Source organism: Paraburkholderia fungorum (assembly GCF_046027215.1).
GTDB classification, from domain to species: Bacteria; Pseudomonadota; Gammaproteobacteria; order Burkholderiales; family Burkholderiaceae; genus Paraburkholderia; species Paraburkholderia fungorum_D.
Window position 1 is genome coordinate 1,095,283 of sequence record NZ_JAQQEN010000002.1, and the last position, 461,373, is coordinate 1,556,655.

Sequence of the window (461,373 nt, forward strand, 5' to 3'; positions counted from 1 at the left end):
GATGAGCGAGGGTTGCTTCATCAGGCAATTCGCCCAGCTCGAAGCGGGTACCTCGAATCGCCAGCAACGTGCAAGGCGGCGGTTCGGCGCCGTAGAGTTCGCGATAGACCTGCATGACCGATTCGGGCGAGATCGCGTGCGTCGTAAACGTGGCGTCGCGCGACGCACGCAAGCGCCGAACCTCGAAGGGCACGATGCAGGTGAGGCTGGCGTCGACGAACAGCACGCGCTCGCGTGAGACCAGGTCAAGTGCGTGTTCGATCTGCAACTGGTAGTCCTCCATGAACTCGACCTGGCATTCGGCATGCGAGCTAGCCAGCACCTGCAACTTCTGCACGAACAGCGGACCGAGCGCATCGTCGCCGCGGCTCAGGTTGCCCCATCCGAAGACGAGCATTGGCGCGCTCATGACACAGCGCCAGTGAGCGCGACTGACTTTCGCACGATCTCGCCGTCGTGCGACTTCCTCACGTGATCGACGCGTTCGCCACCGGCTCCGAGGAGCAACACATCCAGCGGCATCCGCCCTAACGCGTGCGTGGCGCACGACAGACAGGGGTCGAATGCGCGGACCGCGATCTCGATGCGGTTAAGCAGCCCTTCCGTCAGTTCCTTGCCGTCCAGATACTCACGCGCCACGGAGCGCACGGCTTCGTTCATCGCCTGATTGTTATGCGTCGTCGAGACGATCAGGTTGCAACGCGTGACCAGGTCGTCGTCGCCCACGCTATAGTCGTGCATCAGCGTGCCGCGCGGCGCCTCGATGATCCCGACGCCGCCCGCGCCGCGCGCGCCGCTTGCCGTCAGCTCCCCTTGCAGAATGTCCGGATCGTCCAGCAGATCCTTGATGACCTCCACGGTATGCAGCAGTTCGATCATGCGCGCCCAATGATAAGCCAGCGTCGCGTGAACCGGGGAACCCTGCCCCCACGCAACGAACTCCTTGCGCTGCGCTTCGGCCAACGGACTGGGGATGACATCGCAGTTCTGTACGCGCGCGAGCGGTCCCACGCGATACCAACCGTTCTCGCGTCCGAGACTGCGCAGATGCGGAAACTTCATGTACGTCCACGGACGCGACTCTTCTTCGATCAGGTCCATATAGTTCTGATCGCTCACACCGTCGAACATGATCCCGCCATCGGCGTCGCGAGCGCGCAGCACACCGTCGTAAAGGTCCATCGCGCCGTCCGCGCGCACCAGCGACAACATGTTGGAGCGGAAGCTGCCGAACCTGTCATACAGAACCGGGTTTTGCGCGTGCAGCTTCTTGACGAGATCGACCGCGTCGGCCGCCCAGCGGATCATTTGATCGACGTCGCGGACCAGCATGTCGCGGTCGGCCTGGTCCACGTGCCGGTTCATGCCGCCCGGTATCGAGCCGGTGCCGTGGATACGCTTGCCCGAGGTGACGCGGATCAGTTCCTGGCCGAATTTGCGCAACAGGATGCCCTGCTTTGCGATGTCCGGATGCGCTTTCGCCATGCCGACGATATTGCGCAGATCGACTTCCGAATCGAAGCCAAACAGCAGATCGGGCGAAGCAAGATAATAGAAGTGCAACGCATGAGACTGCATGACCTGCCCGTAGTGCATCAGGCGGCGGATCTTCTCCGCGCTGCGCGTGACGGGCTGAGCGCCGATGACCCGATCCATCGCCTTGGATGCCGCCAGTTGATGCGACACCGGACAGATTCCGCACAGGCGCTGCACCATCACCGGGACCTCCCAGTAGGGGCGCCCCTCGATGAACTTCTCGAAGCCGCGGAATTCGACGATATGCAGCCGTGCCTGCCTAACGCGCTGCTGCTCGTCCAGCAGGATGGTCACCTTGCCGTGGCCTTCGACGCGAGACAGCGGGTCGATAGCGACACGCCGCAGGCCCTTCGGTTCCGCAGCAGTCTCGAGATCAAAGCTCATGGCAGCTCATTCTCCGGAGGCGTCAATCGTAGTGCATCAGGGCATGCCCCAGATGCGGTGTGCGTCCAGCCATCAGGTCGTTGAGGAAACTCCAGAACGCGTCCGCCGAGGGCGGGCAGCCGGGCAGGAAATAGTCGACATGAACCACCGCATGAATCGGCCGCACCTGCTGAAGCAACAGCGGCAGTTCGGGGTCGTTGAGAATCGCACTGCCCGCGCTGAGTCCGGGGCGATCACGGTAAACTTCATTGAGCACGTCACGCAATTCGAAGCGGTTGCGCTCTGCGGGCAGGCCGCCATTGATCGCGCAGGCCCCCATCGCTACCAGCGTCTTGCAGTGAGCACGGAACGCGCGCAGCACGTGCACATTCTCCGAGTTGCACACACCGCCTTCGATCAGGCCGATGTCGCATTGCCCGACTTCCTTGATATCGGTCAGCGGCGAGCGGTCGAACTCGATATGTTCGATCAGTTCCAGAAGCCGCTCGTCGATGTCGAGAAAAGACGTATGGCAACCGAAGCAACCCGCCAGCGACACCGTCGCCACTTTCAGTTTGCGCGGTCCATGCGCCGCATCGACACCCATCGCGGCGCTCATGATGAGGCTTCCTGGGTGGCCGGATCGGCGGCCGTTTGCGCGTCGTAGCGCCGCTCGCCGATCGGGATCACAAATCCGCGCCGTTTCGGCAAGATCGCACCGACCGGGCAGATAGCGGTCGCGCGATCGGTCAGCGCCATGTCGGTGTCGCCGAGCCGCCCGCTCATGCTGTTCACCACCAGATGCGTGCCGATACCATGTCCGGCAATGGCGAACACGTCCTTGCCGTCGACATCGTGAGAAGCGCGCACGCACAGTTCGCACATGATGCAGCGGTTGAAGTCGATCAGGATGTCCGGGTGACTGGCGTCGATGGGCCGGCGCGGATAGAACTCCTCGAACAGCACCTCTTCCATGTTCATCTCGTAGGCGGTCGCTTGCAGCAGGCAGTTGCCGCTCTTTTCGCACGACGGGCAAAAGTGATTGCCTTCGACAAACAGCATCTGCAGCAGCATCTTGCGTTCGGCGTTCAGCTCGTCGGTATTGCTTTCCACCTTCTGGCCGGCAGCGGCGTGCATCGTGCAGGCCGAGCCAGGCCGGCCCTTGATCTTTACCGTGCAAACCCGGCAGGAACCCTGTGGCGCGAAGTCCGGGTGCCAGCAAAGGTGCGGGATATAGCGCCCGGCTTTGCGCGCGGCTTGCAGGATGGTTTCGCCGGGCAGGAACGGCACGTCCTCGCCATCGAGGGAGAACGTGGTTGCGGTTGCGGGCGTGTTCATGTCCGTCTCTCCTAAGGGGCGCTCACATCGGTGGGTTGGCTCAAAAGACGCGCGGCCGTGACTTCAGCGTCGAGATCGAAGGCCGGCTCGAATTCGAGCGACTTCAGTCGACGCTCATACGCGGGCCGGAATTTGACGATCGTGTCGTGCAGCGCATTGCACGCCGAGCCGCCCAGTCCACAATGGGTGGTGCCGTGCATCAGCGCGTCGATGTCGGAGAGCAGCGCGACATCGAGGCGCGAACCCCGGCCCGCGGCGAGCTTGTCCATGCTTTTGACGGCAAGCGCCGTACCGACGCGGCATGGCGTGCAGAATCCGCAGCTTTCTGCGGCGAAGAAGCCCGCGTAGTTGCGCGCGACTTCGAACATGTCGCGTGAGCGGTCGAACACCATGAAGGCACCCGCTGTCGGCACATCCTCGAAAGCGATGCGCCGGCCAAACTCGATGGCCGACAGACACTTGCCCGACGGCCCGCCGACCTGCACCGCCTGGGTGTCGTGCGCGCCGCAGTCTTCGAGGATTCGATCGACGCTCGTGCCCATCGGATACTCATAGATGCCTGGACGGTCGCAATCGCCCGAGACCGAATGGAGATGCGTGCCGGTCGACTGCGGCGTGCCAATGGCGGCCCACCACGCGCCGCCTTGCAACGCCACGTGGGTTGCGGCACAGAGCGTCTCGACGTTATCGACCGCTGTGGGTTGCCCGAGATAGCCGTGCTCTGCTGGAAACGGCGGACGGATGCGCGGCGTGCCGCGTTTGCCTTCGAGCGATTCGATCAGCGAAGACTCCTCGCCGCAGACATACGCGCCCGCGCCGACGTGGATGCCGATATCGAAATCGAAGTCCGCGTGGCCAAGAATCGATGCTCCGAGCAGATGAGCGTCACGGCGCCGCTGTAGAACTGCTTCGAGCGATTCCAGCAGGTAACGGTACTCGCCGCGCAAATACAGCAGTCCGCGCCGGGCACCGATGGCGCGCGCCGCGATCGTCATGCCTTCGAACACCATGTCGGCGTGGCCGCTGAGTAGCACACGATCCTTGAAGGTGCCGGGTTCGCCTTCGTCCGCATTGCAGACGATGTAATGCTCACTGCCCACTGCGTCGCGGCACAGGCGCCACTTCTTGCCCGTGGCGAAACCGGCGCCGCCGCGCCCGCGCAAATTCGACAGGTTCATTTCGTCGAGCAACGCCGGCACGCCGCGCGCGAGCGCGGCGGCAAGCGATGCCCCAGGCTTCATCGATGTGCTGAGCAGCACGTCGGCGCGCCGGATGTGATCTTCGACGCGCGACCAATGCGATGGCCATTCAGCCACCGGCACCCTGGACTCGATCAGATCGGCGAGTTCCTCAACGCGCGCGCTATCCAGCCTCGTCACTACCTGATGGTGATTGATCAGCAGCGACGGACCCTGGTCGCATAACCCCGTGCACGAACAGTAGTCGATACTGACGCGGCCGTCGGCTCGCACATGTCCTCGCTCGACGTCCAGCCGCCGGCACAGATCGTCGAGCAGCGCCGCGTTACCTAGCATGCGATCGGTGATGTTGTCGCTGAACAGGACGCGGTACTCGCCCACGGCGCGCAAATGAAAGAAGCGATAGAACGTCGCGACGCCCTCGACATGCGCGAGCGTCACGCCGAGCGCCCCTGCGAGATAAGCCAGCAGTTCACGCGGCAACCAGGTGTGCTGCGCCTGCACCTCGCGCAGGATCTGGACGAGCGCATGCGAATCGCGCCCGTAACGCGCCAGCACGGAATCGGCGGCACCGTGGTCGAATCCGGCTGGATTCGACAGAAGTTCGGTGGCACTGGCCACGATCGCTCCTCCTAGACGTCTTGCACGCTGTGGGCGTGGCTCTTCAATGGCTCGCGAATTCAGGCACCACGCGCGACGGCTCGCCATTCCCGAGACGCCGGAACACGTTGTTGATCGCCGAAAGCGGCCGCGACTCGATATCGGCTTTAACCGTGCCATCGGCGGCGAACGCCAGCGCTTCGGCCATATCACGCCGGTTGCCGACGAAGGAACCGCGAATCGTGATGCAGTTGGCCACCACATTCCATCGCGGCGTCGGGAACTCGCCGGGCGGCAAGTCCACCAGCACGCACGTGCCGCATTTGCGCGTCATGCCGACGCCCTGCTTGAAAGCGGCGAGCGACGGCATGTTCGTTTTGAAGCTTTTCAATGGCCGCGCGTACAGTTGCCCCTTCGGCAATGCCAGCGTTCCGTTGAGGTGATACGCGTGCAAGACCTGCAATTACACAAAGCCGACAGATTTCTTTCACCTGACGGATATCTGACGAGAAAGTAACGCGTGAAGGATGTGGGCCAATCCGGAGCACAAGAAAAACGTGCCTATTTCGGATGAAGCATACTGCTGTATGCGGGTCGCGGATAGCTCTGAAACTACTCAGATTCACGCCGTCCGCCGTGCCTAGCCCGGGCACGTTCACGTTCTGTGAGCTGACGAAAAGCTCCGGCCCCATCGCGAGACTCTTTGCCTGGAACTTGGGCTGTCCCAGTAATCGACATGCAGCGCAAGCGGCACGCTCGTGTTCGCCTCGCCCGCCTGATCCAGCGCACTCAGCCAATTCTCCGCAGGCGGACAGCTGCGGCATCCTTCGCTCGTATATAGCTCAACCAGCGCCACACGGTGGGGCGGGCTGCTGACGCTACAGGACGTCGTGGCACTGGCGCTGGCGCCTCCAACGAGGCAAACAATCAGCACCGCGGCGAGAGATAGAATTGTTATGACGCGCATGGCTGACTCACGCTAGCCAAGCGAATTAGATGGGGGCCGGAGGCGCGTTCGCGGTCGGCATACCGGAAACGCACCACAGGTAATTACTTGCTCATCGCGTCGCCTTTCTTCATTGCGTCGCCTTTTTTCATCGTGTCGGATTTCATCTTGCTGCCGTCCTTGCCCATCGAGTCTTTGGCCATGCCGTCCTTGCTCATTGAATCCTTGGCCATTGTGTCTTTGCCCATCGTGCCTTTCGACATCGAATCATTGGACATGGCGCCGCTCGCCTGTGCGAACGCCGAACCGCCGCTAACGAGCAACGCTGCGGCAAGTGCTGCGATTGCAATGCTTTTCATAATAACTCCCTGGATGTTGCAGATTGGAACAACGTCGCCAATGCGGCGTATATGGCCCATGTGTGTATCGGATGAATCTCCGTTCCGGCAACTACCGATGCGTCATCATCCCGCGTCTATCAGGTAGTTCGCCACATCTCCCAATGCGGTTACAGCAGGCGCGAAATATATTCTCTGACACGGATAAAAGAGGGACGTACCGGGTGGTCGCGAACTCCAACGCGCGGTGCGAGCGCAAGCAAAACGTGGCGTTGGGAAACTGCTCGAACAGTTACCTGATCGCCAGCGTCTGCCGATCATGCATGTAAAGCTCGAGGGCTGTCCGTGACGGCTACCGCGAAGTTGACCGGCTCGTCGGAGTCCGCCGTCAAGATTGGCGTGCATCGTGGACTCAAGGCGTTGGCTGCAAGGATTCGGGGAACGCGATGAAAACGGATGACTTCATTTCCCTGCTTGCCTCCGGCATCGCGCCCGTGGACCATCACACGCACAGGAAACGTTTTAGCGTCGCGGTGCTGGTCGGCGCGGCCGGTGCGACGTTGATCATGGCGATGGTGCTCGGCATCCGGCGCGACCTCGCCGAGCGGCAGTCACACCGATCTTCTGGGCAAAAATCGCCGGACGCACTCTTCATGAAGAAAGCCCGACAGATGTACGGGAACAAGCAAATCACGCTCAACAAAACTTACGCTCACATCTAAGAACGGGCTTCATTGTTCGACATTCATCGACCCGGCCCTGCTGCCGGCTGGCGCGTCGCCTAGCCGCCGGAACCGGGCTTTGAGTGCCTGACTCCGGGGACGGAGAAGACCATGGATCAGACTATTGAAAAGCTCTTGCCGCCATGCGAAGACACTAGCCGGCGCAGGTGGCTGATTGCAGCGTCCATCACGGGCGGTATTGGGGGCATTGCGACGATCGTCCCGTTCGCCGGGTCATTTGCGCCGTCGGAAAAGGCGCGCCCGTTTCCGTGGATTTGAGCCGGCTTGCCCGCGGCGACATGATGACCGTCGCCTGGCGCGGCATGCCCGTCTTTGTCGTTAGCCGCACCGACGAGATGATGGCGGCGGTCCTGGCGGCGAACGCGATGGTCGCCGACCCGACTAGCAGGCATCCGTTTTCTATGCCATTGCCGAACTACTGTGACAACCCTTATCGCTCCCGCCAAAGTCATCCGAACGTCCTGGTCGTAATGGGTGTATGCACGCATCTAGGTTGCACACCCAGCCCACGGTTTCAGAAAGGGCCTCAACCGAATCTTCCGGATGACTGGCCAGGCGGATTCCTGTGTCCCTGCCACGGGTCGACTTACGACCTCGCGGGTCGGGTATTCAAGGACAAACCTGCCCCGCAAAACCTTGACGTACCGCGTTTCCGGTTCGACTCACCGTTGGAACTGTCCATCGGTGTGGACGAGCACGGAGATGCGTGAAGTGGGGAGTTACCGGAGAAGAAGACCATCGTCAACCGGATGCTATACGGCCGATACGTCAACGACTTCTGTTCTGAGCAGTTCGCTGCACACAGTCATCTCACGGCAGGCGACAGCTGTGGGATTCCCCTTCAGCACGCAAAACTCCGTCCTATCGCCGACTCGCCAGAAGCGGATATCAAAGGTCTGCATGCCGACCCGCAGGTCTCTGAGCGTGAGATCGGCCATCCACGCCGGCAGATCCGGATCGATGTAGAGCATTTCGTGGGGTGCGTCCGGCTGCAAGCCGAGGATCGCCTGTAGCAGCGAGAACACCGAGCCCGCAGCCCAGGCTTGCGGGACGTTCGCGCCCGGATATTGAACGGGGAAGTTGGCGTCGTCCCGATGTAGTCCGGCGTATAGCTCAGGTAATTGGTTCAATCTGAAAAAGCTCCCCGCTTCGCACACGTCGAATGCGATGCGGCACGCTTCCGCGAAATAGCCATATCGCTTGAAACCGTACGCGATAAGACCGTTGTCATGTGGCCACACAGCGCCTTTCTGATAAGAAAACGGGTTGTAGGCAGGATGATTGGCCGACAGCGTGCGTATGCCCCAACCGCTCCACATGTCCGGTTGCATGAGCCTCGCCACCACACGTGCGGCCCGTTCGGGAGGCACAATGCCCGACCACAGACAATGGCCCGGATTGGACGCAACACTCAATACCTGCCTCTTTTCGCCATCGAGCGCGAAAGCGTAGAAGCCGCTCTCCTCGTCCCAGAACGCCTCGTTGAACTGGGTGAAAAGCGTGGCGGCTTTCTTGCGCAGGAGACCCGCGCGGTCTGGCTTGCCAAGCACATCGTAGATCTGCGCCATCCTCAGCCAGGCGTCGTATACGTAGCCCTGCAATTCGCAGAGTGCCTTTGGGCCTTTGACCAGGCTTCCGTCGGGGTACACCAAGGCATCGCCGGAGTCCTTCCAGCTCTGGTTCTCGAGACCGGCCGACGAGCGCGTGGCGTATTCCTGAAAGCCATCGCCGTCGCGATCACCAAACCTGTCTATCCATTCCAGACAGCGCTCTGCGACCGGCAAATGCTTGCTGAGCAGTTCGCGATCGCCTGTACAACACCATGTATTGTGTAGTGCGATCAGATAGAGGGGCGTCGCGTCTGCAGTCCCGTAGTAAGGCGTGTGAGGAATGAGCTTCAGATCCGCCAGTTCCCCCAGGCGGAGTTCATGCAAGATCTTGCCAGGCTCGGCATCGCGATAATCATCGCGCTCGGTCGCCTGGGCCGCGCCGAGCGCATCCAGCGTCCCACGAGCGAAATCGGAGTAGATCAGCGAAGTTTGCAGCGAGACGATCAGGCTGTCACGTCCGAACAAGGCGACAAACCACGGCAACCCAGCGGCTACTACCAGCTGCGTTTGATCGGGATCAGTGCCGAGAATCGGCAGGCGCAACGCAAACATATCATCGATCGCCTGCCGGAAAAGGTTCCTGAACCCTTCGTTGCTGCTATCGACCTTGAGCACTGCATCTCTCCAGGCCGCGAGCCGCTTACTGTTTTCCGACCGGTCACCGGCCACGTCCATACAACTCTCCGGCGCCGCATAGCACGCTTCGCCGTCCAGCAGATCGTAGGCGAGGCACGTGTGCCACGTGGCGGCGGGAGCCAGTTCCACATCGAACGTGATACGCCCATTGGCGTATCCGGCAGGCGCATCCCCATTACGGGCCGTCACGACCACCTCGCGCGAAAAATCGCCATTCCGGTACGCGGTAGTGAGACGCTGGTGTTCCCGGGCCCATTCCGTTGTAATGTTTCCGCGCCGAACGAAGCGCCCGGACTTCACCTCGAAAATGTCGGCAAAATCACTGCGCACCGCGATCTCGAGGTTAAAGCGCACTTTTTCCTGGCCGTAGTTCGTGAGATCGACGTCTTCATGCACGCCACCGCCGATATGACGGCTGAGCGTAAGCCCAATAGTATGCGACGCGATCGGGCCTGCCTCCGTGACGATTTCGCGGTTCGCCAGGAAAATGCGCTCTGCAAAGGAGGTAGCCGCGCCACCGTTAAGAAGATCCCAAGGCTCGCCGTTGGCATACACGGACCAACTGCTGATCATGCGGGTGTCATAGAAGTAAAGGCCTTTATGGCTCGGCCATTGGATCTGCCCGTCAGGGTCACAAAGCAGGACGGAATGTCCCTGATGAATCGCCAGCTGTGCCGGACCAACCCTGATCTCGATCGCCATGTCAATCCTTGCGCGTTGCTACATAATTGGGCTCGCGTGGGCAGGTCATGGCAGTCAATGCGCGCCGTACCGCCATCCGTTATTGCCTTTCGCACCCACGAATAAGGTGTACGCAAGCGGCGACGGCGTCTGTACGCTTTCGTACCGGGCCACGGTTTGATCCGATCACATCCAGTCACTGGCATCGGCAATTCGGTTTCTTAAATCGCGAAGCGTCACCACCGGCGTTCCAACCCCGGCATTCCGACGCTAGAAACGATCAAGTTACCCGGGCATATCCCAATATGAGCGAACACAGCAATTGCGCGATTGTGGCATCGAGCATCGCGGGCCCATCATGGTTTTCTGCAAACATCGGAACCGCCGAATTCAGGGTAAAGCGGGTCACCTCCCTGCCCCCCTCGTTCAGAATGACGCTTGCGTCCAACTTAAGTATTGCGGTGAACTCGCGCGACCCCACTTTCTGCGAAATCTGAATACCCGTGTTGTCCTCCGACCAATACCCATTCTTGCCATAATGTTGGTGAAGCATCACTTCATGGCTGCGGTCCAGCGGCGCGGATTCGTCTCGCGGAGGGCTATTCTTGATAACCTCCCGGGTAAGGCTGGTAGAAACGGCGGATCCAATCCAATCGACGAGTTCAATCCATTTCGTCGCCAGCAGCACCTCTTTGCCACCGGGCCACCAGTTCCGAGTATCAACCGTCAGGTAACGGATAGCCCAAACTGCATCGTCAAAAATGAAGCCGGAAACGTGACCGATGTTGCCGTCGACAGCCTCAATGTGATAACCCTTCACTGCTTTCGTGCTGCGTAGGTGAACGTCGGCAGGCGAGTCGTATGCTTCCCAATCACGTCGCGCGCGCGCTTCCGATGCAATGGCAGTTTCAGAATCCCTGATCCCGAAATCTGGATACCCTCCGGCACCCCAGAGGTATGCCCCCGCCCAATACCTCGGATAGCCGTAGTAATCGAGATACCGGCTTTCATGCTGCCGTGACACGGGCATATTCGTATCGATATCCGGACTGTCCTTGACCTGTTGACGGGTAAGCTCCACTTGCACGGCGCCGGAACCTGGATCCAGATGTTTGATCGAGTACGGCGAAATCAGTACCTTTCGTTCATTGATCCAGCTTCCGGTCTCGACGACGAGATACCGTACACCCCACGCATCGTCGTCAAAATATGCCTGGTCGATGGTTCCGATGTCGCCGTCAAGCGCGACGACCGTACATCCATAAAGACTCTCAATGCTTCTCAACATTTTCAATACTCCTTGTACGGCGACGGAGACACCTTTGGAACTGCCCAGAAGTCCTCTCGACTGCAGAAAATCCAAGGTCCCGCCATGGGGAAGGTCCCGTATTGAATGGCCTGGACGTTGAAGCAATCCTCTGGATATCGCAGGTTCATCCAGCGACATCATCTGGATCGAGCACGGCGAGATCGCCGTGTCATCCGTGCCATTTCCAGTTGCATATCTCCGGCATGTCCTGTCCGTGTCTATCGATGTAATGCTTATGCTCGATAAGCTTGTCCTGCATCTGCTGTTTCAGGTAAGCGCCTTTCGATCCCAGGCGGGGCACGCGATCGATCACATCCTGCACGAGATGAAATCGGTCGAGGTCGTTCTGCACGCGCATATCAAAGGCCGTCGTGATAGTCCCCTCCTCTTTGTATCCGCGCACATGCAGGTTGCGGTTGGTCCTGCGATATGTCAGCCGGTGCACCAGCCACGGGTATCCGTGAAAGCCAAAAATAATGTGTCTGTCTTTTGTAAACAGCGAGTCGTAGTCCTGATCGTTCAGCCCGTGCGGGTGCTCTGTGCAGGACTGAAGCTTCATCAGATCGACGACGTTGACAACCCGAATCTTGAGATCGGGCAGATGCTCGCGAAGTATGGAAACGGCAGCGAGGATTTCCAGCGTTGGCGTGTCGCCGCAACAGGCCATCACAACATCGGGCTCGACATCCTGATCGTTGCTCGCCCATTGCCAGATGCCCACACCTTCCGTGCAATGCATGACGGCGGCCTCCATGGTCAGCCATTGAGGCAGCGCATGTTTGCCGGCTACCACAACATTGACGTAGTTGCGGCTGCGCAGACAGTGATCAAATACAGACAACAGACAGTTTGCATCAGGCGGTAGGTAGACGCGAACGATGTCAGCCTTTTTGTTAATTACGTGATCGAGAAAGCCGGGGTCCTGATGCGTGAAACCATTGTGGTCCTGTTGCCAGACATGAGAGGCAAGTAGATAATTTAGCGACGCGATCGGGCGACGCCATGGCAGTTCCCGGGTGACCTTCAGCCATTTAGCGTGCTGGCTGAACATCGAGTCGACAATCCGGATGAAGGCTTCATAGCTGTTGAAAAGTCCATGCCTTCCGGTCAGCAGATAGCCTTCCAGCCATCCCTCGCATTGATGCTCGCTGAGCATCGAATCTAGCACCGCCCCTGAAGGCGCGAGAAATTCGTCATTACTCAGCTTACCCGCATCCCACTGTCGCCTGGTGACCTCAAATACGGAGCCAAGCAGATTCGAGAGTGTTTCATCTGGGCCCACCACGCGGAAGTTGCGCGGATCGTGATTCAGGCCAGCCACGTCACGGAGGAATTTTCCAAGCACCAAAGTATCCTGTCCGTCGACGGCACCAGGGGTAGGGACTTCGACCGCATGAACACGGAAATCCGGCATTCGTAGGTCACGCAAAAGCAGGCCACCGTTGGCATGCGGATTCGAACCCATTCTCCGGTCGCCTTTCGGCGACAGTTCAGCCAGCTCCGGTATGAGGCGACCACTATCGTCAAACAGTTCCTCGGGCTTGTAGCTCTTCATCCAGCTTTCCAGCAGTTCGACATGACCAGGGTGCTCTGAATCCACCAGTAGCGGAACCTGGTGCGATCGGAACGTGCCTTCGATCTGTAATCCGTCAACGACTTGGGGTCCGGTCCATCCCTTCGGCGACCTGAGCACGATCATCGGCCAACTCGGGCGTGAGGTGTCGTTCGTGTCCCGCGCATGCCTATGGATTGCCTCAATGTCTTTGACGACCTTCTCCAGGGTCTTGGCCATGAGCTCGTGCATCTTCTCTGGCTCGTCACCCTCAACGAAGTATGGGGCCCATCCGCAGCCCCGAAAGAACTGGTCCAGTTCCTCACGCCCAATGCGGGCTAGCAAGGTTGGATTGCTTATCTTGTAGCCATTGAGATGCAAGATCGGCAGAACCGCGCCGTCGGTGATGGGATCGAGCAGTTTGTTGGACTGCCACGCCGTCGCCAATGGTCCTGTCTCCGCCTCGCCGTCGCCGACAACGCAAGCGACGATTAGCCCGGGATTGTCGAACACCGCGCCAAACGCGTGGCTTAACGAATAGCCCAGCTCGCCACCTTCGTGAATCGACCCCGGGGTCGTCGGCGCGACATGACTGGAAATCCCGCCCGGCCACGAAAATTGTGTGAACAGTTTCTTCAGCCCGGCCTCATCCTGGGTGATCTCCGGATAGACCTCACTCCACGTTCCTTCGAGATAGACGTTGCTGACCAACGCCGCACCACCGTGTCCCGGCCCCGCGATGTAGAACATGTTCAGGTCGTACTTCTTGATGAGCCGATTCAGATGCACATAGATAAAGTTCTGGCCCGGCACCGTTCCCCAATGGCCAACCACGAGTGGTTTGATGTGCGACAGCTTGAGCGGTTCCCGAAGCAATGGATTGTCATAAAGATAGATCTGACCGACCGACAGATAATTGGCAGCGCGCCAGTAGGCATCCATACTTTCGAGTTGTTCTGGCGTCAACGTCTTGACTTTCATGATTGCGGCTTCCAGTTTTGGTAGGGAGGACAGAGCAATTTCCGCCTTTGAACTTTCAGCGTTGACCAGAACGCATTGCAGCGAATGTCATGGTCACGGCACGTTCTCCGTTTCTGTTGCCTTATATCTTCGCCATCTCGGATTTCATGGTGTTGTACTCGGCCAGCTGGATGTCTCCACGGGCATACCTCTCGTTGAGAATATCGAGGGCCTCTTTCCGCGGCTGCTGTCCGTAATTTCTGTGTGCTCGGTAGGTATACCCCCAATTTCCGAAACTCGAAAAAATTAGAATGAACACGGCGAACCACAAAAACCAGCCCCAGCCGAAATACCAGTCGTTCCAGTAGTAATGAGACATTTGCTTCTCCTTTGTATCCAGTACAGCGCTAGGCGACAGTGTCTGAAGATTTTCTTCGTCACCGTGGCTCCAAATATTGCCAAACTTACATCGCCTCACTTCCGCATCGGCTTTCCGCTGGCGTGATGACGCCTGAACAGACCGCGGGCCGATTCAGGGCGGTAGCGGAACCCACAGTTTGATAATCCACTTTTCCAACGGCGAGTTCTGTCCAGTACCGGACAGTCTGTAGTAGTGGACAGAAATCACATTGGAACGAATTTCATTCGCGAGGAAGAGAGCTTATTTGGGCGAGGCGAAAGCTGGTGCGATGCCGTAATCGATGTTTGACAAGCACCTTCCCGCAACCGCGAAATTCATCAGTAGGCAGCATGTAACGTGAGTGGATACTGTCAATCAGCGACGTTACGTTTATTCAATGAGTTGCAGCGTACTAGCCTGCGGAAAGTCACTGCACACAAACTACAGACCACGTGCGTCTTACGTGAGACAGTTTTCTCGTCCGTTGGTACCCCTGGAATCTGTCAACAACGACCGCTTGGATAGATCGTCGCCCCTCGATCCGAAGGACGACATAGCGCCCGGTCCGGCATTTCCCTGCCTTATTTCGGTTGACGCGACTCATAGAGGCACTCCTGACGATACATTTCCAAACGAAGTAAGGGGGTTGCACCATGAAACGCAAAAATGAATCGGCACTCGCTTGTCGCTCGACCCTTGTTACATCACTGACAGCTTGCGTGTGCCTGATATTATCCGGCTCGCTACTCGCCGCACAAATGTCTGACACCAGTGCCACGGCAAAGCCGAAGGGCGGAATGAGCTCGACAACCGACATGAAGCCGGCGCAAAAATGCCTGAACGATTTACGCGCCTTCGACCGCCAGATGCGAAAAAATGGCTACTGGTTGCGCGGTGCCGGCTATGGCTTCGGCTATGGAGATGGATCGCCAATGTACGGCTACGGTGCCGGCGAACCGAACACGTTGCCACCGAGCCGCGGCAGTACGCCAAACGGCCTGCCAGCAGACGGCAGCTACCAGTCAGTAAGACCCGCTTACGAAGTACGAACGCTGATGACATCAGCCAGCATACTCGCGCGACGTGGCGAGCAACAGGATTGTGAGTCGTTACTCACGGCAAGCCGCGCCATCTACAAAGGTTACTCGGCAGATATGGGCCGCGGGGATGGCTCGGCAGGCGGCGCGCCGAACTGGAGGCTCCGCCAGATTGCGAGTGCCCAACCTGTCACAGGCGATAGCACCCCTTTCCGGTCAGCTGAATTGATTGGCACCAGCGTGGTCAACCCACAGAGCGAGGATCTTGGAAGCATCAATGATATTGTCCTGAGTCCGCAGTCAGGAAAGATCGCCTACCTTGTGGTGGGCCGAGGCGGTGTGTTCGGAATTGACGAAAAGAATGTCCCGGTACCGTGGGCTGATTTCAAGGCAACCACCGGTGTCACCATGCTCGTGCTCGACACGACCAAAGGCAAGATGGACGCAGCCCCCGAGGTCAAGCGAAACGGGTTCGGGACGCACGGCGATTTTGAACAGCAGAGTCAGAAAGTTGATAAGTATTGGAGTGCCCAAGTGACGAACTGAAGCCAAAAGAACCCCGCTTATGTCAACGTGGCCCCACCGCAAGCTTATCGGCTTGCGGATTCACTCGCGGCGGCTCGTGCTCCTCCGGGTTGATTGAGACCCGAAGGGTTTCCGAACAGCCGAGTTGAAACTCCCTGTCAACAACGACAATTTTCATTGGCTGCCCCTCTTCCAGCGTAACCTCAAGGCTTGCAGTGGCCCGTGTAATCTCGAGGCGCAGGTGTCGGCCGCGCCACTGCACCCTGAACGCAAGCCTTTTCCACCCTGGCGGAAGTCTTGGGTCCAGGCAGAGGTGATCGGCGTGAAACGATAGGCCGGCAAAACCGAATATCGCCATGAGCCATATGCCACCTAAACCCGCGATGTGCACGCCACCATCAATGGCGGCCTGGCTATCGTCAAGGTCGATTGCCGACGTGCCATTGAAAAAATCCAGAGCGACCTCGCTTCGGCCGAGCCTGGCGGCGACGATTCCATGCATGGCGCGGCTCAACGAACTACCGTGACCACAGCGTTCGGCATAGTAGTCGAAGTTCTTTGCGCCCTCGTCGCCGGTGAATTCATCCGGCAAAAGCGCCTGCAGCGCTACGACGTCGGCCTGCTTGATTACTTGAGACTTTTGAGTACGCTCGCGTCCAAGTACGACATCCATTGGCACTGAACGCCCAACGTAATTGCCGAGATCGATGTCCTCGAGCGCAAAGAACCCTGCAAACTGTTCAAAAAGTCCAGTCGGTGGATCAAAACCCGTCACTATCGTGTCAGCAATGCTCCGCCATTGTTTTAGTTCGCCATCGTTCAGCCCGAGCCGACCTGAGAGACTTTCCCAGGTTTGCGGCCAACGCTCGCGCAACAAGGCGACGACGTCGAGCGCACGTCGGATGTTCCAACGTGCCATGACATTGGTAAAGGCGTTGTCGTCGATCGATTCGTGATATTCGTCGGGACCGATGACACCGCGGATATGGCAATGAGCGTCCGAGTCGACCTGTGCGCGGCTTGACCAGAAACGCGCGGTCTCAAGCAGGATCTCCGCGCCGGCCTCGCGAAGAAACATCTCGTCGTCAGTCGCCTGCCAGTACTGCCAGATCGCGTAGGCGACATCTGCGCTGATGTGCTGCTCCTGCTTACCACACCGCACGTCGACAACCTTGCGATCGGGGCCGATAACCTTCGATGGGGATGCCTCAGCGCCGGTGTCAGCCGATTCCCACGCGTAAAGCGCCCCTTTCCAACCCATTCCGGCTGCCTTTGCCCGCGCCCCGTCAAGCGTGCGAAAGCGGTACATGAGCAGCGCCCGGGCCGCTTCCGGCCAGGTCAGAATGTAGAACGGAAGCAGATAAATCTCAGTGTCCCAGAACACATGTCCCCGGTAGTCGTCACCGGTCAACGCGCGTGCGGCAATCGAGACCCACTCGTCGGCGGGGTTGGCCGCTCCGTTCAGGTGGTAGAGCGCGAACCGCAGCGCCTCTTGCGCGGCGGGATCTCCCTCGATCTCGACGTCGCTCGCGTCCCAACGGGACACCCATGCTGCCTCATGAGCGGCGATCACGCCCGTCCATCCCAGCTCACGTGCGACGCCAAGCGAGTCCCGCGCCTCCCGGCTCGGGTCAAAACTTTCAATATCCCCCCGCGTGATCGAGACTAAACGCTCCAGCGAACAGATCTGTCCGGGTTGCGATTTCCAGTTCCATGACCATTCGAACGGCGCACTACAGGCAGCGGGAATGTCCCGCCCGTCGATCTGCAGCGTCAACCCTGCAGCGATCGCCAGATGCTTGCCGGTAGAGATCGCATGCCATACGCCCATGGCGGGTTCGATCCGCTCCGCCTTAAGGCCGATATCCAGTCCATCGAAAGACGCCTTGAGCGTAACCTCGATCTCCGCTTGCTCGATCTCCAACTGGAGGAGTTGCAGGCCGATAGAGCGTTGGCCAAGCGAGACGATGTGCAGACTGCGCAGCCGCACGCCTATGCCCGCGGCATTCGAGAGACGATCCTCGGTTATTACTGCCCCCCGCCTCATGTCGAGGATTCGGCGTTGCGACTCCCCGTCGCCGGGTCGGTGCACGAGCGGCTCGCCTTGCAGCAATATCCGCACTTGAAGCCAGTCGGGCGTAGCAACAAGCCCGGGTATGGCTTGTTCGTCATCCGGCGTATCAAATAGTCCGGCAACGAGAGTACGCGACGTGTCTACCCAGCGACCGCCGCGATGGATCGCCCGCGCGCCTCGCACGCCAAGAAAGCCGTTGCTGATGGCGAAACGTGCTCCCCGGCTCGCTTCGCGCAGTGGATCGTAGCCACCCTCCTCCATGCTCCAGCCGCAATGGTTGGTCGGCGTCAGTGCCTCATCCATACTCTGGGGGGCAGTCATGACGCTTGCTGGCGGAGCCGGCCCTTTGACAGTTGATCGATAGCGACTTCATCCAGGCTGGTCACGACGAGCGTGGCGCCGGCCGCCCACAGCAGGCCAGCGTCGGCAAGCCGTGCCACGCCGAGCGCCGCCATGCCGCCAGCGCGGGCAGCTTCGATACCCGCTGGCGCATCCTCGACCACGAAACAGCTCGTAGGCGCTTCCGACAACTCCGTTGCAGCCAGCAGGAAAATCTCGGGGTTCGGCTTGCCCTGCCGCAAATCGCGACCGCAGACGTTCGCCCCGAACGCATCAAACAGAGAATGCCCGGCATCGAGACGAATCTTCTGCATCATACCGTTGGCGTTCTTCGACGACGACGCCACGGCAACAGGCCATCCGAGCGCCCTTACAGCCCTGACAAACCTGATCGCATCAGGAAAGGCGGTCACCGCGCCCGCGTCGATCAACTGCTCGAGACGCTGCTGCTTGTGCTCAGCATAAGCGGGCGCGAGCTGCTCGGCATTAGGCACGCCCAATGCCGATAGGGCAGCCAATGCACCACTCAAGCGCGGCTTACCCGCCACCTGCGATTGGTACATCGTAGTGGTAAAGCGCGCCTTGTCGCCAAAGCCATCTAGGGCTTCGCGCCACGCGCGCTCATGAGGCGAAGCCAGCAGTACTCCGTCAACATCGAAAATGGCTGCGGAGAGCTTCTGCGTCACCTCTGACTGAGACGTTAGAGATTCGCTTATGTGCATGATAAAAAACCTTTTGCGAACAAAGGTCGAGAAAGCGAGTTCTTCCAGCCTGAAGGCGATCGTCATCCAGGAGACGGACTTCGCTACATGAGTAGCCAGATTACTGGCCCGGGGACAATAGCGGTAGGTTCGGAAACTACTCAGGTCGAATCTCGCAAAGTTCAAGGAGTCTTTTGGAGATCGTGTAGAACTCGTGCCTTGCCACCTTCTCTCATTGACGAAGCACCTCTCAGGAGGGCGCTTGACCGCTAACGTACAGACATGTTGCTTGCTGTATGGGACCGTCAAGCGAAGTGAAGTTAACCGTCATCCGCGTCTGAAGACAACGAAGATGGGAAACAACCTTCAACGTAATGTCCGGCGTCGACTGTTGAATTCCAGTGCGCGGGACGTGTCGCCATAGATACAGGCTTCCGGGAGAGTTATCGATGAGAATCGCACAAATCGCACCACTGCACGAGGCGGTACCTCCTCTACTTTATGGCGGCACCGAACGCGTGGTTTCTAACCTCACCGATGCACTTGTTGATCTGGGGCACGAGGTAACGCTGTTTGCAAGTGGAGACTCTCGCACGAAGGCCACCCTTGAGGCAGTGTGGCCTCGAGCATTGCGTCTCGACTCGACGATCCTTGACGCCATCGCACCGCATATGGTCCTACTGGAAAGGGTACGGCAAGTCGCCCACGAGTTCGATGTGCTCCACAGCCACCTTGACTATCTACCGTTTTCGCTTTTCTCGGAGATTGATGTTCCATTCTTGACGACACTTCATGGCCGCCTCGACCTACCGGAACTACAACCCGTGTTCACGGCGTTCCCGGAAGTGCCGATCATCTCTATCTCCAACTCTCAACGCCTGCCGTTACCGCAGGCGAACTGGATCGACACGATTTATCACGGCCTGCCGGAGAACAGGTTGATGCCGACCAACCTGAAGGAGCCTGCCTACCTCGCCTTCCTGGGGCGCGTCTGCCCGGAAAAAGGCCTCGACGCTGCCATTACGATCGCGGTGAAGAGCGGGATGCCGTTAAAGATTGCCGCCAAAGTGGACAAGGCCGATTTCGCGTACTTCAAGGCGACGATCGAACCGCTTCTTTCCCTACCCAATATAGAATTCGTCGGCGAAATCAGGGAAGGTCAGAAGGCAGCGTTTTTGTCCGGTGCCAAGGCGCTCCTGTTTCCAATCAACTGGTCTGAGCCGTTCGGCCTGGTGATGATTGAAGCGATGGCCTGCGGCACACCCGTGATTGCGTTCAATCGCGGCTCTGTGCCAGAAGTCATCGATCATGGCGTGACCGGCTACATCTGCGAAGATATAGACGGTGCGATTTGCGCACTGAAACGCCTCGACGAACTGTCACGCACTGAAATCCGCACGCAGTTTGAATGCCGATTCAGCGCTAAGGTGATGGCGCAGCACTACGTCGAGGCCTATACAGCCGTGTCTCAGCGGGCCATGGTCCCCGCCCTACGACGTGCGGCTACCGGGTGAGTTCCGAAATGGCATAAGTTGACCACGAAGCGGTTGTGGCGCCCAAACCCTGCTGCTCAATCATCGCGCATCCCGGGCCATCAAGATCGGTAACTGTCCGTATGGATGCCCGGCAGCCCTGTGTCGGTCCTCCTACTGCGCTGAAGATAGATCGGTGAAAGGGTAAAGATCGTGGCCCAATGAGGCTTAATACGCCGGATCGGCAATCTGATAGTCCGGACCTTCGAGCGATGCAACAGCACGACTAACCGCCCGCACGCGTGCTGCGCGCCTTTGAAATAATCTTGTCTCATGCTGAACTCCCAAACAAGGTTGTTCGTCCAGAATCGGAGTCCGGTCACACAATGACGGGGCGACGCCACTTATCTGCCTCCGCCCTGACTCCGTCCTGGAGGAGTGGTCTCTCGACACAAGTCCACGCTTCTGGCTTTGACACTATAAGTTGCGAGCTGGAAACGAAATACATCAACGCACCGGCTCATGGTCGCCGTTCTATGCGGCGGTCTTTAACGATTTCACTATTGGTGCTGCGGGAAGTTCGTGCCCGGCGATCGCCAGCGCGAGCGCGGGATTGAGACTGTCCACCATGGAGGTTGGCATGAGGATAGTCGCACCGCGCTCCTTGGTCGTCTCGTAAATAATGTTCATTGCGCGCAGTTGCAGCGCTCCCGGCTGACTTTCATAAACCCGCGCAGCTTCGACGAAATTCGAAGCGATGGCGGCTTCCGCCGAGCCGAGAATCACGCGAGCCTGCTTTTCGCGCTCGGCCTGCGCCTGGCGTGACATCGCGTCCTGCAAAGCTTCCGGAATGGCGACGTCACGAATCTCGACAGACCCGACGGCGATCCCCCACTCCGCCGTCTTGCCGCCGATCTCGTCACGCAAGTGCGCGTCCGCCGCGGTCCGATCTGAAAGTAAAGTGGCAAGCATCGACGATCCGATCAACTCGCGTAACGTCGTTTGCGCCACGCGGTCGATCGCCTGGCGGTAATCCGTAATAGCCAGCGCCGCTTTCTGCGCGTCGCACACGTGCCAGAAGATGATCGCGTCGACATTGACCGGCACCGTATCCTTCGTCAGCGCCTGTTCCGCGTTAAACGCAGTGGTCTGAATGCGTTCGTCGATAACTGCAACTACCGTGTCCAGGACGGGAATAATCATGAAGAATCCCGCACCCTTTACGCTCTGCAGCTTACCGACACGTAAGATGACGAATTTTTGCCAGACGTTGGCAACCTTCACCGACATGGTGATGAGGATTGCGACCAGAAATAGAGGGATTGCCACATAGACGTTCACGAATCCCGCAGCCGCAATGGCCGCCAGCATGAACAAAGTGGATAAAAGTAATGTGATCGGATTCATGGTCAGTGTGCCTCTGAAACAGCAGGACGTTGATGCGGACAATCGGGTTTGATCGTCTCGCGCACGGCCGTCATTCGAACCCGAAAATGAGAATTCCGGGTTACATAAATACAGTGCGCGCAAGGGTGATGAAGGTCGGTACGCTGCCGTACCGGCACCGCAGCACAACCACTTCGGCGTCCATTCGGGTCGGCAATGTCCGGATCACGTTTGCCTAAGGGGCGACCTCGCCGAGGTGACCCAGCAGCGCTTCTGTATCATCCTCGGTCCAATAAGTTTCCTTTCCATAAAATCGGTGCAACACCCTTTCATAGCTTCGGATGAGCGGGGCGGCGTCGTCATAAGCGGGGCTATTCCTTATCGCCTCGCATGTGAGTTCTGTTGTGACAGTGGAGTCGAACCAGTTCGTCTGGCGGATCCATTGGGTTGCGAGCAAAATCTTCCTGCCACCCGGCCACCAGTTTCTCGTATCAACACTAAGGTAGCGGATCACCCAGGCAACATCGTCGAAAATAAAGCCGGAAACGTGCCCAATGCTGCCGTCCAAGGCCTTGATGCGACAACCCTTCACCTCAGTGGTACCGCGCAGGTGAACATCGGCCCGTGGGTTGTCAGAACGTGACATCCAATCCGCACGCGCCTCCGGGTCAAGGCGCGGCGCGTCGATCGACCCGGGGAACGCGGGATAGGCGTCCGCCCCCCACAAGTTCGCACTTCCCCAGTACCTCGGATAGCCGTAGTAAAGAAGGTGACTGGTTTCATACTGCCGCGACACCGGCTTCTGTGTGTCAATATCGGGGCTGTCCCTCACCTGTTGCCGTGTGAGGTCAACGTCCACGGCACCCGAGTCCGAGTCCAAATGTCTGATTGAATAGGGTGAAATCAGCACCTTTCGTTCGCTGATCCAGTTTCCGGCATCGACGACGAGATACCGTATTCCCCAAGCCTCGTCGTCAAAATACGCCTGATCGACGTTTCCGATGTCACCATCAACTGCCGCGACTGCGCATCCGTGAAGACTGTCAATGCTTCTCAGCATGTCCGCTGCCCCTTATAAACAGGTTCAATCCTTGCTACCTTCTACGTCTGCGTGGCTGCGAATCCGTTCCGTCGTTGACCAGTAGTCGTCTTTGCCATAATGCTTATAGAGACTCGCTTCGTAGTTGCGGGCCAGCGGAGAAACACCGTCGTAGGACGGGCTACTTTTGATCGCATCGCATGTGAGTCTGGTGGAAACGGTAGAGCCGACCCAATCGATCAGTTCAATCCATTGCGTTGCTAGCAGCACTTCCTTGCCACCGGGCCACCAGTTTCGCGTATCAACGATCAGATAACGAATTGCCCAGGCTTCGTCGTCGAAGATGAAGCCGCAGACATGGCCGATGTGGCCATCGGCAGCCTCGATGTGATAGCCCTTGACTGCTTTCGAGCTTCGCAGATGAACGTCTACGGATGTGGTGTCAGTCTCCTGTTCGTGCCGGATCCGTACTGCCGACTCCATGCCGATGCTCGATACCATCGATCCGTATCCCGGATAGGCCCCAACGCCCCAAAGATATGCACCACCCCAATATGCCGGGTATCCGTAGTAACCGAGGTATTCAGTCTCGTGCTGACGCGATACCGGCTTATCTGTATCGATATCAGGGCTGTCCTTTATCTGTTGCTGGGTCAGATCGACCTCGATCACACTTGAACCGGTCTCCGGATGTTTAAATGAATACGGCGAAATCAGTACCTTTCGCTTGTTCATCCAGCCTCCGGTCTCCACCACAAGATAACGCACGCCCCATGCCTCGTCATCGAAATAGACCTGGTCGATGGTGCCGATCTCGCCATCGCGAGCGGCAACGCCGTATCCATAGAGACTCTCTAAAGTTCGCAACATACTGGTTTCTCCTTCACTTTTTCCTGGCCTTGCATGCCCTCGTCTCTGCCTTTCACGCGTTCAACTCCCGCCCGTCGGCTTGTTTTAGTGACCTCAACCGGGTCACCTTCGCGCGGTCGAGCGACACGCCGGCCATCAATCCACTGTTCGTCGACACAAATGCATGCACCTGACTGGTCGCGGTGTTCGCGTCTAGTGCTTTCGCACAGTACGCCGGGAGAAAGGGTGATGCGGTACGACAGCGTACAAACTTGCAATTCACCCACGAGGCGTTCGATCCATACCACTCAGCGCGTCACTTTGCGAGCCGCTTGCGGATCGCCAATAGTTCGTGCCGCCGCTCGTCGCTGACTTCCGGATAAGCCATTTTGAGCCCCTCGAACGTATCCAGAACGATCTGCGAGACTATCAGTCGAGCGTTCTCCTTATCATCAGCCGGCACGATATACCAGGGCGAGTCAGCCGTGCTCGTTGCGCTAATGCATTCCTCAAACGCCGTCATATAGCGGGACCAGAATTTCCGCTCCTCGACATCCGCACTGCTGAATTTCCAGTTCTTGTCGGGTTCGTCAATGCGCGCCAGAAATCGCTTTCTCTGCTCCTCCTTCGAAAGGTGGAGGAAGAACTTTACGACGCGGGTTCCGTTGCTGTGGAGGTGCCGCTCCATATCGACGATCGAGCGATATCGACCCTGCCAAACCTCCTTCTCGTCGAGCAAGGCGTCAGGCAGCCCTTCGCTACGCAGAATCTCGGGGTGGACGCGGACGATCAGCACCTCCTCGTAGTAGGACCGGTTGAAGATCCCGATCCTTCCCCTTTCAGGCATATCGCGAGTGGTACGCCAGAGAAAGTCGTGCTCCAGTTCGGTGGGGGTGGGATGCTTGAAGCTGAACACCTGACAACCCTGCGGATTGATTCCTGACATTACATGCCGGATGGCCCCGTCCTTTCCCGCAGCGTCCATTGCCTGAAAGATCAGGAGCAAGGCATAGCGATTGGAGGCGTAGTGAAGTTGCTGCAACGCGCTCAATTGCCCCACATGGTCCTCCAGCATCTTTCTATAGTTTTTTTTCGACTGGTACACGGGAGCAATTGTCGTTGGAAATTTTTTCAGGTCGATCTGGCTTCCCTCCAGTGCGCAAAAATTTTGTGAGTTAATTTTCATTTTCATGCCTTTGGGAATAGCTCGTTCTTACTGGATAAGCGGTTTCATGTTGAGTAGGAGTGTTTGCGACAAGATATCCAAATAGTGATCGAGATCATCCCTTTGTGCGCCGGAAGCTGCCCGTTCTTGAATCCGTATTACGGCGCGCGATGTTCACGATCGGTTTGCATCGACTCACTTCTGAGGTTCTTCTTTCGGAAGCTTTCGCTCCGCCGCCTCCCAGTCCTGAACGGCCTGAACGTCCTCGCGCCCTAGCTCCTCGTAGAGTTGATGAACACGCTTGACGAGTTGCTGTGTCGGGTCGGCCGGTGTTTCAGTTTTGGCTCCTGGCTCGGACCTAACGTTGCCCTCGCGTTGGGGCGCGGCATTGGTCTCAGGCTGGGGTGTGACGTAAGCGTCGGGCTGAGGCGAGGCCTTCGCTTCGGGCTGGGGTGAAGCCTTCGCCTCGGGCTGCGGCGAAGCCTTCGCCTCGGGCTGGGGTGCGGCCTTCGCTTCGGACTGCGGCGAGGCCTCGGCATCAGGTTGAGGTTTCGTATCAGTTTCAGGTTGGGCTTCGGCTTTGATGCCAGCCGTATGCCCGGCTTTGACCGGATCAAATATCCGATAGGCAAGAAGCTTCACTCGATCATTCACGAGGAACCAGACCAACGCATAACCCCAGACGAATAGCGCCCACGACCAGCCAATTGGCGTCATGAACAACCCATAAACCGCGATCAATGTCGCTACCAGTTGGGTGCCCAGCACAGCGAGCAGCAAGACTCTCGCTGGACGTATCGACCAGAAGGGCCCACGTGTCCGGGTCAGAAAAATAGTCAGATGCCCCGCAACAGACAGCTTTAAGTACATCAACGTCTGAATGTGCGGGCGGTCGAGGTGAAATATGCGCTCGCCAAGATAAAACAGGCCGAACGCAGCGGCGACGCCGACGACCCCCAACACCGTGGCGATCCCCAATACGAGCCGCATGTTCCACGCCTCGGGCTGGTCCTTGTAACGAACATTGTCGTAGGCAATGGACAGGATGGCGCCGTCGTTAAGCAACGCCAGCATCACGATCATCACCGCGGTCAACGGGTAAAAGTTAAAGACCAGGATTGAGAGCGTCATGAACAGCAACACCCGCAGCGTTTCGGCGATGCGGTAAATCGCGTAGCTGTTCATACGCTGGAAGATTTTCCGGCTCTCCTTGATTGCGTCGATGATCACCGACAGGCCCGGTGTCGTCAGCACGATGGCAGCCGCCGCACGTGCCGCGTCCGTTGCGCTCGAAACGGCTATGCCGCAATCGGCTTTCTTCAGAGCCGGGGCGTCATTGACTCCGTCGCCGGTCATGCCGACGATGTGGCCGCGTTTTTGCAGGGCGTCAATAATGCGGAACTTGTGCTCAGGGAACACCTGGGCGAAGCCGTCAGCCTTCTCAATGGATTCCGACACCGCCGCCGTCTCCTGATCCTTCTCGTCGCCGAGGCTGCGCGCATCAAGGATATTCGCGCCCATCCCCAGTTTCTTGGCCGTTTCCTGGGCAATCGCCAGCGCATCGCCGGTGACCATCTTGACCTTCACGCCCATTTGTTGCGCGGTGGCGATGGTTGACGTGGCATCGTCCCGCGGCGGATCGAACAAAGGCAACACACCGAGAAATTGCCATTTGCCGTCTCTTTCGGCTCGCGCCACACCCAATGCGCGGAAGCCGCGCGCGGCGAACTCGTTGACCGCCTTGTCAACGGCGGCCTTTACTTCCCCGGCATTGGCCGACAACGCAAGGATCACCTGCGGCGCACCCTTGGTCACCTTGAACGTCTTCCCGTCCGGACCCGTGACGGCGGCCTCGGTGCGCTTATGGACCGGGTCGAATGGCTGGAAGTGGCCGATCTGATAGCCCTTCAGGGTCTCTTTGTCTTTCAGTCCGCCCAGTACAGCAAGGTCGATGGTGTCATTATTGTCGGCGCGCGATGCCAGCGCGCCAGCAACGATAACCTGATCGGCAGGAATATTGTCGACACCGAACGGGTCACCCAAGGTCAATTTGTTCTGGGTCAGCGTGCCGGTCTTGTCAGCGCACAGTACGTCGACCCCCGCCAGTTCCTCGATCGCTACCAACCGGGTCACGATCGCTTTTTTCTTCGCGAGCAGGCGTGCGCCGACTGCCATGGTCACGGACAACACCGTCGGCATCGCCACCGGAATCGCGGCCACAGTCAGAACCAGAGCGAATTGCAAGGTGGTAAGGATCGGGTCGCCACGGAAGATAGCGACGGCGATAATCCCCGCCACCAATACCACCGCCAGGATAATCAGGTAATTGCCAATTTTCAGCACGGCACGTTGAAAGTGGCTGACGGTGTCCGCCCCCTGCACCAGTTCCGCTGTCTTGCCGAAGTACGTGTTCGCACCCGTGGCATAGACGAGTGCACCGATTTCACCCTGGCGAACGATCGAGCCGGAAAATACCGCTTCGCCTGATTTACGCGTCGCGGGTAGCGACTCCCCCGTCAGGGCGGACTGATCCACCTCCACCGCGTCGCCGTCGAGAAGACGTGCATCCGCCGGCACAATGTCGCCCATACGCAGGCGGATGACATCGCCTGGCACCAGATCGCGCGCCGCCGGCATAGTCCATTTTCCATCGCGCTTTACCCGGGCCTTGATTGCCAGGGTGGCCTTCAGCGCGGCAATGGCGTTACCGGCCTGGTGCTCTTCCCAGAACCCCACTACCGCGTTGGCGAGAAGCAGAACGAGAATGATGCCAAAGTCAGGCCAGTGCCGGGCCACCGCAGAAAGGATCACCGCCACTTCGATCATCCATGGAATTGGACCCCAGAAATAGCCGAGGAATTTCAGTAGTGAATTGGTCTTCTTTTCTTCTAGCTCGTTGGGCCCGTATTGGGTCAGGCGTTTCTCGGCTTCGGCTTGACTGAGGCCCTCTGGCGACCACCCCAATTTCTGCTCGACTTCCGGCATGGGAAGAGTCTGCAACGCATCCGCCACATGCGGTTTCGATCCCGGCTTGACGTCTGGAGACTTGGGCTTTCCGGCGTGGGCTTCCATGATGTGTACTCCCCTATCCTTGCGATGTCTCGAATTTCGTGGGTGGCGGCTGGAGCGGAGACCCCGTTATCCACGACCAGGCAAGCGTGAGTTCGTCCAGGTTCGTCACGTTATGCAACGATATGAAACCCGGCATCCGCATAGATCACTGACCCGGTCAGCGTCATCCCGGCGTCACTCGCTAGCACAGCCGCGATTCGCCCGATCTCCTCGATCGTGACAAGATGCTGCGCTGGCGTATGCGAGCGGACATCGTCCAGCAGTGCATCAAAATGGTCGATGCCGGATGCGGCCCGTGTCTTCACGGCGCCGGCAGAGATTGCATGGACGTGAACGCGACGCGCTGCCAGATCGACCGCGAGATATCGCACGCTGGACTCGAGCGCCGCTTTGACGGGCCCCATCACGTTGTAGTGGTCGACCGCCCGGTCGGCCCCGTAAAAAGACATGGTCATCAGGCTGCCTCCTTCGGTCATCAACGGCAACGCAAGCTTCGCCATGCGGATGAATGAGTGGCAGGACACGTCCATCGCCTGCGCGAAGCCGTGCGCCGAACAGTCGATCAGACTTGCGTGCAAATCGTCGCCTGGCGCAAACGCTATTGAATGGAGCAAAAAATCGAGTCTCCCCCATTCTTTGCCGATACGTTCGAACACTCCCTCCAGTTGATCCGGTTCGCTCACATCGCATGGCAGGACGATTCGCGCCTGAAGTACATCAGCGACCGGACGCACGTAGGGTTCGGCCTTGGCGTTAAGGTACGTTACAGCGAGTTCCGCGCCTGCCGACCTGAACATCCGGGCGCAACCCGCCGCGATGCTGTGCTCATTGGCGATACCGACCACGAGTCCGCGTTTGCCGGATAGATCGATGATCGAATTCATGTGGCCACCTCCTGCTGATGGAGAACCGAGACAGCTTCGTTCGCGATGATCTGTTCTTCGTCCGTAGGTAGAACCAGCACCGTCACACGGCTGCCAGCGCTGCTGATCACACTCGCATTGAGGGCGTTTGCGTTCCGGTCGAGTTCGATGCCCAGCCAGTCCAGACGCTCACACACGGCGGCACGTACCTCGGGCTGGTGTTCGCCGATGCCCGCAGTGAATACGAGGCTGTCAAACCCGTTAAGAGTCGTGGCGAGACGGGCTACTTCGCCCGCGATGCGAAAGGCGAATAGCTCAAGTGCTTCGCGAGCCTCTGGCCGACGACTCGACTGCAGCGCCCTACTGTCGGCGCTGATCCCGGAGATGCCCAACAAGCCGGACTTCTCGTACAGGATGTCCTCCACTTCCTTTGGGCTGCGACGTTGCTGCTGGAGCATATAGAGCACGACGCCGGCGTCGAGCGCGCCGCAACGGGTTGCCATCGGGATACCGTCGAGTGTCGAGAAGCCCATGCTGGTGTCGCGGCTCGCGCCCCCATCCAGTCCGCACAGGCTTGCGCCGCTGCCCAGATGTGCTGCCACCACTTTGCCACGAGCGAGCCGCGGAAACCGCCTCGCGAGCACGCTAGCAATGAACTGATAGGACAGGCCGTGAAAACCATAGCGTTTGACGCCGGCATCGAAAAATTCACGGGGCAGCGCGAATCGGCGCACGAGGTCGGTCTGGCTACGGTGGAACGCCGTGTCGAAAGACGCCACCTGTACGAGACGAGGACGCAGGTGCCGGATGGCCTGGATAAGCCGTATGCTTTGCGACTGATGAAATGGCGCAAGCGGCACGAGTTCGGTGATCGCGGCGAGCGTCTCGTCCGTAACGGCGACGGGGCCGGCGAACCGGTCGCCGCCATGCACGACACGATGGCCAACCGTTACCAGATCCTTGAGCGCAAAGTGTTCGGCGAACCAGTTCAGCGTTTCATCCAGCACTTCGTGCAAATTCTCGGTAACGGGCGACTTCAAAGGAATATCGCTCGTCTGTTCGCCGCTGATGAGATGAAGCCGCAGCGGCACGCTTCGGAAGTCGATCGTGCCCTGTCCGATTCGCCTGGGACCATCGGTAGTAACGCCAAACAGGCCGATTTTGACCGAAGATGAGCCGGGATTGAAGGTCAACAGAAGTGGATCGTTCATGGCAGGACAACGCCTCCTTGCGTACGTTCGGAGACTAGCTTCGCGAGGGCCGCTGACGCAAGGCGCACCCGTAGACTGTCAGACCGGCTGGTCATGATGATTGGCAGGCGCGCGCCCAGCACAAGGCCGGCGGCATCCGCGCCAGCGAAATAAATCAGTTGTTTCGCCAGCATGTTGCCCGCTTCAAGATCAGGCACGAGGAGAATATCGGCCTGGCCAGCTACGGGTGAATCGATGCCTTTGGTCTTCGCCGCGGCGAGGCTAATTGCATTGTCAAACGCGAGCGGACCGTCAACCAAGGCTCCCCGAATCTGACCGCGCGCAGCCATGACGGTAAGCGCGGCGGCGTCGAGCGTGGTTCGCATTCGCGGGTTCACGACTTCCACTGCGGCAAGGACGGCAACCCGCGGCTCCGCGACGCCCAGGATATGCAGCAGGTCGATCGCGTTCTGGCAGATATCGCGCTTCTGTTCCAGCGTTGGCGTAATATTGACCGCTGCGTCGGTGACGATCAAAGGCTTCGAATAAGCCGGCACGTCCATGATGTAGACATGGCTGATACGTCGGTCAGTCCTCAGTTTCGACGCCGGGTCGACGATTGCGGCCAGCAGGACTTCCGTTTCCAGGCTTCCTTTCATGAGCGCGGCGACGTTGCCTGCGGCACCCATCTCGACTCCCCGTACGGCGGCGGCTCGGCTATCCACAACCGCTTCGATCGTCACGCCTTCGAGGCTGACTCCAGCGATTTTCGCCGCTGCGCGGATGTCAGCCTCCGGTCCAATAAGAATCGGATCGAGCAAGCCTTCCTCGCGCGCCTCGATCGCCGCTCTGATGGTCTCTGGCGAACACGGAAAGACGACGGCCGTGCGCAGGGCGGGATGAACGCGTGCCTCGTGGATGAACGCCGCGTAGCGGTTGTGCCGGCGCACGCTCACGTCAGGTCGCGGCATACGCGGCCAGACAATCGGTTCGGCCGGCGCAATCACCGTGGCGGTCCCGGTCAATACCGACTCGCCTTTCTGGTTCGTACATATCGTATCGAGTAGTACGATCCGCTTGTCGGCCCGTTTCTCCTTTACCGTCGCTGTAGTAGTGATAACGTCGCCGGGCGTAACGGGATGACGGAACTGCAACGTCTGATCGAGGTAGATGGTGCCGGGGCCCGGCATTCTAGTCCCAAGCAGCGCCGAAACCAGTCCGGCGGTCCACATGCCCTGCACAACGATGTGCCCAAACATATCCTGTGCGGCGAATGCAGCGTCCATGTGGGCCGGGTTGACGTCACCCGACATCGCGGCGAATAACTCGATGTCTTCGCGGCTCGCTGTGCTCACCAATGACGCGGACTCGCCAACCTCCAGCTCATCGAAGGTGCGGTTATGCATCAGGTTATCGTTCACGGAAACACCCTCAATGTTGAAATACGTACGTGCCGGGCGCATCCGCAAGTTCGGACAGGTCATCGCCGGGCATTCCCATATGCGGCGGCTGTACGTGTGCCGGGTCGGAACGCGCGTTGATCCACTCGTTCCACGAGGGCCACCAGGAACCATCATGTCGCGTGGCCGCGGCCGCCCATGCGTCCGGGCCGATGCGCAGATCGTCAGCGGGGGTCTCTTTCACCCTGAATTCACGGTGAACATGCCCGGGCTCGCTGACGATACCCGCGTTATGTCCGCCGCTCGTCAGTACGAAAGTGACATCGGTATCGCAGAGATCATGGATTTTGTAGACCGACTGCCACGGAGCAATGTGATCGCGCTCCATGCTCACAACGAACATAGGCGCACGAATGTTGTGGACAGAGATCCGCCGCCCATCAACACCGTATCGACCGGATGCCAGATCGTTGTCGAGGAAAAGTTCGCGCAGATACTCCGAGTGCATCCGGTACGGCATGCGGGTGCAGTCCGCGTCCCACGCCATCAGGTCGATCATCGGCGCGCGTTCACCAAGCAGGTAGTCGTGAATAACGCGCGACCAGATGAGGTCGTTCGAATGCAAAAGCTGAAACGACGCAGACATCTGATTGCCCGCAAGAAAGCCCTGCGACCACATCATGCTTTCCAGAAAATAGACCTCGCTGTCGTCGACGAAGAGCTGCAGTTCACCGGGTTCGGTGAAATCGGTTTGGGCGGCAAACAGCGTGATCGATGCCAGCCGCTCGTCGCCTTTGGCCGCCATCGCGGCGGCCGCGATAGAGAGCAGCGTACCGCCCAGGCAATAGCCGGTCGCGTGAACCTTTCGGTCAGGGACGATTTCAGATATCGCATCCAGCGCTGCCATGACGCCCAGCCACCGATAGTCTTCAAGACTCAGGCCGCGGTCCTCCGCGCCCACGTTGCGCCACGAAATGCAGAACACCGTATGGCCCTCCCCGACCAGATACCGGATCATTGAGTTATGCGGTGAAAGATCAAGGATGTAGTACTTCATGATCCAGGCCGGCACGATCAGGATCGGCTCGGCGACCACAGTCCCGGTTGTCGGGCTGTATTGGATCAGTTCGATTAAATGATTTCGGAACACGACTTTGCCGGGCGTCACGGCTACGTCGACTCCGACCTTGAAGTGATCGAGGCCCACGGCTGGTTTCCCACTTACCTGCCGCTCTGCGTCTTCGATCGCGTTGCAGGCACCCCGTACAAGATTGGCACCGAACGTCGCCGCTGTGCGCTGCACAACCTCGGGATTGGTAAACGGAAAATTCGTGGGTGCGACCATATCAAGAAGCTGGCGAGCAGTGAACGACACCACCTTTTCATGATGCGCGGTGGTTCCCGGCACATCATGAGTCGCAGCATTCCACCACTGCTCAGTGAGCAGAAATGCCTGCTGCCATAACCGGAACGGCTCAGCCTGCCATGCGTCGGCGCGAAACCGGTGATCCGTCGGCGAAGGTTCAACCAATGGCACCGCGTAGTTACCCGTCGCTGTATGGGACATGTAATCACTGATACGTCCTACGTTCCGAGCGCCGAGCGACGCGAGCGCCAGCCGCTTACCCGGTGCCGATGCGAGATGGATGAGCCAGTCAGAAAACGCCAACGTCAGCGCAGCGGGCGAGACACCGCCCGTCACACGCGCGACAGACGCCTCTTTCATACGGTCGAGCGCGCGAAACGGATTGTCAGCGGTTGATTCGCGTGGCTTTCCTGGGACGACTGGATCTATGGGCGGTGCAATCCTGGAACGGGTATCCATGGGGCTTCCTGTGAGTCAATCTGCGTTTTGCTGACGGTCATAACGATGGAATGGCAACTGCATCGCGTCGCCGAGTGAAAGCATGTCGGCGTGGGATATCGTCACTCGCTGCACATAAGCGCAATGGGGATATGAATGCCCGAACCTTGCCGTCTCCGGCAGATTCATCGTCGAATCCACGCCTTGGGGATCCTTCACATGTGATGGGGCGTGCTCATTTCGGGCGAAAGAAGTCGAGTGGCGCCGGGCCGAGGGACTTAAGCCCGTCGAAACAAGCATGTGCGCCTGAGGTGCACGCCGAATCGACACACGTCAAATCGGCTGACAGTCGTTACTTCGAATCATAGAGTCGCTCAGCCGGAAGCAACAGGCTCGGAAACTACTCAGAGCCTGAGAGTGCAAGTCCCTGCTGCCAAGCGGTTCGTTGCGCGGATTGCGTACCTCCGTCCCGAGCAACTCATCGGAGCGGAACGAAATATTCTGAGCCGCCACTGCCTACGCAGCGGCGAGCTGCCGCTGTTGCCAATCTTTCGATTCGCCAACTCAAAGCGCCGTCAGATCCGGAAGCAGGCGATCGAACTCTCGCCTGACGACGTCATAACATTCGCAAACCCGCTTCTCCAGGCCTAAACGGTCCAAGACCTCGATTTGTCCGTAGTTGTAGCGAATCAGCCCAGCGTTCTGCAGCTTCATCGCCGCTTCCGTGACACCAGCACGCCTTACGCCCAGCATATTGGCGATCAGCTCCTGGGTCATTTTCAGTTCGTTTGAAGGTAGTCGGTCCATGCTCAACGAGAGCCAACGGCACAATTGCTGGTCGATCGAATGGTGACGATTGCAAACTGCCGTTTGCGCCATTTGCGTAATCAAGGCTTGTGTATAGCGCAGAAAAAGCCGCTGCACGGGGCCGGCTCGGCCGAACTCTTCTTTCAGGATTCGGGCATCCAGCCGAAATGCCCAACCTGCGCTTTGCACAACGGCCCGGCTCGGTGTCGTCTCGCCACCCATGAAAAGCGCGACGCCAATGAGACCTTCGTTGCCGACAATCGCAATCTCTGCGGACGCGCCGTTTTCCATGACATAGAGCAGCGACACGATCGACGTGGTGGGAAAGTAGACGTGATGCAACTGGTCACCTGACTCATAGACGACCTGCCCCAACGGCATCTCGACCAGCGCCAGATGCGCGCTCACGCGTGCCCAATCCATGCCGGACAACGCGCCAAGCAGGTGATTCTCAAGAGGGTCATGCCCGTCTTTCATACAGCTCCCCTGGATGACGCCGAGCCAGAACGTTTTATCGGATTTAGGTCGGCGACGTCAGACACGGGACAACGTCCTGCATGGATCCGCACGCCATTAACGATGCGCGAACGAGTTACCTAATATTTCGTCGCGCTCTCGCGCGTCTGACAAGAGAAATTCCTTTCTTGCCTGGTCGACCACCTGGCGGACGTATGCATCGCCTTCTGGCTGACCCAGCTCTTTCATATCCCAATTGCGCGCCTGCACGTCGAGAGAGTGAGGCTTGGGCATCGGTACAGAGACTTTCGCCATACCAGAAAGCGAGTCGCCGCTCAGCAGCAGGCGTTGCTGTACTTCCTCGCGGATCTGGTCGCGGTTAAGCATTTTTCTCAACATGACAGACCTCAGAACGAACAGTTTGTGAGCAGACATCCGTCCTACAGGACCGTGTCTGCCGCCAGCACTCGGGGGATCGCGCGACGGGAGCGTCCATCTCTCCGGTCAATGTCGCATGCTGGCATGATCGATCGTTCGGCATGCGCATTAAAAACGCGCAAAGCTCGACATGCTCAACGTGCAGTTCCTCAACCACGGCGCATATGACATCTATTCGAGTTCGCCTCGCCGGCACGACCATGGCGAACCCAGGAGCGCCGATCGGCGTGTCTCCGTTCCCATCATCATAGTGCTGGCCAAACGGCCGCGGCAGGGTCGGAAACTACTCAGTTGCTGAGCTGGCGGAGATCAGAATATGAAAGAAAACTGGTATACGATCAAAACGATGTCTTCTCCGCGAAGTCGACCCGCCGAGGCAAATGGTCATGCCTGAGAGTATTCTCCCTGGCGCTGACAAGGCTCAGTCGAGAGCCGGGCGCCGCCGCGTTCGCAGCAGCGCTGCCGGGCACACATCCGCGGATTTTTTGGTGGTCGGGATAGGCGCGTCGGCGGGTGGTCTGGACGCCTGCCGGAAGTTGCTCGGCGCGCTACCGGCAGACACGGGTATGGCCTTCGTTTTTGTTCAGCATCTCGATCCGAACCATGAAAGCATGATGGTCGATTTACTGGGCGGATGCGCGTCGATACCCGTGCTGCAAGCGGAAAACGGGTTGCCGATCGAGTGTGACCATTTGTATGTCATTCCGCCCGGAACTTCGCTTTCCGTCAGAGACGGCGCGCTCTATCTATCGGAACCCCTCGCGCGTCACGGCGCCCGGCTACCTTTCAATTTCCTGTTGCATTCGTTGGCTGACGAATATGGCCCGCGCGCGGTCTGCGTCGTCCTATCTGGTATGGGCTCTGACGGAAGCGTCGGACTCCGGGCCGTGAGGGAACGTGGCGGCCTTGTGATCGCCCAGAAACCCGACGAAGCTGCCTTCGACGGCATGCCGCGAAGCGCCATCGCCACCGGCGGAGTGGACCTCATACTGTCCGCCAACGGCATACCTGTCGCACTAGCTGAATTTCAAAGGCGTTTGACCCGCCGCGGGAACAACAGCGCTTCTGCATCCCAGGAGACAGAGTCGGCCGGCATGTCGAAGATCGTCGAACTGCTGCGCTCGAAGACGGCACATGATTTCACGTCCTACAAACCGGGTACGCTACAGCGGAGAATCAGGCGCCGCATGGTGCTGGCAGCGATCGAAACCGATGACATGAATCACTATCTCGAGATGCTCGTCGGTAACAGTCATGAGCTTGATCGGTTGGCCGCCGACTTGCTGATCAACGTCACCCGTTTTTTTCGCGATCCTCCGGTATTCGATTTTCTTGCTCGCACGACCGTGCCCGCAATGATTCAAGATCGCGCAGCGGGTCAACCCGTACGCATCTGGATAGCCGGATGCAGCACGGGCGAAGAAACCTATTCTCTTGCGATGCTCTTTCGTGAGCAGATCGCTTTGGCGGGGAGCGATATCAAGCTGCAGGTTTTTGCTTCCGACATCGACCCGGACGCCGTGGCCAAAGCGCGTGAAGGTCTTTACTCCAACGCCATCGAGGCAGACGTATCATCCGTGCGGCTGGAGCGGTTCTTCACCAAAGAGGAACACCAGTACCGTGTATCGCCCGAACTCCGTTCGGTGGTGGTCTTCACGGTCCAGGACGTGCTAGCCGATCCGCCGTTTTCGCGTATCGACCTCGTTTCGTGCCGCAATCTGCTTATATACCTGCGTCCTGAGGCCCAGGCGAAAGTGATGGCGCTGTTTCACTTTGCGTTGCGCGAAGGCGGCATCCTGCTTTTAGGCAGCGCCGAGACGGCCGACAACACCGGCGGCCGCTTCGAACTCATTTCGAAAGCTGAGCGTGTTTATCGGCACACGGGCCGTCCGCGCCCGGGAGACCTTAGGTTTCTGGGCGGGAGCGCCGACCCTTCCCACGCCTCGCTGCGGGAAAGCATGGTGGCGCCCGCCGCTCGCCCCCGTCACGTCGCGATAGCCGAATTGTGCCGCAGATTGGTCGTCGATACCTATGGGCCGGCTGCTGTCCTGATCAACGCCAGCAATGAATGCCTGTATTTCCTTGGCGCCACGGACCGCTATCTACGTGTGCCCACTGGCGCGCCTACGCACGACATCTTCGCCATGGCAGCAAATGGCATGCGTGCGCACCTGAGGTCAGCGATTCAGCAAGCCACACGGAGCGGCGTTCGTGTTAAGACGGCTGGCGGCACGGCATCGCACAATGACAAACGCGTCGCGTTCAATATCGAAGTCCAACCGGTATTGAACGAAGGCGAGCGTCTTTTGCTGATCTGTTTTGTTGATCAGCCGGAGCAAGCACCGATCCACCCACGCCCGATTCAACCTGCTGAGATTTCCCGGGTTGGCGAACTCGAACAGGAACTCGACGCAACCCGCAACGAATTACAAGCCGCAATCCGTAGCCTTGAACTGGCTGGCGAAGAACAAAAGGCAATCAACGAAGAAGCGCTGTCGATCAATGAGGAGTACCAGTCGACCAACGAAGAGTTACTAACCTCGAAAGAAGAGTTGCAATCGCTTAACGAGGAACTCACGGCACTCAACAGCCAACTGCAGGAAACTCTGGAGAGGCAGCGAACAACATCGAACGATTTGCAGAATGTCCTTTACAGCACCGATGTTGCGACGCTCTTCCTCGACACTGACCTGTATATCCGCTTCTTTACCCCAGCCTCGAAGTTGCTTTTCAGCGTCATTCCGAGCGACATAGGCCGCCCGCTTGCAGATCTGCGCTCGCTGGCCGCCGACAGCGCGTTGCTAACGGATGCGCAAGCCGTATTGCAAACCGCGGCACCGATTGAGCGGGAAATCGAAGCGCGCAGCGGCGTCTGGTTCGTGCGCCGGATCCTGCCCTACCGAACGCACGAAAATGGTGTGGAGGGCGTGGTCATCACATTCACCGACATTACGGACAGAAAGCACACGGCGAAAGCGCTCGAAGCGGCACGCCAGCAAGCGGAACTCGCCAACGCTGCCAAATCAAAGTTTCTGGCAGCGGCGAGCCATGATCTTCGCCAACCACTGCAGACACTGGAACTACTTCACTCGCTGCTGGTGAAACTCGTCGAGGGCGACGCGGCCCGGAAAATCGTGACCCGTTTTGAGCAGACGCTGGAGTCGATGTCGACCATGTTGAACACACTGCTCGACATCAACCAGATCGAAGCCGGAACGGTCCATGCCGCGATACTCAACTTTCCGGTCAACGACATGTTTGACCGGCTGAGAGATGAGTTCATTTACCACGCGCAGGCATCAGGCCTCACGTTGCGCGTGGTTCCCAGCCGTCTAACGATCCGAAGCGACCCGCGACTGCTCGAGCAGGTGATCCGTAACCTGCTTTCGAACGCGATCAAATACACCTCGCACGGCAAGGTGCTGCTGGGTTGCCGACGCCGCAACGGCGTGGTCTGTATCGAGATATGGGACACCGGAATGGGGATCCCCAATGCGGAACTCAAGCGGATCTTCGACGAATATCATCAGATCAACAATGCCGCACGAGAGCGCCGGCTTGGACTTGGGCTCGGCCTCTCCATTGCCCAACGCCTGACGCGCTTGCTCAAGCACCGGATTCATGTGCGTTCGCAACCGGGAAGAGGTTCGACATTTACCGTTGAAGTCGGCCCCGCGGCGGACGGCCCGAAGGAAACAACGGCAGCGCAACAGGCAGTGACCAATAACTGCGTCGTCGGCTACACCCAGCGAACCGGCTCAATTCTGGTCATCGAGGATGATCCTGAACTGCGCAGCCTACTCGAAATTGTTCTCACGGATGATGGTCATCGTGCGGCTGCCGCGCCGGACGGCATCGCCGCGCTGGAATGGGTGACGCGCGATACGTTCCGCCCTGATCTGATCGTGGCAGACTACAATCTGCCGAACGGGATGAACGGTCTGGAGATCGCCGCGAAGCTGCGGGAGACGCTGCGCCGGCAGATCCCAACCATCATCCTCACCGGCGACATATCGACTGAAACATTGCGTGCCATCGCACTCCAACAGTGCGTGCAATTGAACAAGCCCGTGCAAGTGAAGGCGCTTGAGCAAGTCATCCAGCGACTGCTGCGCGCGGTACCTCTGGCCGAAACCGGGTTACCGCTGCATCACGGCGGTACGGCCGGCGAAAGCGGACAGGAACCTGTAGTCTTTGTGGTGGATGACGATGGCGACGTGCGCGACGCAATCCGGGCCGTGCTCGAAGAAGACGGCCAGCGCGTCGAAACCTTTGCGACGTGCGAAGCCTTTCTTGAAGGCTATCGTCCGGGACCTGAGGCCTGCCTGCTGATCGATGCCTACCTGCCGGGCATGAGTGGACTTGAACTGCTGGAACACATCCGCGAGGCGAAACACCCACTGCCGGCGATCATGATAACGGGCCATAGCGATGTTTCGACGGTGGTCCGCGCCATGAAGGCGGGCGCGGCCGACTTCATCGAAAAACCCATCAGCCGCATCGGTTTGCTCGACAGCATCAAACGGGCGGTGGAACAGTCACGCGACGCGAACAAACTGCTCGCGTGGCAGGAAATCGCGGCGCGCCATATTGCCGGCCTGACGCCGCGGCAGCACCAGATCATGGAGCGGGTGCTGGCCGGACAACCGAGCAAGATCATCGCGGCGGATCTCCAGATAAGCCAGCGTACGGTCGAAAATCACCGCGCTGCGATCATGAAAAGAACAGGGGCGGACTCTCTGCCTGCGTTAGCCCGCCTGGGACTCGCCGCTGAGGCGTACGAAACTGGCGTGTCAACCGCATCCGGTGCCCCCCCTGCATAGCGTAGACCGACGCAAAAGTGTCGACAGCCAGCCGTCGCGGCGCGTCATCGTCAAGAAAACAGGGGCAAATGATCACAAACTTGATTTCACAACAACTTCGGGTGGCAGACCGCCGTCGACGCTACTCGGACACCCGCCTTTAAAAAGCTCACCGGCCGCTCGCCGGCAAGCAACGCACTTTCGGAAGCCACCCGACCCGCGCCCTTTCAGACCAATCGGCATGAACGAGCAAGAATTACTGGTGAGTCATGGCGAGAAGCCCGCGCGTCTATGCGTAGCGCAGTTCTCGGCGCTGACTGCAACTCGTGGACAAACGACCTAGAGTCTCGTAGTGAACGCGGTCAGCCACATTGGACTCACCGCCAGCACAGTCGCTTCAATCGAACGGTCGAGGCCGGTCAGCACCAGCAATCCTAGCGCGACGAACACCGTTCCGAGGGTCAACCTCGTCAGTCGCCCGAGCGAAGACAACGCGCCTCGCACACGCGTGAGCGTTGCTCGCGAAATCGCCCCGAGGACGACCAGCGGGAAGCCCGCGCCGAGCCCGAACAGCACCATCAGCACCGCAATATGACCGAGGTCCGTTCCTTGCGAGGCTAGCGTCGTGGCTGCGCCCAGCGTGGGCCCGACGCACGGGCTCCACACCAGACCGAGCAGCAGTCCGATACAGAATTGCCCCGGCAGTCCGTCGCCCCTTACCCTGGCGAGCGCATTCTGACCTGCTCCGCTCAAGCCCCAGACGAGACGGGCGAACGCCTGCTGCAACCGCGCGGAAAGCATTACTACGCCGAACACGATCATCAAGGCCGCAGCCGCACGCCGGAACGTCTCCGGGTCGAGTCCGGCCGAGGCGCCGAGGGTCGCGATAAAAATTCCGACTGCAGCGAACGATACGCTCAAACCGGTCGCCAGCGCCAGCGTGCCGAGACGATGCGAAGAAAGCGCGGATGCGACCAGAATCGGCAGCAGTGGCAAGACACACGGAGACAATGTGGACGCGGCGCCCGCCGCAAATCCGATCGCGTAAGTGCCGGCGCCGAAGTCCATCAAAGCGCCTTGTCGAAAGTTTCGCGGATTGCCGATTCCTGGGTCTGGCCGGTCGAGCGCGCAACTTCACGCCCTTGCCTGAACACCACAAAAGTCGATTGCTGATTGACTTTGAGCGCCTTTTTCAGCGCCGTTTCCTTGTCGAAATCGGCCACGAAAACCGTCACCTGCTTCAGTTGCGGGTCGTCCGAGAGCTTGTCGACGATCGGCTTCTGCACGCGGCAGGTGGGACACCATGTGGCATGCAGATAGATGATGGTCGGTTTGCCGGCGGCCAGATCGTGGTCGAACTGGGCCTTGTCATAGGGCTTCTGGTCGGCCCACGCGCTCGATGCGAGTGAGAGAAACAACCAGGCCAGGCCATATCGGATGAATCGTGAGTGCATCGCCACTCCTTCAGTGTGTTGACGAGGGCGGTACTGCATGGAGACCGCCGCCTCTTGCATATTAAACTTCCCGTGTGCGATTCCCCCGCGCTCACTCGCCGCTAGCGGATACCGAACTTGTGGTCCAGCGATAGCTTGCCCGCGCCGCGCGCGATGATGATCAACAGCAAGCCGGCCCACGACAGGTGCGTCGGCCACGCGTCTGGATAGACGAACACTTCGATCACCGTCGTCATACCCAGCAGCGCAAAGGCGGAGAACCGCGAGAACAGCCCAAGCACAAGCAGCAGCGGAAACAGATGCTCGGAGTACGCGGCGATATGCGCGGCGATCTCCGGCGGCACGAGCGGCAGCTTGTACTCGGTGCGAAAGAGTTCATAGGCACTCGGCGTCAGCGTGAGAAAGCCGCTGACCTTGGTGCGGCCCGACATGAAGAAAATTGCCGCGATGGCGAAGCGCGCGACAAGCGAAAGGAGCGAATTGCCGATTAGATCCTGCAGCCGCGCCGCCAGACTGTTCCAGCGGCCGCGCAATGAAGCGCGTGCACGGGGTGGCGTGTTCTGGATCGCTTCCATGTGAATCTCCGTTGGTCAATACGTTCAGTGCGCAGGGGAACCAGGATCGATTGCCGCGAATACGCCCGCTGTGATCAGATCGCCGATAAGCTGTGTGAAATCGAGCGACGGTTGTGCATCGAGCGCGTTATGCGCCGCTTCGTCGAGCGTCTTCGATGCGGCGCAAGCATCGAGGAAGGCGCAACCGCCTGGGCCCAGCGGTTGCCACATCACGGCGCCTGCTGGGCGCGTAAGCAATGCGCCTTCGCCTGACCAGTCAAGTTGCCCGGGCGTGTCGATTGTTTCGCGATTGCAACGCCAGATCGTGTAGGCCGGCTGACCAGCAAACCACTGCCAACGTACAGACGCACGCAACGGCAGCGTCATCTGGCCCAATTGCTCCGGAGCCAGGCTTGCCATCGAAGTCACGTCGATCCCGGCTTCGTCCCTCGCGGTGTGCACGTCGGTCCACAGCCGGTCGAGTCGCGCGACATTCGCCAGATAAGGCACAGCCTGCGCCGGTTCGAATGTCTCGATGAATTCGGCAAATGTGCCGCCGTAAAGCAGCAGCCGTGGATCGGATGGTGGCGAGCGGCGCACATATATCGCAGCAGCCGCGCGAAACCAGTCTGTGCCGACAAGCTGTTCGACCGTTGGAAAATTCGCCTGCAACGCGTCGATGCAGCTCTTCACGACATTGTTGCGATACACCGAAAAGCCGGGTTGCGCGATCAACGAAGCGATCGACGGATGATTCGCATCGGCGCCGTACAGTGCGCCGGCGAATGCGTCCTGAAAGTGACTGAGCGAGGTATTCATGCAATCACCTCCGAGCGATCGATTACCCGCTGAGCGGTGGTGCGCTCCGTCAGCAGAACGTCGAAAGGCGGTATGTGATCGTCGCGTTCGATCAACGTGGGGCGTGCGCCGATCCGCTCGATCACGCGCCGGTATAAAACCCAGACATCGTCTGCGATCGGTGCATCGTGCGAGTCGATCAGGAGAGTACTTTCAGTGGCCGCATCCCTGCTATGCCCTGCCAGATGAATTTCCATCACTGCGTCTGCGGGTACGGCATCGAGGTACGACTCGGCGCTGAAACCCAGGTTGTGCGCGCTGATATAGACGTTGTTCACGTCGAGCAACAGGCCGCAGCCAGTTCGACGGCAAAGTTCGTCAAAGAACTCCCGCTCGCCGCATGTATGGCCGTCGAGTTGCAAATAGTGCGTGGGATTCTCGATCGCGATACGTCGACCGAGCGCGTCCTGGGTTCGGTCGATGTTCTCCGCAACGCGGATGAGTGCGTCATCGCTGCGCGGGAACGGCAGCAGGTCCGGATGATACTGGTCGCGCCACGCTGACCACGCGAGGTGCTCCGAGATGAGCGCGGGCTCGACCCGCTCCACCAGTGTCCGAAGCCGCCGTAAGTGATTCTCGTCCGGTGGACAATCCGCTGCCAGCGAAAGCGACACGCCGTGCAGCGACAGCGGGTGACGGCAGCGGATCGCCTCCAGCCATGCAAGGCGGGGACCACCGCCGACCATGTAGTTCTCCGGATGGACCTCGAACCACAGACCGTCCGCCGTAGAAGCGTGAGCGTGCGCGTAATGATCCGGCTTGAGGCTCAGGCCGGCGCCCATGTCAGGTAGCGTTTTCATGATCGGCAAGCGGCGTGCGGAATCAGGAGTCCATCGGCGTAAGCGAACCCGTGCCGTGCGGCGTCTTGATCGTCGTGCAGGTGCCTGCCGGGACGTTCTTCCACGAGTTGCCCTGATAGTCCATCTTCGACGTGCCCGCGCAGGTCGTGCCAGCGCCGGCTTTACAATCGTTGTGGCCGGCCATGGCCACGCCGTAGCACTTCTCCATCGCGCCAGCGGCGGCCGGTTGCGTTTGCGCGATAGCGCCGGTGGCGAGCGAAGCGAGTGCAAAAGCGGCAGCGGCGAGTTTCAGGTTGTTCATGATGAATTCCTCAGGAGACTTCATGTCAGGGTGAGTGAAAGCGCAGGCACGTTCAGGCAATGAGCCACGATGTTTGCGTTTCCGGAAGCTAATTCGCCGGCATTCCACAACCGGTTACACTGCGCTCGATAAATTTTTTGTGAGCGAGCGTCGCGCTCAGGCGAAATTGGCGTTCGCCAAGGCAGCGTAGAATTCGCGGAAAATAAATTCACCCTTCGTGTAACTAGAGCGACCGATGGATCGAACTAACGATGGCGCGACGTTGCTGGCAAAAGAGAGGCAGCTGCAGGCGCTGCTCCTCAAAGGCATGGAGGGCGACGCAGTGGCCTATCGGCGGTTTCTGTCGGAGTTGAGCACGCATCTGCGCGGCTTTCTGAGGCGCCGCCTGCACAGCCAGCCAGGCGACGTCGAAGATCTGGTGCAGGAAGTGTTGCTGGCGGTCCATAACGGACGGCAGACCTACCGGCCCGACGAACCCCTGACCGCCTGGGTCCACGCCATCGCCCGCTACAAGCTGACGGATTACTTTCGGGCGCGCTCACGACACGACGCGTTGAACGATCCGTTCGACGACGCCTTCGAGTTGCTCGCCGCGCCCGATCTGGAGCCGGCGCAGGCGAAGCGCGATCTGGGCAAGCTGCTCGAGCAGTTGCCGGACCGCCAGCGGTTGCCGATAGTGCACGTCAAGCTGGAAGGCTTGTCCGTGTCGGAGACCGCCCGGATGACCGGTTTGTCGGAGTCGGCGGTCAAGATTGGCGTGCATAGAGGCCTGAAGGCGCTGGCTGCGAAGATTCGAGGAACGCAATGAAAACGGACGACATCATTTCAATGCTTGCGACCGGCGTCGCGCCCGTAGACCGGCACGTGCTCGCCAGACGCTTCTGCACCGCGATCCTGTTCGGCGCCGTGGGCGCGACGGTGGTCGTGGCACTGCTGCTCGGCGTGCGCCGCGATCTCGCCGTGGTGGCTGCCACGCCGATCTTCTGGGCAAAAATCGCCCTGCCGCTGTGTTTGATGCTCGGCTCGCTGTGGCTGTCGACGCGGCTTGCGAGGCCCGGCGTAGCGGCCGGCGCGAGCGGCTGGCTGATCGCCACGCCGGTGGTGGTCGTCTGGCTGGCTGGGTTGTACGTGCTGATGGCCGCGCCGGCCGACGTGCGGCTCGCGTTGGTGCTCGGTAAAACCTGGCGGGTCTGCCCGCTGAACATTACGATGCTATCCGTGCCGGGATTCATCACGGTGTTCTGGGCGCTCAGGGGACTCGCGCCGACCCGCCTCGCTCTCGCCGGTGCTGCGGGTGGCCTGCTGGCCGGGTCGACCGCTACGCTCGCGTACTGTCTGCACTGTCCCGAGATGGGCATACCGTTCTGGGGCGTGTGGTATCTGCTCGGCATGCTGGTGCCGACCGTCATCGGCGCCGTACTCGGACCGCGTCTACTGCGTTGGTAAGGACGCTCGACATGCAGCGGAGGCCGCCATGTCATCAATTCATTCCCCGGCAGCGGATTCGCCGGCAAACCCGCTTCGCGCACCTCTGACCGCATTCGTCTTCGCCGGCGGCGGCAGTCTGGGTGCGATCGAAGTTGGCATGCTGCGTGAATTGCTCAAGCGCGGCGAGCACCCCGGTTGTGTCGTCGGCGCATCCGCGGGCGCTATCAATGCGGCTTATTTTGCGGGCAATCCGAACGTCGACGGCGTCGCGATGCTCGAGGCGCTGTGGTGTCGCATCCGCCGGCAGGACATCATGCCGTTCTCGATGCTCGGGCTGCTCGACATGGTGTTGCGGCGGCGCCCGCATCTCGTCGAGGCGACTGCGCTGCGTCAACTGCTGGAAAAAAATCTTTCGTTTGCGCGAGTGGAGCACGCCGCGCTGCCCTTGCATATCGTCGCGACCGAAATGCTGTCGGGCGGCGAAATCGTAATCTCGTCCGGTCCGGTGGTGGATGCGGTACTGGCGAGCGCCGCGATTCCCGGTGTGTTTCCGCCGGTGCGGATCGACGGCGTGGATCTGGTCGACGGCGGTGTGGCGAATAACACACCCATTTCGGTGGCCGTCGGGCTTGGCGCGACGCGTATCGTCGTGCTGCCGGCCGGCTTCGCCTGCGCGTTACGCTCGCCGCCCAATAGCGCGATCGCTCAGGCCATGCATGCGTTGACGCTGGTCATTGCTCGCCAACTGGTTCGCGATCTCGAGTTCTACACACCGCGCGCGGACATTTATGTCGTGCCGCCGCTGTGCCCACTCGATATCTCGCCTTATGACTACACCCAATGCGACCGGCTGATCGATCGCGCGGCCGAAAAAACCCGCGTCTGGCTCGATGACGGCGGACTCGAACGCGTTTTCATTCCCGGCGAATTGCGGCAGCACGCTCATACGGCCCACTGAATTGCGGCAACCGCCGCAACTTTTTCACGCTTGTCCCTGTAAGAATTTCGGCGCTGGCCCGACCAAGCACGACGCAACCGAACCTGAAGGGACAAAAACAGCGTGGACCATATCAATTTCGCCTGTACGACATGTGGCCAGTGCTGCCACGATTTGCGCCTGCCGCTGACGATCGCTGAGGCAATCGCCTGGCTGGAACGCGGCGGACAGATGGAGCTGCTGTGCGAAGCCATTCCATGGCCGATCGAGCCCGAAGCCGACAATGCGCAGGCCGCGTACAAACGGGCGCGTTCGTCGGCTGCCATGAGCGGAACGTTGCCGGTGCGCATCTCGATCATTCTCACCGCGGCGTTTGCTGGCGCGTGTCCCAATCTGCGTACCAACATGCTCTGCGGTATTTACGAGGAACGCCCGCTGGTCTGTCGGATCTATCCGGCGGAAATCAATCCGTTCGTACCACTCGTGCCGGAAAACAAGGCCTGCCCGCCGGAAGCGTGGCAAACGACACCGTTGCAACGGCAAGGCATCCTTGTCGATGCGACGACCTATGAACTGGTGCAGCAGTCGCGTCTCGCCAACCAGTCGGAAGCGCCATTGCGGATGCAGATTTGCCGTGAGCTGGGGCTCGATCGTGCCGCCCTGGCGAACGAGGGGTTCGTCATTCACACACCGGACAGCGAAGTCCTGCTCGCTGTCCTGGAGCAGTGCCGCACGTCACCGGTATCCGAGGACGGATTGGTGCAATGGACGTTCGTTTCGAATCGTGCGGAGACCATCGAGACCCTTACCTCCGTCGGCGCGGCCAGCTATCCCGATCAGTTCGCAGCAGATGGGACTTTCAGATTTCTCGGGTTTTTCCCCTCGTCGTTGCCCCACATTCAAACGCCCGTGGACAAACGTTAGGCCCCGGGCTCGAAGGCGCACCGTCAACAGATCCGAGAAAACGTCGCACAAGGCATCGAGTCCCGCCCAGCGATGCCAGGGGCCATCGGCATCAGCTATCCGGCGGCACAAACGCGGACAAAGTGGAGTGGCCGCTAACGGACGGTCTCCCGGCGTGCGGTGAGGTACATCGACGGTCTCCAAATGGCCGAACCAGGTCCGACACAGACCCCGATCGATCGCGGATCGTGGCAGGCATGCGAAAGGCACAAACCGACCCCACTGCCGTCATTCAATCATTGCTCACGAAGGTCTCAGGTTCAGCCTAACGGCGCCATTCGGTGGAGCGTGACTGAACGTTATCGTGAACGGCCGCTTTGTAGAAGATTGATTGCCTCCGCTGTACCCACAACTGAACTTCGACTCGCGGGAAAACAGACGTTCGAGAAATGCCCTTTTCGGTTGCCGGCGATCACTCGGTAGAATGGCGTCGGCGCCGATCCCAATCAGGGCGGACCCACCTCGAACCCGAACCGGTGTAGTCCCTCATGACCTTGTTCCAGACCGTGACAGTCCTGATCGCGCTGACTGCGTTGGGTGGCTATCTAAACCACCGCCTGCTGCATCTGCCGCCTACGATCGGCCTCATGGCAATTGCGCTGGTGTCCTCTCTCGTGCTGGTCGTCCTGGGAGAGACTGGAGTCGTCGAAGTCCATAGGTATGCCCGTTTCGTTCCCAGTATCGATTTCAGCGATCTGGTCTTTCACGGCTTTCTTGCTTTTTTGCTGTTTGCCGGGGCGCTGCATGTGGACCTGGGTGATCTGTACAAGGTCAAGTGGACCGTCACCATCCTTTCCACGTTTGGCACCATCATTTCGACGTTTGTCATAGGCGCCTTGTTCTGGTCCGCAGCTTACCTGCTGGGATATGAGCTGCGGTTCATCTTTGCGTTGCTGTTCGGCGCACTGATCTCTCCGACCGACCCTATTGCCGTGCTTGGCATCATCAAGAAGGCTGGAGCGCCGAAGGCTCTGGAAACCCGGATCACAGGCGAGAGCCTGTTCAACGACGGGGTCGGCGCTGTAATCTTTCTGACGATCCTGGGTATTGCTACCGGTCGGGGTGAGCCGAGCGTTGCCAGCGTGTCGTGGTTTTTTGTCCAGGAAACGCTTGGCGGTATCGCGCTCGGCTGGCTTCTTGGCTGGATTGTGTTTCTACTGCTTCGCAAGATCGACGACTATCAGGTCGAGGTCCTGCTTTCCATCGCGCTATGCATGGGCTCGTATGCGCTTGCCGACGCGATTCATATGTCGGGGCCGATCGCCGTGGTCGTCGCCGGGCTATTCCTCGGCAACAACGAGCGAGACCTCGCGATGTCCGAACAGACGCAACAGTATCTGGAGACGTTCTGGCAACTGGTCGACGAAATTCTGAACAGCTTGCTGTTCCTGCTAATCGGACTGGAAATTCTCGCGATCAAGGAGACTGGAGCCTATCTCGTCCTCGGATTACTGGGCATTGCGTGCGTATTGATCGGGCGATGCATCAGCGTCCTGATCCCGATCAGGATCATGAGTTTCGTTGTATCTTTTCCGAAGGGCACCATCACACTGCTGACATGGGGTGGCCTGAGGGGCGCCCTTTCAATCGCGATGGCTTTTCTGCTACCTCCAGGTCACGAACGCGAGTTGATCCTCACGACCACATATATGGTTGTGATCTTCTCCATCCTCGTCCAGGGTCTGACGTTTGGCCCACTGCTCCGAAAAATCGTTCCTCCTGCACAGGACAGCTGATGGTCTGCAAGTGTCGGGGGTGATATCGAAAAACCGTCTTGAGAGAAACTCCGATCGTCCGCACCGCACGCAATCGTCTGAAACAGGCCTGGCTCCTTACGCGCTGCGCGTAAAGGATAGATGGGTTGGATGAGTTATGGAAAGCGGAGTTCGGCGGCCCGCGCAACGCGTTGGAGAACTTGCGGTGACTCAAATTGGCCGGCCGCGAAGGGTCGCCCGACCTTTTCAGTAGATGCGCTATCGAAAACTCATGGCTCCGACCGCGGTCAAGAAAACAGCGGTAGAGATTCCACTGCCGTTTGACGCCTTCGTCGCGAATGCGTGGATCGACCGGTTCGAGTGGGAGCGATCCGGTACTGATTGCCCCGGCTGGTACGATAGTGCAAGCCCTTTGCGAAATGCGACAGACCCGCGATTACGGTTTGATAAGGGCATGTGGCGGGCAGTCATCGCGAAATGCAGATTCTTGCGCACTCACATCGTGGCCATGTCGTTGAGCCCAATGGGTCTGCGCTGACCGCTCAACAGCAGGAGCAGGAGCAGTAGCGAATTGCAGCATAGGCGCGGGAAACAGAATGCTCTGGCGCACATCACAGCGGTGGTTTCCGCGCGATCAACCATCGATGATGGCTGACACGCGCGACGGCAAAACGAGCAACGCTATCACGCCGCTTTGGCCGTCACGCCGATTCTCCAGCGAAATCGACCCGCCGTGTTTTGCGACCACTGACTTTACGATTGACAAACCCAGCCCACTGCCTTCGACCGTTTCGGAATTCAACCGGAAGAAGCGGTCGAACACGCGGTCTAGCGCGTCCTCCGGAATGCCCGGTCCGGTGTCGGTCACACGTACGATTGCGCCCGCTGCATCCTCGAATACATCGATATCCACACAACCACCGGCGGGCGTGTATCGCAGTGCGTTCTCGACCAGATTGCGCACCGCCATGCGCAACTCCCCTTTGTTGGCATTCACGTGCGCGGCTTCGAAGCGCTTGACGCCCAGATCGATCGAGCGCGCATCCGCGACCGGTAGCAGATCGGCAACGACCGTCTGAACCATCTCGCGTACGTCGACCGTATCGACGGCCGCACCCGGATCGTGTTGCGCATCGGCGCGCGCGAGTTCGAGAAGCTGCCGGATCATCGTCGCCGTGCGGACGATCGCTTCGCGCAGTTCGCGCAACCGTTCGCCGCGCGCAGTCGCATCGGGCGCATTTTCCAGGTTGTCGATACGCAGCTGCAAAGCGGCGATCGGCGTGCGCAGTTCGTGCGCCGCATCGGCAATGAAGCGCTTCTCTCCATCGACGCCGATCTGCAAACGCGCAATCATCCGGTTGATCGAATCGGCGAACGGCCTCACCTCTTCGGGTGCGTGCGATATGTCGAGTGGCGTCAGGCGGCTAATGCCGACCGCCTCCGCATCCGCACTCGCGCGTTCCAGCGAAGCGAATGCAGCATTGACGACCAGCGGGATCGCGATACACACGAGCAGTATCAGGATAAACGTAGGCACCAGACTCTCGAGCGCCGCGCGCCCTGCGGTCTGTTCGCGAAACGCGATCGGCTGGCCGACCTGATAAGTCAAATCGTCCGAGTCCTTTCTTAGAGTGTAGAGCCGGTAACGATGACCATTGATCCGCTCGACCGAGTAGCCGCTCGGTGCGTTGCGGTTGAAGATCACTTCCGGGTCGGTATTGTCGGTCGGCGGGGAAAGCCCCCGTTTCCATATTTGCCCGACGAACCCGTCGATCGAATGCTGCGGCGGACCGCTTGTGCCGATCGTGCCCACCTTGCCGGCCGAGAGCCAGACCGCCGCGCCCTGCAGATGCTCGTCGAGCAGTTGATCAATATGCTTCATCGAAAGCCAGTACGACGCGCAGGCATCGGCGGCGCCGACGACAGCGAACAGCACGACCAATGTTCCGATAATCCGGCTCTTCAACGATTTCATGCTGCGGGCTCCAAAATATGCCAGCCGACCCTTCCCATTCATTCGCCTCCGATGACCAACGGGTAATGACGATCGGCGCGACGACCCGCAATGCCAGTTGGCCCGGTCTTTTATATCCGCTGCTTACGGTGCCGGATTCCGCCTTCGGAGTAGCCAAAGGCCTGGAGAATTCGCGACGAACCGCTCGAACATCGCGAACTCCAGTAGTGAGTTGTCGGCCAACCAGTCCTCGCGTGCCAAGCCGGACGCAACACCAGGATTTGACCCGATGGACCTCAGCGTACGTCGCGAAAATTAGAGCAAAATTAGCCAGCGCAGCGAGTAGACTCCTAGCCGGTTGCCGCCAGCAGGTACGCCCGCAAATATCTGCGAACAGGTGGGTCTCGCGCGGCAACATTATGAAGCGACCTGCGTCAAGCGTGTCGAAAGCACATCAGGCAGGCCCAACTGCCGTAATGGGGGTGCCTTATGCCGTATGCGCCCGACGTTCGCAGTGCTTGAGGGGGCACAGCTTGCACGCAAGATCAGGCATCGATTGAGGCAGCACTGGCAACTGGCTCAACGTTGTGCGTGAAATGCTCTCGGCATGGGCTTTTTTGTCATGCAACGACTCCTTGCACCCTATGTGAAGGGGAGCGATTGGCCGAGTAAATATGTGGGGCGCCCTAACCTGTTTGTGGAACGCCCGCAGTGGCACGTATATGACTTGGGCGCCGTGCGGTGGACTGCTGGCACGGGTTGACAGTTTGGTGCGCTTCGGCCAATTTCCGCCATTCGCGACCGTCCGCTGTCCGGTCGACAATATTCGTAATCTCTCATCTCACGTCGCCCATGCGATGCGGGAAAACGAGCCTGGCCAGGCTGCGCTTCGCGTACTAGTCTTCTCGCATACGGAGCGGGTGCTTCACTCCCACGAGCGGCTCTTGTGCGGTTGTCGCAGAGTCTGTTACGAAGCGCCGCCGGGTCCGCTCAGCGGTCGTCATTCGATATGACTAGATAAGCCATCGAAATCCGCCCACATCTGGAAGTCGGGATAGACACACAGTCACACGCAGAGGCTATCTAGACCCAGCGCGATCATTTCAGACCGAAAAAAGCGACCGATGTACGGAACAGCGCCGCAGTCAGCGGCTGGAGATAGCGCTATGAACGCGAAAGCTCTCTTTACCAGCATCTTGCTCCTGGCTGGATTGTACTGCTCCGCATCGCCTGCATTTTCTCAGCCATCGCCCCAGACGTCCGAAGCGGCAAAACAGACCGAGGCGCTGGTCGACAAAGCTGCGGCGTTGATCGACAGTAAAGGCAAGGAGGCGTTTTCCGAATTCAGAGTGAAAGGAAGTGAGTGGTTCCACGGGGACACCTATCTGTTCGCTTACGATCTGAAGGCAAATGTCTTGTTGAATCCGGCCTTCCCAGCCCGTGAGGGGACCAACGTCAGCGGTCAGAAAGATACCAACGGCAAGCTGTTTCACGACGCCATGATTCAGATGGCTGAAAAGAAGGGATCGGGCTGGGTCGACTACATGTTTCTGAGACCCGGGCAGACTCAGCCATCGCATAAATGGACCTATGTGAAGGCAGTAAAGATCAACGGAGTTCCAGGCCTGGTGGGTTCCGGCTTCTATTCGGAGTAGATTCTGGCTAGCCTCAGTCGACCACCGCAGGGCCGCGGAAGAAGCCGCTTTGGCGAGGAGTCACGTGTCGCAGTTGCGGGACTGTCGATGACGCAGCGCGGCAAGTGAGGCTCCAAAGTGTTTTGCGCCAGTGCGCGAAGCGTTCGTACTCCTGACGGCATGATGGTGGTTACGGCTGGCCAGGCCGAGCCGGGCCACGGCGCTGGTGTCCCGATGCAAGTCACGTCCAGTGGCTCGACGGATCTGCACGCCTTGGTGATATTTGTGCTCGACGCCACCAAACCGTTTTCATCTCCCGCAAATTTCCCGTGAGCAACGGTTTAAGCGCCTCACCGCGTGAAAATCCTCTTGTGGGCTTCGCTTTGCAGTTCGATGGATCTACGATTCACGCCATCGCCCCAGGTTTTGCCAGTTTCCGTGACTGCAGTTTTCGTGAGGTCGGATACGCGAGCAGTTGGATCATGAGTAGCAGGATATATAGGGGGGAAGGATGGACAGACGCAGTCTGTTAGTCGCGGCGGTCGGCGCCTTAATTGGTTCGACTGCCCGAGCACAGCAAACATTGAAGGCCGCGGGTCAGGACGTGAAACCGTGGGTCATCCACGAGCAGAGCGGGCTATCGGGCGTGGCTGTCGATCTGACACGCGCAATAAGCAAGCAAATGCGTGTTCTCATTGAGTACGAGCCGATGATCTTCGCAGACCTTATACCGGCGGTCGACAGCGGCAAGATTAACCTCATCGCCACGAATATGGCGATCACTCCGGAACGAGAGCAGCGAGTTGACTTTAGCAGGCCGTACTGCAACCCATTGCCTGAGGCCCTGGTCGTGCAGTCGAGCGACGCAACGCCTTACCGCACGCTCGCAGAGCTGAACGGCCTTCCCGTCGGAGCGCAGAAAGGGAGCATCCAACTCGCTTTGCTCCAGAAAACCGGGGGGTTTTCGGAAATCAAGGTCTACGACACGCAAAAGGACGCCTGGAATGCTGTAGCGTTGGATCAGATAAGGGCAACCATTACACCCGGGGTCGAAACGCGATACGCGGCCAGGGCGGGTGACCTGCCTCAAGGCGCGCGCTTAGTGGAGACGTACCAGTCTGCGTCACCGAAACCGAGGGCCGCACTCGCGGTCCGGAAAGGAAACCGCGACTTGCTCAACAGGATAAACGCGGCGCTCGACCAGCTGGAAGCTGATGGAATCTTGAAGTCGATCTTCAGCAGGTACGGCTTGGACGATTGGGCACCACCGAAGTAAAGATAAGCCCACTACCAAGCAGACCTGCCCTGCTTGCCCCTGCAGCCGGAGGAGGACGCGAAGTCGAATGGCTGCTTTCGACAGCGCGTATGGCTGCTGTGGGTCGGGAGTGTGAGTTCGCCGATGCAGGAAGCTGCCGTCCGGCTGCTCGATGCCGCCGCGATCAGCCAGCCGCCACATTGCTGACGTAGCCCCTGCCCGCCCCATGCCGGCAATGGCCGAAGAAGACTCTCTCTCGTCCACCGGCGGCACACCATAACTGGCAACCTGCATCGTCTCTAGTCGCACGATTTGTCGCGAAGGCAGGGTTGGGTCTCGTGCTGCAGATTCACGGTCCAGCGTTCAGATCAACAGAACCTGACCGCCGGCGTAAAGGCTCACTGAAATGCCGTCAGCTGAGCCGACTACAATGGATGTTAGCCAAAAGACGAATAGGACCAGCCATGCATCTCCCCTCGATCCATCGAGCGCGGAAACGAACAGCTCGGCCAGGCTGGATCGGCGTGTGCATCGCGCTCCTTCTGCTGCCGCCAGCCCTCCTTGCCCAGGACGAAAAGCCGGGTATTGTCTTTTCCACGATCCAGCCCGAAACACCACTGCCCGCGGGCTGGAAGAATCTGCCGGTCGTGCACGGCAAGCCCATGACGCAATACACGCTTGTTCACGACGGCCACATCACCGTCCTTCAGGCGGACGCGAACCGGTCTGCTTCTGCGCTGATGCACGAGGGTAATATCGACCTCGGCCGCACACCCGTCGTGGCATGGCGCTGGAAAGCAGAAAGACCGATCGAGGGCTCCGACAACCGCGTCGGATCGAAGGAAGACGCGCCAGCGCGACTGGTGTTCTTATTTGACGGCGACAAAAGCAAGCTATCGTTTTTCGACCGGGCCAAGATGGACCTGGCAGAGCGCCTGGGTGGCGAAGAGTTGCCCTATGCCACGCTGATGTATATCTGGTCGACCACTGCCGCGCCAGGCACCGTCATTGCCAACCCTCACACGGACCGCGTACAGATGATCGTGGTCTCCGGTCTGTCCGGCGATGCGGATCAGTGGCAAAGCCTGCGCCGTAATATCGTACAAGACTACGAGCGGGTCTTTCACGAACCGCCAGGACGAATCACCGGCTACGGGCTGCTGACCGATACCGACAATACCGGTACCACGACACGCGCTTGGTACGGTGACATCCAGTTCCTGCCCGGGCCTTGATAACCCAATACCACCCGCTTCTGCCAAAAGCGCTTATCGCGGCTGTCGAGCGGGGTTCAGCCGACCTTATCAGGCGGCGGTCGTTTAGGGTTGGTCGATGCCTGCCATCGCCCGCAGGAATGTGAGTGAGCCGCCGTGCTTCGCTGGCAGGCGTCGACCAACCCTAAACGAACTGAGCCAACCGCGTCGGGCGGATTACCCAAGGTCGGTTGGCGGGGCACCACGCCCATGCCTAGTCGCGCACGAATGCTTAATAGGCGCCGCCGGTATCGATGGTCAGGTAGAGCATGTCATGCTCGAGAATACTGATGAAATGTTCGTCCTCCTGGATCAGTTCTTCGAGGATGTCACTGTTGGATAGCACGCCGACAACCTGTCCGGAATCGATGACCGGCAGATGCCGGATCCTCCTGGTATGCATCAACGCCAGGCACTGTTCACAAGTGTGCTCGGGCGTGACGTAAAACACCTGGGTAGTCATGATCTCCCCAACCTTCGTCTCGGCGGCGCTGCGGCCGGCCAGTTCGACCTTGCGGGCATAGTCGCGCTGGGACAGGATGCCGACAAGATTGCTGCCTTGCAACACCAGCACGGTGGTGACATCCTCGTCGGCCATCAGACGCAGTGCCGTTAGCACTGCGTCATCGGGGCCAACCGAGATTACCTCCCGAGGGTTCTCAGACAGAATTTGCCGAGCCGTCTTTCTCTCCTTTTTCATAGTCGTCTCCAGTAGAGGACCGGCATTTGCGCACGCCAGTGCCATCGATCTGCTCACGAAGAAAGGGTAGCGTCCGCAAAACCTGCGGAGTCACCGAGCCAAATGTCAGCCACCGTGTTTCACGTCCGTTATTTGCCTGCCGGTTTTTGATTATGGTCGAATTGAAGTGTAGTCCGCTTCATGTGCCTCAAACCAGAGCGACCGCAAGTGCGAGCGCACCGGATCCATTCGTGACACTGGACCGGGCGCATCCGGGTGAAACGAGAAATCAACCGCTCGAACGCCGGTGAAGTTCGAACCATCCGCGAAATACACTTCGGGCGACGATAGATGTCCGTTGAACCCTACTATCCGACGCGGCGTACGCAGACTCGTGAAGGGCGGCAGCTGGGGGTTGCCTGCTGCCGATCACAGACTTGCGCGGTTCGGGCCGCCTATGTCCTTTGCATGACGCAGCACGCGGGCTGGAGCACTCCGTCAGGGCTACGTGTCGGCTGACCGGTTTGGGTCGCTATGTAAACCTCTGCATAGCGACCCCTATGCTCAGGTCGCAACTATGCGCAGCTAATCGGTCGCTGATGGTGGCGACCCGTGCATGACGAGGCTTTGGCAAGGTGAGCAAGCAAGGATCTGGACATAGTTCCGACCTGTGATGCAGTGGTGGTCCCACTTCTGGAGATCACCATGGACATCGTTCGCCGCTCCCGCCGTACTGACATAAGCGGTTTCGCCGACGGGCGGATCGGGCCATACATTGCTGCGTTCAAGCAGTACCTGAGCCAACGCCGGTACGCTGTAAAGACGGTCGCTACTTACCTGCTGTGTATCACGCACTTCGCCCAATGGGCAGACTCCGGGCCTTGTCGGCGGCGCCGAATCGATGAAGGGTTGATCGCGGAGTTCCTCGACGAGCATCTCCTACCATGCAGGTGTGCCGGCACGTTACATCATGACCGGGGTGACCATAGGGCGGCGCTAGGGCACCTGCTCGTGGTCCTGCGCGCTCATGGTGTGATTGAAGTGCCAGCGGTCAGCACAACACCTGTAGACGAGGAACTGCGCCGCTACGGCGAGTATATGGAGCATGTGCGAGGCTTGGCGCCGAAGACGCGGAGCATCGCCCTGCGCATCGTCGCGCGGTTGCTGACAGCTCGTTTCGGCGAGGGCCTCGTCGACATCGCCGCGATCAAGCCCGTGCACGTTCGGCATTTCTTCGCCGTGCAAGCGAAGCTTTATAGCAAACCGGCGAATGCCGGGCAGGTCGTGGCATCGCTGCGCGGTTACTTCCGCTACCGCGCCTCGCTCGGCGATCTGGTCCACGGACTGATTGGCGCGGTGTCCTATCCTGCTAACTGGTCGCTGTCCTCGTTGCCCAAGTCACTGACGGCGGGAGAGGTCGAACTGTTGATCAGATCCCTCGGCCAACGGGGCCACTCGATGCGGCGAGCCGACGCTATCGTGCGCTGTGCGCTCGATCTCGGACTGCGCAGCGGCGAGATCGCCCGTCTCAGCCTGGACGATATCGACTGGCAAGCCGGTACGCTTATCCTGCGCCAAACCAAGGGGCGCCGGGAGGACGTGCTGCCGCTACCCGTCGCGACTGGCGAAGCCATCGCGGCCTACCTTGAACAGGAGCGTCCCAGGACTTCCAATCGAGCCGTCTTCGTCCGCCATGTCGCGCCGCGCGACCAGCCCGCCGGCGCTGATCTCGTCCGCAAGACCATCCGCCAGGCCTTTGCGCGCGCCGGCCTTCCCTATACGCGCTCACATCTGCTGCGCCACACGATGGCCAATCGCTTGCTAGCCGCCGGCTCCTCGCTGAAGGAGGTAGCCGACGTCCTGCGTCACCGCTCGCTGAACTCGACCCTGATCTACGCCAAGCTCGATAGCCGCAAGTTGGTCGAGGTTGCGCTGCCCTGGCCAGGGAGTGCAGCATGAGCGCGCCGACTTCTGTGCAAGTACGCGTCGAACAGTTTCTGGTCGAGCGTCGCCAACTGGGGTTCTCCGATGATGGCTACGTCCTACGCAGCTTCGCGCGCCATGTCCACGCTGCCGGCCATCGCGGCGCCCTGACGGTGGAACTCATGGCTGCTTGGGCCCGAAGCGACCGCCACGAGAGCAATGACCCGCGGACCTGGGCGCGACGGCTGAAGAGGCTGCGCACGTTCCTGCGATGGCTGCAGCAGTTCGAGCCGCGTACTGAGATACCCGATGATTCGATCTTCGGACGGTTGCCCGAGCGGCAAGCGCCACACATCTTCCGCGAGGAAGAGATCGTCGACCTACTTGCTCACTCGCGCCGACTCGGGCCTTCACCGGGACTCCGCGGCGCCGTCTATGAAACGCTGTTCGGACTGATCGCCGCCACGGGGCTGCGGATCGGCGAGGCGCTATCGCTGCGCAACTGCGACGTTGATCTCAAGAACGGGATGCTGACCATCCGTCGAACCAAGTTCGGCAAGTCGCGCCAAGTTCCTGCGCACCCAAGCACCGTGGGTTCCTTGCGTCGGTATTGCTTGCAGCGCGACTTGACCGAGGGACCGCCAGCGGAAGATGGCCCATTCTTCGTCGGCACTCGCGGTCGACGACGAGGTCTGCCACTCGGCGAGCGTCAGGTGCATCGCGTCTTCCGCGACCTAAGCCAGCAGTTGGGCTGGCGCAACCGCGGAGCGCACCATGCACCACGCATTCATGACCTGCGCCACACCTTCGTGGTGCGCCGCATCGTGCAGTGGCAGGCCCAAGGCGTGGACATCGATCAGGCCATGCTGTCGCTGTCGACCTACGTCGGACATACGATGGTGACCAACACCTACTGGTACCTGTCGGCGGTGCCCGAGTTGATGGCGCTGGCCGCCGGACGTTTTAAGTCGTTTACGGCCAGGTTGGAGGTGCAAGATGCGTGAGACCCTAGCCCCGAAGCCGCCTTCGTTCGCTGCGCTGGTCCAGCAATTCTTTACCGAGTATCTGGTCGCGCAGCGAGCGCTCAGTCCCCGCACAGTAGCCTGTTACCGTGATGCCTTGCTGCTGTTTCTGCACTTCGCCTGTCGTCAGATCAACAAGGCGCCGACCACAATGCGGCTGGCTGACATCCAACCCGATCTGATTCTGGCCTTCCTTGACCATCTGGAGCAGGATCGGAAGAACTCGGTTCGCAGCCGCAACTTGCGGCTCACCGCGCTGCGCGCGTTCTTGAAGTTTGCCGGCCGCCGCGACGTGGCGTCGTTGCACGACGTCGAGCGCGCGCTGGCGGTGCCGATGAAGCGTTTCGAGCGGCCGATGCTGAATTACCTTACACGTGCGGAGATGGTGGCCGTACTCGGTCAGCCCGGCGAGAGCTGGTCCTCGCAACGCGATCACTTGCTACTGACAATGCTCTACAACACGGGGGCGCGTGTCTCCGAGATCATCGGAGTACGGGTCGTCGATGTAGTCCTCGACGGTGCAGCGTGCGTGCACCTGCGCGGCAAAGGGCGAAAGCTGCGATCGATTCCCCTTTGGGACGCCACCGTCGCCGAGATCCGCAGTTGGATGCGATCGAATCCAATGACGCGCGGCGAAGCCGCCTTGTTGCCCAACCGGGATGGGCAGGCGATGTCGCGCTCTAACGTTGCGCAACGCCTGGATCTTGCCGTGAGCCGCGCAAGTGTCGAGCAACCGAGCCTCCTCAAGAAGCGCATTTCACCGCACATCTTGAGACATACGACCGCGATGCACCTGTTGCAGGCGGGCGTTCCATTCAACGTAATCGCCTTGTGGCTGGGTCACGAGAGCCCGATGACAACCCATCGCTACGTCGAAGCTGACCTCGCGATGAAGGAGAAAGCGCTCGGTCGACTGGCAGCGCCTGACGCCAGGATTCGCCGGTATCAGGCACCGGACTCGTTGATTCGATTCCTGCAGACGCTATAACTATGCATAGGGCTTGCCAGCCCCCACCGCACCGCTCAAGGGGCTGGCCGCGCTGGGATGATCATCTGCGCATAGTTGCGACCTGAGCATAGGGGCCGATCACGGTCGACCCCGATGCAGGTGACTGTGATGGAGCGCGGGGAATGGTCGTCAACGCACAGATGCAGTAAGCCAATGGCGGGACTGCCGATCACGCGCAACACGGGCATTGATGCCTCGCTCCTGGATCTTGTCAATTGTGAAACAGCCCCCGCTTTGGCGCGCTCTTCTGCGGCACTCGTTCATCATCTGTTTTCCGGCGAAGGCGCGTCATTTCGGCCTGAGGTGCAGATCGTTGCTCACGGATTGCACCCCCGGCACCCCGCGTGTCACGGCAAGCGCCTTCTGAATCTGTACCTCTGAATCCACGTATCCTGACAACTGCACGACGCCTCGATACGTCGCGACGCTCATCGGCAACGATCTCAGTCCTAAGTCCGCGATCCAACAGTACGTTGTGGTGTGTTGGATACTAGCCCACCATCCGGTGCTGCGCGCGCCCCTCATAAGCACCCGGCCGCGATCGATATATCGCTATATTCAAGCCGTTACGAGCCGTCTCTCGGCGCTCTGCCGAGACTGGCGCGCCATGTGCTTTAAATCAGTTAGCGGCACCGCGAGCGGTATGTCGCCAAACTTTTTATTTACTGACTTATCTTTTAGGAGAATTGCCATGACGACCCTTACGATTAATGACCTACCTGATGTCGAAGTCCTGGATCGCGTCGCCATGTCTGCCATCACGGGCGGCATGATCGACCAGCGCCTAGCCGTCTACATCCAAAACGTCTACGCATATACGCATGATTACTCTCTCGGCGCCCGCCCCGTCCCGAAATTCTGATCTCGGCGGCCAACCCGCCCTCCGCGCCGTCTACGACGGTTCGCGGGGCGGTCGTCCCGATGTGTGCTGAGTCCGTCGTCGTTATCGGTGGGCCCCGTGTGCACTGCGCACCCACGTCGATCCCCGCGTCAATCGCCGTGCTGAGCCGTAGATGGCCGTTGGACTTTGTAACCAGCCACTGAGGTTGCACTGGGCCGACGGGCGGCTCAGGGTCGCTATGCAGAGGTTTACATAGCGACCCCTATGCTCAGGTCGCAACTATGCGCAGATGATCATCCCAGCGCGGCCAGCCCCTTGAGCGGTGCGGTGGGGGCTGGCAAGCCCTATGCATAGTTATAGCGTCTGCAGGAATCGAATCAACGAGTCCGGTGCCTGATACCGGCGAATCCTGGCGTCAGGCGCTGCCAGTCGACCGAGCGCTTTCTCCTTCATCGCGAGGTCAGCTTCGACGTAGCGATGGGTTGTCATCGGGCTCTCGTGACCCAGCCACAAGGCGATTACGTTGAATGGAACGCCCGCCTGCAACAGGTGCATCGCGGTCGTATGTCTCAAGATGTGCGGTGAAATGCGCTTCTTGAGGAGGCTCGGTTGCTCGACACTTGCGCGGCTCACGGCAAGATCCAGGCGTTGCGCAACGTTAGAGCGCGACATCGCCTGCCCATCCCGGTTGGGCAACAAGGCGGCTTCGCCGCGCGTCATTGGATTCGATCGCATCCAACTGCGGATCTCGGCGACGGTGGCGTCCCAAAGGGGAATCGATCGCAGCTTTCGCCCTTTGCCGCGCAGGTGCACGCACGCTGCACCGTCGAGGACTACATCGACGACCCGTACTCCGATGATCTCGGAGACACGCGCCCCCGTGTTGTAGAGCATTGTCAGTAGCAAGTGATCGCGTTGCGAGGACCAGCTCTCGCCGGGCTGACCGAGTACGGCCACCATCTCCGCACGTGTAAGGTAATTCAGCATCGGCCGCTCGAAACGCTTCATCGGCACCGCCAGCGCGCGCTCGACGTCGTGCAACGACGCCACGTCGCGGCGGCCGGCAAACTTCAAGAACGCGCGCAGCGCGGTGAGCCGCAAGTTGCGGCTGCGAACCGAGTTCTTCCGATCCTGCTCCAGATGGTCAAGGAAGGCCAGAATCAGATCGGGTTGGATGTCAGCCAGCCGCATTGTGGTCGGCGCCTTGTTGATCTGACGACAGGCGAAGTGCAGAAACAGCAGCAAGGCATCACGGTAACAGGCTACTGTGCGGGGACTGAGCGCTCGCTGCGCGACCAGATACTCGGTAAAGAATTGCTGGACCAGCGCAGCGAACGAAGGCGGCTTCGGGGCTAGGGTCTCACGCATCTTGCACCTCCAACCTGGCCGTAAACGACTTAAAACGTCCGGCGGCCAGCGCCATCAACTCGGGCACCGCCGACAGGTACCAGTAGGTGTTGGTCACCATCGTATGTCCGACGTAGGTCGACAGCGACAGCATGGCCTGATCGATGTCCACGCCTTGGGCCTGCCACTGCACGATGCGGCGCACCACGAAGGTGTGGCGCAGGTCATGAATGCGTGGTGCATGGTGCGCTCCGCGGTTGCGCCAGCCCAACTGCTGGCTTAGGTCGCGGAAGACGCGATGCACCTGACGCTCGCCGAGTGGCAGACCTCGTCGTCGACCGCGAGTGCCGACGAAGAATGGGCCATCTTCCGCTGGCGGTCCCTCGGTCAAGTCGCGCTGCAAGCAATACCGACGCAAGGAACCCACGGTGCTTGGGTGCGCAGGAACTTGGCGCGACTTGCCGAACTTGGTTCGACGGATGGTCAGCATCCCGTTCTTGAGATCAACGTCGCAGTTGCGCAGCGATAGCGCCTCGCCGATCCGCAGCCCCGTGGCGGCGATCAGTCCGAACAGCGTTTCATAGACGGCGCCGCGGAGTCCCGGTGAAGGCCCGAGTCGGCGCGAGTGAGCAAGTAGGTCGACGATCTCTTCCTCGCGGAAGATGTGTGGCGCTTGCCGCTCGGGCAACCGTCCGAAGATCGAATCATCGGGTATCTCAGTACGCGGCTCGAACTGCTGCAGCCATCGCAGGAACGTGCGCAGCCTCTTCAGCCGTCGCGCCCAGGTCCGCGGGTCATTGCTCTCGTGGCGGTCGCTTCGGGCCCAAGCAGCCATGAGTTCCACCGTCAGGGCGCCGCGATGGCCGGCAGCGTGGACATGGCGCGCGAAGCTGCGTAGGACGTAGCCATCATCGGAGAACCCCAGTTGGCGACGCTCGACCAGAAACTGTTCGACGCGTACTTGCACAGAAGTCGGCGCGCTCATGCTGCACTCCCTGGCCAGGGCAGCGCAACCTCGACCAACTTGCGGCTATCGAGCTTGGCGTAGATCAGGGTCGAGTTCAGCGAGCGGTGACGCAGGACGTCGGCTACCTCCTTCAGCGAGGAGCCGGCGGCTAGCAAGCGATTGGCCATCGTGTGGCGCAGCAGATGTGAGCGCGTATAGGGAAGGCCGGCGCGCGCAAAGGCCTGGCGGATGGTCTTGCGGACGAGATCAGCGCCGGCGGGCTGGTCGCGCGGCGCGACATGGCGGACGAAGACGGCTCGATTGGAAGTCCTGGGACGCTCCTGTTCAAGGTAGGCCGCGATGGCTTCGCCAGTCGCGACGGGTAGCGGCAGCACGTCCTCCCGGCGCCCCTTGGTTTGGCGCAGGATAAGCGTACCGGCTTGCCAGTCGATATCGTCCAGGCTGAGACGGGCGATCTCGCCGCTGCGCAGTCCGAGATCGAGCGCACAGCGCACGATAGCGTCGGCTCGCCGCATCGAGTGGCCCCGTTGGCCGAGGGATCTGATCAACAGTTCGACCTCTCCCGCCGTCAGTGACTTGGGCAACGAGGACAGCGACCAGTTAGCAGGATAGGACACCGCGCCAATCAGTCCGTGGACCAGATCGCCGAGCGAGGCGCGGTAGCGGAAGTAACCGCGCAGCGATGCCACGACCTGCCCGGCATTCGCCGGTTTGCTATAAAGCTTCGCTTGCACGGCGAAGAAATGCCGAACGTGCACGGGCTTGATCGCGGCGATGTCGACGAGGCCCTCGCCGAAACGAGCTGTCAGCAACCGCGCGACGATGCGCAGGGCGATGCTCCGCGTCTTCGGCGCCAAGCCTCGCACATGCTCCATATACTCGCCGTAGCGGCGCAGTTCCTCGTCTACAGGTGTTGTGCTGACCGCTGGCACTTCAATCACACCATGAGCGCGCAGGACCACGAGCAGGTGCCCTAGCGCCGCCCTATGGTCACCCCGGTCATGATGTAACGTGCCGGCACACCTGCATGGTAGGAGATGCTCGTCGAGGAACTCCGCGATCAACCCTTCATCGATTCGGCGCCGCCGACAAGGCCCGGAGTCTGCCCATTGGGCGAAGTGCGTGATACACAGCAGGTAAGTAGCGACCGTCTTTACAGCGTACCGGCGTTGGCTCAGGTACTGCTTGAACGCAGCAATGTATGGCCCGATCCGCCCGTCGGCGAAACCGCTTATGTCAGTACGGCGGGAGCGGCGAACGATGTCCATGGTGATCTCCAGAAGTGGGACCACCACTGCATCACAGGTCGGAACTATGTCCAGATCCTTGCTTGCTCACCTTGCCAAAGCCTCGTCATGCACGGGTCGCCACCATCAGCGACCGATTAGCTGCGCATAGTTGCGACCTGAGCATAGGGGTCGATCAGAGACGGTCGTGGGTAGAGACCCCGAAAAGTTGGTCCAGCTTTGGCACGATCTACGCCAGCCGTTTTCATTTCAGTGCCACGGTTTTCATCATCTCTGACACACGACACCGGCCCGCCCGTTCGTTCTCCCTGTTTCCACTGTGTTGAAAATGGCGGACGGTGAAGCGCGGCGAACTAAATCTGAGACATTCCCGGAACTAAATGCGGGAAAACTCTGCGCTGCAGGCGTTTGCCATATTTAGTTCCGTTTTGTGCCTTGCCGGAACCGTCGCACTTCCAGAAGACACTCAACGTCGTCTTCGGTACCTCGTCATCGAAGCCGACCTACTGACAGAGGACTTTCGCACGGTCCAGCAATGGGCCGTTGCCAAAGGGCTATTACTTCCTTCTCCATTCTTTCCGGCCGCGTAGATCATGGCTTCGCGGGCGTAATGCACGTACTGTTGCCTCCGCGAGCAAGGCAGCACGAAGAGTCGTGCTTTCGCGCCGATATGTTCGAACCAGCCGGTTATGAAAGTCCCGCAATTCCACCGGTGGTGACGTCGGCGCAGTCCGAGGCGATAGACCGTTGGTTCAGCGACGACGTGGAATTCGCGAAGCTGCATCGCCAAACCGCGCGCACGATGATTCTTGTCGGCATGCAGGACGCCGTGCTCGTGCGTCACAACTCGCTGGTTCTGCGGCGCGCAATTCCGCATTCAGAGTTGATCGAGGTGGCTGACGGGGGGCACGCAAAGATGTACCGGGTTCCTGTGCGACTGGGGCAAAAGATCAACGCGTTCTTAAAAGGCTAAGGGTGCTCGCCTAAACTGCCATTTGGCCGGCACGAATCGTATTGAAGATTGTGCGTTACAAAACCCGCCTGATAGGGCGCAGGCCCGTACGCCAGGCTCGACCTGCAACCGCTTACCCAGTCGGGACACCCAGCCAAGCTGCAAGAATTTATTCACTCTCCAAGAGGGCAAGAATGAAACCCACAATCGGTTATGTCGCTTTAAGCGTGACGCTCGCCGGATGCAGCACCGGAAACATTACAATCCAGCAGCCATTCAGTCCGTCGAACGGACCTTCGTTGATTTCAGCGGGCGTTTATGAAGGCGCGTTTTCCACTGGTGGCATGGCAACGTTATTAATGCTTTATGACGGCACTGCCATCCTGTTCCACTCGGCCGCTAAAGGCACCGGCGTTCCTGTGCAAGGTGTGGTGGTGGTCGCGAACGGGTCTCAATCGGCCGCCGGCATTTACGAAAGCGGGCGGGCTTTCGATTTCACGCTAGACCGCGTCGGGGTTTTGCCCGTAACCCTGAGGGTCGACTTCTCGCAGGCGCCCGCTATTTCGGGGACCGTTCAGCACGATGCGGACATCACCATCATGTTCAACGCTCAAGCCAATCAGATGCTTGGCCAGACGCCCGCGCTTTCCACAATCGCAGGACTATACAGCGGACGGGCGTCGTCCCTGGGCGGCAGCGCAAGCGGCCAGATCACGGTTACCGCCAACGGATATCTGGCGGGCACGACCCAGGCGGGTTGCGTATTCAAAGGAACTGTCGCACCGCACGCAGGACTGAACGCGTACGATGTTATCGTCACGTTCGGCCCGTCGCCCTGCCTGTCGCCGATGGATACCGTGTCAGGAAACGCGGTACTTAATGGAGGGCGACTGCTGGCGGCACTGCCGAAGATCGACGGATCGGACGTGTTCGTCTTCGACGGTAAGAACTAGCGGGCGATCGGGCGCCATGCTCCGGGGAGCCTTGCATGGCGCAGCGAATGCGGCCCTAGAAATAACGCCGCGCGAAGCCTGTCTACTTAGCGTGAATGCATCTAGGGGTGCCCTCAGGATTCGGACTTTTTCGTACGATAGCCGCAGTGCACAGTCCAAGCAGAGGAAAAGGCCGAGAACGTGCCGGAGAGGTTACGAGCGAATGACGCTGTCCTCCGTAACGCGCCGCAAGGTTCGTCGGATGTCGACCGGCAGCAACGGGTCGAAGAGCGACCGCTTCACCGGGCGCGCACTCGATCTCCCTTCACTGGAGCGGAGATTGACATGGAAACGCTTAATTCCTCTGACGGTCGTCGAGTGCCGTGGAACAAAGGGAGGCTGATTGGGCAGAAGCCTCCGTTGAAGCTCCGTGAGATCTGGGCGATTCGAACAAGACTTCAGATGTCATCCAACGTTCGCGAGTTGGCGCCTTTCAACTTGGCGATCGATAGCAAGCTTCGGGCGTGCGATCTGACGCGACTGCAGGTACAGGGCGTCTGCATGGGAAGCCACGTGGTCTCACGAGCGACGTTCATGCAGCAAAAAACGCGACGACCAGTGCAGTTCGAAATCACGGAGCAAACTCGGCAGAGCGTGGAAGCATGGATATCGTCGCGAGGACTGAAGCCCGCCGACTATCTGTTCCCAAGCCGGTTGCATGCGTCAGCGCACGTGTCGACACGCCAGTACGCCCGCATCGTTCATCGTTGGGTCGCTTCGATTGGACTGGATGACGCAGCGTACGGCACTCACACGATGCGCCGTACGAAGCCATCGTTGATCTATCGGCGAACCAAGAATCTGCGCGCGGTCCACTTGCTCTTGGGCCATACGAAGCTCGAAAGTACAGTGCGGTACCTCGGGATCGAGGTAGACGACGCGCTCGAGATGGCTCAGCAAACCGAAGTCTAATGGCTGATGGCCGGCGAGCGGGCGCTTGCCGGCCAGGAAGCGTCGTTCGGACGTACCATCAGTCTGACACTCAGACGTCGGCTCAGCTCAAGAACCGGTCATGCGCGACCGCCTGAACGGGTCTGCACGCTACGAACGCGCGGCATTGATGGGCTGGAGAGCGTGAAGGAAACCGAACTTCCTGCCGTCCTGCCGAAGCCGCTCGAGTTCGGCCTGCGAGAGCCGGTCTCGATCGCCCTTCGCATGTCCGACGAGCGCGCGTGCGCGTGCGCGTGCAACGAAAAACGTCGAGAACGGTGATGGCTCACGGCGTGCGTAATCTTCGAGGGCCGCGGCATGATGCACGGCCCGATCCCAAAGTCCCCGGTCGATGCATGCGTCGATCGCATCACGTCGAAAGAGAAAGTGGTTGTGACTCACCGCCCCGTCGCCGAGCAAGGCTTCTCCTTCCGCGAGCGCGCTTTCGAAGATGCACGCGTCATCTGTCGCGTGGGCAAGGACGCCGAGATAGCTCGCTCCCAGATAGGCCATGCCGGTTTCGCGACTGATCGCGAGCGCCTGTCCGATGTCATCGAGCGCGTCGCGCCGACGACCGGCGACGCGATGCAATTCCGCTCGAAGCGCGAGCGCCTCGCCTTCGAATCGCCTCGATTTCAGCTCGCGCGCGCATTGCAGCGCCGGGCCGACATGCTCCCACGCGCGATCCCACTGCGCGAGATCGTGCAGACAGTGCCACGCGGCGTGATGTGCAACGGCAAGCGCGCGGAGATGTCCCACTTTCTCTGCTGCGGCGACACTGGCGAGCGCGGCATTGAGGCCCGTCTCCGCATTGCCAGCGAACCACGCCGTGATAGCGCGCATTGGCAGATTGGCGACCTCGATTCGTCCGAAGCCGTGACGTCGGCACAGTTCGATGCAGCGGCTGAAGGCGTCGAGTGCGCTGATCATCCGGCCGCGCATGTACTCGCCGTCGCCGAGTCCGCCCAGCGCGGCCGCTTCTTGTTCCGGGTCGCCCGCTGCGCGGGCGAGAGCGAGGCTATGTTCGTGCTCGCGCACGCAGCCGTCGCTATCGCCGCGAGGGAAGCACAAATTGCCGCGCAGGAAGTGAATGCGCGCCTCTTCGCGCAGCAGGCCTTGGGCAGCGGCGGCTGCGGCGGCGCAATCGAGATCGGTCCAGGCGCCGTCGAGATCATCGATGACCCGCTTCACGGTGGCGCGCCCGATCCATGCGCGGCAACGCTCGTCGTCAGTTGCGGCAAGCACGAGGGCGGTTTCGAATGCGGCGAGCGCCGTCGTCATGTCATTCACGTCATGCAGGATCGTGCCGCGTAGGCATTCGAGCGCGACGCGGTCGCTGTGCGTATCTGCGAGCGCCAGCCCGCGTTCGACCAGCCGGAGCGCGGATTCATGGCGATAGAGCGACGCCTGTGCGCGCGCCGCGCCGCAGTAAGCGCGCGCGGCCTCGCGGTCTTCCGCGCGATCGAGATGTTCGGCCCGCAGAACGGCGTCGCGCTCGCCGTACCACTGTGCGGCGCGGCGATGCAATTCACGGCGACGGCTTTTCAGCAGGCCGTCGTAAATGGCTTCGCGAATGAGTGCGTGATGGAAGATGAAGCCGGTGCCCTGACGTCGCAACAGAAGGCACGTCACGAGCGGTTCCAGCGCCGCGCCGGTGCCGTCGAGAAGATGATCGACCGCGTCCTTCTCGAAGAACTGGCCCAGCACCGAAGCCACCTGCGCCATGGCCTTGTCCTCGGGATGAAGTCGGTCCAGCCGCGCCTGCACGAGACTGCGCACCGAACCCGGCACGCCGATTCCCGCGCTCTCCTCCGCATTGTTGAGCAACTGTTCGAGGAACAGCGGGTTGCCCGCGGCGCGTGCGATGCAGCGCTTCGCGAGGTCCGCTTCCGCGCCGGGAAACGATTCGGCCATGGCATTCGCTTCGCCGGCGCTCAGCGGACCGAGATCGATGAGCGTGCATTGCACGCCGGCGGCTGCTCGCCACGATTCGTCGACCGAATCGTCCGACGTCCGCGTGGTCAACACGAGCACGGCCGGACACTCCGCCACCGTGGCGCAAAGCGCGGCGAGGTCGCGAAGCGTCTGTCCATCCGACCAATGCACATCTTCGAGGGACAGTACCCGTGCATGCTGGCGGCTCGCGCGTTGCACGAACCGGGTCAGGACGTTTCGTCGGCTGCGAACGCGCATCGCGTTGTCCATGGCCTCGTAGACCGTGCGGTCCTCGAGCGTCAGCGGTATATCGACCAGATCCTTCAGAAAGAGCGCGTCGCCGGCATCGATCAGACCGCCGGAGATGGCCCGCTGAATGCCGGTCATACATGCGTTCACGTCGGCCGAGTCGTCGAGGGACAGGAGACCGCGCACGAGAGACTGGACCGCGCCCCGTCCGACTGCCGCGCCGAAATCGAGCACGAGGCCGCCATGACATACGAATCCCGAATCCCGCGCCTCGCGTCCGAATTCCGTAACGAGGCGCGTTTTGCCGATCCCGGCCTCGCCGCGTAGCACGACCGTGCGTCCGCGCCCGGTCTCGCGGCACGCTTCAAGCACTGTCCGAAACCGCCGCAACTCGTCGCGACGTCCGACGAACGCCCGGTCCAGCTTAGCGCGCCGAAAACCGGCAATGCACCACGCCGAAACTGGCTGTGTGAAGCCCTTGACGCAAAGCGCGCCGCGTTCGACGCAGTCGAGGCGAAGAGCCAGCGGACGCCGCACGGCTTCCGATATCAGGATCTCTCCCAGCCCGGCCGCGTCCGTAAGACGCGAGGCCAGATTGACCGTATCGCCTGTGACGGTGTACGCCCGATGCGTCGCGCTGCCGGTGCCGCTTGCGACGACCTCGCCACCCGCAATGCCAATGTGCACGGCGACCGGCCGTTCCAGGTCGCGGGACAGGTTGGGCATCGCGTCGCTGATCGCGAGCGCTACCCGCACGGCGCGCTCGAAATCGTTTCCATGGGAGACCGGCGCCCCGAACACCGCCATGATGGCGTCGCCGACATGCTTGTCGATGTGCCCGCCGTGCTGCTCGACGATACGATCGGCGTGCTCGAAGTATCGATCGAGTAAAGCGACGATTTCTTCCGGATCGGCTTCGCGGCTCATTTCGGTGAAGCCACACAGATCGGCGAAGAGCACGGCGACTTGCCGTCGTTCTCCTTCTGCTTCGCCTGGCTTCACCGCCGCTTGACGGGGCTCGGTTCGCGCCCGCAGTTCAGCCAGCGCGTCGAGCAGCTTGCGGCGATGCCCGACCGAGGTAACGCCGAGTTCCTTCAGATCGTCCACGGTCAGATTGCACAGCACGTCCACATCGATGGCGTTCTCGCGGAACGCCGGTTCGTACCGTTCCATTCCAAGGCTGCGCAGCCAGGCGGTGACGTCCACGATCTCTCCTGAGCGGAAGACATCCGAAGCCGTTCAAATATAGCACTCGGGGGAATTCATCACGCGCCGCCTGCCTTGGCTTCTGGTGGCACAATATCCGCAATGTCTGGACCGTTGCCGTCGGGACGCCGACTCGAATGACCGGACCACTCAGATGTTGTTGAAAAAGTCGCTGGGCGTCTCTCCCATAAGGTTAGAGGGTAGCCGCGCCCCCTCCCGGAAACGCGGCCCCCGAAGAACCGTACGTGCGAGTTTCCCCGCATACGGCTCGCGCACGGCATTAAGCATCATGTCGATGCCGGTTGCGGTTTGTGCACACACAACCTTCGCAAACGTCACATCGTCGATTCATTTCGTCGCCGGGACAAGGGTGCTGAACCGTAGCCCGACCGGTCTCTCACAAGCTTCCCTTTGGTGAATCTCTGACGTGGGCCAACGACAGCCGCACCACGCGCACGTCAGCACCCTTTCAGGTCGGGGCAAATCTCGAACCCCTATGTCACCCGTTACAGGCAACCCTTCGCTTCTTGCGCGTTCTCACTCCCGCTTCCCCAACAGTGTTCCTCACGGTCCACCTGCCTCCGCTCCATTGAACCAGAGCGAGCGCGGGAAATCGGGGTTCCCGCGTTCCCATCCCTGCCGACCCGAGCACTTCCGGGCCTGTCCGTTTAGCACCTGTCTATTCCCCGATGGCCTCGTGACGACGTGCACCCACTTGAAAAAGATGCAACCGGCCATTTACCATTTTGGTCAGAGCCTCTCAGCAGCTTTGGCTCTTCGAAGATAACGAGGATTCCATCGACAGTTCACGTACGTTGTGCATGCGGAACTTGCCTGGCCCCCACACCGCACGGCTGCTGGCAGTGTCGATCCCTGCCCGGTCGCCCGGGTGAATCGCCCATAGGGAGGGTACGTTGTCCCCGGAGCTTCGAACCCGACCGTTACCGGTCGAGCACGTCCAGGTAGGCAACTGCTGGTCGTACAGCAGGTCACGGCTTCAATCTCAGATGTTCAGATTGTTGAATGTGACAAGGCAGAGAAGAGCTTTGCCATCCACTACGTTGCCGATTTACGTCCGGCGGACGGCGACACGCGTCGCACTTCAGGGGTCTTCTTACCCTTAACCGACGTTCGGCAGCGGTTTATAGGCCGATCTAAGAAGTCGATTTTTTCGCGAGCGGATTGCAAACGCCGTGCAGCGACTTTTTTAACAGCATCGGAGTACAGCGGTCATTCACAGCTTCGAGCTAGACGGTAAGTTTCCGGCCATTGCTGCCGGTTGCGGACAAGTCCTGATGCCTAGCCATCGTCAGCTTCGGAAGCTGCGCATCCGATGCACAGCTATCAATGCCGCCCAATACAACCTGCTTTGCGCGATATCGCGCCTTGATGTTCCGACCCAGAGCGATCTGTCGGCGCTTGGCCATACGCTGAAGCCACTTATTCGCGATGGCGTCGTTGAAAGCCGAAAGGACGATGAGGATGCCCGCAAGCGCCGCATTGCCCTGACTGAAGCGGGCGAGACAAAGCTCCACGACGCTGAAGCGCTCTGGAAGCTGGCACAACGTCGTTTCGCTTCGCTGCTGGGTCGGACTGTCAGCAAAGAACTCCGGGAATTGCTTGATCAGATCGCTTCTCCCGATTTTGCAGAGCAGCTTTCGTCCTGAACCGTACCGTCGCATCCGCGCCGTGAATCAGACGTGTGCGCATCGCGGCATCGCCGCTGCCTGCGCACCTCGCCCTCACCTTTCGAGTCCTTCCGTTCGTTTCAAACGCTTTTTAAGTTTTTCATCATGAAGCGATGGCTTGCGCTCGATTATCCGATCACACCGTGACGATGTTCGTGGTGACCTCGATGTTGCCGCGCACAGACTTCGAGTACGGGCAGATCTGATGGGCCGCGTGCGCGATTTTCTCGACGACGTCCTTAGCCAGACCCGGCACGCGAACGGTGAACTCGGCGCCGAGCAACCACGCGGTACCGGTCTGCCCAATGTTGACCTTGACGTCCACGGAATAGTCGGGCGGCAGCGTGACCTTCTTCATCGAGGCCGCAATCCCGAACACGGTGGTGTAACAGGCTGACCACGCGCCCGCAAACAACTGCTCGGCTGTCGGGTGCGGCTCGGTGGCGATGAACTCCAGGCTTTCAACGCCGGGCGCTGTCAGCTTGAGGTCGAACACACCAAACTCGCCGCGCTGGAGATTGGGGTCACGATTGACCGTGGCGTGGGTGTTGCCTGAGGCGAGGACTTTTTCGATCTTTTCCATGATGGATTCCTTCGTAAATAAGGGTGTTAAATGCATTTAAAGCGCGTGAGATTCAATCGTATGCGTCATATGGTGGGCGAAGATGCCCTCACACCGTGACTACGTTCAGGCCGACCTCGATGTTGCCGTGCACGGCCTTCGAGTACGGGCAGAGCTGATGGGCCAGGTGCGCGAGTGCCTCGACGACTTCCGTTGCCAGACCCGGCGCGCGGATGGTGAACTGGGCGCCAAGGGAATGCCCGGCGCCGACCGACCCAATGCTGACCTGGATGTCCACGGAATAGTCGGACGGCAGCGTGACCTTCTTCATCGAGGCCGCAATCTCGAACGCGCTGATGTAACAGGCCGACCACGCGCCCGAGAACAACTGCTCGGCTCTCGGGTGCAGTCCGGTGCCGATGAACTCGCGGTTTTCACTGCCCGACGCCGACAGCTTGAGGTCGAGGGCACCGTACTCACCGCGCGGGACGTTGGGGTCGCGATTAACCGTGGCGTGGCTGTTGCCTGAGTGGAGGAGTTGTTCGATCTTGCTCATTTGAGATTCCTTCGATGTGTGGGTAGGAGCCCAGACTTTAATTCGCGGCGTGACGTTCGCCGAGTCCTGAATGGCTCAAGGGCGTGCTCAAAAGGATCAATCTGTGACGGGTGGCGTCATTTCGTGACGCTTTGCCAAAGGGGCAACAGGTGCTGTTTTGCAGGAGCCGAAAATCCACTGGCACCTGATCCGAGGCGAACGGTAGGCGAGAGCCGCAGCGGAAAGCGGCAACTAACCAACGTAAGACAACCCGTGTTAGCAGCAATTTATAGCGTTTTATTAGCACGTTCTTCGGGTGCGACCTACCATTGCAAGGTGGTCAGGCAGACCCGGCATCCTTGCCGATGGAGGAGAACATGACCGAAGCCGACAACAGCGCCATCGCCGAAGCGTTGTTCGCCTAGCGGACCGGAGGTCGTCATGGCTTACGCTCCAATCCTCACCGAATCTCAACTCGAACGTGTGCGCGTCTTCACGAAGCCGCGACAGGTGGCGGCAGGCGTTGTCCTCTATAACCCCAATGACGACACCCCGCCGGTATACGTGGTGATCGAGGGCAAGATCAGGATTGTCTCGCTGGCTGGCGGCGTCGAAGATACGGTGACGACTTATGACCCGGGTCAGTTTTCGGGCGAATTGCTGATGATTGCAGGCAGGCGCTCCATCTACCGGTGTCAGGCCGTCGAAGCATCGCACCTGCTGGAGTTGAGCGCGGAAAACCTGCGAACCCTGATCAGCAAGGACGCGGAGTTGAGCGAAATCTTCATGAGGACGTTCCTGGCGCGGCGCCTTTCCATGGTTAGTCATGGACGTACCAATGTGCTCATGCTCGGCTCGCGCTATTCGGCGCAAACGCTTGCTCTACGAGAATTTCTGACGCGCGACGGACACCCGTTCGCTTATGTGGATCTCGACACCGACAGCAGTGCCCAGGAATTGCTCGACCGCTTCGGGGTATGCAGCGACGACGTCCCTATCGTCATTTGCAACGGGGACCAGATACTCAGAAACCCATCGACGCGGGAAGTGGCACAAACGTTGGGCTTCAACTCGAATATCGACGAGTTACAGGTGCGCGACATCGTCATTGTCGGCGCGGGTCCCGCAGGACTGGCCGCGGCAGTGTATGCGGCATCCGAAGGCCTCGATGTGCTGGTCATCGAACGCGCAGCGCCCGGCGGACAGGCCGGCTCCAGTTCACGCAGCGCGCGCAACGATACGGTGAGCCCACAAGACTTGCGTTGAGGATGTAGGGCGTCTCCTGCCCGCAATGCCGGCATTTCGTCTCAAGCTTCTGTCGGTGAGCGGGACACCGGTTTTCACTGAACATCTGGTACGTCACGCTGTGATGACCACAATGGGTCCGGCCTGAGAGCCACCGCTTCACCTGTTTCGAAATCAATTCGGTCTGCACCTGTGCCAGCAGCGACCGTCTTTCCGCGAGAGTCAGGCCCAGTTCGGCAAGACTACGGTCCGGTCGCTCAACGACGGCCAGAACTCGGTCGCCCTCCTCGACCGTGTCGCCGTCGACCAACCTTGCTTCGATGATTAATCGCATGGCTTGCTCCCACCGTTGCGCGATCGATCAGCCTACTCCAAACGAAACCGGAGCCGCTGCCGGAAGTACACGCGGCCCTCTTTACGAGCCTCCCCAACTTTTTCCTGGAACCTGTCCGCTCGCTGAGTCGGCTAGCCCTCGCAATGCAAAGGTCAGCGCATCAGCGCATCAGCGCGTCAGCGCGTCAGCGCGTCAGCGCTGAAACCGGCAACCTGCTTGTAACGCAACTGCCACTGTTTGCGTTCTTCGCGCGAAATCACTTCGTCGATATCGTCGAACGGTTTGCCGCCGGTTCGTTCGTCGACCACCAGCAGGATCGCGTCCGGCGCAATTTCCCTGTTCGCGAGCACGACGTCCGAGGTCGCCTTCAGCCGGCGTCGTTCGTATTCAACCAATGCTTGTGGCCAGTCGTTCGAGTCGGTGAGGAGGCCCGCGAGCGTCGTCGCATCGATGATCGCCTGCGCTGCCCCGTTCGAACCGCGCGGCATCATCGGATGCGCCGCGTCGCCGAGCAGGGTGACGCGCCCCCTCGTCCAGAAGGACAGCGGATCCTGATCGACCATTGGATACTCGTATACCGCGTCTGCTGCCCGGAGCATCGCCGGAACGTCGAGCCAGTCGAACCGGCAATGCTCGAACAGATGCACGAAATCTTCGAGACGGCCCGCACGATTCCAGTCCCGTTGCTGTTCCTCGGGCCGGGCGAATTCGATCACCCAGTTCATCAGTTGATGCCCCTCGCTGTCGATGTCGTCGCGAATGGGGTAAGTAATCAGCTTTCCGGTACGGAACGTGCCGATATAACACATGCTGGCGCCGGACTGGAACGGCTTCCAGCGCGTGACCCCGCGCCATTGCGTCGAGCCTTGATAGCGCGGCGTCGCTTCCTTTGGATGAAATTGCTTGCGAACCACCGAGTGCACACCGTCGCAGGCAATCAGCACTTTTCCGGACACGTCCGGCAAGCGCCTGCTGTCCACCGCGTCCTCGAAGTGCGCGGTGACCCCGTCGGCATTCTGATCGAAGCCGATGCATCGTTGACCCAGGACTACGGCGTCCGCCCCAAGACGTTCGCACACCGCGTCGTAGAGCGTCATGTGCAGATCGCCGCGATGAATTGACACCTGCGGCCAGTCGAGTCCGGCGAATTGCCCACGGGGCTCGTGGTCGACCAGTTGTCCGTGGTTCGTGTAGAAACTATATTCGCGCGTGAGAATGCCTTTTGCGCAAAGCGCCTCCTTCAGACCGAGCGAATCCATTTCGCGCATCGCATGCGGCAGCAGATTGAGGCCAACGCCGAGCGGTTTGAGTTGCGGGACCGCTTCAAAGACCCGGCACCGCACACCTGCCTTGTGCAACGCGATGGCGAGCGTCAAGCCGCCGATCCCGCCACCCACGATGATTACCTCTTCCATCCTGTTGTTCATACATCACTCCACTTGATCGTTAATCGCGCGCCGGCACTGCTCGTGTCGACGAGGCAGGCCAGACGTGCGGGGTCATACGGACATGCTGTGTACCGCAGATGGATGCGTCGTCGCGACGCCGCTTCGCCGTGCGATGCGATAAGGCTGACTGCTGCCGCGCCACAATCGGCCGCGGTTCAATGTCCAACCGCCTCGGCAACCGGTGCGCGCGCCGTCCTGCGCCACATGTTGTGAATGGTCAGCGCGGAAATGACGACCGGCAGACCGGCCAGGACGAAAATCAATGGCGTCGAGAAGCCCCGCGCCAGCATCAGGCCGCCCACCAGCGGACCGCCGATCGAAGCGAGCCGCCCCGCCCCGAGTGCCCAACTGATGCCCGTAGAGCGCATCGAAGTCGGATAGAACGCCGTGAGCATCCCGTCGGCGCCGCCTTGTCCGCCGTTCACGAAGAGACCGATCATGAACGCCGCGGCGTACATTGCACCGACGTTTCCCATCGCGAATCCCATCGAAGCCACCGCCGCCGCGCCGGCAAGATGCACGGGTACGAGAATCGAAAAACTACCCAACCGGTCGACGATCTGTCCGATCAATACCGAGCCGATCGTCGCGCCGATCAACATCGCCGACGTGACATGGCTGGGTACTGCGCCGTCGAGGCCCGAACGCAGGATCAACGACGGCAACCAGACGCCGAGGAACGTGATCTCGAGCAGGTTCATCGCCATGATCAGCCACAGTGAAACGGTGCCGAGCGCACGCCCTTTTTCAAACAAACGTCCGACCGGATTGCGTGCAAGCCCTTCTTCCTGTACATAGAAGATCGCGGCCGGCGGCGCCTTCCATTGCGGATTGATCTTTGTTAGCAGCACCCGGATACGAGCTTGCGACGCCGCTGTATTGCGCAGCGCAAGCATCCGGATCGACTCCGGCAGTAGCCCAATCAACAGCAGCGCAACGACGCACGGCGCAACACCGCCCACGATATAAAGCGAGCGCCATCCGTAGTGCGGCAACAGTTGCGCCGAGACGAAGCCTGCCAGGGCCGCCCCGAACGGGACCGCGCAGATCAGCACGACCACGACGGTCGAACGCGTACGTTTCGGTGCAAGTTCGGCGCACAGCGCAATAGCGTTCGGCACCGCGGCGCCGAGTCCGAGGCCAGTCAGCACGCGCCAGAAAAAGAACTGCCCGGCGTCAGTTGCGGTGCAACTCAACAACGTAAAAAGGCCAAACGCCGCGGTCGATCCAATCACGAGCCAACGACGGCCGATGCGATCGGCCAGCGGCCCCCCAATCACCCCCGCGACGCTGGCAAGGACGCTCGCCGTGAAGAGATAGGACAGCTGTTGCGGACTCAGTTGCCATTCGGCCTTGATCGCCGGGGCAACGAAGCCAAGCGAGAACTGGTCAAACCCGTCGAGCAGCGTGACCAGCATGCATAGCGCGATGATCACAATCTGCCACGATCTCACTCCCCACGCGTCGATCAATCCGCCGACGTCCACCTTTTCCGAATTCATCTTGTCTCCTCCATTTAAACCGTTGTCAGATCTTGACGCTGTCCAGCGTGGTCGCGGCAAACAGATCGGCTGGCGTCATGCGGCGCGCCGAAAGCCCCTGTTCATGGTGATAGCGCGTGAACGCGTCGAGTGTTCCCTCGTTGCCCGCGACACCATACGACCACCAGTTCTCGCCCATCCGGGCGACCGTATCCTCGTATTCGCCGACGAGCCACGGCAGCATGACCTTCAGCGCGGCCTGCTGCCGCAGCTCGCCTTGTGCAATCTGCTTCGCCTGCGCAAACGCCTTGTAAACACTGGACGGAAGCCAAGGGTACTGCTCGACGAGCGACTCGCGTATGCCGACCACATGCATGATCGGGAAGACCCCCGTATCCGCATAATAGTCACGCTCCACGGCGGCGAAGTTCGGGAACAGCCGTCCGATATTCGGCTCACGATTGACGAAGCACTTGGGCTCGCGTGGCGCGATGAACGCATGGATGCGTCCATCGCGCAGCCACTCGGTGAGCGTTTGCGTATCGGGAATGCGCTTCACATGGATGTCTGCCGGTGCGGTAAAGGACACTTTCTCGTGGCGTCCGGGATCGTCAACGCCGCCGGTCCACCATTCGATTGCCTCCGCTGGCACGCCGTACTGATCCTGCAGCAGGCCGCGCTGCCAGACGCCTGCCGTCAACTGATATTCCGGTGTGCCGACCGGCCGGCCAGCGAGATCCTCGGGACGTTCGATACCGAGGTCGGTTCGCACGTAGATGCCCGAATGGCGAAACGACCTCGAGAGAAAAATCGGAATAGCAACATACGGACACGTGCCGCGCGAGCGCAGCATCGTGTAGCTGCTGAACGACAGCTCCGCGACATCGAACTCGGCTCCGTTCAAGGCACGGAAGAACGTTTCTTCCACCGGCAGATTCAGTAGGTTGGCGTCGCAGCCTTCGATCGCGACGCGACCGTCGAACAGCGCCCGGGTTCGGTCGTAATCCCAGCATGCGACCGTAAGCGGAACTTTCATGTCTGATCCTTCTAGATGACGGGTAGGCTAAAACTTATGACGAATGCCGGCCACAATCGCTGTCTGGTTACTATTGCTCGACGGCGAGAAGAGATAGATGTCCGCCTTGGCACCGGCCGCTTTCTGATAGTTGCCGAACACGTACACGTCGGTACGCTTCGACAGGAAGTAATCGATGCACAACTGACCCATGTTCCAGTGCGGCGCATGGTCAAAGCCACCGTAGTTGCCGCTCGTATAGATGTAAGCGGCCGATAGCATCAACGCCGGCGTGAAGAAATACGATGCGTTGACGTCAACGTTATCCAGATGCAGGCTGGTGCGGTCCAGATAGTCGTAGCGCACGTCCGTCACCATGGCTGCCATGCGCAACGCCCCCGCCGTGTACTGGCCACCTGCGCCGAATTCCCGTTGCCGCCGCACGCCAACGTTTGGATTCAGCGGACTCGAATGGAACAGCACGAATGGCGCGCCGGCGTAGTCGTCGGTGACAGCCCCGTTTGCGTTGCCCCCAATACCGGGGTTGTCGGTGTTGAGAAACACAGCAGCGAGTTTCAGACCGCCGTTTTCATAGGCAGCACCCGCGCTGACCGAGCGGTTCATCGCCCACTGGCCAGCCGCATTGCTCATCGCATACATCACCTCGCCGCGCAGTCCCGCAAAAATCGGCGTCTGATACTTCAGCGCGTTGTTGTAGCGATAGCTGCCGAATACGTTATCGTTGTCGCCGATGTGCGCGCCGAGCCCTTCCGCAGCCACGGGCGCCTCGAAGCCGGTCAGATAATCGAACGGCACATCGTACTGACGTCCGGCCGTCAGGGCTCCCCATGTGGCGCTGCTCAATCCGACGTAAGCCTGGCGGCCGAACATGCGACCGCCCTGCTGAAACTTGCCGTTCGTGATGTCGAAGCCATTTTCCAGCGTGAAGATGGCGCGCAGGCCGCCACCCAGATCTTCCGCACCGCGCAAGCCGAAGCGGTTGTTTTGCATCGTGCCGGGAATAAGCTTCACGTTCGACTTGCCGCCTTCGTTGCTGACGTATCCGATCCCTTCCGAAAGAAGCCCATACAACGTTACCGTGCTTTGTGCGTGAGCTGCCGGCGCATGCGTCCCGAGCATTGTCACCGCTGCGATGCAGCCTGTTGCGAGGCGCAAGCCTCCCTGCGTTTTCGTCGTTCGCATCAAAGTCTCCAAGATTGTTTTATCGCCGTCGTTGCGGCTTTTGCTGCATGTTTGGGAAAGAGAGGCGCTGCGGTTATTCGGTCTGTTCGATCAGCAGATGCAGTTTCGCGAGCAGGTCCCGGTCGGTCATGATGAAAAGGCGGGCGTTGTTGCCGGCGGAGTGGGACTGATGGGTAGTCCAGTGCCAATGGGGAATCGTAAAGACGTCGTTCTTGCTCCACTCGATCGTGGTGCTACCGATCGTCGAGCGTCCTTCACCTTCGGCCACGAGGCAAATAGCGTTCGAGGTGCTGCGTGACGCGCGCGTCTGCGCGTGCCAGGCGAGTTCGAGCACGTAGCAGTCGAGGGTCGGCATGATTGCACCGCCGGTCAGGGGATTCACATAGCGCATCCGCTTCGAGCCGTCCGGCGCCGGTGGCATCGCGGCTAACGCATTCAGCGTGTGTTCTCCCGAGTATCGATAGAGCGGCGAGAAAGGCACCGGCGCACGCGGCGGATCGGGCACGAAGCCACCAGCCAGCAACGACGCGTCCGGGAGCGCCGACGCGTCCTTCGAGTAGCTCAAACCGTCCGGCGCCTCCTCGAAGAAAAATCCGTCGAGATACTGTACGAGCGGCACGTCGAGGCCGTCGAACCAGACGATGCGTTCATCCGTGTCGTTCACATGCTCATGCCAGCACCACGCGGGGTTCGTGATCAGGTCACCCGGCGCCATCGGACACTCCTGCCCGTTGACGAACGTCGCGCCACCTTTGCTCGCCATGATGAAGCGCAGCGCCGACGCACTATGGCGATGCGGACGCGCGGACTCGCCGGCCTCAAGAATCTGAATGCCGGCTTGCAGATTGGTGGTCGTCACTACTCTGGGCGCGAAGGCGGGATTGGCGAACAGCACCACTCGGCGCTCCGCGGTTTCGAGCGACACTTCGCGCGCCGCAGTGTCGACCAGGCCGGCGAGATCGGCCCATGACCAGTGCATTGGCTTGTCAGCACAGCGCGGCTCACGGCTCGCGATTTTCATGTACAGCTCCCACAACGGGGCCGTGTCGAGTTCGTCCATTCGCGTGAGCAACTTGCCGTATTCGTTCATGATCAGTCTCCGATATTGGCGTGCCGACTAGATCGCATTGACCGACACGCGCATCGCGCCGATGCCGGCGATCCGGGCCTCGATCGTGTCGCCGGCGACTACCGGTCCAACACCGGCCGGAGTCCCGGTCAGAATGATGTCGCCGGGATGAAGCGTGTAGAAGCGTGACGCCATTTCGATGAGGCCCGGGACGTCCACGATCAGGTTTCGGGTGTTGTCCTTCTGACGCAGCTCGCCATTCACGGTCAGTTCGATATCGAGCCGGGACGGATCGCTCAACTCGTCGGCGGTAACCAGCCACGGGCCCACCACGGCAAAACTGTCCACCGACTTGCGAAATGACCGTTCTTCCGGACCCCGAACGGTCATGTCCAACCCGATTGCATAGCCCGCGACGTGCGACAACGCACGCTCGCGGCTCACGCGATTCGCCGCTTGACCGATCACGACGGCCAGTTCCAGCTCGTGATCGTTGCGCCGGTCGAGATGGCGCAGCCGCACGCCTTCCGTCGGCCCAACAAGAGCGCTAGCAGACTTGAGGAAAAGTCCGGCCTCCTGGATCTTGTTCAGGTGCTGATAGAAATTGACCGGATCGGCATCGGCCTCGTTCTTGTGGTCGAGATAGTTGACAGGCGCGCAGACGATCTTGCTCGGCGTGGCAACCGGCGCGTAAAAGTCGACCGATGTGACCAACTGCGTAGTCGCGTCTGGCCGCACATCGCGAATCGCCTGCAGCACCAGGTCCCAATGTCTGAATAGCGCATCACCGAACGGCTGCGGCCAGCGTTCTTGCGGCAACGCATCGAGCGCGGCAGTCACGTCGAATACAAGATCGTCTTCGACGACGCCGAGACGGTTCTGGTTGAAACGGCACAAACGCATTGCATGCTCCTCCGTTGGTATGACATGAGCCGTGGCTTGCGCCGCTCACTGATCTCTCATATAGTACGTACACAGATTATCACAGTACTTTTCATTGTCAAGGCGGAACGTGGCGACAGCCTGAATGCAGTGGCCGCTGAAGAATTGGACTGAAGGAAACGGTGCTGAAATGGAGAGACGCTCCCTCGCCTGCCGTTCAAGGAGCCCCGTAACGACAATCGACCAACCGTCCCCGGCGCGTCAACGCCGGATGAGTGAGCGTGGCAGGGCACTCGTCAGCGACGAGGTTCTGTGACACGATATTAAAGAGGAGACTGAAGAGATGACTATCCGGATCGCCGCGCTAGGTGTGAGCCACTGGCACTCCATTTATGACGCGGCCTACTTACGGCACCTTGCGCGGATGCCTGACGTCGAACTGATTGGCGTTCAGGACAGCAACCCGGCCGTCGCTGCGCAGCGCGCCGCGGAAGTGGGTCGGCCGGCCGTGTTTGCGAGCGCCGCCCGGATGCTCGATACGCTGCGCCCCGATTTCGTGGTGGCACTGGGACGGCACGACACCATGGCGGGGGTTGCACACGATCTGCTCGAACGGCGACTGCCGTTCATGATGGAAAAGCCAATGGGATTGAATGCGAAGGAAGTCGCGACAATCGCCAAAAGAGTTCGCGCACAAGGTGCGTATGTTGCAGTCCCGATGCCCCAGCGTGACTCCGCTTTCGTGCGACACGCGCGCAAGATGCTCGCCGAAGGGGCCTTCGGACCGCTATCGCATCTGTACATCCGCACCAACCGGTTTACGTCGGCCCGCTATCCGGCGTGGAATTGCGAGTGGATGCTCGATCCGCAAGCGTCGGGAGGCGGCTGTCTGCGCAACCTCGGCATGCACGGACTCGATATCTTTCTCAATCTGACGGGTGAAACTGCACGTGTCACCGGCGCACAGTTTGGCCATCACGCATTGGGAACTCGTGTGGAAGACTATGCGAGCGTACTTTTGCGAACGCCCACCGGGGTGTGCGGCACCCTGGAAGTGGGCAATACCTACCCGCGCCGGACGACTGAAGGCGTCCAACCTGGAGCGGGACGCGACAAGCTGCTCGATGGCGCGGATGGCGAGTGGAAAATCGTCGGGCGCGACGGATTGCTGATGGCCAAGGATGGCAACATCCGTATCGTGACTGCGGACGGAGAACAGAATTTTTCTGATCTGCCGACGGAAAACCCCGCGTACCACTGCCTCGCCAGCATCCTTGCAGCGTGGCGGGATGGATTACCCCCGCCCGTCGGTGTCGAAGATTGCCTGAACGCTGTTCGTCTGATCGATGAAGCCTATGCGTTGGGCAATGCAACAGCCGTGTGACGGGTGAATTGATGCACCCGCTGGACCACCCGCGCAGCAGTGCCGCCGCTCGGCCTGCTGCAGGCCTGCAACACAGCATCACGGTCACCGGGACGTGTAGTTCTCTGCGCGTTCCAGCGAATCGTCACAGGACGGAGTATCGTGCGCCACGTGCTATGATCTGACGATCAAATTTCATGCGGCGCAATTCGATCCTGTGGTTCAGAAAACTCTTTCCGACGTCCTTTACAAGAAGCCCGGCCATCTGATTCGCCGGCTACAGACGCTCGCCGTTACGTTGTTCCTCGAGGAAGCGGGCGGTCTCGACACGACCTTCGATCAGTTTTGCGTGCTTGCTGCGGTGATGGCTTCGCCCGATGCCGATCAGTTGCGCATCGCGCAGGCCACCGGCTTCGACCGGTCCACTGTATCGGGTGTCCTGACCCGACTCGAAAGTAAAATGCTGATCACGCGCGAGATCGACGCGGAAGATCGTCGGGCGAAAGTCATTCGCGCAACGAAAAGCGGACACTCAATGCATCGCAAGCTTGGCGAAGCCGCAGATCGGGCCGACACGCGCCTGCTGGAGGCGTTGACGGCCCGCGACCGAAAGCGTTTCTCACGCATGCTGGCGGCCCTCGTTAGCGATACCAACGAAGTTTCGCGCGTGCCAATGGCCAGCCCGGAAGACAACTCATCACTTGGCCACTCCCTGTATAGCCGGCCGACCTATCAGATGCGTCGCCTGCAGCAGTTTGCTGTCACCGTGTTTCTCGAGGAGACCGCCGGCTACGACATCACGCCGGTGCAATTCGGCGCGCTGGTATCGGTGCTCGCCCGACCTGGTATTGATCAGATCCGGCTGTCGCAGACAGTCGGCTTTGATCGCAACACGCTTTCCGGCGTGCTCGAAAGGCTGGAAACCAAGGGCTTGATCACGCGGGAGCCGAGTGCCACGGATCGCCGGGCGAAAGTCCTCTTTTTGACGGTTGCCGGCCATCAGTTATACGAGACGCTTTTTGACGCGACCGAACGTTCGAACGTTCGAATGTTGCACGGACTCGATGAAGCCGAGCGCAATGTGTTTCTCGCGATGATGGAGCGCATCGTGTGGGCGCATAACGAAACCAGCCGGGCGCCGGTGGATGACTCTCATGCTGACCGCGCGTCATATAAGCTGGACTGAAGCCTTTTCATCGATTCATGAATTACGACAGGCAGTTTGCATGGAGACGCCAGAGTCTGCGCTGGATGCATCTCTTTGCGGCAACGCAGGTTTCAGCAGATCGAGATGAAAAACCACACCACCGCCGATCGGAACGAAGCTGTCAGGCTGCAATCGCGGTGCGTGGCCCATCGCCAGTGTCGCGTTGTCAGTCTCGCTCGCCGGCGTCGTCCCACTCACGCCGCATCCGCCAGCATCGACTGGCGGCAGTTTGCAGCGGTGCAGCAGCACGCGTACTGCTGCCGGACTTCCTCATTCGCTGGATCGTCGAGTGCCAGCAGGTATTCAATGAACAGTTCTTCTCCCGGCGAGATCGGCCGCAGCGTGTGGGTAAAAATCCGCCCCTCTTCCTCGATGGTCTCGCAGTTCGGCGCGCAGGCGTGATTGAGCCACCGCGCACTGTTACCACCGCGGCTCCCATCGATCACGGTCCCGTCCGACAGCCCAAAGAGGCCTATCCTCGATTTCAATGCAATTTGCGACGGTAGGTTGGTCTTGGCTTGATGCGGGTTTGCGAGCCGGCCCTGTTAAAATACCTCACCAAATCAGGCACTTCCTGTCTGGTCGTTTTCGCTTTTTGATCTCCCGGCCAGAGTGGTCGCGCGGCGGAGTGCCGATCGCCCCGCGCGCATCGGGCGAAACTCGAGTAGCGGCGCGCCGACGGAGATCACTGCGGATCAAGCTAGCCGTCGCTGCTTCGCATTTAGGTCGGCGACGCTCGGCAGCAAATGATGCGCATAGCGTGCGATCGGGAAATCGAACGTTCCGCGCAGGTTGATGCCTTCGAGATGCGTCGGCGCGATGCGCCGCAAATCCGCCGCCTGAACGGCCTCTCCACTCACCGCCTCTATCTGGTCGACCGCACGCTGCATGTGGATCGTGTTCCACGCCATCACGGCATTGGTGAGCAGCGCCAGCGCCGAGGACACCGCCGAGAGCGAGTCATGGTGCCTGGCCAGTTCCAGCGGAATCTTGCCGATGTGGATCGCCCGCTGAACTGTATGTACCGCCTCCCCGCGATTGAGCACATGCTGCAATTCGGCGCGAAACGCCGGATTGGTGAGGTAGTCGATCAGGTAAATCGTCCGGAACAGCCGCCCGATATGGACACCGCCATCGTATACCGGCTGTCCGCGTGCGGCTGAACCGAAGCGCGCGAGCGCCTGCACTGCCGTGCATTGGCCGGTCTGCACCAAGGCGGCAACGCGAACGAACTCGTCCCAGATGCTCGTGATCAGATCCATCCGGACGTCGCGATCGGTGACGGCGATTAGTTCCACAGGGACTGTATGATGCTGCGGGACGTGCAAGCGCCGGTCACGGAGATGCGAGAGTCGCGGGCACAGGTCAAAGCCTAAAGCCCGTGCGAGCCCCATCGCATAGTCCGTATATCCATGGGTATCGACTGCAAGCGGGGCAACGTCGTCGGCACCGCTTTGGCGAATCACGCCCTCAATCGGCTGTGTCGCGATAACGGCGGCAAGGCAAGCAAATTTCGCGATGACAAGGAGTCCTTACGCCACCAACGAATAGAACTGATCGGCAGCGGTTCGGGTGACGCCGCTGTCCTTCATCTGGCCTTTCCTGATCATATGCATCGTCTCAATGCCTGACAGGATGATGCGGGCACACCGGAAATCCTTGAAGCCCATCATGGGCCTGGTTCGGCGTTTGATCGCCCGATGATCCTGCTCTACGATGTTGTTCAGATACTTCACCTGCCGGACCTTGATGGGCGTTTCCCGCTCGGCGTTGATGGCCTGGAGGGCGGCCAGATTCGCCCCGCTTTTATCCATGGTCACGATCTCGGGCGTCCCGTTCCGATCGATGGCTTTCTCGAAGTAACGGCGTGCTGCCGCCTTGTCGCGATGCGCGCGCAACAGGAAATCGACCGTATTGCCGGCCTTGTCCACCGCGCGATACAAGTACTTCCACTGGCCGCCCACCTTGACGTAATTCATCCATCCTCCAGCTCTTGCCGACCAGACGTTTGTGCTTGCGAAAGGCCTTCTCGAACAACGGTACGAGTTTGATCACCCAGCGATGCACGCTCGAATGGTCGACATCGAAACCCCGTTCGGCCATCATTTCCTCGAGATTTCGCAAGCTCAGCGAGTAGGCCACATACCACCGCACGCACAGAAGTATCATGTCCAGAGGATAGTGCAGGCGCTTGAGTACCTTCGCTACGCCGGCGGGCAGGGTTTGTCTCGCAGTCGCCTTCTTCATCTCACGCTTCACTTCGGGCAAATATCAACTTCGATTTTACTCCTGCCCCTTAGCGCGACAAAACCATCCAATGTGCATTGGCAAGATCTTGTCCGCCCTCGCTCAATGGCCGGTCTCCGGTGAGCAAATAGCCGGTGGCACTGCCTCAAACCGGCCAGGAACCGACGGTCACCGAAGTCGCGCTCTATGACCGCTCTTCGGCTGCAAACCGACGAACGCGATCCAACAAAGTTGTTAAATCGACGACTCCAACGGATGTTCGTCCGAACAACTCCGCGGCTGGTACATACAAGGGCACGTTCAACATATTCGCCGTGATCTACAAGATAAGCTTGTAGCCCTCATGGCTCGCAACGAAGCCAAGTTTTTCATAGAAACGGTGCGCGTCAGGACGGCCCTTTTCAGTTGTCAGTTGGACTAGTTTGCAACCTCGTGATTTGCACTCCGAGATCGCCCATTCGAACATCTGCTGGCCTAGCCCCGTGCTACGGAAGGGCGCAGCGATTCGGACCGCTTCGATCTGCCCCCGCCACGCGCCCCTTCGAGCGATCCCCGGTATGAACGAAATTTGCAGTGTGCCAATCACTGTTTCTCCATCGATGGCGACCACGAGACGCTGGCTCGGGTCAACTTCTATTGCTTTAAAAGCGGCAACGTACCTTTCGTCCAAGGGTGAGCTAACGGTCTCTCGTTGACTGCCAAGCTCATCGTCCGCCAACAATCCAACGATTGCAGGTAGGTCCGCCGGTAGCGCCGTTCGGAAAATGATGGGATTCATGTCTCAACCGTGAGCAGTGGGGTTCGAGGGAAGGTGAAGTATATCGAGCGTTCGCGCGATCGCCCATCTCCGCTCGTGAGTGGGAGAAACTCTCATCTGACGATCGAGACGAACTGGTTACCGTAGGCGCCGTATTGCTTTGCTTGTCGGTTCGGCGCGACCATCCCCGGAAGGGGTAAGTCGGAGGTCAGTGTTGGCAAATGGACCTTACGCTGCTTCCCGTCGTCAAGCCTACCCGTTAGCCCCGATCCACTCGCGAAACAGGTTCACCTTGTGCTGGTGCGCGAGGCAATCCGGATAGACGAAATAATAGCGAGCGCCTGTCGTCAGCACGATGTTGAACGGCATCGCGAGGCGCTTCGACGCGACATCCTCGCTGACAAGGGAGCAGTCACTGATCGCAACGCCGAAACCCTGGGTCGCCGCGTTCGTCGCAAGGTCCAGCGTTTCAAAACTTTGACCGAGATCGGCATCGATCTGAGAGGCATCGGCATGCGCGAGCCACATCTTCCAGTCGCGGTGGTCACGCGTCGGGTGCAGGAGCGTATGCCGGGCAAGATCGGTCACGCTGTCGAGCGGCGTAGCCTCAAGCAACGACGGCGCGCAAACAGGCGTCAGTTGTTCTTCGAACAGAGCAATCGAATGAACGCCGACGCCCGGCGACGAGCCATAGATGATCGCCGCGTCGAACGGCTCGACCTGGAAATCGACGTCGTGCTGCCATGTGGTCGTCAGTTGCAATTGAATGTCAGGATACTCGGCCTGAAAGCGCATGATCTTCGGCAGGATCCAACGCATCAGGCAGGTGGGTACCTTCAGCGCAAGGTCGGTGCGCTGCCGGGTTAGCCGCAGCGAAATCTCCTCGATGCGCGCGAAGCTCTCTTTCACTGTCGGCAGTAGCTGTTCGCCCTCCATCGTCAGTACGAGCCCCTTCGCGTGCCGCGTGAACAGAGCAAATCCGTAGTACTCCTCCAGCGACTGGATCTGCCGACTCACGGCACCCTGCGTCAGACACAGATAATCGGCAGCGCGCGTGAAACTGCGGTGGCGCGCCACAGTTTCAAAGATATGCAGCGCGTTCAGAGGCGGCAGGCGGCGCATCGTCGTTCCCTTCCACCATTTGGAAAAGTCATGACGGCCGGATGTACTTCCCGGCTCGCTTTCTATTATATGCACCAGACAAATCCGCCGATTCGTCTGAACATATCGCTGTCCTGATTACGGTCATGAGCAAGGGACATGGCGATCATGCAAATCGATCGTTTGCCGCGGACACGTCACGGAACAAGAATGGGTCACCACGCAAAACTCCGGAGACAAGCATGCACCGGCAACCGATCAATTCGCAGGGGTCTCATGAATTATCCTGAAACGGCCTCGCTCTTCGGCCACGCAGACGGGCACCATCAGCACCGGCCGACGATTACGCAGACCTGTGGTGAAGCGCTCGTGACGCTGCTCGAACACTACGGCATCCAACTGGTGTTCGGCATTCCCGGCGTCCACACCGTCGAGCTCTATCGTGGGCTCGCAGCGTCGACGCTGCGGCACGTCACACCACGCCACGAGCAGGGTGCCGGATTCATGGCCGACGGCTATGCGCGCGTTACTGGCAAGCCCGGCGTGTGCTTCGTCATCACCGGGCCGGGCATGACGAATATCGCGACTGCGATGGCGCAGGCTTATGCCGATTCGATTCCGATGCTCGTGATTTCCAGCGTCAACGCTACGCGCCAGCTCGGCGGCGGCGCCGGCCGCCTGCACGAACTGCCGTCGCAGCGTGGCGTATTCGCCGGGCTCACCGCGTTTTCCCACACGCTGCTGAACGCGGACGAACTGCCACAAGTGCTAGCCCGCGCGTTTGCGGTGTTCGCGAGCGAGCGGCCGCGGCCGGTCCACATCGAAATTCCACTCGACGTGATCGTCGCGCCGGCTCGCGGGATGACAGCCGGCCCGGTGGTGCTCCCCGCCAAGCCCGCAGGCTCACCGGCCGCGCTCGACGCCGCCGCTGCGTTGCTAGCTGGCGCGCGACGTCCGCTGATCCTGGCCGGCGGCGGGGCTATCGAGGCCGCCTCCGAATTGCGCGCGCTGGCAGAACGTCTGCAGGCGCCGGTGGCGCTGACCATCAATGCGAAGGGGCTCTTGCCGCGTGGCCATGCGCTGTCGATCGGCTCGACCCAGTCGCTTCCCGCGACGCGCGCGCTGGTGTGCGAGGCCGACGTGGTGCTAGCGGTCGGCACCGAACTCGGCGAGACCGACTACGACGTTGTGTTCGACGACGGGTTCGCCATCGACGGGAAGCTGGTCAGAGTCGACATTGATGCCCAGCAGGCCATGCGCAATTTCCCGCCCGACGTGGCGATCGCGGCCGACGCGAAGCTCGCGCTCGCCGTGCTCAACGCCAGGCTGGCGACGCGCCCCCTGCCGCCGCGCGATGCCGGCTGGGGTGCGTCACGCGTGAGTGCGGTTCGCGCCGCCGTCAATACCGGCTACGACGCCGCGATTCGCTCGCAGGCGGCGCTCTTCGATACCGTATCGGACACGCTACCCGACGCGGTTATCGTGGGCGATTCGACGCGCCCTGTCTACGCCGGGAATTTCGTCTTCGAGGCGGCCGTGTCCAGATCGTGGTTCAACTCGTCGACGGGTTACGGCACCCTCGGCTACGGATTGCCGGCCGCTATCGGCGCGCGGCTTGCGTCCGGCAACCGGCCCGTGATCTGCCTGATCGGCGACGGTGGGCTGCAGTTCACACTGCCGGAACTCGCGAGCGCGGTCGAAGCCGCCGTGCCGGTGATCGTGCTCCTGTGGAATAACCGAGGCTATGCCGAAATCAGAAAATATATGGTCGACCGCGCTATCGAGCCGATCGCCGTCGACATCTACACGCCTGACTTCCTCGCCCTCGCGCACGGTTTCGGCTGCTACGCAGCATCGGCCGATACGCCGGCCCTGCTCGCGGAGGAACTGAAGCAGGCCGCGGGACGGCGCGTGCCCACTCTGATCGAAATCGACGAACAGAAGTGGTTCGACCACGTGCCGGGAGAACAGGCATGAACGCGCGGAACAATACGCAGTTCCGGACGCAGCTCTATATTGACGGCCGCTGGGTCGACGGCGCACTGGGCCGGACGGTTGCCGCGGTGAACCCTGCGACCGGGGCCCACCTGGCCGACGTGGCCGCGGGCACCGCCCACGACGTCGAGCTGGCAGTGACCGCCGCGGCCCGCGCGTTTCGCGCGTGGCGGCAAACGACCGGCGCTAAGCGCGCACGCTACCTGCGTGCAATCGTGGCGGAAGTCGAGACGCGGCGCGCGCGTCTCGCGATGCTGCAATCGCTGAACAACGGCAAGCCGCAAGAAGAGGCACAGATGGACGTCGACGACGTGATCGGGACGTTCCGCTACTACGCCCAACTGGCCGAACGTCTGGACGACGTGACCGGCGAAGACGTCAGCATTCCAGGCATCGAGCACCACGCGCGGATTTGCCGTGAACCGAGCGGCGTAGTCGCGTTGATCGTGCCGTGGAATTTCCCGATGGTGACGACGGCGTGGAAGCTCGCTCCGGCGCTCGCGGCTGGCTGCACGGTCGTGTTCAAGCCGTCCGAAATCACGCCGCTGCCGGAGCTCGAACTGGCCTCGATCATCGCATCTGTCGACTTGCCGGCGGGCGTTTTCAATGCGGTGACGGGCACCGGTGCCGACGTCGGCGCGCCGCTCGTCGCGCATTCCGGGGTCAGGAAAGTGTCATTTACCGGTAGCACGGGCGTCGGCCAGACCGTCATGAAGACTGCCGCCGACACGTTGAAGGGCGTGAGTCTCGAACTCGGGGGCAAGTCGTCGATCATGGTTTTCGACGATGTCGACGTCGACCTGGCGCTCACCCTGATCGAGGCAGGCGGCTTCTTCAACAGTGGCCAGATGTGCTCCGCGACGAGCCGGGTGCTGGTGGCGCGTGAACTCGCCCCCGCGTTGCTGCCCAGGCTTGTCGAGCGCGCGGAGCGGACCGTCGTAGGCGATCCGTTTGCGCCGGGTGTGCAGATGGGGCCGCTCGTGAATCGTGCCCAATTCGAACGGGTACGCTGCCATATCGAACAGGGTATTGCCGACGGTGCACGGCTCGTAACCGGTGGCGGCCGGCCAGCCGGCGCGCCAGAGCAGGGCTTTTTCATCGCGCCAACGATTTTTGCCGACGTGCCGCCGACGAGCGCTTTGTGGCGTGACGAGATTTTTGGCCCAGTCCTGTGCGTGCGCGTGTTCGACACCGAACAGGACGCCATTGAGCTCGCTAATGACAGCGAGTACGGGCTGGTGGCAACGGTTGTCACCGCCGACGAGGCACGCGGCGAACGGGTCGCTCGGGCGCTGCAAGCCGGCGTGGTATGGGTCAATACGCCCCAACTGATCTATCCGCAAACCTCGTGGGGCGGCTACAAGCGCAGCAGTATGGGGCGCGAACTTGGCCCATTCGGGCTTGCCGCCTTCCAGGAAATCAAGCAGGTGCTGACGCTTCGTCAGCCAATCGGCCAGTCTGTTTAAAAGGATTTGCGATGAAGCACGATAACTCCTCCGACAACCCGTTCAACCAGCCGCTCGGCGGTAACCAGATGCCGCGCTTCGCGGGCCCGGCAACGATGATGCGCCTGCCAACCGCGACGTCGACCGAGGGACTCGATGCATGTTTCGTCGGCGTGCCGCTCGACACCGGCACGTCAAACCGTTCGGGCGCGCGGTTCGGGCCGCGCGCGATACGTGCCGAATCGTGTCTGCTGCGCCCGTACAACATGGCGACCCGCGCGGCGCCCTACGACAGTATCCAGGTAGCCGACATCGGCGACGTCGCGATCAACCCGTTCAACCTGCAAAAGAGTATGGGCATCGTCACCGAAGCGTATGACGAGATCCTTGCACATGGCTGTGTGCCCCTCACGATGGGCGGCGACCACACGATCGTGCTACCGATCCTGCGCGCGATGAAAAAGAAATACGGACCGGTCGGCGTTGTTCACGTCGACGCCCATGCGGATGTGAACGACACAATGTTCGGCGAAAAGATCGCGCATGGCACGCCGTTTCGGCGCGCGATCGAAGAAGGGCTGATCGATGGCAACCGCGTGGCGCAGATCGGCCTCCGCGGCACCGGCTATACGGCGGAGGACTTCGACTGGTCGAGATCGCACGGCATACGTGTCGTGCAGGCCGAGGAATGCTGGTACAAGTCGGTCGCGCCGCTCATGGACGAGGTGCGCGCGAAACTGGGCGACGGTCCGGTGTATCTGAGCTTCGACATCGACGGCCTGGACCCGAGTTTCGCACCCGGCACGGGCACGCCGGAAATCGGCGGCCTGACGATATGGCAAGCGCTCGAAATCATCCGTGGCTGCCGTGGGCTGGACATCGTGGGCTGCGACCTGGTGGAGATTTCGCCGCCGTACGACCCGTCCGGCAATACCGCACTGGTCGGTGCGAACCTGCTCTATGAAATGTTGTGCGTGCTGCCGAAGGTGAAGTACCGGACGTAACGTGTGAATCTGGGCCGCGCGGCGGACTCGCCCCCCGGCTCCGCTTCGCTCAGTCCAGGCCGGGGCGCCACCCACACCCCACATGCCGTTTCCTGCAACACCATGGATCAAGGCCGCCAGGCTATGCACGCTCGTCATGACACACATGTCCATATTTCGCTTGTGACGACCTTCTCGCAGTCCTAAAGTCAGTGCATACGCGACGCAATATAAGCGCTCATTCGGTAAATAGATCGGATGCCTAAGTTATAGACCAATGGAGGCAGCAATGAAAAAATTCACCATAGCTATACGGTCAGCGAATTCGTCGCGGACTTCATCGGTCTCGGCAACATCTTGCCGGTGACGTACAACACCCCACGTTTTCACTAGAGGAACAACCATGACTATCCTTCAGCCCACCACCCTGCGATCGAGACGTGTCTTCGCCATGGCCGCCGCGACGCTGGCGTTCACTGGCATCTCCGTGCTGTCGGCATTCGCGCCGGCCGCGCACGCCGATGCACTGGACTCGATCTCCAAATCCGGCGTGGTTCGGATCGGCGTCTTCGAAGACTATCCGCCGTTCGGCTCGATCGGCCCAGACATGAAGCCGCAAGGCTATGACATCGACGTCGCCAACCTGATCGGCCGTGCGCTCAACGCCAAGGTCGAACTCGTTCAGGTGACGGGCGACAACCGCATGGCCTATCTTGCCGACCGCAAGGCCGACATGCTGCTCTCCGTCGGCCAGACGCCCGAGCGCGAGAAAGTGATCGACTTCTCGCAGCCGTACGCACCGTACTACCTCGCAGTATTCGGCCCGAAGAGCCTCGTCGTCAAAAACGCCAACGACCTCGCCGGCAGGACCATTTCAGTAGCCCGCGGCACGCTGGAAGACCTGAGCGTCACCAAAGTCGCGCCGCCGAGCGCCACGATCAAACGTTTCGACGATCCGAACGGAGCTATTTCCGCATTCCTCTCCGGACAGGTGCAGTTGATGGTGGTCGGCAACGACGTGGGTGCGACGATCCTCGCGCGCCATCCGGCGAACGATCCGGAGCAGAAGTTTGCACTGTTCAGCTCGCCGGATCACGTCGGTCTGAACAAGAACGAGCCGCGTCTGCAGCAGAAGGTCAATGAGACTATTGCCCACGCCCGCAAGGACGGCACGATGAATGCGATTTCGGAAAAGTGGCTGCGTGCGCCGCTTCCGGCCGATCTTTGACGACCGGCTTTCCCGATCGGCCTTCCCTGACCACGAGCAATATGCCATGACCTATGCGTTCGATTTCAGCGGCTTCGGCTTCTACGCGGGCATGCTCGCGCATGGTGTCGCGGTTACCCTTGGGCTCACTGCGGTGTCCACCGTGCTGGGTAGCGTCGTCGGTATCACGGGCGCCAGCGTCAGCGTCGCCGGGCCTCGTTGGGCCCGCACGCTGGTCGCCAGTTACGTCGAGTTGATTCGGAACACGCCGTTCATCGTGCAGCTGTTCTTTGTATTCTTCGGGCTGCCGGGTCTCGGTGTCCGCATCGATGAAGTGCAGGCCGCGATCCTCGCAATGACGGTCAATCTCGGCGCTTACGCGACGGAGATCGTGCGTGCGGGTATCGACTCGATTCCGCGCGGCCAGCTGCAGGCCGCGCAGGCTCTGGGTTTGCGTGGACGGCAAGTGTTTCGCTACGTGGTGCTGCCGCAGGCACTGGCCAATGTGTTTCCGGCGCTCCTGAGCCAGGTGCTGATTGTGATGCTCGGTTCCGCTGTGGTGTCGCAAATATCGGTACCCGACTTGACGTATGTGGCCAACTTCATCCAGTCGCGCAACTTCCGCTCATTCGAGAGCTATCTGATCATCACCGCGACCTATCTACTGTTGTCGATCCTGTTGCGGCAGTTGCTAAACCGGCTCGGGCGTGGACTCTTTGCGGGACGCAAGCCACGCACGCCCGATGCGCGGCGAACCTGGCGGACACGGTGGTTCGCCTGGCGTCGTATGCCCACGCTGACAACGGAGCGTCCACAATGAACGAATTTACCCTGTGGGATATCGCGCGCAATCTGCTGCTCGCCGCGCGCTGGACGGTGTTGCTCTCACTGATCGCGTTTGTCTGCGGCGGGGCCGTCGGCCTCCTGCTACTCGCGATGCGGGTCTCACCGCTGCCGTGGCTGCGCCGTGTGGTCGTGGTCTATGTCGAACTGTTTCAGGGCACGCCGTTGCTGATGCAACTGTTCCTCGCGTTTTTCGGCCTGCCGTTACTGGGCGTGGACGTGTCGGCATGGGTTGCCGCCACCGTCACGCTGACGCTCTACACCAGCGCGTATCTCTCCGATATCTGGCGCGGCTGCGTCGAAGCGGTGCCGCGCGGACAGTGGGCAGCGGGCGCGAGTCTCGGCATGACGTTCGGCCAGCAACTGCGCTATATCGTGTGGCCGCAGGCGAGGAAGATCGCGGTCGCGCCGACCGTGGGTTTTCTGGTGCAGGTGGTCAAGAGCACGGCGTTGACGTCGATCATCGGTTTCACCGAATTGACGAAGACCGGCACGATGATCACCAACACAGCGTTCCGCCCGTTTCCGATCTACGGAATGGTCGCGCTGCTGTACTTCGCGATGTGCTATCCGCTGACGTGGTATGCGCGCCGGCTGGAGCAGGTGCAACGCGCGCAGGCGCGCCGGTGACGATGCCCTGGACGCGGGACGTCCTTGTACCCATGTCGACGCTGCCTTGTCGTCGCAGTTGCATCGCAGCAGTCCAGCGACGATCTGAAGCTTGCCGCTTCAGGCTGCTCGCCCTGGCACCTACTCAAACAGATCAGTATGGGTCTCGCCTGGTAAAAATGCCGGGCTTCCCGCTTCGTGGCGTGTTCCACGGAATCCAACAAGGAGTGAATTTCACAATGATCTCAATCAACAATGTTTCAAAGTGGTACGGGCATTTCCAGGTGCTGAGCGGCTGCACGACGGAAGTCAGAAGGGGGGAAGTGGTGGTGGTGTGCGGACCGTCGGGCTCCGGCAAGTCGACGCTGATCAAAGCGGTGAACGGCCTCGAGCCGTTCCAGAAGGGCGAGATCAGGATCGACGGCCAGTCGGTCGGCGACAAGAAGACCAACCTGTCGAAGCTGCGTGCGAAAGTCGGCATGGTGTTCCAGCACTTCGAGCTGTTCCCACACCTGTCAATCACCGAAAATTTGACGCTTGCGCAAATCAAGGTGCTCGGCCGTTCGAAGGACGAAGCCGCCGCGAAGGCGCAGAAGCTGCTGGATCGCGTCGGCCTGCGCGCGCATGCTGACAAGTTTCCAGGGCAATTGTCAGGCGGTCAGCAGCAGCGTGTGGCGATTGCGCGTGCCCTGTCGATGGACCCTATCGCGATGCTGTTCGATGAACCGACCTCGGCGCTCGATCCGGAAATGATCAACGAAGTGCTCGACGTTATGGTCGAGCTCGCTCAGGAAGGGATGACGATGATGTGCGTCACGCACGAAATGGGCTTTGCGAAGAAGGTCGCACACCGCGTGATTTTCATGGACGGTGGTCTGATTGTCGAAGACGACCGTAAGGAAGATTTCTTCGCGAACCCGAAATCAGATCGCGCAAAGGATTTTCTCGCGAAGATACTGCACTAATGTCCCCGTCACTCAGGACGGGTGAAGAACTGTTTATTGAATACCTGCTGGCTGCTGACGATCCACTGGATGAGGACGTCCGGACCCAATACGCGTGCCGATGCGACAGTGGCATGCCGGGTGGCATAGGTGGCGACCGGGCTGCACAACAACCGGTTTCACTATGCCGGCGCGCTGCGACTTGCCGCCGGTCGTGGCACGGGCGAGGCGAGCAGCGCAAGCGGCACGCCATGGCAACTCACCCTGGCGACGAGAGCCGCGCCGAAGCGTAGAACGCATTAAATCTATCCGCCCGGTTTGCTGGTGTCAGTTGGATTTGTTCGGACGAGTTGACAGGTCTATTTCCAGTGCCAACAGCTCGGCCCGCGAAAAAGCCCTGGCCCTGACCAATCGATCTTCGCCGTCGAGGCGTCAACATCGAATGGTCGTCGAAACACTGCCGTTGTTCTCATGACCGCCGTCGGAGGCATGAGCTATCGATGACGTTTCTGTGGAGCAGGTCGAGCGACCGTTCGATCCTTTGCGCGAACACTCCGCATCGGGCTGAGCAAAATCGCGTGTCCAAGACGATAGTAGGGACCGTGCTGATATATTGGCGGAACCGCCCCTGGATGCCCGCGCAATCCATCAGCAGGCCCTTGGTATGCCAGCGTCGCCGCATGAGCAGCGAAGCGCCGCGCGAACCGTGCCATCACCGCTCCGGCGGTCTACGGGCCCTTCTCGGAATCGAGGTTTGCGATGAAGCACTTCTGTCGAAGCACCGTTGTCGGTTCCGCGTTCGTCGCATCGCTGGCCATTGGGGTCGGCATCGGGTCGCTGTGCGCGCCTGAGCACGCCTGGTCCGCTCAAATCAACGACCAGACCGACCCGCAGACACTCATCCAGACCGTGACGCAGCAAATCCTGGACGAGGTGCGCCAGCAGGCGCTCACGCCGGACGACATCCCGCGCATCATGATTATCGTGAACCGGGACATCCTCCCATACGTCGACATTCGCCGCACCACGCAGTACGCGATGGGCCGCTTCTGGCGCACCGCGACACCCGAGCAACAGGACCAGGTGGTCGAGCAGTTCAAGCAGTTGCTTATCCACACGTATTCCGGCGCGCTCGCGCTGGTCGGCACGGATCAGAAATTCGAGTACCCGCCTTCGCCCGCCGAGTCGAGCGGCACCGACGCCGTGGTGCGCACAATCGCGCCAGGCAAAAACGGTCAAGTGCAGATCGACTACCGGCTGTACAAATCACCGCAGGGTTGGCGCGTCTACGACATGAACGTGCTCGGCGCGTGGCTCATCCAGACCTACCGTACGCAATTCAGCGACAAGATCCAGCAAAGCGGGGTCGATGGGCTGATCCAGTTTCTCACGGACCGCAACAAGCAACTTACGTCTGGCAATCAGTGACCGCGTGGCGGATTCTCGATGTAGGTCTGGACGTGCCCGTGGCCGACGGTCTTTTAACCTGGTTAGTGAGTGGAACTCGACAGGGCGCTGTCAGGTTGACGAGGCCGTGGCGTAAGATTAAGCAATGAAGAAAGCAAAATCGCTTTATCACGGTCATCGGTTCCCGGCAGCGGTCATCAGCCACGCGGTTCGCTGGTATTTCCGCTTCCAGTTGAATTTGCGCGACATTGAGGAACTCCTCTTCGAGCGCGGTGTGACCGTGACATACGAGACGATCCGATGCTGGTGCGACAAGTTTGGTCAGGGCTTTGCGCACCGGGTAAAAGCGGCGAGACGCAAGCCGGGTAGCACGTGGCACCTCGACGAAATGTTCGTCATGCTGCGTGGCGAACCGTATCTGCTGTGGCGTGCAGTCGACGAGCATGGTACCGAACTCGACATCCTGGTACAAAAGCGGCGCGACAAGGCCGCGGCCAAACGTTTTTTCAAGCGTGTGCTGCGCTCCAGCCCCGTGCCGCGCAAGATCGTCACCGATCAACTGCGCAGTTATCCCGCCGCAAAGGCCGAAATTCCGGAGTTGGTGGGCGTAAAGCACGTTCTCGTAAAAGCGGCTGCCCGGCTGAACAATCGAGCGGAGAACAGCCACCAACCGACGCGCGAACGCGAGCGTCGCATGCGCGGCTTTCGCGACCCGAAACGTACACAAAAATTTCTCTCGTGCTTCGGGCCGATACGGCAACACTTCACACTGAAGCGGCACTTGATAGGCGCCTCACTTTATCGCAAACAACTCGCAGCCCGGTTCGTTGCATGGCGCGAATTCGCCGAACTCGCCCAAAATCCGTCGACTGCCTTCTGACCAGTCGTCACATCTGTCGTAGTGCCGTCTCACTCTCGGCAAGTTGACAATGCCCTCAAGATTGCTTTTCCAGCTTTACGATGGTGAGGGTCCCGTTGATGCTTTCGATGCGAACCTTGACCTTGTCGCCTTCATGAACCCGCTTGACCATGGCTGCATCCTTTGCCTTGAATGCCATCGTCATCGCCGGCATGCCAACGTTGGTGAGCGCGCCGTGTTTCAGCGTGACCATGCCAGTGGCCGGGTCGATTTTCTTTACTTCCGCATCGGTAAGAGCGGCAGTCGATGACGTATTCGAACCCGAAGACTTCATCGACATGTTCATGCCCGCCATGTCATCACCAGCGAACGCCGGTGCAGCAACAATGGCACCAAGAACAACAGACGCAACAATCAACTTCTTCATTGGGTTTCTCCAGTTTGAGTAGTCGGCACTGTCGTGCCGGAAGGAACTGCATGGGGGAAAAGCGCCTGGCTTGCATGCCGCATACGACGACGCTGAAGCAGGAACCAGGCTGCGGGAATAACGAACATCGACAGAAGCGGCGCGGTGACCATGCCGCCGACCATCGGTGCGGCGATGCGCTGCATGATCTCCGACCCGGCGCCGTGTCCAATCATGATGGGGATGAGACCGGCGAGCACCACCGCCACTGTCATCGCCTTGGGCCGGACACGAAGCACCGCGCCTTCCCGAATTGCATCAAGCAGCAAAGCCTCGGTCAGCGGTTCGCCATCTTTCAGTCGGCGGTTAAGCGCGCTCTTCAGGTACAGCAGCATCACGACACCGAATTCCGCTGCGACACCCGCGAGCGCGATGAAGCCGACCGATGTGGCAACGGATACTGCGTGCCCCAGCATCCAGACAAGCCAGAAGCCGCCCACCAGCGCAAACGGCACTGTCGACATCAACAGCAGCGCGTCGGCCGCCGAGTCGAACGTAAGGAACAGCAGCACGAAGATGACGATGAGCGTCACCGGAATGACGGTGCGCAATTTTGCCGCCGCGCGCTCCAGGTACTCGAACTGACCCGACCACGCAATCGAGTACCCGGGCGGCAATACCACCTTCTCCGCAACGGCGTGTTGCATCGCCTTCACGGCAGACTGCAGGTCCGTATTGCGAATGTCGACGTAAACGAAACCTGAAAGCCGCGCATTCTCGCTGCGAATCGACGGCGGGCCGTCGGCAATGGCGATATGCGCGACGTCGCCAAGCTGGATTTGCGCGCCCCGGTCCGTGACGACTGGCAGTTGCCGCAACTTCTCAAGCGAGTCCCGCACCTCGCGTGGATAGCGGATATTGATTGGATAGCGCTCACGGCCGGCAATCACCTCGCCGACGTTTTCACCACCCACCGCCGACGATACGATCGACTGGATGTCTGCCACCGACAGCCCATAGCGCGCAGCAGCAAGCCGGTCAATATCCACGTCAATGTACCGGCCACCGTTGAGGCGCTCGGCGAGCGCGGAGGTTACACCCGGAACGTCCTTCACCGCTGCTTCGACCTGCGCCGCGACCCGGTCGATTTGCGTCAGGTCGGGGCCGGAAATCTTGACCCCGACGGGCGTCTTGATGCCCGTCGATAGCATGTCGATGCGGTTGCGGATAGGCGGCACCCATACATTCGACAGGCCCGGCACCCTCACCGTCCGGTCCAGTTCGTCGACCAGCTTTTCCGGCGTCATGCCGGCACGCCACTGGCTGCGCGGCTTGAACTGAATCGTCGTCTCGAACATCTCGAGGCCCGGTGCGGGGTCCGTGGCGGTGTCGGCGCGTCCCGATTTGCCGAACACGGTTGCCACCTCCGGCACAGTCTTGATGAGCCGGTCAGTCTGCTGCAGCAGTTCGCTCGCTTTCTCGGTAGAAATGCTCGGCAGCGCGGTCGGCATGTACAGCAGGTCGCCTTCGTCGAGTGGCGGCAGGAACTCTCCGCCGAGACGCGATACCGGCACCACGGTCGCAGCCAGTGCAACCACGGCAACCCCAATCGCAAGCCATGGATGTCGAAGCGTTGCCTCGAGCAGCGGCCTGTAGAGTCGAATCAGCATGCGGTTGATGGGATTGGCATTTTCATGCGGAATGCGGCCTCTGATGAGATACCCCATCAAGACAGGCACGAGCGTCACGGACAACCCGGCTGCGGCCGCAATCGTGTACGTCTTCGTGTACGCCAGCGGCGAGACGAGCCTGCCTTCCTGTCCTTCCAGCGAAAACACGGGAATAAAGGACAGCGTGATGATGAGCAGCGAAAAGAACAGCGCGGGCCCCACCTCGGCGGCGGACGTCGCAATCAGTTCCCAGCGCTGCGCGGCGGTTATCGACGTGTCCGGATGCTCATACTCGAACGCCTCCAGATGCTTGTGCGCGTTCTCGATCATCACGATGGCCGCGTCAATCATCGCGCCGATAGCAATCGCAATGCCGCCAAGCGACATCAGGTTCGCATTGATGCCCTGGCAGCGCATCACGATGAACGCGGCCAGTACGCCGAGCGGCAACGACAGGATGGCCACGAACGCACTGCGCAGATGAAACAGGAAGACCGCGCAGACCAGCGCGACGACAATGAACTCCTCGATGAGCTTGTCCTTGAGGTTGTCCACCGCGCGGTCGATGAGCTGCGAGCGGTCGTAAGTCGTGACAACCTCGACGCCAGGCGGCAGCGATCGCTTCAGGTCAGCGAGTTTTGCTTTCACCGCCTCGATGGTCGTCAAGGCGTTCTTGCCCGAACGCATGACGATGACGCCGCCCGCGACCTCTCCCTGACCATTCAGTTCAGCGATACCACGGCGCGTCTCGGGTCCAATCTGGATCCGCGCCACGTCGCCGAGCAGCACGGGCGTCCCCGCATCGTTCGTGCGCAGCACGACACGGCGGAAGTCATCTAGCGAATGAAGATAGCCGGAAGAACGGACCACATAGTCGGACTCGGCGAGTTCGACGACGGAGCCGCCTGATTCCTGGTTGGCCTTGCGCAGCGCGTCGGCCACCATTGTCTGGGTGATGCCGTACGCACGCAGTTTGTCCGGGTCGAGCACGACCTGGTACTGGCGCACCATGCCGCCTATTGACGCAACTTCGGATACGTCCGGCACCGACTTCAGCTCGAACTTCAGGAACCAGTCGTTCAGTGCGCGCAGTTGCCCGAGGTCATGCCGCGCGGTCCGGTCGACGAGTGCGTACTCGTACACCCAACCCACGCCGGTTGCATCCGGTCCGAGCGATACGGTCGCCCCCGGCGGCAGGCGACTTTGCACCTGGTTCAGATATTCGAGCACACGCGAGCGGGCCCAATACTGGTCGGTCCTGTCGTCGAATAACACGTAGACGAACGCATCGCCGAACGCCGAATAGGCACGGATGGCTTTTGCGCCCGGCACGCCAAGCAGCGTCGTGGTGAGCGGATACGTTACCTGGTCCTCGATGACCTGCGGTGCCTTGCCCGGATACGAGGCCTTGATGATGACCTGGGTGTCGGACAGATCGGGCAACGCATCGAGCGGCGTCTGGGTGACCGAATATACCCCCCACGCCGTGACGAGCAGCGTCGCCAGCAGGACCAGGAACCGGTTGTGAATGGACCAGCGGATGAGGCGCGCAATCATTGGGCACCTCTGGCGGGTTCCACCTTCGTCAACTGGTACCCATCACCGGACTGCCTGAAGACGAAGTGCACCGTCTGCCCTGCCTTCACATCCGGAAATGCATTGGGCGCCGGCTTGCTGAACGACATTGTCATTGCCGGCCAGTTCAGGGCCTGAACCGGCTGATGCGAAAACGTGATGTCTTGCGGCGTGACATTTTCGACCTTGCCGATAGTCTCGTACGTTCTCGCCGCCGGCGAAGCGGATGCCGGCGCTGAAGCGCCCGGACTCGCGCCCGCGCCACCTTCCAGTCGTGGCAGGACCGATTTCAGGCTAGCTTCCGAATCGATCAGGAACTGGCCAGAGGCGACGACCTGCTCGCCGTCATTCAAACCGCTCAACACCACGGTTTCGTTACCGACGTCGTTACCTACCGTGACAGTAACCGGCAGCAGGCGACCATCACCGTTTCTCGCGATGACGAGAGAGCGCTTGCCCGTCGTGATGACTGCTTCGGACGGGACGAGCAGACGCGAGACGGCCTTTTGTCCGCCGACACGCACACGCATCAACATGCCGGGCGTGAGCTTCAGCGCGGTGTTGTCGATTTCGAGGCGTGCCTGCAGCGTGCGGCTGCTGGCGTTGATGCCTGGCAGAATTTCACGAATCTGCCCGTTGAAGTGCTGTGTCGGGTCGCCGGAGAACGTGGCATCGACGGTCATGCCAGGTTGAGCGGTTAGCGCAAGTGACTCGGGAATCTCAACAATGAGCCAGAGCTTCGAGAGACCGGCGACCCTGGCAAGCGTCTGACCAGGCGTAACCTGTGCCCCGCTTCGCACGTTCAGTTCGCTCACAACGCCGGTTTCGGGCGACGAAAGAACGACATGTGTCTGAACCTTTCCGGTCCGGTCAAGGCTGGCGATAACGCCGTCTGGAATCGAGAGCGCGCGCATCCGCGCACGCGACGCTTCCAGCAAGCCCATATCCATGCCGCCGCGCTTGAGTGACAGATATTCTTCCTGCGGCGCAAGCCAGTCGGGCACGAACAGCGACGCTATCGGCGCCCCCTTGCCAATTCGCTGCATTGGGGCACTGGCGTACAAATGGTCGATGTATCCCGTGACGCGTGACTGCACGACGTTAGCCCGGGACTCGTCGAACTGCGTGGTGCCAACAGCGTCGAACCCTTCCGACGTCTCCTGGCGGCGAACGGTCGCGTAGCGGATGCCCAGATTCTGCTGCAGTCCCGGGTCGATGCTGATGCTTGCGGAGCCGCCTCCTTCGTCCGCGTAGACAGGCTCCAGTTGCATCTCCATGAAAGGCGACTTGCCCGGCTTGTCGAAGTGCTGGGCCGGAACCATCGGGTCGTGCCAGTACAGCACCTTGCGAGCTGTCTTCGGGTCGACCTTGTCGCTGGACCTTGCGGTGGCGACGGCACCTGCTCCATCTGACGCTGGACGATGCGAGCCAGCGACATAGCCGACACCGAGCAGCGCCGCTGCGGCAAACACCATCAGCGCTGCGCGTGCCAGTTGTTTTGTTTGCATGCTGTTCTCCTTCACTGACCCACGGACATCGTTGCGGGCACGACCTGGTATTCGAGCTGGGCCCACGTTTGCGACACGTCGCGCTGCAGGTCCAGCACCTGAAGTTCAGCGTCGAGCTGTGCGCGCCTCGCTGCGAAGGCATCGGCCAGCGAGCCAGTCCCTGCCCTGTATGCGGCAACCGCGAGTTGCGCGCGCTGGTCTGCAGCCGGGAGCAAGGAATGGGTGAGATTCGCGATGCGCTCGCGACCGCTCGCGAGAGTGGCAGACTGTGCGCGGATGTCCGCTTCAACCTGGCGCTGCGCATCCTCGTACATCAGTCGCGCCCTGGTGCCCAGTTCCGCCTTCTCGGCGGCGTCCCGGTTCTGAAGGTTCTTGCGGTTGATGGGAAGCGGAATGCTGACGCCAACTGACACCATGTTCGAGTACGCTCCGCCGCGCTGCTGGTAAGCGACTTCCCAGGTCCAGTTAGGACTGCGATTGCTATTTGCTACGGCGGTATCGGCATCGGCGACAGTAATGTCCCGCGATGCTGCGATGAGCACCGGTTGCACCTGACTCAGCTCCTCCGGCGGCAGCGATGACACATATGACTGTGGTGCCGGTGGCTCGCCGGTGACGTCCGAAACGGGCGTTGCCGTCCAGCGGGACAGACCGATGAACGAGGTCTGCAGTGTCTGCTGCGCCTTGAGCAACTGGTCCTTGGTCTGCGCGAGCATCGCCTGAGCCTGGGTCACATCTGCCGCAGTCGCTTTAGCTCCGCGATAGGACGCTCTCGTCGCGTCGAGTTCGTGGGTCATGTGGCCAACGAGTTCCTGCTGTAGCGAAACGGCCTTCTTTGCATAGACCACGCTCAGCCAGGCTGTCGCCGTTTGCTGACGGGTGTTCGCGAACTGGCCAAGGTAGCCGGCCCGCTCGCGGTCCACCACGTCGTTCGCCAGGTCGGACCGGAGTCGGCGCTTGTCGCCCGACACCCATTCCTGCTCGATGCCAATCCGACGCATCGTCATGAAATCCTGGCCAATGGTGTATTTCTGCTGCCCGGTCACCGGCAGGTTGTCGACACCGGCCTTGAGCGTCGGGTCGGGCAACCGACCGGCCCTAACGGCCGCTTCCGAACTGGCGCGTACTGAAGCCTGTGCAGCCCCCATGATGGCGGAGTGGTCCGTGGCAGCCTGAAGCGCCGCATCGAGCGTGACGGGTGTTTCCTGAGCGTATGCAGCGACGCTCGTGAGAATCAGCGCGGCAAAAATTGAATGCACGCGCACTGGCGTACGCCGGCATGACGGCGTGCCAATGGTCAAAGGCATGGTCTAACCCCAACGGCGGACTCCCATAGGGAATCCACGTCCTGCACGCAGGACGACATCGCCGCTAATGCGGCGAACCTGTCAGCAAGGGATTAGCTGGCGCGAGGAGGTCGCCAGAAACCGGCCGGTTCGCGGACGGTGAGCGACTGCGCATAGTGGAATACGACGGGGCTGGACAGTCCCGCAGGGCGGGTAACTTCGATGCGTGACACCGGGTGATAAAGGCTGCCAAGCTGGCATTGCGCCGTTGCCTTGCAGAAGAACCCTTTGGTCTTTCCCGGTTGGGAGGATTTCATGATCTCGCAGCCGGGCATTTCCGACGACATTGCGCTGCCTTCGTCAGAACCCATGCTCATCTGCATCGGACATTCTCCAGTCAAGCCGCTTGCTGCCAGCCCACTGATGGGCAGCACAGCGCAAAGCAGCAGGAGGAGCAATGTCCGGAGAAATTTCATGGCCGAGATTATAGCCGAGCTTTCCTGAGGCTGATCGGCTACTGCCTGACGCAGAATTTCCCCAAAGCGGTGCTGCCGTCCGGGCCGGCAGCCAATACCCAGGCGGCCTCCGTTCGCACATGTTCGACGAGGAACGCATCGGCAGCGCGGGCAAATCCAGGCCCTTCCAGATTGGAGCGAGAGCTGAAGCCGGTATCGAGGCGGTCCCCTTGCTGCAAACGCCAGGGGGCATGGACCAAGGCCCAATATGAAGAGAGCGCATTTGTCGCTAGACTTTGCGTCAGGCCGAGTGCTGCCCTCCTTCGCTGTTCGGTGAACCGTTCGAATTCGATTGATTGTGCTTTTTCCCCAAGCTCATGGACTACCTGATTGCTCTGGCAGGCGACCCCACCGCGTGGGCGGCCCTTGCGACGCTCGTCGTGATGGAAGTCGTACTCGGCATTGACAATCTCATCTTCATCTCAATTCTCAGCAACAAACTACCCGTAGCACAGCGCGCACGCACACAGCGCCTGGGCATCGCACTCGCGGTGGTTATGCGACTTGGTCTGCTGGGTACTGTGGCGCTGATCGTCAGGCTCACGTATCCCCTTTTCCACGCGCTCGGTCATGGCTTCTCGTGGCGCGATCTGATCCTGATCGGCGGCGGCCTGTTTCTGGTCTGGAAGTCCACCACGGAAATCCATCATCACGTTACGCGTGAAGCCGGGGACGAGGTATCCGAACGCAATGCATCGACGCTGACGCCGTGGTCCGCGATCGGTCAGATACTGGTTCTCGACCTTGTGTTTTCCATCGATAGCATCGTGACGGCCGTCGGCATGACCGACGACATCCCGATCATGCTCGTCGCGGTAATCGCAGCGGTAGCGGTCATGCTGTTCGCGGCGGGGCCGCTGTCGCGCTTCATCGACCGCAATCCGACAGTCGTGATGCTCGCGCTGGGCTTTCTCCTCGTGATCGGTATGACGCTGATCGCGGAAGGTTGCGGTTCGCATGTGCCCAAGGGTTACATCTATGCTGCGATGGCATTCTCGGCATTCGTCGAGGGCCTCAATATGCTGTCGCGCCGCGCGAATGCGCGGCGGAATTCGCCCTAGCGCGTGGAACCGAAGCACGCATGGTGCGCAAGCGGGATCGAGGAGCTACTGGATGAAGCGCTGCCGACAGTATCCTGCGCTTCAGAATTTTGTGCTTACCCCGGCGAAAATCCCCTCTGTCTTGATGTTGTCAAGAAAATCTGGTTTTTCGTAGTCCATGTTAATTATTCTGTACCCGAATTTTGCCCGCCCACGCCGGTATTCGGCGCTGCAGGCACAGGATTGACGTCGTCCTAGTTTCGCGTCCAGCCCTCTGCATACAGCTGCTGCGCCAGCAACCCCACGCGGGCCGTGATGATGTAGTTTTCGCCGTCTTCGATCAGTGCCGAGCGTGCATCACGGAACAGCTTCTCAATCGGGAATTCGCGCGAGGTACCGGCGCCGCCAAATAGTTGCAAGGCTTCACTGGCGACCTTCAGCGCCTCTTCGGTGACCGTCACTTTGGCCGACGCCGTGGCATAAGGATGCGTCAGCGGCGACTGGCGTGCATAGGCCAGCGAGCGGCGAGCGACTGAACGAGCCAACTCGACCCGGCGCAGCATGTCACCCAGACGATAGCGGGTCAACTGATGATCGATCAGCAGTTGTCCGCCCTGTTTGCGTTCGTGACAGTATTGCAAGGCCATTTCGAAGGCGGAGCGGGCCAGGCCGGTAAAGACCTGCGACATGTGGGTACCGGCATATGACCAGGCCGAGGACTGATTGCCGTAATAGTCATCCTGCAGCGCGACCGCGAAACGAATCGGCAACCTGACATTGTCGAAATAGATTTCGCCTTGCGGCAGCGCGCGCTGGCCGATCTTGTCGAGCGGCTTGCCGCGCGAAATGCCGGGCAGGTCGAGCGGGATGATCGCCGCGATGCCGTGCGGGCGACCCTCGGCGTCGAAAAAACCGTCGCCGTAATCAGCGGCCATCTGGGCCAGCGCCACTTGCGCCACCGCCCCGTTTGAGACCCAGGCCGAGCATTGGCCGTTGATGATGATTTCATCACGATCGACCTTGGCGCACAGGCTGCCCTTGTTGCCGGGTTTGCCGTGCGGCCATTCGCGCTGCATGTCGTAGACCATGATGTCACTGCCCTTGTCGGGGTGAGTGATGATCCAGCAGCCAATTTTTCCAGCACAGACATCGATCAGTTCCTGATTGCCGCTGGCCATCGCCATTTGCAACGGAAATCCCGCAGCCCCGATCGACACGGCGAGGCCAGCATCGCCCCAGCCAAGCTCCTCGCCGATCAGCGACTCCAGCCGAACCGCCACATGCGGGTCTAGCTGGGAGAACAGACCAGGGTCCAGTCCTAGCTTGGCCACTTCCTGAAACACGGACCAGTAAGGCGAACCGGGCGCGCAGACGTCAGCGGCGCTCATCTTGTCAAGCTCCTGCCCGAGCGGACGCAATACGTTCTTCGCGAAGTAGTGGACGGCATCCTGGATGGCCGTTTCGTCTTCTGTCAACGGCGTCTCAAAGCCCGTCAGGCCAGCAGCCGGCAGGGTCAATTCTCTTTTTAACTTCAACATGTCTCTCTCCTTCTCACTTTGGATGGTGCGTTCGGTCGACCAGCACAGCGAGTCTGAGCCAGACATCGATTTGCATCTTTCACGGAAGCAGGCAATATCTATCAAAATCCGCTCATTGAGCAGCGAGGCTGGGATCGCCACGAAGCGAATGGCAACAGGAGTGAGGCTAAATGGAGCATCGGCTCGAAACGCGCAAGGAATTAGGCAGCGAACCGATTGCCGAGGGATGGATCGGCGGCGAATCGTCTATCTATGTCGAGCGTTATCTGTTTCAGAAAGTGGAGCGGAGCGTATCCGGGCTGAATGCGACAGTCTTCGTCGCGCATTTCGATGGCGCGCACGTACATGAGGGCGACGCAGGTCAGGCACGAACGATGAGCCTGCCCTGCCAGGCGTGGCTGATTCCACCGAATTGCGCCACGCACTGGCACTACGCAGGCGCGGTGGACTTTGCGATTTTTTATCTGCCGGACGAATCGTGCGGGATCACCGGCCGCTTGCGTTCGCTCGCGTGCCTGAGCGCCGAACCACAACTGCTAGGTGATCCACTTGTCGGCGCAGCCGCCCTGCAATTGGCGAATGAATTGCAAAAAGGCGATCGTGCCGATTCAGGCTTCATGGAGCGGCTTGCGGGCGTCATGCTGGAGCAGGTTTGTCGTGTGCTCAGCACATCGGTGTCCAGCAGCGTCAACGCCACACACATCCATTTTTCCCGCTTGCTGGCGGTATTTGGCTACATTCGGGAGCACCTGACGGACGACCTGTCGACCCAGGTGCTGGCCGATTGCGCCAAGGTTAGCCGCGCGCATTTTTGCCGGTTGTTTCAGGAGGTGACCGGCGGGCCGCCGCACCGATATGTGCTCGCGGCGCGCCTGGAACAGGCCCGTACGATGCTCACCACGAGCAACCAGCCGATCGGGCGCATCGCGCAAGACTGCGGGTTCAGCAGTCAAAGCCATTTCACGTCGAGCTTTCGCAGAGCGCATGGGACCACGCCTGCGCAATTTCGCGCCCATCTGAAACGCGACCGCGCAATTGTTGTTCCAAATTAGACCTTGATCCACTTTCAGATTTTCGCGCGGAGAGCGACGATTCTGACTAGTTTCCGCGATTACACGTCAGAACCAGCGAGGGCGCCCTTGCTCAACTCCGCACTGGCTGTCTGATGAAATTTCAGATCAATTGGCGTGGACAACTATCGCCTTTCAGCAATGCGATGCTTGCGCCATTCCCGCGGCGACAGCCCGTGCCAGCGTCGGAAAGCATGACTAAACGAACTCTGGGTTGCGTACCCAAGCAAACCCGCCACCACTGACAGACGCACAGTCGGGTCAGCAAGATATTGCTCCGCCCCAGCACGCCGTGCCGCCTCAACCAGATCTTCGAACACGAGTTGGTCTTGCTCCAGGCGTCGCTGCAGCGTGCGTACGCTCACGTAAAAATGCCCGGCCACCGTCTCCAGAGTGCATCGTCCCGTCGGCAGCAACTTGCGCACCATCAGATCTATCTGATCACGTAATGAATTGACAGCCGGGTCCGCGCTCTTCTCGATGTAGTTACTAATCAGGCTTTTCAGTTCTGGATCATTGCGCAACATCGGCCGCTTCAGGTCGGCAGTGAAGAGTTCTATTCCATATCCCGCTTGTGAGAATCGCACCGGGCAACCAAAAAATTGCGTGTAGTGCGTCAACGGCAACAACGGCGCGTGCGGTAGCAGGATCGCCTTGGGACGGGCCTGATCACTTGCTATCAGCCGGAACACGCGCAGCCCCACGGCCAGCGTCCATTGTTCGAACTGACGGGAAGGACCGGCGCGCAGAACCTTGAGCTCGTACGACATACGCGAACCGGAGCGCTTGTTCCGCAGTTGCAGTTCCAACGCCGAATTGAGCAGATTCAGATAGCGCGCAATCGCCTCAATGGCCTCACCTACCGTCGCGCAATGAAGCGCAACCAACGCAATCGGTCCGAGCGCGTCGCGCCCCTGGGCGAATCCTGCGCGCAGGCCGAAGTCGGGACAGTTCAAGTCCGCTGCGCATGCTTCCAGCAATCTGACCAATCGATCACCCGGAAACTGCACGTCTGCATCGCCCGTCAGCCTCAACGGCAACTGGAAACGATCCGCGTAGGCATCCGCATCGCCCCCCACGTTGGCGATGGTCTGGCTCAGGCCCTGCAGTACCCAGGCACGGAAATACGGTGTCGACATGCTGGCATTAAATCACAAATTTATGGCGTGAAATAACAAATTCTGGATCACCCGCTTGCTTAGCATATGGCTCATAACACACCCCCCATTGGAGACAAGATGGCAAAGCACAGTGTCGTTGTCTATGGTGCCAGCGGCTACACCGGCATGCTCACCATGGACTGGTTGATCGACCAGAACATTCCCTTTACCGCCGTGGCGCGCAACGCCGGGCGTACGCTGGAAATGATGAAACAGCGTGTAGTGCGCCTGGAATCGGCCACCTACGAAATCATCGAATGCGAGCACGACGTCGACAAGCTGGCTGCCGCGTTCAAGGGCGCGAAAGTCGTGTGCAACATGGTCGGCCCGTTCGTCAATTTTGGCCTGACCGCGGTGGAAGCCGCACTGAAAGCGGGCTGCCACCACCTGGACACCACCGGCGAGCAAGGCTACATCATGGAAGCGCGCGAACGCTTCGGCGAGAGCTATGCGCAAGCGGGACTGCTGCTGTCGCCCTCGGTCTCGTACATGTACACGGTGGGCGAAATTGCAGCCGAGCTCGCGCTAGAAACGCCAGGCGTTGATGCGCTGGAAACGGCCAGCCTCTCGCGCGGCCCGATGCAAGGCTCCGGCGTGACGGTCGGCTCAACTGCATCCATTTTCGAGCTATTCCGCAGCAAGCAGATGCATCTGTGGGACAACCAGATGCTCGAATGGCCGGTTGGCAGCTCCGAGCAAATCTGTGTACCTGAATTCCTGAAACCGGTGTTCTGCCTGCCTTGGGGTGGCACGTCGCTGCCGGTGATTTATGAGCGTGATCCGCGTGTCCGTCATTGCAGATCGATGGTCGGCTTTTACGACAACCCGGCGATGCGCATGGTGCACGGCCTGAGCCGGAAGTGGGAAGAGGAATTCAAGCATTTGCCGAGTGAGGCGCAGGACGGCGTCATGGCGCAATTCGTCGCGGCCACTACCCCGTCGATGCCGCCGCGCGAACGCACCACGCTCAATCGGTCGGTCGACATCGCGATCGGACGCGGTCAGTTGGCCAGCGTGCGGGCCAGCGTCACTTCAATCACACCGTACATCACGACGGGCGCCCTGCAGACTGCCGCCGTCATGAAGCTGCTGGACGGTGAAACGCGCAAGGTTGGTTTTGCTTCGGCATGCCAGGCGTTCGACCACCGCTACCTGCTCGGATTCATGGAGCAACGCGGGCTGGCGCGCGGCCACGTCATGCAACTCTGACCGACATCTGTTCGAGGGACGTAATGGCTATTATCGATTTTTTTGACCGCGGCTGGCGCAGTGCGCCGGACGCCGCAGCCTATATCCAGGACGAGCGTGAGTTCAGCTTTCGCGAGGTTGGCGAACAGTCGTGCCGCATTGCCCATGCACTACGGGCCGCAGTCCTGGGCGACGGCGCAAAGGGCGCTGTCTGGGCCGGCAACGACGTCCAGGCGTGGACCTGTACGCTTGGCCTGTGGCGCGCCAACATGGCCTGGATTCCGGTGAATGCGCGCAATAACGGCGAAGAAAACCGGGCTTTGCTCGACGCCTTCGATTGCGATGTGGTGTTCTACCAGCAGGCCTACGCGCCCACTATTGAAGCCCTGCGCGGGGCATTGCCCAAGGTCCGCCTCTGGATCTGCATCGAGACCGAACTGAACGCGTGGTGCAGAGCACACCCTGCCACCCATCCTGATGTCGAATACCGCCTGGATGACCTGGTCATGCTCTCGCCGACCGGCGGCACCACCGGCACGCCCAAGGGGGTGATGAACACTCACCGCAGCGTTCAGACCTTCGTGGCGCACTACATGCTGGGTTGCCACTACGGCCACGGCGAGCGGCCGGTCAACCTGGCCGCCGCACCGATGACGCATACCGCAGGCTTGCTGTCGCTGCCCACCACCGCGCGCGGCGGCACGGTGGTCGTGGTGACCAAGCCGGACCCGGCTCTCATGCTGCGCGCCATCGCACGTCACCGCGTCACCGAGTTCTTCCTGCCGCCGACCGTCATTTACCGGTTGCTGGAAGTGCCCGGCATCGAGAAGCTGGACTTCAGTTCGCTCAGGTACTTCCTGTACGGCGCAGCGCCGATGTCGGTCGACAAACTGAAAAAAGCAATCAAGGTGTTCGGCCCGGTCATGGCCGGCGGCTACGGTCAGACCGAGGCGCCGGCATCCATCGCGATGCTGCCGCCGGACCAGCATTTCGCCGGCGGCACCCTCGCCAGCGACGAGCGTCTGTCGTCGGTGGGCCGTCCCAGTCCGTTGATCCGGGTCGAGATCATGGACGAACGGAACTGCATTCTCGCTACAGGCGAGACCGGCGAAATCTGCGTGCGTGGCGATCTCGTGATGAAGGGCTACTACAAGGCGCCCGACAAGACCGCCGAGACGATCATCGATGGCTGGCTTCACACCGGCGACATCGGCCACCTGGATGCCGAAGGCTACCTGTATGTCACTGACCGCAAGAAGGACATGCTGATTACCGGTGGCTTCAATGTCTACCCAAGCGAAGTGGAACAGGTGATCTGGGCTCACCCCGCGGTGCAGGATTGCGCCGTGATCGGCGTGCCGGACGCCCAGTGGGGCGAAGCGGTAAAGGCTGTTGTCGAACTCAACCCGGGCCAAAGCGTGACGGCTGAAGAGTTGATCGCGCTCTGCAAGGAAAAACTAGGCAGCGTCAAAGCGCCGAAGAGTGTGGAGTTCACCGTGGCCCTGCCGCGCAGCACGATCGGCAAGGTGCTTAAAAAGGAATTGCGGGCCCAGTACTGGGTCGCGGCGCAGCGACAAATCTGACAAAGACAAAATCGGAGACATTCATGGATTATCAGGACTTCACTACCCTGCGCGTGGCCGTTGTAGCCGGCGTAGCCCGCGTCACCTTCGACCACGGTCCGATCAATCTGATGGACCTGGCGATGCTGGCCGATCTGGACCGTGCCGGCCGCATGCTCGAAGCCGACGCGGCCGTCAAGGTCGTCATTCTGCAAAGCGCGAACCCGGACTTCTTCATCGCCCACGGCGACGTGTCCGTGATCCCTCATCTGCCGGCCCAACCCGCGCCGCGCGAGCAGAAACTCGGCGACGTCCACGCTATCCTGGACCGCTTCCGCACCATGCCGAAAGCGACCATCGCCAAGATCGAAGGACGCTGCCGTGGTGGCGGCAGCGAACTGGCCCTCGCCTGCGATATGCGCTTTGCGGCCATTGGGCGCGCCTTCCTGTGCCAGCCCGAGGTCGGAGTTGGCATCATCCCCGGCGCGGGCGGCTCGGCTCGCCTGCCGCGTCTTGTGGGCCGCGGCCGTGCGCTAGAAATCATCCTCGGCTGCGCGGACTTCAACGCAGAGACCGCGGAACGGTATGGCTGGGTCAATCGTGCGCTGCCCGCAACGGAGATCGACTACTTCGTGAGCGCGCTGGCAACCCGTATCGCGGGTTTCCCGGCCGCCGCGCTGGCGCAGGCCAAACACATGGTGGATGCCACCGACCGCAAGATCGAAGACGACCTGGCACTGGAGGAACGCCTGTTCCTCCAGTCTGCCCAAACCAGCGGCGCGAGGACGCGTATCGGCGCTGCCATGGGCGGCGGCATGCAGACCCGCGGGATGGAGATGTGCAACTTCACCCACGTCTGGGCACCGATGGCGGGGCTGGAATGAGCGCCCCAACCTTTCTCGGCAAGGTTGCCGTCGTGACAGGCGCTGGCTCCGGCATTGGGCGCGCGCTGGCCATCGAGCTTGCCTCCTGCGGCGCGCGGCTCGCGCTGTCGGACATCGATGAAGCCGGCCTGGCCACCACCATCGCCCAGTGCGGTGGGATTGAGGCTCGCGGCTACAAGCTCAATGTGGCCGACCGCGAGGCAGTGCTGAGCCATGCGGCCGAGGTTGAACGCGACTTCGGCGCGGTGCACTTTGTGTTCAATAACGCCGGCGCCACGTTGGTGGGCACCTTCGAACATTCGACCCTCGAGGAAATCGAATGGCAGCTGGGCATCAATCTCTGGGGAGTGATCCACGGCAGCAAGGCCTTTCTGCCGCTGATGCTGGACCAGCGTGAAGGCTGCCTCGTCAATATCTCCAGCATCTTCGGCCTGCTCGGCTACCCGACGCAGAGCGCCTACAACATCTCCAAGTTCGGCGTACGCGGCTTGACCGAATGCCTGTGGTCGGAACTGAAGGGCAGCGGCGTGCGAGCGGTGTGCGTCCACCCTGGGGGTATCCGCACCAACATCGAACGGGCGGGGCGGCGCGTCAAGCTAGCCAACCAGCTGGAAGTAGAGTTCGCCGCGAAGGCCGAGAAGATGCTGGTCACGCCGCCAGAACAATGCGCGAAAGACATTCTGCGCGGCATCGAGGCCGGCAAGCAACGCATCCTGACTGGCTATCGCTCGCGCACGGTGCACTGGATCTCGCGCCTGTTCCCGAACAGCTATCCGTCGCTCTTCAAATACCTTAACTGAGGCGCTTTATGGAGCAGCTTTATATCGCCGGCATCGCCATGACGGTGTTCGGCCGCCACACGGCCCGCGCGCTCGATGATCTGGCTCGCGAGGCCCTGGACGGCGCCCTGAAGGATGCTGGCTGCAGCCGCGGCGACATTGGTACGGCCTTCTATAGCGGCATGACAAATGGCGCCCTGCAAGGTCAGATCACCATTCCCGGGCAGGTCCTGTTCTCCAGGATCGGCATTGAGGGCATTCCTGTCGTCAACGTGGAAAACGCCTGTGCGTCGGGCAGCACGGCCGTGCATCTGGCGCTGCAAAGCCTGAGGGCGGGTGCCTGTGACGTGGCGCTGGCGCTCGGTGCAGAGAAGATGAACATCCCAGACAAGGCGAAGGCCTTCTCGCTGTTCGAAGCGGGCTGGGACGTTTCGCGCGCCGAGGAAAATTACCAGACGCTCATGACCATGGGCGCCGGCATTACACCGCCGCCAGGCAGCGAGTCCGACAAGCCCTATAGCCGCTTCATGGCCATCTACGCCGCACTGTGCCGCCACCACATGCACACCTACGGCACGACCCAGCGGCAGATTGCTGCCGTGTCGGCCAAGAACCACACGCACTCGGTGCACAACCCCTATTCGCAATTCCGTCAGCCTTTCACGATAGACGAGATTCTCGCAGCGCCGCCGATCACTTACCCGATTACGCTGCCCATGTGCGCTCCGCTATCGGATGGCGCGGCGGCGGCCATCGTCTGCACCGAAGACGGCTTGCGTCGCATCGGCGCAGACCGCAGCCGCTGTATCAAGGTGGCGGCGAGCGTGCTGCGCAGTTTCACCCACCGGCCGCTGGAGCGGCCGGACCTGAACATCGGCAGACTGGCGGCTGGCCAGGCGTACGAGATTGCAGGCCTTGGTCCGCAGGACATGCATGTGGCAGAGGTGCACGACGCGTCGGCCATGGGCGAGATCATCCAGGCCGAGAACCTCGGACTGGCGGCGTTGGGCGAAGGCGGCCCCTGCGCGGAACGCGGCGAGTTTACGCTGGGCGGCCGCATCCCTATCAACACGTCCGGTGGCCTCGAGTCCAAGGGGCATCCCCTCGGCGCGACTGGAATCGGTCAGCTCTACGAACTGGTCACCCAGCTACGCGGCGAAGCGGGAGTGCGCCAGGTCCATGGCGCGCGCCATGCGATCCAGGAAAACGGCGGCGGCCTGCAGGGCGTCGAAGAAGCCGCGCTGGCAATCCACATCCTTAGCAAATAAGAAAGGACAATCATGCAGCTCAGACATGCACGCGTGCTGTTCTACGTCGCGGCCATTTTCAATTTCGCAGCCGTCGTGCTATTGCATCCGGCCTCGGGGATGGCCGCTGCGCTGCGCCTGACTCCCTCCCCCAGCTCGGGCGTCTTCGACCAGGTCGCGCTGCTCGCGATCTTCGCCTTTGGTGTCGGCTACTGGCTGGTGGCACGTAATCCCGACCGTAATCGCGATCTCGTCAAGATCAGCATGGGCGCCAAGCTGGGGGTCGTGGCCATCATCGGCGCGCACTTCCTCGCGGGGTCGGCCAATGCGAGGCTGGTTCTGCTGGTGTCAGGCGATCTGCTCTTCTCGCTGGCCTTTTTCTACTTCCTCATGGCGCGCGCACCACAAGCCGCGGCGGCTCATTAAAGCAACGCCCGGCACGTCTCTCACGGTTCAAGTCGCAAAGATGGATTGGAACGGTTGGGGAATTGACTGAATCAATATAAAAAAATGGAGACGAAAATGAAGTTGAAATGGTTGACCGCGGCCGCACTGGCTGCAATCGGAAGTTCGGCTTATGCGCAATCGTCGGTGACGCTGTATGGGGTGGTCGATTCGGGACTGTTGTATCAAAGCAGTTCAGCAGCATCATTCAGTCCGACGGCAAAAAACCTGGGGAAGGTGTATCGCTACAAGGATGGCGGCATCTATTCGAGTCTTTGGGGGATGAAGGGCACCGAGGATATTGGCGGCGGCTACTACGTCAACTTCAAACTGCAGGGCACCTTCGACAGCGGCACGGGCAAGTTCGGTCTGTCCGATACGGCGGGCGCCGTTGCGATGTTCAATCAGGTGTCGACAGTCGGCGTGTCCGGCCCGTTCGGTTCGATCGACGCTGGCCGGCAGTTTGCGCCGATGGCCTGGGCGCTGGCCGACACCGACGTTCGCTCGGCCCAGTACTTCGGCAGCATCCTGACTGCCTGGATCGGCATGAATACGGCGGCCGGCTGGCCCGGCACCAGCACCAACGGACCGATCGGCGCGCTATACGACAGCAATGCGCTCGTCTACCGGTCGCCCAATTTTGGCGGCGTGAGCGCGGAGCTCGAATACGCGCCGGGCGGCGTGGCCGGAAGCTTCCAGGGCGGCACGCGCGAATCGGCGGTGTTGAAGTATTCGAACTACGGATTGAAGCTGTCGGCGGTGTACTACAACGGCCACGATACGAATCCCGGTCCCACAACCGTGGCCAGCGGGCTCGACAATAACCGTTTCTGGTATCTGGGGGCGTTGTACACGATCAAGGGCTTCTCGATCTCGGCGTCATACAGCAATGGCAAGAACCCCGCGCACTCGAACCTGGTCGACCTCGATCTGTACTCGCTCGGGCTCGGCTACCGCTTCACGCCGGCCTTTGAAGTCACCAGCGGGGTCTACTACCTGGAGGACCGCAACCATTCGACCAACAAGTCCACCCAGGCTGCCGTCGGCGCCGACTACAGCCTGTCCAAGACGACTCTGCTTTACGCGCAGGTGGGCTATGTGAACAACAGAGGCAATATGACCACGGCCATCAGCTATGGTGCCCCCGTGGCACCCGGCATGGCCACCACCGCGGTCAACATCGGCCTGCGCCACAAGTTCTGACCACCTGGTTGGCGGACCGCGGTCCGGATGCCGATCTGTTTTGCGACCACGATTGCGTCGTTGCCGAGCCGCTTTCAAGGACCCGCGTCGCGCGCCACTAATCACTCACCACTCGCCGCAAAACGAGGAACCCCATGACAATCTTCTCGAGATTCGGAAGCATCGTGTGCGCGACGGCGCTGTTTGCGCCGTTCGCATTCCTGGCAACGGCAAATGCACAGCCTTCCGTGACACCCGCTGAGGCCCGCGCCATCGCAAAGGAGGCCTATATCTACGGCTTTCCTCTCGTGGATAACTACCGCATCCAGTACACCTACTTCGTGGACAGAAATGGCGCGGAGTTCAAGGCGCCCTGGAACCATATCGCCAACCAGCCTCGTGTCTACACGCCGGCGGACACGGCAATCCAGACACCCAACTCGGACACGCCCTATTCCTGGCTGGGTCTGGACCTGCGCATCGAGCCCATCGTGCTCACCGTGCCGGCAGTAGAGAAAAAACGGTACTACAGCATCCAGCTAACCGATGCCTACACCTTCAACTTCGACTACATCGGCAGCCGCAGTACGGGCAACGGTGCAGGCAGCTACCTGATCGTTGGGCCGAACTGGAAGGGCAAGATTCCGAGAGGCGTGAAGAAGGTAATCCATTCCGAAACGGATCTCGTCATGTCGATCTATCGCGTGCAACTGTTCGACGCGAACGACATCGGCAACGTGGAGAAGGTACAGGCGGGCTTCAAGGTGCAGACGCTATCGGAATTTCTCGGCGCCCCTGCGCCCAAGGCGGCGCCAGCGCCTGATTTCGTCAAACCGCTTTCGCCCGTGGAGCAGAAAACCTCCCTTGAATTCTTCGACATCCTGAACTTCGTGCTGCGCTATTGCCCGACGCATCCTTCCGAAGTGGAACTAATGAAGCGCTTTTCAAGGATCGGTGTCGGTGCGGACCAGTCATTTGACGCCAGTAAGCTCTCGCCTGAAATGGCGGAGGCGATCAAAGCCGGCATGGCGGATGCATGGGCTGACTTTGGCGGACTGTTGAAACAGTTTGACGCGAGAAAAGTAACCTCAGGTGACGTATTCGGCACCCGCCAATACCTGAAGAACAACTATCTCTATCGTATGGGCGGCGCCGTGCTCGGCATTTACGCCGCGTCCAGCCAGGAGGCAATTTACCCCGTCTACGGCGTCGATCAGGCCGGCCAAAAACTGAATGGCGCGAATCGCTATACCTTGCGCTTCGCGCCGGGGCAATTGCCGCCGGTCAACGCATTCTGGTCGTTGACCATGTATGAAATGCCCCGGAGCCTGCTCGTAGCCAACCCGATTAACCGTTACCTGATCAACTCGCCGATATTGCCGCAGATGAAGCACGACGCCGATGGCGGCGTGACCCTGCTGATCCAGAACGAATCCCCAGGCAAGGACAAGGAGAGCAACTGGCTCCCTGCGCCGAAGGGAGCATTCCGCATGTATTTGCGCCTTTATTGGCCGAAGACCAACGCATTGGACGGCGAGTGGACCGCCCCACTGCTGGAGCGTCTGCCGGAAACGACTGAAGCGCGCGCATCCGAATAACCGATTACACGTAGAGATGACCATGCCATTTGTGCAAAAGATCCGGGCCGCAGCGCTCGCCGCAGTAGTGGTCTTTACCACCGCTCACGCGCAGACCGCGCCGAACATGAAAATGACGACGCCTATCCCGCCGTCTATCACCACAGCGGACTCCCTGCAAACGCGCTTCGGCGATCTGAAGTTCCGCGACGGGTTTCCGGATGACGCTACTGTCCAGAAGGTTTATGACAACCTCGACTACGTACGGGGCGTTGAAGCTTTCCTCAATACCATGACGGGTGCGTCAGCGGAGGCACTACGCCTGGGCTTCGCAAGCCAGGGCGCAGATAACAACCAGACTGTGCTCATCATGGAAAACCTGATGGACTCGAAGTCGCGGTTCCTGACACCGAATACCGAGAGCATCTACAACCTGATGTGGGTGGACACGAAGGACGGCCCGGTGGTGATCGAAACTCCACCGGACGTGCTCGGCGCGATCGACGATCACTGGTTCCACTATGTGGCCGATTTCGGCAGGGCCGGCCCGGACCGAGGCAAGGGAGGCAAGTTCCTGTTGCTGCCTCCTGGCTACACGGGCGAAGTGCCCGAGGGCTACATCGTGCTGCGCTCAGGCACCTACGGCAACCTTGTCTTCTGGCGAGGCTTCCTTGACGGGAGCGGTACCCGGACCGCAGTAGAAAACACAAAACAATTCACGAAGGTGTACCGGTTGGCCGACGCCGCGAATCCGCCGAAGATGAAATTTATCAACGTTTCCGGAAAAGCCTTCAACACCATTTATCCCAACGACTTCCATCTATACGAGGAAGTGAACAATATTGTGCAGTACGAGCCGAACGAGGCGTACAGCGCTGAAATTCTCGGACAGCTTGCGGCGATCGGCATCGAAAAAGGCAAGCCGTTCGCACCCGATCAGCGGATGAAGAAAATCCTGACCGAAGCAGCGGCCGTGGGCAACGCGACCGCGCGGACCATTGCTTTCAAGTCCCGCCAGGAAGGGACCTACTACTATCCGAACAGCGCCTGGTTCACATGCTTCGTCGGGGGGAATTATCAGTTCCTCTCCCAGCCCGGCGTGCGCGATCTCGATGCACGGATCCACTTTATCTACTACGCGATCGGTATCACGCCCGCGATGGCGCTGAAGAAGGTCGGCCTCGGATCGCAATACGCCGCGGCCACCACGGACTCGCAGGGCAAGCCGCTTGATGGCAGCAAGACCTACAAGGTTCACCTGCCGCCCCATGTCCCGGCAAAGGACTTCTGGTCGTTCGTTGCTTACGACAACCAGACCCGCTCGCTGCTGCAAACCGACCAGCAGTTCCCCAGCATCAGTAGCCAGAAGAAGGACATCGTGATCAACGCCGATACATCCGTGGATATCTGGTTCGGCCCCACCGCGCCGAAAGGCCATGAGGCAAACTGGGTGCAGACCGTTCCGGACAAGGGCTGGAATGTCATCCTGCGTCTCTACGGTCCGCTGGAGTCATGGTTTGACAAGACGTGGAAGCCGGGGGAGTTCGAGTTGATTGGTTGAGTGCCCGCGCCACTTTCGCTCCGGGAAACGCTTGACAGGCCGATGCCAGAGAATTTCCCTTGCCGATGACCAGGCAAGGCAATGGGACCAAGGTCCAATTGCATGCTTGCTGTCATGAATCTAAGCTTTTCCAGGTCTGCGTCACTGACGGCCATGGCTACCCCGCCGTCAGGACCAGGCCGTGCCGGCAGCTTCGTTTCCCGTTCCTGGCTCCTGGCGCCCTGCGGAAATATCATTGAGGCGGGCCAGGAGCGAAACATGTCAGCATCAAGAATGCCCGTCCGAGCATCGGCCCTGGCGTTGACGTTGGCTTTGTCGGCCATTCAGCCGGTCCGCGCCGCAACTCAGGACCCCGGCTGGCCGCGTGAACTTGACAGGGACGGCGCGACGCTCACCTACTACCAACCACAGATTGACGACTGGAAAGACTTCAAGGTCCTGACCGGTCGAATGGCGGTTACCGTTGTTCCCCGCGGAGGTAAGCCGCAAGTGGGCGTCATCACATTGCAAACACGTACGGACGTGGATATCGACAGCCGCAACGTACTTTTAAGCAGCCCGCAGATAATCAGCACGTCGTTTCCCGGCGCAGATCCGGCAACGAGCCAGAAACTCGATCAGCTGGTGAGAAAATTTATCAATCCGCAGGCGTCGCTGACCTTATCCGTCGACCGTCTTGTTGCAAGTGTGGAGAAAAAAAACGCTCCGCCGGTAGCCGCCGTCAAGAACGACCCGCCAGCGATCTTCGCGAGTTTCGGGCCTGCGGTCCTGTTGTTCGTCGACGGCGAACCGGTGCTCGCGCCGATTCAGAATTCAGACCTTTCGTTCGTGGTCAACGCAAACTGGCCGCTATTCGTCGACAACGCGACCCACCAGTACTACCTGTTCACCGGGCAGACATGGGTGACGTCGACCGACCTGAAAAGCGGATGGGCGGAAACGAAAACGCTTCCCGCCAAGATGGCGAAGATTCCTGCTGATCCCACCTGGGCAGACCTGAAGCCCTACATCCCAGCGCCCCAAGGGCACAAGGCCAAAGCACCGGGCGTGTTCTTCAGCAATACGCCGGCTGAACTGATTGTCTTCAACGGACAACCGGTCTATGCAACGATTCCCGGCACCCAGCTGGTCTTCGCGAAGAATACCGATAGCGACGTGTTCGTCTTTTCGCCGAACAAGACCTTCTACTTCCTGACTGCCGGCCGCTGGTTTTCCGCCCCCGGACCCAGCGGGCCGTGGACGTTTGCGACGAATCAATTGCCGCCCGATTTCTCGAAGATTCCGCGCGACAGCCCGGCCGCCCGGGTCCTGAGTTCCGTGCCCGGGACGCCGGAAGCAGCCGACGCTGTCCTGCTCGCGCAGATCCCGACGACAGTCGAGGTCAACCCGACCGCTGCCGCGGCCGCCGTCAAGGTTTCGTACAGCGGCGACCCCCAATTCAAGCCAATTGAAGGCACTCCGCTGGCGTACGCAACCAACACGCCGGACAAAGTGATCAAGGCGGACAATCGTTACTACGTGTGTTCCCAAGGTGTCTGGTTCGATTCTTCGTCACCCGGGGGACCCTGGCAAACCACCACCTCTGTGCCTCAGGTCATTTATACGATTCCGCCTAGCTCACCCGTCTATAACGTGACCTACGTCACACAGCAGGTGACCCCGACAGGTACCGTGCAGGCAAGCTACACGGCGGGATATCTCGGCATGTTCATCGCTGGCGTAGCAGTCGGGGCAATCCTCGCCGACGGCAACGGCTACTACTATCCGCCGTACGTTGGCGTGGGCCGCGGACTCTATCCGGCTTACTATCCGCGTCCGATGCCCTACGGCTATCGCACTTACAACCCCTACACAGGAGCGAGCGGTGTGCGGGGGGTGGCTTACGGGCCGAGCGGTAGCGCTCAGTGGGGAGCCTCTTACAATCCCTATACAGGCACCTATGCACGCGGCGCGACGGCCTCTGGGCGCTATGGCAGCGGCGGTGTCGCGCAGGCCTACAACCCCTACACGGGAGCCTATGCCGCGACGCGCCAGGGATCGAACGCCTACGGCAGTTGGGGAAGTTCCGTTGTCACGAAGGGCAATCAATGGGCGGCGACGCAGCATAGAACGACAGCCAACGGCTCAGTTGGTACGTATCAGAATTCAGCTGGAGGCAAGGCAATTGCCGGCCAGAACGCCAACGGCCGCGCGGCGGCGGGCAAAACCGCGGGCGGCGACATGTACGCCGGGCGCGACGGGAACGTCTACAGAAACACCGATGGCAGTTGGCAGAAATACGATAATGGCTCGTGGTCTTCGGTGAATAAGCCCACGCCTCAGAGCACGCAGCCGAGAGCACAGAGCGCTCAGCAACAACGTGCGGCGGGCTCCCAGACTGCCAACTCCGCCACCGCCCAGCAAAGGGCACAGAGCGCTCAGCAGCAGCGCTCCACAGCTGCCCAGACCACCAACTCCGCTACCGCCCAGCAAAGAGCACAGAGCGCCCAGCAGCAGCGGCCCACAGGTGCCCAGACCGCCAACTCCGCCACTGTTCAGCAAAGGACACAGAGCGCTCAACAGCAGCGTCCAACGCAACCGGCTGTGACCAGGCCGGGCGGCGGAAATCCCCAAAATCTGGCGGCTGGCTCCAGCCGGCCCAGCGCACAAGGATCCTTTGGGGACTTGAACCAGGACATGCAGAACCGGCAGCGTGGTGCAGCCCAGAGCCGACGCGTTGCTCAGACCGACCGAGGCGGCGGTGGTGGCATGGGAGGCGGTGGTGGCATGGGCGGCGGTGGTGGCATGGGCGGCGGTGGTGGCATGGGAGGCTTTCGCCGATAGCTGTGCTCACTTCGTGCCTTATACAGGCAATGGGACTAAAGTCACATGGTGGTAGTCCGCAATTTATGTCAGGCTGCAAGTGAGAGCGTCGATGTCGAGCCGTGCAGGACAGTAGGTCCGGCCATGTCTTTACGTGCCACGCAGATCGGCTTCCGGCCTTCTCGCCCCTTCTATGGCGCGATGCCACGCGTCGCGGCCACGTCGAGAGTTGAATAGACTTTGAGCAAGGTACCGACCCGCATCCGATCCCGCGCACTGGAACGTATTGCACGTATCGCTCCAGGTTTGGCCGCCCTCCTCCAATACCGTACACGGGATCTTAGCCATGATTTCGTCGCGGGCCTGTGTGTTGCGGCAGTTGCATTGCCTGTCGGCGTTGCGTATGCGCAGCTCGCGGGCTTCAACCCGGCCATTGGTCTGTATTCGAGCATCCTGCCGCTGGTCGCCTATGCGCTCTTCGGCACATCCCGCCAGTTGATCGTCGGCCCCGACGCTGCGACTTGTGCATTGATCGTCGCTGCCATTTCGCCACTGGCAGCGCTCGGTTCTGCAGCGTATCTGTCCATGTCATTGACGCTCGCCCTTGTCGCAGGCCTGCTGTGCGTCGGCGCCAGTTTCCTGCGGCTTGGCGTGTGTGCGGATTTTCTGTCGCGTCCCATACTGGCCGGCTTCATGAATGGGGTAGCGCTGTCGATTGTGCTCGGTCAGATGGGCAAACTACTCGGTTTCAAGGTGGTGTCGAGCGGCATCATTACACGCCTGGTGGAGGTCGCGGGGAGATTCAGAGAGACCCACATCCCAACGCTTGCGGTCGGTCTGGCTTCGTTTGTGGTGCTGCTGGTTTCACCGAAGCTATTGCCCCGCGTGCCTGCCGCACTGATAGCGCTGGCTCTTTCTGCACTCGCAACAAAGGGCTTTGGGCTCGACGCCCAAGGTGTGCAAACTATCGGCCCGGTGCCCGCCGGCCTGCCCGCGTTGTCTCTCCCGCACATCACAATCGAATCGCTCAACACGCTGTTTGCCGACGCAGCCGGCATCGCATTAATCGCGTTTTGCAGCGGCATCCTGACAGCGCGCAGCTTTGCCGCAAAGAACGGCTACGACATCGACGACGACCGCGAACTGGCGGCGTTCGGCGTCGCGAACATCGCTTCGGCGCTATCGCAAGGCTTTGCGGTAAGTGGTGCCTCCTCCCGCACTGCCATGAACGACACCGCCGGCGGCCGCACCCAGGTTGCCGGGCTATTTGCAGCCGCGACGGTCGCTGTTGTATTGGTGTTTCTCACGGGACCGCTTCAATACGTACCCATCCCTGCCCTGGGTGCTGTGCTGGTGATGGCCGCGATATCGCTGGTTGATGTTGCAACGATCGCGACGCTATGGCGGGAAGCGAAAGGCGAGCTTGTCATTTCGATCGTCGCGACCCTTGGAGTCGTTACGTTGGGCTCGATGCAAGGTATCCTGCTCGCCGTGGTCCTGGCGCTAGTGCGCTTTATCCGGATCGTTGCACGGCCCTCATGCGAAGTGCTCGGCGAAGTGGAGGGAATGCCAGGCTTTCACAGTGTCGACCGGCATCCAACGGCCAGATTCATCCCTGGCTTATGTCTGTTCCGATTCAACTCTCCCATCGTTTTCTTCAACGCGCGCTATTTCAAGCGGGCAGCGTTACAGCTAGTCGATACTCCCGGCCTCGCGCCGCGCTGGTTCGTGCTGGACGCATTGACGGTTACGTCCGTCGACGTCACCGGCCGCCAGACGCTGACTGAACTTCAACGCGAACTCGCAGCGCGCGGCGTCACGATGGTCGTGGCCGGCCGCTATACACAAACCCTTGAGTGGCTGAGAAGTCGCGGTCTGGAAGACGCGGGGCTGCCGTGGCCGCATTTTCCGACGCTGCGCGAAGCGATCCGTGCGTTTCGCCGCGAGTCGGACCGTCAGGCTTCGCCTTCCTGATATCGAAAAAAGATCAGCCCCTAGGGCCTCTCCTTATATTGCTCAGGCAGGTCGCGGCCGTAGCATCGACACTTTGTCGTTGACGCTAACCCCTGGAGACTGCCTGCATGAAAGAGCCATCGAGCGAGTTGCCCTACTCCGTTGTAAGCCGTAGACGATTGATGCTGGCGGGCCTCAGTTGCGCGCTGACGCCGCTAGCTGCCTGCGTCGCCGACAAACAGCCTGCGTCTGCTAATGCTGCTAATGCTGCTAATGCTGCTAATGCTGCTAATGCTGCTAATGCCGCTAATAGTCCCATTGTCTGGTCCGGCATGACTCAGGCCGAACTCGATAAAGCCTATAACCAGAGTGCTTACGCCCCGAATGAAAGCCAGTTGATAGCTCGATATCGCGATCGTAGCAACGACGCGCTGACGCGGCTGGGACGCCCGCAACGCGCGTCTTACGGCACGACGCCGATTGAAGGCATGGATATCTACCGGACCCGTGCGAAGAACGCGCCGGTTCACGTTTTCATTCACGGGGGCGCATGGCGCGTCACCGATGCGCGCGACTACGCGTTTCTCGCCGAGGTATTCGTCGGCGCGGGCATCAATTTTGTGGTGCTCGATTTCGCATGGGTGCAAGACCTGAACGGGGATCTCGCGGCCATGGCGCAGCAAGTGCAGAACGGCATTGCGTGGATCGTCAGGAACGCTGGGACATTCGGCGCCAATAATCGCGAGATTTATCTATCCGGGCATTCGTCCGGATCGCATCTGCTGGCCGTCGCGCTGACGCAAGACTGGCAGGCAAAATACGGTATCGATAGCCGCGTCTTCAAACACGCGCTGCTGATTAGCGGTCTCTACGACCTGCACCCGGTGCGGCTTTCGGCTCGCGGCAAGTACGTCCACCTGACCGACGCGACCGAAGCGCAGCTGAGTCCGGCACGCCACATTGACAGCCTGGTGTGCCCACTCACCATCGGCTATGCGTCGCTTGACACCCCGGAGTTCCAGCGCCAGTCGCGCGATTTTTCCGCTGCGCTCAATGCGGCCGGCAAGCGAACGCCTGTCGTTCAGGCGACCCTTTATAACCACTATGAAGAGCTTGAAACGCTGGGCAATCCATACGGGATTTTCGGGCGCACGGCACTGGGGGAGATTGCTCAGCGCAAGGGTTGAAGGAGCGCTGGCGGCCGGAACGGAATTGCATGAAAGCACGTACAGCAAGTTTCGTTTCCGGCGTGGCGGTGTCCTTCCTGGCTTCGCAGGTGTCGTTGGGGCAACGTACATCACGGCCCACCTCTGCGCCAGCTCACTACAGTCAGGCGGTCGAGCGCCGCGTAATAGCGCGCCTGCGAAGCCGCCGCATCGTCGTTCTGATTCGCGTCCAACATGCCAAACAGATTCTCTGCGACAACTGAGCCGATCGCGTGGATAGCATCGTGTCGCGTGAGTCCCCCTTTCCTCAGGCGATCCATCGCCCGGACCACAGGCTCAAGGTCCAGGGCAATCTGATTTTCGACGATCGCGTGTAGCGCGGCGTGTGTCTTGACGTTGGGAAGCTTGATCCGGGCGACGCGATGCCAGGTTTCAATGACATGAATCCGCTCCTGTTCGTCGAGTTCAAGCCATGATTCAGGCTGGGGCACCCGCTCCGGGTTGTACGCTTCCATGGCTGGCGCATCGACCCCGCGCGACGATGCTGGCGGACAGTCGCGCAGCAGGCCACAGCCCGGCCGTTTCGCGCTGACGTAAGTGCTCTTCACGCTGCGCCGCCCTGGCCTGGTCCAGAACGGCCAGACTAATCCATTTCACCACGTTGCGAAACGACCGCGCATTGACGTCGATCGATTCGATCACCGCATGTTGACCACTGGCTTCGGCGACCACGCGCACGACGCGATCGCGATACCACATTGGCGCGCCCATCGGCGGGCAGACGGCTCCCTTCCTTTTCCCCAATGCCGGGTTCATCGATCACGCCGACTTCTCTGTCGCTGTGCCCTTGCGCACCGGACGGGGTCGCTTGTGGGTACGCCCCGCAACCGGTTCGCCCTTGCGACGCGTACCGCGCGTGGGTGCTGGCTCGCGCACATGCAAGAGCCAGCGGGCATGCACGGGAAATTAGCGACTACATCGGACGAGGCGAACGGGCGATCGAAGTGGCTGATCGCGTTCACCGCGCGTTTGGCCGCCATCGGGCGATCGATGACACGATGGTTGAGGGTTTGATAGCCCCAAAGCGGTCGAATTCGCCAATCTTGGCGCGCTGCGGAGAACAACTCCCGACTGTGAGTATCGACGAAATCGCGAGCACCTCATCGGACAGTTCCACTCCGGCCTTGAGCCAGTTTTCGGCATCCGAACGCAGGAAAATACCCGCCTGATCATACTGTGCATGGAAGCATCCATAGACGTGCTCCTGAGGAGTCAAGTCACCAGGCACTCATGCGGCACCGGTTACGGCGTACCGTTTGCGTCGCTACCTACGACGTCACCGAACCCGGCACTGGGCGGAAAGTCCGCGAAGTGCTCGGGTTTGACCTTCGACCGGCCGATTGCATCACCGATCTCGGAGCAGGCTGCCATGGCGTGAACGTCGTCAAGCCGGAACGCGTTATGCGCCAGATGCCCACATCCGATCGCCTCTAACCCTTCCGGCGTCAGCAGCGCGTTGTAACGCATGTAGGAGAAGAGCGGCGTGCCACCGATTGGCGTATGGTCTCGAAGGTCGCCGATCTCGCTGTCGATCTCGTCGCCGGCGAGCACGCGTGCGAAGCCGCGACATTGCACATCGACCTCGGTCGTGCCAGCAAACATCAGTGACTGCATCGCGGCAAGAACGGTGGCAGCCACTTGGGTGTCGGCGACCGTCTGCCTCGTGATTTCCTTTGGCAACAGGCCAGTACCAACCGACACCAACAACATCCGATCGGCGCCGGTGGGCCATTCCAGTCGATAGCACGGCAGTGTGGCCATCTGGAACAACTTGAACGCAGGATTGTTCAATGACGATATCGCGCCGTCGTAGAACAGGTGAACCTGCGAACCGATGCGAATGCGCTCTGGGTCAAAAAAATAGGGGGCAGCGGTGCTCGCTCGTACCAATTGCCAAAGCGGAAGATTCAAATTGCTGTCGGCTCCGTGCCGCATGTCGCTGTATTTGGCGTAAGGATTGCTACTGATCGGCCATGGCGAATTGGTGCGCGCATTGAGCATGACCAGCATGAGCAAGGTTCTAAGTCTGGTTGATCCTAGCGTCGTGTCAGCGCCGAAGATCTTCTGCAGATAATCGCGCAAAGCCGAGGCATCGTAGCGCGCGAAAAGCAAACGCTTGATGAAATTGGTGGTCGGCGAAAACATCGCACTGGCATCGTGGACGAATAGCGAGTCGAGCTGCTGTACGCTCATGCCTAGCGCGAGACCCGCGGCGAGAATCGCACCTGCGCTCGTGCCCGCGATGTAATCGAAATACTCAGCGAGCACGAGGCCAGGACGACCGCTTCGTTCGCGCAACAGAGCTTCAATACGCGCGAGGATACGCACGGCAAGCAAACCGCGAACCCCACCGCCGTCGATCGCGAGCAATTTTCGTTGTTTCAACGTATCCATATGCGCATGATCGTCAGGGAATTAGCTCATAGGTCTGCTGGAAAATATTGTTGGCCACGACCCATCGTTCGCCGCTGCCAGACGTAATGATCCAGTCGCCCGGGTTGGCGTGCAGTGTTCCTTGCCCGCCGCCGAGATCGATTTCCGTCGCGATCGGAGTTTGTCGGGCGTCCACCGTTTCAACTCTTTTCAGATAGTTACCGTTCTCGCCCATTCGCGTCGGTGCGACGGGCTCATAGGATGCCTCGAAACGATCGCGGCCGATGGGCCAGCGCTCACCGGCCGGCCCAGTCGCCAACGCATCACCCTGGGTGAGCTTCACTGGGCCTTCTGTCGTTTGCATTTCGCGTGATGTCGTCGCGAACTCTACAAGTACGGGATTGGGCTTCTTAATGGCTTTCATGACAGGCTCGACTAATCAGCTTCCGAGCAGCACCTCGAATCGATTGAACTCGATTCGGCCTACTGCGCTGCCTCTCATCGCGTTGCCTCGCCGCGACGATTTCGGCGGCTTAAGCCCGCTCACCATCACGCGCGGCCGAGGCGTTACCAATCAACCGCCCGGTGTCGCGATCCTGCTCGATGCAGATCGCGCAGCGCAGCGTTGAGCTTCTCAATCGGTTCGCCTTCCATGGAGCCGGAATGATCGAGCACGAGCACGCAAGCACATCGCTGCTGCAGGTTGTCGCCGGGGCTAAACGGTGCATTGAATTCATCAACCATTCTATTGGCTCCTGACGGGGCTTTTATATGTCAGAAACTAATCATCGATTGTTCAGAGCAGTATCGCTGCTGGATGCACTGTACAACATTTTTAGCGTGGTTCGAATCCCTAATCAATGCTGGGCGATCGGGACCAGACGTAGAAAAATGGCCCCATTTAGTACTTTTCCGCCTCCCCGATCTGGGCAGGTGTTACATCGGGGAAAATTGGCAGTGCGCGAACGCAAGGTCATAGCCGATCGCTCTAACGCGGAACATGCAATTGTTTGAACTGCCGGCCATAAATCCCGCAGACGTGCGCATACGCCACCTGCGGTGGGTGGGTGCGGATTCAGCCGGCGCGCGCACAGGATTTATCAGCCTTCCCCTTACTCGGCGAGGACACGCCGCTGATGCTGCCAGTCGGCACGGTGCGCAAGCCCTTGACTCGTGCGGCGCCCCACAAGGTCGTCAAGGAAGTTCTCTCAGGCGCAGCGAACAGCTTACGTCCTGGCGGCGATACGAATAAAGAGCGGGCTGGTGGCCTTGAGCAGGCCTCGGTCCACTGGCTTCGGCATAGCGCGGGTTCTCACATGGCCGATCAGCAGGTCGATCTAAAATTGGTCGCGACAATCTCGGCCACGCCTCCCTCACGACGACGCGCCAGTACCCCCACATAGATGATTGGCGTCACCGCGAAACAGAGGCACCTATATGGCATTGCCTCTAAATTAAGCGCGACAGCCCCTGCAAAACAGTAGCTTAAGCTATCATTCAGGTTCAAACCCAACCGACGAATGCGATTCATGACCACTTCCGATTCCATCACACGTCAGCCGCGCGCCCGAGAACGGGGCACGCAGCCGTTGCCCAAGGAACGTCCCGATCACGACCTCGACAATTCGGTCGGATATCTGCTCAATCTCGCGGCGAGCATCATCGCGGCACGTTTCAGCGACGACCTCAAGTCCTACGACATCAACCTTCAGGGTTGGCGCGTACTAGCGGCACTTCGCCACGAAGACCATCAGACATTGTCCGATCTCGCAAGTCGTACTGGGTCGGAACTATCCTATCTTTCACGCGCTGTGGGTGCCCTCGAGACAAAGGGCTATATCTGCCGCAGCGAGTCCGCCACCGATCGCCGGACGATCCGTCTGTCCCTGAGCTCCGAGGGAGCTGGCATCGTCAGCGAACTCGCACCACGCGCCTGGCAAATCGAACGCGCGGCTGTAAAGGGCGTATCGGCCCGCGAACTGGAAATCACGCTCAATACCCTCCGAGCGGTCTACTCCAACCTTGTCGACAACTACGAAGACGCGCCCGCAGTCAATCGCAAGCTCGCCGTCGCGCGTCGTGTACGCCGACGTGAAGCGGGCGGCAAAGCGCCCGGGTAATACTGGACGCGCGCCGGCAAGCGCTGCCCGCCTGCCTCACACCGGCTCGGCAATGACGCGATTTGTGATTGAACCGATTCCTTCTATTTCGGCGCGCATCACATCACCAGCTCTCAGGTACACAGAGGGACTCATCGCGACGCCCACGCCCGACGGTGTGCCTGTCGCCAGCAGATCGCCGGGTTCGAGCGTAAAGGCGGTGGACAGGTGAGCGATCTGGTCGTAGATATCGTGAATCATTGCGCCGGTCACATCGTCCTGACGCAGTTCGCCGTTCACCCACAGCCGCAAACGCAAGGCGTGTGGGTCACCAAGTTCGTCAGGGGTGACGATCCATGGGCCGGTGGGTCCACAGGTGTCGAATGACTTGCCAATCGTCATCGTCTGCGTGGCGAGCTGCCAGTCGCGCACCGACACGTCGTTGCACACCATAAAGCCCGCGATAACCGAACTCGCTGCTTCGCGGCTCACGTGCCGGCAGCGCTGGCCGATGACCACGCACAGTTCGACTTCGTAATCGAGCTGATCCGATACTGCGGGCAGGTGCACATCACCGAACGGACCGTTGAGGCAGGAAACCTGCTTGTTGAACCAGACCTGGGTGGGCGGGGTCTGCACTCCAACCTTGGCCGCCTCCGCCACGTGCTTCCGATAGTTCATGCCGATCGCGAGATACTTGGACGGATTCGACAGCGGAGCAAGCAGCGTGACCTCCGATAGCGCAACGGCGTGGCCGGCCCGCACGGCGCGTGCACGCGCGATTGCTTCCGGACCGGCCTCGAGCAACGCCTTCATGGTGGGCGGCAAGGTCGGATCGTTGCGTGGCAGGTCAATCACAAGATCGCCGTCCACCTTGCCGATCGAAATGTCTGCGTGGTGCTGGTAAGTAACGAGTTTCATGGATGTCAAAAAGGAAGTGAATTAGGCCAGGCTTGCACGCGGCGGATCTTCTGATGCGCCGCCATGTGCAGGAGCCTGAACGGGATACGGATAACTGCGCGGCAGACGCAGCAGCAGCCATCCGGCGCAGGTGAGTACAACCAGGAACGCTATCAGTGCGGGACGGTAGGAACCGGTGGCATCGTAGGCCGCTCCCATCACGAAAGGCCCGAGTCCGGTACCGACGGTGAACACTGCGAACAGGTAGCCGTAGATCTGTCCGAACGCGCGCAGGCCGAAATATCGACTCTGCAGATACGCGATGAGATCGACTTCCGCGCCCATGCCGAGTCCGACCAGCACCGCACCGATTGTCGTGAGCGATACGCCGGCACTGCCCAGCAGTGCGATCACACCTATGGCCGGCAGGATCACGAACGCGATCGCGACATGGGGCCCGAAAAACCGGTCGAGCAGGAAACCGCACAACAAGCGCCCTACGATCAACGACACCCCGATGCCCGAAAACACGGTTACCGCCTGGCTCGTCGGAATGCCGCGGTCAGTCAGCAACGGCACAAGGTGCACGACGGTGCCGTTGACGACGATTGGAATGCACAGGAACACTATCGCAAGCTTCCAGAAATCCGGGCTGCGCACTGCCTCCCCCGCTTCGATCCCTGGCAAGCCGGGGCCGCGCATGTGCGCCTGCGCGCTGCGAGGCGCGGCAGCTGGATCACGGATAAACAGCGCGACTGCGAGAAACGCGATGACGAACACAGTCAAGCCGATCGCGACGTACGCGCCTCGCCATCCGAGCCTGTCGAGATACAGCTGCGTGAGCCGGGGCACGAGTGCCGCGCCCAGGCCTACGCCTGTCATGGCGATGCCCATTGCGAGGCCGCGTCGCCGATCGAATGCCGCGGCAATCGCCTTGGCATAAGGCAGCGGTGCCTGCCCGCCGCTGAACAGTCCCATTACCGCGAACATGGCCAAAAACGCCGCGGGAATGGCCGGCGCCAGTGACATGGCAGCGATGGCCAGCGCAAAGAGCGCGATGGCAATCAGCGTGACCCGTCTGATTCCGCGTCTGTCGATCAGTCTGCCAGCGACGGGCGTGGCAATCGCGGCGAAGATCGACCCCAGCATGACCGCGACGGACATCACGCTGCGATTCCAGCCGAACTCGGCCATGATGGACTTCATCAGCACCGATGTCGAAAACTGCAGGACAGTGACGTTACCGACCGTCAGTCCCATGAGCGAGCCAACCACGATCCACCAGCGGCTTCTGACCATCCGTTTCACGATCATCTCCAGTTGTCTTTGTTGTCCTCGGGTATCCGCCGATCCGGCGCGGCGAATCGGGGTTCGCCGTCATGCGGTGGCAGTGTGCTCGAGGAAGCGGCCGGCATGGAACAGCAGCGGCGATTCGCTGCCGTAGGAGAAGCGCTCGACGTGGCCCAGAATCATGACGTGGTCGCCGTAAGACTCGATGCCCGACGTGCGGCACTCGAAGCAGGCCAGCACGTCGCCGAGCACCGGCACGTCGCCGAGACCGGTCTGCACGCGTTCGCTGAACGGCGCGAACTTGTCTTCCGCGAACCTCGCGAAGTGGGTCGCGAGGTCCTGCTGATCGGCGGCCAGGACGTGCACGGCGAAATATCCCGATTCCCTGAACACCGGCAGGCTCGGCGACCTGTCATTCAGATACCACGCCACCAGCGGCGGATCGAGCGAAACTGAGCAGAACGAATTGACAGTCAGTGCAGCCTGCCGCCCGTCCTCAGTACGCGTCGTGACAATACAGACGCCGGTCGCAAAACGTCCCATTGCGTTGCGGAGTTCGCGACCATCGATAGAAATTGCGCTCATGATTTTTGTCCAGTCAAAGCGGGCTTGGCGTTCGCGCCAGCACCCGTGAAACAGCGCGGATCGCGCACGGAACTCCAGTAATCCAGATTGCCGGGAGACGGCTCCATGCGCCGTGGCTCACGAGGATGTGCTTCAGTAAATGTTTCCATCCCGAAGCTGTACTCCATCGTCAATCCATCGGGGTCAAGGAAATACAGAAAGACGCTGTCGGAAGCGGGATGCCGGCCAGGGCCAAACACCACGTCGGAGTTGGCAGCCTTCAGGCGCGTGAGCGCCTTACCGATATCGTCAATTTCCGTCACCATGTAATTGACGTGGTGCAGACAGTGACGCTCGAACTGCGCAATACCAATTCCGTGGTGATAGGGGTTCGGCCAAACACGCATGAAGGTAACGAATTCGCCGATCGAGTCCGACTCCCGGAAATTCAGTATGTCGCGCCAGAATTCAATGGCGCGCGCCGCGTCCGGAGTGTTGAAGACGACATGCCCGATCCGCTGGATGCGCGCAACCGACGGCCGGAATGGACGCTCCGCGTCTGGCAACGGCACGTAAAACTCTACCGTTGCACCGATCAACGGTTCGAATACTCGTACAGCCCGCAGCTGCGCCCGTTCCCGACAGATCTTCAGCGCCGTTTCCTGCACGTCGAGACCGGCGCGTGTAAGCCGTCCGATCAGCGGCTTGAACTGCGCCACATCCTCCAGCATGAAACCGGCGCACCGAAGCCCCGCTTCCGGCGCCTCATGCAGCACCACGTTATGGTGATCGTGATCGCAGCGCAGCCGGATCTCGCCGTCGGGCCCCGTATCAACGTATTGGAGTCCCACCACGTCTTCATAGAAGCGGCGCGCGCTCTCCAGATGCGTCACGTTGAGTTCGACGCGCCCCAGTTTCCGATATCGGACCATCACATCCTCTCCTTCAATACTGACCGCGCGGCGGCAGACCCAGCCGCATCTGCCCATACATTGTCGACACCGCGTGCCAGTTGACGCTGATGTGGTGCGCAACGGCATTGATATCGCGCCAGGCGCGCTGAATACCACTGTCCAACTGGATGCCCGTTCCGCCTACGACGTCGTACAGTGCGTTGATGGCGTCAACGCACAGACGCACGGCGTAGGCGTGGCCTCGCCGTAGCGTGATGCGTTGCTCCTTGCTCAACTTGACGCCGCCGTCCACCCACTCGGTGATCTGTTGCAGGTCACGTTGCAAAATGAGCTGTGCGGCGTCGACCGCGGCTTCGGCCTGCGCCACCGCCGACTGGACATGCCCGAACTGGGCAATCGAAGCGCCGCCACCCGTAAAGGCGCCGCGCGTGGCGCGTGCGGCGATGCTCTCGACGAATTCATCAATCGCACCGCGCAGGGCAGCCACCGCCGGGTTAGCCAACAGCGGCGGGAAGCCGCTCAGGAACGGCACCCGGTAAAGCGCCGAATCGTGAACGTCTGCGCCCGGTGCTTCCTGTTCGAGAACCTCTGAAAACGCGACGGTGCGATGCGCAGGAACGAACACCTCCTCTTCGATCAGGATGTCCTTGCTGCCGGTGCCTGCGAGACCCACCGTGAACCACGTGTCGACGATCCTGTATTCGCCCTGCGGTACCAGCAGGAAGATCGGCCGGGGCGCCGCCCCTTCGGCCTGCTCGACCATCGCGCCGAGCGACAGCCACTGAGCGTTATCGCTGTTGCTGCCGAAGCTCCAGCGGCCCTTCAGCCGGAAGCCGCCCCCGGTTGGCGTGGCCTTGCCCGTCGGCGCAATGCAGGAGGCAATCAGCGCGTCCGGCGACTCGCCCCACACGTCTTGTTGCGCCTGTTCCGGAAACATGCCGACCACCCACGACGCTGCGGCACTCAGTCCGTAACACCAGCCAGTCGAGGCGCATCCCTGACCGAGTTCGAACGCGAGGCGGCGCAACGCCTCCAGGCTCAGCTCATATCCTCCAAAACGCCGCGGCTGCACGACCCGGTAGAGACCGGCTTCCCGGAGCAGTTTCGTTACGTCAGACGAAACACGCCGGTCCTGCTCGGTCTGGCGGGCACGTTTGGCGACCAGCGGCCGCAGTCCTGCAGCTGCATCCAGCAAACGCGTGAACAAGGCGTCGTCAGATGCCGCTTCGCGTGGCGATGCGAACTGCTGCTCAATAACGCTCGAAATCGTGGTCATTCGTTTCATCTCCATATTTATTGCTAAAACAACCAATCTGTGATCGAATTAAAGCTCACAACAGTTGTTTTTGCAACTGTTTTTACGATCTGCAAACACCAGGAGTTACCCTTATGAAAGCGGCCCACCAGCCTTCGGCATGCCGATGCATCGACATCCATACTCATGTCGTTCCACACGACTTCCCCGCCTACGTGGGGCGCTACCCAAACGCACCATGGCCCTCGATGAGCGAAGGCCACGCTTGCCACCGGCACGTGGTTGTCTCATCCAAGGTGTATCGGACGGTTTCGCATCAGGCGTGGGACATTGACGTTCGACGCGCTGACATGAACCGGCTCGATGTCGAACGGCAAGTGCTCTCGCCGATGCCTGAGCTGCTGTCGTACTGGCTTGATCCCGAGGATGGCGCAACCCTGGCGCGTTATCTGAACGAAACGCTGGCGAATATGGTGGTCCGCGCCCCCGACCGCTTCAGCGCACTCGGTGCCGCGCCGTTGCAGGACATCGACCGAGCGATTCAGGAGCTCGAATTTGCGGTCAGCACACTGGGGTTGGCCGGGATCGAGGTGGGCAGCAACGTGGGCGGCGTGCCGATCGGCGATCCGCGCTTCTTCCCCTTCTTCGAGGCTGCCGAAGCGCTCAACGCGGCGATCTTCGTGCATCCGCTCCGCCCGGCCGGTATGGACCGGCTGGTTGGGCCTGCATCGCTGGAGCAGATCGTCGCATTCCCCGGCGAGATTGGCCTTGCAGCGGCATCGCTGATCACAGGTGGCTTGCTGAAAAAATTCCCGCGCCTGCGCATTGCCTTGAGCCACGGCGGCGGCGCGATCCAGACCATGCTGCCGCGCATGCAGTTTGCGTGGGAGACACTGGGCGCCCTTAGGGAAGTCATGCCCGCAGCGCCGGTAGAAGCGGCGCGGACACTCTATTACGACGATCTCCTCTATAGCGCCACAGCCATCCACGCGCTCATCGACACGGTCGGCGAGGATCGCGTCATGACTGGAACTGACTACCCGTTTGCGATCATGGACGCCGATCCGGCGGCGCGCGTCGCCAGCCTTGGCCTGAGTGCCGCGACGCTGGAAGCCTTACGATGGAAAAACGCGGCCGCATGGCTCGGTCTGAAGTGACAGCTTGCTACACCGCGCACGACAAGACCGTGGCTCGCGTTTGACATGGGGTCGTATTGAACGCTACCGAGTGGAGCTACCGCGTCGCGTTCGAGCCAAATCCCGGCAAGACGGCGAGCGGCAGTCTGGTTTCGTGCGGCCGATGAACAGATCTATAAAAGCGTACAGGCTTGATCGAATTCGAGGCGCGGCGAGCGCGCAAACAGATTTGACTTGTCGCCGTACCCGAGATTGCACAGGAAGTTCGATTTAATGTGACCTTCGGGAAAGAATTCTTCGGTGGAATTCGGCTCGCTCTTTCCAGCACTAAAGAATTCCTCGTCGACCTTCGCGTTGTCGAACCCCGACATAGGTCCGCAATCCAGTCCTAACGCACGCGCAGCCAGAATCATGTAAGCGCCTTGCAAACTGGAGTTGCGTTTCGCCGTAGCGTCGACTAGTTCCGGTGCATTGGCAAAGAGATCACGCATGCCAGGATCGTGTGGCAACAGTTGCGGCAACTTCTCGTAGAACTTCAGGTCGTGAGCGATGATGGCTGTCACCGGAGCTTTCATCGTCTTGTCCACGTTCCCGGGAGCGAGTGCCGGTAACAGTCTCTCCTTTGCCGCCTTGGTGCGCAAGAAAAGGATCCGTGCGGGATTGCCGTTGGCGCTGGTGGGAGCCCATCTCATCAAGTTGTAAACCTGACGCAAGATGTCGTCCGACACCGGCTCGTCCAGCCACGCCCGGTACGAACGTGCCTCGCGAAACAGAACATCGAGCCCAACATCATCTATAGCGTTTCTCATCAATCCTCCTGAAGAAGGCCGCGACTGATTCGCACGACGTGCGCGTTAACGCGGCTACGATAAAACATTTCACATCAGGGAAGCAACCAGAGTGCGCACAGCACGAAAACTGTTTCTCAGATAGCGCCATCCAGACGTTCAAGTGCCTCATCCGCAAGGATAAGCGAGACCGTCTCAGGCTCTCGCGTCAGGTTTAAACAATTTTTATTTATAAGGATTACTATGAAAAGCAAACGAATTACATCTATCCCAATTCGTTACGACGTATCAGAACTTCTGCTGCAGACCGACCATGACACCAAGCTGATCCGCCCCAGTTTCGACCGTGCCGCCAGCCGCAACCGGGTTGGCAGCCAGCGCACTGTTGAACATATACCCGACCGACGTGTACACCGACGTGCGCTTCGATAACTGGTAATTTACGCGTCCGATCAGTAGCGTCGCGCTCGAATCGTTCGTTCCCGCCCGTCCACGTTGCAGGTTACGTACTCCCTCTGCGTCGAACGAAAGCGCTGGCGTGAGATAGTACGTCGCCCCCAGGAAGAAAATATCTGTCTGCAAATGGGTCGCGGCTGCCACGTTGTTTCTGACCCAACCGGCACCGATCTTGGTTGGGCCCAATATCACGTAGCCGTCGACGATATTGTGCGTATCGGTGTACGCGCTGTTGTTCAGCGGCGCCGACGCGCCCGCACCACCGCGCATCACGTCGTAGGATGCTGCCACACCGAAGCTCGTTGAATCATAGGCAAGCAGCACGGTGTATTGTCGGCATGCAACAAAGTCGCCCGGCGTCTGTCCTCCGCAGTTAGTCGCGGCCGGGCCCGCAGGACCGGCAGCGTCACGACCAAAGCTGTATGTTCCGCCGAGAGTGACGCCATGGAATTTGCCGAGATAGCCAACCGCATTGTCGCTGCGCGAGTTCGGCAGATACGGGTCGAAGGCGGCCATCGAATGAATCGAAGGACCAATCACATCCGCGTTCGTCAGCGCGTACATCGTCATGTTCATCTGCCGACCGAACGTGAGTGAGCCGTAGTCGCTGCTCACGCCGACATTCGCCTGACGGCCGAAGAGGCGCCCGCCGTAGTTCAGCAAGCCGGTACCCGGCTGAAAGCCGCTCTCGAGGACAAAGAATGTCTTGTAGCCACCGCCGAGGTCCTCGACACCCTTCAAGCCCCAGCGTGACGGTACTTCACCGGTCAGAGCAGGCATCCCAATCTCCGACCCACCGTGGGCTGTTGCGTGGTTGTAGTACGACAGCCCTGTATCGACGATTCCATATAGCGTGACACTGCTTTGGGCATACGTGAACCCCGACGCCGCGGCGAGCAACGCCGCGCTCCATTTGATTTTCATGACGATCAAATCTCCATTTTTGTGGCGCAATGCCTGGTTATAGAAGACTAAAGGGAATGCTGATCAACAAACCTCTTGTAATTATTAGGATGACTGATCTATCAAATATTAATCAGATGCTGTAACCCGATTTGAACCTGTGTCATCACGATCGACCGTTTCACGCCCGTTCGCATCTTTATGTTGCTTTTGCACGACGCGTGGACGTGCACCTATAGCGACAGTTCGCGGCATTCGCCCAAACCACGCGTCAGGGCGCGGCGTTTTGCAAGGGCTGAGCGTCGCCCGAAATTTTTCCTTCCGGCAGGCCGCGTATAAGTTCGGTCCAAACGAAGTAAATAATAAATATTCGAAGTACTGAGCAAGTCTTACACGGCAACGCAAGCTGGCATTCCGCCGCAAACCGAAAACCTGGGACAGGCGTTGCCCGACGAGTCGCAAGAATTGCTCACGGTTGCATAACCGAGGGCTCCTGGGCGGCGGAAAGCCAAGGAAACTCTCATTGCCTCCTCCCCTTCAGCTATCCTTTCTTGTGGCGTCGTGGGCCGCGAATGTGCTCCTGAGTGTGCCAATGTCTTCGACCCAGACCTCGATCTCGTCGCCGGGCTCGATGAACTGGTTGTGCGGCATGCCGACTCCAGCGGGTGTACCGGACAGGATCACGTCGCCAGGGTACAGCGTCACCCGGCTACTCAGGAAAGCGATCTGCTCAGCCACGCTAAAGATCATTTCCGCTGTATTCGAATCCTGACGCAACTCGCCGTTACGCCAAAGACGGATTCCAAGCGACTGGACATCCCGAATGTCTTCTGCTGGCGTGAACCAGGGTCCAAGCGGACAACTTCCCTCCCAACACTTCTGGGAGATCCAGTCGAAGTGGAACGGTGAATGCACGCCAATGTAGTCGCGGACGAATACATCTCGCAGGGAGAGATCGTTGGCCACGGTGTAGCCGGCAACATACGACAGCGCGTCCTCGATTGTGACGTTGCGTGCCGGACGTCCGATGACCACCGCGAGCTCTGCTTCCCAATCAACGTTGCGGCTGTACGGCGGCAACGTAACCTGCTCGCCAGTACCCGTGACCACCGAACACGCGGGCGCCTTGATGAAATGCCAGGGCGCCCCCGATACCGAGTGCGGATCGGGCGACGGTGGCATATTGAACGCGCGGTCCATCTCCGCGACGTGATCATGGTAATTCGCGCCCGCGCCGTAGATGGTTCCAGGTAGCAGCGGCGCCAGCAGCTTTACCGCATCGAGCGCAAAGCCTGGCAACGATTTCGTCGATGCGCTAATGCGAGCGGCGGCCTCGCGCAATTGCGAACCCGATCTGTCCCACCGGCCGATAAGTTCAGTGACCGTGAGGTCAGGTATGTCGAGCTGAATCAACTCGCCAAGTTGTGGACCATACGGATAAACACACTCGCCAATCAGCAGGCCGGCGCGCGCTCGTCCTTCGTCGTTGAAGCTTAGTAGATGATAGCGGTCGTTCATTTCGAAAGATCCTGACATTCAGAAGCGGTCGCCGAAATCGAAGATGTCCTCGTCCTGAAACCCTTCGTAATACTGAAATTCCCACCAGTTGTAATCGAGGTCCTGCAGATAGAACGAATACACGCCATGTTGCAGCGTCACTTCGGTAATCTGGCGAATCTTGTAATGATCCGTGTACTCGTGCGCCGAACGATGAGCCGCGTCGACTTCCTCACGACTACGCACGTCAAGTCCCCAGTGGGTAAGGAACGAGACGTCATGGATCTTGTCGCCCACCTCGACGCAAAACACGTGGAACTTCAGACCCAGCCGGAACGCGAACGCGGGGGCCGCATGGCGCACGGTTTCAAGGCCAAGGAACTCCTCGTAGAAGCGCCGCGTTTCGGCAATGTCGCGGCACTCCAGCGTGCCGTGTCCGAGCACGTAGGGTCGATTGATCGCATGGCTGTTTTTCAGCGGTACAACGGCCTCGCTTGGGATTTCAAGCGTCATAAGACGACTCCATTGTGTCAGGTACGTCTGGTGTATCGATCGGCGATTGGGTGGCTTTACGCTGCAGTTTCGGCCTGCGTCAGGAACGCATCGGCGTGGAAGGCCGCTGCTGGAAGACTGCACGTGTTCGTGAATTCTTCCCGTGCTGCGTTGACCATCGCCGGTGCGCCGCACGCATAAACCTCATAGCCCGAAAGGTCCGGAAAATCGTCGACGACCGCCTGGTGAACCCAGCCCGTGCGCCCGGTCCAGTCGCAATCCATTCCCGGTTCGGACAGCACCGGCACGAAATGGACGTTCGGATGGTCCTCCGCCCACTTGCGCGGCAGATCGGCCAGATACAGGTCGCGTCGCCGACGGCCGCCCCAGTAGATGTGGAATTCACGAGCGCTCCCGCGTTGCAGCGCATACTCGACGATGGCCTTTACAGGCGCGAAGCCGGTGCCGCCCGCGAGCAGAATGGCGGGCTTCCCGGTAGCGTCACGCAGGAAGAACGAACCGAAGGGCCCTTCGAAACGAAGCATCTCCCGCGGGGCAAGCGCCGAGAATACGTGCTCGGTGAAACGACCGCCCGGGTGATGGCGAATGTGCAACTCGATATGCGTCAGCGATACCGGATCGGGCGGCACGGCGATCGAGTAGCTGCGGCGCACACCGTCTGGCAACAGTACGTCTATGTACTGACCAGCGCGGAAGAAGAGATTCTCGTTCGGAGGGAGGCGCAACCTCAGAACGGCAACATCGGGCGCGGGCCTGGCGATGTCAGTTACCCGGCAGGGGTAGGTCGAAGCCTTGACGACATCGAGGCCGGTTAACTCCTCCACCTCGATGGTCAAATCGGAAAGCGGCTTTGCCGAGCAGAGCAATGCGTAGCCGCGCTCCCGCTCTTCGGGTCGCAGCGCCCTTTCGAGTATGTGCCCATGCTCGACCCGGCCCTCCACAACGCGCCCCTTGCACGCGCTGCAAGCGCCCGAACGGCAGCTATAAGGAACAAAAAAACCGGCCTTCATGGCTGCCGCCAATACCGTTTCGCCCTCTTCGACGACATAGCGATTTCCGCTCGGCTTCAGTAGTATTTCAAAACTCACTTTCGTGTCTCCATTCTTGGGTCTAGCCTCCACCTGGCTACCTTCACATTCCGAATCCACCGCTGGCGTCCATCATCGGCTCGTCAGTCAGAGCATGTGCGCTAAAGCTGCCATCACGCCCTGCGAGTTCAGCCCGACTTAGCCGTGTGACCGAACGCGTGGTCACCCTGCAGCGACGCGTCCATGGCCGCGGCAAATTAGTTTTCAGCTCGAAAATAGCTTTCGGCCCTGATAGTCATCCGAACGGTTGATTATTGCAAAAGCAACCAAACCATGGTCGAATTAAACTCTACAACAGTTGTTTTTGCAACCTATTTCAGCCCACCATCGGATTAGGAATTACCCGAACCAACACCGCTCGCCAGTCACTCCACGGCAGAGACATCGATGTCCATACTCACGTCGTTCTTCATGATTTCCCGGCCTAAGTGGGCCGCCATCGATGCGCGACGCTAAGCCTTGTCACCGGCACGTCGTCATCTCATCCAAGGTCTATCGAACGGGTGTCGAATCGGGCATGGTTCATCGACGCTCAGCGCAGTGACATGGGCCGGCTCGACGTCGGACGGCGAGTGCATTCGCCATGCCGGAACTGCTGTCGTATTGGCTCGACCCTGCAGACGGCGCGCAGTTAGATTGACGTATGCCGGAAGGCGCGATGGAAAAATGGGGACGGCAATATAAGGCAAGGTTCCGGCGGTCGCGTCACCGAGTTGCTGCTGAGCGATAGCTCAGAGATCGTAGTCTGCGACCCGAAAGGCACAAAAAAATCCTGCGGCATGAGAACGGGATCGACGCCGTCGATCCGTACGTTGGCATCCAACAGGGGCCTGATGCGGTCACGGTCGCAACAATCAATTAGATTGATATCGCATGATCCTGCGTGGAATAAGAAATGTCAAGAATCGTCGAAAGTCACAGGTCCGTGCAGGCCGCCGGATTAGCATGCCGGAGACGATATCGTCATACGGTTCCCCGGTTCGGCGCCCCCAAACGGTCTTCAGCGTCAGGTCTCTCCTCATCAACCTGATGACGTGACGTGGCATGACGAGGCTGGCACTACTGACCGCCACCTATCCTTTCCAGCCTTTGCAAACGCGCTCGTCCTTCGGATATCGAGGCTTCTGCTGACTGTACAATTTCGCCAGGTCTTCCGATGGCTGGTTTTCCTCTCCGTGTAGAAGTATGTCGTGCAGTTCGGGAGACGCATTGAGCAGGTCGCCTGCATACAGCCAGCCGAGGTCACGATAGGCACGGAAAAGGTTGATGCTGTTACTGTACGTCGTGAAAGCCGTACTCGTTTGCGGAAACACCCATTTCTGATGGTGGAACCGTACAGCGGAGTCCGTATCCTGGAAGTATTCGACGAGCGGACAGCTGTAATCGCCTGGCTCCGGTGCCATGCCTTTGCAGAACGCAGGATTGCCCGGCGCTCCTTTGGCAAGGAATGTCCTTGGATCGGAGGGGTCTCTTGGGTACCAGTCACGAACTACCGGCATCCACGCGTCCTTGTCCATCGCCGAGTTGATGTAGTAGATCGTGATACCGCCAAGGTGTTTTGGTGTCACTGCTGGTTCGGTCGGCTTTTCCCCTAATAGCAGCTTTGGGCCGTCAACGCCGGGCACATACGGAACGACATGGCCGACCCACACACGCCGTTTCCAGTTAAGAGGGGTCATGTTGCCGCTACCGTCCTCCGACGGATGGACATAGATCTGGCGGTCACCGTCCCATGTGCATTTGTCAGCAAGGTGATACTTTTCGGGCCCCGTTCCCGATGGCAAGGTCGGATCGCCATCGAAGTCCATCGTGTAGCCCCGCACGTTCAGATAGTAATTCGCGGAACACAGGGAGCCGAGCATCATCGCGTTGGCGCTCGAATCATAGTCCTGCTCGCCGGCCACGGCCACGATATGACGCACGCCACGACGCATGAGTGACGTGAGGCCGAGGTTATCCCCCGATTGTCCGCCATCCGAAAGATGTATGGTCGGCCCCCACTGGGTGGTCACCGGGGAGTCGAGGTAATAGAACGGCCATATAAGCAGCGAATGCAACCGGCGTTTTGCATCTGACTCGTTGTAGTTTGCGATGTCGAAGCCCCAACGCAGGTTGATCGTTTGAAGCACAAAATTGACCGCGCCTCTGGGAATACGCACGCTGCGTTGTGCCGTATCAGCGAAAGCTGCCGATGACAGGACCGCCATCGGAACGCTCAGCCCGACAAGCCAAGGAGAGCCCTGGACGTACCCATATCGGCCAGAGCCGAACTCGTCGAACGAAATTTCAAACACGTCCGAGCCCAGGTCGTAGTGCTTCGGTGACAGGTCGAGACCAACGTTTCCCGAGTTCCCCGTTGCCTGGAGAATCCACTTTGGCAGATATCCGCCGAGTTTCTCGCGGGTCGTCTCCGCGTCTCGCGTGTAGATAATCGAAAGATCACTGAAGTCCAGGCACTTCGCCATTTCCTGGAAATAGTCGGCGTGAGGAGACACGGGCAGTTTGTCACCCGCACGCGGCATGTAGCCATACGTTCGCAGAATCCCGTAGAGATAGTCATACTGCGTGGGCGAAACGCGCCATTTCCAATCGAAAAGGACATTGGTGACCCAGTTGGCAGGCGCAGTGACTATCGACTCAGCAAAGAGCATCGCGAATGTGCCGCCCAGCTCGTTTGCATACTGGGTTCGAGCGACTACTCCATCCTTGTACTTCGACATCTGCGCCCGATGTGTACGCAGCAAGTCCTGATAGCACTCAACCCAGCCCTGATACGCCGCCTGCTGCACCTTGTTCCAGACGGGCGCATCAAGGTCTGTGGGATTCGGGTCATTCACCGGAACAGGACCAAGGCTGGTGCAACCGTCCGGCAGTTCCGCCAGGCTGTACCACTCGTGCTTCACCTCGTCCGGAGAATACAGAAGCACATAAGGAAGATCGTCTTCAAGACTGTCGAGATTCCGCGTGTCCATGAAATACCGGGTGAGACCTGGATAAGCGCTGATTACCGGCACGTTGTCGTGAATCGCCTGATATGCCTTGTAGTAGAGATAGAAGGCAGTGTACGAGCCACCAGACACCGACGAGAGGTAGTCGGTTCGATACAACCAGCCTTCGTCGACGAACCGCTTTACTACCCCCATGGCAAACGGCGAGGATTTTGAGCCGCCACCAGACAGGGCCAGGCCTAACGTAGGGAGAGATTTGTCATTCGGTTTGACTTCCTCGACCACTCCCGAGTTGGTGTTCAGTATGCAGTCGAGCTGATCGAGCGTTTTTTCACATCCGGGCAATGCGTCGGCGATGTGGGAAGGCACACCCCCTACCACGCAGCCGAAAAGAAAAGGACAAAAGGTCAGCAGCACGAGAAATGCTCGCTTCATGGCCGGCCTCTCCTTTTCTTTCTACGAGTTATCAGTCCACTTACTGCCACACGCCACGCCTTTGATGGAGCATTCGACGTGTGCATCATGCATGTTAGGAAGGACTGAAGGACCCCCGTATGAGTGCTTTCCCGTATCGTGGCCGGCGCGAGGCAGGTGAAATATAAGGAACTGCGCGCCAGGTCATTCCCCAATGCCAAAATTGCGCCTGTATGTTTGCTGGCACACAGAACAACTTTCAAATCTGAGCGCTAGACGGGTGTGCGATACAGGCTAAAACCGATACCCAAGTCCAACAAAGACGATCACCGGATCCGCCGTGATGTGCGTCTTGTTGGACAACACCGTCTGACCGTTGGCGGCCACGGAACTGACCGTCGCGTTTGTCTTGAGAAACAGATACGTCACCGACGCAGTCGCGTACCAGTTTTTGCTGATGTTGTAAGCCGCGCCCGCGACGAACGCGGGATTCCATGACGGACTGAGCGTTGCCTTGACCTGTCCGCCCGGCCCTGCAATCTGCTGCAACGCGCCGCTGAATGTCGCATTGAGATCGGTATGCGAGTACCACGTATAGTTCACGCCGACACCGGCGAAGGGGCGCAACTTCGTCTGCGCGCCGAAGAAGTAATACTTCAGGAACAGAATGGGTGCCCACGACCGGGTGGTGGCCAGCGGCTGCAGATTCCCCAGAGCGAGCGATGGGCCGCCAGCACCGAAAGGTGTGGCGTTGCCCTGCGCATACAGCTTGAGCTTGGGTGGTATGCCCGTCGCCAGGTCCAGCGCAATATTATCCGTGACGAAATAAGTGGTCGAGAGCTCAAAGGTCGCCGTGTTATGTATCTGACCACCCGTTCCCGCAGACGTGAACGTGCCCAACGCAGAACTGCTCTGCAACGATGTGGCCGAAGACGGGCCAAAATCGAGCCACGCCCCACCCACGCTGGTTATGAGACTGCCTGCGCTCTGCCCCATCGCACTGGTACATATCGCGCCGGGTATTAACGCCAGGCACGCAAGTTTTTTCATCATATCCCCTCCATTTTATTTCGCATTACAGATCAATGTCTTTGCATCGACACCTGTTATTGCTTCGTCGCTCAGAACTGTTCGATTGGGAGGCTCGCCCCGCCCGATGCGCCGCTGCGGATCGCTTCCAGCAGCGCATTCGCTTTGGGCAAGATTTTGTCGGCATAGAAGCGCGCAGTGGCGAGCTTGGTGCGATGAAAATCCGGGTCCTCATTCGCTGCGTTTTTTCCTGATGCAACGAGCGCAGCGCGCCCCATCTGCCATCCGCCGCACACGTAGCCGGTGAGCATCAGATAGTCGACTGAACTGGCAAGCGCTGCATCGGGCTCAGTCGCCAATGCTTGCAGCATCCAGGCGGTGGCATCTTCAAGCGCCTGCACACCGGCCGCGAGCGCCGTGCCCACGGGCGCCACTTGCGTATCCGTGCTGCGCGCGAGCTCCAGCGTGGTCTCACGAATCTCCGCAACAAGGTCGGCCATCCCCGCGCCCTGATCTGATGCGAGCTTGCGACCTGCAAGGTCCGCAGCCTGAATGCCCGTCGTGCCTTCGTAGATTGGCGCGATCCGTGCGTCGCGCAGAAACTGGCATGCGCCCGTCTCTTCGATGTAACCCATCCCGCCGTGCACCTGTACGCCTGTCGACGCGATCTCGACGCCCAACTCCGTACACCATGCCTTCAACACGGGGATCAGAAGATCGACACGCACCTGGCGACGGGCGCGCTCACCGGCGTCCGGGTCACGGTGCGCGCGGTCCATGTCCGCGGCCATCACGTACGCGAAAGCACGCATCGCTTCGACCTGGGACTTCATCATCATCAACATGCGCCGTACATCCGGGTGATGGATGATGGCCACGGCGCCACTCGATTTGCTGGCCGCGAGTCGTCCCTGGACGCGTTCCTTCGCATATTCGCGGGCCTGCTGATAAGCGCGTTCCGCGATCGCAAGCCCCTGGATACCCACCTTCTGGCGCGCCTCGTTCATCATCGTGAACATATGCGCGAGGCCTTTGTTCTCCTGCCCCACCAGATAGCCAATCGCCCCGCCCCGATCGCCGAAGCTCATCACGCAGGTCGGACTCGCGTGAATACCGAGTTTGTGTTCGAGGGACACGCAGTGCACGTCGTTGCGCGCGCCCGGCGATCCATCGGCGTTGAAGAGGAATTTCGGCACGAGGAACAGCGAGATGCCACGCACGCCTTCGGGCGCGTCGGGCGTGCGCGCCAGCACGAGGTGAATCACGTTATCCGTCATGTCGTGATCGCCCCACGTGATGAAGATCTTCTGGCCGGAGAGGCGATAGTGGTCCCCGTCCGGCACGGCCTTCGTGCGCACGGCGGCGAGGTCCGAACCGGCCTGCGGCTCGGTCAGGTTCATCGTGCCGGTCCACTCGCCGCTGACCATCTTCGGTAGGTAACGTGCCTTTAACTCATCCGAACCATGCTGCCGCAACGCCTCAGTGGCGCCGGCGGTCAACAGCGGACACAGCGCGAACGCCATGTTGGACGAGTTCCACATTTCCACGGTCGCCGCCTGCAGGAGTTCGGGCAGGCCCTGACCACCGAACTCGGGGTCGCCGCTCAGGCCACTCCACCCTCCGGCGACGAACTGCCGGTAGGCAGCCGAGAAGCCGTCGGCGGCCACCACGCCATCAGGCGTCAGCCGCGCGCCCTGTTCGTCGCCCGGCTTGTTGAGCGGCGCAAGCACTTCGGTCGCAAGCCTTGCGGCCTCCTCGAGTACCGCCTCGGCGAGTTCCGGGGTCGCCTCCTCGTAGCCCGGCAGCGAACACAACTCGCCGAGCTCCGCCAGTTCCGTCATCACAAAACGCATGTCGCGCAACGGCGCAATATAAGTGCTCATCATGTGCTCCCGTCTCAACCCTGTTGCAACTTGTCCAGTTCGCGGGACAACTCCGGCAACACCTTGAAGAGGTCGCCCACGATCCAGTAATCGGCGACCTGAAAGATCGGCGCCTCCTCGTCCTTATTGATCGCGACTATCACCTTCGAGTCCTTCATTCCTGCCAGATGCTGGATCGCGCCGGAGATGCCGACCGCGATATACAACTGCGGGGCGATGACCTTGCCGGTCTGACCCACCTGATAATCGTTGGGCGCGAAGCCGGCATCGACCGCGGCGCGCGACGCGCCGACCGCTGCGTTGAGCTTGTTGGCAATGTCATCGATCAGCGCAAAGTTTTCGCCGGCCCCCATGCCGCGGCCGCCGGAGATCACGCGTTGCGCGGACGTCAGCTCCGGGCGTTCCGAGCGGGTAAGCTGGTGACTCACGAAGCGCGAGCCTGGCACGTCGGCGGCGGGCTCCAACGCTTCGATGGCGCCTGTGCCTCCTTCTGCGGGCGCGGCCGCGAAGGCCGTCGTTCGAACGGTGATCACCTTGATCGGGTCGGCGCTTCGCACCTTTGCCAGCACGTTGCCCGCGTAGATGGGGCGCACGAACGTATCGGCGGATTCGACGGCAATGATCTCGGAGATCTGCGCCACGTCGAGCAACGCGGCCACGCGCGGCATTACGTTCTTCGCAGTCGTGGTGGCCGGCGCGATCAAGTGGCTATAGTCAGCCGCGATCTTCACGACGAGCGCCGCCAGATTCTCGGCCAGCGCGTGGCCGTAGTGCGCGGCGTCGGCGAAACGAACCCGGGTGACGCCGGCAATGCGGGCCGCCTGTTCGGCGACTGCCGCGCTTTGCGAGCCAGCCACGAGAACATGAATGTCGTCGCCGAGTCGGGCGGCGGCGGTGACGGCATTCAGGGTCGCTGTCTTGAGCACCTGATTGTCGTGCTCAGCAATAACGAGTACGGGCATTTTTCTCCCCTTGCGTGTTAGATGACGTGGGCGACGTTGCGCAGCTTATCGACCAGTTCGGCAGCATCGGCGACACGAATGCCTGCCTCGCGTTTGGCGGGCTCCGCGAGCCCGAGCGTGATGAGCCTCGGCTTGACGTCGACACCGAGCGCGTCCGGCGTCACCACATCGAGCGGCTTCTTCTTCGCCTTCATGATGTTGGGCAGCGTGGCATAGCGCGGCGTGTTCAGCCGGAGATCGGCGGTAATGACCGCCGGCAGATCGACTTCGATCGTTTCGAGGCCGCCGTCGATTTCGCGTGTGACCGTGGCTTTGCCCGCTTCGATCGCGACCTTCGAGGCGAACGTCGCCTGCGGCCAGCCGAGCAGCGCCGCGAGCATCTGGCCGACCTGGTTCGAGTCGTCGTCGATCGCCTGCTTGCCGAGCAGCACCAGTTGCGGTTGCTCCTTATCCACCAGCGCCTTCAGCAACTTCGCGACCGCGAGCGGCTGCAACTCCGCGTCCGTGTCGACGAGGATGGCGCGGTCGGCGCCCGTCGCCAGCGCGGTGCGCAGCGTTTCCTGGCAAGCCGGTACGCCGCATGAAACCGCGATCACTTCGCTCACGACGCCGGCTTCCTTCAGGCGCACGGCCTCTTCAACACTGATTTCGTCGAATGGGTTCATCGAGAGCTTCACGTTGGCGATGTCGACAGCGCTGCCGTCGGCCTTCACGCGGACCCTCACATTCGCGTCGACGACGCGTTTGACAGGTACAAGTACTTTCATTGCCTACTCCATTTGAATATTGCCTGGGTTTCGCCGCGCACCGTCACGGCGTCTCCGCGAACACGGTGTTACGCTGGCCGTCGAACATATCGACCAGATAGCGTTCAAGCGGCTTTTCCGACGCTGTCTTCGGTATCTCGGGCACCACCTGCAACCAGGAGATGACCGAACTCGCTTCCAGCTTCGCGCGGCATGCGCGGAATATCTGCTGCGGATCGAAACGGGCCGCGTCCGTGGGCACCACCGCCGCGACCACATCCTTCTCGCCGGGCGCGCCCGATGCGGCCTTCACGCCGTACACGTAGACGTCTTCGACCAGACCGGATTCGGCGATCACTTTCTCGATCGACGCCGGATTGATGAACTCGCCGTTGTGACGAATGCCGCCGCCTTTGCGGTATTCGAAGAAGAGCCAACCGTTCTCGTCTTCGCGCACGACGTCGCCCATATACAGCCAGCCGTCCCTGCACTTCTTCGCCGACGCTTCCGGATTGCCGAAGTATTCGACCTTGAACGGCGAGCCATCCGCCGGACGGAACAGCAGTTCGCCGGGCAAGCCGGGCGCGCAGTCGTTGCCGTCGTCATCGACAATGCGGTGCCTGAGAATCGGCGCCGGCTTGCCGATACTTCCCACCGGGCCGATGCCGAGCGGCTTGACCGTGATCCCGCCTTCCGCCGCGCCGTAGAACTCGACGATCTGCACGCCGAAGCGTTTCTCGAAGTCGTTCCAGATCGCCGCCGGCATCCCCGCGGATATCACGAAGCGCACGGGGTTGTCCGCGTCATCGGGTTTGTTCGGCTCGCTATAGACCGCCGTGGTCATGCCACCGAGCAGCGTGAACGTCGTACAGCGATACTTGCGGGTGATGTCCCACAGCCGCGACTTCGTAAAGCGGCGCGACAGCACGGCGCGCATGCCGGCGGTGAGCGAGGCGCCCAGCGTCACGATCTGCGCGTTGGCATGCGTTAGCGACAGTCCCGAATACGGCCGGTCGCCGGGCTCGTAGCCAAACAGCGCCGACACCGCCGCCGAGGTGCCGCAATAGCGGCGATGCGTCATGACAATGCCCTTCGGATCGCCGGTGGTGCCGGACGTGAAAATCAACTGCATCGCGCTGTCGGGGTCGCGCGCCACGATCGGCAATTCGGGCACCTGCTCCGGCAGCAACGCGCGGTACGACAACACACCGGGGAAATCGGCGAGCGGCTTCGCGCCCTCGTCGGTTTCGAGCCCGATCACCCAGGACAGTTTGGAGAGCGAAGCGCGCACGGCAAGCAGGTTGTCGAGCGCATAGTCGGCGGCGATAACGCCGCGGCAGCCCGGGCTGTCGAGCATGAAGGCGAGCTTCTCGCCTCGTGCGCGCGGATCGATCGGCACGAACACGGCGCCCGAAATCGACGCCGCGACCATCGCGTCGATGAACTCCGCGTGATTGGCCATCAGCAGCGCGAAGTGCTCGCCAGGTTGCAGGCCCTGATCGATCAACACCTGCGCGAGACGCTGGCCGTTCTCCCACAGTTGTCGGTATGTGCGCACCTCATCGGGCCGCACGCCGGCGCCTTCGACGGTCAGCACGTCGAGATCCGGCATCGTCTCGACGCGGTTGGCGAGCAACGCTGCCAACGTGGTTTCGGGTGTGGTGCTCATGGCGCCCTCTCTCCTTGCAGATGCGGTTCGGTCTTGCGCGTGCGCGGAATCTGTCGCGGCTTCACGCGCGGGTTCACCATACGGCCTCAGCGTCCGAGAATCGTGATGCTGGCAACGGCCTCTTCCACGCCGCACAGTCCGCCGCCGTTCTCCGCGATGGCGATGCGTGCGCCCTCGACCTGGCGGGCGCCCGTCTCACCGCGTAACTGCGTCACCAGCTCATAAAGCTGACCGAGTCCTGTCGCCCCGATCGGATGCCCCTTCGATTCGAGGCCGCCCGACGGATTGATCGGAATCCGCCCGCCGATCGTCGTCTCGCCGCGTTCCGCGGCCACCCCGCCCATGCCCGGCTCGCACAATCCGAGCACTTCGGACTGGATAATTTCGCCGATCGCCGTCGCGTCGTGAACCTCGGCAACCGAGACATCCTGCGGCGCGACGCCCGCCTGCTCATACGCGCGCAACGAGCCCAGCCGGACCAGATGCCGGTCGAGCGCCGTGGCCGGCCGATCGCTGCCCGTTTGCAGCACGGACGCGAGCACACGAATCGCGCGCGAGCGCCGCCCACTTAACAGCGCGAGGCCGGCCTCGCTGCATACGATCGCCGCGGCCGCGCCATCGCTGACGGGCGAACACATCGGCAGGGTGAGCGGATAGGTGATCGGCGGTGCACCCAGAATCTCGTCGATCGAGTAAGCCTGCCGGTACTGCGCAAGCGGGTTGTGAACCGAATGTCCGTGGTTCTTGGCCGACACGGCGGCAAACTGGCGCTGCGTGCTCCCGAATTCGCGCATGTGCATCCGGCCCATCGACGCGTAGATGTCCATGAACACGCTGTACGGTTTCGTCGACACGCTGCCCGCGGGCGGCTCGATGCCCTCGCCCATCTCCAGCAGCCGGCGCTTGCCGTTCTCGGTGTCATGCACGTCCCACGCACCGTCGAAGGCGCTGAAGGTGCGCGCCTTGTCCGTGGAGAACATCTTCTCGGCGCCCACCGCGAGCACGATATCGGCGGCCCCGGCTTTCACGTAGTTCACCGCGAGGTGAAACGCGGTGCTGGCACTCGCGCAGGCGTTCTCGACGTTGATCACCGCGACCTTGTCGATGCCCATCGCCCGCAGCGCAAGCTGGCCGCGAATCATGTGCTGGCCTTCCATGTGCCCCTGCGTGGAGTTGCCGAAAAACGCGCCCTGCAGTTGCGCCTTGTCACAGCCCGCGTCGGCGAGCGCGGCTTCCACTGCCGCACGCGTGAGCTGCTTCACGCTGGTTTCCAGATGCTTGCCGAAGAGCGTCATGCCGACGCCCGCGATATACACTTCGTTGCCCATTTCGGTTCTCCACCGCAAGGAGGAACGCGCCGCGCGTCGTAAGCCACAAGCTGCCAGCGCGAACCATCCGATTCGTCGTCAAACGCTCTTTATCTCGTAGGCGAGGTAACCTTCCTCGGCCTGCGCGGCGATCAGATTGCGCGCGCCGAACGCCTGCGCCGGCGACACGAAACCAGCTGCGTTCAATTGCCCGCGCAGTACGCGTCGCGCCGCCTCCGCACCGAGCACGCCGGTTTGGGCATACGGTGAATTGCCACGCAGAATCACGCTGACGGAATTCGTATTGCCGCGCCCCTGGCACGACAACGTGCAGCGATTCACGTCCGGGTTTTCGCGGGGAGGCTCGACCTGCGTCACGGCCTTGCCCCACTCATTGGTGACCTCTTCCTGTCTGGCGGGATCGAGGTGGCGGCACTCTTCCTCGAACTTCTTCAGCAGGCCGACCACCGCGAGAAAGCGCTCCTGATTTCTGAACGACACAAGCGTCTGGCAATTGCGCACGCGTGGGTCGTCCTGGTACCAGACCGGCTCGCCGCCGCCGCTCCATGGCAATGCGTTCAGCAGCATGTGCTCACCCGGCACATGAACCTGATACGGCGTGGCCCATGGCCACTGCACCAGTTGCTTGTTGCGCAGGTAGAACTGCGGCTGCGTGCACATCCGCAGAAACGACATCGTCGAGGCGACGCTCACTTCCGAGTCGCCGAGATACAGCACGTCGAGCGTGTCGATGCCCGGGGTTTCCAGCGCGATCTCCGCCGCGAGATTGCCTTCGGCCCACATGTACGAATTGCCGGGGCACAGCGCCAGATTCCGGGCCGCGAAGGACTCGCCATAGGTGCGCTTCAGTCGCGACATCCAGTCGGTTTCGCCGGTGGTGTCGAAGTAATGGCAACCGGCGGCGAGACTCGCCTCGACAACCGGGCGCCCGAGCTGCATGAACGGCCCGACGATATTGATCACCACCTTCTTGCCCTTGAAGAATTCGGTGAGCGCGCCCGTTTCGTGCTGAACCGCCACGCATTGATAGTCATGTCCGGCGAGTTCGGGCACCTTCGCCAGCTCTTCTTCCAGCCGCTCCTTGCTGCGCCCGGCGGCAATGAACGGAATGCCGCGCTCAGCGAGCTTCCACGCCGTGAGCTTGCCGGTGTAGCCACTCGCTCCATAGAGGACCACTTCGTATGTCGTTGCCATGTCGTCGTCTCCTTCAGGTTGTCATCGGATTGCGTGGACGCGCCGTGCCCTTCAAAGCAGCTCGGGATCGATCAGGTAGTAGCCGCCCTTGATCGCGAGCACTTCGTTGCAGCCGTCCTCGATCATCGACGCGCGCGCGTCGCGCCAGATCTTTTCGATCGGATACTCGCGGGTGAGCCCGTTGCCACAGAAAATCTGCAGCGCGTCGTTGGCGACTTCGAACGCGGTCTGGGTCGCGGTGACCTTCGCCGTCATTGCCGCGTGCAGCGAAGGCTGCGCCGCGGTGAAGTTGTAATGCACCACACGCTGCGCGAGTGCGCGGGCGGCCTCCACCTTGCGGAACATGTGGAAGAGCCGTGATGCGACTGACTGATGGCGGATGATCGGCAAACCACCCTGCTTGCGTTCATGCGCGTAAGCGAGCGCGAGCTCGAACGCGGCGCGCGCGGTGCCGGCAAACACGTTGGCCATGATCGCGTTGGCGAAAGTGTGGATCGCATAGACCGCGTCGACATACTGGTCGGGGCCGGCGAGAAGGTGCTCCTTCGACAACCTGACGTTCTCGAAGAACAGCTCGCCCTGGTTGAGCGCGCGCTGGCCGATCTTGTCGAGCGGCTTGCCGCGCGAGACGCCTTCGGCGTCGAGCGGCACGATCACCACCGCGCCGCGTTTCGTGTCGGCGCCGTTGCCGCTGTCCGCCGCGCAATAGAGGATGCACACGTCGGCGGCGATACCGTTCGACACCCACGCCGACTTCTGGCCGTTGATGATCACCTCGTCGCCGCGCAGCGTTGCCACGCAGTTGGGCCGGCCGTACGTGCCCTGCGGATGAAAGATCATGCCGTTCACGTCGAGCATGTCGGAGCCGTGATCGGGTTCCGTGATGGCCCAGCAGCCGAGCTTCTCGTCCGGCGCGAGCGCACGGCAAAACGCGTTGCCGGACATCGCACTCATCAGTGCGGGCAGCAAGCCTGCGCCGTAGGTGATCGCGAGTCCCGAATCGCCCCAGCCGAGCTCTTCGAACAGGATGCTCATCGTCGTCGCCCGTTCGGCGGGTTCGAGTTCGAACAGCCCGTCGACACCGAAACCGAGCCCGACAAATTTTTCGCGTGCCTCCCAATAGGGCGAACCCCTGGCGATCACCTCCTCGGGCGTCATGCGATCGAGCTTGACGCCGACCGGACGCATCACTTCTTCTGCGTAACGATGCACGCTCTGCTGGACCATCTGGTTCATTTCGGAGAGTTCGGGCTGCGCGCCGAGCGGACCGAGTTTGTGCGCTGCAAGGTGATTCGTTGCGGTAGACATGTCTCCTCCTTCGAGGTGGTTGGGCGTATGATTTCGTTGGAATCCATAGTGTCCCGGCGCGACGTCACGCAACATCCCCCTTACAGGGGAACGCGATTGCATGAACGGGGAATGGCAGCCAGGGTCAACCCGAACGCCCGGAGCTATTGATGCACGTGATAGAAGCGCCGTCCCCGATCAGGCCGCCTCTCTTCCTCGCAACCAAGGTGTTTCCGCCGCGCCTGCCCGCCGGATTGATAGACCGGCCACGCCTGCTCTCTCTCGCCGGGAAGGTGGAAAACAAACGGCTTACGGTCATCAAGGCGCCCGCCGGTTTCGGCAAGACATCGCTGGCGCTCACATGGCTCAACGGGCTGAATGCAAGCGGCGCCTATGTCGCGTGGCTGTCGCTCGACACGGAGGACGACGAGCCCGCGCGCTTCTTTCATCATCTGGCGCAGGCATTGCACAACGCCTGCACAAGCGTCGGCGTGTCCGCGGTCAGCCTGACCACCGAGGCGTCACTCGTGCCGGCGCACTCAGTCGTGTCGACGCTGATCAACGAACTCGTCGAAGTCGATGACGAGGTCTATCTGTTCGTCGACGACTATCACCTGATCAGCCTGACCGCCATTCACGACGCCATGTCGTATTTCATCGTGAACGCTCCGTCGAACGTGCATGTCGTGGTCTGCACGCGTACCGATCCACCGCTGCCGCTCGCCAACCTGAGAGCGGGCAACGACCTGCTGGAAATCGACGCGTCGACACTGCGTTTCAACTTCGACGAAACGCGCAGCTTTGTCGAACACGAATGTCCAGGCGAGCTGCGCACTGCCCGCGTCAAGTCGCTGTTCGCGAGCACGGAAGGCTGGGCCGCGGCGCTGCGCATTTCTGCCTCAGTGCTATCGCGTGACGAAGGCAAACCGGATTGGGACGTGAGCGCACCGTCCGGCGCCTCCCGGCCGTTCGCCGCTTACCTCGAGGACATGCTCAAGCGTTTGCCGGCCGAGATGGTCGAGTTCATGCAGCGCACGTCGATACTCGACCGCCTGACGGCGTCGCTATGCGAAGCGGTGACCGGCATGGCGGCGGCACAAGGCATGCTGGACACGATCTCCGCACGCCAGTTGCTGCTCGACCCGCTCGATATCGACGGACGCTGGTTCCGCTATCACCATCTCATGGGCGAGTACCTGCATCGGCGGCTCGAAACCCAGCATCCCGATCAGGTGATGGACCTGCATCGTCGTGCGTGCCGGTGGTACGCCAAAGAGGCGCGCTGGACAGACGCCGTCAAGCACGCGATCGCCGCGGGCGATACGGAAGACGCCGTCTCCCTGATGGCTCACTGCGCGATGGCGCTCGTCACGAAGGGCGACCTGCTTACGCTGCTCGGCTGGCAACGGCAGTTCCCCGCGCATCTGATGCGCGGGCAGGTCACAATCACGCTCGCCATCGCCTGGGGGATGGCGCTTGCGATGCGTTTTGGCGAAGCGCTCGCGATACTCGATCAGATCGAGCGAGACACGGCTACGGGCTCGAGCACCACCGCCGACAACATCCGCTGGGAGTGCCAGGCGATCCGCTCGGTGGTGGCCGCGCTGCAGGACGACGCGCCGCGCGCGCTGGCGATCGCACAGGCCTGCCTTGAACGGCCGTCTACAGACAGCTGGACCACCAACGTCGTCTCCAACGTCGCGCGCTTCGCGCACTGGAAAGCAGGCAACCTGCAAGCGCTGTACGCGACACCGTGGATCCCCTATTCGATCGAGGAAGACCAGCGCAACGTGTTCGCCTCGGTCTACCGGCTATGCCTGCTCGGCCACGCGGAAATGCAGCAGATGCACTTCGCGCTCGCCGAGCGCTATTTCACCGAGTCGATCCAGCTCGCCGAGCGTCATGCCGGTCCGAAATCCATCTCGGCCGCGTTGTGCGCGCCCATGATTGCGCAGATCTGGTACGAGCAGGGACGGCTCGACGAGGCGGAAGCGTTACTGGTCGATCTCATGCCGGTGATCGACCTGGCGGTCCTGCTCGATAGCACCTTGATCGCCTACCGTGTGCTGGTCCGGATCGCGATCGCGCGTTCTGACGCCGAGCGGGCCTATGTGCTGCTCGATCAGGCGCAGACTCTGGGTTACGCACGCCGCTGGGACCGGCTGATTGCCGGCGTTCTCGTCGAGCGCGTGATGCTCTATCTTGCTGAAGGCAGGGTGACAGAAGCGTCGGCATGTGTGGTTCAACTCGATCAACTGGCGGGCGCCCATTGCCCCGCTGAGCATGCAGTCTCGCCGGAGATCGAAACCTACCGAGCGATCGCGGTCGCCTGGGTGGCGATGGCCCAGAACCGGACAGAGGAAGCCCTCGGGGCGTTGGCATCCGCTTTGCAAGGCGTTGAAAGCCGGCACGGCGACTATCTCGCGCTGCGCCTGCGCATCGTGATCGCGCTCGTCTGGTTGCGTGCGAACAACCAGCCCCGCGCCGTCGAAATCTTTCGCGAGGTCCTGGGCGCCAATAGCGGCATCTATCGCTCGATTCTCGATCAGGGGCCCGAAATCGGGCCGCTCCTGCAGGCGGTTCGCGACGACACGCGTTCCACCCCGCAGACGAAGGAAATCGTCGCTTACATCGATCGGCTGCTGGACGGCTGGCGGGCGCTGTACGAGCCCGTCACGCCGAGGCGCGACATGGAGCGGGAGCCGTTGAGCGCGCGGGAGCGCAGCATCGTCGAGCTGATTGCCCAGGGGCAGTCGAACAAGGAGATCGCGCGCACCCTGGGGATTGCGCCTGAAACCGTCAAGACTCATGTCAAGAACGTCTTCGTGAAACTGGACGTCGACAAGCGCGCACACGCGGTTTCGCGCGCGCAGGCACTGGGTCTGGTCGCGAACGGCTAGCGCACGTCTTAACGCGTGGTCACCTCGATCCCCGGCATAAGCCTGTTCTGGAATTCATGGCATCGCATCGCGAGCTGAGGGCCGTTATCAGGCGATGCCATCCAGCATGTCCAGCAACGCATTTCCATCGACAGGTTTGCGAAAGAAACCTAATGCGCCTCTGCGCAGGTAGTAGTCTTCCGTATGCTCGCTCGGCTTGCCCGTGATAATGATGACCGGCGTGGCTGCGCCTGAATGAACCGTTCTATCGAGCACCTGAATGCCGTCAATGGGCCGCATCCCCAGATCGGTAATGACGCATACGAGACCCGTATAGCCGTCCGCAAAAAAATCCAGAGCGGATTCGTAGGCCCGTGTTCCGTACCCGCCAGAGGCCAGCAGGTTTGCCAGAGACGTCAGAACCCGTCGGTCATCATCAATGACGGCAACGGTTCGAGCCGGCGGCGTGGACATTTTTTTCTCCGGTCATCGAGTCCAACACCGAATTGGCGTTGGGATCAGGCGCAGAAAGTGGTTATGGGCGACGTTTCGAGCTGCAGTTTTCCCGCCTGCCTGACCAGCGTGGCAAACGAATCCGCTCGCATCTTTCTCATGATGTGGCCGCGATGTACCTGCACCGTGTATTCGGTAATCCCAAGTACTGCCGCCGCCTGCTTGTTGAGCAGGCCGCGGGCGAGCAGCGGCAGGAGCTCCTGCTCACGAGGCGTCAGCGTTTGATAAAGCGCATGGAGCATCGCCGCATCGTCCGCCTCCTTGCGAAGAACCTGCGCCCTCGCGAGCGCCGCGGCAACCACGCGCATCAACTCATCTTCGTCGAGGGGCTTGGTGAGGAAGTCAACCGCCCCACCCTTCATGGCGAGGACCGTGGAAGGCACGTCGCCCTTTCCAGTAATGAAAATGACGGGAATCTGCGAGTCCGTACTGACGAGCTTCTGAACTTCCAGCCCGCTCATGCCTGGCATTCGCAAATCCAGAATCAGACATGAAACACTATTTTGACGCGGTGTTTCCAGAAATTCCCTGCCAGAATCGAATGCGCGCGCATCTCTTCCGTTTGCGCGCAGCAGCGAGGTGAGTGCTTCTCGCACCCGCCTGTCGTCGTCGACCACATACACCACCTCACTTGCGGATTTCATGCGCCTTCTCCATTGCCTGGTGAAAACCCAGTCTGACGTCGGCACAGACGGTCCACGCTAATCTCGTTGAATGTTGTTCTTACGTGGTCCTGCCGACAAAAAAATTATAGCCGCCGGAGTCGTCGCCCGGAAGAATCGGCAGCCGTGTTCTGCATTACATAAATATGTAATATCACGGCCCGAGATGAAACTGTAGGCTTGGAGGATGTCTGGATACAGCGCGTTGCTATCGGGCCAAAGCAAGGCCAAAGCAGGCCCAAAGCAAGGCCGAAGCCGATCACGCTGATTGCCGGAGGCGGCTGACGATACCGTCAGCTATCGTCAACGTGAGGTTGCGCTCGATCTCTCTATCGGAAGGCTGAAGCTGAAGGTCACGCCGCGGGACACATTGCGCACGGCCCCAATCCGGCCCGCGTGTGCTTCCACGATCGACTTGCAGATTGCCAAACCCATGCCCATGCCTGTTTTCTTTGTGGTAAAAAATGGCTCGAAGATCTTCTCGAAGTTCACCTGCCCCGCACCGTGATCTTCCACATCCACCACCACATTGCCGGCATCGCGACGTGAGCGGATCACCAGCAGCCTCGGTCGTTCCTCCGTTGCCGCTAACGCTTCGATTGCGTTGCGCACGAGGTTGACGATCACCTGTTGAATCTGAACCGCGTCCGCGCTGATCTTCGACACGTCTTCGCCGAGGATTGTCTCGAGCGAAACCGCGTTCTGCTGGATGTCGTCGGCCATCAGCGTGCATACCTGAAGAATCAGCTTATTGACATCGAGATCAATCTTTTGCGGAGCCGTGTGCCTGAAAAGAGCGCGAATGCGGCTTACCACGTCTGCCGCGGCATTCGCGTCGCGCACGACCTGCTCGGCCGAGTATCTGGCTTCGTCGAGCCTGGGCGGCGTTGCAGCGAGCCATCGCACGCAGGCCTGCCCATGCGCCACGATAGCCTGGAGCGGCTGGTTGAGTTCGTGGGCAATGGAGGCGGAGAGTTCAGCCACGGCCGCGAGCCGCGATGCCTGCGCCAGCTTCTCCTGCGCGTCGCGCAAGGCCTTCGACAATTCCGCGCCGTCCTCGATATCGACATCGAGGCCGAAGAACTTCATCACTTGCGTGCCGGCTCCTTCGGTACCGCGGTGCTCCCGAACATGCTCGACGTCGAGCCCTGCGAGCAGGTCCGGCTCGGCCAGTAACTGCTGGAGGAGTGCAACGAGATGATGCCGCACGCTTTCAGAACGGCGCGCGCCTTCCTCGATAGCAACGGCGAGTTCCGCCCACCGCGGCTGCCGGTATTGCTCGCCCAGATAGGCCCGCACAACGATCTGCGCAATGAAATCGAAGTGGTCGACCAGATACAGCGAGACGTCGGCCAGAAGTTCTTTGGCAATACGCTCGTCCAGCTCGCCGAGCGCGATGTAGGTGCTCCAGATTTCCCGCAACCCCAGGCGCAATGCCTGCAGATGGCTTTGCAGCGGCACGCGTTGATGCTCACGTCGCTGGCTGATTTCACGAAACAGGTCCATGTCCTGCGCCGCAGGGAGTTCCCCCGACAGCAGCGTCTCGAACCAGACTTTGGCCGACAGTTCGACCGATTCGCGAACGTCCTTTTGCACCGCCGGTGCGAGCAACCTGTATCCATCCATCTGCGTCAGTATCGCCAGCGTGCGTTCGACGACATGCGTCAGATCGGCTGCGATCGACACGGTTTTTTCCCGCAAGTAATCGCTGATTCTTGGAGCTTTGGCTAACACGAATAGATACCCATCAATAACGGACGCACGATTTCGAAAGACAAGGAACACCGGCGCAATGGCTTACGTGGCCTGTACGGCCGCCCGCCCGCCGGTTCCTGCCGGACGCCTGCAAGGGGATTCGACGCGGCGTATCATGGGGCGAAAAATGAGTCGGTCCTGGCGAGCCGCCAATGAGCCGCCTGGCAGTGATCTGCAGGCGCGTTGCCCCTGGCCCGGGGCACGCTTCAGTTTCAATCCGGTGTACGTATGGTCGCCTGGCGCGACGCGGCCTACCATCCCCTATATTGGGGGAGGCTCACCATCCCCCGACACGGGGGATGCGCTTCAATAAACAGGGGATGGCGGCAAGCACGCCGCCAATAATTGGCTGGCTCAATACAATGGGTGACTGAAACATGCGTGTGATTGGAGAGACATCCGCGAGCGAACTGCACCTTTTCCTGGCAACGAAGATCGCTCCGCCGCGCGTGCCGGTGGATCTGATCGCGCGTCCGCGCCTCGCCGGCCTCGCCGGGCGCGCCGCGAACACACGTCTCACCGTGATCAAGGCACCCGCCGGATTCGGCAAAACTTCGCTGGCGCTCAGTTGGCTCGACCGGTTGCGCGCGAATGGTGCATTAGTGGCGTGGCTGTCGCTCGACGCAGAAGACGATGACCCGGCGCGCTTCCTCAACTATCTGGCGCACGCGTTGCAGCATGCCTGCAACAAGGTCGGCGCCGCGGCCATCAGTCTGACTGCCGACGCCGCGTTCGTCCCGTTACACGCCGTCGTTTCCACACTGCTCAATGACCTGGTCGAAGTCGATGATGAGGTTGTCCTGTTTCTGGACGACTATCACCAGGTCAGCCTGCCAGCCGTACACGACGCGATGTCGTTTCTGATCGAAAAGGCGCCGCCTCATGTGCATGTGGTCCTCTGCAGTCGCACCGATCCACCGCTGCCGCTCGCGAGGCTGAGAGCAGGAGACGAACTGCTGGAAATCGACGGGTCGGTGTTGCGTTTCGACTTCGATGAAACGAGGTGCTTTGTCGAACGCACATTGCCCGGCACGCTGAACGCTTCGTACATCCAGACGCTCTTTGCGGGCACGGAGGGTTGGGCTGCGGCGCTGCGCATCCAGATGTCCATGCTATCGCGCAAGGATGGCCAACCGGTTCTGGAGCGTCATGCGCCATCCGGTACGTCGCGGCCGTTCGCCGCCTATATCGAGTACATATTCGAGCGCCTGTCCCCCGATATGGTCGGGTTCATGCTGCGCACGTCGATACTCGACCGGTTGAGCGCGCCACTCTGCGAGGTGGTAACAGGCCTGCGCACGAGCCAGCCTATGCTGGACGAAATTGCCGGAGGCCAGTTGCTGTTGCAGGCGCTCGACTCCAACGGCCAATGGTTCCGCTATCACCCGCTGATGAGCGAGTACTTGCGGGCCCAGCTCGACGCACAGCACGCCGACGAAGTGGCGGAACTGCATTGCCGCGCGTGTGCGTGGTATGCCGACCAGGAACTGTGGACGGAGGCAGTCAAACACGCGATCGCCGCGGGCAGCACGGATAACGCGATTCGTCTGATGGAGCGGTGCGCGATGGCACTCGTCAAGAAAGGCGACCTGCTCACGCTGCTCGACTTGCAGCGCCGCTTTCCCGCCGGTCTGGCCGGTGCGCAGGTGAAGGTTACGCTGGCGATTGCGTGGGGAATGGCGCTCGCCATGCATTTCGAAGAGGCGCTCGCGATGCTGGATGTAGTCGAACATGATCTCGCGTCCAACGCTGGCGCCGAAGCTAAAGACATCCGGCGGCAATGCCAGGCGATCCGCTCGGTCATCGCGGGACTGCAGGACGATCCTGAGCGCGCGCTCGCTATCGCCGAACCATGCATCGAGTGGCCGACCACCGATATCTGGACCACCAATGTGGCGTCCAACGTCGTGCGCTTCGCCCATTGGAAGGCCGGCAATCTCGAAGCACTTTACGCAACACCGTGGATGTCCTACTCAACCGAAGAAAATCAGCGCAATCTGTACTCTTCCGTCTACCGGCAGTGCCTGCTGGGACATGCGGAAATGCAACAGCTGCACTTCGGGCTTGCCGAACGGTATTTCACGGAATCGATGCAACTGGCCGAACGCCATGCCGGTCCCGATTCGATCTCAGTGGCGCTATGCGCACCGATGATCGGCCAGATATGGTACGAACAAGGCCGGCTGGACAAAGCTGAAACGCTGGTTGCCGGGTTGATGCCGGTCATCGACGTTGCGGTCCTGCTCGATAGCGTGTTAATTGCCTATCGTCTCCTCATCCGGATCGCCGCCGCGCATTCGGACGTGACGCAGGCGTACGCATTGCTCGATCGGGCCCAGGCGTTGAGTTGTGAACGTCACTGGGACCGCATGACCGCCGCCGCCCTTGTTGAACGCACACGGCTATACCTTGCGGAAGGCAGGATGGTCGAAGCGGCTGCGTGCGTCGCGCAACTCGATCAGATGGCGGACTCCAACGCCCACCCTTCACGTTCCATCGCGCTCGAAATCGAGAACTATCGTGCACTCGGGGCGGCCTCTGTTGCCGCGGCCCAACAGCGGACCGAAGAAGCCAGCGCGGTGCTGGGCGCCGCGCTGCAGAGCGCCGAACAACAACATGCCAATTTCCTCGCGATACGCCTTCGAACCATGCTTGCGCTGGTCTGGCTGGCGGCGAACGAACGCGCCCGTGCGATTGGGATCTTTCGCGAAGTCCTGAGGGTCGCCGCGCCCGCAGGCGTGTACCAATCCATTCTCGACGTGGGGCCGGACATCGGATCACTGCTGGACGCCGTTCGTGAAGACGCGCGGCACACGGGGAACGCGGAGCAGACGGGGCACTCGAACGAGTTGATCGCCTACGTCGATCATCTGCTCGACGGCGCGCGGATTCTCTATCAGCCTGACGGCCACCGTCGACGCGATACCCTGCGCGGGTCGCTGAGTTCAAGGGAGCGCGAAATCGTCGACCTGATTGCGCGCGGACAGTCGAACAAGGAAATCGCAAAGGTGCTCGGGATTGGCGCTGAAACCGTCAAATCTCATCTGAAGAGCGTCTTCATGAAACTCGGCGTCGATAAGCGCACTCAAGCTGTTGCGCGTGCGCGGGACCTCGGTCTTGTGGGTTCAGACTAGCCGCATGTCGAAGTGAGCGACATGAATATGTAATGGCGCCATCCGGTTCAAACTTTTAGATTAGTCTTTTTTCCTTATCTTTTTCCTGAGCTACCTGACTGGCAGTTCCTGAAAAGGTACCCATTCGCAATGGTATGACCTATCTCCATTGCCTCGTAGTCAATTCGTGCCATACCGATGCGCGCGCGGTGCGCGCGATCATACCTCGCGGTACGACACGAAATAGCCATCAACCCTCCCCGCTCACTTTGCTAGCTAGTGACCTTTTCGCCGGAAAATCCCGGCATTGATGTGAAAATGTGGAGTATCACTGTCCAATACGTTGACGAACTCCGAGGTTGACATGCCTACCGTGTTGATACCACGCTCGTCCCGGGTTGCCGCCCTCAGCGTTGCCATAGCCGGCGCGTCAGCAGTGGCAGGGTTGCTCGAACCGGTCACAGGCTGCCTCGTACTCGTACTGGTTGTTCTGGTCACGCACTTTTTCGACCGCAGCTTTGGGCGTCTCGCCGCGGGTTTCGCCTCGCTTGGGATCGCCGCAACGATGTTGACTGCCGGTCACCCTCCTCTATCCTTCGGCTCGATTGGCCGTTGCGCCATCGGCATCGGCGCGGCATGGCTTTGTGCCGAACTGGTCTCCCGACGCTCTCGGCACATCCGGCAGCCCGACGCAACGGCCCACTCGAAGGATGATGATGTCGATCTCGAGGTTCGACAGGCGCTGACGGCAAGCAAGTCGAGAGAGTTGATCCGCGAACGGGAAGCGCAACTGAACTGGCTGACCGAGAATGTTCCCAGCCTGCTCTGGCGGACGGACTCTCATGGCCGCCTGGAATATGTGAACAAAGGCACTGAGGACTACACCGGCCTACGGCTCGAAGATCTGAGAGCGCGCGGCTGGCTTGACCTGGTGCACCCGGACGACGCTGCTTCAACCCTTGAGGTCTGGGAAGATTCCCTCGCTAGCGGGAGACCTTACGACTCGGTCCATCGGTTCCGCGCGGCAGACAATACGTATCGCTGGTTTCAATGCAAAGGCACGCCCATGCGGGATGCCAGCGGCGACATCGTGAGCTGGTATGGACTTTCGACGGATATCCACGAGCGGCAGCTGGCTCAGGAGGTTCTTCGCACGGAAGAGCTTAATTTGCGAAGACTCGTAGACGTATTGCCCGCGATGATCTGGCGAGCCACACCAGAAGGAAGAGTCGACCGATGGAGTCGGCAAATGCTCGCCTTCATGGGAGCGGCCGAGGAAGAATTCGACGGAGAAATGTTACTTCGCCGCATCCCGGAAGCAGACCGTCTTCGGGTCCGCTCGCGCTGGCGGCAAGCTGTCCGGGAAGGTGCGTCCTATCAGGACACATACCAGCTTGCAGGCGCCGGTGGAACAGTGCGCTGGTATCTCGCTCGCGGCGAACCGTTTCGCGACGAAAGCGGACAGATCCTGCACTGGTTCGGCGTATGTACGGACATCGACGACCTCAAACAAACGGAAGCAATGCTCGAACAGCGGGAGCACCAGCTACACGAACTGATCGAGACCATCCCCGCCATGCTCTGGAGCAATGACCCACAAGGGGGGCTCACTTATATCAATCGGAAAATCATCGAATTCGTTGGCCTGGATCTTTCGCAGCTCGCGGGCGTCGGCTATCAGACGACCTGCCATCCTGACGACCTGGACGCCATGATTCAGGCGTGGACACACTCGATCGAGACTGGCGAACCCTACCGCCACGCTGCCCGGCTTCGCCGAAAAGACGGGGTTTACCGGTGGTACCAGCACACGGGTGAAGCAATGAGGGACTCCGACGGCAACATTGTCCAATGGTATGGACTCAGTCTTGATATTGACGAACGCAAGCGTGCAGAGGACCGGCTCAGACACACTCAGGCTGAACTTGCACGGGCAACCCAGATTGCCACGGTCGCAGAACTCTCAGCCTCCATCGCGCACGAACTCAATCAACCTCTCACGTCCGTTATCGCCAATGCGCAGGCTTGTAATCGGTGGCTCGCAGCGTCCCCGCCCAATTTGAATGAAGCCCGGACTTCCGCGGAAAGCGTCGTTCGGGATGCCCATTCCGCCGACGAGACGATGAAAAGCATCCGCGCGCTGTTCAAGAGCCAATCATTCGAGAAGCGCAAGCGTAACGTGAAAGATATGGTCCTCGAATCCGTGCGGCTGCTACGGCAGGACGAAACCAGGCATACCGCCGACATCGACCTCGATTTGCCTGATGGCCTGCCACTGGTGTTCGTCGACCAGATACAGATTCAGCAGGTCCTGCTTAATCTGATCACGAACGCCATAGAGGCCACGGAAAACTCGGGGCGCACACCGAGGATTCTCATTACCGCAAGGGGGCGTCACGACGGGTCCGTGCTACTCGAGGTGATCGATAACGGTTCGGGCATCGAGGGTGGCGACAGCATATTCGACGCATTCGTCACGACCAAGAGCAAGGGAATGGGTATCGGGCTTGCAGTGTCGCGCTCCATTATCGAAGCGCATGAGGGTTGTCTGACTGCGGCCAATAATCAGGGCTACGGATCAACCTTTAGCGTCGTCCTGCCAGTCCCGAGCGATGACGCCGCACATCCGGACGTCGAGATCAGTGGAGCGACCAATCGCTGAGCCGGCATGGTTCTGGAGGGTGAATGAGGGACCCCCTCCACAATCATGTAATAGCGGGCCGCCAGTCTGCTACCTATTATCCAGTCAAGGTCGAGGGTTAGCTCTAACGAGAATCGAGGAACCGCATCATGCAAGCTCCCTTTGAAGCAGACAGAACGTGGCAGTCAACCATGGCGCTTCTCTCGAACGAAAGCGAAATACACGGACCGCCTGTGTCCAGTTGCTTCCGCCCGAACGACTGCGATAGCGACTTCCGCAAATGCGTCATCCGGATTCTCGAGCGCTGCGGGCGGACCTCGGCAACGGTCGCATGGAGCGACGCGACGTCCTGCTGCTACGGCGAACAGCATTGGCGGCGCTGCGTTGCGAAGAAAGCCGGGGTTTGCGCCCTGAGTGGCCAGGCCATTGCGAGGGGCAATGCCGTGTATCGACCCAAGCGGGTTCAACCCGCACCACGAAATATCGAAGCGATGATTCTGGCCACGGTCCTCGAAGCGGCCTCTCTGGAAGAAGGCTTCTGACCCCTCAGATCCAGTCGAAGCGTTGAGCCGGCTCTCCCCGCTCATCGGTCACCATCCGAACTTCGCTTCGACGCCCACATAGTCCGCATTGCGTGCCCCTAGCGCGCGGATCGAATCGCCGACTTCGAAGTGCACCGCTTCCAGCGCGAGCGCGACGTTCGGGCTGACGAGCCAGTCAGCGCGAATCTGCGCATACATCCCCGTCCAGCGGGTTCCCTTTCCCGCCGTGCCGGGCACCACGGCCATCCCCTGACCGTAGATCGCATCGGCTGTCGTCGCGCGCCACTGGAAACCGAGTGCCGTCAGTAACGTGACCTTCGGCGATACCTTGAAGGTGATCGACGGCTTCACGTGAATCAGGTTGCTGTAGCCGGTGTATCCCGCCAGCGTGAAGTAGTAGCCGTTTGGAAACAACGGATTGAAGGTTTCGACGCGTCCATCGCCCGGGTGTCGATCGCCCGATGCGCCATCGATCTGCAAACCGACACGCGGCGAGCCCGCCACCGTGGCGAGCGTATAGCCGCCCAGCACCCCGAACGCCCACGCGCCGATGGTGTCGTTGCCAACGTGCCCCGTCTGCACCATCGATTCGGCATCCCAATCGAACGGCGTGACCTTGCCCGCGTACCGCACGTCGAATACATCGCGATGCTCGGTGCCTTCCGCATCGAGAAAGCGTGCGTTGTCGCGGTTGTAGCGCGACCAGTACGCCGACAGATCGCCCGGCCCTGTGTTCGCACGTTCCACGCGCACGCCACTGAACGTGAGATGCCGGTTCGACACATCGTCGAAGGCCGTGACGTCGCGATTCTGTACCGGCTGCGTCATATAGCCGATGAAGCGCCATTTGTCGATTTCATAGGCGGCCCACAGCGCGTCGTACGCCTGACGCACGTTCGGCCCGTCGCGAACCGAGACGAACCGTTGCAAGTCGAACGCCATCTCCTGCCGGCCGACGCGTGCCTTGAACGTGCCGCTGCCTACGCCATAGACGAACGCGACGAACGCCTGCTCGATGTCGAGCGGATTCTTGTCGACGGGCGAAACGGCATCCTTGCCGAAGGGCCGCGCGTCCTCGAGTTGAAAAAACGCCTGCACATGCATGCCGATGCGCGCATCGGCATGCACTTCGGCGCGCTCGATCACGTAGCTGTCGGGCCGCGCGGTGCCGAGCCCGAAGAGTGGCGTGTTGTTCAGTTCGAAGCGTTCACGCAGGGTCGCGCCGAGCGACAGATAGGTCGACGGATCGTTGCCGGGCGAGATGTACTTGAGCGCATCGAGCGGCTCGCGCGGCACGCACGGATTGGCCAGCGCCGACCAGTCTTCCTGCCAACGGTTGAACGACAGCGCCGACGGCCGCTTCGCGGTGCATTGAGGCGCAACGGCCACGCCGGCAGCCGCATCCGCCGCGTTATCGGCGGCGAACGCGTTCACACCCTCTGTCCATCCGCACACCGCGAGCGCGGCGCAGGCAGCCGCCTTCGACGTCGCGCGCGTAAGCGAGCGACGCAGCATCATTTCGTCAGTTCGTGAATCTCGGCGACGTAGCCGCCGGGAAACTCGACCATTGCCGTACGCCCTTCAACTGTCCTGTTCGCCGGCGACAGCACCTTCACGCCGACGCTCTGCGCCTTCGCGAGCGTCGCGTCGAGATCGGCGACCAGATAGCCGGTCACCTCGCGGCCGAACGGATAAGGCAGCTTGCCGTCGGTCACGAACACGAGCATGGTGCCGAAGCCGGACGTGATGCGCACGCGCCGGATCGTCTCGCCGGGCCGGCCGATTTCGCCGCCGTCCGCCTGGCGGTTGTCGGACATGACCTTGCCGTGCGAGAAGCGTACAAAGCGCCTGATGAAGTTATCCGCGGATTGCGCGGACACATAGACGCGATTGTCGGGCACCGTCTCGAGCGGACCGTACGAAGGCGCCTTCGTATGCCAGTACAGTTGCATGTTCAGGCCGCCGGGCCACTGGATCAGCGCGTCCTTGCCGATCGGATCGTCGAACGTATCGACGATCACGTCCGCGCCCGCGGCGCGCGCGGCGCGCACGGCCTTGTCCATGTCGGTGACGAGGTAGCCCGTGCGCTCGCTGCCGAACGGATACGGTATCGGCGTCTGGAACGCGAACACCGACAGCATGCCGACAGGCGTCTGCACGTATTGCGAAGCCGTCTTGCTTGGCGTCGGCGTAACCGTGAACACGGCGCGCGGCGAAGCCTTGCCGCCAAACGTCGCGACAAAACTGTCGACGAACGCGTCGATGTCCTGACTCGCCACATAAACGTGCGTCGTGTCGTATTGCGGACCGACCGACACAACAGGCAGGCTCTTGCCCAGATTCTGTTGATCGGCCCCGGCGAAAGCCGGCGAGGCGCCCAGCGCCATGCCGAGCGCTGCGACCGACACAATCGACATGATCGACACGACAGCGTCCCGCAATAGTCGAATCATCCTGACACTATTCATAAAACAGCTCCTTACTGGTAGTGAATACCGCAGCGCCTACCGATCCTCGTTGCATAACGGATTCGGCTTGTTGCTGGCAACGGGTGGCGCGCTTTGCGTTTGCGCATCGGGCGTGCGTATGCGCGCCTGCACGAACGGAATCGCATGCTCGCCAATCACGATACCGAGCAGCCCGGCGAGCGCGATCAGCGGCGGCGCGGGCGATTGCACGCGCACAAGGTAGTACAGGAGACCGACCACGAGGCCCGCTCCCAGTGAGATCAGATATGGCATGATTCAATCCTCTCGCGCCGTGCGCTCAGGCCTGCCGTTGCCCAGACGGACGCGGGCGCGGCGCAATCCGGTAGCGCCCCGCACCGCCGATCGCGATCGTTCCGAACAGGATCAGCAGCATCCACGCGAATTGCGCCTGGTCCAACGTCCATTCCCGATGCACGAGACCCAGCGCGACCACGCAGACCAGCATGATCGGCAGCGCGGCAAGCCGCGTCGCGATGCCCGCGATCATCAGCAGCGGGCACACCACCTCCGCGAAGATCGCACAGCCTAGCGTCAGCGTCTTGCCGAGATGCAACGGGTCTTCGATCGCCTCGAGCTGACTCGCGTAGTGGGTTGCCTTCGGCAGTCCATGCACGAGCAGCAGGAGCACGCTCGCGGTGACGCGCAGAAACAGCAGCGCCACATCGGGAGTGAGAAAACGCTTCATCGCCTGCCGGCTCCTAGAACGCGAAACAACTGCAACCGAGCGCGCCCCAGAACGCGTTCGCGTCGCCAGCGGGCACGTTGCTGCGCCATGCCCATGAATGCGCGTGACGATGCACACCGCACAGGTTCACGCACGCGTCGTTGCACGACTGCACGAGCGGCGCCGCGGGACGATAGCGCGCATAGCCGCCGTACTCCGCGACGGGCGACCACGTGGGGCTAACGGGCAGCGCAGGCGGGCCGAACGTTTCGAACTCTTCGGCCGCGTAGACGATCCGTCCATTGACCGCCGTCAGCACCGAGGTCAGATGCTTGATGCCGTCTTCTTCCATCGTGAAATAGTCGTCGCTCAGCACCGCGAAATCGGCAAGCTGGCCAGGCACGAGCGCGCCCTTCTTCGTCTCTTCATTCGAGAACCATGCGCTACCCACCGTATAGCGGCGCAGTGCCTCCATGCGATCCAGCCGGTCCTGCGCGGCGTACATCAGCGTGCCGCCCACCGTGCGCCCCGAAACAAGCCAGTACAGCGAAACGAACGGATTGAAGCTCGCGACGCGCGTTGCGTCCGTCCCCGCGCCGACCGGCAGCCCGGCCGCGAGCATCTTCCGCACAGGCGGCGTATGCGCGGCAGCTTCGGCGCCATAGCGGGAAATGAAGTATTCGCCTTGATAGGCCATCCGGTGCTGCACGGCGATGCCGCCGCCCAGCGCGGCAATGCGGTCGATGTTGCGCGCCGAAATGGTTTCGCAGTGGTCGAAGAACCAGCGCAGGCCGTTGAACGGCGTGTCCCGGTTGACACGTTCGAACACGTTGAGGAAACGTTCGATCGATTCGTCGTACGTTGCGTGCAGCCGGAACGGCCAGCGGTTTTGCACGAGCAGCCGCACAACGGCTTCGAGTTCGCTTTCCATCACGTCCGGCAGATCCGGACGCGGCTCCAGAAAATCTTCGAAGTCCGCGCCGGAGAACACGAGCATCTCGCCTGCGCCGTTCATCTTCAGAAAATCGTCGCCGTCACCCGGTTTGGTGACCTTGACCCACCTCGCGAAGTCCTCGATTTCCTTCTTCGCGTTCTGCGTGAACAGGTTGTACGCGATTCGCACGGTCAGCTCGTTACGCTTCGCGAGTTCCATGATGACGGCGTAGTCGTCGGGATAAGACTGGTAGCCACCGCCTGCGTCGATCGCGCTCGTCACGCCAAGGCGGTTGAGTTCGCGCATGAACTGGCGCGATGAATTCAACTGGTCGTCGAACGGCAGCTTTGGTCCTTTGGCGAGCGTCGCGTACAGCAGACCCGCATTCGGACGCGCGATCAGCATGCCGGTCGGATTGCCGCGGCGGTCGTGCTGGATCTCGCCGCCCGGCGGATTCGGCGTATCGCGGTCATAGCCGACCGCACGCAGCGCGGCAGCATTCAGCAGCGCGCTGTCGTAGAGATGCAGGATGAAGACGGGCGTATCCGGCGCGATCGCGTTGATCTCTTCAAGTGTCGGCCCGCGTTTTTCCGCAAACTGAAGTTCGTTCCATCCACCGATAACACGCACCCATTGCGGCGCGGGCGTGCGCGCGACCTGCGCGCGCAGCATCTCGAGCGCGTCGTGCAGCGAGGGCACGCCATCCCAGCGCAGTTCGAGATTGAAATTCAAACCGCCGCGAATGATGTGAAGATGCGAATCGTTGAGACCGGGAACGACGGTGCGTCCCTTCAGATCGATGCGGCGCGTGGACTCGTTCGCCCATTGCATCATGTCGTGGTCATTGCCACTCGCAACGATCTCGCCCTTCGCGATGGCGAGCGCCGTCACGAACGAACGCCTGTCGTCCTGCGTCGCAATCTTGCCGTTATAGATCACCAGGTCCGCAATGCGGCTGGGCTTAGTCGGTGCGGTCATCGTCGCTCTCCGTGATGGTTGGTCAGACGCGTTTCACGCGCGACGACAAACGCGTTGCGCGTGAAAGGATGGCGTGAGGCGATCAGCCCGGTTAGCTCGCGTGGCCACCGAGAATCTGCTTCGCGTAGCGCACGCCGATGCCATACGAGGTATGCGCCTTGAAAATCTCCATGCAGCCTTCGTACGTTTCGCCACGCGCCCAGTCACGTTGCAGTTCGCACAGGAACTGCACCGACGTCAGCGGCACCGCGCCCGCCTGGATGACGCGCTGCACGGCCCGCTCATGGGCTTCCGCGGTGATGTCGCCGCAGGCGTCCGTCGGCACGTAGATCTCGAAGCCTTCGGCCAGCATCTGCACCGTCGGGAAAGCGACGCACACTTCCGTCCACAGGCCCGCGATCACGATTTTCTTGCGGCCCGTCGCCTTGATCGCGTCGCGAAAGCCCTTGTCTTCCCACGAGTTCATCGACGTGCGGTCGATCGGCCTGGTCTGCGGAAACACCGCTTGCACTTCCGGCAGCAGTTGGCCGCTGAAGGTATCGGCGGCGACCGTCGTCAGAACGGTCGGCACCTTGAAGAGCTTCGCGGTCTTGGCGAGTATCTGGACGTTGTGCAGAATGGTGGTGCGCTCATGCGAGTGCGTGCCGAAGAACATCTGCGGCTGATGATCGATAAGCGCGAGCGCGCACGTGTCGGGCGTCAACAGTTCATAGGCCATGAGTAGCTCCAGTTTGCGAGAGTGCAAGGACCCGCACGGTCGCACGAAGGCCACCATGTCAGCGTCCGGTTAGTGGATGGGTCGATTCGATGTTGCATCGGCGAGGCGGATGCGAACGGCTTTCCGGCGCAGCTTGAGCGCGAGTTTCACCATGCCGCAATGGCACTGCGACAAGATATAGCCTGGCACCCCGCCGGGACATTACATATTCATGTAGTGCGGTGAGTCCGCGGCAAGTTAGCCGATATCACGCTGAGCCGGATTCGATAGTGGAATGCTCCAGTCCGCAGTACCGCCGCGCGCAGTATAGAATCGCGACAACCAAGCCGGGCTGCTGCCCAATCGGAGAATCTGCGTGATCGAATTCCCACCCTTTCGATTGGATCGCCTGAACCGATGCGTCTGGCAATGTGCGCCCGACGGCACGAGCCGCAAGCTCGCGTTGGCGCCGCGCGCCTACGACATGCTGCAATACCTGATCGACCACGCCGGCCGGCTCATTACGCACGACGAATTTCTCGACGCACTGTGGCAGAACGTGCATGTCCAGCCCGAAGTGCTGAAGACGCACATGCTGACCATCCGCACGGCGCTCGGCGACGATCCCGCACAGCCAAGCTTTATCGAAACCCATCGCGGCCGCGGCTATCGCTTCATCGCGCCGCTCTCCGCCAGTTCCAGCACCGTCGCACGTGAGACGGACCAGCGCGGCCATGGCGGGTTCGTCGGCCGCACGCAGCAACTGAACCGGTTGAGGACGCTGTTCGACGAAGCCCGCAGTGGCGCATCGCGCATCGTGTTCGTGGCGGGCGAACCGGGCATCGGCAAGACGACGCTCGTCAACCGGTTCCTGGACTCGCTCGATGGCGATGCCACAGTACTGACGTCGCTCGGGCGCTGCGTCGAAGGCTACGGCGGCATCGAGCCTTACTACCCGGTGCTCGACGCGCTGACCCAACTGACTCGCGGCGAAGCGGGCCCGCTGATTACCCGCACGCTCGTGTCGATCGCGCCGACCTGGGCCCTGCAGATGCTCGGCTCGGTACCGCAGCAATACCGCGCCGAGCTACAGCATCAGGTGATCGGTGCGGCGAGCGGGCGCATGTTGCGCGAGATCTGCGAATTCCTCGACGCGCTGTCGCTGGAGCGGCCGCTCGCGCTGGTGTTCGAAGACCTGCACTGGTCTGACTATTCGACGGTCGACATGCTGTCCGCGCTTGCCCGCCATCGCAGCGGCGCACGTCTGATGGTGATCGCGACGTACCGTCCGGAAGACGCCGAACTTGCGCACCACCCGTTGTGCCGGCTGAACCGCGATCTGGGGCTGCAGAAGCTGTGCCACGACATCGTGCTGGAACCCTTGACCGAAGGCGCCATCGCCGAATATCTGACGGGCGGCCCGCGCGACGTCCAGCCTGATAGCGCGCACGGCTTCGCCCAGCTGGTGCGCGAGCGTTCCGGCGGCAACCCTCTGTTCATGGTCGCGACGCTCGATCATCTTGTGGAACAAGGCATCGCGCAATCGACGCCCGAAGGCTGGAAGCTGCATCTGTCGCCATCGGAAGTGCGGCTGGAAGTGCCGCTCACATTGAACCAGGTGATCGAGCATCGCATCCGCCGGCTCTCCGACGACCAGCAACGCGCGCTCGAAGGCGCGAGCGTCGCCGGCCTCGCGTTTAGCGTGATGACCGCGGCGCCGGCCGCCGGCTTGAGCCAGGAGCATTTCGAGGATATCTGCGAGACGCTCTGCCGTCAGGAAAGCTTCGTCCGGCGCGAGCCGTCGTCTACGCTCGAAGATGGTCTCGCCGCGAACACCTATGCGTTCCGCCACACGATGTACCGGCAGACCTTCTACGAGCGGCAGGGTCCGCTGCGCACCACCCGCTCCCATCTGCGCGTCGCCGAAGCGCTCGAAGCGCTGTTCGCACCCGACGAGCGTGGCGGGGTCGCCGCCGAACTCGCCCAGCACTTCGCCGCCGCGAAACGTTGGGAACGCGCGCTCGGCTATCTGCGCATTGCGATCCAGACCGCGAAGAAGCGACTCGCGTACAACGACGCGCTCGCGGTCCTCGACCGCGCGCTGATGTTCGCCGCCAATCTGCCCAGTGAAGCCCGCGCGGCGGCGGAAACGGAATTCCTCGAAGGCCGTGCTTCGATCTTCGCGGCAGCCCACGATTCCCGCGCGCGGGAAACCTGCGCACAGCTCGCGGAGCGTGCCGCGCAGCACGGCCTGATCGACATCCAGAGCCGTGCGTTGATGAGCCTCGCGTATGCGTATAGCTGGCGCGATCAGGCGCGCTGCAGCCAGATCATCGACGAAGCGCTCGCGTTGAGCGAAAAGCAGACCAACCCGCAGCAGCAGGCTCGCACCCGCATCAGCTGCTATGTCTGGCGGATGTGGGTACGCGGCTGGTGCGCCGAAGACATCGCGCAGTGCGAGGCCGCACTCGTCCCCCTGCGCGCCGGCGACGATCCCTACACGACCGCCTGGTCGCTGTGCGAATTCGCCATGGTCTGCCTCGTGTCGTCGCACTATCAGAAAGCCCAGGACACCATCCTCGCGAACTACCGTTTCCTCGTCGAGAACGACGAAAACCGCCCCGAGTTCAACATGGCGCGCGCGACCTGGATGGTGCATCTCGGTGTGCCGTGGACGCAGCTCTATCTCGGCGAATTTGGCCGCGCGCAGCGTGAGTTCGACAAGGCGATCACGATGTTCGCGCACAACGGCAACCCGTACGGCGCGGACACGCTCACGCTCTATCGCTGCTGGGTGCAGTTCCATGCGATGGATTTCGACGCGATGCTGCAAGCCTGCACGCAGGTGCTAGCCGGCAAGTCGCCAGAACCGGGCAGCGGCAAATCGATCCTGCCGGCCGAATACCGGCTCTGCCTGCTGCTGACCGGGCTCGCACAGCTTGGTCTCGGCGATACGCGTGCCGCGCGCGACGCGCTCACGCAGGTAATGCAGCAGATGGACACGCAGCCGGTGATCTTCGACTGGTACTGGCGTCTGCCGCTCGAATGGGGGCTTGCGGGCGCCGCGCTCGCGGAACGCGATCTCGATGCCGCGATCGCCCATGCCGACTGCCTCGTCGACCTCGCGACCGCTATCGAAGAACGCACGTGGCAGGGCTTCGCGTGGGACATGCGCGCGCGGGTCGCGTGCGAACAGCAGGACGCAAACCATGCGTTGCGCTGCGTGCAGCATGCACTCGACGCGACGCGCGGTTACCAGACGCCGCTCGCGGACTGGCGCATCCATCGCACGGCTGCCCGTGCCTCTGAGCTGGCCGGCGACACGCAATCGGCGAACCACCACGCAGCACTCAGCAAGACGATGAAGGACGCGCTCGCCGCCACGCTGCCGTCGGGCCATCGTCTGCGCGAGACGTTCGAAGCGGGCTAGTCACGGGCGTAGTCGCATCCAGATAGCCGCACGAGGCCCAGACGGCTCGCCAGCGTCACCGCTTCGATCCGGTTCCTCACCGACAGCTTCGTGTACAGATGCTTTGCGTGCGACTTCACCGTCTCGGGCGCGATGCACAGCCGGATCGCGATCTGCTTGTTGGTCAGCCCGCGCCCCATCAGTCCGATGATCGAGCGCTCACGTTCGCTAAGGCCCAAGGCGGCCACCGACCACGCTGCGTGCTGCGCCGCCTCACACGCCGGTTGCACATCGGCGCCGCGGCGTCGGCGTCGCGACATCAATGCGCTTGCGTAGGGAAGCAGTTCGCGGACGTCGCCGACTGGCACGATCGAACCCCGCACCATCCCGTCGATCAGCTTCGCAACGCGCTCGCTGCAGTCGACGAGCGTCTGCTGCAGTCCCACCGAAGCCGCCTGCTTCAGCAGCGTGACGAGCAACGCCATCGCTTCATCTCGCAGGCCGGCGACCAGCAGCGCTTCGACCAGCAGCAACGCGATCGTCACCGCGCCGTATCGATCGCGCCTCAGAACGGTATCGCAATGGAGCTGCCGCAGCGCGGCGAGATCGACCGCGGCGGGTCCCTGGGTGGATGTCTGGATGGGTGCCTGAGGGAACGCCTGAGCGCATGCCTGGGAATGCGTCTGGGCGAGCGCAAGCCGCGCCTGAGCGAGCACGTGGTAGCGCGCGATCTCGAAGCGCGCGCTGCTGCTCGCCGCACCGCATTGTCCGGCCAGCACGGCGAGCCGTTGTGCGCAGAGCGCCGCCTGGTCGATGCGATCCGCGGCCACGTACATCTCGACCTGCTGCGCGAGGCTGGCGGCGCGCAGCCGCGGCCAGTTGCGCTCCATCCCCAGCGCGTGCGCCTCGGCCAGCAGCAGGAACGCATGTCCCGGTTGCCGCCGGTTCACGGCGATGCGCGCGAGCAGTCCGTAACCGCGCACCGCGCCTTCGATCGCACCGCCCCGCCGGATGCCCGGTAGCCGCGCCGCGACCAGCGCCTCGCTCTCGTCGACGCGGCCCTCCTCGTACAGCACCTGCGCCATCACGCAGGCAGGCAGCGCGTCGATTGCCGCCGGAGCGGACCCGAAACGGCGCGCGACATCAAGCGCGTCGTGGGCCAGCAAGCGCGCGGCATTGAAATGCATCTGACCGAATTCGATCGCGGCATCGAGCGCCAGGTCGAGCGTCGTGGTGATCGCGCGCAGCCGGCCCGGCTGAGCGTCCGGCGCGCGGCGTTCCACCGCGTAGAAACTCTCGGGATCGCCGAGGCGCCAGTAAACGCAGCGGCACACCGTCAACGCGACGTGCGCGGTGGGCGTGGCGGCGCCGAGCCGCAACGCGGCAAGCGCAGCGGCCAATGCTGCTCCCGCGTCGTCCTGCAGCATGAGCGCCGCTGCCCGCATGGCCGCGATCTCGCAACGCACCGCAACCGTCACAGGGCCCGGTAACGGGCCGAGCTGCCCGTCAATCCGCTGCGCGGTCAGAAGCGCTTCGGCGGCCTCACAGCGGATCAGCATCTGCCAGGCGCGCGCAAGATCGCGATGGACGCGCGCCAATGACTGAACCTCGTCGACGGACACGGATGCGGTCGGCACGACGTGAAGCGCCCGCGTCACGAGGGCTTTGGACTGCGCCCGCGGCGGCGCCGCGCGGGGATGAAGTTGTCCCGCTTCCTGATGAATTTCGCAGACAAATGCCTCGTTCATGCCACGCTCCGTCGGACACCTGATCGTCACAACCGTTTGACGAACGCAGTAGCGTCCAGACTAGAGTTGAGCGTCCGGAGAAGCGTGATGATTCGGTTCTTTTTTGGTAAAGGATGGGTTGTTGCCCGGTATTACCCAGACTGAAACCGCAACGAAAGCGATCGTGACCGGGATTTGTAATGCGGCCAGCAATCAACCGGGCGAGACGCGCTCGACCTCTGAGGCCAGCATCATCGCGGCCGCGTTGATGGGCTTCGGCCGCCCCTGTCGCGGACGGTAGATCGCGTCGCCGGCCTTGATCGGCGCACCCGACAACGCGCAGCGACCGCGCCGCCGCGAGACGCCCAGCCTCCACAACTGGTCGCCGTAGCGGCACGACGTTGCATCGCACCAGTACACGACCACGATCTTCGCCGAAACGCGATCGAGCACGCGCACCACGCATTCGCGGCACGCGTCGGTTTGCGCAGCCGGCACCCTGGCTGCTTCGAGGCACGGCGCCAGCCGGCTCGCGGCCCATTCCCGCGAGCCCCCGTCGAGCAGGCGCAACGCGGCGCACCAGCATGTGTCATCCGCCAGGTCGGTCCGCATGATCACGCTCCGGTGTCGCCGCGACGCGGGTCGATAGCCACGACCGGCTCCACCAACGGACCCTCGCCGCGCATGCGGGTCCGCCAGCTGTTGGGCGGCTCCCCGACCATCCGTCCGAACACGGTCGTGAAGTGCGCATGCGAGCCGAAGCCACTACTGAGCGCGACGTCGAGCACACTGAGCGCCGACGAACGCAGCAGCATCTGCGCGTGCTCGATCCTGCGCCGCAGCAGATACGCGTGCGGCGAATAGCCGGTCGTCGAGCGGAATTGCGCGGCGAAATGCATGCGGGTGAGTCCGGTGCTGGCGGCGACATCGGCCAGTCCGATCGGCTGCGCGAGATTCGCTTCGATGAAGTCGAGCGCGCGCCGCAGCCGCCACGTCGGCAGCGGCGCCGCGCGACGCGCGGACGGCGGCGGGCGCTCGGCGGCCCGCGCGACGAGGCGTGCGACGAGCGCGTCGCAGACACTGTCCGAGTGGCGCCGGCCGGACGCATCAGCGACCGGATTGGCTTCCTCGAGCGCGATCCCGCTGTCGGCGGCGAAATCCGCCGCCTCATTGCCGCACGCTGCATGGGGTGTGTGCGTGAACATGTGCGCCTCCGCAGGCCGTAAGTCGACGGCCCCATCTTGCGCAATCTGGCGGCGGCGCGACATCCCCTCATCGGGTGAGCGCGACGGAGGTGACCTCCCTCGTTCGTGCGTTCTCAGGTGCCGCGACGCGGCTTGATTGCGCCCCCAGGATGGCGCTTCGCAATCGACGAACGCAGCGCGGAATAGGCCGGTGCGACCATCGGGTAGTCAGCGGGCAGGCCCCACTTCGCGCGGTATTCGTCGGGGGTCATCGCGAAGTGGCGCTGCAGATAGCGCTTGAGCGACTTCAGCTTGCGTCCGTCTTCGAGACAGACGAGGTACTCGTCGCGCACCGATTCCTCGATCGGCACCGCCGCCCGCTGCTGCGCCGCCGGGGCCGCCGGCGTGCGCAATGCGGCCAGCGCGGCGTAGGTGCTCCAGATGAACGCCGGCAGGTCGGCCGACGGCAACGGATTGCTCGACACGAAGCTCGCCACGATTGCAGCGGTGAGCTCGATCAGATCGATGTCTTCCCTCACGACCCGCCTCGACGGATCAACGGTTCCGGGTGCGACAGCCGCGTGGCCCGGAGAGGTGTGCGGCTTCCCAAAGCATCATGACGGTTCAAGAATCGGCTCCCTGACAGATGGGTCATCGGTCGCGTTAGGATCGGCGGGCAACAGCGATCAATCCCCCGATCGGGGGCCCTCACGCTCACAGGACGACCTGCGGCAAAACCAACCCGGCGCACTCTCCGGCTAGTGCACTTTCGTGCTGGCCGTGTCTTCCGGCAGATCGTCGCTGCGATAGCCGCCACCGAGCGCGCGGGTCAGCACGATGCCCGCTTCGATCTCGTCGCCGGTCAGTTGCACGAGCTCGAGGCGCCCAACGATGACCGGCGCCTTCGCCTGCATCGCGCTCGTCCTGTCACCCAGGCCGGTCTGGTAGCCCGCCTCGGCACTGTCGCTCGCAAAGCGCAACGCGTCGATCCGCTCATGCTGCAACCGCACGCGATGATCGAGGTCGTCGATCTGGCTGCCGCCCTGCGCGACATCGCGCACCGCGTCGAGCACCGCCTGGTCGTACTGCTCGATCAGCGTGTTGCTGGCCGTGCGCGCGCCGTGCAGGTTCGCGTTGAGGCGGCCGCCGTCGAAAATCGGCAGCGTGAGGCCGGGAATCAGGTTGATCTGCTGGCTCGAATGCATGAACAGATCGCGCATGCGCAGCGCGTTGAAACCGAAGAACGCGGTGATATCGAAGCTCGGGTAGAACGCGGCCTTCGACGCATCGATCTTGTCGAACGACGCCTGTACCAGCCAGCGCATTGCCTGCAAGTCCGGGCGCCGCGCGAGCAGCTCGTACGAAAGCGTCGACGGCAACGACCCGGATGGCGCCGGCAACGGCACCGGCGCGATCGCCGGCAGATCGTCGGCACCGACGCCCGCCAGCGCGCGCAGCGCCTCGCGCGCGTGGACGACCTGCTCCTCGCTCGACGCGATCTGCTGGTCGATCGCGAGCAACCGCGAACGCGCCTCGGCGGTCTGGGTCAGCGCTTCGAGGCCGCGTTCATGGCGCGCCGATCGCGTGTCGAGCTCGAACGCGCGCACTTCCCGAAGCTGCCGCAACAGCTCGAGGCTCGCGTAGGTGATCTGGATGCTGTAGTAGAGCTGCGCGACACCTGCCGAGAGTTCGAGCTCGGCCTGCGCCGCCTCCGCGCGCCGCGCGTTCTGCTCGCCAATTGCCGCGCGCACGAGGTCGCGCTGCTTGCCCCAGATATCGATGTCGTAGTGAGCGGCGACGCCCACCAGCCCGGTCCAATACCACGGCCCAAACGCTCCGATCGCCGGGTCGTGCGACGCGTATGCGCTGAGGAAACCGTGCCCCGAGACCCGCTCGCGATCGGCCTCCGCCAACGCGGACATCTGCAGACCGGCCCCCGCCCGGATCAGCTCGACCTGCGCGTGGGCCTGCGAGACGTGCTCGCGCGCAATAGCGAGTGTCGGCGCATGAGCGAGCGCCAGGTCGACGAGCGTATCGAGCTGCGGATCGTGATACTGCGTCCACCAGCGCGCCGACGGCCAGCCTTCGTTCGCGAGATGGATGTCGTCGGCGAGGCGGATCTGCTGCGGCGCGATCATCGTGGCGGGCGGACTGTCGTGGTGAATGAGCGCGCACGAGGCGAGCAATGGCAGCGTGAGCGACGCGAGCCAGTGGACGAGTAGTCTTGTGGCGGGTCGTACGGCTGGTCCCGTGGCCAGTCGTACGGCCGGCGTGCGCGTCACGCGCCACAGGCTCGATAAGCGCGGTAAGTGCTGTAAGCGGCGCAGGATACAAGCGAAGTGCGTCATCGCCAATCACCCCACACTCGCGAATTCGACGGACCCACGCTCGTCGGCCCACCAGCGCGGCAGCCCGGCGAGTGCCGCGTCGATCCGAAGCGCGAGCCGTTCCAGCGTTTCCGCGCCTGCCCTGCCCGCTGCCTCTGCCGGCGCGGTGCGCAGCCCACTCGGGTCGAGCGGCGCCGGCGTCGTCGCGGCCGGTGGCTCGGTCGCGAGCTGTGACGCATATCGCTCCAGTGTATCCGCGACATCCGACTGAAACTTCGCTGCACCCTCCATCGGTGCGCCTGTCGATGCGCCGGTCATCGCTTCGTGATGAAACGCTTCGATTGCGACAAGCATCGCACGGCTCTGCGCGAGCACCGTCTGCGACAGCAGCGTAATCCGCGCCGTCTCGCCCTCGCGCCAGTCGGGTTCGAGCGCGACGCGCGCCAGCACCATCTGAGAGTCCGCGAGCATGGCCCACGTTTGAACCACCGCAGCCGAATCCGTCGCACGTGGGCCGCTCTGCAGCGCCTTCGCCTCGATTCGCGCCAGCGCCGCGATCTTGCGCAGTATCGACGTTAGTTGCGTGCGCAGCGCATCCGCTTCGCCTTCAGGCCACATCGACATCTGGATGAAGGTTGCCACGCCCACGCCCAGCAGGATGCCGACGATCCGGTCGCGGATCTCGGTGAGATCGGACGGCGGCGAGAACGATTCGAGTAGCGCCAGCGCGAACGTAAACATGATCTGGATCCCGGCATAGGCGCTCCGCTCGGAACCCGCCGCCACCCAGGCGCCGAGCGCGATCACGGGCAGGCTCATCAGCAGCAGCCCCGTCACGCTTTCCAGGTGCGGAATCACGAACGCGACCATGAACAGCGCCAGCGCGCTGCCGATCAGTGCGCCGCTGATCCGCAGCACGCCCTGGCGGCTCGACGCGCCTAGGCTCGGCAGCGCGACCACGAGACACGTCAGCATGATCGTGTGGATGCCCGGCCAGTTCACCGCGTTGTAGAACACGTAGCAGATCAGTACCGAGAACAGCGTACGCAACGAGAAGCGTGCGTAGCGTGGATTCGCGAAGATATCCGGTTCGGGCTGTGCAGAGGGCGGCGCCGGTTTCGTCGCCTGCTCCGCTTTCGCCCCTCTCTCCCCTTTCTCCCCTTTCTCCGCTGCACTGCCGGCGGCCGCATCATCCGGCGGCGTCGGTGCGACGGCACTCCGTGTAGCGTCGGAGAACGCGTTGAGCGCGCGCTGCATCGCGTCGAGCGCCGGTATCGAGGTCGACACCGGCACGCTCCCAGGTACGCTCCAGTGCGGCCATTGCGCGTCATCGCCGATTGCGTGTTCGAGCGATACGAGTTCGTCCTGCACCGCGCGGATGGCACCGATCTGCCCGGCGTTGAGCGTGACTCCATGGGCATGGTCAGGCAGCACCGCAGCAGCTTCGAAGATGCGCGATACCACGGTCACGCAGGCCAACCTCGCCGAGTTATCTTCCTGGCTGTAGCGGTGACGCATGGACGAAAAGCGCAACAGCTTCTGCAACGCCAGCGCGCCGCGCTCGAGATCGAGCGGGCCGATCCGCACGGCCGCCGCATTCGCGTCGATCATGCCCGCGAGCCGCGCATGGGCCGTCGCGAGCTGCCGTTGCATGGCGGCGCGCAACTGCTGCTCCGGTTCGGCTGGCAGAAACAGCGTGTTGATGGTCAGCGACAGGACAACGGAGTAGTTGACCGCCACCCACACCCACAGACAGTCACGCACCAGCGCTTCCGCGTTATCGGTCAGATCGGCAAAGGTCTGCGCGTAAATCACGATCAGCGAGACGAGAAAGAACACCAGCCCCAGTTTCGCCACGGCCCGCATCAGATAGGCGCTGCAAAAAAAGATCGCGCTTGCGATGATGATGCGCAGCAGCGGGTAGTCGAACGTCAGCTGGTAGACGCCGATGATGCAGGCGATCGCGCAGGTCGTGCCGATCAAAGCCATCAATGCGACGAGGCGGGTCAGCACGATGTTCGACTGCGTGACGAAGAACACCACGATCAGCGATAACGCCAGCTCGGGCACCTGCAAGGTCATCGACACGACAATCACGATCGCGCAGCCGAGCACGCTGCGCATGGTCACGTTGGCGCGCCCCGGAAACCCGCCAAGCTCCGCGCGCAGGAAGCCTGCCAGTCGCCCGAGCGGACGCGGCCACGCGAGATGACGGCCGACGCCGTCGAGACCGCTCATGACGGCGCTCCATTGGGCGTCGCGCGATTGTCGCGATTGTCCTGACTATCGCGACGGTCAGGCTGCAGCACGGCGACAGCGGACGTGCCAATCCGGAACATCTGCGGATCGGGATGATCGACCAGGATCTTCACGGGAAAACGCTGCGCGACGTGCACCCAGTTGATGCTGCGCTGAATGCTCGGCAGACCGTTCGCGCTGCCACCGCCGTCCGGCGGCTCGACGCCGAAGCCGATCGAGTCCACCGAACCGCTGAAACGGATGCGGGTATTGCTCATCAGGTAAACGGTCGCGCGGGTGCCGGGCCGGATGTTGCCGAGCTCGTTCTCGCGCAGATTGGCGATCACGTACCAATGCCGCGTATCGATCAGCGTGAAGACGGGCTTTTGCGCGGACACGAATTGCCCGACGGACGTGCGCAACTCGACGACGCGGCCATCGAACGGCGCGCGCACGGTCGCGTATTCCAGATTGAGCTGCGCCGTCGAGATTTCAGCTGTCAGCACCGCGCGCTGCGCGACGAGCGCGGCGACGCTGCTGACCGCCGCCTGAGCCTCGCGCGCCTGCGCTTGCGCGGCCGCCAGCTCGGCGAGTGCCGCGCGTTGCGTGGTGCGCGCGCGCTCCAGTTCGTCGGCGGAAATGTAGCCCTTGGCGATCAGCGGCTCCATTCTCGCCAGCGTGTCCCCCGCCTGCTTCGCGGCGGTCTGCGCGCGCACGACCGCCGACTTCGCAGCGTCGGCGCTGAATCCTTGTGCATTGACGGTGCGCTGCGTCAGAGGGATCTGCGCATCGAGTTGCGCAAGCGCCGCCTGGGCGCGCTGCAACGCGAATTGATACGGACGCCGGTCGATCTCGAACAGCAGATCGCCCTGCTTCACCGCCTGGTTGTTGCGCACAGCGAGCGTCACGATCTTGCCGCTGACTTCGGGCGAGACGCCGATCGTGTCCGCGTACGCATAGGCGTCGTCCGTGCGCGGCACGGTATCCACGCGCCAGATCACGGCGATGACCGCGATCACGGCCAGCACGATCAGCAGTATGGCGGGCCAGGTTCGCGGACGCTGCTTTCCGGCGTCCGTGCTTTGGGCAGCAGTCATGGTCACACGGTCAGCTAAAGGTTGAAGGGGTTAAAGGAGCTACACGGGTTAAAGGTTGAAGCCCGCGACCCAGAGCGCGATCGAAAACAGCACCGTCAGCGCCGGGTAGACGATCGCGGGCGGCGCGAGCCAGGCGCCGCGGCCGCTTCGCGAAAGCAGCACGTGCACGCATACGACCAGCAGCACGCCACCCACGATACAAAACAGCCAGTCCGGAAAATACGCGCCCAGCACGCCGACCGACGGCGCGTCGCTACAGGCGGTCAGCATCAGCATCGCGCACGACATCAGGACCATCCACGCATGGCGCCTACGGCGCACACCACTCGACATCGCCGTCTCTCCCTGATGGCAGGCAATGAAGCATTACGGTTCAACGGCGCCAGTCGATCTCGCCGGAACGCCTGAGCGAATCGGAGATGCCGTTCAGCGAGTCGCCGACCACGCCGTAAATGCGCTTCACGCCGGCCTGCGTCAGGGCATCGACCAGATAGTCCGCTGCCGTGGTCATGATGCCTCCTGCCAGCGCGCGCTAACGGACGTAGCCGCCCCCTTGGGGGGCACCGAACCTGCATGAGCGTGGGGGTACTTCACGATGCGCCTCCTTCTCCCGGTAACGGGGCGTGCAGGCACATATGCCGGCGGCCACGGTTTGACTTCGACCATGGTGTCGCGGCTCGTCCGGGCGTGCTTTAGGATTCGCACGGTGACGTATTGATCCAGCGGTTTCTCCCGCGCGAGGCGCGCGAGGCAAAAGTCAGGGCTTCAGCGCACCGACATACCGAATTTTCCACATCAACAATTAGCAGCAAATTATCTTCTCTTCAACTGGGTGGGCTTAATTCTCGGCTCATAGACACGGCCTAGATTTGCGTCCGTGATCAACAGCCCTGTTCGAGAAGAGAATGGCCGAGTACCTTGACGAAGCGCATGCACGAGACATTGCATCGCTGGGCGCAACTTTTACAGCGCGTACGGAATGGCCCACCTGGCTGTTGATCGTGCTGATTCACGGCGGATGGCTCGCCGTCGTGCTGCTCGTGCATCGCGGACTGCTATCGATGCTGGCCGCGATGCCGTTACTCATCGTGTTGTGCACGTGGCACATGTCACTTCAGCACGAACTGCTTCACGGTCATCCGGCGCGGTCCGCGCTGGTCAACAAGTTGCTCGGCAGTATCCCACTTGCAATCTGGTATCCCTACGCGATCTATCGCGATACTCACATCGCGCATCATCACGATGAGAGTCTCACCGTTCCGAACGTGGATCCTGAGAGCAACTACGTGCTGCCGGAACAATGGATGCATGCAACGCCATGGCAACGTGCCTTATGGCGTATGCGCAAGAGTTTCGTTGGCAGGTTGATTGTCGGTCCACCGCTCAGCGTCGTGACATTGCTCGCGGGAGCGTTCGATGAATGGCGGTGTGGCGACCGGCGTTATGCGGCTACGTGGGTCATCCACGCGGCGCTCGTCACCGTGCTGCTTGCGTGGCTGCAGTTCTTCGCGGGCATAGCGTGGTGGTACTACCTGCTGGCGGTGACATGGCCTGCCCTCTCTCTGGCGATGATTCGATCGCTGTACGAGCATCGTGCGGCTCGCAACCCCAGGTACCGGACGGTCATTAATGAAGCGGGCCTCCTGATGCGGCTTCTTTATCTGAACAATAACTATCACCTCGTCCATCACGATCTGCCGCATCTGCCGTGGTATCACCTGCCCCATGCGTATTGGAGCCGGCGCGATGCTTATGCGGCAAAGAACGGAGGCTTCGTGATGCGGGGCGGATATTGGGAACTGCTCAAGCGTTATGCCATGCATGAAACGGATTTTCCGGTGCATCCGCGATTGATCGGTGCGGATGCGGAACGTCGCGCGCCACAGCCCGCCGTGCCGCCTGCAATCGTCGCGCCCAAGGGCACGAGCGAGATCGGTGTCAGCCCTTGAAGCACGGCGTTACCTGACTGTCATCGCTAGTCGGCGTTTGACATGGGTATTGATCTTCAGACAGCGAACCGGCTCGCGCCCAACACGCGGAGCCAGTCATGCAGCGCGCGCTTCTGTTTCACCGAGCGCCCAACCTAGACCTCGAACATTACGAATGAGCCCGGTGCCGAATTTACGTCTCAGAGTAAATATAAGTACGTCGACAGCATTGTTTTCCACCTCCGTTTCCCAGCCGTACAGCCGTTTCTGCAATTCCTCGCGAGAGACAATCGCACCGGGATGTTCGAAGAATCGCTGCATCATGCAGAATTCCCCTGCGGCAAGTGTGCTCGAGCGGCCACCGAAACTGAGCGCCCTGCTTTTGAGGTCGAGCGTGACCGGACCGCTCACCATTTGCGATGATGCGTAGCCTGCCTTTCGGCGTACTACAGCGTGAATTCGCGCGATCAATTCCTTGACGTGCAGCGGCGTGGTGATGAAGTCGGCAGCGCCCGCGTCTAGCGCTTCGATCCGTTTGCCCAGGTCGTCGCACGCAGAAATGACCAACACAGGTACGGACGAGCCCGCGAGCAGCGGGCGGCGGATCAGATCGACACCGCCGCCATGTACTCCAATGTCGACGAGAGCGACCGTATGGACGGTTGAATCGAGTGCGCGTCGTCCTTCAGATGCATCGCGTACCCAGTCGGTACGATATTTTTCATCTTCCAACGCAGTAATAAGACCTTCACCAACTTCGATGTCTTCTTCGACCAGCAAAACGCGCACGGCTACGATCCCTCCTTGAAATGTGCAACTGACCCACTACTAGCGTTGCCGACGGTATGCGTGGTGACGTGTGACAGCGCGATCAAACAACCGGCTAATCTGCGACAGCAAAAAATAGGCGAACATAGTGCTCTCCAAAAACAAGTGGCTTGATGCGACTGTTCAAAAGCGATGAATCGCGTTTCAACAGATGCGGGGTCTACCGACATCGCGACTCTCGAAGCGTGCCTCGTCGACAGGTTTTTATCGTAAAGCCCGAAAGTTAGGCGAAGCTGAGCCGGTGCACGCCTGTTGCCGGATGAGGCGCGTTGAATGGGTTAATTCGTAGCTAACTCTTCAGTGGCAGCGTATCGCCTTGGCGTTCACACAGTGCTGACGTGAATCCGTGTGCCGCCTCAGAAAGCTACTCAATTGTCTACATGGACAGCAGGTTGACCCGCTCCAGCAGACAAGCGAGGTATTTAAAACAGCGCGCAACCCACGGCAATAAAAAATGACTCACACACGTAACCCAACACTCGACACAGGCTGGATGAACAGCGACGATTTGGTCGAACAATCACGCTTCATGGAATGCGAGCTGATATTTGATTTTCTGGTCGCTGCCGGCGCGATATTTCATTTCGCCGCGCTCGCGCTGGTCCTTGCCTACCTTTATTACTAGACGACAAAGATCCGGCCTTTCGTAGAGGTCGGCGTACGGCCGCCCGTATTGCGGGAACCACAGTGATTTAGCGCTCATTTTCCACTCATTATCGGCGTTTACGATGCAGTTCATCGACGGGCAGCGCTTCAATTCCAGGCTACTCACCAGACTCGTCGCAACCGCTGCGCCAAAGGGGAACACTAGTTCACCGCGCGCCGCACCAAAGAACGGAAAACATCATGTTTGAGAAATTGGCAAGAACACTGGGCTCGCTGCTCATCAGGTCGCAAGACCGGGAACGCGACGCGTTCCTTGGCGCATCGGTCGATTTCGTCGACCTTGAGAACCGCATGCGGATGCTCGAAATGAACCATCAGCCGTTCGCTTTTTACGCGAGTTCCTCGACACGTCGCCGGACATATTGAACGGCGCAGAATCATTGGCTGACAGACATCACCGCGTGGCGGGGCCGTTTTCTACTTTTACTCCGCCTTTTGCGGCACATTTACCATGACGTCTATTTCTTCAACCAGAAAGCTTTTGCAGAGCATGTTCAGCGAAATGGTCCTTAAGAAGGACGCTTCGCAGATCCCGCACTACTACCATGCGGACTTCCTGCTCGAAACCAATGGCCAGTCGCAGGACTACGAGTCATTCGCCAAGGGCCACGAAAGAGTCTACGCAACACCGATTACCTACGCGGTCCGCTACGACGAAGCAGCATGGGTTGAAAGCGCGACGAGCGTCGCTGCGCGCGTATGGATCAAAACGCAACGGCCCAATGAAGATCCGGTGGAATACGAGGTCGTGCTGATCGCCACGTATGTCGACGAGAAGATTCATCGCCTGTGGGAATTGACCTGGCCCGACTGGACCACAGCCAAGGCTTTTAAGGACTATTCCTGATCGGATGATCACACCGGGGCATATCCGCCCCGCCCCGAGCTAAGCGGGCCGAATGGCGCGGCACCGCTACATGTCAGAGCCGCGCGACAACGACGTATTCACGGCATGCCTAAAGAATGTCGGCGCACCGCCGGCCGAAAATTTATCTGACCGCCTTATAAAAATCGCAGAGACGAAGCCGCTCGTGGATACGCACATCGGCGCAATAATCCAGAATAAAAGAATTACCTGGATCAGATATCTAAATATCTGGATTTCCTGGTGCACCTCAAAAAATCCGATAAACTATTTTCTCGAATTAAAAATAATTCATCCTTCTGATATTTAAAATTCCGCAATCAATTCGACTTTAGAAAAACTAAATACGGAACTCAAATCAAATCGTTTGTGCGTCAACACCGGCCAACGCTACTCTGCCCTGCAATGATCTCTGGCACACACCCCGCTTTGACGCTGGCTTTGCCAATTACTTCATTTCATGCACTTGACAGAGGGAATTCAGAATGAGTTTGACGCACACCGAATCTCGACCCGCCAAAATATCCGAGGTCCAGCTCGGAGAATCGGATATTTCGATCGAGCAATTCATTGCCGTCGCCCGACATGGCGCACAGATAAAGTTTTCATCCGCTTATCGCGAGCGCGTATTGAATTCGCGTCGCCTGGTCGATCTTTTTCTGAGTCAGAACCGCCTTGTTTATGGTGTGACGTCCGGCTTCGGCGCAAATTCGACCCGCGTCATCAGCCCCGCGGACGCGGAGCAGCTTCAGCGAAATATCGTGCGCTCCCACGCCGTCTCGGTCGGCGAACCGCTGCCTCGTGAAGTAGTCCGAGCCACGCTCCTGATGATGCTGATCAGCCTCGGCAAGGGTTATTCCGGCGTAAGCCTCGAATTGCTGCAGCAGATCGCCGGGCTGCTGAACAACGACATCACGCCGTTCGCACCGGGCGACGGCTCGGTCGGTTATCTCGCGCCCGAGGCACATATGGCGCTCGTGCTGATCGGCGAAGGAGAAGCTTTCTACCGCGGTGAACGCATCAGTGGCGCGGAGGCATTGGAGCGAGCGGGGCTGAAACCGCACTCGCTGCGCTGCAAGGAGGGGCTTTCGCTCACCAACGGCACCACGTCAGTGACCGCGATCGGGATGCTGGCGCTTTACAACGCAATCGAGCTTTCGAAGGTTGCGGACATTGCCGCCTCGATGTCCCTGCAACCGCTCAAGGGAACCACGCGCTCGCTGGATGCCCGCTATCACTCCGTCAAGAAACATCTCGATCAGCAGAACACGGCCGATAACATCCGGCGGCTGCTGGCCGGCAGTGCGCTATGCGATCGCTTTGTCGATTACAGGCTGCAGGACGCTTACAGCCTGCGCGGCATTGCTCAGGTGCATGGGGCGTCCAAGCGGGCGATCAAGGACGCGTACGACTCGATTCTCGATGAAGTGGGATCGTGCGGCGACAATCCTGTCATCTACCCCGACGGCGATGACGGTACCGCGATCTCCGGTGCCAACTTCGACGGTACGTTCGTCGGCATCGCGTGCGATCTCCTTTGCATCTCCATGACCACGCTCGCAAAGATCTCGGAGCGCAGAACCGACCGCCTCGTCAACCCGTACCTTAGCGAACTGCCCGCGTTCCTCGCAAAGGATCCCGGGCTGAACAGCGGTTACATGATCATTCAGTACACGGCGGCCGGATTGCTGGGTGAGATGCGCACCCTTGCTCAACCAGCAAGCGTTGACAGCGTGCCCACGAGCGGCAATCAGGAAGACCCCGTGAGCTTCGCCTATCACGCGGCACGAAAAGCCTACACAACGTCGCAGAAGTTGCAGCATGTACTGGCGATCGAGTTGCTCACCGCCGCCCAGGCGCTGGACTTCTTCGATCCAGCCGACGCATCACCCGCCACCGCGGCGGTGTATGCGCGCATTCGACAGGTGGCCCCGACTGCGGAAAGCGACCGGTTTTTCTATCCCGACATGATGGGCGTTCACCGGCTCGTCGAACAGGGCGAGCTGCTGAGCATCGTGGAAAACATCGCCGGCACATTGCACGGCTAAAGCCCCGCAATACCTGTAATGCCCGTAACGCCCGCGATGCCGCGAAATACGGCGAAGCGGGCACTTCCAATCCAGGCACAACCTTGATTCGACACTATGGAGGTGTAATGTGAATACGATTTCCACAAACGTCCTGAAGGCTTCTCTCGTCACTTTTCTCGGCGTGTTGGCACTGGCGGGAAACGGCGCTCAGGCAAAGGAATGGACAACCGTGAAGGTTGCCCTGGAAGGCAGTTATGCTCCGTGGAATCTGACCTTGCCGAATGGAAAAATCTCGGGATTTGAACCGGAATTAATCGACAATCTCTGCAAGCGGGTCAACCTGCAATGCGAAACAGTCGCCCAGGACTTTGACGGCCTCATTACCGGCCTGCAGGCCGGCAAATTCGATGTTGTGATGGATGCCCTTGCCATCACGCCAGAACGTCAACAGGTCATTGCCTTCTCCAGGCCCTACGCTGCAACGCCGGCCGCATTCGCGGCGATAGATGGGCATGGCCTGGCGAGCACGACAGAAAAAACCGCTGCCCTCAAGCTGACTGGCACCCCCAAAACCGATGGACCCATGATCGCCCCGCTGCGCGATCAACTGAAAGGGAAATCGATCGGCATTCAATCCGGCACGGTGTACACCAAATTCATCACCGACAACTTCAAGGACATCACTTCCGTACGCCTCTACAAGACCTCGGCTGAACGTGACCTCGACCTGGTCAACGGACGCATCGACATGGCCTTCGACGACGTCACCTATTACGCCGGAATCGCCGACAACAAGCAGACCGCCCGAATCCGGATTGCCGGACCCACGATCGGTGGCGCGATCTGGGGGCCTGGAGAAGGTCTTGGGTTTCGCAAACAGGATACGGATCTGAAAGCAAAATTTGACACAGCCATCACGGCAGCACTAGCAGACGGTACCGTGACGCGGTTGTCCGAAAAGTGGTTCAAGACCGATGTGAAGCCGTAAGCGTGCGGCATTGCATGATGCCGTTGCGCGTCGAGGTGGCGATCAGTCTTTGCTAGACTGGCTTCACAATAGTATTTGCCAGATCAACGACATGAATCGCCTTCCTCCTCTTCGAGCCTTGCAGATATTCGATGCCGTCATTCGTTACGGAGGCGTCGTGGCCGCCGCCGAGGCCCTTCACGTGACGCCGGGTGCGATTAGTCAGCAGATTCGCGTTCTTGAAGATTTTCTCGGGGTCGCGCTATTCGAGCGCGAGAACACGGGCTTGCGACCAACCCCGCTCTGCGAGCTGTACCACTCGCACATCTCCCGGGGATTCGAGTCCTTCCATAGCGCCCAGGCGGTGCTCAAGGCGCAGACCGGCCGTCGACTCACCCTGATGACGTTTCCGTCCGTGGCGACGCATTGGCTTGCCTCCAGACTGGACACGTGGCACACCATCTGCCCTCACGTGCAAGTCCATGTCGAGGTCGTCGATCACGAAACCAGTATCGGCGCGAGAAGTGCCGATGTCCGGCTCACGTATGGGCCGCTACCGAATGACGGAACGCCTTATCACGTCGTCTTTACGGACAGAATCGCACCCGTATTTTCACCCTCGCTGTTGCAGGCGGAAAAGCCGATCTCGCAACCGGCGGATATCTTGCGCTACCCGCTCATTCACGTCGAATGGGGATGGGCAAACATGTCGCCACCAACATGGGAACACTGGTTGCACGCAGTTGGCGTGCCTCTGCCCGAAGTGCTGGCGCCCCTCACTTACTCAGTGTCCGGCATGGCGATCGATGCGGCAATTCGCGGAAGAGGCGTTTCGTTGGGACAGGGCTTTTTTGCCATTGATCGCATCAAGCGACACGAACTGGTTGCGCCGTTCAGGATCTCCCTACCCATGCCGTTCCCGTACTTCATTTGCTGGAAGCGCGCTGCCGCGGACTCCCCTGCAACCAGGCAATTTCTCGACTGGCTAATCGAGGAAGCCGAGCAGACTGGACGCGATATAAAAGCCACGTTTGGCGACTGACGCGCCACGACAAAACAGCGCGGTGACCCAATGGCCGTGGCTAACTTCGAAGATTCGTCACTTGACCGATGCTGAATCTTTAACCATAATCTTTACTATGGAAACATAAGGCTCACTAACTTGACCAAGCTCCCCACGCCATGACCCCGAACGCACCGGCACGCATAACCGCGCCTACTGACGAACGTCTGAACACGTTGAGAGAGATCGTCAACGAATGTTTCGGCGTCGACGCATTGACTTCTGCCACTGATCGCGCAGACGCACGATATGTCGTCTGCGCTGAAAACGTCGTGCGTGCGCTGGAAACGGCCTACGACATTGGGCTGATCGCCGGCTACCGGCTGAGCCAGGCCAGCCAGGCACGATCATGACAGGTGAGGCGCATTCTCGACAGACCGCAAGGCTCCTGTGCCGCCAGACACAAAAACCAGAAAAAGTATCGCGCGACCCGGGCGAGACAGACCCTATCACCACAGGTCGCTTCCGCAAGCGCTGCTGGAAGCGGCCGAGACCGTCTTGCGCCGCGACGGTATAGGTAGCATGACGTTGCGCGCCATCGCCCGTGAGGCGGGCGTCTCGCATACCGCCCCCCAGCACCATTTCGGCGACACGGCAGGCGTGCTCGGCGAACTTGCCGCCAGCGGCCACCGGCGGCTGGCGGCGTCCGTGGCGGCCAAAGCGGAGGGCATCCCAGCGGGGCTGGCCAGCCGAAAGGCCATTGCACGCGGTTACGCCAGCTTCGCGGTCGACAACCCCGACCTGTTTCGTCTGATGTTTCGCAGCGAGTTGCTCGACCACACACGAGCCTCGCTGGTCGACGCTAGGCAGCTGTCCGCACGCGCGCTAATGGGTGTCTTCGACGACCCGCCCGAATGCGCACTGGGCGAAACCGTGACGTTTGATCGGCTGGATGTCGCGCAGGCGATCGCGATGACGGTGGCCTGGGCCTTTGTCCATGGCCTTGCATCGCTGCTCATCGACGGTCGTCTGAAAGCGTTGGCTACGTCCACCGAAGGTATAAGCAATACCGCAGAACTCCTGGATGCCACAATTGAGCACGCGCAGCTCGTTGACGACGCCGGCTGCAAGCCTGAGTGAGGTCAGGACCGGCGCAATCGACGTGCGCTAATTCTCTCCTCATTTCCTTCGGCGAATATGGGTCATGCGAATCAGCAGTTCGTCTGATCTGACCGAAAGGAAGTCCATCATGTTCACGCTCTTTAACCGCCCGGCACATTCAACCGTCAGCGGCACCGACCAGGTTTGCGCCAATGAAATGGCGACGCAATCCGCACCGCCCTGCGCGGGTGACGAAGCGGTAACCGGTGACCCGCCGGCAACTTATGACGAGATATATCCCTACCTGATGCTAGCGATGGTGACAGCCGTCTGAGATCGGGTGCGCGGCAACAAGCGGCTTTGCGTACCGCCGCCTGCCGGTGAATGAAGACACCCGCAATGCGTGTCCCTCTTCACGGCCCAATCAGATTGTCATGAACGCAAGCACACTCGCTTTGCAAAAAGACAGTGATCAACAGGATATCTCAGGACCATGTGGAACGAACCGTGCCATCTCCTAAGCGCCGGACTGTTTGCTGAAAGTCTTCGGACAGCCGGCTCAGGCAGATTCGCTAGCGCGTTGCTTGCAGCGCTGAATACGGCTATCGCGGTAGACCACTGCACGGTCGTCCGCGTAAGCGGCGGTCGTGCATCTCTCGTCGGTATCGCGAGCCGGCATTCGCAGAAACTCTTCGTCGAGCCTCTGGACGAATACGTCGCTAGCTACACTCGCCTCGCCCCCTTCGTGTGTACGCTCGCTTCCACTACCGCCCGGCAACGATACGGCCCGGAAGCTCGCTCCTTCGTCATCGACCATGCCTTCCATCACGAATGCGTCAACCAGTTCTTCGCGCACCCAGAAATCATCGACAAGCTTTCAATCGCGATGCCCAGTGACGAGGCCATTTCATTCCTGAACCTGTATAGGACGACGAGGATCGGCTCTTTCAAAAGCGACGAAAGTATCCTGGTCGCATCCGTTGGAGAGTTCCTCGCCACGCTCACCGAGATGCATATCCGATTGTCGAGCGTGCCCGCACCTCCGGTTGAACTGCTGCACGCGTGACGTGATGCGCCCTCTGATCCGAGCTCGTTAAGCGCACCCTGTTGCTGCGTTAGCCGCACCCGGATTTTCAGGCAGACTCACACACCGAGATGCCGGCTTCTCTGGCGACCCGCACATGACCCTGAATGGTGGCGCCGTCCCGTGCACGAACCGACTGCAAGCCCGCAATTTGCAGCGCAGCTTCATAGCGGCAACACAAATCGTCGTCCCCGATGAGGACGATGGGTCGTTCGTCGCTCACGTTCTCCGCAGCCATGGCGCTCGCCACTTCCAGCCCAATCAGGATACCCGACAGATAGTCAGGCAATCCGGCCGCATGCTCTTCGCCCATCAGACCCGCCGTGCGCGCAGCAAAGAGTACGTGCGTGGCTTGCGAAGATTGTTGCAAGCCGAGCGTTGCACCGCGAGCAAAGGCTTCGTTATCTCTGATACCAAACTCCATCAGCCTGCCCAGAATGCCGTGCTTGGTGAGCAAACCGTACAACTCCCCCGTCATATAGGTAGCGAAGCGGGTAATCCTCGACTGCTCACCCACGAAGGCCCATTTGCTGTGTGTACCGGGCAGAACGCACACACTGTCGGGTTCCACGTCCGCGCCCCAGATCTGCGTTTCTTCTCCACGCATAACGTCGTACATCGACGCTCCCGAGCCGCAACGCAGTCCGGGAATGATATGCATGTCGACCTTGTTCGAGATCGATAGTGTCGTGAACGCGCGGGCGGCCGCGGCGGGCGTCGCCGGACAGTCCAGGTAAGGCGCTTCCACCCAGCCTTGACGACTGCCGATCATGCCGCTTGCCACGATCGGACAGCCGAACTGATCGATCCAGTCGCTGCAGATTCCATGCAGTGACGCCTCAAACTGCCGGTCCTTCACGGACATCACGCCGCCGGCGGCGTTTCTCGCCTCAACGATTCCGCCCTCTGCCGACACCAGCGTGGCGCGCAAACTCGACGTTCCCCAGTCGAGACTGATGAATGATGGATTCATACTATGGGATCCTTATTAATAGACTGAAAGAAATCTGGCGGTATATTCTGGCGCAGTGGGAAACGATTCATTCACACTGCGCCAGTTCTGTTTCTACACTGTGGGCTTCGGCCGAATGTGCTGCCACACTTTCTCGCCTGGCTCGATACCGAGTCCGGGGCCCTCGGGCAGCTGGAATGCTCCATCGACGCAACGCATGGTCGTTTCCACGTATTGCAGGTTGCGATCGAAAACCGAATGCTGGTATTCGTGCATCGGCGCATTGGGAAGCGCGGCGGCTGCATGCAGGCTCGCCGCCTGGAAGATGCCGATACCGATGCTCGCGTGTGGAATCACCTTCATATGGAACGCATTGGCCATCCGCGCGATCTGCATGAATTGGCTGATGCCGATATGCCCCATTTCAGGCTGAATGATCGACATGGCGCGTTTTTCCAGCCGCGTGCGGTATTCGTAGACCGTGCGCCACTCCTCGCCCAGCGCGAGCGGCACACGGATATGCGCACCGACGTGCGCCTGGCCCTCGATGTCTTCCGGCTGACACGGCGCTTCGACAAAATAAGGACGATAGGGCGTCAGCTGGTCGACAAGCTGGATCGCTTCCTGCGCCGTGAACTTCCAGTGCAAATCAACCATCAGTTGCACGCGCTCGCCGAGTCCTTGCCGAAGTGCGCGCATTTCGTCGACGATTCCGTCGAAGGACACTGCCGCGTGATACTTGAATGCGGTGAACCCCTTATCCACGAACGAGCTCGCCAGCGCGACGCGCTCGTCGAGCGTGCGGCCCGGAAGGCCCGACACATAGGCCGGAATCGACGTCTGACGCTGCCCGCCGATGAGCTTGACGACCGGCTGCCCGACCAGCTTCCCGAACAGATCCCAGATTGCGATGTCCACGCCCGCAATGGAATCGACGTAGAAGCCGCCAAAAAAGCCGCGCACCCGCATCATGTCGTACAGATCTTCTTGAATCACGACAGCGTCTCGCGGATCGCGCCCAATCACAGCCGGCCCGAGCACGTCGTCGATGATCGCCGTCACGGCCTCGGGCGCCACGATCCCATAGGTCTCGCCCCAGCCGACCGTGCCGTCGTCCGCGGTCAGCTTGATGAGCACCGACATGTCAGTTGCCGGATAGATCGTTCTATTGCCCTTGCGGATCAGGTAGCCGCGGCTGTTGACCTGTTCGTCCTGGCCGAGGCCGCCGAGGTAAGGCACATCACGAGGGATCGAAACGATGAAGGTTTCGACCGACGCTATTCTGGGTGAGATAGTCATATCGAACGAGTCGTGATTGATCAGGATGCGGAAATACGCGAACCGTCGCCCGCGAAAAGATGCAGTGTTTCAGCGGCGAATGCGAGCCCGACGAGGTCGCCCTTCGTGCAGGTCGTGGTGCCGTCGACCTTCACCATGATTGTTCCCATCACTGTCTTCACGTAGACGAACGTCTCGCTGCCGAGCCGCTCGGCGAAGTTGATTTCTCCGATCAGCGACGCATCCTGTTTGTCGACGATCCGCAAATGCTCGGGCCGCACACCCAGAGTCAGGGTCCGGTCAGTCACCCGTTTCGTCACCGGAATGCATACGTGGCCGGCCGGCAACTCCACTTTAGCCGACGTCGAATCCATCGGCGTTGCCGACACCTCAATGAAGTTCATTTTCGGCGACCCGATAAAGCCCGCGACGAACCGGTTCGCTGGACGGTGGTACAGATCGAGCGGACGCCCCACCTGTTCGATTTTTCCGTCGCGCAGCACGACAATCTTGTCCGCGAGCGTCATCGCCTCGACCTGGTCATGCGTCACATAGACGAATGTCGTGCCAAGCTCTTCCTTGATGCGAGCAAGCTCGAGCCGCATTTCCACCCGCAACGCAGCGTCCAGATTGGAGAGCGGCTCGTCGAACAGAAATAGCGAAGGCTCGCGCACGATCGCCCGGCCAATCGCCACACGCTGACGTTGACCGCCGGAAAGATCCTTTGGCTTTCGTGCCAGCAGATGCTCGATTTGCAGAATACGCGCGCTTTCCTGAACCTTTTCTTCGATGCGCCCCTTCGGCAGATTCGCCATCTTCAGGCCGAACCCCATATTTTCCGCGACGCTCATGTGCGGATAAAGGGCATACGACTGAAACACCATCGCGATCCCGCGTTTCGCCGGCTGCATCGCCGTGACATCGTTGCCGCCGATTGAAATCGTGCCGGACGTGCTTTCCTCGAGCCCCGCGATCAATCTGAGCAACGTAGACTTTCCGCATCCCGACGGTCCGACGAACACGCAAAATTCGCCGTCGGCAACATGCAGGTCGATGTTCTGAATGACGGAAGCGTCGCCGAACGATTTACTGATCCGACGCAATTCAAGCTGTGCCATGTAGCTCGCCTCCGATGGTGGAAAGTGCTTGCTGAGGAATCAGCAGATCGTCGATGTCGCGCAGGAAGTCGTCGACGTCGGAGGTATCGGCCGCGTCGAGCAAAGGACCCGAGGCGCGCTGCAATCTGCATTTGATCAGTCCGCGCCGATGCAGAACGTACTTCGTCAGCGACCAGCGAAACACCGCCTGCACGTTCAGGATCGGCAGCATGCGCGTGAACAGCGCCCTCACCTGTTCGCTTTGCCCTGCGCTATGGGCTTTAAACAGCGCCACATGAATCTCCGCCAGTTCGATCGCCGGCATCGTTCCACATGCGCCGCGCCGTAGTTCGTCCGTGATGTAGCGGCCACCCGCGCCGCCGAACACGCCCAGCATCGTTTGCGGCGCACTGTCCTTGAGGATCGAGAGCCGCTGCCCGCTCGGCAGGGTTTCTTCCTTGATGTACCGGATAGCCGGCACCGCAGTCAGGATTTCGATCAGCACGTGGGGATCGAGACCTGCGCCGACAGGCGCCGGCACGTTCTGCAGCATGATGGGTGTGTGCGGTACGGCGGCCGCAATACGGCTGAAGAACTCGATCTGCGCCTGCGCGGTCGGCCTGTCAGGTGGGACCGCGATCATGAGTGCCGCCGCGCCGTTTCGGGAGGTCGCCTGCGCGAGCTGGATGGTCACCTCGGCATCCGTACTTGAAACGCCGGCAACCAGGGGCACACGGCCGCCGATTTCGTCGAGCACGATGTTGGTCAGCATGAGCCGTTCGTCGACGCTCAACTGCCCGAACTCGCTCGCGACGCCCGGATAGGTGATGCCGTCGACTCCGGCCTTGATCAGGTAGCGCACCAGATTGCGCAGGCTGGCCACGTCAGGATTGCCGTTCTCCTCGAACGGCGTCGGCAGCACCGGAAACACGCCAACAAGCGGTTTGTGGGCGTTCGTTATCGTCATTGTTTGTTCTCCGCGATATGCAGGGCAGGAAGTCCCCACGAGGTACGAATATGGTTCGACAACAGCGCGCTCGCTGCGAGCGACGTCAAGCCGCCATCGATTGGAAGGTCCACTGCCGTGATGAACGAAGACTCATCGCTGGCGAGGAAGAGCGCCGCATTGGCGACGTCGGCGGGCTCGCCGATGCGACCCAACGGATAGCTCTGCGCGACGGCCGCGAGATCCGCCGGCGTGAGTCCCCGGACTGTGCGCTCTGTCGCGATGAAAGCCGGCGAGATCGAGTTGCAGCGCACGCGCTGCACGCCGAATTCGACGGCGATCTGCTTGGTCAGGGCCCGCACGCCACCCTTGGCGGCGGTGTACGCGGCAAGACCCGGATTCGCGACGATCTGGTTGATCGACGCGACATTGATGATCGATCCGCCACCCCGTGTGATCATTTCCGGCATCGCGGCGCGGCAGAAACGAAACGTTGCACCCAGCGCCGAATCGATCGTGCGGGCCCAGCCTTCGTCGGTCTCGTTCGTGAGGCTCGCTGTCGCGTACTGAATGGCGTTGTTGACGAGCACATCGAGTCCGCCGAAACGCGTTCTTGCAACGCGAATCGCTTCATCAACAGTCGATTGCTGGTGCGCGTCGAGGCACAGCATCTCGACGCGCTCAGGCGGCAGGCCGGCGATTGCGCGCCCGGCGCTCGCATCCGACAGTTCAATCGCGACCACCCGCGCGCCCTCGGCCACGAACCGCTCGAGAATCGCACGGCCGATACCTTGACCGGCGCCGGTGACAATCGCAACCTTGTTCTCAAGTCTCATGATTTGACTGCTCCAGCGGTGAGTCCCTTGATGAAGTAGCGCTGCAGGAAAGCAAACCCGAGCACGACAGGCAGCGAGATGACGATGGATTCGGCCATCGCGCCGCCCCAGTTCGCGCGGCCTTCACCCAGATAACTCAGCAGCAGGCCAGGGCCGACCGTGCGCAACTCAGGGGACGTGATGAGCGTGAGCGAAAAAAGCAGATCGTTCCAGGCCCACATGAACGAATACAGGCCGACGGTCACCATCGCGGGAATCGCGAGCGGCAACACGATGCGATGCAGGATGTAGACCTCGCTCGCCCCATCGACGCGGGCCGCCTCGATGATTTCGTTCGGAATGTTGATGAAATAGCTGTAAAGCATGTAGGTGCCGCTCGGCAGCGCGAGGATGATGTAAGCGATGATCAAACCCAGCCGCGTATTGAGCAGGCCAGCCCACTGCAACATCGGGTAGACACTGATCAGCAACATGGCAAACGGGAACATCTGTGCCGAGAGCATCATGAACATCAGCGGCTTGCGGCCGAAATAGCGGAACTTGGCGAAGCTATACGCCGCGTAGGTCGACAGCGCCACGGTGAGAAGCGCGCCGCCGCCCGCCGTGATCAGGCTGTTGCGCAGTTGCAGCGCGGTCTCGCTGTGGCCGAAAAGCGAACGATAGTTTTCCAGCGTGGGGACGTGCGGCAATATCGACGGAATGCGCACGAACACTTCGCCTTCGGGCTTGATCGACGTCAGCAGCATCCAGACGATCGGCAGAAACAGAAAGCCGCCAATCACGAGCAACAGCATCATGAAACCGCTTCTTGCTCGCCAGTTATTGAGAAGCAACATTCCTTAATTCTCCCGTTTGAACAGAATGCGCAGATAGAAGATCGACGGAATCGCAATGGTCAGGAACCACAGCACGCCGATCGTGCATGCGCTGCCGACATCCCAGTTCTGGAACGCCTGCTTGTAGACTTCGATGGACAGCATCGTCGTGGCCTTGACCGGGCCGCCCTGGGTGAGCGCATAGATCACGTCGAATGCCTGCAGGTTGCTCATTGCGCCGAGTATGGTCACGATGATGATCGTCGGTGCGAGATGGGGTAACACGACGTAGCGGAAAACGCCGATGTTTTCGCAACCGTCGACTCGCGCCGCGTCCATCTGATCCTGCGACACGCCCTGCAGACCCGCCAGGAAGAACGCCATGAAGAGCGGCACCGACACCCAGACGCGCGTGAGGACCACGGCCGCCATCGCCGAATGCGCTTCGGCCAGCCATGGCACAGGTTCGGTAATCACGCCCAACTGCAACAGAATCGCGTTGAGAATGCCGTACTGGCCATTGAAGATCCACGCGGCAAGAAATGCAGTAACGGTCGAAGGAAGAACCCAGGGCAACAGCGAGAGCGCGCGCAGAAATGCCTTGCCCCTGAATGACTGATTGAGCACGACCGCCCACGCGAGACCGAGTACGAGTGTGATGCTGGTGGTCAGCACCACGAACGTCAGTGTGTTTAACCAGATCGACAGGGTGTCGGGATTGCCCAGCAGCTTTCTGAAATTACTCAGACCGACAAAGCGCGGCGTATCCATTTCTATCGTGTAGCGATAGAAAGAGAGTTTGAGCGATTGAAGAAACGGAATCAGGATAACGGCGAAGAATGCAATCAGCGAAGGCAGCGCGAAAGCAAATCCAATTCTTCTTTCGTGCGACTTCAGTGATCGACGCTGCTTTGCCGCCCGTAGATCGGACTGCATCGAGAGTAGGCTAGCCTTGTTCATAGGAACCGGGTTCGTGTAAAGGATTAACGCACGGGCACGCGTTCATTCGTGGCGACGCCTGACTCGCTGGTCAGGCGTCGCCACCCGCTTATACGATGGCGGCACTCAGCCGTTTGCCCATGGTGTCGATTGCTTCCGCAGCCGTCTTTTGCCCCAGCACGGCGGCTTGCACCTGCTCGCCGACGATCACCGTCAGGTCCGCGACATTCGGGTAGGACGCAAGCTCGTCGCGTGTGGCGCTCTTTGCGTTCCTGGTCCAGTTCGCGACATACGGGTCGCCGGATAGTTTGGCGAGCGCGCTTCGGGTGACCGGGAACAGACCAATCTGGCGGAAATACTCGAGTTGCGGCTCGTCAGTCATGCTGAGATACGAAACGAAGCGGGCAGGCGCCGACTTCACATCGAGACTTTGCTTGTCTTCCGCGAAACTGCCGAGCAGATGCCCCCACGCAAACGAGCGCGGAACATCACCTTTCTTCACAACCGGTGTCGCGATAGATTCAACGTTCACGTCGAAGGCGGCGCCTTTACCGGAATTGTCGCGGGCGAAACCGCGCGCAAGCGGTGCATCCTGATAGAAGGCGCAGCGGTTCTGCGCGAACAGGCGGCGGGCGTCGTAACGGTCCGTGTCTTTTGCGGCCAGACGGTCTTTCACGAGGTCGCTCATGAACCCGAGAGCGCGCACGCCAGCGGGGCTGTTGACCGCCACCTGTCCGTGCTCGTTGAAGACCTGGCCGCCGAAGGTCCACAGCCAGGTCTGGAAGTCCGCCGCCATCGAGGCATTGTCTTTAGTCGATATGGCGTACGGCACGGCTTCCGGGAATTTCGCCTTGACCGCCTTGAGCGATTCGAGGAATGCGTCAATCGTGACGGGCGTCTCGCGAACGCCGGCTTCCTTCAGCATGGCCACGTTGGCGACCAGGCCGATCGAGCCCGCAGTCCACGGCATGCTCAGTTGCTTGCCCCTGAATTGGCCAAGCCGCAGGATGGCTGGGTCGATGACCTTTTCGAGCGCGGCCTTGCCGAAAATATCGTTGAAGTCGACCATCTTGCCGGTCGCGCCGAACTGCGGCAGCCATTGCAGGTTGAGCTGGGCCGCGTCGACTGGCTGATGCGCACGCAGTCGCAGAAACAGATTCTGTTGCATCTGCCCATACGGGAACCCCACGACCTTGACCGCCGCCCCCGGGTCGCCTTGCTGAAACTGCTCGAAAATCTTGCCTAGTGTGGCCTTGCTGGCCGCTTCGTCCTGGGACCAGCCCACGTACGTGAAACTGTTCGTGGCCGCTCTCAGCAGTGAGGGCGCGAAAACGGATGAGGCGGCTACTGCGGAAATGAATTTGCGTCGTGTGAGCATCATTGTCTCCTTGTTTCTATAATTGGAACTTGTGCTGCCATCCTAGCACGGTTTTTTATAAAGTTCCATCTAATAGAACAACAAACTGTCGGTGATATTTTTGGGCGTACAATGCGCCCAAGAGAGGCGTTCTATAGGGACGCGGACCCGCCATCTCCTTCTGAGGCGAAAGACTTGACCAAAGTGAAACAAAAAATAGTGGAAACCACCTCCGCGAGTCCGCTGAATCCGGAACTGGAGAGTGAGGGGACGGCAACGCTCGTCGTGACTGAAGACAAAGGCCCAGCCGGCGTCGGCGTGCTGGAAAAGGCGATGTACCTGTTGAATATCGTCTCGCAGGCCCCCGCGCCGATGACGTTCACCCAGCTGCTCAGGGCTTGCGGGCTGCCCAAGGGCACGCTGCACCGGATTCTGACGACGCTCCAGCGCGAAGGCCTGCTGCGCCACGATGCGTACAGCAAGACGTTCCGCCTCGGGCTGCGCTTTCTCGAACTCGCGCACGAGGTGTGGAGCGACTTCGACCTCCGCGTCGCCGCGCAGGATGAACTCGTTCTGCTGCGCGATCTCGTCGGCGAATCGGTGCATCTGGCGATTCTGGACGGCAACAGTGCGGTGGTCATCGCCAGCGAAGACGCGCGCCAGGCCGGGCGAATTTCGCTCGGCGTCGGCATGCGCCTGCCGCTGCATGCAAGCGCGGTCGGCAAGGCCATCGCGGCCTATCTCGACCCGCACCAGCAGCAGGAGCTGCTGAGCACGATCACGTTGCAGGCGCTCGGTCCGCGCACCATCACGTCGATCGACGCGCTCAGGAGCGACCTCGACCTGACCCGCTCGCGCGGCTATGCACTCGCCAATCAGGAAAGCTCGAACGACACGGTCGCGCTGGCGGCCCCGGTGTTCGACTTCGAGGGCCGGCCGATCGGCGCGGTGGCCATCTCCGGTAACGTCGGCAGGCTCGACGTGGCGCGCGCGCACAACCTGTCGGCGGCGGTCATGGGCGCCGCGCGCAAGATCTCGCACAACTCGGGCGGCCAATCGATGTCGCTTGCGGCAAAGAGCCAACCGCCCGCGCTGGCGAACGCGGACGTTCACTGTGTAAGCCAGGTGCCGTCGCTGCTGGGCGAGGCGCCCATGTGGTCGCCGCGCGACGACGCGCTCTACTGGGTCGACATCCTCACGCCGACCATTCACCGTTTCGATGCCGCGAGCCGCTCCAGCACTGAGATCAAGCTCGGCTCGATGCTGAGTCTGGTGATCCCCAAAGCGACTGGCGGCCTGCTGATCGCGACACCGGGCGGCCTGATGACCGTGGACGACATCGGCAATCTGACGCGCTTCTCCCACCCGGAGTTCGACCGGCCGGGCAATCGCTACAACGACGGCAAATGCGACCGCATGGGCCGCCTGTGGGTCGGCACGATGGACATGGGCGCGGCGGCTAACCGCGGCAATCTGTTCCGGGTCGACGCGGACGGCTCCTGGAAGAAGATGGATACGGGTTTCACGGTGGCGAACGGGCTGGGCTGGAGCCCGGACAATACGCGGATGTATTTCACCGATTCGCATCGCAAGACCATCTATCAGTACGACTTCGACCTGATCAACGGCACGATCGCCAACCGCCGGCCGCTGATCACGCTCGACTCGTCGGCGGGCTCGCCAGACGGGCTGACCGTCGACGCGGACGGCTGCCTGTGGGTCGCCATGTGGGACGACTGGTGTGTCGTGCGCTTCGATCCAGAGGGCCGGGAAATGACGCGCATCCGCATGCCCGTGCCACGCCCCACCAGTTGCTGCTTCGGCGGCCAGAACCTCGACATGCTCTATGTCACCAGTGCGCGCGTGCGGCTGACCGAAGACATGCTCAACAGCGCCCCGCTGTCCGGATCGCTCTTCGCGGTCAATATTCCCGGCGTGCGCGGGCTCCCCGAGACCACCTTCGCCGGCTAAGCCGCTTCGGCTCAGCCGCGCCTGACATCGCCGGCACTGCGCCCGGCGATGTCGAATCCTTCCCCGCCGCCTCCCCCTTCACGCTTGCGCCGCTTGCGCCTGCGCGCCTGAGCGTCATCACGCGCGGCCGCTTCGCTGCGATGTGCCGCGCATCGACTCCTTTGACGCGTCGTTACAACGCGATCCCTGGGGCTATCCCGAAGATTCCTCAAAACGACTTGCATCAGTTCCACTGAATGCTAAACTCGCCTCATCAGTTCCAATAAACGGAACTAAACGAGGAGACTGAAAATATGAAAAGGAAGTTGTTCGTAGCCGCCTTGACCGCACTGGGGGCGAACGCTGCGATGGCGCAGTCGTCGGTGACGCTGTATGGACTGGTCGACCTCGAGGTCGGCAAGTACGACGGGAGTAATGCGATTCGGATGAATACCGGGGCGACCAGCTTCTGGGGTTTGAAAGGCAGCGAGGATCTGGGAGGCGGGTACAAGGCGATCTTCCAGTTGGAACAGCAGTTCAATCCGAACAACGGCACGTTCTACAACTCGAGCTCGTTCTTCAGTGGTCGTTCGACCGTGGGGCTCGAGGGATGGTTCGGTCACCTCGCGTTGGGCCGGGATGTCAACGCGAGCCATTACGCCGAAGTATCGGCCGATCCATTTGGCCAGAACGGCCTGGTGGCGGGATATGCCGCGCGGGGCGGCATTTCCGAGGCGAACGGCGGCCCAGGACAAATCGACACCGTGCGCACGAACAATTCGGCCAATTATGCGTACACGCTGGGTCCGGTGACGGTTCGCGCGCAGGTCGCCGCACGCGACTCGGCGGTTGTGGGCGACAACCTTCCCTTTTCCGCGTCGATCGTTTATCAGGATCCGAAACTCAAGCTCGCCGCCTCGTACATCCGTCCGCAACCGGACCACGCTCACTGGGCCTATACGGCGGGTCAATACGACTTCGGTTTTGCGCGGCTATATGCCGGCTATGGCTTTGGCCAGAACACGTTTAGTCAGTCGATTCACAACCAGATGGTCGGCCTCAACATCCCCTTTGGCCCGGCGCAGGCGGTCATGACGACCTTCAGTCACACGACATCCAACGGAAAAACGATTCAATGCCGTAGCGCATTGGGCTATTTCTACTTCCTGTCCAAAGCGACGAGCGTCTATGCGGATGTTGTCTACGACTCCAAGGCAGGCAGATTCGCGTACGGAAGCACCACAGGATGGCAAGCGACGGGCGCGTCGACTAATGGCACAGGCTATACGGTCGGCCTGCGACACCTGTTCTGAAACACACCGGCACGATTGCCGGTCACGCACACAACATGGGGTCGACAAAAGGAGGTGAGCTGACGAGTGCTGCGAGGAGAGAGGTCATCAAGCGAGCTTCTGGTCCAGGCGTTTTCGCCCTGTGAACGCCGGGACGGAGCGCTTCGTTTGCTGCCCGTTTTGCCGGCCCGGGGGAGCGGGCCGGTCTTTTTCGCCTGGTGGGCGAGATTTGACCTACGTACTGCTTTGGACTTTATCGTGTGCCTGTTTTTTCGCGCTTCGGCACCGTCGTCCTGATGTAATCACTACTGCGATGAACCGTTGACTGCGGGCGCCGGCGTGACTCCGGCATGCTTCGCTGCGATACGTGCTTCTGCTGCCTGAATATTGCCGGGGTACTCAACGTAATCGACCAATGCGGGATGGAAGCCCGCATTCTCGACCTCGATGAGATCGGCAAGGACTTGAGCACGGGTCAATGGCTGATTTGATTGTGCGAAGGAAACAGCAGGAACGGCTGATACAGAGAGCGTTGCTAAGGCATACAAAAGAAGTTTCATGATGACTTTCCTCCGAGGATTGGAGACGTCGCCCCCGGCCACGCCGGCAAATCGCCGGCGGCCGGTAAACTCATTGTAGCCAGCTTGGCCTTGGCTCGCCGGGTCCGTCACTCATGAGCGGATTTCGATGGGCTGGTGCCACCGGTGCGGTCCGGACCATGTTCTAGCGAGGAGTCGGCGCGTCCTCGCGGATCAACTGGCGGCGCTTCAGTTCGGCCCAGAATTCCGGCGGAATATCAGCCCGGAAGGTTTGAAGGTTGTCTTCCAGTTGTTCAACCGTGCGCACGCCCGGGATATTGGTCGGAATCGCCGGATGGCCGAGAACGAATTGCAGCGACGCGGCTTTGAGCGGCACCGAGTATTCCCGACATACCTGCTCCATCTTGCGCACGCGTTCCAGAATGGCTTCCGGCGCGGGCGCGTAGTTGTATTTCGCACCCGGCACGGCGCCCGTCGCGAGAATGCCGCTGTTATAGCCGCCACCCAGAATCACCGACACCTGCTTCTCTTCGCACAGCGGCAGAAAGCCATCCAGTGCGTCCTGCTCCAGCAGCGTGTAGCGCCCGGCCAGCAGGAGGCAGTCGAAATCCTGCCGGCGAATCGCTTCGTGCGCGACCTGCCACTCGTTCACGCCGAGCCCCACCGCTTTCACGACCCCTTCGTCACGCAGCTTCAGCAGTGCTTTCGACGCACCCGTCATCGCCGCCTCGAACATCTCGGGCTGACGCTCGCCGTGGGTATAAACGTCGATGTCGTGGATCAGCGCAATATCGATGTGCTCCAGCGCCAGACGTTGCAGACTGTCCTCGATCGAGCGCATGGTGCCGTCGTAGCTGTAGTCGAAAACAGGTTCGAACGGCAGCCCATCCACCCACGGCGCGAAGTTGATCTCGGCGCGCTTGCGCGGCTTCAGAAGCCGTCCAACCTTGGTCGACAGCACAAACTGGTCGCGCGGATACCAACGCAGCCCCTGCCCGCAGCGTGCCTCGCTCAACCCGTGGCCGTACATCGGCGCGGTGTCGAAGTAGCGTACACCCGCGTCCCACGCGGCCTTGATCAAGGCTGCCGAATCCTCTTCACTGATCGGCCTGAAGATGTTGCCAATCGGCGCGGCGCCAAAACCCATCACGGTGGTCTCGAGCCCTGAACGTGGCCATTTACGCTTTCCTGCCGGATCCATTCTTATCCCCTTCCATAAGTAAGCTCACGCGTGTCGGAACGCGTGAGCACGAAGCCCTTACTTGACCTTCGCTGCGGCGGCCAGCTTGCGCACGCCCTCTTTCGGATCCTCGTTCGAGTTCATGAAATTCGTGACGACGTCGCTAATCGCGCCAGCGGTCACCGAGGACTGAAGCTCGCCAAACGCCAACGACGGCAGGAACCCACCCGACTTAATCGTGGCCTGCTCATCCGCGCGCGATTTTTTGGCGCAACTGTCGAACTTGTCCATGGGGACATCCAGCCGGACAGGTATCGAACCTTTGTAGAGACTGAATTGCTGCTGGAAATCAACGGACATGATGGTCTTCGCAAGCGCGAGCTGCCCAGGCGTCGCCTCCTTTTTGCCGTTCTGCTGAAAGAACACGAACGAATCCACTGTGTACGTATAGGTGTTCGACGTACCGGGCGCGGGCGCGCAAATAAAGTCAGTGTCCGCCTTCTTGTTCGCATTGGCGAATTCGCCTTTAGCCCAGTCACCCATGAACTGCATGCCACCCGAACCGGAAATCACCATTGCCGTCGCGAGATTCCAGTCGCGCCCGTGGTAGCCCTTGTCGAAGTAACTCCGGATCTTCTGAACGGTCTCGAACACCTGCACCATCTGCGGCGAGGTCAGCGTTTTCTGGTCGAGATCAACCAGCGCTTTCCGGTAAAAGTCCGCGCCCTGGGAGAGCACGACGGTCTCCCAGATGGTCATGTCCTGCCACGGCTGACCGCCGTGCGCGACAGGGGTGATGCCCGCTGCACGAAACTTGTCGGCGAGCGCGAAGAATTCAGGCCACGTGGTGGGCGGTGTCCCACCGACTTTGTCCAGGTCGGCTTTGTTGATCCACAGCCAGTTGATGCGATGGATGGAAAACGGTGCAGCTACATAGCGACCATTGGCCTTCATGGCATTGTCGATTTGCGCCGGGGTGTGCGCTTTCCAATCGGTTGCGGCCTGATCGATCGTGACCAGCGACCCCTGCTCGGCCCAGTCGTGAATCAGAGGCCCCTTGATCTGCGCAGCCGACGGTGCGTTGCCCGAGATGACCTGCGTCTTTAGCGCCGTCATGGCCGCCGCGCCCGCGCCTCCCGCAATGGCGAAGTCCTTCCACTCGTAGCCCTGTTTGCTCATATCGTCCTTCAGCACGCGAATCGCTTTCGATTCGCCGCCGGAGGTCCACCAGTGCAGTACCGAAAGCTGTTCTGCGGCACATACAGCCTGCGTTCCAGCCGCGAGCAGTGCGACAGCCGTCGCAGCCGATATCAGTGATCGTTTCATTGCAGTCTCCGTATTTTTCGCGAATTTTTCGCGAGTTTTTTCGTTATGGGTCGAGCGACACCTATGCGGCCAGGCGGAACGCGCAGGCGTGCCCGTTTTCTTGCGGGTCAGGCGTTGTTGTCGATTTCCAGGTCGAACCCGAGCTGTGCCTTGCCAAGCGGTGTCAGGTCGTCCGCCGTCGCGCGTCCGGTGAAATCGACTTCGAAATGGTCAGTCGGGAAATCCGGCGGGCTTTCCCCCTTGAGAAAGCTCGGCAACTGACGCTTCAGATAAGCGTCGTTTTTGGCGCATGCGGGCACCGAGGCGATGTACATCACGTTGCTGTAACCGGCCCCCTTATGTTCGTCTTCGACCGCGTGGATGACATCGCTGTGCCAGAACACGGTGTCGCCCGCTTCCATTTTCGGAATCGACGACAACGCCTCGAACAGGGGCGCATGAAATTCCTGTTTGATCGAGAGCGCCCGTCCAGGCATTGCGCCGCACAGGTCGTCGTCTGCTACATCGTCCTGAAGCGCGCGCAGCAGGATATACACCATCGAATTGGCGATCGGGACGAGTTGCAGCGTGCCGTCGCCCGGGCCTTGCGGCGTCAGGGCCGTCCAGCCCTGAAAAGTGCGGAACATCGAACACACGGCCGGCGATGCGATCTCCTCCACGTCGGGTCGGAAGGCCGCGTCGAACGCATCGTAGTCGCGCCAGTTCCCGGCAAACACGTGGCGGTACACCTTGCGAAAATTGCCTTCGATCCAGCGCTCGACCGACCCGCCGTCGCAATGCGCCGACAAACCGAGCGACGCTGAACCTGGCGGCCGGCGACGCAGACGGTCGGCATACACAGGCACATGCGCCGGATCGAAGTGAACGCGCCCGTCGCTCTCATTGCGCCACAGTTTATTCAGGAACACGCGCGCCGCCGTCAGGGATTCCGACTGACGGGCCAGCACTTGTGGCTTCGACCAATACACGCCATAAATTTGCGGCTTGCTGGACGCCAACTGGCCGAAGTATTTGTCCTCCGCGCGATTTTCGAGGCGCTTGTCGAGATTGTTGCGCTCGACATAGCTGGCGATATCTTCGTCCCAGCTCCGCACCAACTCGCGAGGGAAGACATTGCGAATCACACATGCGCCGCGTGCTTTGACGACCGCGATCTGGTCAGGGGTGACGCGTTCTCCGGTGATGTCCGAAAACTGAATCTCGGGAATGACGTCTTCCCCACGATCCCGTTGTACGGCAATTCGCTTTGCCTCGGCGCTGATTGCCGCTTCGACTTCGGCGAAAACCTCCCGGTAGTTCGGCAAGGCCGCGCGCAACTCCTTTTTTGCCTGCTGGATCGCGCTCGGCAAGTCTTCGATTATCAACGCCATGATTGTCTCCGTATCGATTTCGTATGCCCGAGGATATGACGTGCATGCGTGCTGTGGTGATACTATTCAGGCAATTCATTTGCGTTTTCAGCCATGAAACCAGCCTACGAGCACGTCGAGTTCGGCGAGGACTGTTCGGTCCGGGTTTACCATCGGCGGCTCCCGCGTATTCCGTTCGAATGGCATCACCATCCGGAGTACGAGTTAACGCTGACGATGAACAGCCATGGCAAGCGCTACATCGGCGATTCGGTCAACGAATACGAAGCCGAGGATCTCGTCCTCGTGCCGCCGGACCTGCCGCACACCTGGGCGTCGAATCGTTCGATCGATCCATCCTCGCCACAGGTCGCCATCGTTATCTGGTTCGACGGCGATTGGGCGCGGCGTATGGCGGATTGTTGCCACGAATATGAACCGCTGCGCAACCTTTTACGAAGGGCCGCGTGTGGGCTGGCCTTCGAGCCGCCCGCCGGCAACTGGATGCGCGGCCGTCTGGAGCAGTTACTCTCGAGCGGGGCGCGCGAACGCCTCAGCACTGCCCTCGATATTCTGTGCACGCTCGCCGACGCGCCGGGCCAGCCGCTCGCCTCGCCGAGTGCGTTCAATCAGACAAGCGCCGGCCCATCCGGCCACGAGCCCGAACGGATCAACCGTGTCCTTTCGACGATTGATGCACGCTTTGCCGAACCGCTGCGACTGTCAGACCTCTGTGCGGCGGCTAACCTGTCGGAACGCACGCTCACGCGTTATTTTGTTCAACATATTGGTGAGAGCGTGGGTCGGTATATCGCCCGGGTTCGCATCGGGCACGCGTGCCGGATGCTGGCCGACACCTCCCTGCCGGTTGCCGTCATCGCTGCCCGTTCGGGCTTCGCGAACGTTGCCAATTTCAACCGGCAGTTCAAGGCGGCCAAGCAAACGACGCCGGCCGAATATCGCCGGATGTTCGCGGCTGCGGGTTCACCGGAGGAGGACGCAACGGCTCGCTTGACCGAGCGGTCGCCGTCACTTCAAAGGAAGCGAAAATCAGCCGAACCGAACGATGAAGAGATCGCTTACCAGGACGGTGCACGTCCCTGAGCGATCGCATGCCGTGTAAGGGCAACGTTATCTCGACCTGCTGCGATTCATTCCGCCCGCCGTGGCGCGAAGCGGGCGCACCGTGTGTGGTCAAGGCGGCGACGCTGCCGTCAGAACGGCACGTCGCCTTCAATCGTCGTGCGATACATCTTGCGGCGCAGATGATCGGGCGTACCGGCCGCAAGATGCATCAGCGAGCGGTTGTCCCAGAACACCATGTCGTGTTCCGCCCACTGATGCCGGTAGAGATGCTCGGGGCGCACGCTGTGGGCGAAGAGCTCCTCGAGTAAGGCCTTGCTCTCGTCTTCCGGCAAGCCGATCACACGGGTCGTGAAATGCTCGCTGACGAAAAGCGCGTGGCGCCCGGTCTCGGGATGCGTGCGCACGATCGGCTGCACCACGGGCTTCACTTGCGCGATCTGCTCGGCGGAGAGATTCGGCCGCCACGGGCTGCGCTGTTGCAATTCGGCGTATTTCGCGAGATACGTATGCTCCGCCGAACGCCCTTCGACTGCGCGGCGCAAATGCTCAGGCAATGTGTCCCACGCCAGATGCATGTTGGCGAATAACGTATCGCCCCCTTCCGAAGGCAATTCCTGCGCATGCAGCAGCGAACCGAGACTCGGCTTTTCCTTGTACGACAGATCGGAATGCCAGTAATGGCCGGCGTCGCCAAGTCCAATGGGCTGCCCGTTCTCGACGATGTTCGAGACGACCAGCACCTCCGGATAGCCTGGCAGCTGGAATTGATGCAGCACATGAATCTGCAGCGGGCCAAAGCGGCGGCTAAACGCGATCTGCTGATCCGGCGTGATGCGTTGATCGCGGAAGACCAGCACATGATGATCCAGATGCGCGCGGTGAATGCGTGCGAAATCGTGCTCGCTCAGCGGCCTCGCCAGATCGAGACCCAAAACTTCGGCGCCGACGGGGCCGTCGAAAGCGCGAATCTCGATATGCTGCGGGTGGGATGCGCCGCCTGCGTCGCTGGCGGCGGTGGATGAAAAGGCAGTCGTCACAGGAAACTCTTCGTCGAATCTGTTCGGAGGACGCCATCCATGGCGCAATCGAACGAGCTTACCGCCGCGCGTGCACGACGACAACGAAGCAATTCCTATACATTTATCCGCTGAAGTGATAAACCCGGTGCTTTAACGCGCTGCGGGCATCCCCGCGTGGCTGGAAGACGTACCTGACACGCGAGGCGCTACTCCCGCACCACCTGCACCGCTGTGCCGTAGCACAGCACCTCGCTGATCCCCCTCGCGATTTCGGTCGCGTCGTAGCGCATCCCGACAATCGCGTTAGCGCCCAAACTCTCAGCATCTCGCACCATCCGCTCGAACGCGTCCTCGCGGGCACGCTCGCACAACGACGTGTACAACGTGATGTTCCCGCCAAACAGGGTTTGCAGCGAAGCACCAATCGACCCGACCACGGACCGGGACCGAACAATGATGCCGCGTGCCACACCCAGCGAACGTTGCGCCCGATACCCCGGCAGTTCGAATGCCGTTGTCACCATGCTGCGATCCATCATCTATGCCTCGGCCCGATCAAGTAGTAGCTGATGATATCGCGAGCGTCGATGGCCGGGCCGATCCGTTATCCGTGAGCGCCGCGTGCTGCGCGGACCAGACCACCCGGCGCCCTTCACAACATCAGCGGCTCGGCCGCGTCGAGCATGATCTTGACGAAGTAGTCCGCGAAGCTACGCCGCACGATGATGTCGAAGCTATCCGCGCCAGTGGGCACCAGTGTCATCGATGCCTTGAAATAGTGGCTCTGTGCGCACTGCCCGGCGCCAAACAGTGTCGGGTGCAAATCCAGCGGACAGCCACGCGCCAGCACATCGCGCGTGCGTGTGCCGCTGATTTCCAGCACCGTATAGCCACTGCCGATATCCACCGCCGACGCGAACACGCCCGCGAACGCGGCACCGAGTTTCGCCTGCAACGGCGCGGTGCGCGTCGCGTCGTGTGCCGCGGCCGAGCGGACCAGCCACTCATCGGGGCCGAGCCACAGCATGTCATAGCCGTTGCCTTGTACAATCGTGTTCGGCCTTTCCGGCGGCCGGCAGCCAAGCACGTTCTCCACCGCGTGGATAAACGCTGCGTCGCGGGTGTCGCCCCGCACATTCACGAGCTCCAGAAATGGCCGTTCGCCCAGACGAAACGCCGCGGTGGCCACCGCCTGATGCTTCTTCAACAGCGTATCCGCGCCGACCAGTGGCGACTCCTGCCACACCCCGGTCTGTTTGCCCGCAGCGCGATTCATGAGCGACGCCGTCCCTCTTGTTTCATTCCACATGTTGACGTGCTCCTTCGCTGTCGTAGAACACCGGACCGGTGAGCCTGGCCGCAATCTGCTTGCCGCTCGCGAGCGGAATCGTCACGGTTTCGCCAAGCTTGTCGAGACCGCCCTTCACGACCGCCAGCGCGATCGAGCGTTTCAGTATCGGACTGTAATAGCTCGACGTGACGTGACCGAGCATCGGCGCGGTATCGCCCTGGAACGGCCCGGCGACGATCTGCGAGCCTTCGGGAATCACGAACGCCGGATCGTCCGCGAGCAAACCGACCAGTTGCTTGCGGCCCGCCTTCGCGGTGTCCGAACGCGTCAGGGAGCGCTTGCCGATGAAGTCCTTCGACTTCGCCACGAGCCCACCCATGCCGAGGTCGTACGGCGTCATCGAGCCATCCGTGTCCTGGCCGACGATGATGTAGCCCTTTTCCGCGCGCAGCACGTGCATCGTTTCGGTGCCGTACGGCGTGATGTCGAATGGCGTGCCCGCGGCCATCAGCGCTTCCCACACCGCGCGTCCGACGTTCGCCGGCACGTTCACCTCATAGGCGAGTTCACCCGAAAAGCTGATGCGCATGACGCGCGATGCCGCGCCCGCCACCGTGCCTTCGCGATAACTCATGAAGGGGAAGGCGGCGTTGGCGAAGTCGATGTCGTGACATACCCTCTGCAAGACCTTGCGGCTGTTCGGGCCGACTACCGCGAAGGTCGACCAGTGATCCGTCACCGAGGCGAGCCGCACGCGCAGGTCGGGCCATTCGGTTTGCAGCCAGCGCTCCAGCCATGTCAGCACGCGCGCCGCGCCGCCGGTCGTGGTGGTCATCACGTAGTGCTGGTCGGCGAGCCGCACGGTCACGCCGTCGTCGAAGATCATGCCGTTTTCGTCCAGCATCAGGCCGTAACGGCACTTGCCGACTTCCAGTTTGCGCCACGGGTTCGTGTAGACCCAGTTCAGCAGTTTCACCGAGTCGGGACCCTGAATGTCGATCTTGCCGAGCGTCGAGGCATCGAGAATGCCGACACCCGTGCGCACCGCGAGCGATTCACGCGCCACGGCCGCGTGCATGTCCTCGCCCGGCTTCGGGTAGTACCACGGGCGCTTCCAGTTGCCCACATCCTCGAAAGCCGCGCCGTTTTCCACGTGCCATTCGTGCACCGCTGTCTTGCGCATTGGATCGAGAAACTCGCCCAGTTCGCGGCCGGCAAAGGTGCCGAAGGTAACCGGCGTGTAGTTCGGGCGGAATGTCGTCGTGCCGGTCTCGGGGATGGTCTTGCCGAGCGCCTGCGCGAGAATCGCCATGCCGTTGATATTGCCGAGCTTGCCCTGGTCGGTGCCGAAGCCCATCGCGGTGTAGCGCTTCACATGCTCGACCGATTCGAAGCCTTCGCGCGCGGCGAGGAAAATATCGGCTGCGGAGACATCGTTCTGGAAATCGACGAACTGCTTGGGGCCGCGCGTGGCCATCTCACGGTCACCGACCAGCCACAGAGGCTGCATGCGTGTTTCGCTGATCTCGACAACCTGCAGCGGATTCGGCCGCGCGACGATATAGCCGACGGCGCGCGCGGCCTCGACACCCGCATCGACCGCGAAGCGAATGCCTGGCCCCAGCATGAAGTCGCCCGCGCACGCGCCGACGCTCGTCTCCGCCTGCATCGCCTTGCCCGGAACGAAACAGGCTTTGTCATCATGCCAGTGCGCCTTGCCGCCCGATTGCGCGAACAGGTGCAGCACCGGGCTCCAGCCGCCGGACATCGCAAGCAGATCGCAAGGCACGTCGGCCTGTTTCGCGCCGACCTGCCCCTTCGCATACGCTGCGACTTCAACCGACTCGACGCGCAGCTTGCCGTGCGCCGCCGTAATGGCCGCGCCATGCATGACCTTGACGCCATAGCGCCGCGCCAGCGCAGGCAACGTCCCCTTCGATTCACCGGCGCGCGGATCGACCACCGTCACCTGTGCGCCGGCCGATTTCAGATCGAGCGCGCATTGATAAGCATCGTCGTTATTGATGAACACCACCGCATTGCGCCCCGGCAACACGGCATAGCGATGCAGATAGGTCGACACCGCCGAGGCCAGCATCACCCCCGGCAAATCGTTGTTGCCGAACACGATCGGACGTTCATGCGCGCCGGTAGCGAGAATCACGCGTTTGGCGCGAATCTTCCACATCAGTTCGCGCGTGCCCTTGCGTTGCGCAACCGGCAGATGCTCCGTGAGCCGCTGCGTCACGGTCACGAGGTTATGGTCCTGATAGCCGAACGCCGTGCTGCGGCTCAGGATCTTCACTTCGGGAATCTGGCGCAGTTCGTTTTCGATCCGCTGCACCCAGTGCAGCGCCGGTTTGCCGTCGATATCGGTGCGGCACGACAGCAGCGAGCCGCCGAGTTCCGGCTGATCGTCCACCAGCGTCACGCGTGCACCGGATAGCGCCGCCGCATGCGCCGCCGCCAGTCCGGTCGGGCCGCCGCCGACCACCAGCACGTCGCAGTGCGCGAAGCATTTGTCGTAACGGTCCGCGTCGGCCTGTTCCGGCGCTTTGCCCAGACCCGCCGCATCGCGGATCGCTTCCTCGTACTTCGGCCAGAACTTGCGCGGCCACATAAAGGTCTTGTTGTAGAAGCCCGCCGGAATGAAGCGTGCGAACTTCTGGTTGACCGCCATACGGTCTTTCTCGATGCTCGGCTTCGCATTCACGCTAGTGGCGACGAGCCCCTGATACAACTCCACCTCAGTGGCGCGCGCATTCGGTACCGTGTATGCGCCGGTTTCGAGTTGCACGACGGCATTCGGCTCTTCCACACCCGCCGTCACGATGCCGCGCGGGCGGTGATATTTCCAGCTGCGCGCCACGAAGTGGACGCCGTTCGCGAGCAACGCGGAGGCCAGTGTGTCGCCCTGATAGCCCTGATACGTGCGGCCGTTGAAAGTGAAGGTCAGCGCGATGGCGCGGTTGATGCGCCCACCGTTCGGGAGTCGGTCTCTCTGGCTCATGCTGTTTTATCCTCGTCGCTATCCAGAGCGAGTTGCGGACGTTCGAATGTTTCGTAACCCTGAATTTCATAGCTCACCGTGTCGCGCTGCGCCTTGAACCAGCGGCGGCATCCGTGCGTGTGCAGCCACTGTTCGTGATGCACGCCGCGCGGATTCCTGCGCATGAACAGGTAGTCGCCCCACTCCTTGTCGGTAAGCGTGTCGGTGTCGAGCGGACGCGCGATACCCGCTTCGCCGCCGCAGGAAAATTCGGTTTCGGCGCGCGGTCCGCACCACGGGCATTCGATCAGCAGCATGTCGTTTTCCTCGTTGCAGTGCGTGCGCGTTAATGGGCCACGCCGGCGGCGCCGTGCTCGTCGATCAGATGACCGGTATAGAAACGATCCAGCGAGAACGGCGCGTTCAGCGGATGCGGTTCGTCGTTCGCGATCGTGTGCGCGTAGACCCAACCCGAACCGGGCGTCGCCTTGAAACCGCCGGTGCCCCAGCCGCAATTGAAATACAGTCCCTTCACGTCGGTCTTGCCGATGATCGGGCACGCGTCCGGCGAGATGTCGACAATACCGCCCCACTGGCGGTTCATCCGCACGCGCGAGAACACCGGGAACATTTCGACGATCGCCTCGAGCGTGCCTTCGATGATCTGGAAGCTGCCGCGCTGACCAAAACCGGTGTATTGATCGACGCCCGCGCCGATCACCAGATCCCCCTTGTCGGACTGGCTGATATACGCATGCACCGCATTCGACATCACCACCGTGTTGACCACCGGTTTGATCGGCTCCGACACCAGCGCCTGCAACGGATGACTCTCCAAAGGCAGGCGCACACCGGCCATGTCCGCGAGCGTGGACGTATTGCCGGCCGCCACGATCGCTACTTTCTTCGCCTTGATGAAACCCCTGTTGGTATCCACGCCGGTCACCTGGCTGCCGTCGCGGCGAATGCCGACGACCTGGCAGTTCTGCACGATATCGACACCGGCCCGATCCGCGCCGCGCGCGAAACCCCACGCCACCGCGTCGTGCCGCGCCACGCCCCCACGGCGCTGGATCGATGCGCCGAGCACCGGATAACGGCTATTCAGATTGATGGTCGGTTCGATTTCCCTGATCTGTGCGGGGGTGAGGAATTCGGCGTCGACACCGTTGAGCCGGTTCGCATTCACGCGCCGTTCCGTGTCGCGCACTTCCTGCAGCGTGTGCGCGAGATTCATCACGCCGCGCTGGCTGAACATCACGTTGTAGTTGAGATCCTGCGAGAGCCCTTCCCACAGCTTCATCGCCTTCTCGTAGAGCGCGGCCGATTCGTCCCACAGGTAGTTCGAGCGCACGATCGTGGTATTACGCGCGGTATTGCCGCCGCCGATCCAGCCCTTCTCCAGCACGGCGATATTGCGCACGCCGTGTTCTCTGGCGAGGTAATAGGCGGTGGCGAGACCATGCCCGCCGCCGCCGACGATCACCACGTCGTATTCACGTTTAGGCTCGGGGCTCTTCCACTGACGCTCCCAGTTCTCGTGATACGACATGCCGTTGCGCAACAGGCTGAATATCGAATAGCGGCTCATCGTGGGTCCTTGTTGATACCTGGGTGCTGTTGCTTCGTCGTTTGTTCGACACCTTTGCTGGTGTATTGCACCAAACGTCGATTCGGACCGATAGAATAAAAACGGCATCACCGTGGGATAGTGTCGCCAACCGCGGGTGATATGCTCGATTCAACCCTTTCAAATGCCGGCCGTCCGCATGAATTCCGCCGAAACACTTCACCTTCAATCGATCGACGGCACGCCGAAGCAGCGCATCCGCTTTGGCATCATCCTGCTGCCGAACTTCACGCTGACGGCGTTTTCGGGTTTCGTCGACCTGTTGCGCCTCGCCGCAGACGAAGGCGATTTCAGCAAGCCGGTGCGTTGCTCGTGGAGCGTGATAGGGGAAACCCTCGCTCCGGTACGCGCGAGTTGCGGTATCCAGATCACGCCGTGGGAAACCTTCGACAACACCGAGCCGTTCGACTACGTGGTGGTGGTGGGCGGACTGCTGCATTCGGGACCGGCCGCGAGCGACGCGACGCTCGCCTTCATTCGCCGCGCCGCCGCCACGCGGGCGACACTGGTCGGCATGTGTACCGGCGTGTTCTCGCTGATGCGCGCGGGCGTACTGGAGGGTCACCGCATCTGCGTGAGCTGGTTTCATTACTGGGATTTCATCGAGCGCTTTCCGTCGGTCAACGAAGAAGCGCTGGTCGCGGACCGGCTGTTCGTGATCGACCGCCGGCGCATCACGTGTTCGGGTGGGCGCGCATCGATCGACGTCGCCGCGGCCATCCTGCTGCGTCACGTCGAAACCGCTACGGTGCAAAAGGCGCTGCGCATCCTGCTGGTGGACGACATGCAGAAAGGCAATGCGCCGCAGCCACATCCGCCAGGCCTCGCGCCCGCCACCCATCCAAAAGTGAAGCGGGCGATTCTGCTGATGGAGCAACACGTCGGCCGTTCGTTGCCGCTCGACGAACTCGCGCGCAAGCTCGACCTTTCACCGCGTCAACTGGAACGGCTCTTCAAGGCGCAAACCGGCAAGGCGCCGCAGGCCTACGCGAAGCAGGTACGTCTGCGCACCGCCGCGTGGCTACTCACGAGTTCGGATAAAACGGTGGCGGATATCGCGTCGAGTTGCGGCTTTTCCGATGCATCGCACCTGGGCCGCGAGTTCCGCAAGCAGTTCGGCCTGCCGCCGATGATGTACCGCGAGCAACGCGGCACGGCGGCGCAAGCGGAAGACGACTCGGGGTATGACGAGACCTTTCCAGGCCGGGCTCAGGCGATCTGACTTTGAACCGGCCGCCGCATGCGCGCCCGTTAGGTGCCCATGCGACGGCCGTTTTCGTTACTGGCTTGCGCCCGCGCCGATCCCTGCCTTCTTCTGCGCGTTCTGCAGATCCGTCGGATAGTTTGGATCGTTCCTGCCTGGCTGATAGCCCGCGTCCTCGAGTTTCTTCAATTCAGCGTTCTTCTTCGCGCGGGCCTGTTTGCGTGCCGCTTTGCGCTCAGCCTTGGTTGGCTTCGCGGGCGTGCTTGCATCGGGTTGCGCGACCGCTGCCGTCGCATCGCTTGCGCCCTGCGCTTCGGCGAGCGGAATGCTGCCGGCAATCATGGCGGTGACCGCCAGCCCGAGCATGACTTTTTTCATGGTTAAGCGCTTCATATCGGATATCCCCTCTGGATGATTGGCAACGGTGTTAAAGCCTTTCCGCGAATCTTCGTTCACGACTACCCATGGCGCGCGATGTTCAGCGTGTGTCGCCGGTTAGAGCTTACAGCCAATTGGTGAATAGGGGTCTGTTGCGTGCATTAGCGCATGTGCTGCGAGGGTTGCCGCGCATCGACTGCTCGGGTTATTACCGTGCCATTCGATGCAGCCGAAGACCCGAAGGCGCTATCGCTGGCAGCGCCCCTCGGCACCAATAGTTCTGCAATGCAGAACATAATAAGCGAGTAAAAATCGCGTAAATGATTGCATGGTGGAACATGAGTCCTTTAATTACAGGACCTTACGAACCATTCTGCATGACTTTCCGGCGCTAGGTGTTTTCCCTATTTTGGCCTGCATTGCAGTTCAATCAAGCGGTTTCCCCCGTTGACACGGCACGAACGGTCGTGCCAAATTGCGCCTGCATCCTGTGCGCAAGCACGCGATCCATCAACCTGTCTGAAATGCCGAACTGCCAGCCGACCGGGAGACACGCAGCAGGCATCCGTATCGAACGCGCTCACCAGCAAGTCCACTATTTCGCATCCCTTAGCAGATCGCGAAGGCTCGTTATCGTCTGTCTGAATCGCATTGCGCAACAAGAAGCTTGCAGCACAAGCATTACTTCGCCAGTTCAATTGATTCCAATAAACAAGGAGACACGAAGCATGCCGGCAAGTCATCGCAATCGGGTTGGAGTTCTTCTCGGATTAGTCGGTGCATGCGCGCTGGGGTCGGTCCCGAGCGCTCATGCACAAAGCAGTGTCACGCTGTACGGTATCGTCGACGCCTCGCTTCTCTACACCAGCAAGACCCTCGATCCGGCTACCGGTCAGAGTGCCGGCCATCAATACTCGTTCACCGACAGCGGCCTCTCCGGTTCGCGCTTCGGCATGCGCGGCGCCGAAGATCTCGGCGGCGGCATGCGGGCGATCTTCGAACTCGAAAGCGGCATCAGCATCGCCAACGGTTCGCTCAGCAATTCGAACGGTAATGAGTTTGGCCGCCAGGCGTGGGTCGGCGTGGACAGCCGCTTCGGTACGGTGAAAGCCGGCTTGCAGTTCTCGCCGTTCTTCCTCGCGGTGTATGACTTCGACCCGCGCGAGATGTCGTACTTCGGCAGCGGCCTGGTGACCTATCTGAACAACGTCTTTGTCACGGGCCTGTTCAATCCGAATGCGGTCTCGTATACGTCGCCGGAAATCGCTGGCCTGCAAGCTAGCGCATTGATGGCGTTCGGCGGCGCCGCCGGCGATTTCCAGGCAGGCCGCCAGTACTCGGCGAGCCTGCGCTATCACCTCGGTTCGCTAACCGTCGACGCGGCGCTGTACAGCGGCAATGCCGGCGGCAGCGCCGCTTCGATCGCGATACCGAGCGCGGTCGAATTCAACGGCCGCGCACTTGGCGCCAACTACGTCTTCAATAACCTGACGGTGAAGCTCTCGTATGTGCAATACAAGGTAGCGTGCTCGTTCAACGACCGCGTCTATGCCGGCGGCGCAAGCTACCGCATCACACCTGCATTCACCGTCGATGCGGGCGTGTGGGTGACGCGCGATGCGAATAACTCGTCGAACAACTCTGTGCTGGCGTCCACGGGACTTGAGTATTCGCTGTCGAAAGCCACCATGGTGTATGGACAGGCCGGTTTCGTGACCAATCACGGCGCCATGCACACGGGGATCTCCGTCAACAACGCGTTGAACGAGGCCACGGGCACAACGGCCGGTGTGAACGTCGGCATTCGCCACATGTTCTAGCCTGACCCGCGCAATCGAAAAGCCGCGGGAGCATGCGAAATGCAAGTGATCCCCTGGCTTGTCAATGATCGGCTCAGGCTGTGTCAGATACGCGGACGAAGCATGCGAATCGCCTAAGTGACTTCCCTAATAATCTGCAATGCAGAACAAGCAAGTGGAAAAACCTGTTGACGCAAAGCGAACGCCCGTGCCAAATTTCTCTCGCGCCAGTGTGCTCTGTGTTTCGCAACGTGGGAGGGTGTAAAAGCGTGGATATGTTTTTGCAGCAGGTCCTCAACGGGCTGACCCTGGGCGGCATTTACAGCCTCGTCGCGCTCGGGCTCACGCTGGTGTACGGCATTCTCGCGGTGCCGAATTTTGCACACGGCGCGTTCTACATGGTCGGCGCATTCGTCTCGTTCTATCTGATGAGCCGGCTCGGCTGGAACTACTGGATCGCGATGATCGGCTCCGGCCTCGCCGTCGCGGTTCTGGCGATTCTCGCCGAGCGGCTGGTGTTCCATCCGCTGCGCAAGTCTTCCGAATTGCACCCCATGATCGCCGCGATTGGCCTGCTGCTGTTTCTCGAAGCCGGCGCGCAGGCGATCTGGGGCGCCGACTTCCACCGCATGGCAACGCCGTATGCCGGCATCGTCGATCTGGGCGGCGTCACCGCGCCGCTGCAGCGCCTGTTGATCATCGGCAGTGCGTTCGCTCTCGTCGTGCTGCTGCAACTCTTCCTCCGCTACACCGTGATCGGCTCGAGCATCATCGCGATGGCGCAGGACCGCGACGGTGCTTCGCTAATGGGCATCGACGCCAACAAGGTGACGATGCTCACCTTCGGCATCTCAGGCCTGCTCGCCGCAGTGGCCGCCACCCTGTATGCGCCGATCAATCTCGTCTATCCGGCAATGGGTCAACTCGTGATCCTGAAGGCCTTTGTGATCATCATTCTCGGCGGCATGGGCAGCGTGCCGGGCGCGATTGTCGGTGGCCTGATCATCGGCATGGCCGAGAGCTTCGGCGCCTTCTATATCTCGACCGACTACAAGGACATCATCGCCTTCGTGCTGCTGGTGGTGATCCTGTCGGTTCGTCCCCAGGGGCTATTCACGAAGGAACTGCGCGCATCGTGAAATCATTCATGAAATTATTCGAGGGCAAGCTGGGATGGTCGCTGCTGTTCGCGCTCGGTGTCGTGTTTCCATTCCTTGCCAGCAATGACTACATGCTCACGGTCATGTCCACCGCGTACATTTTCGCGCTGGCCACTGTCGGGCTGAATCTGATCACGGGCTACACGGGGCAGTTCAATCTCGCGCACGGTAGTTTCATGGCGGTGGGCGCGTATACGGTCGGGATACTGACGGTCGATCATCAGGTGCCGTTCTGGCTGGCGTTCGTCGCGTCGGGCGTGGTCGTCGCGGTGCTGGGCGCGCTGGTCGGTCTCGTGTCGCTGCGACTGCGCGGCCACTACTTTTCGATCTTCACGCTGTGCGTGGGCTACATCCTGTTTCTCGTGATCGAGAAATGGGACAGTCTCACGCACGGCGTCTCGGACATCGTCGGCATCCCGGCGCCTTCCGGCTTCGGCATCGTGTCGTTCGAGAATCCTCGCGCACTTTATTACCTTGTGTTCGCGTTTCTCGTGCTCGGCGTGTGGCTGATGCATCGCATCGTCGATTCACTGCTCGGCCGGACCTTCATGGCGATCCGCAATAGCGACGGCCTCGCGCAGTCGCTCGGCATCAACCTGATGCGCAACAAGGTGCTGGCCTTTGTGTTGTCGGTCGTCTATGCGGGACTCGCCGGTGGTCTCTACGCGGGTGCCGTGCGCTTTCTCGGCCCGGATCTGGCGGGCGTCGACCATACCTTCGACATGACCATGTACATGCTGGTGGGCGGCATCGGCACCCTCGCCGGCCCGCTGCTCGGTGCACTCGCGATTCCCTGGCTCACCCAGTACCTGCAGTTTCTGCAGGAGTACCGCTTCGTCGTATTCGGCCCGATCCTGATTCTGCTGGTGATCTTTCTGCCCAACGGTATCGTCGGCCTGTATCAGGCACACTACGGCCGGCGCGAGCAACGTGCAACGCCACGAAGCGGCAGGGTCGGGCGTCAGTCGCGGTCCGCGCGTGGAGACCGTCATGCTTGAAATCGAATCGCTCAGCAAACGCTTCGGCGGCCTCGTCGCGGTAGACGACATCAGCACGCATATCGAGGCCGGCAAAATCAACGCGATCATCGGCCCGAACGGCGCGGGCAAGACCACCTTCTTCAATCTGATCAGCGGCACGCATCTGCCGAGCTCGGGCCGCATCCTGTTCAAAGGGAAGGACGTCACGCGTCTCGGCGCCGATCAGATGGCGCGCCTCGGCGTGGCGCGCACGTTCCAGTCCACGGCGTTGTTCGACCGGGCAAGCGTGCTGGACAACCTGATCGTCGGTCACCGGCTGCGCACCCGCTCAGGCTTGTGGGACGTGCTGACGCATTCGTCGCGGCTCAGGCAGGAGGAACGCATTTGCCGTGAGAAAGCGCGCGAGGCGCTGGACTTCGTCGGGTTGTCCGCGATGGCCGAACGGATGGCGGGCGACATCTCGCAGGAAGAGCGCAAGCGCGCGGCCGTGGCGCTCGCGCTCGCCACCGTTCCGAGCCTGATGCTGCTCGACGAACCGGCGGGCGGCGTGAATCCGGAAGAGACCGAAGGTCTCGCCGAACTGATCCGCAAACTGGTGAAACACGGCGTGACGGTGTGCCTCGTCGAACACAAGATGAACATGATCATGAAGCTCGCCGACCGCATTACGGTGCTGAATTACGGCAAGAAAATCGCCGAGGGCACGCCCGCCGAAATTCGCGCGAACCCCGCCGTGATCGACGCTTATCTTGGGAGCGAGCATGCTGAAGTTTGACAACGTCGCGCTCGACTACGGCAGTTTCCGCGCGCTGGACGGCATCAACCTGCACGCGAACGACGGCGAACTGGTGGTGCTGCTTGGTGCGAACGGCGCGGGCAAAAGTTCGATCTTCCTCGCCACCAGCGGCCTGCGTCGTACGGCCGGCGGCAGCCTGCGTCTCGGAACACGCGAGCTGCTCGGCATGACGCCCGCGCAGATCGTGCGCGCTGGCGTAATTCAGTGCCCTGAGGGCCGCAAGCTGTTTCCGGGCATGTCGGTGCTGAAGAACCTCACGCTGGGCGCCTACGTGCATCGCGGCGACACCGCCGGCAACCGGCGCAATCTCGACCAGGTGTTCTCTCTGTTTCCGCTGCTCGCCGAACGCAAGGACCATCCGGCCGGTTCGTTGTCCGGCGGCCAGCAACAGATGGTGGCGATCGGCCGCGCGATGATGGCGCGGCCCAAGGTGCTGCTGCTGGACGAACCGTCGCTCGGCCTCGCGCCGCTGGTGGTCAAGCAGGTGTTCGACGTGATCCAGCAGATCAACCGCGCGGGCACGACGGTGCTGCTCGCCGAACAGAATGCGTTCGCCGCGTTGAAGATCGCGCACCGCGCTTACGTGATCGAGAGCGGCCGCATCGTGCTCGAAGGCGATCAGGCCAGTCTGATGAACAACGAAGCGATCCGGCGCGCCTACGTGGGCGGCTGAACGAATCCGATGCATTGCCTGAGCGCCATCTGCGCTCGGGCACTTCCGACCATTCCAAAGGAGACACCTATGACGATCAAACGCTTGTGCGGCCGGGCCGGGCTCTATGCGACAGTCGCCACGACTGCGCTGCTGGGCGCCGGCGCCGCGATGGCGCAGCAGGTGGTGCATATCGGCTTTTCGGGCCCCTTGAGCGGCGGCGCGGCGAAGTATGGTCAGGAAGTGCTTGAAGGGATGCAGATGGCCGCAGCCGATGTGAATCAGGCGGGCATCGAAGTAGCCGGCAAGAAGATCAAGCTGGAAATCGTGCCGCTCGACGACCGGTACAACCCCAGCGAAACCGCGATCAACGCCCGGCGCCTCGCGCAGGAGCAGCAGGCGGCCGTGGTGCTGGTGCCGCATTCAGGCGGCGGCTTCGCGGTGCAGACCAGCAACGAGCAGCAGAAACTGCTGTTGCTCTCGTACACCAGCGTGCCGCAGATCAGCGCGCGCGGCAACAAACTCACCGTGCGGATTCCGCCTGAATTCACGTCGTATCTGAACTCGTTCATCAAGTACGAAATGGCAACGTACGGCAAGAAAGTCGCGCTCGCCGCTACGGATACCGACTACGGCAAGGTCTGGGTCGCCGCGTTCAAGCCCGCGTGGGAAGCAGCCGGTGGCACGATCGTCGCGGACAATCCGATGTCGTATAACCGTGCCACGGATTTCTACAGCGGTGTGAGCCGTGTGCTGGCGGCCAAGCCCGATGTGATGTTTATCGGCGGCCCCTCCGAGCCGACCGGCCTGATCGCGCAACAGGCGCGCGAGCTGGGCTTCAAGGGCGGCTTCATCGTGATGGATCAGGCGAAGCTCGACGAAGTCGCCAAGGTCACCGGCGGCTATGCGCCGCTAAACGGCGCGATCGGCGTGCTGCCGCTGGCTGATGATGAAACGCCGCCCGCGAAGGCGTTTGTCGAGCGCTTCCGCAAGAGTCATGGCGGACGCGATCCGAGCCAGGAAGTGTCACTGAACTACACGGCGGTCTATGCAACGGCGCTGGCGATGAAACTGGCCGGCAGCACCAGCGACGCAACTGCGATCCGCAACCAGTTCGACAAGGCAGTCAAGGCGTTGCCGCCGCAGAACAATCCGCAAAGCGTGACGGGTGTGGATGATCGCGGCGGCTTTGTGATCGGCAATCCGCTCGCCGCGGTGGTTCAGGGTGGTCAGCTGAAGTCGGCCGGTTTGAACACGCTCACCGCTGCAAAATAGAAGCACTGCGAGAAGCCCTGCGATTGCCAGGGCGCGCGGTGCGCGTCGTTTTCCAGGCGACGCACCGCTGCCTGATCACAGTCACGCTTCAAGCCAGCTCATGAGTCTCAGCCGCCACGTGTGCCGTTGCTTTCGGCCGCGGCAGCGGTGCGCGCCGCGTCCTCTTCCTGCAACTTGCGCCACAGGATCTTGCCGCTGCCCGACTTCGGCAGCGACGCAACGAACTCGACGATGCGCGGCGCCTTGTATGGCGCCATCTGCTCATGGGCCCAGTCGATGATCTCCTGCGCGCTGATCGTGTCCGCGTGCGCCGCATCGGGCACGACCAGCGCCTTCACGGTCTCGCCGCGTTTCTCGTCTTTCACGCCGATCACGCACACCTCGTGAATCGCCGGATGCCGGTACATCAGCGCCTCCACCTCCGCGGGCCAGACCTTGTAGCCTGAAGCGTTGATCATCCGCTTCAGACGGTCGGTCATGAAGAAATAACCGTCCTCGTCGATATGGCCGAGGTCGCCGGTGCGCAGAAAACGCTTGTCGTCGAGTTCGATAAACGCCTCCTCGGTGCCCTTTGGATCGCGCCAGTAGCCCAGCATCACCTGCGGCGCATTGACGACGATCTCGCCGGTTTCGCCCGCCGGAAGTTCCTTCAGCGTAGCCGGATCGATCACGCGGGAGTCCACGTCGAACACCGGAATGCCGAGGCATTGTGGCTTCGGCCGATGCGGTGGATTGATGTGCGTGCCTGCAATCGTCTCCGACATGCCGTAACCCTCGACATAGTCGAGCCCGGTCAGCGTTTTGAGCTTTTTGGCGACCGCATCCGGCATGGCCGCGCCGCCACCGCGCGTGCCGGTCAGGCTCGACAGATCGTATTCGCTCAATTTCGGGTTCGACAGAAAGTCGACCATCATCGTCGAGATCGATTGCCAGGCGGTAACGCGGTATTTCTGCATGCAGATCGCCGCCGCATCGCGATCCCAGCGCGGCAGCACGACGATCGTCCCGCCGCAAAACACCGCGCTATTCATCCCGCCCTGCATGCCGGTGACGTGAAAGAACGGCAACACCGATAGATGAACACCGTCTGCCGGCGCCGAGAACCATACGCAGCCGCCGAGCAATGTGCTCATCACGCTGCGGTGCGTATGCATGCAGCCCTTCGGTTTGCCCGTGGTGCCCGAGGTATAGGGCATCACGCACAAGTCATCCGGACCGGTGGTGAGCGGCCCTGGCGCGAGACGCCGTTCGAGCACGGTATGCCACGGTGTCACGCCGGGGATGTCGAAGATTTTGCGCGGCGCGGCCACGAATTCGGGCACGGGAATCGGCGACGGCCGCTTCAGATAATCGCTATACGTCGCCACAATGGCGTGCTGGATGCCCTGACCTGGACCGTCGCCGATCAGCGGCTCGACGTTCGCGAACAGGCACTGCGGCGCGATGATCGTGGTCGCGCCACTGTCTTCGACGTAGTGACGCAACTCGGTGGTCATGTTCATCGGATTGACCGGCACCACCACCGCGTTCGCCCGCAGAATGCCGTAATACGCGAGGACCCATTGCGGGCTGTTCTGCATGTACAGGAGCACGCGGTCGCCGGATTTGACGCCACATTCCTGCTGCAGGAATCCCGCGATCCGTTCACATTCGTCCTTGAACTCGCCGAACGTGACCGGCGTGTCGTAGAAGATGATGAAGGGCTTGTCGGGAAACCGCGCCGCCGACACTTCGGCGTTATAGAAGATGTTCGTTTCGGGCAGCGTCAGATGCAGCGGCACTTGCGGCGGCCAATGCGGGTGATGGCGTTGGTTCATGGGTGTCTCCTGCTTTTACGTTTCGTGACCGCCCGGGACGGCGCCCAGGTTCCATCTTCGCGATGGCATTGCGGTGTACTTCATCGGGACCGCCTGCACAGCACAGCACAGCACAGCGTGCGCGAACTCGCACCGTCACACGATGATCGCGCCGCCGTCCACCGCGAAATACTGGCCGGTGATGTGGCGCGACGCTTCGCTTGCGAGAAAGACCGCCGGGCCCTTCAGATCTTCGTCGCCGCCCAGCCGCTGCAAAGGCGTGCGCGACACGATCGTGTCTTCGAGTTTATCGAGCAACCCCGCCGTCATCTTCGACGGGAAAAAGCCCGGGCAGATTGCGTTGACGTTGATGTTGTACTTGCCCCATTCCGCGGCGAGCGCGCGCGTGAAATTGATCGCAGCGGCCTTCGAGGTGTTGTACGCAATCGTGTTCATGCCGGGCGGCGAACCCTTCAGCCCGGCCACGGAGGCGATATTGATGATCTTGCCGGCGCGGCGCGGAATCATGCTGCGTTTGCCGACCTCGCGAGCGAGGAAAAACGGCGCATTAACGTTCAGGTTCATCACCTTGTGCCACGCTTCGTCGGGGTAATCTTCCGCCGGTGCGCCCCATGTGGCACCCGCATTGTTGATGAGAATATCGATGTGGCCATGCACGCCGAGCACTTCATCCACCAGAGCGGGAATGCCCTCGAACCGCTGCAGATCGTTGACCACGGTCTGCACCTCGATACCCCGGCTTTGCAGATGCGTTTTCGCCTCGGCAAGCTCATCGGCCTTGCGTGCGGTAATCGCGACACGGCAGCCCATTTCCCCCAATGCCTCGGCCATTTGCAGACCAAGTCCGCGCGAGCCCCCAGTGATCAGTGCAACCTTGCCGTCCAGTTGAAACAGGTCTTTCACGGACATTACGACGCCCCTCCAAGTTGTTCTGCTATGCAAACTTCTATTCCAGATCTACCGTTCATCATACGTGCCGAAATTCGCCCTGTAAATAAAAGCACGCTCATTCACTTTCAGGATAAACTGACACGCATCGCTGCCTGGCGGATCATCGGGACTTACCCCAATACCGCGCTCCTGAACCAAACCGCGATCGTGCAAATTGCGCTCGCCGCGCAGTCGGTCCGCACAGCGGATTACCTTTAGACGGGTCCTCTCCCATGCAAGATGCGCTGATCATCAACCCACGCGATCTGGAGTTCCAGCTGTTCGAAGTGCTCGAAGCCGAGGCACTCACGCAGCGTGCACGCCATGCGGATCACAGCCGCGAGACCTTCAACGCGGCGCTCGAAACCGCGCATGCGGTCGCCACCGAAAAGTTCGCCACGCATAACCGTCTTTCAGACGAACACGAACCGCAGTTCGATGGTCACCGCGTCACGCTGCCCGCCGAGGTGAAAGACGCGCTCGACGCGTTTCGCTCAGCCGGCTTCCTGGCGGCGGCCAAGGATTACGAATGGGGCGGCATGCAATTGCCGGCGGTCATTTCCTTTGCGTGCCTGTCGCTCTTCAAGAGCGCAAACATCGCCACGTCCTCTTACGCGATGCTGACCACGGCAAATGCGAACGTGATCGAACGCTTCGGCAGCGCGGCGCAAAAGCGCAAATATTTACAGGCGCTCTTCGAAGGCCGCACGTTCGGCACGATGGCGCTGACCGAACCGCAAGCGGGTTCGAGCCTGTCCGATCTCGTCACCAGTGCAACGCCGAATGCGGATGGCACGTACTCGATCCGCGGCAACAAGATTTTTATTTCGGGCGGCGATCACGAGTTGAGCGAGAACATTGTCCATCTGGTGCTCGCGCGGATTCCCGGCGGGCCGCCGGGTGTCAAAGGCATCTCGCTCTTCACGGTGCCGAAATTCCACGTCAACGAAGACGGCACGCTCGGCGCGCGCAATGACGTCGCGCTCGCGGGCCTGATTCACAAGATGGGCTGGCGCGGCACCACCTCGACCATGCTGTCGTTCGGCGAACGCGGAGAATGTATCGGCGAACTGGTCGGCGAAGCGCATCACGGTCTCGCCTACATGTTCCACATGATGAACGAGGCCCGTATCGGCGTCGGGCTCGGCGCGGTGATGCTCGGCTATCGCGGCTATCTGGCTTCGCTCGAATACGCGCGCGAACGGCCGCAAGGCCGTCGTCCGGACAATAAGAATCCGCTCGATCCGCAATTGCCGCTGATCGAACACGCCGACGTGCGCCGCATGCTGCTCGCACAAAAGGCCTATGTGGAAGGCGCGTATGCGTTGTCGCTTTACGCGGCGCGCCTCGTCGACGAACAGAACACCGGTGAGAGCGACACCGCGCGCGCCGAAGCGGGCTTGCTGCTCGACCTGCTGACGCCCGTGGTCAAATCCTGGCCGTCACAATGGTGCCTCGAAGCGAATAGCCTTGCGATCCAGATTCACGGCGGCTACGGCTATACGCGCGAATATCCGGTGGAGCAGTTCTACCGCGACAATCGCCTGAACCTGATTCACGAAGGCACGCACGGCATCCAGGCGCTCGATCTGCTGGGCCGCAAGGTCGTCATGAAACAGGGCGCAGCCCTCAGGCTGCTTGGGCGCGAAATCCAGCGCAGCATCGAGACGGCGCGCGACGACGTGGCGCTGCGCGCGTACGCCGATGCACTGGGTACGGCATGGAACGAGTTGACCGGCACGGTCGAGGCCTTGCTGCCCACCCTCGCCAGCGAAAGCGAACGCGCGCTTGCCAACGCGAACGCTTTTCTCGAAGGGTTCGGCCATATCGTCGTGGCGTGGACGTGGTTGCGGCAGGCGATCGTCGCCAGCGCAGCGTTGCCAGAAGCGAAAAGCGAGGCCGACCGCGACTTTTATCGCGGCAAGCTGCACGCGTGTCAGTGGTTCTTCCGCTGGGAATTGCCGCGCGTCTCGCTGATGCTCTCTACGCTGCGCAGCCTTGACGATACGACGCTCACCATGGCGCCCGGGTGGTTCTAAGCGCAGCCGCGGCGACTTTATCTGTCATCACGGCCAACCAGGCAAGCCAGGAAAGCGCGCTCGCTCAGTGCGACAGCGCGCTTTCGAGTTGCGTGACCACGTCGATCAGACGTGGCCGCACTTCTTCCAGCAGAAACTCTTTCGAGAGTTTGAACGAAGGGCCGCCCACATTGATCGCCATGATCGGCAACTCGCCGCCTGGCTGGAACGCGCGCGCGATACCGTTGACATCTTTCTGCCACTCGCCGAACGAAGTCGTCACGCCGAGCGTGTGATAATCGTCGAGCGCCTGCTCGATGCCGCGACGGGTTTTCGGCCACGCAACGTGATCGAGTTCGCGTACCTGCTCCATAAAACTGAGGCGGTCATGCTCGGGAACCGCCGCTAGCCACGCGCGGCCGATCGCGGATGTCGCAACCGGAATCCGCGAGCCGACTTCGAGCGTCAGCGTGAGCGCCACCGAACCCCGGCAATTTTCCACATAGATCATCGAGAGCCGGTCGCGCGTGCCCAGTGAGACGGTGGCGCCGGAGATATCGGCCAGTTCCTGCATCACGGGACGCGCGATCTTGCGCACGTCGAGGCGCGCAAGCATCGCACTGCCCAGCGCGAGCGACGCCGTGCCGAGCCGGTATTTGCCGCTCTCTTTCAGATGAATCAGATAGCCGAGCAGCGTGAGCGTATGCGTGAGGCGCGACACGGTCGACTTTGGCAGCTTGCAGCGCTGTGCGAGTTCCTGATTGCTCAGCGATTTGTCGCCCGAGCGGAAACAGGCAAGCACTTCCAGCCCGCGCGCGAGTGCGGTGACGAAGTGGCGGTCTTCCTTGTGTGCCGCGTGCGCGGTCCGGGTAGAGAGGGTGGCGTGGGCGTCGTGCGTCTTGCCCGATGAAGCCGGTTTCTGCATGGCTTCGGTGGGGATCGGTGAATCGATGGATGGATCGATCGGGCTGTTATCGGATTTGTTCAAAATGGAACGCGCTCCCGCGAAACGGCTGCTTCTGAAGGACACATCGTGAGCTGGATCAGGGGTGATCCGGGCTGCGGAATTATAGTCCGATTGGCCTCGCACAACCGACTACGCTTTCCCGTTAGCATACCGCCCGTGGCGTTGAGGCAGGGATTCCGTGTGTCACCGAGTGCTTGCCGGCAGTGGACCGGCAGCGCAACAGAACGGCGAGTTCCGCGCCGGCCTGCATCGCCTGACGTAGGGGCATCGGAGCCTCGCGCTCAGTCTGACTGAGCCGCAAACGCGTAGCCGTTCTTGCCGCTGCGCTTGACCCGGTACATCGCTGCGTCGGCTGCGGCCAACAGCCGCTGATAGTCGCCGACGGGCGAGGGAAAACTGGCGATGCCGATGCTGGCGCGAACCAGTCCGATGTCCATCTGCTCGTCTGTCTGCGCCACGCAGGCGATCAGGTCCTCGGCAATGTCGCCGAGTTCCGCGTCTGTCGAAAATGCCCGGATCAGCACCGCGAACTCGTCACCGCCGATCCGCGCGACGAGGTCGGCTTGACGAACCGATTCCCGAAAACGCTTTGACACCGCGATCAGAAACTCATCGCCGATCCGGTGGCCGAGCGAGTCGTTGACCTGCTTGAAGCCGTCCAGGTCGACATACAGAACCGCGATTCTTTGCGGCGTGAAGCCGGCGAACGGCCGGGTCGCGTTTTCCTCCAGCTTGGCGAAAAGCATGCGCCGGTTCGGCAGTCCGGTCATCGGATCGTGCAGCGCCGCATGTTCGAACGCATACGCGCGACCTGCCAGCTGACGGGTCCGTTTGGCGTACATCGCCAGCGCTGTAATCGACATGCACAACATCAGCGCCGCCAGCGCGATCAGGGTGTCAGCGACATGGGCAATGCGCACCCGAACGTCGGCGCTATCGGCATCGCGCTGCGCGCGCCAGTAGGCCGACACTTTGCCGAGTAGCATGTCCGCGTCGGCCAGATCGGCGTCAGGCGAGAGCGTGGACGAAGGAATATGCGGCGCCGCGGACGGACTCGCGTTCACCAGCGCGGCGAGCAATGCGAGGCGGTGCGCGAAGTCGGCGCGCGCCTGCCGAAAGCCTGGCGCGCGGGCGTCGCTACCTCCTGACAGTTGCTGCCAGACCCCGACCACATGCCGCGCGCTTTCCGCGCGCCCGACGGCTTCCAGAACGAGCCCCGCATATTCCTGCTTCAACTGGTCGGAAAAGATGGTTCTGATCTGCAATGCCAGATACAGAAGGCCGACCAGCAGGCAAAGCACCGATGCGCCGGCGAGCGTAGCCGGGCCCGGCCTGAAGCGCGCTGCGCGTGCGCGCCCGGAATCGGTACGCCGGGAACGCAGCCGCTCAGGGATGGGCGTAGGGATCTTGCTGTCTTCCGGTGCCATGCTGCCGATAGTTGACGCGACGAAAGAACAGACTCATGCGGGCGAGCAAGCCGCCTTTAGGCTTGGCGCTCGCCGGGCGCAAGTGCCGATCTTGCGGCGCAGCACGCCCGTCCTTGCCGGCTCGCCCTGTGGCCACCGGTTGCTGCGTGGGGGCATCGGGTGAGGACGCTACTCCGCGTGCGGCGTGAACCGACGACGCGGGCGCGGTGCCCGCTACCGCGGCCTGGGTTGGGGCTTGCGTTTGGGTCGGTCCCGACGGCGAGCGCTGCGATCGCATCACTTGCCCGGACCAGGAGGCCAGTTCGCCGCCCTCTTCGCCGGTCGTCGCCGCGGTAGCGTTAGGAGCTGCCGCCGTTGATGGCACCGCCGTGGGCGTGGGCGTGGGGGTTGGCGTTGACGAAGCCCGTAAAGCCGGCGCGGCCAATGCCGTCACGCCGAGCGCCTGACGCGCGCTCGCCATGGCTTCGGCATAGGCTCGCTGATCGTGATTGAACCACACGCCGTAAGCGACCGTGGCCATGACCCCGAAGGCCAGCGCGCCCGCCGCCGCCACGCAAAGGGCCAGACGCCCAAATCGTGCGGGCGGCGCCGCGAGCACGGGGTGATAGTTCGCGTCGAATCCAGTACTCGGGCCACCGGCAGCGGTGCCTGGCAAGTCGGTATCGTTGAGCATCGTAATACTCTCCGGAATCCTGACGTCTTGCCTGTCGGCAGACGTCGGTCACACACAGACTTTGTTCACACAATTCGCGCCGGTCGATGTAAAGCCGCTAAACGACTGTACCCCGTACGCCCAACGGCGACAACACGGCGGTGTTGCGTTTTAAACAGCGAAGAAGCGCACCGGCGCCACGTTGGAAAAAACAGGTAAAACGTGCCATGCCGCGAGCAAAAGCAGCCACGCTGAAAGGCCGCACGGGTTGTCGTTCCATGCTGGTTCCGGCGCGGCGACATGAACATCAGGTAAACGCCGCCGACAGCAAACCAGCGCGCAACAAACAAGCCCGCACGGACCGTTGGTTATGCGCTTACCGCTTAAAACAGTGGAGGGACTGCAGACCAATCGGGCATCTGACGGGAGACGGCATTCTGCTTTACTGGTTCGGCGATCGGCGTAGCACGTGGAGGTCTCATCCATCCGCTTCACGATGCCGCTGCTTGTCATGCAGCGGCAGCCGAAGTGCGACGCGTGTGGGCAACGGGCCCCTATTGCACCGTGATTGTTTCCTTCATATTCGGGTGGATGCCGCAGAAGACCTTGTAGACGCCGGGCTTATCGAATTTGTACGCGTAGGTGTCGTTCTGATCGAGAGCGGCTGAGCGAAAGACGCCGGCGTCATTCACCACCGTGTGCGGTTCGCCATCGAGATTTTTCCAGGTGACGGTCGAACCGGCCTTGATGGTGACGTCCATTGGCGAGAACATGAAATTCTTGATGACAACGGTATTGGGGGTCTCCGCGCGCGCTGTGGACATGGCGGCTGATGCGGCGATGACTGCCGAACCGCCGATCAGAACGAATAACAGACGGCGAATAGTATTAGTTTGCATAACTGATCTCCTGCGCGTAAAAGGTGTTCGGGTGTGCGTTTTTCAGACGAGCGTCGTATCGTCGAGCGTCGCCTTGAGCGGGTGACGGGCAATCTTGATGCTGGTCACGCCGAGCATCTTGGGGAGCTGATCGCTTGCCACGGTCAGCGGACCCGGGCCGGGACCGTTGCCCGCGCCCGGTTGTGGATAGGCGGTCGAACGTGCGGTATGGAACGTGATGTTGCCTTCGACCTTCGACACGATCTGGTGAATATGTCCATTCAGGACCGTGACCGAGCCGAAGCGTTTCAGATAGTTCATTGCCTGGCCCGCGTCCCCGGTGCCCCAGCCCCACGGTTCGTAGATGGTCCACATCGGCATATGTGCGAAGACCACGACGGGTGTGCTGGATGAACGCCCCTTCAGGTCGTTCTCGAGCCAGGCGAGTTGCTCGTCGCCGAGACTGCCCAGGCCGTTCTGCTTGAAATGCATGACGTTGACGAGCCCGACGAAGTGCACGCCGTTGTGGTCGAAGCTGTAATAGCCTTTATTGTCCGAGGCCTGCCCGAAGCGTTTGAAGTATTCCGTTCCGGGGCCGTCGGTCACGTCGTGCTCGCCCGGCACGGTGTGCAGTTCGGTGATATTCAGACCCGACATCAACTGTGCCGCGAGGTCGAACTCCGCCGGTTTGGAAAGGTGCGTGATGTCGCCTGTATGGATGGTGAGCGCCGGCTTGACTGGCATGGCGTTGACGAACTCGATGGTTTGCCTGAGCGTACCCGCCACGTCTGGGTTGGCTTCTTTGTTGAAGCCGATGTGCGAGTCGCTGATTTGCAGGAACAGCGGGACGCCGGACATGGTTGAGGTTTTATTCGCGTCGGCCGCGAGGGCCAGCTCCATGGGGGTGAGGATGCCGCCGGCGAGGACGAACAGGGTGCCTGCGCTGCCGAATGCCAGGCATTTGAGCGCATTGCGGCGCGATGGATCGAATGATTGATGTGATGACATGGTGGCCTCTCGATTGGGCCGCGGGTGTGGGCCCCGCGGGGTGTTCATCAAGGATGACTGGCCAGTCGTGTGGTTTATTCCCGGTGTTTGGTGGGTTTTTTTTGCCTTTGGCGGCGGCAGGTTGGTTTGTTTGCCTGCGGCGTTGGGGTTTTGCCTGTTCTGTTTGCCTACGGCGTTTTGCCTTTCCTTGCTTTCTTATTGGTCTATTAGCGTCGCCCCTGTGCGGGGCAGGCACCTACTTTTCTTTGCCGCCGCAAAGAAAAGTAGGCAAAAGAAAGCGGCTCAAACCGCTAACTCTTAAGCGGGTCCCCTGGCTTGGAGGGGCTGGTGGTGCGATAAACGGATCACACCTCGGTCCATAACGGTCTGTGACACAGCCGTCATCCGCTCCCACTCCGCACTGCGTGCGTCGCGGACGGGTCTGCCAGGGAAACCGGGCGCTTCGTTTGCGCGCAGCGGGGGCCATCGGCTTCGCCTCGGCGAGGCGCCGAAATGCGTCGGAAGTTTTGGAACTGGGTGAGTGGTTTGATGAAGTACCGCCCCGGCGCGCGCAGCGCCGTCGGAAGCATGACGGCCTGGTCACTCAGGTGGGGAGGTGCGCAGGCCCAATCTCTACGGAGCCACGATCCCCTCCAAGCCAGGAGAGCCGCTTAAAAATTAGCGGTTGGAGCCGCTTTCTTTTGCCTACTTTTCTTTGCGGCGGCAAAGAAAAGTAGGTGCCCCCCGCACAGGGGGGACGCTAATAAACCAATAAGAAATGAAACACCAAACGCTGTAGGCAAAAAAACACCCCTACCCCGCTCCCTCAACCAGCCCGACGAGCTTCTCAAGGGCCCCACCCCATCCCACCTGATGCGCATCACGCTCGCCTTCGTCAGCAAACTGCGCATGCGTAAAAATCATCTCGGTCCCATCCGCGACCGACCGAAATCTGATTGTCACCAGCGAGCGCTGTTCCGGCATCGTCACCCACTCCCAGGTGAAGACGAGCTTGCTGTCCACTTCGACTTCCTGATATTCGCCGCGGCAGTCGTGCGTTTCACCATCCAGCGTCTGGAACACCACGCGAAAGCGGCCGCCCACCCGCGGATCCGCTTCGACGCTCAGCACGGGTCCGGCGTCAGGCCCCCACCAGCGCGCCATCAGTTCAGGCCGCGTCCACGCCGCGTAGACCCTCGCAGGCGGTGCCTTGATGCGCCGGACAATGGTCAGGCTCGGCTTCTCCTCGATCATCCCCCTCCCCCTCAATAAAATCGGCAGGCCGGTCGAGACCGGCGGACCAGAACCGCTCACAACGCCGCAACCGCGCTATCGCTTCTTCCATCGGACCCGCGACCCACTCCCGCGCGAACCGAGCAGGCATGCGGCGGCGCGCGAGGGCCGCGAGTGCGGAGAACGTGCGATCGAACTGATCGGCAGAACACTTTACCAATTGGTGAACTATAGGCAATGACGACGGGGAATCAAGCGCTTTTACACGCCGCTGCCGCCCACGGTCTTGATGCTCTTCCACTGGCCTTGCTGGACCTGAAACAACGTATAGGGCGGCTTGATCAGATCGCCGTAGGCGTCGAATGTGATGTTTCCCGTTACGCCCGTCACAGCAACTTTCGAAAGACTGTCGACGATCTTCGCCCGGTCGAGCGAATCGGCGCTATGAATCGCCTTGATCATGGCAAGCGCGGCGTCATACGCGAACGGCGCATACAGTTCGACATCCTGATTGAAACGCGCCTTGTAGCGCTTGCCGAACGCCTGCGCGGCAGGAAGCTTGTCGAGGGCCGGTCCGGGCTCGAGATCCTGCGTACCGTCACCCGCCGTGCCGGCGATCTGCAGGAAAGCATTGCTCTTCAGCGCGCCCGCGCCGAACAGTTGCGCCGTCATGCCCAGCGAGCGCATCTGTTTCACCAGCATCGCACCCTGCTCATCCAGGCCGCCGAAGAAAATCAGGTCGACGTTCCTGCTCTTGAGCGTGGTGAGAATGGCGCGAAAATCAACCGCTTTGTCGTTGGTGAACTCGCGGTCGACCACATTGCCATTCGCCTCTTTGACGCCTTTCTCGAACGCGTCAGCCAGACCCTGCCCGAACGCCGTCCGGTCATCGATGATGCCGATGCGTTTCGCCTTCATCTGCTCCACCACGAAATGCCCTGCAACGACGCCGCCCACACCGTCGTGCCCCATCGTGCGGAACACGTTCTTGTAGCCCTGCTTGGTGAGTTGCGGATTGGTCGAACCCGGCGTAATCATCGCGACATTCGCCTGATGATAAACAGTCGATGCCGGAATGCTGCACCCGGAGTTGTAGTGGCCAATCACGCCGACCACGCCATCATCGACCAGTTTCTGCGCGACCTGAATCGCCACGCGCGGATCGCCCTGATCGTCCTGCACATCGAGTACGAACTTGACCGGTTTTCCGCCGATAACGGGATGTTTGGCGTTCTCTTCATCGAGCGCCAGTTGCGCGCCATACTGCAAATCCTTACCGACGCGCGCGACCGGACCCGTCAACGGCCCAACGAAGCCGATCTTGACGACTTCGGGATCGGCCGCCCACGAAGACTGCATCTGCGTGGCTAATGCGCAGACGGCCAGACTCAACAGCCAATAACGGCGATTCATGATGCGCTCCTTGTGGGATGTGGCGTCGCGCGTTGTACAGGTCGACCGATCCGATGCGCGACGCGTCGAAACTGTCCGGCGGTGCTGGTGGTGAAGCTCGCAAACGTGTGCTGTCAAAGGCCTCTGTTCAATTCAGAACCGCGCGGCCGCGTAAGGCGCGAGATCGAGTGGCGGTGCGCGCTGCGCGATCAGGTCGGCGACGATACGCCCGCTCACGCCGGCGAGCGTGAGCCCGAGATGCTGGTGGCCGAAGGCGTAGATCACCCGGTTGCTCGCGCGCGAGCGTCCGAGCACGGGCACGCCATCCGGCAAGGTCGGACGAAAACCCAGCCAGCTGCTATCGGGTGTATCGAGTCCGGGCAAGGCGCGCTTCGAAGAAAACGTCAGCAGATCGAGCAGCGAACGGTTGCGCGTGTCGCCGAAGCCGGCGAGTTCGACGGTACCGGCCACACGTAGGCCGTCGCTCATCGGCGTCATGTAAAAGCCGCGTTCGGCCCAGCCGACCGGCCGTGAAATCAGCTGTTGCGCGCCCGGAAAACGAACGTGATAGCCGCGCTCCGTGTCGAGCGGAACCGCGTCGCCGCATTGTCTGGCGAACTGCGCGGAGCGCGCGCCGGTGGCGATCACCACATGACTGAAACGGCGCGCGCTGCCGTCGACATTCACGCTCGCGCCGTCCGCGAGCGGTTCCACCGTCTGCACGGCCGAACGCTCCAGCGTCAATCCTTGCGCGGCAAGCTGCTGATAAAGCGTTTGCAAAAAACCGTGTGGATCGGAAAAGTGCCAGCTGTTGCTGAACAGAACGCCGCGCTCGAAAATCGGCGCGAGCGCCGGTTCGAGCGCACGAATGTCGCTGCCGCCGAGTACCTCGAAAGTAACGCCCAGCTTCTGGCGCAGATCCAGCGCGGCACGTGCGCCGTCGAACGAAGCCGCGTTCGAATACAGATAAAGACACTCATGCGGCCGGACAAAGCGCGCCAGCTCCGCGTCCGCCAGCAGCGGTGCATAACCGTCTTGCGCGCAATCGAGCAGCGCGGCGAGCGCACCAGCGCTCGCTTCGTAGCGGCGCGGCAGCGAACTCGCCATAAAGCGGGCAAGCCACGGCGCGAGATGCGGCAGATACCCCCAACGCAGCCTGAATGGACTGTCGTTCGAGAGCAGAAAACGCGGCAGATCGCGAAACACGGACGGGTTGTTGACGGGGATGCACGCATAGTGCGCGAACGTCCCGGCGTTGCCGAACGATGCACCCTGCCCGACGCCGGCCGGATCGAACAGCGTGACTCGATGGCCGTCGCGCATCAGCGCCGCAGCGCTCGCGAGGCCGATGAATCCCGCGCCGATAATGGCAATCTCTGACATCACTTGCATCCTTCCAATGCATAAGGGGATTGCGGAAAGCTCATCGGGACACGCCTGCCGACGGATTGGATACGGCCCCGCGACGTCCGAACGTACATGCCACCAGACAAACTATGGCACTCAGAATCACACAATATTTTTTTGTGTGCAATTAAAACGCGCATTGTGTGGCCCTGGCATTTTCCCTGGATGGTCTATGGCGCGGTCCTTGCAAAGTACGGAGAAGCGGCTGCGGCAGAGCCTGATCGCAGCCTTTAAGCCTTGCAGAGCCGCTTGTCTGGTATAGAATCGGCAAAATTCCGCACAATCGCGGACAAAGCTGATTTTGTATGGAGACATCGGTTCTTATGGCTTCTGACAAAAACACGGCGCGCGGGGCGAACGGCGCGCCGGCGCAGACGAAACGCTCCACGTATGTCGAAGTGTCCAGTTCGATCGAGAGCGAGATTCGCAGCGGCGTCTATCCGCCAGGTAGCCGCTTGCCGCCCCAGCGGCAACTCGCCACGGAACTCGGCATCAACGTGTCGACGGTGTCGCGCGCGTACAAGGAATTGCAGTTGCGCGGGCTGGTGATCGGCAGCAAGCGGCGCGGTTCGCTCGTGACCGGTGGCGCCATGCCGAGCGTCGAACCGGCGCAGGCCGCGAGCAACGCGGCGATCGACCTGACCGTCAACCGGCCGGCCACCGGCGAATTCCTGACGTGCCTCGCGCGCACGCTGGCGGAACTGCCACGCGATCCGCGCTACCCGCAGTTGCAGGAGTATCAGCCGCCGCAAGGTCCGCTGTGGGCGCGCGCCGCCGGCGCCCGCTGGATGGCGGCGCCGGGCTTTGCGCCGGCCGTCGACCATGTGGTGGTGACGAGCGGTGCGCAGCATGGTTTGTATGCGGTGCTGAACAGCCTGATCGGCACGGACGGCGTGATCCTCGCCGACCAGCTCACCTACTACGGCCTGAAAGCCCTTGCACCGGTTTTCCAGTTCGAGATCGTGGGCATTCCAAGCGACCGCGACGGCCTGCTCACCGACGAGGTCGAGCGCGCCTGCCGGCGCATGCCGGTGAAGGCCATCTTCACGGTGCCGAATCTGCAGAATCCGACCGTCACGACCATGAGTCTCGAGCGCCGGATGGCGCTCGTCGACATCGCGCGCCGGCACGGTATAGCGATCATCGAGGACGACGTCTATGGGCCGCTCGTGTCGCAGCGTCTGCCGACGATTGCGAGCCTGTGTCCCGAGCTGACGTTCCATCTTGCCGCGACCTCGAAGATCCTCGCGCCGGGCTTGCGGCTCGGCTATCTGCTGAGTCCGCCGGAAAGCGCCGCGTTATGTGCGGAGGCCGTGCGCACCACGGCATGGATGCCCGCGCCGATGTCGATGCTGATCGCGTCGATCTGGATCGAGGACGGCACCGCGCGTCACATCATGGACGCGCAGCTCGCCGAAATTCGCGCGCGCCAGGACCTGGCGCGGGAGTTGTTGCCGCAGGAATTGCTGCAAACCGATCCGGCCTGCATGTTCGTCTGGCTCAAATTGCCGAAGCCGTGGCGTGCCGACGATTTTGCGGCGAATGCCAAAGCGCGCGGCGTCGTGGTGATGCCGTCGTCCGCGTTTGCGGTGGACAGGTCGGAGATCGAACACGGCGTGCGGATCAATCTCGCCTGCGCGACGAGCCGCGATCAACTGGTGAGCGCATTGCGGTTGTTGACGGGCACGCTCAAGGATCGTCCGCGTGCGCTGTTTGGGACGATCTGAAGCGGGCTGCCGGACATGGTGAACGACGCGATTTGCGCCGCCACGCCACTACATCAGGCCGCGCCGCGTCAGCTCGTCGGCCAGCGCATCGACGCCGACAAACGTGTAACCCTGCAAACCCGCGGCGACTGCGCCCATTGTGTTGGCATCCGTATCGTCGATGAAAAGCGTCTCGGCCGGAGCGACACCGAGCCCCTCGACACAGCCCAAATAGGTTTGGGCCGCCGGCTTCGCCGCGCCAAACGAAGCGGAGGCATAAACGTGGGGACCGAAAAGCCGCGCGACGGGCGGATTCAGATAGCCGATGTTTTCGGTGAGCAGACGGCAGTTGTTCGTCAGCACCGCGATCGGGTAACGCTCGGCCACACTCGCGGCAAGCGCGAGCACCGCCGGGTCCGGCGTGATCGACGCGTGGCGGGCATCTAGCCAGTCGTCGCGGCTGACGGGATGGTTCAGCAGACCGCCCAACTCGCTCAGGTATTCGTCATCGCCAATCAATCCGGCGTCGGCACGTGCTTCAAGTCCCGATCCCCAGATGGCGTGACGGACCGTCTCCGGCGCCTGTCCCGATAGGGCCGCGAGACGCTCGACTCGCGCGGCGCGATCGTAACGGGACAATACGCCCTCCATATCGAACAGGACCAGCTTGATGGATGCAGTCATGCTGTCGGCCTCGCGTCATCATCATCCGGCCAATAATAATCTGTCTGCCAACGGAATAAATCCTTCGGCGCGTACGTTCAATAACCGCAATGTCCATCGGTCTTGAATGGGGGCGTCCATGAAGTCTGTGCTTAAGGTATTGAGCGTCGCCGCAGGCGGCGCCGTTCTGGCGAGTCTTGTCGCGTGCGGGGGGAGTTCCGACACGCTCAATGCGCAGTCGTTTACCTCGACCGCACTGGTGTCTGACGGCGCAGTCGCCGCGCAGCACACCGACCCAAATCTGAAAAACGGGTGGGGTGTCGCATTTAATCCCAAGGGGTTCGTCTGGGTAGCGGACAACGCCACCTCGCTCGCGACGCTCTATGACGGCAACGGCGTACCGCAATCGTTGGTCGTCAGCATTCCGAATGGAATTAGCGGACCGGCCAATCCGACCGGCATCGTATTCAACGGCTCGACGGATTTCACGGTCACGCAGAATGGCAAGTCCGGCGTCGCCGCGTTTATCTTCTCCGGCGAAGGCGGCACGATCACGGCATGGGCGCCGGCCGTCAGCCCGACGGTGGCGATCGTCATGTTCGACAGCGGCAGCGGCGGCGCCGTCTACAAGGGCCTCGCGATCGCGAACAATGGCACCGCGAACTTCCTTTACGCGACGGACTTTCACAACAACAGGATCGATGTATTCGACAAAACCTTCACGAAGGTCGCGTTGCCGGGCAAGTTTCAGGACCCGACTCTACCAGCGGGCTTCGCGCCGTTCGGCATTCAGGCGATCGGCACCAGGCTGTTCGTGACCTATGCGCAGCAGGATGCGGACGCGCACGACAACGTGGACGGCGCGGGTCTGGGTTTCGTCGATGTGTTCGATACGGGCGGCAATCTGCTGCAGCATTTCGCGTCGGCCGGCCCGCTCAACGCGCCATGGGGCATCGCGCAGGCGCCCGCGAATTTTGGCCGGTTCAGCGGTGACGTACTGATCGGCAATTTCGGCGACGGCACGATCAACGCATTCGATCCGGTGAGCGGCCAGGCGCTCGGCGCAGTCAATCTGTCGAACGGCACGACGTTCGTGCAACACGGACTGTGGGGTATTGCGTTCGGCAACAACCTCAGCAATCAGCCGCTGAACACGCTCTTCTTTGCTGCGGGGCCAAACGAGGAAGCAAACGGGGTCTATGGGCGCATCGACGTCAAGATGTGAGCATAGTTTGCGCGCGTTCGTTGCGATCCAACGGACGCGCGCCTCATTTTCTTTCCTGCGCGGGCAGGCCGCCACGCGTGGCCGCGCATAGGCGCCACGCGCGTGAATCGTTGCATCCGGCATGAGGATGCTGAAGTACTGGCCCGCTTTCAGAGCGCGGCGTGTGAGTAAGCGTCGATCCCCATGCGCGCCAGAATGCGCGCGTAATCATCCGGCGTGTCCATATCGACAATGTACCGGTCATGCGCGGCTTCGTAGGCAACCACCTCGTCCGGATGCTCGGCAATCAGTTTGCGGCACCCCGGGTTGATGTGCCCACTGATCACCTCCGCTGCATAGCTTGCGGAAAACACCACCGGATTACCGCGCTGCCCCTTGAAAAAGGGAATCAGGATCGAGCCGCGCGACATCGCGGCGAACGCGTCCACCAATTCGCGGTAGTCGGCCGACTCGAGCAGCACCTGATCGGCCAGGCAGACCATCACGGTATTGCATGGCGCGGCGAGTGCGGCCACACCTGCGGCGACCGAGGTCATTTGCCCTTCCTCGTAGCGAGGATTGCTCTGAAACCTGACCGGGAGGTCATCCAGTGCTTCCATGACCGCACGTCCCCGGAAGCCCGTCACCACGACGATCTCCTCTGGCGCAGCTCCGGCGAGCGCGCTTACGGTGCGCCGGATGGCCGGCTCCGCGCCAACCGGCAACAACAGCTTGTGCAGGCCCTGCATGCGCGACGACAGACCCGCCGCGAGCACGACAGCCGAGAACGTGGGTACCTGCGCTGGCTCAGGCATTTTTATGGCGTCGGTCATGACTTCTCCTTGTGCGCCGAAACGAGAGCGCTCGTGAGATATTTTTCGGGTTGCCGCTCGAACTCGATCTTGCATCCGTCGCAACAGAAGTAGACGCGCTGGCCACCATGGTCGAGCACATGTTTCGCCGACGCGATATCGATGAGCATGCCGCACACGGGATTCCGATAGCGTGTCGCCGGCAGCTCAACGGACGCCATCGATTCGCACGGCGGCAAATCCGGCACGGCCTCGGTGCATGCGAGCGGTGACTGGGCAACTTCCGCGGACGCCAATTCCAGTTCGCGCCGCAGTGTGACCAGCCCCGCTACAGCGCCGAGCGCAATTTCCTGTGGCGTGTGCGCGTGAATCGAAGGACCCGCCGGTGCATGCAACGCTGCGAGCCGCGCGGGTGCGATCCCGCGCGCCAACATCACGTCGCGCAGGGTCTCCGCCTTGCGCCGGCTCGCGACCAGCAGGACCGCCGCAGCGGTGCTGCGTAATGCCGCTTCAAGGGCGTCTTCATCGCTATCGCCCTGGGTAGCCACCAGAATCAATTGAGGCGCAACCGTATTGAACACTTGCGCGTCGAAACCCTGCATCACCCGTTGCAGGCCGGCTGCGGCCAGCGGCGCGGTGACGCTGGCCGCCGCGCACACGCGCAAGCCGACACGCTGCGCGAGCACGCAGGCTTCCAGCGCGGTGGGAGTCGAACCGAGCACAAGCACACACGGTGCGGGCACTGTAGGCTGGATAAACAATTCCATCGCACCGTTGCTCGCGCACGGCATGGCGTGGGATTCGACGCCGGTTTCCGGCGTCATCTGTTCGTTGCTGATACGAACCCGCTTGGGCTGTCCCGAGCGGATCGCCTGGCCGGCCGCCTGAATCACGATCGCCCGCGAGCAACCGCCGCCGATCCAGCCGTGCAACGCGCCCTCGCCGTCAACCAGCGCCTGCGCGCCGACCCACGCGGACGTGGGCGGCGCCGCGCGAATCACGGTGACGACGGCAAACGGCTGGCTCTGCTCAATCAGCCGTTGCTCGAGGTCCAGAAGCGTATCGGCATTCATTGCAGCACCGCCAGCACCTGAGGCAGCACGCGTTCCAGACTCGCCAGATCGCGTGCGCCCGCCAACAGATCGATATAAGGCATCGCCGCCTGCATGCCGACGCTGGCCGGCGTGAAATCCGCGCGGGTCGCGAGCGGATTGAGCCAGACGAGACAGCGGCAACGGCGCCGCAGCTTCGCGAGCGCCTGTTGCAGCCGCTCGGGCTCGCCGGCATCGTAGCCATCGCTCACCACCACGACAGCGGTACGCGAATGAAGCAGCCTCGCGGCGTGCTGCTGGTTGAATTCGTCGAGACTGTCGCCAATACGCGTGCCCCCGGCCCATCCCGCCGACAGCAGTTGCAGACGCTCCTGCGAGCGCCACGGATCGGGATCGCGCAACGCCTGCTCGACGCGCACCAGCCGCGTATGGAAGATGAAGCAATGCACGTCGGAGACCCGCGCGCTCAACACGCGCGCGAGCCGCAGATAGAAGAAGCTGTACAGGTTCATCGAGCGGCTGACGTCCAGCAGCAACACAATGCGTGGACGCAAGCGCCGCTTGCGTCGCCATGCGAGTTCGAGCGGCTGCCCGCCGCTCGACACGCTGCGCCGGATCGTCCACGCCATGTCGATGACACGGCCCGCTTTGGCACGGCGTTCCCGGCGTATCTGGATGCCTTGCAGACGCAAGGCAAAACGCCGGATCGCGGCGTCGATCGACAGCAGTTCGTCCGGCTGATTGAGGTGGCGGAAGTCGGCGTGGGCGAGCGAGCCTTCACTGGATGCGCCCTGCTCGGCTGTGTGGCCGTTTGTCATCGCCTGATCGCTATTGCGTCCGGCCAGCGAAAACGGCATGCCTTCGCTGTGCTCACGTCGTCCGTCGGCGCCGTTTCGTTCGATCCGACCCGCGCCGCCGGCGCGCGATGCAGCCAGTTTGCGGCGATTCGGGTGCTGAAAATAGGCATCGAACAACGGATCGAAACGCCGCCATTCTTCCGCGCGCGAACACAGCAATGCGCGCAGGCCCCAGCGCAACAGATCGCTATCCAGCTGGCCCACGCGCGACGCGACTTCCATCGCGGCGGCCACGTCGCTGCTGGTCACGCGAAAATCGTTGGCGCGCAGCCATCCGGCGAAGCCGGTATAGCGGACCAGCAACGCCGTTTCCAGGTCTTGCGGCGCGGCGCCATCGGCGATGGAAGCCGTGACGGAGGCCGTGACAAGAGCGGCTGCGGTCAACATGCTGCCACCAGTCTTTCGACGACCGGCCTCGTCAGTCCGGCCTGATCCTCGCGCGTTTTGACCAGCGCCGCGAGCGAATCCATGATCTGCTCGACGCCGTCCGTGTCGAGCGCGCTCACGCCAAGGCGCAGCAACGCGGCGACCCAGTCGAGGGTTTCGGCCAGTCCGGGTTTCTTCTGCAGATCCATCTGCCGTACCGCCTGCACGAATTCGACAATCTGCCGCGCCAGTTTCTCCGGCACAGCGGGAATCTGGGTACGCACGATCAGCAGTTCTTTCTCGAAGCCGGGATAGTCGACGTACTGATAAAGACAGCGGCGGCGCAGCGCATCGGAAATCTCGCGCGTGCCGTTGGAAGTGAGGATTACGAACGGCCGCTCGATCGCGCTGATCACGCCCAGCTCCGGGATCGACAGTTGGAAATCCGACAGCAGCTCCAGCAGGTAGGCTTCAAACGCTTCATCGGTCCGGTCGATTTCATCGATCAGCAGGACTGGCGCCGGCGTCGTGGTAATCGCTTCGAGCAACGGCCGTTTGAGCAGATAGCGCTCGGAGAAGATGTCCTGTTCCTTGTCCGGAATCGGGCGTTCGTCCTGTTCCAGCAACTTGATCGCCAGCAGCTGGTGCTGATAATTCCACTCATACAGCGCCGAATGTGCATCGAGCCCTTCATAGCATTGCAGGCGGATCAAACGCGTGCCCAGCAGCCGCGCCAGCGCCTTGGCGACTTCGGTCTTGCCGACGCCCGCCTCGCCCTCCAGCAATAAGGGGCGGCGCATGTCCATGGTCAGCAGCAAGGTGGCAGCGAAGCTGCGCTCGGCGATGAAGCCGTGCTGCTCCAGCCGCTTCTGCAGGCTGAGAACGTCGTTCATGCGATCGGTCGCCATGGCGGGTCGAGGCGCTCAGGCCGTCTTGCGCGAGAAAAGGCCGCGCAGCCAGTCGCGCAGTACGGCCCACGCGAGCGCAAAGCCGTTGAGCTCGGAGGCGGGCGCATCGGCAGTTGGCGTTAAGGCGTCTGGCGGCATCGGCGCCGCGGCGGTCGCTTGCTGGCCGGGCGCTGGCGTGACGGTCTGCTGCGTCTGGCTTTGGTCCTGCGACGGCGTCGCCTGCAAGGCCTCGAGCCGCGCCGCGAAGTTGGCGACGAACTGCTTGAGCATCTGATCCGCCACGGGCCCCATCAGGCGTCCGCCGAGCGCGGCCGCCTTGCCGCTCATCGTGACTTCGCTTTTGCCGGCCAGATCACAGGTTTCGCCGGTGGCCTGCACCTCGGCGCTCAGGTCCATCGACGCAGCCGAGCTGCCGGTCTGATCCGTGCCCTTGCCGACCAGATGCAGGCTGCGCGCTGCCGGATCGAGATCGATCACCTCGATCTCGCCCTTGAACGCCATCGTGGCGGGCCCGAGGCGCACCGTGATGGTCCCTTTGTAATGGGTGGCATCGACGCGCTCGGTGATCTTCGCGCCCGGCATGCAGCCAGCCACGGTCTCGATGTTTTGCAGAAGCTGCCAGGCGCTCTGCGCCGACGCCTGAAGCGGAAACAGTTTGTTGAGTGAGACTTTCATTGCACCATCCCTCGCGTATGTGGTGAGCGGGAAGCACGGCGGGCGCGATGCCGCCCGCTACTGCCGCGCCAATCCAAGCGAGCGGCATTGCTGCCACACGCGATACGCGTTATGCGGCATGTTCATATGCGTCACGCCAAGATGGGCGAACGCATCGACCATGGCCGACGTAAAGCACGGAATCGACCCCACGTGCGGCGATTCGGCCACGCCTTTCGCACCGATCGGATGATGCGGCGACGGCGTGACCGTGAAATCGGTCTCCCAGTGCGGCGTTTCCGCCGAAGTCGGCACGAAGTAATCGAGCAGCGTCGCACCCAGCAGGTTGCCGGCTTCGTCGTAGGGCATTTCCTGACCCATCGCGACAGCGAACCCTTCGGTCAGGCCGCCATGAATCTGGCCTTCGATGATCATCGGATTGATCCGCGTGCCGCAATCGTCGAGTGCATAAAAGCGGCGCACCCGCGTTTCGCCCGTATAGCGGTTCACTTCGAGCACGCACACGTAGGCGCCAAACGGAAACGTGAAGTTCGGCGGATCGTAATAGTCGACCGCTTCGAGCCCCATCTCCATGCCTTCGGGCACATTGTTATAGGCGGCCCACGCCACCTGCTTGACGGTCCTGAACTGCTCGGGCGAGCCCTTCAGCACGAAACGGTCGAGGTCGAACTCAACGTCGTTCGGGCTCGCTTCGAGCAGATGCGCGGCGATTTGCCGAGCCTTTTCGCGGATCTTGCGCGAGGCGCGCGCCACCGCCGCGCCCGCCACCGGCGTGGAACGCGACCCATACGTGCCGAGTCCGTACGGCGCGGTGGACGTGTCGCCCTCCTCGACCGTGATCGCCGAAGCCGGAATCCCCGCTTCTGATGCGATGATCTGCGCGTAAGTGGTCTGGTGGCCCTGCCCCTGCGTAATCGTGCCCATGCGCGCAATCGCGGACCCGTCGGGATGCACGCGGATTTCGCACGAATCGAACATGCCGATGCCGAGGATGTCGCACATCTTCGACGGCCCCGCACCGACGATCTCCGTGAAATTCACCACGCCGATCCCCATCAGCCACTCGGCGTTCGCGTCGGCGCGGCGCGCGGCCTGTTCGGCGCGCAATGCGGGGTAGTCGACCGCGGCGAGCACCTTGTTCAGTGCCGGCTCGTAATCGCCCGAATCGTATTCGAGACCCAGCGGCGTGGTGTACGGAAACTGCTCCTTGCGGATGAAATTGCGCAGACGTATCTCCGCTTTATCGATGCCGAGTTTCTGCGCCAGCACGTCGACCATCCGCTCGATCAGATAGACCGCTTCCGTCACCCGGAACGAACAACGGTAAGCGACGCCGCCTGGAAACTTGTTGGTGTACACGCCATCGACAGACACGAAAGCGTTCGGTATCGCGTAGGAGCCGGTGCAAACGTGGAACATGCCCGCGGGCCATTTGGTCGGATCGGCACAGGCATCGAACGCGCCGTGATCGGCGGTGACGTGCACGCGCAGCGCCTTGATCCGGCCGTCGCGGTCGGCGGCCAGCTCGCCGGTCATGTGATAGTCGCGCGCAAACGCGGTGCTGCTGAGATTTTCCGAGCGCGACTCGATCCATTTGACGGGCCTGCCGAGCACGATCGATGCAACGATCGCCGTCACGTAACCCGGATACACGCCGACCTTGTTACCGAAGCCGCCACCGATATCCGGCGAGATGATGCGGATTTTCGACTCGGGTATCGCCGAGAGCAGGCCGACCACGGTGCGCACCACATGCGGCGCCTGCGACGTGATATAGACCGTCAGATCGCCGCGCACCTTGTCGAACGAAGCGACACAGCCACAGGTTTCCAGCGGACACGGATGCACGCGCGGATACAGCATGTCCTGTTTGACGGTGACGTCGGCAGTCTCGAAGACGCGGTCGGTCTTGTCCTTGTCACCGATATTCCACGTGAAGATGTGATTCGGATGCTTGCGGGCGCCGTGCGCGCCGGCCTGCTTGTCCTGAATGTCTTCGCGGATGACAGGCGCATCGGCCGCGAGCGCCGCATGCGGATCGATCACCGCTGGCAACTCCTCGTATTCCACTTCCACCAGTTCTGCCGCATCGGCCGCCACGTAGCGGTCGTCGGCGACCACGAACGCGACCTCCTGATTCTGGAAGCAGACTTTCTCGTCGGCCAGCACCGCCTGCACGTCGCCGGCAAGCGTCGGCATCCAGTGCAGTTTGAGCGGCTTGAGGTCGTTGGCGGTCAGCACCGCATGCACGCCTGGGTGCGCGAGCGCGCGAGACGTGTCGATCCTCTTCACGCGCGCATGCGCATAGGGGCTGCGCACCATCACGCCGAACAGCATGCCCGGCATCCTGATGTCGTCGACGTACATGCCTTTGCCCTGGATGAAACGCGGGTCTTCGCGGCGTTTGCGCGAGCAACCCATGCCTTCCAGTGCGGCGAGACGATCGAGATTGGCGTCGAGATTTCCCATCACGTTTCTCCCGGTCGTCAGTGGCTATCCGCGGTCATCAGCGGATGCGATGTTTCCACCGTTTCACCGCGCAGCTTGCGCGCTGCATATTGCACCGCCTTGACGATGTTCTGGTAGCCCGTGCAGCGGCACAGGTTGCCCGCCATCCAGTAGCGGATTTCCTCCTCGTTCGGATCGGGATTTTCCTGCAGAAGCCGGTAGGCACGCATCAGCATGCCGGGCGTACAGAAGCCGCACTGCAGACCGTGCTCCTGCATGAAACCCTCCTGCAGCGCGTGCAATTCGCCGCCTTGCGCGAGCCCTTCCACCGTCATGACCTCGGCGCCTTCGGCCTGTACCGTCAGCATCGTGCAGGACTTCACCGACATGCCGTCGAAGTCGACCGTGCACGCCCCACAATGCGATGTCTCACAGCCGATATGCGGGCCGGTATGCAGGCACTTTTCGCGCAGCGTATGAATCAGCAACTCACGCGGTTCGACCACCACGTCCGTTTCCTTGCCGTTCAGCCTGAACGACACCATGATCTTTTTGCTCATGCCGTGTTCTCCGGAAATCCGCCCTCAATGTGCTGCCCGCGCATAGGCCGTGGCCAACGCTCGCCGTGTCATCTCACCCGCCATCGCAGTTTTGTATTCGACGTCGCCGCGCAGATCCGCCACCGGCTCGCAGGCCGTCATTGCCAACGCCGCGGCTTGCGCAATGGCCGGTTCATCGAGTGGCTTGCCGCGTAATGACTGCTCGGCGTCGATGGCGCGCACGGCCGTTTGCGCGACGTTCGTCAAGGCAATGCGAACATCGCTCACCACGCCACCGCTCATGCGCAGCGTCACCGCGGCGGCAGCGGTCGCGAAGTCGCCGGTCTTGCGCTTGAGCTTCGCGTAACACGCGCCCGTACCGGGCTGCGGCATCGGAATACGAATCTCGGTCATGATCTCGCCCGCTTCGAGCAGGGTCATATAGGTGCCGAGAAAGAAGCCGTCAGCGGGCACGACGCGTTCGCCCTGATCGCTCAGCAAAACGAAAGCGGCGTCGAGCGCGATCATCAACGCCGGATGATCGTTGCCGGGATCGCCGTGCGAGATGTCGCCGCCCAGCGTGCCGCGATAGCGCACCTGCGGATCGGAAATCTGCCGCGCGCCTTCCACAATCAGCGGACAACGGCTTTGCAGCAGGCTGGACTGAATCAGTTCGCTCTCGGTCGTCATCGCGCCGATGCGAATCTCGTTGCCCACTTCACGGATGCCCTTGAGTTCGGCCAGCTTGCCCAGGTCGATCAGATGATCCGGCTCGGCAAAACGCAGCTTCATCATCGGCAGGAGGCTGTGACCGCCGGCCAGCAGCTTCGCCGTGTCGCCATGCTGGTTGAGCAAGGCGATGGCCTCGGGCAAGGTGCGTGGAACGTGGTATTCGAATGGACGAGGGATCACACAGGCCTCCTTTGTTGTCATCCGGCTGTGTACAGGCTGCAAACCAGCGCATGCCCGGCATGTGATCGAGCATTTCACAATGCAACGCAGCATTTCAATGCGATTTCCCGAATGGTGGCGCACGAGCGCCAACTACCGGAAAACGGACATGAAAGGCGTTCGGTGCTGAAGCGGCGCGTGGCAGGGCATGTGGCAGGGATAGGCGCCGCTCCGCGACGCGGCGCAGCATTGTCGTGACGCTTCCTGAATAGCGGCTTTCGCTGCGTGAACCGTCCGAAAACTTGCGCGAAAACTGGAAACGACATACAACGGAGACAAACCGCCCGAGCGCGCGGACAGCCCACGAGGCCAGGAGACCCGGCATGAAACCGTTTGAGCACGCCCCCATTCCGGCGTCGGAGCCCCGCCGTGGTGAAACGTTCCAGCACAAACTGGAGCAGTTCAATCCGGGGATGGTGTGGCTCGACGCCCAGGGTCGCGTCACGGCATTCAACGACGTCGCCCTGCAAATCCTCGGGCCGGCCGGCGAACAGTCGCTCGGCGTTACGCAGGACAAATTGTTCGGGATCGACGTGGTGCAGTTGCACCCGGAAAAAAGCCGCGACAAGCTGCGCTTTCTGCTGCAGTCGCGAGATGCGGGCGGCTGCCCGGTCAAATCGCCGCCGCCGGTGGCCATGATGATCAATATCCCCGACCGGATCCTGATGCTCAAGGTCTCCAGGATGACCGGCACCGCCGGCACGTGCGGAACCTGCATGATTTTCTACGACGTGACCGATCTCACGACCGAGCCCTCCGCGCAGCAGGTGGGCGGACACACCGCGCAGCCGCGCCGTCTGTTCAAGATTCCCGTGTACCGGAAGAACCGCGTGATCCTGATCGATCTCAAGGACATCGTGCGCTTTCAGGGAGACGGGCATTACACGACCATCGTCACAAAGGACGACCGCTACCTCTCCAATCTCTCGCTAGCCGATCTCGAACTGCGGCTGGACAACAGCATTTATCTGCGCGTGCACCGCAGCCATATCGTGAGCCTTCCGTACGCGGTCGAACTGGTCAAATCAGACGAAAGCGTGAATCTGGTGATGGACGATGCGGAGCAGACGCCGGTGCCTGTCAGCCGCTCGAAAACCGCGCAGTTGAAGGAACTGCTTGGGGTGGTTTAGCGCGCCGGCCGTTGGTCGTTGGTCGTTGGGCGCGAGCAAAGCTTGCGATGTCTGCGCGCTTCACCCCGCTCGATCGACCCGGCTACGCTCTGAACGCCCGGAAAAACTGGCGAATCTCGGCAGCAAGCAGAGCGGGCTTTTCCATCGCCGCGAAGTGTCCACCGGCCGGCATATCGGTCCATTGCACGACATTGAAAGTTCGTTCAAGCCACGTGCGGGGCGGATGGTTGATTTCCTTGGGGAAATGCGCGAACCCCGCCGGCGGCACGACGCGTTGTCCTTCGCTGAAACGCATGGGTTGCAGGCGATTTTCCCAATACATCTGGATTGCCGAGCCCATGCTCTGGGTGTACCAGTAAAGCGAAATGTTGGTGAGCAGTTCGTCCTTCGAAAACACCCGTTCGACGTCACCGCCACAATCGCTCCACGCGCGAAACTTTTCGCCGATCCACGCGGCGAGTCCTACCGGCGAATCGTTAAGCGACGCCGCCAGCGTTTGTGGCTTCGTGCTGTGCATATGCGCATAGCCGCCTTCGAGTGCGGCCCACTCGTTTTTCGCCTGCAGGAAGTGCTCCTCCTCGAGCGTGAGCGGTACCCGGGAAGGACCGCTGGCCGGTTCATAGGAACTCGGCAAGAAGTTGAGATGAATGCCGTCGACAACTTCCTGATGCCGCGCCGCGAGCCCGATCGATACGCCGGCCCCCAGATCGCCGCCCTGTGCGCCAAACCGCTCATAACCGAGGCCACGCATCAGCGACGCCCACAAGTCCGCCACCTGAAACGCGGACATGCCGGCTTGCGCGGGCGCCTGCGAAAACGCGAAGCCAGGCAGCGACGGCACGACGACATCGAAAGCGTCGGCAGGATCGCCGCCGAACGCGGCCGGGTCGCACAACTGGTCGAGCAACGCATGGAACTCGAAGAACGATCCCGGCCAGCCATGCGTGATCACGAGTGGATACGGCGCGGGCCCCACACCCCGCCGATGGACGAAATGCACGCGCTGACCCTCGACCTCGGCAAGAAATTGCGGTTGCTGATTCAGGCTGCGTTCAGCCGCGCGCCAGTCGAAACGCTCGGCCCAGTAATCGGCGAGCTCGCGCAGCCATGCGGAGTCTGCGCCCTGCCGCCAGGCTGGCGACGGCGTCATCGGTGCCCAGCGCGTTGCGCGGATACGCCGGCGAAGGTCCGCTATGTCGTCGTCCGGCACGGCAATCTGAAACGGCTGTAACTGCATGGCGGTTTATCCAGTCTGGGGTGATGGAAACGGCGGCTGCGTTGGTCGATTGAAACGTGCAGCAACGAGGCTCGAACGGGAAAGCACGGCGCAATCCGCATGGTACACAAGGAGCGTAGGCGCGGCTCGTCCGGCAGCGGGAGTGTTTCAATAGCCGGATAATGAGGTTTCCCTGACCAGATCGAAAGGAGTTTGCTGCGATGTCTGTCCATGAATCCAAAGTGCCGCGGGTACTGTTGACCAACGACGATGGTATCGATGCGCCGGGTCTCGCCGTGCTCGAAGCCGTGGCGGCCGAGCTCGCGCACGAAGTCTGGGTGGTCGCGCCCGAGCATGATCAGAGCGGCACGTCGCATTCGATCAGCCTGCATTCGCCGCTGCGGGTCAGCCGCCAGGGCGAGCGGCGTTTTGGCGTGATCGGCACACCGGGCGATTGCGTCGTGATGGGGGTGCGTCATCTGATGCGTGACGCACCGCCGACGCTCATTCTCTCCGGCGTCAATCGCGGCGGCAATCTGGGCGTGGAGACGATGTTCTCCGGTACCGTCGGCGCGGCGATGACGGGCCTGTTGCTCGGCCTGCCGTCGTTCGCCTTGAGCCAGACGTTCAGCGATCGCAACAACGTGCGCTGGGACACCGCCCGTACGCTCGCGCCCGGCGTGATCCGTCAGTTGCTCGCAGTGGAGCACGACACGCCGACCTGCCTGAACATCAATTTTCCCGACGTGGATGCCGGGGCGGCCGGTCCGCTCACGCCGACGAAACAAGGCGTCGGACTCGTTGAAGATATCGAGGTGCTGCCGCATGTCGATCCGCGCGGCATGGCCTATCACTGGCTGCGATTTCAACGCGGCGCGCGTGCCAACGAGCCCGATAGCGAGACCGCGGTAGTGGCCTCGGGCCGCGTCTCGGTCACGCCGCTTGCGTTCGATCGCACCGATGAGCGCACCTTCGCGAGACTCGCTGCCTCGTTGCGGTAGGCCTCACGGCAGGCGTCAGGGACGTGGCGCAGTGGTGTAACTCGGCGCCCCGCCCGGCCCGGCGGGATCCGGATTGCCAAATGGCGGGAGACTGCCGTCGGATCGGGCACGGGCGATTTCCGCGCGCACCTGGGCACGGGTCAGTGCACCCGACTCCGTTTTCGGCGTCACGCCGCTGGACGAGGCAGGTTGGACGAGCGGCGGCGTGGGCACCGCTTGTGCGGTGAGTTCCGCTTGTGGGTTCGATGGCACCGTTTCGGCCGATGGCTGCCCAACGGGCCCGTTATTTACAGTCGGCACCACCTTCACTGGAGCCGGCGCAGAAGAAAAAGGCGCGCTCGCCACAACCGGCGCGACGACGACACTAGCTCGCCCGCCGGAAGCACTTTTGTCCGCAACCGCGGTATCCGGAACATGCGGACTGCGCGTATAGCCCGAGCCGTGATGCGAAACCCCACGCGCCGCGAAGTGGCGGTCATGTGAATGGACATTTTTCGCCGTCGACGCAGCAGCGAAGCTTGGCGATTTCGATGACTGCTGTGGTTTCTCAGCACGCGTCGTCGTCAACGCTTGCTGCGCGTTGTCCGCACGCGTCTGTGGCGGTGCTTGCGAGGCGCCCATTTGCGTGTCGTCCTGGTGGACCAGTCGCGCGGCGTCCAGCTGCGCCGGCGTGGACGCAAGATCGTTGGGCTGCGAACTGTTGTGTGCCGGCTGGAGATCGCCGGCCAAAGCGGCCGAGGAAATGCCGTTCGCGTTCGTGCTCGCCGGACCCGTCGTCACCGAGCCCGTGATCATGTTGCCGCGCGCGTGATAGATCGAGGCACTGCCATGCTCCAGACCGAGTTCGTCGCTCGATAGCCACTGTTTGCCTGACTGCGATACATACGCGGCAATCGCCACCGCGCCAACTAGCACGCCCGCGAGCGCTATCTTCCTGGGTTCGCTATGCATGACGCCTCCCCCTCAAGTCATCGACACGCGCATCCGGCACTGTCGCGGGCGTGCCCGGATTCATCAGAGGGTTCGCCGCGCATCAAAGGATGCCGCCGCAACGAACGCGAGCCCGGGCCGAATAAGGTACGTACGAACGCGCACGCAATCTGGATGCATCCAGTTTCGTATTTATATTCTCTGTAACGACGCTTCGTCGGTTTATGCATGGGGCGTTGTCCGAAAACGCCAGCCTTTCAGCGACTATGACACTGCGCCGCTACCACTCAAGTATTGCGCAGCCAGGCCGTTATCCTGGCATCATCCTGATGGAATGCGGAGCACGGTTTGCACTATACAAAGTTGGCTGTTTATATCGCTGCGACGACCTGTGCCCTGTCACTCGCGGCGTGTGTCACCAGCACTGGGAGGCAGGCTGCGCAACCGGCCCGCGCAACCGTCGTCGTGACGACGACGGCACCGCCGCCGCCCCGCGCGACGGTAGTCGTGGCACGGCCCGTCGTGCACGAAGAAGTGATTCCCGACCACGACGACGTCTATATCACAGCCGCGCGTAACAGCGACGTTATATACATCGGCGGCAGTACGTATATCTGGGTCGTGGGGTCGGACGGACGGCGGCATCGCCACTTCTACGCGCACGGCGACCGTCGCCAGGAAATCTATCGACGCCGCGATAATCTGCGCTCCGTCGCGGCTCACGAGCACAGGCATCCTCCCGTCCACTACGCGTATGGCGATCATCGGCACGACGATCCACATCACGTGCAACGGCTCCACGCGGACACTGCACATGAACACGCGCATCGGCCGATAGGACCCGTAGCCGCGAACGATCACGCGCGCCGCCCGGAACGACCCGTAGCCACGAACGATCGCGCGCATCGGCCGGAACGACCTGTAGCCGCGAACGATCGCGCGCACCGGCCGGAACGACCTGTAGCCGTGAACGATCGCGCGCACCGGCCGGACACGCCTCACCGCTCCTGATCCCCACCCGTTCGACGAAACCGGTGGCGGCCGCCCGTAGCAAGCCCAAAACACTGTATAAAAACACAGTATAATGACCTGCCTGATGGCCCGGCGTCTCGTTCCGGCGCTATCGCTACTCAAGGTGGGAATGATGCTGGTCCAGCAAGGCTTGTTCGCGCCCGCGCCTGTGTCGCTTATCCATGACGAGGAAGGTGGCATCCGTTACTTGCCCGAGTCGATCCCGGCGTTCACGGCGGAGCAGTGGTTCGACGAGGCGCTGCGCAATATCAGCTGGATGAGCCAGCAGCGCATGATGTACGACCGGGAAGTGGCGGTTCCACGCCTGCTCGCCACCTTCACCCGGGAATCCCAGGATTTGCCCGCACCGCTGACAGAAGCGTTTGACGCGGTGCGCTCGTTAATCGGCGCGCCATTCAATCGCGTCGGCCTGAACCTCTATCGCGACGGCAATGACAGCGTGGCGCCTCACAGTGACAAGACCGAGAAACTGCTCCCCGGCCAGCCCATTGCCATTGTTTCGCTCGGCGCGAACCGTCGTATGTCGATTCGCCCCAAAGGCGGTCCGGGCCGCCTCGTGCATATCGAACTCGAGGCAGGCAGTTGCCTCGTCATGAGTTACGCGTCGCAATTTACCCATGAGCATGGCATTCCAAAGGTAGCCGGTATCACCGAGCCGCGTATCAGCCTGGCGTTTCGCTGCGCCATTCCTCAGTAGCACTCACCGCGCGTTCCAAGCCGTTTTCGACCTGGATACGCCCGCGAAGCACTTAGGCGCGAGAGCGTACCGCCATCCGCAATGACAACGCACGCGGCGTGGCGGCCTTTCATTGCCGTGCCCGAAGAAATCAGACCAGCGCGATCTTGCCAGTCGCCAGATCGTAGACGCCGCCGACCACCTTGACCTTCCCACTCGCGACATACCGGCTGATCAACGGCCTCGCCACAGTCAGGCGATTCGCGTTCAGGCGCACGTTTTCGATTGTGGCTTGCTCAACCAGATCGTCGCCATGATGCAGGCCCGCCATCTGCACGGCAGGCCTGAGCGCGCGCACCAGTTCGGGCAGGTGACCCGGCAAACGGGTGCCGTCCTTAATCACTTTGACCGCTGCCGTCACCGCGCCACAGTTGGTATGCCCGAGCACCATGATCAATGGGACGCCGAGGAACTCGACACCGTACTCGAGGCTGGCGAGGATGTCGTCATTGACGAAATTGCCCGCCACCCGTACGACGAACAGATCGCCCGGCCCCTGATCGAAGGCAAACTCCGGCGCCACACGCGAATCCGCGCAACCGACGATCGCCGCGATCGGATACTGAACCTCCACGCGAGCCGCACGCCCTGCGGAATAGTCCTTGTTTGAAGGAGTATTCGCGGCGTAACGGGCGTTGCCGTCCATCAGGCGTGCGAGCGCATCTTCCGGCGGGATCGAATTGGGCGCGTTGCCGCCTGCGGGCGATGCGGCGTTTGCCTGATGCGCCGGCAGCGACGCCAGCGCAAGCGATGACACGCCGGCCAGCAGCCAGTGGCGCCGCGTGGCGGAAGACAAATGATGGTCGCACATGGGTCGTCTCCTATGACCCGGCGGCCGCAAAACGGCCGCTTTGGGTCCGTTGCATTGCACTCCACGAATACCTGGTTGTTACCGCTATACGGCGTAAATGTCAGGGTTGTCCACCAGCGGCAGGAAATTGCCGGTACGCCCGTCGAGCGCAAGCATGCTGCCGCTTTCGATATCGAAGATCCAGCCGTGCAGTTGCAGGTTTTTATTCGCCAGCCCCACGGCCACGGACGGATGAGTGCGAATGTTCGCGAGTTGCGCCACGACATTTTCCTTCACCATCGCGTCGAGGCACTCGGCGTCCGATGAGTGAGTTCGTGACTCGTTAATCGCTTTCGCTGCATCCGAGTAACGCAGCCAGCTCGCCACTGCCGGTAGATGGTCGAGGTTCTTGCGGCTGGTAATCGCCGTCATCGCCCCGCAATCGGAATGGCCGCATATCACGATATCGCGCACACCCAGCACGGCCACTGCGTATTCGACCGTGGCGGAAACGCCGCCCGGCTCCGGCCCATAAGACGGCACGATGTTGCCCGCATTGCGGATCACGAACAACGCACCGGGCTCCGCCTGCGTGAGCAACTCCGGCACGACACGGCTATCCGAGCAGGTCACAAAAAGCGTGCTCGGACTTTGCGCTGTCGACAGGCGCTTGAACAGCGCGATCTGTTGCGGAAAGACCTCGCGTTGAAAGCGAATGAAGCCCTCGATGATGTCCTGCATGGTGTTCTCCAGATGACGAGGCCCCGCTACGATCGCGCGGCCTTTCTCACGGGTATTAGCGAGTGCGGTTGAATAGTGGCGACGCATGGCTCGCGGCTGCCACTTCGGCGGCAGTCGCAAGCAAGGTGGGCCCGAGGGCCGCCATACGTTTTTCATCGAGGCGCACGAGCGGCCCGGCAATACTGATCACGCCAATTGCAGAATAGCCGCGCCGCTGCACCGGTGCAGCCATCGCCGTCATGCCCGGGGCGAATACCTCGTTAATGGTGGCATAGCCCCGCTCGCGCGCGGCATGCACGAACTTCAACAAAGCATTAATTGTGGTGGGTGCGTTCGGACCGTATTGCTTCGGTTGCCCGAAACCCTGCCGCGATACCAGTTCGAGCGCCCGTTCGTCGGTCATGGTCATCATCCATGCGTGGCCGGTGGCGCTGCATGACAGGATCGTATCCATGCCCATATCCGGATCGTAGCGCAAGCCTTTCAGCGCGCCTTGTGCCTTGGCCACCCATGTTAGCCGGTCGCCGTCGACGATCGCAAGCCGCACCAGTTCGCCCGATGTCTCGGCGAGCCGGTCGAGCATTGTCTGCGCAATGTCGACGATGCCCGCCGTCGCAAGAAAACCGAGTCCGAGGCCGACGAGTTTGGTCGTGAGCACATAGTCGCCATGCTCGCGCAACTGGCGCACGTACCCGCACTGTTTGAGGTCGACGAGCAAACGGTGGCATGCGCTGCGGGGTATGTCGAGCTCATCCGCGATGAGCGCGAGCGGCGTGCCTTCCATTTGCGTGGCCAGATATTCGAGGACCGCGAGGGTGCGTTCAGTGACGCCGGGCATCCTTGTCTCCAGATAATTTGACTCAGGTTCGCGAGTCGCCGTGCTGCGCATGGTTGCACATTATGAGATGAAATTCCACTCTGGAATGGCATCCCACCTACCGATGCTAAGCTCGGTTCCAGGGTGCTGACTGCGGCCGCGCAACCGCGAAGCGGCACTCTATGAGGATTCATCCATTAGACAAAACAGCGGTCTAAGGCGGCCGGCGGCGATCATCGCCGGGCACCCGACGCCCCACACGGCGATTGACAAGGAGACAACATGATGAACGATGCCCAGCAAGGCGCGCACGCGGCGATGCGTACGCGTGCAGTCACGGCCGCGGCAATTGGGACCGCGCTCGAGTGGTTCGATTTCACGCTTTACGGCGCACTGGCCGCCACTGTTTTGCCGAAGCTCTTCTTCCCCGCCATGGATCCGACGTCGGCGCTGCTGGCTTCGCTGGCCACTTTCGGCGTGGGGCTGGCCGCACGACCGTTGGGCGCGATCATCTGCGGGCATCTGGGCGACAAGCTCGGGCGACGCAACCTGATGCTCGGCACCGTCACCGTGATGGGACTTGCTTCGATGCTGATGGGCCTGTTGCCGACTTACGGCAGCATTGGCGTGTGGGCGCCGATTCTGCTGGTGCTGCTACGCATCCTGCAGGGGTTCGCGCTCGGCGGCGAATCGACCGGCGCGCAACTGATGGCGATCGAGCATGCCAGCGCCGACCGGCGCGGCAAGTATTCCGGACTGCTTGGCTTGTGCTCGCCGCTGAGTCAGATCATGGCCAATGGGGTGCTGCTTCTGCTGTCGTCGACCATGACCGCCCAGGCATTCGATTCGTATGGCTGGCGCATTCCCTTCGTGCTGAGTTTCGTGCTGGTGATAGTGGGCGTTTATATTCGCCTGAAAGTCAGTGAAACGCCGGCGTTCGTGGCGCTGCGCAAGACGGAAGTCGTGCATGTGGGCAGTCCGTTGCGCGATGTGGTGCGGCTGCACTGGCGCATCGTTCTGCGCTGGATGCTGTTCTTCTGCGGACCGGCGGCGATCTTCTATCTGATCGTGGTGTTTTCGCTTAGCTACATCACGAAGACGCTTGCCATTCCCAAGCAAACGGGCTTTCTGCTACTGATGGGCGCCAATGTCTGCGCCATTGTCGGAGCGCTGGCTGGTGGCATGCTGAGCGACCGGATCGGCCGCAAGAAGGCACTTGCCATTGGCTCGACCGCGACGCTGCTGATGCTGTTCGTGTACTTCCAGATTCTCGACACAAAGAGCTTCGTGCCGATGCTGGCCGCGATGGGATTTTTTCTCGGCTTCACGCAGTTTCAAAGCGGTATTCAACCGGTTGCATTCGCGGAGGCGTTTCCGACCAACGTGCGCTATTCCGGTTCGGCGCTCGCGTACACCGGCGCCAATCTGATTGCTGGCGGCCCGATGCCTGTGCTGGCGGTGTGGCTCTTCGCGGTGTGCAACGGCTCGCCGTGGGGCGTCGTGGCGGTGTGTGTCGTGTTCAATGTCATATCGCTCGTCATGATCCTGACTGCTCGCGAAACGCTTGGCATCGATATGAATCGCGCCGACTCTGCTGCCGCTGTGACAGGCGATGAAGGCACTTTGCGCCCGTTGACGTGAGGTCGTGGCCGGCGGATATCACGCCGGCATCTTCGCTGCGTGGCGACCTAATAATTCTGTAATCAGGCGAATGAAACAATGACTGAACTCGTATATGTACTGAACGGCTCGAATCTGAACATGCTCGGCAAGCGGGAGCCGCATCTCTATGGCACGACTACGCTCGCGCAGGTCCAGCAGCGGGTTGAAGCGCTTGCAGCGAGGCTCGAACTCCAGTGCGATTTTCGCCAGACCAATAGTGAAGCGACCATGGTCGACTGGTTGCAGGAAGCCTTTGAGCGGGATGCCGCGGTGATTATTAACCCGGCGGGGTTTTCGTTTGCTTCAGTGCCGGTGTTGGATGCTGTCAAGCTGATTCAGCAGCCGCTCATTGAGTTGCATATCACCAATATCCATAAGCGCGATGAGACGTATCGGCACTCGTTGATTTCGCGGGCCGCGATGGGGGTGATTTGTGGTTTGGGAGTTGATGGGTATCTTGTGGCGCTTCGGGCTATGGGGATGGCCTTGGGGAAGGAGTAGTTTTTTGCCTTTGGCGGCGGCATTATTTGGTTCGCCTCTGGCGGTGGCTGTTTCGTTTCTTATTGGTCTATTAGTGTTCCCCCTGTGCGGGGGGGCACCTACTTTTCTTTGCCTGCCGCAAAGAAAAGTAGGCAAAAGAAAGCGGCTCACACCGCCAATTCTTAAGTGGGTTCCCTGGCTTGGAGGGGATTGTGGTGCGATAAACGGATCACACCTCGGTCCATTAGTGTCTGTGACACAGCAGTCATTCGCTCCCACTCCGCACTGCGTGCGTCGCGGATGGGTCCACCAGGGAAACCATCGGCTTCGTTTGTGCGCGGTGGGGGCCATCGGCTTCGCCTCGGCGAGGCGCCGAAAATATCGAGTGTTTTGGAAGTGCTGGTGCACTGGCACCGCGTTGCAGATCACGCCAGTGGTTTGATGAAGTATCGCATCGGCGCGCGCAGCGCCGCCGGAAGAATGACGGCCTGGTCACTCAGGCGGGAAGGTGCGCAGGCTCACTCTCTACGGGGCCACGATCCCCTCCAAGCCAGGGGAGCCGCTTAAAAACTAGCGGTGTGAGCCGCTTTCTTTTGCCTACTTTTCTTTGCGGCGGCAAAGAAAAGTAGGTGCCCCCCCGCACAGGGGGAACGCTAATAAACCAATAAGAAACGAAACAACTACCGCCAGAGGCGAACCAAATAATGCCGCCGCCAAAGGCAAAAAACCCAACCCATTACCGACTATACATAGCCTGCCAATCCGCAGCAGAAACCGCCGCCCGTCCGGACTCGGACACCCCAACCTCGCGGCCACCAAACCCGCTTCCATTGCCGGCCTGCGCCGCAACCCGCGCTTCAGCGGCCTGCACCGCATCAGGATAATGCGCCTGATCCCCATCCCCAACGTGATACCCAGCCTGCTGGAGCTGAATCAGTTCCGCGCGCACTTGCGCACGCGTAACCGGTGCATTCGACTGCGCAAAAACACCAGCCGAAGCGACAAGCGCAGTGCCAACAATAACGGCCTTGATCAATGACTTCATGATAAAACTCCCTCCGATAATTGATGTAGACGGCGCTCTGAACGTTCCTGTCCGCTACCGATGAACGAAGTCTAGGCCTCCTTCCCTCAAGGAATAACGGCCCTGCATCGAAGGGATTGTTGTTGAATCTGGAGAAATCGCCCCACCACGCCACTGCGTGGAATCTGCAGCGCGACCTGGCGTGACTTGCACACGAACAAAAAAGCCCGGCGCGGCGCCCGACTATTTGATTCGTTGCCACACCACCCTGGATGAACCGTATCCGAAGCTTCCCGGCGTAATGTACGTCAGCCGGTCACCGACCACGGTATATGGGCGCCGCTGAACATCGGCGTCCCAATTCGGAAAGGTGCTCTTCTGGATATGAAAGACGATCACCTGGTCCGCTGGATCGACGCTGTACGTGCCGAAATGGGCGACGTTGCCCTGCGCGATTTTTTTATTTTCTTCCGCCGTGCCGAGTTGCCGGTCACCCGACACGAATTTCGGCAGATTGGCATTGAGCACGATCAGAACGTAGCGCCCGTCACTGCCGAAGATCAATTGCCCTTCCGGATGCGGACCGAGCAATTCGACATCATTGCCGCTTTTCGCCACCGTCAAGGAGACCAGAGACCATGAACCCACCAGGCTGGTTGCGGTTTGCGCCAGGGCCCTGGTTGATGACGCGCAGACAGCGGCGATCATCATCGCGACGACGATGAGCGTTTTGAGCGTTGATTTCATGGTGTTCTCCATGCGCGTGAGGACATGGAGCGGGGACGAATCCGTCACGCTTCACGAAACGAGGTCGCGTTAACGCGGATGATGTCGGACGCCGCGCGCCATGTTGCATGGCAGACACTTACTTCTGACGAAAGGGAAGATGACGCCGACGACGGCTATCTGAAGCGTAGGCGGTTTGCCCGCCAAATGCCAATGGCGGCGCTGGCCCGACCGTAGCCTCCCCTTTCATGCCCGTTCGCCTGGCGGCGATGTGCATCCCCAACGCGGGCAAAATATTCAGCCATTCACCACCGCCAAATCCTTTGCCCCAACGGCATCCGCCTCAACGGCCCGGCAAGCGGCAATCACCTCGCGCAATGAGGTTGCATAACACCCGGCCCCAATCGCGCTTTGCAAATCGACACTCCACTTGTCGGTCTCTTCAGCCAGCCACAACCCGACCACAATGGAAGCGTGCGGCAATCTGGCCCGAATACGCCGCACCAGATATCTCAGATGCGAAGGAATGCCGTCGATCTGCAGGTAGAGAATACAAACGATCCTCACATCGTCCGCGTCGAGACTCTCGATCGACGCCCGCGAAGCGGCCTCGTGCGGCAATGCCCGCCCCGCGAAGCCGTGCTTGCCGAGTAGCTGCAGCAAGATCGTCGTCGCCAAAGGATCGAGCGGACCGCGTCCGGGAATGCACAACACGCGATTGGCCGCGCCGTGGGCCTTCGCTCCGTCCCCGTCGACGGTCACGACTTTGCCGGCAGTCTGCGGCACAGGCGCAACGCTCGTTTCCGCGGACGGCGCCAGCGGCCCTGCCGCGCTCCAGTCATCCCCGACCGCTCGCGGCGCCGGCTCACGATCTTCGTAGCTGTCGAGTCCGTCGACCAGGTCGTTCGTGGTCGCCTCGATCCGCGCCAGTTGCGTGGCGGTCACGCTGCCGCGCAGCACGTCGTTCGCGGCAAGTTGCAGACCCTTGATCGTCACCTCGTCGTAATACGTCGACAATGAGCGGTCGCGCAGCAACACCTCGGCTTGCTCCAGGGCTTCGTCTGGGTCACCTGCCAGCGCACGCTGGTAAAAATTCTCAATCGGCGTCAGGGCAGGCTGATCTCCCAATAGCACATCGAGGAACTCGAGGCGTCTGACGTGACGGCCCAGCACGAGAAGGCACAACGTCAATGGTGTCGACAGAATCAGTCCTATCGGCCCCCAGATCCAGCTCCAGAAAATCGCGGCCACCACCACCGAAAACGGCGAGAGGCCGGTGCTGCGTCCGTACAGCAATGGCTCGACGACCTGACCCACCAGTAACTCGACCGTGACGAACAAGGCCAGCGACCAGATCGCCATCGTCCATCCGGGACTCACGGCGGCCGCCAGCGCGGTGGCCAGCGTCGCGGAAATCCAGATGCCGACGTACGGCACGAGCCGCAATAACGCCGCGAGAATGCCCCATAGGATCGGACTCGGCACGCCGATAGAAAACAGCCCCGCGCCGATCACCACGCCCACGCCCGCGTTCACGCCGAGTTGCGAAACGAAGTAGCGGCTCAGCCGTCGCGCGGCTTCGTCCATCACGGTCGTCGTGCGATGCAGATCGCGTGAACCGAAGAGACGGATCGCGCGGTCGCGCAAGTCGTCACGTTGCAGCAGGATCACCACCATCACGACGAACACGATAAACGCCGTCTCCAGCGGACTGATCGCCGGCGACAGCACACGTCGGGCGAGTTCGAACGGCGTCGGCACCGGCTCGCGCACTTCGACGGGCACCGCTGCCGGAGGATGCGAGCTGGATGACGACGCGGCATCGCGCGGCGGTTGCGGCTGCGGCGGCTCGATGGTCGCGCGTTGCAAGGCCTGGCCAGCCGCGCCTGCCAGACGGTTCAGCTTGCCGATGGTCAGGCTGTGCATGGCCTCCACTTTGCGCTCGATGGTCGCCTGGTAGCGCGGAATGCCGACGGCCAGATCCGTCATTTGCGTGGCGATCACGGCGCCAAGCATCACGATCACCGACACTGACATCACCACCGCCGCGAACACGGAGGCGACGCGGCCGAGCTTTAGTCGTCCCAACGAATTCGCCAGCGGCGCAACGAGGAAACTCAACAGAATCGCGAGCGTGATCGGAATCAGCACGGCACGCGCGAAGTAAAGGCACGCCACCACGGTGACGCCTATCGCCAGCGCAATCACGCCGTCGACGCCAAATGCGGCAGCGGGCGCCTGAATGCGCGCGGCAGGCCGGACGCCGTGTGGGTCGGGGAATTGTCCTTTACCGTTCACTTCTTCGGCACATCAGCAATCGGGCCGCTTTCCACGGGAGGCGCTTCCTTCTCGATCTCCGAGCGTGCCTGTTCCCAGTACTCGTCGGGCGTGCCCTTGGGGTCGTCGGCCTGCTCCCAGAGATAGTAGGCGCGCGTACGAATCTGTTCCTCCTGACCGTCTTGCGTATCTTGAGACATGTATTGCTGTTCCATTTGACCACCCTCGGTTGGACCGGGCGAAGATCGACACCGGCTGCGCAGCGCGCCCGCCGCGGGCGGCGGGGGGCGCGCTGACACTCAATATCGAGCAAGCGCTATACCTGCCGGCCAGCGCTCAACCCGGCCCTTTGGCGACCGTCATTTTTGCGCAGGGTGTTCACTTTCATCCGTGGTCAGTTGCGCCTCGAGACGGTCGAACACGCGCTGCGTCGCACGGCTCGGCGCTTCGAGCGCGAACAGCAGGAGTGAACGGCCCGTCACCTGATACGCGTCGCCGGCGCGGAAGTGAGGTAGCTCGGCGCGCACCGGCATGTTCGTATCCAGCAGGCAGGTCCACTGATCGCCCTCGGGAATATCGGGCAGCGTGAAATTGACCACGTCGTGATGTGCGTTCAGCACCAGCAGCAAGGTTGCATCCGATGCCGGACGGCGAATGCCGGTCGCCTGCGCGCGTCCGTCGATGACGAGGCCGAAACAGCGCATCAACGGATCGTCCCATTGTTCCTGCGAAAGATCGGTGCCGTCGGGCGAGAGCCAGCGCGCGTCGGTGACCTCCAGCGACTCGTTGTACTCGCCGATGAGAAAACGTCCACGCCGCAGCACCGGCAGACGATGGCGCAGCGTCGTCAGATTCTTGACGAACTCCGTCAACGCGCGCCCTTCGTCGTCGATGCCCGCCCAGTCGACCCAGCTGATCTCGTTGTCCTGGCAATACGCATTGTTATTGCCCTTCTGCGTGCGGCCGAATTCATCGCCCGCGAGAATCATTGGCGTGCCTTGCGAGAGCAACAGCGTGGCCAACAGGTTGCGTTTCTGGCGCTCGCGCTGCTGACGGATTTCCGGGTCGTCCGTCGGTCCTTCCACACCCATGTTCCAGGACTTGTTGTCCGAGTGGCCGTCCTTGTTGTCCTCGCCGTTCGCCTCGTTGTGCTTGTCGTTGTACGAGACGAGATCGTTGAGCGTGAAACCGTCGTGCGCGCTGATGAGGTTGACGCTAGCCCATGGACGACGCCCACGGTGATTGAACTTGTCGCCCGAGCCGGTCAGCCGTTTGGCAAGATCGCCGACCTTGGCTTCGTCGCCTTTCCAGTATTCGCGCACGGTGTCGCGAAACTGGTCGTTCCATTCGGCCCAGCCGGGCGGAAAGCCGCCCACCTGGTAGCCGCCGGGCCCGCAGTCCCACGGCTCGGCAATCAGGCGCACGCTCTCGAGCACGGGATCCTGCCGGCAACTGTCGAGAAAGCCGCCGCCTTCGTCGAAACCGTGCGGCTCACGGCCGAGAATCGTGGCGAGGTCGAAACGGAAGCCGTCGACCTTCATCTCCGTCACCCAGTAACGCAGGCTGTCCGTAACCATTTGCAGCACGCGGGGATGCGAGAGATTGAGCGTGTTGCCGGTGCCGGTATCGTTAATGTAATAGCGCGGCTCGTCGGGCATCAGCCGGTAGTAGGACGCGTTGTCGATCCCCTTGAACGAAAGCGTCGGGCCACGTTCGTTGCCTTCGGCCGTGTGGTTGTAGACCACGTCGAGGATCACTTCGAGGTTGGCGTTATGAAAGCGGTCCACCATCTCCTTGAATTCGGCGACCGAGTTGGTGGAGGATGCGAAGAAGCGCGGATCCGCCGCGAAAAAGCCAATCGTGTTGTAGCCCCAGTAGTTCGTGAGGCCCTTGTCGAGCAGATGACTGTCGTTGACGAAGGTTTGCACCGGCAGCAACTCGACAGATGTCACACCGAGGCTTTTGATGTAATCGACCACAACCTGCTGGCCGAGTCCGGCGAATGTGCCGCGCAGATTTTCCGGCACCTCCGGATGAGATTTTGTAAAACCGCGCACATGGGTCTCGTAAAAGATCACGCGGTCCCAGGGCAGCGCGTTGCGTTCAGGATGCGTCCATGAAAAGTTGGCGTCGACGACCTTGCACTTCGGCACGAACGGGGCGCTATCGCGTTCGTCGAATGAAAGGTCGCCCTCTTCTGAATCAAGCGTGTAGCCGAAGATTTCCGGCGCCCATCTGAGCTCGCCGATGTGGGCCTTTGCGTAGGGGTCGAGTAGTAGTTTGTTGGGGTTGAAGCGGTGGCCTTTTTCAGGCTCGTAGGGGCCGTGGACACGGTAGCCGTAGATGGCGCCCGGTTTGAGACCGGGGATGAAGACGTGCCAGACCTCGTCGGTGAATTCCGGTAGTTCGATTCGCTCGATTTCGGTTTGGCCTGTTTCGTCGAACAGGCAGAGTTCGACTTTGGTCGCGTTGGCGGAAAATAGCGCGAAGTTGACGCCGCTGCCGTTCCATGTCGCGCCGAGGGGGAATGGGGTGCCTTCGGCGATTCGAGAAGCGTATGGGGCCTGCTGTTGGGGGGACATGGGGGTTCCTGTTGTTTGCTCGCGGTGGGTGCTCGCGGGGCTCGCTTGTCGGTGCTTGAGGGCACGCTGCAGTCGCGCGGGGATTGAGCAATATTTGGACCTGATGGTGGGGTTTTGCCTGCGGCGGCTTGTGTTTTGCTTGTTTGGTTTGTGGTTTATTAGTGTTCCCCCTGTGCGGGGGGCACCTACTTTTCTTTGCCCACCAAGTGGACTTCCTTCGGGGCGCCGCCGCAGAAGAAAAGTAGGCAAAAGAAAGCGGCTCACACCGCTAGTTCTCAAGCGGGCCCCTGGCTTGGAGGGGACTGTGGCTCCGTAGAGATTGAGCCTGCGCACGTGCTCTCGTGAGTGACAAGGCCGTCATGCTTCCGGCGACGCTGCGCGCGCCGGGGCGGTACTTCAGTTGGCGGGCTTCGTTTCACGCTTATGTTTCCTTACGCGTGGTGCTCCCCTGCTTCTTCACGTTGTCTGTCGGCGCGCTGATATGCGCTTAATTTCAGGGTTTTTGCCTAAGGGTTTCGCGCTTCCTTAGCGCTGCGCCTCTCCTTCCTATTTTTTTCGCTGTATCCGTGAGGAGCATTAAGCATTTTTTTCAAATAGGCTCCCGCCTCTATGTCGAGCCGGCGACGTGTAGCGCCGCGGCCGATTCCAGAATGCGCAGCAGGCGCTCGGGCGTCAACGGCTTGGCGCAATGCGCGTCGAAACCCACAGCCTTCGCGCGCGCCCGGTCATCTCGTGAGGCGAATGCCGTGCACGCGATCAGCAACATGTGCGATGTCAATGGGTCGGCTCTTAGGCGGCGCGCCAGCTCAAGGCCGTCCAATCCCGGCATCTTGATGTCGAGAACCACGGCGAATGGTTGCCATTCGGTAGCCGCTTGACAGACCGCAAACGGATCGTCAAGCGCACGACAGTCAAAGCCGTCAGCTTCCAACAACATCTGCAATGCTTCAGCAGCTTCCCGGTAATCGTCCACCACCAGCACGCGACGGTGAGACGTCATCGCGTACTGGATCGGTCGCCATACTACGACGTCCTCGTTCTCGTCCATGCTGTCGTTGGGCGTCACCATCCTCTCCTTTGCGCCACGTGCGGGCACTTCGGATTGCGTCCGCAAGATTCGCTCCCGCGGCCCCAATCAAGGCCATTCATTCACCAGGTATTTGCCTCAGTCTCAGCCGTTCATGCCTCAACGCGCCGCCGCACACGGGTCACCTCTCCACCATAGCGCAAGGCGCAACGCGGTGCTTGCTGGATTGCGAAGCGCATTGCACACACCAGAGGATGACGCAGGGCACCGAATCTCGACGCAATACCGGTGAAACGCACTCCCATCGTGCACTTCGCCCTCGCCGCGTGCATCCCGTCGCTCGCTCATGTCTTCGAAGCGCGACGGCACGTCAGGGAAACCGTGAATAGGATGGCAAAGCGTTTAGGGGATTGTGCTAACGGGGTTATCCCGCACGATCGTCGATGAATCCTTTTAACATCGCCAGCGTGTCTGCATCGTCGATATGTTTGTCGGTGCGCCAGCGCAACATGCGCGGAAATCGCACCGCCACCCCCGACTTGTGACGCGGACTCGCCTGAATGCCCTCGAAGCCGATCTCGAACACCAAGGTCGGTGTCACACTGCGCACGGGTCCGAACTTTTCGATCGTGGTCTTGCGCACGATCGCATCCACCTGCCGCATTTCTTCGTCAGTCAAACCGGAATAGGCCTTTGCAAACGGTACGAGTGTGCGCATGCCGTTGGTCTCGTCCCATACGGCGAAAGTGAAATCGGTGTACAGACTGGCACGGCGGCCATGACCGCGTTGCGCGTAGACGAGCACCGCATCCACCGCATACGGATCGATCTTCCATTTCCACCATACGCCCGAGGCTTTGGTGCGGCCCACGCCATACATCGACTCGCGCTCTTTTATCATCAGACCTTCGACGCCGCGCGCCCGGCTTTCTTCACGCAACACCGCAAGTGTTTGCCAATCCGATGCTGAAATCAGCGGCGATACGCGCAATAGATCACGCGCGAGCGTTCCGTCGACGGCCATGGCTAACGCATCGAGTTGCGCGCGTCGCTCGCCAAGCGGCTTCATGCGTAAATCCTTGCCGTGCGCTTCGAGCAGATCGTAGGCGAGCAGCGTGGCAGGTGAATCGGCGAGGATCTTCTTCGTCAAAGTTTTGCGGGCAATACGCGGCTGCAATCGCGCGAACGGCAACGGCTCCGCCGCGCCAGGCTCCCACGCGAGGATTTCGCCGTCGATCACGAAGCCATCGGGTAGCGCTTCGCCTAGCGCTGCAACCTCGGGGAAACGGTCAGTGATCAGATCCTCGCCACGCGACCAGATCCACACGCGGCCGCGGCGTTTGACGAGTTGCGCGCGAATGCCGTCCCATTTCCATTCGATCTGCCACGCCGATGGTTCGCCGAGCGTCGCCGGGTCGGCCTGCAATGGATGCGCGAGAAAGAACGGATACGGCAAACCGAGATCGCTGTCGTGCGCCTGTGCGTTGAGCGCCGCGTCCTCTTCCGTTGCTTCGGGCGCGATCAACCGCAGATAGCGCGCGGCATCCGGCTTCTGTTGCGAATCAGTCCAGCCGACCATCCGCTGTGCAATCCGTTTATGATCGACGCCCGCGACTTCCGCCAGCGCCCGCACCACCAGTTGTCGCGCCACGCCGACGCGAAAGCCGCCGCCGATCAGCTTGGTCAGTAGAAAGCGGCCGCTCCAGTCGAGTTCGTCCCAATAGCTGAGCAAGCGCGTGCGCAATTCCTCCGGTGCCACGCCACGCAGTGTCAGCACGCGTTGCTCGATCCATTGCGTGAGACCGAGTTCGGAGTCGCGTTGCGCGGGCGGCAGAATATGGGCGATGGTTTCGGCCAGATCGCCGACCGCGTGGTAAGACTCTTCGAATAACCACTCGGGCAGCCCGGCGCGCTCACGGGCGAGTTCGCTTAGCAAACGCGTCGGCACTGATTGACGCGGCTTGCCACCAGCAAGAAAGTACGACGCCCACGCAGCGTCTTCCGGCGCGGTGGCGGCGAAATAACTCGTGAGCGCCGCGAGTTTATCGTTCGTGGAGGTCGTCGCGTCGAGCGCGGTGTACAGGGCTGCGAAGCGTTTCATGCCGCACTCTCCGCGCTTGTGTCGACTGCATCCGCTGCATCCGCTTCGACAGTGTCGTCGCCGTATTGCGTTTCGAATGCGCCCGCTTCGAGCCCCTGTTCGCGCAGCCAGCGCACCATCGCCTCGACCGAGCCATGGGTAACAATGACCCGTTGCGCGCCGGTCGCCTGAATCGCCGTTTGAAGACCCGGCCAGTCCGCGTGATCCGACAATACGAAGCCACGATCGACCCCGCGTCGGCGCCGTGCGCCACGCAGACGCATCCAGCCTGACGCAAACGCGTCGCTATAGTCGCCGAAGCGCCGCAGCCATGCGCTGCCCTGAGCGGACGGCGGCGCCAAGATCAACGCCTGGCTGAAAAGCGCCTTGTCTTTTGCCGGCACTTCGCTCACGAGGCGCACCGGCGGCAGGCGCACGCCCGCTTCCCGATATGCCCGGTTAAGCGGTTCGACGGCCCCATGACAGAAGATCGGCCCAATGCCCGCATCGACGCTTGCCAGCACGCGCTGCGCTTTGCCGAACGAATAGCAGAACAGCACCGAGGCGCGCCCTTGCGATGCGTTGTGGCGCCACCATGAATCGACGCCGTCGAACACGGCTTGCGGCGCATCCCAGCGATAGATAGGCAGACCGAAGGTCGATTCGGTGATGAAGGTCTCGCACTGCACGGGTTCGAAGGCATCGCAGGTCGGATCGGGGTCGAGCTTATAGTCGCCGGATGCGACCCATACGCGCCCGTTGTGCTCGATCCTGATCTGCGACGACCCCAACACATGGCCTGCGGGATGAAGCGACACGACCACACCGTTGAGCGTGAGCCGCTCGCCGTACGCGACGGTTTGCAGCGTGATGCCAGGCAGACGCGAGAGCAGCACGTTCGCACCGGCTTGCGATGCAAGATAGTGCCGATGGCCGAAGCGCGCGTGATCGGCATGTGCATGCGTGATCACGGCGCGGTCGACTGGCTGCCACGGATCGATATAGAAGTCCCCCGGCGGACAATACAGCCCCTCCGGTCGCGCGACGACGAGGTCCGCGGCGTCTGCAGCGATATTCAATGGCGGTTCTGACAAAGCCATCGGTAAATTCCAGACGCCCAAACGATAGGATTGTCTGGGCCACATGGCTCAGACCGCATGGTTCCATCGTGCGGGCAAGTTCAGTTGCGGGTTGGGTACGGATCGCCATGCACGCCACGGACGTGTGGTGACTACCTGCGTAGGGCCAAATTGAACCGGAACCAAGCAAATCACATTCCCGGGTGCACATTGCCGCGCGGTGCTGCTTGGGTATGGCTGAATTCTTGCTTGATGTACACGAGGAGCGCGGCGACTCGGGTCCTTCCTGGCGCCTTTGGCGACGCGCAATGTGAGGAGCCATGCAGACCATCATCGACGGGCACGCGCTGTATGTGGCGCGACACCCTGGCACTTTTTTCATGGCGACGCTGAAGGCGTTCCGCGCGAATCAGGGTTTGTTGCTGGCGGGCGCGGTGGCTTATTACGCGTTGTTGTCGATTGTGCCGTTGATGATTCTGATTGTGATTGCGTTATCGCGCGTGGTGCCGCAGCACGTTTTGCTGGCGGCGCTCGGTCATCTTTTGCAGTGGCTGGTGCCGGGCCAATCCAGCGCGCTGGTGCATGAACTGGCCAATTTTCTGGCGCACCGCGCGGTGATTGGCTGGGTGTTGTTGCTGACGATGATTTTTTTCAGTTCGCTTGCGTTTACGGTGCTTGAGAATGCGATGTCATTGATTTTCGTGCATCGCGTGGTGGTTCGGCGTAGACACTTTCTGCTCTCGGCGATGCTGCCGTATTGCTACATTCTTTTTCTGGGCGTTGGGTTGTTGATTGTCACGTTCGTGTCGAGTGGGCTGGAGGCAGTGGGGGCTGAGGGTATCGAGTTATTTGGCACGCATGTTTCATTGCAGGGGTTGTCGCGGGTCGTGTTGTATCTGCTGGGGCTTGCGGGCGAGGTTTTTGTGTTGACCTCGATATACCTGGTGATGCCGGTTGGGCGGCCTTCCATCAAACACGCACTGTTTGGCGGCGTGGTCGCCGCGGTGTTGTGGGAGATTACGCGGCACGTGCTGGTTTGGTATTTTTCTACGCTGTCGCAGGTGAGTGTGGTGTATGGGTCGCTCACGATGGCGATTGTTATTCTGTTCAGTCTGGAGTGGCTCGCTACGCTGCTATTGTTTGGAGCACAGGTGATTTCGCAATACGAACAATTCGGGGTTAGTGCGGCTGGGGCGCCGCGGGGGATTGAGATTGGATGAGGTTTGTTTTTTGCCTTTGGCGGCGGCATTTCCTTGTTCTTGCCTCTTTGGCCTTTCCTTGCTTTCTTATTGGTCTATTTGTGTTCCCCCTGTGCGGGGGGGCACCTACTTTTCTTTGCCCACCAAGTGGACTTCCTTCGGGGCGCCGCCGCAAAGAAAAGTAGGCAAAAGAAAGCGGCTCCAACCGCCAACATTTAAGCGGCTCCCCTGGCTTGGAGGGGATCGTGGCTCCGTAGAGATTGAGCCTGCGCACCTGCTCTCGTGAGTGACCAGGCCGTCATTCCTCCGGCGACGCTGCGCGCGCCGGGGCGGTACTTCATCAAACCGCCCGCCGGGTTTGGGCCATGCGGTTTGCCGAAGCGCCCGACGTATTTCGGCGCCTCGCCGAGGCGAAGCCGATGGCCCCGCTCGCGCACAAACGAAGCCGATGGTTTCCCTGGTGGACCCATCCGCGACGCACGCAGTGCGGAGTGGGAGCGAATGACGGCTGTGTCACAGACACTAATGGACCGAGGTGTGATCCGTTTATCGCACCACAATCCCCTCTAAGCCAGGGGACCCACTTAAGAACTAGCGGTGTGAGCCGCTTTCTTTTGCCTACTTTTCTTTGCGGCGGCAAAGAAAAGTAGGTGCCCCCCCGCACAGGGGGAACACAAATAGACCAATAAGAAAACAAGAAAAGGCCAAAGCGGCAAGAACCAGGAAATGCCGCCGCCAAAGGCAAAAAAACCCTAAAATCACGCGTCACCGCCCACCCAAACAGACACCAGGCACAAACCCAATGCCCACCGAAGCTCAGGTGCTCAAAACCCTAACCGCCCACGGCATCCACCCCGATGCAGCTCAATGCGAAGCAATCTCAGCCCTCATCGCGCTGCTCGCTTCCATCGGACAACCGGCGCGCTCAGCCGCCATCAACCGTCCCCAGGGCGTCTACTGCCACGGCTTGCCAGGACGTGGCAAAAGCCTCATGGTCGACACCGTGTTCGAGTTAGCGAACTACCAAAAGCGACGTCTGCATTTCCACGAATTTCTGCGCGAAATGAACCGCCGCCTGGTCAGCGCGCCACGCAGCGACGATCGGCTCGGCTCAGTCGCGAAACAATGGCTCGATGGCATCGAACTTCTCTGCTTCGACGAATTCCACGTCCATGACATCGCCGATGCCTTCCTGATGGGCCGGTTTCTCGATACCGCCATCGATCTGGGTGTACGCATTGTGCTGACCTCGAACTACGCACCCGATGCGCTACTGTCCAACCCGGAATTTCACGAGCGCTTCCTGCCGACTATCGAACAGATCAAACGCAACTTCACCGTGATTCATTTCGACGGCGCGCGTGATTATCGTTTCGGCGGCGAAGAAGCACCGCTGCCGCATTTTTTCGCCCCGCTCGACGCAACAACACGCGAAGCGCTCGCGAACATTTTCGAGCGCTACGAAGGCGACGAAGCACTCGCGCCCGTCACGCTCTCCGCAGCAGGCCGGCCGCTTGCCGCACGCGCAGCCGGCGCAGCATTGCTATGGGCGGATTTCGAAGCGCTATGCGTAGCGAACCGCTCGCACCTCGATTACCTCGACCTCGCCGAACAGTGTCAGGGCCTGATTCTCGACAATCTGCATACCGGGTGGCTCGCGACATCGCACACCTTGCAGCGTTTTATCTGGCTGGTCGATATCTTCTACGACCGCAAGCACGCGCTATTCATCGCGTCCGATCAGCCGATCGAGGCCGCCCTCAGTGGGCTCGAAGGCGCGCACGATCTGTCGCGAACGCTGAGCCGCCTTGCTGAAATGCAGTCGCGCGCCTATCGCAATACGCTCGACGGGCTGACGATTTCACCAGACTGAAATGAAAAAACCGGCGCACGTGCTGCCGCCGGTCTCTTCCCTACACCCAATTCCCTCGATGCATCGGGCCGGGCGCATCACGCCTGACTGCGCTTCCCCGTCACTTCCCCTGCACCCGCGCAATCTGCTGCTTCGCCTCTGCATACACATGGTCGGGCGTAAAGCCGAACTTCTTCTTCAGTTCGCTCAACGGCGCGGACGCGCCGAACGTACGCATCACCACCAGCGCGCCCTGCCGTCCCACGTAACGCTCCCAACCCATCGACGCAGCCTGCTCGACGGCCACCCGCGCCTCGACATCGCGCGGCAGCACCGAGTCCCGGTACGCCTCGTCCTGGCGCTCGAAGATATCCCACGACGGCATCGACACCACGCGTGCCGCAATCCCTTCGCTCTTGAGCTTCTCGTAGACGTCGACGCAGATCGATACCTCACTGCCAGTAGCAAGCAATAGCACCTGAGGCGTCTGTCCATCGGGCGCGTCGGCCAGCACGTAGGCGCCCTTTTGCACGCCCTCGGCCGACGCATAGCGGCTTCGGTCGAAGGTCGGCAACGCCTGCCTCGACAGGACGATGCAGGACGGCCGCCGCGGATGCGATAGCGCCACGCGCCAGGATTGCGCGACTTCGTTCGCGTCGCCGGGACGCAGCACGGTCAGCCCCGGCACAGCCCGCAGCGAAGCCAGTTGCTCGACCGGTTGATGAGTCGGACCGTCCTCACCCAGGCCAATCGAATCGTGCGTGAACACAAAGACGGCCGGCACTTCCATGATTGCCGAGAGACGGATCGGCGGCTTCATATAGTCGCTGAAAATCAGGAAGGTCGAACCAAACGCGCGCAAATTCGACAACGCGAGGCCGTTCACCACCGCGCCCATCCCATGCTCGCGAATCCCGAAGTGCAGGTTGCGTCCGCCATAACTGTCGTGTTCGAAGCTGCCCGCGCCTTCGAATTTCAGATTGGTTTTGGTGGACGGCGACAGATCGGCCGAGCCGCCGATAACCCACGGCACCCGCGCGGCAATCGCATTGAGGACCTTGCCGGAGGAGTCGCGCGACGCCACGCCCTTCGGATCCGCATCGAACGTCGGGATATCGGCGTCCCAGCCCGCGGGCAATTCGTGTGCTTCGATCTGTGCAAATTCGTGCGCCAGGTCCGGGTATTTCGTCTTGTACGCATCGAACTTCGCCAGCCATTCCTCGCGCGCCGCCTTGCCGCGTGCGCCGACGCCTTGTGCGAAACGTTCGTGCACACCGTCCGGTACATAGAAGAATTTGTCTTCGGGCCAGCCGTACGACTTCTTGGCGAGTGCGACTTCTTCGACGCCAAGCGGTTCGCCATGCGCGGCCGACGAGTCCTGCTTGTGCGGCGCACCCCAGCCAATGATGCTGTGAACCACGATCAGCGTCGGCTTGTCCTTGACGCTTTTCGCTTCGACCAAAGCCGCTTCGAGCGCGGCGGCGTCGTTCGCATCGCTGACGTGCAGCGTATGCCAGTTGTAGCCGCGAAACCGGGTCTCCACGTCGTCGCTATAGGCGAGGTCGGTGTGGCCTTCGATCGTCACGCGATTGCTGTCATAAATCCAGGTGAGGTTCGACAGCCGCAGATGCCCGGCAAGCGATGCCGCTTCGTGCGAAATGCCTTCCATCATGTCGCCGTCGCCGCAAAGCGTGTAGACGTGGTAATCGAACAGCGGTGCATCCGGCTTGTTGAAGCGGCTTTCGTACCAGCGCCCGGCCATCGCCATGCCAACGCTGTTACCCAGCCCCTGGCCGAGCGGCCCGGTGGTGGTTTCCACGCCAGTGGTCATGCGGTACTCGGGGTGCCCGGGCGTGTTGCTGTCGAGCTGGCGGAAATGTTCGATATCGTCGAGCGAGACAGCGGGCCGAGTGGTGGGCTTGCCGTCGTCGTCCACGGCCTTGACGTTGGCCAGATGCAGCGTCGAGTAAAGCAGCATCGACGCATGTCCCACCGAGAGCACGAAGCGGTCGCGATTCGGCCAAAGCGGCTGGTCCGGGTCATAGCGCAAATGGTTTTGCCATAGATGATAGACAACCGGCGCCAGCGCCATCGGCGTGCCGGGGTGACCGGAATTGGCCTTTTGCACAGCGTCCATCGACAGTGTGCGAATCGTGTTGATACACAACTGGTCGAGGGCGGGATCGTTTTGCATGGGACACTCCTTGTTCGGCGATTGAAGACATCGCCGGGCACGCGCTGGACGGTCGTACCCGGCGCAACGTATTCAGGTGGAAGAACGCATGAGGAACCGCAGCCAGCCTCGTCGATGATGCGCCGATGCGCGCAAATCTGCACGGCGCTTTACACCTTCGCCGCGTGATACGACTTTCGGGGCCAAACTTTCAGCCAGCCTGCGGTTTCAACTGAAGAATAGGCGCCGCGCATCTGTTCGCCCGCAACTGGGCGCCTGAGGAAATTCAGGCCGCGTGCAGCCAGTGTTCGACGAGCGGGCCGTGTTTGCCGTCGATCGGATCCGTGGCGGGAAACGGCAACGCATCCATCGCAGCATGCTCCGGTGGCGTCAGGGCCTCGCGGCGGATGTCCCATTGCTGCCCAGCCGGATAGCCGCCCACCACCTGAAAGTGGCGCGCGCACGACTGCAGACAATGGCCGGTCCCCGCCGGCAGGAGCAACGCGTCGCCGGCGCTGATCGTCACCACACGCCCACCTGGCCCGCCGACGATCACATCGGCGACGCCTGATGCGACCCCAAGTACCTCGTGCGCGGTCGCGTGAAAGTGGTGGTAGTCGAAAATGCCATCGCGCCACTGCGGCGGCCACTGATTGCCTTCGAAGAGAATTTCGAACCCGGCGGCAAGGTCGCCGCAGTCCGGGGCGAGAGCGTGCCGGTAAATCACGACCGGTAGATTGCGGTTATTCGGCACCCATTCGTGCGGTTCCAGCATGAACACTTCATAGCTGGTCTGAACCATGCCAAACCCGTGCTTCGAATCGTTGTACATAACTTGCTCCCGTGCTTTCAGGTGTTCGCGGCATGCCCTGAAGCGTCGCGCACGATGTCCGGCATCAGTGCTTGCGTTGCGACTCGCGGCCCCCGCCACCCGGCGGCTCGGCGTGCCCGCCGGTGCCAAGCGGCACTTCGGCAGTCTGCGCCGGACGCTCGCCCGAACGCGGCGGATTGGTTTGCGCTGCCACGTCCGTCTGTTCAACCGGCTCGATGCCAAGCGGACTGGGTTCGACATAGTGCGTCCCGCTCGGCTTGCTACGCGGCTTCGAGTCTGGCGTCACATCCGGTGTCGCATCGGGCGTCGAGCCCGTCGCGCCGGCATTCTTGCAAGGTTGTGTGTCCTGCATGTCGCTCTCCTTGAGATCGGCTACTCCGCTGATGAAGCAACAATCGGTCCCCGTCCACGAAGCGCGCGCAGTGGCGCATGGGTCCGGTGGTTACGCCGCAAAGACGGCAGGCCTGAGCCAGATTTTGTAAAAAGGAGCGGCATTCATTGCCACACCCGTTGCCGCACCGGAACATGCCGCCGTGCGTTACTTCTCCGGGGCAGCGCGGTCCGCGGCGACGATCTCGCGGCCGTAGTCGATCGCGGCACGGCGCGCCTCGTCCGCGGTCTCGAACGGCCCGATCTCTGGCGCGCCGTCGAATGGAAACAGAATCTTCCGGTCGGATTTTCTGACGACTTTCAGCCCACCTATGTAACGGCCGTCGCCGGTTCCGTGATAGCTGGCGTAGATCTCGAAGTTGTCGTCAGCCACGTCGGCCTTATGTCGCGCCATTTCTGATGTCCCTTATCCCTGCACCCTGGTGCGTCGCCCTGCGGTGTCGTCTGTGCCGGGCCTTTCGACGGCGTCGCGTCTATGCGAACGTCGAGCAATACCCGTTCCACGCAACGCGGGACCTGAATGGGCGGGGACATCACGGGCGATGGCATGGGGATTGCACGCGGAAAGGCGAAACCAGCAAAACGCCTCGCACGTCATGGAGATAACAATGTATTCATCGAGCACGCGCTATCCGCTCGCGCTGCACACGCCGATGCCACCGGAAGTGGACCCGGACGCGCCGCTGCCGACAGTCGATCCCAATCCGGCGTCAGAACCGGACGAGAATCCGCTTCCCGATCCGGGCCGCGCGCCTGAAGGCGATCCGCCCGTAAAGCCGCCGCCGGTGAGCATGTTCGGATAGCGTTGTCACGCAATGAGGCGGCGCCTCAGAACTGATGCAGCATGCCGACGTAAGCGCCGGTCTGCGATTCGCCGGCCAGCGGACTCGTGTTGTTGGTGGCATCACGCGGCGATGCTTCGAGCGAGAAATTCGCGTTGTTGCTGTTGCGCACATAGCCCACCGTGCCGTACAGAAAGGTGCGCTTCGACAGGTTATAGGTAGTGCCGAGCACGTACATCATGGCGTGGCCGGCCGGATCGTGAGCGGCGTCGCCGCTGCCGTCGCCGACCTTCACATAGAAGCCGCCTGCCGTCACCGCCCAGCGCGACTGGAAGCTATAGGTCGCGCCCAGCCAGTAGTGATCCGCGGAGTCGGCCACACCTGCGGGCGAGTCCGGCGCGGCGTAATGCGTATAGGCGCCCTGAATCTTCACCGAATCGAAATGCACGTTCACGCCGACGAAATACTCGCGCGAACTCTGGAAGATATTGCTGAGGCGGCCGTTGCTGTCGCGCAGTTCGTCATAGATGCCGCGTACGTCGAAGAGCTTCGAGTGATACGTCAGCATGATGCCGTCCGAGCGGCCGAACTCGCCGCTCGCTCCGCTGTTGAAAGCGCCCGGCTGATTGCCGAAGGCATATTGCCCCTGCACGTCGAAGCCCCAGAACACCGGGCTGTGATACTCGACGTTGTTGCTGGTCTGCTGCCAGTTACGCCCACGCACGAGTGAGGCCGACGAAAACGCCTGCTGCACGAACGGATCGAACTCCCACACGCCGTCGCTATCGATAAACAGATTGCGGCCGGCCTGCAGCGTACCCCACTGCTCGCTCTTCAGGCCCGCGAACGCCCGCCGTGACCATAAGCGGCCGCCGCTGGTGGTGCCGTTCATGATCTGCAAACCGGTCTCGAGGTTGAAGATCGCGTTCAATCCGCCGCCCAGATCTTCATTGCCTTTGAAGCCGAGCATGCTGGTGCCCCAGTCGCCGCCCTCGGCGCTCCAGCGGCTTGCAGTGCCGCCCGCACCATTGTTGATGTGATTCAGGTATTCCACACCGCCGTCGAGGCGGCCATATAACGACACACTTGTTTGACCGTACACCAGCGAGCTGGCCAACGGACTCACTACCGCCAGGGCAGCCACCAGTCTTGTATGGAATCTCATGGGTTTGCCGTGTGATTTTTGTGTCGCCTTGCAGGACAAAGCGGGCTGCGCATCAGCACCGAATCGCCACACCCCGAAGCAAGTCCCCTGGCGGGCGATCGAAAGGTACTCACGATAAGATAGTCGGTCATCCGGCGTCAGCCAAATCGAAACGCACGATTCGTTATTAACCCTTCACCCTTTGCCCATGAACGCGCCTGAATTGACTGAAGACGAAAACCTCGGCCTCTACCAGCGGGCGACCGAGCACGGCGCGGAATGGTGGCGCGTCAGCATCGCGGACCGGCCGGAAAATTACCGGCTGGAGCATGGCATGGATGACGGCAACGGCGCGTCGGCGGTCGATATCGATCTGGTGGTCGACGCGGAGAATCTCCGCGCGAAGCTCAAGAAATGGCGGCGCGAAGGCTTTGCGATCGATACGGGCGATGCCGCGAATGAACCGTTCCCCGCCGAACGGGTCGCCTTCATGCCCGAGTTGCAGCGCGTGGCGGCGCTGACATTAGCGGCAAGACAGCAGCGCGTTGCACGCCGCGCCGAGAGCGTGCGGATCGGCCATGTCGAGGTGCCCTGCGGCAGGGAGAACCCGCTGGTGCCGCGCATCAACAACGCCTATCTGTTCTCCGCGCGCTTTAACGACATCGTCGAGGATATCGTCGAGAACCGGCGCGTGATGCTGATCGGCCATACCGGCGCCGGCAAGACCAGCCTGATCGAACAGGTCGCGGCGCGCTCACGGCATGGCGTCTTGCGCTCGAACATGAACGGCCAGACCACCGTCGGCGATTTTGTCGGCTTCTGGACGGTCAAGGGCGGCGAAACCATCTGGGTCGACGGCGTGTTGCCCACGGCGATGCGCGAAGGCTTGTGGCTGATCGTCGACGAGATCGATTTCGCCGAGCCGTCGATTCTCGCCGCGCTGACCGCCGTGCTCGAACCGCATGGCCGTCTCGTGCTGAAGGAAAAAGGCAATGAGATCGTGGCACCGCATCCGGCCTTCCGGCTCTTCGCCACCGCCAATGCGGTCGGCGCGATGAGCCAGTTCCGTCATCTGTACCAGGGCGCGAATCTGATGAACGAGGCGTTTCTCGATCGCTGGCGCGTCTATCTGCTCGACTATCTGTCGCCCGCCGAAGAAGCCGATGTGCTGGTGCGAACCCTCGCCCCGCATATGACGCGCGCGCTCGCCACCACGCTCGCGGCGATCGCCGCCGATTGCCGCGCGGCGTTCGCGCGCGAGGATCTGTCGAGCGCATTCTCGACACGGCGCCTGCTCGACTGGGCCGAGCTGATGTTGCGCACCGGCGACCCCGAGCGCGCCGCCGGCCCGGCCATCTACGCGAAGGTCAGCCCGGAGGACGCCGCGCTGATTCGCGGCATCGTTCGTCATCACATCGCGCCGGCTGCCTGACGGTGAACGCAATGCATGCAACGCGCGACACGCGGGGCTTCGCGTTCGAATCGACGCTCGGCAAGGTCGCGCGCGTGCTCACCGGACAATATGGCGTAAGCGTTGCGTTCAGCCCCGACGGGCCGCGCGTCGAACCCGGCCGCATTGTGATTCCCGATTACGCATTGAGCGGCGGGGTCGAGCGCGACGTGCTGATCGGCTATCTGGACTTGCTGGTGGCGCGCGCCAAACATTCGTCGCTGGCGCAACTCGGCGCGCTGCCGCCCGGTGTCACGGCGAGGCTCGCGCAGGTGATCGAAGACCGCCGCGTGTGCACGCAATTGCTCGACGAATATCCGGGCGCGCGCTGGTTTATCGGCAAATTGCGCGCGCATGCCGCCGAACAGGCGCGGCAACGCTGGCCAAAACTGCATTGGCGCGACCGGCTGGTGTGGCTGGTGGAACGCGCGCTATGGGACGAAACCCCGACCTTGATCGAGGCGAGCCATTCGCTGCTGGCCGCCCTGCACGCCGCTCAGGATCTGCTGGACGCGGCGCGCGCGAGCCATTCGAGCGCGCATAGCGTTGCGGCCGCGCAGGCGCTGGTGGTGCGCGTGCGGGCCTTGTCGGCGGGCGAAGCCAACAGCATGATGTTCACGGCCGATCCTATCGAGGATATCGATACGGACACGGTGGCGTCCTCGTCCGAACCGTTCAGTGACGACGATGCCGCCCGTCCGGATCACCACGACAGCGCCGCGCCGCCGTCCGATCAGAGCGGCGGCGCTCAGGCGGACAACGCAGTCGGCATGGGTCAATCGCTCGCCGATGCACAACAGCCGTCCGCCCGCTCCGAAGGCGAAGCGGCCGCCGCGGGCGACGCCGTTCGCGCGCGGTTATCGATCCCGCTCGCCACTGAATTCGACGAACTCACCGACCTCACCGGCCAGGGCGACACCGCCGCGTGGCGCGAACTGCGCGCGCAGGCCCGTGCGGAAACCGCGCCGCTCAAGGAGAAACTCGAACGCGCGTTGAGCGCCGACGAACGCACCCGCTGGCGTCGCGAACAGGAGCGCGGTGAAATCGATCGCACCTCGCTGGCGAAGCTCGCCACCTCGCCCGGTTATCGCACGCCGTTTCGCACCCAGCGGGCGGCCAAAGGACGGGATGTCGCCGTCACCTTGCTGATCGACCGCAGCGGTTCGATGGCCGGGCGCAAGATCGAACTCGCGCGGCTGTGCGCAAGCGCGCTGTGCGATGCGCTGACGCAGTTGTCGTTCGACTGCGAAGTGCTCGGCTACTGCTCGCTCGAATCCGCGCCAATGAAGCAGCTCCATGAGCGGCAACGGTTAGCCGGCGTGGACTTGCGGCGCTATAACCGGTTCGTCGAGCGGCTCGATCTGAAAGTCTACAAACGCTTCGGCGCGACGGATCTGAGCGGCATTGCCGCCATCGATTGCGGCCACGAGAATCCGGACGGCGAGGCGCTGGCCTGGGCGGCGACGCGGCTCGCTGACCATCCGGCCGAGCGGCGCATCCTGATCGTGTTCTCCGACGGCTACCCGTCCACCGGCGACGGCGATCCGCAGGTGCTGCGCAGCGACCTGCGCGAACGCGTGGCGGCAATCGGCAAACGCGGCATCGAACTGGTGGGGATCGGCGTGCTTACCGATGCGGTTGAAGATTTCTATCCGCACAACGTGGTCGTGAGCCGCCTTGCCGAATTGCCGTCAACGGTGTTCTCGGTGCTGAGCACGATGCTGCTGACGCGCTGACAGTCCAGCCGGGCTAAGCCAGATGCGGCCTGAACGGATACCGCTCGATCTCGCCGCCGCGCGCGACCACCACCGTGCTCTCCGCAATCTCTTCCCACCAGCCCGGCAAATCCGCGAGCGGCTCCGATAACACCAGAAACGCGTTCTCGCCGGCCGCGACAATGCGCGGGTCGTCCGGATACAGCTCGTGCAGATGCCTGAACGAGTTGCTATGAAAGAGCGAGCGCGACTGCCCTTCGCTCGAATAACGCACCGCCACGATCTGTTCGCCGTCGGTCGCGCACACCGTCATGTTGAGCGGCTCGTCCACGCCATGCTTGCGCCCGGTTTCCTCGACGAAACCCACCATCCGCTCGAGCGCGGTGGCCGGCGCCAGCTCCAGGCCGAAGGTCAGCGCCAGATAGAACAGCACCTCGGAGTCCGTCGAGCCTTCGATCGACGGGAACAGATCGGGATCGACCGCCATCATCAGATCGCGGCGCACGGTCGGATAATTGCGTACAAGGCCGTTATGCATAAACAGCCAGCGGCCATAGCGGAACGGATGACAGTTGGTTTCCTGCGAAGGCGTGTCGGTCGCCGCGCGGATATGCGCGACGAACAGCGGCGCCCGGATCGCCCGCGCCGCCTCGCGCAGATTGCGGTCGCTCCATGCCGGCTGGATGCAGCGATAGCGATACGGGATGTCGGTGGGAAGGCCGTACCAGCCGATGCCGAAGCCGTCGCCATTGGTGGTGGTCTGGCCGAGCCGCGAATGCAGGCTCTGATCGATCAGGGAGTGTTTGACATTGAACAGCACCGTTTCGAGTTGAAGCGGATTGCCGGTATAAGCGAGCCAGCGACACATGAGTTTCCCTCCTGTCCCGTGAACATCTGACCGGCCCGGCGCGGCGCGCCGTGAGGCTGCGGTCTCGATCTATTTGACCACCGGCTGCAGCGTTGCAATCGGGATCAGGAATTCGGAGAAGCCGGTCAACATGATCTGCACGCCGATGCACAACAGCAGGAACGACGATACGCGCATCGCTACCTTGGTGCCTTCCACGCCCAGATATCTGGCGAAAATCACCGCACGGCTATAGATCAGATAAACCGTGGCGGCCACCGCAAGCGAAATCACCACGGACGCGATGCTCGACAGCACGAACTCCGACAGTTTATGCGTGCGGTTCGCCGTCAGCGCGATCGCGGTGGCGATCGAGCCGGGGCCAGTGGTAAGGGGAATGGTCAGCGGGAAGAACGCCTTCGACATCGCATTGTCCGCGTCCACGCGCTTGACCGCCGGCCCCTCGGCCGGTTGTGTATCGGGCGCATTGAGCATCTGCCAGCCGCCCACCGCCACGGCCAGACCACCGCCGATGCGCAGCGCCTGCATCGAAATCCCGAAGAAATGCAGGATTGGCGTACCGACAAAAAACACCACCAGCAGCACGCACAGCACATTGATGGCGATTTTTTTGGCGAGCGCGTTGCGCTCCTCCGTGGTCAATGAAGCAGTCCGGTCCAGGAAGACGAATGCGATGCCAATTGGGTTGATGATGCTGATCAGCCCGGTAAAGCCAAACAGAATGTCCGAGATCAGACTGTCGACCATATGCGATCCATGTCGGGCAGCGGCGCGGGCGGAGTGATCGCGCACCGGGCGTCGCGCTGCGTTGATGAGGCTGGACGCGATGGCTTCGTCCAGGCGTTGTTCAGGCGTTGTCCACGTTTCGTCCAGATCCGGTTGCCCGGATGACGTGGCCAGATGATATCGCGTCGCGGCATGCGCACCGCAAGATTGCGTCGCGACTCACGGCGCATGCGGCATTGCACCGCAGCAAGCCCGCGTGGAAAGATGCGCGCGCAACTTTCGGAAAGCCTACACTTTTTTGACCCTCTTTACGGGACCAAAGTATCCGGCATACAGTCTTGAGCGAAGCACACTTTCAACTAGACGTACTCACAGGTTCGAGGAGTTGCCCCATGTTGCTTCGTGTACTCGCCGCACTGCCGTTCATCGGCATTCTGGTCGGCGTCGCGTTTGTCAATCGTGTCGAGCCGCTGGTGCTCGGCATGCCGTTCGTGCTGGCCTGGATCGTCATGTGGGTGGTGCTCAGTTCGATCATCATGGCGATCATCTACCGTCTGGACCCGACCAACCGTCAGATCGCCATTGAAGGCGAGGAGGCCCGATCGTGAGCGCACTCGTCATCATTACGGCCATTACGCTATTTGCGCTCTACCTGGGCGTGCGCGCACGGCGCGGGCACGACATGAGTCTTGAACAATGGACGGTGGGCGGCCGCAGCTTCGGCACCGCCTTCGTGTTCCTGCTGATGGCCGGTGAAATCTACACGACCTTCACCTTCCTCGGCGGCAGCGGCTTTGCCTACGGCAAAGGTGCGCCGGTCTACTACATTCTTGCGTACGGCACGCTCGCGTACATCCTCTCGTACTGGATGCTGCCGCCGATCTGGCGTTATGCGAAACAGCACCGCCTCGTATCGCAGCCGCACTTCTTCGCGCGCAAATACGAGAGCCCCGCGCTCGGCACGTTGGTCGCACTGGTCGGCGTGGCCGCGCTGATCCCCTACCTCGTGCTGCAACTGAAGGGGCTTGGCATCATTGTGGCGACCGCCTCGTACGGCGCGATTTCCTCCACGGCGGCCGTGTGGATCGGCGCCTGCGTGGTGACGGCCTATGTGATCGTCTCCGGCGTGCGCGGCTCCGCGTGGAATTCGGTGGTGAAAGATCTGCTGATTCTGGCGATCGTGCTGTTCCTCGGCATCTATCTGCCGCTGCACTACTACGGCGGCTTCAGCGACATGTTCCGCGCGATCGACACCGCCCGCCCCGGCTTCCTGACCTTCCCGGCCAAGGGCTCGAGCGTGATCTGGTTCCAGTCGACGGTGCTGCTGACCGCGCTCGGTTTCTTCATGTGGCCGCATACCTTCGGTTCGGTATTCACCGCGAAGGACGAGCGCATTTTCCGGCGCAATGCGATCGTGCTGCCGCTGTATCAGCTGATCCTGCTGTTCGTGTTCTTCGTCGGCTTTGCGGCGACGCTGAAGGTGCCGGGGCTCAAGGGCGGCGACATCGATCTGTCGCTGTTCCGTTTGTCGTTGCAGACCTTCGACCCGTGGTTCATCGGCGTGATCGGCGCGGCGGGCGTGCTGACCGCACTGGTTCCCGGCTCGATGATCCTGACAGCGGCGTCCACCCTGCTCGCCAACGACGTGTACCGCGGCATGGTGAACCGCAAAGCCCAGGACGCCACGATAGCGAACCTCGCGCGTATTCTCGTGCCGGTGGTGGCGTTGGTGGCCGTGGGCTTCACGCTGCACGGCGGCGAGACGATCGTGGCTTTGCTGCTGATGGGCTATAGCTTTGTGACGCAGCTGTTCCCCGCGGTGATCTGCAGCCTGCTGCCGCACAATCGCGCCACCAAACAGGGGGCGTTCTGCGGGATCCTCGCCGGGGTTGCCGTGGTGACCGTGACCACGACCATGCACCTGAGCGTCGGGCAGATCATGCCGTTCCTGCCGGATGCGCTCAAGGATGTGAATATCGGCTTTCTGGCGCTGGCCGTGAATGTGATCGTGTTTGCTGTCGTCAGCGCAGTGACCCAGCCGCGTCCGGCGGAGCAGACTCACGCTCCTGTGCACTGAACGTAGGTTTGTCCGCGCCGGCGGCCTGGTTGTGTGCCGGCGGCGCGGGCCGCTCCTTCCTGGGTGCTTGTCATACTATTTGTCGCACTATTTGTCGCGCTATTCGCGGGGCCGCACCACGGGGCTGAAGCAATAGGCCACCGCTCCCACTGCGAGCGGCACGACCGTCACTGCGAACAGCAGGGAATAAACGCCGGCGCTCGACAGATTCACCGACTTCGCGACGCCGGCAATCCAGCCGAAGCAGCTGCTGGTCAGCGCCACGCCAAGAAACACCAGACTGTTCAGCAGTCCCAAGCCGATTCCGAGCCGATGCGGCGCGATGATGCCGCGCGCTTGCGACATCACGAGCGGATGGATCGATCCGACCGAGAACAACACGCATATCAATGCGACGCTGACGACCCAGTTGCCCGCCGGGCTTACGGCGAGGATCAGTGCCGCGAGCGCGCCGCCGATCAGCCACAGTAGCGAAATGCGCTTGGGCGCCCAGACGCGTACGGCCAGCGGGATACAGAACGATGCGGCAATCCCGATCACGCTGGTGACGGTCATCGCATTGCCGCGCGCGATGACATCGAAGCCGAAGACGTCGGCGAGATACGGACCGCCCCACGACGTACGAAACGTGCTGCCGACCGACAGCGCGAGACAGGCCGGCATCAGGGTCCAGAAACCGGCAGGCCGTTGCGCGGCCCCCGTGACGTGTTGCGACGCAGCGACGGCTTGTTCATGCGCGGCGGCATCGCGCCGGCGCACGCAGCAGGCGACGGCCAGTGTCGCGCACGACATGGCCAGCGCCGCGGTGACCATGACCGGACGCCAGCCGAAGCTGGCCGTCGCACGACTCAGCGGAAATGCCGCGAGCAGCGCGCCCGCCATGCCGATTGCGCTGGCGGTGGTGATGGCGCGCACGCTGCGCGTGCCGTGGCCTGTTCGCAACACGTGATTGAGCAGGCCCATGAAGATGGGTGCGCAACCAAGTCCGATGCCGGCTTGGGCGACGAGCGCCACCGTGGCGCTGGTGGTGCTCGCCAGCATGCCGGCGCAGACGGTGCCGATGCCCATCAGGATGGCGGTCGGCCCGCGCACGCCATAGCGATCGAACATCATGCCGACCGGCAGTTGCGCTATGGCGAAGACGAAGAAGAACGAACCGGCGAACCAGCCGAACATCTGCGGTGAAAAATGAAAATCGCCGATGAGCTGCGACGAGATGACCGCGATATAGCTGCGGAAAAACTGACTCAATACATAGCTGAAGGTCAGTGCCCACAGGCCGTAATCCCTTGACGGTACAGCGGCTGGAATGCGTGACTGCTGTAGTTCTTGCTGAACGCCTTCGGCCATCTGCGCTGCGCCTTTGAGGATTGGAGCAGCCATGATAGGCGAATCGCGCGATGGTCGGGTTAGTCAGTTTTTTCAACGCCAGGGCGTTTGCTGGAGTATTGTTTAATCGCGCTGGGAGCCTCACAACGTCACTCTTCTACAAGACAGCGTGCTCCTCGTGGGCGGCAAGGTGCTCGCAAGCGCGTGGTTTTTTGCATGCAACGATGCGAAATCAACTTTTCGAGGAATGGAGAAAACGTGAAAACAGTCAATCTTTTGAAGGCGCTCGGCATCGCGCTGTGTGTGGCGACCGCGTCCAGCGCCTATGCTCAGGCGAGCGATGCGATGGCGGGCATGGACATGGGATCATCGGCTCCCAGCGCGAAAACGATCAAGAAGACCGACCGCAAGCTGGGGCTTGACGTGCGGAAGGCTTTATCGAAAGCGCAGGGTTTTGATGTGTCGAACGTGTTTGTGCGGGCGCGAGGCGGCGCGGTGACGTTGACTGGGTCGGTGCCCGAAGGCGGGCAGATTGCGCAGGCGGAGGAAGTGGCGAAGGGCGTTGCCGGGGTGAAGTCGGTGACGAATAAGCTGACGCTCGGCACGCAAGGTGGTGGCGGAGGGGGTTGATTTTTTGCCCTTCGGGTGTTTGCCCTGCGGGGCTTGATGGGTGACGCCTGTGGTTTTTAGGCGTTGCCTGTCTGTCCTGGTATTTGGTTTTTTTGCCTTTGGCGGCGGCACTATTTGGTTCGCCTCTGGCGGTGGCTGTTTCGTTTCTTATTGGTTTATTAGTGTTCCCCCTGTGCGGGGGGGCACCTACTTTTCTTTGCCTGCCGCAAAGAAAAGTAGGCAAAAGAAAGCGGCTCCAACCGCCAATTCTTAAGCGGGTCCCCTGGCTTGGAGGGGATCGTGGCTCCGTAGAGATTGGGCTCCCGCACCCGTCCGCGTGAGTGACAAGGCCGTCATTCCTCCGGCGGCGCTGCGCGCGCCGGGGCGGTACTTCTCAAAACCATCCGGTTGGTGTTTTCAGCGCCTCGCCGAGGCGAAGCCGATGGTCCCCCACCACGCGCAACCGAAGCGCCCGGTTTCTTTGGTGGACCCGTCCGCGACGCACACAGTGCGGAGTGGGAGCGGATGACGGCTGTGTCACAGACACTAATGGACCGAGGTGTGATTCGTTAATCGCACCACAATCCCCTCCAAGCCAGGAGACCCACTTAAGAGTTGGCGGTTGGAGCCGTGGACTTGCCCCTGCATAACCGGACACGTGGTCACGCTTAGGTTGGTGAGTTTGCTTGCTGGCGGAATTCGCGTGGCGAGCGGTATTTCAGGGCGCTGTGCGGATGCAATTCATTGTAGTGGCCGAACGCGATGGCCAGGTTCTGCAGCGCCGTCGTCGCGTCAGGCTTGGGCATCCACGAAACGTAGTCGCGCTTCATCGTTTTGACAAAGCTCTCGGCCATTCCGTTGCTCTGCGGACTTCGGACAGGTGTCGTGATGGGTTTCAGGCCGATTGCCCGCGAGAACGTCAGCGTCTCGTCGGCAATGTAGCAGGAACCGTTGTCGCTAAGCCACTCGATTTCGCTATCGGTTTTTAGCGCTCCATGGAAGCGGCTCTCGACGGCCTGAAGCATCACGTCACGCACCATGTCACCGGTGTAGCCCCCGGTGCTTGCCACCCAGCTCATGGCCTCGCGGTCGCAGCAGTCCAAGGCAAATACGACGCGCAATGGCGAGCCGTCATCGCAACGGAATTCAAAGCCATCCGAGCACCAGCGCGCGTTGCTTCGCTCCACCGCGACCTTGCCCTCGTGCCGGCGCCCTGACTGTGGATGACGAGGTCGGCCCTCCAGCAGCAGGCCGTGCGTGCGCATGACCCGATAAACCCGCTTTGCATTAACGCGAGGTTGAGCCTGCGTCTCCCGGTTTCGTCGCAACAGTGCCCACACACGCCGGTAACCGTAGGTGGGCAAGTCGGTGACCAGTCCTCGAAGCTCGGTGACCAGCGGCATGTCGTCCAGAACCGGCATCCTGCGCTGGTCAACCCACTCAGCGGGGCGCTTCGATTTGACCGCAAGATTAGAGCGCGACACACCCAGGACTTCACAGACCGTCTTCAACGGTCGTCCCCCGGCAGCAATGGTGAGCGCGCAATCAATTTTTTTGCCCGGCCGTACTCCACTGCTTCGCGAAGGATTTCCACCTCCATCGTCTTCTTGCCCAGCAGCCGCTGGAGTTCGCGAATCTGCTTCATCGCTTCGACAAGGTCGGAAGCTGGCACCACCTGTTCTCCGGCACTCACCGCTGAAAGGCTTCCATCCTGATAAAGCTTGCGCCAGGCAAACACCTGGTTCGCATTCACCTGATGGCGACGAGCTACTCCGGAAACGCTCGCCCCGGGTTCGAAGGTCTCGCGCACTATCGCGAGTTTCTCCTCGACAGAGCGGCGCCGGCGCTGTTCCGGCTGGGTCAGAACCTCAATGGGCTCTACATTGGAGTTAGGCTTAAACATAGGCGGAAGACTACCTTAAATTTTAAGCGTTACCTCGTGTCCGGTTTTCGACGGGGCCGTTCCAAGCCGCTTTCTTTTGCCTACTTTTCTTTGCGGCCGGCAAAGAAAAGTAGGTGCCCCCCGCATAGGGGGAACACTAATAGACCAATAAGAAACGAAACAGCCACCGCCAGAGGCGAACCAAATAATGCCGCCGCCAAAGGCAAAAAATCACCTCCTCACCAATCCAATCAAATAACAACAAACCCCTTCTCCAGAATTAAAAAACTCACACTCCACGGCCACGCCAAGCTGCAAACAATCCCCTTCCTGAAGCACATAAACCTGCTTCCCCTCCCGGAAGGTCAGCACCCCGCGGGTGACCCAAATCTGCTGATGCTGAAACACAAACGCATCCGGCGGATAAGGCACCCTCACCCCCGCCGGCAACTCGATCTCGAGTAACTCGAGCACCCCGCCGGTAGGGGGCGAAATCCGTCGCCGTGTATAACCGGTCTCCGGGTCCTGCCAGACCACCTGGTCACCCCGCCGCACTAACCGTTCGCCAGTCTGCTCGGCCAGCGCCAATAGCGTCGACAACGTCAGTCCAAAAGCCCCCGAAAGACGCCCCAGCACGGTCGCGGTCGGACTCGCCTCGCCCCGCTCGATCTTGCTGATCATCGCCTTCGATACGCCCGAACGCTCCGCCAGTTCGCTCAGCGACCAGTTGCGCGCCTCGCGCTCCGTCTTCACGCGCGAAGAAATCGCCTGGGTCAGGTCGGCAGCAGCAGATTCGGACATGGAAAGATCACAGTCGATAAAAGTAAGCGGCCGCGCCAAATTACAACGCCACGCCCCACACGTCAAAGCCGGCCAGCACAAACACGCGACGGTCGGCCCAACAGCCCCCGGAGGACCATTAAAGAAGAAAAACAAAGTCTTGCATAGTGATTTTTCGTCCACTATATTAAACGGACGATCGCGGCACTGCCTTGCTGCCAAGTCCCACCGCAAACGCAAAGCCGCGTTTGAAGCGCCTGCCGCAAGCATCCGTCCACCTCAGCCGGAAGACACCATGCCGAAGGAAATCGTCCTCAACGCTTTTGACATGAACTGCGTCGGCCACATCCAGCAAGGCATGTGGACCCATCCGCGCGATCAGTCCACACGCTACACGGACCTTCAATACTGGATGGATTACGCCCGCACGCTGGAAGCGGGCCTGTTCGACGGCATCTTCTTCGCCGACGTGGCCGGCGTCTACGACGTCTACGGCGGCAACCCCGACGCGGCAATCCGCGGTGCGGTGCAGGTGCCCGTCAACGATCCGACGCTGCTGATCCCGGCCATGGCCGCCGTCACGCAGCATCTGTCGTTCGGTGTCACCTCCAATCTCTCGGTCGAGCAGCCCTATCTGTTCGCGCGGCGCATGTCGACGCTCGATCATCTGACGCGCGGGCGGGTCGGCTGGAACATCGTCACGGGTTATCTGGACAGCGCCTCGCGCGCGATCGGCCTGACCGGCCAGATGGCGCACGACGATCGCTACGACCTCGCCGACGAATACATGGAACTGGTCTACAAGCTGTGGGAATGCAGCTGGGAAGACGGCGCGGTGCTGCGCGACAAAGCACAACGCGTCTACGCGGACGCGTCGAAAGTGCACGTGATCCATCACCACGGCAAGCAGTATCGCGTGGACGCCATGCATCTGAGCGAGCCGTCGCCACAACGCACGCCGGTGCTCTATCAGGCCGGTTCGTCCGCGCGCGGCAAACAGTTCGCGGCGGCGCACGCGGAGTGCGTGTTCGTCAACGGACAGGCAAAACCCGCGGTCAAAGCCATCGTGGACGATATTCGCGCGCATGCGGTCGCGCGCGGCCGTCAGGCGGACGACATCAAGGTGCTGCTCGGGCAAACCATCATCACCGGTCGCACGGAAGGCGAAGCGCAGGAGAAATACGCGGAGTATCAGCGCTATGTGAGTTCGGAGGCCGCGCTCGTGCACGCGGCGGCGTCGCTCGGTATCGACTTCGCGCGCTACGACCTCGACGAGCCGATCGAAACCGGCAAGAGCCAGGCAATCGTTTCGAACGTCGAAGCAATGACGCGCGCTGCCGGTCCGCAATGGACCAAACGCAAGCTGCTTGAACAGATGGTGCTCGGCAGCCGCCAGGCACCGCTCGTCGCATCGGCCGAACGGGTCGCCAATGAACTGATCGCGTGGACCGAAGAAACGGGAGTGGATGGTTTCAACCTGTCACGCACGGTCGCGCCGGAATGCTTCGAAGATTTCATTGAACTGGTGGTGCCGCTTCTGCAGGAACGCGGTGCCTACAAGCGCGCGTATCGCGACGGCACGCTGCGCGAGAAACTGTTCGGTCACGCGCGTCTGCCCGCGAGCCACACGGCGGCGCAATTCCGCTCATCGGCATGCGCGGCGGCGCCTGCTGCCGCGCATGCCGCCGCACCCGCTCCCGATACGCGCTGACGTCGTCATGCATGCGCCCATTTCATGCCGCCCGATCGCGGCACCGCGCGTTTTCCACCGAGGCTCACATGGTTGACAAGCGCACCTTTCGCGATGCGATGGCGGGCCTTGGCGCCGCCGTCAATATCATCACCAGCGACGGCGCAGCGGGTCTCGCCGGCTGCACGGCCTCGGCCGTTTGCGGCGTGACAGACGAGCCGCCCACGCTGCTCGTGTGTATCAATCGCAGCAGCCGCAACAACGCGGCCTTCCGCGCCAACGGCTCGCTTTGCGTCAACGTGCTGAGCGCGGAACAGCAGGCGCTCGCGGCGCACTTCGCCACGGGCTCGCTGCCCATGGCGCAACGTTTCGCCGCCGCGCAATGGGACACGCTCGTCACAGGCGCACCGGTTCTGCACGGCGCGCTTGCGTCGCTCGACTGCGAGATCGAATCGGTGACCGAAGTCGGCACGCATACGGTGTTCTTTTGCGCGGTAAAAGCCGCCCATACGCACGACGGTGGCGATGCGCTGATCTACTTCGGCCGTCACTATCATCGGGTCGGTGCGAGATCCGTGCATGCCACCCACGCTGTGCAAGCCGGCGCGGTCGCTACCGAAAACGCCGCGCAATAACACGCTTTTTTTCTGCGACTACACACGCACGAGGCCGGTCAGCGGCCGCGTCGTCCCTGTCCGGCCGAATAACGACGCCGCCGTGCGCTGAGGATCGAGCCCGAGGCTTTCTCCGGCGACGCCGGCAAGCAACGCATCGAGCGAGGTGGTCGGTTTGAGGTCACGGGCTTCGTAAAGGTCGGCGGCCTTCAAACCGGGCCAGTCGGTCAGCACGCGCCCGCCCGCCACCGCGCCACCGACGACCAGCGCCACCGAACCAGTACCGTGATCGGTACCGCCGGTGCCGTTGGCGGCGGCGGTTCTGCCGAACTCGGTGGCGACCACCACAGTCGTCCTGCTCCACAACGGCCCCATGCCGTCGCGCAATGCCGCGAGCATCGTGTCGAGCGCCTTCAACTGGTTGGCGAGGCGCGGATTCTGCGCGCTGTGCGTGTCCCAGCCGCCGGTTTCGATCATGGCGATGCGCGGGCCGTCGTCGCGTGACAGGAAGCCGGCGGCGAGCTTGCCCAGGCTCGCCGGGTCCTGACGCGCACCGGCGTCGCCCGCCAGCCCACGCGCGGCCATCGCCGACTCCCAGAGCGGGCGCAACTGCGCATCCTGGTCATACAGTTGCGAGACCCGCGTGAGCAGATCGTCGGGCGCCTGCGGCAATGCCGAGGGCGCGTAAGAGGTCACCGCCGCGGTGCCGCGCAGCGCCATCGGCACCGTGGGCGCGAAGGCGATGGCGTTCTCGCGCGTGGCGGGCAGCAACGCGACGAGCCGGTTCAGCCAGCCGTCCTTGACCTGATACGGCGAGGCGCCGCCGGTCTCCAGCACGTTCTGCCCGTCGAAGTGCGAGCGGTCGCGATATGGCGATGCCACCGCGTGGACGAACAACGCCTCGTGGTTCGCGTACATCGCCGCAGTCTGGACCAGCGCGGGATGCAGCGCGAAGGTGCCGTCGAGTTTCGTCGCGGTGGACGGATCGATCGCGAGCGCACCACGCAGTGTTGCGTAGGATGGCTCAGCGTAGGGCACGACGATGTTCAGGCCATCAGCGGCGCCGCGCTGGATCACGAACACGAAGCGGCGATCGGTGGCGACACTCGCGAAAGCGATATGCGGCGCGACCACCATCGCGCCCGCGCCGGCAGCGGCGACGCTCAGAAACTTGCGGCGGGACAGCATGGCATTCATCTCCGTTGAAAATCGGGCGAGACCAGCAACAGCGCAATGGCGGTCGAGGCGCTTTCGGCACGCGATACGGCAGTCGCGGTCGATGCACTGAGCGACCCGGCCAGCAAGCTCTGCCCAAGCGCACGGGCATCGAGCCGGTCGCCGACGCGGGACGCGAAGCGCTGCGCCACTTCGACCCGTCGCACGAGTGCATCGGGCGCGGCCCAGCTCGCGGCGATGTCGTCGTAACCGGCCGGCGAGCCGGGCCGCCACACGGGCTGCCCGAGTTGCGTGAGGATGGGCGCGGTCTGAACATTGCCGAGGACCTGCCAGCCGAGTCCGCGCATCGAGGAAATGGTCCATTCCCACGGCGTCTTGAACTTGACGGCCGTTGGCGCCCACGCCTGCGGCATGTCGAGCAAGGTCCGATAGACGGCCGGCAGATCGCCGCCGCTGCGCTCGAATGCGCTGGCGAGACGCTCGCTCACGTCTGCCGGCGGGTTGTCGGAGACAAAGTGACGTGCGAGCTTGCCGCCAATGTGCTGCGCGGTGGCCGGCGCGTGCGCGAGATCATGCAGGATCGCGAGCGCCTGCTCTTCGCCCGGCTGGTCGTAACGGCGGCCCATGATGGTTCGCGCACCCGGCTCGTGCAGCGCGGTGCGAAACACAAAGCTGCCGGGCGCCGCGCCGGTCGGCTGCTGGCCTGGATTGCCGGCCAGACTCCAGCCGGTCAGCGCGCGGGCGAACTCGGTCACGTCATCCTGGTTGTAGCCGCTGCGCACGCCGAGCGTGTGCAGCTCCATGATTTCGCGCGCCAGATTTTCGTTCAGGCCGCGTTTGCGATCCGGATTGCGCTGGGCCGCACGCAGCGCCGCCACGCTGTCCGGTCCGACCGAGCGCGTCTGGTCGAGAAACAGTTGCATCGCCGGATGACGTTCGACCGCAACCAGCATGTCTTCGAAACGGCCCAGCACGTGTGGACGGATCGCTTCCGCTTCGAACGAGCCGGCGAGCGCCGCGACGCCCGGCTTCTCGGTCGATACGGCAAAGTGATTGGCCCAGAAGTGCACCAGCCGTTCGATAAAAGGCGTGGGCGTGGTAAGTGCGCTCGCTACCCGGGCGTTCACCGACGAACGATAGATATCGAGGATCTCGTTGCGCAGCGCTTTTCTTTCGACTTGCTTAGCAGTTGATTGAGTGGCCTGGGCGTTAATCTGCGCACCGGTTTGTCCACTCGCCTGATTGGCGGCGGAGCCATCGCTCGCGCCCTGTTGCGCCTGCAGGTTTTTCAGGTTCTGCTGGTTCTGCATGCGCTGCTGCACCAGTTCGGTAGACAACGCGACCGAGTCAGGCTGGCTCGCCCAAGCAACGGGCCGCGCCTGATACTGTTCGAATTGCGCAAGCAGCCAGCCCTTCGGATCGGCGGGCGGAGTATCGTCGGCTCGCGCGCCGAGGCCGAAACGGTTAAGCGCAATCGCTGCGGCGTTCACGTTCGTGGATAAGGCCATACCGTCCTCTTCGGCGTTCGATATTTCTTTTTAAACGGCCGTCACACTGAAATCCGTCGCGCCCGTCGCAAATGTTTTTATTCGACCGCCGCTTCGCTCGACGGCTGATTCGCCGGCTTGTTGGCGTTGGCGTTGGCGTTGGCGTTGGCGTTGGCGTTGGCCGGCGGCTCGCGCCACTGCCCGCGCAGCTTCAGGCTGTCGGCGAATTTGACGCGCTCCGTGGGCGAGAGGCTCGCCGCGAAGTCTGCCACGCTGCCTTCCACCTGCGCGCGCAGGCTGCTGTCGGCCGCACGGGTGCGGGCCAGCGCGGCGTCGAGTGCCGCCCGATCGAACTGCGGCGCGGCCAGCAGGCGCAACACTTCGCGGCGCCCTTCCCGGCCCTCGCGAGCAAACTGGCGACCGTCGCGGCGCGCATTCTTCAAGCCGTCGACGAAGGCCGTCTGGCGCTCGGCGGAGAGCGGTTCGGCGGCAAACCGCAACGCGCGCTGCTGGGCCTGCACCTGACCCGTCGCGCCGTGCGCCGTGAACCATTGATAAGCACCCCCGACAATCGCGCCCAGCAAAAACACATTGAGCACGAGCGAGGCGCCCAGCACGAATTTCCACGACCGCCCGTTCATTCGCCGCTCCAGTCAGCGGATGATCCGCCAAAGCTCGAAGTTAAATAAGAGGATTCGGCCACAGGCGCAGGCGCCGTCGTCAATACGAAGAACGACATCGCCAGCGCCCCGGCCACGCCGCCCAGCAGTCCGACACCCGCCACCGCCGCGCCCGACCACCACAGGCGCCGGCGCGGCGCCACGGGCTGCCGCTGCGGCGCGCCCCCGGCGATACGCTGCTGTAGCGCGAGGCTCGGCGGTTCGACCGTGTCGGCAGCGAGCCAGGCGTCGAGGCCGGCCGCTTCCGCCAGCACCAGATCGGCCTCTTCGCGATGCAACCCGGCCCACGCCTGGGCCGCCGCGCGATCCTGTTGCGGCCAGCGACGCGGATCGGCGCCGTAGGCCTGCACGATCTGATGGAATCTTTCGGGCGTCATGATTTGTCCTTGCTCAGGCCGCTGCCGGCCAGTTGAGCGCGCAGATTGCGGCGCGCGCGTGCCAGCAGACTTTCCAGCGCATCGACGGTGATGCCCATCAGGGCTGCAGCGTCGATGTTCGACATCTCCTGGTAATAATTGAGTATCAGCGCCTCGCGCTGCCGGGCCGGCAAGGCAGCGAGCGCCGCTCGCACCCGCTGGTTCTCGCCACGCGCTTCGAGCGCGGCGTCGGGCGGCGCGGCGGGATCGGCCTCGTCCGGCAACCCCGCGTGCGGATCTTCGCGACGTCCACGCAAACGGTCGTAACAAAGATTGAGCGCCACCCGGTGCACCCACGTGTCGAACCTCGCCCCGCCCTCTTTCCAGCGCGACGCCTGTTTCCAGATTCGCACGAACACTTCCTGCGCAACGTCCTCCGCTTCCGCGCGGTCTCCCAGCATGCGCGTGGCAAGCGCGAGCAGACGCGGCAGCTTGCGCGCGACAAGCGAGCGGACAGCAGCCGGGTCCTGCTGACCGATCCGCGCCAGCAGTTCCGCGTCGGGATCGCGTTCGCTCAAGACGTGCGCCTCCGCAGCGCGCGCCGGGTGTGTCGCGCGAATCGTCCGAGCCATGCGGACCATGCGGGCCATGCGGTTCGCGCTGCACGCCGAGGGTCATTCACTGGCGGCCACTCCCTGATGCATTTCACGTTTGCTTCGCCTTCACACGCTTCGTTGTACGCGCACCGTTTCCTGTTAAACGCAGTAGCGCGAGAAATCCGTCGCTGCGTGCTGCATGGAAAAAACCGTTGATGCAGACGCGATCCGGATGCAGGAACGCCACTCGCACTTCAGTTCTCCGTTACCAAAACGACAGCAAATGTTATTCATTTGTATGGCGATAGATAGGTTAAGTAATGTTCGCGCCCCGAAATCTTAATCAGCGAATGATTCAATGCGCGCTGTTTCTAGCGGTAAGACCCTCAGCTGCATTTCTAACAATATCCCCAGCGAACCTCCACACGTAGTCCGATGGAAACGCTGAACGGCGAAGTCGAATCTGGAGCCAGTCACATGTTCCGTAGAACCCTTTTACCCATCCCGTTAGCCGCGATGCTTGCGCTCGCTGCCTGCGGCAACAATACGGTAAACCCGACGACGCCGGCACCGGTGGTGTCGGCGCAGGACGCCGTTGCTACCGCCACGCCGATCAAGCACGTGGTGGTGATCTTCGGCGAGAACGTCTCGTTCGACCACTACTTCGGAAGCTACCCGGTAGCGGGCAACCCGGTTGGCGAACCGCAGTTCACGGCGGCTACGGGCACGCCGGTGGTCAACAACCTCGGCAGCAACAATCTGATCAACGCGAATCCGAACGCGCTGCCGGGCTCGCCGAACACAGCGGGCCGCACGGTCGGCCTCGTGACGATTGCGGGCCTCGGTCTGCCGGCAACCGATCTGTTGCCGTTCCGTCTCGACCGCTCGCAAGCGAACACGTCGAGCCAGAACCACGCGTACACGGCGGAACAGCTCGCCTATAACAACGGTGCAATGGACTCGTTCCCGTTGTTCACGGCGGCAGGCTCGACGATTGCCGGCAGCACCGGCGCGTTCGCCACGAAGGGCCAGGTGCTGGGCTACTTCGACGGCAACACCGTCACGGCGATGTGGAATTACGCGCAGAACTTCGCGATGAACCAGAACGCGTACACGGACACCTACGGTCCCTCGACACCGGGCGCGCTTGAAGTGATCTCCGGGCAGAACAACGGCGTGGTGGTGACGGGCGGCACCTCGCCCAACGCGATTCCGGATTCGGCCGGCGGTTTCACGATGATCGGCGACCTCGACCCGACCGGCGACGTGTGCACGATCGCGGCAGGCAGCACGGTGACGGGCACGATGTCGTCGAACAACAAGAACATTGGCGACCTGCTCAATGCGAAGGGCCTCACGTGGGGTGGCTTCATGGGCGGCTTCAACTTGCAGACCACCAACGCCAACGGCACGATCGGCTGCGCGCGCTCGACCTTCTCGCAAGTGCTGAATGCGACCAAGGGCGACTACGTGCAACATCACGCGTGGTTCCAGTACTACGCCACCACCGCTAACCTCGCGCATACGCGTCCTTCGTCGACGGCCGTGATCGGTGCGACCGATCCGCTCGACAACACGGCTACGCCGGTGCACCACCAGTACGACACCGACGACTTCTTCACCGCGGTGAAGGCGGGCAACTATCCGTCGGTGAGCTTCCTGAAGGCGCCGGCCATCAGCGACGGCCATCCGGGCAATTCGGATCCGATCGACGAGCAGGCCTTCGTCACGAAGGTGATCAACTTCCTGCAGCAGCAGCCCGACTGGAAGAACACCGCCGTGATCATTGCCTACGACGATTCGGACGGCTGGTACGACCATCGCTACAAGGCACCGACGAGCTCGTCGTTCGACTCCACCACGGCGCAATCCGCTGGCGGCAAGACGGTGGCCGGCAGCGACGATCTGAGCGGCCCGGGCCAGTGTACGGCTGCGGGTGCGGTTCAGCCGGCGGGCGTGAATGGCGGCGCGGTGAACGGCCGATGCGGCCCGGGTACGCGTACGCCGTTTATCGTGGTGTCGCCGTGGGCGAAGGTCAACTTCGTCGACGATACGCCGATTACCCAGGCGTCCGTGGTCCGCTTCATCGAGGACAACTGGCTCGGTGGCCAACGTCTCGGCAAGGGTTCGTTCGACGCAACCTCGGGCAGCATCATGAACATGTTCAACTTCGCGGGCTCGGGCAACAATCCGCCGCTGTATCTGGATCAGAACCTGGGTACGAAGCTGGCGGCGGCACCGGCTAGCTGATCGGCAACAACGTGCTGAACGCCCCGCTCCCGCGCCTGCCGTTTTGCACACGCCGCACTCGTGCGGAACATTGCGCGAGGCGGTGCGGGAAGCGCTGCGAAAAGCGCGTGAATGCCGACACGGAATGCTGCGCGCAGCATCCCACGTTGTAATCGGACGTCGAGCCAGTGCACACGCGCTGGCTCGATTTGCTTTTTGATCGCATCAGATTGAATCACTCGTCATCAACGCCATGAACCATCCTCCAGACGCCGCCTTGCCATCGCAACTGCCCGCCGGTGGCGAGCCGGGCCCGGTCATCGCCCGCCGCTCGTGGGTACGGCTATTTGCATGGAGCGCGGCTGGCGTCGTGCTCGCGATCCTCGCGTATTGCGCGTACGCACTGGTCTACCCGGAGCGCATGCCGCCCGCGGTGGGCGCGATCGTCGAAGAGATCACCGGCGCGAATCCTCAGCCGGTGCATCTGACGCGTCCGCAAAACGCGCCGCTGAGCGCCGTCGCGCTGCTCGGCAAACAGATTTTCTACGACCGGACCTTGTCGGCTTCGGGTGTGCAGTCGTGCGCGTCGTGTCACTCGGCACAGCATTCGTACGGGCCGGATAACGCATTCCCGGTACAACTCGGCGGCGCGCATATGGCTCAGGCCGGCTACCGGCCGCCGCCCTCGTTGACCTACCTGTACCGGCAAGCGCCGTTCAGCATCGGTCCGGATCAGGGTGATACCGACGTACCGGTGGATATGACGCAACTGGCGTCACAGGCTGCCGGCGTGCAGCGCGCGCAGAAGACCGCGCTGGCCGCGCCCGCCGCCCCGACGATGGTGCCGCAAGGCGGCCTGTTCTGGGACGGCCGCGCGGATACATTGCAGAACCAGGCGATTGGTCCGTTGATGAATCCGGTGGAGATGGCCAATGCCACTGAAGAAGATGTGGCGCGCAAGCTCCGGCAAACCAGATACGTGGACCAGTTCAAGCAGATCTTCGGCCCGGGGATCGTGAACAATCCGAGTCTGCTGATTTCTGAAGCGATGTTCGCCGTGGGGCGGTATCAGATCGAGGATCAGTCATTTCATGCTTTTACCAGCAAGTACGATTACTGGCTCGAAGGCAAAGCGCGGTTGACTCATGCTGAGTTGCATGGGTTGCAGTTATTCAATGACAAGGACAAGGCTAACTGCGCGGGTTGTCATTTGAGTCAGCCGAGTAAGGATGGGTTGCCGCCGGTGTTTACCGATACGCAGTACGAGGCGCTCGGGGTGCCGCGCAATCCGGCGATTCCGGCTAACAAGGATCCGAAGTTCTTCGATATGGGTGTGTGTGGGCCGTTTCGTGATGATCTCGCCAGGCAAACGCAGTACTGCGGGATGTTTCTCACGCCGACCCTGCGGAATGTGGCTGAACGGAAGGTGCTTTTTCATAACGGCGTTTATCACGATCTGAAGCAGGTGATGGATTTTTATAACTTGCGCAATACGGCGCCTGAGAAGATTTATCCGCGCGATGCTAGTGGGAAAGTGCTCAAGTACAACGATCTGCCGGCTCAGTATCGCGGCAATGTGGATGTGGCGGATGCGCCGTTTGATCGGAAGTTTGGGGATCAACCGGCTATGAGTGATCAGGACGTGCAGGATATTATTGCGTTTATGAAGACGTTGAGTGATGGGTTTTCGGCTCACGCGGGTGGGTCTTGAAGGCTGCTGGTTCTTTGCGGTTTTTGGCCTTTCCTTGTTTTGTTATTGGTTTATTAGCGTTGCCCCTGTGCGGGGCGGCACCTACTTTTCTTTGCCGCCGCAAAGAAAAGTAGGCAAAAGAAAGCGGCTTTACACCGCTAGCTTTTAAGTGGTCCCCTGGCTTGGAGGGTGTAGTGGCTCCGTAGAAATTCGGCCTGCGCACCTGCCCACTTGAGTGACAAGGCAGTCATTCCTCCGGCGGCGCTGCGCGCGCCGGGCGGTGCTTCTTGGATCGCTCTGTGTGGGGTGCGGTATCCTTTTGGTTTACCGATCCTTTTCATTTCTCGTCAGATGGCCGAATTTCCTTTCGACGCGGTACTCTTCGACTGCGACGGGGTGCTCGTCGACTCCGAACCCATCACCAATCGCGTGCTGACCGAAATGCTCGGCGAGCTGGGCTGGCATCTGAGCGTCGAAGAAACCATGCGCATTTTTGTCGGCAAGACAGTCATGGACGAAGCGCCGCTCATCGAAGCTCGCACGGGTTTTGTCGTTACGATGGACTGGCTTACGCAGTTTCGCGCGCGTCGCAACAGCGCGCTCGATCGCGAACTGGTGGCAATATCCGGTGCGGCAGACGCAGTGCGCGTACTCCACTCAGCACTCAATGGACGCATCGCGGTCGCGTCGGGCGCAGACCGGATCAAGGTGGAATTGCAACTGGCCAAGGCCGGTATTCTCGATTGCTTCGAAGGACGTATCTTCAGCGGCCATGAAATGCCCCGCAGCAAACCCTATCCCGATGTCTACCTGGCCGCCGCCAACGGCCTGGGCGTGGACCCGAAACGTTGTGCCGTCGTGGAAGATACTGTCACAGGCGCGACCGCTGGCGTCGCCGCCGGCGCCACTGTGTTCGGCTATTGCCCGGTGGAACTCGGTCACAGCAGCGCGACGGCCTTGCACGGCGCTGGTGCGGTTCACGTGCTCCGCAATATGGCTGAGTTGCCCGCGCTCCTCGCGGGATGGCGACCTGACGCGTCTGTCGGCTAGCCGCTGACACCTGCGCGTTGCTAGTTGGTCTGTCTCAATCACCTTTTACGCAAAAAGACGCAACGGGTCGAGCGCAAGCGGGTTTGCCGTGGATGGCATGGTGTGTGCGTTGGTATGTCTGAGCCCAACAGTGTCCGGGTTCGCTATCAATCCAACCTTGCCGGAGATCCATCATGAAAACCCTCGTCCTCAAAGATCTGCCCCGTGTCGATGACCTCGATCGCGCAGCGTCGCGCTCGGTTCGCGGCGGTATTGCCTACGTCACGCGCGAAGCACCCTCGTGCTGCCCCGGCGAGATGAAACCGCCTATCGTCATCCGGGGCGGCTGGCAACCGTGTCCGCCGTTTCACTTCGGCTGCGGGCCGGTCTACACGCCGTACGGCCACCTGCCGTCGCACTCCGAACCGAAGGTGGAGCCGTATTGATCCACGGCCGTGCTCGCGCAAAAAAGTACACGCGCCTGCCCGCTCGATGACGTGACGACGCCTGATCACATCAGCGCCGTCACGCCTCGCTCTCGCTAGTCTGCACTGCCGAGCGGACGCAGCATCTTGCCACGCGTGCTGTCGTCCATCTGCTCTACTGGCTGCTATGCCTGCGCGACGCGCCCATAGGTGTCTTCGAAACGCACAATGTCGTCCTCGCCCAGATAGGCGCCGGATTGCACTTCGATCAACTCCAAGGGGATCTTGCCAGGATTGAGCAGCCGATGTGTGATGCCGAGCGGAATGTACGTCGACTGATTCTCGGTCAGGATGATCTCCTTGTCGCCATTGGTGACGAGTGCGGTGCCCTTCACGACAATCCAGTGCTCCGCGCGATGATGGTGCATCTGCAAGCTCAGTTGCGCGCCCGGACTAACGACAATGCGCTTGACCTGGAACCGGTCGCCGCTGTCGATGCCTTCATACGATCCCCATGGCCGCACCACGCGGCGGTGCGTCACCGACTCGTGACGTCCCATGGCATTCAGTTGCGCGACGATCTTCTTGACGTCCTGCGCCTGGTCGCGGTGCGCAACCAGCACGGCATCCGCTGTCTCGACGATAACGACGTTGTCCAGACCAATCGCGGCGACCAGCCGGTGTTCAGCGCGGATATACGAATTGGTCACGGTATCGGTGAGCACGTCGCCGAATAGCGCATTGTCCTGCGTATCGCGCTAGAAGCGATACGACACGCCGACTTGCACCAGGGGATACCAGCGGTAGGGCGACACCTTGGACTTCAGTTCATTGAGTCCTTCGCTTGCGATTTGCTGACTCATCGCTGGACCGGCCCTCTGGATCAGTGTCGGCGAGAGCGTGTAGGAAACCTTGGGGATGCCATAGGCGACACCTAGGTCTGCGAAAAACCCGAAGCCTTTCGTCTGCGGATGATGTCCATAGCCGATGCCAAAATAAGGCATCACGGACGGATAACGGGCTTCGGCGACGGCGTACTCGCCGGGAAACGCCGGATACTGCTTCCCCTCGAACAGATACGTGCCATTGGTCGGAACCGAGGTCCCCGTCAGATGATCGTCGCTGAAGCGCACGCCGGCCGTTATGCGGAAGCCGCTGGTGTGAAGCGGAAACAGATCGAGGTACAAGCCGCCTTGCCGGAGATCGAGGTCGTCCTTATATCTGATCCCCGAGACGGTGAAATCGTGGTGAAGGCTGATCGCGTTGAAGTCCGCATGCAGACCGACGATCTGCGTGACGGTAATCGCTCCGCCTATACCCGGTCCTTGTGTGCCGCCCTGGACGAATATCTCCTGGGCGTCGGCGTACGTCATAGTTACCCAAACGACGGCTGACAGCATGCACCAACGGTTCAGTGTTTCCATGACCTCGTCTCCGAGAGGAAAGCGATAGCCGTAGGCACGCGCGAGCTTCGCCGCGGCCTCTCCTGATTACGAAGCAGACTATGGGCAGTCGAGTAATGCGTCCGTGCGGCAACATACGAGAAACGAAACGATCAAGCTTTACGTGATGGCCGCTGCGGAAGTGGCGTCTTCCGGCTCGTCAGCCATGCTGCTTATACGTTGAACAGGCCCACGGTAAGACTTGTGTCCGGCACGTGGCATGGGCGACCGTATGCTGTCTCTGATAGAACCGTGGAGAAGGCCTGACGCTGGACAGCGTTCGCAAGCAACTGGCAGCTGTATATTCGATTGATATGGACTGATCCGGCTCAAGAAAACGTTTGCGTCAGCGTTCGAGCAGCTAACGCGAATTCATGAAACGCATCGCGAGCGTGAGGGTAGTCTTCGCGCGTCTCCCGTGACTGCGGCGCACGCGCTCGTACGAACGGTCGCCACCACTTACCCGCTGACTACGTGTGCCAGATAATCGACGCGTCTGTCACGACGGCCAACTGCCTGGCGAAAGCCATACCCGTTTATCAGGATGCGACTTCCAGGCTTTTAATGAGTTCGTCATCGGATGCTGTGGCGAAACGCTCCGCAGAATCATTCCCTGGCAGTTCAGGGAACACGTCTAGTCGTTGCCAGTCCGACGCCGATATCCCCAAGACGCTCCAGCAGCTTTCTATCTGCGCGATCCCCAGTATTCCCCACGGATGAGTCGGGAGGGGCGAAAGATCAACGCGTTTACCGTCTTTTCCAGCTCTCCGATCCCGGTCTCGATGCTGTCAACATTCGTCTCCTTCTACCTTCTGAAGCACTGAATGTCTCTCGTCAACTCCGCGTGAAACGGTCGCCACTATTTCCGCGCAAACGTTAGCGTTCTCACGCTCGACAGGTCGATACGTTCCCGTCTAACCTGAAACTTTTAACGGCGGAATCCAGTTATTGTTTCATAGGGAGAATTACCTAGTCCCACAATGCTTCGGTGCTGGGTGTTGCAGTAATTCCATTTACAATTTTGCGCAGACCGCGCAAGCGATTGGCGTGTCGGTCGGCTGGGCTTGTCAGTTGCGCTGGCGCTTCATCCTGGCGGGCGGGCCGCCTGATGTCGACCGCCCAGGCCAGGCGGTCGCCGCCGGGAGAATATGACGCGAGAAGAAGAGGTGGCCTTTCTTGCGCCCTTCTTCGAGAGGGCCAGCGTGGGCGGCGTCCTGGTGGTCGGCGAGATCGAGCAGGCGCTGGACGAGCGACTGGGGCGCAAAGTTGCCTTGGCTTCCGCCTACAACCTGCTACACCGTCATGGCTGGCGCAAGCTGGCACCCCACAAGCGACGCCCCCGGGCCGATGTGGCCACCCAGGATGCCCGGGGGAAAAACTTCCTGACGTCATCCGCGAAATCTACCGCGCGTGGCCGGACCAGGGGGCGATCCGCCTGATGCTTCAGGACGCAGCGCGCTTCGGTCGCATCTCCGACACGCGGCGTTGCTGGTACCCCAAACCCGTTCGCCCACTGTGTCAGACGATGGTGACGCAGGAGTACACGTACGCTTATGCCGCCGTCTGCATGATCGATGGCGCGCTCGACTCGCTGATACGCACGTGTACCGATCGACTCGCTAAACGCAAGCTCGCTGCGGCAGGCTGAAACAGCATGGGCGACCCAAAGAATGCGAACGGGAAAGCTCGGAAGCGGTCATCAAAACGACGCTAGCGTGTGCTTACCGGTCGGTCAATCTCATGGTTATGCTTTTGCCACGCATCTTAATCAGCCGATGTTTCAATGCGCCCTGTTTCTAGCGGTAACGCACTCAGCTGTATTTCTAACAATATCCCCAGCGAACATCCACACGTGCATCACTGGAAACGCTGAGCGGTGAAGTTGAATCTGGAGCCAGTCACATGTTCCGTAGAACCCTCTCACCCATCCCGTTTGCCGCGATGTTTGCGCTCGCAGCATACAGCAGCAATAGCGTGAACTCGCCGGCCTCGACGCCGACCGTTGCAGTGTCGGCGCAGGATGCTGTCACGACGACCACGCCAATCAAACAGGTGATGGTGATTTTCGGCGAGAACGTCTCGTTCGACCATATACATCAGCGACCTTTCGACGGACAGCGCGCAGGCGAGCTTTCATCGAGATCCTAGACAAGCCCCGGTAAAACGCTGGGAAGCTCTCAAGGATATCGACAAACGAGCGTTCATGCGGAGCGCGTTTGAGCGCCCACTCGCCAAGCTTGCTGGGTCGGCCGATGCCAAGTACGCAATAATCTGTTTCGCCCGCAAATTCGAGCAGCTGGGCACATATCGTTCGCCAAGCGATGATGTGATTTGCGAAGTCGCTCATCGGAAGTGGCTCGACGGGCAGCGCGGTAGGCCGAAAAACCTTGATGCGCGCATCGTCAGTGCGCTCCATCGTCACGTTTTTTGGGCGAACGCGCTTCAAATCTGCGATGGTCGGAAGACGCGTGAGATTAGGGTCGACCCATAGGACCGAGTCGAACCTGTCGTCGGCGAATGCCGCGGCCATGAAGTGCGGGCGCTGCGCATAGCTTGCATAGGTCACCGACGAAAAGTAAATCAGGCGACGGCCCTGCGGCGCGACGTCACTGCTGCTGTCCATATCCACGTATGAGTTCATGCCGGCTGGCCGCTCGATGCAAGCTTGGAGAAGCCAGCGGCAACCGCCCCGCCTCCGCTCAGCGCATCTTCAAGTATCGCAACAATTCGTCGAGCGGCCAGGCCGTCGCCATAAGGAGATGCGCCTCGCGCCATCGCGCTGTAAGCAGCCGGATCGGTCAGCAAACGCTGAACTTTGTCGATAATGCGACCGGTATCGGTGCCGACGAGATCCGCCACGCCGAAAGACACTGCCTCGGGCCGCTCGGTTTCCTCACGCAGCACAAGAACAGGTTTGCCGAGCGCCGGCGCCTCTTCCTGCACGCCACCCGAATCGCTCAAGATGATATGCGCTGCTTCCATGGCCGCGATGAACGACAGATAGTCCAGCGGTGCACATAGATCGACTCGCGGGTGGTCGCCAAGCAGTTCGCGCACGACGGATGATACGTTCGGATTAGGATGGACCGGGAACAGTACATCGAGCGTCGGGTTGCGTTCCAGCAATTCCAAGACGGCAGCGCAGATGCGCTTGAGCGGCTCGCCGAAGTTTTCTCGGCGATGCGTGGTGACCAGAATCATCTGGCGTCCGTCAGCCCCCCCGCCCGCCCGCGGCACCTTGTTTGTGTGCTGGCGGGCGGCGAACAAAGCGTCGATCACGGTATTGCCGGTTATGAACACGGCGTCAACAGGCACGCCCTCATCCAAGAGATTCTGCGCTGACGACTGGGTGGGGGCGAAATGCCAGTCGGCCAGACGTCCCGTGACAACGCGATTCATTTCCTCAGGAAATGGATTGCGCATGTCGTTGGTCCTCAGCCCCGCCTCGACGTGACCTACCGGAATGTTGTTGTAGAAGGAAACCAACGATGCCGCAAGAACGCTGGTCGTGTCGCCCTGGACAACCATCGCACTCGGTGCAATTTTCTTTACGACGTCATCGAGCGATGTGATCAAGCGAGACGTAAGGCCGGCGAGCGTCTGGTTCGGACGCATCAGATCCAAGTCGTAGTTCGGCTTGATATCGAATATTTGCAGAACCTGATCAAGCATTTCCCGGTGCTGCGCCGTTGCAATAACGACAGGTTCAAGGTGTGGAGATTCGTTAAGGGCGCGTACCAGTGGCGCCATTTTGATTGCCTCAGGACGGGTGCCAAACACCACTGCAACTTTCTTCTTCATCATGCCCTTTTAGCCAACAATTACTTACCAAAAATATCCAATGACATTTTAGGGCATAGTCATTACAGCGGGTTTTCTAGCGGCTAGGTTAGCCGCTTTTAGCTCCACGCCTGCTCGGCAGCAATTCAAGTAGGCAATCAGGCGACGGCGTGTCGTTCGCCACGCAGAGGACGCCAGCGTCCGCGCCGCTATCGAGCCGAAGCCGCGCAGCTGACTTCGGTGAATTCAGTCACTGTGTCCATGATTCCTTTGTGGACACAGTCACATTTGTGCCCCCGGAAAGCATGGCGTCGCCTTCATCAGGCGTCTATACGGTCAGGGTCGGACGGTTACGCCGGAGAAGGGATTGTGGCTTTATCTCGCTCGATCCGGCGATCGGTGCCGAGTGCTCGTTCCTTGAATGGGCGCCGAGGGGCGACTCATCTACGGCATGCAACTGAAACAGGTATGTGAAGAGGTGTCCGGAGGTACAGGGACAAATCCACCATGACACTCATCGCCACCTTCCTCGCCGCGCATCTAACGGCTATCATCCCGTGGCTCGTCGGCATAGCGGGAGTACTCTCCGATGTATTCCGCCATCAGCAGGCCAAGACGGCGACCGACAAGGCCGCTGGGACCGTAGCGAAGGCTCAGGCCTCGGTGGCCTTAGCTAATGCTGCAGCGGCGCTCGCCGGCTACGCGCATGATTGCCCGCCGCTGCCCCCGTCACACGCCATCGAAATGACGTGCTCATGGCTGACGCAGATGACGGCCTCGATCGCGGGCACACCCGAAATCAGGCGCGAGATCATCAGCGACGCGATCGCGCACCATAGAGAATTGCCCAAAGGAGACGAAATGAGTGCGTTACTCAACTGGTTCGCCGCAGTGCGCTGGCGCATGTCGCTATCGCATTGCCTGGAAGGACTACTGATTCAGATCCCGCTCGGACTGTTGTTCGACTTTCGAATCGGCGCGCTCAGCGTAGTCGTCTGGTATTGGTCGCGCAAGAAGCTCGAGATGGAGCTCGAAACCTTGCAACCCGAGGAGTCGCTCGCTTTTGCCTCACACGCCTATACTTGGGCGATCGGCTGGTTTCCGTGGCAATGGGACGTCTACAAGATGTTGGACGTCGCGCTGCCGACGGTTTCATCGAGCCTCATTGCACTCGCCGCGCTCGCTTATCGTGGGCCGCTTTCACCCTGTTGATGGCCCTCGCGGCATTTAGGAGCGTTCACGCAGCCGCTAATCGGTCCGCAAAGGCGCGCCGCGCGTGGGCCACACAGCCGAAGCGCATCGCGCCATGCGGCGGAAGCTTACCGGAACTGGACACGCGCCACAGCGGCACGTGCTTCAGCGCTTCACGCACGGAACGTAGCGCATTCGCACCGATTCGAGTTCCGCAGGCAGACGCAGCGAGCGCGGCTTGCGACGAGGCAAATCGACGAAACCAAGCCGCCGATACAACGCCGCCGCGCGCGTGTTGCTCACGAGCACGTCGAGCACGATTTCGCGTTCGTGCGTTTCGAGACCACGTTGACGCGCGACGTCGCCGCGCAACGCGTGGTCGAATAGCGCGCTGAAAAAACCCGTGCCGCGTGCGTCTTCGCGCGTGGCGCAATGCGCGATGAGCGTCTGCGTGCGCTTCGGCTTCGGCAACTCGGTTTCGAGCGTGAGACCGCGCAACAGCATCGGCACCGTGCGCGCGATGCCAAAGTAGCAGAGCAACGTCCAAGCGATATGTGGATCGTCGACGAGAAGGCGGCGGCCATCGTGCGCCGCGAGCACAGCAACGACCTCACCGCGCGCATCGACGGCAACTTCATGCCGACGCCACGAAAAACGCCCGCCCGAAAGCGCGAACGCGTGCTCGAGAAACGCAATGCATTGCGCCGCAGGAACGCCGAGAAAGAACTCGAACTCGTGCTCGCCCGATGCGAACACGAGCGGCGCGCAAGCGACCGCGTCGCTTGCGCGCGCGGGACGGATCGTGAGATTCGTTGACATATGCGATTTCCTTGTCTACGCGCGCCGATGCGCGCGTCGGTCCCGCCACGACCAATACAACACCATGCTGAAGCCGACACACACGGTGACATTCAGCGGAATCAAAAAGTAATTCCCGCGTCGCAACGCCACGCAAACCGCCGCCGCCGAATAGAGAAACGTGAAAATCTCACCGGCAAGCAATACGGAATTGATACGCGGCACAATCGCGCGATAGCCGTGCTTGCCCTTCGGCGTGCGATGAAAATCGTCGTACACGCCGAATAGCACGCCCACTCCGCCGGCGAAGTAATACCAGGCCATCGGCAAAAACATCGCGATATAGCGGTAGGTATCCCACAGGTCTTTCAAAACGTTCGGCTTGCCGTCGAATCGCGCGCCCCGGCGCGCGCCGAATGCGTTTTCCAGCCCCCAGAGCGCGACGAGACCGAAGAACGCGAGCGCGCCCCAGCGCATGCCCGCGCCTTCGAAATGCACAAGGTAAGTGAGCGGCAAGCTCAGCAATATCAGTACATAAATCGATGCAAGCAGCACCGACGAAAACATCACGGACATCGCGTGCATGCGTTTTATCAGCGGCATGCGTTGCGAGAGCATCTGCTTGAAATGCTTGAAACCGCTGTGAATGAGCCCGCGTCCCCAGCGCTCGCGCTGAATACGATAGGCGCTGATAGTTTCCGGCAGCACCGACATCGACACCACGTCACGCAAATAAGCGTATTTCCATTCACCGAATTGCGCGCGGTAGCCGAGATCGACGTCTTCGGTCACCGTCGACGCATTCCATCCGCCCAGCGCATCTACACACACTTTGCGCCAGACGCACGAGCTGCCGCTGAGCGACGCCATGTCGCCGTCTTCGCTTAACCCGACCGTCACATATTGCTGATGGCCCATCTCCATCGCCTGGAAACGCGTGAGAAAGGACACGTCACGATTCTCGTAACCGATGCCCGTTTGCAGAAAACCGAGCTTTGGGTCATTGAAACACGGAATCGTTTTGAGCAGAAAGTCGGCGGGCGGCACGAAATCGGCGTCGAAGATCGCGAAGAATTCGCCGCGCGATTGCTGAATGCCGTTGACCAGATTGCCCGCTTTATAGCCCTTGCGATTGGGGCGCTTGACGAGACGAATATCAACGCCCAGTGCCGCGTGCTGCGCCACGCGCACGCGCGCGAGTTCCGTGGTGCCATCCGACGAATCGTCGAGTACCAGAATTTCGAGCAATTCGCCCGGATAACGCAGACGGCACGCCGCATCGATCAGCCGCTCCACCACTTCCGATTCGTTGAAGATCGGGAGCAGCACGCTCACCGACGGCCACCGGGCCGTTTCAGTTTCAGCGTCGGCCGTCGAATGCGCGAGTTCGGTCAATTTGCGCCGCTCAACCTTTCGCGAAATCAGGAAGACCCGCAGTTCGAGCAGAACGTACAACGCGAAATAGACGACGACGGCAAGAAATATCGCCTGGCAAAACCAGGAAAGCAACACAAGCATCGTGATCAGTTCCTCAAAGCTTCACGACGGCGCAGATTTCCTCTAACCGATGTGCCCAGGTGTGATGCTCCTGCACGTATTTCGCGCCGGCTTCGGCGCGATCGAGATCTTCCTGCGAAGGGCCGTGACGCAGACGTCCAAACAGATCGCGCGTCTCCTCATAGGTATTCACGACGTGGCAGAAATCGCGGAAATGACGGTCGACGGCGCGGCTCGGGTTCGTCACCGCAATGCCGCCGCACGCGATGATTTCGAGCAGACGGCGCGAGAACATCGTTTGCGAGCTCGTGACCGAATTCACGTTGATCGACGCCGCGTGCGATTTGTAGACGTTCGCTGTTTCGCGATGCGCGACCTTACCGTGCAGCCGCATCTGGCTCGTCTTCGGAAAGCGGAACTCGAGATGGCGCGACAGCCGGTCGTGATTGCGGTCGAACACATTGAGCGGCATGGCGTTGTGCTCGCAGATCTCGAACACCATGTCGAGAAAACGGCGCCGCTCGTTGAGGATGCGGCGGTAGTAGCTGCCCGTGAAACAGGCTTCGTTGCGCGTGAAATTGAAACCCGTGAAGCTGTGAAAAGCTGGTTGAAATGGCATGATCAGCGTATTCACGGGCACGTGCGCAGGTACCTGTTGACGGTAGCGTTCCAGGCACTCTTCATCGGTCGTGAAGACGTAATCGAACGCCTTTGCCACGTCGATGAACGTGTCGAAGAAAGGTCCGTCGTCCTTGTTCCAGAACACCGTGGGAACGCCCGCTTTTCTCGCGAAATCGACCAGCCGGAAAATCGCCGTGGGTTTTGTGAGGCGCAGCATTTTCGGCTGCTTCGCCAGTTCGTAGCGCCAGCTGCCGTCCACGCCGTGAAAAGCCGACTCGACCAGCACGAGATCCGGCTTCCAATGGCTGATCACATTCCGGTAATTGCCGGGCGTCATTATGCGAACACGGCACTCCGCGGACAGACAATCAGCGGTGAAATAGTCCGTCACCAGCGCGATTTTCAGTCGGCCGAAGCGCCCCGTGCGCTCGATATCCTCGGGGACCTTTGGGTAATCGTAGACGATTGAACCCAGTTTTCTAATAATCCTGCCGACCATTCCCCTTACCCCGCACTTTTCGGTAGTGCCTTGATGACAAAGTCGCGCCACGATCGCTGCGTGGTCGCGTATTCTTTTGCCCGTTCGCCCAGCGCGGCAAGTGCCGCGCGATCACTCATTGCCGTCTCAATCACGCGCGCAAGATCGGTCGCATCGCCGGCATTGAAAAACCAGCCTGCGGGACGCCCACCCATTTCGTCGCGAAACACGGGCAGATCCGGCACGATGACCGGCTTGCCCATTGCCATCGCTTCGACGAGTTTGATCGGTGGCACGATTTCGCAGACCTTGAAAGGCTTGCGCGGAATACAGACCAGCGCACAGCGGCTCAACGTTTCTTGCGCCTTTTGCGGCGCCATGCGACCCAGAAAGCGGATCTGTTCCGACAAGCCGAGCCTCTGCACCTGCGATTCGAGCGACAACCGCGCTTCACCATCACCGATGAGGCTCACCGAAATCCTCGCGCCGCGTGCGCGCAGTTGCGCCACGGCATCGATCAGCGTGTCGAGTCCCTCATAGACCATCAACGAGCCCGCATAGCCGATTGTGTCGTTCTCAATTTCATGCGACGCTAGCGAGACGAAGCGCTCAGGGTCGACGCAGTTGGGCAGCAGGAACATGCGCTCTTTGTCGATGCCCCAGCGCGCACGCGCGAAACGCCCCAACTGCTCTGAAATGACGAACACGCGATCTGCGTGGCGCGCGACGAGCCCTTCGAGTTCGAGGCCTTGCCTGAAGCCTTGGCGTCCCTCGTAGTGCGGCGTGCGCGAAATACGCGTGAGTTCCCACAGCCCGCGCATTTCATACTGGAACGGAATGCCCAATTGCCGCGCGGCCAACAATGCCGGCAAAGCGTTGACATGGTTCGACGCTGCGTGAATGACCGACACGCGATACTGTTTTGCCCAGCGGGCGACCACACGCGCTGCCTGCATGGCGTACAGCAACACTGGCCGATTGTTGGCCGGCCCCTCCGCGTGCAGATAACGCACGTCGCCAACCTGCGTTTCCCCGCTTACTGCGTCGTGCAGGCGATCGAATCGATCGAATGGGTAACCCGGCCGGGTCAATGCATGCACCCGCCCGCCGGCCGATGTCATCGCGCGAATGACTTCGTGCGTGCGCGTCGTGTAGCCGCTCGCGTGATACGGCAACGCGCTCGCCGCGACGTACAACAGGCCTCCGTGGCCATTGTCCAATGTCGCGACAGATGCATGCTGGTTCACCTTGCGCTCAAGCGTGCGGACCGTCAGCCATCGACTCAAACCCAAATACGGCTCGGTGACAAGCGTCAGCAGAGATTCGAATGTGCCGCTCATGCCCGCGCGGCCCCCTGCGGCTTGAGCTCCGCGCCCGCGAGGTTGACTGTTTGCGACATCTTGATCTTGCCCCGTGCGTGCAGATCGAGAAATTCGGCTGTCGTGATCACGTCGTAGTCTTTAGTCAGGCGACGCAGCAGCTTGCGATAACCCTCGACGCGCTGATCGTCGCGATAAGTCGCGTGACCCTTTTCGTCCCAATACAGCAGGGACCAGGAATGCAGCAGGAAAATCGAAAACGTCGGGCTGCCGCTGAACGCATCGAGCAGCAATTTTCCCCACCACGGACGGAAGCGGAAATACGGCGACTCCGGATACGTGAGACGCGCCCACCATTCCTCCTTACCGACTTTGGGCAGGACTCTCTTTTCCGTCATCGGCACTTCGAGTACACCGTTGGACCAGGCGTACGGAAGATTGGTCGGCTCACTGAATATAGCCTGTTTCGCGTGCAGGGCGCACATCGAATTGTTGAACGACACGGGCACGCCAACGGATGCGAGCGCGCGAATCGTCGAAGCATTCCAGCGGAACGAACCGGCGCGATGTCCAAGTATGGGCTTGCCGGTTTCTGCGGAAATCAGGCCACCGAAATGCCTGATGACGAATTCGGCACGCGCGTCGTCGACATATCGATTCATGTACTGCGGCCGGCGAGGTAGTCGATGCTCAGCCCAGAACGAATCGGGCAAGTACTCGGGATGCGTGTGCAATTGAACGTCCTGCCCCACGGAATCGAGCCAACGCACGACCTCGCGCGTTTCGTCGAGATACGACCACGCACCGCATTGATCGACGAAGAATATGTGTTTGACGCCGAACTCATTGCCGATTTCTGCCATTTCACGGATTCCGGCCGTTCCGCGCTCGTGCACGCCCCACATCAGCCGTTTGACGTGATCGTGCGGCGCGCGCTTGGGCAGCGCCTCCGTATCCACCGTTAACATGGCATAGCGATTCTTTTCCATTATTCTCAACTTAATTTCAGCAATGCATTCCACTCCGGCTCGCTGGCCAGTCCCGCGCTCAACGGCATGATGCATGCATCGCGATAACGCCACGCAAGGTACGCCTGCTTTCGCTGTTGCAGGGACGGCCCCTCTCCGCTTAAATTCGGGAGATATTCCACTAGCCAACCTAGCCGGGAATAAAAGGCGAAATCGGAAATGTCGGTCACCAGGACCGGCGCCAAATGACTGACGCCTTGCAGCCTCGGCGAAAAGCCCTCGCACGCAATGCGCACGTGATGACGATCTGCACCGAGCGCCCAGATCATCACAGTCCTTACATCAGCCGAAACAGGCCTGTGCTTGAGGGTAGACAGCCACGGATATGGCGTGACCTGCGGTGACATCACGCCCGCCGAAGCCAGTAGACGCCGAAAAGCCCGCCACCCCTGCTCTTTCGGCGACAGCGGCTGCTTTTCAGCGAGCAGATCGTAGCGCATGAGCAATGCCCATTCGGGTTGGGCCGCGAGCGAATTCAACTGACGTCGCAGCACTTTGGCTTCGGTTATCACGCTCACTGCACGTGCTCCTTGCTTGCCGCCAAAGCCAGTATCGCTTCCGCCGCGAGCGAGGCGCCATTCATGGGAATCGAAGCACGCATACCACGCGGTGCGTCAAGCATGCCGAGTAGTTCACCAACCGCCATCTCACGTTCCTCATTTGTTTCACACGCGGAAACGACGGCCGGCACGACGTCAGCGACCATGTGTGCGCGGCGAACCTGATCGTCGGCGAGTCCGGCATTCGGCACGAGCAGCGCCGGAATTCCTGCCTGCACCAGCTCGCAACACGTGTTGTAGCCTGCTGCGCCCACGAAAGCATCGAAGGCGCGCAGATAGCGCGCCAATGGATACACGGTGAGAGGTATGACTCCGGCCGGCAATTCAACGTCACGTACCGAAATGGGGGGACGCACCCACACAACCTTGAAACCCGCCGCTTCGAAGATTCGGATTAAGCCGTGCCCGATTTCGGCAACATCCTTGAGGTTACCTGGGCCGAGCGCCAACAACACGAAGCGGCCGTTCTGCGCGAGACCTAGTGCCTCGCGTGCCGCGGCGCGGTCGAGCGGTTCTTCGTCTTCGAGCACGCAGACAGGCGGTACGAGCAAACGCGTTCCGCCACCTTCGAGCACAGTTTCGCTTTCGCTTGCGCCCAGTTCGCCGGGCTGAACGACGAGATCGAATACAGACTCGTCCACCGGCACCGCCTTGGCATCCGCTTTCAACAGACCGCGGTTGGACCACACGAGCGCAGGCGACCCGTACGCTTCGCACGCCGCAAGAAAACCCTGAAATGGCCAGGTGCCGTCGAACACGATCACGTCGGGGCGTACGCGCTCGAGCACCATGCCGAAGCGCACTGCCAGCTCGCTATTCCATGCGAACGTCGAACTCGTCGACCAATAAGGCGAAACGAAATAATCCGCCTCGAAACCCATCTCTTCGATGAGTTCGATCGCAGAAGCCAATGAGAAGAAAAACAGTCGAGCACGACCGCGCAAGCGCCGTGCATATGAAAGACAACGATTCAAATGACCCATGCCCGAGCCATTCACGTTGAAGAACAAAATGCTCGGAAGCTGCGGATCGATCCAATCCTTGTGGACTTGTTTCGGATCGTTCATGCGTCACCGCCGAACAGATCAGGCACGAGCACATATTGACCGCTACGTCCGCCAGATCGGTTGTCATGCGATATTTTGTGCAGCAAACCCACGGGCCCGCGAGTTCGATCAACTGGGGAAATTACGGTAATCATTGAGCCGGCTCCGACAATTCGCGTCGCGCAGGCCCGTTGAAGCGAAACCCAAGATTCGTTAGAACACGCCGGTAACCCTTGTCCATGTTCGCATCCGACGCTTCTCGGCCACCAGGAGCACTCGAACGCAACGACTTTTCGAGTGGATGCTGAGTGATCGTGAGCGCAAGCCCTCCGCGCATCAAGCCATCAGCGTTGCACACCGATGAGAGCGCAATTGGCTTCAACGCCGTCACTGCCGCCGGTTGCAAATCGGGCGCATAGCTGAACGTTGCTGAGCCACCGCCGTCAAGGTTAATCGCGTCGGAAACACCGCATGCGCGCATCAAGCTCGCCAGCCCTTTGAGAGACAGCCCCTTCGAATCGGTCTGGCGTCCTTCGATCATCACCACGATGAGCCGTCCCGTTTCCTTCTGGACGCCCACGGCCATCCGTGGTGCAAGATCCAGCGTTGGGTTTTCGCGGTCACCATCAACGAGCAACTCCCGGTGCACCACGCTTCCATCTTTATCGCGAACCCAATCGCCTGATACGATGACATTGAAGCGGTCAGCATCGAAATTGTCAGCGTAGGAGATTTCAGATGCACCGTTCGTCGTCAGTCCCAGTATGGCGGGCGCATGACCGCTCAACTTCGGCAAACTGCGCTGAAAGCTATTCGCCTTATACGGATATGGCGGCAACTGACAATCCGGCACATCGTGTGCGGGCATCCAGAAGAATCCCGCGTTGATTGCGAGAAGCATGCGATGCTTCATCTGCCAGGCTACGGTCGATTCGCGATGAAGCGGCGCAACTCGACTACATTGGGTCCCATCCGGTTCGGTCGCCGCTGGCACCAGGTCGCGCGCTAATTCGACGATGGCGATGTACCCCTTTACCGGTGCAGGCGAGCCGCCCGTGTCATAGGTACCTTCTAGGGTGCCTATGCCGAGACCGCCTGCAACTGACACTGCCGGCAGCAATGCGCAGGATGCCGCTACAACCCATCTTTTACTTGGCATAACCGCGAATATCTCCATATCAATAACGCCAATCCCAAACCCTACTCGGGGCGTCGGCCAACGACATCACCGCCAATAACGAGCGGTCTTTCTGTGAATTTCTAACTCAAGACACCAAGACAACGATCGTTAGTAAGCGTCCCGACCAGCGAACGCCAAATAGATATCCAAGGACCCTCGCCACGTCGCACCAGAACTTCGATGAGATCACCGAACTCTGCATCGAGGAAGTGCCGACCCGCAATGCCGGCAGATATCTTCGCGACTTTAAGGCGATGAGCGTTCATCTCAAACAGTGCAGACCTTCATGCGGAGACTATGCGTGGCCATCGGCATCGACAAACGTCATATCGATACGCGGAAAATCAGAGGGCAAGTTGTCCTCGTCGCCAGTGATCGAAACAGAAATGGGCTCAGCCCCGCGTCGGACGCTCTTCCCAGGTAAAGCGTCGCCAGCTTTTAGCGCCGACGCCCCCTCGGCGCTGGCAAACGCCATCCGCGACATATGCCGTACGGCGAGATCAAGGTCATCGTTCCCAAGAGCCGTGAACGCAGACGCCTCGACTTCTCGCCACAGGCGTTCGCGCGCACGGGCTTTGTCGCCTGACCACCACAACGCAACCGAGAGCATTCGTGAAGCGTGACGTCGCTCCTGCACCGACGAAGCGATTTTCTCCAATTCCCCTGAAGTAGCGGCGGCGAGCGGCCAGTCTTCCCGTGCGATCGCAAGCTCCGCCAATGCACCGAGGGCGGAGGTATTGCCAGGCACTTTTGCCAGCAGAGCCGAAAAGATATTTTGAGCTTCGTCGAGTCGTCCAAGTGCGCGCAGCTTTTCAGCGAACCTGACCAGGTCCCCAATATGTGCCACCAGCTCGTCGGACGAACTCAACGAGATAACCGTGCGCCACGCGTCGAGCGCTTCATCCCAGCGCGACGCCGCGAACGCGACGAGTGCGCACGCACGGGCTAACGGCAAGTCGTTCGTCCGCTGCGCAATTACAGTCGAAGCGAGCGCATGCAGGCCCTGAAGCTTACCAAGTGCTTGTCGCGCGATGATGACACCACGCGCAACCCGGCCGAGGCGTGCTCCGCATCGCGTCGCGTGGACCTTTGCGAACAGGGCCCCCGCGCCAGCATAGTTTCCAACGGCAAGCGCGAGCTCGGCTGCTTCGAGGTGCACGAACACGTCGTTCGAATGATTAAGTTGAACGATGCTCAGAAGTTGTGCCGCAGCGGCTGTCTCGCCGAGCGCGCGATGCATTGCACAGAGCGTCAGCGCGACATCGAGTTCAGGTGCCGTGTCGCCCGTCGCCGTGTCGTCGAGCGACGCGACGAACAGTGAAGACGTCTCGCGCGCCTCCGTCCAGCGAGCCGCAGACCAGCTCTCCTGAATATTGACGAGTGCGTCGAATGCAGCTGCGTACGTTTCGTCAACCTCATTCGAGCGAAGCGCACGCATCCACATGCCGCGCGCCATCATCAGGTCGTTCTGCTGTTCACAAACCACTGCAAGCGTCGCGTTCGCACGCCCTGCGCATTGCGCGTCGACATTGGCGTGCGGCGAACTCAGTACTGCCAGAGCGAAGTGCTTTGCAAGGCCCAGGTCGCCCATCTCGAGAGCAACGCGGCTGACTTCCGCAAATGCCGGCAAGACGACGCCATTCTCTTCAGAAACGCCAAGGAGTCGCGCTGCAACCGCCATCGCGTCAGACTCGCGCTGCGCATGCATCAGTGCTCGAATAAACTCGTTCTGAGCATGCAAACGCAATTCGCCCTCGTCGTCCATACCGTCGCGAAGACGGCCCACAACGGACTCCCATCGCGCAGCGGCATCGTCCCAATCGGCGCGCATCGATGCGACTTCCGCCAATTCAAACGCCACGACTACATCGTTCTGGACGTCCTGGCTTTTGTTTTCGAGTACACGTTGTGCCGCATCGACATCGCCAAGCGCGCGATATGCCTGCGAGCCGCGCCGAGCGGCCTGCGCGCGCTGGCCCGCTGTGATTGCGTCCATCGCCAGGATGCGCTCCGCGCGTTCGCCTGCAGCCTGCCACTTGCCCACGGCGACTGCCTGTTCAAGTGCTTCCAGGGCGTCCTCCACAGGCATCGGCGACGCGACCGCTGGCTTGTCGAGCCCAACGATGGCCTCGAACGTACGCTCGCAGTTGCGGCCGTCGCGCAATGGAAGAAATGCTTCTGTTCGAGCGAAATAGTCCGGCGCCATAACACTGCCCCGCTCGAAGATAGCGCGGACCTCCGCCACTACGTCCTCGTATTGGTCGAAGACAGGACCGAGACCATCGGTCTCATAGTCGAAGTATCCCTTCTTCCAGCTATGGCTACCTGCGAACACCTCCGTCCGGTCGAATTGAAAGTAAATCAGGGGCCGTCGCATATACGCAAATTCGAAGGCCACCGAGGAGTAATCCGTGATCAGCACGGCTGCCGACCTGAAGATATCCTGAATGCTTCCGCTTGCATGGGACCGCAACTCGACATTCTCTGGCAACTGGAACAGGTGACCGTACACCTGCATGTTCGCATGCGGATAAAACACGATCTTGCAACCGTGCTCGCGCGCCAAAGCCGAGAGAGCCTCGCTCTGAAGAAGAGCGCTCCATTGCTTGAAATAGTCGCTCGATGCAAACTCCGGGTTGATTTCGCGCTCAAACGTTGCCCGCTTCGATGCTCCCGTGAGCGATTTACGCCACGTCGGCATAACGAGGATGATTTTTTCCGCCGGCGCCTGCGACAGGAGCCTGTCATGTCGAGGCAAGCCGGTCATGTGCACTTCCCGAGCCGAAAATTTATATCGGCTCGACGACCCGATGATTGAATCGCGCTCACGAGGAGCGGTCGTGATGAAAAGATCTAACTCTTTATTGTTTAACCAGTCAGCGATGTCTTTCTCCAATACACCGTGCTGCAAAAAGGTTAACCGATAATTCAACCGACCGCCAAAGATGGACTTTTTCACGGGTGCAAACAAGTACTCGTCGACGTGCGATGAGATAAAGTTCTTTGCATTCAGCATGAGCAGTTTATGGCGAACCCCACCGAATGGAATTAGCCTAAATCCATCTCGACTGAGACGCTTCCAGTCGTGTGACGAGCGCCTCAGAATAAAATACGCATTCACATCCGGTTGCGACCTCTGAAGATACCTGTACAGATGCTCGGCGTTATCATCAGCCTGAACATCTCGATCCATGAGCGCCCATGCCCCACAGTATTTCTCTTGTACCCTCCGGGTCGCCGCGAGTCGGGCGATGGTATTGTTCCACAGGCTTGCGGTGCGGGGAAGGCTCCGGGACGTCGATCTGAAGTGCGAGCTGATCTCCGCCATGGCGATAGACGGATACTGCTTTTTATTAAAGGTTATCTTGACGTTTTTACATTCAAGCTCGACCGATAGCGTCGCATACTGCTGAAGCGACAGCCACACAATCCGCTCCCGTACAAAGGGCGCATCTGCGAAAGTATGAATGCGGCTCGTCGCGAAAACGGGCTTTATCTCAACGCCGTCAAACTTGAAAGACTCGAAACCAGCGCCCTTCGAGAAATAGCGAAGCTTGACCAGCTTCCTCGGCAAATCGGCCGATTCGACATAAACAATCTGGTAATTCGGCTCTTGTCCTTTGAACGTGCACATCAAACCGATCTTGTACATGAACCAGATGCCGGCCAAGTCGAACGAGTTAATAGTGCTAAACTCGATATGGGCAAAAATCTGGTGCAGGAGACCAACAAAACGCGCCTTGGTTTCGTCGCCAAGAAAGGTCAGGCGATTGTCATTATTGACGAGGCGTTTGAAATACCACATCAAATGATAAAGAGCCACACGCTGCACGAATACCGGCACGCTACCCGTGCGCTCCAACCAGCCATGCATGAGCGCGAGAACTCCGTGCTCAAGTACGTCGATGTAGAGGCCTTCTTTTTCCCATGCCGTATCAAGCGACGAGGTGCCATTGGAACGCTTCCGATAGAAATATTTGGCCGGCGAGCAGAAGACGGAACTCCGATCCACGACATGCATCAGATAACTATTGACGAAATGCGCGTCCTCGAAATTCGGCTTGATGCGCTCATCGAATCGCATACCGTGACGTTCGATGACATATGCGTCGAAAAAAGCTGTAGGCGCCGACAGCTGAATATGTGACGTAGGTTTAGCAAAGTCAACCGTCTGCGTACCCTTTGCAAAGCGGTATTTCAACGGGTGAGTGTCCGAGAAACGCTTGCCCTGTTCGAAGTAAAAAATGAAATTGCACGACACCATGGCAGGCGCAGCTTTGGCCGCTGCCAGCACCTCGTCGACTTCTTCGAAATAGTTCTGCGAGACGAAATCATCCGGATCGGTGAACGTGACCCAGCGACCGGTTATGTGCTGCAAACCGACATTCCGCGCCGATGCCTGTCCGCCGTTTTCCTTGTGGATATACTTTATGTTGTTCGGATACTTACGCTGCCACTTTTTAATGATGCGTGCGGAGTCATCCGTTGAGCCGTCATCGACCATGACAATCTCAATGCGGCTTCGAAAATCGAGCGATTGCCCGACCAAGCTTTTGAAGAAATCATTTAAATATGGACTGACGTTGTACACGGCGCTCACCACCGAGTACCGCCATGAGTTCTTCAACAATTCGGTTGGAGCGGCCGCTTTGGGCTTCCCCCGAAGTGCAGCGATTTGTCCCTTCCTGTTTTTAATAAAATTAAAAACAAATTTTCCCGAAATGATGCGCAGATTTTGAAATTTATTTACGAATTTTGTCATCTTTTACTCTAAATACGGTCAAAACAGCAACATCCATCAATCGGTAAAGCACGCACGGATATCGACTCTCGCAGCTTTCGAACGCTCGCCTTCCAAAACGCCCAGAAATCGGTCGCGAGGTCAAATACCGCCCATTTTTTCTTCGAAAGAATCGAGCAGTAAATTCATTAACCTAATTCTTCTTTTTTCAAATTGCTGATGAAACTCGTTTGGAGTCAGTTCTTTTAGCCATTTCATCCGCTTTTTCATAGCTTCTTTCCAGATATCTAGCAGACCTGCGCTGTTTTCATGCTTAGCAATCCGATGTTGAGCGAATTCCAACATATCGAACGCAGTCAGTCGGTGACGATCCCTTATGTTAGTGAGCTGAGGTCGTCGTTCGAATTTCCGGTATGTCACAACTACTTCGTTGCCGTACCCGATATGAGTGGCCGCCAACACGCTCTCCCAATTAAAAAGCACATCCTCGGAAAACGAGCCGGTACCAAAAAATATATCTTCGTCGTGCAATAACCGGGTTTTAATGATCCGGTTCCATGGATGATTAACCATCGATAGCGCCAACCTACGGAATTCTTTGATATCCTTTGCCTCGGGAAAGCTATTCCATGCCACCTTATCCTGATTGAACATACCGCCGATCCTATGTTTTTCATAGAATTCGATCTGATATTTCAGGAAGTAAAGATCGTGATCGTTTGCCTTCGCATCTAGAACCGCCCTAGCAAGTTCCACTCCGTTAACGACGTCATCCGCATCCAGAAAAAACGTATAAGTGCCGGTGCATAGCGGAATCAGAGCGTTACGCGCCGACCCCGCGCCCCTGTTCTTCTGCTGGAAGAAGTGGAAATTGACGTACGTGTCTTCGATTTTCTGGCAGATTTCCGCCGTATGATCATCAGAACCGTCATCCATTGCGAGCACATTCGCCCTGATGCCAGGCAGATTCAGAACGGAAAGGACGGCTTTTTCGATGAAAGCCTCACAGTTATACGCCGGGATAACAACGGTCAGGTCATACTGTGGATATCCGTCAGAGAATTCCTTGATGAGATTTCCGAAACCCAAAGGAATTTTCGCTGGCTGCATTTTCATCCAACTTTTTTCGACGATCTGAGCAACTCGCTTGCCGAGGATCGCTTTTACGTCACACCCTTCTTGACGCCGCCAGATCCATCCAATTCGACAGCAATACTCGTAAAACGCATCGACAATAGATTGATCTTTCGAAAAATCTAAATATTTTATCAAAAAGCCAGCAATAGTGTTGAGGTGGCAGCATATCGCCGCGAAGTTGTCGTCCGCCACGCCGATCATCTGATCTTCGCACGACATATGGCAATAACTAATGATGTCGTTTATCTTGACAATTTTGCTATGCGATGCCAGCACGAACCAATGCCAGATGTTCTCTTCGCAAAAGTAATCGCCCTCAGGACACGCGATCCGGTTATCCCTCAGAAAGTCACGCCGGTACAGCTTTTGGCAAGCCAGTGTAGAAGTACGAAACACCTCTGGATGAGTCGTAGCCGAGAACACTTCGCTAGTAGGCAATGTGTCGAAGCTCTGCAGATCACAGGCGTCTTCCGTAAACGTTCGCCCGCCTCCCATCACAATATCAGCCTGATACTGTTCAGCGGTTGCAACCAATTTCTCAATTGCCGTCTTCGTGAAATAGTCACCGGCATTGATAAAGCCTATATAGGTCCCGACCGCGGCATCAACGCCGATATTGCGGGGAATTCCTCCTCCCCCAGGTGTGTGGCAATCTAGATACACGGCGCGAATGCGTTTATCCAAATCTGCGTGGGCCTTAATGATCTCTCTGCTAATATCGGTAGATGCATCATCTACGACGATCAATTCGATATCTTGATAGGTCTGATACCGAACAGATGCAATACTCGCATCGAGAGACTCGCCAGCGTTGAAAACCGGGATGATGATCGAAACTTTCGGAATGGCGAGATCATTTTTGCCCGTCAACCTCGGGCTGATATTCAGGCATTCGGCCTCATCGTGGTCGTTATTCACGCATGCGCGTTGTCTTTCATTCTCTGCACTGCGCCCCGAATAACCGATTTTTAGATTTGCCTGGCGTTGGCGCGCATGCACCGCCTCGCTGCGCAAATGCTTTCCCAGACGCATTTCGGACTCGCTAAACGGCATATTCGATGGCAAGAGATCGAGCATGGCCTCCGCCTCAATCAAATCACCAGATTTGTAGAGTGTAAAAGCGAGCCACTTTAGACGATATGCTTTGGGATCAAGGTGGTATGCTCGGTGCGCAGCTTTAGACGCCGCAGCAATATCGATATCGAGTAGATGCTTCCCCAAGGCCGTATAGGCGTTGGCTTGCATGATTGGAGAGATTCGTTGAGACGACAGCAGTTTATCTACGGTCTCGAATCCACTCTGGCCATATGCTGAAATTACCGCATCAAAATCTTTTCCGCCAAGCGATTTCAGTGAAGTTTTACGGCAATAACGCAATCCCGTTTTGAGCAACTTCACAGGCAGAGCTGGCAACGCCCATGGTGACCGAACGCTCTGCAACAATAGATTGCCGAACTCTTTATTCAGTACCTTTGTGGTTTTCATCTGCTGCATTCTTGCCATAGCGCTCAGACGCTCATTCTCCGCTAGCGCGTTGATGAGTTCCTCGTCAAGTTGACCTTTGCGCGGCGTCTCCCCCGCCCGAAAGTCAGTCACTTGGCCTCTTGCGGATTCCTGGAAACGCACGCGGCCGTGCTCCAATTCGCCGTGAGCGTGGAGCAACTTCGACAACGATCGATCCCGGCCCACTTTACAATCGATAACGCCCGCTTCATCAGCCGTGAGGTTAAATTTATTAACCATAGTCCATTCCGGTGCCACGATTATCAACGGATAAAAAACACAACGCTCGATGGAATGTAGACTCGCGGCACCATTCCCCGACTTACTTCAACGGCCTACAGCCGCTTGCCTGAAATGCCCTCGTAGCGACGAATTCCACGCAGCGGTGACTGGAAAGTTTGACGCGGTGCCGTCAAACGGCGCCTTCGCAAGTCATTAATCAACGAGCAGCGGCTCGAAATACGTAGAGGCGATGACCTTATCCGTCATCTTTTTCTCCCATCCTCCGCAGGTATCGATGAGTCGCTGAAACCCGGACAGTTGCGGAGGCGAACCCTTGAACTGCGCGTGATTGACTAGAAGAACGAGAACGTCCGCACGTTCCACCGCCCAACTAAAGTCGGTCAAGACTACCCCTGCATCAGTCAGACGCTCGGGAAGACGTTCGAGGTTCGGCTCGACCACATGGACCTTGCCGGGGTAGCGCTTCGCGAGTTCTTGCGTGATATGCAGCGCCGGGCTTTCTCGCAAATCGTCAATATCGGCTTTGTAGGTAATGCCAAGACATGCAATCCGGATGTCTTCTATCGGCTTACCCGCGCGAGTCAGCTCTGCAATGACCCGCTCAATCTCGCGAATCACCCACTCTGGCTTTGCGTCATTCACTGTGCGAGCAGCGCGAATCAACTTCGCGTCTTTGGGAGCACCATGCACAATGAACCACGGATCGACGGCAATGCAATGTCCTCCCACTCCACAACCGGGCTGCGCAATATTCACGCGTGGATGCCGATTCGCGAGTCGGATCAATTCCCAGACGTTGATACCCTGCCGGTCGCAAATTATCGACAATTCATTGGCAAACGCGATATTGACGTCGCGAAAGCTGTTCTCGGCCAGCTTGCACATCTCTGCCACACGTGCCTCGGTGACAATACACTCTCCCTGCACAAACGACTTGTATAGCGCGACAGCCGCTTCCGAACAACTGGGCGTCATACCACCGATCACGCGATCATTTTCGACCAGTTCATGCACGATGCGCCCGGGCAGCACTCGCTCGGGACAATACGCAATGCGAATGTCGGGCTCATCTCTGGCCTGCTCTGGGAACGTCAGGTCCGGACGCATTTCGGCCAACCATTTCGCCAGTTTCTCCGTCGTGCCAACGGGCGAGGTCGACTCCAGAATCACCAGATTGCCTTTTCTCAGCATCGGTGCAATGGACTTTGCCGCTGCCTCGATGCAGCTTACATCTGGCTCGTGTTCGTCGGTCAAAGGGGTCGGCACTGCAATGACAAACGCATCGGCGGGCTCTGCGTGCATTGTTGCGCGCAGATAGCCAGCACCGACCGCAGCCTGGACCAGCATATCCAGTTCAGGCTCGACTATATGAATATCTCCACGATTGATCGTTTCGACGACATAGGACGAGATGTCGACGCCAATCACCCGAAACTTGCGCGAGGCAAATAACGTTGCCGTGGGCAATCCGATATAGCCAAGACCGATTATTGAAATTGTTTTCAACATGCATTCACCCGAATATCGCGGATGCGTTGAGAGGCCACACCTCGTTCAGCACCGTGTGGAGAGCGACCTGCGTCTTGCTGGCCGTAAGCCAACGGCGTCTGATTCGGTTCCCGGATGTCGAGATCGTAGCCGGGAGGCACACTGCAAAAATCCAGCATCCGGCGATGCTGTGACGTCATGCAGACCTTCATCTCGGTTTGCGGTACATCCCGAAGCAGTCTGAGCCAAGACACCATTCCAATGGCCTGCGGACGCGCTCCCATAACAATCAGGGATCTCACTTTCTTCCGCTCTCAATCCACGTGATCGAGGATGATGCTTTCCAGCAACTTGATCACGCCAATGAGCGAGAGCGCAATAAACAGCGTGACGAACGCGTTGTAGATGCGCCGCGGTTGCGTTGGATAGTCCGGCATGGTCGGCGCCTGAAGAATGGAAATCATCTTGAGCTTGCGCGCCGCATCCATACGACCTTGCTCCAAAGCCGTGAGTGCCGTTTTGTACAAATCCTGCGCAAACTGTTCCTGCATTTCCAGGCGCTTGTATTCCGCGACGATGTAGTTGAGCGTGCGGCTCTTTGGCGAAGCGAGCTCAGCTCGCTTCTGTTCAATCAGCTGCTCGACGGCCGCCAGATTCTTTCGAAGCATGACAACCACCGGCTGATCCGAGTTCATATTCGGCGGCAGCGAGGCAAGCTGTGTCTGCAGGTCCGCTTTCTGGCCTTCGAGTTTCGAAATGATTGCGTTGAGGCTGTCCGCCGTCGAAGCCGGCGATGCGAGTCCCTTCTCGTTCTGAAAATTGATCAGGTCTTGCGAGGCCGCCAGGATACTATCGTGCGCGAACGTTACTTGCTTGGAAAGAAAGTCCACCTGCGACTGCGCCAGTTGATGCCCCATCTGGTTCATGTGGGCTTCGCCAAGCTGGACAAGCATATCGGCAATGGCTTTTGCAGTTTTTGCATCGTAGGCCTGAACCTGGATGCGCAGTACCCCGGCGTAATCATCGTATTCGATGTCGACATGATCGAGCCAGTACTCATAGAACCACTCATGCGGTGCATTTCTAAACCACATGCGCGAGATGGGATCGCGGTGCGTGTTGCTGTAATGCGAGCGAAGATCGAACTTTGCGTCGAGTTTTTCGAGCATGTCCTCCGACAGCAGGTACTCACGCAGCAGGACCTGGTCCGCAGCACTCCCCGCTCCGGCCCCGAGGGCGACAGGAAGTGCTACGGCCGGACCTTCGACCTGATCGGTTCGCTGGACGATGACAGTGGCTTGCGAAACATAACGGTCGGACGCCACAAACAGCCAATACGGAATGGACAGAACAGCAAAGATGATCACCAGGCTTGTGATCAGCTTGAATATCCGGATGGAAAACAGTGCGCTTTTTGTTTTTTCGTAGGCTGCGGTCCATCTGCCGCCGGAGCGCAAAAATTCAGTTGCCGACATTTCTTTCATGGAATGAGTTTGGTCTTGTAGGCTTTCAGTCCTTCTGCGAGATCGTCGAACCAGTATGCCCGGCCTTCGTCGATCCAGATCGCCGACTGACAAAATTGCTTGAGCGTGCTTTCATCGTGCGAAACCATGATTACGCTGGCTTTGCTAGCGATGCCCCGGAAGGCTTCAGCCGCTTTCTTTCTGAAACGGGCATCGCCTGCCGCAGTCACTTCATCGGAAATGAAGACATCGAAATCAAATGCTAGCGACAGAGCAAACTGAAGTCGTGACCGCATACCCGAGGAAAACGTCTGCACTGGCTCATCGAAGGCGTCACCCAATTCAGCAAAACCCTGAATGAACGAGAGTCGATCCTGAAGCTCATTCTGATGACCGTGCATCCGGCAGACGAACTTGGCATTCTGGCGCGCCGTGAGCGTTCCCTCCAATCCGCCCATTGCCATGGGCCACGAAACGCGGCACTGCCGTACCACTCGGCCCTTGTTCGGAAAGTCTACGCCGCCAATAATCCGCAACAAGGTGGACTTGCCCGCGCCGTTATGTCCAATCAGGGCAACACTGCGGCGCGTGGGAATGGTCATGGAAATTCCCTTTAAGACCCACTTCCCGGCACCGTGGTCGGTCATGTAGCGCTTATGAACGTCTTCGATCAGTATCACCGCATCACCAGTTTTCTGGACGAGCGCTTGTACAACGCCAAACCAAGGAGCAACAGACCCAATGCCGAAACATAGAGGTAGAGCAGATTCGCACCTTGAAGGGGATGATAGGTCGACAGGAACCCTAGCCTCGCCATTTCGACTCCGTGGACAACGGGATTAATTAAGAAAATGTACTGGTATGGCTTAGGCACCAGCATCGAAAGCGGAAACAGTGCGCCCGATATGTAATAAAGAGGCAAATACAGTAGTTTAAATATATGGTCTACTTCCGGAACAGCGTGCATTGCCACTGAAGTGACCAACCCGAGCGCCAATCCGAGGATCCAAAGACCAAAGCAACTCTCAGCAAATAGCAATGGGTCCGCCGGCAGCCACGCTGGGTTCACGAAATCAGGGGTAATCGCATGCCCTGTCACAACCGCAAGAAGGTAGACCACGATCGCTACCGGAACCATGAGGAAAAGCTCAAGCACAGATCTCACGATAGCGACGTCAAAAGGCTTGACTTGCCGATAAGCAAAAAATGCTTTGTTGCAATCAACTCCGTGCATCACCTGCGTCCAGGTGCGGCGCCAAAGAAGATAGCCAATAAATCCGGCAATCATCCACATGTTGATCGACATTCCACCCACTCGATGAATATGCAGCGTCTCGAGTCCGAATGCGTGGATCGCAATATAGATAATAGGTTCAGCCAACAGCCACAACCACGCCGCCCGTGCTTCGAATAGGCGATCAAGCGCCTCGCGCAGGAACAGAGCTCGCCAGACTGAATAGGCGACCTCAAACGGCGAACGAACTGTTACCGTCATAACCCGCTACGCCCCACATCGTAGGTAGCAGCGGCGGCCGGCGTTGCCACCATCACGACATACGTGAGGAACTTCCTGAACTCCGCGCCCGGCGAGTTCGAAACATAAACTACGTCGTGGTTCTGAACCGGAAAATTCTGCGTAACGAAAAATGCCGCCGGGTCGCGCAAATCGATCTCGTACACCACCGGCACCTTGCCGTTGCTCGCTTTGACCGATGGGTCCAACCCGTCCACCAACTTTGCGTCCTCGAAACGGAACACAAAAACTCCGCGCGCATCCGCCCGGTTGTCGTTCAGACCACCGGAGCGTGCCAGCGCTTGCGCCAATGAAATACCCTGCGCCTCAAACGGAATCTCGTCGTTTTTGCCCGTGGCACCGAGCACCGAGAATGTCTGCGGCTGGAATAGCGCGGTTACCACGTCTCCGGGTTTGAGTATTACGTTTTGCTTTGGATCACGAATAACTGAGTCGAGCGGCATTGTCGCTGTCGTATCGCCGCGCGACAATTGCACCGCCATGTGGCTGACGGTCTGCTTCAGGCCGCCCGCGAATGCGAGTGCATCAAGCAAACGCTCACCCTTAGGTGTGAGCGGCATCAACGTACTGTTGTTGACCTCACCCACGACCGTGACATTCGACGCATTATTCTTCGTCACCTCAACGAGGACCTGCGGCTGATTCGCCTTGCCCTTGAGATAGCCGACAACACTCGACTCGATCTGCTCGGTGGTGCGCCCCGCCACGTTCACATGACCTGCGAAAGGAATCGAAATGGTGCCGTCGGCGGCCACCATCTGCTTTGGCAATGTGACGCTCGATGCACCCGAACTGGACAGCGATGCGTCGACCTTCGAGCCGAAGAGCATGGCCGGGGGTGCTTCCCAGATCGTCACTTCAATCACGTCGCCTGGGCCGATCACATAGTTGTTCGCCGTTTTGCTCGTGAAGGTGTTCGAAAACCGGTCCAGTTGTTTCCCGGCGGCCAGCTTGCGCGCCAACGCGTCGTTCACGTCCACCACCTGGATGCCCTCAACGCGACCGGAGTCCTGTTTCTCCAGAACCTGCTCGCGGCTTGCGCCCGACGACGGAATCCAACCTGGAAATGTCCCGCACCCCGAAAGTGTCAAAACCGTTGAAAGGCAGCTTACTAAAAGACTCTTCTTCATTGCACGTGAAATCTCACTCTGGCGATACTTCCCCGCAGGGGCTTGCCGAGATGCCGACAACGCATGACGCGTTCGGCCGACGCATTGTGCATCGCAATGCCCGCTTCGGTGAGCGTACGCTCTAATAACAATTGCGTAGCGTGATCTAACTGATTTTCGCAATCCGTGGATGCAATCCACGAACGTGCAGACAACGCAGGAGCCCCATCGACCATGGGCGTCGAACACTTTTACAACCATTTTTGTCGTTCCGCGAGCTGCCCAGTTGACTGCGACCTGGACGCGAACGCGTCTTGTGCATTTGGTGTTCGACTACCTTCTACGGCACGGATGACGACCCAGCAGCTGCGTGCATTTTAGCGGAACATTACTATATCGAGCACATTTTCCTTAAACTTTTATGAAGCCCTACTCTCAAAAAACAACGCTCCAAAATCTCGGGTTCTTCGCAGATAGCCGTGGAGCTTAGGGAAATGCTTGCACACCTGATAGGCGCGTTCAGTCGGCCGCCGGCGCGAGAGCGTCAGCGCTCTTTTTCATGCCCGCGAATCGTACAAGTAATGCAAAATATGAATCCACGGTGAGGTGGCAAATAGCCGGCTGCAGTGAGAGTGCGGCCGCTTTCATGGGAAAAACGAGAATGCTGAAACGTATCACGCAAGTCGGTGGGCCAGTCCCGAAAGGGGTAGTTCTTCCGAAATCCGTGAAGATGGAAAATTCGTGGATCGAGTTCGAGGAAGGGAGCGCTTCGATCGTGTTCGGTCGAGATGTGAAGCTTTCAAATGTGCGTATCTCAGTAAAGAAAGGCGGCGAGCTCGTTGTCGGGAGCTTGGGCGAGTTGCGCGGGAGGATCATCGTCGAAGAAGGATCTCGGCTGACGATCGGCAACGGTCTGGTCTGCAATAGCGACGTATTTTTCCATGTCGCCGAAGGTGGGAGCATCACAGTCGGCCATGACTGTCTTCTGGCAAACGCGCGGTTTTACAACTCCGACCTGCATGCGATTTTCAGCGAGGAAACCGGTGATCGTGTAAATCCTGCGCGTGACGTGGTGATCGGCGATCGCGTTTGGATCGCAACGAACGCTTTGATTCTAAAAGGCACAAATCTTTCACCCGATTCGGTCGTCGGAGCCGGTGCAGTCGTCGCTGGGAAATTCCCGCCAAAGGTCGTGATTGCTGGCAATCCAGCGCGTGTGGTGCGTGATGGCGTCGTTTGGTCTCGCACGATGATTGACCGATGTTCTATAGCATTCGGCGATGATTTTTCGCCATCCACGTTCCAGGCCGCCGCTTTGGACTTTGATAACGTCAGCGTGATTCGCATGGGCTTGCCGTATCTCGCACAGTGGCGAAAAATGGATCGCTCGAATTACGGGGTCTTTTACTATCTCGCCCGCTCGATCTTGCTGCATCATTTCCGGGCTGCACCGGCTGATGCTGTCACGATCAACGGCGAAACGGTTTCCCTCGAGACTGTGTTGGAAATGCTCAACGCTAGCTACGAACTCAGCGAAAAACGAAACCATGTGTGCGGCGCCTATCTGCGCATGGTTGCGCTCATGCTTGGAAAAGCAGATATCGCCGATCGTATCTATGACGAAATATTCCCGCATTGGCAACATATTAAAGAAGCTCGCTTTAACGCACCGTGGACACGCGAGCGGGCATAATTTACCGCCAAGCCAATTCAAGCGGCCTAACATATCGTCAAGGCCGCAATTACACCTATCACCGCAACACATGCGCAAAGCAATCCGCTACGATGAATAGTCACTTGTTCGACAGCGTCGAACGTAACGGCTTCGTGATGCCTGGCGAAGGCTGTGCGAAGTGCGCGCGCTCAGCACCTCACGGTCAGCGAGTGCCTCGCCCGGCAAGCCGCGCCACCGCTTCAACCGTCCGACTAATCTGCTCCGCCTCATGCGTCGAACAGATAAAAAACCGCAACCGCGCCGCCTTCTCCTCAACAGCCGGATAAAAAATCGGCTGCACGTTAATGCCTTCCTCGAACAACGCGTTCGCCCACTGTGCGGCCTTCAACGAGCTGCCTGTAATCACCGGCACGACCGCGAAGCCCGCGCTCGTGCCGACATTGAGTCCGGCCGCGCGCGCTTCGGCAAGAAACTGATGCCCCCGCTCCCGCAGTTGCGCGACCCGTTCTGGTTGCGCGATCAAACTTTCGAGCGCCGCAAGCGACGCTTCCGCCAAAGCCGGCGCGAGCCCGACGCTATACAAAAACCCAGGCGCCAGATGACGCAGCATATCAGCGAGCGGCTGACAACCCGCGATAAACCCCCCACATCCCGCCAGCGTCTTGCTCATCGTGCCCATCCACAGATCGACGCGATCTGGGGCCACGCCGCACTGCTCGCGAATACCCCGCCCCGTCGCGCCAAGTACACCGAGCGAATGCGCTTCATCGACCAACAGAAACGCCCCGTGCCCCTCCTTCACCTCGCAAAAACGCTCGAGATCGGGGAAATCGCCGTCCATGCTGTACAGCCCTTCGATCGCAATCAGCACGTGACGATACTCGCGACGCACCCGCGTCAGCAATTCGTCGAGCGCCTGCCAATCGTTGTGCGCAAAGCTCAGGCGCTTCGCACCGCTCAATTGCGCGCCCTGCACGATACTGTTGTGCGCGAGCGCATCGTGCACGATCAGATCGCCGGGCCCGAACAGCGCACCGATCACAGTCACGTTGGTCGCATGTCCGCTCACGAACGCGACGCAATCGTCGGTTTCGTAAAACGCCGCAAGCGCGCGCTCGAGTTCGCGATGCACGGGCCGCTCGCCCGCAACGATCCGGCTCGCCGACGCCGACGTGCCATACCTGTCGATGGCAGCCTTCGCACGCGACGCGATAACGGGGTCGCCCGCGAACCCGAGATAGCTGTAGTTCGCGAAGTTCACATACTCGCGGCCGCCGATTTGTGTCGTCGCGCCCGCAATACCGTCATGTACCCGAAAAAACGGCGACTCGACTTGCAGCGTCTCGCCCATTTCGCGCATCAGCTTGACTTGCTGATATTGCGGCATTGCTTCAAAGCGGCTGCGTGCAGAAAGTGTCTGCGCAAGCTGTGCCGCTTGCGCATCGGGCACGCCAGGCGCGTCCGCCGCATCGGTTGCTCGCTCCAGCTGGCGCTTCAGTGCCTTGGCTGCCAGCTGCTGCCGTAGTGTTTCTCCGAGTCCCATGTAATTCGATCCAACCTATATGTGCGGCGCGGCTTACGCGTGCGCCTCGACCCACTCGTACGCGCCGGGCGATCCCAGCAACGCGGCGAGCAGCCGGTAGTTCATTTCATGTGTCGGCCGGCGCGCACTCACGTGGCCCAGCAACGGTGCCCCCGCGAGCGCGAGATCGCCGACCAGATCCAGCACGCGATGCCGGACGAACTCGTCGGGCTGACGCAGTCCGCCGACCACCCGCTTGCCGACGATCGCCGCCGTGCATGATAGTCGTGCGCCGCGCAAAATTGGCCAGCCGCGCAGATAGCCGACGACAATTGCGGGCACGGCCCACTTGATCTGCCCATACGAGCGCGACGACGCGATTTCGTCGGCGAAGGCGCGCGGCGTGAGCACGCCGTGCCACTCCATGTCGCCGAAACCTTTGAGATCGTTGTTATGCACGCTGAGCGCATAGTTGTCGGCAGGCTCGACACGCATCTCGCGGCGCGCCTCACCTTCGCCGTCGGCGATGCTCACACTTTTGAGCACCCGCAAAAAAAGCTTCGGCTGCGGCAACGCGGTACGACCGCACGCGCGAATCGCGTCGATCCATGGCTGCGCGCTGCCGTCGAGAATCGGCACCTCTTCGGCGTCGAGCTCGACGATCGCGTGGTCGATCTCGCAGGCAAGCAGCGACGCGAGCAGATGCTCGACCGTGCGCACGCCGAGCCCGTCGCTCGCGCGCAGCATCGTGCACAGCGGCTGGCCCCGGCGCAGCGACGGATGCGCGGCGACGGTACCGAGCTCGCGGCCGCCCTTCAAACGCCGAAACACGATGCCATGCCGCTCGCCCGCGACCCGCGCCGACTCAGCCGGAAGAATGCGCACGTTCACGCGCCGCCCGGTGTGCAGGCCATGTCCCGACAGTTCGAGCGGCCGCGCAAGCGTGCCCTCGCTCGCCTGCCAGCCCGCGGGAAGCTTTACTCCGCGAACGCCGGCGTCGACTGACATGACTCGTCTCCCTGTTGATCGTGAGTGTGAGCGGCGTTGCCGCGATTGCGTTCGAGCAGCGCGCGCGCCTCGTCTTCGCCGAGCGCATGGCGCGCGGCCAGGGCCGCGACCTCGTCGCTCGCATCGTTCGACGTTGCCTGAGCGCCGTCGCCAGCGCTCTCGTCGAGCATGTCGACGATCCGCACGGCTAGCGTATGCACGGTGGCGCCTTCCGCGATCGCCATGATCGACAGCTTCACGCTGAACGATTCCTCGACGGCCATGCCGAGCTCCATGCCCATCAGCGAGTCCATGCCGAGATCCAGCACAGAACGGTCGAGCTCAACGCGCTCCGGCGACATGTGCAGGATGCGCGCGATCTGGCCGCGTAGCGCGGTCTTGACCAGCGCGACCGCTTCCGCGTGTGGCAGCGCATGCAGCTGTTTGAGCAGCACACCGTCCTCGCTCGCCGTCTCGGCCGTGCCGCCGCTTTGCAGCGCCATGTAGCGGCGCGCCTGCGCGGCGGGCATGCCGCGCGCGATCGCCGCCCAATCCAGTCGCACCACGGCCTCGCCGGCGGCACCGCTCACGAGCGCCTGCTCGAGCGCCGCCATCGCCTCGTCGGAGGTGATCGACGCACCGCCGATACGCGCCTGCAGCGCCTCGCGCGTCGCGCTGTTACGCGCGAGGAAGCCGACGTCTTCGATCGGCCCCCACGCCATGAAGGTGGCGGGCAGCGCTGCCGCGCGGCGATGCGCGACGAGCGCCTCGAGGAAGCTGTTGGCCGCGACGTACGCGCCTTGGCCCGGATTGCCGAGATAAGTCGTCGCCGACGAATACAGCACGAAGAAGTCGAGCGCGCAGCGACGCGTCGCGCGATGCAGGTTCCAGGCGCCCGCGACCTTCGGTTCGAGCACGGCCAGCATGCGCGCATCGCCGACACTGCGCAGCAGGCCGTCGTCGATGCGCATCGCCGAGTGCAGCACGCCCTTGAGCGCTGCGCCGCGAGTTTCGATCGCGTCGACGAGACGCCCGAGCGCCGCCGCGTCGGTCACGTCGCACGACGCCACCGTCACGGTCACGCCGAGTTCGGCGCGCCAGCGTTCGATCTCCTGCTTCTTCGCGGCGTCGAGCACACCGCCGCGGCCCGCGAGCGTCAGGTGGCGCGCGCCGCGCGAGATCATCCAGCGCGCGCTTGCATAGCCGAGGCCGCCCGTGCCGCCAACGATCAGATACGCCGCCTGGGGGTCCAGCCGCAGCGCCGGCTGCGCGACATCGCGCGTGGGCGCCGGCGTGCCCGACGGATACGTGATGAGCACCTTGCCGATCTGACGCGCCTGCTGCATGTAGCGGAACGCTTCTTCCGCGCGCGCGGCGGGGAATGCGCGATACGGCAGCGGATGCAGCACGCCGCTCGCGAAGAGACCCATCACTTCCAGGAAGAGCCGCGTGGTGAGCTCGGGCAGCACGCCCATGAGCTGATCGGCGTCGATGCCGAAATAGCTGACGTTGTTGCGGAACGGCCGCAAGCCAATCTGGCTGTTGTCGTAGAAGTCACGCTTGCCGAGCTCAAGGAAGCGGCCGAACGGACGCAGCGTGTCGATACCGCGCACCATCGCCTCGCCCGCGAGCGAGTTGAGCACGATGTCGACGCCCTCACCGTTGGTGCAGGCGCGCACGTCGTCCGCGAATGCGAGGCTGCGCGAGTCGAACACGCGATCGGCGCCGAGCAGGCGCACGAACTCGCGCTTCTCGTCGCCGCCGGCCGTAGCGAACACTTCCGCGCCGAGATGACGGGCGATCTGGATCGCCGCGATGCCGACGCCGCCCGCGCCGCCATGCACGAGTACGCGCTCGCCGCTCCTCAGCCGCGCGAGCTCGCACAGCGCGTAGTAGGCGGTGAAGAACGTGGTTGGAATCGTGGCCGCCTCTTCAAACGAGACGTGCTCGGGCTTGCGGGCGATCGCGCTTGCGCGCGTGATCACGCGCGTCGCGAACGAGGCCGGCGCGAAGCCGAGCACCGCGTCGCCGGATGCCCAACCTTCGACTCCCGCGCCGACGCGCACGATGCGGCCCGAGAGTTCCATGCCGATGGTCGCGCCCGCGAAACCGGCCTCGACCGCCTCGTCGGAGAGCAGGCCCATCGAGTACATCACGTCGCGGAAATTGAGGCCGGTCGCCATCGGCGCAATCTCGACTTCGCCGGGGTTCAGCTCGCGCGACGGCAAGGCGAACCATTCAAGGTTGCGCAGCGAGCCTGGCATGTCGAAGGCCAGCACGGCGGGCGCGGCATGAGCCGCCGCATCGCCGTGCGGTGCCGCCTGCTGTCCGGTCTGCTGCTCAGCCTTCTGCGCCGGCAGCATGCGCGGCACGTATCGGCCGTGCGGCGTGAGCAGCACTTCTTCCTCACCGTCGTCGTGCATCAGCGCGTGCGCCAGTTGCGCGATCTCCTCGCCGCGCGCAGGCGCGACGTCGATCAGGCGCAACGAAAGCGCCGGATATTCGTTCGCCATCACGCGGCCGAGGCCCCACAGGGTCCCCTGCTCCGGCTGCGCCGACACGCCGCCGGCAAACGGCGCGCCGCCGCGCGTCAACACGCACAGGTGGGCCTGCGCGGCCAGGCCGGCCGCGTCGAGTTCGCGCACGAGCGAGGCGATCGCAAGCGCACCGCCCTGCTGTGCGCGCATTACATCGGCGCCGCTGGCGTCGTCGAGCTGCGCGAGCGGCGCGATGAACACGATTTGCGCCGGCGCTTTCTTGCGTTCGAGCCACACGGCCACCCCGCGCGCGGGCGTCGATTCGACCTGGCAGCCCAGCCGCGCGAGCTCGAGCGCGAGCGCCACGCCGAATGCATCGTTGTCGTTCTGGACGATCAACCAGGGCTGCGCGTGCGCCGCGTCAGCGTGCGCGCGCGGCGCGGCGTCCGGTTTGCGCGCGACGATCAAGGTCGGCGCGCCTTCGAGATCGAGATCCTGTTCCGCGTGGCGCACGACGTCCTGCAAGCCGACGTGTTCGCACAGGGACTGAAGCGCGGCCGGCGCGAGCGCGCCGTATGCGGGCGTGGCGACTTCGCGGCCCACCACGCCGAACACGATGTCGCCGAAACGGCTACGCCGCGCTTCGGCGAGCACGACGATGCCGCCCGGCGCGAGCCGGTCCGCGATAGCCTGCAACGCAGTGAGCGGGTCGGCCTGCTCGCCGAGCATGCGGTTGACGACGATCACGTCGAACGGCGCGGCGTCGCGGCAGTGCGTAAAGAGTGGCTCGTTCTCGCCAAGCAGCAGTGTCTGCACGTGCGCGTGCGCTTCTGCTTCGAGCGCGGCGAGCTGCTGATGCGTGCCCGCGAGAACGTGCTCGCACTGCGAAGCCGGCACGTCGATGTCGAGCGGCTGCAGCACTTCGCCACTCGTAGCGCCGATTTCGAGCACGCGCAGGCGACGCGTGCGGGGCCATGCCGCGAGCGCTTCCTTCACGCAGGCGGCCAGCATCGCGCGCGCATGCGCCCACGTGGGTGACGCATCGAAATACTGATCGACGAGGCTGCGCCCCGTCGACGAAAGCAGCGCGGGTGCGTCGGGCGAAGAGTCGCACAGCACGCGCGGCAGCGCCGCGCCGACGTGCGCGAGCAACGCCAGTTCGGCGACATGCGCCGGCGACGACGCCAGCACGTCGCGCCACAGCGCGTCGTGGGCGGGCATTGCCGCGCAGGCCGCGTCGTCGCGCACGAGACGCCCGCCCTCGAAACGGGCAAAACCGTCTTCGACGGCGATCTGGGAAAGGCGCGTCAGCAGTTGCGGATCCGCCTGCGTGGGCAGCTTCGGCTGCGCGAACGCATGGAGCACATCGAGCGCGTTGAGCGCGTGCAGGCCTGCCAGCACGTCGAGCAGCGGCAGCGTTTCGGTCAGGTGCCGCGTGCGCTGCGCACCGTCTTCATACGACGCCAGCAGCGTGCTCGCGCGCTCGACGAGCGCGGCTGGCACCGGCAGCGCGACGGCCGTGAAGCCGTCCGGCAGCGGGCGCGCTTCGAGCGCAAAGCCGAAGCGCGCCGGCGCGGCGTGGGGGCGGCCCGTCAGGTCGACGCGGCGGAAGCGGCACGCGGAGAGGCGCGCGATGATCGCATCGTTGGCGTCGAGGAATTCGAACGACGCCACAATCGAATGCGGGCTGCGGCGCTCCACGCGCACGAGCACGCGGCGCACGGAATCGCCGCGCTGGAAATCGACACGGCCGATCTGCACGGGCACGAAGGCCGCGCGCGCCTCGCCCGGCGCGGCGCCGGCCTGTCCAAGCACGGCGAAGAGCGGATGAAAACCGCTGTCCATCAGCGCGGGATGCAGCAGCCAACCGGTCAACGCCTGCATGCCGCCCAGCGCCTGCGGCGCCTCGAGCTCGGCGAGCGCGTCGTCGCCCAGGACCTGCACGGCGCGCACCCAGCGGAACGCCGGGCCGTAGGTCAGGCCGATCGCGGTGGTGCTCGAGTACAGCGAGTCGCCGCGGATCGCAGGACGCGCCTCGAGGCGCGCAAGCACGGACTCGTCGGCCGCGCTGTGCGCGCCGAGCGTGTTGCCGCTCGCGAGCAGGCGCCCCTTAACGTTCAGATTCCACGGGCCGTCGCTCATGCGGTCGCGGGTCTCGATCGTGAAGGACGCGGTGCGGGCATCGATCACAAAACGGAACAGCTTCGAGTGCTGCGGCTGGAAAACGACCGGCATGCGGATCTCGACGTTCTCGAGCGCAACGTCGGGCGTGCGGAAGAACGTGCGCGCCGCGGCGAGCGCCATCTCCACATAGCCCGCGCCCGGGAACGCGACGCCGCCGTCGACGACGTGATCCGCGAGCATCGGCAGGCGTTGCGGATCGAGCTGGTTCTCCCAGGCAAACGCATGCTGATGCAGCCGATAGCCGAGCAACGGATGGTCGGCGCGCCGGTTCACGATGTCGTATCCCTCGACAGTCGGCTCGATCCAGTGATGTTCGCGCTGCCACGGATAGGTTGGCAATGCGGTGCGCGGCGCGTCCGGAACGAAGCGATCGAGATCGACGCGGGCGCCATGCGCAACCGCCGACAGAATTGAATGCGCGAGCATCTCCGCGCTGTCGTGCTGGCGTTTGAGCGTCGGCACGGCGGTGCCGGGCAGCTTCAGCGCCGCGAGCGTCTGCTTCACGTAGGTGCGCAGAATCGAGTGCGGGGCGATTTCGATGAACACGCGCACGCGATCGTTGGCGAGATGGGCGATCGCATTGCCGAAACGGACCGGCTCGCGGATATTGCGCCACCAGTAGTCCGCATCGAGCGCGGTGCCGGGCAGCGTACCGCCTGTGACGGTTGAGACGAAACGCGTGTGGCTGTCGCGCGGTGCGAGATCAGCCAGTCCGTCACGCACGACCGGCTCGATCGCGTCCATATGGCTGCTATGGAACGCGTAATCGAGATCGAGCATCTGGAAGAAGTGATCGCCACCGGCGAGTGCCGCGCCGATCGCCTCCAGCCCTTCCAGTGAACCTGCGAATGTCACAGCCTCCGGGCTGTTGGTCCCGGCCACTTCGACCTCCGAGCCCAGGCCCAGTCGAGCGATCCACTCGCGCGCGGCGGCCTCGCCGACGCCGGCCGCGGCCATCCTGCCGGCGCCGCGCGTCAATCCCTGCGCGCCGCTGCGGAATCGGATCACACGCACGGCCTCGGCAAGCGTCAGCGCACCCGACGCCCATGCGGCCGCGATCTCGCCGACACTATGGCCGATCGTCGCGTCGAAACGCACGCCGCGCTCGGTGAGGACACGCGTGATGCCAACCTGCATCGCGAACAGCAGCGGTTGCGCATTCTCGGTCGCCGCGAGCCATTCGCCGCTGACGCCCTCGCACATCGCGGCGACGAGCGATACATTGCCGTCCGCGCGCCAGAGCGCGTCGACCTCGTCCAGCGCCGCCCGAAACACGGGATCCTGCGCGTAGAGCTGCTTGCCCATCCCAGCCCACTGACAGCCGTTGCCCGCATAGACAAAAGCGACCTGCGACGCAGCTTCCGTGGCCTGCCCGTGCGCGACGCACGTAGGCAGTACATCAGCAGCCGGCTCGGCAAGGACCGCCAGCGCCGCTCGACCTTCGTCCAGATCGGCCGGCGCGACGACCACGCGATGGTCAAGCCACTGGCGCTGGCGTGCCGCGCTGGCGGCGAGTGCGGTCCAGTTCGCCCCGGCCTGCAGGCGCGCGAGATAGCGCGAAGCGAGCGCCGCCAGCGCGCCCGGCGCGCGCGCCGTGAGCACGAGTGGGGGCAACGGTGCCTCAGCCGGCGTCGGCAGCGCGTCCGGCGCGTGCGGCCCGACCGCCTCCGTCACGATGATGTGGGCGTTCGTGCCGCCGAAACCGAACGAGTTGACGCCGATCGTCAGCGGAGCATCGCGCCGTTCGAGCGGCGTGAAGCGATCGACCACGCGCAGGCGACCGCCGTCAAAATCGATACCAGGATTGGGCGTGTCGAAATGCAGCGAGCGCGGTACCGCCCGATGCTTGAGGCACAGCACGGCCTTTAGCAGGCCTGCCATGCCCGAGGCGGTTTCGAGGTGCCCGATGTTGGTCTTGACCGAGCCGATCAGCAGCGGATCGGCAGCGGGCCGGCCGCCCGAGACCGCCTCGATCAGCGCGCGCGCCTCGATCGGGTCACCGACCGCGGTACCCGTGCCGTGCGCCTCCAGATAGGCGAGCGAGCGGGGATCGATGCCGGCGCGCCGATACACCGAGCGCAGCAGGTCCGCCTGCGTCGCCGCGGCCGGCACGTTGATGCCACCGTGCGAATGGCCGTCCGAATTCACGCCCGAACCAGCGATGACCGCGTGGATCGTATCGCCGTCCGCCAGTGCCTGATCGAGTGGTTTGAGCAGCACGAACGCGCCGCCTTCGGCACGGACATAGCCGTCGCTGCTCGCGTCGAAGGCGCGGCAACGGCCGCGCGGCGACAGCATCGACGCCTTCGAGAAACTGACGAACCCGAACGGATGCAGCAGCAGGTTGACGCCGCCAGCCAGCGCCATCCCGGTCTCGCCGGACTGCAGCGCCTGGACCGCCTGATGGAGCGCGACAAGCGACGACGAGCACGCGGTATCGACCGACATGCTCGGACCGCGCAGATCGAACAGATAGGACACGCGATTCGACGCGATGCTAAGCGAGTTACCTGTTGCCGAGTAGGGATCGATCGAATTCAGATCGTCCAATATGCGGTTACCGTAATCCATGCCGGCAACGCCGACGAACACGCCGCAATCGCGGCCGCGCATCGCGGCCGGCTGCACACCCGCGTCCTCGAATGCCTCCCACGCGAGTTCCAGAAGGAGCCGCTGCTGCGGGTCCATCTGCGTCGCTTCACGCGGCGAGATGCCGAAGAACGCGGCGTCAAATCCCGCGACGTCGTTCAGCACGCCCGCGGCGAACGTGTAGGTCTTGCCTGGTTCACGCTTCGCCGGGTGCTGATGGAACACCGTGCCGAAACGATCGGACGGGATGGCTGTTACCGCGTCGCGCTCATCGCAAAGCAGTTGCCAGAAGTCGTCGGGCCCCTCGACCCCACCGGGAAAGCGACAGGCTATCCCAATAATTGCGATTTTTTTTTTCATGATCAATGTTTGGCTTGTGCTACGCCTCGCTTTGCAACTCGGCACCGACGCCGATACCGACGCTGACACCTTCATGCGTCATCGCGCGCTGTATTGCAAAGCCGAGGTTCTCTACTCGAACGCCCTGTTGTTCGCCGAAGCGTTCTCCGAAGTTCCGCCAAATGAAATAGTCACTCGCATCCGCCCTGCTTCCGAGTGCATCGAAAAGCTGCGGCAGAGCCGGAACGTGGTCGCCATAGAAACAAAGTACAGTTGGCCTCGCCCGCTCTCGCAGAAAATCGGTCAATTTGCCGATCATTCTGTCCGCGTTTTCGACATGCCGCAGGTACGCTGTAAGGTCCCGCCAGCGATTGTCGTTCCCGAGAGTATGCCTCGACATAAATTCGTCGGATACGACCGGTTCCAGATGCAACGGGCCGTGGTTCTCCATCGTGATCGCAAACGCAAATACCGGCCTGTCGTCACTCTGCTGCAAAGCCGCGATGATAGCATCCGCAACCGCCGCATCACCGATGTACGGGCCGACGCGAGCCCCACCTTCAAAATCGCGAATGTCGAGAAACCGGTCGAAGCGCATCAGCTGGAATGCCCTATGGCGACCAAAGAAGCTCGCGTAATACGGGTGAATAGCCAGCGTCCGGTATCCACCTCGCTTGAACCATCCAGCAATGGACGCGCACGCGCTGCGCACGAACATGTACGGATAGAAACGGGCGTAGCCGAGCGCGGCCGACGGCAAGCCGGTCAACATCGCAAATTCGCTGCGCATCGTATTCGCGCCCCATGCCGGCACCGTCAGGCTGCCATACTCGAAAGCCTCTCGCCTCGCCTTGTCGAGGTTCGCATACGGACCGGGCAAAACGAAATCTCCCAATCGGCGCGCATCGAAATAGGATTCGCTCTGCACCACGATGACGTCAGGACACGCGACCGGATGTCCGCTGGCAAACGGGCCTTGCTCAACGGCACGCACAAACGCGCGCCGCTCGGCGCGACGAAACCCATTAATCAGGTAAGCAACGAATACTGCGAAAAAACCGAACCGCCGCTGGTCTTCGATCGGCTCGAGCGTCAGCGGCACTCGCCTCGACAGCGCAATACCGATTGCCAGACAGGCCGCGGCCGTCAGCGCCGCCACACCGCGTGCGTGCAGGTCTAGCGGATTCTCGACGAAAAATCCGGTCATGGCGATGACCACGCCAACCACGATGGCTAATATTTTTCCGATACTTAAAAACGGCAAATAAAGGCGCGGATGCGAAAAAACCTGACTGAACAAACTCAGATCAGTAAAGACAAAAGGCTCCCGCAGCGATTCGAATTTTGCATTGCTGACGACTGCGAGCAATACAATCAGGACGATGGCGACCCCAATCGAAAAAAAAGGCCTCGCGCTAATCGCGACCCCGCTGCCGACCAGCACGGCCACGGCTGCCGCGTGTAACGACAGGGCCGTCGCCGGACGATACAACACACGGGGAGTCGCTATGGCGTCGCCGGCAAAGGAAAGCGCGACGCCCGTGACCGCTACTTCTGGCCAGTACGGCACTTCACAGCCCCTCGCGCGGAAAGTAGGACAATCTGCCGAGAATTGCGTCCGCAATCGTTGCCGGCAGCAAGCGCAACAGCTTCATGCCGAACGCCAGTGGAAATGGAAACGCAATCTCGACGTCGCGCCGCGCGAGCTTCCGTTGAATATGCAGTGCGGCCTTTTGCGCGGACCACATGAACGGCTTGTTGGCAGGAAACACGTCGCTCATCGCGGTCTTGATGAATCCCGGCATGATCACGGACAGCGCGACATCGTCCCGTGCCAGAATGGGGCGTATCGAATCGCAGTAGGACATCAGTGCGGCTTTGCTTGCGCAATATGCAGGAGAAATCGCCATCCCCCTCAAGGCGGCGAGCGAACTAACGACCGCAATATGGCCGGATCGACGCGAACGCATGCGCTCGATTACGGGCAGGACCGTATGCAATGCGCCGTAGAGATTCGTATCGATTACGGCGGTGGCAAGGCCGACGCCTTCCCAGTCATCGGCCGACCGGAGCGTACTGGCTACGCCGGCGTTGGCAATCAGCAAATCGATCGGAAAGCGCTCGTCGAAATTGGATACCCACTCCTGAATCCCCGCAGAATCGCGCACGTCGACACAGCCGACTACGGCTTCAGCGCCGAGCGCGCGACATTGCGATGCGACAGACTCAAGTCGCTCAAGATTTCTGCCAATTAATCCTAGCGTGGTGTTGGGCGCGGAATAACATAACGCCAGCGCCTGCCCAAGTCCGGCGCTACTGCCCGTAATAACTACCACACGCGACCCGCCTACGCTCACCTGCCCCGTTGTAAACAATATTGTTTTCCCATCATCCATAAATGGATTTTGCTTTTCGCTAGTTCAGCTTGTTCACTTGTTAAACCCCGAACACTACCCGCCGCCCGACATTTCACATGCGGCGGATGGATTGCCACGCTGATTACATTTAGTTAATTTTTACATCGAAAGTGACATTTCGCCACATCGTACAGGATTACAAGCTCTAGCGTGACGAACCTGCACCACCTGCTGGCTCGCCGCGAACAGCAACGCGATCCATCCTGTTCCGTTTCTCAGGCTCGATCGTCGATCTTGCAGAGCGGCAATAAGCCAGCAGGGGCACGCGGGTGGGTGCGAATACAGAGTTGCGAAACTTCCGGATTCAATATGGAAGCGGCGTATCTTCCAGGAGTCAAGAGTCGCCGATGAGCGCGCCCGACTTCTTCCGCAGCCGCCTGGGCGCAATGATCGATTCGCGTCACCCGTTCGCCGTACTGGCTAACCGGATTCCATGGTCGTCGATCGAAGTGACGTTGATGCCGATGTTCGAGTGGTTGTCCAACAGCTCGCACCGCAGGCGGCGCGACCGCTCGAACAGGTCCGAGGCAACCGGATGCGGCCACTACTCAAAGCAATCCGCTGGACCCGCAACGGAATCCAGCATGTGTCATGGCGTTTCCGGAAAAAGCTCGAGCCTCGCGCGTAAGGCCCTCGCCAGAAAACATAAAAAGCCCCGCAAGACTTTCACCTTGCGGGGCTCTCCCTCAAACCTACGACCTTTTTCCGCCTAGCGCGACATCATGTTCATGCTGACGTTATGCATGATCCACAACGACCCGACAATCAGAATCACGGCCGTCAGCACGGTAAAGCCGAACGCCATGACGTTCCACCGCTGCGCCGACGACGCATTCATGTGCAGAAAGAAAATCAGGTGCACGACGATCTGCACGAAAGCGAGACCCGCGATTGCGAGCAACGCATTTTCCCCCGTCAGCATGCCGTTCATCACCAGGCCGAAAGCCGCGGCGGTCAATACGACGGAAAGAATGAAACCGATCGCATAGCTGCCGATGCTGCCGTGGCTTTCACCCGCGTGTGCCAAGTGTGAGTGCTGGCTATGGTCCATTTAGATCACGCTCGCAAGATAGACAAAGGTGAAGACACCGATCCAGACGACATCCAGAAAGTGCCAGAAAAGACTCAGGCAAGTCAGACGAATTACGTCGCGTTCGGTCAAATTGCGATGGCGCATCACCTGAATAGCAAGCACCGCCATCCAGACCAGACCGCACGTGACATGCAAACCGTGTGTACCGACCAGCGTAAAAAACGACGACAGGAACGCGCTGCGACTCGGGCCCGCGCCCAACGAGATCAGATGCGAGAACTCGCGCATTTCCAGTACGAGAAACGCGAGACCCAGCAGGAAGGTCACGCCAAGCCAGAAAAGCAGCACACCCTTTCTGTTCTTATGCGCGCCGAGCATTGCGAAACCATACGTGATACTGCTCAGCAGCAGCATCGACGTTTCGAGTGCGACGCCCGGAATCTCGAACAGATCCTTACCGCTCGGACCACCCGCGAACTGGTGGCTCATCACCGCAAACACGGCGAACAGCGCAGCGAAGATAATGCAATCGGTCATCAGGTACAGCCAGAAACCGAATACCGATTGCGACGGCACGTGATCCGGCGCGAGATGCGGTTGAACCGCAATAGTCTTCTGTAACATCAGTCAACCTCCAACGCGACCTGGGCACCGGCGCCCGTGCGTTTCTCTTCAATCAGCGCGACTGTGTCGGCCGGAATGTAATAGCCGTCGTTATCCATGAAGCTATAGACGATGACCGTACCGATCGCGCCAACGAGGCCAACGATCGCCAGCCACCAGATGTGCCAGATACCGGCGAAACCGAGTACCAGAGAGAACAATCCCACCAGCAGACCCGCGGACGTATTCGACGGCATGTGAATGTCGCGATACACCGGTTCTGATCCCCGCGCGTTACGCGACTTCATATCGGTGAATGCATCCAGCTTGCGCACGGTCGGGATGATCGCGAAGTTGTACACCGGCGGCGGCGAACTGGTCGCCCACTCCAGCGTGTGGCCATTCCACGGATCACCCGTAACGTCGCGATTGCCCGGCAGATTGCGGTCGCGAATACTGACGTACAACTGCAGCAGTTGGCAGGCGATACCGATGGCAATCAGTCCTGCGCCGAACGCCGCGAGAATCAGCCATGGGTGCCATGTCGGATTGTCGTAGTGGTTCAGACGGCGCGTCATGCCCATGAAACCGAGCACATAAAGCGGCAGGAACGCGACATGGAAGCCGACCTGCCAGAACCAGAAGGCGGCCTTGCCGAGCTTCTCGTTGAGCTTGAAACCGAATGCCTTCGGGAACCAGTAGTTGAAACCCGCCAGATAGCCAAACAGCACGCCACCAATGATCACGTTGTGAAAATGCGCGATCAGGAACAGGCTGTTATGCAGCACGAAGTCCGCACCCGGAATCGCCATCATCACGCCAGTCATGCCGCCGATCGTGAACGTGATCATGAAGCCGATGGTCCACAAAATCGGGGTGGTGAACTCCAGACGGCCCTTGTAGATCGTGAACAGCCAGTTGAACACTTTCACGCCTGTCGGAATCGCAATCACCATCGTCGCGATACCGAAGAACGCATTGACGTCAGCGCCCGAGCCCATCGTGAAGAAGTGGTGCAGCCACACGAGGAACGACAGCACCATGATCGAGCACGTTGCCCACACCATGGTCTTGTAGCTGAACAGCGGCTTTTTGGCGAAGGTCGCCACGACTTCCGAGAAAATACCGAACGCCGGCAGGATCAGGATGTACACCTCCGGGTGACCCCATGCCCAGATCAGGTTCAGATACAGCATGGCGTTACCGCCGCCGTCGTTCGTGAAGAAGTGCATGCCGAGGTAACGGTCCAGACCGAGCAGCGCGAGCGTAACGGTCAGGATCGGGAACGACGCCATGATCAGCACGTTGGTGCACAAAGCGGTCCACGTGAACACCGGCATCTTCATGAACGTCATGCCCGGCGCGCGCATCTTCACGATGGTCGCGAAGAAGTTCACGCCCGTGAGCAGCGTGCCGATCCCGGACAACTGCAAACTCCACAGGTAGTAGTCAACCCCGACACCCGGACTGAATTGCAATTCAGACAACGGAGGATAGGCCAGCCAGCCCGTTTGCGCGAACTCGCCGATCACCAGTGACACGTCGATCAGAATCGCGCTGACCGCGGTCATCCAGAAACTCAGCGAATTGATAAACGGGAACGCGACGTCGCGTGCGCCGATCTGCAGCGGCACGATCAGATTCATCAGGCCGATCATGAACGCCATCGCCATGAAGAAGATCATGATGACGCCGTGCGCCGTGAACACCTGATCGTAGTGATGCGGTGGCAGATAACCCGGGTTGAGATAGGCAAGCGCCAGTTGCAGACGCATCATGATCGCGTCCGAGAAGCCACGCAGCAGCATGATCATCGCGACGATGATGTACATAATGCCGAGCTTCTTGTGGTCGACGGTGGTCAGCCAATCCGTCCACAGATAGCGCCATTTGCCCAGATACGTGACCGTGCCGAGCACGGCCAGCGCGACGAGCGCCATGAAGCAGCCGGCGCCGACGATGATCGGCTCGTGATATGGAATCGCGTCGAGAGTCAGTTTTCCGAACATACGTTACCCCTTAGGCCCACAGTTGGCGTCCTTCATGTTGTCGAGGACGTGACCGTTGTTGTATCGGGCAATGATGTTGTGAAACAGTTTCGGATCGACCGACGAGAAGTAACGCACCGGTTCTTTTTCGCTCGGCGCCGACACCGTGTGATAGCGGTCCATGTCGAGGCGGTCCGACGAGGCGCGCACCTTGGCAACCCATGCGTTGAATTCCTCGGGCGACGAAGCGATTGCGCGGAACTTCATGTCCGAGAAGCCCTTGCCGCTGAAATTTGCCGATGCGCCCGCGTAATTGCCGGCTTCGTCAGCGATCAGATGCAGGCGCGTCTGCATGCCGGCCATTGCGTAGATCTGGCCGCCGAGTTGCGGAATGAAGAATGAGTTCATCACCGTGTCGGATGTGATGACGAAGTTCACCGGCGTGCCGACCGGCAGCGCCAACTGGTTGACCGATGCGATGCCGAGGTCCGGATAGATGAAGAGCCATTTCCAGTCGAGTGCAACCACTTCGACATTAATCGGCTTCACTTGCGATTCGAGCGGACGGTAGGGATCGAGCTCATGCGTGCTCTTCCACGTCAGCACGGCAAGAAACAGAATGATCAGACTCGGAATCAGCCACACGGCGATTTCGATCGCGGTCGAATGCGTCCAGCCAGGACGATACTCGGCGCTTCTGTTCGAAGCGCGATAGCGCCACGTGAACAACAGTGTGAGCGCGATAACCGGAATAACCACGATCAGCATGGCCCACGTCGACGTGGCAATCAGCTCACGTTCGGCCAGCCCTACACTCCCCTTCGGATTCAGAATATCGAGGTTGCTGCAACCCGAGAGCAACAACACGAGGCCGGTGGAAAGGAAACCTGCCGACCCTCGCTGAGTCGTTCCTTTCATATCCATTGCCTTCTTTTTACGAGTTTAACGAACGTCATTCAACCGCTCTCCCTAATTAAGCGCTCGCATGATAAGGGGACGTTCGTTGGGGATAAACCCTCGATTTAGCAATGATCCATTACGTCGCAGCGCTGTAAGTCACATTGCCACATGAGTGCGCGAACGTGCCGTGTCGCGAAGCTCCATTGCAGCGCGAGAACATTGAAAAAGCCCTTTAAACAAGGGCCAAAATGAGGTGCGCACCGTGAACCACGCCGGGTCGATTCACATGAACCGTGGCGCGCAAAAGCGCCACGCCCCTGACGGGAACGCGGCGCTCACAGCACAGAAGTGTCGCGGTGTAATCAGCCCGGCGAACGAGCCGCAGTGGCAACAACCGCGGCGGGCGCCGCGGCTTGCAGATGAGCGCCGCCGTCAGCCGGTGCGGACTCCGAAGGATACGCACTGCGCTCTGATTGAGCCAGCAGCGTGCCGACCGAAGGATCGATTGCGTCGGTGAACGGTTTCGGATCGAGGCCGATGGCCAGCACCAGCAGCGCCATGGCGCCGAGCAGCGCGAACTCGCGCTTGCCGAGGTCTTTCAGCTTTGCGACACGCGCATTGGTAATCGCGCCGAAAATCACGCGCTTATACATCCACAACGTGTACGCCGCGCTCAGAATCAGCGTCGACGCGGCCATCGCGCCAATCCAGAAATTGAAACGGATCGCGCCCATCAAGACCATGAACTCGCCGACAAAGCCCGACGTGCCCGGCAGGCCGATATTGGCCATCGAGAACAGCATCACGAAAGCAGCGAAGCGCGGCATGGTGTTGGCGACGCCGCCGTACTCGGCAATCGAGGCGGTCTGCGTGCGATCGTGGAGCATGCCCGTACACAGCAGCATCGCGCCCGACACTACACCGTACGACAGCATCTGCACGATCGCGCCGGCCTGGCCGATACGATTGAACACAAACAGGCCTAGTGTCACGAGACCCATGTGCGCAACCGTCGAATACGCGAGCAGGCGGCGCATATCGGTTTGCACGAGTGCGAGCAGGCTCGAATAGATCACCGCGATCAGCGAGAGCGTGATGATCATCGGCGCGAAGAAGTGGCTCGCCTGCGGTGCGATCGGCAACGCGAAACGCAACAGACCATAGCCGCCCAGTTTGAGCATACCGATCATCACGGCAGCGCCGGTCGGTCCGTCGAGGTGGACATCCGGCAGCCATGTATGCAGCGGCCACATCGGCACTTTGACACCGAACGCAGCAAGAAAGCCGAGGAAGATCAAAACCTGCGGCCAGGTGCCGAGATGCGTTTCGCGCCATTGCGCAAGGTCGAAGCTATGCGTCTGACTGTACAGATACAGCATCGACATCAGCATCATCAGCGAGCCAAGGAACGAAACGAAGAAGAACTTTATTGCTGCATACGAGCGGTTCGAATGCCCCCATGTGCCGATCAGCAGATACAGCGGAATCAGTGTCGCTTCGAACGAAATGAAGAACAGCATGCCGTCGAGCGACGTGAACACGCCCTGCATGAAACCCGACAGCATCAGAAACGCGCCGAAGTATTGCGCAGTACGCTCGGTGATCGACTCCCACGAGGCAACCACGATGATGATCGTGGTGAGTGCGGTCAATGCGACCAGCCACAGTGAAATCCCATCCACACCCACATGCCACGCGATATCGAACGTAGGCGACCACTTCACGTTCTCGACGAACTGCATCGACGTCACGTCGTTGCGAAAATTGGCAACGAGCGGAATGACCGGCAGGAAGCCCGCCACCGCGCCTGCGAGGGCGAGCAGGCGCGTCCGGCCATGCGCCTTGTCCGAACCGGCGCGCAATACGACCAGGCCGGCAATAATGGGGATCCAGATTAGAAGACTAAGAAGCGGAGGCAATGGCATGTGTTCTTTTGGATACTTGTTGTGCAAAACGCCATCCAGTGCCTTCATTTTGAAGGCATTGAAATGACTTTGAAGGCTTTGGTTCGCTGAAGGGGTCGGAGTGGCTTAAAACGACGTTTCTTTAAGGTAAATCAGCAAGGAATAGGAGATTACCCTTATCCCAAAGATTTTGCAGCGCACCAAGAAAAAAAGTTGCTTTTCGAAACGCGCTATTGCTGACGAGGATCTTGCTGGGAAAGTTGAAATGTGCAGACGCACAATTCGATGGCTGTGAATTTTGAGTTCAAGGGCGTTGCATGCGCCAAAATGGGGCACCGCTCATCCGCTTCGTGAGTGTCGCCTACACGGCAAATGCTTTTTGTTATTCAAATGAAAGCATTTACGGCACAGCAGTGAGCTTGCGTTCTGACTGCTTTTCATTCGGCGCGCTCTGAGTAACCCGCCTATACTGCGGCGATTCAGAGGGTGACCTTCGCGCGCAAATCCGGCGCTTGTCGCGTGGTTTGTCAGACCATCCGTTACCGCCCTCACCGCCCAGACTTATCGGAAACCGCATGGTGCTTCATGATGAAGGTGTCGTTCCCGCGCTCGAATGCCGCGGGCTGAGCAAGACATATGGCGCCGGCCGCATCGTACTGGCGCACCTTGATTTCACGCTCGGGCCAGGTGAATTCGTCGCCATCATGGGCGACTCGGGCGTCGGCAAATCGACGCTGCTGAATCTGATTGCCGGCCTCGACAGCGCGGATAGCGGCGATGTGATCATCGACGGCGATGCGGTCTCGCAGCTGGACGACAATGCGGCGACACGTCTGCGCCGGCAAAAGCTGGGCTTCGTGTTCCAGGCCTTTCACGTGCTGCCCCATCTGACGCTCGCGCAAAATGTCGCTCTGCCGCTGCTGCTGAACGATTTGCCCAGAGCTGCTGCGCTCGATATGCTCGCTGCCGTTGGCCTGAGCGGCCGTGGCGACGATTTTCCACGGCAGCTTTCCGGCGGTGAGCTACAGCGCGTCGCCATTGCGCGTGCGCTTGTGCATCGTCCGAAACTGATCCTCGCCGACGAACCAACCGGCAACCTCGATCCCGACACCGCACACGAAGTGCTCAGCCTGTTCCGCGCGCAAAGCAAGGCAACTGGCGCGGCCACGATCATGGTCACGCATTCGGAAGCCGCAGCGGCGATCGCCGACCGCATCCTGATTCTGAGCGACGGCGGCTTGCACGCTTCGTTGTCGCGCGCCTCGTCCTCCGATTCCCGCTCCATCGCGCGTTCAACCGACGATGCGCGCTGAACCACGACCCTTGCCGCATATACGCGGCCACCGCATGCTTGCGCGCTGGCTGCTGGGTGCCGAGTGGCGCAGTCATCGCGGACGCGCGCTGGTTGCGATTGCAACGATCGCACTCGGTGTCGCGCTCGGTTACGCAGTTCAACTGATCAATAGCGCGGCCTTCAACGAATTCTCCGCGGCGGCGCGCAGCCTGTCGGGCCAGGCCGATCTGCAGGTGCGTGGAGCACAACCTGTATTCGACGAATCCATCTATCCGCGTTTGTCCGCCGAAGCGGGCGTGGCTCTCGCGAGTCCCGTCCTCTCGTTCGATGCCACTGTGCCGCACGAAAGCGCCCCGCTGCCGGTACTCGGCATCGACGTCTTCAAGGCGAGCCGTATCGCGCCCGATCTGATTGGCGTCCCGTCGCCGGAACGCCCGTTCGATACGCTTGCGCCCGACACGCTATTTCTCTCCACGGCGGCACAACAATGGCTGAAGGTGAAAATTGGCGATGAGGTAGCGCTGCGCAGCGGCACGGCCATCGTGCATCTGCGCGTGGCCGGCGGTCTCGTCAGAACGCGGCCGGGTCAACGGCTTGCAGTGATGGATATCGCCGCGGCGCAATGGAAGTTCGGCAGGCTGGGCAAGCTCTCGCGCGTCGATTTGCAACTCGAACGCGGCGTCGATCGGGAGCGCTTCAGGCATGATCTGCAAGCGCGCCTCGGCAACCAATGGGTGATCTCCGAAACGCGTGACACCGAAAGCCGTACCGACCGGCTGTCGCGCGCCTATCGGATCAATATGAATGTACTCGCGCTGGTGGCGCTCTTTACCGGCGCCTTCCTCGTATTTTCGACCCAGGCGCTCGGCGTTGTGCGGCGCCGCGCCCAATTCGCCATGTTGCGCGTGCTCGGACTGACACGCGCTCAATTGTTACGCCAGATCCTGATGGAAGGCGCCCTGCTCGGCCTGCTCGGCTCGTTGACCGGACTCGCGCTCGGCTACGCCATGGCGAGCGGCGCGTTGCGCTTTTTTGGCAGCGACCTGGGCGGCGGCTACTTTCCGGGTGTGCAGCCGCAAGTCGGCTTTGAACCGCTGGCCACGGCGCTATTTCTGGCGCTCGGGGTCGCCGTATCGATCCTCGGCAGTCTCGCGCCAGCACTGGAAGCGGCCCGCGCGCGACCCGCCGTGGCACTCAAGGCCGGCGCTGAAGAAGGCGCTTTGGCGCGGCTCGCTACGCCATGGCCTGCTTTGGCATGTCTGCTGATTGCCGTGGTTTTGACGCTGTTGCCGCCCGTGTTCGACGCACCTGTCGGCGGCTATCTGGCGGTCGCGCTGCTGCTGGTCGGCGGAATCGCACTGATGCCGCGTGTCACCGCGTTGATCTTCGGCGCGGCGAGCCGTGCAGTCGGCGGGCGGCGTCACGCCGGCGCCGCCCGCACCCTGGCGCTGGCGCGCCTCGCGAACGCGCCGGGACAGGCATCAATCGCGATGGGCGGCGTACTGTCGAGCTTTGCGCTGATTGTCGCGATGGCGATCATGGTGGCGAGTTTTCGCGTGTCTGTTGAAGACTGGTTGAGCCATCTGCTCTCCGCCGACCTCTATGTTCGTGTAGCACCGAACGGCGACACGGGTGGCTTGCGGGTCGACGAACAGACGCTGCTGGCGAGTGTACCAGGCATCAGAAAAGCTGCCTTTGCCCGAACCTCGCATCTCACACTCGATCCCACGCGGCCGGATATCGCCGTGCTGGCGCGTGAAATCGATGCGGCCGATCCAGGCGCCACGCTGCAGATGACCGGCGCAGTTCTGCCTCCAACCGAGCTTCGTACGGGCGAAACACCTGTTTGGGTATCCGAAGCAATGGTCGATCTGTATGGATATCGGCTTGGACAGCGCGTGCAGTTGCCACTCGGCGAGCGCGGCCACCTGTTCAGAGTCGCGGGCGTCTGGCGCGATTACGTGCGTCAGAGCGGCGCAATCCAGCTACGGCTTGCTGACTACCGGCGCCTGACTGGCGACATAGGCGCCACCGATGTCGCCGTGACCGTGCAACCTGGGGCGAGTATCGATCGCGTTATGGCGGGGCTGCGCGCACTGCCCTTCGGTGCTTCACTGGACCTGTCGCAACCAGGAGAAATTCGCGCACGCACGCTGGTCATCTTCGATCGGAGTTTTGCCGTCACATATCTGCTCGAAGCCGTCGCCATCGTGATCGGATTGTTCGGCGTGGCAGCGACGTTCTCCGCGCAAACACTCGCGCGAGCACGTGAGTTCGGCATGCTGCGTCACGTGGGTGTGACGCGCTCACAGATACTCGCGATCCTCGCGCTCGAAGGCGGGATGCTGACAGCTTGCGGGATCGCGATGGGCTTCGTGCTCGGATTCGCGATCAGTCTGATCCTGGTGTTCGTCGTTAATCCGCAGTCGTTTCATTGGAGCATGTCGCTTCACATTCCATGGACGGTACTGAGCACGGTCGCGCTGGTGATGCTGGCTTCGTCGTGCTCGACAGCGGTGATTGCCGGACGGGGCGCCGTGTCCATCGATGCGGTACGCGCGGTCAAGGAGGATTGGTGATGGGGGCCTTACCGCGTGAAATAGCGCAGACGTCGATGCACGAGGCTGTATTGCACGTCGAGCATGAAGCGCCTTGCACGTCGCGGATTGCGTCGGCAGGCCGCGTTGCGAATGTATGGCGATTGCGCGTGAAGATGCATAGTTTGCTCTGCATTGGTGTCCTGGCCGCTTTGCCTGCGCTTGCCAAGGCACCCGAGTTCGCCCAGGTCATCGCGGATCGCCCGGTCGTCCTTCCACAAGACAGCGGCGCACATCCCGCGTTTCGCACCGAGTGGTGGTACGCCACCGGCTGGCTCACGACCCCGGACAATCAGCCGCTCGGTTTCCAGATTACTTTTTTCCGCTCGGCGACTGGCCACGACACGGCCGATCCAAGCTCCTTCGCGCCGTCGCAATTGATCATTGCCCACGCTGCGCTAAGCGACCCTGCACTGGGTCACCTCACGCACGACCAACGGATTGCCAGAGCGGGGTTCGGGTTGGCGTATGCGAAGCCGAACAATACCGAGGTCAAACTCGACGCCTGGAAAATCACCCGTGGTACGGACGGTCACTACGACGTCACAGCCGATGCGAACAGCTTTTCACTGCATCTCACGCTGACGCCGACGCAGCTACCCATGATCCAGGGCGAGCGTGGGTACTCACGCAAAGGCCCGCGCCCCGAACAGGCCAGTTATTACTACAGCGAGCCGCAATTGCGAGTGACCGGAAGCGTGGTTCGGCCGGTCGTGGCCGGCGGCACATCGAAGGGCGCGGCAACCGTCACTGGCACGGCGTGGCTCGATCATGAATGGTCGAGTACGCTGCTGGACGCCGACGCAGTCGGATGGGATTGGCTCGGCGCCAACCTGACGGATGGCTCTGCCCTCATGGCGTTCAAGGTGCGCAGCCGTGATGGCCACGCGGTATGGGTGCATGCCGCGCTACGCCAGCCGAATGGTGAGACAAGGACGTTCGGTCCTGCGGACGTCGACTTTACCCCGGTCCGCGCATGGCGCTCGCCGCGCACGAACACGTCCTACCCGGTCTCGATGACGGTCAAAACCGGTGCGCTGATGTGGCGGCTCGATCCGTTGATGGACGATCAGGAACTCGATTCGAGTCAATCGACCGGTGCAGTGTATTGGGAAGGCGCGGTACGAGTGAGCCGCGAAGGCGTGGACGTTGGGCGCGCTTATCTGGAACTGACGGGTTATGCGAATGCGCTTCGAATGGGGAAGAATTGAAGTGTGTTTTCACGGCTGATAATCTCGAAGCCGTAAACGCAGAAACCCCACCGTTCTGGTGGGGTTTCTGTTGCTGCTAGGGAGCCTGACGATTACCTACTTTCACACGGGAATCCGCACTATCATCGGCGTGGAGTCGTTTCACGGTCCTGTTCGGGATGGGAAGGGGTGGTACCGACACGCTATGGTCATCAGGCATGACTTGTTGTCGTGTCGCCCTTGAGGACGGCACAACCAATCTGGAAGAAGTAGCTGAGAGGATGCCTCTCGCAACACGTTCAATACGTGCGGGTTGTGTTGTTTCTGGCACAACACTGATCACTCAACCGTGCGTGGTGTCCGTCCCCCCTTCGGGGGTGGGGTCCGCGTAAGTGCTGAAGCACTAACGCTAACCCGACACGAAACACACCTGTTATAGGATCAAGCCTTACGGGCAATTAGTATCAGTTAGCTTAACGCATTACTGCGCTTCCACACCTGACCTATCAACGTCCTGGTCTTGAACGACCCTTCAAGGGGCTCGAAGCCCCGGGGATATCTCATCTTAAGGCGAGTTTCCCGCTTAGATGCTTTCAGCGGTTATCTCTTCCGAACATAGCTACCCGGCGATGCCACTGGCGTGACAACCGGTACACCAGAGGTTCGTCCACTCCGGTCCTCTCGTACTAGGAGCAGCCCCCTTCAAATATCCAGCGCCCACGGCAGATAGGGACCAAACTGTCTCACGACGTTTTAAACCCAGCTCACGTACCTCTTTAAATGGCGAACAGCCATACCCTTGGGACCGGCTACAGCCCCAGGATGAGATGAGCCGACATCGAGGTGCCAAACACCGCCGTCGATATGAACTCTTGGGCGGTATCAGCCTGTTATCCCCAGAGTACCTTTTATCCGTTGAGCGATGGCCCTTCCATACAGAACCACCGGATCACTATGACCTGCTTTCGCACCTGCTCGACTTGTCGGTCTCGCAGTTAAGCACGCTTATGCCATTGCACTATCAGCACGATTTCCGACCGTACCTAGCGTACCTTCGTACTCCTCCGTTACACTTTGGGAGGAGACCGCCCCAGTCAAACTGCCTACCATGCACTGTCCCCGACCCGGATCACGGGCCAAGGTTAGAACCTCAAACAAACCAGGGTGGTATTTCAAGGACGGCTCCACGCAAACTGGCGTTCACGCTTCATAGCCTCCCACCTATCCTACACAGATCGGTTCAAAGTCCAATGCAAAGCTACAGTAAAGGTTCATGGGGTCTTTCCGTCTAGCCGCGGGGAGATTGCATCATCACAAACACTTCAACTTCGCTGAGTCTCGGGAGGAGACAGTGTGGCCATCGTTACGCCATTCGTGCAGGTCGGAACTTACCCGACAAGGAATTTCGCTACCTTAGGACCGTTATAGTTACGGCCGCCGTTTACCGGGACTTCAATCAAGAGCTTGCACCCCATCATTTAATCTTCCGGCACCGGGCAGGCGTCACACCCTATACGTCCACTTTCGTGTTTGCAGAGTGCTGTGTTTTTATTAAACAGTCGCAGCCACCAGTTTATTGCAACCCCTTCACCCTTCTGGCGCAGGCCAGTCAAGCTACAGGGGCGTACCTTATCCCGAAGTTACGGTACCAATTTGCCGAGTTCCTTCTCCCGAGTTCTCTCAAGCGCCTTAGAATACTCATCTCGCCCACCTGTGTCGGTTTGCGGTACGGTCTTGTTAAACTGAAGCTTAGAGGCTTTTCTTGGAACCACTTCCAGTTGCTTCTTCACCGAAGTGAATGGCGCCACGCCCTTGAATTGCGCACCCGGATTTGCCTGAGTGCCTTCTCCAACGCAGCGACCGGGACTTCCAACACCCGGACAACCTTCCGCGATCCGTCCCCCCATCGCATTTAACAATGGTGCAGGAATATTAACCTGCTTCCCATCAGCTACGCATTTCTGCCTCGCCTTAGGGGCCGACTCACCCTACGCCGATGAACGTTGCGTAGGAAACCTTGGGCTTACGGCGAGGGGGCCTTTCACCCCCTTTATCGCTACTCATGTCAGCATTCGCACTTCCGATACCTCCAGCGCACTTTTCAATGCACCTTCGCAGGCTTACGGAACGCTCTCCTACCATGCACATAAATGTGCATCCGCAGCTTCGGTATATTGCTTAGCCCCGTTACATCTTCCGCGCAGGACGACTCGATCAGTGAGCTATTACGCTTTCTTTAAAGGATGGCTGCTTCTAAGCCAACCTCCTGACTGTTTTAGCCTTCCCACTTCGTTTCCCACTTAGCAATATTTGGGGACCTTAGCTGGCGGTCTGGGTTGTTTCCCTCTTGACACCGGACGTTAGCACCCGATGTCTGTCTCCCGTGATTGCACTCTTCGGTATTCGGAGTTTGCTATGGCGTAGTAATCCGCAATGGACCCCACAACCATGACAGTGCTCTACCCCCGAAGGTGATACACGAGGCACTACCTAAATAGTTTTCGGAGAGAACCAGCTATTTCCAGGTTTGTTTAGCCTTTCACCCCTATCCACAGCTCATCCCCTAACTTTTCAACGTTAGTGGGTTCGGACCTCCAGTACGTGTTACCGCACCTTCATCCTGGCCATGGATAGATCACCTGGTTTCGGGTCTACACCCAGCGACTGAACGCCCTGTTCGGACTCGCTTTCGCTACGCCTGCCCTAATCGGTTAAGCTTGCCACTGAATGTAAGTCGCTGACCCATTATACAAAAGGTACGCCGTCACCCCTTGCGAGGCTCCGACTGTTTGTATGCATGCGGTTTCAGGATCTATTTCACTCCCCTCCCGGGGTTCTTTTCGCCTTTCCCTCACGGTACTGGTTCACTATCGGTCGATCACGAGTATTTAGCCTTGGAGGATGGTCCCCCCATCTTCAGACAGGATTTCACGTGTCCCGCCCTACTTCTCGTACACCCAGTTCTTCCTCGCTGTTTTCGTCTACAGGGCTATCACCTGCTATGGCCGCACTTTCCAGAGCGTTCGACTAACAATGAAGATAAAGAGTACAGGCTGGTCCCATTTCGCTCGCCACTACTCTGGGAATCTCGGTTGATTTCTTTTCCTGCGGTTACTTAGATGTTTCAGTTCACCGCGTTCGCTTCGCATGACCTATGTATTCAGTCATGGATACTCCATAAGGAGTGGGTTTCCCCATTCGGATATCGGTGGATCAAAGCTCGTTTGCCAGCTCCCCACCGCTTTTCGCAGGCTACCGCGTCCTTCATCGCCTGTGATCGCCAAGGCATCCACCACATGCACTTGTTCGCTTGACCCTATAACGGGTGTGTCTCATGCCGCATCCACTGGGGATGCAGCGCTCCTCACATCGTTACAGGTTGAGTATTCGTGTTGCGCCGTATTCCAAAGCAATCTTTCGATCACCTTTTCATACATTGATACAATCACAACCCTGATTCACCTACTCGCACACCCATCTCTAAGTATGCTTTCGTGAATCTCTTTACTACTTCTTCCTGATTGTTAAAGAACGACAGCCGATATCGCAGTTGCTATAACCGCGTATCACTCTGACTGGCTCAATCGCCAATGCGAAACGCTCTGTGCCTTTAAACACAGAACCCTGCGCATTGAAGATTGGTGGAGGATGACGGGATCGAACCGACGACCCCCTGCTTGCAAAGCAGGTGCTCTCCCAGCTGAGCTAATCCCCCAGTCATGCAGATAACGCAATCTGATAGTCCCGGAGTCTTCACCGGTTAGCTGCAGCCACCGCAGAAACAGTGGTGGGTCTGGATGGATTCGAACCATCGACCCCCGCCTTATCAAGACGGTGCTCTAACCAACTGAGCTACAGACCCCTGAGTCTGTCTGCGTATCTGTCTTAATTTCACAGCCGATAAGCGTGAGCGCTCAACGTTTGACACGTTAGCTCGAGAAAGGAGGTGATCCAGCCGCACCTTCCGATACGGCTACCTTGTTACGACTTCACCCCAGTCATGAATCCTACCGTGGTGACCGTCCTCCTTGCGGTTAGACTAGCCACTTCTGGTAAAACCCACTCCCATGGTGTGACGGGCGGTGTGTACAAGACCCGGGAACGTATTCACCGCGGCATGCTGATCCGCGATTACTAGCGATTCCAGCTTCACGCACTCGAGTTGCAGAGTGCGATCCGGACTACGATCGGTTTTCTGGGATTGGCTCCCCCTCGCGGGTTGGCGACCCTCTGTTCCGACCATTGTATGACGTGTGAAGCCCTACCCATAAGGGCCATGAGGACTTGACGTCATCCCCACCTTCCTCCGGTTTGTCACCGGCAGTCTCCCTAGAGTGCTCTTGCGTAGCAACTAGGGACAAGGGTTGCGCTCGTTGCGGGACTTAACCCAACATCTCACGACACGAGCTGACGACAGCCATGCAGCACCTGTGTTATGGCTCCCTTTCGGGCACCCCCACCTCTCAGCAGGGTTCCATACATGTCAAGGGTAGGTAAGGTTTTTCGCGTTGCATCGAATTAATCCACATCATCCACCGCTTGTGCGGGTCCCCGTCAATTCCTTTGAGTTTTAATCTTGCGACCGTACTCCCCAGGCGGTCAACTTCACGCGTTAGCTACGTTACCAAGTCAATGAAGACCCGACAACTAGTTGACATCGTTTAGGGCGTGGACTACCAGGGTATCTAATCCTGTTTGCTCCCCACGCTTTCGTGCATGAGCGTCAGTATTGGCCCAGGGGGCTGCCTTCGCCATCGGTATTCCTCCACATCTCTACGCATTTCACTGCTACACGTGGAATTCTACCCCCCTCTGCCATACTCTAGCCCGCCAGTCACAAATGCAGTTCCCAGGTTAAGCCCGGGGATTTCACATCTGTCTTAGCGGACCGCCTGCGCACGCTTTACGCCCAGTAATTCCGATTAACGCTTGCACCCTACGTATTACCGCGGCTGCTGGCACGTAGTTAGCCGGTGCTTATTCTTCCGGTACCGTCATCCCCCCAGGGTATTAACCCAGAGGTTTTCTTTCCGGACAAAAGTGCTTTACAACCCGAAGGCCTTCTTCACACACGCGGCATTGCTGGATCAGGGTTTCCCCCATTGTCCAAAATTCCCCACTGCTGCCTCCCGTAGGAGTCTGGGCCGTGTCTCAGTCCCAGTGTGGCTGGTCGTCCTCTCAGACCAGCTACAGATCGTCGCCTTGGTAGGCCTTTACCCCACCAACTAGCTAATCTGCCATCGGCCGCCCCTGTAGCGGGAGGTCCTAAGATCCCCCCCTTTCCTCCGTAGAGCGTATGCGGTATTAATCCGGCTTTCGCCGGGCTATCCCCCACTACAGGACACGTTCCGATGTATTACTCACCCGTTCGCCACTCGCCACCAGGATTGCTCCCGTGCTGCCGTTCGACTTGCATGTGTAAGGCATGCCGCCAGCGTTCAATCTGAGCCAGGATCAAACTCTTCAGTTCAAACCTGTTACTGTTTTCGGTCTCTTTCGAAACCGGTCGCTCACTCAACGTACTGACGAATGATCATCCCATCCGAAGATGGGAAAACCTTCCTTTAATACTAGTGTGAGACTTGATACTTTCGCTTGTCGGCAGAATCCGGAGATCCCACCGCGCGTCGCGCATCAAGCGCCCACACTTATCGGCTGTTAATTTTTAAAGATCATTCGCTTGGAGAGCTCTGCTTTCTTCGCGTCCGTCATCAAACGGGAGGCGAATTATGCGATGCGGTCCGCACCCCGTCAACCCCCTCCGCGCATTTATTTTTAAAAAGTTGAGAAGTGCCAGAACAGCCCGGATCGGCATGCAACAAAATTGATTAGGTTTCCAAATAAAAGTAGACGCGCCTCGCAACGCAACCTGGATCGGTGCACAACATCGCACCGAAGCTAACCAGAGCAGGGTCCCATCCTTGCAAAATCTACCAGCCGATATCGTCACCCATGTGCGCACGCTATTTGCCCGGCACGCGTCAACAAATGCCGGTACGCGCGTCAAGACAATAAATCTATTGGACTTTGGTCCCAGTCGAAAACACCGACGGCATATCGATCGAAAGCATCCTCGGCAGTGAATGTCACGCGACGTTAGGGAGTCGCTCGAAAGCCGGTCACCCATCGCTAGCGCAAATGCGCTGAAAAAAGAACGCGTCCCGGCCGGGTATAGGACCAAAGGCCAATAGTCTTTCAGTGGCCCGCCTGCCTATATTGATTTCAGCCAATGAGGGTCGCAGGCTGAATTGCGGCTCGTTCACGCGTTGCAATCGCCAAAGGGAGTACGCATCATGCTCAAATGCGTTCGCTATGTCGCAGTTATTCCAGTCCTGATCGTCGCCGCGGCCTGTTCGACTGGCGGGAGTTCGACGTCCGGGTCCTCGTCGTCGACGGCCACGCCGGTCGCCGAGGACGCCGTTCTCAAGCAGGACAGTCTCGCCGCACTGCAAACGTTGTACGCAAAGGAACCCAAGGCAAAGGAAATCGGCGATAGATCCAAGGCGATACTCGTCTTTCCGAACCTGGTCAAGGCAGGCTTTATCGCCGGCGTGCAAGGGGGGGACGGCGTGCTGATCGAGAACGGGAAGATCACGGGTGTCTACAACAACACAGCTGTGTCGTATGGCCTGCAAGCCGGTGTCCAGACGTTCGCGGAAGTCATGTTCCTGACGACCGATGCTGCGGTGAACTACCTCCATAGCAGCGACGGATGGTCGCTGGGCATGGGCCCAAGCGTCGTCGTGGTGGATGCCGGTGCCGCGAGGTCGCTGACCACGACTACGCTTCAGTCCGACGTTTACGCGTTCATCTTCGGTCAGCAGGGCCTGATGGCCGGCCTTGGGCTGCAAGGCCAGAAGATCACGCGACTCAGGGGCTAACGGCCGTCGCGACGCCCTCTCCCGCGCGGACCCGCCATCTGCTCGCCCGCGCGGCCTTTCCAGGCAGATCCCGGATCGCATAGCCGGACAGCGTGGCCTGTTCTGCGATGAGCTCCGGCGGTCGCGGGAAGGTCGCGGGAAGATCACGCCATGTCAACCGGCAGACTCGCCGGACCACTTTCTTAAGGGAAATATCATGAAATGCACCGTTATTGGCGCGCTTGCGTTGGCGTTGGGATTGGGCTTGGCGTTACCCGCCCTGGCCCAAACGGGCAAGGCCATGAACCCCTCGAAAATGAAATGCGAGGACTTTGTTGCTGTAGACGCGGCATATCAGCCGGCCCTCGTCTACTGGGTGGCGGGTGTCGATCATCTTGGGGTAAAGGAAACTGACACGATGGTGGTCGACACCGCGACACCAGTCGCCGTCATCGTCGGCGAGTGCAAAAAGACACCGAAGGCCTCCTTCAAGGCCAAGGTCCGAGCGCTCTACAAGGGCGGTCAGATCACGCTCTTCGACCATCATTGAGCGAGGCACTTTCCGCGGCACGCAGACATGATCCATCAGGCGGTCCGGCGATCCGGCGATCCGGCGTATGGCGTGAGGAACGGCTACTGACCCCAACATCGGCTTGAACTGCGCCTCGTGGCAGCGGAGCGAGCGGCATTTCGGGGCAGCTCACATTGCCCCCCCATGCCTGAGCACCGGTCATTCAGGCGGACATACGTCCGGTCGCGGAAGACTTCTGGGACTTCGAGTCATGCAACGAATTGTTCGATACTGGACCGGCTCAGTGATGCTCCTGCTTGCGTTTGCAGCACAGGCGCAACAGCCCATCATTTATCCCGCTCGCGGCCAGAGCTGGGAGCGCCAGCAGACCGACACCGCGGAATGTCACTCGTGGGCGCAACAGACTACCGGGGTCAACCCCGTTGCGCTCGCCGAGCAAATGGCGAACGCTCCGCCTCCACAGCAACAGCAAGGACGAATGCTCCGCGGAGCCGCAGGCGGTGCGCTGTTCGGCACACTGATCGGCGGAGCGGCCGGCGGCCACTGGGGCGAGGGAGCAGGAATTGGCGCGCTCGTGGGCACGATGGGCAGCGGCATGCGAATGCGGCGCGAGCAGCAACAAGCGGCCGCGCAGCAGCAGGGCATGCAGCAGCAGGCGTCGAGTCAGCTTGCGACGTACAACCGCGCGGTGGCCGCCTGCATGACCGGGCGTGGCTACACCGTCGAGTAGATGTCGTGGCTTGCTCGCCCGATCCATGGTCTGCACTTTCCGCTCACTGGTTCACGTCTGGCAGGAGAAGCAATGATGCTGAAGATTGTGTCGGCAACCGCCCTGGCGGTTCTGGTTTGCGCCGCGCCTTCAAGGGTGCTCAGCGCAGACTTTGACGGCAGCAAGCCGTTGTTGTGCGCGACTGTCGACGCGCACTTCTGTGACGTGGGCGAAGTCTGCTATCGGACGCTACCGGCGATTCTCGGTGCACCGCAGTTCATCCGCATCAACTTCGCGAAGAAGGCCATTGTCGGACCGCAGCGCACGACAGAGATCCAGCACATGGAACCGAGTGACGGACAGTTGCTGCTTCAAGGAACTGAACTTGGCTACGCCTGGAGCCTCGCACTCGATACAAAAACGGGTGCGATGTCCACGACGCTCGTCAACCGCGAAGACGTGTTCGTGCTCTTCGGCTCCTGCACGCCGTCGTAGTGCGCCCGGCGATATAACGCGTCCTGACTGATGCTGTTGCACCTGTCATTTGAAACCGCACAATAAAAAAACCAGATCAAAAAATAAAAACACCTAAAGCTCCAGGCGGCGCAGCCGTAAACATGGTTATCCCGCCAGCTAAATCCCCCAGACCATGGAACACCCAACCGACAACCAAGTCCTGGAGTCAGCCCCGGAAGCCCAATCACTGAAATTAGCCCTGGAATCAGTGCCCGTAGGCAAACCTCTGGAATGGCCCATTACAGACCACGACGGCACGCTGCTATTCAACGGCGGCGCCATCTTGGCCACCACCGACGAACGCAAGTTCCTGTTCGACCACTTCCACCCCCACCGCGGCGACCTGCTATCCGCGCGCCCGTCACAGGAACCACCGGCCCACCCGCATCAGGCTGACCCGACTGGCGAGCTGATGCTCAAAGACATGCATCTGGCGATCGGCGCCCTGATCGGCATGCGCACCCAACTCGGCAGCGGCGGCCCCATGCACCCCTGCCGCATCATCGGTTTCGCGCCCAATCAGGCGCTTTTCGTCACCCCGCCCATCCAGGACGGCCGGATCCTGCCGCTCGGCCATGGCGAGAACGTTGAAATCGTCGCGATTGCGAGCCAGGCCGTGTTCCGCTTCGTCTGCACGGTGGAAGCGATTTGCCGCGCACCGTTCGACTACGTCGTGCTATCGAAACCCGGCGTGATCCGCCGCCTGCGCGAACGCAAGTCGATTCGCGTGCGCACGCACCTTGCAGTGCGCTTCGGCATTGGCGAAACCGGCGACACCTACGAAGGCATCGCCCTTGCAAAAGGCATCAGCGCACTCGGCATGTCGCTGGCCGCAGCGTGGACGCTCGGTGCCGTCGGCGAACGCCTGCGCATCGCATTCCGCCTCAAATCATCAGACCTCGACACCGAGATCGAAACCACCGCGATCATCCGCAACGTCCAGAAAGGCAGCGCGCCGGGCGAGCCGTCCATGCACGGTCTCGAACTGGATCAACTCGACGCGGCTCAGCAGATGGCGATGAAAGTCTACGTGTTCGACCGGCAAGACGACGTGGTGTACTGGTCCAGCGGTTTGAAGTAAATGCGCGAGCGTGAGCGGCGCACTGCCGCTCAGCCGCTCAACCAATCAGTTCCTCAGGCGTGACGCGCGTCGCGCCCCACGCGTCGGCAAGCATTTCGCAACGGCCGAGCCGTATTGCCTCGCGCTCGAAGTCGACGAATACGATTTCGTCCGCGTCGAGGGGCCGCCCCGGCTGATCGCTACTGCGCCCATCTGTCAGAATCCACAGCCAGCGCTGCTGCGCGGGCTTGCGGCGCGCGCAGCGTTCCAGCAGTTGGGCTGCCGTGCTGACGCCCGAAGCAAGCGGCGTCCCGCCTCCACCGCCCACTGGCCGCAACCACCGTTCGTTCCACCAGCGCGGTACGGCGGGACCAAAACGCAACTCCGCTCCGGCGCCGCCGAAACACACCAGCGCGGCTTCGGCACGCGCGGCGCTCGCGCGGTCGAACAACGCGATCAGCAGCCCCTTGGCGAGTGCAAGGCGCTGGCCGGCCAGCATCGAACCCGAACAATCGAGTACGAAGCAATGCAGCACACCGCCGCGCGGCGCCGCTGGCACGAAGCGCAGATGTCGGGCGCGCAGTCTGTCTTGCCGCATCGCGGCGAGCGTCGGCGGCCATGCAATGCGCTTGCCTGGCTCGCCGTCGACGCGGCTGCGTGAATCCGTTCCGGCCCCTTGCCGCCATCGAAAACCGCTGCGCGAGTCAGCGGCGGCCCCCTTCCGATGGCTCAGCGTTTTTTTGCGCTGAGCGCGATCACGCTTTTGACCGGCGAGACGCCCGCCGGCTCCGGCGCCAGGTAACCCCAATCGCTATCGCCGGCAGAGTCAGTGGGTACGCCATCCGCCGGACGCATCGTGTCCGCATCGGATGCAGCTTGCTGCGGCGCATGCGGCGCTTGCTGCGCATCCGCCTCGCGCTCATGCCGCCGATGCGCCAGCACCGCCTCAGCAACGCGTTCGACATGCTCCGCCGTGACCGCAGCCGCCTGCTCCAGCGCCGCGAGGGCGCGCGCCGCACGCAGCATCACGAGGTCAGCGCGCAGCCCGTCCACGGCCGCCTCGATGCACAGTGTGCTCACGCGTGCATGCACCGCGTCGTCGAATGCGAGTTGGGGCAAGGCATCGCGCGCCGTGTGAATCCGCTGCATCAGCGTTGCCTGCTGCTGCGCGTACGCCGCACGAAAACCCTGCGGATCGAGATCGAAAGCAAGCCGCGCTTTGACGATCTGCTGGCGCACCTGCGCTTCGAAACAGTTCCGCAGCTCGACCATCAAGCCGAAGCGGTCAATGAGTTGGGGCCGCAACTCCCCTTCTTCCGGGTTCATCGTACCGATCAGCACGAAGCTCGCGTCGTGGCTATGCGAAACGCCATCGCGCTCGACGGTATTCACGCCGCTCGCCGCAGCATCGAGCAACGCGTCGACGAGCGCATCGGGCAGCAGATTCACTTCGTCGACATACAGCACGCCACGATGCGCTTTTGCAAGCAATCCCGGTGAGAAACGCACCTCGCCGTCGCGCAGCACGGTTTCGATATCGAGCGTGCCAATCAGGCGATCCTCGCTGGCGCCGAGCGGCAGATTCACCAGTTGCCCTTCCGGCAGCAGTTCGGCGAGCGCACGCGCCGCAGTGGATTTCGCGGTGCCGCGCGGCCCACTGACCAGCACACCGCCCAGACCCGGATCGATCGCGGCCAGCAGAAGTGCCTGCTGCAACGGCGCCTGGCCGATCAACGCCGCGAATGGAAACGCGGGCCGCTGGGTCGCTGCGTTCATGGTTGCATTCCTTCAATATGCTGCTCGCTGGCCAGCAAATGGTGTTCGACTTGCGCGCGATAGTCGCCGGGGCTTTGCCACAACCCACGCTGCATGGCTTCGAGCAAACGCTCGCAGACCGAATGCAGCGCGTGCGGATTGTGGCGCTGCATGAACTCGCGCGTATCGGCGTCGTTCAGATAGGCGTCGGTGACGAGCGCATATTGGTGATCGTCGATCACGCGCGCGGTTGCATCGTAGCCGTAGAGATAGTCGACCGTTGCGGCGATTTCCGCAGCCCCCTTATAGCCGTGACGCTTCACACCATCGAGCCATTTCGGATTGACCACGCGCGAACGGACTACGCGCGCGATTTCCTCATGCAGTGTGCGCACGCGCGGCGCGTCCGGATTACTGTGATCGGCGTGATAAATATGCGGCTGATTGCCGGCCAGGTGGCGCACCGCCGCGACCATGCCGCCCTGGAACTGGTAGTAGTCGTTCGAATCGAGCAAGTCGTGCTCGCGGTTGTCCTGATTCTGCAGCACCACGTCCATCGCGGCGAGACGCGTGCCGAACGCATGGCGCGCTTCTTCGCCGGTGCTTTTCTGCGTGTAGGCGTAGCCGCCCCACGCCTGGTACGCATTGGCGAGGTCGGCGTCGGTTTGCCATTGCTGCGAGTCGATCATGTCTTGCAGACCCGCGCCATACGCGCCGGGCCGCGCACTGAAGACGCGCCAGCCGGCACGTTTGCGCGCCTCGGCGGCATCCATGCCGCGGGCGATAAGCGCATCGCGTTCGCGCAGCACACGCGCGCGGATCGGATTCAGATCTTCGGGTTCGTCGAGCTCGGCCACCGCCTGCACCGCGGCATCGAACAGATGCATGACGTTAGCGAAGGCGTCGCGGAAAAAGCCTGACACGCGCAACGTGACATCGATACGCGGCCGGTCGAACACCTCGATCGGCATGATCTCGAAGTCGGTCACGCGATGGCTGCCCGGCGCCCACTTCGGCCGCACGCCGAGCAAGGCAAGAGCCTGGGCGATGTCGTCGCCGCCGGTGCGCATCGTCGCGGTACCCCACACGGAAAGGCCGATGGCGCGTGGATAATCGCCATGCTCCTGCACGTGCCGCTCGAGCAACTGCTGCGCGGATTTCAGGCCGAGCGACCAGGCGGCCTGGGTCGGAACCGCACGCGTGTCGACTGAATAGAAGTTGCGGCCGGTAGGCAGCACGTCGGGGCGTCCGCGCGACGGCGAACCGCTAGGCCCCGGCGGCACGAAGCGCCCTTCGAGGCCGCGCCTCAGTTGCCGCATTTCCTGCGGACCACATGCATCGAGCCGCGGCAGGACGTCCTCACGCAGGCGTTCAATCACACGCGCCGCTTGCGGCAACGTGCCCGCCGCCGGTGCCGGAGCTTGCGCATCATCGCCACAGACACTGCGCAACATCTCGGCCGCCAACAACTCCAGGCGCTCGCGCGTGTCGCCACCATGCCGCCACGGCGCGTCGCTCACGCGCTGCAACACGTCCGGGCGCGGACCGTTCCACGCCGCCGACCAATCCACCGATAACGGATCGAACAGATGATCCATCTGCAGATCGCGCGCCAATGCGTCGATCAAGCCAGCCTTCGCGCCTTGCCCGTCGCCGACCGGAAAGCGCCCGAGCGCCAGCAGCGTATCGCGCCGCTGCACGCCTTCCGGCGACTGCCCGAACGTGTGCAAACCGTCGCGAATCTGCGCCTCCTTCAGTTCGCACAGCCACGCGTCGACCCGCGTAAGCAGCACGTCTTCATCGTCCTGACCGGCAGGCTCGGCGAGACTCAGCTCTTCATGCAGCTTATGCTCGACGATGGTCGCGAGAATCGTGCTCCGCAACAGCTTCGAACGACGCGGGTCGACCATCAGCGCTTCATAGTATTCGTCGACCTGGCGCTCGAGATCCTGCAGCGGCCCATAGCTTTCCGCCCGCGTGAGCGGCGGCATCAGGTGATCGATAATCACGGCTTGCGCGCGGCGCTTTGCCTGACTCCCCTCGCCCGGATCGTTGACGATGAAGGGATACAGATGCGGCATCGGCCCCAGAATCAGATCGGGCCAGCATGCCCCGCTCAGCGCGACGCTCTTGCCCGGCAGCCATTCGAGATTGCCATGCTTGCCGACATGCACGACCGCGTCGATGCCGAACTGATGGCGCAGCCAGAAATAGAACGCCAGATACGCATGCGGCGGCACGAGCTCGGCGTCGTGATAGCTCGCGTAATCGCCCTGGTCACGTGAGCGTGACGGCTGGATGCCGACGAACACCTGGCCGCAGCGCCAGCCCGCGATCATGAAGCGGCCACGCCGCAAGGTCGGATCCTGCTCCGGCGAACCCCAACGCGCGTTCAATGCATTGCGCGCTTCCATAGGCAGGCGGTTGAAGTGCGCAAGATAATCGTCGAGTGCAAGGCTTTGCAGTGCCGGACGCAAATCACGCACGATGGGGTCATTGGTGACGCCTTCCGTGAGCTTCTTCAGCAGCGCGTCGCCGTCTGCGGGGAGGTCGCCCAGACGATAACCTTCGTCGCGCAACATCGACAGAATCCCGACCACCGACGCTGGCGTATCGAGCCCCACACCATTGCCGATGCGTCCTTCGCTCATCGGATAGTTCGCCAGGATCAGCGCGAGTTTTTTGTCCGCGTTGCCGAGCGTACGCAGGCGGCACCAGCGGCGGCTCAGCTCGGCAAGAAAGCCCACACGCTCGAGGTCCGGCTGATAACGCACCACATCCACTTCGGTGTGCGGACAACGATACGCGAGACCCTTGAAACTGATCGCGCGCGTGATGATGCGGCCGTCCACTTCCGGCAGCGCGATGTGCATGGCGATATCGCGTGAGTTGAGACCTTGATTGTCCTTGAGCCAGTCTTCGCGATTGCCGCCGCTCAGGATCACCTGCAGCACCGGCGCGTCGCCGGCGAGCGCGAGCGGCTCGGGATCGTCGATCGCCGAGGCGGCGAACGCGGTCGTATTCAACACCAGCGTGACGTCGTGTTGCGCGCACAACTGCTGCACGACGTCGCGGCTCATCGCATCTTTCAGCGAGGTGATCGCAATTGGCAGCGGATTCAGCCCTTGTGCCTCGAGCGCATCGATCAGCACGTCGAACACCGCCGTGTTGGCCGCCTGCAGATGCGCCTTGTAGAACAGGATCGCAGCGACTGGCGCGCCGTGACGCCAACGCGCCTGCCAGTCGGAGATCGTCGGCGTGTCGCGTTCGGGATGGTAAAGCGTGGCGGCAGGCAACGCGCGCGGCGGCGCCGGCTCACGACCCCAGCCGAAGCTGCGATAGGCGATACAGCGCAGGAATGCCTCGGCATTCTGCGGACCGCCTTCACGCAGGTAGCGCCAGAGTTGATGGCACAGCGCGGCGTCGGCGGTACTGCGCGCAAGCAGGTTCGGATCTTCCTGCAAATCGCCGGAGAACATTGCGAGCGTTTGCTGCTTGCGCTCCGCGAGTGTCACCACCTGTTCGATGCCGTAAGGCCAGTACGCCTCGCCGCCGAGGTGATCGACCACCACGACGCGCGCGTGCTGCAACACGTCTTCGACATAGAAATCGACGGAGGCCGGTTGCCGCAAATACGTGACGTTCGCAAGCCGCAGGCTCGGAAAACCGTCGCCGAGGCGAGGAAATACGCTGGCAAGCAGCGACAGCGTGGTGTCGGCGGAACTGAGCACCACGATATCGGCGGGCTGCTGATCGATACGGATCACGCCCTGGGTATCGTCGACAAAACCGCCCGGCGTAGTGCGCAGCAGATGCATGATCGACTACGCCTGTTGCGGCTGCGCGCTGGACACGGCGCTCAAGGCGGCCTCGAAAGCGCGTTGCAGCGCGGCCGGATCCAGGTCTTCACCGATCAGTACAAAGCGGCTTTGCGGCGTTTCCCCCGCTTGCCAGCGGCGATCGAAGTAACTATCGAAACGGCGCCCCACGCCCTGGATCACCAGACGCATGGCCGCGCCCGGCAACGCGGCGAAACCTTTGACGCGGTAAATCGTGTTCGTTTCGACAAGCCCTTGCAGCGCCGCAATCACCGCTTCACGCGAAGGCGCGCTTGCGTGGACCACCACGGAATCGAATTCGTCGTGATGGTGATCGGCGTCGTCGGCGGAGCCGTGGTGATCGTGGCGCAGGTGGATCGTTTCTTCCGACGCCGCTTCGAGACCGAGCAACGTGTGCAGATCGAGTTCGCCCCTATGCGCGCGCACGATCTTCACTTGCGGCGGAATCTCCCCGCGAATCAGCGTTTCCACAGCAGCTTGCTGCGCGTCGTCGAGCAGGTCTGTTTTATTCAGAATCACGAGATCCGCCGCGGACAATTGATCTTCGAACAGTTCGTGCAGCGGCGACTCGTGATCGAGATTCGGGTCGGCCTTGCGCTGCGCATCCACGGCAACGGGGTTGTCGGCGAACTGGCCGCTTGCCGCAGCCGGGCCGTCCACCACGGTGACGACCGCGTCGACCGTAAAGCTGTTCTTGATCTGCGGCCAGTTGAATGCCTGCACCAGCGGCTTGGGCAGCGCGAGCCCGGAGGTTTCGATCAGCACATGATCGATCTGCTCGCGGCGCTCCACCAGTTTCTCCATGACCGGGAAAAACTCTTCCTGCACGGTGCAACACAGGCATCCGTTCGCGAGTTCATACAATTGCCCTTCGGTTTCGGCGCCGTTCTCGTCGCAGCCGATGCCGCAACCCTTGAGGATTTCACCGTCAATGCCAAGTTCGCCGAACTCGTTGACGATCACCGCGATGCGCTTGCCGCCCGCATGCTGAAGAATATGCCGCAGCAGCGTGGTCTTGCCGCTGCCGAGAAAACCCGTAACGATAGTGACGGGGATCTTGCGCATTTGAGTTTGCATCGTGGGGTCCATCCGTAGAAATGCACGTTCACGCCGACGCGCCTCGTATTGATCGACCACACGGGGCGACGGCCCTGCCAGCCAAAGACAATTACAAAACGCGGGGACGAAAAACGGCGTTGCCGGGGCAACTGAAATCGACAATGAGATCACGAACGAGCCGCCGCATCCCCGCGGCATTCGTTCTGCGTAGTCTGGCCGGTATCCGGGCTGGCGAAAGCGCCGCTTCACCTTCCCGTGCGAGTGGTTTCTCGCCCAGTGGTTATATGCCGACGCGGCCTTGCGCGTGGACATTGAAGCCGGCTCCGCGACGCAGAGATTGCGCCGCTGTTCGCTTACCGTTGCGGGGGCAGCACAGGTTGACCCGATCCATTGCAGGCGGGAGCCCTGTTTCCCGTTTAACTGCATGCGCACGAGCGCGCACACGAGCACCAAAGTGCGTGCGAGTGTAGGCCCGCGGCCTTGCGCCGTCAAGGAAACGCGGGCTGCGGCGGCGCCGAATCGGCGCGCTGGCGGGGGCCGCCGTGTGCTATCGTATGCGCGCGTTTGGTGCCCGCACATGCGTTCAGCGTGTGCAGTTAAACGGGAAACAGGCAGCGCCCGGTGCGCTCAACCTGTGCTGTCCCCGCAACGGTAAGCGACCTGCGGCGTCATGTGGTTTGTCTGGCGCCGCGCATGTGTTTTCGATGCCACTGTCTGACGAATTCAGACGGGAAGGCAAAGCGCATGAGGCCGCCAGCCCGGATACCGGCCAGACGCGGAGGCAGCGTTCGTCACGCTGCCGGCCGCCGGAATCCGCGAGGGACGGATGTGAAGGCGTTGTGAAGCACGACATGGCGCGCCCGTTTGCGTTTATCCGAAGAAAACGTAGCGAGCGGCGTTTTTCGTCGTGCGTAATCTGTCGCACCGCATGAGCTTTCATTTCGCCTGGGCCGTCTGCACGGCACGCCTGTTTCCCTCTGCCACGGCATGGCGCGCGCCATGCACGCCGCGATGAGCCGCGCATGGCTGATCGGCGCGGGTCCGGGCGACATCGAACTGATGACGCTCAAGGCAACCCGCGCGTTGGCGCGGGCCGATGTCGTGCTGGTCGACGATCTGGTGAATCCCGAGGTGCTGCAGTTCGCGCGTGCCGACGCGCTGGTGGTCTACGTCGGCAAACGCGGCGGCCATCCGTCCACACCGCAAGCCGGCATCGTCGCGCAAATGCTCGAACATCTTCAGGCCGGGCGCAGTGTCGCGCGCCTGAAAGGCGGCGACCCGTTCGTGTTTGGCCGTGGCGGCGAAGAGCAGCAGGCGCTGCACGCGGCGGGCATCGAAGTCGACATCATCAACGGCATCACCGCGGGCATTGCAGCGCCCGCGGCCATCGGCATTCCGGTCACCCATCGCGATCACGCGCAGGGCGTGGTGTTCGTCACCGGACACGGCGCCGGCAGCGGCGAGCCCGACTGGGCCGCGCTCGTCGCCACCCGTATGACGCTGGTGATCTATATGGGTATGCAGAGGTTGAACGACATTGTCGAGGCGTTGCTCGCGGCCGGCATGCGTGCCGATACGCCGTGCGCGGCAATCGAATCCGCCACGCGTCCAGAGCAGCGCCATGTGCTAGGGCACCTCAACGGATTCGCCGACGACGTTTCACGCGCCGGGCTCGGCTCGCCGGCGATCGTGGTGATCGGCGGGGTGGCGTCGCTGGCGCTGGCCGCCACCGCCGCCGCCGCCGCGAACGCGGATCGCGCGCCATGAAAACGCTCTGTGTCGGCATCGGTTGCCGCTCGAACAGTTCGGCTGAGCAGATCGAAGCGGCCGTGCGCGCCGCGCTCGGCCCCCTCGCGTTCGAGGCGATCGGCGTCGTTGCAACGGTCGATGCCAGGGCGCAGGAAGCGGGTTTGCACGAATTCTGCGCGCGTCACGCGCTGCCGTTAGCAATCATTAGTCGCGAGCAGATCGCCACGCTGCCTCTCGCGACTGCCGAGCCCTCGGCCGCGGCGCGCGAATATCTTGGTGTGGACGGCGTATGCGAGCCCTGCGCGTTGCTCGCTGCCGCTCCGGGCGCGCGCCTGATCGTCCGCAAGACCATACTCGATGGCGTCACGGCGGCGATCGCCTCAACCGCTCACGCCGGCATCGACATCACGCACAACGACTTCAACAAACAGGACCTTCCATGAAAACAGACCCCGAATCGCATCAACGCATGACCGAGCGCCGGCGCGAAGGCCATGAGAAAAAGCAGGCTGCCGCCACCGTTGAAAAGGGCCTGCTGATCGTCAACACCGGCACCGGCAAGGGCAAAACCACGGCCGCGTTCGGCATGGCCGTGCGCGTGCTCGGACACGGCATGCGCCTCGGCGTCGTGCAGTTCATCAAAGGCGCGCTGCATACCTCGGAGCGCGATTTTCTCGGCGCGATCGCGCAATGCGATTTCGTCACGATGGGCGACGGCTACACCTGGAACACCCAGAACCGCGACGCCGACATCGCCACCGCGCGCAAAGGCTGGAACGAAGCACGCCGGATGATCGAAAGCGGCGACTATCAGATGGTGATCCTCGACGAGTTGAACACCGTGCTGAAGTACGAATACCTGCCGCTCGACGAAGTGCTGTCGGTCCTGAAAGCGCGCGCGCCGATGCTGCACGTGGTGGTGACCGGCCGTCACGCGCCGGACGCGCTGATCGAAGCGGCGGACCTCGTCACCGAAATGCGGATCGTCAAGCACCCGTATCGCGAGCAAGGCGTGAAAGCGCAGCGCGGCGTGGAGTTCTGACGCATGTCCGCCTGCCCCGCCCTGTTCATTAGCGCGCCCGCGTCGGGCCAAGGCAAGACCACCATCACCGCGGGTCTGGCGCGCTACCATCGGCGGCTGGGGCGGCGCGTGCGCGTGTTCAAAACAGGCCCCGATTTTCTCGATCCGATGATACTGGCGCGTGCAAGCGGCGCGCCGGTGTTGTCGCTCGATCTCTGGATGGTGGGCGAAACGGCCTGCCGCACCCTGCTTGCACAAGCGGCGCGCGAGGCCGATCTGATCCTGATCGAAGGGGTGATGGGCCTGTTCGATGGCACGCCGAGCAGCGCCGATCTGGCCACCGTATTCGGCGTGCCGGTGCTGGCGGTGATTTCAGCGAAAGCCATGGCGCAGACCTTCGGCGCGCTCGCCTTCGGTCTCGCCCGCTTCAGGCCCGAGGTGCCGTTTTACGGCGTGCTGGCCAACCGCGTCGGCTCGGCAAGACACGCGCAGATGCTCGAAGAGGCGCTGCCGGCCGACCTGCGCTGGTGCGGGCACATCACGGGCGACGACGCCATCGAATTGCCCGATCGCCACCTCGGCCTGCATCAGGCGGCCGAAATCGACGATCTGAATACGCGCCTCGATCGCGCGGCCGATGCGCTCTCGCACACCGCGCTGGCGGAATTGCCGCCACCGGTCGAATTCGGCACGCCGGCCAATGAAGCGCTGCCGCGTCTGCTGGAAGGCAAGCGGATTGCCATCGCCCGTGACGCGGCGTTCTCGTTCATCTATCCGGCCAACGTCACGCTGTTGCAGGAACTCGGCGCGCGTGTGGCGTATTTCTCGCCGCTCGCCAATGAAGCGCTGCCGGACAATACCGATGCCGTCTATCTTCCAGGCGGCTATCCCGAGCTCCACGCACCCGCACTCGCACGCAACGCGGCCAGCGCCGCGGCGATCCGCACGCATGCCGTGGCGGGCAAGCCGGTCGTCGCCGAATGCGGCGGCATGCTCTACCTGCTCGAACAGCTCACCGACACGAGCGGCGTCAGCACACCCATGCTCGGCCTGCTGCCCGGCCACGCGACCATGCAAACGCGCTTCACCGCGCTCGGCATGCAGCAGATCGACAGCCTGCACGGGCCGCTGACAGGCCACACGTTTCACTATTCGAAGCTGAGCACGCCGCTCACGCCGCTGCGTTCCGCCACCCGGCCGCAGAGCGACGCTCCCGGTGAGGCCGTGTTCCGCGCCGGTTCGATCGTCGCGAGCTATATGCACGCCTATTGGCCCTCCAACCCGGCCTTCACGGCCGCCCTGTTCCATGGCGAAGCCTTTTAACGACTCCGAGCGCGAGGCCGTCTACCGCGCCATTTACGAACGGCGCGACATGCGCCACTTCGTGCGCGACCCGGTCGATGCCGTCGTACTGCAACGTTTGCTCGACGCCGCGCATCACGCGCCGAGCGTCGGCTTCATGCAGCCGTGGCGCATTGCGCGCATCACCGATCCGGCGTTGCGCGCCGCCCTGCATCAGACGGTGGAAAGCGAACGGCTCGCCACCGCCGATGCACTCGGCAAGCGCCGCGAAGAGTTCATGAAGCTGAAAGTGGAAGGCATGCTGGAGTGCGGTGAACTGCTGGTGATGGCGCTGATGGATGGCCGCGAGCGCCACATCTTCGGCCGCCGCACCTTGCCGGAGATGGATCTCGCGTCGGTGGCCTGCGCGATCCAGAACATGTGGCTCGCGGCCCGCGCGGAAGGGCTTGGCATGGGCTGGGTGTCGCTGTTCGATGTCGACGCGGTGCGCGCGCTACTGCATATGCCCGAAGGCGCGCGGCCGGTGGCGATTCTCTGTCTCGGCCACGTCGATCACTTTTACAGCGAGCCGATGCTGGAAACCGAACGCTGGGCGAGCCGCATGCCGCTCGCCGATTGCGTATTCGAAAACCACTGGCCCGCAAACGAAAAAGCGCCGGAATAAAGCCCGCACCGGCGTCCGAATCAGGCACTGCGCTTTATGGTTGCAGTGGCTTGACCGACACCACATCCGGTACACCGCCGGCCTGAGCGGCGCGCAGTGTCACTCGCCAGTCGGGTGGTGCGCCGAACGGCAATTGCGCCAGAGCACTTTTGACGAGCGCGGGCATCGCGTGCACTGGATCCGCATCCCGATCGCTGCTCGTTGCACTGACTTTGTAGACCTCCTGTCCGCTCGCGCGCTCGAAAAACCGCAGCGTCAACGCGTGCTGATAAGCGCGTGCACCGAACAGCGAGAACGGCGGTTCAGCCGGGCGGCCACATGCGCCTGCCGTGCAATCGCCTGAGTTGACACCGACCGAGGCCGGGCGCGTGTCATAGGCCATTGACAGCAGATAGTGCGCGGGTTTGTCCGCCGTATCGACAAAGCCGTTCTTCGCCAGTTCGTCGCGCAGCAAGGCTTCGAATTGCGGATGATCCGCACTGTCGTCCTGCGACGGCATGCGCGCAATCGCATAGGTTCGCTCGCCCTGCAGCGCCGCAGCGGGGCTCGCGCTATGCACGTCGGCGCTCAGGCCGGCGCAGCCGGTGAGACTCGCCGCGGCCAGCACGGCACAGATCAGTATCGCTTTCACCGTCTTCTCGCCTCAATAGACTGCGGATTCACATTTCACACTTGATACGTCACGGGCGCAGCGTGGCGGACCCATCGGCCTGCGCATCGTCGAGCACCGGCAGATGAATCGTAAAGGCCGTGCCCTTGCCCGGCGCGCTCACCACCTCGACATCGCCGCCGTGGCGTGTCACGACGGTTTTGACAAACGCCATGCCCAATCCGGCGCCGTCTACTTCCGGCCGCTCGTCCTGATGAAAGCGCCGGAACCGTTCGAACAGACCCGCCTGCTGTGTTTCCGGAATGCCATAGCCTTCGTCGCGGATCGTGCACGACACACGTTTGGCCATGCCGGGCGCGATAACCGGCGCCACGCGCTTGAGGCTGCACGTGATCCGCGTATCCGGCGGGCTGTATTTCACCGCATTGTTAAGGATATTGACGAGCGCGCGCGTCATCAGCGAGCGGTCGGCGCAGATCCAGTGACCCGCGTCGTCATCGGTATCGGTTTGCAGCGTGATCTGCTTCGCGTGGGCCTGTGGCCAGATTTCATCGCTCGCGTCGATCAGCAGTTCGGTGAGGCTCACCGGTTCGAGTACATAGGCTTGCGATTCGGCGCGCGCCAGTTGCACGAAATCGTCGGCGAGCGTCAGCGCGCGTTGCGCATAGCGTTCGATGCGTTCGAGCAGACCGCGCGCCAGCACCGATTCACCGCGGGCCCGCTCGATCTCGACGAGCGCGAGAATCGACGCCTGCGGCGAGCGCATATCGTGCGACAGGAGCTGCAATGCATCTTCCCGTTGACGTTCAGCCGCATGCAGGGCCGATACGTCGACAAGCCCCGCGATCCAGCCGGTCGTCTCGCCTTGCTCGTTGGTGCAGTTCGCGTAACGCAGCAGATGGTCGCGCCCGTTGGCGTCGCGCACCTCCACGCCCTGCTCCATCAACGCGGCGAATTCACGGCGCGCCGGGTCGAGCAGCGCGGGCCAATGGGTGTGCGCATGCAGGTTGTGTTCGGCGTCGGATGCCGCGCCGCTATCGATGGTCTTGACCAGCGTCAGGCCACCCAGCACCGCCTGCATCAGCCGGCCCTCCGGCAGCGGCGCGCCCAGCCGCGCGAAATGCGCCTTCGCGGCATGGTTCGCGATCAGCACGATGCCATGCACGTCGCTCACCAGAATCGGCTCGGGCATGCTGTCGAGGCTGTCCCACACGAAGCGCTTCATGTCCTGCACGCGCTGCGCCGCCTGTGCCATCAGCCCCATATGCTGCTCCAGCACGTCGCCGCCGAACTCGCGGCGCGGCTGCGGCGTTTCCGGCAGAAGATGCGGCTCGTCGGCAAGGCGTTGTAGCTCGTCGCGCAGATAGGCCATGGTCATTTCGAGGCGCCGCCAGTTCCAGATCGGATACACGACGATCACGCCGACAATCGCCGGCACCGGCGACATCCACAGTCGCGCGCCGTACAGCAGGACGGCGCTCCCCGCTGCGGCGAGCGCGCACAGCGCGCCCGTCAACAATAGCGAGCGGCGCGGCGACAGCACCAGGAAGCCGGCCAGCAGCACGGCCAGCGGCACCAGTGACACGACGAACACCAGCCATGGCGCGACCGGCTCGATTGCGCGGCCGGTCAACAACGTGTCGAGCACGTTCGCGTGAATGTAGATGCCCGGCAACGGCCCCAGTTCGCCGGACACCGGCGTCGCAAAGCGGTCGTATAAACCGGATGCGGTGACGCCGACCAGCACGATGCGCCCGCGCAGCGTGTTCGCAGGCACCTCGCCGGCGAGCACGCTCGCGAAACTCAGCCTCCTGTAGTTTTGCGCATTCAGTCCGAAGGGGATCAGAAAGCGGGCTTCACCGTCGGAAGGTGTCGCCACCGCGCGGCCACCGGAGCGCTTGTGCGGCCGTTCATACAATTGCAGCGCGCCACGCTCGACCGCCTGTGCGACCGGCACCATCAATTGCGGCCAGCTCGCATCCGCGTCGCCCTCGAATTGCGCAACGCTGCGCACGATACCGTCGCTATCCACTTCGAGATTGATATGGCCGAGGCCGGCCGCGGCACGCGCGAGCGGCGGCACCGGGTCGACCGCGACACGTCGGCCGGCGTTGTCAGGCGGCGCCAGCAGCATCGGCAAATAGGTGGGACTCAATGCGACCGCGCCGGCGAGCGGGGTGTCTTCCGGATTGGCTTCGGTGAAGAGCACGTCGTACACCACGGCCGCGGGCTTCGCCTTCGCGATCTGTTCGAGCAATTTGGCATGCACGCTGCGCGGCCATGGCCAGCGGCCGAGTTGCGCGATGCTGGCATTGTCGATTTCGACTACCACGATGTCGGATAGCAAGGGCTGCGCGCGCAGGCTCAGGAAGCGGTCGTAGACGAGATGATCGACGCTCGCGGTCAGCCGGCCGAGCGAGCCGAGCAGAATCACCACGATCCCAAGACAGCCGATGCCCACCCATTCGAGCAGGAAGCGGCGGCCGGCGCGCCGTCCGAGACGGGCGCGCGGGTCGAGGCTCAGACGTGGGGAGGTGTTCGGCAAAGCGTTGCGTGGTCCATGGGCTATGTTTTCAGCGCGCCAGCGTAAATGACCGCACCGAACTGCTCTTCTCATAGAACCGGCCGTTTTCGAACTGCTCGGCGACGATCGTCCAATAATAGACACCCGCCGGCAGATCGCTCACCACCAGTTGGCCGCCCATCAGATCCGTGCGATCCACGATCGGATGGCGCAGATCGGCGCTCGCGGCCAGCACGAACCGAAAGCGCGTCTCGACGGTCGAGCGGCTGACAAACCAGCGGAATTCGTAGTCGCGGCTACCGGCGCGCGGTGCCGCCGACGCCGCCAGCCCAAGCTGACGCCGTTCGAACCCATACACCTGCGGCAGGCCTTCGAGTCCGTTTGCGTCGATCGCGGCGATGCGCACGAAATAAGTGCCGTCGGCCAGATCGCCAAAATCCGCATGCTGCGCGCTGACACGCAGATCCCGGATCAGGTCGAGCTGATCGGCATCGCGTGCGATCTGCACACGATAGGCGGTGGCGGGTACGGCAGGCACGAGGTCGAAGGCGACCGTCTTGCCGTCCTGTACCCTGGCCGGCTCGGTGAGCGCCGGCGCGGGCAGCAATTCGACCGGCGCGCCGATCGCGTCGCCCGTGCGTGTGATGCTGCCGAAGCTCGCTTTGACGAGCTGCGCGGAGGCCTGCAACGGCACGCCCGGCAGTGGCGCGGCGGCGTGTGCCCCGTTGCTGGAAGGATCGACACCGACCGCGCCGTCGAGCACTTCGACCGCGGTGGTTCGCGTGTCGCCGTCATAAGCCACCTTGAAACGCGTGCCGCGCACGCCCGCCACAACCGACGGCGAGCGGATCTGGAAGCGGTCATCCTTTCTGGTCGCATGCGTGACCTGACTCTCGACTTCCCCATGATGCAGATCGAGGATGCGGTCGGCTGTGCCAGTCAGTGCGGTGCGCCGCAGCGTGCCGATATCGAGCAAGCCGTCTTGCAGGACCGACACGTGCGAGCCGTCCGGCAACTCCAGCGTGACGAAGCCGTTATCGCCGGTACGGATGTGGTCCCCTTCGCCGAGCATCGTGCCCGCTGCTAGCGGCACGTAAGGATTCTTGCCGAACGCGTGCTCGGCAGGGCCGCTCGTCGCGATCACACGCGCGGCTTCCGGGTCCTGCCTGAGTTTGTCGGCGGGCAGTCGCAACGCGATGCCGGCGGGCATGCGGCGCGGCGCGGGCACATGGTTCAGCCGGCTCAACACGGCCCAGTCGTGCGGATCGCGCATATAGCGGCCGGCGATGTCGTATAGCGTGTCGCCCTCGCGGGTCACGTACGGGACGTAGGCCGGCGCGGCGGCGCTCGTGCGAGGTCGCGGCATGCGGGAGGTCTGGGTCTGGGCCTTCGCCGGCACCGGCACGAGACAGGTCACCGCCATCAATCCCGCCGCCAGCGCCGTGCATGCGCGGCGGCCCGGCGAACGCACGAGGCCGTGCGCCGCCGTCCCCAGGGAAACCGTCACGCGTCCCCCGCTTCGCGGCGTTCATCGCCAGCGGCCGACGGCGCGCCGGACTCGATCCGCTCAAGCCGGTACCCGTAGCCGTAGATCGGCGTCAGCCGATAGCCCTGCTCCGGGCGCAAGCCGAGCTTGCTGCGCAGCATCGACACGTGCGTGTCCATTGTGCGGGAAGGGATATCCGTCGCCTGCTTCCAGATCACGTCGAGAATGTGCGCGCGCGACAGCGGCCGGCTCAGGTGCTGGAACAGCAGCAGCGCGAGTTCGAACTCCTTCTGCGTCACCGCGACCGTCGCGCCGCGCACCACCACTTGCCTCGCGCCGAGATCGAACTCGAATTCGCCGAAGACTTCCTTCACCGCAGCCGGTTTCAGGTGATACGCGCGGCGCAGCAATGAACCGACGCGCGCCAGCAGCACCGCGGCGGAAACTGGCTTGACGACGTAGTCGTCCGCGCCCGTGTTGAGGATCGAGGTGATATCGGTTTCGCGGCCGCGGCTTGTCATGAAGAGAACTGGCAAGCGCTCGGACAGACTTTCACGCACCCAGCGCAGCACCTCTTCACCCGACATGTCGGGGACGTTCCAGTCGAGCACCAGCAGATCAAAGGTCTGGCGCCGCAGTTGCCGCACCAGTTCGCGGCCCGCGCCGTACGCGTGGCAGATGTGACCCGCTGCCGACAGCGTTTGGCAAACAAGATCGGCCTGGGCCGAATCGTCATCCAGAACTGCAATTCTCATAGAACCCCGCGATGCGACATCGTCCTTCGTAACTGATGGCCGGCGAGCCGGCAGACGGCCGGGATGACGGTGAGCGCACCGACGATCCGGCTTCCGATTCCATCTTCGGCTGCCCTTTTCTTCGATTTGTGGTCCTTTGCCTCACCCCCGTTTGAGTTCGGCAGCCCCTCGTCTCGAAATTGGCGCGTAATTTTTGCTTTATCGCGACGATTACCGAGGGGGGCAAATCATCATAATCGAAAACGGCCGTTCTTTTTCCCGGAGGCGGTGGTGCGGCTATCTGGCGCGGCTCTGCCGTTGCGAGCCGCGCGTTTTGCCGTGTTTACCACGTGCGCGCTGGCTCTGCGGCTTTTCAAATCGACCTCCGCGGGTCGGTGTTCGGGTCGGTTGGGCTCTCGCCCGCGCAATGTTGGCCCCGCCTGCCTGTGTCCTCTCAGGTCACGCTTCGACCTCAGAGAACGTTAATTTGACAATTTGCGAGTCAGTATAAGAACAGTCTCAAAATAAATCGTTTAAAGATTGTTAGATGGTTTGACTAGAACCATACCGCTAGCCTTTCGGCAAGGAACTCGGTGCGTTTGGGGGCGAGTCAGAGAGTGTCTGGCGATACGTGCGATGTCATGGGACCCGAGGTACTGGCACGCGCAGCGCACGCCTGAGCCCACGCCGCGCCCTCACCTGGCCCCTCATCGGCCGCCTTCAATCTCCGGCATCGGCGCAAACAGCGCATCGAGGTCGTCGTCCGAGAACTTGGTCGTGCCGGCGGCGTCTTCGGAAAGAATGCTGTCGGCCAACCCCGCCTTTTCCTCCTGCAACGCCACAATCTTCTCTTCGATGCTGCCCGCCGCAATCAGCTTGTAGACGAATACAGGCTTGTCCTGCCCCAGCCGATGCGCGCGGTCAGTCGCCTGATTCTCCGCTGCGGGATTCCACCACGGATCGTAGTGAATCACCGTGTCGGCCGCGGTCAGATTCAGGCCCACGCCGCCTGCCTTCAGGCTGATCAGGAACAGCGGCACCTCGCCCTGCTGGAAGCGCTGAACCGGCGTGACGCGGTCCGCCGTATCGCCGGTCAGGATTACATAGGGAATCGCGGCTTCCTCGAGCGCTTCGCCAATCAACGCGAGCATGCCGGTGAACTGCGAGAACAGCAGCACGCGCCGCCCTTCCTCGATCAGTTCAGGCAGCATCGACAGTAGCAAATCGAGCTTGGCCGAGCGCATGGCGCGCGCGCCCTTCTCGATCTTCTCCGCCTTGTTACTCTTGACGTCCGCCTCGCCCGCTGCTTTGGCGGCTTTGATCGTCCTGACGAGACGCGGATCGCAGCATACCTGGCGCAGCTTCAGCAAGGCATCGAGCACGATGATATGGCTGCGCGCGAGGCCCTGCGCGCTGACCGCGGCGCGCACTTTCTCCTGCATCGCCGTGCGTACGGTTTCGTAGAGATCACGTTGCGCCCCTTCCAGGTCGACCGAGCACACGATGGTGGTCTTGGCCGGCAACTCCTTCGCCACCTCGTCCTTGCGACGCCGCAGCATGAACGGCCGGATGCGGCGCGCCAGCAATGCGCGGCGTACGCCGTCGCCGTTCTTCTCGATCGGATTGCGCCAGCGTTTGGTGAAGTCTTTCTGGCTGCCCAGAAAGCCCGGCAGCAGGAAGTCGAATTGCGACCACAGCTCGCCGAGGTGATTCTCGAGCGGCGTCCCCGTCAAACACAGCCGATGCCGCGCGCGCAACCCGCGGATCGCCTGCGCCGCCTTGGTCGTGGCGTTCTTGACGTACTGCGCTTCGTCGAGAATCAGCAGATGGTAATCGTGCTGGGCGAGCACCTTCTGATCGCGCCATAACAGCGCGTAGGTCGTCAGAATCAGTTCATGCTCGCGAATCTGCTCGAAACGCTCCTTGCGCTGTGGGCCGTTCAACGCCAGCACCTTCAGATCGGGTGCGAAGCGGCGTGCTTCCTCGCGCCAGTTATGTACGAGCGTGGTCGGCACGACAATCAGCGCGGGACGGTCGAGCCGTCCGGCTTCCTTCTCCGCGAGAATGTGCGCGAGCGTCTGCACGGTCTTGCCCAGACCCATGTCGTCGGCCAGCACGCCGGCCAGATCGTGTTCGCGCAGAAACTGCATCCAGTTGAGGCCCTGCTGCTGATATGCGCGCAGTTCCGCCTGCAGACCGCGCGGCACCGGCACCTCGTGCAGCCCCGGTCCCGCCTGCAGCCGCCGCGCCAGCTGGCGGATCGAATCTTCGCCGTGGAATTGCCAACGGCCGGTGCTGTTCAACGCCTCCAGCCGGCCCGCGTCGACGGCGGCCACGCGCAGCGGCGCGCCGTCGAACAGCGCCCCGCCGAGCGCATCGAACAGGTCGACCAGCACGCGCACCACCGGCTTGAGCCGGTCGGCGCGCAAGCGCAGGCGCTTGTTCTCGTCGGTCTTTAGCTCGATCGGCTCGTCGTCGGCGATCGTTTCGAGCGCGCCGCCGAGCCACCGCCGGTCGCGCCGGAACAGGTCCGCGAGAAGCGGCTCGAGCCGCACGTTGCGCTCGCCGATGCGGATGCCCATCTCCAGGTCGAACCAGCCGTCGCCGGCCTGATGCGCCTCGCCGTCGATCGCGTCGATCTCGATGATGTTGTAGCGGAACTCCGGCGCCATCGTCACGCGCCAGCCTTTGGCGACGAGTTCCGGCACGGCGTCGCTCACGAAAGCAGACCATGCGTCGGCATCGGGCAGGCCGAGCATGGTATCGGGCAGGACGCGCGACGCGTAGACGCGGCTCGTCGGGACCTTCTGAAGCCCGGTTTTGCGCAGTTCGAGCAGACGCTTTTTCTCGGCCTCGTAGCGGCGGCGGATATGGATCACGTCGCCACCCGGCATCGGCACCAGCGTGACGCTGCTGTCGACGTTGATACTCACACCGTCGTAGTCGAAGCTGACGCCGGCCAGCTCCACGGCCTCGGCTTTGCGCGCCCCGGCCTTACCGGCCGACGGCAGCGCATGGCTGTTGAGCGTCAGCACCGGCACGGGGTCGACATCGATCACGCGAATCGAAGAAGCGTCATGCGCGGGCGGCAACGGCAGATCCGGCGCGATCTCGCGCAGCACCGAGGCGACCAGCGGAGCCTCGGCGAGCGAGATCGGCGGCATCGCCAGGTAGTCGGGCAATTGCTGGAACGGCAATGACGACTCGACGATACCGGCTTCGTTCGCGACGCCATCCACGTACCAGACCGGTTCGGTGGGCAGCACCATGGTGGCGCGCGGCTCGGTGCACAGCACCGGACGCAGCCGCTCGTCGGCGAGCGGCTCCCATTCGATCCGGCCGGGCCGGTCGGCGCCACGCGACAGCGGCGTCGGCCCGTCGTGGCCGGGTTCGGGTCGTAACTCGAAGAACAGGCGCCCAGTGGCGATCAGCTTTTGCAGCATCTCCGCGCCGCTCGTGCCGCGCAGGATGAACTGGCCGAAGTCCTCACGGGACCGGCCCAGCCACAGGCCGCGCAGGATCGACAGGTCTTCGTCGGAGACGAACCTGGGTTGCTTGACGAGCGCCGCTTCCACGTTGCCCCAAGGTTCGTCGACTTCGACAATCGTGCCGTCGGGATTGCAGCGCGCCCGGTATAGCACCACCTCGTGGCGCTTGTGGAAACTCGACCAGTTGAGCAGATAGGCCAGCGTCTGGGTGCGCGCCGCACCCGCTTTCTGCGCGACCGCGTCGGCGGCTTCGGCGCGCGCGCGAAAACGTTCGAGCCAGCTGACCAGTTCGGGCCGCACGCCCGACGGCGACGGCACGTTTTCTCCGTGCCACGCCCGCGCAGACTCGCCCGACTCAGCCTCGTCCGATTCGAAATCGACGTTGGTTATATGGTCCATCTCGTCGTGATACGCGAGCTCGGCGAGCAGCAGCGCAGCGACGTGTTTGCAATTGCGGCCGACCGGGCAGCTGCAATCGCCCTGCGCCCACGGCGAACCGCCATCGGTACGAAACTTCACCCGTGTTTTATAGGGAAGCGGTCGCGTGCCTTGCACATTGCCGCTGAGCGTGTCGCCGCGCCATTCCACATGCGTGACGGCGCCGACCGACCGCGCCTTCGCGACGGTATGGTCACCGAGCCATGCCACGATCCGTTCCCGATCAAAGAAAACTGACGACATCAGGGTTCATCCATATTCGAGCTGGCAATGACGAGCGCGCGCATGACGGAGAATCGCCGCAGCGGGTGGCGTGCAGCGCCTGCCGGCGAGTTTCTGTGCGGCATCGATTGCCTGTGGTAACCGGCCATTTTACGCGTTGGACGCAATCGGCTGTGCCGGCACCTCGGGACGCGGCGCAAGCCGCTAAGAGAATGGCGCCGCTCAGGGCGCGATATCGGGGTGCAAAATCAGGGTGCAATACCGCCCGGTGGGCCGGTTTCGTCGCCAGATTCGAGCGTGGACTGGGCATCGTCCCGTTTCAGCGAGCCGATACTGACTTCCAGGCCCGCTGCGGCGAAGACCTGAGCGAGCAAGGGTTCCGGCGCGGCGTCGGTGACCAGCAGATCGACGGCGTCCGGGCCAAACGCGTGCACCAGCGCGCTATGGCCAAATTTCGCGTGATCCGCCGCGACCACGCGCCGCTCGGCCTGCGCGAAGGCGGCCAGCGAAAACGCGACGTCGGCGGGCAGCGCGTCCATGAACCGGCCCTGCGTATCGATCGCGGTGACCGAGGCAATCGCATAGCGCACGTGAAACTGGCGCAGAAAGGCAAGCACGCTGTCGCCGAAAGCCGCGGCGTCGTCCGCGCGCAGTTCGCCGCCCGCGATGAACACCCGGTTGCCGTTGCGCGGCGCGAGTACACGGGCGACCTCGATGGAATTGGTCACGACGGTGAGGCGCGAGCGCGCGCACAGCGCCTGCGCGATATGCAGACAGGTCGTGCCGCCCTCCAGAATCAGCGAATCGCCGTCGCGCACCAGTTCGCTGATGCGCGCGCCGATTGCCCGCTTGCCCTCGCGGCTTGCCACCATGCGGCGCTGGAACGGCGGTTCGTCGAGACGCTCGGGCAGCATGATGCCGCCGTGCACCTTGATGAGCAGGCCGTCGGCGATCAACGGCTTGATGTTGCGGCGAATGGTCTCGTCGGACACGTCGAAGCGGCCGGCCAGATCGGTGATCGTGCAGGTGCGCTGCTCGCGGACGAGCCGGAGGATTTCGGCCTGGCGTTGGGTGGAGAACATGGGAATCGAGCGGTGGTGTCAGGCAAAGTCTAGCAAAACACGCGCTATAGCAGGCCATACATCCACGCATTACCAACCAAAGTCACATAAATTTGACAAGTAATGCGTGCCTTTTACTGACTTTTTCGCATCCTGAGAGCAACCTCGACCGGGCCCAGCCAGCATTTTCGCGTGACATATCCATGACGAAAGCGCTATCACGCCCGTTCATCTGTCCGTTGCAATTCGTGATTTTTTGCTGCAAGCTACGTGAATTGTTTCAACTTATTCCCACACATGTCCACACCCATTCCTACCCATGCCCGCGTCGTCATCATCGGCGGCGGCATCATTGGCTGCTCGGTCGCCTATCACCTCGCGAAGCTGGGCTGGACCGACGTGGTGTTGCTCGAACAGGGCCAGCTATCCTGCGGCACGACGTGGCACGCGGCGGGTCTGGTCGGCCAGTTGCGCGCGCAGGAAAGCATGACGAAGCTGATCCGCTACTCGACCGCGCTCTATGCCGAACTCGAGGCCGATACCGGTCTCGCGACCGGCTGGAAGCAATGCGGTTCGCTATCCGTGGCACGCACGGCCGAGCGCATGACGCAACTCAAGCGCACCGCCGCGGTCGCGCGCGCGTACGGCGTGGCGTGCGACGTGATCAGCCCGCAGGAAGCCGGTGATCTGTGGCCTGTAATGCGCACCGACGACCTGCGCGGCGCGGTCTGGCTGCCCGGCGACGGCAAAGCCAACCCCACCGACCTGACCCAGGCCCTCGCCCGCGGGGCCCGCGCGCGCGGCGCCCGCATCGTCGAAAATACCCGCGTCACGGCGATCCACACGCGCGCGGCGCAAGACGGCAAGGCGAATGGCGCGCGCGAAGTCACCGGCCTCGCGTGGCGCAACAAGGACGGCGAGGAAGGCACGCTCGGCGCGGATATCGTCGTCAATTGCGCGGGCCAGTGGGCCAAGGCGGTCGGCCGCCTGTGCGGCGTCACCGTGCCGCTCCATTCGGCCGAGCACTACTACATCGTCACGGAACGCATCGCCGGCGTGCATCCGGACCTGCCCGTGATGCGCGACCCGGACGGCTTCATCTACTTCAAGGAGGAAGTCGGCGGCCTCGTGATGGGCGGCTTCGAGCCGAATGCGAAACCGTGGGGCATGGATGGCATCCCCGAGAACTTCGAATTCCAGTTGCTGCCCGACGACTGGGATCAGTTCGAAATCCTGATGGAAAACGCGCTGCAGCGCGTGCCCGCGCTCGAAACCGCACAGGTCAAACAGTTCTACAACGGCCCGGAATCGTTCACGCCGGACAACAACTTCATGCTCGGCGAAGCGCCCGAATTGCGGCGCTTTTTCGTCGGCGCGGGTTTCAATTCGATGGGGATCGCCTCGGCGGGCGGCGCGGGCATGGCGCTCGCCGAATGGATCGTCGCCGGCGAGCCGACCATGGATTTGTGGCCGGTCGACATCCGTCGTTTTGCGCGCTTCAACGGCAACGACACATGGCTGCACGATCGCGTCAAGGAAACGCTCGGCCTGCACTACGCGATGCCGTGGCCGAATCGCGAACTCGACAGCGCGCGGCCGTTTCGCCGCTCGCCGCTGTATTCGCTGCTACGCGAGGACGGCGCCTGCTTCGGCAGCAAGATGGGTTGGGAGCGCGCCAACTTCTTCGCGCCGACACCGCAACAGGCGCAGATCGACTACGCGTTCGGGCAGCAGAACTGGCTGCCGTGGAGCGGTGCCGAACATCGCGCGTGCCGCGAAGGTGTCGCGCTGTTCGACATGACTTCGTTCTCCAAATTTCTGGTCAAGGGACGTGACGCCGAGAGCGTGTTGCAAGGCATCGTCGCGAACGACGTGGCGGTGCCGCCTGGCACGACGGTCTATACCGGCATGCTAAATGAGCGCGGCACGTATGAATCGGATTTCACGCTCACGCGTCTGGCCGACGATCAATATCTGCTCGTCACCGGTACGGCGCAAACCACGCGCGACTTCGACGCGATCGAAAAAGCGCTGCCACGCGACAGCCATTGCACGCTGGTCGACGTCACCAGTCAATATGCGGTGCTCGCCGTGATGGGCCCGCGCTCGCGCGAACTGCTGCAAAGCGTGTCGAAAGCGGACTGGAGCGACGCGGCGTTTGGCTTCGGCCAAAGCCGCGAAGTCGATCTCGGTTACGCGACGGTACGCGCCACGCGCCTCACCTATGTCGGCGAACTCGGCTGGGAACTGTATGTGCCGGTCGAATTCGCGGTCGGCGTGTACGAGACATTGCAAGTAGCGGGCAAGGCGTTTGGACTCGTCAACGCGGGCTACTACGCGATCGATTCCTTGCGCATCGAGAAAGGCTATCGCGCGTGGGGTCGCGAACTCACGCCGGACACGAATCCGTTCGAAGCGGGTTTGTCGTTCGCGTGCAAGCTCGACAGGAACATCCCGTTCCGCGGCCGCGATGCATTGCTGAAATTGCGCACCCAACCGCAGCGCCGCCGCATGGTCGTGCTCACCGCGGACGGTGCGGCCGATCGCATGCTGTGGGGCGGCGAGGCGATTCTGCGCGACGGCAAGCCCGTGGGCTTCGTCAGCTCGGCCGCGTTCGGACACACGCTCGGCTGCCCGGTGGCGATGGGCTACATCAACCATCCGGACGGCGTCGCGGATACCGCCTATCTATCCAGCGGCCAGTACGCGATCGATGTCGCCGGCGATCTGCTGCCGGCTTCCGTGCATCTGAAGGCGCCGTATGATCCGCGCTCGGAACGGGTGAAAAGCTAGCGCCCACCCCGCGCCATGCTCGACAAGACCCCATCTCGCCGGATCAGCCCATGAAACAGCGCCGCCGCAAGGTGCAGCAATACGGTCGCGAACAATGCAAACGCGAGCCACGTGTGCAGCGCGCGTAGCAGCGCGAACAACTCAGTGTTGTGCGGCGCGATCGGCGGTAAATGCCACGGACCATACAGCGTCACGGGATAGCCTGCCGCCGATAGCATCGCCCAGCCGATCAACGGCATCGCCGCCATCAACAGATACAACACGAGATGCGAAGCCTTGGCCGCGAAACGTTGCGGCGCCGGCATGTCATCGGGCAACGGCGGAGTGCCACGTTTGATGCGCACACACGCTCGCAGCACAACCAGCAACAGCAATGCGATGCCGAGCGGGCGGTGAATCGCGATCAGCGTGTTATGCGCGCGCGATACGGTCGCGACCATCCCCACGCCGATGAACAGCATCGCGATGATGAGCGGCGCCATCGTCCAATGCAGGAGTCGGGCGAGCGGACTGAAATGGGTGCGTGCCGGCGTCATGAATGGTCTCCGGTTTTCTGCGTTTGATGGATCTCGGGATGCAGCGATTCTTCGCGCGTGCGGCGCTTGTACGAGAGCGCGTACGCGGCCGAACGCGCGGCGAGCAAGGGATCGTCCGACGGCTGAATGCCCGCGGGCAGAATAGTCGGATCGAAGTTGACGTCGCGGCACGTGCCGTCTTCCTGCGATGTCGTGTGATCGATCACCAGAGTGCCTGCGTCGATATGCTGACGATCGTCGGGCCATTGCAGCGTTGCGTCGTCGGTGGGATCGCCGGGCTGCGCAACCGTCAGGATCAGATGCCAGCGCAACGGTCCGCTCTGCACACGTTGATCGAGGTCGGCCTGGAGGAAATTCTTCTCGTCCTTTTCCGCGTCCGTGATCGGCGCATACGGCGTGTCGGGCACCATCGCCCAGCGCACGGCATGGCTGACACCAGCGCTGTCGGTAAAACGGAATGCGTTGATGCTGTAATACGCGGCGTTCGCCAGACTCGACGACGGCGGATGCGCCTTCACCCATGCCTGAAACGGTTGGGTCTCCGGATTCGCCGCGTAAAAGGCCTTCATCTTTGCAGGGTCCGGTTTGCCAGTCGCGGCATCGGGCTTCGCCGCAAGCAGTTGCTGATAGAACTGCCCGGGCGTATGGACGGCGAATACCGGCGTCGAGTTCATGCCGGTGCGCCACTGTTCGCCATTTTGCAACTGGAACAGCAAGGCCATACTGCGCACGGGCGAACTCGTGTCCGACGCGGAAGGATTGCCGCCGGGAACCGCAAAGCGGCCCGTGACCGGCGTGCGGCCTGGCGCGAACACGGCAGCGAGCGAGAGCACCGCGCCGGCGCCGTTGCTATCGAAATAACCCGCTACGCACAGGCCCTTTGCATGATTGCGCCGGTAGCCTGGATGCGGCTGGCCGGCCACGGCTTCGAACGTGTTGATGAAACGCGGCGCGGTGAGACGCGTGGGCGTCAGCCATCCTGCGGTATAGGCAAAGCCGCCAGCGAGGACCAGCACAACCGCGCCGATTGCGGTGAGCCTGCATGGCACACATACAGACGCTGAATGAGGAACGGATGGTTTCGTCACGAAGACTCCCTGTCGTCGGATAGAGGCACTCATCGGCTAACACACGATACGGCGATCTATTCCAGTCGACATCCGGCGCAGGCATTCGATGCACGCGCCGGCCATCCGATATTTTTCTCAATTGACACTGCCCGCCGGCGCGTTACTGTTCGCGACGTGGCTGGCGGCAGCCGCAGCCGCAGCAGCGAGTGCCTGCTTGCGCTGCGCGACCTGCTGCGCGAACACCGGGCTGACATCGGGGTACGATGCATCGGTGACATAGTCGAGTCCGTTCTGTTGTGCTTCGATCAGTTCCTGATAAACCTCGGCACGTGTCTTGCCTTGCGCGAAAGCGCTCGACGAAGCGGCGAGAACAACAACGGACAATGCGGCAAAAGCGATCTTCTTCATGATGAACTCCGGTGAGTTTTGTGCGGGTTTGCATGAAGGAGAACCACGCCCTCGCGGCTTTTATTCCTGCTTTTTCGCCCCGAAAAAACATAGTTGGAATCCGGAATAAAACGCAGCGTGGATGGGTTAGCTCGTCGCGCAACGCGGTCGGGGTGGCGTCGCGGTAGACTCGACATCAACCTCGCACGCGGATGGAATAAACGCTCACACAGGCGTGTTCGCCACTCGATAGCCGACCTTCGCCGAATGCATACACCATGCCTCCAGATGACTCCTCTTCCGGTTCGCCGCTTTCCGAAGCGGACATTCAGGCCTACGCCGACGGCACGTTGACGCCCGAACGCGCCGCATTCCTTCAGGACTATCTGGGCAAAGATCCCGCAGAGGCACGCCGTGTGGCGTTCTACGGCAGACTGAACGCGCAGATTCAGCAGGCGTTCCAGACCATCGACGAACCGGTGAAGCGCCGTGCGGGCGGCTGGCGGCGCACGCTCGAGTGGCTGAAATCAGCGGGGCCGCGCGGCAAGACCGCGAATACGCTGGCGACGCTCCTTCTGATCCTGCTGGCCGTGAGCGGCTGGCTCGCCGCCGCCCAGGTGTCCGCGCAGGCGCTCAACAACGCCGCCGTGATGGCGCTGGCGGAAACCGACGCGGCGCCGTTTTCCGCCGCGTCGCCAACGCGCGTCGATCCGTCGGCCCCGGATCTCACGGCAATCGGCTTGCGTCTGGTGGATCAAAGGGAGCTATCGCTCGGCCCCCTCCAGCGCGCCAATGCATTCCTTTATCTGAACGGGGACAACCGCCCGGTCGTGGTGATGTCCGCCCTGGCGCTGCTGGCGCCGGCGCAACCGCAATGGGCCGCGCGCCGCGTCGGCGCGATCCGTCTGCTCACCTGGACCGCGCAACACCAGCGCTTCGTGGTGGCCGGCGACGCCCGTACGCACGGCCTGATGCGCGCAGCCGACGTCATGACCCTGCGCTGATGCCCCGGACCGCCGCAACGGCCAGACAGCGAGGGAATAAAATGCGCACACGCGTGTTTGCACCTCACATGCGCGTGGTAGTCCGACCAGCGGCCGCCGGTCCGGCGCTCCACGTGAAGCCCCTCGATTGGGAAAAAAAATGGATGTCCGTGACGAGTTGATGGAGCATGTGCCGCGCTTGCGGCGCTACGCACGCGCCTTGATCAACAACCGCGATCTCGCCGACGACCTCGTGCAGGACACGCTCGAACGCGCGCTCGGCCGCACCGGCCTGTTCCAGCCGGGCACCGACCTGCGCGCGTGGCTCTTTACGATCATGCATAACGTGTTCGCCAATCAGGCGCGCAAAGCCTCCGCGCGAGCCGTTCACGTGGCGGTCGACGACGACAGCGTCCACGAAAGCGAATTCGCCGTACCGTCCGACCAGACCCGCTCGCTGGAAATGCGCGATCTCGACTATGCATTGCAGCGTTTGCCGGTGGAGCAGCGCGAAGTCGTGCTGCTGGTCGGTCTCGAGGAAATGAGCTACGCCGACGTGGCGCTCGCGCTGGACATTCCGATCGGCACGGTCATGTCGCGGCTTTCACGCGGACGCGAACGACTTCGGGCATTGATGGCGGGCACGCAGCCCGGGGCGAAATTACAGGTGGTGCGATGAGCGACCAACAGATGCCGATCGGCGAAGAAGACCTCCACGCCTACGTGGACGGCACGCTGTCCGACGAACGGCGCACCCACGTGGAGCGCGCGCTCGAACAGAACCCCGAGTTGGCCGCACGAGTCAGCGATTATTTCTCGCTGAACAGCATGTTCCATGAACGCTATGACCGTGTGCTGAATGAGCCTGTGCCGAGGCGCCTGCAGACGCCCGCACCGCGGCGCTGGCGCATCGCCGCCAACTGGCCGCAGTTCGCCGGCATGGCCGCTGCACTGCTGTTAGGGGTCGGCATTGGTGTCGGCACGCATATGGGGCAGGACGTCGCTGCGCCGCTCGCGAGCCGCTCGGACACGCGGCCGGTCAGTGCGAACAGTTCGGAAATGTTTGCGCGGCAGGCCGCAGTGGCGCATGTGGTCTATATGCCCGCTGTCGACCGCCCGGCCGAAATGACTGCGGATCACGAACAGGATTTCGTGCAGTGGTTGTCCAACCGGCTCGGCACCAATGTGCATCCGCCGATGCTCTCGAAGAGCGGGTTCAATCTTTCGGGCGGGCGCCTGTTGCCAGGCGCCGATGGACCGACCGCGCAGTTCATGTATCGCGGGCCGAATGGCGAACGCGTGACACTGTGCATTTCGCACCGTCAGGTGAACTCGAATACCACCGCGTTCAAGCTGTATCAGGACGGCCCGGTGAACGTGTTCTACTGGGTGGATGGCGACTTTGGGTATGCGGTGTCAGGCGGAATCGATCGCAATGTGCTGCTGCAACTGTCGCATGACGTGTACTCGCAATTGACAGGAGCGGCGCCGGGTTGATACGTCCCCTGCGTATCAGCTTCCGGAACCGCGTCCGCGATCGGGCGACACCACGCGTATCGCATGGTCCGCATTGGTGCGCGATCTCGCCAGCTCGCGCGGCGTGACTCCGAGCAACCGGTTCATCCAGTGCGCCATATGGCTCTGATGCGCGAAGCCCGTATCCAGCGCGATCTGACTCGCGCTCAAGCGGCCCTGTAGCAATAGATTCCGCGCGCGCTCCACCCGCCGTCGCACCACGTACTGATGCACCGGCATGCCAAGCGTTTGGCGAAACAGCGCCTTGAAATGCGGCACGCTCAAACCGGCATGCACGGCCAGCTCAGTGAGCGTCAAACGCTGGTCCAGATGGGCTTCGATGAAGTCGATCACGCGCGCGGCCGTGTTCGGTGCCAGTGTGCGGCGCTTATCGTCGAGCGTCGGCGCGTCGCCGATCAGCCGCACGATCATCGCCGTGCAGAGGCTCTCGGCGTAGAGCGGATCGGAGGCGTCATGGGCTTCGAGTTCGGCGCGCAATGCCCAGGCCAGATGCTGGAAGCGCGGATCACGCATCTGGAATTGCGGACGCAGCCGGGTCTCGTCCGACTTCAATTCCAGCTGTTCGACAGTCCGGCTCGCGAAGTCCTTGCTGATCCATACGCTGAAAATCGTACAGGCGGTTTCATCGTTCCATTGTCCGTCGAGCCCCGCGGGAATCACGTCGGCATCGCCGTGCGCCTGGATCCGGGAATAACTGCGTTCGTTGCACAGGCAACGCGCCCTGACCGGCGCGCCGACATGCACGCCCACGCGATGGTGTTCGAGCGCGGGAATCCGGTGCAGACCGGCGGACACACTGACCAGCTCCGCGCCGAAGCCCTGCCAGCCGAGCGTCTTGCTGGAGCGCAATGCGATGCGGGAGGCACTGTGCGGCTGCGGTATCGGTGTCACGGCACTCATTGCTTTCCCTCGCGGACGGCACTCAATGTATGCGCATTGTGCGGTTTTTTGCGCCGCTTTGCTCGGCGAAGCGTTGCATCGCAGGGCCGGATGCGCCGCCTTGAAAACAATCATCCGAATCTGCGCAACACGATCCTTGCCCGTGCGTTGGCGGGACCCCGTGTCCCTATGATGACCGGACATCAGGCCGACAAGGAGTCCACCGTGTTTGTGATTTTTGGAGCAGCAGGCAATGTAGGACGTGTCACCGCAGCGGCGTTGCGCCGCGCGGGTCGTGAAGTGCGCGCGGTGGTTCGCAACGAGCAGCAAGGCAAACTGCTGGCGGAGATCGGTTGCGGCGTTGCCATCGCCGATCTGCTCGATCCATCGACCGTTGAGCGGGCGATCGAAGGCGCTACCGCGGTGCAGATACTGTGTCCGCTACCGCGTGAGGGTGCCGACCCCGCCAGCACGATGCGCCGCATGATCGACGTCAGCGCCGCCGTGTTACGCGCCAACCCGCCGCAACGCGTGCTCGCGCTGTCCGACTACGGCGCGGAACACGCAGAAGGCACGGGCATCACCACGCTGTTCCACCACCTCGAAACGCAACTCGCGCCGCTCGCCTCCCCACTGACCCAACTGACGTTTCTGCGCGCCGCCGAGCACATGCACAACTGGGCGCGCGTACTGCCGGTCGTACTGGCGAGAGGCGTGCTGCCGAGCCTGCATCAGCCGTTGAACAAGCTGTTTCCGACCGTCGCCGCGCAGGATGTCGGGCTGCTCGCCGCCGAACTGCTACTCGACGACAGATCGGTCAAGGTATCGCCGCGCGTGGTCAGCATAGAGGGCGCGGAGCGCATCAGCGCCCTGGAGGTGGCGCGCACATTCGGCGCATTGACCCAGCGTGAAATCGCCGCGCGCGAAGTGCCGCGCGGCGAATGGGTCGCCCTGCTCCGGGGCGCCGGACTCGGCGAACGCCATGCGCGCCTGATCGTCGATCTGTATGACGCCCACAACGCGGGCCGCATCGAGGTCGAAACGCAGATCAGCGAGCGGCGCTTTGGCACGACGGCGGCAGTGGACGTTTTTGCATCGCTCCTGCCACACGTCGCCGCGGCCACGGCACGCTAGACGACGCTCGCGACAGGAGAAGCCCTATGCACACATGCCCTCTGCAGCGCGCCTCCATGCGCTCGCGCAACGTCGCGGCGCGACGCAACCCTCACCCGCGCACAGGCCGCCACGTCCGCTTCTGGCTGGCAGTCTCGGCAAGCTTTGTGGGGATGACCGGATGGCGGGCGTTGCGCGAACTGCTCAACGCGATTCCCGATAGCAACGACGATTTCGGATTGTTCTAGGCCGGCGTGATGGCCCGCGTCGGGATAACGGCACAATCGACGCCGCAACGCCGGCCGCCGTTTGCACAGTTTGCAAAAGGCGGCCGGCATGCATGCGTCAATTATTCGTTTTCGTCGAAGTAGTGGCCGAACTTCAGCTGCTTCGTGCGGATATAGCGCTCGTTTTCCTCACGCATCGGGATCGCCAGCGCGACCCGCTCGCTCACCGGAATGCCATGTTTCGACAGCGTGTCGAATTTTTCCGGATTGTTGCTCATCAGACGCACCGAGGTGACCTTCAGCGTGCGCAAAATGCCGGCCGCCGAATCGTATTCGCGTGAGTCGTCGGGCAGGCCGAGATCGAGATTGGCCTCGACCGTGTCGCGGCCCTGCTCCTGCAGCGCGTACGCGCGAATCTTGTTCGACAGGCCGATGCCGCGCCCTTCGTGGCCGCGCAGATACAGCAGCACGCCGCAGCCTTCGGCCGCGATATAGCGCAGCGCCAGATCGAGCTGCTCGCCGCAATCGCAGCGATACGAGCCGAGCACGTCGCCCGTCAGGCATTCGGAATGCAGGCGCGTCAACACGGACGACTGGTTGGCGACGTCGCCCATCACGAGCGCGAGATGTTCGGCACCGCTTTCGCACACGCGAAACACGTAAGAAGTGAACGTGCCGTAGCGCGTGGGGAGTGTGGCGGTAGCGTCGAGAATGACACATTCGCCGCGGATTTCGCCGTCTGTTGCTTGCGACGGATCGTGAGACGTGAGCATGGCGTTGGACAGTGGTGCTGACATGAACCCGATGCATCCGGGAATAAGGTACGGACTGGGAGTTTACCGCTAATCCGCGCACCGCACCCGGATGACCATGCGGCGCGCACGGAACCGCGCCGCTACACGGGATAAACGTGCCGCGCGCCATAGGTATTCCCGGGGATACTTCAGGGGCGCGTCGCGCCTATACTGGAATCGCCTGTCCCTCACGACAACACGCCGCGCCGGCGTGCTGCACTGCGAAACGGAGCGCTCCATGACAAGCGTTGCACAGCTTCTTAAAACGAAACCGAACAACACCACCGTCTTCACGGTCGGGGCCGACGATTCAGTCTATGAAGCGATCAAGCTGATGGCCGAAAAAGGCATCGGCGCATTGGTCGTCACCGACGGCGACAGCATCGCCGGCATCATCACGGAGCGCGACTACGCGCGCAAAGTCGTGCTGATGGAACGTTCGTCGAAGGCGACGCCGGTGCGCGACATCATGAGCAAGGCCGTGCGCTTCGTCCGTCCCGACCAGACCACCGACGACTGCATGGCCTTGATGACCGAACGGCGCATGCGCCACTTGCCGGTGATCGAAAACGACCGGCTGGTCGGGATGGTGTCGATCGGCGACCTGGTGAAGAACATCATCGCGGAACAGCAGTTCACCATTCAGCAACTCGAGTTCTATATCCACGGCGAACGGCCCTGAGATTCATCGCGCCTCCCGCCAGACAAGGCACAAAAAAAAGCCCAATCCTTGTAAAAGGTTGGGCGAAGCTACCTTGCGGCAGCGGAGGTTCCTTGACTGGTGGACGATGACGTTCGAAGCGTTCGAAGCGTTCCAACCGGCCTGCTCCGGCGGACCGGGCACGCCCTTACGCCTGTCACTCGTCCGTTAATCACTGCAGTATTCAGCCGGCACGCTGTCTACGGGCGCGCCTTTTCTTCACAGCTCAAACTGCTGCCAACTCACTGGTAACAAGGCCTCGCCGCGCAGGAACGCGCGCGCGCTCGCCTCGTCAATCAGGCTGGGCCGGTTTCAGTTGCCGAAATAAACCGACTTCGAGCCCGACATCGGCTGCATCACGCCACCGGATTGCGACGAACCGCTCATCGGTGCGCCATAACCGCTGGTGTTGGCGACCGGCTCCTGAGCTTGCGCGACTGCCGGGTTTTGAGCCTGAACGCGACGTTCCGCGGCCTGGATGTCGGCCGGATAGTTCACGTCGTTAGTGGTGGCCGGGTTGTAGCCGGCTTGTTCCAACTGGATCAACTGGTTGCGGACTTCCGCGCGGGTCACGGGCTGCTGGCTTGCTTGAGCGAATGAAACGACCGGGGCGGCGAGAATGGCTGCAATGGCGACTGCCTTGATAAGCGATTTCATGATGATTTACCTCCAGACCTGGTTTTTTTGCTTCGCTTGCCACACCATGTGAGAAGCGAGTGACTGAAGTCTAGTCATCAGATTGCAGAGGGAAAACCCTTAATTGCGAGATACATAATTGTTTGAATCGCAAAAATGCGACCAAACTTACTGCAAACCGATCTTTATGCACCAGCCTTACCGTAATAATTGTCGGCTTCGTAACCCTTTGTGTCTGACGTTTCGCAATATCGTCTGAGTTGAGGATGTTTCGCCACCCTGCGCTCCTACGGTAGTCAAAGCTTCGTATCGCTTGAATGCGCGGAAAACGGCGTCAATAACAGCTTGCGGGGCCCACTCACAAAGCCGCTACCGGGCTCAAAAAACCTCAACGGCTGATGCATTTCGCGCGACAGGCCGATGCGCGTTGTCACCCCGACTGGCCTCGCTCCTGTTTCGATTACGCCGATCCACAGATTGCGCCCTGTGCAGAGATCGCGGCCGTCGAACGATTGACCGATACCGAGCGCCATGGTGAGCCGGCCGGGGCCGCGCGCGAGATCGCGCAACGGTACGCCGGGCCGCCGCGCTTCCATCAACGGCAGCCCTTCCAGCGGTTCGATTGCGCGAAACAGGATCCCGGCGCCAACCTCCTCGGCTTCCGCGGACATATTCAGCATGTACGACAGCCCATACGTCAGCCGCACGTGCGCATGCCCGGGCGCGAGAAACATCGACCCGTTATGGGGACGGCGGCCCGCGAACGCGTGGCTGGTCGAATCGCCCAACGGATACGCCTCGGTCTCGACAATCCGTCCGCTCATGCGGCCTTCGGGCAGATCGTGCACGAGGTATTTGCCGACCATGAAGCGCGCCAGTTCGACGGTATCGACAGGCAAATCGTCACGAAGCAGTGGCAGGATGGGCAGGGGCTGATTCGGCATGCGGTTCGGCCTCGGTCTGGAAGCATAAAAGTGCGGCGTCGAGCCCCGCGCCGCCGGTCCATTGGCCAGCGTACGAGCCGGCCTGGCCAGCGCTGTGTCAAGCGGCATGCGCCATCGACCTGTTTTCATCGGCCGATTCGTTGTACCAAAACCTCAAATCGATGCGGCAGTGCATTCACCATGGCACTAATTGGAGTATCGTGTGTTTCCGGCCTGCAGCACAGCCTTTGCCGGCAAGCGTGTGCCCCGGCCCGCCTGATCGGCAGTCAGATTGCAAGAAACTCGCAAGACCCGCAGCACGGTTCCATTCAGATTTGATCCCGAAGTACCCGCAGGTGTAGTACACCGGCCCTATCCGGGGCCGTCGTATTCATGACAACAGGAGAAAGTTGAATGAAAGCATTTCCGGCAATCAAGATGGTCGGCGGCGCGCTGATCGTTCTGGCATCCCTCAACGCATATGCACAAAGCAGCGATGCCGCCGCTCCCGCGGCTGCTTCGTCGGCTACCAGCAGCAAGGAGGCGAAGGCGGCCAACCGGGCACTGGGACGCAAGGTGCGTAGCGCGCTGTCGAAGACGAAGGGCCTGAGCGTGGCCAATATCACGGTGCGCGCACGTGGCGGCGCAGTGACGCTGGCAGGCACGGTGCCTGAGCAGCAGCAAATCGACCTGGCCACGCAAGCGGCGCAAGGCGTAGCCGGCGTCACGTCGGTGAAAAACGCGCTGTCGATTCGTCCGGTCGGCCAGTAATAACGGGATCCGCCTGAGCGATACCCGGGCGCCGTACTTCGTCATGAGACGCGGTACGACGTCCGGCCCAGCCTTTACCCTGTCTATCGGTGCAGCCAGCACCGGGCGGCTCCAGACCGCCGACGCTCCAGACGCCGACATCACACGTGCGTGGTCCTGTGATGCCGTTCTTCAGGCTTCAGACATGCCGCGCACACGGGTAAGCTCGAAGCCGCAAACGTGCGATATTTTCAGCCGACCGACAAAGCCGCGCCGCAAGCCAACTAGTCTTTATAATTTAATATGTTAGGGCATGTTGTTGACACGATGCATGAGCATTCGCGCTTGCTCAAAGAGGCTGCCCCGGTGCTAGTCGGCGCCTCGCGCGCCCGTCCAACCCTGGCCCTGACGAGCACAACCGCGCACTAAAACAAGCACTACAACAAGCACTGCAAGGAAGCCCCGAATGACCACGCCCGCGACCGTTTTACCCCGCTGGACCATCGCCGCGCCGATCGTCGCGTGGATCGTGCTGGGCATCGCCTACGCCATGCCCGGCAGCGCGCTGCTGCTCGGGCTCGTGGGCGTGGCGCTGTGCGCGGCCGTCTTCACCGCCGTGCACCATGCGGAAGTGGTGGCGCATCGCGTCGGCGAACCGTTCGGCACGCTGGTGCTGGCGGTGGCCGTGACGGTCATCGAGGTGGCGCTGATCGTCTCGGTAATGCTGACGTCGGGCCCCGAAAAGGCCGGCCTCGCGCGCGACACGGTGTTCGCCGCCGTCATGATCGTGTGCAACGGCATCGTGGGCATTTGCCTGCTGGTGGGCGGTATCCGTCATCGCGAACAGGATTTTCAGAGCCGAGGCGCGGCCGCGTCGCTCGCCGTGCTCGCTTCGTTGTCCGTGCTGACGCTCGTCATGCCGAATTACACGACAACCCGCGTCGGTCCGATTCTGACGTCATCGCAACTGGCGTTCGCGGGGGTTTCGTCGCTCGTGCTGTATGGCGTGTTCGTGTTCGTGCAGACCGTGCGTCACCGCGATTACTTTCTCGCCGACGTACCCGATGAAGATGTTCATGCCGCCCCGCCGAGCGGCGGTCTCGCGGCGCTGAGCGGCCTGTTGCTGCTCGTGTGTCTGGTCGCCGTGGTGCTGCTTGCGAAGGTGCTCTCGCCGGTCGTCGAGACCGCGGTGAAGAACGCGGGCGCGCCGCCGGCGGTGGTCGGCATCATCATTGCCGCGCTGGTATTGCTGCCTGAAGGCCTCGCCGCCGTGCGCGCGGCGCGCGCCGATCGCCTGCAGAACAGCCTGAATCTCGCGCTGGGCTCGGCGCTGGCCAGTATCGGGCTGACCATTCCGACCGTTGCCTGCGTGTTCCTGTGGACCGGTCAACCGCTCGTGCTCGGTATCGACGGCAAGGAGACCGTGCTGCTGATTCTCACGCTGCTGGTGGGTACGCTCACGCTCAGCAGCGGGCGCACGACGATCCTGCAAGGCGCCGTGCATCTTTCGCTATTCGCGGCGTACCTGTTTCTGTCCTTCGCGCCGTAATCGCGAGGCGACGTGCGTCGCTTCGCAACAGGCGTACTTCGGTGAGCAACAGATCGCGCCAGCGACCTCATTCCTCCCAGTGCGCCGCGATCCATTCGCGAAACAGACTCAGCTTGTGCTGATGCGCGACCGAGTCCGGGTACACGAAGTAATAGCGCCAGCCGGTCTTGAGCACCATGTCGAACGGCCGCACCAGGCGCTTGGCCGCGACGTCCTCGTCGATCAACGCAAGATCGCTGATCGCCACGCCGAAGCCCTGCAACGCGGCGTTGGTCGCCATATCCAGCGTGTCGAAGCTCGGACCGTGCTCGGCATCGATAGCGAGCGCGTTCGCGGCATCCAGTTCAGTCACCTTGGCGAGCCACATCTTCCAGTCGCGGTGATCGCGCGTCGGATGCAGCAACGTGTGGCGCGTCAGGTCCGCGATCTGGTCCAGCGGCTTGTCCTTGAGCAGGTCCGGCGCGCACACCGGCGTCAGGCGCTCCTCGAACAGCGGTACCGCCTGCACGCCCGCGCCCGGCGACGATCCATAGATGATCGCCGCGTCGAACGGCTCGAGCTGGAAGTCGACATCGTGCTGCCAGGTCGTGGTGATCTGCACATGCAGATCAGGATACTCGGCCTGGAAACGCATGATCTTGGGCAGCATCCAGCGCATCACGCAGGTCGGCACCTTGAGCGCGAGATCGGTTCGCTGGCGCGTAAGGCGCAACGAAATCTCCTCGATCCGCGCGAAGCTCTCCTTCACGGCCGGCAGCAGCAATTCGCCCTCGGCGGTCAGCGTTAAACCTTTCGCATGACGCTTGAAAAGCGGAAACTTGTAATAGTCCTCGAGCGCGATGATTTGCCGGCTGACCGCGCCTTGCGTGAGGCAGAGATGGTCGGCGGCACGCGTAAAGCTGCGGTGCCGCGCAACGGTTTCGAAAATCTGCAGCGCGTTGAGCGGCGGAAGGCGTCGCATCGAAGGGGTCCAGTACGGGATCAGAAAAAGTCATCGCGCGGGCGAACGGCATACGCGGCCACTACGCGCGTCAAGCCTACAGGATACGCGATCAGAAACGCCTGGAGGAGATTCGCGGAGCCGCGAGGCGCATGCATTCCGCTCATGACGGAGCCCGCGCCGGCTGCCAGAACACCGTTCCCGCACCGAATCAGGGCAGACGCGTTCGCCATTCGCACCAGAACCGAGCTTTCCTCATACCTCGTCAGTCACGCCACGCGCCGGAAAAATCATGGACGTTAACCCGCATGCGCCACTGCCTCGGCCTTCCCGCTCGCTGCGGCGTCAGGCAGCAGCACAGTCGCACGGAGCCATGCGCATGAGCCTACGTCATGGCCGCCATGCGCATATTTCGTTTGTTGGAGGATTTTGGCAAACCTAGAGTGCATCAACACGCAGCGCATCGTGCAATGCGTGCTCGGCAGCGCGAATGAGCACTGCAACGGCAGCGGTCAGAGCGAATATCACCAGGCAACAGGCGTTCAACACGGGAGACCGCCATGCAAGAGATCAAACGGGGTAGAAGGCAGGCCATCAAGACGATCGGCGCAGCGCTCGCGGCGTCCACGTTGCCGATGCCGTTCATCAACCTGCGCGCGCAGGAACACAATTTCTCCGGCAAGACGCTGCGCCTGCTGACGTGGTCGGACGACACCGGCGCCGCGGCGCTGCGCAACATCGCCGCGTCCTTCACGGCGAAAACCGGCGCCAAGGTAATCGCGGATCGCGCCGACGGCACCTCGGGCATGGTCGCCAAGGTCAAGGCCGCGGGCGATCGCCCCACGTACGACGTCATCACGCTGGCCGGTGTCGGCGCTGCGGGTCTTGGCGACGCGGGTCTTCTGATGAAACCCGATCTCGACAAGCTGCCCAACCTGAAGGACGTCGCGCCGCAGTACCGCACCGGCGCGAATGGTTTCGGCGTCGGCTATCTCTTGTGGTCGGACGGTCTGATCTACAACACTTCGACGGTCAAGACCGCCCCCGCCAGCTACGAAGCGCTATGGGACCCGAAGTACGCCGGACGCCTGTTCCTGCCGCCACCCGAATGGGCGGAAGCCGTGGACCTCGCGATCATCGCCGCGAAAATGAATGGCGGCTCGCAGCAGAACATCGAGCCGGGCTTCAAGAAGCTGATGCAACTGAAAGACCACGTGATGACGCTCGGCGAGAATCCGAACCAGGTGGCCGATCTGTTCCGCACCGGCTCGCTCGATATCGGCGGCATTTATTCGCCGGCCTTTTTCCCCGACCAGATCCGCAAGCCCGAGTACAAGATGGCCGTGACCTATGGCATGAAAGAAGGCTTCGCCACGCAACTGATGTTCACGGTGATCCCGAAGTCGCATCCGGGCGACAGCGATCTGATCCACGCCTTCATCAACCATTCGCTCGACGCCGGCGTGCAAGGCCGCATGGCTGCGGACGTGCTGAACGGCCCGGTCAATTCGAAAGCGGTGATTCCCGCCGAGAGTCGCGCGTTCGTGCCGAGCCCGCAGCAGATCGCCGAGAAAGCCATCCTGCATGACGACAAGGCGCTCGCGGTCGTGCAACCGGCGTGGATCAAGCGCTACACCGAAATCTTCGCGGCATGACGACGATGCTCGCGCGCTTTTCGCGGCGTGCTTCCGCCGCTTCGAACGCGGCGTCGGGGGCCCCTTCCGGCGTCCCCGACGAGCCCGCGTCCGCGCCGCCCACCTCCGCCCTGGAGCAAGCCCGGCCATGGTTGCTGCTTGCGCCGATCCTGCTGTTTCTCGCGGTGCTCGGCGCCGCGGCGCTGGTGGTGCTGCGGATGAGTTTCGGCACGCAAGGCGGTGAATGGCGCGGCTTCACGCTGCAAAATTACGCCGACCTCGTCGACGGCTATTTTCTGAAGTCGTTGTGGCTCACGTTGAAACTCGCCTTTCAAAGCATGATCTGCGCGGTGCTGCTGGCGATACCCGTCGCGTTGGCGATGGCGCGCACCGAATCGCGCCTCGCGCGGCGGCTGCTGCTCGCGGGCGTGCTGCTGCCGCTGCTTGTGAACCTGCTGCTGCAGGGCTACGGCTGGCTGATCATCCTCGGCCCGGCCGGTTTGCTCAACCACACCCTGCTCGCCAGCGGCCTCGTGCAGCGTCCGGTGATGTGGCTGTACCGCGAGCATGGCGTGTTGCTCGGTCTGATCCAGACAGCGTTTCCGCTGGCGGTGCTGCCGCTATCGAGCGCGATGCGCGCGGTGTCACGCTCGTATGAAGAAGCCGCGGCCACGCTCGGCGCGACGCGCTGGCAAACCTTGCGTCACGTGCTGTTGCCGCTCGCGATGCCCGGTCTCGTATCGGGCGCGCTGCTGGTGTTCGCCTACAACGCCAGCGCGTTCGCGGTACCGCTGCTGCTCGGCGGACGCCGTGTGCCGATGCTCGCCGTGCTGGTGCACGACCAGGTGGCGCCGCTGCTCAACTGGCCGGCCGCATCCGCATCGGGCGTTGTGCTGATGGTTGCCACGCTCACCGTGATGGCGCTCTCGCAGCGCCTCGTGCGCCGTACCCAACGCCTCGCCGAGGAGCCCCACGCATGAGCACGCCGATTCAACCCGCGCGCCTGCCGCGCATGCCGCGCCTACCGATGACGATGCCCGGCCAGCTCGGCAAGGCCGCCGCCCTGCTGGCCGCGATCGTGCTGTTTCTCGCCGCGCTGCCGATCCTGACGATGATCACCATGTCGTTCAGCGCGGCCGACACGCTGGAATTCCCGCCGCACGCATACGGGCTGCACTGGTATCGCGCGGCATGGCACAGCTTCGTGTCGCCGGACGCAAGCGATTCGCTGTCGATGGGCGCCGCGCTCAGCACGAGTCTGATCGTCGCGCTCTCGACCATGGTGATTGCCACGCTGGTCTCGGTGCCCGCCGCGTACGCGTTAAGCCGCTACCGGTTTCGCGGCAAACCAGCGGTCGAACAACTGGTGGCGCTGCCGCTCGTCTATCCGCTGGTGATGCTCGGCTTGTCGCTGCTGCTGGTGTTCAACATGCTGCCGATCGAACTGGGCGTGTTCCGCCTGATCATCGCGCATGTGATTCTGGCGCTGCCGTTCACCGTGAAAAACTGCGCGGCCTCGGTTGCCTCGATCGGCCCCGAGTTCGAGGAAGCCGCCTGCGTGATGGGCGCGAGCCCAGGCCGCGCGCTGATCGACGTGATCCTGCCGCTGATGCGCCCCGGCATTCTCGCCGGCATGCTGTTCGCGTTCATCGTCTCGTTCAACGAATTCACCGTGACGTTCTTTCTCTACGGCATCGACACGATGACGCTGCCGGTGTGGCTCTACAGCCGCACGGTGTCCTCGCTCGATCCGACCGTGTTCTGTTTCGCGGTGTTCATCGTCGCGATCGACTTCGCGCTGATCTGGCTGCTGGAAAAGCTGATCGGCGACGAAGGCGTCGCGCTTTGATCGCACTGTGATGATGCCTTCTTGCTGGAGCATTCGATGACCCATCTGACCTTGCAGGCCGTGACCAAGCGCTTCAACGCGGCCTATGCCGTCGACAACATCGACCTGAGCGTGCCCGACGGCAAGCTGGTGTGCTTTCTGGGACCGTCCGGCTGCGGCAAGACCACGCTGCTGCGGATGATCGCCGGGCTGGAAACACCCACCTCGGGCAGCATCCAGTTTGCCGGCCGCAACATCACCCACCTGCCGGCGAATCAGCGCGACTTCGGCATGGTGTTCCAGTCGCTCGCATTGTTTCCGCACATGACGGTGGCGCAGAACGTCGCCTATCCGCTGAAGCTGCGCAAGACCGCGAAAGAGGCGCAGACGCGCCGCGTCGCCGAATTGCTGGAGTTGATCCAGTTGCCGCATATGGCGAACCGTCCCGTCACGCAACTCTCCGGCGGGCAGCGGCAACGTGTGGCGATTGCCCGCGCGATTGCCTCGCAACCGAAGCTGCTGCTGCTCGACGAACCGCTTTCCGCGCTCGACGCCAAACTGCGCGAAGCCATGCAGGTGGAAATTCGCCTGCTGCAACAGCGTCTGGGCATCACCACGATCATGGTCACGCACGACCAGCGCGAAGCAATGACGATGGCCGACGAGATCGTGGTGATGGAAAAAGGCCATATCGCCCAGGTCGGCAAGCCACTCGATATTTACCGCGATCCGGTGAGCGAGTTTGTCGCCGACTTCATCGGGCTGGGCAATATTCTGCCGGTCACCTACGACGGCGTCGGCGCCGTGAGCCTGCCGGGCGGACGGCGCATTGCCGTGGCCCAAACGGCACGCGTACCGGAATCCACTCGCGATATCCGTCTGCTGATCCGGCCGGAAGACGTGTGCGTCAAGCCTGCGTCTGAAGCGGCGGGCGAGAACCGCCTCGCCGGCACGGTGACATTTATCCGCGACGTCGGCGCGTCGCTCGAAGCGACCATCGACTGTGCCGGCTTCACGCTGACAGCCGCGACCACGCCGCGCGAAACGCCCGGCCTCACGCTCGGCATGCCGGTGCTCGCGGAATTGCCGGCGCACGCGTGCAAGCTGATCGCCGCACGGGTTGCTCATTGACGACGCGTCGCTGAAACGCGTCATTGAAACGCGTCATTCAAGCGCGCCATCGAAGCGCGCCCGCTGAAACCCATTCCAATACCGACATTTTCGACAGAGGAAAGACCATGAATCAGCCCCAAGTTGCCCAATCGAGCGCTCGCCGCGTGTTCGCGACGCTCGCCGCCGCGCTGGTTTTCACCGGCTTCGGCGCGCTGTGCGCCTTCGCGCCGGCCGCCCACGCGGACGCGCTCGACACCATCGCCAAATCCGGCACGGTGCGCATCGGCGTATTCGAGGATTACCCGCCGTTCGGCTCGATCGGCCCGGACATGAAGCCGATGGGCTACGACATCGACGTCGCCAACCTGATCGGCCGTGCGCTCAACGCGAAGGTCGAACTCGTACAGGTGACGGGTGACAACCGCATGGCCTACCTCGCCGACCATAAGGCCGACATGCTGATGTCGGTCGGACAGACACCGGAGCGCGAAAAGGTCATCGACTTCTCCCAGCCGTATGCGCCCTACTACCTCGCCGTCTTCGGCCCGAAATCGCTGCCCGTGAAGAACGCCGCCGACCTGGCCGGCAAGTCGGTTTCGGTCGCCCGCGGCACGCTGGAAGACCTGAGCGTCACCAAGATCGCGCCGCCCACGGCGACCATCAAACGGTTCGACGATCCTAACGGCGCTATTTCGGCGTTTCTTTCTGGTCAGGTACAGTTGATGGTGGTCGGCAACGACGTCGGGGCAACCATCCTCGCGCGTCATCCGGCCAACGATCCGGAGCAGAAGTTTGCGCTGTTCAGCTCGCCGGATCACGTCGGTCTGAACAAGAACGAGCCGCGCCTGAAGCAGAAGGTCGACGAAACGATTGCCAAGGCCCGCAAGGACGGCACGATGAATTCGATCTCGCAGAAATGGCTGCGGGCGCCGCTGCCGGCCGACCTCTGAACCTTTTCTGCGCGGACCGGCAAAGCCGGCTCGCACCGGATGACCTCACGATGAACCGCACGCCATGAATTATGTGTTCGATTTCAGCGGCTTCGGCCTCTATGCGGGGATGCTCGCGCGCGGCGTCGCCGTCACGCTGGGGCTGACGGCCGTGTCCACCCTGCTTGGCGGCGTGCTCGGCATCGCCGGCGCAAGCATTGCGGTGGCCGGGCCGAAATGGGCGCGCTGGATAGTGGCGAGCTACGTCGAGCTGATCCGCAATACGCCGTTCATCGTGCAGCTGTTCTTTGTGTTCTTCGGTCTGCCGAGTCTCGGCATTCATATCGACGAAGTGCAGGCCGCGATTCTGGCCATGACCGTCAATCTCGGCGCCTACGCGATCGAAATCGTGCGCGCGGGCATCGATTCGATTCCGCGCGGCCAGGTGCAGGCGGCGCAGGCGCTCGGCCTGCATGGCCGGCAGGTGTTCCGCCATGTCGTGCTGCCGCAGGCGATCGCCAATGTGTTTCCCGCCTTGCTGAGCCAGGTGCTGATCGTGATGCTCGGCTCGGCGGTCGTGTCGCAGATCTCGGTGCCCGATCTGACCTACGCGGCGAACTTCATCCAGTCGCGCAATTTCCGCTCATTCGAGAGTTACCTGATCATCACCGCAACGTATCTGCTGCTGTCGATCGTGCTGCGGCAAATTCTCAACCGGCTCGGACGCGGACTGTTCGCGGGCCGCCTCGCGCGGGGTTCGAACAGCGCGCCGCGTAACTGGCGCACCCGCCTGATGTGGCGCGGCGCCCGCACCCTGCCGACGGAGCGCTGATCATGGTCGAATTCACGCTTTGGGACATCGCCCGCAATCTGTTGCTCGCCGCCCGCTGGACGGTGCTGCTGTCGTTGATTGCGTTTGTCGGCGGCGGCATCGTCGGACTGATTCTGCTGACGATGCGCGTGTCGCCGATCGCGTGGCTGCGCCGCATCGTCGTGGTGTACGTGGAAATTTTTCAGGGCACGCCGCTACTGATGCAGCTGTTTCTGGCGTTCTTCGGGCTGCCGCTGCTGGGTGTCGATGTTTCGCCGTGGATGGCGGCGGCCGTCACGCTCACGCTGTACACCAGCGCCTATCTGGTCGATATCTGGCGCGGTTGTGTCGAAGCGGTGCCGCGCGGCCAGTGGGCCGCGGGCGCGAGTCTCGGCATGACCTTCAGTCAGCAGTTGCGCTATATCGTCTGGCCGCAGGCGCTTAAAATCGCCGTCGCGCCAACCGTCGGTTTTCTCGTGCAGGTGGTGAAGAGCACCGCGCTCGCGTCGATCATCGGTTTCACCGAACTGACCAAGACCGGCACGATGATTACCAACGCCGCATTCCGGCCATTCCCGATCTACGGCATGGTCGCGATGATCTACTTCGCCATGTGCTTCCCGTTGACGTGGTACGCGCGGGTGTTGGAAAAGCGGCAGAAGGTGGGCCACCATCGCTAGCCCGCAGCGCCTGAAAATGGAAAAAGCGGCAACCGTCGTAATGCGCGGTTGCCGCTTTTCTTTTTGCCCGTGTGCCCGTTTGCTGGTCTGCGCGTGTAGCGGCTAGCGGGCCGCCTGCGTCGACTTGCGCAGCTTCGCCACCTCGGCCGCACTCACCGCCGGTGCGCCGTTATTCCATCCGGCCCGCACGAAGCTCAGCACATCGGCGATCTGCTGGTCGTTGAGTACCGGCGCGTATTTCGGCATCGGATACGGCGCGGGAATCCCGCCGATCACGAGGTCACCGGTGCCGTTCAGCGTCACGTTGATCAGCGACGACGCGTCCTTCTCCAGCGCGTTCGGATTGCCTGCGAGAGGCGCCAGCATCGGCGCGAAACCGCGTCCATCGACACCATGGCAGTGCATGCAGTACGCCGTATAGACGCGCGCACCGGCATCGTTCGCGGGACGGTTCAGCGACACTTTGGTGGCTTGCGGATCGTACGCATACGGCGCCGCGCCGCTGCCTCCCGCTGGCGGCAACGACTTCAGATACGTCGTCATCGCGGCGACGTCGGCGTCATTCATGGCCTGCGTGCTGTTGTTGATCACGCTGGTCATCGAACCGAATGCCGAGGCGTGGCGATTGGCGCCCGTCTTCAGGAACGCGGCCAGATCCTGTTCGTTCCAGCGGCCAAGACCGACGTTATGCTCGCCGGTCAGGTTCGCGGCGAACCAGCCGTCCAGCACACCGCCGGTCAGGAACGCGCTGCCCGATTCGTCGAGCGCTTTCTCCTGGAAGGCGATGCCGCGCGGCGTGTGGCACGAGCCGCAGTGCCCCAGCCCCTGGATGAGATACGCGCCGCGGTTCCACGCCACGTCCTTGCCCGGTTTGTCCCGATAGACGCCCTTCTCGAGGAACACCATGTTCCAGAATTTCAACGGCCAGCGCATGTTCATCGGCCATTTGATATCCGGTTCACGATTGGCCTGCTGCACGGGCGCGACGCCGTTCATGAAGAACGCGTATAGCGCCTTCGTGTCGTCGTCGCTGACCTTGGCATAGGACGGATACGGCATCGCCGGATAGAGGTTGTGCCCGTCTTTCGCGACACCCTCGCGCAGGGCTCGCGCGAAGTCCTCTTCCGTGTAGCCGCCGATCCCGGTTTGCGGGTCGGGCGTGATGTTGGTGGTGTAGATCTGGCCCATCGGTGTGGTCATCGGCAAACCGCCCGCGAACGGTTTGCCCTTTGGCGCCGAGTGGCATGCCACGCAATCGCCGAGCTTCGCCAGATACGCGCCGCGTTGCACCAGCGCCTGATCGGCGGCGTGCGCGGCGGTTTGCGTCAGTATTGGCAGCGTCACGCATAACGCCACGCCGACACCCTTCAGTGTGTTTTTCATCTCGGGCTCCCATGCAAAGCTGTCAGGCGGATTGCAGTTGGCTGCCGACCGGCAATTGCCGCAGCCGCTTGCCGGTGGCCGCAAAGATCGCGTTGGTCAGCGCGGGCGCGAGCGCCGCCGTGCCGGGTTCGCCAATGCCGCCGGGCGCCTCGCTGCTCTTGACGATGTGCACTTCGACGGGTGGTGTCTGGTCGATACGCAAGATCCGGTAGTCGGTGAAATTGTTCTGCTCGACGCGGCCGTCCTTGATCGTGATCTCGCTATAAAGCGCCGCCGTGATGCCGAAGATGATGCCGCCCTGCACCTGCGCTTCGATGGTGTTCGGATTGACCGCCATCCCGCAATCGACCGCGCACACCACGTGGTTCACCTTCACTTCGCCGTTATCGACCGTCACATCCGCCACGATTGCAAAGAAGCTGCCGAACGCGTGCATGAGCGACACACCGCGCCCTTGTCCCTTCGGCAGCGTCTTGCCCCAGTTCGCCGCCTGCGCGGCGACATTGAGCACGTTCAGCGCGCGCGGCGTTTTGCCGAGCAGATCCTGGCGATATTTGACCGGATCGACTTTCGCTTGCGCCGCGAGTTCGTCGATGAAACTTTCCACCACGAAGGTGCTGCGCGTCGGCCCCACTCCACGCCAGAACGCGGTGGGAATCGCGTGCGGTTCCTGGCGCACATAGTCAACCAGTTGATTGGGCAGGTCGTACGGCAAGTCCGCGGCGACTTCCACCGCGTCCGGATCGAGGCCGTTCTTGAAGGCGGGCGGCGCGAAACGCGCGAGGATCGACGAGCCGACAATCCGGTGCTGCCAGGCGAGCGGCTTGCCATTCGCGTCGAGCCCGGCGGAGATCTTGTCGTAGTAGTACGGGCGGTACATGTCGTGCTGGATGTCTTCTTCGCGCGTCCACACCACCTTGACCGGCGTCGCCACCTGTTTGCCGACCTTGACCGCCTGCGTGACCATGTCGAATTCGAGCCGCCGGCCAAAGCCGCCGCCGAGCAGATGGTTGTGCACGATGATCTTGTCGGCAGGCAGGCCGGTCACCGCGGCGGCCGCATCCCTCGCCCGCGTCGGTACCTGCGTGCCGAGCCAGACTTCGCAGGCATCCGGGCGCACATGGACCGTGCAATTGATCGGTTCCATCGTGGCATGCGCGAGGAACGGCTGCTGATACACCGCGTCGACGCGGGTCTTCGCGTTTGAAAATGCGTTGCCGACGTCGCCGTCCTTGCGCGCGACCGCGCCGTTGCGCTGCGACGCATTGGCGAGATCGTCGACGATCTGCTTCGTCGAGAGCGTCGCGCCCGCGCCCTCGTTCCACTTGATATCGAGCGCCTGCACGCCGCGTTTGGCTGCCCACGTGTGATCGCCGATCACGGCGACCGCGTTATCGAGCCTGACCACCTGGCGCACTCCGGGGATCTTCTTCGCGTTGCTATCGTCGACGCTGGCCAGCGTGCCGCCGAACACCGGGCAGTTCGCGATCGCCGCATAGACCATGTCGGGCACGCGCACGTCGAGGCCGAACACGGCAGTGCCGTCCACTTTCTCCGGTGAGTCGAGGCGTTTTACGGCCGTGCCGATCAGCTTGAAATCCTTCGGATCTTTCAGCGGCACATTTTGCGGCGCCGGCAGTTTGGCGGCGGCTTCGGCCAACGCGCCGTAACCGATGCTGCGATTGCTCGCCGCGTGGATCACCTGTCCGGCCTGCGCATGACAGCTCGCCGGATCGACCTGCCACTGCTGCGCGGCCACGCTGATCAACAGCGTCCGCGCAGTGGCGCCCGCGCGGCGCATCGGCTCCCATGCATAACGGATCGAAGTTGAACCGCCGGTGAGCTGGCCACCGAGCAGCGGGTCCATGAAGAGCTTTTCGTTGGGCGGCGCGTGGTCGAGCGTTACCGAATCGAGCGGCACTTCGAGCTCTTCCGCGATCAGCATCGGAATCGACGTGTACACGCCCTGGCCCATTTCGACCTTCGGAATCACCAGCGTGACCTTGCCGGCCGTGTCGATCTGGATGAATGCATTCGGGGCGAACACGCCGCCTGGCGGCGTTTCGTCGCCGTCGCCGCCGATGACCGATTTGCCGGCCTTCTGATCCTGGCTGACCGCCTGCATGCTGAAGCCAAGCAGCAAGCCGCCGCCCGTCGCCGCGCCCACTGTCACGCCGAACTTCAGGAACGTGCGCCGCGAGATGCCGCTCTTTGTGGGCTGTGCGCCGTTTTGTGCATCGAGCAATCCTCGGGACATGTCAGGCTCCCTTCGCGGCTTGCTTGATTGCCGCGCGGATGCGGTGGTAGGTCCCGCAGCGGCAGATGTTGCCGGCCATGGCGGCGTCGATATCCGCGTCAGTCGGATTGGGGTTGCTCGCCAGTAACGATGCTGCCGACATCACCTGCCCCGACTGGCAGTACCCGCACTGCACGACATCCAGTTGGCGCCACGCCTGCTGCACCTTCTGGCCAGCGGGTGTATTACCTACGGCTTCGATAGTCGTGATTTTCCGCTCGCCGACCGCGGCCGCCGGCAGCACGCAGGAGCGCACCGCGACGCCGTCGAGATGCACCGTGCAGGCGCCGCATTGAGCGATGCCGCAACCGAACTTGGTGCCGGTCAGGCCGACGAGGTCGCGCAATACCCATAGGAGAGGCATATCGGGTGGGGCGTCGACGGTATGAGTCTGGCCGTTGATGTTAAGCGTTGTCATAGGCGGCTCCGGATGGGGGATTATTGTTTATTGGCCTGTTTAGACGGGGACGTCGAACCAAAACGCAAAGACTTGCCAGGTTTATTCGACAAGCCGTGCTAATACGCAATACGACTGAGGTATCACTGAAGCGGAAAAAGATGCGCAGCGCGAGTGCGCCGGAATGGACTGGGAAATTGTAGTCGCGCGGAAAAAAGTTCGCCCGCTAGCTGCCCTGGTTCACGCACGCGCGCAGCCCGCCGTTGCGTGTGCCGTGTCTGTGCGCCGTTTGAAACGGCAAGCAAATCAAGGCACTATCATGGGTTCACCGGCTTCGACGAATGCAATCAGCGCGGTGAAAGAATTCTTCCTGATTCGCCGCCGGGCGATTTTGTTAGGATGGCTCTGATCTGATTCGATCATCTGATCCGATCGCCCGGTCTGATCCAGCCTGACTATCCGAAAGGAGCGCCACAATGAACGACCAGCAATGCACTCAATTCCTCTCGGAGATTCGCCGGCCACTGCTCGCGTTGCATAAGGCGATACTCGATCACGAGCGCGCGGTCTATGAAAAGGAATTCGGCCCGGTAACGCCGGCCGCCTTTCTGCAGGTGCTGATCAACGGTTCGGCGTTTCGCTGGCTTACGCCGCTTTCCACCGTGATCGCGAACGTCGACGAGATTCTCGACGACAAGGAAGCCGAGGCGGCCGACCGGCTGGCCGCGGTCGAAGGCGTTACCGGCCTGTTTTCTCCCGACCAGCCCGAGAACGCCTTCCTGCCGCGTTATCTGCCGCTGCTGCAGGCCGATCCGGCGATCCTGCATCATCACGGCCAGGTCTCCCAGCTGCTGCGCGGCATTCAGTCGAAGTAGCGCCGATTTGATCGCATGCCGCCGCGAACGATTCGCGGCGAAAATGCCTTCGGCTCCCGCATTTCCTCACCATTGCAAAACGCGTAGTTCGAGCGGGAAAACATCGTCTGCTCGACAACAGATTCGGCGTGCAAACGCCGATTGCCAGGCTTTGAGAATTCAGCCGACACAAACAGCCCCTGTTTGAAGGCAATTTGTGCTCGATCTGTAAGAGTCCGCTGAACCGGCGTCGCGCATTTTTCGATCGAATGCCGCAGCGAGCAAAAATCCCTGGCTTTGCTGAATAAAACAACGGTGAGCTTCTGCGGGAGACGTTCATCGCGTGGCTAGCCGCGCCCTTGCGGCAAATAGGGCATCGGATCGATTGGCTTGCCGTCGCGGCGCAACTCGAAGCCCACCGATACGCGCGAGTTGTTTTCGTCGCCCATTTCAGCAATCTGCTGCCCTTGCCGCACGATGTCGCCGATTTTCACCAGCAGTTTGCGGTTGTGGGAATAGGCGGTCAGAAAATCCTTGTTGTGCTGCACGATGATCAGACTGCCGTAGCCGTTCAGGCCCATGCCGGCGTACATCACCCTGCCGTCGGCTGCGGCCCGCACCGGATCTCCCGGCTTGCCGCCGATCTCGATACCGCGCGTTTCGCCCGCCTGGAAGCTTTCGACCACGCTGCCGCCCGCCGGCCACGCCAGCGAGACGCCATTCGCGTGTCGCATGGTTTGCTGTGCGACTTCGCGCGCCTGCGCAGCGTCAGGCGCAGAAGACTGTGCCGCTGCGGGTGTTGCCGCCGCTGTCGCTGCGGCCGTCGTAGTCATCGTCGAGGGTGAAGCCTGAGCCACCGACGGCGCCACCTGTGCGGATACGGCAGCAGCCTTCGCCGCTGACGCATTGGCTGCATTGGCTGCATTCGCCGCATTAACCGCCCGCACTGTTTCCGGCGACGCGACATGCAGCACCTGGCCCAACCTCAGGCGCGAAGACGGCTTGAGACCATTCCATGCCTGCAGTTGCCTGACGGTGCAATGATGATGCTGCGCGACACGCGCCAGCGTGTCGCCACGCTTGACCCGATACACCAACGGCGGCGACTTCTTCAGCGGCGTGCCTTCGTTGGCGCCGATCTGCGCTGCCGCGTCGGACGCTGGCGCGGCCGCCGCAGGCACACCCGAAGCACCCGATGCCGCACCAGTCTGGGCGCCCTGCTGCCCCACATTCGCGCAACCGCCGACTGCCAGCGCGACCCACACGCCAACCAGACTGGCCATCATTTTTCTGTCGAAACGTTTTCCGGACATGCCCGACTCCTGGCGTATTCGTTGGCGAGCCGGGGTGCCGCCCTGTCGCGGACAAGGCGCGCGTTCGTACGACGCGCGGCGCTTGCTCGCGACACGGCGAGGCCGCCTCGTGCGGCGCTCACCCATGCTCTGCCGTTCAATCCGGCCCTTCACTCCTCGCCGGCGTCGCAGACGCTCAACTGCCCGAAAACAGGCAATCTCCCGTGAAAAGGGCCAGATTACCGATTAAAATTCAAGCGGAATTGTAAAGTGCGTTTTGCAAAAAAACGCCCGCCTCGAACATCCTGATACAAACCTTACGCGCGGTAGCGCGAATGCTGCCGCACGTGCTCTGGCGCATCCGCAGGTATGCCGATGGTCGGCGCATTGTTGAACCGGCTGCACATCGGTGCGCCAGGTTCGACAACGGCTGCTCTTGGCGAGCGCGTGACAACGTTTGCTTTAACGGCAGGGCGCCGCTCAAACTTGAATGGCCGGTCGCCGCGGCGGAGAGCGCGGATTGAAAAGTAGCGATGGCGGGCGCACTCAAGCGCCCGGATTGCGACGCAGACGCGTCATGCGTTGATCGTGATGTCTATCGTAATGCTTTCACCGCATCCGCCGTCACGTCGGCCTGCTGGCCGCCCCACGTCGCGCGCAGATAATTCGCGAACTGCGCGAGTTCCAGGTCGCTGAGTAGCGTGGCGCGGCATTATGAGGGGCGCCTAGCTCGAACAGTAAGCCCGAATAGAATCGATGCTGGTCCGGGGTCGGTGGCATCTGCATTGCCACGGGGTTGCCCCCGGCAGGCCTCGGACGCGCTCCATCAGGAGCGGTTCAGCCGCTCGATGTGACCACCGAAATGAGGACGCCCGACTGGACGATACATGAGGTGCATGCCAAATTCCCGACACCCACTGCGAAGCGCCCTGCTCTTGAATTCGGCCGCATTGTCAGTGGCGGCCGCCAAGCGGCATGCGGATGACACGCCTATTCCTGTGCTTGCACCTCGCAACCTTTTCCAAGAGCCCGACTGCGACTTTTCCCGGTGTCGTCGAGTACGATCTTCCCGGGTGTCCCATCACGTCAAGCGCCCGACGCAACTCAACCTCGACGCCTCGAACGCAGCGGAACGCACCCCATACCATGCCTTGCAAGCAGCAGTTGCGTTTCGAGAAGCTTCGCCTTTCGTCCGGGGCGTCGCAGGCGTTCACCGTGCCGACACAGAGCAATCGCAACCGCCGCTATCCAAAGATGTCGCATGAAGCTTTTCCCGAATTTTCGTCTACATGCCCTCTCAAATTAGAATTTCAGGCCGAAACGTGGCGGATTTTTAGCGAATCCCAGGCTCCACTCGAATACCCCTGGACCCTGCGCGCTGGATCCGCACCGAGACTCCGCTGCGGCCCGTCTCGGGAACTTCTCCAGTTTTTGCATGCCCTCGGCGGACCGTATCTCACGATGCGGGCGAGCGAGCCCGCCAGACCAGCACGATGAACGACATTGCGTATAGGAGCGCGGCAACAAAAAACGGTGCGCCCGGCAAGTGAACCGATGAATCCGCACGCTGAAAAAAATGCAGCATCGCTGCGCCGAAAATCGGGGCAATCGTCGCGGCCAGTTGCATCACGCATACAAGCGCCCCCTGATACTCGCCCTGCCGGCTTGGACCGGCCTCGATGGACACCATCGCGCGCATGGCGGGATCGTTGATCAGCGCGAGCGAATGCAGCGCGATTGCCAGCGCCATCGCATAGACCGACGCGGCAAAGCCGTACAGCACATACGCCATCACGAACAGCAGATAGCCGGCAAGCGCCGTGCGACGCTCGCCGAATCGTGAAATCACGTGACGTAGCAGCACGGTCTGCGTCAGCGTGATGCCCAGACCGAGCGATGCCAGCGCCAGCCCGTTTTCCCGCGAACCCCAGTTAAAGCGCATCTCGTTGCTGAGCACGAAGCACGCGAGAAAGATGCCGTAGGCCGTCATGCCAAAACATGCTGCCAGTACGAGACGCCGAAACGTGGGGTCTTGCCGTAGCAGCCGCAGACTGCCGAGCGGATTGGCCTGCGTGAACACGAACGCGACCCTGCGCTCCGGCGCATGACTTTCAGGCAAGACCAGCAGGGCACCGAGCAGATTGATCGCGGCCAGCGCGCTGGTGACGACAAACGGCATGCTTGCGCCCAGCGTGCCCAGCATCCCGCCGCACGCTGGTCCGACCACCAGCCCGAGACCGATCACGCCGCTCATCAGACCAAAGCGCGCGGCGCGTTTGTCGGGGGCAGTGATATCGGCGAGATAGGCTGTCGCCACCGATGCACTGGCAGCCGTCGCGCCTAGGCACAGACGGCCGGCTAGCAACCAGCCAAAGCTGGACGCGCACGCCAGCAGGATATTACTGATCACCGCACCGCTCAGTGCGATCAGCAGCACCGGCCGGCGTCCCCATGCGTCGCTTGCCGCGCCAAGCAGTGGCGCGAACACGAACTGCATGAACGAATAACTCGCCACCAGTAGGCCGACGAACAGCGTGCCGGCCTCCCTTCCCCCCATCACAGCCGACACCTGATCCGGCAAGACCGGAATTGCGATGCCGAAGCCTAACGCGTCAAGCGCAAGCGTAATCATGATCAGCGAGAGCTGACTGAACTCGCGTCGCGTCACCTCGGTGCCGCCGAAGGTGCGGCGAGCCGACGACGCGAGCCGGGCGGCGATCGTCATCATGCGAATCTCCGTGGGCTGGCCGCATCCAGCGCGGCACGCAACGGCGCCGCTAGATGTTCGACCTGCTCCGGCATCAGGCACGAGAAGTGATTACCGGGCACCTCGACGCTGCGCACCGCGAGACAGGTGAAACGCTCCCATCCCCAGCCGTCGGTGTCGCGTGCTTCAGGCAGGTTCATCCCTTCCGGCATCGGTTCGCGAGCCTTGAATAACAGGATCGGTAACGACAACGGACGCTGCACCGGATCGTATTTCGGCCCGAGATCCGCTGCTGCGCGATACACGTTAAACAGACCACGGATCGCTCTGCTATCGGTTTGCGCGCGCACCACGCCGAACTGCTCGAGACGTTGCTGGATTACCGCGAGTTGCTGGTCGAGCGTCAACTCGCGAAGCTGCTCCGCCGTCTCACCGCCGAGAATCTGCGGCTTGCCCGTGTAGTACGCGAAGATGCTCAGGATCACTTTAGTCACCATACAGTCGTCGATACGAGTTGTCGTCGTGTAGGGAGGCGCCGCCGAATCGAAGAGCGCGAGCAAGCCGATTTCCTCGCCGGCATCGTGCAGTTGTCGAGCCATTTCGTAGGCAACCTTGCCACCTAGCGAATGACCGCCGAGGTAATACGGCCCCGACGGTTGAATCGAACGCAGGCACGCAATGTAATGCTCCGCCATCTGCTCAACCGACGAATGGGGTTGCGCGATGCCGTCGAGACCCAGGCACTGCAGGCCGATGAAAGGCCGCTCATTACCGAGCGCTGCACTAAGCGGCAATAGCTGCGCCACGTTGCCGCCCATTCCCGGCAGGCCGAAAAATGGCGGCAACGCACCGGCGCTGTTCAGCGGCACTATGCAGTACCGGACCGCCGGATCGGACGACGCGGATGTCGTGTGCGAGGTGGGGCGTACGTCGATCGATGCGACGATGCGCGCGACGGTCGGCGTGTCGAGGAATTCGGCCAGCGTCAAACAGCGCTCGTAGTGGTCCCGCACGCGCGAGATCAGTTGCGTGGCCAGCAGCGAGTGACCGCCGAGCTCGAAGAAATCGTCGTCGCTGGCGATCTCCGCGACGCCCAGCAATTCCCGCCACAACGCCACGACCACACGCTGGACGTCGTCCGGCGACGACACTGGACCTGTATCGATCGAACGCGCGATTCGTGCGAGCGTCGGCGTGTCGAGAAACTCGGCCAGCGTCAAACAGCGCTCGTACCGGTCCCGCACGCGCGAGATCAGTTGCGTGGCCAGCAGCGAATGACCGCCGAGTTCGAAGAAATCGTCGTCGTCTCTGAAGGCTTCGACACCCAGCATCTCGCGCCATAAGCCGAGCAGAAAATCGCGAACCGGACCGGCGCCGCCGGTTTGCTCCGGTGCTGCACGCCGTGCATTGCGCGTAGCGAGTTCGCGTTCAATCAGACGGTTGATCGGGCCGTACTTGCTGACCGCGATCTGTGCTTCGCAGCTGGCCGCGGCCAGCGCAAATATGTCACAACCTTCGTGGTTCGTCAGACCGCGGATCCGCGTGGCTGTGTCTTGCGATTTGCGGGCGGCATAGTCGAGCGCCATGCCGGTTTCCGACCACGCGTCCCAGTTCACCGCGACAACGGGCAACCCCCGGCCGCGCCAATAGCGCGCAATCGTATCGATATAGGCGTTGCCGGCGCTGTAATCCGCCTGCCCCAACCCACCGATCAACGACGCCAGCGACGAACACAACAGCACGAAATCGGGTCGGTCCTCGTGGACCCGTTCACACAGTTGTCGGGTGCCGCTGACCTTCGGACTCAATACCCGATGCCACGCCCGCGGTGTGCCACTTTCGAGCAGGCCACTCGCATCAATGCCGGCCGAATGGACCACGCCGTTGATCGGCCCGAAACGCTGCCGTAGCGTGTCGACGACACGCGATGTCTGCTGCGGATCGCCAATGTCTGCTTGCAACACCAGCACTTCAGCACCCGCGCGCTCCAGTTCTTCGATCCGCGCGCGCCGGTCAGCGGTGCTATTCCTCAAGTTCAAGTTTGCGTCCTCGCTCGTATCCCCGAGCCCGGAGCGACTCACCAGACCGAGCTTGACACCCGACTTCGTCGTCGCGATGTGTCGGGCCACTTCATAACCGATCCCGGTCAGTCCACCGGTAATCAGATACACGCCGCGATCGCGCAGTACGTCCTTGTCCGCATCAGACGGCAGGCGGACGTAACGCGGTACCCTGCGCTGCCCGTTCGCAAGGCCCACTGTCGCGACAGTGGCTTGAGCCGTCGGCAACGGCGCTGTCACAAGCTCGGCGAGCAAGGCTGCGCGCGTGGCCGGCATGACGTCGTCGACGTCGATATGCCGGCAAATCATCTTTGGAAACTCCCAGTTGACGGCCTGCAGCAATCCGACTGCGGTCGCTGCGTCGCACGCGGCTTCGGTCGCGGCATTGCACCACCCATGCGTCACGACCGATAGCGTGGCCGGCGTGTTCTGTACGCCAAGCGCCTGAATCAGCCAACCGAGCTGATCGAACGAAGCGACCGCATCGCTGGCCGTCCAGCTGTAGACGATACGCGACGGGCACCGTTGTTCACGTCTGAGCAGGTCGATCAGTTGCCGGTAGTCGTTGGGTTTGCTCTGGCGTAGGCCGACGCGGCGCTCACCGAGCGCACGAAACGTGCGGGCGGCCGTGACCACGATGCTGCCCGGCGGCGCGTTATCAATCAGGTTGCGAAGCGGACCTTGTGCATCGCCGAATACGAGCCACGGCTCGGCCGCTTGCGCGGACGCGATCAACGGTTCGTCGACCCAGCGCAACGCGCGACACCAGTCGGATACTCGCTCACCATCGGGTGAATCGGGATCGCGACGCGACGCGCGCAATGCGCGCAAGCTGAAGCCGCGAATATCGGCGAGCACGGTCGGCGTGTCGCTGTTGTTGTCGGCCGCAAGTAACGTCACGTCGTACTGACCCGGGGATGTTTCGCAAACGAGGCTATAGCATTGCGCACGCAACGGCGCGTAGATCCTGACCTCGCGATAGTGGAACGGAATCGCCGCCGTGTCCGGCCGCGTGCAGACGCTCAGGAAGGCGGTCGCGAGATCCAGCAACGCAGGGTGCAGTGCGTGTTCACGCAGATCACCGGACAAGCTGTCAGCAAGACGCAGACGTGCGAGGCCGCAACGCTCGCCGAGCCAGATGGACTCCATCGAGTGCCAGCGCGAGCCGTACTCGGCGAACGCCTGATCGAACCGCGCACGAGCCTGTTGCAGCGGTTTCATCGCGAAGCGTTCGCGCAGGTCGTCGAGCGAACCGATGGCAGCCGGTTCGGCTGCAGCGGCGCTCACCTGGCCAGTCGCGTGCAGGCTCCAGTCGTCGTCGGTGCCGTGCGGCCGGCCCTCCAGCGCGAACGTATGCGTGTCGCCGCGCGGAGTAAACACGACGCGGCCCTCGCATCGGCCGTTGCGAGCGAGAATCAGCGCCGCCGGAAAATACACATCGGTAAGCGTCGTGGCGGCGGCGGTGCGCCATGCTGTGAACGCGCGTTGCACGAGGTCGAGACAGCCGGTGCCGGGCAGCACGGCGTTGCCCTCGAAAATCCGGTGTTCGTCGACGAACCAGTGGCGGTCGTTCAGTTCGAATCGCATCACCGTCGCGCCGTCAGCTGCGCGCTGTTGCTCGAACGCGATGCCCGGCGCACGAGGCACGCTGTACATCGAGCCACCCGCCGGACGATCCAGCCAATGGCGACTGCGCTCGAACGGGTAGGTGGGCAGCGTCGTGCGCTTCGGCTTGTGGCCGGTGTGCATACGCGTCCAGTCGATCGCCACGCCCCGGGTCCAGAGCGTACCGATACTCTTCAGCAGCACTTCGTGGTCTGCTTTCTGTTCGCGCGGATGCCGCAAAGTGGTAAGCAACTGCGCAGGTTGGAGGTCCGCGCGATAACGCAGCATCGAGCCGAGCGCGCGGCCCGGTCCAACTTCGAGCAGCACCGGCTCATCGAACGCGGCGAGCAGCGTGTCGACGCCGCGGTGAAACTGCACCGGGCGGCGAATATGGTCGCCCCAGTAACCGACGTTGTGCCGGTCGCCTTCGTCGAACCATTGGCCGCTTCGGTTCGAGATCAACCGGATGCCGTTGCCCTCCATCATCGCCGGGCTGGCCAGATTGATCGGCGAGACGGCTTGATCCATCAATGAGCTGTGGAACGCGTGCGACGTTGCGAGCCGCTGACAGGCGATGCTGTCTCGCGCGCAGGTCCGCTCGGCCACCGCGATCGACGCAAGCGGCCCTGCCAGCACGTATTGCTGCGCGCCGTTCATCGCAGCGATTTCGCAACCGGCGGCAAGCAGGGCATCGAGCTGGGCCACCGACGCATTGACGGCAAGCATCGCGCCGGACGGCTGCCGTTGCATCAAGGCGCCGCGCAGCGCGACCAGCGCAAGCGCGTCGTCCAGTCCGATTAGACCGGCGACACACGCGCCGACCAGTTCACCGAGACTGTGCCCGATTATCGCCTTCGGCACGATGCCGCAGTCCTGCAACTGACAGGCGAGCGCGTATTCGATCGTGAACAGCGCCGGCTGCGTGAAGCGGGTTTCGTTGAGTTCCTGCTGCAGCGATACGTCGTCGGCCGAGCCGAGCAAAAAATCGCGAATATCGCGCTCGACGTAACGCGCGAGCCCGTCGGCGCAGCGGTCGACCGTCTCACGAAATACGCCGCCGGCGCGATACAGCTGTGCACCCATTCCGACGTACTGGCTCCCCTGGCCGGGAAACATAAAGACGACCGCCGGCGTGCCACGCTCGGCCGGGGTGGCGTTGCGCGTCGCTTCCCGCAGTTGCGCGACGAGCGTGTTCGTAGTGTTGCCGACCGCAAACGCGCGATGCCGGAACGTGCTGCGGCCGACCTGCATGGTGTACGCGACGTCACGCAGACGGGCAGGTCCGGATTGCGCGGACAGGTCTGCGACCAGATGCGACGCTAGCCGCTGCGCCTGCTGCTCGAGCGCGGCAGGGGTTTTGGCCGATAGTGGGATGAGTTGATAGTCGTCGTCCCCGAGACGGCGGTCGTCGCGAGGCGCTGGCGCTTCCTCGACGATGACATGCGCATTCGTGCCACCCACACCGAACGCACTGACACCGGCGCGCCGCGGCGACATCGGGCGCTTAGGCCACGGTCGGGCCTCTCTGACGACCTCGAACGGCGTCTGCTCGAAACGGATCTCCGGGTTCGGCGCACTACAGTTGATGCTGGGCGGCAGTATCCGGTGCTTGAGCGACAGCACAGTCTTGATCAATCCGGCCATGCCGGCCGCCGCATCGAGGTGGCCGATATTGCCTTTGACCGAACCAATGGCGCAGCTTTGCGCGGGCAACGGCGTATCGCCGCTGAGCTCGTCGAACGCTTGCGTGAGCGCCCGCACTTCGATTGGATCTCCGAGACGCGTACCCGTGCCGTGGGCCTCGACGTAGTCGATGCTGCAGGCGTCGACGCGCGCAGCGCGCAGCGCGTCGCGAATAACGGCCGCCTGGCCCGCCACGCTCGGGGCGGTGTAGCTGACCTTGCTGCCTCCATCGTTGTTAATGGTGGAACCCCGGATTACTGCGTGCACGGTATCGCCGTCGCGCAGCGCAGCCGATAGCCGCTTGAGCAGGACGACACCGCCGCCGCTGCCGTTCGACGTGCCACCGGCAGTCGCGTCGAACGGACGGCAGTGCCCGTCGGCCGACATGATGCCGCCCTCCACATACACGTAGCCGATCCGGTCCGGGTCGAGTGACACGGCGCCGGCCAGTGTCATCTCCGCTTCGCCGGCCAGCAGGCTCGCGCAGGCTTGGTGCACCGCTACCAGCGACGACGAACACGCCGTGCCAAGACTGACCGCAGGACCGTGCAGGTTGAGTTTGTATGCGGTACGGGTGGCGAGGAAGTCCTTGTCGTTGCCGAGAAGCAGATGACTCGAATTGAGATTGAGCCGTGCCATGTTCGGCATGATGTTTTCGATCATGTAATAGCTGAAGCTGCAACTGGCGAATACACCGATCGCACGCGGCTTTTGATCGCTGCCGTAACCAGCCTGCTCCAACACCTCGCTTGCCATTTCAAGGAACAGGCGCTGTTGCGGGTCCATCAACTGCGCCTCGCGCGGCGAGAGTCCGAAAAACACAGCGTCGAAGTCTGTCGCGCCGTCCAGCGGCGACACGTGCCGGACGTAATTCGGATTGCGCAGTAGCGCAGCATCGACGCCCCGTGCCAGCAATTCGTCATCGCTCAGGTAGATGCCGCCTTCGTAGCCGTCCAGCAGGCCCCGCCAGAAACTCGCGAGGTCGGGGGCAGACGGAAAGCGCCCGGTCATGCCGATGATCGCAATCGCGTTCTGATCGACGGGAGTGGCCGCATCCGTGGCGACGCTCAGGTCGTCCGATATTTCGTCCGCCAGCACTTCAGCCGATTCGCGCAATTCGGGCGGCGCAACGATATCGATCTGCTCCGCAAGGGCGCGAATGGTCGGATAGACGAACAGATCGGTCAGCGTGACGACCGGTCCGAACGCGTCGATGAGACGTTGATGCAGCGCCACTGCGCGCAGTGAGTGACCGCCAGCATCGAAGAAATTCTCGTCGTAATCGATATCGCGGCGCTCCAGCAGATCGCACCATAGCGCAGCAACGCGCTCCGCGGTGCTCAAACGCGTGGGTTTGACGAACCTGCCAGCGCGGACCGGGGCAACCGACTGGGCCGACGTGGTGGGCAAGGCCACATGGTCGTCCGCCCGTGATGGACGCAATGCAGCCAACGCCTTCATATCGATCTTGCCGGTCCGGCCGAGCGGCATCTGCTCGAGGAACGTAAGGCTCGACGGCACCATCGGTGGCGGCACTTTCGCGCGCAGTGCCGCGAGCAGTTCGGCCTTGCTGCAACGTGCGACCACATAGGCCACCAGTTCCTTCTGGCCCTGCTGATCGATGCGCGCGAGCGCCGCAGCCTGTTGCACACCATCGATCGCATTCAGCGCGGCAGCGACCGCGTCGAGTTCGATCCGGTTGCCGCGAATCTTCACCTGGCGATCGGCGCGCCCGATAAATTCGACGCTGCCGTCGGCGAGGCGGCGCACCGTATCGCCGGTCCGGTACAGCCGCCCGCCCGCTTGCGGTGCGAAACGATCGGCGACGAAACCTTGCGCAGTTCGTGCGGGCAGACCGAGATAGCCGTAGCCGACACATGGGCCGCCGCAAAACAGCTCACCGGATTCGCCGATCCCCACTTCATTCAGCGCTTCGTCGAGCACGTGGAAACGCAGGCCGTCGAGCGGACGCAGCGCCATCTTTTCACCTTCGTCCCAGTACTCGCACATCGAAATGGCGATCGCGCACTCGGTCGGCCCGTAGCCGTTCACCAGCAGGCGCCCCGGCGCCCAACGGCGCGCGGTTTCGAGCGGACAGGCTTCGCCGGCTACGGTGATTACCTGCAGATCCGGTAGCGTAGCGTCCGGCATCAGGCCTAACGCGGACGGCACGATCGCAAGGTGCGTGATGCGCTTTTCCGCGAGCCAGTCGACCATCCCGGGACCGGGCAGCAACTGCGTGCGCGAACCGAATATCACGGCTCCCCCGGACAGCAGCGCTGGCAACACTTCGGCCAGCACGCCGTCGAAGCTCGCCGCGAAGAACTGCGCAGTGCGCGACGTCCGCGTGGCACGCACGGATTCGGCAATGCGAGGCACCGTGCTGACAAGGTTGCGATGCGACAGCACCGCGCCCTTTGGCGCACCGGTCGAACCAGATGTATAGATTATGCAGGCACCATCGTCGGACTGGACGGGTACGACGCGACGTGGCGTGCGGATCGTCTGCGGGTCGGTGCGATCGAGGTTGACGACAGGTGGTCCGAGGCACGCCGCGTCGTGAGCGACACCCTCGCGGCAGACAATCGCCGCCAGCGATGCATCGGCGATCACGTGTTCGTTCCAGCCCTGATCGCGCTGCGCCGGATCGAGCGGAACGAATACAGCGCCTGCACGCAGGATGCCGAGCATCGCCGTGACCATGTGTGGGTGGCTGCCGGTGAAAATGCCGACGTGCGCGCCCAGCCCGATACCGAGGTCGCCCAACGTCCCCGCCAGCGCGGTGGCGAGCGCATCCAGTTCGCGATAGGAGGTCGCTGTGTTGTCGAGCTCGAGCGCAGTGCGAGCGGGATGCATGGCGATCGTACGGTCGATCATGGCAGTCAGCGTCTGCGAATCTTGCGCATGGCGGACACCATTCAAGGCCGGCGCGACGTCGAGTGTGAGTGTGTCCCAGGTCACGTCCGGGGTGGTCAGCACGGCCCGCGTCAACGCGACATATCGCCTATGCATCCGGCCCAGCGCAGCCGCATCGAGTGCGGGATGACGCGACATCAGCCGGCCGAACACCGTGCCGCCGACCTTCTCGATCGACATGTCGAGGTCGAACTTCGCGTTGTTTGTGTCGAGTGGCACGCGGGTAGTGACCAGATCTTTCAGTCGGGGCGGTGTCACGTCGTCGAGATCGCAGGTAAAGCTGGTCTGGAAAATCGGGTTGCGTCCGGGCGTGCGCGGCGGATTGAGCGTTTGCATCAGCACTTCGAACGGCACGTCTCGATGCGTGTACACATCGAGACTCGCCTGCCGCACGCGTAACAGCAGATCGCGGAAAGTGTGCACGTCGTCAAAGTCGAGCCGCAACGGCAGCGTGTTGACGAAGAAACCGATGACGTCGTCGAACACGTCGTCGCTGCGCGTCGACGAAGGAATACCGGTAACGATGTCGCTTTGCCCGCTTTCGCGATGCAGCAACAGCGCGAACAGTGCGCAATACGCTATGAACGGTGTGCAGTTCGTCGCGTGGCACAGCCGGTCCACTGCGGCGACAAGTTCATTGTCCAACGGGAACAGCACCGATGCCGGCACGGTTGCCGAAGTGGCGGCGGTCGTGAACTGCGGAGGGGAAGCGTTGAGCCGTAGCGGTGCAGGCAACACGTCGAGCCGTTGCCGCCAGAACTGCATCTGGCTCGCGAATTCAGGACTGTCGACGAAGCTACGCTGCCACGCAATGAAATTGGCGTAGTGCGCCTTCAACGGCGCGAGCGTCGGCGTTGCGCCGCGCGTGCGCGCGTTGTAGCAACGTTCGAGGTCATGCCAGAACACGACGATCGACCGGCCATCCACAGCAATGTGATGGAAAGTCACGCACAGCATATGCTCGTGCGGACCGAACGCTAACAGCGTCGCGCGCATCAAAGGACCCTGGCTCAGATCGAATTCGCGCGCTGCTTCTGCGTGCCGCAGACGGGTGCGCTCTGCATGATCGGCACCGAACGCGTCGATCACAACCAGTTCGACGTGCATTCCATCGTGTACCGATAGCGACGGCTCGTAGCCCGCCGCGCTCTGCGCGTCCCTGACTTCGCGCACCGTCGCGGAGAACGTCGTACGTAATGCCGAATGACGCACGAGCACATCGTTCAGTGCCTGCGTCAGCGCGAAACGGTCAAGTGGACCGTCCAGCTGCAGCGCGTCGGGCAGGTTGTAATCGCTCGCACCACGACGTCTCGTCGCGACGAACCAGAGGCTGCGTTGTCCGAAGGACAGCAGGCTCGGATCAACGGGTCGGGCGAGTGGCGCAGCGACGTCGGTAGAGTCGCCCGTTGTATTGCCCGTCGTTTCATCGACAGCGTTCTGCCCTGCCCCCCGGACAGTCAGCATTTCGCCCACCGCCAGTTCGGCGAGTTCGGCGATGGTCGGTCGATCGAACACGACACTCATGTTCCAGCGCGTGCTGAATGCGCGATTGATCTGCGCGACGAGGCGCGCGGCAGCGAGCGAATGGCCGCCGCAGTGGAAGAAGTTATCGTGCACGCCGGGCGAGGCGGTACTGAGCACCTTTTGCCAGATCGCCAGCATCCGGCTTTCGGTCGGATTGCGCGGCGCGGTGTGGCAAGCCTGCACCGTCGAGAAATCGGGAATGGGCAGGCGCTTGCGATCTATCTTGCCGCTCGGCGTCAACGGTAGTTCGGGCAGGCGTTCGAGCGCGACCGGCACCATATGCGCGGGCAGCCGGCTGCGCAGATAGTCGAGCAAGGTCTCCACTGACGCGGTCGTCACAGCATAGCCGATCAACACGAGATCGTCGGAGTGCGTACCATGTGCGATCACCGCGCTCTGTTCGACTTCGGGATGCTCAGCTAGCACGCTTTCGATCTCACCGAGTTCGACACGGAACCCGCGGATCTTGACCTGGTTGTCGCGTCGACCGAGGAATTCGATGGTGCCGTCAGCAAGCATGCGACAGATATCGCCGCTGCGATAAATACGGGTCGTGCCCGTACCGCTGCCCGCGACAAAGCGGCCGCTCGCGTCGAACGAGCCGCTGAAAAATTTTTCCGCGTTCAGTTCGGGACGGTTGAGGTAACCCGTCGCCACCGGCGTGCCGGCAATCAGCAATTCGCCAGGCAAGCCTACCGGTAACAGTTGCATCAGTCCGTCCACTACATACAGCTCGCAGCTCGACAGCGGACGGCCGATCGGCACCACACTGGCCGGTGCGAGTGCGTGTTCAGCCGGGTCGAACGCCGAACTGTCGATTGCGGCTTCAGTCACGCCATACGATCCGAGCACGCGCGCGTGCGGCGCACACAGTGCCTGCGCCGCCTGCAATTCATGACCAAACCAGACATCCGCGCCGCACACCAGCGTCTCGAAGCCGTCGAGCCGCCTGCCGGTCTCGTTGCAGTAGCGGATGAGTTGTCGCAGCACGACGGGCGGGAAGTCACCGAACGTCACCTTTTCATCCGCGATCAGACGATGCAGCTGCCCCGCTTCGAGCAACCACTCGCGCGGACATAGCACGAGGCAGCCACCTAGACTGAGCGTGCGAACCAGATCGCCAATGTACAGATCGAAGGTCGGACCGGCAAGCTGCAATGCAACCGGTAGACCCGGTTGTCCGAAACGATAGGCATCGCACCAGCCAAAGAACGACGCGTGCAAGCTGCCGTGGTTGACCTCGACGCCTTTCGGTTTGCCGGTCGAACCTGACGTGTAGATCACGTAGGCGGGATCAGTTTCGTCGAGCGTGGCGAGAGCCGACGCAGTGTCGGTGGCGGGGATGGTCTGCGCTATGTCGTCGACCAGCAGAACCGGGTACGCGGTCTGGCTATCAATTCCACCTGCGTCCTGCGAACGACTGATGATCAACGAAGGCTGACTGTCCTCGAGTTTTTCCGGGAAGCGTCGGTCGGCTGGCCCGAGCGGCAGGAACACTGCGCCCACGCGCTGGATCGCCAGAAATGCGATCACGTTGTCCGGCGAGTAGGCGATGAAGGTCGCTACCCGTTGCCCCTTTTTGATGCCTTGTGCACGCAGACGATTCGCGAGCTGTTCGACACGCCGGTCCAGTTGCCGATAGGTCAGGCGCTCGTCGAGGTAGACCATCGCGGTCGCATCGGGCGTGTTGCCCGCCTGCCGGCTGATACGCTCCGGGATCGAGACGAACGGCGGAGCACCAAGCGGTCGCGCCGGTTTCGCGAAGCGAAGCACCTGATCGAGTTCCTGCGTCGACAGCAGCGTCGCCTGCGCGATAGGCGCGTCGGGCGTACGCAACACATTGTCCAACAATCTTTCGAAATGACCTACGAAGCGCTCGGCTGTCCCGGCATCGAACAGGTCGGTGTCGTATTCGAGCCTGCCGCTCAGACGTTCAGCCGTTACGATCAGTTCCAGGTTCAGGTCGTATTTCGACGTGCCCGAGTCCAGCAATGTGGCGTTGACGCTCAGCCCGTCGAGCGTGAAGGTTTGCAGCGAGCCACCAACCATATCGAACATCACCTGGAATACCGGTGGATAACTCGACGAACGGGGCGGCCTGGCCACCTCGACGATTTCGTCGAACGACAACCCGGCGTGGTCAAACGCATCCAAAACGTTCTCGCGCGCTTGCGCAAGCAGATCCATGAAGCTCGGTGTGCCGTCGAACCGGAAGCGCAACGGAATCAGATTCGAATAAAAACCGATACGTTCCTGCTGTGCATCGGTCAGCCGGTTGGCGAACGGGCTACCGATCACCACGTCCTGCGCAGACGAGTACCGGTGCAGCAACGCAGCGAATGCCGCGAGGCCCGTCATATATGGCGTGGTCCCGGCTGCCCGGCCGACGCGATGCAAGCCTTCTAGCAGTGCGGGTTTGAGCGCGAAGGTCACCCGTGCACCACGATTACACGCCTCACGTGAGCGCGGCCTGTCAGTCGGGATCGTGTGCAGGTGCGGGGCGTCTGCCAGCTGGTCGCGCCAGTATGCGCGCAACGTTTCGACATGACCGTCGTCCGACATTTCGTCGTGATCGTCTGTCTGGTAATCGACTGGACCGAGCGCGAGCGCCTCACCGCGGCGAAACGCGCGGTACGTATCGGACAGCTCATCGAGAAGCAGGGTCAGCGACCAGTTGTCGACGACCATGTGGTGCAGGTTCATCAGCAGCACATGACGATCGTCGGCAAGCCGGAGCAGCATCATACTCAGCGGCTGGCCGGCGGCGAGATCGAAGAGATGTTCCACCTCCTGCTGCGTATATGTGGCGACCATGCGTGACTGCTCGGCGGACGGCAGATGGCCAAGGTCGAGCGTACGCAAAACCGGTAGCGACTCGCCGGCTTCGACGACCAGTTGATCGTCTTCGCTGCGAAAGCGGGCGCGCAACGTCGGATGGCGCTCGACGAGACTCGCGACTGCCTCTTCAAGTGCAGCGCGATCCAGTACGCCGTCGAGGCGCAGCGCGATCGGCACGTTGTAGGTCGCCGAGCGGACATCGCCGCCGGAAACGAGCCACAGCCGGCGTTGCGCGGCAGTTGGTTGCAGACGAACGGTCTTGCGCGCGTCGCGATGATCCGGCGTGAAATGGTTCTCTTTGATGTTCATGGCAGGCTGACGTATTGATCGAAAATGAGGGCTGGCGACCCGTGTTCGGTGGCCCGGCGTGTCGTGACCCTTGCAGTACGCGTGCTTCGCACCCCCCGCGTCGCGACGCACCGAAACAGCGCGTACTTATGCGCGGCCGCCCGGCGAGACGTGCGTGAAATCGATCAGCATGACGGTGCGCACACCGTGCGTCGCGGACTGCTCGCAACTGACCGACGTGACGTGATGGGAGACTGCTTCGTCGTCGATCACATAACTTTCGAGCGGCTCGTTCAGCGTGAAGCTATGCAGCAGTTCACGCGGCACGTCGCTCACCTGCGCGCCGGCATAGATTGGCGGCGCGATGTAGTTGATTCCGCCGCACGCGTTTTTGCGGTCGATCAGATGCACTGCAGTGAACGGCTGGCCGTCGCGGTGCAGACAGTCGGGCGTGATGCGCGATGGCGAGCCGACAGTGGCCGTCATGCAGACGACGTGCAATCCGCAGATCAGCGTATCGTGCTGGGCCGCCAACGAAGTGAGCCACAGGTCATGCCAGATCAACTTGTTGACGAGGCTCATGTCGAGCACGCGGTCGCTGGTGCGCAGAAAGCGCCGCACCACTCCGCCGTATTCCGGCTGAAAATCAACGTCCTGCTGGTATTTGATTTCGACGCTGCCGTCCTCCGCGACGTAACCTGAATCCCACGCGATGTTCTGCGTGTGCACGTCGATCACGCCTTGCGCATAACTGCGCCGTCGGCCGCCACCACCAAAACGGTCGACCGGCAACGTCTCGGCATACTGTGCGAGCAATGCCAACTCGGTGCGTTCCTGCGGAGACGGCGAGAGGTCGATCGAATCGAAGCGTGCCCAACCCGATTCTCGAAGCTGTTTGGCTACACGGTCGGTTTCGGCGCGGGAAGTGAGGAGAAACTCATCTAACATGTTTCGCATGGGTGTCCTTAACATGTCCGACCAGCGCAGTGGTCATACACTGCGTCGGTATCGTGACCAGGGTCGTATCAATGAAGTTGTTGGTGCATCGTCACGCAAACGGAGAATCGTCTCCGTGCACTTGTCGAATGGCGACGTCCGGAAATCACCAGACACGTCGTCGGGAAATGACAGCACTCAAGTTCGATTCCTTTTCAGCAGATGCGGGCAGCCACATGCTGCTGTTTCAATTGGACCATCGGTCCACGGATGTGTCTGCAATAGAAAACCGGTACAGCCGGATCTTGAGCACGTCCTCAATTGCCAGTACAGACAACGATGAATTGTTTCGCTTTAATATTCGGACCGAAACCAGCATGCGATTGAGCAACGAGAAGAGAGTCCTATGCCAAATCCGTTCGAGAACGACGACGCCTTGTTTCAAGTGTTGCGTAACAGCGAGCATCAGTTTTCTTTATGGCCCGTATTCGCCGAACTGCCCTCGGGCTGGGAAATACGATATGGTCCGGCTTCTCGCGCCGAATGTGTCGAGTTCGTCGAGCGGAACTGGACCGATATCCGCCCCCGTAGCGTGCAGGAGCGCTCCGCAGTTTCTCAATTAGCCGATGAGTAACCCTAATAATGTCGAACGACCTTCAGACCCACTCAGATCAGCCGACCGACGAAGCGCTTACTGCCCATATTGCCGACTGGCGCGCAATGCTGGCTGGATTGCCAGACTGTATCGGGCTTCCCGCCGACCGGCCGCGAAGGGCTGGCGCATCGCGTAGCGGCGACCAGGTTCTGCTGAACATCGACGCGGCCCAGTTGAGAAAGTTGCACACGCTGGCCTCCGCAGCGGACTGCGGATTGTTCGAGGTTGTTCAGGCAGCCCTCGCAATGGTGTTGGGTGGCCTCGCGGCGGAGCAAGCGGTAGCCATTGGGACAATGGCCCGAGAAAGTGATGCTGGGCCCAACGAACGCGGTGCAGGCGTCGCGGATTACGTTGTGCTGCGTACCGACCTGTCAGGCAATCCGAGCATCGATAGATGGCTGTCTGACATTCGCGCAGCAAATCAGCATGCTTTCGCGCGCAGTCTGGTGCCGTTTGACGTGCTGGCCAGCGCGCTGGTCCCCGATGTACCGCGCGATCATCACCCGTTGTTTCAGATCTTGCTCGCGATCAGCGACGCCGACGACGACTCGCCATCACTGTCGGCGGACGGACTCGAGCGTGGCCTGGATCTTGTTTTCGAATTCAGGCACACGTCCCACGCGTTGCAAGGAACTATCAGCTTTGCGACGGAGCTGTACGACCGCGGGACGATTGATACTACCGGTGCACGGCTGCTGCAAGTACTCGAATCGATGGCAGCCGATCCAACGCGGCACCTGAGCGATATCGTGCTGCTAACTGAAGCGGAACGCGAGCGGATGAAGACGTGGGCGAACACCGGCGCAGCGGTAGCCGAAGCCACGTTGCCGGCATTGTTCGAAGCGCAAGCCTCCCGCACGCCCGATGCCGCGGCGCTGACGTTCGAAGGTCATACTGTCAGTTATGCGGAACTGAATGCGCAGGCGAACCGGCTCGCGCATCATCTGATCGGTCAGGGCATCGGTCCGGAAGATGTCGTCGCGCTGTGCCTGCCGCGCTCGATCGAGATGATCGCTGCGCTCATCGCCGTACTGAAGGCCGGTGCGGCGTATCTGCCGCTCGATCCCGACTATCCCGCCGAACGCCTGCAATTCATGCTGGCGGATGCTAAGCCGAAGGCTGTCATCACGCTTGATGCGCTGCCGGCCCAGCTCTCGTTTACACCAGCAGTTGCGCGTATTGCGCTGGACACCACGATGATCGCCGACGCACAAGCTGGCGCCCCATCGCACAACCCGGATGACACCACCCGTCGTGTGCCTCTCGTGCCGGACAACGCCGCTTACGTGATCTATACGTCGGGTTCGACCGGTACGCCGAAGGGCGTCGTCGTGTCGCATCAGAATGTCGTGCGCCTGTTCGGCACCACCGCGGACACTTTCCAGTTCGGTCCAGGCGACGTATGGACGATGTTCCATTCATACGCATTCGACTTCTCGATCTGGGAAATCTGGGGCCCGCTGCTTCATGGCGGCCGGCTCGTCGTCGTGCCTTATCTGGTCAGCCGCTCGCCCGCCGCCTTCGTCAAGCTGCTTGTCGATGAACAGGTCAGCGTGCTCAACCAGACGCCATCGGCGTTCTATCATCTCGCCGAAGAGACGCGCACTAACAGCGACGCGGCCGCCCTCGTATTGCGCTTCGTGATCTTCGGTGGCGAGGCGCTCGACTGGCAACGCCTCGAGGGCTGGTATGAACGGCATCCGGTCGACCGCCCGACCCTGGTCAACATGTATGGGATCACCGAGACGACTGTACACGTCACACGAATTGCGCTGAACGGCGCGCAGCCCGACAGTCGCGGCGGCAGCCTGGTCGGCCACGCGATCCCGGACCTGAACGTCTGTGTGCTCGACTCGTATCTGCGTCCCGTTCCGCCCGGCACAGTCGGCGAGCTGTATGTCGCCGGCGCAGGTCTCGCACGCGGTTATCTGAATCGTCACGGGCTGACGGCCGAGCGTTTCGTCGCATGCCCGTTTGGACCCGCGGGCAGCCGCATGTATCGCACCGGCGATCTGGCACGGTGGCGCGAGGACGGTTCACTCGACTTCCTTGGGCGCGCGGATCATCAGGTGAAGATCAGTGGCTTCCGGATCGAGTTGGGCGAGATCGAGACCGCGATGACCCGCTTGCCCGACGTTGCGCAAGCGTGCGTGACCTTGCATGAGACAAAGAATGGCGACCGGCGGCTAGTCGGTTATGTAGTATCGCGCAGCGGCACTGCGCCCGATCGCTCGGCGTTGCGCCAGAGTTTGATCGACAGTCTGCCGGCCTTCATGGTGCCATCGACCATCGTCATGGTGTCGCAATTGCCACTTACTATCAACGGCAAACTGGACCGGGCGCGCTTGCCGGAACCGGACTTCGAGCGCAGCAGCGGGCGATTACCTGGCAATGCGCAGGAAGTCGCACTGGCCGAAATCTTCTGCAAGATTCTCGACGTACCCGCCGTGAATGCCGACGAAAGTTTTTTCGATATCGGCGGTCATTCGCTGCTCGCGATGCGCCTCGTGAGTCAGATTCGTACAACGTTCCGCAAACGGATCTCCATGCGCGACATGTTCGACAAACCGACAGTGGCCGCGCTAGCCAGCATCGTGTTCGCGTCGAGCGGCGCCGCACGTCACGAAACGGGAACCAGCAAATGACCGTGGTACTTCCGATGCATTCGGGCCCATTGGCCGGCACGAGAACGCTCGATGAAGCCGACCTTTTCGCGCTCGAAGATGCTCTGACCGATGCGGCCGGGACCGGCGATATCGCGCCGTTCGATCCGCAACAGGTGCTGCTACCGCAGTTGCGCGAGCTGGCGCCGACGGTGCAGTCGATCGCAGTGCTCGCGCCGTCGCAGCGCGATATGTTTATTCACTATGTGCGCGCCCCTGCTGACCCGACCTATGTGCTGGGCTTTGGTATCGGACTACAGCCCGACGTCGACCCCGAAAAATGGACCGAGTCATTGCGAGCAGCCGAGCAGGCCGCACCGACGTTTCGCAGTCGGTATTTCGAATTCGCAGAAGGCTTTTTCCAGGTACTCGATTCCGCAGTCGTGTCGCCGGTCGAGATCGTGTATCTCGATCGCGAGGATCCCGATGCAGCGAGGAAGGCCACGCAGGCAGCACTGGATTGCCCCTTCGATCTGTTCGAGGGCGCCGTACGCCATCTGCTGCTGATCGGGGAACAGGGCGCGACAGCGGTGCTGGTTTGCCATCACATCGCGATCGATACTACCTCCGCAGTGCTGTTTTTCAATCTCGTGTTCTCTGCCTACACGGGAGGCCACGTGCGCACCGACACGCGCTTCATTGACTGGGCGACGCAGGCCGTGGACATCACCGATACGCCGCAGGCTCTGGCGGAACGTCGCGACATGTTTTCCACTGTCGAACCGTTGCTGCATGCAGCGGATGTAGCGGCTCAATCCGTGCAGTACGCGCAGCGCGCGCAACTCGACGGCGCGGATGTCGCACGCCTCACGTCATGGTGCACGCGCCACAAACTGCAACCGGCCAGTCTGCTGAAATGCATCGCAGGTTGCCTGCTCGCACGGCGTTTCAAGCCAGCGGCGGCGTTCGTTCTGTACGACGTGGTCTCGGGCCGCACACTCAATCACTTCACCACTGTTGGCTGCCTGTACCGCATACTGGGATTACCGTTTCCCGTTGCGGACATCGCCACGGTGAACGTTGCGGAACTCGCGACGCGTTTCCAACGTCTGCACCACGAACAGGTTCGTTCGCCCATGTCGCTGTTGGCAGCATCGGGACTACCGGGCAATGCTGGCGCCCCCATCTTGCTGAACTACTTCGACCATGCCGGCGTCGCTCCATTACTCGAGCCAACGGGCGCTTCGCATCCAGGTTTGCAGCCGGCACAGTTCTCGGTACACGAGCGCATGCGCATAGGTCCTGGAGAAACACACCTGAGGTTCGACCGCGACCGAGACGGTCTGCGGGTGAGCGTGCGTAGCCGCCATCCGGCGTTCTCCAGTTTTCCGTTCGCCGACGAAATGACTACAGCCGTTAAAACCCTCGTGTCTGGCGCTGCATCCACCTGATTCGCAGCCCGAGCCTTACACATTGACCTTCCAAGGAGCGGTAGCGATGAAGCACGAACTGAAGCAGTATCTGCAAACACATTTTCTCTTCGAGTTCAACGATCAGATCACCGAAGACAGCAACCTGTTCGAGGCCGGCATTCTCGATTCGTTCGGCTATATCCACCTGATTCACCACATCGAGCAGCAATACGACGTGCGATTCGGCGACGACGATGTGGCGAACGCTTCAATGACGTCGTTGGCGCAGATCGTCGCTGTGATGATAGCGAAGCGTACCGAAGCCGCACGGGACGCCTAACGCCATCTGCGGAATCGCAGGTTGTTATCGCAGCAGGCCGTTGGCCCAGGACTATCCATCCGTGGTTCACGGCGTGCTCCCGCCGATCCAGCATCGGGGTCCAAACGAGGCTGGGTATTTCGTCGACGATCGCATCGCGATGGGGACCCTGCGCTTGAGCATCATCAATCTCTTCGGGTCGGATTCCCGTCGCTTGCAGCGTAAGCTGCATGGATATGCGAATACATTCACAAGATCCATAACGTCACCGTTCCGATGTATCACATGCTGCTTCCAGCGAAGCGCGGGAGGGCAGTGTTCAACGACCGGGTTGGATGAAGTGCCGAAGGATGTTTGCCTGGAGATTGCGCAGCGCTATCGGATCAAATTTCTCGAGATTGGGACGGACAAGAACCACGTTTATTTTCTCGCCCAGTCGGTTCCGACCTACAGCGTGACGAAGATCGCAAGGATGGCGATGAGCATCACCGCTCGTGAAATTTTCAGACGATGTCCGCACGGTTGGGCAACGTTTAATCCTGGATCAGGGGTCGATTCCGCGTGAGCATCAAAGCCGCGACACTGGCGTTGCGATCGGTGTCCAACACCCGTTAAGGGTAGCCCCCAGCCTCGTCCACCTTCTGGTCTTCGCTTCGGCATATTTCTTTGTGGACACTATCGCATTTCTGCTTCGGAAAGGTCCTGTTTGGCCAAGCCGGGTGATCTTCAGACAGTTGCCCGCAGAGATACTGCAGGCGGCGTCGCCATCGCTAGTGGGGGCGTTAAAGCGCAGCGTTTTCATTGCGCTGCGGGCATGGTCAGAGGTGGTCGTCCGTTCCGAGATCGCAATCGCCGCTTATCAGCCATTTGAGCAAACCGTGTCGTCCGGTCAAGCCCAGTTTGATGCCTGCCCGTTTAACATAGGTCTCTACAGTAGTGCGATTGATGCTGAGGACTCCGGCAATGGCCGGAGTGGTGCGTCCAGTCAGCAGCAACAAACAAACCTGCTTTTCTCTTGTCGAAAGCGAAATTCCCTGTTTTGTCAAACACTTTTCAAATTTTCTTTCGAGCAGCGCTACACCGCTTTCTTCTTGTCCCTCGAACGACAAACCTTCAAGGTCGGACGGGGTGTCAGTGCAGGAGCGCGCATGTTGCTCTGCGACCGGCAGCAGCACTTCAGAGAGGTTTTTAAGTGTGGATAGTTCGCGTAGCATAAAGTCGTTGCGACCATTGCTTCGGTGAAGGGAAATGACGTACCGGCTCTTCAAGCGCTGAGATACGAGGACGCACCGAAACGATTCTTTCCCATCAACACATTGTTTCGCGATGAGGTCGCTTTTGCCGAGGTGTATCAACTGGGAATCCGGGTCGCTCAAAATACATCGTCTGAGCGAGTCAATCGATCGAAGCGCTTCGATCTCGCGGTGGGCCGTACAGGCGTGGTCGCTCGCTATGCCAGCGTAGCCATGTGTTCGAACCACGTTGATCGTTTGGTTGCTATCGTCCGCCGCCCATTCCGTCAAAATAATTCCATCGACCGGGACGCGTCGAGCCACGAGTTTGTGCATGGTCGCCACGAAATTCGCACGGCCGATACGTGTAACGAGATCGCCCAAATCCGCAAGCATTTGATTCATATGTTGACGTCCGTTTTGCCTGAATGGAAGCGAGCGGCGTTCATCCCGACAAACAGCCCCGCCATAGCGTTGAATGCGGCATTTTCGCGCTTCAGGATCGGCAATATTGCGCAATTCCATCATGTTTCTGTGTCACCAGGTTCATCCCTACGCATACGCTCAATGCTGATTGTTTCGCTTATATGCAAAATTGCAGCCGATGTTGTAAGTCGGAATTCCAGCATAAAGCGCTGTCGATGGATCGCAGACTGAGATAGCTAAATTATCTAGTATGTTGTCCGTTTAATCGACTCCTCCGCGCCTGCCCCGACGGGGCGACCGAAATAAAATAAACGCAGCAGTAAGGAATTCGCGGTTCGCAAATCGGAAATGGCAATTATCTCGCGCTCAAATATTCCTACGGCATACACCGTGGAGATTTGTTCGGGATATTTTATCAGACAATTGAGAATTGCAAACGTTTGGCCTTTTCGTGTGTTATTTCGATTGCTTTTCTTAATTGAATTCTTTGAAATAAACTATGGAACAATTCGCTGCCACATAAACCAAGAAACTTGTGGGTGATCGAAAGACGCCCACCACGCTTACAACCGATCGCTTGCTCGCTATGCCAGCTGCCGCGACAATCCAAGTTGGGCATTTTTGCCCATCTCCTGAAAACTGAAACTCCCCTGAAAGGCTCTTTTGAAAACGGAGTGGGTGACGGGGTTCAGCGGGCGTTTTCATTGAAGCGCGAGAAATCGAGTTTTCCAGCGATGAGGAAGAGGACCGTGCGCATGGTTTGAAAGCGTGCGTATCCGCGGGCCTTGCGCTTTGCTGCCTGAAACAGGCCATTGATAGCCTCGATGAAACCGTTGGTCTGACGAGTTTGCGTCCAGGCAACGATTCCATCGAAATGTCTGCGAATCAAACGGACGACATCCTTCATGGGCTCGACCTTGGAGCGCATGACGTTGGTGCACCATTGGTGCAGCATCTCGGAGACGATGTTGATTTGTTTGCGCTCGAGAATGTCGCGCAATTGTTCTCGGTAAAGCCAGGCTCGCGCGGTGCGACTGGTCGTGTACTGACTCACCAACGCCTCTAGCATACCTTTGCGCGAAACACGGTGCCTCCGTTCCTACCGAGAGGCCGCACGTTCCGTCGCCGATCTGGCGGGACTGCCCAAGCTATCACACACTACAGTCCGCAAGGATACAGTTCAGTGCGGAGAGTACGTCGAGAACGAACAGTTCCGGATTGGATAGCTCGCTGGCGGACGAAAACGCAACCGCGCCAGCCGCCTGCGGATCGCGATCGATGGAACGGTGTTGAGCGCCAACCAGTTCCAGGAAGTTCGAAAGTTTGAAGTCATCGCCGGCAGGGTCGAGCGCGATGGCCAGATGGCCCGAAGATTTGTGTCTGCCTTGCAGCGTCCGAGCTTGACCCGGGTTCTTGTGGCCGGCGCGCTCGATCAATGCGGTTGGGTTCCAACGACCTTGATCGACGTGATCTCGGATGGTGCTCGAGGAATGCGCTCGCTGGTGACTTCGATAGCTCCTCGCGTATCGCCCAGGATTCTTGACTGGTTTCACATCAGCATGAAGATGCAAGCCATTCGATCTTCCATTTGCGCATACAACTATTTCTCCAGGCGACCTGAAATCATGCTGCGATCAGAGCGCCTTCTCGTCAGGGTACGCGACGCACTTTGGCGCGGTCGGGCCGAGACGGCAATCGAGATGCTCCGCACACTGGCCACCTCTTTGGCAATCGCTGCGGAAGAACTGACTTTCTTCTATCAGCTCGCTTCAGGTACAGCGTATCGCGCAACCGTCCGTCTGCTCACATTCCTCGAACACAACAGAAAGGATCTTGTCGACTATCAGCGCGCCAGAATGGAAGGACGCCGGGTGTCGTCGGCGTCAGCAGAGTCCGTCATGAATCACTTGATCAATCGTCGTCTCTCAAAGCGGCAACAAATGCGTTGGTCCATGAAGGGAGCTCACTATCTGCTACAGACTCGCGCCGAGCTGCTTGATGGAAGCTTGGAAAGCTGCTTTCGAGACCGGTATCCGCACTTCAGATCGCCCGAGGCGGTTCGACGTTGAACGAACACTCCCCCACTTTTCGTCCGCTCCCAGAATTAACGAACATCAACAATGGTCAATCGCGGCGAGTTGCTGGCGCAATTCCTTTATTGCGTTCTCCAACTGAATCTCAGCACCCGACAGCAGCATGTTTTCTTAGACGCTCCCACGGCGAGCATAAACAACAAACAATCGCTTTAACATCAAAAAAAAAACGGCGAATCCGTTGGTGCGATTGGGTTTGCAGTCTATTCGCAGGCTGCTAATCGCTTTAACGAAAAGCTTGAAGGGGAATATTGTGCGCGTGAGAGATCGGTCCGTTTCTCGGCATGCGAAACGCCGGAGATTCGATGCCCCCACTCCTATCGCCGCCGCAGAGGTCATCAGAAGGCCGCAGGAAGGCCTCGCACGGCCCGCTCGCCGCTTGCGCCGTCTTCGCGCTGTGGCACGAATTGCGCAAAGGTCTCAGGTTCTGCGGATCGAGCGGCAGCCGATCCGGCTACGACGGTGATTCCACCGACGGCGGTTCCATCGGTCCAGCAAATAGTGCGCAGTCGAAGAAGGAGTCGTCCAGTTCCATTATTTCGTCGTCGCCGAGAAGAACCACAACTAACTGATGTGAACCGTTCCCGGGCACGTCTGCGACTTCCCCGATGGTTTGCTTCGGCGACCGGTCATCCGTAAATCGCACCCAGTAGTACCCCGGCACTACGGGTCGCGTGTCTGTCCATTCCATGACTGATAACTCCCGAAACCCCGCGAAGCTGATCGCTATCGCATGCCCGATTATATCGCCAAGGCGCCGACGACAGTTGTACTGCAAGAAGCGACCCACCGTCCGTGGTGTTGTGAATATGTCCTGAGAGCTCTTCGACGCGAGAAGAAGAACTCAGACGTCGTCGTGGGCAAGCGAGGAAGAGAGCTCGCGGTGGGCTTCGGCTTGGGCAAGCAAAGTTCTGGCCTTGGCCTCGAAGGTCTGCACGGCGTCGGCGCCAGCGGCGAAACGTGCTGGAGGCTCGTCGAGTCCAGCAAGTTGCAGGATGGCATTTGCGAGCTTGGCAGGGTCGCCACCCTGCTTGCCGTCCATCCCACTCCAGGCGGTGATGGTTTCTTTCGTACGTTGGGCGTAGTCGTCGATGGCGGGCTGCGCGTATGTGGTGGAATCGGCGCTCAGCAATTCGGTCCGGAAGAAGCCAGGTTCGACGAGCATCGTGCGAATGCCGTAGGGCGCGATTTCTGGCGCGAGCGACTCGATCCATCCCTCGATGCCGAACTTCGCGGCGGCATAGGCCGCGCAAAACATTCCCCCTGCGATACCGGCTGTCGAGGAAATCGTTAGCAGCAGGCCAGAGCGTTGCTTACGCATCACCGGCAGTACGGCGCGAGCGACGTTCATCGGGCCGAACAACAGCGTCTCGATCTGGCCGTGGACCTGTTCTGAGCTGAGCTCCTCGAAAAAGCCAGCGTAAAAGTTACCCGCATTGTTGACGAGCACATCAATCCGCCCGAACTCGCCGATAGCAGATTCGACCACCCTCTGCGCGTCCTCAGGCTGAGTGACGTCGAGCTTGATAGTTAGCAAGTCGTCGTGGTCGCCGAGTGCCGCATTGATCTTTTCAGGGTCGCGGCCGGTGGCAACGACCGCGTGGCCAGCTGCGAGCGCTGCCTTGGCGATATCTAAGCCCAATCCACGGCCAGCGCCAGTGATGATCCAAACTGCCTTGTCAGTCATGGTGTTTTTCCTTTGTGTGGTTGCGAATCACGAATGCGCGGAGGCTGAGCGCGTTCAGTGCTCACAAAACTAGCGTAGAGCCAATTTAGCAGGCAGCCGGAACAATGATTAGATGGTAGGGCAGGAATGCACTTATAACCCCAGGGTATTAATCATGCGCGACACGGTCAACGACCTGATCGCTTTCGTTACAGTGGCGCGAGAGCGCAGCTTTACCAAAGCTGCCGTGCAGATGGGGATCGCGCAGCCAGCTCTTAGCCGAACGATCCGAAAACTGGAAGCTCGCTTAGGGATACAACTGCTGACGCGTAGTACGCGAAGCGTGGCACTGCCGGACGCTGGGGAGCGACTGATTGAAACGATCGGGCCTCACTTCGATGGCATCGAAGCAGGGTTAGCGGAGATGACAGTGGAAAACCAGCCGGCAGCCTGCGGATCACTTCGGTCGAACACGCATCCACTGTGATTCTTGCCCCTGCCGTTTGTAAGCTCATGCCTGTATACCCGGACATCAGCGTCGAAATCAGCAACGATTATGGATTGGTCGATATCGTCGCCCAGCGCTATGACGCTGGCATTCGCTTAGGTGAGCAGGTCGCCAAAGACATGATTGGCATGCGGGTCGGGCCGGACTTTCGTATGGCGATGGTTGGTGCGTCGTCGTATTTTAGGCGCAGGGCGAAACCTCGCACTCCACACGATCTGACTACCCATACTGGAATCAACCTGCGCTTCCCGACATCAGGTGGCCCGTGGTCCTGGCCTTTCGCTTACTGCTGGATCTATTGAGGTCCCGGGTCTAGCAAGCGGATCAACTGACAGTGCTTCGATTTTCTACAACAGGGCTTCTTCAAACGTTGGACCTTATTGCGACGAAACCAAATCTTATTGATCTGTCGCATCGTTGTGCCGGAGACACCGAAATTGGTGAAAGCATGGCGCAACTCGATCACCCAACTCGCGAGCTAGTGGCCTATGTCGGATGCAACGGGGGATCGACGATTCCCTATGCGAGGCGCCATCGGGATGGAAGATCAATTTCAACTGCGATGGCAGAGTCGGCCGTTAATCGGGTGTTGAACCATCGGATGTGCAAACGGCAACCGATGCGCTGGTCGACGCGGGGCGCACACCGCTGGCACAAGTTCAATGTGCTGTCATCAACGGTGATCTGGGCGAATGTCTTGCGCTATTCAGGCAGCGCACGAACGAGTTGCCCGTCGAGGCTGCTGGCTTCCTTAGTTAGCTACAACGAGTGGACGAGTCGTTACCCGAGGATTTCTTAGCCCTACCCATAGCATTTCACTTATTCCGATAGCCTGAGGTTCTCCGCAGATGGTGGACACGAATGGATTAAGCAGCGATTCCATTTTTGGTGGGCACGATCGAAAACCGGTGATCAGGGCAACGGTAATTCGGCGGCTTTGTGTCGCAGCAAGAAGGATATGAGCGCGAGGCCGGTGTAAGCCGAGGTTACGCGACAAGTAGTCTGCAGGGGCGAGTGCCGAGCGGTACTGAGATCGATGAAAGCTTCTCGCGGCACACAAGCTACCACAGGGGCCGGGTCATCCGGTCACGCGCAAAAAGAGTACTTCGGTTGAAACGCGACCTGTCGCGGGATTTGACAGACCATATACAAGGGTAAGATATGCGCCGGTCGGCACTTCTTGCTGACGATCGCATAGCCAGCAACGTGACGCCGGCTGGAAGTTCGGGCGCGGCTCACGACCACGCAGCGCGCTCGCAGGAAATCCACGTCGCAGCAACGGATTTTACCTATAGTGACAGTGTCCTCCTTCTTGTGACATACGGCTGTTTTCGCGCCGTTTCTTTGAGGAGCTGCAATGTTTACTTCGATATTCAAACTTCAGACGGTCTGCTTGGCGTCGAAGCAGGTACTCGCCGCCGCAGTTTTATTGTGCGCTGCCGCGAGTATCGCTTACGCGTCTAGCCATCGGGAGGCGCCGCTGATTGCGACGATGCCGAAGGTGGATGGCACAGACTTCTACATGTTCAACAGCTATGAGCCCAACCGACGCGGCTATGTGACGTTGATCGCAAACTATTCGCCTTTGGAAGACGCCTACGGCGGCCCGAACTATTTCGCCCTGGATCCCGATGCGGTGTACGAAATTCACATCGACAATGTCGGCGACGGCAGAGCGCACATGACGTTTGAGTTTCGCTTCAAGAATACAGTGGGCAATGTCGCACTGAACGTCGGCGGCAAGCAGGTGGCGATTCCTCTCGTGCAGGCGGGCCCGGTATCAGCCGGCGATTCATCGAAGCTGAACGTTAACGAAACATACACGCTCAAAGTGTTGCGTGGCGCCTATCACGAAAATTCTGGGGACGTGGTCACAGGCCCGGGTGGCACCACGACGTTCACCAAACCAACCGACTTTATCGGCACCAAGACTTTTGGCAGCGTAAGCGGCTATGCGAGCTACGCGCGTCAATACGTGTACACGATCAACATTCCCGGCTGCGGGGCTCCGGGTCGCGTTTTCGTGGGACAGCGAAAGGAGTCGTTTGCGGTGGCGCTCGGCAAGACGTTCGACCTGCTCAATCTCAATCCCCTCGGTCCGCTGAACGGCAACCCGAACGATTTGGCAGACAAGAACATCACGTCGATCGCGCTTGAGGTGCCGGCTCAATGTCTGATCGGCGAGCGCGGTTCGCCGGTTATTGGCGGCTGGACGACGTCAAAGATTCGCACCGAGAGACTAGGTGGTAATCGCGCGGCAGGAATATCAGAGGGGGGCTGGACACAGGTTTCCCGGCTCGGGATGCCACTGGTCAACGAACTCGTGATCGGCCTGAAGGACAAGGACAAATTCAACAATTCGAGGCCCGCGAACGATGGGCAGTTTGGGGAGTATGTGACAAATCCTACGCTTCCGGCGCTGATTGAGAGTCTTTTCCCCGTGGCCAAAGCACCTACAAATTTCCCGCGCCTCGATCTGGTTTTCACATTCCTCACAGGATTCCAGGGACTCAATCAGCTGCGAACGGTCACGCCATCGGAAATGTTGCGTTTGAACACATCTATTCCACCCACACCCAAGGGCAGTCAGAAGAATCTGGGGGTACTCGCCGGCGACAACGCGGGCTTTCCAAACGGACGGCGCCCAGGGGACGACGTTGTCACCGCATCACTCAGGGTCGTCATAGGCGTGCTGTGCACATTGAACAAGCCTGCGATCTTCGGCTGCTCGCCGTCCGATGCTCAATCCGGCGCGGCTCCGTTAACAGACGGCGCGGCAATCGACGACAGCGTATTCGACAATTCATTTCCTTATCTGACCACGCCGATCCCCGGTGCGACGAATTGATGACCGGGCAAGCACGCCTTGTATGAGCCACATCGAATTATGGTGCGGCCGGGGGTCGGGTTTTCAGGCACTCCGTACGCGGCGGTCGCTGTGCCGCTAAAAAGACCGACCGCCCTCAGGGCGCGATGGGCCTATCGTTCGAACGGGGGGCCGATCGTAAGAAGGGATTCGAGCGTGCGACGCGTTCTGTGCGGATCGTGTCTCTTCGTCGGGCTGGCGGTTACGTTGGCGGACGCCGCACCCATGCGGCCGCAACAGGATTCACTGGTACTGGAAACGCTCCCGCCCCGCGCGCGTGATGCACTTAATTCGACCATCGCGAGCATGCACGCCGCCCTGGCTGCGGCCAACCACAACTTCGACCTTGCGGCCGAGCTCGCAAAGCGCCACCTGGAGCGTTATCGGCGTGATCAAGACCCGCGCGACCTGGGCCAGGCCGAAGCCGCAATCGAGCCGTGGCTCCAGCAGCCAGCCCCCCCGCCCCGCGCGTTGGTGTTGCGTGCCAGCGTTCGCCAAAGCAACCATTTGTTCGCGAGCGCACTCGACGATCTCGATCACGCTATTCGCGCCCAGCCGGACAGTGTGGATGCGTGGCTGATCCGTGCGACTATCCTGCAAGTTCAAGGCCGTTACCTGGAGGCCAGGCAGAGTTGCGGTCGGCTCATCCTGGTGAGTACCGTCATCGCAGGGATATGCCTCGCCAATGTTGCGGCGGTCAGTGGCAGGATCGAGCAGGCTGATCTCCTTTTGAATCAGCTTGCCGTGCAGATACCGCCGACAGATTCGCTTTACCACTGGCTGCTTGTCAGTCAAGCCGAAACGGCGGTCTGGATGGGCAGGCAGGAAGCCGCCGAACAGTTCTTTCGTCATGCGCTGGCTATCAATCCGCGCGACGCGTACCTTAAGGCAGCCTGGTCCGACTTTCTGCTCGACATGAACCGACCGAAGGAGGTCCTTGCTCTGCTCGCGGCGGACGTGCGCAACGACAACCTGCTTCTTCGTCTGGCGCTGGCGGAGAAACAGGCGGGGCTGAACGCCGATTTGGCGCCTCATGTCGAAGACTTGCGAAGCCGGTTTGCGGCGTCCGCCGAGCGGGGCGATCGCGTGCATCTGCGCGAGGAAGCCATTTTCAACCTGAAGCTCCTTAATGATCCGGAGAAGGCGCTCAGCCTGGCCGAGGCCGATTGGCAGGTACAAAAGGAGGTAGCCGATTGCAGGATCTTGATGGAGGCCGCGCTCGCCGCCCGGCAGCCTGCCCGAGCGGCACCCGCGATGATGTGGCTGAAGACCGCACGATTGCGCGATCCGGCCTTGACGAGGCTCGAGGCGCGGCTGGCAAGCCTTGCCTCCGGGGTCGGGTTTGCGATGCAAGCGACGCACGGCAACGCGTCTGCATGAAACGGCGAGCCGCCGGGTGGCTTGCTCTCCTCATGTTGTGCTGGGCTGCCCCGGCGCAGGCGCACAAGCCGAGCGACAGCTACCTGACGCTTACAGTCAGCGACAAAACAATTGTGGGTCGATGGGATATCGCACTTCGCGACCTGGACAATCCGCTTTTCCTCGATGCCGACGGGGACGGCGCGTTGACGTGGGGCGAGGTCCGCGTCCGCGAAGCGGACATCAAGTCGTATGCCTTCACACGGATCAAGTTTACCGGTGACGGGCGAGCGTGCGCGATTCGTCCAGGGGACATGCTGATCGACCACCACAGTGACGGCGCGTACGCGGTGCTGGAATTCGAGGTGGCCTGCCCAGCTCGACCGACCCGGCTCGGCATTGACTACCGTTTGTTTGCCGACGTCGACACGCTGCATAAAGGACTCGTACACGTCGTGAGCAACGGCGCGATAGCGACGGCTATTCTGGGGCTCAGTCATCCGACCGAGGTCCTGGACATACACGGGAAGAGCGTCGGGCGCGTTTTCATCGAATTCGTCGTGGAGGGCATCTGGCACATCTGGCGCGGCTTCGACCACGCCTTATTTCTCCTGTCGCTGATGTTGCCAGCAGCTTGCGTCTTGCACGGAAAAAGATGGGTCCCTGCCGACTCCCCGGGTGGCGTGGCGATCGATGTATTGAAGCTCGTTACTGCGTTTACGGCGGCACACGCCATCACGTTGTCTCTTGCCACGTTGCACGTTGTGGCGCTGCCGTCGCGGTGGGTGGAAGTCGCTATCGCCGCGACGATCCTGCTTTCCGCTCTCAACAATATTGTGCCGGTGGTCCGCAGGCGCCGCTGGCTGGTCGCGTTTTCTTTTGGCTTGATCCATGGCTTCGGTTTCGCCAGCGTGCTCACCGATATGGCTCTTCCGACCTCCCTTCTTGCGGCTGCGCTCGCAGGGTTCAATGTTGGTGTTGAATTGGGGCAGATCTCGCTGGTCCTGCTGCTATTGCCCATTCTTTACATATATCGGTCAAGCCGCTGGTTTCGCGTGGCTACCCTGTATGGCGGATCGGCAGCCATCACGGTTTTCGCAACCATGTGGATTTATGAACGAACGACCGGGCTGACAGTGCTTGCACTTTAAGTCCACCCGTGACGACCGTCGGGATGACCGTTCAGGAGAAGAGCAACGCACGCTGAGTAAGACTAAGGGAGAGAAGCCCGATTGCCGCGACCCAGCTGCCCGCGACGCGTACGGCAATGGCGATCCAGGTTGGCCGTAGTCGCAGCAGGAACGATGTCGCCGCAACCGTGTAGGCGATCAGGATGAAGCTCGCAGCGACCATGCCCGCTATGAAAACACCAGGGCGGATTTGACCCATGATGGCTAATCCGTTTGCATACCCGTGGGTCAGGCCGAACGCGACCGAAAAAATCAGAATCAGCCAGGACGGCAGACTTAATGCAGCCGCGAGGAGGGAGCCCAGCAAAACTGCCGAGGCAACGTTGAACAGGAGAACACCGCGCAGGTCCGGAACTGAAAGAGCGATGCACGCGCCGGCCGCCATGGCTGCCGGAAACGCCCAAAGCACGAATTCACATCGCATCCGGCCGTTTTGCCCTGCCAGTGCGCCGAGCACCAGCATGGGCAAAACATGTTCCGGCGATGTCAGCGGGTGCAGCATCCCGGCGTAAAAGTCGCCCGCGCCCTGGTACACGGCGTGTGCTCCGGCTGATGAAAGCCACATCAGCGCACTCAGACCGGCAGCCGCCTGCCGGATCACACGGCGCAATGCGCCCATGCGTCACGCTCCCCGAATTGCGTACGTAAGGAAATAGACACCGCAGCCGGAGATGAGAGCTCCGCCTGCCCGCAGTGCATAGCCGCCTGCCTTCCAGCGATTGACTGTGCCGATCAGGATGCCGATTACATGAAGTGTGCCGGTGGCCACAACGAAGCCGATCGCGTAGGTCATCGCGTTCGCGGATCCGGGCAGCTCCGCCCCGTGTGCGTGTCCATGGCAGATGGCGAACAGGGCAACCAGCAGACCCGCAATCCAGAGTGGTGGCGTCAACGCAAGGGTCACCGCCGCACCGAGCGCCAGCGCCGACAACGCAATGCCGACCTCGATCCCCGGAATCGGGACTCCCAGACCGCCGAGAACAGCACCGAAGGCCATAACAATCGGGAACGTGACCGGCAAAACCCAGATCGCTGGTCTCCCCAGCTGGGCACCCCACAGTCCGACTGCAACCATCGCGACGACATGATCCAGGCCGGAAATCGGATGTTTGAATCCGGCGAGCAGCCCGCCAGAAATGTCGCCCTGGCCGGTATGCGCGAATGCGATTGCCGGACCAAGACACCCATATCCGAATACTAGTACCGTATGGATCGTGAGTCGCCATCGGGGAGTCATGATCATCCTATCGACGTGTCCGTGCACCCGCCAGCCATCGGACTCAGTGCGTGTCGCGGTTAACCTGTTCCAGCTTGGTTAAGTCATCCGGTGGGTCGTCTTCCCTCGACTATCCGGTGATTCTCCAACACTATAGGACGCTTGCAGCCAGTCGCCAACGGCGTAGGTGCGCGCACAGGCCGGCCGGTGAAGATCTCAACCCCTGCCGGCCCGGCACGCGGGCCGGATCCGGATGAGGAAACGTTTTGAGCGGTAGACGGAACGTGGCGCGACCACGCTCCGCCTCGCGTGAAACTCGGCCCTAGATGAACAGCTTGTCCAGCGTAATCGGCATGCCCCTGACCCGCTTGCCGGCCGCGTGCCAGATTGCGTTGCCTATTGCGGCGGCCACACCCACCACGCCGATTTCGCCAACACCAGCGGATTGACGATGTCGTCCGGCTCGTCCACAAACAGCACATCGATGTCGTGGATGTCCGCGTTCACCGGGAAGTGATATTCAGACAGGTTATGGTTCATCTGCAGCCCGAGCGCATGGTCGAACTGACCGTGCTCATGTAGCGCCATGCTGATGCCCACACCACGCCGCCGGCGATCTGGTCGGCCGCCGTTTTCTGGTTGATGATGCGCCCCGCGGCGATGGCGCTGACTGCGCGCGTCACACGCACGGTGCCGAGCGTCTCATCTACCCGCAACTCGACGAACACCGCCGAATGAGTGCCACATATTCTTTCAACAATGCAGGCTTCCGTGCACTTGTGCACAATTGCACAAGTTAGTAATCCGGGGTAAACCCAGTCTTGCGCTGGGCTTTCCGGTCGCCAAGACTTTCAGCACGCCGTCTATCGGGGGCCACCCATGAAAGCGAAAGGGATCCTTGCCGCAGGGCTTTTGGTAGTGCTGGCTCCTTCAGTCGCTCATGCCTTTCAGCGGATGTGCGGCAATCTGTACCACGACAGCACCGGGCAATGGGAACACGGGTGCTGGTCAAAACCCCCGGGTGATCACGCCCATTTCATCCGCGATGACTCGGGCAGACCGCTCACCCCACCGCCCCCGCAGGCCGCAGCCCAGCCATCCGGTGGTGGCACATGCGGAAAGCTGTGGGTGCAGAGCCGGAATCATTGGGAATCGCGATGCCTGACCAATCCCCCCACAGACGGAACGTTTATCCCCGGCAAGGTCACTTCTGGACAGGAGCTTTTAAACACCCCTCCCCCGTCAGGCGGTTATGCGCAGACGGTACAGACCGGCCAGACCCAACCACCACCTCAGCAGCAACAGCAGACGCCAACCACGTCGGACGTTACCAACGTGATTAATGGGATCAAAGGTCTATTCCATAAATAAACGCTGAAACGGTCCCCCCGGCGAAATGATCGCGCTTGCTTCGGTTCGTGTGGTTGTGCACCGTTGCAGGACTGCACGGCTGCGCTAGTGAAAGGGAGGCACGATGAAAACGGGGCGCCCCCAAGAAACGGATTTTTTCGTACGCTAAGCCGACACTGCAAACGGTATGGCACCTCTGCCGGGCGGTTAAGCGGCGAACGCGTGCTATCGACTCTCAACGGACCTACGAGTTTGCCCGAAGCGGCCATTCGAAGCGCCGGCTGACTCAAGAACCTGCCGGCTGCCTTATACCGACGCATCTAATGTAGCGACCTCTACACCGTCTTGCCGGGTCCGGTCGCGGACGTGAAGCGGAGCGGTGCCAGGAAAGCAGCGCTCGAGAGCAACATAAGAGGTGAGCGTCTCGATGCGATGTCGGGCGGGTGCGTCTGTCGCAATGACAAACAGGCACGCGTGGTCGTGGCGGTATTGCGGTGTGCGCCTCCGAGCCGAAAGTCGATCCGCGACGTTAGTGCGGCCCCCTTATGCCGACGTCGATACCAGGCCGGTAGTCTGGCCGTTCGCGAGCATCAGTTGAACGAGCGCGGCCTGTGCCGTCTCGATTTCCGCCTCGATCTGCATTATCAGGTTGGCCTTGCTGATGTTGGTGGCCAGGTTGGCGCTGCGGTTCTGGGAAGTGGCGGCGCCAGAATTGCCCGAGCTACCCGAATTACCGGAACTGCCCGTACTTCCAGAAACGCCGTCGCTGCCCTGACTCGACGCCGTGCCCGAAGAGGCCTGTGAGCCCGGTGAGGCCTTTTGCCCGCTCAATGCGGCCAACATCGCTTCGAGAAGCTGGATGCGCGCTTTCAACTGCTGGATCTCAGGGGAGGTCGAGGAGCTGCTGCCACCACCGCTACCTCCTCCGCCACTACCCGTCTGGCTCCTCGAACCCGCAGAGGACATGGTCGAACCCGGCGAGGAAGAGGAGGTACTGGAAGACGTGCTGCGTGACGCGGCGTTGGTCGTCGATGCGGTCCTGCTGGTATCGAAACTCGACGCGGACGTGCTCGCAGACGTAGGCGTGGTCGTGCCGCTCGTACCGAGTCCTGCCGCCGCTGCCGAGGTAGTCGACTGTATCTGCATGGTTCCCTGTTCCCCGTTATTAGATCCGTTATGAGCGCGCCAATTTGCGGCAGGGATCGCTTTAGCGCATGCTGCGGCCGCAGCGTCAATTCCAACTGGAGTGACGTGACTAGGCCCGCAGAAATATGAATAGCCTCTGAGGCAGCGTCAAGCATCAGACTTGGAAAATATACCGGCGATTATTGAACATTTAAACATCAGTTCGGATTCGTTTGACCGGTCCGTTGAATCATTAGATTGGCTGCATTGTGCGGATACGCTTAGGCGTGGAAAGAATGATGCAGGCGAGCGAGCATCGTATCGAAGGAGTCGTCGATATCCCGCGAACGCGAATCGGCATGGAACGAGAATGCCTCAAGAGACTGTCGACGATCTACGCGCCTGGCCCGATCGTCTCAAACTGGCCGACATGTGTCCTTTGGAAACAGTCGTTTTGACGCCGTCCCAGCTGTTCGTCACTCACCGAAGAGAACGTCCACGAACTATCATCGGCATGTTGCTGCGGTGCCGGCTTGCGTACGCGCTCCTTATAACGAAGTGCCGATTCATCGATTGTCTGATGCCACTGTGCCCCTGCTTTCCTGAGCCATGTCTGCGAAGCGACGGACAGCACTGATGCCTTGAAAGTAGGATGCTGAATCCCATTTACCTTTTGTGAATCAGCGTATCCGTCCCCCTTGCTGCCTGAATGGCCCTTTCCGCCTGGTCGCGATGTCGCTGGTCGCACCTTCGGCTACCTTGTCGCGCTTCAATATCGCGGCGCCAATGTGTGGCTCTGGAGGTGCCGTTGCGGCGGCCACGTGACTGTCGAACTGGAGGCGGTAGAGAGCGGCAGAACGCGGGACTGTGGCTGCCATGAGCAGCGTCGTGTGTGGCGGTCCCGCCCGGGCTCACCTGCGCTGCGGGGCGGTGAGGTGTTTGGCCAGCTGACGACCGATCGGTACGCTGGCGATGGTTTGTGGGTTTGCCGGTGCGACTGCGGTGGTGAGGCGACAGTGAGCGCCGGGCGCCTGCGGCTGGGCAAGGCGCGTTCGTGCGGCCGCTGCTTCGGCGCTTCGACCGACTGACTGACTGACTGACTGGCAGTCTGTTCGGTTTGGTCATGGCATGCGCGGCCTGTTTATCCGACGCTCCACATGATGTGTGGCGGCTCGGAAACGTGAACGACGTTCTTTGGAAGCTGTCGTCGGTGTCATTAAACCCGGCGTGTCAGCCTTCTCGCTGTTCCCAATACGACCCAACGCTGACCGTCGCGTGCGCGACGCCATTGTCCGCTGAGCATCCGTGAACTGACTCACGTCAGAGCGCTATGGTCGAGAGGAGTGAAGCGCGCGCCCACGAACAAGAGAAAAATGCACAGCTAGTCGGAATCCGCACGGTGGCGTCAGGACTTCACACGTCGCCTCTGCACTACGCAGAGGGCGCCACAGGCCAGGCGCATAATTCCTGCAATCGATTGAGACGATTGAGCATGGTTTTGAGTGGTTTGACGGTTCGCGGGGCACGGTCAGCCGTTTATGCTTGGACGCATTGACTGCCCGAGTCGCTCGTACGGAATCGCAAGGAGTTGTCTAATGCCGCCGCTCTCGACGTTGTTGCCATTCTTCGGAATTTCGCTTGTGCTGGGGCTCACTCCCGGTCCGGACAATCTCTTCGTGCTGCTGCAGTCCGCGATGCGAGGTTCCCGCTCAGGCATGGTGATCGTATTGGGACTGTGTACGGGGCTTCTGGTGCACACGTTTGTTGTCGCAGTTGGACTCGGCGCTCTGCTGGTGGCTTCCAAAGTCGCCTTCACGCTGCTCAAAAGCGTCGGTGCCGGGTATCTTGTCTATCTGGCGTGGCAGGCGTGGCGTGCGCCGGTCGGCATAAATCCAGGCAAGGTCGAGGATGTTGACGCGGCCCACCTGTATCGGCGCGGCCTATTCATGAACCTCAGTAACCCTAAGGTGGTGATATTTTTCCTCGCGTTTTTGCCGCAGTTCGTCATCGGAGACCGAGGGCATATCCCCCTTCAAATTGCCGTGCTCGGGATGAGTTTCATTGCGGCGAGCCTCGTCGTGTTCAGCCTGATCGCATTCTCTTCGGGCGTTGGCGGAAAGCTGCTGCTGCGATCAACGCGCACCCAGCGGGCGCTCAACCGGTTTGCCAGCCTGGTGTTTGTTGCGCTCGCTGCAAAACTCGCCAGCACCCAACTGTGAATCCGGCCCGAACGGCAAATATCTCTGGAAAGAGCCGCTGCGCGTGCGGCGCAAGGTCCTTCCCGAACTGCTAGATGAGATCGACGCTATTGGCGTGCGTTATTCAGAAGACTTTTCGGAGAATCCGGCCTCACTGGTCGCATCTCCGCGGGTTTTCCAGTCAGAGCCGTTCGACCAGTCAACGCTATCGCCATATTTCGCGCCGACGTCACGGAAGAACGCCTCACGAATTGAGTCGACGCTGACTGTCGGCATGCACCACATGGCGGCTTCGACTGTGCGGCGGTGAAGGGCCGCCTTGCAAGGCCAATTGCTCATTGTTCGAGGGCCGGCTTTCCTGGGCTCACGTCCTATCGGGAAGCAAACAGATAGAGCAAACATTACGGGGATCAGACAACCGAATCATTCTATTTGCATCCCCTGGCGAAAACCCACTGACGGCAAACAACGCGTATCGCAGTACCATTCCCCGCTTGGTTTCGAAGTCTTCAGGAATGGCCGGTCAGAGCCGAGCTGCGGTCATTCATCTCCACTCTACGACAGTCGCTTCATGGCCGTGTTTTGTCGGATCCGTCACCCACAACCACCTTTACGCATAATCCTACGCGCCGCAGTGCGGCGAGGACCCCACCAACGCCACGTCTGTGTGAACGCAGGACTACGAGTCAGAAGGCGCCGGACCGTCGCGTACGCTGTAGAATCCGGCGTTACGTGCAAACCTTGGGGTGGGAATCGCGCGCAAAGACGATC

The 461,373-nt window shown here is 61.3% G+C and carries 370 protein-coding genes, 2 tRNA genes, 3 rRNA genes, 16 pseudogenes and 2 riboswitches (2 of these 393 cut by a window edge); of the genes and pseudogenes, 149 read left to right on the plus strand and 242 right to left on the minus strand.

Translation table 11 applies throughout. The features are described 5' to 3' along the window. The 8 genes from PQR27_RS25545 to PQR27_RS25580 form a co-directional block, all read right to left on the minus strand. Positions 1 to 409, minus strand: partial view of a hydrogenase maturation protease gene (locus tag PQR27_RS25545; protein WP_408526405.1) — the 5' portion only. Its footprint begins 98 nt before the window's first position; the window shows 409 of its 507 coding nt (coding positions 1–409); its start codon is at positions 407 to 409; its stop codon lies off the left edge, out of view. Beyond that, positions 406 to 1,920 carry a Ni/Fe hydrogenase subunit alpha gene (locus PQR27_RS25550; RefSeq protein WP_408526406.1) on the minus strand — a complete coding sequence of 505 codons (1,515 nt, stop codon included), beginning with the start codon at positions 1,918 to 1,920 and terminating at the stop codon, positions 406 to 408. The genes PQR27_RS25545 and PQR27_RS25550 overlap by 4 nt, the downstream gene beginning before the upstream one ends. A gap of 22 nt (positions 1,921 to 1,942) precedes the next feature. After that, on the minus strand, positions 1,943 to 2,518 hold the full coding sequence (locus PQR27_RS25555) for an NADH-quinone oxidoreductase subunit B family protein (RefSeq protein WP_408526407.1): 576 nt from the start codon (positions 2,516 to 2,518) through the stop codon (positions 1,943 to 1,945). Next, a complete protein-coding gene (locus PQR27_RS25560) occupies positions 2,515 to 3,237 on the minus strand; it encodes a 2Fe-2S iron-sulfur cluster-binding protein (protein ID WP_408526408.1) in 723 nt (240 codons plus the stop codon). Before PQR27_RS25560 ends, PQR27_RS25555 begins: the two co-directional genes overlap by 4 nt. An 11-nt stretch (positions 3,238 to 3,248) precedes the next feature. Beyond that, positions 3,249 to 5,057: an NAD(P)H-dependent oxidoreductase subunit E gene (locus PQR27_RS25565; RefSeq protein ID WP_408526409.1), complete on the minus strand. Its 1,809-nt coding sequence runs from the start codon at positions 5,055 to 5,057 to the stop codon at positions 3,249 to 3,251. A 43-nt stretch (positions 5,058 to 5,100) separates the two neighbouring features. After that, the gene (locus PQR27_RS25570) at positions 5,101 to 5,427 is read right to left on the minus strand and encodes an MDR/zinc-dependent alcohol dehydrogenase-like family protein (protein WP_408526410.1); all 327 of its coding nucleotides are present in this window, start codon (positions 5,425 to 5,427) and stop codon (positions 5,101 to 5,103) included. A 264-nt stretch (positions 5,428 to 5,691) separates the two neighbouring features. Beyond that, positions 5,692 to 6,003: a DUF1223 domain-containing protein gene (locus tag PQR27_RS25575; protein ID WP_408526411.1), complete on the minus strand. Its 312-nt coding sequence runs from the start codon at positions 6,001 to 6,003 to the stop codon at positions 5,692 to 5,694. 83 nt (positions 6,004 to 6,086) lie between these two features. Next, entirely contained in the window at positions 6,087 to 6,341 is a 255-nt protein-coding gene (locus tag PQR27_RS25580; protein ID WP_408526412.1) for a pentapeptide MXKDX repeat protein, read from the minus strand. Positions 6,342 to 6,573: 232 nt separating this feature from the next. Between PQR27_RS25580 and PQR27_RS25585 the strand changes: the two are divergent. The 3 genes and pseudogenes from PQR27_RS25585 to petA all read left to right on the plus strand — a co-directional run. Next, positions 6,574 to 6,770, plus strand: a pseudogene (locus tag PQR27_RS25585) (RNA polymerase sigma factor); the annotation flags it as partial. Continuing rightward, positions 6,767 to 7,042: an NrsF family protein gene (locus tag PQR27_RS25590; RefSeq protein WP_408526413.1), complete on the plus strand. Its 276-nt coding sequence runs from the start codon at positions 6,767 to 6,769 to the stop codon at positions 7,040 to 7,042. The pseudogene PQR27_RS25585 and the gene PQR27_RS25590, both read left to right, overlap by 4 nt. Positions 7,043 to 7,153: 111 nt before the next feature. Beyond that, positions 7,154 to 7,773, plus strand: a pseudogene (gene petA / locus PQR27_RS25595) (ubiquinol-cytochrome c reductase iron-sulfur subunit). Positions 7,774 to 7,815: 42 nt separating this feature from the next. On the opposite strand, the gene PQR27_RS25600 reads toward petA, so the two are convergent. The 5 genes from PQR27_RS25600 to PQR27_RS25620 all read right to left on the minus strand — a co-directional run bounded on the left by PQR27_RS25600 (position 7,816) and on the right by PQR27_RS25620 (position 14,190). Then, on the minus strand, positions 7,816 to 10,011 hold the full coding sequence (locus PQR27_RS25600; protein ID WP_408526414.1) for an amylo-alpha-1,6-glucosidase: 2,196 nt from the start codon (positions 10,009 to 10,011) through the stop codon (positions 7,816 to 7,818). 259 nt (positions 10,012 to 10,270) lie between these two features. Further along, the gene (locus PQR27_RS25605; protein ID WP_408526415.1) at positions 10,271 to 11,278 is read right to left on the minus strand and encodes a PRC-barrel domain-containing protein; all 1,008 of its coding nucleotides are present in this window, start codon (positions 11,276 to 11,278) and stop codon (positions 10,271 to 10,273) included. Positions 11,279 to 11,280: 2 nt separating this feature from the next. Further along, the gene (locus PQR27_RS25610) at positions 11,281 to 11,427 is read right to left on the minus strand and encodes a UPF0182 family protein (protein WP_408526416.1); all 147 of its coding nucleotides are present in this window, start codon (positions 11,425 to 11,427) and stop codon (positions 11,281 to 11,283) included. Between the two features lie 41 nt (positions 11,428 to 11,468). Next, complete coding sequence (locus PQR27_RS25615; RefSeq protein WP_408526417.1) at positions 11,469 to 13,832, minus strand: phosphoketolase family protein; 2,364 nt, start codon at positions 13,830 to 13,832, stop codon at positions 11,469 to 11,471. A 121-nt stretch (positions 13,833 to 13,953) separates the two neighbouring features. Beyond that, positions 13,954 to 14,190, minus strand: coding sequence for an SHOCT domain-containing protein (locus PQR27_RS25620; RefSeq protein WP_408526418.1), 237 nt, complete (start codon positions 14,188 to 14,190; stop codon positions 13,954 to 13,956). A 674-nt stretch (positions 14,191 to 14,864) separates the two neighbouring features. On the opposite strand from PQR27_RS25620, the gene PQR27_RS25625 reads away from it, so the two are divergent. Then, positions 14,865 to 15,794 carry a PRC-barrel domain-containing protein gene (locus PQR27_RS25625; RefSeq protein WP_408526419.1) on the plus strand — a complete coding sequence of 310 codons (930 nt, stop codon included), beginning with the start codon at positions 14,865 to 14,867 and terminating at the stop codon, positions 15,792 to 15,794. Positions 15,795 to 15,816: 22 nt separating this feature from the next. Here the strand turns inward: PQR27_RS25625 and PQR27_RS25630 are convergent, their stop codons facing one another. Together PQR27_RS25630 and PQR27_RS25635 are read right to left on the minus strand one after the other, a co-directional pair. Continuing rightward, positions 15,817 to 18,168, minus strand: coding sequence for a glycoside hydrolase family 65 protein (locus PQR27_RS25630; RefSeq protein ID WP_408526420.1), 2,352 nt, complete (start codon positions 18,166 to 18,168; stop codon positions 15,817 to 15,819). Further along, on the minus strand, positions 18,165 to 18,974 hold the full coding sequence (locus PQR27_RS25635) for an HAD family hydrolase (RefSeq protein ID WP_408526421.1): 810 nt from the start codon (positions 18,972 to 18,974) through the stop codon (positions 18,165 to 18,167). The genes PQR27_RS25630 and PQR27_RS25635 overlap by 4 nt, the downstream gene beginning before the upstream one ends. Positions 18,975 to 19,336: 362 nt before the next feature. Between PQR27_RS25635 and PQR27_RS25640 the strand changes: the two genes are divergently transcribed. Further along, positions 19,337 to 20,401, plus strand: coding sequence for a glycosyltransferase family 4 protein (locus tag PQR27_RS25640; RefSeq protein ID WP_408526422.1), 1,065 nt, complete (start codon positions 19,337 to 19,339; stop codon positions 20,399 to 20,401). Between the two features lie 492 nt (positions 20,402 to 20,893). Here the strand turns inward: PQR27_RS25640 and PQR27_RS25645 are convergent, their stop codons facing one another. The 11 genes from PQR27_RS25645 to PQR27_RS25695 form a co-directional block, all read right to left on the minus strand. Then, entirely contained in the window at positions 20,894 to 21,766 is an 873-nt protein-coding gene (locus PQR27_RS25645) for a slipin family protein (RefSeq protein ID WP_408526423.1), read from the minus strand. 214 nt (positions 21,767 to 21,980) lie between these two features. Next, complete coding sequence (locus PQR27_RS25650) at positions 21,981 to 22,805, minus strand: PRC-barrel domain-containing protein (protein ID WP_408526424.1); 825 nt, start codon at positions 22,803 to 22,805, stop codon at positions 21,981 to 21,983. Positions 22,806 to 22,829: 24 nt separating this feature from the next. Further along, on the minus strand, positions 22,830 to 23,654 hold the full coding sequence (locus PQR27_RS25655; RefSeq protein ID WP_408526425.1) for a PRC-barrel domain-containing protein: 825 nt from the start codon (positions 23,652 to 23,654) through the stop codon (positions 22,830 to 22,832). Positions 23,655 to 23,949: 295 nt separating this feature from the next. Beyond that, the gene (locus tag PQR27_RS25660) at positions 23,950 to 24,819 is read right to left on the minus strand and encodes an ADP-polyphosphate phosphotransferase (protein ID WP_408528300.1); all 870 of its coding nucleotides are present in this window, start codon (positions 24,817 to 24,819) and stop codon (positions 23,950 to 23,952) included. Between the two features lie 174 nt (positions 24,820 to 24,993). Then, positions 24,994 to 27,870, minus strand: coding sequence for a plasma-membrane proton-efflux P-type ATPase (locus PQR27_RS25665; RefSeq protein WP_408526426.1), 2,877 nt, complete (start codon positions 27,868 to 27,870; stop codon positions 24,994 to 24,996). A gap of 110 nt (positions 27,871 to 27,980) precedes the next feature. Beyond that, positions 27,981 to 28,742 (minus strand): enoyl-ACP reductase FabI, encoded by a 762-nt coding sequence (fabI, locus tag PQR27_RS25670; protein WP_408528301.1) that lies wholly within the window; start codon positions 28,740 to 28,742, stop codon positions 27,981 to 27,983. Positions 28,743 to 28,750: 8 nt separating this feature from the next. Continuing rightward, the gene (locus PQR27_RS25675; protein ID WP_408526427.1) at positions 28,751 to 29,944 is read right to left on the minus strand and encodes an acetate/propionate family kinase; all 1,194 of its coding nucleotides are present in this window, start codon (positions 29,942 to 29,944) and stop codon (positions 28,751 to 28,753) included. Further along, positions 29,941 to 31,329 carry a bifunctional enoyl-CoA hydratase/phosphate acetyltransferase gene (locus tag PQR27_RS25680; RefSeq protein ID WP_408528302.1) on the minus strand — a complete coding sequence of 463 codons (1,389 nt, stop codon included), beginning with the start codon at positions 31,327 to 31,329 and terminating at the stop codon, positions 29,941 to 29,943. The genes PQR27_RS25675 and PQR27_RS25680 overlap by 4 nt, the downstream gene beginning before the upstream one ends. Positions 31,330 to 31,354: 25 nt before the next feature. Further along, positions 31,355 to 33,148 carry a PHA/PHB synthase family protein gene (locus tag PQR27_RS25685; RefSeq protein WP_408526428.1) on the minus strand — a complete coding sequence of 598 codons (1,794 nt, stop codon included), beginning with the start codon at positions 33,146 to 33,148 and terminating at the stop codon, positions 31,355 to 31,357. Between the two features lie 543 nt (positions 33,149 to 33,691). Continuing rightward, positions 33,692 to 34,411, minus strand: coding sequence for a Crp/Fnr family transcriptional regulator (locus PQR27_RS25690; protein WP_408526429.1), 720 nt, complete (start codon positions 34,409 to 34,411; stop codon positions 33,692 to 33,694). Positions 34,412 to 34,507: 96 nt separating this feature from the next. Further along, a complete protein-coding gene (locus tag PQR27_RS25695) occupies positions 34,508 to 34,789 on the minus strand; it encodes a hypothetical protein (RefSeq protein ID WP_408526430.1) in 282 nt (93 codons plus the stop codon). A gap of 425 nt (positions 34,790 to 35,214) precedes the next feature. On the opposite strand from PQR27_RS25695, the gene PQR27_RS25700 reads away from it, so the two are divergent. After that, positions 35,215 to 39,651: a chemotaxis protein CheB gene (locus tag PQR27_RS25700; protein WP_408526431.1), complete on the plus strand. Its 4,437-nt coding sequence runs from the start codon at positions 35,215 to 35,217 to the stop codon at positions 39,649 to 39,651. A gap of 318 nt (positions 39,652 to 39,969) precedes the next feature. Here PQR27_RS25700 and PQR27_RS25705 read toward each other — a convergent pair whose 3' ends face one another. From PQR27_RS25705 to bufA1, 6 genes are all read right to left on the minus strand, one after another. Further along, a complete protein-coding gene (locus PQR27_RS25705; RefSeq protein WP_408526432.1) occupies positions 39,970 to 40,698 on the minus strand; it encodes a cytochrome c biogenesis CcdA family protein in 729 nt (242 codons plus the stop codon). Continuing rightward, complete coding sequence (locus tag PQR27_RS25710) at positions 40,698 to 41,084, minus strand: thioredoxin family protein (protein WP_408526433.1); 387 nt, start codon at positions 41,082 to 41,084, stop codon at positions 40,698 to 40,700. Before PQR27_RS25710 ends, PQR27_RS25705 begins: the two co-directional genes overlap by 1 nt. 101 nt (positions 41,085 to 41,185) lie before the next feature. Next, positions 41,186 to 41,659, minus strand: coding sequence for a DoxX family protein (locus PQR27_RS25715; protein WP_408526434.1), 474 nt, complete (start codon positions 41,657 to 41,659; stop codon positions 41,186 to 41,188). A 24-nt stretch (positions 41,660 to 41,683) separates the two neighbouring features. After that, positions 41,684 to 42,457, minus strand: coding sequence for an HvfC/BufC family peptide modification chaperone (locus PQR27_RS25720; protein ID WP_408526435.1), 774 nt, complete (start codon positions 42,455 to 42,457; stop codon positions 41,684 to 41,686). Then, positions 42,454 to 43,296: an MNIO family bufferin maturase gene (bufB, locus tag PQR27_RS25725; RefSeq protein ID WP_408526436.1), complete on the minus strand. Its 843-nt coding sequence runs from the start codon at positions 43,294 to 43,296 to the stop codon at positions 42,454 to 42,456. Before bufB ends, PQR27_RS25720 begins: the two co-directional genes overlap by 4 nt. Before the next feature lie 22 nt (positions 43,297 to 43,318). Beyond that, positions 43,319 to 43,597 (minus strand): BufA1 family periplasmic bufferin-type metallophore, encoded by a 279-nt coding sequence (gene bufA1 / locus PQR27_RS25730; RefSeq protein WP_179740968.1) that lies wholly within the window; start codon positions 43,595 to 43,597, stop codon positions 43,319 to 43,321. A 235-nt stretch (positions 43,598 to 43,832) separates the two neighbouring features. On the opposite strand from bufA1, the gene PQR27_RS25735 reads away from it, so the two are divergent. The 5 genes from PQR27_RS25735 (at position 43,833) to PQR27_RS25755 (ending at position 48,661) form a co-directional block, all read left to right on the plus strand. Continuing rightward, a complete protein-coding gene (locus PQR27_RS25735; protein WP_408526437.1) occupies positions 43,833 to 44,405 on the plus strand; it encodes a sigma-70 family RNA polymerase sigma factor in 573 nt (190 codons plus the stop codon). Then, entirely contained in the window at positions 44,402 to 45,043 is a 642-nt protein-coding gene (locus tag PQR27_RS25740; protein ID WP_408526438.1) for a DUF1109 domain-containing protein, read from the plus strand. Before PQR27_RS25735 ends, PQR27_RS25740 begins: the two co-directional genes overlap by 4 nt. Before the next feature lie 28 nt (positions 45,044 to 45,071). Next, positions 45,072 to 45,983 (plus strand): patatin-like phospholipase family protein, encoded by a 912-nt coding sequence (locus PQR27_RS25745; protein WP_408526439.1) that lies wholly within the window; start codon positions 45,072 to 45,074, stop codon positions 45,981 to 45,983. Positions 45,984 to 46,085: 102 nt separating this feature from the next. Continuing rightward, a complete protein-coding gene (locus tag PQR27_RS25750) occupies positions 46,086 to 46,886 on the plus strand; it encodes a YkgJ family cysteine cluster protein (RefSeq protein ID WP_408526440.1) in 801 nt (266 codons plus the stop codon). 527 nt (positions 46,887 to 47,413) lie between these two features. Further along, on the plus strand, positions 47,414 to 48,661 hold the full coding sequence (locus PQR27_RS25755; protein WP_408526441.1) for a cation:proton antiporter: 1,248 nt from the start codon (positions 47,414 to 47,416) through the stop codon (positions 48,659 to 48,661). Positions 48,662 to 49,274: 613 nt separating this feature from the next. Here the strand turns inward: PQR27_RS25755 and PQR27_RS25760 are convergent. Further along, positions 49,275 to 50,615 carry a sensor histidine kinase gene (locus tag PQR27_RS25760; protein WP_408526442.1) on the minus strand — a complete coding sequence of 447 codons (1,341 nt, stop codon included), beginning with the start codon at positions 50,613 to 50,615 and terminating at the stop codon, positions 49,275 to 49,277. Between the two features lie 1,145 nt (positions 50,616 to 51,760). On the opposite strand from PQR27_RS25760, the gene PQR27_RS25765 reads away from it, so the two are divergent. From PQR27_RS25765 to PQR27_RS25775, 3 genes are all read left to right on the plus strand, one after another. Beyond that, a complete protein-coding gene (locus PQR27_RS25765) occupies positions 51,761 to 52,249 on the plus strand; it encodes a cache domain-containing protein (RefSeq protein ID WP_408526443.1) in 489 nt (162 codons plus the stop codon). A gap of 490 nt (positions 52,250 to 52,739) precedes the next feature. Further along, entirely contained in the window at positions 52,740 to 53,504 is a 765-nt protein-coding gene (locus PQR27_RS25770; protein WP_408526444.1) for a substrate-binding periplasmic protein, read from the plus strand. A gap of 443 nt (positions 53,505 to 53,947) precedes the next feature. Continuing rightward, positions 53,948 to 54,718, plus strand: coding sequence for a DUF3047 domain-containing protein (locus PQR27_RS25775; protein WP_408526445.1), 771 nt, complete (start codon positions 53,948 to 53,950; stop codon positions 54,716 to 54,718). Positions 54,719 to 54,968: 250 nt separating this feature from the next. Here the strand turns inward: PQR27_RS25775 and PQR27_RS25780 are convergent, their stop codons facing one another. Then, entirely contained in the window at positions 54,969 to 55,436 is a 468-nt protein-coding gene (locus tag PQR27_RS25780; RefSeq protein ID WP_408526446.1) for a CBS domain-containing protein, read from the minus strand. 684 nt (positions 55,437 to 56,120) lie between these two features. On the opposite strand from PQR27_RS25780, the gene PQR27_RS25785 reads away from it, so the two are divergent. From PQR27_RS25785 to PQR27_RS25795, 3 genes are read left to right on the plus strand one after another with little or no spacing between them, the layout of a single operon-like run. Then, the gene (locus PQR27_RS25785) at positions 56,121 to 57,374 is read left to right on the plus strand and encodes a site-specific integrase (RefSeq protein WP_408526447.1); all 1,254 of its coding nucleotides are present in this window, start codon (positions 56,121 to 56,123) and stop codon (positions 57,372 to 57,374) included. Then, on the plus strand, positions 57,371 to 58,342 hold the full coding sequence (locus PQR27_RS25790; RefSeq protein ID WP_408526448.1) for a tyrosine-type recombinase/integrase: 972 nt from the start codon (positions 57,371 to 57,373) through the stop codon (positions 58,340 to 58,342). Before PQR27_RS25785 ends, PQR27_RS25790 begins: the two co-directional genes overlap by 4 nt. Further along, a complete protein-coding gene (locus tag PQR27_RS25795; protein WP_408526449.1) occupies positions 58,335 to 59,348 on the plus strand; it encodes a tyrosine-type recombinase/integrase in 1,014 nt (337 codons plus the stop codon). The genes PQR27_RS25790 and PQR27_RS25795 overlap by 8 nt, the downstream gene beginning before the upstream one ends. A gap of 309 nt (positions 59,349 to 59,657) precedes the next feature. Here the strand turns inward: PQR27_RS25795 and PQR27_RS25800 are convergent. Next, a pseudogene (locus PQR27_RS25800) lies at positions 59,658 to 59,828 on the minus strand (BON domain-containing protein); the annotation flags it as partial. A 232-nt stretch (positions 59,829 to 60,060) separates the two neighbouring features. Here PQR27_RS25800 and PQR27_RS25805 point away from each other — a divergent pair. Next, complete coding sequence (locus PQR27_RS25805) at positions 60,061 to 60,231, plus strand: hypothetical protein (RefSeq protein WP_408526450.1); 171 nt, start codon at positions 60,061 to 60,063, stop codon at positions 60,229 to 60,231. 333 nt (positions 60,232 to 60,564) lie between these two features. On the opposite strand, the gene PQR27_RS25810 is transcribed toward PQR27_RS25805, so the two are convergent. Genes PQR27_RS25810 through PQR27_RS25820 form a run of 3 tightly spaced genes read right to left on the minus strand, consistent with a single transcriptional unit; the run spans position 60,565 to position 63,792 of the window. Beyond that, entirely contained in the window at positions 60,565 to 61,578 is a 1,014-nt protein-coding gene (locus tag PQR27_RS25810) for a tyrosine-type recombinase/integrase (RefSeq protein ID WP_408526449.1), read from the minus strand. Beyond that, positions 61,571 to 62,542, minus strand: coding sequence for a tyrosine-type recombinase/integrase (locus PQR27_RS25815; RefSeq protein WP_408526448.1), 972 nt, complete (start codon positions 62,540 to 62,542; stop codon positions 61,571 to 61,573). Before PQR27_RS25815 ends, PQR27_RS25810 begins: the two co-directional genes overlap by 8 nt. After that, on the minus strand, positions 62,539 to 63,792 hold the full coding sequence (locus tag PQR27_RS25820; RefSeq protein WP_408526447.1) for a site-specific integrase: 1,254 nt from the start codon (positions 63,790 to 63,792) through the stop codon (positions 62,539 to 62,541). Before PQR27_RS25820 ends, PQR27_RS25815 begins: the two co-directional genes overlap by 4 nt. 649 nt (positions 63,793 to 64,441) lie before the next feature. On the opposite strand from PQR27_RS25820, the gene PQR27_RS25825 reads away from it, so the two are divergent. The 3 genes from PQR27_RS25825 (at position 64,442) to PQR27_RS25835 (ending at position 66,627) form a co-directional block, all read left to right on the plus strand. Beyond that, positions 64,442 to 64,744 (plus strand): alpha/beta fold hydrolase, encoded by a 303-nt coding sequence (locus PQR27_RS25825; RefSeq protein ID WP_408526451.1) that lies wholly within the window; start codon positions 64,442 to 64,444, stop codon positions 64,742 to 64,744. A 173-nt stretch (positions 64,745 to 64,917) separates the two neighbouring features. Then, positions 64,918 to 65,676 carry a hypothetical protein gene (locus PQR27_RS25830; protein WP_408526452.1) on the plus strand — a complete coding sequence of 253 codons (759 nt, stop codon included), beginning with the start codon at positions 64,918 to 64,920 and terminating at the stop codon, positions 65,674 to 65,676. A 324-nt stretch (positions 65,677 to 66,000) separates the two neighbouring features. Then, positions 66,001 to 66,627, plus strand: a complete 627-nt coding sequence (locus PQR27_RS25835) for a tyrosine-type recombinase/integrase (protein WP_408526453.1) — start codon at positions 66,001 to 66,003, stop codon at positions 66,625 to 66,627. A 129-nt stretch (positions 66,628 to 66,756) separates the two neighbouring features. Here PQR27_RS25835 and PQR27_RS25840 read toward each other — a convergent pair whose 3' ends face one another. Then, the gene (locus PQR27_RS25840) at positions 66,757 to 70,035 is read right to left on the minus strand and encodes an adenylate/guanylate cyclase domain-containing protein (protein WP_408526454.1); all 3,279 of its coding nucleotides are present in this window, start codon (positions 70,033 to 70,035) and stop codon (positions 66,757 to 66,759) included. Between the two features lie 1,295 nt (positions 70,036 to 71,330). Between PQR27_RS25840 and PQR27_RS25845 the strand changes: the two genes are divergently transcribed. Further along, the gene (locus PQR27_RS25845; RefSeq protein WP_408526455.1) at positions 71,331 to 71,702 is read left to right on the plus strand and encodes a MarR family winged helix-turn-helix transcriptional regulator; all 372 of its coding nucleotides are present in this window, start codon (positions 71,331 to 71,333) and stop codon (positions 71,700 to 71,702) included. 157 nt (positions 71,703 to 71,859) lie between these two features. Here PQR27_RS25845 and PQR27_RS25850 read toward each other — a convergent pair whose 3' ends face one another. Together PQR27_RS25850 and PQR27_RS25855 are read right to left on the minus strand one after the other, a co-directional pair. Then, positions 71,860 to 72,306 carry an Ohr family peroxiredoxin gene (locus tag PQR27_RS25850; protein WP_408526456.1) on the minus strand — a complete coding sequence of 149 codons (447 nt, stop codon included), beginning with the start codon at positions 72,304 to 72,306 and terminating at the stop codon, positions 71,860 to 71,862. Between the two features lie 88 nt (positions 72,307 to 72,394). Continuing rightward, positions 72,395 to 72,841 carry an Ohr family peroxiredoxin gene (locus PQR27_RS25855; RefSeq protein WP_408526457.1) on the minus strand — a complete coding sequence of 149 codons (447 nt, stop codon included), beginning with the start codon at positions 72,839 to 72,841 and terminating at the stop codon, positions 72,395 to 72,397. Between the two features lie 420 nt (positions 72,842 to 73,261). Between PQR27_RS25855 and PQR27_RS25860 the strand changes: the two genes are divergently transcribed. Beyond that, complete coding sequence (locus tag PQR27_RS25860) at positions 73,262 to 74,086, plus strand: FAD-dependent oxidoreductase (RefSeq protein WP_408526458.1); 825 nt, start codon at positions 73,262 to 73,264, stop codon at positions 74,084 to 74,086. A 489-nt stretch (positions 74,087 to 74,575) separates the two neighbouring features. On the opposite strand, the gene PQR27_RS25865 is transcribed toward PQR27_RS25860, so the two are convergent. The 6 genes from PQR27_RS25865 to PQR27_RS25890 form a co-directional block, all read right to left on the minus strand. Continuing rightward, on the minus strand, positions 74,576 to 75,826 hold the full coding sequence (locus PQR27_RS25865; protein WP_408526459.1) for a flavin-dependent oxidoreductase: 1,251 nt from the start codon (positions 75,824 to 75,826) through the stop codon (positions 74,576 to 74,578). A 176-nt stretch (positions 75,827 to 76,002) separates the two neighbouring features. Further along, positions 76,003 to 77,349: an MFS transporter gene (locus tag PQR27_RS25870; RefSeq protein WP_408526460.1), complete on the minus strand. Its 1,347-nt coding sequence runs from the start codon at positions 77,347 to 77,349 to the stop codon at positions 76,003 to 76,005. A 25-nt stretch (positions 77,350 to 77,374) separates the two neighbouring features. Further along, positions 77,375 to 78,364 (minus strand): substrate-binding domain-containing protein, encoded by a 990-nt coding sequence (locus PQR27_RS25875; protein ID WP_408526461.1) that lies wholly within the window; start codon positions 78,362 to 78,364, stop codon positions 77,375 to 77,377. Positions 78,365 to 78,391: 27 nt separating this feature from the next. Continuing rightward, positions 78,392 to 79,483: a porin gene (locus PQR27_RS25880; protein WP_408528303.1), complete on the minus strand. Its 1,092-nt coding sequence runs from the start codon at positions 79,481 to 79,483 to the stop codon at positions 78,392 to 78,394. Positions 79,484 to 79,619: 136 nt separating this feature from the next. Then, positions 79,620 to 80,636: a cupin domain-containing protein gene (locus PQR27_RS25885; protein WP_408526462.1), complete on the minus strand. Its 1,017-nt coding sequence runs from the start codon at positions 80,634 to 80,636 to the stop codon at positions 79,620 to 79,622. Positions 80,637 to 80,663: 27 nt separating this feature from the next. Beyond that, positions 80,664 to 81,518, minus strand: a complete 855-nt coding sequence (locus tag PQR27_RS25890; RefSeq protein ID WP_408526463.1) for a fumarylacetoacetate hydrolase family protein — start codon at positions 81,516 to 81,518, stop codon at positions 80,664 to 80,666. 322 nt (positions 81,519 to 81,840) lie between these two features. Here PQR27_RS25890 and PQR27_RS25895 point away from each other — a divergent pair, with 322 nt between their 5' ends. Further along, on the plus strand, positions 81,841 to 82,881 hold the full coding sequence (locus tag PQR27_RS25895) for a Gfo/Idh/MocA family protein (protein ID WP_408526464.1): 1,041 nt from the start codon (positions 81,841 to 81,843) through the stop codon (positions 82,879 to 82,881). A 196-nt stretch (positions 82,882 to 83,077) separates the two neighbouring features. Then, positions 83,078 to 84,046 (plus strand): MarR family winged helix-turn-helix transcriptional regulator, encoded by a 969-nt coding sequence (locus tag PQR27_RS25900; RefSeq protein ID WP_408526465.1) that lies wholly within the window; start codon positions 83,078 to 83,080, stop codon positions 84,044 to 84,046. A 215-nt stretch (positions 84,047 to 84,261) separates the two neighbouring features. On the opposite strand, the pseudogene PQR27_RS25905 reads toward PQR27_RS25900, so the two are convergent. From PQR27_RS25905 to PQR27_RS25925, 5 genes and pseudogenes are all read right to left on the minus strand, one after another. Beyond that, positions 84,262 to 84,537, minus strand: a pseudogene (locus PQR27_RS25905) (SET domain-containing protein); the annotation flags it as partial. Positions 84,538 to 84,762: 225 nt separating this feature from the next. After that, positions 84,763 to 85,542: pseudogene (locus PQR27_RS25910) on the minus strand (Tn3 family transposase); the annotation flags it as partial. Positions 85,543 to 85,599: 57 nt separating this feature from the next. Next, positions 85,600 to 86,314, minus strand: a protein-coding gene (locus PQR27_RS25915; protein WP_408526466.1) for an IS6 family transposase whose coding sequence is annotated in 2 segments (ribosomal slippage) — positions 85,600 to 86,041 and positions 86,040 to 86,314 — 717 coding nt in all. Because the reading frame shifts where the segments join, the coding sequence is not laid out codon by codon here. 319 nt (positions 86,315 to 86,633) lie between these two features. Beyond that, positions 86,634 to 87,092, minus strand: a complete 459-nt coding sequence (locus PQR27_RS25920; protein ID WP_408526467.1) for a GNAT family N-acetyltransferase — start codon at positions 87,090 to 87,092, stop codon at positions 86,634 to 86,636. Between the two features lie 231 nt (positions 87,093 to 87,323). Beyond that, positions 87,324 to 88,193: a LysR substrate-binding domain-containing protein gene (locus tag PQR27_RS25925; RefSeq protein WP_408526468.1), complete on the minus strand. Its 870-nt coding sequence runs from the start codon at positions 88,191 to 88,193 to the stop codon at positions 87,324 to 87,326. Positions 88,194 to 88,448: 255 nt separating this feature from the next. Here PQR27_RS25925 and PQR27_RS25930 point away from each other — a divergent pair, with 255 nt between their 5' ends. The 9 genes from PQR27_RS25930 to PQR27_RS25970 all read left to right on the plus strand — a co-directional run bounded on the left by PQR27_RS25930 (position 88,449) and on the right by PQR27_RS25970 (position 98,485). Next, positions 88,449 to 90,149, plus strand: coding sequence for a 5-guanidino-2-oxopentanoate decarboxylase (locus PQR27_RS25930; RefSeq protein ID WP_408526469.1), 1,701 nt, complete (start codon positions 88,449 to 88,451; stop codon positions 90,147 to 90,149). After that, the gene (locus PQR27_RS25935; RefSeq protein ID WP_408526470.1) at positions 90,146 to 91,633 is read left to right on the plus strand and encodes an aldehyde dehydrogenase family protein; all 1,488 of its coding nucleotides are present in this window, start codon (positions 90,146 to 90,148) and stop codon (positions 91,631 to 91,633) included. Before PQR27_RS25930 ends, PQR27_RS25935 begins: the two co-directional genes overlap by 4 nt. Before the next feature lie 11 nt (positions 91,634 to 91,644). After that, on the plus strand, positions 91,645 to 92,616 hold the full coding sequence (gene speB / locus PQR27_RS25940; protein WP_408526471.1) for an agmatinase: 972 nt from the start codon (positions 91,645 to 91,647) through the stop codon (positions 92,614 to 92,616). 382 nt (positions 92,617 to 92,998) lie between these two features. Next, positions 92,999 to 93,823: a transporter substrate-binding domain-containing protein gene (locus PQR27_RS25945; RefSeq protein ID WP_408526472.1), complete on the plus strand. Its 825-nt coding sequence runs from the start codon at positions 92,999 to 93,001 to the stop codon at positions 93,821 to 93,823. Between the two features lie 46 nt (positions 93,824 to 93,869). Then, positions 93,870 to 94,622, plus strand: a complete 753-nt coding sequence (locus PQR27_RS25950) for an amino acid ABC transporter permease (protein WP_408526473.1) — start codon at positions 93,870 to 93,872, stop codon at positions 94,620 to 94,622. Next, positions 94,619 to 95,275: an amino acid ABC transporter permease gene (locus PQR27_RS25955; RefSeq protein WP_408526474.1), complete on the plus strand. Its 657-nt coding sequence runs from the start codon at positions 94,619 to 94,621 to the stop codon at positions 95,273 to 95,275. The genes PQR27_RS25950 and PQR27_RS25955 overlap by 4 nt, the downstream gene beginning before the upstream one ends. A gap of 218 nt (positions 95,276 to 95,493) precedes the next feature. After that, positions 95,494 to 96,219 (plus strand): amino acid ABC transporter ATP-binding protein, encoded by a 726-nt coding sequence (locus PQR27_RS25960; protein WP_408526475.1) that lies wholly within the window; start codon positions 95,494 to 95,496, stop codon positions 96,217 to 96,219. A 738-nt stretch (positions 96,220 to 96,957) separates the two neighbouring features. Continuing rightward, a complete protein-coding gene (locus PQR27_RS25965; RefSeq protein WP_408526476.1) occupies positions 96,958 to 97,626 on the plus strand; it encodes an MlaC/ttg2D family ABC transporter substrate-binding protein in 669 nt (222 codons plus the stop codon). Positions 97,627 to 97,750: 124 nt separating this feature from the next. Then, positions 97,751 to 98,485: an IS6 family transposase gene (locus PQR27_RS25970; protein WP_408526477.1), complete on the plus strand. Its 735-nt coding sequence runs from the start codon at positions 97,751 to 97,753 to the stop codon at positions 98,483 to 98,485. A 55-nt stretch (positions 98,486 to 98,540) separates the two neighbouring features. Here PQR27_RS25970 and PQR27_RS25975 read toward each other — a convergent pair whose 3' ends face one another. The 5 genes from PQR27_RS25975 to PQR27_RS25995 all read right to left on the minus strand — a co-directional run bounded on the left by PQR27_RS25975 (position 98,541) and on the right by PQR27_RS25995 (position 105,385). Beyond that, positions 98,541 to 98,891 (minus strand): copper-binding protein, encoded by a 351-nt coding sequence (locus tag PQR27_RS25975; RefSeq protein WP_408526478.1) that lies wholly within the window; start codon positions 98,889 to 98,891, stop codon positions 98,541 to 98,543. Continuing rightward, a complete protein-coding gene (locus tag PQR27_RS25980) occupies positions 98,888 to 102,097 on the minus strand; it encodes an efflux RND transporter permease subunit (protein ID WP_408526479.1) in 3,210 nt (1,069 codons plus the stop codon). Before PQR27_RS25980 ends, PQR27_RS25975 begins: the two co-directional genes overlap by 4 nt. After that, complete coding sequence (locus PQR27_RS25985) at positions 102,094 to 103,623, minus strand: efflux RND transporter periplasmic adaptor subunit (RefSeq protein WP_408526480.1); 1,530 nt, start codon at positions 103,621 to 103,623, stop codon at positions 102,094 to 102,096. Before PQR27_RS25985 ends, PQR27_RS25980 begins: the two co-directional genes overlap by 4 nt. A gap of 11 nt (positions 103,624 to 103,634) precedes the next feature. Then, entirely contained in the window at positions 103,635 to 104,930 is a 1,296-nt protein-coding gene (locus PQR27_RS25990; RefSeq protein WP_408526481.1) for a TolC family protein, read from the minus strand. Between the two features lie 92 nt (positions 104,931 to 105,022). Beyond that, on the minus strand, positions 105,023 to 105,385 hold the full coding sequence (locus PQR27_RS25995; RefSeq protein WP_408526482.1) for a hypothetical protein: 363 nt from the start codon (positions 105,383 to 105,385) through the stop codon (positions 105,023 to 105,025). A 356-nt stretch (positions 105,386 to 105,741) separates the two neighbouring features. Between PQR27_RS25995 and PQR27_RS26000 the strand changes: the two genes are divergently transcribed. Next, positions 105,742 to 106,485 (plus strand): TerC family protein, encoded by a 744-nt coding sequence (locus tag PQR27_RS26000; RefSeq protein ID WP_408526483.1) that lies wholly within the window; start codon positions 105,742 to 105,744, stop codon positions 106,483 to 106,485. Positions 106,486 to 106,718: 233 nt separating this feature from the next. Here PQR27_RS26000 and PQR27_RS26005 read toward each other — a convergent pair whose 3' ends face one another. After that, complete coding sequence (locus PQR27_RS26005) at positions 106,719 to 108,002, minus strand: acyl-CoA dehydrogenase family protein (protein ID WP_408526484.1); 1,284 nt, start codon at positions 108,000 to 108,002, stop codon at positions 106,719 to 106,721. A 170-nt stretch (positions 108,003 to 108,172) separates the two neighbouring features. Between PQR27_RS26005 and PQR27_RS26010 the strand changes: the two genes are divergently transcribed. Further along, positions 108,173 to 109,054, plus strand: a complete 882-nt coding sequence (locus PQR27_RS26010) for a helix-turn-helix domain-containing protein (protein WP_408526485.1) — start codon at positions 108,173 to 108,175, stop codon at positions 109,052 to 109,054. A gap of 143 nt (positions 109,055 to 109,197) precedes the next feature. Here PQR27_RS26010 and PQR27_RS26015 read toward each other — a convergent pair whose 3' ends face one another. Beyond that, positions 109,198 to 110,211 carry an AraC family transcriptional regulator gene (locus PQR27_RS26015; RefSeq protein WP_408526486.1) on the minus strand — a complete coding sequence of 338 codons (1,014 nt, stop codon included), beginning with the start codon at positions 110,209 to 110,211 and terminating at the stop codon, positions 109,198 to 109,200. Between the two features lie 99 nt (positions 110,212 to 110,310). Here PQR27_RS26015 and PQR27_RS26020 point away from each other — a divergent pair, with 99 nt between their 5' ends. The 12 genes from PQR27_RS26020 to PQR27_RS26075 all read left to right on the plus strand — a co-directional run bounded on the left by PQR27_RS26020 (position 110,311) and on the right by PQR27_RS26075 (position 126,598). Then, positions 110,311 to 111,441: a saccharopine dehydrogenase family protein gene (locus PQR27_RS26020; protein WP_408526487.1), complete on the plus strand. Its 1,131-nt coding sequence runs from the start codon at positions 110,311 to 110,313 to the stop codon at positions 111,439 to 111,441. Positions 111,442 to 111,464: 23 nt separating this feature from the next. Then, positions 111,465 to 113,003 (plus strand): AMP-binding protein, encoded by a 1,539-nt coding sequence (locus tag PQR27_RS26025; protein ID WP_408526488.1) that lies wholly within the window; start codon positions 111,465 to 111,467, stop codon positions 113,001 to 113,003. Positions 113,004 to 113,026: 23 nt separating this feature from the next. After that, on the plus strand, positions 113,027 to 113,866 hold the full coding sequence (locus PQR27_RS26030) for an enoyl-CoA hydratase/isomerase family protein (protein WP_408526489.1): 840 nt from the start codon (positions 113,027 to 113,029) through the stop codon (positions 113,864 to 113,866). Positions 113,867 to 113,898: 32 nt separating this feature from the next. Next, entirely contained in the window at positions 113,899 to 114,666 is a 768-nt protein-coding gene (locus PQR27_RS26035; protein WP_408526490.1) for an SDR family NAD(P)-dependent oxidoreductase, read from the plus strand. Positions 114,667 to 114,674: 8 nt separating this feature from the next. After that, positions 114,675 to 115,913 carry a thiolase family protein gene (locus PQR27_RS26040; protein WP_408526491.1) on the plus strand — a complete coding sequence of 413 codons (1,239 nt, stop codon included), beginning with the start codon at positions 114,675 to 114,677 and terminating at the stop codon, positions 115,911 to 115,913. A gap of 12 nt (positions 115,914 to 115,925) precedes the next feature. Continuing rightward, complete coding sequence (locus tag PQR27_RS26045) at positions 115,926 to 116,318, plus strand: hypothetical protein (RefSeq protein WP_408526492.1); 393 nt, start codon at positions 115,926 to 115,928, stop codon at positions 116,316 to 116,318. 96 nt (positions 116,319 to 116,414) lie between these two features. Continuing rightward, positions 116,415 to 117,539 (plus strand): porin, encoded by a 1,125-nt coding sequence (locus PQR27_RS26050; RefSeq protein WP_408526493.1) that lies wholly within the window; start codon positions 116,415 to 116,417, stop codon positions 117,537 to 117,539. Positions 117,540 to 117,673: 134 nt separating this feature from the next. Then, complete coding sequence (locus PQR27_RS26055; protein ID WP_408526494.1) at positions 117,674 to 119,116, plus strand: DUF1254 domain-containing protein; 1,443 nt, start codon at positions 117,674 to 117,676, stop codon at positions 119,114 to 119,116. A gap of 22 nt (positions 119,117 to 119,138) precedes the next feature. Continuing rightward, positions 119,139 to 120,656, plus strand: coding sequence for a DUF1254 domain-containing protein (locus PQR27_RS26060; protein ID WP_408526495.1), 1,518 nt, complete (start codon positions 119,139 to 119,141; stop codon positions 120,654 to 120,656). 258 nt (positions 120,657 to 120,914) lie between these two features. Then, positions 120,915 to 123,479, plus strand: a complete 2,565-nt coding sequence (locus PQR27_RS26065; RefSeq protein ID WP_408526496.1) for a hypothetical protein — start codon at positions 120,915 to 120,917, stop codon at positions 123,477 to 123,479. A gap of 285 nt (positions 123,480 to 123,764) precedes the next feature. After that, positions 123,765 to 125,432, plus strand: a complete 1,668-nt coding sequence (gene sulP, locus PQR27_RS26070) for a SulP family inorganic anion transporter (protein WP_408526497.1) — start codon at positions 123,765 to 123,767, stop codon at positions 125,430 to 125,432. Positions 125,433 to 125,743: 311 nt separating this feature from the next. Continuing rightward, positions 125,744 to 126,598 (plus strand): alpha/beta hydrolase, encoded by an 855-nt coding sequence (locus PQR27_RS26075; RefSeq protein ID WP_408526498.1) that lies wholly within the window; start codon positions 125,744 to 125,746, stop codon positions 126,596 to 126,598. Between the two features lie 110 nt (positions 126,599 to 126,708). Here the strand turns inward: PQR27_RS26075 and PQR27_RS26080 are convergent, their stop codons facing one another. The 6 genes from PQR27_RS26080 to PQR27_RS26105 form a co-directional block, all read right to left on the minus strand. Next, the gene (locus PQR27_RS26080) at positions 126,709 to 127,092 is read right to left on the minus strand and encodes a hypothetical protein (protein ID WP_408526499.1); all 384 of its coding nucleotides are present in this window, start codon (positions 127,090 to 127,092) and stop codon (positions 126,709 to 126,711) included. Further along, positions 127,055 to 127,393, minus strand: a complete 339-nt coding sequence (locus PQR27_RS26085; RefSeq protein WP_408526500.1) for a hypothetical protein — start codon at positions 127,391 to 127,393, stop codon at positions 127,055 to 127,057. Before PQR27_RS26085 ends, PQR27_RS26080 begins: the two co-directional genes overlap by 38 nt. 202 nt (positions 127,394 to 127,595) lie before the next feature. Further along, the gene (locus PQR27_RS26090; RefSeq protein WP_408526501.1) at positions 127,596 to 127,853 is read right to left on the minus strand and encodes a DUF1349 domain-containing protein; all 258 of its coding nucleotides are present in this window, start codon (positions 127,851 to 127,853) and stop codon (positions 127,596 to 127,598) included. Between the two features lie 26 nt (positions 127,854 to 127,879). Beyond that, positions 127,880 to 129,031 carry a patatin-like phospholipase family protein gene (locus tag PQR27_RS26095; protein ID WP_408526502.1) on the minus strand — a complete coding sequence of 384 codons (1,152 nt, stop codon included), beginning with the start codon at positions 129,029 to 129,031 and terminating at the stop codon, positions 127,880 to 127,882. A 13-nt stretch (positions 129,032 to 129,044) separates the two neighbouring features. After that, positions 129,045 to 129,434, minus strand: a complete 390-nt coding sequence (locus PQR27_RS26100; RefSeq protein ID WP_408526503.1) for a PGDYG domain-containing protein — start codon at positions 129,432 to 129,434, stop codon at positions 129,045 to 129,047. A gap of 143 nt (positions 129,435 to 129,577) precedes the next feature. Beyond that, complete coding sequence (locus tag PQR27_RS26105) at positions 129,578 to 129,754, minus strand: hypothetical protein (protein ID WP_408526504.1); 177 nt, start codon at positions 129,752 to 129,754, stop codon at positions 129,578 to 129,580. A 341-nt stretch (positions 129,755 to 130,095) separates the two neighbouring features. On the opposite strand from PQR27_RS26105, the pseudogene PQR27_RS26110 reads away from it, so the two are divergent. Beyond that, positions 130,096 to 130,463 (plus strand): annotated as a pseudogene (locus tag PQR27_RS26110) (site-specific integrase); the annotation flags it as partial. Positions 130,464 to 130,539: 76 nt separating this feature from the next. Next, positions 130,540 to 131,130 carry a MarR family winged helix-turn-helix transcriptional regulator gene (locus PQR27_RS26115; RefSeq protein WP_408526505.1) on the plus strand — a complete coding sequence of 197 codons (591 nt, stop codon included), beginning with the start codon at positions 130,540 to 130,542 and terminating at the stop codon, positions 131,128 to 131,130. A gap of 36 nt (positions 131,131 to 131,166) precedes the next feature. On the opposite strand, the gene PQR27_RS26120 is transcribed toward PQR27_RS26115, so the two are convergent. The 5 genes from PQR27_RS26120 to PQR27_RS26140 all read right to left on the minus strand — a co-directional run bounded on the left by PQR27_RS26120 (position 131,167) and on the right by PQR27_RS26140 (position 136,053). Next, on the minus strand, positions 131,167 to 132,030 hold the full coding sequence (locus PQR27_RS26120; protein WP_408526506.1) for a fumarylacetoacetate hydrolase family protein: 864 nt from the start codon (positions 132,028 to 132,030) through the stop codon (positions 131,167 to 131,169). 21 nt (positions 132,031 to 132,051) lie between these two features. Continuing rightward, positions 132,052 to 133,308 (minus strand): MFS transporter, encoded by a 1,257-nt coding sequence (locus PQR27_RS26125; RefSeq protein ID WP_408528304.1) that lies wholly within the window; start codon positions 133,306 to 133,308, stop codon positions 132,052 to 132,054. Positions 133,309 to 133,386: 78 nt separating this feature from the next. Continuing rightward, complete coding sequence (locus tag PQR27_RS26130) at positions 133,387 to 133,884, minus strand: flavin reductase family protein (protein ID WP_408526507.1); 498 nt, start codon at positions 133,882 to 133,884, stop codon at positions 133,387 to 133,389. After that, positions 133,881 to 134,795: a VOC family protein gene (locus PQR27_RS26135; protein WP_408526508.1), complete on the minus strand. Its 915-nt coding sequence runs from the start codon at positions 134,793 to 134,795 to the stop codon at positions 133,881 to 133,883. The genes PQR27_RS26130 and PQR27_RS26135 overlap by 4 nt, the downstream gene beginning before the upstream one ends. Before the next feature lie 13 nt (positions 134,796 to 134,808). Continuing rightward, the gene (locus PQR27_RS26140) at positions 134,809 to 136,053 is read right to left on the minus strand and encodes an acyl-CoA dehydrogenase family protein (protein WP_408526509.1); all 1,245 of its coding nucleotides are present in this window, start codon (positions 136,051 to 136,053) and stop codon (positions 134,809 to 134,811) included. A gap of 113 nt (positions 136,054 to 136,166) precedes the next feature. On the opposite strand from PQR27_RS26140, the gene PQR27_RS26145 reads away from it, so the two are divergent. Continuing rightward, the gene (locus PQR27_RS26145; protein ID WP_408526510.1) at positions 136,167 to 137,189 is read left to right on the plus strand and encodes an amidohydrolase family protein; all 1,023 of its coding nucleotides are present in this window, start codon (positions 136,167 to 136,169) and stop codon (positions 137,187 to 137,189) included. Positions 137,190 to 137,341: 152 nt separating this feature from the next. Here PQR27_RS26145 and PQR27_RS26150 read toward each other — a convergent pair whose 3' ends face one another. From PQR27_RS26150 to PQR27_RS26220, 15 genes and pseudogenes are all read right to left on the minus strand, one after another. After that, on the minus strand, positions 137,342 to 137,977 hold the full coding sequence (locus PQR27_RS26150) for a malonic semialdehyde reductase (protein ID WP_408528305.1): 636 nt from the start codon (positions 137,975 to 137,977) through the stop codon (positions 137,342 to 137,344). A 267-nt stretch (positions 137,978 to 138,244) separates the two neighbouring features. Further along, complete coding sequence (locus PQR27_RS26155) at positions 138,245 to 139,336, minus strand: porin (RefSeq protein WP_408526511.1); 1,092 nt, start codon at positions 139,334 to 139,336, stop codon at positions 138,245 to 138,247. Positions 139,337 to 139,852: 516 nt separating this feature from the next. Further along, complete coding sequence (locus tag PQR27_RS26160; protein WP_408526512.1) at positions 139,853 to 140,833, minus strand: fumarylacetoacetate hydrolase family protein; 981 nt, start codon at positions 140,831 to 140,833, stop codon at positions 139,853 to 139,855. Between the two features lie 18 nt (positions 140,834 to 140,851). Further along, positions 140,852 to 141,325 (minus strand): VOC family protein, encoded by a 474-nt coding sequence (locus PQR27_RS26165; protein ID WP_408526513.1) that lies wholly within the window; start codon positions 141,323 to 141,325, stop codon positions 140,852 to 140,854. A gap of 56 nt (positions 141,326 to 141,381) precedes the next feature. Beyond that, entirely contained in the window at positions 141,382 to 142,413 is a 1,032-nt protein-coding gene (locus PQR27_RS26170; RefSeq protein WP_408528306.1) for a CDP-6-deoxy-delta-3,4-glucoseen reductase, read from the minus strand. Positions 142,414 to 143,047: 634 nt separating this feature from the next. Beyond that, positions 143,048 to 143,281: pseudogene (locus PQR27_RS26175) on the minus strand (hypothetical protein); the annotation flags it as partial. Positions 143,282 to 143,486: 205 nt separating this feature from the next. Then, the gene (locus tag PQR27_RS26180) at positions 143,487 to 145,796 is read right to left on the minus strand and encodes a hypothetical protein (protein ID WP_408526514.1); all 2,310 of its coding nucleotides are present in this window, start codon (positions 145,794 to 145,796) and stop codon (positions 143,487 to 143,489) included. 273 nt (positions 145,797 to 146,069) lie between these two features. Beyond that, positions 146,070 to 146,828: an OmpW/AlkL family protein gene (locus tag PQR27_RS26185; protein ID WP_408526515.1), complete on the minus strand. Its 759-nt coding sequence runs from the start codon at positions 146,826 to 146,828 to the stop codon at positions 146,070 to 146,072. A gap of 68 nt (positions 146,829 to 146,896) precedes the next feature. Beyond that, positions 146,897 to 148,687 carry an acyl-CoA dehydrogenase C-terminal domain-containing protein gene (locus PQR27_RS26190; RefSeq protein WP_408528307.1) on the minus strand — a complete coding sequence of 597 codons (1,791 nt, stop codon included), beginning with the start codon at positions 148,685 to 148,687 and terminating at the stop codon, positions 146,897 to 146,899. Positions 148,688 to 148,701: 14 nt separating this feature from the next. Then, positions 148,702 to 149,649 carry an electron transfer flavoprotein subunit alpha/FixB family protein gene (locus PQR27_RS26195; protein ID WP_408526516.1) on the minus strand — a complete coding sequence of 316 codons (948 nt, stop codon included), beginning with the start codon at positions 149,647 to 149,649 and terminating at the stop codon, positions 148,702 to 148,704. A gap of 17 nt (positions 149,650 to 149,666) precedes the next feature. Next, positions 149,667 to 150,416 (minus strand): electron transfer flavoprotein subunit beta/FixA family protein, encoded by a 750-nt coding sequence (locus PQR27_RS26200; RefSeq protein ID WP_408526517.1) that lies wholly within the window; start codon positions 150,414 to 150,416, stop codon positions 149,667 to 149,669. A gap of 43 nt (positions 150,417 to 150,459) precedes the next feature. After that, on the minus strand, positions 150,460 to 152,064 hold the full coding sequence (locus PQR27_RS26205) for an AMP-binding protein (protein ID WP_408526518.1): 1,605 nt from the start codon (positions 152,062 to 152,064) through the stop codon (positions 150,460 to 150,462). A gap of 86 nt (positions 152,065 to 152,150) precedes the next feature. Continuing rightward, positions 152,151 to 153,392, minus strand: a complete 1,242-nt coding sequence (locus tag PQR27_RS26210; RefSeq protein WP_408526519.1) for a thiolase family protein — start codon at positions 153,390 to 153,392, stop codon at positions 152,151 to 152,153. Positions 153,393 to 153,470: 78 nt separating this feature from the next. Next, positions 153,471 to 154,586, minus strand: a complete 1,116-nt coding sequence (locus PQR27_RS26215) for a saccharopine dehydrogenase family protein (protein WP_408526520.1) — start codon at positions 154,584 to 154,586, stop codon at positions 153,471 to 153,473. Positions 154,587 to 154,637: 51 nt separating this feature from the next. Then, the gene (locus PQR27_RS26220) at positions 154,638 to 155,894 is read right to left on the minus strand and encodes an acyl-CoA dehydrogenase family protein (RefSeq protein WP_408526521.1); all 1,257 of its coding nucleotides are present in this window, start codon (positions 155,892 to 155,894) and stop codon (positions 154,638 to 154,640) included. Positions 155,895 to 156,043: 149 nt separating this feature from the next. Here PQR27_RS26220 and PQR27_RS26225 point away from each other — a divergent pair, with 149 nt between their 5' ends. Further along, positions 156,044 to 158,773 carry a winged helix-turn-helix domain-containing protein gene (locus PQR27_RS26225; protein ID WP_408526522.1) on the plus strand — a complete coding sequence of 910 codons (2,730 nt, stop codon included), beginning with the start codon at positions 156,044 to 156,046 and terminating at the stop codon, positions 158,771 to 158,773. An 87-nt stretch (positions 158,774 to 158,860) separates the two neighbouring features. On the opposite strand, the gene PQR27_RS26230 is transcribed toward PQR27_RS26225, so the two are convergent. The 3 genes from PQR27_RS26230 to PQR27_RS26240 all read right to left on the minus strand — a co-directional run bounded on the left by PQR27_RS26230 (position 158,861) and on the right by PQR27_RS26240 (position 161,613). After that, the gene (locus PQR27_RS26230) at positions 158,861 to 159,226 is read right to left on the minus strand and encodes a response regulator (protein WP_408526523.1); all 366 of its coding nucleotides are present in this window, start codon (positions 159,224 to 159,226) and stop codon (positions 158,861 to 158,863) included. Positions 159,227 to 159,270: 44 nt separating this feature from the next. Further along, positions 159,271 to 159,909: a response regulator transcription factor gene (locus tag PQR27_RS26235; protein WP_408526524.1), complete on the minus strand. Its 639-nt coding sequence runs from the start codon at positions 159,907 to 159,909 to the stop codon at positions 159,271 to 159,273. Between the two features lie 321 nt (positions 159,910 to 160,230). Beyond that, on the minus strand, positions 160,231 to 161,613 hold the full coding sequence (locus PQR27_RS26240; protein ID WP_408526525.1) for a sensor histidine kinase: 1,383 nt from the start codon (positions 161,611 to 161,613) through the stop codon (positions 160,231 to 160,233). A gap of 446 nt (positions 161,614 to 162,059) precedes the next feature. On the opposite strand from PQR27_RS26240, the gene PQR27_RS26245 reads away from it, so the two are divergent. From PQR27_RS26245 to PQR27_RS26255, 3 genes are all read left to right on the plus strand, one after another. Further along, positions 162,060 to 164,816: a winged helix-turn-helix domain-containing protein gene (locus tag PQR27_RS26245; RefSeq protein WP_408526526.1), complete on the plus strand. Its 2,757-nt coding sequence runs from the start codon at positions 162,060 to 162,062 to the stop codon at positions 164,814 to 164,816. Positions 164,817 to 165,159: 343 nt separating this feature from the next. Next, positions 165,160 to 167,457: a PAS domain-containing sensor histidine kinase gene (locus tag PQR27_RS26250; protein WP_408526527.1), complete on the plus strand. Its 2,298-nt coding sequence runs from the start codon at positions 165,160 to 165,162 to the stop codon at positions 167,455 to 167,457. A gap of 128 nt (positions 167,458 to 167,585) precedes the next feature. Beyond that, a complete protein-coding gene (locus PQR27_RS26255; protein ID WP_408526528.1) occupies positions 167,586 to 167,978 on the plus strand; it encodes a DUF3331 domain-containing protein in 393 nt (130 codons plus the stop codon). 48 nt (positions 167,979 to 168,026) lie between these two features. Here the strand turns inward: PQR27_RS26255 and PQR27_RS26260 are convergent, their stop codons facing one another. The 6 genes from PQR27_RS26260 to PQR27_RS26285 all read right to left on the minus strand — a co-directional run bounded on the left by PQR27_RS26260 (position 168,027) and on the right by PQR27_RS26285 (position 173,761). After that, positions 168,027 to 169,496, minus strand: a complete 1,470-nt coding sequence (locus PQR27_RS26260; RefSeq protein WP_408526529.1) for an alginate export family protein — start codon at positions 169,494 to 169,496, stop codon at positions 168,027 to 168,029. Next, positions 169,493 to 170,446, minus strand: a complete 954-nt coding sequence (locus PQR27_RS26265) for a VOC family protein (protein WP_408526530.1) — start codon at positions 170,444 to 170,446, stop codon at positions 169,493 to 169,495. Before PQR27_RS26265 ends, PQR27_RS26260 begins: the two co-directional genes overlap by 4 nt. A 36-nt stretch (positions 170,447 to 170,482) precedes the next feature. Continuing rightward, a complete protein-coding gene (locus PQR27_RS26270) occupies positions 170,483 to 170,719 on the minus strand; it encodes a DUF1427 family protein (protein WP_408526531.1) in 237 nt (78 codons plus the stop codon). Positions 170,720 to 170,744: 25 nt separating this feature from the next. Continuing rightward, entirely contained in the window at positions 170,745 to 171,152 is a 408-nt protein-coding gene (locus PQR27_RS26275; RefSeq protein ID WP_408526532.1) for a DoxX family protein, read from the minus strand. A 13-nt stretch (positions 171,153 to 171,165) separates the two neighbouring features. Beyond that, entirely contained in the window at positions 171,166 to 173,043 is a 1,878-nt protein-coding gene (locus tag PQR27_RS26280) for an amidohydrolase (RefSeq protein WP_408526533.1), read from the minus strand. Between the two features lie 91 nt (positions 173,044 to 173,134). Next, the gene (locus PQR27_RS26285; protein ID WP_408526534.1) at positions 173,135 to 173,761 is read right to left on the minus strand and encodes a hydrolase; all 627 of its coding nucleotides are present in this window, start codon (positions 173,759 to 173,761) and stop codon (positions 173,135 to 173,137) included. A 355-nt stretch (positions 173,762 to 174,116) separates the two neighbouring features. On the opposite strand from PQR27_RS26285, the gene PQR27_RS26290 reads away from it, so the two are divergent. Next, positions 174,117 to 177,170: an ATP-binding protein gene (locus PQR27_RS26290; protein WP_408526535.1), complete on the plus strand. Its 3,054-nt coding sequence runs from the start codon at positions 174,117 to 174,119 to the stop codon at positions 177,168 to 177,170. Here PQR27_RS26290 and PQR27_RS26295 read toward each other — a convergent pair. The 9 genes and pseudogenes from PQR27_RS26295 to PQR27_RS26335 form a co-directional block, all read right to left on the minus strand. Beyond that, positions 177,167 to 178,897 carry a LuxR C-terminal-related transcriptional regulator gene (locus tag PQR27_RS26295; RefSeq protein WP_408526536.1) on the minus strand — a complete coding sequence of 577 codons (1,731 nt, stop codon included), beginning with the start codon at positions 178,895 to 178,897 and terminating at the stop codon, positions 177,167 to 177,169. The genes PQR27_RS26290 and PQR27_RS26295 overlap by 4 nt on opposite strands. Before the next feature lie 192 nt (positions 178,898 to 179,089). After that, the gene (locus tag PQR27_RS26300) at positions 179,090 to 179,488 is read right to left on the minus strand and encodes a DUF3331 domain-containing protein (RefSeq protein WP_408526537.1); all 399 of its coding nucleotides are present in this window, start codon (positions 179,486 to 179,488) and stop codon (positions 179,090 to 179,092) included. Between the two features lie 2 nt (positions 179,489 to 179,490). Continuing rightward, positions 179,491 to 180,081: a helix-turn-helix domain-containing protein gene (locus PQR27_RS26305; RefSeq protein WP_408526538.1), complete on the minus strand. Its 591-nt coding sequence runs from the start codon at positions 180,079 to 180,081 to the stop codon at positions 179,491 to 179,493. A 113-nt stretch (positions 180,082 to 180,194) separates the two neighbouring features. Continuing rightward, positions 180,195 to 180,599: a Ros/MucR family transcriptional regulator gene (locus PQR27_RS26310; RefSeq protein ID WP_408526539.1), complete on the minus strand. Its 405-nt coding sequence runs from the start codon at positions 180,597 to 180,599 to the stop codon at positions 180,195 to 180,197. Between the two features lie 219 nt (positions 180,600 to 180,818). Beyond that, positions 180,819 to 182,408, minus strand: coding sequence for an MdtP family multidrug efflux transporter outer membrane subunit (locus PQR27_RS26315; protein WP_408526540.1), 1,590 nt, complete (start codon positions 182,406 to 182,408; stop codon positions 180,819 to 180,821). 6 nt (positions 182,409 to 182,414) lie between these two features. Then, positions 182,415 to 184,625, minus strand: a complete 2,211-nt coding sequence (locus PQR27_RS26320) for an FUSC family protein (protein WP_408526541.1) — start codon at positions 184,623 to 184,625, stop codon at positions 182,415 to 182,417. Next, positions 184,622 to 185,722, minus strand: coding sequence for a multidrug transporter subunit MdtN (gene mdtN / locus PQR27_RS26325; RefSeq protein WP_408526542.1), 1,101 nt, complete (start codon positions 185,720 to 185,722; stop codon positions 184,622 to 184,624). The genes PQR27_RS26320 and mdtN overlap by 4 nt, the downstream gene beginning before the upstream one ends. Before the next feature lie 48 nt (positions 185,723 to 185,770). After that, positions 185,771 to 186,055, minus strand: a complete 285-nt coding sequence (locus PQR27_RS26330) for a YtcA family lipoprotein (RefSeq protein ID WP_408526543.1) — start codon at positions 186,053 to 186,055, stop codon at positions 185,771 to 185,773. 49 nt (positions 186,056 to 186,104) lie between these two features. After that, positions 186,105 to 186,233 (minus strand): annotated as a pseudogene (locus PQR27_RS26335) (thiamine pyrophosphate-binding protein); the annotation flags it as partial. Positions 186,234 to 186,627: 394 nt separating this feature from the next. Between PQR27_RS26335 and PQR27_RS26340 the strand changes: the two are divergent. Beyond that, a complete protein-coding gene (locus PQR27_RS26340; protein ID WP_408526544.1) occupies positions 186,628 to 187,671 on the plus strand; it encodes a fatty acid desaturase in 1,044 nt (347 codons plus the stop codon). Between the two features lie 96 nt (positions 187,672 to 187,767). On the opposite strand, the gene PQR27_RS26345 is transcribed toward PQR27_RS26340, so the two are convergent. Both PQR27_RS26345 and PQR27_RS26350 read right to left on the minus strand, forming a co-directional pair. After that, the gene (locus tag PQR27_RS26345) at positions 187,768 to 188,439 is read right to left on the minus strand and encodes a winged helix-turn-helix domain-containing protein (protein WP_408526545.1); all 672 of its coding nucleotides are present in this window, start codon (positions 188,437 to 188,439) and stop codon (positions 187,768 to 187,770) included. A 559-nt stretch (positions 188,440 to 188,998) separates the two neighbouring features. Next, entirely contained in the window at positions 188,999 to 189,250 is a 252-nt protein-coding gene (locus PQR27_RS26350; RefSeq protein ID WP_408526546.1) for a hypothetical protein, read from the minus strand. A 74-nt stretch (positions 189,251 to 189,324) separates the two neighbouring features. On the opposite strand from PQR27_RS26350, the gene PQR27_RS26355 reads away from it, so the two are divergent. From PQR27_RS26355 to PQR27_RS26395, 9 genes are all read left to right on the plus strand, one after another. Then, complete coding sequence (locus PQR27_RS26355; protein WP_408526547.1) at positions 189,325 to 189,510, plus strand: DUF3563 family protein; 186 nt, start codon at positions 189,325 to 189,327, stop codon at positions 189,508 to 189,510. A gap of 124 nt (positions 189,511 to 189,634) precedes the next feature. Beyond that, a complete protein-coding gene (locus PQR27_RS26360) occupies positions 189,635 to 189,991 on the plus strand; it encodes a hypothetical protein (protein WP_408526548.1) in 357 nt (118 codons plus the stop codon). A gap of 503 nt (positions 189,992 to 190,494) precedes the next feature. Next, positions 190,495 to 192,057, plus strand: a complete 1,563-nt coding sequence (gene hutH, locus PQR27_RS26365) for a histidine ammonia-lyase (protein ID WP_408526549.1) — start codon at positions 190,495 to 190,497, stop codon at positions 192,055 to 192,057. 109 nt (positions 192,058 to 192,166) lie between these two features. Continuing rightward, positions 192,167 to 193,027 carry a transporter substrate-binding domain-containing protein gene (locus tag PQR27_RS26370; protein WP_408526550.1) on the plus strand — a complete coding sequence of 287 codons (861 nt, stop codon included), beginning with the start codon at positions 192,167 to 192,169 and terminating at the stop codon, positions 193,025 to 193,027. A 91-nt stretch (positions 193,028 to 193,118) separates the two neighbouring features. Next, positions 193,119 to 194,048, plus strand: coding sequence for a LysR substrate-binding domain-containing protein (locus PQR27_RS26375; protein WP_408526551.1), 930 nt, complete (start codon positions 193,119 to 193,121; stop codon positions 194,046 to 194,048). A 140-nt stretch (positions 194,049 to 194,188) separates the two neighbouring features. After that, positions 194,189 to 194,422 carry a hypothetical protein gene (locus tag PQR27_RS26380; RefSeq protein ID WP_408526552.1) on the plus strand — a complete coding sequence of 78 codons (234 nt, stop codon included), beginning with the start codon at positions 194,189 to 194,191 and terminating at the stop codon, positions 194,420 to 194,422. A 37-nt stretch (positions 194,423 to 194,459) separates the two neighbouring features. Then, on the plus strand, positions 194,460 to 195,149 hold the full coding sequence (locus PQR27_RS26385) for a TetR/AcrR family transcriptional regulator (RefSeq protein ID WP_408526553.1): 690 nt from the start codon (positions 194,460 to 194,462) through the stop codon (positions 195,147 to 195,149). 109 nt (positions 195,150 to 195,258) lie between these two features. Next, positions 195,259 to 195,444, plus strand: coding sequence for a hypothetical protein (locus tag PQR27_RS26390; RefSeq protein ID WP_408526554.1), 186 nt, complete (start codon positions 195,259 to 195,261; stop codon positions 195,442 to 195,444). Between the two features lie 159 nt (positions 195,445 to 195,603). Beyond that, positions 195,604 to 196,176, plus strand: coding sequence for a hypothetical protein (locus PQR27_RS26395; protein ID WP_408526555.1), 573 nt, complete (start codon positions 195,604 to 195,606; stop codon positions 196,174 to 196,176). Between the two features lie 67 nt (positions 196,177 to 196,243). On the opposite strand, the gene PQR27_RS26400 is transcribed toward PQR27_RS26395, so the two are convergent. The 8 genes from PQR27_RS26400 to PQR27_RS26435 form a co-directional block, all read right to left on the minus strand. Then, the gene (locus PQR27_RS26400) at positions 196,244 to 197,167 is read right to left on the minus strand and encodes a 2-dehydro-3-deoxygalactonokinase (protein WP_408526556.1); all 924 of its coding nucleotides are present in this window, start codon (positions 197,165 to 197,167) and stop codon (positions 196,244 to 196,246) included. A gap of 93 nt (positions 197,168 to 197,260) precedes the next feature. Further along, complete coding sequence (locus PQR27_RS26405; RefSeq protein ID WP_408526557.1) at positions 197,261 to 198,445, minus strand: mandelate racemase/muconate lactonizing enzyme family protein; 1,185 nt, start codon at positions 198,443 to 198,445, stop codon at positions 197,261 to 197,263. Between the two features lie 20 nt (positions 198,446 to 198,465). After that, the gene (locus PQR27_RS26410; RefSeq protein ID WP_408526558.1) at positions 198,466 to 199,542 is read right to left on the minus strand and encodes an ABC transporter ATP-binding protein; all 1,077 of its coding nucleotides are present in this window, start codon (positions 199,540 to 199,542) and stop codon (positions 198,466 to 198,468) included. After that, positions 199,529 to 200,488, minus strand: coding sequence for a dihydrodipicolinate synthase family protein (locus PQR27_RS26415; protein WP_408526559.1), 960 nt, complete (start codon positions 200,486 to 200,488; stop codon positions 199,529 to 199,531). Before PQR27_RS26415 ends, PQR27_RS26410 begins: the two co-directional genes overlap by 14 nt. Then, positions 200,485 to 201,303, minus strand: a complete 819-nt coding sequence (locus tag PQR27_RS26420) for an SDR family NAD(P)-dependent oxidoreductase (protein ID WP_408526560.1) — start codon at positions 201,301 to 201,303, stop codon at positions 200,485 to 200,487. Before PQR27_RS26420 ends, PQR27_RS26415 begins: the two co-directional genes overlap by 4 nt. Further along, positions 201,300 to 202,139, minus strand: coding sequence for a carbohydrate ABC transporter permease (locus PQR27_RS26425; RefSeq protein ID WP_408526561.1), 840 nt, complete (start codon positions 202,137 to 202,139; stop codon positions 201,300 to 201,302). The genes PQR27_RS26420 and PQR27_RS26425 overlap by 4 nt, the downstream gene beginning before the upstream one ends. A gap of 3 nt (positions 202,140 to 202,142) precedes the next feature. Then, positions 202,143 to 203,078: a carbohydrate ABC transporter permease gene (locus tag PQR27_RS26430; RefSeq protein WP_408526562.1), complete on the minus strand. Its 936-nt coding sequence runs from the start codon at positions 203,076 to 203,078 to the stop codon at positions 202,143 to 202,145. 88 nt (positions 203,079 to 203,166) lie between these two features. Beyond that, entirely contained in the window at positions 203,167 to 204,438 is a 1,272-nt protein-coding gene (locus PQR27_RS26435) for an ABC transporter substrate-binding protein (RefSeq protein ID WP_408526563.1), read from the minus strand. Between the two features lie 180 nt (positions 204,439 to 204,618). Between PQR27_RS26435 and PQR27_RS26440 the strand changes: the two genes are divergently transcribed. Beyond that, entirely contained in the window at positions 204,619 to 206,385 is a 1,767-nt protein-coding gene (locus tag PQR27_RS26440) for an SMP-30/gluconolactonase/LRE family protein (protein ID WP_408528308.1), read from the plus strand. A gap of 293 nt (positions 206,386 to 206,678) precedes the next feature. Further along, entirely contained in the window at positions 206,679 to 207,677 is a 999-nt protein-coding gene (locus PQR27_RS26445) for a porin (RefSeq protein WP_408526564.1), read from the plus strand. 284 nt (positions 207,678 to 207,961) lie between these two features. Here the strand turns inward: PQR27_RS26445 and PQR27_RS26450 are convergent, their stop codons facing one another. The 4 genes from PQR27_RS26450 to PQR27_RS26465 all read right to left on the minus strand — a co-directional run bounded on the left by PQR27_RS26450 (position 207,962) and on the right by PQR27_RS26465 (position 212,071). Then, on the minus strand, positions 207,962 to 208,216 hold the full coding sequence (locus PQR27_RS26450; protein WP_408526565.1) for a DUF4148 domain-containing protein: 255 nt from the start codon (positions 208,214 to 208,216) through the stop codon (positions 207,962 to 207,964). 163 nt (positions 208,217 to 208,379) lie between these two features. Continuing rightward, complete coding sequence (locus tag PQR27_RS26455; RefSeq protein ID WP_408526566.1) at positions 208,380 to 209,396, minus strand: aldo/keto reductase; 1,017 nt, start codon at positions 209,394 to 209,396, stop codon at positions 208,380 to 208,382. Between the two features lie 57 nt (positions 209,397 to 209,453). Next, on the minus strand, positions 209,454 to 210,701 hold the full coding sequence (locus PQR27_RS26460) for an ABC transporter substrate-binding protein (protein WP_408526567.1): 1,248 nt from the start codon (positions 210,699 to 210,701) through the stop codon (positions 209,454 to 209,456). Positions 210,702 to 210,808: 107 nt separating this feature from the next. Beyond that, entirely contained in the window at positions 210,809 to 212,071 is a 1,263-nt protein-coding gene (locus PQR27_RS26465; protein ID WP_408526568.1) for a DUF1479 domain-containing protein, read from the minus strand. 93 nt (positions 212,072 to 212,164) lie between these two features. On the opposite strand from PQR27_RS26465, the gene PQR27_RS26470 reads away from it, so the two are divergent. Beyond that, complete coding sequence (locus PQR27_RS26470; protein ID WP_408526569.1) at positions 212,165 to 213,154, plus strand: helix-turn-helix domain-containing protein; 990 nt, start codon at positions 212,165 to 212,167, stop codon at positions 213,152 to 213,154. 110 nt (positions 213,155 to 213,264) lie between these two features. On the opposite strand, the gene PQR27_RS26475 is transcribed toward PQR27_RS26470, so the two are convergent. From PQR27_RS26475 to PQR27_RS26500, 6 genes are all read right to left on the minus strand, one after another. Then, the gene (locus PQR27_RS26475) at positions 213,265 to 214,173 is read right to left on the minus strand and encodes a TauD/TfdA dioxygenase family protein (protein ID WP_408526570.1); all 909 of its coding nucleotides are present in this window, start codon (positions 214,171 to 214,173) and stop codon (positions 213,265 to 213,267) included. 188 nt (positions 214,174 to 214,361) lie between these two features. Next, on the minus strand, positions 214,362 to 214,694 hold the full coding sequence (locus PQR27_RS26480; protein ID WP_408526571.1) for a YbjQ family protein: 333 nt from the start codon (positions 214,692 to 214,694) through the stop codon (positions 214,362 to 214,364). Between the two features lie 113 nt (positions 214,695 to 214,807). Then, complete coding sequence (locus PQR27_RS26485; protein WP_408526572.1) at positions 214,808 to 215,464, minus strand: sarcosine oxidase subunit gamma; 657 nt, start codon at positions 215,462 to 215,464, stop codon at positions 214,808 to 214,810. Next, the gene (locus tag PQR27_RS26490) at positions 215,454 to 218,456 is read right to left on the minus strand and encodes a sarcosine oxidase subunit alpha family protein (protein WP_408526573.1); all 3,003 of its coding nucleotides are present in this window, start codon (positions 218,454 to 218,456) and stop codon (positions 215,454 to 215,456) included. Before PQR27_RS26490 ends, PQR27_RS26485 begins: the two co-directional genes overlap by 11 nt. Then, positions 218,453 to 218,752 (minus strand): sarcosine oxidase subunit delta, encoded by a 300-nt coding sequence (locus PQR27_RS26495; RefSeq protein WP_408526574.1) that lies wholly within the window; start codon positions 218,750 to 218,752, stop codon positions 218,453 to 218,455. The genes PQR27_RS26490 and PQR27_RS26495 overlap by 4 nt, the downstream gene beginning before the upstream one ends. Positions 218,753 to 218,781: 29 nt before the next feature. Next, positions 218,782 to 220,026 carry a sarcosine oxidase subunit beta family protein gene (locus PQR27_RS26500; protein WP_408526575.1) on the minus strand — a complete coding sequence of 415 codons (1,245 nt, stop codon included), beginning with the start codon at positions 220,024 to 220,026 and terminating at the stop codon, positions 218,782 to 218,784. Between the two features lie 178 nt (positions 220,027 to 220,204). Here PQR27_RS26500 and PQR27_RS26505 point away from each other — a divergent pair, with 178 nt between their 5' ends. Then, a complete protein-coding gene (locus PQR27_RS26505) occupies positions 220,205 to 221,287 on the plus strand; it encodes a GlxA family transcriptional regulator (RefSeq protein ID WP_408526576.1) in 1,083 nt (360 codons plus the stop codon). Positions 221,288 to 221,344: 57 nt separating this feature from the next. On the opposite strand, the gene PQR27_RS26510 is transcribed toward PQR27_RS26505, so the two are convergent. Further along, the gene (locus PQR27_RS26510) at positions 221,345 to 221,662 is read right to left on the minus strand and encodes a hypothetical protein (protein ID WP_408526577.1); all 318 of its coding nucleotides are present in this window, start codon (positions 221,660 to 221,662) and stop codon (positions 221,345 to 221,347) included. A 713-nt stretch (positions 221,663 to 222,375) separates the two neighbouring features. Between PQR27_RS26510 and PQR27_RS26515 the strand changes: the two genes are divergently transcribed. From PQR27_RS26515 to PQR27_RS26540, 6 genes are all read left to right on the plus strand, one after another. Beyond that, positions 222,376 to 223,467: a porin gene (locus PQR27_RS26515; protein WP_408526578.1), complete on the plus strand. Its 1,092-nt coding sequence runs from the start codon at positions 222,376 to 222,378 to the stop codon at positions 223,465 to 223,467. A gap of 254 nt (positions 223,468 to 223,721) precedes the next feature. After that, a complete protein-coding gene (locus PQR27_RS26520; RefSeq protein WP_408528309.1) occupies positions 223,722 to 224,585 on the plus strand; it encodes a branched-chain amino acid ABC transporter permease in 864 nt (287 codons plus the stop codon). Positions 224,586 to 224,593: 8 nt separating this feature from the next. Further along, entirely contained in the window at positions 224,594 to 225,604 is a 1,011-nt protein-coding gene (locus tag PQR27_RS26525) for a branched-chain amino acid ABC transporter permease (RefSeq protein ID WP_408526579.1), read from the plus strand. Then, positions 225,597 to 226,361 (plus strand): ABC transporter ATP-binding protein, encoded by a 765-nt coding sequence (locus PQR27_RS26530; RefSeq protein WP_408526580.1) that lies wholly within the window; start codon positions 225,597 to 225,599, stop codon positions 226,359 to 226,361. The genes PQR27_RS26525 and PQR27_RS26530 overlap by 8 nt, the downstream gene beginning before the upstream one ends. Continuing rightward, on the plus strand, positions 226,348 to 227,055 hold the full coding sequence (locus PQR27_RS26535; RefSeq protein ID WP_408526581.1) for an ABC transporter ATP-binding protein: 708 nt from the start codon (positions 226,348 to 226,350) through the stop codon (positions 227,053 to 227,055). The genes PQR27_RS26530 and PQR27_RS26535 overlap by 14 nt, the downstream gene beginning before the upstream one ends. Positions 227,056 to 227,124: 69 nt before the next feature. Further along, positions 227,125 to 228,309: an ABC transporter substrate-binding protein gene (locus PQR27_RS26540; RefSeq protein WP_408526582.1), complete on the plus strand. Its 1,185-nt coding sequence runs from the start codon at positions 227,125 to 227,127 to the stop codon at positions 228,307 to 228,309. Positions 228,310 to 228,416: 107 nt separating this feature from the next. Here the strand turns inward: PQR27_RS26540 and PQR27_RS26545 are convergent, their stop codons facing one another. After that, positions 228,417 to 230,126: a long-chain fatty acid--CoA ligase gene (locus PQR27_RS26545; RefSeq protein WP_408526583.1), complete on the minus strand. Its 1,710-nt coding sequence runs from the start codon at positions 230,124 to 230,126 to the stop codon at positions 228,417 to 228,419. Between the two features lie 135 nt (positions 230,127 to 230,261). After that, a complete protein-coding gene (locus PQR27_RS26550; RefSeq protein WP_408526584.1) occupies positions 230,262 to 231,035 on the minus strand; it encodes an SDR family oxidoreductase in 774 nt (257 codons plus the stop codon). A 254-nt stretch (positions 231,036 to 231,289) separates the two neighbouring features. Here PQR27_RS26550 and PQR27_RS26555 point away from each other — a divergent pair, with 254 nt between their 5' ends. Continuing rightward, the gene (locus PQR27_RS26555; RefSeq protein WP_408526585.1) at positions 231,290 to 233,095 is read left to right on the plus strand and encodes an acyl-CoA dehydrogenase; all 1,806 of its coding nucleotides are present in this window, start codon (positions 231,290 to 231,292) and stop codon (positions 233,093 to 233,095) included. A 64-nt stretch (positions 233,096 to 233,159) separates the two neighbouring features. Here the strand turns inward: PQR27_RS26555 and PQR27_RS26560 are convergent, their stop codons facing one another. From PQR27_RS26560 to PQR27_RS26595, 8 genes are all read right to left on the minus strand, one after another. Beyond that, positions 233,160 to 234,062 (minus strand): IclR family transcriptional regulator, encoded by a 903-nt coding sequence (locus PQR27_RS26560; RefSeq protein WP_408526586.1) that lies wholly within the window; start codon positions 234,060 to 234,062, stop codon positions 233,160 to 233,162. Between the two features lie 260 nt (positions 234,063 to 234,322). Continuing rightward, positions 234,323 to 235,468 carry a diguanylate cyclase domain-containing protein gene (locus PQR27_RS26565; RefSeq protein ID WP_408526587.1) on the minus strand — a complete coding sequence of 382 codons (1,146 nt, stop codon included), beginning with the start codon at positions 235,466 to 235,468 and terminating at the stop codon, positions 234,323 to 234,325. Beyond that, on the minus strand, positions 235,428 to 236,141 hold the full coding sequence (locus PQR27_RS26570; RefSeq protein WP_408526588.1) for a hypothetical protein: 714 nt from the start codon (positions 236,139 to 236,141) through the stop codon (positions 235,428 to 235,430). The genes PQR27_RS26565 and PQR27_RS26570 overlap by 41 nt, the downstream gene beginning before the upstream one ends. 533 nt (positions 236,142 to 236,674) lie before the next feature. Beyond that, entirely contained in the window at positions 236,675 to 237,019 is a 345-nt protein-coding gene (locus PQR27_RS26575) for a cupredoxin domain-containing protein (RefSeq protein ID WP_408526589.1), read from the minus strand. Positions 237,020 to 237,061: 42 nt separating this feature from the next. Next, a complete protein-coding gene (locus tag PQR27_RS26580) occupies positions 237,062 to 238,006 on the minus strand; it encodes a metallophosphoesterase family protein (RefSeq protein ID WP_408526590.1) in 945 nt (314 codons plus the stop codon). Positions 238,007 to 238,798: 792 nt separating this feature from the next. Continuing rightward, complete coding sequence (locus PQR27_RS26585) at positions 238,799 to 239,239, minus strand: SRPBCC family protein (protein WP_408526591.1); 441 nt, start codon at positions 239,237 to 239,239, stop codon at positions 238,799 to 238,801. A 240-nt stretch (positions 239,240 to 239,479) separates the two neighbouring features. Continuing rightward, positions 239,480 to 240,631 (minus strand): branched-chain amino acid ABC transporter substrate-binding protein, encoded by a 1,152-nt coding sequence (locus PQR27_RS26590; protein WP_408526592.1) that lies wholly within the window; start codon positions 240,629 to 240,631, stop codon positions 239,480 to 239,482. 132 nt (positions 240,632 to 240,763) lie between these two features. Next, positions 240,764 to 241,993, minus strand: coding sequence for an NAD(P)/FAD-dependent oxidoreductase (locus tag PQR27_RS26595; RefSeq protein WP_408526593.1), 1,230 nt, complete (start codon positions 241,991 to 241,993; stop codon positions 240,764 to 240,766). Positions 241,994 to 242,340: 347 nt separating this feature from the next. Here PQR27_RS26595 and PQR27_RS26600 point away from each other — a divergent pair, with 347 nt between their 5' ends. Beyond that, entirely contained in the window at positions 242,341 to 243,744 is a 1,404-nt protein-coding gene (locus PQR27_RS26600; protein WP_408526594.1) for an aminotransferase-like domain-containing protein, read from the plus strand. 48 nt (positions 243,745 to 243,792) lie between these two features. Here the strand turns inward: PQR27_RS26600 and PQR27_RS26605 are convergent, their stop codons facing one another. Then, a complete protein-coding gene (locus tag PQR27_RS26605; RefSeq protein ID WP_408526595.1) occupies positions 243,793 to 244,407 on the minus strand; it encodes an HAD family hydrolase in 615 nt (204 codons plus the stop codon). A 118-nt stretch (positions 244,408 to 244,525) separates the two neighbouring features. Here PQR27_RS26605 and PQR27_RS26610 point away from each other — a divergent pair, with 118 nt between their 5' ends. Continuing rightward, positions 244,526 to 245,611 carry a TIGR03118 family protein gene (locus PQR27_RS26610; protein WP_408526596.1) on the plus strand — a complete coding sequence of 362 codons (1,086 nt, stop codon included), beginning with the start codon at positions 244,526 to 244,528 and terminating at the stop codon, positions 245,609 to 245,611. Positions 245,612 to 245,760: 149 nt separating this feature from the next. On the opposite strand, the gene PQR27_RS26615 is transcribed toward PQR27_RS26610, so the two are convergent. Genes PQR27_RS26615 through PQR27_RS26650 form a run of 8 tightly spaced genes read right to left on the minus strand, consistent with a single transcriptional unit; the run spans position 245,761 to position 254,159 of the window. Beyond that, a complete protein-coding gene (locus tag PQR27_RS26615) occupies positions 245,761 to 246,423 on the minus strand; it encodes a nucleotidyltransferase family protein (protein ID WP_408526597.1) in 663 nt (220 codons plus the stop codon). Further along, the gene (locus PQR27_RS26620; RefSeq protein ID WP_408526598.1) at positions 246,420 to 247,475 is read right to left on the minus strand and encodes an XdhC family protein; all 1,056 of its coding nucleotides are present in this window, start codon (positions 247,473 to 247,475) and stop codon (positions 246,420 to 246,422) included. The genes PQR27_RS26615 and PQR27_RS26620 overlap by 4 nt, the downstream gene beginning before the upstream one ends. Further along, positions 247,472 to 248,698, minus strand: a complete 1,227-nt coding sequence (locus PQR27_RS26625) for a vWA domain-containing protein (protein WP_408526599.1) — start codon at positions 248,696 to 248,698, stop codon at positions 247,472 to 247,474. Before PQR27_RS26625 ends, PQR27_RS26620 begins: the two co-directional genes overlap by 4 nt. Next, positions 248,692 to 249,585: an AAA family ATPase gene (locus PQR27_RS26630; RefSeq protein WP_408526600.1), complete on the minus strand. Its 894-nt coding sequence runs from the start codon at positions 249,583 to 249,585 to the stop codon at positions 248,692 to 248,694. The genes PQR27_RS26625 and PQR27_RS26630 overlap by 7 nt, the downstream gene beginning before the upstream one ends. Positions 249,586 to 249,600: 15 nt before the next feature. Next, positions 249,601 to 250,260: an SRPBCC family protein gene (locus tag PQR27_RS26635; RefSeq protein ID WP_408526601.1), complete on the minus strand. Its 660-nt coding sequence runs from the start codon at positions 250,258 to 250,260 to the stop codon at positions 249,601 to 249,603. Between the two features lie 57 nt (positions 250,261 to 250,317). Beyond that, positions 250,318 to 252,729, minus strand: coding sequence for an aerobic carbon-monoxide dehydrogenase large subunit (locus tag PQR27_RS26640; protein ID WP_408526602.1), 2,412 nt, complete (start codon positions 252,727 to 252,729; stop codon positions 250,318 to 250,320). A gap of 17 nt (positions 252,730 to 252,746) precedes the next feature. Continuing rightward, positions 252,747 to 253,268 carry a (2Fe-2S)-binding protein gene (locus tag PQR27_RS26645; protein ID WP_408526603.1) on the minus strand — a complete coding sequence of 174 codons (522 nt, stop codon included), beginning with the start codon at positions 253,266 to 253,268 and terminating at the stop codon, positions 252,747 to 252,749. Between the two features lie 24 nt (positions 253,269 to 253,292). Further along, positions 253,293 to 254,159, minus strand: coding sequence for an FAD binding domain-containing protein (locus PQR27_RS26650; protein WP_408526604.1), 867 nt, complete (start codon positions 254,157 to 254,159; stop codon positions 253,293 to 253,295). A gap of 362 nt (positions 254,160 to 254,521) precedes the next feature. On the opposite strand from PQR27_RS26650, the gene PQR27_RS26655 reads away from it, so the two are divergent. Further along, positions 254,522 to 255,328 (plus strand): LytTR family transcriptional regulator DNA-binding domain-containing protein, encoded by an 807-nt coding sequence (locus PQR27_RS26655; protein ID WP_408526605.1) that lies wholly within the window; start codon positions 254,522 to 254,524, stop codon positions 255,326 to 255,328. 82 nt (positions 255,329 to 255,410) lie between these two features. On the opposite strand, the gene PQR27_RS26660 is transcribed toward PQR27_RS26655, so the two are convergent. Next, a complete protein-coding gene (locus PQR27_RS26660; RefSeq protein ID WP_408526606.1) occupies positions 255,411 to 256,565 on the minus strand; it encodes an epoxide hydrolase family protein in 1,155 nt (384 codons plus the stop codon). A gap of 200 nt (positions 256,566 to 256,765) precedes the next feature. On the opposite strand from PQR27_RS26660, the gene surE reads away from it, so the two are divergent. Beyond that, positions 256,766 to 257,545: a 5'/3'-nucleotidase SurE gene (gene surE / locus PQR27_RS26665; RefSeq protein ID WP_408526607.1), complete on the plus strand. Its 780-nt coding sequence runs from the start codon at positions 256,766 to 256,768 to the stop codon at positions 257,543 to 257,545. Between the two features lie 15 nt (positions 257,546 to 257,560). On the opposite strand, the gene PQR27_RS26670 is transcribed toward surE, so the two are convergent. Together PQR27_RS26670 and PQR27_RS26675 are read right to left on the minus strand one after the other, a co-directional pair. After that, on the minus strand, positions 257,561 to 258,496 hold the full coding sequence (locus tag PQR27_RS26670; RefSeq protein WP_408526608.1) for a hypothetical protein: 936 nt from the start codon (positions 258,494 to 258,496) through the stop codon (positions 257,561 to 257,563). A gap of 378 nt (positions 258,497 to 258,874) precedes the next feature. Then, the gene (locus PQR27_RS26675; protein ID WP_408526609.1) at positions 258,875 to 259,459 is read right to left on the minus strand and encodes a hypothetical protein; all 585 of its coding nucleotides are present in this window, start codon (positions 259,457 to 259,459) and stop codon (positions 258,875 to 258,877) included. Between the two features lie 160 nt (positions 259,460 to 259,619). Here PQR27_RS26675 and PQR27_RS26680 point away from each other — a divergent pair, with 160 nt between their 5' ends. Beyond that, positions 259,620 to 260,204, plus strand: a complete 585-nt coding sequence (locus PQR27_RS26680; protein ID WP_408528310.1) for an alpha-ketoglutarate-dependent dioxygenase AlkB family protein — start codon at positions 259,620 to 259,622, stop codon at positions 260,202 to 260,204. 130 nt (positions 260,205 to 260,334) lie between these two features. On the opposite strand, the gene PQR27_RS26685 is transcribed toward PQR27_RS26680, so the two are convergent. The 3 genes from PQR27_RS26685 to PQR27_RS26695 all read right to left on the minus strand — a co-directional run bounded on the left by PQR27_RS26685 (position 260,335) and on the right by PQR27_RS26695 (position 262,612). Next, on the minus strand, positions 260,335 to 261,054 hold the full coding sequence (locus PQR27_RS26685) for a carbonic anhydrase (protein WP_408526610.1): 720 nt from the start codon (positions 261,052 to 261,054) through the stop codon (positions 260,335 to 260,337). 84 nt (positions 261,055 to 261,138) lie between these two features. Next, positions 261,139 to 261,774 (minus strand): carbonic anhydrase, encoded by a 636-nt coding sequence (locus PQR27_RS26690; protein ID WP_408526611.1) that lies wholly within the window; start codon positions 261,772 to 261,774, stop codon positions 261,139 to 261,141. Between the two features lie 55 nt (positions 261,775 to 261,829). After that, the gene (locus PQR27_RS26695; protein WP_408526612.1) at positions 261,830 to 262,612 is read right to left on the minus strand and encodes an IclR family transcriptional regulator; all 783 of its coding nucleotides are present in this window, start codon (positions 262,610 to 262,612) and stop codon (positions 261,830 to 261,832) included. A 261-nt stretch (positions 262,613 to 262,873) separates the two neighbouring features. On the opposite strand from PQR27_RS26695, the gene PQR27_RS26700 reads away from it, so the two are divergent. Together PQR27_RS26700 and PQR27_RS26705 are read left to right on the plus strand one after the other, a co-directional pair. Then, complete coding sequence (locus tag PQR27_RS26700) at positions 262,874 to 264,232, plus strand: MFS transporter (RefSeq protein ID WP_408526613.1); 1,359 nt, start codon at positions 262,874 to 262,876, stop codon at positions 264,230 to 264,232. A 78-nt stretch (positions 264,233 to 264,310) separates the two neighbouring features. Continuing rightward, positions 264,311 to 264,754, plus strand: coding sequence for a type II 3-dehydroquinate dehydratase (locus PQR27_RS26705; RefSeq protein WP_408526614.1), 444 nt, complete (start codon positions 264,311 to 264,313; stop codon positions 264,752 to 264,754). Between the two features lie 715 nt (positions 264,755 to 265,469). On the opposite strand, the gene PQR27_RS26710 is transcribed toward PQR27_RS26705, so the two are convergent. The 8 genes from PQR27_RS26710 to PQR27_RS26745 all read right to left on the minus strand — a co-directional run bounded on the left by PQR27_RS26710 (position 265,470) and on the right by PQR27_RS26745 (position 275,549). Further along, complete coding sequence (locus PQR27_RS26710; RefSeq protein WP_408526615.1) at positions 265,470 to 265,778, minus strand: DUF4148 domain-containing protein; 309 nt, start codon at positions 265,776 to 265,778, stop codon at positions 265,470 to 265,472. 222 nt (positions 265,779 to 266,000) lie between these two features. Beyond that, entirely contained in the window at positions 266,001 to 266,504 is a 504-nt protein-coding gene (locus tag PQR27_RS26715) for a lipocalin-like domain-containing protein (RefSeq protein ID WP_408526616.1), read from the minus strand. Between the two features lie 276 nt (positions 266,505 to 266,780). Continuing rightward, complete coding sequence (locus tag PQR27_RS26720; protein WP_408526617.1) at positions 266,781 to 268,781, minus strand: AI-2E family transporter; 2,001 nt, start codon at positions 268,779 to 268,781, stop codon at positions 266,781 to 266,783. After that, entirely contained in the window at positions 268,778 to 268,960 is a 183-nt protein-coding gene (locus PQR27_RS26725; RefSeq protein ID WP_408526618.1) for a DUF2934 domain-containing protein, read from the minus strand. Before PQR27_RS26725 ends, PQR27_RS26720 begins: the two co-directional genes overlap by 4 nt. A gap of 159 nt (positions 268,961 to 269,119) precedes the next feature. Then, entirely contained in the window at positions 269,120 to 271,342 is a 2,223-nt protein-coding gene (glgX, locus tag PQR27_RS26730; protein ID WP_408526619.1) for a glycogen debranching protein GlgX, read from the minus strand. A gap of 607 nt (positions 271,343 to 271,949) precedes the next feature. Beyond that, positions 271,950 to 272,411 (minus strand): response regulator, encoded by a 462-nt coding sequence (locus tag PQR27_RS26735; RefSeq protein WP_408526620.1) that lies wholly within the window; start codon positions 272,409 to 272,411, stop codon positions 271,950 to 271,952. Positions 272,412 to 272,793: 382 nt separating this feature from the next. Further along, a complete protein-coding gene (locus PQR27_RS26740; RefSeq protein WP_408526621.1) occupies positions 272,794 to 274,470 on the minus strand; it encodes an ATP-dependent DNA ligase in 1,677 nt (558 codons plus the stop codon). Next, positions 274,467 to 275,549, minus strand: coding sequence for a ligase-associated DNA damage response exonuclease (locus PQR27_RS26745; protein WP_408526622.1), 1,083 nt, complete (start codon positions 275,547 to 275,549; stop codon positions 274,467 to 274,469). Before PQR27_RS26745 ends, PQR27_RS26740 begins: the two co-directional genes overlap by 4 nt. Before the next feature lie 299 nt (positions 275,550 to 275,848). Here PQR27_RS26745 and PQR27_RS26750 point away from each other — a divergent pair, with 299 nt between their 5' ends. Both PQR27_RS26750 and zapE read left to right on the plus strand, forming a co-directional pair. Then, entirely contained in the window at positions 275,849 to 276,748 is a 900-nt protein-coding gene (locus PQR27_RS26750; RefSeq protein ID WP_408526623.1) for a YihY/virulence factor BrkB family protein, read from the plus strand. A 781-nt stretch (positions 276,749 to 277,529) separates the two neighbouring features. Next, positions 277,530 to 278,600 (plus strand): cell division protein ZapE, encoded by a 1,071-nt coding sequence (gene zapE / locus PQR27_RS26755; RefSeq protein WP_408526624.1) that lies wholly within the window; start codon positions 277,530 to 277,532, stop codon positions 278,598 to 278,600. Between the two features lie 100 nt (positions 278,601 to 278,700). On the opposite strand, the gene tkt is transcribed toward zapE, so the two are convergent. The 4 genes from tkt to PQR27_RS26775 all read right to left on the minus strand — a co-directional run bounded on the left by tkt (position 278,701) and on the right by PQR27_RS26775 (position 282,368). Further along, positions 278,701 to 280,773, minus strand: coding sequence for a transketolase (tkt, locus tag PQR27_RS26760; protein WP_408526625.1), 2,073 nt, complete (start codon positions 280,771 to 280,773; stop codon positions 278,701 to 278,703). Positions 280,774 to 281,038: 265 nt separating this feature from the next. Then, complete coding sequence (locus PQR27_RS26765) at positions 281,039 to 281,584, minus strand: cupin (protein WP_408526626.1); 546 nt, start codon at positions 281,582 to 281,584, stop codon at positions 281,039 to 281,041. A gap of 64 nt (positions 281,585 to 281,648) precedes the next feature. Next, entirely contained in the window at positions 281,649 to 281,936 is a 288-nt protein-coding gene (locus PQR27_RS26770; protein ID WP_408526627.1) for a hypothetical protein, read from the minus strand. Between the two features lie 186 nt (positions 281,937 to 282,122). Then, positions 282,123 to 282,368, minus strand: a complete 246-nt coding sequence (locus tag PQR27_RS26775; protein WP_408526628.1) for a DUF6723 family protein — start codon at positions 282,366 to 282,368, stop codon at positions 282,123 to 282,125. 214 nt (positions 282,369 to 282,582) lie between these two features. On the opposite strand from PQR27_RS26775, the gene PQR27_RS26780 reads away from it, so the two are divergent. Then, on the plus strand, positions 282,583 to 282,777 hold the full coding sequence (locus PQR27_RS26780) for a hypothetical protein (protein WP_408526629.1): 195 nt from the start codon (positions 282,583 to 282,585) through the stop codon (positions 282,775 to 282,777). Between the two features lie 25 nt (positions 282,778 to 282,802). Here PQR27_RS26780 and PQR27_RS26785 read toward each other — a convergent pair whose 3' ends face one another. Beyond that, the gene (locus tag PQR27_RS26785; RefSeq protein ID WP_408526630.1) at positions 282,803 to 283,921 is read right to left on the minus strand and encodes a porin; all 1,119 of its coding nucleotides are present in this window, start codon (positions 283,919 to 283,921) and stop codon (positions 282,803 to 282,805) included. 187 nt (positions 283,922 to 284,108) lie between these two features. Between PQR27_RS26785 and PQR27_RS26790 the strand changes: the two genes are divergently transcribed. Then, positions 284,109 to 285,332 carry an AAA family ATPase gene (locus PQR27_RS26790; protein ID WP_408526631.1) on the plus strand — a complete coding sequence of 408 codons (1,224 nt, stop codon included), beginning with the start codon at positions 284,109 to 284,111 and terminating at the stop codon, positions 285,330 to 285,332. An 11-nt stretch (positions 285,333 to 285,343) separates the two neighbouring features. After that, a complete protein-coding gene (locus tag PQR27_RS26795; RefSeq protein WP_408526632.1) occupies positions 285,344 to 287,086 on the plus strand; it encodes a cobaltochelatase CobT-related protein in 1,743 nt (580 codons plus the stop codon). Between the two features lie 13 nt (positions 287,087 to 287,099). On the opposite strand, the gene PQR27_RS26800 is transcribed toward PQR27_RS26795, so the two are convergent. Together PQR27_RS26800 and PQR27_RS26805 are read right to left on the minus strand one after the other, a co-directional pair. After that, positions 287,100 to 287,933, minus strand: coding sequence for a class II glutamine amidotransferase (locus PQR27_RS26800; RefSeq protein WP_408526633.1), 834 nt, complete (start codon positions 287,931 to 287,933; stop codon positions 287,100 to 287,102). A 69-nt stretch (positions 287,934 to 288,002) separates the two neighbouring features. Beyond that, positions 288,003 to 288,680, minus strand: a complete 678-nt coding sequence (locus PQR27_RS26805; RefSeq protein ID WP_408526634.1) for a MarC family protein — start codon at positions 288,678 to 288,680, stop codon at positions 288,003 to 288,005. A gap of 371 nt (positions 288,681 to 289,051) precedes the next feature. Between PQR27_RS26805 and PQR27_RS26810 the strand changes: the two genes are divergently transcribed. Continuing rightward, positions 289,052 to 289,267 (plus strand): DUF3311 domain-containing protein, encoded by a 216-nt coding sequence (locus PQR27_RS26810; RefSeq protein WP_408526635.1) that lies wholly within the window; start codon positions 289,052 to 289,054, stop codon positions 289,265 to 289,267. After that, on the plus strand, positions 289,264 to 290,736 hold the full coding sequence (locus PQR27_RS26815) for a sodium:solute symporter family protein (protein WP_408526636.1): 1,473 nt from the start codon (positions 289,264 to 289,266) through the stop codon (positions 290,734 to 290,736). Before PQR27_RS26810 ends, PQR27_RS26815 begins: the two co-directional genes overlap by 4 nt. 99 nt (positions 290,737 to 290,835) lie before the next feature. On the opposite strand, the gene PQR27_RS26820 is transcribed toward PQR27_RS26815, so the two are convergent. Beyond that, entirely contained in the window at positions 290,836 to 292,119 is a 1,284-nt protein-coding gene (locus tag PQR27_RS26820; protein ID WP_408526637.1) for an MFS transporter, read from the minus strand. Between the two features lie 204 nt (positions 292,120 to 292,323). Here PQR27_RS26820 and PQR27_RS26825 point away from each other — a divergent pair, with 204 nt between their 5' ends. Next, positions 292,324 to 292,695: a BON domain-containing protein gene (locus PQR27_RS26825; RefSeq protein WP_408526638.1), complete on the plus strand. Its 372-nt coding sequence runs from the start codon at positions 292,324 to 292,326 to the stop codon at positions 292,693 to 292,695. Between the two features lie 647 nt (positions 292,696 to 293,342). Here the strand turns inward: PQR27_RS26825 and PQR27_RS26830 are convergent. Next, a protein-coding gene (locus PQR27_RS26830; RefSeq protein WP_408528311.1) for an IS3 family transposase occupies positions 293,343 to 294,547 on the minus strand; the annotation gives its coding sequence in 2 pieces (ribosomal slippage) (positions 293,343 to 294,223 and positions 294,223 to 294,547; 1,206 coding nt in all). A 240-nt stretch (positions 294,548 to 294,787) separates the two neighbouring features. Beyond that, the gene (locus PQR27_RS26835; protein ID WP_408526639.1) at positions 294,788 to 295,357 is read right to left on the minus strand and encodes a helix-turn-helix domain-containing protein; all 570 of its coding nucleotides are present in this window, start codon (positions 295,355 to 295,357) and stop codon (positions 294,788 to 294,790) included. Between the two features lie 274 nt (positions 295,358 to 295,631). Here PQR27_RS26835 and PQR27_RS26840 point away from each other — a divergent pair, with 274 nt between their 5' ends. After that, positions 295,632 to 297,047 (plus strand): LLM class flavin-dependent oxidoreductase, encoded by a 1,416-nt coding sequence (locus tag PQR27_RS26840; RefSeq protein WP_408526640.1) that lies wholly within the window; start codon positions 295,632 to 295,634, stop codon positions 297,045 to 297,047. Positions 297,048 to 297,115: 68 nt separating this feature from the next. Further along, the gene (locus PQR27_RS26845) at positions 297,116 to 297,661 is read left to right on the plus strand and encodes a flavin reductase (RefSeq protein ID WP_408526641.1); all 546 of its coding nucleotides are present in this window, start codon (positions 297,116 to 297,118) and stop codon (positions 297,659 to 297,661) included. Positions 297,662 to 297,679: 18 nt separating this feature from the next. Here PQR27_RS26845 and PQR27_RS26850 read toward each other — a convergent pair whose 3' ends face one another. The 5 genes from PQR27_RS26850 to PQR27_RS26870 form a co-directional block, all read right to left on the minus strand. After that, complete coding sequence (locus PQR27_RS26850) at positions 297,680 to 298,828, minus strand: DUF1501 domain-containing protein (RefSeq protein ID WP_408526642.1); 1,149 nt, start codon at positions 298,826 to 298,828, stop codon at positions 297,680 to 297,682. A gap of 5 nt (positions 298,829 to 298,833) precedes the next feature. Beyond that, positions 298,834 to 300,324, minus strand: coding sequence for a DUF1800 domain-containing protein (locus PQR27_RS26855; RefSeq protein WP_408526643.1), 1,491 nt, complete (start codon positions 300,322 to 300,324; stop codon positions 298,834 to 298,836). Between the two features lie 77 nt (positions 300,325 to 300,401). Beyond that, a complete protein-coding gene (locus PQR27_RS26860) occupies positions 300,402 to 300,944 on the minus strand; it encodes a periplasmic heavy metal sensor (RefSeq protein ID WP_408526644.1) in 543 nt (180 codons plus the stop codon). Beyond that, entirely contained in the window at positions 300,941 to 301,360 is a 420-nt protein-coding gene (locus PQR27_RS26865; protein ID WP_408526645.1) for a hypothetical protein, read from the minus strand. The genes PQR27_RS26860 and PQR27_RS26865 overlap by 4 nt, the downstream gene beginning before the upstream one ends. Then, the gene (locus PQR27_RS26870; RefSeq protein WP_408526646.1) at positions 301,357 to 301,971 is read right to left on the minus strand and encodes an RNA polymerase sigma factor; all 615 of its coding nucleotides are present in this window, start codon (positions 301,969 to 301,971) and stop codon (positions 301,357 to 301,359) included. The genes PQR27_RS26865 and PQR27_RS26870 overlap by 4 nt, the downstream gene beginning before the upstream one ends. A 441-nt stretch (positions 301,972 to 302,412) precedes the next feature. Between PQR27_RS26870 and PQR27_RS26875 the strand changes: the two genes are divergently transcribed. From PQR27_RS26875 to PQR27_RS26890, 4 genes are all read left to right on the plus strand, one after another. After that, entirely contained in the window at positions 302,413 to 304,185 is a 1,773-nt protein-coding gene (locus PQR27_RS26875; protein WP_408526647.1) for a phospholipase C, read from the plus strand. Between the two features lie 232 nt (positions 304,186 to 304,417). Continuing rightward, a complete protein-coding gene (locus PQR27_RS26880; RefSeq protein WP_408526648.1) occupies positions 304,418 to 305,875 on the plus strand; it encodes a cytochrome-c peroxidase in 1,458 nt (485 codons plus the stop codon). A gap of 330 nt (positions 305,876 to 306,205) precedes the next feature. Beyond that, a complete protein-coding gene (locus PQR27_RS26885; protein ID WP_408526649.1) occupies positions 306,206 to 306,904 on the plus strand; it encodes an HAD family hydrolase in 699 nt (232 codons plus the stop codon). A gap of 173 nt (positions 306,905 to 307,077) precedes the next feature. Further along, positions 307,078 to 307,329, plus strand: coding sequence for a hypothetical protein (locus PQR27_RS26890; RefSeq protein WP_408526650.1), 252 nt, complete (start codon positions 307,078 to 307,080; stop codon positions 307,327 to 307,329). 164 nt (positions 307,330 to 307,493) lie between these two features. On the opposite strand, the pseudogene PQR27_RS26895 reads toward PQR27_RS26890, so the two are convergent. Both PQR27_RS26895 and PQR27_RS26900 read right to left on the minus strand, forming a co-directional pair. Further along, positions 307,494 to 308,063, minus strand: a pseudogene (locus PQR27_RS26895) (cupin domain-containing protein); the annotation flags it as partial. Between the two features lie 3 nt (positions 308,064 to 308,066). Then, complete coding sequence (locus PQR27_RS26900; protein WP_408526651.1) at positions 308,067 to 308,732, minus strand: hypothetical protein; 666 nt, start codon at positions 308,730 to 308,732, stop codon at positions 308,067 to 308,069. Positions 308,733 to 309,898: 1,166 nt separating this feature from the next. Between PQR27_RS26900 and PQR27_RS26905 the strand changes: the two genes are divergently transcribed. From PQR27_RS26905 to PQR27_RS26915, 3 genes and pseudogenes are all read left to right on the plus strand, one after another. Then, positions 309,899 to 310,189, plus strand: coding sequence for a winged helix-turn-helix domain-containing protein (locus PQR27_RS26905; protein ID WP_408526652.1), 291 nt, complete (start codon positions 309,899 to 309,901; stop codon positions 310,187 to 310,189). Continuing rightward, entirely contained in the window at positions 310,189 to 310,398 is a 210-nt protein-coding gene (locus tag PQR27_RS26910; protein ID WP_408526653.1) for a hypothetical protein, read from the plus strand. The genes PQR27_RS26905 and PQR27_RS26910 overlap by 1 nt, the downstream gene beginning before the upstream one ends. Before the next feature lie 254 nt (positions 310,399 to 310,652). Further along, positions 310,653 to 310,841: pseudogene (locus tag PQR27_RS26915) on the plus strand (phospholipase); the annotation flags it as partial. On the opposite strand, the gene PQR27_RS26920 reads toward PQR27_RS26915, so the two are convergent. Next, entirely contained in the window at positions 310,795 to 311,391 is a 597-nt protein-coding gene (locus tag PQR27_RS26920; protein WP_408528417.1) for a hypothetical protein, read from the minus strand. The pseudogene PQR27_RS26915 and the gene PQR27_RS26920 sit on opposite strands and share 47 nt — an antisense overlap. After that, positions 311,388 to 312,554, minus strand: a complete 1,167-nt coding sequence (gene wecB, locus PQR27_RS26925; RefSeq protein WP_408526654.1) for a non-hydrolyzing UDP-N-acetylglucosamine 2-epimerase — start codon at positions 312,552 to 312,554, stop codon at positions 311,388 to 311,390. The genes PQR27_RS26920 and wecB overlap by 4 nt, the downstream gene beginning before the upstream one ends. 483 nt (positions 312,555 to 313,037) lie before the next feature. Here wecB and PQR27_RS26930 point away from each other — a divergent pair, with 483 nt between their 5' ends. Beyond that, positions 313,038 to 313,742 (plus strand): hypothetical protein, encoded by a 705-nt coding sequence (locus tag PQR27_RS26930; RefSeq protein ID WP_408526655.1) that lies wholly within the window; start codon positions 313,038 to 313,040, stop codon positions 313,740 to 313,742. 144 nt (positions 313,743 to 313,886) lie between these two features. On the opposite strand, the gene PQR27_RS26935 is transcribed toward PQR27_RS26930, so the two are convergent. The 15 genes from PQR27_RS26935 to PQR27_RS27005 all read right to left on the minus strand — a co-directional run bounded on the left by PQR27_RS26935 (position 313,887) and on the right by PQR27_RS27005 (position 335,499). Then, positions 313,887 to 314,540, minus strand: coding sequence for a GNAT family N-acetyltransferase (locus PQR27_RS26935; RefSeq protein WP_408526656.1), 654 nt, complete (start codon positions 314,538 to 314,540; stop codon positions 313,887 to 313,889). A 15-nt stretch (positions 314,541 to 314,555) separates the two neighbouring features. Beyond that, positions 314,556 to 316,037: a glycosyltransferase gene (locus PQR27_RS26940; RefSeq protein ID WP_408526657.1), complete on the minus strand. Its 1,482-nt coding sequence runs from the start codon at positions 316,035 to 316,037 to the stop codon at positions 314,556 to 314,558. Between the two features lie 13 nt (positions 316,038 to 316,050). Then, on the minus strand, positions 316,051 to 317,136 hold the full coding sequence (locus PQR27_RS26945; RefSeq protein ID WP_408526658.1) for a CgeB family protein: 1,086 nt from the start codon (positions 317,134 to 317,136) through the stop codon (positions 316,051 to 316,053). A 5-nt stretch (positions 317,137 to 317,141) separates the two neighbouring features. After that, positions 317,142 to 318,455 (minus strand): glycosyltransferase family 4 protein, encoded by a 1,314-nt coding sequence (locus PQR27_RS26950; RefSeq protein ID WP_408526659.1) that lies wholly within the window; start codon positions 318,453 to 318,455, stop codon positions 317,142 to 317,144. After that, on the minus strand, positions 318,452 to 319,423 hold the full coding sequence (locus PQR27_RS26955) for a polysaccharide deacetylase family protein (RefSeq protein WP_408526660.1): 972 nt from the start codon (positions 319,421 to 319,423) through the stop codon (positions 318,452 to 318,454). Before PQR27_RS26955 ends, PQR27_RS26950 begins: the two co-directional genes overlap by 4 nt. 5 nt (positions 319,424 to 319,428) lie before the next feature. Beyond that, the gene (locus PQR27_RS26960; protein ID WP_408526661.1) at positions 319,429 to 319,980 is read right to left on the minus strand and encodes a hypothetical protein; all 552 of its coding nucleotides are present in this window, start codon (positions 319,978 to 319,980) and stop codon (positions 319,429 to 319,431) included. Beyond that, complete coding sequence (locus PQR27_RS26965; protein WP_408526662.1) at positions 319,977 to 321,089, minus strand: glycosyltransferase; 1,113 nt, start codon at positions 321,087 to 321,089, stop codon at positions 319,977 to 319,979. The genes PQR27_RS26960 and PQR27_RS26965 overlap by 4 nt, the downstream gene beginning before the upstream one ends. Before the next feature lie 130 nt (positions 321,090 to 321,219). After that, positions 321,220 to 322,245 carry a phosphodiester glycosidase family protein gene (locus tag PQR27_RS26970; RefSeq protein ID WP_408526663.1) on the minus strand — a complete coding sequence of 342 codons (1,026 nt, stop codon included), beginning with the start codon at positions 322,243 to 322,245 and terminating at the stop codon, positions 321,220 to 321,222. Positions 322,246 to 322,543: 298 nt separating this feature from the next. Further along, on the minus strand, positions 322,544 to 327,010 hold the full coding sequence (locus tag PQR27_RS26975; RefSeq protein ID WP_408526664.1) for a CDP-glycerol glycerophosphotransferase family protein: 4,467 nt from the start codon (positions 327,008 to 327,010) through the stop codon (positions 322,544 to 322,546). Positions 327,011 to 327,130: 120 nt separating this feature from the next. Then, complete coding sequence (locus PQR27_RS26980) at positions 327,131 to 329,869, minus strand: glycosyltransferase family 2 protein (protein WP_408526665.1); 2,739 nt, start codon at positions 329,867 to 329,869, stop codon at positions 327,131 to 327,133. 195 nt (positions 329,870 to 330,064) lie between these two features. Continuing rightward, positions 330,065 to 331,381, minus strand: coding sequence for a UDP-N-acetyl-D-mannosamine dehydrogenase (wecC, locus tag PQR27_RS26985; RefSeq protein WP_408526666.1), 1,317 nt, complete (start codon positions 331,379 to 331,381; stop codon positions 330,065 to 330,067). A 293-nt stretch (positions 331,382 to 331,674) separates the two neighbouring features. Next, complete coding sequence (locus PQR27_RS26990) at positions 331,675 to 332,844, minus strand: KpsE/RkpR family capsule polysaccharide export protein (protein ID WP_408526667.1); 1,170 nt, start codon at positions 332,842 to 332,844, stop codon at positions 331,675 to 331,677. Next, a complete protein-coding gene (locus PQR27_RS26995) occupies positions 332,841 to 333,503 on the minus strand; it encodes an ABC transporter ATP-binding protein (protein WP_408526668.1) in 663 nt (220 codons plus the stop codon). The genes PQR27_RS26990 and PQR27_RS26995 overlap by 4 nt, the downstream gene beginning before the upstream one ends. Beyond that, a complete protein-coding gene (locus PQR27_RS27000) occupies positions 333,500 to 334,318 on the minus strand; it encodes an ABC transporter permease (RefSeq protein WP_408526669.1) in 819 nt (272 codons plus the stop codon). The genes PQR27_RS26995 and PQR27_RS27000 overlap by 4 nt, the downstream gene beginning before the upstream one ends. Then, the gene (locus PQR27_RS27005) at positions 334,315 to 335,499 is read right to left on the minus strand and encodes a polysaccharide biosynthesis/export family protein (RefSeq protein ID WP_408528312.1); all 1,185 of its coding nucleotides are present in this window, start codon (positions 335,497 to 335,499) and stop codon (positions 334,315 to 334,317) included. Before PQR27_RS27005 ends, PQR27_RS27000 begins: the two co-directional genes overlap by 4 nt. A gap of 628 nt (positions 335,500 to 336,127) precedes the next feature. On the opposite strand from PQR27_RS27005, the gene PQR27_RS27010 reads away from it, so the two are divergent. Then, complete coding sequence (locus PQR27_RS27010) at positions 336,128 to 337,159, plus strand: acyltransferase (RefSeq protein ID WP_408526670.1); 1,032 nt, start codon at positions 336,128 to 336,130, stop codon at positions 337,157 to 337,159. Positions 337,160 to 337,343: 184 nt separating this feature from the next. Here PQR27_RS27010 and PQR27_RS27015 read toward each other — a convergent pair whose 3' ends face one another. The 5 genes from PQR27_RS27015 to PQR27_RS27035 are packed head-to-tail and all read right to left on the minus strand — an operon-like array spanning position 337,344 to position 349,635. Further along, on the minus strand, positions 337,344 to 338,684 hold the full coding sequence (locus PQR27_RS27015; protein ID WP_408526671.1) for an aminotransferase class I/II-fold pyridoxal phosphate-dependent enzyme: 1,341 nt from the start codon (positions 338,682 to 338,684) through the stop codon (positions 337,344 to 337,346). A 33-nt stretch (positions 338,685 to 338,717) separates the two neighbouring features. Next, positions 338,718 to 339,671 (minus strand): UDP-3-O-acyl N-acetylglycosamine deacetylase, encoded by a 954-nt coding sequence (locus PQR27_RS27020; RefSeq protein WP_408526672.1) that lies wholly within the window; start codon positions 339,669 to 339,671, stop codon positions 338,718 to 338,720. Beyond that, positions 339,641 to 347,260 (minus strand): SDR family NAD(P)-dependent oxidoreductase, encoded by a 7,620-nt coding sequence (locus PQR27_RS27025; protein WP_408526673.1) that lies wholly within the window; start codon positions 347,258 to 347,260, stop codon positions 339,641 to 339,643. The genes PQR27_RS27020 and PQR27_RS27025 overlap by 31 nt, the downstream gene beginning before the upstream one ends. Positions 347,261 to 347,279: 19 nt before the next feature. Continuing rightward, positions 347,280 to 348,809 carry an LTA synthase family protein gene (locus PQR27_RS27030; protein WP_408526674.1) on the minus strand — a complete coding sequence of 510 codons (1,530 nt, stop codon included), beginning with the start codon at positions 348,807 to 348,809 and terminating at the stop codon, positions 347,280 to 347,282. A gap of 1 nt (position 348,810) precedes the next feature. After that, a complete protein-coding gene (locus tag PQR27_RS27035) occupies positions 348,811 to 349,635 on the minus strand; it encodes an SDR family NAD(P)-dependent oxidoreductase (RefSeq protein WP_408526675.1) in 825 nt (274 codons plus the stop codon). A gap of 368 nt (positions 349,636 to 350,003) precedes the next feature. Here PQR27_RS27035 and PQR27_RS27040 point away from each other — a divergent pair, with 368 nt between their 5' ends. Next, positions 350,004 to 350,369 (plus strand): hypothetical protein, encoded by a 366-nt coding sequence (locus tag PQR27_RS27040; protein ID WP_408526676.1) that lies wholly within the window; start codon positions 350,004 to 350,006, stop codon positions 350,367 to 350,369. On the opposite strand, the gene cyoD is transcribed toward PQR27_RS27040, so the two are convergent. From cyoD to PQR27_RS27065, 5 genes are all read right to left on the minus strand, one after another. Continuing rightward, the gene (gene cyoD / locus PQR27_RS27045; RefSeq protein WP_408526677.1) at positions 350,366 to 350,707 is read right to left on the minus strand and encodes a cytochrome o ubiquinol oxidase subunit IV; all 342 of its coding nucleotides are present in this window, start codon (positions 350,705 to 350,707) and stop codon (positions 350,366 to 350,368) included. The two genes, PQR27_RS27040 and cyoD, sit on opposite strands and share 4 nt — an antisense overlap. Continuing rightward, positions 350,708 to 351,313, minus strand: coding sequence for a cytochrome o ubiquinol oxidase subunit III (gene cyoC / locus PQR27_RS27050; RefSeq protein WP_408526678.1), 606 nt, complete (start codon positions 351,311 to 351,313; stop codon positions 350,708 to 350,710). After that, positions 351,313 to 353,301 carry a cytochrome o ubiquinol oxidase subunit I gene (cyoB, locus tag PQR27_RS27055; RefSeq protein ID WP_408526679.1) on the minus strand — a complete coding sequence of 663 codons (1,989 nt, stop codon included), beginning with the start codon at positions 353,299 to 353,301 and terminating at the stop codon, positions 351,313 to 351,315. The genes cyoC and cyoB overlap by 1 nt, the downstream gene beginning before the upstream one ends. A 3-nt stretch (positions 353,302 to 353,304) precedes the next feature. Next, positions 353,305 to 354,198 carry a ubiquinol oxidase subunit II gene (gene cyoA, locus PQR27_RS27060; RefSeq protein WP_408526680.1) on the minus strand — a complete coding sequence of 298 codons (894 nt, stop codon included), beginning with the start codon at positions 354,196 to 354,198 and terminating at the stop codon, positions 353,305 to 353,307. 344 nt (positions 354,199 to 354,542) lie between these two features. After that, entirely contained in the window at positions 354,543 to 356,105 is a 1,563-nt protein-coding gene (locus PQR27_RS27065; RefSeq protein WP_408526681.1) for a complex I subunit 4 family protein, read from the minus strand. A 554-nt stretch (positions 356,106 to 356,659) separates the two neighbouring features. Here PQR27_RS27065 and PQR27_RS27070 point away from each other — a divergent pair. The 3 genes from PQR27_RS27070 (at position 356,660) to PQR27_RS27080 (ending at position 361,186) form a co-directional block, all read left to right on the plus strand. After that, the gene (locus tag PQR27_RS27070) at positions 356,660 to 357,397 is read left to right on the plus strand and encodes an ABC transporter ATP-binding protein (RefSeq protein ID WP_408526682.1); all 738 of its coding nucleotides are present in this window, start codon (positions 356,660 to 356,662) and stop codon (positions 357,395 to 357,397) included. Continuing rightward, entirely contained in the window at positions 357,387 to 359,957 is a 2,571-nt protein-coding gene (locus PQR27_RS27075; protein WP_408526683.1) for an FtsX-like permease family protein, read from the plus strand. The genes PQR27_RS27070 and PQR27_RS27075 overlap by 11 nt, the downstream gene beginning before the upstream one ends. Before the next feature lie 134 nt (positions 359,958 to 360,091). Beyond that, positions 360,092 to 361,186 carry a lipocalin-like domain-containing protein gene (locus PQR27_RS27080; RefSeq protein ID WP_408528313.1) on the plus strand — a complete coding sequence of 365 codons (1,095 nt, stop codon included), beginning with the start codon at positions 360,092 to 360,094 and terminating at the stop codon, positions 361,184 to 361,186. An 83-nt stretch (positions 361,187 to 361,269) separates the two neighbouring features. On the opposite strand, the gene rrf is transcribed toward PQR27_RS27080, so the two are convergent. From rrf to PQR27_RS27105, 5 genes are all read right to left on the minus strand, one after another. Further along, positions 361,270 to 361,382, minus strand: a 5S ribosomal RNA gene (rrf, locus tag PQR27_RS27085). Positions 361,383 to 361,602: 220 nt separating this feature from the next. Continuing rightward, positions 361,603 to 364,481 (minus strand): 23S ribosomal RNA (locus PQR27_RS27090). A gap of 323 nt (positions 364,482 to 364,804) precedes the next feature. Beyond that, positions 364,805 to 364,880 (minus strand) — tRNA-Ala (locus PQR27_RS27095). A 70-nt stretch (positions 364,881 to 364,950) separates the two neighbouring features. Continuing rightward, a tRNA-Ile gene (locus PQR27_RS27100) sits at positions 364,951 to 365,027 on the minus strand. 77 nt (positions 365,028 to 365,104) lie between these two features. Further along, a 16S ribosomal RNA gene (locus PQR27_RS27105) occupies positions 365,105 to 366,635 on the minus strand. The 16S, 23S and 5S rRNA genes sit together here with 2 tRNA genes alongside, the layout of an rRNA operon. Positions 366,636 to 367,458: 823 nt before the next feature. Between PQR27_RS27105 and PQR27_RS27110 the strand changes: the two genes are divergently transcribed. The 5 genes from PQR27_RS27110 to PQR27_RS27130 all read left to right on the plus strand — a co-directional run bounded on the left by PQR27_RS27110 (position 367,459) and on the right by PQR27_RS27130 (position 370,863). Next, positions 367,459 to 368,046, plus strand: coding sequence for a lipid-binding SYLF domain-containing protein (locus tag PQR27_RS27110; RefSeq protein ID WP_408526684.1), 588 nt, complete (start codon positions 367,459 to 367,461; stop codon positions 368,044 to 368,046). Between the two features lie 196 nt (positions 368,047 to 368,242). After that, a complete protein-coding gene (locus tag PQR27_RS27115) occupies positions 368,243 to 368,575 on the plus strand; it encodes an HdeA/HdeB family chaperone (RefSeq protein WP_408526685.1) in 333 nt (110 codons plus the stop codon). 232 nt (positions 368,576 to 368,807) lie between these two features. After that, positions 368,808 to 369,287 carry a glycine zipper family protein gene (locus tag PQR27_RS27120; RefSeq protein WP_408526686.1) on the plus strand — a complete coding sequence of 160 codons (480 nt, stop codon included), beginning with the start codon at positions 368,808 to 368,810 and terminating at the stop codon, positions 369,285 to 369,287. A gap of 72 nt (positions 369,288 to 369,359) precedes the next feature. Further along, positions 369,360 to 369,761, plus strand: coding sequence for a hypothetical protein (locus PQR27_RS27125; RefSeq protein WP_408526687.1), 402 nt, complete (start codon positions 369,360 to 369,362; stop codon positions 369,759 to 369,761). Between the two features lie 154 nt (positions 369,762 to 369,915). After that, complete coding sequence (locus PQR27_RS27130) at positions 369,916 to 370,863, plus strand: flagellar brake protein (RefSeq protein ID WP_408526688.1); 948 nt, start codon at positions 369,916 to 369,918, stop codon at positions 370,861 to 370,863. Positions 370,864 to 370,900: 37 nt separating this feature from the next. Here PQR27_RS27130 and PQR27_RS27135 read toward each other — a convergent pair whose 3' ends face one another. The 4 genes from PQR27_RS27135 to cobW form a co-directional block, all read right to left on the minus strand. Continuing rightward, positions 370,901 to 371,440: a vWA domain-containing protein gene (locus PQR27_RS27135; protein WP_408526689.1), complete on the minus strand. Its 540-nt coding sequence runs from the start codon at positions 371,438 to 371,440 to the stop codon at positions 370,901 to 370,903. A 131-nt stretch (positions 371,441 to 371,571) separates the two neighbouring features. Next, positions 371,572 to 372,618 (minus strand): magnesium chelatase ATPase subunit I, encoded by a 1,047-nt coding sequence (locus PQR27_RS27140; RefSeq protein ID WP_408526690.1) that lies wholly within the window; start codon positions 372,616 to 372,618, stop codon positions 371,572 to 371,574. Next, a complete protein-coding gene (gene cobN, locus PQR27_RS27145) occupies positions 372,615 to 376,415 on the minus strand; it encodes a cobaltochelatase subunit CobN (RefSeq protein WP_408526691.1) in 3,801 nt (1,266 codons plus the stop codon). Before cobN ends, PQR27_RS27140 begins: the two co-directional genes overlap by 4 nt. Before the next feature lie 6 nt (positions 376,416 to 376,421). Then, on the minus strand, positions 376,422 to 377,513 hold the full coding sequence (gene cobW / locus PQR27_RS27150; RefSeq protein WP_408526692.1) for a cobalamin biosynthesis protein CobW: 1,092 nt from the start codon (positions 377,511 to 377,513) through the stop codon (positions 376,422 to 376,424). 179 nt (positions 377,514 to 377,692) lie between these two features. Next, a riboswitch (cobalamin riboswitch) is annotated at positions 377,693 to 377,964 on the minus strand. A 79-nt stretch (positions 377,965 to 378,043) separates the two neighbouring features. Beyond that, positions 378,044 to 378,283: riboswitch (cobalamin riboswitch) on the plus strand. A 223-nt stretch (positions 378,284 to 378,506) separates the two neighbouring features. Between cobW and cobA the strand changes: the two genes are divergently transcribed. From cobA to bluB, 5 genes are read left to right on the plus strand one after another with little or no spacing between them, the layout of a single operon-like run. Beyond that, positions 378,507 to 379,262, plus strand: a complete 756-nt coding sequence (gene cobA / locus PQR27_RS27155; protein ID WP_408528314.1) for a uroporphyrinogen-III C-methyltransferase — start codon at positions 378,507 to 378,509, stop codon at positions 379,260 to 379,262. Continuing rightward, the gene (locus PQR27_RS27160; RefSeq protein ID WP_408526693.1) at positions 379,259 to 379,687 is read left to right on the plus strand and encodes a cobalamin biosynthesis protein; all 429 of its coding nucleotides are present in this window, start codon (positions 379,259 to 379,261) and stop codon (positions 379,685 to 379,687) included. Before cobA ends, PQR27_RS27160 begins: the two co-directional genes overlap by 4 nt. Continuing rightward, the gene (cobO, locus tag PQR27_RS27165) at positions 379,684 to 380,286 is read left to right on the plus strand and encodes a cob(I)yrinic acid a,c-diamide adenosyltransferase (RefSeq protein ID WP_408526694.1); all 603 of its coding nucleotides are present in this window, start codon (positions 379,684 to 379,686) and stop codon (positions 380,284 to 380,286) included. Before PQR27_RS27160 ends, cobO begins: the two co-directional genes overlap by 4 nt. A 3-nt stretch (positions 380,287 to 380,289) precedes the next feature. Further along, positions 380,290 to 381,588: a cobyrinic acid a,c-diamide synthase CobB gene (locus tag PQR27_RS27170; RefSeq protein ID WP_408526695.1), complete on the plus strand. Its 1,299-nt coding sequence runs from the start codon at positions 380,290 to 380,292 to the stop codon at positions 381,586 to 381,588. Beyond that, positions 381,572 to 382,231: a 5,6-dimethylbenzimidazole synthase gene (gene bluB, locus PQR27_RS27175; protein WP_408526696.1), complete on the plus strand. Its 660-nt coding sequence runs from the start codon at positions 381,572 to 381,574 to the stop codon at positions 382,229 to 382,231. Before PQR27_RS27170 ends, bluB begins: the two co-directional genes overlap by 17 nt. 34 nt (positions 382,232 to 382,265) lie before the next feature. On the opposite strand, the gene PQR27_RS27180 is transcribed toward bluB, so the two are convergent. The 6 genes from PQR27_RS27180 to PQR27_RS27205 all read right to left on the minus strand — a co-directional run bounded on the left by PQR27_RS27180 (position 382,266) and on the right by PQR27_RS27205 (position 392,815). After that, complete coding sequence (locus PQR27_RS27180) at positions 382,266 to 382,862, minus strand: DUF4136 domain-containing protein (protein ID WP_408526697.1); 597 nt, start codon at positions 382,860 to 382,862, stop codon at positions 382,266 to 382,268. 49 nt (positions 382,863 to 382,911) lie between these two features. Continuing rightward, a complete protein-coding gene (locus tag PQR27_RS27185) occupies positions 382,912 to 385,386 on the minus strand; it encodes a CHASE2 domain-containing protein (protein ID WP_408526698.1) in 2,475 nt (824 codons plus the stop codon). Between the two features lie 28 nt (positions 385,387 to 385,414). After that, positions 385,415 to 386,872: a FecR family protein gene (locus tag PQR27_RS27190; protein ID WP_408526699.1), complete on the minus strand. Its 1,458-nt coding sequence runs from the start codon at positions 386,870 to 386,872 to the stop codon at positions 385,415 to 385,417. After that, positions 386,869 to 387,606: a response regulator transcription factor gene (locus PQR27_RS27195; protein ID WP_408526700.1), complete on the minus strand. Its 738-nt coding sequence runs from the start codon at positions 387,604 to 387,606 to the stop codon at positions 386,869 to 386,871. Before PQR27_RS27195 ends, PQR27_RS27190 begins: the two co-directional genes overlap by 4 nt. A gap of 686 nt (positions 387,607 to 388,292) precedes the next feature. Then, entirely contained in the window at positions 388,293 to 391,754 is a 3,462-nt protein-coding gene (locus tag PQR27_RS27200; RefSeq protein ID WP_408526701.1) for a DEAD/DEAH box helicase, read from the minus strand. A gap of 227 nt (positions 391,755 to 391,981) precedes the next feature. Next, positions 391,982 to 392,815 carry a DeoR/GlpR family DNA-binding transcription regulator gene (locus PQR27_RS27205; RefSeq protein ID WP_408526702.1) on the minus strand — a complete coding sequence of 278 codons (834 nt, stop codon included), beginning with the start codon at positions 392,813 to 392,815 and terminating at the stop codon, positions 391,982 to 391,984. Between the two features lie 276 nt (positions 392,816 to 393,091). Here PQR27_RS27205 and PQR27_RS27210 point away from each other — a divergent pair, with 276 nt between their 5' ends. Continuing rightward, complete coding sequence (locus PQR27_RS27210) at positions 393,092 to 395,587, plus strand: GcvT family protein (protein ID WP_408526703.1); 2,496 nt, start codon at positions 393,092 to 393,094, stop codon at positions 395,585 to 395,587. Here PQR27_RS27210 and PQR27_RS27215 read toward each other — a convergent pair. The 3 genes from PQR27_RS27215 to PQR27_RS27225 form a co-directional block, all read right to left on the minus strand. Beyond that, entirely contained in the window at positions 395,584 to 396,123 is a 540-nt protein-coding gene (locus PQR27_RS27215) for a cytochrome b (protein WP_408526704.1), read from the minus strand. The genes PQR27_RS27210 and PQR27_RS27215 overlap by 4 nt on opposite strands. Next, positions 396,120 to 397,211 carry a catalase family peroxidase gene (locus tag PQR27_RS27220; RefSeq protein WP_408526705.1) on the minus strand — a complete coding sequence of 364 codons (1,092 nt, stop codon included), beginning with the start codon at positions 397,209 to 397,211 and terminating at the stop codon, positions 396,120 to 396,122. Before PQR27_RS27220 ends, PQR27_RS27215 begins: the two co-directional genes overlap by 4 nt. Before the next feature lie 117 nt (positions 397,212 to 397,328). Further along, on the minus strand, positions 397,329 to 397,601 hold the full coding sequence (locus PQR27_RS27225; protein ID WP_408526706.1) for a DUF4148 domain-containing protein: 273 nt from the start codon (positions 397,599 to 397,601) through the stop codon (positions 397,329 to 397,331). 257 nt (positions 397,602 to 397,858) lie between these two features. Between PQR27_RS27225 and PQR27_RS27230 the strand changes: the two genes are divergently transcribed. The 3 genes from PQR27_RS27230 to PQR27_RS27240 all read left to right on the plus strand — a co-directional run bounded on the left by PQR27_RS27230 (position 397,859) and on the right by PQR27_RS27240 (position 400,060). Continuing rightward, positions 397,859 to 398,584 carry an anti-sigma factor family protein gene (locus tag PQR27_RS27230; RefSeq protein WP_408526707.1) on the plus strand — a complete coding sequence of 242 codons (726 nt, stop codon included), beginning with the start codon at positions 397,859 to 397,861 and terminating at the stop codon, positions 398,582 to 398,584. Between the two features lie 139 nt (positions 398,585 to 398,723). Next, on the plus strand, positions 398,724 to 399,242 hold the full coding sequence (locus tag PQR27_RS27235; RefSeq protein WP_408526708.1) for a sigma-70 family RNA polymerase sigma factor: 519 nt from the start codon (positions 398,724 to 398,726) through the stop codon (positions 399,240 to 399,242). Continuing rightward, positions 399,239 to 400,060 (plus strand): anti-sigma factor family protein, encoded by an 822-nt coding sequence (locus PQR27_RS27240; protein ID WP_408526709.1) that lies wholly within the window; start codon positions 399,239 to 399,241, stop codon positions 400,058 to 400,060. The genes PQR27_RS27235 and PQR27_RS27240 overlap by 4 nt, the downstream gene beginning before the upstream one ends. Positions 400,061 to 400,075: 15 nt before the next feature. Here the strand turns inward: PQR27_RS27240 and PQR27_RS27245 are convergent, their stop codons facing one another. Continuing rightward, a complete protein-coding gene (locus tag PQR27_RS27245; RefSeq protein WP_408526710.1) occupies positions 400,076 to 400,999 on the minus strand; it encodes an AraC family transcriptional regulator in 924 nt (307 codons plus the stop codon). A 204-nt stretch (positions 401,000 to 401,203) separates the two neighbouring features. Here PQR27_RS27245 and PQR27_RS27250 point away from each other — a divergent pair, with 204 nt between their 5' ends. Both PQR27_RS27250 and PQR27_RS27255 read left to right on the plus strand, forming a co-directional pair. Then, entirely contained in the window at positions 401,204 to 402,112 is a 909-nt protein-coding gene (locus PQR27_RS27250; RefSeq protein ID WP_408528315.1) for an NmrA family NAD(P)-binding protein, read from the plus strand. A 26-nt stretch (positions 402,113 to 402,138) separates the two neighbouring features. Continuing rightward, positions 402,139 to 402,339 carry a hypothetical protein gene (locus PQR27_RS27255; protein ID WP_408526711.1) on the plus strand — a complete coding sequence of 67 codons (201 nt, stop codon included), beginning with the start codon at positions 402,139 to 402,141 and terminating at the stop codon, positions 402,337 to 402,339. A gap of 101 nt (positions 402,340 to 402,440) precedes the next feature. On the opposite strand, the gene ribA is transcribed toward PQR27_RS27255, so the two are convergent. Beyond that, entirely contained in the window at positions 402,441 to 403,091 is a 651-nt protein-coding gene (gene ribA / locus PQR27_RS27260) for a GTP cyclohydrolase II (RefSeq protein WP_408528316.1), read from the minus strand. A gap of 259 nt (positions 403,092 to 403,350) precedes the next feature. Here ribA and PQR27_RS27265 point away from each other — a divergent pair, with 259 nt between their 5' ends. Then, entirely contained in the window at positions 403,351 to 403,794 is a 444-nt protein-coding gene (locus PQR27_RS27265) for a CBS domain-containing protein (protein ID WP_408526712.1), read from the plus strand. 330 nt (positions 403,795 to 404,124) lie between these two features. On the opposite strand, the gene PQR27_RS27270 is transcribed toward PQR27_RS27265, so the two are convergent. Both PQR27_RS27270 and PQR27_RS27275 read right to left on the minus strand, forming a co-directional pair. Then, positions 404,125 to 404,469 (minus strand): DUF4148 domain-containing protein, encoded by a 345-nt coding sequence (locus PQR27_RS27270; protein WP_408526713.1) that lies wholly within the window; start codon positions 404,467 to 404,469, stop codon positions 404,125 to 404,127. 275 nt (positions 404,470 to 404,744) lie between these two features. Then, positions 404,745 to 405,392 carry a DNA-3-methyladenine glycosylase gene (locus tag PQR27_RS27275; protein WP_408526714.1) on the minus strand — a complete coding sequence of 216 codons (648 nt, stop codon included), beginning with the start codon at positions 405,390 to 405,392 and terminating at the stop codon, positions 404,745 to 404,747. Positions 405,393 to 405,785: 393 nt separating this feature from the next. Here PQR27_RS27275 and PQR27_RS27280 point away from each other — a divergent pair, with 393 nt between their 5' ends. Together PQR27_RS27280 and PQR27_RS27285 are read left to right on the plus strand one after the other, a co-directional pair. Beyond that, positions 405,786 to 406,142 carry a BON domain-containing protein gene (locus PQR27_RS27280; RefSeq protein WP_408526715.1) on the plus strand — a complete coding sequence of 119 codons (357 nt, stop codon included), beginning with the start codon at positions 405,786 to 405,788 and terminating at the stop codon, positions 406,140 to 406,142. Between the two features lie 445 nt (positions 406,143 to 406,587). Beyond that, complete coding sequence (locus PQR27_RS27285) at positions 406,588 to 407,670, plus strand: calcium:cation antiporter (RefSeq protein WP_408526716.1); 1,083 nt, start codon at positions 406,588 to 406,590, stop codon at positions 407,668 to 407,670. A gap of 67 nt (positions 407,671 to 407,737) precedes the next feature. Here the strand turns inward: PQR27_RS27285 and PQR27_RS27290 are convergent, their stop codons facing one another. After that, entirely contained in the window at positions 407,738 to 408,631 is an 894-nt protein-coding gene (locus PQR27_RS27290; RefSeq protein WP_408526717.1) for a LysR substrate-binding domain-containing protein, read from the minus strand. A gap of 539 nt (positions 408,632 to 409,170) precedes the next feature. On the opposite strand from PQR27_RS27290, the gene PQR27_RS27295 reads away from it, so the two are divergent. From PQR27_RS27295 to PQR27_RS27325, 7 genes are all read left to right on the plus strand, one after another. Continuing rightward, positions 409,171 to 410,265, plus strand: a complete 1,095-nt coding sequence (locus PQR27_RS27295; protein ID WP_408526718.1) for an ABC transporter substrate-binding protein — start codon at positions 409,171 to 409,173, stop codon at positions 410,263 to 410,265. A gap of 5 nt (positions 410,266 to 410,270) precedes the next feature. Continuing rightward, entirely contained in the window at positions 410,271 to 411,224 is a 954-nt protein-coding gene (locus PQR27_RS27300; protein WP_408528317.1) for an ABC transporter permease, read from the plus strand. After that, the gene (locus tag PQR27_RS27305; protein ID WP_408526719.1) at positions 411,221 to 412,093 is read left to right on the plus strand and encodes an ABC transporter permease; all 873 of its coding nucleotides are present in this window, start codon (positions 411,221 to 411,223) and stop codon (positions 412,091 to 412,093) included. The genes PQR27_RS27300 and PQR27_RS27305 overlap by 4 nt, the downstream gene beginning before the upstream one ends. A gap of 36 nt (positions 412,094 to 412,129) precedes the next feature. Further along, complete coding sequence (locus tag PQR27_RS27310; RefSeq protein ID WP_408526720.1) at positions 412,130 to 413,203, plus strand: ABC transporter ATP-binding protein; 1,074 nt, start codon at positions 412,130 to 412,132, stop codon at positions 413,201 to 413,203. Between the two features lie 107 nt (positions 413,204 to 413,310). Further along, entirely contained in the window at positions 413,311 to 414,135 is an 825-nt protein-coding gene (locus tag PQR27_RS27315) for a transporter substrate-binding domain-containing protein (protein WP_408526721.1), read from the plus strand. Positions 414,136 to 414,199: 64 nt separating this feature from the next. Further along, positions 414,200 to 414,946, plus strand: a complete 747-nt coding sequence (locus PQR27_RS27320; protein ID WP_408526722.1) for an amino acid ABC transporter permease — start codon at positions 414,200 to 414,202, stop codon at positions 414,944 to 414,946. Between the two features lie 2 nt (positions 414,947 to 414,948). Beyond that, a complete protein-coding gene (locus tag PQR27_RS27325) occupies positions 414,949 to 415,605 on the plus strand; it encodes an amino acid ABC transporter permease (protein ID WP_408526723.1) in 657 nt (218 codons plus the stop codon). A 102-nt stretch (positions 415,606 to 415,707) separates the two neighbouring features. On the opposite strand, the gene PQR27_RS27330 is transcribed toward PQR27_RS27325, so the two are convergent. Genes PQR27_RS27330 through PQR27_RS27340 form a run of 3 tightly spaced genes read right to left on the minus strand, consistent with a single transcriptional unit; the run spans position 415,708 to position 419,702 of the window. Next, positions 415,708 to 416,988 carry a c-type cytochrome gene (locus PQR27_RS27330; protein WP_408526724.1) on the minus strand — a complete coding sequence of 427 codons (1,281 nt, stop codon included), beginning with the start codon at positions 416,986 to 416,988 and terminating at the stop codon, positions 415,708 to 415,710. A gap of 22 nt (positions 416,989 to 417,010) precedes the next feature. Then, positions 417,011 to 419,245 carry a xanthine dehydrogenase family protein molybdopterin-binding subunit gene (locus PQR27_RS27335; protein WP_408526725.1) on the minus strand — a complete coding sequence of 745 codons (2,235 nt, stop codon included), beginning with the start codon at positions 419,243 to 419,245 and terminating at the stop codon, positions 417,011 to 417,013. A gap of 1 nt (position 419,246) precedes the next feature. Beyond that, positions 419,247 to 419,702: a (2Fe-2S)-binding protein gene (locus PQR27_RS27340; protein ID WP_408526726.1), complete on the minus strand. Its 456-nt coding sequence runs from the start codon at positions 419,700 to 419,702 to the stop codon at positions 419,247 to 419,249. 455 nt (positions 419,703 to 420,157) lie between these two features. On the opposite strand from PQR27_RS27340, the gene PQR27_RS27345 reads away from it, so the two are divergent. Then, entirely contained in the window at positions 420,158 to 420,556 is a 399-nt protein-coding gene (locus tag PQR27_RS27345; protein WP_408526727.1) for a hypothetical protein, read from the plus strand. 326 nt (positions 420,557 to 420,882) lie between these two features. Here the strand turns inward: PQR27_RS27345 and PQR27_RS27350 are convergent, their stop codons facing one another. The 6 genes and pseudogenes from PQR27_RS27350 to PQR27_RS27370 all read right to left on the minus strand — a co-directional run bounded on the left by PQR27_RS27350 (position 420,883) and on the right by PQR27_RS27370 (position 438,405). Continuing rightward, complete coding sequence (locus PQR27_RS27350) at positions 420,883 to 421,848, minus strand: peptidoglycan DD-metalloendopeptidase family protein (RefSeq protein ID WP_408526728.1); 966 nt, start codon at positions 421,846 to 421,848, stop codon at positions 420,883 to 420,885. Positions 421,849 to 422,517: 669 nt separating this feature from the next. Next, positions 422,518 to 422,619, minus strand: a pseudogene (locus tag PQR27_RS27355) (TniB family NTP-binding protein); the annotation flags it as partial. Between the two features lie 34 nt (positions 422,620 to 422,653). Beyond that, complete coding sequence (locus PQR27_RS39420) at positions 422,654 to 422,815, minus strand: TnsB C-terminal domain-containing protein (protein WP_494471438.1); 162 nt, start codon at positions 422,813 to 422,815, stop codon at positions 422,654 to 422,656. A 468-nt stretch (positions 422,816 to 423,283) separates the two neighbouring features. Beyond that, the gene (locus PQR27_RS27360; RefSeq protein ID WP_408526729.1) at positions 423,284 to 424,555 is read right to left on the minus strand and encodes an MFS transporter; all 1,272 of its coding nucleotides are present in this window, start codon (positions 424,553 to 424,555) and stop codon (positions 423,284 to 423,286) included. Further along, positions 424,552 to 437,469: a hybrid non-ribosomal peptide synthetase/type I polyketide synthase gene (locus PQR27_RS27365; protein WP_408526730.1), complete on the minus strand. Its 12,918-nt coding sequence runs from the start codon at positions 437,467 to 437,469 to the stop codon at positions 424,552 to 424,554. The genes PQR27_RS27360 and PQR27_RS27365 overlap by 4 nt, the downstream gene beginning before the upstream one ends. Positions 437,470 to 437,595: 126 nt before the next feature. Then, positions 437,596 to 438,405, minus strand: coding sequence for a 2OG-Fe dioxygenase family protein (locus PQR27_RS27370; protein ID WP_408526731.1), 810 nt, complete (start codon positions 438,403 to 438,405; stop codon positions 437,596 to 437,598). A 385-nt stretch (positions 438,406 to 438,790) separates the two neighbouring features. Between PQR27_RS27370 and PQR27_RS27375 the strand changes: the two genes are divergently transcribed. The 6 genes and pseudogenes from PQR27_RS27375 to tnpA all read left to right on the plus strand — a co-directional run. After that, a complete protein-coding gene (locus PQR27_RS27375; RefSeq protein WP_408526732.1) occupies positions 438,791 to 439,018 on the plus strand; it encodes an MbtH family protein in 228 nt (75 codons plus the stop codon). Positions 439,019 to 439,026: 8 nt separating this feature from the next. Further along, on the plus strand, positions 439,027 to 441,684 hold the full coding sequence (locus PQR27_RS27380) for a non-ribosomal peptide synthetase (protein WP_408526733.1): 2,658 nt from the start codon (positions 439,027 to 439,029) through the stop codon (positions 441,682 to 441,684). Continuing rightward, a complete protein-coding gene (locus PQR27_RS27385; RefSeq protein ID WP_408526734.1) occupies positions 441,681 to 443,093 on the plus strand; it encodes a condensation domain-containing protein in 1,413 nt (470 codons plus the stop codon). The genes PQR27_RS27380 and PQR27_RS27385 overlap by 4 nt, the downstream gene beginning before the upstream one ends. Before the next feature lie 46 nt (positions 443,094 to 443,139). Next, positions 443,140 to 443,394 (plus strand): acyl carrier protein, encoded by a 255-nt coding sequence (locus PQR27_RS27390; RefSeq protein WP_408526735.1) that lies wholly within the window; start codon positions 443,140 to 443,142, stop codon positions 443,392 to 443,394. Between the two features lie 13 nt (positions 443,395 to 443,407). After that, positions 443,408 to 443,560: pseudogene (locus tag PQR27_RS39425) on the plus strand (hypothetical protein); the annotation flags it as partial. Between the two features lie 47 nt (positions 443,561 to 443,607). Continuing rightward, positions 443,608 to 443,887 (plus strand): annotated as a pseudogene (tnpA, locus tag PQR27_RS27395) (IS200/IS605 family transposase); the annotation flags it as partial. A 304-nt stretch (positions 443,888 to 444,191) separates the two neighbouring features. Here the strand turns inward: tnpA and PQR27_RS27400 are convergent. From PQR27_RS27400 to PQR27_RS27410, 3 genes and pseudogenes are all read right to left on the minus strand, one after another. Further along, positions 444,192 to 445,133, minus strand: coding sequence for a response regulator transcription factor (locus PQR27_RS27400; protein WP_408526736.1), 942 nt, complete (start codon positions 445,131 to 445,133; stop codon positions 444,192 to 444,194). 313 nt (positions 445,134 to 445,446) lie between these two features. Further along, entirely contained in the window at positions 445,447 to 445,650 is a 204-nt protein-coding gene (locus PQR27_RS27405) for a hypothetical protein (protein ID WP_408526737.1), read from the minus strand. Positions 445,651 to 445,719: 69 nt separating this feature from the next. Beyond that, positions 445,720 to 446,097 (minus strand): annotated as a pseudogene (locus tag PQR27_RS27410) (transposase); the annotation flags it as partial. 223 nt (positions 446,098 to 446,320) lie between these two features. Here PQR27_RS27410 and PQR27_RS27415 point away from each other — a divergent pair. Next, positions 446,321 to 447,100: a hypothetical protein gene (locus PQR27_RS27415; RefSeq protein WP_408526738.1), complete on the plus strand. Its 780-nt coding sequence runs from the start codon at positions 446,321 to 446,323 to the stop codon at positions 447,098 to 447,100. A gap of 868 nt (positions 447,101 to 447,968) precedes the next feature. On the opposite strand, the gene PQR27_RS27420 is transcribed toward PQR27_RS27415, so the two are convergent. Then, positions 447,969 to 448,811, minus strand: coding sequence for an SDR family oxidoreductase (locus PQR27_RS27420; RefSeq protein ID WP_408526739.1), 843 nt, complete (start codon positions 448,809 to 448,811; stop codon positions 447,969 to 447,971). 154 nt (positions 448,812 to 448,965) lie between these two features. Between PQR27_RS27420 and PQR27_RS27425 the strand changes: the two genes are divergently transcribed. The 6 genes and pseudogenes from PQR27_RS27425 (at position 448,966) to PQR27_RS27450 (ending at position 454,674) form a co-directional block, all read left to right on the plus strand. Further along, positions 448,966 to 449,277 carry a LysR family transcriptional regulator gene (locus tag PQR27_RS27425; protein WP_408526740.1) on the plus strand — a complete coding sequence of 104 codons (312 nt, stop codon included), beginning with the start codon at positions 448,966 to 448,968 and terminating at the stop codon, positions 449,275 to 449,277. Next, positions 449,274 to 449,600, plus strand: coding sequence for a LysR substrate-binding domain-containing protein (locus PQR27_RS27430; RefSeq protein WP_408526741.1), 327 nt, complete (start codon positions 449,274 to 449,276; stop codon positions 449,598 to 449,600). The genes PQR27_RS27425 and PQR27_RS27430 overlap by 4 nt, the downstream gene beginning before the upstream one ends. 81 nt (positions 449,601 to 449,681) lie before the next feature. Then, positions 449,682 to 449,985, plus strand: a pseudogene (locus PQR27_RS27435) (ISKra4-like element ISBte2 family transposase); the annotation flags it as partial. A 670-nt stretch (positions 449,986 to 450,655) separates the two neighbouring features. Beyond that, positions 450,656 to 452,146, plus strand: coding sequence for a DUF4331 domain-containing protein (locus PQR27_RS27440; protein ID WP_408526742.1), 1,491 nt, complete (start codon positions 450,656 to 450,658; stop codon positions 452,144 to 452,146). 243 nt (positions 452,147 to 452,389) lie between these two features. Then, positions 452,390 to 453,544 carry a hypothetical protein gene (locus PQR27_RS27445; protein WP_408526743.1) on the plus strand — a complete coding sequence of 385 codons (1,155 nt, stop codon included), beginning with the start codon at positions 452,390 to 452,392 and terminating at the stop codon, positions 453,542 to 453,544. Beyond that, positions 453,541 to 454,674, plus strand: coding sequence for a HupE/UreJ family protein (locus tag PQR27_RS27450; protein WP_408526744.1), 1,134 nt, complete (start codon positions 453,541 to 453,543; stop codon positions 454,672 to 454,674). Before PQR27_RS27445 ends, PQR27_RS27450 begins: the two co-directional genes overlap by 4 nt. Before the next feature lie 31 nt (positions 454,675 to 454,705). Here the strand turns inward: PQR27_RS27450 and PQR27_RS27455 are convergent, their stop codons facing one another. The 4 genes and pseudogenes from PQR27_RS27455 to PQR27_RS27470 form a co-directional block, all read right to left on the minus strand. After that, on the minus strand, positions 454,706 to 455,332 hold the full coding sequence (locus PQR27_RS27455) for a HupE/UreJ family protein (RefSeq protein ID WP_408526745.1): 627 nt from the start codon (positions 455,330 to 455,332) through the stop codon (positions 454,706 to 454,708). 3 nt (positions 455,333 to 455,335) lie between these two features. Further along, complete coding sequence (locus PQR27_RS27460) at positions 455,336 to 455,950, minus strand: HupE/UreJ family protein (RefSeq protein WP_408526746.1); 615 nt, start codon at positions 455,948 to 455,950, stop codon at positions 455,336 to 455,338. 301 nt (positions 455,951 to 456,251) lie between these two features. After that, positions 456,252 to 456,672: pseudogene (locus PQR27_RS27465) on the minus strand (molybdopterin cofactor-binding domain-containing protein); the annotation flags it as partial. Between the two features lie 1,150 nt (positions 456,673 to 457,822). Then, the gene (locus PQR27_RS27470) at positions 457,823 to 458,245 is read right to left on the minus strand and encodes a hypothetical protein (protein WP_408526747.1); all 423 of its coding nucleotides are present in this window, start codon (positions 458,243 to 458,245) and stop codon (positions 457,823 to 457,825) included. Here PQR27_RS27470 and PQR27_RS27475 point away from each other — a divergent pair. Together PQR27_RS27475 and PQR27_RS27480 are read left to right on the plus strand one after the other, a co-directional pair. Continuing rightward, positions 458,244 to 458,459: a hypothetical protein gene (locus PQR27_RS27475; RefSeq protein ID WP_408526748.1), complete on the plus strand. Its 216-nt coding sequence runs from the start codon at positions 458,244 to 458,246 to the stop codon at positions 458,457 to 458,459. The two genes, PQR27_RS27470 and PQR27_RS27475, sit on opposite strands and share 2 nt — an antisense overlap. A 1,540-nt stretch (positions 458,460 to 459,999) precedes the next feature. Further along, positions 460,000 to 460,623: a LysE family translocator gene (locus tag PQR27_RS27480; protein WP_408526749.1), complete on the plus strand. Its 624-nt coding sequence runs from the start codon at positions 460,000 to 460,002 to the stop codon at positions 460,621 to 460,623. A 707-nt stretch (positions 460,624 to 461,330) separates the two neighbouring features. Here PQR27_RS27480 and PQR27_RS27485 read toward each other — a convergent pair. After that, positions 461,331 to 461,373: the final stretch of a class I SAM-dependent methyltransferase gene (locus tag PQR27_RS27485; RefSeq protein WP_408526750.1), read on the minus strand. Its footprint extends 1,049 nt past the window's final position; 43 of the gene's 1,092 nt are visible here — the last part of the coding sequence; its start codon lies beyond the right edge, outside the window; the stop codon is at positions 461,331 to 461,333.

What these genes read in the sequence shown, in the direction of transcription:
- PQR27_RS25550 (WP_408526406.1), bottom strand. Translation starts at nt 1,920, where the DNA reads ATGAGCTTTGATCTCGAGACTGCTGCGGAACCGAAGGGCCTGCGGCGT.
- PQR27_RS25555 (WP_408526407.1), bottom strand. Translation starts at nt 2,518, where the DNA reads ATGAGCGCCGCGATGGGTGTCGATGCGGCGCATGGACCGCGCAAACTG.
- PQR27_RS25560 (WP_408526408.1), bottom strand. Translation starts at nt 3,237, where the DNA reads ATGAACACGCCCGCAACCGCAACCACGTTCTCCCTCGATGGCGAGGAC.
- PQR27_RS25575 (WP_408526411.1), bottom strand. Translation starts at nt 6,003, where the DNA reads ATGCGCGTCATAACAATTCTATCTCTCGCCGCGGTGCTGATTGTTTGC.
- PQR27_RS25580 (WP_408526412.1), bottom strand. Translation starts at nt 6,341, where the DNA reads ATGAAAAGCATTGCAATCGCAGCACTTGCCGCAGCGTTGCTCGTTAGC.
- PQR27_RS25590 (WP_408526413.1), top strand. Translation starts at nt 6,767, where the DNA reads ATGAAAACGGATGACTTCATTTCCCTGCTTGCCTCCGGCATCGCGCCC.
- PQR27_RS25600 (WP_408526414.1), bottom strand. Translation starts at nt 10,011, where the DNA reads ATGGCGATCGAGATCAGGGTTGGTCCGGCACAGCTGGCGATTCATCAG.
- PQR27_RS25605 (WP_408526415.1), bottom strand. Translation starts at nt 11,278, where the DNA reads ATGTTGAGAAGCATTGAGAGTCTTTATGGATGTACGGTCGTCGCGCTT.
- PQR27_RS25610 (WP_408526416.1), bottom strand. Translation starts at nt 11,427, where the DNA reads ATGAACCTGCGATATCCAGAGGATTGCTTCAACGTCCAGGCCATTCAA.
- PQR27_RS25615 (WP_408526417.1), bottom strand. Translation starts at nt 13,832, where the DNA reads ATGAAAGTCAAGACGTTGACGCCAGAACAACTCGAAAGTATGGATGCC.
- PQR27_RS25620 (WP_408526418.1), bottom strand. Translation starts at nt 14,190, where the DNA reads ATGTCTCATTACTACTGGAACGACTGGTATTTCGGCTGGGGCTGGTTT.
- PQR27_RS25625 (WP_408526419.1), top strand. Translation starts at nt 14,865, where the DNA reads ATGAAACGCAAAAATGAATCGGCACTCGCTTGTCGCTCGACCCTTGTT.
- PQR27_RS25630 (WP_408526420.1), bottom strand. Translation starts at nt 18,168, where the DNA reads ATGACTGCCCCCCAGAGTATGGATGAGGCACTGACGCCGACCAACCAT.
- PQR27_RS25635 (WP_408526421.1), bottom strand. Translation starts at nt 18,974, where the DNA reads ATGACGATCGCCTTCAGGCTGGAAGAACTCGCTTTCTCGACCTTTGTT.
- PQR27_RS25640 (WP_408526422.1), top strand. Translation starts at nt 19,337, where the DNA reads ATGAGAATCGCACAAATCGCACCACTGCACGAGGCGGTACCTCCTCTA.
- PQR27_RS25645 (WP_408526423.1), bottom strand. Translation starts at nt 21,766, where the DNA reads ATGAATCCGATCACATTACTTTTATCCACTTTGTTCATGCTGGCGGCC.
- PQR27_RS25650 (WP_408526424.1), bottom strand. Translation starts at nt 22,805, where the DNA reads ATGCTGAGAAGCATTGACAGTCTTCACGGATGCGCAGTCGCGGCAGTT.
- PQR27_RS25655 (WP_408526425.1), bottom strand. Translation starts at nt 23,654, where the DNA reads ATGTTGCGAACTTTAGAGAGTCTCTATGGATACGGCGTTGCCGCTCGC.
- PQR27_RS25660 (WP_408528300.1), bottom strand. Translation starts at nt 24,819, where the DNA reads ATGAAAATTAACTCACAAAATTTTTGCGCACTGGAGGGAAGCCAGATC.
- PQR27_RS25665 (WP_408526426.1), bottom strand. Translation starts at nt 27,870, where the DNA reads ATGGAAGCCCACGCCGGAAAGCCCAAGTCTCCAGACGTCAAGCCGGGA.
- PQR27_RS25675 (WP_408526427.1), bottom strand. Translation starts at nt 29,944, where the DNA reads ATGAACGATCCACTTCTGTTGACCTTCAATCCCGGCTCATCTTCGGTC.
- PQR27_RS25680 (WP_408528302.1), bottom strand. Translation starts at nt 31,329, where the DNA reads ATGCATAACCGCACCTTCGATGAGCTGGAGGTTGGCGAGTCCGCGTCA.
- PQR27_RS25685 (WP_408526428.1), bottom strand. Translation starts at nt 33,148, where the DNA reads ATGGATACCCGTTCCAGGATTGCACCGCCCATAGATCCAGTCGTCCCA.
- PQR27_RS25690 (WP_408526429.1), bottom strand. Translation starts at nt 34,411, where the DNA reads ATGAAAGACGGGCATGACCCTCTTGAGAATCACCTGCTTGGCGCGTTG.
- PQR27_RS25695 (WP_408526430.1), bottom strand. Translation starts at nt 34,789, where the DNA reads ATGTTGAGAAAAATGCTTAACCGCGACCAGATCCGCGAGGAAGTACAG.
- PQR27_RS25700 (WP_408526431.1), top strand. Translation starts at nt 35,215, where the DNA reads ATGCCTGAGAGTATTCTCCCTGGCGCTGACAAGGCTCAGTCGAGAGCC.
- PQR27_RS25705 (WP_408526432.1), bottom strand. Translation starts at nt 40,698, where the DNA reads ATGGACTTCGGCGCCGGCACTTACGCGATCGGATTTGCGGCGGGCGCC.
- PQR27_RS25710 (WP_408526433.1), bottom strand. Translation starts at nt 41,084, where the DNA reads ATGCACTCACGATTCATCCGATATGGCCTGGCCTGGTTGTTTCTCTCA.
- PQR27_RS25715 (WP_408526434.1), bottom strand. Translation starts at nt 41,659, where the DNA reads ATGGAAGCGATCCAGAACACGCCACCCCGTGCACGCGCTTCATTGCGC.
- PQR27_RS25720 (WP_408526435.1), bottom strand. Translation starts at nt 42,457, where the DNA reads ATGAATACCTCGCTCAGTCACTTTCAGGACGCATTCGCCGGCGCACTG.
- bufB (WP_408526436.1), bottom strand. Translation starts at nt 43,296, where the DNA reads ATGAAAACGCTACCTGACATGGGCGCCGGCCTGAGCCTCAAGCCGGAT.
- bufA1 (WP_179740968.1), bottom strand. Translation starts at nt 43,597, where the DNA reads ATGAACAACCTGAAACTCGCCGCTGCCGCTTTTGCACTCGCTTCGCTC.
- PQR27_RS25735 (WP_408526437.1), top strand. Translation starts at nt 43,833, where the DNA reads ATGGATCGAACTAACGATGGCGCGACGTTGCTGGCAAAAGAGAGGCAG.
- PQR27_RS25740 (WP_408526438.1), top strand. Translation starts at nt 44,402, where the DNA reads ATGAAAACGGACGACATCATTTCAATGCTTGCGACCGGCGTCGCGCCC.
- PQR27_RS25745 (WP_408526439.1), top strand. Translation starts at nt 45,072, where the DNA reads ATGTCATCAATTCATTCCCCGGCAGCGGATTCGCCGGCAAACCCGCTT.
- PQR27_RS25755 (WP_408526441.1), top strand. Translation starts at nt 47,414, where the DNA reads ATGACCTTGTTCCAGACCGTGACAGTCCTGATCGCGCTGACTGCGTTG.
- PQR27_RS25760 (WP_408526442.1), bottom strand. Translation starts at nt 50,615, where the DNA reads ATGAAATCGTTGAAGAGCCGGATTATCGGAACATTGGTCGTGCTGTTC.
- PQR27_RS25765 (WP_408526443.1), top strand. Translation starts at nt 51,761, where the DNA reads ATGAACGCGAAAGCTCTCTTTACCAGCATCTTGCTCCTGGCTGGATTG.
- PQR27_RS25770 (WP_408526444.1), top strand. Translation starts at nt 52,740, where the DNA reads ATGGACAGACGCAGTCTGTTAGTCGCGGCGGTCGGCGCCTTAATTGGT.
- PQR27_RS25775 (WP_408526445.1), top strand. Translation starts at nt 53,948, where the DNA reads ATGCATCTCCCCTCGATCCATCGAGCGCGGAAACGAACAGCTCGGCCA.
- PQR27_RS25780 (WP_408526446.1), bottom strand. Translation starts at nt 55,436, where the DNA reads ATGAAAAAGGAGAGAAAGACGGCTCGGCAAATTCTGTCTGAGAACCCT.
- PQR27_RS25785 (WP_408526447.1), top strand. Translation starts at nt 56,121, where the DNA reads ATGGACATCGTTCGCCGCTCCCGCCGTACTGACATAAGCGGTTTCGCC.
- PQR27_RS25790 (WP_408526448.1), top strand. Translation starts at nt 57,371, where the DNA reads ATGAGCGCGCCGACTTCTGTGCAAGTACGCGTCGAACAGTTTCTGGTC.
- PQR27_RS25795 (WP_408526449.1), top strand. Translation starts at nt 58,335, where the DNA reads ATGCGTGAGACCCTAGCCCCGAAGCCGCCTTCGTTCGCTGCGCTGGTC.
- PQR27_RS25805 (WP_408526450.1), top strand. Translation starts at nt 60,061, where the DNA reads ATGACGACCCTTACGATTAATGACCTACCTGATGTCGAAGTCCTGGAT.
- PQR27_RS25810 (WP_408526449.1), bottom strand. Translation starts at nt 61,578, where the DNA reads ATGCGTGAGACCCTAGCCCCGAAGCCGCCTTCGTTCGCTGCGCTGGTC.
- PQR27_RS25815 (WP_408526448.1), bottom strand. Translation starts at nt 62,542, where the DNA reads ATGAGCGCGCCGACTTCTGTGCAAGTACGCGTCGAACAGTTTCTGGTC.
- PQR27_RS25820 (WP_408526447.1), bottom strand. Translation starts at nt 63,792, where the DNA reads ATGGACATCGTTCGCCGCTCCCGCCGTACTGACATAAGCGGTTTCGCC.
- PQR27_RS25825 (WP_408526451.1), top strand. Translation starts at nt 64,442, where the DNA reads ATGTTCGAACCAGCCGGTTATGAAAGTCCCGCAATTCCACCGGTGGTG.
- PQR27_RS25830 (WP_408526452.1), top strand. Translation starts at nt 64,918, where the DNA reads ATGAAACCCACAATCGGTTATGTCGCTTTAAGCGTGACGCTCGCCGGA.
- PQR27_RS25835 (WP_408526453.1), top strand. Translation starts at nt 66,001, where the DNA reads ATGGAAACGCTTAATTCCTCTGACGGTCGTCGAGTGCCGTGGAACAAA.
- PQR27_RS25845 (WP_408526455.1), top strand. Translation starts at nt 71,331, where the DNA reads ATGCCTAGCCATCGTCAGCTTCGGAAGCTGCGCATCCGATGCACAGCT.
- PQR27_RS25850 (WP_408526456.1), bottom strand. Translation starts at nt 72,306, where the DNA reads ATGGAAAAGATCGAAAAAGTCCTCGCCTCAGGCAACACCCACGCCACG.
- PQR27_RS25855 (WP_408526457.1), bottom strand. Translation starts at nt 72,841, where the DNA reads ATGAGCAAGATCGAACAACTCCTCCACTCAGGCAACAGCCACGCCACG.
- PQR27_RS25860 (WP_408526458.1), top strand. Translation starts at nt 73,262, where the DNA reads ATGGCTTACGCTCCAATCCTCACCGAATCTCAACTCGAACGTGTGCGC.
- PQR27_RS25865 (WP_408526459.1), bottom strand. Translation starts at nt 75,826, where the DNA reads ATGAACAACAGGATGGAAGAGGTAATCATCGTGGGTGGCGGGATCGGC.
- PQR27_RS25870 (WP_408526460.1), bottom strand. Translation starts at nt 77,349, where the DNA reads ATGAATTCGGAAAAGGTGGACGTCGGCGGATTGATCGACGCGTGGGGA.
- PQR27_RS25875 (WP_408526461.1), bottom strand. Translation starts at nt 78,364, where the DNA reads ATGAAAGTTCCGCTTACGGTCGCATGCTGGGATTACGACCGAACCCGG.
- PQR27_RS25880 (WP_408528303.1), bottom strand. Translation starts at nt 79,483, where the DNA reads ATGCTCGGGACGCATGCGCCGGCAGCTCACGCACAAAGCACGGTAACG.
- PQR27_RS25885 (WP_408526462.1), bottom strand. Translation starts at nt 80,636, where the DNA reads ATGAACGAATACGGCAAGTTGCTCACGCGAATGGACGAACTCGACACG.
- PQR27_RS25890 (WP_408526463.1), bottom strand. Translation starts at nt 81,518, where the DNA reads ATGCGTTTGTGCCGTTTCAACCAGAACCGTCTCGGCGTCGTCGAAGAC.
- PQR27_RS25895 (WP_408526464.1), top strand. Translation starts at nt 81,841, where the DNA reads ATGACTATCCGGATCGCCGCGCTAGGTGTGAGCCACTGGCACTCCATT.
- PQR27_RS25920 (WP_408526467.1), bottom strand. Translation starts at nt 87,092, where the DNA reads ATGAATCCCATCATTTTCCGAACGGCGCTACCGGCGGACCTACCTGCA.
- PQR27_RS25925 (WP_408526468.1), bottom strand. Translation starts at nt 88,193, where the DNA reads ATGCGCCGCCTGCCGCCTCTGAACGCGCTGCATATCTTTGAAACTGTG.
- PQR27_RS25930 (WP_408526469.1), top strand. Translation starts at nt 88,449, where the DNA reads ATGAATTATCCTGAAACGGCCTCGCTCTTCGGCCACGCAGACGGGCAC.
- PQR27_RS25935 (WP_408526470.1), top strand. Translation starts at nt 90,146, where the DNA reads ATGAACGCGCGGAACAATACGCAGTTCCGGACGCAGCTCTATATTGAC.
- speB (WP_408526471.1), top strand. Translation starts at nt 91,645, where the DNA reads ATGAAGCACGATAACTCCTCCGACAACCCGTTCAACCAGCCGCTCGGC.
- PQR27_RS25945 (WP_408526472.1), top strand. Translation starts at nt 92,999, where the DNA reads ATGACTATCCTTCAGCCCACCACCCTGCGATCGAGACGTGTCTTCGCC.
- PQR27_RS25950 (WP_408526473.1), top strand. Translation starts at nt 93,870, where the DNA reads ATGACCTATGCGTTCGATTTCAGCGGCTTCGGCTTCTACGCGGGCATG.
- PQR27_RS25955 (WP_408526474.1), top strand. Translation starts at nt 94,619, where the DNA reads ATGAACGAATTTACCCTGTGGGATATCGCGCGCAATCTGCTGCTCGCC.
- PQR27_RS25960 (WP_408526475.1), top strand. Translation starts at nt 95,494, where the DNA reads ATGATCTCAATCAACAATGTTTCAAAGTGGTACGGGCATTTCCAGGTG.
- PQR27_RS25965 (WP_408526476.1), top strand. Translation starts at nt 96,958, where the DNA reads ATGAAGCACTTCTGTCGAAGCACCGTTGTCGGTTCCGCGTTCGTCGCA.
- PQR27_RS25970 (WP_408526477.1), top strand. Translation starts at nt 97,751, where the DNA reads ATGAAGAAAGCAAAATCGCTTTATCACGGTCATCGGTTCCCGGCAGCG.
- PQR27_RS25975 (WP_408526478.1), bottom strand. Translation starts at nt 98,891, where the DNA reads ATGAAGAAGTTGATTGTTGCGTCTGTTGTTCTTGGTGCCATTGTTGCT.
- PQR27_RS25980 (WP_408526479.1), bottom strand. Translation starts at nt 102,097, where the DNA reads ATGATTGCGCGCCTCATCCGCTGGTCCATTCACAACCGGTTCCTGGTC.
- PQR27_RS25985 (WP_408526480.1), bottom strand. Translation starts at nt 103,623, where the DNA reads ATGCAAACAAAACAACTGGCACGCGCAGCGCTGATGGTGTTTGCCGCA.
- PQR27_RS25990 (WP_408526481.1), bottom strand. Translation starts at nt 104,930, where the DNA reads ATGCCTTTGACCATTGGCACGCCGTCATGCCGGCGTACGCCAGTGCGC.
- PQR27_RS25995 (WP_408526482.1), bottom strand. Translation starts at nt 105,385, where the DNA reads ATGAAATTTCTCCGGACATTGCTCCTCCTGCTGCTTTGCGCTGTGCTG.
- PQR27_RS26000 (WP_408526483.1), top strand. Translation starts at nt 105,742, where the DNA reads ATGGACTACCTGATTGCTCTGGCAGGCGACCCCACCGCGTGGGCGGCC.
- PQR27_RS26005 (WP_408526484.1), bottom strand. Translation starts at nt 108,002, where the DNA reads ATGTTGAAGTTAAAAAGAGAATTGACCCTGCCGGCTGCTGGCCTGACG.
- PQR27_RS26010 (WP_408526485.1), top strand. Translation starts at nt 108,173, where the DNA reads ATGGAGCATCGGCTCGAAACGCGCAAGGAATTAGGCAGCGAACCGATT.
- PQR27_RS26015 (WP_408526486.1), bottom strand. Translation starts at nt 110,211, where the DNA reads ATGTCGACACCGTATTTCCGTGCCTGGGTACTGCAGGGCCTGAGCCAG.
- PQR27_RS26020 (WP_408526487.1), top strand. Translation starts at nt 110,311, where the DNA reads ATGGCAAAGCACAGTGTCGTTGTCTATGGTGCCAGCGGCTACACCGGC.
- PQR27_RS26025 (WP_408526488.1), top strand. Translation starts at nt 111,465, where the DNA reads ATGGCTATTATCGATTTTTTTGACCGCGGCTGGCGCAGTGCGCCGGAC.
- PQR27_RS26030 (WP_408526489.1), top strand. Translation starts at nt 113,027, where the DNA reads ATGGATTATCAGGACTTCACTACCCTGCGCGTGGCCGTTGTAGCCGGC.
- PQR27_RS26040 (WP_408526491.1), top strand. Translation starts at nt 114,675, where the DNA reads ATGGAGCAGCTTTATATCGCCGGCATCGCCATGACGGTGTTCGGCCGC.
- PQR27_RS26045 (WP_408526492.1), top strand. Translation starts at nt 115,926, where the DNA reads ATGCAGCTCAGACATGCACGCGTGCTGTTCTACGTCGCGGCCATTTTC.
- PQR27_RS26050 (WP_408526493.1), top strand. Translation starts at nt 116,415, where the DNA reads ATGAAGTTGAAATGGTTGACCGCGGCCGCACTGGCTGCAATCGGAAGT.
- PQR27_RS26055 (WP_408526494.1), top strand. Translation starts at nt 117,674, where the DNA reads ATGACAATCTTCTCGAGATTCGGAAGCATCGTGTGCGCGACGGCGCTG.
- PQR27_RS26060 (WP_408526495.1), top strand. Translation starts at nt 119,139, where the DNA reads ATGCCATTTGTGCAAAAGATCCGGGCCGCAGCGCTCGCCGCAGTAGTG.
- PQR27_RS26065 (WP_408526496.1), top strand. Translation starts at nt 120,915, where the DNA reads ATGTCAGCATCAAGAATGCCCGTCCGAGCATCGGCCCTGGCGTTGACG.
- PQR27_RS26075 (WP_408526498.1), top strand. Translation starts at nt 125,744, where the DNA reads ATGACTCAGGCCGAACTCGATAAAGCCTATAACCAGAGTGCTTACGCC.
- PQR27_RS26080 (WP_408526499.1), bottom strand. Translation starts at nt 127,092, where the DNA reads ATGGAAGCGTACAACCCGGAGCGGGTGCCCCAGCCTGAATCATGGCTT.
- PQR27_RS26085 (WP_408526500.1), bottom strand. Translation starts at nt 127,393, where the DNA reads ATGAACCCGGCATTGGGGAAAAGGAAGGGAGCCGTCTGCCCGCCGATG.
- PQR27_RS26095 (WP_408526502.1), bottom strand. Translation starts at nt 129,031, where the DNA reads ATGGATACGTTGAAACAACGAAAATTGCTCGCGATCGACGGCGGTGGG.
- PQR27_RS26100 (WP_408526503.1), bottom strand. Translation starts at nt 129,434, where the DNA reads ATGAAAGCCATTAAGAAGCCCAATCCCGTACTTGTAGAGTTCGCGACG.
- PQR27_RS26105 (WP_408526504.1), bottom strand. Translation starts at nt 129,754, where the DNA reads ATGGTTGATGAATTCAATGCACCGTTTAGCCCCGGCGACAACCTGCAG.
- PQR27_RS26115 (WP_408526505.1), top strand. Translation starts at nt 130,540, where the DNA reads ATGACCACTTCCGATTCCATCACACGTCAGCCGCGCGCCCGAGAACGG.
- PQR27_RS26120 (WP_408526506.1), bottom strand. Translation starts at nt 132,030, where the DNA reads ATGAAACTCGTTACTTACCAGCACCACGCAGACATTTCGATCGGCAAG.
- PQR27_RS26125 (WP_408528304.1), bottom strand. Translation starts at nt 133,308, where the DNA reads ATGGTCAGAAGCCGCTGGTGGATCGTGGTTGGCTCGCTCATGGGACTG.
- PQR27_RS26130 (WP_408526507.1), bottom strand. Translation starts at nt 133,884, where the DNA reads ATGAGCGCAATTTCTATCGATGGTCGCGAACTCCGCAACGCAATGGGA.
- PQR27_RS26135 (WP_408526508.1), bottom strand. Translation starts at nt 134,795, where the DNA reads ATGGTCCGATATCGGAAACTGGGGCGCGTCGAACTCAACGTGACGCAT.
- PQR27_RS26140 (WP_408526509.1), bottom strand. Translation starts at nt 136,053, where the DNA reads ATGACCACGATTTCGAGCGTTATTGAGCAGCAGTTCGCATCGCCACGC.
- PQR27_RS26145 (WP_408526510.1), top strand. Translation starts at nt 136,167, where the DNA reads ATGAAAGCGGCCCACCAGCCTTCGGCATGCCGATGCATCGACATCCAT.
- PQR27_RS26150 (WP_408528305.1), bottom strand. Translation starts at nt 137,977, where the DNA reads ATGAGAAACGCTATAGATGATGTTGGGCTCGATGTTCTGTTTCGCGAG.
- PQR27_RS26155 (WP_408526511.1), bottom strand. Translation starts at nt 139,336, where the DNA reads ATGAAAATCAAATGGAGCGCGGCGTTGCTCGCCGCGGCGTCGGGGTTC.
- PQR27_RS26160 (WP_408526512.1), bottom strand. Translation starts at nt 140,833, where the DNA reads ATGAACGACCGCTATCATCTACTAAGCTTCAACGACGAAGGACGAGCG.
- PQR27_RS26165 (WP_408526513.1), bottom strand. Translation starts at nt 141,325, where the DNA reads ATGACGCTTGAAATCCCAAGCGAGGCCGTTGTACCGCTGAAAAACAGC.
- PQR27_RS26180 (WP_408526514.1), bottom strand. Translation starts at nt 145,796, where the DNA reads ATGAAGCGAGCATTTCTCGTGCTGCTGACCTTTTGTCCTTTTCTTTTC.
- PQR27_RS26185 (WP_408526515.1), bottom strand. Translation starts at nt 146,828, where the DNA reads ATGATGAAAAAACTTGCGTGCCTGGCGTTAATACCCGGCGCGATATGT.
- PQR27_RS26190 (WP_408528307.1), bottom strand. Translation starts at nt 148,687, where the DNA reads ATGAGCACTTATATTGCGCCGTTGCGCGACATGCGTTTTGTGATGACG.
- PQR27_RS26195 (WP_408526516.1), bottom strand. Translation starts at nt 149,649, where the DNA reads ATGCCCGTACTCGTTATTGCTGAGCACGACAATCAGGTGCTCAAGACA.
- PQR27_RS26200 (WP_408526517.1), bottom strand. Translation starts at nt 150,416, where the DNA reads ATGAAAGTACTTGTACCTGTCAAACGCGTCGTCGACGCGAATGTGAGG.
- PQR27_RS26205 (WP_408526518.1), bottom strand. Translation starts at nt 152,064, where the DNA reads ATGAGCACCACACCCGAAACCACGTTGGCAGCGTTGCTCGCCAACCGC.
- PQR27_RS26210 (WP_408526519.1), bottom strand. Translation starts at nt 153,392, where the DNA reads ATGGGCAACGAAGTGTATATCGCGGGCGTCGGCATGACGCTCTTCGGC.
- PQR27_RS26215 (WP_408526520.1), bottom strand. Translation starts at nt 154,586, where the DNA reads ATGGCAACGACATACGAAGTGGTCCTCTATGGAGCGAGTGGCTACACC.
- PQR27_RS26220 (WP_408526521.1), bottom strand. Translation starts at nt 155,894, where the DNA reads ATGTCTACCGCAACGAATCACCTTGCAGCGCACAAACTCGGTCCGCTC.
- PQR27_RS26225 (WP_408526522.1), top strand. Translation starts at nt 156,044, where the DNA reads ATGCACGTGATAGAAGCGCCGTCCCCGATCAGGCCGCCTCTCTTCCTC.
- PQR27_RS26230 (WP_408526523.1), bottom strand. Translation starts at nt 159,226, where the DNA reads ATGTCCACGCCGCCGGCTCGAACCGTTGCCGTCATTGATGATGACCGA.
- PQR27_RS26235 (WP_408526524.1), bottom strand. Translation starts at nt 159,909, where the DNA reads ATGAAATCCGCAAGTGAGGTGGTGTATGTGGTCGACGACGACAGGCGG.
- PQR27_RS26245 (WP_408526526.1), top strand. Translation starts at nt 162,060, where the DNA reads ATGCGTGTGATTGGAGAGACATCCGCGAGCGAACTGCACCTTTTCCTG.
- PQR27_RS26250 (WP_408526527.1), top strand. Translation starts at nt 165,160, where the DNA reads ATGCCTACCGTGTTGATACCACGCTCGTCCCGGGTTGCCGCCCTCAGC.
- PQR27_RS26255 (WP_408526528.1), top strand. Translation starts at nt 167,586, where the DNA reads ATGCAAGCTCCCTTTGAAGCAGACAGAACGTGGCAGTCAACCATGGCG.
- PQR27_RS26260 (WP_408526529.1), bottom strand. Translation starts at nt 169,496, where the DNA reads ATGATGCTGCGTCGCTCGCTTACGCGCGCGACGTCGAAGGCGGCTGCC.
- PQR27_RS26265 (WP_408526530.1), bottom strand. Translation starts at nt 170,446, where the DNA reads ATGAATAGTGTCAGGATGATTCGACTATTGCGGGACGCTGTCGTGTCG.
- PQR27_RS26270 (WP_408526531.1), bottom strand. Translation starts at nt 170,719, where the DNA reads ATGCCATATCTGATCTCACTGGGAGCGGGCCTCGTGGTCGGTCTCCTG.
- PQR27_RS26275 (WP_408526532.1), bottom strand. Translation starts at nt 171,152, where the DNA reads ATGAAGCGTTTTCTCACTCCCGATGTGGCGCTGCTGTTTCTGCGCGTC.
- PQR27_RS26280 (WP_408526533.1), bottom strand. Translation starts at nt 173,043, where the DNA reads ATGACCGCACCGACTAAGCCCAGCCGCATTGCGGACCTGGTGATCTAT.
- PQR27_RS26285 (WP_408526534.1), bottom strand. Translation starts at nt 173,761, where the DNA reads ATGGCCTATGAACTGTTGACGCCCGACACGTGCGCGCTCGCGCTTATC.
- PQR27_RS26295 (WP_408526536.1), bottom strand. Translation starts at nt 178,897, where the DNA reads ATGAACGAGGCATTTGTCTGCGAAATTCATCAGGAAGCGGGACAACTT.
- PQR27_RS26300 (WP_408526537.1), bottom strand. Translation starts at nt 179,488, where the DNA reads ATGCGGACCGACCTGGCGGATGACACATGCTGGTGCGCCGCGTTGCGC.
- PQR27_RS26305 (WP_408526538.1), bottom strand. Translation starts at nt 180,081, where the DNA reads ATGTTCACGCACACACCCCATGCAGCGTGCGGCAATGAGGCGGCGGAT.
- PQR27_RS26315 (WP_408526540.1), bottom strand. Translation starts at nt 182,408, where the DNA reads ATGACGCACTTCGCTTGTATCCTGCGCCGCTTACAGCACTTACCGCGC.
- PQR27_RS26320 (WP_408526541.1), bottom strand. Translation starts at nt 184,625, where the DNA reads ATGAGCGGTCTCGACGGCGTCGGCCGTCATCTCGCGTGGCCGCGTCCG.
- mdtN (WP_408526542.1), bottom strand. Translation starts at nt 185,722, where the DNA reads ATGACTGCTGCCCAAAGCACGGACGCCGGAAAGCAGCGTCCGCGAACC.
- PQR27_RS26330 (WP_408526543.1), bottom strand. Translation starts at nt 186,055, where the DNA reads ATGTCGAGTGGTGTGCGCCGTAGGCGCCATGCGTGGATGGTCCTGATG.
- PQR27_RS26340 (WP_408526544.1), top strand. Translation starts at nt 186,628, where the DNA reads ATGGCCGAGTACCTTGACGAAGCGCATGCACGAGACATTGCATCGCTG.
- PQR27_RS26355 (WP_408526547.1), top strand. Translation starts at nt 189,325, where the DNA reads ATGTTTGAGAAATTGGCAAGAACACTGGGCTCGCTGCTCATCAGGTCG.
- PQR27_RS26360 (WP_408526548.1), top strand. Translation starts at nt 189,635, where the DNA reads ATGTTCAGCGAAATGGTCCTTAAGAAGGACGCTTCGCAGATCCCGCAC.
- hutH (WP_408526549.1), top strand. Translation starts at nt 190,495, where the DNA reads ATGAGTTTGACGCACACCGAATCTCGACCCGCCAAAATATCCGAGGTC.
- PQR27_RS26375 (WP_408526551.1), top strand. Translation starts at nt 193,119, where the DNA reads ATGAATCGCCTTCCTCCTCTTCGAGCCTTGCAGATATTCGATGCCGTC.
- PQR27_RS26380 (WP_408526552.1), top strand. Translation starts at nt 194,189, where the DNA reads ATGACCCCGAACGCACCGGCACGCATAACCGCGCCTACTGACGAACGT.
- PQR27_RS26390 (WP_408526554.1), top strand. Translation starts at nt 195,259, where the DNA reads ATGTTCACGCTCTTTAACCGCCCGGCACATTCAACCGTCAGCGGCACC.
- PQR27_RS26395 (WP_408526555.1), top strand. Translation starts at nt 195,604, where the DNA reads ATGTGGAACGAACCGTGCCATCTCCTAAGCGCCGGACTGTTTGCTGAA.
- PQR27_RS26400 (WP_408526556.1), bottom strand. Translation starts at nt 197,167, where the DNA reads ATGAATCCATCATTCATCAGTCTCGACTGGGGAACGTCGAGTTTGCGC.
- PQR27_RS26405 (WP_408526557.1), bottom strand. Translation starts at nt 198,445, where the DNA reads ATGACTATCTCACCCAGAATAGCGTCGGTCGAAACCTTCATCGTTTCG.
- PQR27_RS26410 (WP_408526558.1), bottom strand. Translation starts at nt 199,542, where the DNA reads ATGGCACAGCTTGAATTGCGTCGGATCAGTAAATCGTTCGGCGACGCT.
- PQR27_RS26415 (WP_408526559.1), bottom strand. Translation starts at nt 200,488, where the DNA reads ATGACGATAACGAACGCCCACAAACCGCTTGTTGGCGTGTTTCCGGTG.
- PQR27_RS26420 (WP_408526560.1), bottom strand. Translation starts at nt 201,303, where the DNA reads ATGAGACTTGAGAACAAGGTTGCGATTGTCACCGGCGCCGGTCAAGGT.
- PQR27_RS26425 (WP_408526561.1), bottom strand. Translation starts at nt 202,139, where the DNA reads ATGTTGCTTCTCAATAACTGGCGAGCAAGAAGCGGTTTCATGATGCTG.
- PQR27_RS26430 (WP_408526562.1), bottom strand. Translation starts at nt 203,078, where the DNA reads ATGAACAAGGCTAGCCTACTCTCGATGCAGTCCGATCTACGGGCGGCA.
- PQR27_RS26435 (WP_408526563.1), bottom strand. Translation starts at nt 204,438, where the DNA reads ATGATGCTCACACGACGCAAATTCATTTCCGCAGTAGCCGCCTCATCC.
- PQR27_RS26445 (WP_408526564.1), top strand. Translation starts at nt 206,679, where the DNA reads ATGAAAAGGAAGTTGTTCGTAGCCGCCTTGACCGCACTGGGGGCGAAC.
- PQR27_RS26450 (WP_408526565.1), bottom strand. Translation starts at nt 208,216, where the DNA reads ATGAAACTTCTTTTGTATGCCTTAGCAACGCTCTCTGTATCAGCCGTT.
- PQR27_RS26455 (WP_408526566.1), bottom strand. Translation starts at nt 209,396, where the DNA reads ATGGATCCGGCAGGAAAGCGTAAATGGCCACGTTCAGGGCTCGAGACC.
- PQR27_RS26460 (WP_408526567.1), bottom strand. Translation starts at nt 210,701, where the DNA reads ATGAAACGATCACTGATATCGGCTGCGACGGCTGTCGCACTGCTCGCG.
- PQR27_RS26465 (WP_408526568.1), bottom strand. Translation starts at nt 212,071, where the DNA reads ATGGCGTTGATAATCGAAGACTTGCCGAGCGCGATCCAGCAGGCAAAA.
- PQR27_RS26470 (WP_408526569.1), top strand. Translation starts at nt 212,165, where the DNA reads ATGAAACCAGCCTACGAGCACGTCGAGTTCGGCGAGGACTGTTCGGTC.
- PQR27_RS26480 (WP_408526571.1), bottom strand. Translation starts at nt 214,694, where the DNA reads ATGATGGATCGCAGCATGGTGACAACGGCATTCGAACTGCCGGGGTAT.
- PQR27_RS26485 (WP_408526572.1), bottom strand. Translation starts at nt 215,464, where the DNA reads ATGTGGAATGAAACAAGAGGGACGGCGTCGCTCATGAATCGCGCTGCG.
- PQR27_RS26490 (WP_408526573.1), bottom strand. Translation starts at nt 218,456, where the DNA reads ATGAGCCAGAGAGACCGACTCCCGAACGGTGGGCGCATCAACCGCGCC.
- PQR27_RS26495 (WP_408526574.1), bottom strand. Translation starts at nt 218,752, where the DNA reads ATGCTGCTGATCGAATGCCCGTGGTGCGGACCGCGCGCCGAAACCGAA.
- PQR27_RS26500 (WP_408526575.1), bottom strand. Translation starts at nt 220,026, where the DNA reads ATGAGCCGCTATTCGATATTCAGCCTGTTGCGCAACGGCATGTCGTAT.
- PQR27_RS26505 (WP_408526576.1), top strand. Translation starts at nt 220,205, where the DNA reads ATGAATTCCGCCGAAACACTTCACCTTCAATCGATCGACGGCACGCCG.
- PQR27_RS26510 (WP_408526577.1), bottom strand. Translation starts at nt 221,662, where the DNA reads ATGAAGCGCTTAACCATGAAAAAAGTCATGCTCGGGCTGGCGGTCACC.
- PQR27_RS26515 (WP_408526578.1), top strand. Translation starts at nt 222,376, where the DNA reads ATGCCGGCAAGTCATCGCAATCGGGTTGGAGTTCTTCTCGGATTAGTC.
- PQR27_RS26520 (WP_408528309.1), top strand. Translation starts at nt 223,722, where the DNA reads ATGTTTTTGCAGCAGGTCCTCAACGGGCTGACCCTGGGCGGCATTTAC.
- PQR27_RS26525 (WP_408526579.1), top strand. Translation starts at nt 224,594, where the DNA reads ATGAAATTATTCGAGGGCAAGCTGGGATGGTCGCTGCTGTTCGCGCTC.
- PQR27_RS26530 (WP_408526580.1), top strand. Translation starts at nt 225,597, where the DNA reads ATGCTTGAAATCGAATCGCTCAGCAAACGCTTCGGCGGCCTCGTCGCG.
- PQR27_RS26535 (WP_408526581.1), top strand. Translation starts at nt 226,348, where the DNA reads ATGCTGAAGTTTGACAACGTCGCGCTCGACTACGGCAGTTTCCGCGCG.
- PQR27_RS26540 (WP_408526582.1), top strand. Translation starts at nt 227,125, where the DNA reads ATGACGATCAAACGCTTGTGCGGCCGGGCCGGGCTCTATGCGACAGTC.
- PQR27_RS26545 (WP_408526583.1), bottom strand. Translation starts at nt 230,126, where the DNA reads ATGAACCAACGCCATCACCCGCATTGGCCGCCGCAAGTGCCGCTGCAT.
- PQR27_RS26550 (WP_408526584.1), bottom strand. Translation starts at nt 231,035, where the DNA reads ATGTCCGTGAAAGACCTGTTTCAACTGGACGGCAAGGTTGCACTGATC.
- PQR27_RS26555 (WP_408526585.1), top strand. Translation starts at nt 231,290, where the DNA reads ATGCAAGATGCGCTGATCATCAACCCACGCGATCTGGAGTTCCAGCTG.
- PQR27_RS26565 (WP_408526587.1), bottom strand. Translation starts at nt 235,468, where the DNA reads ATGGCACCGGAAGACAGCAAGATCCCTACGCCCATCCCTGAGCGGCTG.
- PQR27_RS26570 (WP_408526588.1), bottom strand. Translation starts at nt 236,141, where the DNA reads ATGCTCAACGATACCGACTTGCCAGGCACCGCTGCCGGTGGCCCGAGT.
- PQR27_RS26575 (WP_408526589.1), bottom strand. Translation starts at nt 237,019, where the DNA reads ATGCAAACTAATACTATTCGCCGTCTGTTATTCGTTCTGATCGGCGGT.
- PQR27_RS26580 (WP_408526590.1), bottom strand. Translation starts at nt 238,006, where the DNA reads ATGTCATCACATCAATCATTCGATCCATCGCGCCGCAATGCGCTCAAA.
- PQR27_RS26585 (WP_408526591.1), bottom strand. Translation starts at nt 239,239, where the DNA reads ATGATCGAGGAGAAGCCGAGCCTGACCATTGTCCGGCGCATCAAGGCA.
- PQR27_RS26590 (WP_408526592.1), bottom strand. Translation starts at nt 240,631, where the DNA reads ATGAATCGCCGTTATTGGCTGTTGAGTCTGGCCGTCTGCGCATTAGCC.
- PQR27_RS26595 (WP_408526593.1), bottom strand. Translation starts at nt 241,993, where the DNA reads ATGTCAGAGATTGCCATTATCGGCGCGGGATTCATCGGCCTCGCGAGC.
- PQR27_RS26600 (WP_408526594.1), top strand. Translation starts at nt 242,341, where the DNA reads ATGGCTTCTGACAAAAACACGGCGCGCGGGGCGAACGGCGCGCCGGCG.
- PQR27_RS26605 (WP_408526595.1), bottom strand. Translation starts at nt 244,407, where the DNA reads ATGACTGCATCCATCAAGCTGGTCCTGTTCGATATGGAGGGCGTATTG.
- PQR27_RS26610 (WP_408526596.1), top strand. Translation starts at nt 244,526, where the DNA reads ATGAAGTCTGTGCTTAAGGTATTGAGCGTCGCCGCAGGCGGCGCCGTT.
- PQR27_RS26615 (WP_408526597.1), bottom strand. Translation starts at nt 246,423, where the DNA reads ATGACCGACGCCATAAAAATGCCTGAGCCAGCGCAGGTACCCACGTTC.
- PQR27_RS26620 (WP_408526598.1), bottom strand. Translation starts at nt 247,475, where the DNA reads ATGAATGCCGATACGCTTCTGGACCTCGAGCAACGGCTGATTGAGCAG.
- PQR27_RS26625 (WP_408526599.1), bottom strand. Translation starts at nt 248,698, where the DNA reads ATGTTGACCGCAGCCGCTCTTGTCACGGCCTCCGTCACGGCTTCCATC.
- PQR27_RS26630 (WP_408526600.1), bottom strand. Translation starts at nt 249,585, where the DNA reads ATGGCGACCGATCGCATGAACGACGTTCTCAGCCTGCAGAAGCGGCTG.
- PQR27_RS26635 (WP_408526601.1), bottom strand. Translation starts at nt 250,260, where the DNA reads ATGAAAGTCTCACTCAACAAACTGTTTCCGCTTCAGGCGTCGGCGCAG.
- PQR27_RS26640 (WP_408526602.1), bottom strand. Translation starts at nt 252,729, where the DNA reads ATGGGAAATCTCGACGCCAATCTCGATCGTCTCGCCGCACTGGAAGGC.
- PQR27_RS26645 (WP_408526603.1), bottom strand. Translation starts at nt 253,268, where the DNA reads ATGAGCAAAAAGATCATGGTGTCGTTCAGGCTGAACGGCAAGGAAACG.
- PQR27_RS26655 (WP_408526605.1), top strand. Translation starts at nt 254,522, where the DNA reads ATGAAACCGTTTGAGCACGCCCCCATTCCGGCGTCGGAGCCCCGCCGT.
- PQR27_RS26660 (WP_408526606.1), bottom strand. Translation starts at nt 256,565, where the DNA reads ATGCAGTTACAGCCGTTTCAGATTGCCGTGCCGGACGACGACATAGCG.
- surE (WP_408526607.1), top strand. Translation starts at nt 256,766, where the DNA reads ATGTCTGTCCATGAATCCAAAGTGCCGCGGGTACTGTTGACCAACGAC.
- PQR27_RS26670 (WP_408526608.1), bottom strand. Translation starts at nt 258,496, where the DNA reads ATGCATAGCGAACCCAGGAAGATAGCGCTCGCGGGCGTGCTAGTTGGC.
- PQR27_RS26680 (WP_408528310.1), top strand. Translation starts at nt 259,620, where the DNA reads ATGCTGGTCCAGCAAGGCTTGTTCGCGCCCGCGCCTGTGTCGCTTATC.
- PQR27_RS26685 (WP_408526610.1), bottom strand. Translation starts at nt 261,054, where the DNA reads ATGTGCGACCATCATTTGTCTTCCGCCACGCGGCGCCACTGGCTGCTG.
- PQR27_RS26690 (WP_408526611.1), bottom strand. Translation starts at nt 261,774, where the DNA reads ATGCAGGACATCATCGAGGGCTTCATTCGCTTTCAACGCGAGGTCTTT.
- PQR27_RS26695 (WP_408526612.1), bottom strand. Translation starts at nt 262,612, where the DNA reads ATGCCCGGCGTCACTGAACGCACCCTCGCGGTCCTCGAATATCTGGCC.
- PQR27_RS26700 (WP_408526613.1), top strand. Translation starts at nt 262,874, where the DNA reads ATGATGAACGATGCCCAGCAAGGCGCGCACGCGGCGATGCGTACGCGT.
- PQR27_RS26705 (WP_408526614.1), top strand. Translation starts at nt 264,311, where the DNA reads ATGACTGAACTCGTATATGTACTGAACGGCTCGAATCTGAACATGCTC.
- PQR27_RS26710 (WP_408526615.1), bottom strand. Translation starts at nt 265,778, where the DNA reads ATGAAGTCATTGATCAAGGCCGTTATTGTTGGCACTGCGCTTGTCGCT.
- PQR27_RS26715 (WP_408526616.1), bottom strand. Translation starts at nt 266,504, where the DNA reads ATGAAATCAACGCTCAAAACGCTCATCGTCGTCGCGATGATGATCGCC.
- PQR27_RS26725 (WP_408526618.1), bottom strand. Translation starts at nt 268,960, where the DNA reads ATGTCTCAAGATACGCAAGACGGTCAGGAGGAACAGATTCGTACGCGC.
- glgX (WP_408526619.1), bottom strand. Translation starts at nt 271,342, where the DNA reads ATGTCCCCCCAACAGCAGGCCCCATACGCTTCTCGAATCGCCGAAGGC.
- PQR27_RS26735 (WP_408526620.1), bottom strand. Translation starts at nt 272,411, where the DNA reads ATGGTGACGCCCAACGACAGCATGGACGAGAACGAGGACGTCGTAGTA.
- PQR27_RS26740 (WP_408526621.1), bottom strand. Translation starts at nt 274,470, where the DNA reads ATGAAACGCTTCGCAGCCCTGTACACCGCGCTCGACGCGACGACCTCC.
- PQR27_RS26745 (WP_408526622.1), bottom strand. Translation starts at nt 275,549, where the DNA reads ATGGCTTTGTCAGAACCGCCATTGAATATCGCTGCAGACGCCGCGGAC.
- PQR27_RS26750 (WP_408526623.1), top strand. Translation starts at nt 275,849, where the DNA reads ATGCAGACCATCATCGACGGGCACGCGCTGTATGTGGCGCGACACCCT.
- zapE (WP_408526624.1), top strand. Translation starts at nt 277,530, where the DNA reads ATGCCCACCGAAGCTCAGGTGCTCAAAACCCTAACCGCCCACGGCATC.
- tkt (WP_408526625.1), bottom strand. Translation starts at nt 280,773, where the DNA reads ATGCAAAACGATCCCGCCCTCGACCAGTTGTGTATCAACACGATTCGC.
- PQR27_RS26765 (WP_408526626.1), bottom strand. Translation starts at nt 281,584, where the DNA reads ATGTACAACGATTCGAAGCACGGGTTTGGCATGGTTCAGACCAGCTAT.
- PQR27_RS26770 (WP_408526627.1), bottom strand. Translation starts at nt 281,936, where the DNA reads ATGCAGGACACACAACCTTGCAAGAATGCCGGCGCGACGGGCTCGACG.
- PQR27_RS26775 (WP_408526628.1), bottom strand. Translation starts at nt 282,368, where the DNA reads ATGGCGCGACATAAGGCCGACGTGGCTGACGACAACTTCGAGATCTAC.
- PQR27_RS26780 (WP_408526629.1), top strand. Translation starts at nt 282,583, where the DNA reads ATGTATTCATCGAGCACGCGCTATCCGCTCGCGCTGCACACGCCGATG.
- PQR27_RS26785 (WP_408526630.1), bottom strand. Translation starts at nt 283,921, where the DNA reads ATGAGATTCCATACAAGACTGGTGGCTGCCCTGGCGGTAGTGAGTCCG.
- PQR27_RS26790 (WP_408526631.1), top strand. Translation starts at nt 284,109, where the DNA reads ATGAACGCGCCTGAATTGACTGAAGACGAAAACCTCGGCCTCTACCAG.
- PQR27_RS26795 (WP_408526632.1), top strand. Translation starts at nt 285,344, where the DNA reads ATGCATGCAACGCGCGACACGCGGGGCTTCGCGTTCGAATCGACGCTC.
- PQR27_RS26800 (WP_408526633.1), bottom strand. Translation starts at nt 287,933, where the DNA reads ATGTGTCGCTGGCTCGCTTATACCGGCAATCCGCTTCAACTCGAAACG.
- PQR27_RS26805 (WP_408526634.1), bottom strand. Translation starts at nt 288,680, where the DNA reads ATGGTCGACAGTCTGATCTCGGACATTCTGTTTGGCTTTACCGGGCTG.
- PQR27_RS26810 (WP_408526635.1), top strand. Translation starts at nt 289,052, where the DNA reads ATGTTGCTTCGTGTACTCGCCGCACTGCCGTTCATCGGCATTCTGGTC.
- PQR27_RS26820 (WP_408526637.1), bottom strand. Translation starts at nt 292,119, where the DNA reads ATGGCTGCTCCAATCCTCAAAGGCGCAGCGCAGATGGCCGAAGGCGTT.
- PQR27_RS26835 (WP_408526639.1), bottom strand. Translation starts at nt 295,357, where the DNA reads ATGTCCGAATCTGCTGCTGCCGACCTGACCCAGGCGATTTCTTCGCGC.
- PQR27_RS26840 (WP_408526640.1), top strand. Translation starts at nt 295,632, where the DNA reads ATGCCGAAGGAAATCGTCCTCAACGCTTTTGACATGAACTGCGTCGGC.
- PQR27_RS26845 (WP_408526641.1), top strand. Translation starts at nt 297,116, where the DNA reads ATGGTTGACAAGCGCACCTTTCGCGATGCGATGGCGGGCCTTGGCGCC.
- PQR27_RS26850 (WP_408526642.1), bottom strand. Translation starts at nt 298,828, where the DNA reads ATGCTGTCCCGCCGCAAGTTTCTGAGCGTCGCCGCTGCCGGCGCGGGC.
- PQR27_RS26855 (WP_408526643.1), bottom strand. Translation starts at nt 300,324, where the DNA reads ATGGCCTTATCCACGAACGTGAACGCCGCAGCGATTGCGCTTAACCGT.
- PQR27_RS26860 (WP_408526644.1), bottom strand. Translation starts at nt 300,944, where the DNA reads ATGAACGGGCGGTCGTGGAAATTCGTGCTGGGCGCCTCGCTCGTGCTC.
- PQR27_RS26865 (WP_408526645.1), bottom strand. Translation starts at nt 301,360, where the DNA reads ATGACGCCCGAAAGATTCCATCAGATCGTGCAGGCCTACGGCGCCGAT.
- PQR27_RS26870 (WP_408526646.1), bottom strand. Translation starts at nt 301,971, where the DNA reads ATGGCTCGGACGATTCGCGCGACACACCCGGCGCGCGCTGCGGAGGCG.
- PQR27_RS26875 (WP_408526647.1), top strand. Translation starts at nt 302,413, where the DNA reads ATGTTCCGTAGAACCCTTTTACCCATCCCGTTAGCCGCGATGCTTGCG.
- PQR27_RS26880 (WP_408526648.1), top strand. Translation starts at nt 304,418, where the DNA reads ATGAACCATCCTCCAGACGCCGCCTTGCCATCGCAACTGCCCGCCGGT.
- PQR27_RS26885 (WP_408526649.1), top strand. Translation starts at nt 306,206, where the DNA reads ATGGCCGAATTTCCTTTCGACGCGGTACTCTTCGACTGCGACGGGGTG.
- PQR27_RS26890 (WP_408526650.1), top strand. Translation starts at nt 307,078, where the DNA reads ATGAAAACCCTCGTCCTCAAAGATCTGCCCCGTGTCGATGACCTCGAT.
- PQR27_RS26900 (WP_408526651.1), bottom strand. Translation starts at nt 308,732, where the DNA reads ATGGAAACACTGAACCGTTGGTGCATGCTGTCAGCCGTCGTTTGGGTA.
- PQR27_RS26905 (WP_408526652.1), top strand. Translation starts at nt 309,899, where the DNA reads ATGACGCGAGAAGAAGAGGTGGCCTTTCTTGCGCCCTTCTTCGAGAGG.
- PQR27_RS26910 (WP_408526653.1), top strand. Translation starts at nt 310,189, where the DNA reads ATGCTTCAGGACGCAGCGCGCTTCGGTCGCATCTCCGACACGCGGCGT.
- PQR27_RS26920 (WP_408528417.1), bottom strand. Translation starts at nt 311,391, where the DNA reads ATGAACTCATACGTGGATATGGACAGCAGCAGTGACGTCGCGCCGCAG.
- wecB (WP_408526654.1), bottom strand. Translation starts at nt 312,554, where the DNA reads ATGATGAAGAAGAAAGTTGCAGTGGTGTTTGGCACCCGTCCTGAGGCA.
- PQR27_RS26930 (WP_408526655.1), top strand. Translation starts at nt 313,038, where the DNA reads ATGACACTCATCGCCACCTTCCTCGCCGCGCATCTAACGGCTATCATC.
- PQR27_RS26935 (WP_408526656.1), bottom strand. Translation starts at nt 314,540, where the DNA reads ATGTCAACGAATCTCACGATCCGTCCCGCGCGCGCAAGCGACGCGGTC.
- PQR27_RS26940 (WP_408526657.1), bottom strand. Translation starts at nt 316,037, where the DNA reads ATGCTTGTGTTGCTTTCCTGGTTTTGCCAGGCGATATTTCTTGCCGTC.
- PQR27_RS26945 (WP_408526658.1), bottom strand. Translation starts at nt 317,136, where the DNA reads ATGGTCGGCAGGATTATTAGAAAACTGGGTTCAATCGTCTACGATTAC.
- PQR27_RS26950 (WP_408526659.1), bottom strand. Translation starts at nt 318,455, where the DNA reads ATGAGCGGCACATTCGAATCTCTGCTGACGCTTGTCACCGAGCCGTAT.
- PQR27_RS26955 (WP_408526660.1), bottom strand. Translation starts at nt 319,423, where the DNA reads ATGGAAAAGAATCGCTATGCCATGTTAACGGTGGATACGGAGGCGCTG.
- PQR27_RS26965 (WP_408526662.1), bottom strand. Translation starts at nt 321,089, where the DNA reads ATGAACGATCCGAAACAAGTCCACAAGGATTGGATCGATCCGCAGCTT.
- PQR27_RS26970 (WP_408526663.1), bottom strand. Translation starts at nt 322,245, where the DNA reads ATGGAGATATTCGCGGTTATGCCAAGTAAAAGATGGGTTGTAGCGGCA.
- PQR27_RS26975 (WP_408526664.1), bottom strand. Translation starts at nt 327,010, where the DNA reads ATGACAAAATTCGTAAATAAATTTCAAAATCTGCGCATCATTTCGGGA.
- PQR27_RS26980 (WP_408526665.1), bottom strand. Translation starts at nt 329,869, where the DNA reads ATGGTTAATAAATTTAACCTCACGGCTGATGAAGCGGGCGTTATCGAT.
- wecC (WP_408526666.1), bottom strand. Translation starts at nt 331,381, where the DNA reads ATGTTGAAAACAATTTCAATAATCGGTCTTGGCTATATCGGATTGCCC.
- PQR27_RS26990 (WP_408526667.1), bottom strand. Translation starts at nt 332,844, where the DNA reads ATGAAAGAAATGTCGGCAACTGAATTTTTGCGCTCCGGCGGCAGATGG.
- PQR27_RS27000 (WP_408526669.1), bottom strand. Translation starts at nt 334,318, where the DNA reads ATGACGGTAACAGTTCGTTCGCCGTTTGAGGTCGCCTATTCAGTCTGG.
- PQR27_RS27010 (WP_408526670.1), top strand. Translation starts at nt 336,128, where the DNA reads ATGCTGAAACGTATCACGCAAGTCGGTGGGCCAGTCCCGAAAGGGGTA.
- PQR27_RS27015 (WP_408526671.1), bottom strand. Translation starts at nt 338,684, where the DNA reads ATGGGACTCGGAGAAACACTACGGCAGCAGCTGGCAGCCAAGGCACTG.
- PQR27_RS27020 (WP_408526672.1), bottom strand. Translation starts at nt 339,671, where the DNA reads ATGTCAGTCGACGCCGGCGTTCGCGGAGTAAAGCTTCCCGCGGGCTGG.
- PQR27_RS27025 (WP_408526673.1), bottom strand. Translation starts at nt 347,260, where the DNA reads ATGAAAAAAAAAATCGCAATTATTGGGATAGCCTGTCGCTTTCCCGGT.
- PQR27_RS27035 (WP_408526675.1), bottom strand. Translation starts at nt 349,635, where the DNA reads ATGGATGATGGGAAAACAATATTGTTTACAACGGGGCAGGTGAGCGTA.
- PQR27_RS27040 (WP_408526676.1), top strand. Translation starts at nt 350,004, where the DNA reads ATGAGCGCGCCCGACTTCTTCCGCAGCCGCCTGGGCGCAATGATCGAT.
- cyoD (WP_408526677.1), bottom strand. Translation starts at nt 350,707, where the DNA reads ATGGACCATAGCCAGCACTCACACTTGGCACACGCGGGTGAAAGCCAC.
- cyoC (WP_408526678.1), bottom strand. Translation starts at nt 351,313, where the DNA reads ATGTTACAGAAGACTATTGCGGTTCAACCGCATCTCGCGCCGGATCAC.
- cyoB (WP_408526679.1), bottom strand. Translation starts at nt 353,301, where the DNA reads ATGTTCGGAAAACTGACTCTCGACGCGATTCCATATCACGAGCCGATC.
- cyoA (WP_408526680.1), bottom strand. Translation starts at nt 354,198, where the DNA reads ATGAAAGGAACGACTCAGCGAGGGTCGGCAGGTTTCCTTTCCACCGGC.
- PQR27_RS27065 (WP_408526681.1), bottom strand. Translation starts at nt 356,105, where the DNA reads ATGCCATTGCCTCCGCTTCTTAGTCTTCTAATCTGGATCCCCATTATT.
- PQR27_RS27070 (WP_408526682.1), top strand. Translation starts at nt 356,660, where the DNA reads ATGGTGCTTCATGATGAAGGTGTCGTTCCCGCGCTCGAATGCCGCGGG.
- PQR27_RS27075 (WP_408526683.1), top strand. Translation starts at nt 357,387, where the DNA reads ATGCGCGCTGAACCACGACCCTTGCCGCATATACGCGGCCACCGCATG.
- PQR27_RS27080 (WP_408528313.1), top strand. Translation starts at nt 360,092, where the DNA reads ATGCATAGTTTGCTCTGCATTGGTGTCCTGGCCGCTTTGCCTGCGCTT.
- PQR27_RS27110 (WP_408526684.1), top strand. Translation starts at nt 367,459, where the DNA reads ATGCTCAAATGCGTTCGCTATGTCGCAGTTATTCCAGTCCTGATCGTC.
- PQR27_RS27115 (WP_408526685.1), top strand. Translation starts at nt 368,243, where the DNA reads ATGAAATGCACCGTTATTGGCGCGCTTGCGTTGGCGTTGGGATTGGGC.
- PQR27_RS27120 (WP_408526686.1), top strand. Translation starts at nt 368,808, where the DNA reads ATGCAACGAATTGTTCGATACTGGACCGGCTCAGTGATGCTCCTGCTT.
- PQR27_RS27125 (WP_408526687.1), top strand. Translation starts at nt 369,360, where the DNA reads ATGATGCTGAAGATTGTGTCGGCAACCGCCCTGGCGGTTCTGGTTTGC.
- PQR27_RS27130 (WP_408526688.1), top strand. Translation starts at nt 369,916, where the DNA reads ATGGAACACCCAACCGACAACCAAGTCCTGGAGTCAGCCCCGGAAGCC.
- PQR27_RS27135 (WP_408526689.1), bottom strand. Translation starts at nt 371,440, where the DNA reads ATGCGGCAAGACAGACTGCGCGCCCGACATCTGCGCTTCGTGCCAGCG.
- PQR27_RS27140 (WP_408526690.1), bottom strand. Translation starts at nt 372,618, where the DNA reads ATGAACGCAGCGACCCAGCGGCCCGCGTTTCCATTCGCGGCGTTGATC.
- cobN (WP_408526691.1), bottom strand. Translation starts at nt 376,415, where the DNA reads ATGCATCTGCTGCGCACTACGCCGGGCGGTTTTGTCGACGATACCCAG.
- cobW (WP_408526692.1), bottom strand. Translation starts at nt 377,513, where the DNA reads ATGCAAACTCAAATGCGCAAGATCCCCGTCACTATCGTTACGGGTTTT.
- cobA (WP_408528314.1), top strand. Translation starts at nt 378,507, where the DNA reads ATGAGCCGCGCATGGCTGATCGGCGCGGGTCCGGGCGACATCGAACTG.
- PQR27_RS27160 (WP_408526693.1), top strand. Translation starts at nt 379,259, where the DNA reads ATGAAAACGCTCTGTGTCGGCATCGGTTGCCGCTCGAACAGTTCGGCT.
- cobO (WP_408526694.1), top strand. Translation starts at nt 379,684, where the DNA reads ATGAAAACAGACCCCGAATCGCATCAACGCATGACCGAGCGCCGGCGC.
- PQR27_RS27170 (WP_408526695.1), top strand. Translation starts at nt 380,290, where the DNA reads ATGTCCGCCTGCCCCGCCCTGTTCATTAGCGCGCCCGCGTCGGGCCAA.
- bluB (WP_408526696.1), top strand. Translation starts at nt 381,572, where the DNA reads ATGGCGAAGCCTTTTAACGACTCCGAGCGCGAGGCCGTCTACCGCGCC.
- PQR27_RS27195 (WP_408526700.1), bottom strand. Translation starts at nt 387,606, where the DNA reads ATGAGAATTGCAGTTCTGGATGACGATTCGGCCCAGGCCGATCTTGTT.
- PQR27_RS27200 (WP_408526701.1), bottom strand. Translation starts at nt 391,754, where the DNA reads ATGTCGTCAGTTTTCTTTGATCGGGAACGGATCGTGGCATGGCTCGGT.
- PQR27_RS27205 (WP_408526702.1), bottom strand. Translation starts at nt 392,815, where the DNA reads ATGTTCTCCACCCAACGCCAGGCCGAAATCCTCCGGCTCGTCCGCGAG.
- PQR27_RS27210 (WP_408526703.1), top strand. Translation starts at nt 393,092, where the DNA reads ATGTCCACACCCATTCCTACCCATGCCCGCGTCGTCATCATCGGCGGC.
- PQR27_RS27215 (WP_408526704.1), bottom strand. Translation starts at nt 396,123, where the DNA reads ATGACGCCGGCACGCACCCATTTCAGTCCGCTCGCCCGACTCCTGCAT.
- PQR27_RS27225 (WP_408526706.1), bottom strand. Translation starts at nt 397,601, where the DNA reads ATGAAGAAGATCGCTTTTGCCGCATTGTCCGTTGTTGTTCTCGCCGCT.
- PQR27_RS27230 (WP_408526707.1), top strand. Translation starts at nt 397,859, where the DNA reads ATGCCTCCAGATGACTCCTCTTCCGGTTCGCCGCTTTCCGAAGCGGAC.
- PQR27_RS27235 (WP_408526708.1), top strand. Translation starts at nt 398,724, where the DNA reads ATGGATGTCCGTGACGAGTTGATGGAGCATGTGCCGCGCTTGCGGCGC.
- PQR27_RS27240 (WP_408526709.1), top strand. Translation starts at nt 399,239, where the DNA reads ATGAGCGACCAACAGATGCCGATCGGCGAAGAAGACCTCCACGCCTAC.
- PQR27_RS27245 (WP_408526710.1), bottom strand. Translation starts at nt 400,999, where the DNA reads ATGAGTGCCGTGACACCGATACCGCAGCCGCACAGTGCCTCCCGCATC.
- PQR27_RS27255 (WP_408526711.1), top strand. Translation starts at nt 402,139, where the DNA reads ATGCACACATGCCCTCTGCAGCGCGCCTCCATGCGCTCGCGCAACGTC.
- ribA (WP_408528316.1), bottom strand. Translation starts at nt 403,091, where the DNA reads ATGCTCACGTCTCACGATCCGTCGCAAGCAACAGACGGCGAAATCCGC.
- PQR27_RS27265 (WP_408526712.1), top strand. Translation starts at nt 403,351, where the DNA reads ATGACAAGCGTTGCACAGCTTCTTAAAACGAAACCGAACAACACCACC.
- PQR27_RS27270 (WP_408526713.1), bottom strand. Translation starts at nt 404,469, where the DNA reads ATGAAATCGCTTATCAAGGCAGTCGCCATTGCAGCCATTCTCGCCGCC.
- PQR27_RS27275 (WP_408526714.1), bottom strand. Translation starts at nt 405,392, where the DNA reads ATGCCGAATCAGCCCCTGCCCATCCTGCCACTGCTTCGTGACGATTTG.
- PQR27_RS27280 (WP_408526715.1), top strand. Translation starts at nt 405,786, where the DNA reads ATGAAAGCATTTCCGGCAATCAAGATGGTCGGCGGCGCGCTGATCGTT.
- PQR27_RS27285 (WP_408526716.1), top strand. Translation starts at nt 406,588, where the DNA reads ATGACCACGCCCGCGACCGTTTTACCCCGCTGGACCATCGCCGCGCCG.
- PQR27_RS27290 (WP_408526717.1), bottom strand. Translation starts at nt 408,631, where the DNA reads ATGCGACGCCTTCCGCCGCTCAACGCGCTGCAGATTTTCGAAACCGTT.
- PQR27_RS27295 (WP_408526718.1), top strand. Translation starts at nt 409,171, where the DNA reads ATGCAAGAGATCAAACGGGGTAGAAGGCAGGCCATCAAGACGATCGGC.
- PQR27_RS27300 (WP_408528317.1), top strand. Translation starts at nt 410,271, where the DNA reads ATGCTCGCGCGCTTTTCGCGGCGTGCTTCCGCCGCTTCGAACGCGGCG.
- PQR27_RS27305 (WP_408526719.1), top strand. Translation starts at nt 411,221, where the DNA reads ATGAGCACGCCGATTCAACCCGCGCGCCTGCCGCGCATGCCGCGCCTA.
- PQR27_RS27310 (WP_408526720.1), top strand. Translation starts at nt 412,130, where the DNA reads ATGACCCATCTGACCTTGCAGGCCGTGACCAAGCGCTTCAACGCGGCC.
- PQR27_RS27315 (WP_408526721.1), top strand. Translation starts at nt 413,311, where the DNA reads ATGAATCAGCCCCAAGTTGCCCAATCGAGCGCTCGCCGCGTGTTCGCG.
- PQR27_RS27320 (WP_408526722.1), top strand. Translation starts at nt 414,200, where the DNA reads ATGAATTATGTGTTCGATTTCAGCGGCTTCGGCCTCTATGCGGGGATG.
- PQR27_RS27325 (WP_408526723.1), top strand. Translation starts at nt 414,949, where the DNA reads ATGGTCGAATTCACGCTTTGGGACATCGCCCGCAATCTGTTGCTCGCC.
- PQR27_RS27330 (WP_408526724.1), bottom strand. Translation starts at nt 416,988, where the DNA reads ATGAAAAACACACTGAAGGGTGTCGGCGTGGCGTTATGCGTGACGCTG.
- PQR27_RS27335 (WP_408526725.1), bottom strand. Translation starts at nt 419,245, where the DNA reads ATGTCCCGAGGATTGCTCGATGCACAAAACGGCGCACAGCCCACAAAG.
- PQR27_RS27340 (WP_408526726.1), bottom strand. Translation starts at nt 419,702, where the DNA reads ATGACAACGCTTAACATCAACGGCCAGACTCATACCGTCGACGCCCCA.
- PQR27_RS27345 (WP_408526727.1), top strand. Translation starts at nt 420,158, where the DNA reads ATGAACGACCAGCAATGCACTCAATTCCTCTCGGAGATTCGCCGGCCA.
- PQR27_RS27350 (WP_408526728.1), bottom strand. Translation starts at nt 421,848, where the DNA reads ATGTCCGGAAAACGTTTCGACAGAAAAATGATGGCCAGTCTGGTTGGC.
- PQR27_RS27360 (WP_408526729.1), bottom strand. Translation starts at nt 424,555, where the DNA reads ATGATGACGATCGCCGCCCGGCTCGCGTCGTCGGCTCGCCGCACCTTC.
- PQR27_RS27365 (WP_408526730.1), bottom strand. Translation starts at nt 437,469, where the DNA reads ATGAACATCAAAGAGAACCATTTCACGCCGGATCATCGCGACGCGCGC.
- PQR27_RS27370 (WP_408526731.1), bottom strand. Translation starts at nt 438,405, where the DNA reads ATGCGAAACATGTTAGATGAGTTTCTCCTCACTTCCCGCGCCGAAACC.
- PQR27_RS27375 (WP_408526732.1), top strand. Translation starts at nt 438,791, where the DNA reads ATGCCAAATCCGTTCGAGAACGACGACGCCTTGTTTCAAGTGTTGCGT.
- PQR27_RS27380 (WP_408526733.1), top strand. Translation starts at nt 439,027, where the DNA reads ATGTCGAACGACCTTCAGACCCACTCAGATCAGCCGACCGACGAAGCG.
- PQR27_RS27385 (WP_408526734.1), top strand. Translation starts at nt 441,681, where the DNA reads ATGACCGTGGTACTTCCGATGCATTCGGGCCCATTGGCCGGCACGAGA.
- PQR27_RS27390 (WP_408526735.1), top strand. Translation starts at nt 443,140, where the DNA reads ATGAAGCACGAACTGAAGCAGTATCTGCAAACACATTTTCTCTTCGAG.
- PQR27_RS27400 (WP_408526736.1), bottom strand. Translation starts at nt 445,133, where the DNA reads ATGATGGAATTGCGCAATATTGCCGATCCTGAAGCGCGAAAATGCCGC.
- PQR27_RS27405 (WP_408526737.1), bottom strand. Translation starts at nt 445,650, where the DNA reads ATGCCCAACTTGGATTGTCGCGGCAGCTGGCATAGCGAGCAAGCGATC.
- PQR27_RS27420 (WP_408526739.1), bottom strand. Translation starts at nt 448,811, where the DNA reads ATGACTGACAAGGCAGTTTGGATCATCACTGGCGCTGGCCGTGGATTG.
- PQR27_RS27425 (WP_408526740.1), top strand. Translation starts at nt 448,966, where the DNA reads ATGCGCGACACGGTCAACGACCTGATCGCTTTCGTTACAGTGGCGCGA.
- PQR27_RS27440 (WP_408526742.1), top strand. Translation starts at nt 450,656, where the DNA reads ATGTTTACTTCGATATTCAAACTTCAGACGGTCTGCTTGGCGTCGAAG.
- PQR27_RS27445 (WP_408526743.1), top strand. Translation starts at nt 452,390, where the DNA reads ATGCGGCCGCAACAGGATTCACTGGTACTGGAAACGCTCCCGCCCCGC.
- PQR27_RS27450 (WP_408526744.1), top strand. Translation starts at nt 453,541, where the DNA reads ATGAAACGGCGAGCCGCCGGGTGGCTTGCTCTCCTCATGTTGTGCTGG.
- PQR27_RS27455 (WP_408526745.1), bottom strand. Translation starts at nt 455,332, where the DNA reads ATGGGCGCATTGCGCCGTGTGATCCGGCAGGCGGCTGCCGGTCTGAGT.
- PQR27_RS27460 (WP_408526746.1), bottom strand. Translation starts at nt 455,950, where the DNA reads ATGACTCCCCGATGGCGACTCACGATCCATACGGTACTAGTATTCGGA.
- PQR27_RS27475 (WP_408526748.1), top strand. Translation starts at nt 458,244, where the DNA reads ATGGTCGAACCCGGCGAGGAAGAGGAGGTACTGGAAGACGTGCTGCGT.
- PQR27_RS27470 (WP_408526747.1), bottom strand. Translation starts at nt 458,245, where the DNA reads ATGTCCTCTGCGGGTTCGAGGAGCCAGACGGGTAGTGGCGGAGGAGGT.
- PQR27_RS27480 (WP_408526749.1), top strand. Translation starts at nt 460,000, where the DNA reads ATGCCGCCGCTCTCGACGTTGTTGCCATTCTTCGGAATTTCGCTTGTG.